The organism is Oharaeibacter diazotrophicus, from assembly GCF_004362745.1.
GTDB classification, from domain to species: Bacteria; Pseudomonadota; Alphaproteobacteria; order Rhizobiales; family Pleomorphomonadaceae; genus Oharaeibacter; species Oharaeibacter diazotrophicus.
The window spans coordinates 787,665-1,236,894 of record NZ_SNXY01000006.1; the positions used below are offsets into that span (position 1 = coordinate 787,665).

Annotated in this window: 409 protein-coding genes, 3 tRNA genes, 1 pseudogene and 3 riboswitches (2 of these 416 only partly in view); of the genes and pseudogenes, 160 read left to right on the forward strand and 253 right to left on the reverse strand. The window is 71.5% G+C overall.

All coding sequences use genetic code 11. The annotated features are described in order from the left end of the window. Positions 1-1,144: the 3' portion of a hypothetical protein gene (locus tag EDD54_RS03775; protein WP_126536437.1), read on the forward strand. It extends 68 nt beyond the left edge of the window; 1,144 of the gene's 1,212 nt are visible here — the last part of the coding sequence; its start codon lies off the left edge, out of view; its stop codon occupies positions 1,142-1,144. A 39-nt stretch (positions 1,145-1,183) separates the two neighbouring features. Here EDD54_RS03775 and ntrX read toward each other — a convergent pair whose 3' ends face one another. After that, positions 1,184-2,554, reverse strand: a complete 1,371-nt coding sequence (gene ntrX / locus EDD54_RS03780; RefSeq protein WP_126536436.1) for a nitrogen assimilation response regulator NtrX — start codon at positions 2,552-2,554, stop codon at positions 1,184-1,186. 12 nt (positions 2,555-2,566) lie between these two features. After that, the gene (locus tag EDD54_RS03785) at positions 2,567-4,831 is read right to left on the reverse strand and encodes a sensor histidine kinase NtrY-like (RefSeq protein WP_208112145.1); all 2,265 of its coding nucleotides are present in this window, start codon (positions 4,829-4,831) and stop codon (positions 2,567-2,569) included. A gap of 303 nt (positions 4,832-5,134) precedes the next feature. Between EDD54_RS03785 and hspQ the strand changes: the two genes are divergently transcribed. After that, on the forward strand, positions 5,135-5,467 hold the full coding sequence (gene hspQ, locus EDD54_RS03790; RefSeq protein ID WP_126536434.1) for a heat shock protein HspQ: 333 nt from the start codon (positions 5,135-5,137) through the stop codon (positions 5,465-5,467). A 129-nt stretch (positions 5,468-5,596) separates the two neighbouring features. On the opposite strand, the gene EDD54_RS03795 is transcribed toward hspQ, so the two are convergent. Then, the gene (locus EDD54_RS03795) at positions 5,597-6,283 is read right to left on the reverse strand and encodes an invasion associated locus B family protein (RefSeq protein ID WP_126536432.1); all 687 of its coding nucleotides are present in this window, start codon (positions 6,281-6,283) and stop codon (positions 5,597-5,599) included. A gap of 335 nt (positions 6,284-6,618) precedes the next feature. Between EDD54_RS03795 and EDD54_RS03800 the strand changes: the two genes are divergently transcribed. From EDD54_RS03800 to EDD54_RS03815, 4 genes are all read left to right on the forward strand, one after another. Beyond that, a complete protein-coding gene (locus tag EDD54_RS03800) occupies positions 6,619-8,433 on the forward strand; it encodes an extracellular solute-binding protein (protein ID WP_245515626.1) in 1,815 nt (604 codons plus the stop codon). 43 nt (positions 8,434-8,476) lie between these two features. Next, the gene (locus EDD54_RS03805; protein WP_126536428.1) at positions 8,477-10,138 is read left to right on the forward strand and encodes an AMP-binding protein; all 1,662 of its coding nucleotides are present in this window, start codon (positions 8,477-8,479) and stop codon (positions 10,136-10,138) included. Between the two features lie 219 nt (positions 10,139-10,357). Beyond that, positions 10,358-11,383, forward strand: coding sequence for a PLL family lectin (locus EDD54_RS03810; protein WP_126536426.1), 1,026 nt, complete (start codon positions 10,358-10,360; stop codon positions 11,381-11,383). A gap of 104 nt (positions 11,384-11,487) precedes the next feature. Next, positions 11,488-12,534, forward strand: coding sequence for a PLL family lectin (locus EDD54_RS03815; RefSeq protein WP_126536424.1), 1,047 nt, complete (start codon positions 11,488-11,490; stop codon positions 12,532-12,534). Positions 12,535-12,603: 69 nt separating this feature from the next. On the opposite strand, the gene EDD54_RS03820 is transcribed toward EDD54_RS03815, so the two are convergent. The 5 genes from EDD54_RS03820 to lepB all read right to left on the reverse strand — a co-directional run bounded on the left by EDD54_RS03820 (position 12,604) and on the right by lepB (position 16,395). Beyond that, positions 12,604-12,966, reverse strand: a complete 363-nt coding sequence (locus EDD54_RS03820; protein WP_126536422.1) for a hypothetical protein — start codon at positions 12,964-12,966, stop codon at positions 12,604-12,606. Between the two features lie 101 nt (positions 12,967-13,067). Continuing rightward, a complete protein-coding gene (gene recO, locus EDD54_RS03825) occupies positions 13,068-13,790 on the reverse strand; it encodes a DNA repair protein RecO (RefSeq protein WP_126536419.1) in 723 nt (240 codons plus the stop codon). A 31-nt stretch (positions 13,791-13,821) separates the two neighbouring features. Then, positions 13,822-14,925, reverse strand: a complete 1,104-nt coding sequence (gene era / locus EDD54_RS03830) for a GTPase Era (protein ID WP_126536417.1) — start codon at positions 14,923-14,925, stop codon at positions 13,822-13,824. Position 14,926: 1 nt separating this feature from the next. Further along, on the reverse strand, positions 14,927-15,637 hold the full coding sequence (gene rnc / locus EDD54_RS03835; RefSeq protein ID WP_126536415.1) for a ribonuclease III: 711 nt from the start codon (positions 15,635-15,637) through the stop codon (positions 14,927-14,929). Next, a complete protein-coding gene (gene lepB / locus EDD54_RS03840; protein WP_126536413.1) occupies positions 15,637-16,395 on the reverse strand; it encodes a signal peptidase I in 759 nt (252 codons plus the stop codon). Before lepB ends, rnc begins: the two co-directional genes overlap by 1 nt. Positions 16,396-16,631: 236 nt before the next feature. On the opposite strand from lepB, the gene EDD54_RS03845 reads away from it, so the two are divergent. Then, positions 16,632-18,221 carry a hypothetical protein gene (locus EDD54_RS03845; protein ID WP_126536411.1) on the forward strand — a complete coding sequence of 530 codons (1,590 nt, stop codon included), beginning with the start codon at positions 16,632-16,634 and terminating at the stop codon, positions 18,219-18,221. On the opposite strand, the gene EDD54_RS03850 is transcribed toward EDD54_RS03845, so the two are convergent. Further along, on the reverse strand, positions 18,211-18,384 hold the full coding sequence (locus EDD54_RS03850; protein ID WP_207620242.1) for a holo-ACP synthase: 174 nt from the start codon (positions 18,382-18,384) through the stop codon (positions 18,211-18,213). The genes EDD54_RS03845 and EDD54_RS03850 overlap by 11 nt on opposite strands. A gap of 137 nt (positions 18,385-18,521) precedes the next feature. Between EDD54_RS03850 and EDD54_RS03855 the strand changes: the two genes are divergently transcribed. Then, positions 18,522-20,132, forward strand: a complete 1,611-nt coding sequence (locus tag EDD54_RS03855; RefSeq protein WP_126536409.1) for a hypothetical protein — start codon at positions 18,522-18,524, stop codon at positions 20,130-20,132. Between the two features lie 105 nt (positions 20,133-20,237). On the opposite strand, the gene acpS is transcribed toward EDD54_RS03855, so the two are convergent. From acpS to rpoZ, 3 genes are all read right to left on the reverse strand, one after another. Then, a complete protein-coding gene (gene acpS, locus EDD54_RS03860; RefSeq protein WP_126536407.1) occupies positions 20,238-20,654 on the reverse strand; it encodes a holo-ACP synthase in 417 nt (138 codons plus the stop codon). 21 nt (positions 20,655-20,675) lie between these two features. Then, complete coding sequence (locus EDD54_RS03865; RefSeq protein WP_126541713.1) at positions 20,676-22,910, reverse strand: RelA/SpoT family protein; 2,235 nt, start codon at positions 22,908-22,910, stop codon at positions 20,676-20,678. A 163-nt stretch (positions 22,911-23,073) separates the two neighbouring features. Further along, positions 23,074-23,457, reverse strand: a complete 384-nt coding sequence (gene rpoZ / locus EDD54_RS03870; protein WP_126536405.1) for a DNA-directed RNA polymerase subunit omega — start codon at positions 23,455-23,457, stop codon at positions 23,074-23,076. Positions 23,458-23,954: 497 nt separating this feature from the next. Between rpoZ and EDD54_RS03875 the strand changes: the two genes are divergently transcribed. Continuing rightward, positions 23,955-24,539, forward strand: a complete 585-nt coding sequence (locus EDD54_RS03875; protein ID WP_126536403.1) for a LabA-like NYN domain-containing protein — start codon at positions 23,955-23,957, stop codon at positions 24,537-24,539. 265 nt (positions 24,540-24,804) lie between these two features. Here the strand turns inward: EDD54_RS03875 and EDD54_RS03880 are convergent, their stop codons facing one another. The 7 genes from EDD54_RS03880 to fabD all read right to left on the reverse strand — a co-directional run bounded on the left by EDD54_RS03880 (position 24,805) and on the right by fabD (position 31,030). Beyond that, positions 24,805-25,851: an ABC transporter ATP-binding protein gene (locus tag EDD54_RS03880; RefSeq protein WP_208112147.1), complete on the reverse strand. Its 1,047-nt coding sequence runs from the start codon at positions 25,849-25,851 to the stop codon at positions 24,805-24,807. Continuing rightward, positions 25,848-26,654 carry an ABC transporter permease gene (locus EDD54_RS03885; RefSeq protein ID WP_208112149.1) on the reverse strand — a complete coding sequence of 269 codons (807 nt, stop codon included), beginning with the start codon at positions 26,652-26,654 and terminating at the stop codon, positions 25,848-25,850. The genes EDD54_RS03880 and EDD54_RS03885 overlap by 4 nt, the downstream gene beginning before the upstream one ends. Further along, the gene (locus EDD54_RS03890; protein WP_126536401.1) at positions 26,651-27,502 is read right to left on the reverse strand and encodes an ABC transporter permease subunit; all 852 of its coding nucleotides are present in this window, start codon (positions 27,500-27,502) and stop codon (positions 26,651-26,653) included. Before EDD54_RS03890 ends, EDD54_RS03885 begins: the two co-directional genes overlap by 4 nt. 14 nt (positions 27,503-27,516) lie before the next feature. Next, a complete protein-coding gene (locus tag EDD54_RS03895) occupies positions 27,517-28,746 on the reverse strand; it encodes an ABC transporter substrate-binding protein (protein WP_126536399.1) in 1,230 nt (409 codons plus the stop codon). A 155-nt stretch (positions 28,747-28,901) separates the two neighbouring features. Beyond that, on the reverse strand, positions 28,902-29,378 hold the full coding sequence (gene rpsI, locus EDD54_RS03900) for a 30S ribosomal protein S9 (RefSeq protein ID WP_126536397.1): 477 nt from the start codon (positions 29,376-29,378) through the stop codon (positions 28,902-28,904). A gap of 3 nt (positions 29,379-29,381) precedes the next feature. Beyond that, on the reverse strand, positions 29,382-29,843 hold the full coding sequence (rplM, locus tag EDD54_RS03905; protein ID WP_126536395.1) for a 50S ribosomal protein L13: 462 nt from the start codon (positions 29,841-29,843) through the stop codon (positions 29,382-29,384). A gap of 236 nt (positions 29,844-30,079) precedes the next feature. Then, complete coding sequence (fabD, locus tag EDD54_RS03910; RefSeq protein WP_126536393.1) at positions 30,080-31,030, reverse strand: ACP S-malonyltransferase; 951 nt, start codon at positions 31,028-31,030, stop codon at positions 30,080-30,082. Between the two features lie 233 nt (positions 31,031-31,263). On the opposite strand from fabD, the gene EDD54_RS03915 reads away from it, so the two are divergent. The 16 genes from EDD54_RS03915 (at position 31,264) to EDD54_RS03990 (ending at position 44,832) form a co-directional block, all read left to right on the forward strand. Continuing rightward, positions 31,264-31,734, forward strand: a complete 471-nt coding sequence (locus EDD54_RS03915) for a hypothetical protein (RefSeq protein ID WP_126536391.1) — start codon at positions 31,264-31,266, stop codon at positions 31,732-31,734. Positions 31,735-32,419: 685 nt separating this feature from the next. Next, positions 32,420-32,920 carry a hypothetical protein gene (locus tag EDD54_RS03920; protein WP_133673956.1) on the forward strand — a complete coding sequence of 167 codons (501 nt, stop codon included), beginning with the start codon at positions 32,420-32,422 and terminating at the stop codon, positions 32,918-32,920. 363 nt (positions 32,921-33,283) lie between these two features. Continuing rightward, a complete protein-coding gene (gene rpsF, locus EDD54_RS03925) occupies positions 33,284-33,727 on the forward strand; it encodes a 30S ribosomal protein S6 (protein WP_126536387.1) in 444 nt (147 codons plus the stop codon). Further along, complete coding sequence (rpsR, locus tag EDD54_RS03930) at positions 33,727-33,975, forward strand: 30S ribosomal protein S18 (protein ID WP_126536385.1); 249 nt, start codon at positions 33,727-33,729, stop codon at positions 33,973-33,975. The genes rpsF and rpsR overlap by 1 nt, the downstream gene beginning before the upstream one ends. A 173-nt stretch (positions 33,976-34,148) precedes the next feature. Beyond that, on the forward strand, positions 34,149-35,135 hold the full coding sequence (locus EDD54_RS03935) for a DUF2232 domain-containing protein (protein WP_126536383.1): 987 nt from the start codon (positions 34,149-34,151) through the stop codon (positions 35,133-35,135). A gap of 31 nt (positions 35,136-35,166) precedes the next feature. Next, the gene (gene rplI / locus EDD54_RS03940; RefSeq protein ID WP_126536381.1) at positions 35,167-35,730 is read left to right on the forward strand and encodes a 50S ribosomal protein L9; all 564 of its coding nucleotides are present in this window, start codon (positions 35,167-35,169) and stop codon (positions 35,728-35,730) included. A gap of 166 nt (positions 35,731-35,896) precedes the next feature. Further along, positions 35,897-37,123 carry a hypothetical protein gene (locus EDD54_RS03945; protein ID WP_126536379.1) on the forward strand — a complete coding sequence of 409 codons (1,227 nt, stop codon included), beginning with the start codon at positions 35,897-35,899 and terminating at the stop codon, positions 37,121-37,123. A gap of 132 nt (positions 37,124-37,255) precedes the next feature. Next, positions 37,256-38,074 carry a dihydropteroate synthase gene (gene folP / locus EDD54_RS03950; protein ID WP_126536377.1) on the forward strand — a complete coding sequence of 273 codons (819 nt, stop codon included), beginning with the start codon at positions 37,256-37,258 and terminating at the stop codon, positions 38,072-38,074. Beyond that, positions 38,071-38,436: a dihydroneopterin aldolase gene (gene folB, locus EDD54_RS03955; RefSeq protein WP_126536375.1), complete on the forward strand. Its 366-nt coding sequence runs from the start codon at positions 38,071-38,073 to the stop codon at positions 38,434-38,436. The genes folP and folB overlap by 4 nt, the downstream gene beginning before the upstream one ends. Next, the gene (gene folK, locus EDD54_RS03960) at positions 38,433-38,960 is read left to right on the forward strand and encodes a 2-amino-4-hydroxy-6-hydroxymethyldihydropteridine diphosphokinase (protein WP_126536373.1); all 528 of its coding nucleotides are present in this window, start codon (positions 38,433-38,435) and stop codon (positions 38,958-38,960) included. The genes folB and folK overlap by 4 nt, the downstream gene beginning before the upstream one ends. Beyond that, on the forward strand, positions 38,957-39,643 hold the full coding sequence (locus tag EDD54_RS03965; protein WP_126536371.1) for a (5-formylfuran-3-yl)methyl phosphate synthase: 687 nt from the start codon (positions 38,957-38,959) through the stop codon (positions 39,641-39,643). Before folK ends, EDD54_RS03965 begins: the two co-directional genes overlap by 4 nt. Positions 39,644-39,648: 5 nt before the next feature. Next, positions 39,649-40,287: an amino acid kinase family protein gene (locus tag EDD54_RS03970; protein ID WP_126536369.1), complete on the forward strand. Its 639-nt coding sequence runs from the start codon at positions 39,649-39,651 to the stop codon at positions 40,285-40,287. 26 nt (positions 40,288-40,313) lie between these two features. After that, positions 40,314-41,738 (forward strand): DUF6513 domain-containing protein, encoded by a 1,425-nt coding sequence (locus tag EDD54_RS03975; protein ID WP_126536367.1) that lies wholly within the window; start codon positions 40,314-40,316, stop codon positions 41,736-41,738. Then, positions 41,738-42,322 carry a DUF447 domain-containing protein gene (locus EDD54_RS03980; protein WP_126536365.1) on the forward strand — a complete coding sequence of 195 codons (585 nt, stop codon included), beginning with the start codon at positions 41,738-41,740 and terminating at the stop codon, positions 42,320-42,322. The genes EDD54_RS03975 and EDD54_RS03980 overlap by 1 nt, the downstream gene beginning before the upstream one ends. 50 nt (positions 42,323-42,372) lie before the next feature. Then, positions 42,373-44,052, forward strand: coding sequence for a methyl-accepting chemotaxis protein (locus tag EDD54_RS23360; RefSeq protein WP_126536363.1), 1,680 nt, complete (start codon positions 42,373-42,375; stop codon positions 44,050-44,052). Between the two features lie 78 nt (positions 44,053-44,130). Continuing rightward, positions 44,131-44,832, forward strand: a complete 702-nt coding sequence (locus EDD54_RS03990) for an HAD family hydrolase (protein WP_126536361.1) — start codon at positions 44,131-44,133, stop codon at positions 44,830-44,832. A 22-nt stretch (positions 44,833-44,854) separates the two neighbouring features. Here the strand turns inward: EDD54_RS03990 and EDD54_RS03995 are convergent, their stop codons facing one another. The 4 genes from EDD54_RS03995 to EDD54_RS04010 all read right to left on the reverse strand — a co-directional run bounded on the left by EDD54_RS03995 (position 44,855) and on the right by EDD54_RS04010 (position 50,688). Next, a complete protein-coding gene (locus tag EDD54_RS03995) occupies positions 44,855-46,390 on the reverse strand; it encodes a putative bifunctional diguanylate cyclase/phosphodiesterase (RefSeq protein ID WP_165644458.1) in 1,536 nt (511 codons plus the stop codon). 164 nt (positions 46,391-46,554) lie between these two features. Then, entirely contained in the window at positions 46,555-47,118 is a 564-nt protein-coding gene (locus tag EDD54_RS04000; RefSeq protein WP_126536357.1) for a hypothetical protein, read from the reverse strand. Between the two features lie 109 nt (positions 47,119-47,227). Beyond that, on the reverse strand, positions 47,228-47,965 hold the full coding sequence (locus EDD54_RS04005; RefSeq protein WP_207620342.1) for a metallophosphoesterase family protein: 738 nt from the start codon (positions 47,963-47,965) through the stop codon (positions 47,228-47,230). 5 nt (positions 47,966-47,970) lie between these two features. Then, a complete protein-coding gene (locus EDD54_RS04010; protein WP_126536355.1) occupies positions 47,971-50,688 on the reverse strand; it encodes a valine--tRNA ligase in 2,718 nt (905 codons plus the stop codon). 196 nt (positions 50,689-50,884) lie between these two features. Between EDD54_RS04010 and aqpZ the strand changes: the two genes are divergently transcribed. Beyond that, positions 50,885-51,571 carry an aquaporin Z gene (aqpZ, locus tag EDD54_RS04015; protein ID WP_126536353.1) on the forward strand — a complete coding sequence of 229 codons (687 nt, stop codon included), beginning with the start codon at positions 50,885-50,887 and terminating at the stop codon, positions 51,569-51,571. 63 nt (positions 51,572-51,634) lie between these two features. Here the strand turns inward: aqpZ and EDD54_RS04020 are convergent, their stop codons facing one another. The 4 genes from EDD54_RS04020 to parC form a co-directional block, all read right to left on the reverse strand. Next, entirely contained in the window at positions 51,635-52,357 is a 723-nt protein-coding gene (locus EDD54_RS04020; protein WP_245515627.1) for a PopZ family protein, read from the reverse strand. Between the two features lie 178 nt (positions 52,358-52,535). Next, positions 52,536-53,918: a TolC family outer membrane protein gene (locus EDD54_RS04025; protein WP_281009118.1), complete on the reverse strand. Its 1,383-nt coding sequence runs from the start codon at positions 53,916-53,918 to the stop codon at positions 52,536-52,538. A 379-nt stretch (positions 53,919-54,297) separates the two neighbouring features. Next, positions 54,298-54,951 carry a protein-L-isoaspartate O-methyltransferase family protein gene (locus EDD54_RS04030; RefSeq protein WP_126536351.1) on the reverse strand — a complete coding sequence of 218 codons (654 nt, stop codon included), beginning with the start codon at positions 54,949-54,951 and terminating at the stop codon, positions 54,298-54,300. Between the two features lie 130 nt (positions 54,952-55,081). After that, a complete protein-coding gene (gene parC / locus EDD54_RS04035; protein ID WP_126541707.1) occupies positions 55,082-57,343 on the reverse strand; it encodes a DNA topoisomerase IV subunit A in 2,262 nt (753 codons plus the stop codon). A 191-nt stretch (positions 57,344-57,534) separates the two neighbouring features. On the opposite strand from parC, the gene EDD54_RS04040 reads away from it, so the two are divergent. Next, positions 57,535-59,487: a bifunctional 2',3'-cyclic-nucleotide 2'-phosphodiesterase/3'-nucleotidase gene (locus EDD54_RS04040; RefSeq protein ID WP_126536349.1), complete on the forward strand. Its 1,953-nt coding sequence runs from the start codon at positions 57,535-57,537 to the stop codon at positions 59,485-59,487. Positions 59,488-59,548: 61 nt separating this feature from the next. Here the strand turns inward: EDD54_RS04040 and EDD54_RS04045 are convergent, their stop codons facing one another. The 9 genes from EDD54_RS04045 to EDD54_RS04085 all read right to left on the reverse strand — a co-directional run bounded on the left by EDD54_RS04045 (position 59,549) and on the right by EDD54_RS04085 (position 69,953). Further along, positions 59,549-62,614: a S8 family serine peptidase gene (locus tag EDD54_RS04045; RefSeq protein ID WP_165644325.1), complete on the reverse strand. Its 3,066-nt coding sequence runs from the start codon at positions 62,612-62,614 to the stop codon at positions 59,549-59,551. Between the two features lie 314 nt (positions 62,615-62,928). Next, the gene (locus EDD54_RS04050; protein ID WP_207620232.1) at positions 62,929-63,501 is read right to left on the reverse strand and encodes a biotin transporter BioY; all 573 of its coding nucleotides are present in this window, start codon (positions 63,499-63,501) and stop codon (positions 62,929-62,931) included. Between the two features lie 97 nt (positions 63,502-63,598). After that, a complete protein-coding gene (locus EDD54_RS04055) occupies positions 63,599-64,576 on the reverse strand; it encodes a 5-oxoprolinase subunit C family protein (protein WP_126536345.1) in 978 nt (325 codons plus the stop codon). Beyond that, positions 64,566-65,441, reverse strand: a complete 876-nt coding sequence (locus EDD54_RS04060; protein ID WP_126536343.1) for a 5-oxoprolinase subunit B family protein — start codon at positions 65,439-65,441, stop codon at positions 64,566-64,568. The genes EDD54_RS04055 and EDD54_RS04060 overlap by 11 nt, the downstream gene beginning before the upstream one ends. 165 nt (positions 65,442-65,606) lie before the next feature. Further along, positions 65,607-66,974 carry an acetyl-CoA carboxylase biotin carboxylase subunit gene (locus tag EDD54_RS04065; protein WP_126536341.1) on the reverse strand — a complete coding sequence of 456 codons (1,368 nt, stop codon included), beginning with the start codon at positions 66,972-66,974 and terminating at the stop codon, positions 65,607-65,609. A gap of 3 nt (positions 66,975-66,977) precedes the next feature. Next, positions 66,978-67,220 carry an acetyl-CoA carboxylase gene (locus EDD54_RS04070; RefSeq protein WP_126536339.1) on the reverse strand — a complete coding sequence of 81 codons (243 nt, stop codon included), beginning with the start codon at positions 67,218-67,220 and terminating at the stop codon, positions 66,978-66,980. Positions 67,221-67,256: 36 nt separating this feature from the next. After that, entirely contained in the window at positions 67,257-67,997 is a 741-nt protein-coding gene (gene pxpA, locus EDD54_RS04075) for a 5-oxoprolinase subunit PxpA (protein ID WP_126536337.1), read from the reverse strand. Between the two features lie 136 nt (positions 67,998-68,133). Further along, positions 68,134-68,580, reverse strand: a complete 447-nt coding sequence (locus EDD54_RS04080) for a GNAT family N-acetyltransferase (RefSeq protein WP_126536334.1) — start codon at positions 68,578-68,580, stop codon at positions 68,134-68,136. 11 nt (positions 68,581-68,591) lie between these two features. Further along, a complete protein-coding gene (locus EDD54_RS04085) occupies positions 68,592-69,953 on the reverse strand; it encodes an amidase (protein ID WP_126541705.1) in 1,362 nt (453 codons plus the stop codon). Between the two features lie 320 nt (positions 69,954-70,273). On the opposite strand from EDD54_RS04085, the gene EDD54_RS04090 reads away from it, so the two are divergent. Both EDD54_RS04090 and EDD54_RS04095 read left to right on the forward strand, forming a co-directional pair. Continuing rightward, positions 70,274-71,191 (forward strand): LysR family transcriptional regulator, encoded by a 918-nt coding sequence (locus EDD54_RS04090; RefSeq protein WP_321184142.1) that lies wholly within the window; start codon positions 70,274-70,276, stop codon positions 71,189-71,191. Positions 71,192-71,202: 11 nt separating this feature from the next. Next, positions 71,203-71,583: a nuclear transport factor 2 family protein gene (locus EDD54_RS04095; protein WP_126536330.1), complete on the forward strand. Its 381-nt coding sequence runs from the start codon at positions 71,203-71,205 to the stop codon at positions 71,581-71,583. A gap of 44 nt (positions 71,584-71,627) precedes the next feature. Here EDD54_RS04095 and EDD54_RS04100 read toward each other — a convergent pair whose 3' ends face one another. From EDD54_RS04100 to amaB, 6 genes are all read right to left on the reverse strand, one after another. Beyond that, on the reverse strand, positions 71,628-72,806 hold the full coding sequence (locus tag EDD54_RS04100; protein ID WP_126536329.1) for an NAD(P)/FAD-dependent oxidoreductase: 1,179 nt from the start codon (positions 72,804-72,806) through the stop codon (positions 71,628-71,630). 253 nt (positions 72,807-73,059) lie between these two features. Then, complete coding sequence (locus tag EDD54_RS04105) at positions 73,060-74,724, reverse strand: thiamine pyrophosphate-binding protein (RefSeq protein WP_126536327.1); 1,665 nt, start codon at positions 74,722-74,724, stop codon at positions 73,060-73,062. A 147-nt stretch (positions 74,725-74,871) separates the two neighbouring features. Continuing rightward, positions 74,872-76,038 carry a CaiB/BaiF CoA transferase family protein gene (locus tag EDD54_RS04110; protein ID WP_126536325.1) on the reverse strand — a complete coding sequence of 389 codons (1,167 nt, stop codon included), beginning with the start codon at positions 76,036-76,038 and terminating at the stop codon, positions 74,872-74,874. Positions 76,039-76,060: 22 nt separating this feature from the next. Continuing rightward, the gene (locus EDD54_RS04115; RefSeq protein ID WP_126536323.1) at positions 76,061-76,501 is read right to left on the reverse strand and encodes a type II toxin-antitoxin system HicB family antitoxin; all 441 of its coding nucleotides are present in this window, start codon (positions 76,499-76,501) and stop codon (positions 76,061-76,063) included. A 288-nt stretch (positions 76,502-76,789) separates the two neighbouring features. After that, entirely contained in the window at positions 76,790-78,004 is a 1,215-nt protein-coding gene (locus tag EDD54_RS04125; protein WP_126536321.1) for an acyl-CoA dehydrogenase, read from the reverse strand. 82 nt (positions 78,005-78,086) lie between these two features. Then, positions 78,087-79,619 carry an L-piperidine-6-carboxylate dehydrogenase gene (amaB, locus tag EDD54_RS04130; protein ID WP_126536319.1) on the reverse strand — a complete coding sequence of 511 codons (1,533 nt, stop codon included), beginning with the start codon at positions 79,617-79,619 and terminating at the stop codon, positions 78,087-78,089. 178 nt (positions 79,620-79,797) lie between these two features. On the opposite strand from amaB, the gene EDD54_RS04135 reads away from it, so the two are divergent. From EDD54_RS04135 to EDD54_RS04165, 7 genes are all read left to right on the forward strand, one after another. Further along, positions 79,798-80,694 carry a LysR family transcriptional regulator gene (locus tag EDD54_RS04135; RefSeq protein WP_126536317.1) on the forward strand — a complete coding sequence of 299 codons (897 nt, stop codon included), beginning with the start codon at positions 79,798-79,800 and terminating at the stop codon, positions 80,692-80,694. Between the two features lie 369 nt (positions 80,695-81,063). After that, positions 81,064-82,251 carry an aminotransferase class V-fold PLP-dependent enzyme gene (locus EDD54_RS04140; protein WP_126536315.1) on the forward strand — a complete coding sequence of 396 codons (1,188 nt, stop codon included), beginning with the start codon at positions 81,064-81,066 and terminating at the stop codon, positions 82,249-82,251. 215 nt (positions 82,252-82,466) lie between these two features. Next, entirely contained in the window at positions 82,467-83,426 is a 960-nt protein-coding gene (locus EDD54_RS04145; protein WP_126536313.1) for an HpcH/HpaI aldolase/citrate lyase family protein, read from the forward strand. Between the two features lie 248 nt (positions 83,427-83,674). Next, entirely contained in the window at positions 83,675-84,856 is a 1,182-nt protein-coding gene (locus EDD54_RS04150) for a malate--CoA ligase subunit beta (protein WP_126536311.1), read from the forward strand. Between the two features lie 16 nt (positions 84,857-84,872). Further along, positions 84,873-85,775 carry a succinate--CoA ligase subunit alpha gene (sucD, locus tag EDD54_RS04155; RefSeq protein ID WP_126536309.1) on the forward strand — a complete coding sequence of 301 codons (903 nt, stop codon included), beginning with the start codon at positions 84,873-84,875 and terminating at the stop codon, positions 85,773-85,775. Positions 85,776-86,002: 227 nt separating this feature from the next. Beyond that, on the forward strand, positions 86,003-86,974 hold the full coding sequence (locus EDD54_RS04160) for a 2-hydroxyacid dehydrogenase (protein ID WP_126536307.1): 972 nt from the start codon (positions 86,003-86,005) through the stop codon (positions 86,972-86,974). Between the two features lie 255 nt (positions 86,975-87,229). Further along, complete coding sequence (locus tag EDD54_RS04165) at positions 87,230-87,439, forward strand: hypothetical protein (protein WP_126536305.1); 210 nt, start codon at positions 87,230-87,232, stop codon at positions 87,437-87,439. A gap of 12 nt (positions 87,440-87,451) precedes the next feature. On the opposite strand, the gene EDD54_RS22845 is transcribed toward EDD54_RS04165, so the two are convergent. Next, on the reverse strand, positions 87,452-87,604 hold the full coding sequence (locus tag EDD54_RS22845; protein ID WP_208112167.1) for a hypothetical protein: 153 nt from the start codon (positions 87,602-87,604) through the stop codon (positions 87,452-87,454). Positions 87,605-87,664: 60 nt separating this feature from the next. Between EDD54_RS22845 and EDD54_RS04170 the strand changes: the two genes are divergently transcribed. Further along, a complete protein-coding gene (locus tag EDD54_RS04170) occupies positions 87,665-87,901 on the forward strand; it encodes a hypothetical protein (protein WP_126536303.1) in 237 nt (78 codons plus the stop codon). Between the two features lie 14 nt (positions 87,902-87,915). On the opposite strand, the gene EDD54_RS04175 is transcribed toward EDD54_RS04170, so the two are convergent. From EDD54_RS04175 to EDD54_RS04185, 3 genes are all read right to left on the reverse strand, one after another. Then, positions 87,916-88,986: an LLM class flavin-dependent oxidoreductase gene (locus EDD54_RS04175; protein WP_126536301.1), complete on the reverse strand. Its 1,071-nt coding sequence runs from the start codon at positions 88,984-88,986 to the stop codon at positions 87,916-87,918. A 90-nt stretch (positions 88,987-89,076) separates the two neighbouring features. Then, a complete protein-coding gene (locus tag EDD54_RS04180; protein WP_126536299.1) occupies positions 89,077-89,751 on the reverse strand; it encodes a sulfite oxidase-like oxidoreductase in 675 nt (224 codons plus the stop codon). Positions 89,752-89,852: 101 nt separating this feature from the next. Next, positions 89,853-91,358, reverse strand: a complete 1,506-nt coding sequence (locus tag EDD54_RS04185) for a hypothetical protein (protein WP_126536297.1) — start codon at positions 91,356-91,358, stop codon at positions 89,853-89,855. A gap of 168 nt (positions 91,359-91,526) precedes the next feature. Between EDD54_RS04185 and EDD54_RS04190 the strand changes: the two genes are divergently transcribed. Both EDD54_RS04190 and EDD54_RS04195 read left to right on the forward strand, forming a co-directional pair. Continuing rightward, positions 91,527-93,413: a GumC family protein gene (locus EDD54_RS04190; RefSeq protein WP_126536295.1), complete on the forward strand. Its 1,887-nt coding sequence runs from the start codon at positions 91,527-91,529 to the stop codon at positions 93,411-93,413. A gap of 44 nt (positions 93,414-93,457) precedes the next feature. Then, on the forward strand, positions 93,458-94,555 hold the full coding sequence (locus EDD54_RS04195) for a GNAT family N-acetyltransferase (RefSeq protein ID WP_126536293.1): 1,098 nt from the start codon (positions 93,458-93,460) through the stop codon (positions 94,553-94,555). 52 nt (positions 94,556-94,607) lie between these two features. Here the strand turns inward: EDD54_RS04195 and EDD54_RS04200 are convergent, their stop codons facing one another. From EDD54_RS04200 to EDD54_RS04225, 5 genes are all read right to left on the reverse strand, one after another. Further along, a complete protein-coding gene (locus EDD54_RS04200) occupies positions 94,608-95,723 on the reverse strand; it encodes a glycoside hydrolase family 5 protein (RefSeq protein WP_126536291.1) in 1,116 nt (371 codons plus the stop codon). Beyond that, on the reverse strand, positions 95,723-96,451 hold the full coding sequence (locus tag EDD54_RS04210) for a WecB/TagA/CpsF family glycosyltransferase (RefSeq protein WP_245515628.1): 729 nt from the start codon (positions 96,449-96,451) through the stop codon (positions 95,723-95,725). Before EDD54_RS04210 ends, EDD54_RS04200 begins: the two co-directional genes overlap by 1 nt. 288 nt (positions 96,452-96,739) lie before the next feature. Then, the gene (locus EDD54_RS04215; RefSeq protein WP_126536287.1) at positions 96,740-98,260 is read right to left on the reverse strand and encodes a glucosamine inositolphosphorylceramide transferase family protein; all 1,521 of its coding nucleotides are present in this window, start codon (positions 98,258-98,260) and stop codon (positions 96,740-96,742) included. A 3-nt stretch (positions 98,261-98,263) separates the two neighbouring features. Beyond that, a complete protein-coding gene (locus tag EDD54_RS04220) occupies positions 98,264-99,433 on the reverse strand; it encodes a glycosyltransferase family 4 protein (protein WP_245515629.1) in 1,170 nt (389 codons plus the stop codon). Further along, positions 99,430-101,211, reverse strand: coding sequence for an alpha/beta fold hydrolase (locus EDD54_RS04225; RefSeq protein ID WP_126536285.1), 1,782 nt, complete (start codon positions 101,209-101,211; stop codon positions 99,430-99,432). Before EDD54_RS04225 ends, EDD54_RS04220 begins: the two co-directional genes overlap by 4 nt. Before the next feature lie 158 nt (positions 101,212-101,369). Here EDD54_RS04225 and EDD54_RS04230 point away from each other — a divergent pair, with 158 nt between their 5' ends. Beyond that, the gene (locus tag EDD54_RS04230) at positions 101,370-102,710 is read left to right on the forward strand and encodes a lipopolysaccharide biosynthesis protein (RefSeq protein ID WP_126536283.1); all 1,341 of its coding nucleotides are present in this window, start codon (positions 101,370-101,372) and stop codon (positions 102,708-102,710) included. Positions 102,711-102,724: 14 nt separating this feature from the next. Here the strand turns inward: EDD54_RS04230 and EDD54_RS04235 are convergent, their stop codons facing one another. The 21 genes from EDD54_RS04235 to EDD54_RS04335 form a co-directional block, all read right to left on the reverse strand. Then, positions 102,725-103,978 (reverse strand): RNA polymerase sigma factor, encoded by a 1,254-nt coding sequence (locus EDD54_RS04235; RefSeq protein WP_126536281.1) that lies wholly within the window; start codon positions 103,976-103,978, stop codon positions 102,725-102,727. Beyond that, positions 103,975-104,331 (reverse strand): YciI family protein, encoded by a 357-nt coding sequence (locus EDD54_RS04240; protein ID WP_126536280.1) that lies wholly within the window; start codon positions 104,329-104,331, stop codon positions 103,975-103,977. The genes EDD54_RS04235 and EDD54_RS04240 overlap by 4 nt, the downstream gene beginning before the upstream one ends. A 120-nt stretch (positions 104,332-104,451) precedes the next feature. Continuing rightward, the gene (locus EDD54_RS04245) at positions 104,452-105,810 is read right to left on the reverse strand and encodes a sensor histidine kinase (RefSeq protein WP_126536278.1); all 1,359 of its coding nucleotides are present in this window, start codon (positions 105,808-105,810) and stop codon (positions 104,452-104,454) included. After that, on the reverse strand, positions 105,800-107,245 hold the full coding sequence (locus tag EDD54_RS04250; protein WP_126536276.1) for a sigma-54-dependent transcriptional regulator: 1,446 nt from the start codon (positions 107,243-107,245) through the stop codon (positions 105,800-105,802). Before EDD54_RS04250 ends, EDD54_RS04245 begins: the two co-directional genes overlap by 11 nt. 12 nt (positions 107,246-107,257) lie before the next feature. Next, a complete protein-coding gene (gene hypE / locus EDD54_RS04255; protein ID WP_126541703.1) occupies positions 107,258-108,301 on the reverse strand; it encodes a hydrogenase expression/formation protein HypE in 1,044 nt (347 codons plus the stop codon). 14 nt (positions 108,302-108,315) lie between these two features. Further along, the gene (gene hypD, locus EDD54_RS04260) at positions 108,316-109,461 is read right to left on the reverse strand and encodes a hydrogenase formation protein HypD (protein WP_126536274.1); all 1,146 of its coding nucleotides are present in this window, start codon (positions 109,459-109,461) and stop codon (positions 108,316-108,318) included. Further along, positions 109,458-109,703 (reverse strand): HypC/HybG/HupF family hydrogenase formation chaperone, encoded by a 246-nt coding sequence (locus tag EDD54_RS04265; protein ID WP_126536272.1) that lies wholly within the window; start codon positions 109,701-109,703, stop codon positions 109,458-109,460. Before EDD54_RS04265 ends, hypD begins: the two co-directional genes overlap by 4 nt. Before the next feature lie 16 nt (positions 109,704-109,719). Beyond that, positions 109,720-111,969: a carbamoyltransferase HypF gene (hypF, locus tag EDD54_RS04270; RefSeq protein WP_126536270.1), complete on the reverse strand. Its 2,250-nt coding sequence runs from the start codon at positions 111,967-111,969 to the stop codon at positions 109,720-109,722. Positions 111,970-111,974: 5 nt separating this feature from the next. Then, entirely contained in the window at positions 111,975-112,934 is a 960-nt protein-coding gene (gene hypB / locus EDD54_RS04275) for a hydrogenase nickel incorporation protein HypB (protein WP_126536268.1), read from the reverse strand. Continuing rightward, a complete protein-coding gene (gene hypA / locus EDD54_RS04280; RefSeq protein WP_126536266.1) occupies positions 112,934-113,275 on the reverse strand; it encodes a hydrogenase maturation nickel metallochaperone HypA in 342 nt (113 codons plus the stop codon). The genes hypB and hypA overlap by 1 nt, the downstream gene beginning before the upstream one ends. Continuing rightward, entirely contained in the window at positions 113,268-114,275 is a 1,008-nt protein-coding gene (locus EDD54_RS04285; RefSeq protein ID WP_126536264.1) for a hypothetical protein, read from the reverse strand. The genes hypA and EDD54_RS04285 overlap by 8 nt, the downstream gene beginning before the upstream one ends. Continuing rightward, positions 114,272-114,757, reverse strand: coding sequence for a [NiFe]-hydrogenase assembly chaperone HybE (gene hybE / locus EDD54_RS04290; protein WP_126536263.1), 486 nt, complete (start codon positions 114,755-114,757; stop codon positions 114,272-114,274). Before hybE ends, EDD54_RS04285 begins: the two co-directional genes overlap by 4 nt. Further along, positions 114,747-114,938, reverse strand: a complete 192-nt coding sequence (locus EDD54_RS04295) for a rubredoxin (RefSeq protein ID WP_126536261.1) — start codon at positions 114,936-114,938, stop codon at positions 114,747-114,749. Before EDD54_RS04295 ends, hybE begins: the two co-directional genes overlap by 11 nt. Next, a complete protein-coding gene (locus EDD54_RS04300) occupies positions 114,935-115,804 on the reverse strand; it encodes a hydrogenase expression/formation protein (protein ID WP_126536259.1) in 870 nt (289 codons plus the stop codon). The genes EDD54_RS04295 and EDD54_RS04300 overlap by 4 nt, the downstream gene beginning before the upstream one ends. Further along, on the reverse strand, positions 115,801-116,247 hold the full coding sequence (locus tag EDD54_RS04305) for a thioredoxin domain-containing protein (RefSeq protein ID WP_126536257.1): 447 nt from the start codon (positions 116,245-116,247) through the stop codon (positions 115,801-115,803). The genes EDD54_RS04300 and EDD54_RS04305 overlap by 4 nt, the downstream gene beginning before the upstream one ends. 47 nt (positions 116,248-116,294) lie before the next feature. Next, positions 116,295-116,594, reverse strand: a complete 300-nt coding sequence (locus EDD54_RS04310; RefSeq protein WP_126536256.1) for a HypC/HybG/HupF family hydrogenase formation chaperone — start codon at positions 116,592-116,594, stop codon at positions 116,295-116,297. Between the two features lie 14 nt (positions 116,595-116,608). Next, positions 116,609-117,196 carry a HupE/UreJ family protein gene (locus tag EDD54_RS04315; RefSeq protein WP_126536254.1) on the reverse strand — a complete coding sequence of 196 codons (588 nt, stop codon included), beginning with the start codon at positions 117,194-117,196 and terminating at the stop codon, positions 116,609-116,611. 80 nt (positions 117,197-117,276) lie between these two features. Continuing rightward, the gene (locus EDD54_RS04320) at positions 117,277-117,855 is read right to left on the reverse strand and encodes a HyaD/HybD family hydrogenase maturation endopeptidase (RefSeq protein WP_126536252.1); all 579 of its coding nucleotides are present in this window, start codon (positions 117,853-117,855) and stop codon (positions 117,277-117,279) included. Between the two features lie 5 nt (positions 117,856-117,860). Then, entirely contained in the window at positions 117,861-118,607 is a 747-nt protein-coding gene (cybH, locus tag EDD54_RS04325; RefSeq protein ID WP_126536250.1) for a Ni/Fe-hydrogenase, b-type cytochrome subunit, read from the reverse strand. Between the two features lie 10 nt (positions 118,608-118,617). Next, positions 118,618-120,408: a nickel-dependent hydrogenase large subunit gene (locus EDD54_RS04330; protein ID WP_126536248.1), complete on the reverse strand. Its 1,791-nt coding sequence runs from the start codon at positions 120,406-120,408 to the stop codon at positions 118,618-118,620. 41 nt (positions 120,409-120,449) lie between these two features. Beyond that, a complete protein-coding gene (locus EDD54_RS04335) occupies positions 120,450-121,523 on the reverse strand; it encodes a hydrogenase small subunit (RefSeq protein WP_126536246.1) in 1,074 nt (357 codons plus the stop codon). 300 nt (positions 121,524-121,823) lie between these two features. Between EDD54_RS04335 and EDD54_RS04340 the strand changes: the two genes are divergently transcribed. Continuing rightward, positions 121,824-122,507, forward strand: coding sequence for a fumarylacetoacetate hydrolase family protein (locus EDD54_RS04340; protein ID WP_126536244.1), 684 nt, complete (start codon positions 121,824-121,826; stop codon positions 122,505-122,507). An 86-nt stretch (positions 122,508-122,593) separates the two neighbouring features. Here the strand turns inward: EDD54_RS04340 and EDD54_RS04345 are convergent, their stop codons facing one another. From EDD54_RS04345 to uraD, 3 genes are read right to left on the reverse strand one after another with little or no spacing between them, the layout of a single operon-like run. Beyond that, positions 122,594-123,811: an ArgE/DapE family deacylase gene (locus EDD54_RS04345; protein WP_126536242.1), complete on the reverse strand. Its 1,218-nt coding sequence runs from the start codon at positions 123,809-123,811 to the stop codon at positions 122,594-122,596. Continuing rightward, on the reverse strand, positions 123,808-125,088 hold the full coding sequence (locus EDD54_RS04350; RefSeq protein ID WP_245515631.1) for an allantoate amidohydrolase: 1,281 nt from the start codon (positions 125,086-125,088) through the stop codon (positions 123,808-123,810). Before EDD54_RS04350 ends, EDD54_RS04345 begins: the two co-directional genes overlap by 4 nt. Then, positions 125,085-125,567 (reverse strand): 2-oxo-4-hydroxy-4-carboxy-5-ureidoimidazoline decarboxylase, encoded by a 483-nt coding sequence (uraD, locus tag EDD54_RS23155; protein WP_207620260.1) that lies wholly within the window; start codon positions 125,565-125,567, stop codon positions 125,085-125,087. Before uraD ends, EDD54_RS04350 begins: the two co-directional genes overlap by 4 nt. Before the next feature lie 265 nt (positions 125,568-125,832). Between uraD and EDD54_RS04355 the strand changes: the two genes are divergently transcribed. Beyond that, positions 125,833-126,489, forward strand: coding sequence for a MarC family protein (locus EDD54_RS04355; protein ID WP_126536238.1), 657 nt, complete (start codon positions 125,833-125,835; stop codon positions 126,487-126,489). 49 nt (positions 126,490-126,538) lie between these two features. On the opposite strand, the gene EDD54_RS04360 is transcribed toward EDD54_RS04355, so the two are convergent. Together EDD54_RS04360 and EDD54_RS04365 are read right to left on the reverse strand one after the other, a co-directional pair. Beyond that, on the reverse strand, positions 126,539-126,910 hold the full coding sequence (locus EDD54_RS04360) for a hypothetical protein (RefSeq protein ID WP_126536236.1): 372 nt from the start codon (positions 126,908-126,910) through the stop codon (positions 126,539-126,541). Positions 126,911-127,002: 92 nt separating this feature from the next. Next, positions 127,003-129,102 (reverse strand): molybdopterin oxidoreductase family protein, encoded by a 2,100-nt coding sequence (locus tag EDD54_RS04365; RefSeq protein WP_126536234.1) that lies wholly within the window; start codon positions 129,100-129,102, stop codon positions 127,003-127,005. 530 nt (positions 129,103-129,632) lie between these two features. On the opposite strand from EDD54_RS04365, the gene EDD54_RS04370 reads away from it, so the two are divergent. After that, on the forward strand, positions 129,633-129,782 hold the full coding sequence (locus EDD54_RS04370; RefSeq protein WP_126536232.1) for a DUF1127 domain-containing protein: 150 nt from the start codon (positions 129,633-129,635) through the stop codon (positions 129,780-129,782). A gap of 454 nt (positions 129,783-130,236) precedes the next feature. Then, the gene (gene trmFO, locus EDD54_RS04375) at positions 130,237-131,652 is read left to right on the forward strand and encodes a methylenetetrahydrofolate--tRNA-(uracil(54)-C(5))-methyltransferase (FADH(2)-oxidizing) TrmFO (RefSeq protein ID WP_126536230.1); all 1,416 of its coding nucleotides are present in this window, start codon (positions 130,237-130,239) and stop codon (positions 131,650-131,652) included. Between the two features lie 22 nt (positions 131,653-131,674). On the opposite strand, the gene EDD54_RS04380 is transcribed toward trmFO, so the two are convergent. The 6 genes from EDD54_RS04380 to yajC all read right to left on the reverse strand — a co-directional run bounded on the left by EDD54_RS04380 (position 131,675) and on the right by yajC (position 137,481). Then, entirely contained in the window at positions 131,675-132,946 is a 1,272-nt protein-coding gene (locus EDD54_RS04380) for a choice-of-anchor tandem repeat GloVer-containing protein (protein ID WP_126536228.1), read from the reverse strand. 147 nt (positions 132,947-133,093) lie between these two features. After that, complete coding sequence (locus EDD54_RS04385) at positions 133,094-133,948, reverse strand: phytoene/squalene synthase family protein (RefSeq protein ID WP_126536226.1); 855 nt, start codon at positions 133,946-133,948, stop codon at positions 133,094-133,096. Beyond that, entirely contained in the window at positions 133,948-134,349 is a 402-nt protein-coding gene (locus tag EDD54_RS04390) for an Mth938-like domain-containing protein (protein WP_126541702.1), read from the reverse strand. The genes EDD54_RS04385 and EDD54_RS04390 overlap by 1 nt, the downstream gene beginning before the upstream one ends. 74 nt (positions 134,350-134,423) lie before the next feature. After that, positions 134,424-135,374 (reverse strand): protein translocase subunit SecF, encoded by a 951-nt coding sequence (gene secF / locus EDD54_RS04395; protein ID WP_126536224.1) that lies wholly within the window; start codon positions 135,372-135,374, stop codon positions 134,424-134,426. Between the two features lie 23 nt (positions 135,375-135,397). Beyond that, positions 135,398-137,011 carry a protein translocase subunit SecD gene (gene secD, locus EDD54_RS04400; RefSeq protein ID WP_126536222.1) on the reverse strand — a complete coding sequence of 538 codons (1,614 nt, stop codon included), beginning with the start codon at positions 137,009-137,011 and terminating at the stop codon, positions 135,398-135,400. Positions 137,012-137,130: 119 nt separating this feature from the next. Continuing rightward, entirely contained in the window at positions 137,131-137,481 is a 351-nt protein-coding gene (gene yajC, locus EDD54_RS04405; RefSeq protein ID WP_126536220.1) for a preprotein translocase subunit YajC, read from the reverse strand. Between the two features lie 268 nt (positions 137,482-137,749). Between yajC and EDD54_RS04410 the strand changes: the two genes are divergently transcribed. Next, positions 137,750-138,247 (forward strand): hypothetical protein, encoded by a 498-nt coding sequence (locus EDD54_RS04410; protein ID WP_126536218.1) that lies wholly within the window; start codon positions 137,750-137,752, stop codon positions 138,245-138,247. 83 nt (positions 138,248-138,330) lie between these two features. Next, positions 138,331-139,209 carry an ATP-binding protein gene (locus tag EDD54_RS04415; RefSeq protein WP_126536216.1) on the forward strand — a complete coding sequence of 293 codons (879 nt, stop codon included), beginning with the start codon at positions 138,331-138,333 and terminating at the stop codon, positions 139,207-139,209. Positions 139,210-139,294: 85 nt separating this feature from the next. On the opposite strand, the gene EDD54_RS04420 is transcribed toward EDD54_RS04415, so the two are convergent. The 19 genes from EDD54_RS04420 to secG all read right to left on the reverse strand — a co-directional run bounded on the left by EDD54_RS04420 (position 139,295) and on the right by secG (position 160,177). After that, positions 139,295-140,755, reverse strand: coding sequence for a LysM peptidoglycan-binding domain-containing M23 family metallopeptidase (locus tag EDD54_RS04420; RefSeq protein WP_126536214.1), 1,461 nt, complete (start codon positions 140,753-140,755; stop codon positions 139,295-139,297). Between the two features lie 181 nt (positions 140,756-140,936). Further along, entirely contained in the window at positions 140,937-141,587 is a 651-nt protein-coding gene (locus tag EDD54_RS04425; protein WP_126536212.1) for a protein-L-isoaspartate(D-aspartate) O-methyltransferase, read from the reverse strand. Positions 141,588-141,701: 114 nt separating this feature from the next. Then, complete coding sequence (gene surE, locus EDD54_RS04430) at positions 141,702-142,457, reverse strand: 5'/3'-nucleotidase SurE (protein ID WP_126536210.1); 756 nt, start codon at positions 142,455-142,457, stop codon at positions 141,702-141,704. A 57-nt stretch (positions 142,458-142,514) separates the two neighbouring features. Next, positions 142,515-143,807 carry a serine--tRNA ligase gene (gene serS, locus EDD54_RS04435; RefSeq protein WP_126536208.1) on the reverse strand — a complete coding sequence of 431 codons (1,293 nt, stop codon included), beginning with the start codon at positions 143,805-143,807 and terminating at the stop codon, positions 142,515-142,517. A gap of 123 nt (positions 143,808-143,930) precedes the next feature. Further along, positions 143,931-144,827: a TorF family putative porin gene (locus tag EDD54_RS04440; RefSeq protein WP_126536206.1), complete on the reverse strand. Its 897-nt coding sequence runs from the start codon at positions 144,825-144,827 to the stop codon at positions 143,931-143,933. Between the two features lie 290 nt (positions 144,828-145,117). Further along, a complete protein-coding gene (gene tatC / locus EDD54_RS04445; RefSeq protein ID WP_126536204.1) occupies positions 145,118-145,930 on the reverse strand; it encodes a twin-arginine translocase subunit TatC in 813 nt (270 codons plus the stop codon). Beyond that, complete coding sequence (tatB, locus tag EDD54_RS04450) at positions 145,927-146,478, reverse strand: Sec-independent protein translocase protein TatB (protein WP_126536203.1); 552 nt, start codon at positions 146,476-146,478, stop codon at positions 145,927-145,929. Before tatB ends, tatC begins: the two co-directional genes overlap by 4 nt. A gap of 78 nt (positions 146,479-146,556) precedes the next feature. Further along, the gene (locus EDD54_RS04455) at positions 146,557-146,781 is read right to left on the reverse strand and encodes a twin-arginine translocase TatA/TatE family subunit (protein ID WP_126536201.1); all 225 of its coding nucleotides are present in this window, start codon (positions 146,779-146,781) and stop codon (positions 146,557-146,559) included. A 228-nt stretch (positions 146,782-147,009) separates the two neighbouring features. Continuing rightward, positions 147,010-148,116, reverse strand: a complete 1,107-nt coding sequence (locus EDD54_RS04460) for an ABC transporter ATP-binding protein (RefSeq protein WP_126536199.1) — start codon at positions 148,114-148,116, stop codon at positions 147,010-147,012. A 150-nt stretch (positions 148,117-148,266) separates the two neighbouring features. Beyond that, positions 148,267-148,902, reverse strand: a complete 636-nt coding sequence (gene scpB / locus EDD54_RS04465; RefSeq protein ID WP_126541701.1) for an SMC-Scp complex subunit ScpB — start codon at positions 148,900-148,902, stop codon at positions 148,267-148,269. A gap of 71 nt (positions 148,903-148,973) precedes the next feature. After that, positions 148,974-149,843: a segregation and condensation protein A gene (locus EDD54_RS04470; protein WP_126536197.1), complete on the reverse strand. Its 870-nt coding sequence runs from the start codon at positions 149,841-149,843 to the stop codon at positions 148,974-148,976. A 53-nt stretch (positions 149,844-149,896) separates the two neighbouring features. After that, positions 149,897-150,916, reverse strand: a complete 1,020-nt coding sequence (gene nagZ, locus EDD54_RS04475; RefSeq protein WP_126536195.1) for a beta-N-acetylhexosaminidase — start codon at positions 150,914-150,916, stop codon at positions 149,897-149,899. A 94-nt stretch (positions 150,917-151,010) separates the two neighbouring features. After that, the gene (locus tag EDD54_RS04480; RefSeq protein WP_126536193.1) at positions 151,011-152,516 is read right to left on the reverse strand and encodes an SPOR domain-containing protein; all 1,506 of its coding nucleotides are present in this window, start codon (positions 152,514-152,516) and stop codon (positions 151,011-151,013) included. Positions 152,517-152,597: 81 nt separating this feature from the next. After that, positions 152,598-154,349 carry an arginine--tRNA ligase gene (argS, locus tag EDD54_RS04485; protein WP_126536191.1) on the reverse strand — a complete coding sequence of 584 codons (1,752 nt, stop codon included), beginning with the start codon at positions 154,347-154,349 and terminating at the stop codon, positions 152,598-152,600. Between the two features lie 103 nt (positions 154,350-154,452). Beyond that, a complete protein-coding gene (locus tag EDD54_RS04490; protein ID WP_126536189.1) occupies positions 154,453-155,262 on the reverse strand; it encodes a VOC family protein in 810 nt (269 codons plus the stop codon). A gap of 1 nt (position 155,263) precedes the next feature. Further along, positions 155,264-155,740, reverse strand: a complete 477-nt coding sequence (locus EDD54_RS04495) for a YbaK/EbsC family protein (protein ID WP_126536187.1) — start codon at positions 155,738-155,740, stop codon at positions 155,264-155,266. 141 nt (positions 155,741-155,881) lie between these two features. Beyond that, a complete protein-coding gene (locus EDD54_RS04500) occupies positions 155,882-157,339 on the reverse strand; it encodes a S8 family peptidase (RefSeq protein ID WP_165644641.1) in 1,458 nt (485 codons plus the stop codon). A 399-nt stretch (positions 157,340-157,738) separates the two neighbouring features. Then, the gene (locus EDD54_RS04505) at positions 157,739-159,367 is read right to left on the reverse strand and encodes a CTP synthase (RefSeq protein WP_126536183.1); all 1,629 of its coding nucleotides are present in this window, start codon (positions 159,365-159,367) and stop codon (positions 157,739-157,741) included. 195 nt (positions 159,368-159,562) lie between these two features. Further along, positions 159,563-160,177 (reverse strand): preprotein translocase subunit SecG, encoded by a 615-nt coding sequence (gene secG, locus EDD54_RS04510; RefSeq protein WP_126536181.1) that lies wholly within the window; start codon positions 160,175-160,177, stop codon positions 159,563-159,565. 257 nt (positions 160,178-160,434) lie between these two features. Here secG and ygfZ point away from each other — a divergent pair, with 257 nt between their 5' ends. Together ygfZ and EDD54_RS04520 are read left to right on the forward strand one after the other, a co-directional pair. Beyond that, positions 160,435-161,325, forward strand: coding sequence for a CAF17-like 4Fe-4S cluster assembly/insertion protein YgfZ (gene ygfZ / locus EDD54_RS04515; RefSeq protein ID WP_126536179.1), 891 nt, complete (start codon positions 160,435-160,437; stop codon positions 161,323-161,325). Positions 161,326-161,331: 6 nt separating this feature from the next. Beyond that, positions 161,332-161,946, forward strand: a complete 615-nt coding sequence (locus tag EDD54_RS04520) for a YfbR-like 5'-deoxynucleotidase (RefSeq protein ID WP_126536177.1) — start codon at positions 161,332-161,334, stop codon at positions 161,944-161,946. Between the two features lie 70 nt (positions 161,947-162,016). Here the strand turns inward: EDD54_RS04520 and EDD54_RS04525 are convergent, their stop codons facing one another. Then, a complete protein-coding gene (locus EDD54_RS04525; RefSeq protein WP_126536176.1) occupies positions 162,017-162,856 on the reverse strand; it encodes a hypothetical protein in 840 nt (279 codons plus the stop codon). Positions 162,857-163,027: 171 nt separating this feature from the next. Here EDD54_RS04525 and EDD54_RS04530 point away from each other — a divergent pair, with 171 nt between their 5' ends. Then, on the forward strand, positions 163,028-163,543 hold the full coding sequence (locus EDD54_RS04530) for a tyrosine phosphatase family protein (RefSeq protein ID WP_126536174.1): 516 nt from the start codon (positions 163,028-163,030) through the stop codon (positions 163,541-163,543). An 83-nt stretch (positions 163,544-163,626) separates the two neighbouring features. Here EDD54_RS04530 and EDD54_RS04535 read toward each other — a convergent pair whose 3' ends face one another. Beyond that, positions 163,627-163,953: an ArsR/SmtB family transcription factor gene (locus EDD54_RS04535; RefSeq protein WP_126536172.1), complete on the reverse strand. Its 327-nt coding sequence runs from the start codon at positions 163,951-163,953 to the stop codon at positions 163,627-163,629. An 89-nt stretch (positions 163,954-164,042) separates the two neighbouring features. Between EDD54_RS04535 and EDD54_RS04540 the strand changes: the two genes are divergently transcribed. The 4 genes from EDD54_RS04540 (at position 164,043) to EDD54_RS04555 (ending at position 169,593) form a co-directional block, all read left to right on the forward strand. Continuing rightward, the gene (locus tag EDD54_RS04540; protein ID WP_126536170.1) at positions 164,043-164,795 is read left to right on the forward strand and encodes an SDR family oxidoreductase; all 753 of its coding nucleotides are present in this window, start codon (positions 164,043-164,045) and stop codon (positions 164,793-164,795) included. Positions 164,796-165,008: 213 nt separating this feature from the next. After that, complete coding sequence (ppdK, locus tag EDD54_RS04545) at positions 165,009-167,675, forward strand: pyruvate, phosphate dikinase (RefSeq protein WP_126536168.1); 2,667 nt, start codon at positions 165,009-165,011, stop codon at positions 167,673-167,675. Between the two features lie 18 nt (positions 167,676-167,693). After that, complete coding sequence (locus EDD54_RS04550) at positions 167,694-168,641, forward strand: ArgK/MeaB family GTPase (RefSeq protein ID WP_207620403.1); 948 nt, start codon at positions 167,694-167,696, stop codon at positions 168,639-168,641. An 88-nt stretch (positions 168,642-168,729) separates the two neighbouring features. Further along, positions 168,730-169,593 carry a pilus assembly protein TadG-related protein gene (locus EDD54_RS04555; protein WP_133673959.1) on the forward strand — a complete coding sequence of 288 codons (864 nt, stop codon included), beginning with the start codon at positions 168,730-168,732 and terminating at the stop codon, positions 169,591-169,593. On the opposite strand, the gene EDD54_RS04560 is transcribed toward EDD54_RS04555, so the two are convergent. After that, positions 169,583-170,806 carry an MFS transporter gene (locus EDD54_RS04560; RefSeq protein WP_126536164.1) on the reverse strand — a complete coding sequence of 408 codons (1,224 nt, stop codon included), beginning with the start codon at positions 170,804-170,806 and terminating at the stop codon, positions 169,583-169,585. The two genes, EDD54_RS04555 and EDD54_RS04560, sit on opposite strands and share 11 nt — an antisense overlap. Before the next feature lie 294 nt (positions 170,807-171,100). Here EDD54_RS04560 and EDD54_RS04565 point away from each other — a divergent pair, with 294 nt between their 5' ends. Both EDD54_RS04565 and EDD54_RS04570 read left to right on the forward strand, forming a co-directional pair. Then, the gene (locus tag EDD54_RS04565; protein ID WP_207620402.1) at positions 171,101-171,733 is read left to right on the forward strand and encodes a 2OG-Fe(II) oxygenase; all 633 of its coding nucleotides are present in this window, start codon (positions 171,101-171,103) and stop codon (positions 171,731-171,733) included. A gap of 91 nt (positions 171,734-171,824) precedes the next feature. After that, entirely contained in the window at positions 171,825-173,729 is a 1,905-nt protein-coding gene (locus EDD54_RS04570; protein WP_126536162.1) for an asparagine synthase-related protein, read from the forward strand. Positions 173,730-173,751: 22 nt separating this feature from the next. Here the strand turns inward: EDD54_RS04570 and EDD54_RS04575 are convergent, their stop codons facing one another. The 4 genes from EDD54_RS04575 to EDD54_RS04590 all read right to left on the reverse strand — a co-directional run bounded on the left by EDD54_RS04575 (position 173,752) and on the right by EDD54_RS04590 (position 177,444). Beyond that, positions 173,752-174,033 (reverse strand): lasso peptide biosynthesis PqqD family chaperone, encoded by a 282-nt coding sequence (locus tag EDD54_RS04575; protein ID WP_126536160.1) that lies wholly within the window; start codon positions 174,031-174,033, stop codon positions 173,752-173,754. Positions 174,034-174,087: 54 nt separating this feature from the next. After that, complete coding sequence (locus EDD54_RS04580) at positions 174,088-174,939, reverse strand: sulfotransferase domain-containing protein (protein WP_126536158.1); 852 nt, start codon at positions 174,937-174,939, stop codon at positions 174,088-174,090. Further along, positions 174,939-175,838 carry a phosphoenolpyruvate carboxykinase (ATP) gene (locus EDD54_RS04585; RefSeq protein WP_126536156.1) on the reverse strand — a complete coding sequence of 300 codons (900 nt, stop codon included), beginning with the start codon at positions 175,836-175,838 and terminating at the stop codon, positions 174,939-174,941. The genes EDD54_RS04580 and EDD54_RS04585 overlap by 1 nt, the downstream gene beginning before the upstream one ends. Positions 175,839-176,208: 370 nt before the next feature. After that, on the reverse strand, positions 176,209-177,444 hold the full coding sequence (locus EDD54_RS04590) for a cell wall hydrolase (protein WP_245515633.1): 1,236 nt from the start codon (positions 177,442-177,444) through the stop codon (positions 176,209-176,211). 233 nt (positions 177,445-177,677) lie between these two features. On the opposite strand from EDD54_RS04590, the gene acuI reads away from it, so the two are divergent. Further along, positions 177,678-178,667, forward strand: a complete 990-nt coding sequence (acuI, locus tag EDD54_RS04595; protein WP_126536154.1) for an acrylyl-CoA reductase (NADPH) — start codon at positions 177,678-177,680, stop codon at positions 178,665-178,667. Positions 178,668-178,716: 49 nt separating this feature from the next. Here the strand turns inward: acuI and EDD54_RS04600 are convergent, their stop codons facing one another. The 18 genes from EDD54_RS04600 to EDD54_RS04685 form a co-directional block, all read right to left on the reverse strand. Continuing rightward, entirely contained in the window at positions 178,717-181,401 is a 2,685-nt protein-coding gene (locus EDD54_RS04600) for a DUF2339 domain-containing protein (RefSeq protein WP_126536152.1), read from the reverse strand. Between the two features lie 105 nt (positions 181,402-181,506). Further along, entirely contained in the window at positions 181,507-182,871 is a 1,365-nt protein-coding gene (locus EDD54_RS04605; RefSeq protein WP_126536150.1) for a cation-efflux pump, read from the reverse strand. A gap of 92 nt (positions 182,872-182,963) precedes the next feature. Beyond that, positions 182,964-185,030 carry a penicillin-binding protein 1C gene (gene pbpC, locus EDD54_RS04610; RefSeq protein ID WP_245515634.1) on the reverse strand — a complete coding sequence of 689 codons (2,067 nt, stop codon included), beginning with the start codon at positions 185,028-185,030 and terminating at the stop codon, positions 182,964-182,966. 351 nt (positions 185,031-185,381) lie between these two features. Beyond that, complete coding sequence (locus EDD54_RS04615; protein WP_126536146.1) at positions 185,382-186,563, reverse strand: urate hydroxylase PuuD; 1,182 nt, start codon at positions 186,561-186,563, stop codon at positions 185,382-185,384. Between the two features lie 278 nt (positions 186,564-186,841). After that, entirely contained in the window at positions 186,842-187,912 is a 1,071-nt protein-coding gene (locus EDD54_RS04620; RefSeq protein WP_126536144.1) for a BMP family ABC transporter substrate-binding protein, read from the reverse strand. Positions 187,913-188,019: 107 nt separating this feature from the next. Further along, positions 188,020-188,934 (reverse strand): ABC transporter permease, encoded by a 915-nt coding sequence (locus tag EDD54_RS04625; RefSeq protein ID WP_126536142.1) that lies wholly within the window; start codon positions 188,932-188,934, stop codon positions 188,020-188,022. After that, positions 188,927-190,015, reverse strand: a complete 1,089-nt coding sequence (locus tag EDD54_RS04630; protein WP_126536140.1) for an ABC transporter permease — start codon at positions 190,013-190,015, stop codon at positions 188,927-188,929. Before EDD54_RS04630 ends, EDD54_RS04625 begins: the two co-directional genes overlap by 8 nt. Before the next feature lie 253 nt (positions 190,016-190,268). Beyond that, positions 190,269-191,843 carry an ABC transporter ATP-binding protein gene (locus EDD54_RS04635; protein ID WP_126536138.1) on the reverse strand — a complete coding sequence of 525 codons (1,575 nt, stop codon included), beginning with the start codon at positions 191,841-191,843 and terminating at the stop codon, positions 190,269-190,271. 57 nt (positions 191,844-191,900) lie between these two features. Beyond that, positions 191,901-192,905: a xanthine dehydrogenase accessory protein XdhC gene (gene xdhC, locus EDD54_RS04640; RefSeq protein ID WP_126536136.1), complete on the reverse strand. Its 1,005-nt coding sequence runs from the start codon at positions 192,903-192,905 to the stop codon at positions 191,901-191,903. Next, the gene (gene xdhB / locus EDD54_RS04645) at positions 192,902-195,229 is read right to left on the reverse strand and encodes a xanthine dehydrogenase molybdopterin binding subunit (protein WP_126536134.1); all 2,328 of its coding nucleotides are present in this window, start codon (positions 195,227-195,229) and stop codon (positions 192,902-192,904) included. Before xdhB ends, xdhC begins: the two co-directional genes overlap by 4 nt. After that, entirely contained in the window at positions 195,229-196,707 is a 1,479-nt protein-coding gene (gene xdhA / locus EDD54_RS04650) for a xanthine dehydrogenase small subunit (protein WP_126536132.1), read from the reverse strand. The genes xdhB and xdhA overlap by 1 nt, the downstream gene beginning before the upstream one ends. Before the next feature lie 4 nt (positions 196,708-196,711). Next, the gene (uraH, locus tag EDD54_RS23370) at positions 196,712-197,056 is read right to left on the reverse strand and encodes a hydroxyisourate hydrolase (RefSeq protein WP_281009187.1); all 345 of its coding nucleotides are present in this window, start codon (positions 197,054-197,056) and stop codon (positions 196,712-196,714) included. A gap of 213 nt (positions 197,057-197,269) precedes the next feature. Continuing rightward, positions 197,270-198,214, reverse strand: coding sequence for a LysR family transcriptional regulator (locus EDD54_RS04660; RefSeq protein ID WP_126536128.1), 945 nt, complete (start codon positions 198,212-198,214; stop codon positions 197,270-197,272). A 385-nt stretch (positions 198,215-198,599) separates the two neighbouring features. Then, entirely contained in the window at positions 198,600-199,367 is a 768-nt protein-coding gene (locus tag EDD54_RS04665; protein WP_126536126.1) for an amino acid ABC transporter ATP-binding protein, read from the reverse strand. 64 nt (positions 199,368-199,431) lie between these two features. Beyond that, the gene (locus EDD54_RS04670) at positions 199,432-200,736 is read right to left on the reverse strand and encodes an amino acid ABC transporter permease (RefSeq protein WP_126536124.1); all 1,305 of its coding nucleotides are present in this window, start codon (positions 200,734-200,736) and stop codon (positions 199,432-199,434) included. Positions 200,737-200,755: 19 nt separating this feature from the next. After that, the gene (locus EDD54_RS04675) at positions 200,756-201,958 is read right to left on the reverse strand and encodes an amino acid ABC transporter permease (RefSeq protein ID WP_126536122.1); all 1,203 of its coding nucleotides are present in this window, start codon (positions 201,956-201,958) and stop codon (positions 200,756-200,758) included. Between the two features lie 116 nt (positions 201,959-202,074). Then, positions 202,075-203,103, reverse strand: a complete 1,029-nt coding sequence (locus tag EDD54_RS04680; RefSeq protein WP_126536120.1) for an amino acid ABC transporter substrate-binding protein — start codon at positions 203,101-203,103, stop codon at positions 202,075-202,077. A gap of 605 nt (positions 203,104-203,708) precedes the next feature. Continuing rightward, positions 203,709-204,146, reverse strand: a complete 438-nt coding sequence (locus EDD54_RS04685; RefSeq protein ID WP_126536118.1) for an Lrp/AsnC family transcriptional regulator — start codon at positions 204,144-204,146, stop codon at positions 203,709-203,711. Between the two features lie 129 nt (positions 204,147-204,275). On the opposite strand from EDD54_RS04685, the gene rocF reads away from it, so the two are divergent. The 3 genes from rocF to metC all read left to right on the forward strand — a co-directional run bounded on the left by rocF (position 204,276) and on the right by metC (position 207,561). Beyond that, positions 204,276-205,202 carry an arginase gene (gene rocF / locus EDD54_RS04690; RefSeq protein WP_126536116.1) on the forward strand — a complete coding sequence of 309 codons (927 nt, stop codon included), beginning with the start codon at positions 204,276-204,278 and terminating at the stop codon, positions 205,200-205,202. A 12-nt stretch (positions 205,203-205,214) separates the two neighbouring features. Then, positions 205,215-206,267 carry an ornithine cyclodeaminase gene (locus EDD54_RS04695; protein WP_126536114.1) on the forward strand — a complete coding sequence of 351 codons (1,053 nt, stop codon included), beginning with the start codon at positions 205,215-205,217 and terminating at the stop codon, positions 206,265-206,267. Between the two features lie 109 nt (positions 206,268-206,376). After that, positions 206,377-207,561 carry a cystathionine beta-lyase gene (metC, locus tag EDD54_RS04700; RefSeq protein ID WP_126536112.1) on the forward strand — a complete coding sequence of 395 codons (1,185 nt, stop codon included), beginning with the start codon at positions 206,377-206,379 and terminating at the stop codon, positions 207,559-207,561. Positions 207,562-207,828: 267 nt separating this feature from the next. Here metC and EDD54_RS04705 read toward each other — a convergent pair whose 3' ends face one another. The 4 genes from EDD54_RS04705 to EDD54_RS04720 form a co-directional block, all read right to left on the reverse strand. Next, on the reverse strand, positions 207,829-208,227 hold the full coding sequence (locus tag EDD54_RS04705) for a hypothetical protein (RefSeq protein ID WP_126536110.1): 399 nt from the start codon (positions 208,225-208,227) through the stop codon (positions 207,829-207,831). A 264-nt stretch (positions 208,228-208,491) separates the two neighbouring features. Further along, positions 208,492-209,766: a phosphopyruvate hydratase gene (gene eno, locus EDD54_RS04710; RefSeq protein WP_126536108.1), complete on the reverse strand. Its 1,275-nt coding sequence runs from the start codon at positions 209,764-209,766 to the stop codon at positions 208,492-208,494. Between the two features lie 508 nt (positions 209,767-210,274). Further along, a complete protein-coding gene (locus EDD54_RS04715) occupies positions 210,275-211,645 on the reverse strand; it encodes a PleD family two-component system response regulator (RefSeq protein ID WP_126536106.1) in 1,371 nt (456 codons plus the stop codon). Between the two features lie 20 nt (positions 211,646-211,665). Further along, entirely contained in the window at positions 211,666-212,037 is a 372-nt protein-coding gene (locus EDD54_RS04720; RefSeq protein WP_126536104.1) for a response regulator, read from the reverse strand. 235 nt (positions 212,038-212,272) lie between these two features. On the opposite strand from EDD54_RS04720, the gene EDD54_RS04725 reads away from it, so the two are divergent. Genes EDD54_RS04725 through EDD54_RS04735 form a run of 3 tightly spaced genes read left to right on the forward strand, consistent with a single transcriptional unit; the run spans position 212,273 to position 214,568 of the window. After that, positions 212,273-212,548: a DUF3572 domain-containing protein gene (locus tag EDD54_RS04725; protein ID WP_126536102.1), complete on the forward strand. Its 276-nt coding sequence runs from the start codon at positions 212,273-212,275 to the stop codon at positions 212,546-212,548. A 1-nt stretch (position 212,549) separates the two neighbouring features. Further along, entirely contained in the window at positions 212,550-213,269 is a 720-nt protein-coding gene (locus EDD54_RS04730) for a 3-keto-5-aminohexanoate cleavage protein (protein ID WP_126536100.1), read from the forward strand. Positions 213,270-213,293: 24 nt separating this feature from the next. After that, positions 213,294-214,568: a DNA polymerase IV gene (locus EDD54_RS04735; RefSeq protein ID WP_126536098.1), complete on the forward strand. Its 1,275-nt coding sequence runs from the start codon at positions 213,294-213,296 to the stop codon at positions 214,566-214,568. Between the two features lie 93 nt (positions 214,569-214,661). Here EDD54_RS04735 and EDD54_RS04740 read toward each other — a convergent pair whose 3' ends face one another. From EDD54_RS04740 to EDD54_RS04750, 3 genes are all read right to left on the reverse strand, one after another. After that, on the reverse strand, positions 214,662-215,429 hold the full coding sequence (locus EDD54_RS04740) for an ABC transporter ATP-binding protein (protein ID WP_126536096.1): 768 nt from the start codon (positions 215,427-215,429) through the stop codon (positions 214,662-214,664). Beyond that, positions 215,426-216,499, reverse strand: a complete 1,074-nt coding sequence (locus EDD54_RS04745) for a FecCD family ABC transporter permease (protein WP_126536093.1) — start codon at positions 216,497-216,499, stop codon at positions 215,426-215,428. Before EDD54_RS04745 ends, EDD54_RS04740 begins: the two co-directional genes overlap by 4 nt. Positions 216,500-216,572: 73 nt before the next feature. Continuing rightward, positions 216,573-218,438 carry a TonB-dependent receptor plug domain-containing protein gene (locus EDD54_RS04750; RefSeq protein ID WP_126536091.1) on the reverse strand — a complete coding sequence of 622 codons (1,866 nt, stop codon included), beginning with the start codon at positions 218,436-218,438 and terminating at the stop codon, positions 216,573-216,575. 132 nt (positions 218,439-218,570) lie between these two features. Here EDD54_RS04750 and EDD54_RS04755 point away from each other — a divergent pair, with 132 nt between their 5' ends. Next, the gene (locus EDD54_RS04755; protein ID WP_126536089.1) at positions 218,571-219,404 is read left to right on the forward strand and encodes an ABC transporter substrate-binding protein; all 834 of its coding nucleotides are present in this window, start codon (positions 218,571-218,573) and stop codon (positions 219,402-219,404) included. A gap of 170 nt (positions 219,405-219,574) precedes the next feature. Further along, positions 219,575-219,805: riboswitch (cobalamin riboswitch) on the reverse strand. A gap of 86 nt (positions 219,806-219,891) precedes the next feature. Here the strand turns inward: EDD54_RS04755 and EDD54_RS04760 are convergent. Next, positions 219,892-220,176: a hypothetical protein gene (locus EDD54_RS04760; protein WP_126536087.1), complete on the reverse strand. Its 285-nt coding sequence runs from the start codon at positions 220,174-220,176 to the stop codon at positions 219,892-219,894. A gap of 138 nt (positions 220,177-220,314) precedes the next feature. Between EDD54_RS04760 and EDD54_RS04765 the strand changes: the two genes are divergently transcribed. Beyond that, positions 220,315-220,390, forward strand: a tRNA-Asn gene (locus tag EDD54_RS04765). Positions 220,391-220,545: 155 nt separating this feature from the next. On the opposite strand, the gene EDD54_RS04770 is transcribed toward EDD54_RS04765, so the two are convergent. The 4 genes from EDD54_RS04770 to EDD54_RS04785 all read right to left on the reverse strand — a co-directional run bounded on the left by EDD54_RS04770 (position 220,546) and on the right by EDD54_RS04785 (position 224,740). Then, the gene (locus tag EDD54_RS04770) at positions 220,546-221,589 is read right to left on the reverse strand and encodes a quaternary amine ABC transporter ATP-binding protein (protein WP_126536085.1); all 1,044 of its coding nucleotides are present in this window, start codon (positions 221,587-221,589) and stop codon (positions 220,546-220,548) included. After that, positions 221,579-222,469: an ABC transporter permease gene (locus EDD54_RS04775; RefSeq protein ID WP_126536083.1), complete on the reverse strand. Its 891-nt coding sequence runs from the start codon at positions 222,467-222,469 to the stop codon at positions 221,579-221,581. The genes EDD54_RS04770 and EDD54_RS04775 overlap by 11 nt, the downstream gene beginning before the upstream one ends. Before the next feature lie 127 nt (positions 222,470-222,596). Then, positions 222,597-223,604: an ABC transporter substrate-binding protein gene (locus EDD54_RS04780; protein ID WP_126536081.1), complete on the reverse strand. Its 1,008-nt coding sequence runs from the start codon at positions 223,602-223,604 to the stop codon at positions 222,597-222,599. Between the two features lie 149 nt (positions 223,605-223,753). Next, the gene (locus tag EDD54_RS04785) at positions 223,754-224,740 is read right to left on the reverse strand and encodes a LysR substrate-binding domain-containing protein (RefSeq protein ID WP_208112150.1); all 987 of its coding nucleotides are present in this window, start codon (positions 224,738-224,740) and stop codon (positions 223,754-223,756) included. 246 nt (positions 224,741-224,986) lie between these two features. Between EDD54_RS04785 and EDD54_RS04790 the strand changes: the two genes are divergently transcribed. The 5 genes from EDD54_RS04790 to EDD54_RS04810 all read left to right on the forward strand — a co-directional run bounded on the left by EDD54_RS04790 (position 224,987) and on the right by EDD54_RS04810 (position 231,355). Next, entirely contained in the window at positions 224,987-226,192 is a 1,206-nt protein-coding gene (locus EDD54_RS04790) for an aromatic ring-hydroxylating oxygenase subunit alpha (RefSeq protein WP_126536079.1), read from the forward strand. Between the two features lie 6 nt (positions 226,193-226,198). Continuing rightward, positions 226,199-227,257, forward strand: a complete 1,059-nt coding sequence (locus EDD54_RS04795) for a flavin reductase family protein (protein ID WP_126536077.1) — start codon at positions 226,199-226,201, stop codon at positions 227,255-227,257. Continuing rightward, positions 227,254-228,516: a cystathionine gamma-synthase family protein gene (locus tag EDD54_RS04800; RefSeq protein WP_126536075.1), complete on the forward strand. Its 1,263-nt coding sequence runs from the start codon at positions 227,254-227,256 to the stop codon at positions 228,514-228,516. The genes EDD54_RS04795 and EDD54_RS04800 overlap by 4 nt, the downstream gene beginning before the upstream one ends. After that, positions 228,516-230,105 (forward strand): NAD(P)/FAD-dependent oxidoreductase, encoded by a 1,590-nt coding sequence (locus EDD54_RS04805; protein WP_126536073.1) that lies wholly within the window; start codon positions 228,516-228,518, stop codon positions 230,103-230,105. Before EDD54_RS04800 ends, EDD54_RS04805 begins: the two co-directional genes overlap by 1 nt. An 86-nt stretch (positions 230,106-230,191) precedes the next feature. Then, positions 230,192-231,355 carry an NAD(P)/FAD-dependent oxidoreductase gene (locus tag EDD54_RS04810; protein WP_126536071.1) on the forward strand — a complete coding sequence of 388 codons (1,164 nt, stop codon included), beginning with the start codon at positions 230,192-230,194 and terminating at the stop codon, positions 231,353-231,355. Between the two features lie 10 nt (positions 231,356-231,365). Here EDD54_RS04810 and sugE read toward each other — a convergent pair whose 3' ends face one another. From sugE to EDD54_RS04825, 3 genes are all read right to left on the reverse strand, one after another. Then, positions 231,366-231,680 carry a quaternary ammonium compound efflux SMR transporter SugE gene (gene sugE / locus EDD54_RS04815; RefSeq protein WP_126536069.1) on the reverse strand — a complete coding sequence of 105 codons (315 nt, stop codon included), beginning with the start codon at positions 231,678-231,680 and terminating at the stop codon, positions 231,366-231,368. A gap of 103 nt (positions 231,681-231,783) precedes the next feature. Next, positions 231,784-234,261, reverse strand: a complete 2,478-nt coding sequence (locus tag EDD54_RS04820; RefSeq protein WP_126536067.1) for a penicillin-binding protein 1A — start codon at positions 234,259-234,261, stop codon at positions 231,784-231,786. Between the two features lie 229 nt (positions 234,262-234,490). After that, complete coding sequence (locus tag EDD54_RS04825) at positions 234,491-235,768, reverse strand: N-acetylmuramoyl-L-alanine amidase (RefSeq protein WP_245515636.1); 1,278 nt, start codon at positions 235,766-235,768, stop codon at positions 234,491-234,493. Positions 235,769-236,529: 761 nt separating this feature from the next. On the opposite strand from EDD54_RS04825, the gene EDD54_RS04830 reads away from it, so the two are divergent. After that, positions 236,530-239,199 (forward strand): Rne/Rng family ribonuclease, encoded by a 2,670-nt coding sequence (locus EDD54_RS04830; RefSeq protein WP_126536063.1) that lies wholly within the window; start codon positions 236,530-236,532, stop codon positions 239,197-239,199. Between the two features lie 83 nt (positions 239,200-239,282). On the opposite strand, the gene EDD54_RS04835 is transcribed toward EDD54_RS04830, so the two are convergent. Beyond that, positions 239,283-240,431 (reverse strand): pyridoxal phosphate-dependent aminotransferase, encoded by a 1,149-nt coding sequence (locus EDD54_RS04835; protein ID WP_207620537.1) that lies wholly within the window; start codon positions 240,429-240,431, stop codon positions 239,283-239,285. A 310-nt stretch (positions 240,432-240,741) separates the two neighbouring features. Here EDD54_RS04835 and EDD54_RS04840 point away from each other — a divergent pair, with 310 nt between their 5' ends. The 6 genes from EDD54_RS04840 (at position 240,742) to aat (ending at position 246,394) form a co-directional block, all read left to right on the forward strand. After that, positions 240,742-242,094 (forward strand): M48 family metalloprotease, encoded by a 1,353-nt coding sequence (locus EDD54_RS04840; protein WP_126536061.1) that lies wholly within the window; start codon positions 240,742-240,744, stop codon positions 242,092-242,094. 40 nt (positions 242,095-242,134) lie between these two features. Next, the gene (locus EDD54_RS04845; protein ID WP_126536059.1) at positions 242,135-242,896 is read left to right on the forward strand and encodes a DsbA family protein; all 762 of its coding nucleotides are present in this window, start codon (positions 242,135-242,137) and stop codon (positions 242,894-242,896) included. A 276-nt stretch (positions 242,897-243,172) separates the two neighbouring features. Continuing rightward, positions 243,173-243,616 carry a type II 3-dehydroquinate dehydratase gene (gene aroQ / locus EDD54_RS04850; protein WP_245515637.1) on the forward strand — a complete coding sequence of 148 codons (444 nt, stop codon included), beginning with the start codon at positions 243,173-243,175 and terminating at the stop codon, positions 243,614-243,616. Positions 243,617-243,642: 26 nt separating this feature from the next. Next, the gene (gene accB / locus EDD54_RS04855) at positions 243,643-244,152 is read left to right on the forward strand and encodes an acetyl-CoA carboxylase biotin carboxyl carrier protein (protein ID WP_126536057.1); all 510 of its coding nucleotides are present in this window, start codon (positions 243,643-243,645) and stop codon (positions 244,150-244,152) included. 104 nt (positions 244,153-244,256) lie between these two features. After that, a complete protein-coding gene (accC, locus tag EDD54_RS04860) occupies positions 244,257-245,609 on the forward strand; it encodes an acetyl-CoA carboxylase biotin carboxylase subunit (RefSeq protein WP_126536055.1) in 1,353 nt (450 codons plus the stop codon). A 110-nt stretch (positions 245,610-245,719) separates the two neighbouring features. After that, positions 245,720-246,394 (forward strand): leucyl/phenylalanyl-tRNA--protein transferase, encoded by a 675-nt coding sequence (gene aat, locus EDD54_RS04865; protein ID WP_126536053.1) that lies wholly within the window; start codon positions 245,720-245,722, stop codon positions 246,392-246,394. Positions 246,395-246,653: 259 nt separating this feature from the next. Here the strand turns inward: aat and EDD54_RS23725 are convergent. Together EDD54_RS23725 and EDD54_RS04875 are read right to left on the reverse strand one after the other, a co-directional pair. After that, positions 246,654-247,055 (reverse strand): annotated as a pseudogene (locus EDD54_RS23725) (DUF2155 domain-containing protein); the annotation flags it as partial. Between the two features lie 108 nt (positions 247,056-247,163). Then, positions 247,164-248,108: a nucleoside hydrolase gene (locus EDD54_RS04875; RefSeq protein WP_126536049.1), complete on the reverse strand. Its 945-nt coding sequence runs from the start codon at positions 248,106-248,108 to the stop codon at positions 247,164-247,166. Between the two features lie 117 nt (positions 248,109-248,225). Between EDD54_RS04875 and EDD54_RS04880 the strand changes: the two genes are divergently transcribed. After that, on the forward strand, positions 248,226-249,539 hold the full coding sequence (locus EDD54_RS04880; RefSeq protein WP_245515639.1) for an MFS transporter: 1,314 nt from the start codon (positions 248,226-248,228) through the stop codon (positions 249,537-249,539). Positions 249,540-249,549: 10 nt separating this feature from the next. Here EDD54_RS04880 and EDD54_RS04885 read toward each other — a convergent pair whose 3' ends face one another. After that, on the reverse strand, positions 249,550-250,326 hold the full coding sequence (locus EDD54_RS04885) for an SDR family NAD(P)-dependent oxidoreductase (RefSeq protein WP_126536045.1): 777 nt from the start codon (positions 250,324-250,326) through the stop codon (positions 249,550-249,552). Between the two features lie 40 nt (positions 250,327-250,366). Beyond that, complete coding sequence (locus tag EDD54_RS04890) at positions 250,367-251,011, reverse strand: ChrR family anti-sigma-E factor (protein WP_126536043.1); 645 nt, start codon at positions 251,009-251,011, stop codon at positions 250,367-250,369. Between the two features lie 252 nt (positions 251,012-251,263). Between EDD54_RS04890 and EDD54_RS04895 the strand changes: the two genes are divergently transcribed. The 3 genes from EDD54_RS04895 (at position 251,264) to sseA (ending at position 254,043) form a co-directional block, all read left to right on the forward strand. Further along, positions 251,264-252,301, forward strand: a complete 1,038-nt coding sequence (locus EDD54_RS04895) for a cysteine synthase A (RefSeq protein ID WP_126536041.1) — start codon at positions 251,264-251,266, stop codon at positions 252,299-252,301. Between the two features lie 93 nt (positions 252,302-252,394). Next, positions 252,395-253,132, forward strand: coding sequence for an alanyl-tRNA editing protein (locus tag EDD54_RS04900; RefSeq protein ID WP_126536039.1), 738 nt, complete (start codon positions 252,395-252,397; stop codon positions 253,130-253,132). A 59-nt stretch (positions 253,133-253,191) separates the two neighbouring features. Next, positions 253,192-254,043: a 3-mercaptopyruvate sulfurtransferase gene (gene sseA / locus EDD54_RS04905; protein WP_126536037.1), complete on the forward strand. Its 852-nt coding sequence runs from the start codon at positions 253,192-253,194 to the stop codon at positions 254,041-254,043. 25 nt (positions 254,044-254,068) lie between these two features. On the opposite strand, the gene EDD54_RS04910 is transcribed toward sseA, so the two are convergent. Then, positions 254,069-254,761, reverse strand: a complete 693-nt coding sequence (locus EDD54_RS04910) for a DUF502 domain-containing protein (protein WP_245515640.1) — start codon at positions 254,759-254,761, stop codon at positions 254,069-254,071. A gap of 228 nt (positions 254,762-254,989) precedes the next feature. On the opposite strand from EDD54_RS04910, the gene EDD54_RS04915 reads away from it, so the two are divergent. Next, complete coding sequence (locus EDD54_RS04915; RefSeq protein WP_126536035.1) at positions 254,990-255,346, forward strand: YbaN family protein; 357 nt, start codon at positions 254,990-254,992, stop codon at positions 255,344-255,346. A gap of 166 nt (positions 255,347-255,512) precedes the next feature. Next, positions 255,513-256,343, forward strand: a complete 831-nt coding sequence (locus EDD54_RS04920) for an SPOR domain-containing protein (protein WP_165644423.1) — start codon at positions 255,513-255,515, stop codon at positions 256,341-256,343. Between the two features lie 22 nt (positions 256,344-256,365). Here the strand turns inward: EDD54_RS04920 and nrdR are convergent, their stop codons facing one another. Continuing rightward, positions 256,366-256,836 (reverse strand): transcriptional regulator NrdR, encoded by a 471-nt coding sequence (gene nrdR, locus EDD54_RS04925; RefSeq protein WP_126536031.1) that lies wholly within the window; start codon positions 256,834-256,836, stop codon positions 256,366-256,368. 216 nt (positions 256,837-257,052) lie between these two features. On the opposite strand from nrdR, the gene EDD54_RS04930 reads away from it, so the two are divergent. Beyond that, positions 257,053-257,619: a hypothetical protein gene (locus EDD54_RS04930; protein ID WP_126536029.1), complete on the forward strand. Its 567-nt coding sequence runs from the start codon at positions 257,053-257,055 to the stop codon at positions 257,617-257,619. 79 nt (positions 257,620-257,698) lie between these two features. On the opposite strand, the gene glyA is transcribed toward EDD54_RS04930, so the two are convergent. Beyond that, positions 257,699-259,003 carry a serine hydroxymethyltransferase gene (gene glyA, locus EDD54_RS04935; RefSeq protein WP_126536027.1) on the reverse strand — a complete coding sequence of 435 codons (1,305 nt, stop codon included), beginning with the start codon at positions 259,001-259,003 and terminating at the stop codon, positions 257,699-257,701. 325 nt (positions 259,004-259,328) lie between these two features. Here glyA and EDD54_RS04940 point away from each other — a divergent pair, with 325 nt between their 5' ends. Continuing rightward, positions 259,329-261,521, forward strand: coding sequence for an esterase-like activity of phytase family protein (locus tag EDD54_RS04940; RefSeq protein ID WP_126536025.1), 2,193 nt, complete (start codon positions 259,329-259,331; stop codon positions 261,519-261,521). An 82-nt stretch (positions 261,522-261,603) separates the two neighbouring features. Here the strand turns inward: EDD54_RS04940 and EDD54_RS04945 are convergent, their stop codons facing one another. From EDD54_RS04945 to uvrA, 4 genes are all read right to left on the reverse strand, one after another. After that, positions 261,604-261,855, reverse strand: coding sequence for a DUF6898 family protein (locus tag EDD54_RS04945; protein WP_208112151.1), 252 nt, complete (start codon positions 261,853-261,855; stop codon positions 261,604-261,606). Positions 261,856-261,967: 112 nt separating this feature from the next. Further along, positions 261,968-263,227 (reverse strand): L,D-transpeptidase family protein, encoded by a 1,260-nt coding sequence (locus tag EDD54_RS04950; RefSeq protein WP_245515641.1) that lies wholly within the window; start codon positions 263,225-263,227, stop codon positions 261,968-261,970. Between the two features lie 752 nt (positions 263,228-263,979). Further along, entirely contained in the window at positions 263,980-266,061 is a 2,082-nt protein-coding gene (locus EDD54_RS04955) for a phosphocholine-specific phospholipase C (protein ID WP_126536021.1), read from the reverse strand. Between the two features lie 432 nt (positions 266,062-266,493). Continuing rightward, positions 266,494-269,403, reverse strand: a complete 2,910-nt coding sequence (uvrA, locus tag EDD54_RS04960) for an excinuclease ABC subunit UvrA (RefSeq protein WP_126536019.1) — start codon at positions 269,401-269,403, stop codon at positions 266,494-266,496. Positions 269,404-269,824: 421 nt separating this feature from the next. Between uvrA and ssb the strand changes: the two genes are divergently transcribed. Then, positions 269,825-270,397, forward strand: a complete 573-nt coding sequence (gene ssb, locus EDD54_RS04965) for a single-stranded DNA-binding protein (RefSeq protein ID WP_126536017.1) — start codon at positions 269,825-269,827, stop codon at positions 270,395-270,397. A 155-nt stretch (positions 270,398-270,552) separates the two neighbouring features. Here the strand turns inward: ssb and EDD54_RS04970 are convergent, their stop codons facing one another. Further along, a complete protein-coding gene (locus tag EDD54_RS04970) occupies positions 270,553-271,425 on the reverse strand; it encodes an SDR family oxidoreductase (protein WP_126536015.1) in 873 nt (290 codons plus the stop codon). An 80-nt stretch (positions 271,426-271,505) separates the two neighbouring features. Between EDD54_RS04970 and EDD54_RS04975 the strand changes: the two genes are divergently transcribed. Beyond that, entirely contained in the window at positions 271,506-271,943 is a 438-nt protein-coding gene (locus EDD54_RS04975; protein WP_126536013.1) for a winged helix-turn-helix transcriptional regulator, read from the forward strand. A 3-nt stretch (positions 271,944-271,946) separates the two neighbouring features. On the opposite strand, the gene EDD54_RS04980 is transcribed toward EDD54_RS04975, so the two are convergent. Next, a complete protein-coding gene (locus EDD54_RS04980) occupies positions 271,947-272,837 on the reverse strand; it encodes an MBL fold metallo-hydrolase (protein ID WP_126536011.1) in 891 nt (296 codons plus the stop codon). Positions 272,838-272,952: 115 nt separating this feature from the next. Next, positions 272,953-274,089 (reverse strand): NADH:flavin oxidoreductase/NADH oxidase, encoded by a 1,137-nt coding sequence (locus EDD54_RS04985; protein ID WP_126536009.1) that lies wholly within the window; start codon positions 274,087-274,089, stop codon positions 272,953-272,955. Positions 274,090-274,357: 268 nt separating this feature from the next. Here EDD54_RS04985 and EDD54_RS04990 point away from each other — a divergent pair, with 268 nt between their 5' ends. The 4 genes from EDD54_RS04990 to EDD54_RS05005 are packed head-to-tail and all read left to right on the forward strand — an operon-like array spanning position 274,358 to position 278,779. Further along, the gene (locus EDD54_RS04990; protein WP_126536007.1) at positions 274,358-275,443 is read left to right on the forward strand and encodes a molybdopterin-binding domain-containing protein; all 1,086 of its coding nucleotides are present in this window, start codon (positions 274,358-274,360) and stop codon (positions 275,441-275,443) included. After that, positions 275,440-277,077: a formylmethanofuran dehydrogenase subunit A gene (locus EDD54_RS04995; protein WP_126536005.1), complete on the forward strand. Its 1,638-nt coding sequence runs from the start codon at positions 275,440-275,442 to the stop codon at positions 277,075-277,077. Before EDD54_RS04990 ends, EDD54_RS04995 begins: the two co-directional genes overlap by 4 nt. Beyond that, entirely contained in the window at positions 277,065-277,970 is a 906-nt protein-coding gene (fhcD, locus tag EDD54_RS05000) for a formylmethanofuran--tetrahydromethanopterin N-formyltransferase (protein WP_126536003.1), read from the forward strand. The genes EDD54_RS04995 and fhcD overlap by 13 nt, the downstream gene beginning before the upstream one ends. Then, positions 277,970-278,779, forward strand: a complete 810-nt coding sequence (locus EDD54_RS05005; protein WP_126536001.1) for a formylmethanofuran dehydrogenase subunit C — start codon at positions 277,970-277,972, stop codon at positions 278,777-278,779. Before fhcD ends, EDD54_RS05005 begins: the two co-directional genes overlap by 1 nt. A gap of 410 nt (positions 278,780-279,189) precedes the next feature. Here EDD54_RS05005 and metG read toward each other — a convergent pair whose 3' ends face one another. Then, a complete protein-coding gene (gene metG / locus EDD54_RS05010) occupies positions 279,190-280,734 on the reverse strand; it encodes a methionine--tRNA ligase (protein ID WP_126535999.1) in 1,545 nt (514 codons plus the stop codon). Positions 280,735-280,919: 185 nt separating this feature from the next. On the opposite strand from metG, the gene EDD54_RS05015 reads away from it, so the two are divergent. Further along, positions 280,920-281,861, forward strand: coding sequence for a glycine--tRNA ligase subunit alpha (locus EDD54_RS05015; RefSeq protein ID WP_126535997.1), 942 nt, complete (start codon positions 280,920-280,922; stop codon positions 281,859-281,861). 19 nt (positions 281,862-281,880) lie between these two features. Here EDD54_RS05015 and EDD54_RS05020 read toward each other — a convergent pair whose 3' ends face one another. Then, positions 281,881-282,759, reverse strand: coding sequence for a 4-(cytidine 5'-diphospho)-2-C-methyl-D-erythritol kinase (locus EDD54_RS05020; RefSeq protein WP_126535995.1), 879 nt, complete (start codon positions 282,757-282,759; stop codon positions 281,881-281,883). Then, positions 282,756-284,561 (reverse strand): tetratricopeptide repeat protein, encoded by a 1,806-nt coding sequence (locus tag EDD54_RS05025; RefSeq protein ID WP_126535993.1) that lies wholly within the window; start codon positions 284,559-284,561, stop codon positions 282,756-282,758. The genes EDD54_RS05020 and EDD54_RS05025 overlap by 4 nt, the downstream gene beginning before the upstream one ends. Positions 284,562-284,727: 166 nt before the next feature. Between EDD54_RS05025 and EDD54_RS22850 the strand changes: the two genes are divergently transcribed. Then, positions 284,728-285,093, forward strand: coding sequence for a hypothetical protein (locus EDD54_RS22850; protein WP_165644876.1), 366 nt, complete (start codon positions 284,728-284,730; stop codon positions 285,091-285,093). Positions 285,094-285,191: 98 nt separating this feature from the next. Here EDD54_RS22850 and EDD54_RS05035 read toward each other — a convergent pair whose 3' ends face one another. The 4 genes from EDD54_RS05035 to EDD54_RS05050 all read right to left on the reverse strand — a co-directional run bounded on the left by EDD54_RS05035 (position 285,192) and on the right by EDD54_RS05050 (position 287,439). Further along, a complete protein-coding gene (locus tag EDD54_RS05035; RefSeq protein WP_126535989.1) occupies positions 285,192-285,383 on the reverse strand; it encodes a hypothetical protein in 192 nt (63 codons plus the stop codon). 97 nt (positions 285,384-285,480) lie between these two features. Further along, positions 285,481-286,338, reverse strand: coding sequence for a S49 family peptidase (locus tag EDD54_RS05040; protein ID WP_126535987.1), 858 nt, complete (start codon positions 286,336-286,338; stop codon positions 285,481-285,483). A gap of 64 nt (positions 286,339-286,402) precedes the next feature. Further along, positions 286,403-287,209 carry a tRNA1(Val) (adenine(37)-N6)-methyltransferase gene (locus EDD54_RS05045; RefSeq protein WP_321184108.1) on the reverse strand — a complete coding sequence of 269 codons (807 nt, stop codon included), beginning with the start codon at positions 287,207-287,209 and terminating at the stop codon, positions 286,403-286,405. Further along, positions 287,206-287,439: a putative signal transducing protein gene (locus EDD54_RS05050; RefSeq protein ID WP_126535985.1), complete on the reverse strand. Its 234-nt coding sequence runs from the start codon at positions 287,437-287,439 to the stop codon at positions 287,206-287,208. Before EDD54_RS05050 ends, EDD54_RS05045 begins: the two co-directional genes overlap by 4 nt. A gap of 166 nt (positions 287,440-287,605) precedes the next feature. On the opposite strand from EDD54_RS05050, the gene EDD54_RS05055 reads away from it, so the two are divergent. The 7 genes from EDD54_RS05055 (at position 287,606) to EDD54_RS05085 (ending at position 295,168) form a co-directional block, all read left to right on the forward strand. Then, positions 287,606-288,631, forward strand: coding sequence for a polyprenyl synthetase family protein (locus EDD54_RS05055; protein ID WP_208112152.1), 1,026 nt, complete (start codon positions 287,606-287,608; stop codon positions 288,629-288,631). A 118-nt stretch (positions 288,632-288,749) separates the two neighbouring features. Continuing rightward, positions 288,750-290,411, forward strand: coding sequence for an amidohydrolase (locus tag EDD54_RS05060; RefSeq protein ID WP_126535981.1), 1,662 nt, complete (start codon positions 288,750-288,752; stop codon positions 290,409-290,411). 180 nt (positions 290,412-290,591) lie between these two features. Then, complete coding sequence (locus EDD54_RS05065) at positions 290,592-291,026, forward strand: DUF7674 family protein (RefSeq protein WP_126535979.1); 435 nt, start codon at positions 290,592-290,594, stop codon at positions 291,024-291,026. A gap of 243 nt (positions 291,027-291,269) precedes the next feature. Beyond that, positions 291,270-292,385: an ABC transporter ATP-binding protein gene (locus EDD54_RS05070; RefSeq protein WP_126535977.1), complete on the forward strand. Its 1,116-nt coding sequence runs from the start codon at positions 291,270-291,272 to the stop codon at positions 292,383-292,385. Between the two features lie 3 nt (positions 292,386-292,388). Then, a complete protein-coding gene (locus EDD54_RS05075; protein ID WP_126535975.1) occupies positions 292,389-293,309 on the forward strand; it encodes an ABC transporter permease in 921 nt (306 codons plus the stop codon). Continuing rightward, positions 293,302-294,105: an ABC transporter permease gene (locus tag EDD54_RS05080; protein ID WP_126535973.1), complete on the forward strand. Its 804-nt coding sequence runs from the start codon at positions 293,302-293,304 to the stop codon at positions 294,103-294,105. The genes EDD54_RS05075 and EDD54_RS05080 overlap by 8 nt, the downstream gene beginning before the upstream one ends. Positions 294,106-294,133: 28 nt before the next feature. After that, positions 294,134-295,168 (forward strand): ABC transporter substrate-binding protein, encoded by a 1,035-nt coding sequence (locus EDD54_RS05085; protein WP_126541692.1) that lies wholly within the window; start codon positions 294,134-294,136, stop codon positions 295,166-295,168. 217 nt (positions 295,169-295,385) lie between these two features. Here EDD54_RS05085 and EDD54_RS05090 read toward each other — a convergent pair. Together EDD54_RS05090 and EDD54_RS05095 are read right to left on the reverse strand one after the other, a co-directional pair. Next, positions 295,386-295,470 (reverse strand) — tRNA-Leu (locus EDD54_RS05090). A gap of 337 nt (positions 295,471-295,807) precedes the next feature. Then, entirely contained in the window at positions 295,808-296,074 is a 267-nt protein-coding gene (locus tag EDD54_RS05095; RefSeq protein ID WP_126535971.1) for a FliM/FliN family flagellar motor switch protein, read from the reverse strand. Between the two features lie 122 nt (positions 296,075-296,196). Between EDD54_RS05095 and lipB the strand changes: the two genes are divergently transcribed. Then, positions 296,197-296,907, forward strand: coding sequence for a lipoyl(octanoyl) transferase LipB (lipB, locus tag EDD54_RS05100; RefSeq protein ID WP_425374980.1), 711 nt, complete (start codon positions 296,197-296,199; stop codon positions 296,905-296,907). On the opposite strand, the gene EDD54_RS05105 is transcribed toward lipB, so the two are convergent. From EDD54_RS05105 to EDD54_RS05130, 6 genes are all read right to left on the reverse strand, one after another. Then, entirely contained in the window at positions 296,880-297,386 is a 507-nt protein-coding gene (locus tag EDD54_RS05105) for an ureidoglycolate lyase (protein WP_126535967.1), read from the reverse strand. The genes lipB and EDD54_RS05105 overlap by 28 nt on opposite strands. Positions 297,387-297,395: 9 nt before the next feature. Next, the gene (locus tag EDD54_RS05110; protein ID WP_245515642.1) at positions 297,396-298,877 is read right to left on the reverse strand and encodes an NAD(P)-binding domain-containing protein; all 1,482 of its coding nucleotides are present in this window, start codon (positions 298,875-298,877) and stop codon (positions 297,396-297,398) included. Beyond that, positions 298,874-299,707 carry an ABC transporter permease gene (locus EDD54_RS05115; protein ID WP_207620366.1) on the reverse strand — a complete coding sequence of 278 codons (834 nt, stop codon included), beginning with the start codon at positions 299,705-299,707 and terminating at the stop codon, positions 298,874-298,876. Before EDD54_RS05115 ends, EDD54_RS05110 begins: the two co-directional genes overlap by 4 nt. 11 nt (positions 299,708-299,718) lie before the next feature. Next, complete coding sequence (locus EDD54_RS05120; protein ID WP_245515643.1) at positions 299,719-300,600, reverse strand: ABC transporter permease; 882 nt, start codon at positions 300,598-300,600, stop codon at positions 299,719-299,721. After that, on the reverse strand, positions 300,597-301,703 hold the full coding sequence (locus EDD54_RS05125; protein WP_126535965.1) for an ABC transporter ATP-binding protein: 1,107 nt from the start codon (positions 301,701-301,703) through the stop codon (positions 300,597-300,599). Before EDD54_RS05125 ends, EDD54_RS05120 begins: the two co-directional genes overlap by 4 nt. Positions 301,704-301,850: 147 nt before the next feature. Continuing rightward, the gene (locus EDD54_RS05130; protein WP_207620365.1) at positions 301,851-302,918 is read right to left on the reverse strand and encodes an ABC transporter substrate-binding protein; all 1,068 of its coding nucleotides are present in this window, start codon (positions 302,916-302,918) and stop codon (positions 301,851-301,853) included. A 236-nt stretch (positions 302,919-303,154) separates the two neighbouring features. Between EDD54_RS05130 and EDD54_RS05135 the strand changes: the two genes are divergently transcribed. Then, positions 303,155-303,643 (forward strand): nucleoside deaminase, encoded by a 489-nt coding sequence (locus tag EDD54_RS05135; protein ID WP_126535963.1) that lies wholly within the window; start codon positions 303,155-303,157, stop codon positions 303,641-303,643. A 51-nt stretch (positions 303,644-303,694) separates the two neighbouring features. Here the strand turns inward: EDD54_RS05135 and EDD54_RS05140 are convergent, their stop codons facing one another. Further along, positions 303,695-305,047 carry a glucosaminidase domain-containing protein gene (locus EDD54_RS05140; RefSeq protein ID WP_126535962.1) on the reverse strand — a complete coding sequence of 451 codons (1,353 nt, stop codon included), beginning with the start codon at positions 305,045-305,047 and terminating at the stop codon, positions 303,695-303,697. A 238-nt stretch (positions 305,048-305,285) separates the two neighbouring features. Next, complete coding sequence (locus EDD54_RS05145; RefSeq protein ID WP_245515644.1) at positions 305,286-306,263, reverse strand: LysR family transcriptional regulator; 978 nt, start codon at positions 306,261-306,263, stop codon at positions 305,286-305,288. A gap of 186 nt (positions 306,264-306,449) precedes the next feature. On the opposite strand from EDD54_RS05145, the gene EDD54_RS05150 reads away from it, so the two are divergent. From EDD54_RS05150 to EDD54_RS05210, 13 genes are all read left to right on the forward strand, one after another. Beyond that, positions 306,450-308,552 carry an oxidoreductase gene (locus EDD54_RS05150; protein WP_126535958.1) on the forward strand — a complete coding sequence of 701 codons (2,103 nt, stop codon included), beginning with the start codon at positions 306,450-306,452 and terminating at the stop codon, positions 308,550-308,552. After that, on the forward strand, positions 308,549-309,766 hold the full coding sequence (gene argE / locus EDD54_RS05155) for an acetylornithine deacetylase (RefSeq protein WP_126535956.1): 1,218 nt from the start codon (positions 308,549-308,551) through the stop codon (positions 309,764-309,766). The genes EDD54_RS05150 and argE overlap by 4 nt, the downstream gene beginning before the upstream one ends. Before the next feature lie 90 nt (positions 309,767-309,856). Further along, the gene (locus EDD54_RS05160) at positions 309,857-311,380 is read left to right on the forward strand and encodes a 4-hydroxyphenylacetate 3-hydroxylase family protein (RefSeq protein ID WP_126535954.1); all 1,524 of its coding nucleotides are present in this window, start codon (positions 309,857-309,859) and stop codon (positions 311,378-311,380) included. A gap of 29 nt (positions 311,381-311,409) precedes the next feature. Then, the gene (locus EDD54_RS05165; RefSeq protein ID WP_126535952.1) at positions 311,410-311,958 is read left to right on the forward strand and encodes a flavin reductase family protein; all 549 of its coding nucleotides are present in this window, start codon (positions 311,410-311,412) and stop codon (positions 311,956-311,958) included. Between the two features lie 4 nt (positions 311,959-311,962). Continuing rightward, complete coding sequence (locus EDD54_RS05170) at positions 311,963-312,394, forward strand: RidA family protein (RefSeq protein ID WP_126535950.1); 432 nt, start codon at positions 311,963-311,965, stop codon at positions 312,392-312,394. Beyond that, the gene (locus EDD54_RS05175; protein ID WP_126535948.1) at positions 312,391-313,065 is read left to right on the forward strand and encodes a DUF1028 domain-containing protein; all 675 of its coding nucleotides are present in this window, start codon (positions 312,391-312,393) and stop codon (positions 313,063-313,065) included. The genes EDD54_RS05170 and EDD54_RS05175 overlap by 4 nt, the downstream gene beginning before the upstream one ends. 125 nt (positions 313,066-313,190) lie before the next feature. Then, a complete protein-coding gene (locus tag EDD54_RS05180) occupies positions 313,191-314,135 on the forward strand; it encodes a LysR family transcriptional regulator (protein ID WP_126535946.1) in 945 nt (314 codons plus the stop codon). A 197-nt stretch (positions 314,136-314,332) separates the two neighbouring features. Then, entirely contained in the window at positions 314,333-315,310 is a 978-nt protein-coding gene (locus EDD54_RS05185; protein ID WP_126535944.1) for an ABC transporter substrate-binding protein, read from the forward strand. 68 nt (positions 315,311-315,378) lie between these two features. Further along, positions 315,379-316,179 carry an ABC transporter permease gene (locus EDD54_RS05190; protein WP_126535942.1) on the forward strand — a complete coding sequence of 267 codons (801 nt, stop codon included), beginning with the start codon at positions 315,379-315,381 and terminating at the stop codon, positions 316,177-316,179. A gap of 2 nt (positions 316,180-316,181) precedes the next feature. Next, on the forward strand, positions 316,182-316,985 hold the full coding sequence (locus EDD54_RS05195) for an ABC transporter ATP-binding protein (RefSeq protein ID WP_245515645.1): 804 nt from the start codon (positions 316,182-316,184) through the stop codon (positions 316,983-316,985). A gap of 117 nt (positions 316,986-317,102) precedes the next feature. Then, complete coding sequence (locus tag EDD54_RS05200; RefSeq protein ID WP_126535940.1) at positions 317,103-319,172, forward strand: oxidoreductase; 2,070 nt, start codon at positions 317,103-317,105, stop codon at positions 319,170-319,172. A 126-nt stretch (positions 319,173-319,298) separates the two neighbouring features. Further along, complete coding sequence (locus EDD54_RS05205; RefSeq protein WP_126535938.1) at positions 319,299-319,691, forward strand: thioredoxin family protein; 393 nt, start codon at positions 319,299-319,301, stop codon at positions 319,689-319,691. A gap of 7 nt (positions 319,692-319,698) precedes the next feature. Continuing rightward, a complete protein-coding gene (locus tag EDD54_RS05210) occupies positions 319,699-320,409 on the forward strand; it encodes a cytochrome c biogenesis CcdA family protein (RefSeq protein ID WP_126535936.1) in 711 nt (236 codons plus the stop codon). A 185-nt stretch (positions 320,410-320,594) separates the two neighbouring features. Here the strand turns inward: EDD54_RS05210 and EDD54_RS05215 are convergent, their stop codons facing one another. Genes EDD54_RS05215 through EDD54_RS05230 form a run of 4 tightly spaced genes read right to left on the reverse strand, consistent with a single transcriptional unit; the run spans position 320,595 to position 322,487 of the window. Continuing rightward, complete coding sequence (locus EDD54_RS05215; RefSeq protein WP_126535934.1) at positions 320,595-320,852, reverse strand: hypothetical protein; 258 nt, start codon at positions 320,850-320,852, stop codon at positions 320,595-320,597. Next, the gene (locus tag EDD54_RS05220) at positions 320,849-321,136 is read right to left on the reverse strand and encodes a hypothetical protein (RefSeq protein ID WP_126535932.1); all 288 of its coding nucleotides are present in this window, start codon (positions 321,134-321,136) and stop codon (positions 320,849-320,851) included. The genes EDD54_RS05215 and EDD54_RS05220 overlap by 4 nt, the downstream gene beginning before the upstream one ends. Positions 321,137-321,181: 45 nt before the next feature. After that, positions 321,182-321,970 carry an anti-sigma factor family protein gene (locus EDD54_RS05225; protein WP_126535930.1) on the reverse strand — a complete coding sequence of 263 codons (789 nt, stop codon included), beginning with the start codon at positions 321,968-321,970 and terminating at the stop codon, positions 321,182-321,184. After that, a complete protein-coding gene (locus EDD54_RS05230; protein ID WP_126535928.1) occupies positions 321,957-322,487 on the reverse strand; it encodes a sigma-70 family RNA polymerase sigma factor in 531 nt (176 codons plus the stop codon). Before EDD54_RS05230 ends, EDD54_RS05225 begins: the two co-directional genes overlap by 14 nt. A 243-nt stretch (positions 322,488-322,730) precedes the next feature. On the opposite strand from EDD54_RS05230, the gene EDD54_RS05235 reads away from it, so the two are divergent. After that, a complete protein-coding gene (locus tag EDD54_RS05235) occupies positions 322,731-324,068 on the forward strand; it encodes a protease (protein ID WP_126535926.1) in 1,338 nt (445 codons plus the stop codon). Continuing rightward, complete coding sequence (locus EDD54_RS05240) at positions 324,065-325,219, forward strand: MFS transporter (RefSeq protein WP_126535924.1); 1,155 nt, start codon at positions 324,065-324,067, stop codon at positions 325,217-325,219. Before EDD54_RS05235 ends, EDD54_RS05240 begins: the two co-directional genes overlap by 4 nt. 30 nt (positions 325,220-325,249) lie before the next feature. On the opposite strand, the gene EDD54_RS05245 is transcribed toward EDD54_RS05240, so the two are convergent. Beyond that, on the reverse strand, positions 325,250-326,032 hold the full coding sequence (locus EDD54_RS05245) for a class I SAM-dependent methyltransferase (protein WP_166653431.1): 783 nt from the start codon (positions 326,030-326,032) through the stop codon (positions 325,250-325,252). A gap of 258 nt (positions 326,033-326,290) precedes the next feature. Between EDD54_RS05245 and EDD54_RS05250 the strand changes: the two genes are divergently transcribed. Further along, positions 326,291-326,617: an STAS domain-containing protein gene (locus EDD54_RS05250; RefSeq protein WP_126535920.1), complete on the forward strand. Its 327-nt coding sequence runs from the start codon at positions 326,291-326,293 to the stop codon at positions 326,615-326,617. A 3-nt stretch (positions 326,618-326,620) separates the two neighbouring features. On the opposite strand, the gene EDD54_RS05255 is transcribed toward EDD54_RS05250, so the two are convergent. Genes EDD54_RS05255 through EDD54_RS05270 form a run of 4 tightly spaced genes read right to left on the reverse strand, consistent with a single transcriptional unit; the run spans position 326,621 to position 331,278 of the window. Then, positions 326,621-328,570: a PP2C family protein-serine/threonine phosphatase gene (locus EDD54_RS05255; RefSeq protein WP_126535918.1), complete on the reverse strand. Its 1,950-nt coding sequence runs from the start codon at positions 328,568-328,570 to the stop codon at positions 326,621-326,623. Beyond that, complete coding sequence (locus EDD54_RS05260) at positions 328,567-329,007, reverse strand: ATP-binding protein (RefSeq protein ID WP_126535916.1); 441 nt, start codon at positions 329,005-329,007, stop codon at positions 328,567-328,569. The genes EDD54_RS05255 and EDD54_RS05260 overlap by 4 nt, the downstream gene beginning before the upstream one ends. 7 nt (positions 329,008-329,014) lie before the next feature. Beyond that, a complete protein-coding gene (locus EDD54_RS05265) occupies positions 329,015-329,707 on the reverse strand; it encodes a polar amino acid ABC transporter permease (protein WP_126535914.1) in 693 nt (230 codons plus the stop codon). Continuing rightward, positions 329,704-331,278 carry a transporter substrate-binding domain-containing protein gene (locus EDD54_RS05270; RefSeq protein WP_166653432.1) on the reverse strand — a complete coding sequence of 525 codons (1,575 nt, stop codon included), beginning with the start codon at positions 331,276-331,278 and terminating at the stop codon, positions 329,704-329,706. The genes EDD54_RS05265 and EDD54_RS05270 overlap by 4 nt, the downstream gene beginning before the upstream one ends. A 105-nt stretch (positions 331,279-331,383) precedes the next feature. Between EDD54_RS05270 and EDD54_RS22855 the strand changes: the two genes are divergently transcribed. Continuing rightward, complete coding sequence (locus EDD54_RS22855) at positions 331,384-332,256, forward strand: amino acid ABC transporter substrate-binding protein (protein WP_165644382.1); 873 nt, start codon at positions 331,384-331,386, stop codon at positions 332,254-332,256. Positions 332,257-332,263: 7 nt separating this feature from the next. On the opposite strand, the gene EDD54_RS05280 is transcribed toward EDD54_RS22855, so the two are convergent. The 11 genes from EDD54_RS05280 to EDD54_RS05330 form a co-directional block, all read right to left on the reverse strand. Further along, positions 332,264-333,169 (reverse strand): WcbI family polysaccharide biosynthesis putative acetyltransferase, encoded by a 906-nt coding sequence (locus EDD54_RS05280; RefSeq protein ID WP_126535908.1) that lies wholly within the window; start codon positions 333,167-333,169, stop codon positions 332,264-332,266. Positions 333,170-333,178: 9 nt separating this feature from the next. Beyond that, positions 333,179-334,255 (reverse strand): GSCFA domain-containing protein, encoded by a 1,077-nt coding sequence (locus tag EDD54_RS05285; protein WP_165644381.1) that lies wholly within the window; start codon positions 334,253-334,255, stop codon positions 333,179-333,181. 256 nt (positions 334,256-334,511) lie between these two features. Next, entirely contained in the window at positions 334,512-335,345 is an 834-nt protein-coding gene (locus tag EDD54_RS05290; protein WP_126535904.1) for a Pnap_2097 family protein, read from the reverse strand. Between the two features lie 9 nt (positions 335,346-335,354). Next, positions 335,355-336,617: an MSMEG_0569 family flavin-dependent oxidoreductase gene (locus tag EDD54_RS05295; RefSeq protein ID WP_126535902.1), complete on the reverse strand. Its 1,263-nt coding sequence runs from the start codon at positions 336,615-336,617 to the stop codon at positions 335,355-335,357. 3 nt (positions 336,618-336,620) lie between these two features. Then, positions 336,621-336,908 carry an MSMEG_0570 family nitrogen starvation response protein gene (locus EDD54_RS05300; RefSeq protein ID WP_126535900.1) on the reverse strand — a complete coding sequence of 96 codons (288 nt, stop codon included), beginning with the start codon at positions 336,906-336,908 and terminating at the stop codon, positions 336,621-336,623. Then, entirely contained in the window at positions 336,901-338,055 is a 1,155-nt protein-coding gene (locus EDD54_RS05305; protein WP_126535898.1) for an MSMEG_0565 family glycosyltransferase, read from the reverse strand. Before EDD54_RS05305 ends, EDD54_RS05300 begins: the two co-directional genes overlap by 8 nt. After that, a complete protein-coding gene (locus EDD54_RS05310; RefSeq protein ID WP_208112165.1) occupies positions 338,052-339,032 on the reverse strand; it encodes a sll0787 family AIR synthase-like protein in 981 nt (326 codons plus the stop codon). The genes EDD54_RS05305 and EDD54_RS05310 overlap by 4 nt, the downstream gene beginning before the upstream one ends. Beyond that, positions 339,032-339,577 carry an MSMEG_0567/Sll0786 family nitrogen starvation N-acetyltransferase gene (locus tag EDD54_RS05315; protein ID WP_126535896.1) on the reverse strand — a complete coding sequence of 182 codons (546 nt, stop codon included), beginning with the start codon at positions 339,575-339,577 and terminating at the stop codon, positions 339,032-339,034. Before EDD54_RS05315 ends, EDD54_RS05310 begins: the two co-directional genes overlap by 1 nt. Further along, a complete protein-coding gene (locus tag EDD54_RS05320) occupies positions 339,574-340,677 on the reverse strand; it encodes an MSMEG_0568 family radical SAM protein (protein WP_126541685.1) in 1,104 nt (367 codons plus the stop codon). The genes EDD54_RS05315 and EDD54_RS05320 overlap by 4 nt, the downstream gene beginning before the upstream one ends. After that, positions 340,622-341,677, reverse strand: a complete 1,056-nt coding sequence (locus EDD54_RS05325) for a Nit6803 family nitrilase (RefSeq protein WP_126535894.1) — start codon at positions 341,675-341,677, stop codon at positions 340,622-340,624. Before EDD54_RS05325 ends, EDD54_RS05320 begins: the two co-directional genes overlap by 56 nt. Positions 341,678-341,758: 81 nt before the next feature. After that, positions 341,759-342,241, reverse strand: a complete 483-nt coding sequence (locus EDD54_RS05330; RefSeq protein WP_126535892.1) for an MSMEG_0572/Sll0783 family nitrogen starvation response protein — start codon at positions 342,239-342,241, stop codon at positions 341,759-341,761. A 293-nt stretch (positions 342,242-342,534) separates the two neighbouring features. Between EDD54_RS05330 and EDD54_RS05335 the strand changes: the two genes are divergently transcribed. Then, positions 342,535-343,917, forward strand: coding sequence for an aminotransferase-like domain-containing protein (locus EDD54_RS05335; RefSeq protein ID WP_126535890.1), 1,383 nt, complete (start codon positions 342,535-342,537; stop codon positions 343,915-343,917). Between the two features lie 27 nt (positions 343,918-343,944). Here the strand turns inward: EDD54_RS05335 and EDD54_RS05340 are convergent, their stop codons facing one another. Together EDD54_RS05340 and EDD54_RS05345 are read right to left on the reverse strand one after the other, a co-directional pair. After that, positions 343,945-344,445: a 6,7-dimethyl-8-ribityllumazine synthase gene (locus EDD54_RS05340; protein ID WP_126535888.1), complete on the reverse strand. Its 501-nt coding sequence runs from the start codon at positions 344,443-344,445 to the stop codon at positions 343,945-343,947. 136 nt (positions 344,446-344,581) lie between these two features. Then, positions 344,582-344,745, reverse strand: a riboswitch (FMN riboswitch). A gap of 172 nt (positions 344,746-344,917) precedes the next feature. Continuing rightward, on the reverse strand, positions 344,918-346,315 hold the full coding sequence (locus EDD54_RS05345) for an RtcB family protein (RefSeq protein WP_245515646.1): 1,398 nt from the start codon (positions 346,313-346,315) through the stop codon (positions 344,918-344,920). A gap of 339 nt (positions 346,316-346,654) precedes the next feature. Here EDD54_RS05345 and rtcR point away from each other — a divergent pair, with 339 nt between their 5' ends. From rtcR to EDD54_RS05360, 3 genes are all read left to right on the forward strand, one after another. Continuing rightward, the gene (gene rtcR / locus EDD54_RS05350; RefSeq protein ID WP_126535886.1) at positions 346,655-348,256 is read left to right on the forward strand and encodes an RNA repair transcriptional activator RtcR; all 1,602 of its coding nucleotides are present in this window, start codon (positions 346,655-346,657) and stop codon (positions 348,254-348,256) included. A gap of 251 nt (positions 348,257-348,507) precedes the next feature. Continuing rightward, entirely contained in the window at positions 348,508-349,491 is a 984-nt protein-coding gene (locus EDD54_RS05355) for a phosphotransferase enzyme family protein (protein WP_126535884.1), read from the forward strand. A gap of 11 nt (positions 349,492-349,502) precedes the next feature. Next, on the forward strand, positions 349,503-350,834 hold the full coding sequence (locus EDD54_RS05360; RefSeq protein WP_126535882.1) for an aspartate aminotransferase family protein: 1,332 nt from the start codon (positions 349,503-349,505) through the stop codon (positions 350,832-350,834). 56 nt (positions 350,835-350,890) lie between these two features. Here the strand turns inward: EDD54_RS05360 and fabG are convergent, their stop codons facing one another. Continuing rightward, on the reverse strand, positions 350,891-351,661 hold the full coding sequence (gene fabG / locus EDD54_RS05365; RefSeq protein WP_126535880.1) for a 3-oxoacyl-ACP reductase FabG: 771 nt from the start codon (positions 351,659-351,661) through the stop codon (positions 350,891-350,893). 296 nt (positions 351,662-351,957) lie between these two features. Between fabG and EDD54_RS05370 the strand changes: the two genes are divergently transcribed. The 5 genes from EDD54_RS05370 (at position 351,958) to EDD54_RS05390 (ending at position 356,726) form a co-directional block, all read left to right on the forward strand. Continuing rightward, positions 351,958-353,103, forward strand: a complete 1,146-nt coding sequence (locus EDD54_RS05370) for an ABC transporter substrate-binding protein (protein WP_126535878.1) — start codon at positions 351,958-351,960, stop codon at positions 353,101-353,103. A 68-nt stretch (positions 353,104-353,171) separates the two neighbouring features. Next, on the forward strand, positions 353,172-354,290 hold the full coding sequence (locus EDD54_RS05375) for an ABC transporter ATP-binding protein (RefSeq protein WP_126535876.1): 1,119 nt from the start codon (positions 353,172-353,174) through the stop codon (positions 354,288-354,290). Further along, complete coding sequence (locus tag EDD54_RS05380) at positions 354,287-355,201, forward strand: ABC transporter permease (RefSeq protein WP_126535874.1); 915 nt, start codon at positions 354,287-354,289, stop codon at positions 355,199-355,201. The genes EDD54_RS05375 and EDD54_RS05380 overlap by 4 nt, the downstream gene beginning before the upstream one ends. Before the next feature lie 5 nt (positions 355,202-355,206). Further along, positions 355,207-356,013 (forward strand): ABC transporter permease, encoded by an 807-nt coding sequence (locus tag EDD54_RS05385; RefSeq protein WP_126535872.1) that lies wholly within the window; start codon positions 355,207-355,209, stop codon positions 356,011-356,013. 17 nt (positions 356,014-356,030) lie between these two features. Further along, positions 356,031-356,726, forward strand: a complete 696-nt coding sequence (locus EDD54_RS05390) for a cysteine hydrolase family protein (RefSeq protein ID WP_126535870.1) — start codon at positions 356,031-356,033, stop codon at positions 356,724-356,726. 7 nt (positions 356,727-356,733) lie between these two features. Here EDD54_RS05390 and EDD54_RS05395 read toward each other — a convergent pair whose 3' ends face one another. After that, a complete protein-coding gene (locus tag EDD54_RS05395) occupies positions 356,734-357,498 on the reverse strand; it encodes a DeoR/GlpR family DNA-binding transcription regulator (protein WP_126535860.1) in 765 nt (254 codons plus the stop codon). A gap of 277 nt (positions 357,499-357,775) precedes the next feature. Between EDD54_RS05395 and EDD54_RS05400 the strand changes: the two genes are divergently transcribed. Next, positions 357,776-358,081 (forward strand): hypothetical protein, encoded by a 306-nt coding sequence (locus tag EDD54_RS05400; protein WP_126535858.1) that lies wholly within the window; start codon positions 357,776-357,778, stop codon positions 358,079-358,081. Between the two features lie 61 nt (positions 358,082-358,142). Here EDD54_RS05400 and EDD54_RS05405 read toward each other — a convergent pair whose 3' ends face one another. Genes EDD54_RS05405 through EDD54_RS05440 form a run of 8 tightly spaced genes read right to left on the reverse strand, consistent with a single transcriptional unit; the run spans position 358,143 to position 365,129 of the window. Then, complete coding sequence (locus tag EDD54_RS05405; protein WP_126535856.1) at positions 358,143-359,042, reverse strand: polysaccharide deacetylase family protein; 900 nt, start codon at positions 359,040-359,042, stop codon at positions 358,143-358,145. Between the two features lie 19 nt (positions 359,043-359,061). Continuing rightward, complete coding sequence (locus EDD54_RS05410; protein ID WP_126535854.1) at positions 359,062-359,778, reverse strand: SDR family NAD(P)-dependent oxidoreductase; 717 nt, start codon at positions 359,776-359,778, stop codon at positions 359,062-359,064. Further along, positions 359,775-360,752 carry an agmatinase gene (gene speB / locus EDD54_RS05415; protein ID WP_126535852.1) on the reverse strand — a complete coding sequence of 326 codons (978 nt, stop codon included), beginning with the start codon at positions 360,750-360,752 and terminating at the stop codon, positions 359,775-359,777. The genes EDD54_RS05410 and speB (EDD54_RS05415) overlap by 4 nt, the downstream gene beginning before the upstream one ends. Then, the gene (gene speB / locus EDD54_RS05420; RefSeq protein WP_126535850.1) at positions 360,749-361,765 is read right to left on the reverse strand and encodes an agmatinase; all 1,017 of its coding nucleotides are present in this window, start codon (positions 361,763-361,765) and stop codon (positions 360,749-360,751) included. Before speB (EDD54_RS05420) ends, speB (EDD54_RS05415) begins: the two co-directional genes overlap by 4 nt. A 20-nt stretch (positions 361,766-361,785) precedes the next feature. Then, positions 361,786-362,550 carry an SDR family NAD(P)-dependent oxidoreductase gene (locus EDD54_RS05425; protein ID WP_126535848.1) on the reverse strand — a complete coding sequence of 255 codons (765 nt, stop codon included), beginning with the start codon at positions 362,548-362,550 and terminating at the stop codon, positions 361,786-361,788. A gap of 1 nt (position 362,551) precedes the next feature. After that, entirely contained in the window at positions 362,552-363,328 is a 777-nt protein-coding gene (locus EDD54_RS05430) for an ABC transporter ATP-binding protein (protein ID WP_126535846.1), read from the reverse strand. Positions 363,329-363,332: 4 nt separating this feature from the next. Beyond that, entirely contained in the window at positions 363,333-364,091 is a 759-nt protein-coding gene (locus tag EDD54_RS05435; protein ID WP_126535844.1) for an ABC transporter permease, read from the reverse strand. A 30-nt stretch (positions 364,092-364,121) separates the two neighbouring features. Beyond that, on the reverse strand, positions 364,122-365,129 hold the full coding sequence (locus EDD54_RS05440; protein WP_126535841.1) for an ABC transporter substrate-binding protein: 1,008 nt from the start codon (positions 365,127-365,129) through the stop codon (positions 364,122-364,124). 157 nt (positions 365,130-365,286) lie between these two features. Here EDD54_RS05440 and EDD54_RS05445 point away from each other — a divergent pair, with 157 nt between their 5' ends. Together EDD54_RS05445 and EDD54_RS05450 are read left to right on the forward strand one after the other, a co-directional pair. Continuing rightward, a complete protein-coding gene (locus EDD54_RS05445; protein WP_165644665.1) occupies positions 365,287-366,168 on the forward strand; it encodes a LysR family transcriptional regulator in 882 nt (293 codons plus the stop codon). Between the two features lie 139 nt (positions 366,169-366,307). Further along, entirely contained in the window at positions 366,308-367,288 is a 981-nt protein-coding gene (locus tag EDD54_RS05450) for a tetratricopeptide repeat protein (RefSeq protein ID WP_126535838.1), read from the forward strand. Positions 367,289-367,336: 48 nt separating this feature from the next. Here EDD54_RS05450 and EDD54_RS05455 read toward each other — a convergent pair whose 3' ends face one another. From EDD54_RS05455 to EDD54_RS05485, 7 genes are all read right to left on the reverse strand, one after another. Further along, positions 367,337-367,921 (reverse strand): HupE/UreJ family protein, encoded by a 585-nt coding sequence (locus EDD54_RS05455; RefSeq protein WP_126535836.1) that lies wholly within the window; start codon positions 367,919-367,921, stop codon positions 367,337-367,339. 183 nt (positions 367,922-368,104) lie between these two features. Continuing rightward, positions 368,105-368,638 carry a hypothetical protein gene (locus EDD54_RS05460; protein ID WP_126535834.1) on the reverse strand — a complete coding sequence of 178 codons (534 nt, stop codon included), beginning with the start codon at positions 368,636-368,638 and terminating at the stop codon, positions 368,105-368,107. Positions 368,639-368,708: 70 nt separating this feature from the next. Next, positions 368,709-369,914: an agmatinase family protein gene (locus EDD54_RS05465; RefSeq protein WP_126535832.1), complete on the reverse strand. Its 1,206-nt coding sequence runs from the start codon at positions 369,912-369,914 to the stop codon at positions 368,709-368,711. Positions 369,915-369,932: 18 nt separating this feature from the next. After that, positions 369,933-370,715 carry an ABC transporter ATP-binding protein gene (locus EDD54_RS05470; RefSeq protein WP_126535830.1) on the reverse strand — a complete coding sequence of 261 codons (783 nt, stop codon included), beginning with the start codon at positions 370,713-370,715 and terminating at the stop codon, positions 369,933-369,935. Then, entirely contained in the window at positions 370,712-371,530 is an 819-nt protein-coding gene (locus tag EDD54_RS05475) for an ABC transporter permease (RefSeq protein WP_126535828.1), read from the reverse strand. Before EDD54_RS05475 ends, EDD54_RS05470 begins: the two co-directional genes overlap by 4 nt. Positions 371,531-371,553: 23 nt before the next feature. Beyond that, a complete protein-coding gene (locus EDD54_RS05480; RefSeq protein ID WP_126535826.1) occupies positions 371,554-372,621 on the reverse strand; it encodes a putative urea ABC transporter substrate-binding protein in 1,068 nt (355 codons plus the stop codon). A 142-nt stretch (positions 372,622-372,763) separates the two neighbouring features. Further along, a riboswitch (guanidine-I (ykkC/yxkD leader) is annotated at positions 372,764-372,866 on the reverse strand. Positions 372,867-373,036: 170 nt separating this feature from the next. Beyond that, a complete protein-coding gene (locus EDD54_RS05485; RefSeq protein ID WP_126535824.1) occupies positions 373,037-374,131 on the reverse strand; it encodes an LLM class flavin-dependent oxidoreductase in 1,095 nt (364 codons plus the stop codon). Between the two features lie 116 nt (positions 374,132-374,247). Between EDD54_RS05485 and EDD54_RS05490 the strand changes: the two genes are divergently transcribed. Further along, positions 374,248-374,817, forward strand: coding sequence for a winged helix DNA-binding protein (locus EDD54_RS05490; RefSeq protein ID WP_126535822.1), 570 nt, complete (start codon positions 374,248-374,250; stop codon positions 374,815-374,817). Positions 374,818-375,033: 216 nt separating this feature from the next. Here the strand turns inward: EDD54_RS05490 and EDD54_RS05495 are convergent, their stop codons facing one another. Both EDD54_RS05495 and EDD54_RS05500 read right to left on the reverse strand, forming a co-directional pair. Continuing rightward, the gene (locus tag EDD54_RS05495; RefSeq protein WP_126535820.1) at positions 375,034-376,035 is read right to left on the reverse strand and encodes an ABC transporter substrate-binding protein; all 1,002 of its coding nucleotides are present in this window, start codon (positions 376,033-376,035) and stop codon (positions 375,034-375,036) included. 236 nt (positions 376,036-376,271) lie between these two features. After that, a complete protein-coding gene (locus EDD54_RS05500; protein ID WP_245515647.1) occupies positions 376,272-376,892 on the reverse strand; it encodes a TetR/AcrR family transcriptional regulator in 621 nt (206 codons plus the stop codon). Between the two features lie 165 nt (positions 376,893-377,057). Between EDD54_RS05500 and EDD54_RS05505 the strand changes: the two genes are divergently transcribed. After that, positions 377,058-379,094, forward strand: a complete 2,037-nt coding sequence (locus EDD54_RS05505; protein ID WP_126535816.1) for an NADH:flavin oxidoreductase — start codon at positions 377,058-377,060, stop codon at positions 379,092-379,094. Positions 379,095-379,103: 9 nt separating this feature from the next. On the opposite strand, the gene EDD54_RS05510 is transcribed toward EDD54_RS05505, so the two are convergent. The 4 genes from EDD54_RS05510 to EDD54_RS05525 form a co-directional block, all read right to left on the reverse strand. Then, the gene (locus tag EDD54_RS05510) at positions 379,104-380,600 is read right to left on the reverse strand and encodes a mannitol dehydrogenase family protein (protein ID WP_425374981.1); all 1,497 of its coding nucleotides are present in this window, start codon (positions 380,598-380,600) and stop codon (positions 379,104-379,106) included. Between the two features lie 20 nt (positions 380,601-380,620). Then, positions 380,621-382,024 (reverse strand): glucuronate isomerase, encoded by a 1,404-nt coding sequence (gene uxaC / locus EDD54_RS05515; protein ID WP_126535814.1) that lies wholly within the window; start codon positions 382,022-382,024, stop codon positions 380,621-380,623. Between the two features lie 43 nt (positions 382,025-382,067). Next, positions 382,068-383,180 (reverse strand): ABC transporter ATP-binding protein, encoded by a 1,113-nt coding sequence (locus EDD54_RS05520; RefSeq protein ID WP_126535812.1) that lies wholly within the window; start codon positions 383,178-383,180, stop codon positions 382,068-382,070. Between the two features lie 91 nt (positions 383,181-383,271). Next, positions 383,272-384,489, reverse strand: coding sequence for an ROK family transcriptional regulator (locus tag EDD54_RS05525; protein WP_126535810.1), 1,218 nt, complete (start codon positions 384,487-384,489; stop codon positions 383,272-383,274). Between the two features lie 295 nt (positions 384,490-384,784). Between EDD54_RS05525 and EDD54_RS05530 the strand changes: the two genes are divergently transcribed. The 6 genes from EDD54_RS05530 (at position 384,785) to pglB (ending at position 391,968) form a co-directional block, all read left to right on the forward strand. After that, the gene (locus EDD54_RS05530; RefSeq protein ID WP_126535808.1) at positions 384,785-385,768 is read left to right on the forward strand and encodes an ROK family protein; all 984 of its coding nucleotides are present in this window, start codon (positions 384,785-384,787) and stop codon (positions 385,766-385,768) included. Positions 385,769-385,845: 77 nt separating this feature from the next. After that, on the forward strand, positions 385,846-387,501 hold the full coding sequence (locus tag EDD54_RS05535) for a glucosidase family protein (RefSeq protein ID WP_126541682.1): 1,656 nt from the start codon (positions 385,846-385,848) through the stop codon (positions 387,499-387,501). Between the two features lie 40 nt (positions 387,502-387,541). Continuing rightward, positions 387,542-388,786: an ABC transporter substrate-binding protein gene (locus tag EDD54_RS05540; RefSeq protein WP_126535806.1), complete on the forward strand. Its 1,245-nt coding sequence runs from the start codon at positions 387,542-387,544 to the stop codon at positions 388,784-388,786. Next, entirely contained in the window at positions 388,783-389,736 is a 954-nt protein-coding gene (locus EDD54_RS05545; RefSeq protein WP_245515648.1) for a carbohydrate ABC transporter permease, read from the forward strand. Before EDD54_RS05540 ends, EDD54_RS05545 begins: the two co-directional genes overlap by 4 nt. After that, complete coding sequence (locus EDD54_RS05550) at positions 389,733-390,548, forward strand: carbohydrate ABC transporter permease (RefSeq protein ID WP_126535804.1); 816 nt, start codon at positions 389,733-389,735, stop codon at positions 390,546-390,548. The genes EDD54_RS05545 and EDD54_RS05550 overlap by 4 nt, the downstream gene beginning before the upstream one ends. 79 nt (positions 390,549-390,627) lie before the next feature. Beyond that, positions 390,628-391,968 (forward strand): polygalacturonase PglB, encoded by a 1,341-nt coding sequence (gene pglB / locus EDD54_RS05555; protein ID WP_126535802.1) that lies wholly within the window; start codon positions 390,628-390,630, stop codon positions 391,966-391,968. Between the two features lie 13 nt (positions 391,969-391,981). On the opposite strand, the gene EDD54_RS05560 is transcribed toward pglB, so the two are convergent. After that, entirely contained in the window at positions 391,982-394,039 is a 2,058-nt protein-coding gene (locus EDD54_RS05560; RefSeq protein ID WP_126535800.1) for a methyl-accepting chemotaxis protein, read from the reverse strand. 144 nt (positions 394,040-394,183) lie between these two features. Further along, the gene (locus EDD54_RS05565) at positions 394,184-394,687 is read right to left on the reverse strand and encodes a protoglobin domain-containing protein (RefSeq protein ID WP_165644884.1); all 504 of its coding nucleotides are present in this window, start codon (positions 394,685-394,687) and stop codon (positions 394,184-394,186) included. Positions 394,688-395,245: 558 nt separating this feature from the next. On the opposite strand from EDD54_RS05565, the gene EDD54_RS05570 reads away from it, so the two are divergent. Then, a tRNA-Asp gene (locus EDD54_RS05570) sits at positions 395,246-395,322 on the forward strand. A 65-nt stretch (positions 395,323-395,387) separates the two neighbouring features. On the opposite strand, the gene EDD54_RS05575 is transcribed toward EDD54_RS05570, so the two are convergent. Beyond that, positions 395,388-396,095 carry a DUF1194 domain-containing protein gene (locus EDD54_RS05575; RefSeq protein ID WP_126535796.1) on the reverse strand — a complete coding sequence of 236 codons (708 nt, stop codon included), beginning with the start codon at positions 396,093-396,095 and terminating at the stop codon, positions 395,388-395,390. Between the two features lie 117 nt (positions 396,096-396,212). Between EDD54_RS05575 and EDD54_RS05580 the strand changes: the two genes are divergently transcribed. Further along, complete coding sequence (locus EDD54_RS05580) at positions 396,213-396,611, forward strand: hypothetical protein (protein ID WP_126535794.1); 399 nt, start codon at positions 396,213-396,215, stop codon at positions 396,609-396,611. Between the two features lie 9 nt (positions 396,612-396,620). On the opposite strand, the gene EDD54_RS05585 is transcribed toward EDD54_RS05580, so the two are convergent. Then, entirely contained in the window at positions 396,621-398,126 is a 1,506-nt protein-coding gene (locus tag EDD54_RS05585; protein WP_126535792.1) for an NAD(P)H-hydrate dehydratase, read from the reverse strand. Between the two features lie 393 nt (positions 398,127-398,519). On the opposite strand from EDD54_RS05585, the gene EDD54_RS05590 reads away from it, so the two are divergent. Both EDD54_RS05590 and glnA read left to right on the forward strand, forming a co-directional pair. After that, positions 398,520-398,858 carry a P-II family nitrogen regulator gene (locus EDD54_RS05590; protein ID WP_126535790.1) on the forward strand — a complete coding sequence of 113 codons (339 nt, stop codon included), beginning with the start codon at positions 398,520-398,522 and terminating at the stop codon, positions 398,856-398,858. 85 nt (positions 398,859-398,943) lie between these two features. After that, complete coding sequence (gene glnA / locus EDD54_RS05595; protein WP_126535788.1) at positions 398,944-400,353, forward strand: type I glutamate--ammonia ligase; 1,410 nt, start codon at positions 398,944-398,946, stop codon at positions 400,351-400,353. 142 nt (positions 400,354-400,495) lie between these two features. Here glnA and EDD54_RS05600 read toward each other — a convergent pair whose 3' ends face one another. Further along, positions 400,496-401,752 (reverse strand): Hsp70 family protein, encoded by a 1,257-nt coding sequence (locus EDD54_RS05600; protein WP_126535786.1) that lies wholly within the window; start codon positions 401,750-401,752, stop codon positions 400,496-400,498. 128 nt (positions 401,753-401,880) lie between these two features. After that, positions 401,881-402,096: a hypothetical protein gene (locus tag EDD54_RS05605; protein WP_126535784.1), complete on the reverse strand. Its 216-nt coding sequence runs from the start codon at positions 402,094-402,096 to the stop codon at positions 401,881-401,883. A gap of 264 nt (positions 402,097-402,360) precedes the next feature. On the opposite strand from EDD54_RS05605, the gene parE reads away from it, so the two are divergent. Next, positions 402,361-404,436, forward strand: coding sequence for a DNA topoisomerase IV subunit B (gene parE / locus EDD54_RS05610; RefSeq protein WP_126535782.1), 2,076 nt, complete (start codon positions 402,361-402,363; stop codon positions 404,434-404,436). 99 nt (positions 404,437-404,535) lie between these two features. Here the strand turns inward: parE and lhpI are convergent, their stop codons facing one another. After that, complete coding sequence (lhpI, locus tag EDD54_RS05615; RefSeq protein WP_126535780.1) at positions 404,536-406,224, reverse strand: cis-3-hydroxy-L-proline dehydratase; 1,689 nt, start codon at positions 406,222-406,224, stop codon at positions 404,536-404,538. Positions 406,225-406,493: 269 nt separating this feature from the next. On the opposite strand from lhpI, the gene EDD54_RS05620 reads away from it, so the two are divergent. Beyond that, positions 406,494-406,991 carry a cytochrome b gene (locus EDD54_RS05620; protein WP_126535778.1) on the forward strand — a complete coding sequence of 166 codons (498 nt, stop codon included), beginning with the start codon at positions 406,494-406,496 and terminating at the stop codon, positions 406,989-406,991. A gap of 49 nt (positions 406,992-407,040) precedes the next feature. Here EDD54_RS05620 and EDD54_RS05625 read toward each other — a convergent pair whose 3' ends face one another. Next, complete coding sequence (locus EDD54_RS05625) at positions 407,041-408,876, reverse strand: methyl-accepting chemotaxis protein (RefSeq protein ID WP_126535776.1); 1,836 nt, start codon at positions 408,874-408,876, stop codon at positions 407,041-407,043. A 198-nt stretch (positions 408,877-409,074) separates the two neighbouring features. On the opposite strand from EDD54_RS05625, the gene EDD54_RS05630 reads away from it, so the two are divergent. The 4 genes from EDD54_RS05630 to EDD54_RS05645 all read left to right on the forward strand — a co-directional run bounded on the left by EDD54_RS05630 (position 409,075) and on the right by EDD54_RS05645 (position 412,347). Beyond that, positions 409,075-409,446 (forward strand): hypothetical protein, encoded by a 372-nt coding sequence (locus tag EDD54_RS05630; protein WP_126535774.1) that lies wholly within the window; start codon positions 409,075-409,077, stop codon positions 409,444-409,446. A gap of 217 nt (positions 409,447-409,663) precedes the next feature. After that, the gene (locus tag EDD54_RS05635) at positions 409,664-410,113 is read left to right on the forward strand and encodes a hypothetical protein (protein WP_126535772.1); all 450 of its coding nucleotides are present in this window, start codon (positions 409,664-409,666) and stop codon (positions 410,111-410,113) included. A gap of 76 nt (positions 410,114-410,189) precedes the next feature. Continuing rightward, positions 410,190-410,894 (forward strand): Crp/Fnr family transcriptional regulator, encoded by a 705-nt coding sequence (locus EDD54_RS05640; protein ID WP_126535770.1) that lies wholly within the window; start codon positions 410,190-410,192, stop codon positions 410,892-410,894. A gap of 52 nt (positions 410,895-410,946) precedes the next feature. Continuing rightward, positions 410,947-412,347 carry a PepSY-associated TM helix domain-containing protein gene (locus EDD54_RS05645; protein ID WP_126535768.1) on the forward strand — a complete coding sequence of 467 codons (1,401 nt, stop codon included), beginning with the start codon at positions 410,947-410,949 and terminating at the stop codon, positions 412,345-412,347. A gap of 51 nt (positions 412,348-412,398) precedes the next feature. Here EDD54_RS05645 and EDD54_RS05650 read toward each other — a convergent pair whose 3' ends face one another. The 11 genes from EDD54_RS05650 to EDD54_RS05700 form a co-directional block, all read right to left on the reverse strand. Further along, positions 412,399-412,719, reverse strand: coding sequence for a DUF2249 domain-containing protein (locus EDD54_RS05650; protein WP_126535766.1), 321 nt, complete (start codon positions 412,717-412,719; stop codon positions 412,399-412,401). A 132-nt stretch (positions 412,720-412,851) separates the two neighbouring features. Beyond that, complete coding sequence (gene cimA / locus EDD54_RS05655; RefSeq protein WP_126535764.1) at positions 412,852-414,456, reverse strand: citramalate synthase; 1,605 nt, start codon at positions 414,454-414,456, stop codon at positions 412,852-412,854. A gap of 32 nt (positions 414,457-414,488) precedes the next feature. Beyond that, positions 414,489-415,445 (reverse strand): prolyl aminopeptidase, encoded by a 957-nt coding sequence (gene pip, locus EDD54_RS05660; protein ID WP_126535762.1) that lies wholly within the window; start codon positions 415,443-415,445, stop codon positions 414,489-414,491. Then, positions 415,442-415,927, reverse strand: a complete 486-nt coding sequence (locus EDD54_RS05665; RefSeq protein WP_126535760.1) for a GFA family protein — start codon at positions 415,925-415,927, stop codon at positions 415,442-415,444. Before EDD54_RS05665 ends, pip begins: the two co-directional genes overlap by 4 nt. After that, entirely contained in the window at positions 415,924-416,535 is a 612-nt protein-coding gene (locus tag EDD54_RS05670) for a hypothetical protein (RefSeq protein WP_126535758.1), read from the reverse strand. Before EDD54_RS05670 ends, EDD54_RS05665 begins: the two co-directional genes overlap by 4 nt. Continuing rightward, positions 416,535-417,941, reverse strand: a complete 1,407-nt coding sequence (gene cysS / locus EDD54_RS05675; protein ID WP_126535756.1) for a cysteine--tRNA ligase — start codon at positions 417,939-417,941, stop codon at positions 416,535-416,537. Before cysS ends, EDD54_RS05670 begins: the two co-directional genes overlap by 1 nt. Before the next feature lie 265 nt (positions 417,942-418,206). After that, positions 418,207-419,010: an anti-sigma factor family protein gene (locus EDD54_RS05680; protein ID WP_126535754.1), complete on the reverse strand. Its 804-nt coding sequence runs from the start codon at positions 419,008-419,010 to the stop codon at positions 418,207-418,209. A 2-nt stretch (positions 419,011-419,012) separates the two neighbouring features. Beyond that, positions 419,013-419,687 carry a sigma-70 family RNA polymerase sigma factor gene (locus EDD54_RS05685; RefSeq protein ID WP_126535752.1) on the reverse strand — a complete coding sequence of 225 codons (675 nt, stop codon included), beginning with the start codon at positions 419,685-419,687 and terminating at the stop codon, positions 419,013-419,015. A 60-nt stretch (positions 419,688-419,747) separates the two neighbouring features. Then, positions 419,748-420,122 carry a cupredoxin domain-containing protein gene (locus EDD54_RS05690; protein ID WP_126535750.1) on the reverse strand — a complete coding sequence of 125 codons (375 nt, stop codon included), beginning with the start codon at positions 420,120-420,122 and terminating at the stop codon, positions 419,748-419,750. A 69-nt stretch (positions 420,123-420,191) separates the two neighbouring features. Continuing rightward, a complete protein-coding gene (locus tag EDD54_RS05695) occupies positions 420,192-421,145 on the reverse strand; it encodes a metallophosphoesterase family protein (protein WP_126535748.1) in 954 nt (317 codons plus the stop codon). A 114-nt stretch (positions 421,146-421,259) separates the two neighbouring features. Beyond that, positions 421,260-421,916, reverse strand: coding sequence for a peroxiredoxin-like family protein (locus EDD54_RS05700; RefSeq protein ID WP_126535746.1), 657 nt, complete (start codon positions 421,914-421,916; stop codon positions 421,260-421,262). Between the two features lie 103 nt (positions 421,917-422,019). Here EDD54_RS05700 and EDD54_RS05705 point away from each other — a divergent pair, with 103 nt between their 5' ends. Further along, the gene (locus EDD54_RS05705; RefSeq protein WP_133673976.1) at positions 422,020-422,928 is read left to right on the forward strand and encodes a LysR family transcriptional regulator; all 909 of its coding nucleotides are present in this window, start codon (positions 422,020-422,022) and stop codon (positions 422,926-422,928) included. On the opposite strand, the gene EDD54_RS05710 is transcribed toward EDD54_RS05705, so the two are convergent. The 4 genes from EDD54_RS05710 to EDD54_RS05725 all read right to left on the reverse strand — a co-directional run bounded on the left by EDD54_RS05710 (position 422,918) and on the right by EDD54_RS05725 (position 425,254). Further along, positions 422,918-423,508: an NAD(P)H-dependent oxidoreductase gene (locus EDD54_RS05710; protein WP_166653433.1), complete on the reverse strand. Its 591-nt coding sequence runs from the start codon at positions 423,506-423,508 to the stop codon at positions 422,918-422,920. The genes EDD54_RS05705 and EDD54_RS05710 overlap by 11 nt on opposite strands. An 11-nt stretch (positions 423,509-423,519) precedes the next feature. Continuing rightward, a complete protein-coding gene (locus EDD54_RS05715; protein ID WP_126535742.1) occupies positions 423,520-424,005 on the reverse strand; it encodes a nuclear transport factor 2 family protein in 486 nt (161 codons plus the stop codon). Positions 424,006-424,018: 13 nt separating this feature from the next. Then, entirely contained in the window at positions 424,019-424,639 is a 621-nt protein-coding gene (locus tag EDD54_RS05720) for a pyridoxamine 5'-phosphate oxidase family protein (protein WP_126535740.1), read from the reverse strand. A 63-nt stretch (positions 424,640-424,702) separates the two neighbouring features. Beyond that, positions 424,703-425,254: a carboxymuconolactone decarboxylase family protein gene (locus EDD54_RS05725; protein WP_126535738.1), complete on the reverse strand. Its 552-nt coding sequence runs from the start codon at positions 425,252-425,254 to the stop codon at positions 424,703-424,705. Positions 425,255-425,365: 111 nt separating this feature from the next. Between EDD54_RS05725 and EDD54_RS05730 the strand changes: the two genes are divergently transcribed. Further along, complete coding sequence (locus tag EDD54_RS05730) at positions 425,366-426,265, forward strand: LysR family transcriptional regulator (protein WP_126535736.1); 900 nt, start codon at positions 425,366-425,368, stop codon at positions 426,263-426,265. Positions 426,266-426,293: 28 nt separating this feature from the next. Here the strand turns inward: EDD54_RS05730 and EDD54_RS05735 are convergent, their stop codons facing one another. The 4 genes from EDD54_RS05735 to EDD54_RS22870 all read right to left on the reverse strand — a co-directional run bounded on the left by EDD54_RS05735 (position 426,294) and on the right by EDD54_RS22870 (position 428,183). Next, entirely contained in the window at positions 426,294-426,524 is a 231-nt protein-coding gene (locus tag EDD54_RS05735; protein WP_126535734.1) for a hypothetical protein, read from the reverse strand. 61 nt (positions 426,525-426,585) lie between these two features. Further along, complete coding sequence (locus EDD54_RS22860) at positions 426,586-427,242, reverse strand: SCO family protein (protein WP_165644647.1); 657 nt, start codon at positions 427,240-427,242, stop codon at positions 426,586-426,588. Beyond that, positions 427,239-427,757, reverse strand: coding sequence for a hypothetical protein (locus tag EDD54_RS22865; protein WP_165644648.1), 519 nt, complete (start codon positions 427,755-427,757; stop codon positions 427,239-427,241). Before EDD54_RS22865 ends, EDD54_RS22860 begins: the two co-directional genes overlap by 4 nt. A 3-nt stretch (positions 427,758-427,760) precedes the next feature. After that, positions 427,761-428,183 carry a hypothetical protein gene (locus tag EDD54_RS22870; RefSeq protein WP_165644649.1) on the reverse strand — a complete coding sequence of 141 codons (423 nt, stop codon included), beginning with the start codon at positions 428,181-428,183 and terminating at the stop codon, positions 427,761-427,763. A 353-nt stretch (positions 428,184-428,536) separates the two neighbouring features. Here EDD54_RS22870 and EDD54_RS05745 point away from each other — a divergent pair, with 353 nt between their 5' ends. From EDD54_RS05745 to EDD54_RS05760, 4 genes are all read left to right on the forward strand, one after another. After that, a complete protein-coding gene (locus EDD54_RS05745) occupies positions 428,537-429,778 on the forward strand; it encodes a CaiB/BaiF CoA transferase family protein (protein ID WP_126535730.1) in 1,242 nt (413 codons plus the stop codon). 49 nt (positions 429,779-429,827) lie between these two features. After that, complete coding sequence (locus EDD54_RS05750; protein WP_126535728.1) at positions 429,828-430,826, forward strand: quinone oxidoreductase family protein; 999 nt, start codon at positions 429,828-429,830, stop codon at positions 430,824-430,826. Positions 430,827-430,968: 142 nt separating this feature from the next. After that, positions 430,969-431,838, forward strand: coding sequence for a DMT family transporter (locus tag EDD54_RS05755; protein WP_126535726.1), 870 nt, complete (start codon positions 430,969-430,971; stop codon positions 431,836-431,838). 91 nt (positions 431,839-431,929) lie between these two features. Next, positions 431,930-432,469: a heme-binding protein gene (locus tag EDD54_RS05760; protein ID WP_245515649.1), complete on the forward strand. Its 540-nt coding sequence runs from the start codon at positions 431,930-431,932 to the stop codon at positions 432,467-432,469. A gap of 372 nt (positions 432,470-432,841) precedes the next feature. Here EDD54_RS05760 and EDD54_RS05765 read toward each other — a convergent pair whose 3' ends face one another. After that, on the reverse strand, positions 432,842-433,819 hold the full coding sequence (locus EDD54_RS05765; RefSeq protein WP_126535722.1) for an alpha/beta fold hydrolase: 978 nt from the start codon (positions 433,817-433,819) through the stop codon (positions 432,842-432,844). A gap of 125 nt (positions 433,820-433,944) precedes the next feature. Between EDD54_RS05765 and EDD54_RS05770 the strand changes: the two genes are divergently transcribed. Continuing rightward, on the forward strand, positions 433,945-434,523 hold the full coding sequence (locus EDD54_RS05770) for a CGNR zinc finger domain-containing protein (RefSeq protein WP_126535720.1): 579 nt from the start codon (positions 433,945-433,947) through the stop codon (positions 434,521-434,523). A 45-nt stretch (positions 434,524-434,568) separates the two neighbouring features. Here EDD54_RS05770 and EDD54_RS05775 read toward each other — a convergent pair whose 3' ends face one another. Genes EDD54_RS05775 through EDD54_RS23375 form a run of 3 tightly spaced genes read right to left on the reverse strand, consistent with a single transcriptional unit; the run spans position 434,569 to position 440,127 of the window. After that, entirely contained in the window at positions 434,569-437,928 is a 3,360-nt protein-coding gene (locus EDD54_RS05775) for an error-prone DNA polymerase (protein ID WP_126535718.1), read from the reverse strand. Beyond that, entirely contained in the window at positions 437,925-439,379 is a 1,455-nt protein-coding gene (locus EDD54_RS05780; protein WP_321184140.1) for a Y-family DNA polymerase, read from the reverse strand. Before EDD54_RS05780 ends, EDD54_RS05775 begins: the two co-directional genes overlap by 4 nt. A gap of 10 nt (positions 439,380-439,389) precedes the next feature. Beyond that, complete coding sequence (locus EDD54_RS23375; RefSeq protein WP_245515650.1) at positions 439,390-440,127, reverse strand: hypothetical protein; 738 nt, start codon at positions 440,125-440,127, stop codon at positions 439,390-439,392. Positions 440,128-440,417: 290 nt separating this feature from the next. On the opposite strand from EDD54_RS23375, the gene EDD54_RS05785 reads away from it, so the two are divergent. From EDD54_RS05785 to EDD54_RS05795, 3 genes are all read left to right on the forward strand, one after another. Further along, entirely contained in the window at positions 440,418-440,663 is a 246-nt protein-coding gene (locus EDD54_RS05785) for an HTH-like domain-containing protein (protein ID WP_126535714.1), read from the forward strand. Between the two features lie 4 nt (positions 440,664-440,667). Further along, positions 440,668-441,429, forward strand: a complete 762-nt coding sequence (locus EDD54_RS05790) for a hypothetical protein (protein ID WP_126535712.1) — start codon at positions 440,668-440,670, stop codon at positions 441,427-441,429. Positions 441,430-441,646: 217 nt separating this feature from the next. Further along, complete coding sequence (locus EDD54_RS05795) at positions 441,647-442,969, forward strand: RsmB/NOP family class I SAM-dependent RNA methyltransferase (protein WP_126535710.1); 1,323 nt, start codon at positions 441,647-441,649, stop codon at positions 442,967-442,969. A gap of 7 nt (positions 442,970-442,976) precedes the next feature. On the opposite strand, the gene EDD54_RS05800 is transcribed toward EDD54_RS05795, so the two are convergent. Both EDD54_RS05800 and EDD54_RS05805 read right to left on the reverse strand, forming a co-directional pair. After that, positions 442,977-445,001, reverse strand: a complete 2,025-nt coding sequence (locus EDD54_RS05800) for a YgiQ family radical SAM protein (RefSeq protein WP_126535708.1) — start codon at positions 444,999-445,001, stop codon at positions 442,977-442,979. 352 nt (positions 445,002-445,353) lie between these two features. Continuing rightward, positions 445,354-446,298 carry a GlxA family transcriptional regulator gene (locus EDD54_RS05805; RefSeq protein WP_126535706.1) on the reverse strand — a complete coding sequence of 315 codons (945 nt, stop codon included), beginning with the start codon at positions 446,296-446,298 and terminating at the stop codon, positions 445,354-445,356. 141 nt (positions 446,299-446,439) lie between these two features. On the opposite strand from EDD54_RS05805, the gene EDD54_RS05810 reads away from it, so the two are divergent. Further along, positions 446,440-447,243, forward strand: coding sequence for an SDR family NAD(P)-dependent oxidoreductase (locus EDD54_RS05810; RefSeq protein WP_126535704.1), 804 nt, complete (start codon positions 446,440-446,442; stop codon positions 447,241-447,243). 73 nt (positions 447,244-447,316) lie between these two features. Next, positions 447,317-448,696: an MATE family efflux transporter gene (locus tag EDD54_RS05815; RefSeq protein WP_126535702.1), complete on the forward strand. Its 1,380-nt coding sequence runs from the start codon at positions 447,317-447,319 to the stop codon at positions 448,694-448,696. Here EDD54_RS05815 and EDD54_RS05820 read toward each other — a convergent pair whose 3' ends face one another. Next, positions 448,697-449,230: the 3' portion of a glutathione S-transferase family protein gene (locus tag EDD54_RS05820; RefSeq protein WP_126535700.1), read on the reverse strand. 141 nt of this gene lie beyond the right edge of the window; 534 of the gene's 675 nt are visible here — the last part of the coding sequence; the start codon falls outside the window, past its right edge; the stop codon is at positions 448,697-448,699.

Here is a 449,230-nt window from a genome sequence, read left to right on the forward strand (position 1 = left end):
GGCCGGTCCCCGCGAGACGCCCTTCGCCATCACCACGCCTCCGCAGGGCGCGATGGACCTCTCCGCGGACGCCGCGACGTCGCCGGGGGGATTCGTGGCGACTTGGACGCGGGTCGACGTCGGCGGCAAGGGCAACAGCGTCCGCATCCGCGAATACGACCGCGCCGGTCGCGCCGCGGGGCCGGAGGTGGTGGTGGCCGCCGGGCCCTCGACGCTCGGCGGCTTCTCCCGCGTGATCTCGCTCGGCGGCAACCGCATGCTGGTGACGTGGCGGGACATGATCACGCTCTACGGCGCCGTCTACGACGTCGGCACCAACAAGGTCGGCCCGAAGCGCGCGATCGCCTACAGCAACGAGCAGCTGACCGATCTGGTCACGCTCGCCAACGGCAACGTCGCCGTCGTGACCTCCGGCTACAAGCCGGGCACGACCAACTATTACGTCACCCTCACCATCCTCTCGAAGACCAACCTCGCCGTGCTGCGCGGCCCGACGCCGGTGCACGACACCTCCTACTTCGGCTTCAACACCATCGGCCAGGACTACGCCGTGGCGCGACTCGGCAACGGCGGCGTCGTCGTGCGCATGGACCGGGTCGACGGTCAGGTCTACGTCCGCCGCTTCGCCGCCAACGGCACCTTCGTCGCCAAGGAGCGGCGCATCAACACCACCGTCAACCAGTCCGGCAGCCTGTTCGAGCGCGTCTATCGCAACGTCGAGGCGGTGCGGCTGACGAACGGCAAGGTCTTCGTCGCCTGGGCCAGCCTTGAGGGCAACGCCTTCATCGACGGCCTGGAGATCCGCGGGCGATATCTCGACGCCAACGGCGTGCCGACCGGTGCCGAGGTCCACGTCAACGCCGACGCCAAGGGCCGCCAGACCAAACCCGAACTCGTCGCCCTCGCCGGCGGCGCGGTGCTCGCCGGCTGGGCCACGGAGCGGATCGACGCTACGCAGGAGACCCAGTTCCGCAAGTTCGCGGCCACCGGCAAGGGCGGCCCGGTCCGCACCCTCGACACCAACGCCGACGGCGCAATCGGATTGCGCTCCGACTTCAGCCTGCTCGGCGACGGCTCGGTCGCGAACGTCTTCTCCGGCCCGTCGGCGGTGATGGCCGAGGGCATCCCGGCCAAGCAGTTCTGACCGCCCCGGGGAGGGCGCGCCCTCCCCTTGCCCGGAGTCTCAGCCGCCGACCGCGAGGCTCTTCAGCTTGCGATGGAGGGCCGAGCGCTCCATGCCGACGAACTCGGCGGTGCGCGAGATGTTGCCGCCGAAGCGGTTGAGCTGGGCCTTGAGATACTCGCGCTCGAAGATTTCGCGGGCGTCGCGCAGCGGCAGCGCCATCAGGTGCTCGCCGCCGGTGGACGTCGGCAGCGTCGGCAGCATGGTGCCGACCTCCGAAGGCAAGAGGTCGGCGGTGATGACCGCCTCGGGATCGCCGCGGGTCAGGATCATCAGCCGCTCGACGTTGTTGCGCAGCTGACGCAGATTGCCGGGCCAGTCGTGCGCCTGCAGCACGGCCATGGCGTCGTCGCCGATCCGGCGGATCGGCAGGCCGGTGGCCCGGGCGATCTGGCGCATCATGTGGTCGATCAGGAACGGGATGTCCTCGCGCCGCTCCGACAGGCCGGGCACCCGGATCGGCACCACCGCGAGGCGGTGGAACAGGTCCTCGCGGAAGCGGCCCTCGGCGATCTCGCGCTCGAGGTCGCGGGCGGTGGAGGAGACGAGGCGAACGTCGACCTGGACCTTCTGGGTGCCGCCGACACGCAGGAACGACTGGTCGACCAGGACGCGCAGGATCCGCGCCTGGGTCTCGCGCGGCATGTCGGCGATCTCGTCGAGGTAGATCGTGCCGCCGTGCGCCTCCTCGAGCGCGCCGACCGTGCGCCGGCCGTTCTCGTCGGCTTCGACGCCGAACAGCTCGGTCTCCATCTTGTCCGGCGTGATCGCGGCGGCGTTCAGCACCACGAAGGGCCCGTTGGCGCGGCCCGACTGGGCGTGGATCGCCCGCGCCACGATCTCCTTGCCGGAGCCGGACGGACCGGTGATCAGGATGCGGCTGTTGGTGGGGGCGACGCGCTCGACCGTGTTGCGCAACTGGTTCACCACCGGCGAGACGCCGACGATGCCGTCGGGGCGGTCGGAGCGCAGCTTGAGCTCCTGGACCTCGCGCTTCAGCTTGAACGCCTCGAGGGCGCGGTCGGCGACCAGCAGCAGGCGGTCGGCCTTGAACGGCTTCTCGATGTAGTCGTAGGCGCCGCGCTTGATCGCCGACACCGCGGTCTCGACGTTGCCGTGGCCGGAGATCATCACCACCGGCAGGTCGGGATGGTCCTTGCGGATCTCGTCGAGCAGCGCGAGGCCGTCGAGCCGACTGCCCTGCAGCCAGATGTCGAGGAAGACCAGCTGCGGCCGCCGCTCGGCGATCGACGCCAGCGCGCGGTCGGCGTCGCCGGCGGTGCGGGTGCCGTGGCCCTCGTCGTCGAGGATCCCGGCGACCAGTTCGCGGATGTCGGCTTCGTCGTCGACGATGAGGATGTCGGTGGCCATGGGCGTGCTCGTTCAGGCTCGCTCGGTGTCTCGTGTCGGCGCGGGGTCGGCGGCAACGGGGCCGACCTTCGGGGCGACGGGCAGCGTGACCCGCACCATCGCGCCGCGGCCGCCGGATGCGACCGCGGGTGAATCCAGGAGTTCGATCGTGCCGTCGTGCTCCTCGACGATCTTGCGGACGATCGCGAGGCCGAGGCCGGTGCCCTTCTCGCGGGTCGTCATGTAGGGCTCGAGCAGGCGGTGGCGGTCGTGGGTCGGCAGGCCGATGCCGGTGTCGATCACCTCGACCACGTTGGCGGCGCCTTCGCGGCGGGCGAAGACGTCGACGCGCATGCCCTCGCGCTCGTCGGGCGGCAGGCCGGTGATCGCCTCGACCGCGTTCTTGACGAGGTTGGTGATCGCCTGGCTCATCAGACGGTGGTCGAACAGCCCCGTCAGCGGCGCGTCCGGCAGGTGGGTCTCGAAGGCGATGTCCGGGTGGCCGACGCTCATCAGGAAGATCGCCTCGCGGATCGGTTCGGCGAGGTCGCGCTGCTCCATCGCCGGCTTCGGCATCCGGGCGAAGGCGGAGAACTCGTCGACCATGCGGCCGATGTCGCCGACCTGCCGCACGATGGTGTCGACGCACTGGTCGAACACCTTGCGGTCGTCGTCGGCGACGTTCTTGCCGAAGCGGCGGCGGATGCGCTCGGCCGAGAGCTGGATCGGCGTCAGCGGGTTCTTGATCTCGTGGGCGATGCGGCGGGCGACGTCGGCCCAGGCCGAGGTGCGCTGCGCCTGCATCAGGTCGGTGATGTCGTCCAGGGTGACGACGTAGCCGTGCTCGCGGTCGGGCGACTGGTCGGAGGCGACGCGGGCGGAGACGATCCGCTCCTTGCCGCGACGCACCAGCGTCACGGTCGCCTGATGGACGCGGCCGTCGTCGCGGGCGGCGGCGGCGACGAGCGGCCCCAGTTCGGGAACCTCGTCGACGAGACGGCGGCCGATCAGGTCGAACTCGTCGAGGCCGAGCAGCAGGGTCGCCGAGCGATTGGCGAGCGAGACGTGGCCGTCGTTGGAGACGCCGACGACGCCGGCGGTGACGCCGGTCAGCACCGCCTCGGTGAAGCGGCGGCGGCGGTCGACCTGATCGTTGGCGGCGAGCAACTCGTTGCGCTGCGAGCGCAGTTCGTTGGTCATGGTGTTGAAGGTGGTGCCGAGGCTGGCGAGGTCGTCGCCGCGGGCGCCGACCGGCACCTCGGCCGAAAGGTTGCCGTGCGCCACCGCCTCCGCCGCCACGATCAGCCGTCGGATCGGCGCCACCAGCCCGTTGGCGAAGGAGAGGCCGAGCCAGACCGCGCTCAGCAGCAGCACTACCGACAGCCCGGCGAAGACGAGGCCGAAGCCGCGCTGGATGTCGCCGCGCGAGGCCTCGAGTTCGCGGTACTCGACCGCGCTCTCGCGGGCGAGGCGGAGGTTGTCGAGCACCTTGGCGTCGAGCAGGCGGACGACGTAGAGGTAGACGTCGTCGTAGGCCTTGAGCTTCAGGACGCCGCCGACCTGATTGGAATCGCCCGGCGAGATCAGCACGACGCCGCCCTTGCCCGCCTCCTCGATCGCCCGCGGCGGCGGCATGATGGTGGTCTGGTCCGGCTCGAGTTCGGTGCGCAGGATCACCGTGCCGCCGTGGTCGAGCAGGTAGAGCGAGGTGACACCGCGCAGCGACGCCTGCGCCTGCATGGCCGAGTCGAACCGGCCGGGCTCGTAATCGTAGAGCGGCTTGGCGGCGTCGAGCGCCGATGCGATGCCGATCAGGTCGCCGCGCAGCACCCGCGCGTGCTCCTGCATGTAGGCGCTGGCGACCGTGAGCACGTTGTCGACGATCGTGCGGGTGCGCTGCTCGAACCAGCGGTCGAGGCCCTGGTCGATGGTGATGGCGAAGGCGCCGGCCACCAGCGCCGCCGGCAGCGCCGCCATCAGCGAGAACAGCGCGACGATGCGCAGGTGCAGCCGCGCGGCGGCGCGCCCCTCGTACCACGACTTCCAGAGCTTCCACGCCTCGACGCCGACGACCGCGACGACGCCGAGCACCAGCACGGCGTCGATGCCGAGGGCCGGGCGGACGATGGCGGTGGTCGGCTGCCAGGGGGTCAGGTTGGTGATCAGCGCGAAGGTCGCGAGCGAGGCCGCCAGCGCCAGACCGACGAGGACGATGCCGATCCACCGGCGCAGTCGCCCGTCGCCGCTGCCGCCGCCGCCGAACGGCACGCCGGCCGGTGCATGCACCTCGATCGCCACCCTGGCCTCGCTTTCCCCCGATCCCGAATCCGCACCGTCCCGGCGCGACAGAGGCAGGGGTGTAGCACGATTGTTGCAAAATTGCGACACCGCGCCATGCTGCAGGGCGGCATTTCGGCGTGGTCCGTCCACGGTCACGCTTGACTCCGTGCGCGTGCGGTTGCTCAGTGGATCCCTTGTCGATCGCCCGCCGGCGCGAGGCGCGCGCCCCTATGCGCCGCGCGGACGGAGGGCGACGAGGCGGCGAGAGGTCGACCGGTCGCAGAACCGGCGGCCGGGTCTATCCGACGACCGGTTCAGGACATGCGAAAGCTCAGGACGGCCAAGTTCCAGATCGGCGATGTGGTCAAGCACCGCCATTTCCCCTTCCGCGGCGTGATCTTCGACGTCGATCCCGTCTTCTCCAACACCGAGGAGTGGTACGAGGCGATTCCGGAGGCGATGCGCCCCTCGAAGGATCAGCCCTTCTACCATCTCTACGCCGAGAATGCGGAGAGCGAGTACGTCGCCTACGTCTCGGAGCAGAATCTCGAGGCGGACGAGTCGGGCATGCCGATCCGCCATCCGGAGGTCGAGAGCACGCTGATCGTGCGCGACGACGGCTCCTACTCCCTGCCGCGCGCCTCGCTGAACTGAGGCCGGTCGGCGCCGGGCGCCGATCCGCCGCGACCCGAATCCCTTCCGAAACGCGAAGGGCGCGCCGATCCGCGGGGATCGACGCGCCCTTCTCGATTCCGGCCCTGCGGCGGGCTCGGCCGGTTCGCGTCACTGCGCCGGCTGCTGGCCCTCGGCGGCCTTCTGGGCGTCGATCAGCTTCTGCTGGGCTTCCTTGGCCTTGCGCTGCAGCTCGGACTGCAGCTGCTCCTGCTGGCGCTGCAGCGCCGCGGTGTCGATCGCCGGGCCGTCGAAGGCGGCGGTGAAGCCCTTCAGCGACAGCTTGAAGGTGACCGCCTTGGCCTGCTGGTTCAGCGTGGTCAGGACGAGGTCGTTGCCCTTCTTCATCGACGCGATGTAGGCGTCGTTGACCGGCAGCTCGGCGAAGCAGGCGTTCGGGAAGCAGATGGTGTACTTCGCCGCGTCCTGCTTGCCGTTGTCGATCTGAACGCGCATGCCCGGCTGGACGAGCATGCCGACGGGGGTCTGCAGCAGCAGGATGCGACGGGCCTCGCCGTCGACCGAGCGGACGCCGGCCGAGGCCAGGAACTGGCCGCCGTCGGTGCGCAGCTCGCGCTGGACGAAGCAGATCTGCTTCTTGGCGGTCTTGTCCTCGCCGCAGAGCTTGATCCAGTCGTTGGCGGGAGCGCCGGAAGCGGCGGCGCCCGCGGCCTGATCGGCCGCCGGGGCGGCGGGGGTGGCGGCGTTCTGGGCGACCGCCTGGGTCGCGAGGATCGCGAAGCCGAAGGTGGCCGCGACCGCGCCGCCGAGCATCCGCCTGGAAGAAATCTGCGCCATGTCGAAAGGATCCCCTGAATCTGGGTCCCGCGCGAGCGGGGGAAGACGTCGGGCTACGGTTCGTCAGATTTCGTGCCGGATGTCAACCGCCGCGACCCGCCCCGAGGGGCCGGCGCCGACCGGCCCGGAATCGAACCCGGCGGCGGTGTCTTTCCGGTCACGCCCGGCCGACCGACCGAACCCGCGACATGACCGGCTTGGTGCCGATCAATTGGGGCGACACGGTGACCTCGCCGCCCCTTCCGCCCCACCGCAGGACACCGGATCGCGACGTACGCAGCGCGAACGTGTTATCGTCGCAGGCGGATTCGGGAGAGATTCGGAGACCTTCGTCAGTGCTGTCCGCCGTCCGTCGCCTCGCCGTCGCGCTCGCCGCCGCGCTGCCGCTCCTCGCCGGAGCCTCCGCGCTCGCCGCGCCCGCCCACGGCATCGCGATGCACGGCGATCCGGCGCTGCCCGCCGGCTTCGACCACCTGCCCTACGCCAACCCCGACGCGCCGAAGGGCGGGCGGCTGAGGCTCGGTTTCACCGGCACCTTCGACAGCCTGAACCCGTTCATCGTCAAGGGCAACGCGCCGCGCGGCCTGCACGATGCGCTCTACGGCAGCAACGTCTGGGACACGCTGCTCACCCGTTCGGCCGACGAGCCGTTCTCGCTCTACGGGCTCCTCGCCGAGACCGTCGACGTGCCGGACGACCGCAGCTGGGTCGAGTTCCAGCTCCGCCCCGAGGCGCGCTTCTCGGACGGCACGCCGCTCACCGTCGACGACGTCATCTTCACGGTCGACCTCCTGAAGTCGAAGGGCCGGCCGATCTACCGGACCCGCTTCGCCAAGGTCGCCTCGCTGGACAAGGTCGGCGAACGCGGCATCCGCTTCGTGTTCGGCGACGGCGCCGACCGCGAACTGCCGCTGCTGATCGGACTGACGCCGATCTTCTCGCACCTGAAGACCGATCCGGCCACGTTCGAGAAGTCCGGCTACGCCGCCCCGCTCGGCGCGGGGCCCTACGTGATCGCCGAGGTCGACCCGGGTGCCCGCGTGCTCCTGAAGCGCAACCCGGACTACTGGGGCCGCAACCTGCCGATCAAGCGCGGCGTCGACAACTTCGACGAAATCTCGATCGAGTATTTCGGCGACCAGACCGCCTATTTCGAGGCCTTCAAGAAGGGCGAGTTCGACATGCTGCTGGAGGCCGATCCGGGCCGCTGGGCAACCGGATACGGCTTCGCCGCGGCCAAGGACGGCCGGGTCGCGCTCGAGGAACTGCCGAACGGCTCGCCGCGCAACATGATCGGCTTCGTCTTCAACACCCGCCGCGAGCAGTTCCGCGACATCAGGGTGCGGCAGGCGCTGGTGCGCCTGTTCGACGGCGAGTGGATCGTCCGCAACCTCTACCACGGCGCCTTCGCCCGCACAGGCTCCTATTTCCAGGGCACGGCCCTGTCGGCGCTCGGCGTACCGGCCGACGAGGCCGAGCGCGCCCTGCTCGCGCCCTACGCCGACGCCGTCGACCCCGTGGTGATGGAGGGCACGTGGCAGGTGCCGAAGAGTGACGGCTCGGGCCGCGACCGCAAGGCGCTGCGCGAGGCGCTCGACCTCCTGCGCGCCGCCGGCTGGACGCTGAAGGACGGCAAGCTGGTCGACGCCGCCGGCAAGCCGTTCTCCTTCGAATTCATGGCGAAGTCGCCCGACGAGGAGCGCATCGCGCTGGCGTGGCAGCCGACGTTGAAGCTGCTCGGCATCGACATGCGGGTGCGTACCGTCGATTCGACCCAGTATTACGACCGCCAGAAGACCTTCGACTTCGACATGCTGCAGATGGTCTGGCTGTCGTCGCTGTCGCCCGGCAACGAGCAGGGCAACCGCTGGTCGTCCGCCGCGGCGACGACCGAGGGCAGCTTCAACTATCCCGGCGTCGCCTCGCCGGGGGTCGACGCCATGATCGACGCCCTGCTCGCCGCCCGCGAGCGCAAGGACTTCGAGGCCGCCGTGCGCGCGCTCGACCGGCTGCTGATCTCCGGCGTCTACTGCGTGCCGCTGTTCCACATGCCCAAGGACCTCGTGGCGCGCTGGACCCGCGTGGCGCGCCCCGACAAAGTCGCCCTCACCGGCATCCAGCCCACCACGTGGTGGGCGTCGAAGCCCTGAGCCCCGAGCACCCCGAGCGATCGCAGAAGGACCGGAGGTCGCCATGATCCTCACTCCCGACGAAACCAGCCGACGGAACATCGAAACGGGAGTCTGGTCGCGCGTCACCCTCGATCAGGTGTTCCGCAAGCGCCTCGCCGCCGACGGCGACGACGTCGCCTTCCGCGACTGCGGCGCCTCGCACGTGCCGGGTCTCTCGGCCTCGCTGACCTTCGCGGAGGCCGAACGGCGGATCGAGGGCCTCGCGGCCTTCTTCGCCAGTCTCGGCCTCAAGCCCGACACGGTCCTCGGCATCCATCTGCCGGCCTGCGCCGACGCGGCGATCATCATGCTGGCGGCGCTGCGCGCCGGCATGGTGGTGTGCCCGTTGCCGATCTACTGGACCAAGAAGGAGATCGAGACCGCGATCGCCGCGGCCGCGATCCGCGGCATCGTCACCGCCTCGGAGATCGAGGCCGATCCGTCGGGCGAACTGGTCCGCGACGTCGCCGCCGACACCTTCGCCATCCGCTTCGTGTTCTCGGTCGGCCGCGGCGCGCCGGACGGCCTGATCACCCTCGACGACATCTGGGCCGACCTCGACCATCTCGGCCCCGCCCCCGAGGTGACGCGTCGCGGCAACGCCGCCGACCACACCGCCCTGCTCTCGATCGCGGCGGCGCCGGACGACCGCCTCGTCGTGGTGCCGCACAGCCACAACCACCTCGTCGCCTCCGCCCTCGCCCACCTGCTCGAGGGCGGCATCGCCGGTCCGGAGACGATCCTGACCACGATGCACCCGGCGAGCGTCGCCACGGTGGCCGGGGCGATGTTGACCGCCTTCCTCGCCGGCGGCGCCGTCGCCTTCCACCACGGCGTCTCGCTCGAGGACCTCGGCGAGGCCGTCGCCGCCGCCGGCTGCGACCGACTGCTGCTGCCGGCCGCCTTCGCCGCCGCGGCCGACGTGGTCACCGCGCCCGAGATCGCCTTCTCGATGGTGTCGACCGGTCTCGAATCCGTCGCGCCGCCGCATCTCGCCCGCGCCCGCAAGGCGGTCGACCTCGTCACCGTCGGCGGCACCTGCCTCCTGCCGATCGCGCGCGGGGCGGACGGCGCACCGGGCGTGCTGCCGATCGGCCCGGCGCACCTGCCGAGCCGCGGCGGTGCCGGCGGTCCGGTGTTCTACGAGACGCGCGTTCGCAGCCGCCAGCCGCGCACCGGCGAACGCCGGGGCGAGCGCGCCCCGTCGGAACTGCAACTGCGCGGTCCGATCGTGCCGGACGCGCCCTGGCCCGAGCCGACCTCGGGCGCGTCGGGCGCCGTGCTCGGCTTCACCAGCGACGGCTTCCTGCGCACCGGCCTCCTCGCCGAGCCGAGCGAGGACCAGACCGGATTATCGATCGACGGCCCGGTGCACGACAGCGTCGTGGTCGCCGGCCGTGCGCTGTCGGCGTCCCGCCTCGACGCCCTGTTCCGCCGCCATCCCGACGTCGCCGACGCCGCGGTGTTCCGCATCGCCGGCGGCGAGGGCCCGGATCGGCTCGGTCTCGCCGTGGTCGCCCGTTCCGGCCGTCAGCCCGACTACTACGCCCTGCTCGACTGGCTCGACGCCGAGGGCGCCGGCGCGCTCGACCGTCCCGGTTCGATGATCGCCGTGCCCGAGATCCCCCGCGCCGCCGACGGCACCGTCCTGCGCGACACCCTGCTGTGGAAGGCGGTGGCCTGAGCCGACCGCCTCCGACACCCGTGCCGGCCGTTTGACATTTCATGCAGGGTCGCCGATCCTGCTTTCCTGTTCGCTGCGCCCGACCAACGGGGTGGTTGCGACAATCGATTGTGATGCTCGCGTCGGCCGCCCGTTTCGGGACGGCGGAGGGATGCGGCAGCCCCGACCCATTTCGGTTCGCCCGGTTCGTCCGGGACGCTTTCGTGCGGGAGGCCGTCCATGTTCAGGTGCCTCGCAGCAGCCCTCGCCGCCATCTTGATGGCGACCACGTTCGCGGCGGCCGCTTGGAAGCCGCTCGCCCGCGCGATCGACCGCGGCTACATCTCGGTACCGTCCTGCGCCAATCTCGCGGACGGGACGCTCCTCTGCGGTGGACGCAAGTACGACGGCGACATCCAGTGGCTGAAGTTTTCGGGCGGGGTCTGGACCAGGCTCAACGAAACCACGCCCTACCTGTCGCTGACCCGCCCCGAATGCGTCGGGACCCCGTCGGCCGGCACCCCGGTCAACTGCGTCTTCAACAGCGGAGCGGGGCTGCTCGTCGTCGCCGGATACGACCGGTCGGGCGATCGCTTCAGGCTCCTGTCCCGTTTCGACCGGCCGGTGATGTCCGACATCGGCTGCGCCACCGTGCCGGACCAGCGGCCCGGGGTGCCGTTCTGCTCCTATCGCAACGCCGACGGCAACTTGGACAATCTCGTCGACGGAACGCGTCGACCGATCCATTCCGCGCCGTCCTGCACGAACGACGGCGACGGCAACGTCGTCTGCGTCGCCCTCGGCGACAAGAAGAACGTCCTCGCCTTCCGCTATCGAGGCGGCCTCTGGCGGGTCGCGGACATCGGCGGCACAGGCACGACGCTCCCGACCTGCACCACGCTGTCCCTCGGTGATCAGGTCTATTGCACCGTGCGCGGCCTCGACCTGAAGATCTGGCACACGCGTTTCCAGGGTGGCGACTGGAACGCGACGCGCTGGCTGCCGTGGTCGCCGCTGTCCGGCGAGATCGCGGCCCGGCCGTCCTGCGCCGGTATCGGCGAGAACGCGATCGCCTGCGCCGTCACGGGCGCGCGCGACAATGCGGTCTACGTCTATTCCTTCCAGGGGGCGTGGACGCCGCTCGCCTCGCTTGGCGTCGGACCGGGCTACGTCGGCGAGCCGAGTTGCACCCATCTCTCGCCGGGACGCGCGGTCTGCATGATCCTCGGCGTCGATACCCGCATCTACTACACCGTCGGCCCCTGAGACGCGAAGCTCGTCACCGTCGCCCTCGCGACGTGGTCGTTCGTGTCGCGGGCATCCCGCTCCGACGCCCTTCGGGTCCTGCACCCCTCAACGGGAATCCGTCGATGATCAGGTTCCTCGCAGTCGCACTTGCCGCCATCCTCCTCACCGGCACGCTCGCCCGGGCGGACTGGTCTCCGTTCGAGCGCTACGAGGAGACCGAATTCTACGACGTCCCGACCTGCGCGTACATGGGCAACTCGAATGTCGTCTGCGGTGCACGAAAGCGCGACGGCAGCATCCGATGGTTGCGGTACCTCGGCCGGTTCTTCGACGCCGGCCTCGAGACGCGCTATCGCACCTTGACGCGTCCCGAATGCACGCTGTCGCGGAATACCACCTATCCCGCGATCTGCGCCTTCAACAGCGGGTCCGGCTACCTCGTCGTGATGGGCTACGTCGGGGGGAGAGGCGGGTTCGAGAAGATCGCGGCGAACGGCAAGGCGTTGTTCTCCGAAATCGACTGCACCTTTTCGGGTTTGCCCGGCCCCAATTCGCGCGGCTACATCTGCGCGTGGCGCAACAATCTCGGACGCTTCGACAGCACGACCGGGAAGGGCGCGGCGCGGATCTTCTCCAAACCGTCGTGCGCCACCAACGGCTTCGGCGATACGATCTGCACGGCACTCGGGGCCCAGAACAACATCCTGGCCTTCCAGTACGACTTCTCGAAGAACGAAATTTGGCGGGTGATCAACCTCGCCGGTACGGGCACCTCGGCGCCGGAGTGTATTCCCGCCGCCGACCTGGAAGAGATCTATTGTGCCGTCGTCGGGCTGGACCTGAAGATCTGGCACACCCGCTTCAAGGGCGGGGCGTGGAGCGCGTCGAACTGGCTGCCATGGTCGTCGCTGCAAGGTGCCTTCGCGACCAAGCCGTCCTGCGCCTACATCGGCGACCGTGGCATCGCCTGCACCGTCGGCGGGGCGCGGGACAGCGCGGTCTACGGCTATTCCTACCAGGCCGGTGCCTGGGCTGCGCCCGTGCGGATCGATCCCGGCAAATCGCCCGGATTCGTCGGCGAACCGAGTTGCACCAAGGTCGCGCAGGGGCGGGCGATCTGCTTGGCGCTCGGCATCGACAGCCGGATCTACTACACCTTCGGACCCTGACCGGGAGATCCGGCATCCCGGGCACCGCCGGAATGCCGGATGTCGTCGCATCCGAATTCGATCGGGCCGTCAGGGCCGGACGGTGACCTCGATCTGGTCGCCTTCCAGGAAGAAGGTCTCCACGCCGGTCTTCTTGGCGGTGTAGGCGATGCCGCGGGCGGGTACGAAGCCGTTGCAGCGGCCGCTGTAGCGCCAACCGGCACCGCCGTCGGAGAACACACCGAACTTCGGCTTCGGCAGACTCGCCTTGATCGCGGCGAAGCTCGGGGCGGCCCTGCCGCAGGTCTCGTTGCGGATGCCGTGCACGACCGCCTTCTGACCGACGCCGAGCAGCACCCGCGGCTGCCAGTTGACGTTGAAGTAGGTCTTGGCGGCCGCCGGCAGCGCGAAAGCGACCACACCCGCCAGCACCAAGGCTCCAAGTTTGGACATTGTCCACCCCTCCCCGTATGAACGCCGCATCCGGAGGGCATCCTAACTGGTGCTTCGGCGTGGTCAACGATGCGCATCGCTCCCGCGCAGGCCAGCGGAGTTCAACCCTCCAGCAGCCCGGCCAGTGCCGCGCGCGACGGCGACAGCGGCTGCGACCGCGGACCGGCGACGTGGCGGTCGAGGAAATGGCCGGTGAGCGCCAGCGCCGCGCGCAGCGCGGCGGCATCCGGGCGCTCGGCACGGGTGGGGTCGAGCAGGAACGGCGGCAACGGCAGCAACCGGTCGCGCCAGGGCAGGCCGGCCTCGCGACCGACCGCGCGCCCGGTCTTCGGGCTCACCCAGGCGAGGTCGGTGTCGGCCCCGGTGGCGGCGCAGCGCGAGAGGTCGAGCCCGAAGCCGAGTTCGTCGAGCAGTGCCAACTCGAAGCGCACGATCAGCCGGACGGCGTCGGCGGGATCGGAGAGATGGTCGAGGATGACGCCGGCGGCACTGTGCAGGGCCGGATGGGGGTCGCGCTCCGGCAGGTAGCGCAGGTGCGCCGCGATCACCTGGACGCCGTGGAGGCCGACCGCGCTCGCCATCAGCGTCGCCGCCCGCGACACCAGCGTCTCCGCGGTGAACAGGCCGAGATGGCTGTCGAGCCGGGCGCGCCAGGTGGCGCGGAGCGTGTTGCCGGGCTGCAGCATCGGCTGCATCCGCCGGCTGCGGCCGCCCTTGACGAGGCCGAGATGACGGCCGTGCTCGGCCGTCATCACCTCGAGCACGACGCTGCTCTCCCCGTGCGGACGGGCTCCGAGGACGACGGCGTCGGCGGTCCATTCCATCGCGACGGCGGCCCTCCGGTCGCGCTCGGCATCAGCCCTTGCGGGGATACTCGAGCCCCATCTCGCGGTAGCGCTCGGGGTCGTCGGCCCAGTTCTCGCGCACCTTGACGTAGAGGAACAGGTGGACCGGACGCTCCAGCAACTCCTGCAGTTCCTCGCGCGCCGCCATCGAAATGGCGCGGATGGTCTGGCCGCCCTTGCCGAGCACGATCTTGCGCTGGCTCTCGCGCTCGACGAACAGGGTCTGCTCGATCCGGACGGCGCCGTCCTTGAGGTCCTTCCACTGCTCGGTCTCGACCGTGGAGGCGTAGGGCAGTTCGTCGTGCAGGCGCAGGAACACCTTCTCGCGCGTGATCTCGGCGGCCAGCATGCGCATCGGCAGGTCGGAGATCTGGTCCTCCGGATAGAGCCAGGGCCCCTCCGGCAGCTTCTCGGCGAGATGGCGCGTCAGGTCGTGGACGCCCGAGCCGTTCAGCGCCGACACCATGAAGGTGGCGTCGAAGGCGACCCGGGCGTTGATGTCGGCGGCGAGCGCCAGCAGGCTGTCGCGCTTGACGGTGTCGATCTTGTTGAGGACCAGCACCTTCGGCAGCCGGACGTCGGCGAGGCGGGCGAGGATCGGCTCGACGTCCTCGGAGACGCCGCGCTTGGCGTCGATCAGCAGCGCGACGACGTCGGCGTCCGACGCACCGCCCCAGGCGGTGTCGACCATGGCGCGGTCGAGCCGGCGCTTCGGGGTGAAGATGCCGGGGGTGTCGACGAAGATCACCTGCGCCGCGCCGTGCATGACGATGCCGCGCATGATCGCGCGCGTCGTCTGCACCTTGTGGCTGACGATCGAGACCTTGGCGCCGACCAGCTGGTTGATCAGGGTCGACTTGCCGGCGTTCGGCGCGCCGATCAGCGCGACGAAGCCGGCGCGGGTCGGCCCGTCGAGCGGCGGCGCCGCCGGCACGGGCACGGCCGCGGCGAAGTCCTCGTCGTCGCCGAAGTCGTCGTCCTCGCCCTCGTCGAGATCGTCCCCGTCGAAGACGTCCGCGTCGTCCTGGCGCGTGTCGGTTTCCGGCGCGGCGGTCTCGACCGTCGGCGGGGTGGCGTCGTCGTCGGGTCCGCGGTCGCGGCCGGCCGTCGTCATCTCATGAACTCCAAAGTCCCTCGCGGACGAGGACGCCCTGTGCCGCGGCCTGCTCGGCGTCGCGCTTGGACTTGCCGCGCCCCTCGCCCGCCGGACCGCTGCCGACCGTCACCCGCACGGTGAATTCCGGCGCGTGGTCGGGGCCCGACCGGTCGATCGCCTCGTAGACGGGCGTCGGCAGGCCGCGCCCCTGCGCCCATTCCTGCAGCATGGTCTTGGCGTCGCGCAAGGGGCCGGACAGGCCCTCCATGCGCGGTCGCCAGTGCCGCTCGACGAAGGCGCGCGCCGCCTCGAAGCCGCCGTCGAGGTAGATCGCGGCGATCACCGCTTCGGCGACGTCGCCGAGGATCGCCTCCTTCTGCCGCCCGCCCGACTGGCGCTCGCCGGTGCCGAGCCGGATCGCCTCGCCGAGCCCGAGCTCGGCGGCGACCTCGGCACAGGTCTCGCGGCGGACCAGCTGGTTGAGGCGGCGGGCGAGATCGCCCTCGTCGGCCCGCGGATGCGCCTTGTAGAGCATGTCGGCGACCACGAGCGCCAGCACCCGGTCGCCGAGGAACTCGTGACGCTGGTAGCTCTCGTGGGCGGCACGGTCGCCCGGCACGGCGCTGCGGTGGGTCAGCGCGCGCGACAGGCTCTCGCGATTGGCGAAGACGTGCCCGAGGCGCTCGGCCACCGCGTCCAGCGGACGGATGGTCTGGACGACCTTGGCCATCAGCCGAGCGTCTGGAACAGGCGGTCCCAGCGCACGGTCCACGGCCAGGTCCAGAACATCCAGGGCCGGGCGCTCTCGTCGATCGAGAAGAAGATCACGTCGGCGCGGCCGACGAGGTTCTCGAATGGGACGTAGCCGACACCGGAGCCGTCGACGCGGCTGTCGGAGGAGTTGTCGCGGTTGTCGCCCATCATGAAATAATGGCCCGGCGGCACCTCGAACACGCGGGTGTTGTCGGCCCCGCCGTTCGGCGTCAGGTCGAGCGTGTCGTAGGAGACGCCGTTCGGCAGCGTCTCGCGCCAGATCTCGGCGGCGTGCTCGGTGCCGAACACGTCGGGCTCGACGAATCGGCCGGTGTGCTCGCGCTTCACCGCGACGTCGTTGATGTAGAGGACGCCCTCGCGCATCTGGATCCGATCGCCCGGCAGGCCGATGACGCGCTTGATGTAGTCCGTCGAATTGTCGGCCGGCAGCTTGAACACGGCGATGTCGCCGCGCTGCGGCGCGCTCGCCCACACCCGCCCCTCCATCGGCACGATGCCGAACGGGAAGGAATAGCGGCTGTAGCCGTAGGAGAACTTCGAGACGAACAGGTAGTCGCCGATCAGCAGCGTGTGCTTCATCGACGCCGAGGGGATCGAGAAGGGCTGGTAGAGGAAGGTGCGGACCACCAGCGCGAGGAGGAGCGCCTGGACGACGACCTTGATCGTCTCGCCGATTCCGCCGCCGCTCGCCGCCTTGTCGTTCGTCACTGCCATTGGATCCCCGGGGTCCCTGCCGCGTGCTCCGGCGCCGCCCACCGGAACCGGGTCTTGATACCGGCTCGCGCCGATCGGCGCAACGCGTCGCGGAGAAAACGAGCGGAATTGCGGCGTCGGGGGATCGCACCCGCTTGGGGTGCCGACGCCGCGCTCCGCCCGCGTTCGGGGCTGCCGGCCGGGGCGGCGCGGGGGCATGGATCGGCTCCATCGCAACGCGCCTCTCGGAGCATCCCGTGAAGACCCTCCGCACCACCCTTCTCGCCGCCGCCGTCGCGGCCCTCGCCACCGCCTCGGTCGCCGAGGCGCGTACGCAGGTGTTCGCTCCGCGCAACGACGAGTTCGCCGACGCCTTCGCGCTGACCTCGTCCACCCTGCTGCGTCCCGGCCATCTCTACAACGCGACCCGCGAACTCGGCGAGCCGCGCGCCACGGCCGCCGCCATCGGCCGGTCCGTCTGGTACGTCCACAAGGCGACGGCGACCGGCCGCGTCGTCGTCACCGTCGCGCTCGGCCGGATGGACCCGGCGCCGATCCAGCTCGCGGTCTACCGCGGCACGGCGATTTCAAACCTCGTCAAGCTCGGGTCCGGCGGCTTCAGCGGCGTCGGCAACGCCAACGCCACCGCGGTGGTGTTCGACGCGGTCGCCGGCGAGACCTACATGGTCCAGGTCGACAGTGCCGCTCAGGACGGCTATTTCGAGGGCAATTTCCAGATCGGCCTCGCCGCCTTCGGGGCCGCCGGCGGCCTGCCGCTGTTCGTGCAGGAGCCGACCATCCTGCGCGAGGAATACTACGGCGTTCAGCGGCTCCTCGCCGTCAACGGATTCAAGGCGCGGGCGGCGATCACGCCGACGGTCGAGACCGTCGGCGGCGTCGTGACGCTGACCGCCACCGCGGATGCGCTCGACGTCGCCGGCACCGCCTGGTTCGAGATCAAGGACGACTACGCCCGCGACCTCGCGAAGAACGGCATCGTCGAGGGCGCCCTGGCGGTGGCCGCGAAGAACGCGGCGACCGGAGGAGCGCTCGGCGCGGGCCGCGCCGGCGTGCAGTTGATCCGCGACGACCGCTACGCCCGGCCCAAGCTGCTGGTCCGCTTCGACCATCCCGGCATCGGCACCCGCGCCACCGAGGCGATCACGGCGACCGCCATCGTCACCAACACCTCGACGTCGAAGGCCGACGGTTGCCGCTTCCTGCCGAGCGCCGACGCCTTCGCGCTGCGCACCGTCGCCCTCGACGCCACCGGCAAGCCGACCGCCGAGGTGAACCGGGCCTTCCCGCTCGCGCCCGGCGAGGTCCGCCGCTTCCAGGTCGGCATGACCGGCACCGGCGACGCCTACGAGGACGTCACCCTCGACTGCGGCGGCTACGCCGCGGTCAACTACGACTACCTCGCCCGCTTCTACGCCGCCGAGCAATACGGCCTCGCCTCGCGGATCCTGGTCGACGCCCAGGGCGTCGACGCCTTCGAGCGGCTCGCCGTGCCGGCGCGCACCACCGGCCACCCCGTCGTCGTCAAGCTCTCCAACACAGGCGAATACGCCGGCGACTTCGTGGTCAAGGTCCAGGACGACGAGTACCAGACCAAGGCGGACGTCACCGCGGTCTGCGAGTCCGACGCCGCCGGCAGGTGCATCGGTCCGTCGACGGCCTCGCGCGCCACGATCAACCTCGCCAGGCGCGAGGTCGGCTACGTCACGGTGAAACTCAACCGCGGCGTGGAACCGGCGAGCGGCTTCGTCTACTTCGACGTCGAGAGCATCGGCAGCCCCGACACCCGCGACGCCGGCTTCGGCGGCTTCGAGGTGATCACGAAGTGACGGCACCGGCGGGGGGCGGCGAACCCGCCGCGCCCCACCCCTCGGGCCAGGCCGAGATCACCACGAAGGCCTGGGCGAGGGGGTCGTCGTCGGTGATGGTGACGTCGATGCGGGGCGTGAAGCCCGGCGGCGTCATGGCGGCGAGGCGGGCGGCACCTCGCACACCGGACGCCTTCGATCGCAGCGCTCAAATCTCTCGCTTTGATTGCTGATTTTTAGTGGTATATTAGCTTTTGCCGAGTTTGCCATCATGGGATGTCCTCGGAAGAGCATCGGGGTACGGCAATGCGAAGTGGTGCTATGAAGATTGGCTTCTGGGTAATCACCGCCCTGCTCCTCGGAGGTTCAAACGCGGAGTCTGCTGCCAAAAGAACACAACCTTATGCGTCGACGAACGACAATTTCGAGTCGGCCCTCGATCTTCCGTCGTCGACGATCGCGATACCTGGAACTTTGACATACAATTCGAGGCAATTTGGCGAACCGCGCGCCCGCAGCACGAGCATCGGCCGCACCGCGTGGTATACTTTCACGGCAACGGCTACCGGCCGGGCGGTCGTCGCCATCACGTCGAACGAATCCGCCAGCGCCCCGTTGGACCTCGCAGTCTACACCGGGAGCACCCTGTCGGCGCTCAAGGTCGTCGGTACGACCCAGATCACCAAGACGGGCACGCGCGGATCGGGTTCTGTCGCGTTCAACGTGATCGCCGGCAACACCTATCGCATCCAGGTCGATGCCAGTCGGAAGCTCGGCTACAACGACCGCCACTACTGGATCGGTGCGCAGTTGCTCTCGCCCGCGGGTGGCATCGCCATTTTCGGCGCTTCACCCTGGTTCATCCGCGAGGGTGACGGCGACACTCTGTCCTTTTTCTCGGCAAACGGCTACGCGGTCCCGGTGAAGATATCGGAGAAATTCGGTCGCCTGAGCCCGTACTTCACGATCAAGAAGACCAGTTCGACGCTGCAACCCGGACGGGTCAGCTGGTATACGATTTCCGATCGGCCGACCGCAACGCTCCCCGACTCGAACGTTCGAGCCGCCACGCTGGAAATCAGCGCGACCAGCACTTCCACCGGCTCGAAGCTCGGAACGAATTCAGTCGTTATCGCCGCCAGCACAAAGACCTACGAGTTGGCCCCGAACCTCGTAACCCAATTCGACTATCCCGAACAGGGAAGCAGGGCCTTCGACCAGATCACCAGCGACGTAACGGTCTACAATGATTCCGAGACCGACACGGCGGTTGCTTGCATCTTCCGTGGTGACAACGACTGGAGTTCGCCGGTCGACTTCGCCGCGCTCGACCGATCCAGCGGGGCGACCTCGGACGACGACACCCCCTTCGATCTCGCGCCGGGCGAATCCAGGGACTTTCGTGTGAGCGTGCGTACCGAGACCATCTACCAATCGTACGCCAGGGCGTCGCTCGACTGTGGCAACGTCTACTCGGGATACAACTCGGACAAGCGCGCCTACCTCCAGGCCGACGGTTACTTCGGTGCCGTGTCGCAGGTCCAGATCGACGCGCTCAACACCCTGGATCGCTATCGGATCAAACTCGACGTCTTCCAGACGAAGCGGGTGACCGTCGCCGTCCGGAACACGGGTGACTACGCGGGCTTCTTCCGAGTGCAGGCGCAGCCCTCCGGATCGGTCGGAATCACGCGGACATGCGAATCCGACGAGAGCGGCAACTGCATAGGCGATGCCGACATTTCTTCCACCGAGGTGAACATCGGACGCGACGAGACCGTCTACGTCACCTTCCGCATGAACCGCAGCAGCGGTTCCGACGCGGACTTCGTGGACATCTCGGCCACCAGCATCGACGGTCCGGAGGAACGGACTGCCGGAGCTACCAACGTGCAGATGATCGTGCCCGCGGACGAGTCCGGGCGGCACTGAGGTCGTTCGATCCGGACGGGTGCAGGCACTCGCGACCGGAGCCCGTCCGGCCTTTGGGGATGGCGTGGGTGCGCCATAGCGTCGTGCCCACGCTCTCCCGTTTCTTCACTCCCCCGCGCCCCACCCCTCCGGCCAGGCCGAGATCACCACGAAGGCCTGGGCGAGGGGGTGGTCGTCGGTGATGGTGACGTCGATGCGGGGCGTGAAGCCCGGCGGCGTCATGGCGGCGAGGCGGGCGGCGGCGCCGCCGGTGAGCACCAGCGTCGGCTGGCCGCTCGGCAGGTTGACGACGCCCATCTCGCGCCAGTTGACCCCCATGCGGATGCCGCTGCCGAGCGCCTTGGAGCAGGCCTCCTTGGCGGCCCAGCGCTTGGCGTAGGAGGCGGCGCGCTCCTTGCGGCGCTCCGAACGCTCCTGCTCCACCGCGGTGAAGACGCGCTGGACGAAGCGGTCGCCGAAGCGCTCCAGAGTCCGCTCGACCCGGCGGATGTCGATGACGTCGCTGCCGATGCCGATGATCATGGCCCCGTCCTCCCCGCCGGCTCAGCCGTTGACGCGCTCGACGCGGCTGACGTTCTGGCGCGTGCGGAGCTGGTTGATGATGCGATTCAGGTGCTTGAGATCCCAGACCTCGAGGTCGATCAGCACCTCGTGGAAGTCGGAGGTGCGGCGCGCCATCCGGATGTTGTCGATGTTGCCGTCGTTGTCCGAGATGGTCTGGGCGATCCGCGCCAGCGAGCCCGGCTCGTTGAACGAGTGGATCGCGATCTGCGCCGGGAAGCGCACCGGGTCGTCGGCGTCGATGTCCCAGCGCACGTCGAGCCACTGCGTCTCCTGGTCCTCGTGCTCCTTCAGCGCCGGCGACTGGATCGGGTAGATCATGATGCCCTCGCCCGGCTTCAGGATGCCGACGATGCGGTCGCCCGGCACGGCACCGCCGTTCGGCGCGAAGCGCACCGGCAGGTCGGCGGCGATCGAGCGGATCGGCATCGCGCCCGCGGTCTCGTCGGCGAGGTGGCGGAACATCACGCCGCTCTGGCCGGCGAAGGAGAACCAGCCCTCCTCGGCCCGGCGGATCTCGCCGCCCTCGCGGGCCGGGGTGGCGCGCTCGTCCTTGTAGTCGGGATAGGCCGCCTTCAGCACGTCGGCGGACGGGATCTCGCTGCGGCCAACCGCCGCGAGCAGGTCCGGCAGCGTCGGCTGGCCGAGCCGCGGCAGCGCCAGCTCCAGGACCTCGTCGGCGAGGTCGCGGCGGGCGCGTTTGAACGCGGCCTCCAGCACCTGCCGGCCGAGGCTGGCGAACTGTTTGCGTGTCGCCTCGCGGGTGGCGCGCCGGATCGCCGCGCGCGCCTTGCCGGTGACGGCGATCGCCTCCCAGGTCGGCGGCGGCACCTGCGCCTTCGAGCGGATGATCTCGACCTCGTCGCCATTGTGGAGCTGAGTCACCAGCGGCATGATCCGGCCGTTGACCTTGCAGCCGACGCAGGTATTGCCGACGTCGGTGTGGACGGCGTAGGCGAAGTCGATCGGCGTCGCCCCGCGCGGCAGCGCGATCAGGCGCCCCTTCGGCGTGAAGCAGAACACCTGGTCCTGGAATAGCTCGAGCTTGGTGTTCTCGAGGAATTCCTCCGGGCTCGAGCCCTCCGACAGCGCCTCGATGGTCCGGCGCAGCCAGGCATAGGCGCGGCTTTCCTCCGACAGCTTCGGCAGCGCGCCGCCGGTGCGCGGATCGGCCTGCGGCGCCGACTTGTCCTTGTAGAGCGCGTGGGCAGCGATGCCGTATTCGGCGATCCGGTGCATCTCGTGGGTGCGGATCTGCAGTTCGACGCGCTGGCGGTGCGGGCCGACGACGGTGGTGTGCAGCGAGCGGTAGTCGTTCTGCTTGGGCGTCGAGATGTAGTCCTTGAACCGGCCCGGCACGGTCGGCCAGATCGTGTGGACGACGCCGAGGGCGCGGTAGCAGGTGTCGACGTCGTCGACCAGGATGCGGAAGCCGTAGATGTCGGAGAGCTGTTCGAAACCGAGCTGCTTGGAGATCATCTTGCGGAAGATCGAATAGGGCCGCTTCTGCCGGCCCTTGACCGCGGCGCGGATGCCGCGCTGTTCGAGGTTTTCCGAGAGTTCGCGCTCGATGTCGGCGATCAGGCTCTCGTTCTTGGCGCTGAGCTCGTCGAGCCGGTCGGCCACCGTCGCGGCCGCCTCGGCGTGGAGCACCTTGAAGGAGAGGTGCTCCAGCTCCTCGCGCATGTCCTGCATGCCCATGCGCCCGGCGAGCGGGGCATAGATGTCCATCGTCTCCTCGGCGATGCGGGCGCGCTTGGTCTCCGGCACGTAGTGGATCGTGCGCATGTTGTGGAGACGGTCGGCGAGCTTGACGAGCAGGACGCGGACGTCCTCGGCGATCGCCAGCAGCAGCTTGCGCAGGTTCTCGGCCTGCTGGGTGCGCTTGGAGACGAGGTCGAGCTTCTTGAGCTTGGTCAGGCCCTCGACCAACCGGCCGATCTCGACGCCGAACTTCTGGTCGATCTCCTGACGGGTGGCGTCGGTATCCTCGATGGTGTCGTGCAGGAGCGCGATGACGATGGTGGCGTCGTCGACGTGCAGCTGCGTCAGGATCGCCGCGACCTCGAGCGGATGCGAAAAGTAGGGATCGCCCGAGGCCCGCTTCTGCAGGCCGTGCTTCTGCATCGCATAGACGTAGGCGCGGTTGAGCAGCGCCTCGTCGCAGTTCGGATTGTAGCGCTGGACCCTCTCGACGAGCTCGTACTGCCGCATCATCGTGTTCTGGAAACCGCCGCTCACGGGACGGGAAAGGCCCCGCGCCCGGTGGAACCCACAAGGTGTCCCACGAGCCCGGGGCCTGTCCATGCCCTCTGACAATCCTGGCGGACGCGCCCTGGCGTCCGCGATCGGTGGAGCCCGACGACGGCTCCGCGGCCGGTCAGATCTCCTCGACCTTCTCCGGCGGCACGAGGCCCTCGAGGCCCTTGAGCAGTTCCTCTTCCGACATGCGGTCGAAGACGATCTCGTCCTCCTCGCGCTCTTCGCCGGCGGCGGTGATCAGGCCGGCGACGGCCTCCTGCTCGGGCTCGTCGACCTCGACGTACTTCTGCAGCGAGTGGATCAGGTCTTCCTTGAGGTCGCCGGTGGAGACGGTGACGTCGGCGATCTCGCGCAGCGCCACGACCGGGTTCTTGTCGTTGTCGCGCGCCACGGTCAGCGGCGAGCCGGAGGAGATCATCCGCGCCCGGTGGCTGGCGAGCAGCACGAGCTCGAATCGGTTCTCGACCTTGTCGATGCAGTCTTCGACGGTGACGCGGGCCATGGGTGCAACTCCTCGACGGCGACGACCGGCGGCCTTCGCCCCCTCCCGACCGCGGGCCGGAAGCGGACGCCGGACGCCGGCGTATCCCAATGTATCCGCGACGGATGGCGGAAACGTACCGTTCGGCACCTTTTCACCGTGACGTCGCGATTGTGTAACACCCCTTAAAACGCCCTCGACACGATTGCAAGGGTCCCCTATTTTCCGCGCTTACCGTCCGAATGGCGCGACGGCGAAGACCACGTGGGTGACGACGACATATTTTCAAGACGTCATCGTCGGGGATGACGATGATGTGACGGTTGACCGGCCGTTCCCATTTGCCGATCTTCCTTTCCGGACATAGGTTCATCCGATAGACGTCGGGCATCCGATCGACATCGGGCTTCCGCTCCGCCGGCGGAATCCCGGCCCGACACCCAAGCGGCGGATTCGATCGCTCGCGCCACGGCAGATTCCAAGAGAAGATCCCCAGGGATCGAAGGTAGACTGGTTAAATGTTCGACGAACGTGAAAAAATCGCCCTCTTCATCGACGGTGCGAATCTCTACGCCACCGCGAAGGCCCTCGGCTTCGACATCGACTATCGGCGCCTGCTGAAGGAATTCAGCTCGAAGGGCTACCTCCTCCGCGCGCTCTATTACACCGCGCTCGCCGAGGACCAGGAGTATTCGTCGATCCGCCCGCTGATCGACTGGCTCGACTACAACGGCTACAAAGTGGTGACCAAGCCGACCAAGGAGTTCTACGACTCCACCGGCCGTCGCAAGATCAAGGGCTCGATGGACATCGAACTCGCGGTCGACGCCATGGAGCTGGCCGAGCACGTCGACCATCTCGTGCTGTTCTCCGGCGACGGCGACTTCCGTTCGCTGGTCGAGGCCGTGCAGCGCAAGGGCCGCAAGGTCAGCGTCGTCTCGACGCTCCAGACCCAGCCGGCCATGGTCGCCGACGAACTGCGTCGGCAGGCCGACCACTTCGTCGACCTCGCCACGCTCGCCCCGCGCATCGGCCGCGACCCGGCCGAACGCGCCGCCCGCGCCGCCGAGCGCGCCCAGGCGCTCCAGCACGACGAGACCTGACCGACCGACGGCGCCGCGCGGCAGGCGCGGCGCCGCGACGTCCGGCGCAGCCCCGGTCCGACGGAGCGCGCGCAGCCGCGACGGCGACGACCGACGACTGCCCCGGCCTGTGCCCGCACTACGCCCGGGCAACTGCGCACCCCACGCCGCCTCTTGGACCGTCCCTCCCCACGGAGGCGAGGCTGGAACCGGGAACCCGACGGCGCCACGCGCCTACCCTCCCCCTCGTGGGGAGGGCCGACGGCCGAAGGCCGGCGGGCCGGGGTCACGCCGACGCGCGGGGGACGTCCCTGACCACGGTCACCCGCTCCGCCGGCAGTTCCACCGGCACGATGGCGCCCACGACCATCCCCCGCGCCGCAACCGGATCCAGCGTCGCCACCAGCGTTTCGCCCTCGCCCGCGGCGAGCGTAACCACCGTCGCCCCGCCGCGGAACTCGACCCCGGTCACCCGCGCCGACGGGCCTTCCCCGCCGAGCCGGACCGCCTCGGGCCGGATCGCCAACGACAGCGTCGCCCCGTCCGACCCACCCTCGAGGGCCACGCGTCCGAAGGCCGTCTCGACGCCCCCGGCCACCACTCGCCCGGCGATCACGTTGGCGCCGAGGAACCGCGCCACCGCCGCACTCCCCGGATCGGCGAAGACGTCCTCCGGCGTGCCGACGCGCGCGATCCGCCCATCCAGCATCACCGCGAGCCGGTCGCCCATGGCCGCGGCCTCGCCGTGGTCGTGGGTGACGAGGAGCGCGGTGGTGCCGGTCTCGCGGAGCAGTTCACGCACCAGGGCGCGCATCGTCTCGCGCAGCCCCGGATCGAGCGCGGTGAAGGGCTCGTCGAGGAGCAGCACCGCCGGCCGCACCGCGAGCGCTCTGGCGAGCGCCACCCGCTGCGCCTCGCCGCCCGACAGCGACGCCGGCCGGCGCGCGCCGAAGCCCGGCAAGCGCACGCGCTCGAGCAGCTCGGCGACGCGGACGTCCACCTCCGCCCGTGGCACACCGCGCAGGCCGAGCCCGAAGGCGACGTTGCCGGCGACGCTCATGTGCTGGAACAGCGCGGGATCCTGCCCCATCAGCACCGCGCCGCGCTTCTCCGGGGCCAGCGCGGTGACGACGCGGCCGCCGAGGGCGACCGTGCCCGCGTCCGGCGCCGTCAGCCCGGCGATCACCTGCAGGAGCGTGGACTTGCCGCAGCCGGACGGGCCGACGAGCGTCGTCGTCAGGCCCGCCGGCAGCGCCAGCGACACCGCGTCGATCGCCGGACGGGCGGCGCCGCGCCAAGTCTTGGAGATCGCGTCGAGCACCACGGCGGTCACGGCACGCGCTCCCGCCCCGCGGGCACCAGACGGGCGAGGAAGGGCGTCGTCGCGGCCACGACGGCGACCCCCGGCACCACGGTGAGGATCGCCGCGACGCCGGCGACGTCGGCGCGGCCGGCCTTCAGGAACTGGGCCAGGATCAGCGGCAGCGTCGTCACCCGGCCGCCGCCGATCAGCAGCGTCGGGCCGTACTGGCTCCACGACACCAGGAAGGCGAAGGCGGCGCCGACGGCGACGCCGGGTGCCAATGCCGACAGCGTCACCGCGAACGCCGTCCGCAGCGGCCCGGCGCCGAGCGTGCGCGCCGCCGCCTCGGTGCGGCCGCCGCCGAGGGCGGCCGCGGTCGCGATCGCCAGTAGCGCGTAGGGTAGCGCCGCCATCACGTGCACCGCCACCACCCCGGCCGCGGTGCCCGCGAGTCCGAGCCGCAGCATCAGCGCGTGCGCGCCCATCGCCACCGCGATCCCCGGCGTCGCCGCCGGCGCCAGCAGCAGGAGCTCGGCGAGGCCCTTGCCGCGGAAGTCGCGGCGGCCGAGGGCGAGGCCGGCCGGCAGCGCCGCCGCCACCGCCAGAACCGCGGTCGCCGTGGCGATCGCCGCCGAGTTCGCCAGCGCCGCCGGGATGCCGGACACCGGCGAGGCCGCGTAGGCCCAGGCGGCGAGGCTCGGCCGCGGCAGGAGGTCGGGGAAGAACCAGCCGCGCGACAGGCTCGCCGGCAGGATCGGCAGCAGCGGCGCCAGGAAGGCCGCGGCCAGTGCCGCGAGCAGCAGCCGGGGGCCGAGGCCGCGACGCCCGCTCACGCGCGCACCTCGGCGGGCGCGCGCAGTACCGCGCCGACGACGCCGACGACGGCGAGCGCGACGGCGGCGGTCGCGATGGCCAGCGCCACGGCGACCGGCCGGTCGGCGACGTCGCGCGAGACGAACAGCTCGTAGGCGAGCACCGGCACCAGTTTCGGCCGGCTGGCGCCGAGCACGGCGGGGATCTCGTAGGCGCCGAGCGCGAAGGCGAAGGCGACCGCAGCCGCCCCGGCCACCGCCGGCGTCAGCATCGGCAGCGTGACGTGGCGCAGCACCGCGACCGGTCCGGCTCCGAGGCCGCGGGCGGCCCGCTCGGCGCCGTCGCCGGCCGCGGCCAGCCGGGCCAGTGCCACCGCCGCGACGAACGGTGCCTCCTTGACCGCGTAGGCGAGGATGGCGCCGACGGCTTGCGGGTCGGCGGTCAGGGCCGGGAAGTCGGCGGGGCCGTCGATCAGGCCGAGGGCGTGCGCGATCCGCGCGACGAGGCCGGACTGGCCGAGCAACAGCAGGGCACCGACCGCGGCGACCACGTGCGGCAGCGCCAGATTGGCCTGCACCAACGTCGCCGCCGCCCGCGTCCGCCCGACGCTCCGCAGCGCGAGTGCGGCGGCGACACCGAGCACCACCGCGATCGCGGTCGCCACGGCCGCGACCCACAACGTCGCCGCCACGGACGCGGCGAGCCCCGGCAGCGCCGCGGCCCGGCTCCACGCCTCCGGCGACGGTGCGCTCGCGCCGAACGGACGGACGCCGACGCTGCCGAGGAGGCCGAGCCCGAGCGCACCGGCGTGGAGCGCCCCGATCGCCAGCGCCGGCGCCAGCAGCACCGCGGTCGGGATCCGCCGCATCGCCGCCCTCCCCGTCAATGGCCGTAGCGCGCGATCCAGGCCTTCTCGATCGCCGCCGCCCAGGCCGCCGAGGCCTCCGGCACGGCGCGCGACGCGAGATCCTCAGGCGCGGCGACGGCCGGGTGGCGCGGCAGGGCGCGGAAGCGCTCGGCGTCGGCGGGCGCGAGGCGGGAAAGGTCGAGCACCGTGGTCATGCCCCAGACCTCGGGGCGCGCCTTCTCGTACTGGCCGTCGACGGACAGCAGGATCTCGGCCGCCACCATGGCCGCCGGCTTGTCGGCGGCGTTGAACGGGATGGCGAGGAAGCTGACGTTGGCGAGCGTGCCGTCGTCGAGCGCGTAGGAGCGCGTCGTCGCCGGGAAGCGGCCGTTCTCGACGCCGGCGCCGAACACGGTCGCCTCGTAGTTGAACGCGAAATCGACCTCGCCGTTGGCGAAGAGGCCGTCGAGTTGGGCGACGTCGGTCGGGTAGGTCTCCCCGCCGCGCCAGAGCTTCGGCGCGATCCGGTCGAGCACGGCGAAGGCCTTCGGCGCCAGCGCGTCGAAGGCAGCCTGCGAGAACGGCCCTGCCAGCGCTTCGCGGCCGCCGTCGACCGAGGCGAACACCTGCCGCACGAACGCCGCGCCGTTGAAATCGGGCGGCGCGGGATAGGCGAAGCGGCCGGGATGGGCCTCGATCCAGGCGAGGAGCGCCGCCATCGTCCGCGGCGGTTCCGGCACGCGGGCGGTGTCGGTGGCGAACACGAACTGCGCCCGGCTCCACGGCGCCTCGCAGCCGTCGACCGGCGTGCCGAAGTCGGTGGCGATCGCCGGGTCGGTCCAGTCGATCGCGGCCGCGGCCGGCAGGCGGGTCGGCCAGCCGCAAAACAGGAGGCCGTTCTCCTTCAGCGAGCGGAAGTTCTCGCCGTTGATCCAGACGAGGTCGACCGCGCCGCCGGAGAGGACGCCGGCCTCCTTCTCGGACATCACCTGATTGACCGCCTCGGCCGTCGCGCCGACACCGACCCGGTTCAGCGTTATCCCGCGCTCGGCGAGCCGCGCGCCGAGCCAGCCGGAGACGTAGGCGTTGATGCGGTCGTCCCCGCCCCACAGGAAGAAGTCGACCGTCGTGCCCTTCGCCACATCGCCGACGCGCTCGAACGGCATGTCGAGCAGCACCTGGTCGGCGGTCGGGATCGCGGCCGCCGGGGACGCGAGGAGGGAGAGGGTGAGCGCGGCGGCGGCGGGGCGGGCGAACGGGGGCATCTGGTCCTCGTGTCCGTGACGTCCCCCCGTCCATAGCCGAGCCGACGGGCCGTTGCACCGGGGCGGGCCGTCAAATCGCCGCGAGGCCCGCAAACGAAAAGGGCGGAGCCGCGAGGCCCCGCCCTTCGAGAACGTCCGCGAACCGGTGAACCGGATCAGCGCTTCGAGAACTGGAAGCTGCGGCGGGCCTTCCGGCGGCCGTACTTCTTGCGCTCGACGACGCGCGGGTCGCGGGTGAGGAAGCCCAGCTTCTTCAGGACGCCGCGCAGGCCCGGCTCGTAGTAGGTCAGCGCCTTGGAGAGGCCGTGGCGCAGCGCGCCGGCCTGACCCGACAGACCGCCGCCGGCGACGGTGGCGAACACGTCGAACTGGCCGTCACGGTCGGCGGCGAAGATCGGCTGCTGCACGATCATCTGCAGGACGGGGCGGCCGAAATAGGCCGTGAAGTCCTTGCCGTTGACGATGATCTTGCCGGAGCCCGGCTTGACCCAGACGCGGGCGACGGCGTCCTTGCGCTTGCCGGTCGCGTAGGCGCGGCCGAACTTGTCGAGCTTCTGGACGTGGACCGGGGCTTCCGGCTGAGCGGGGACGGCGGTGCCGGCCAGCTCGGACAGGGAGGAGAGCTCGGCCATCTATCAGGCCCTCGCGTTCTTGTTGTTCATGGACTTGACGTCGAGCGTCTCGGGCTGCTGCGCCTCGTGCGGGTGCGCCGACCCGGCGTAGACGCGCAGGTTCTTCAGCTGCTTGCGGGCCAGCGGGCCCTCCGGCATCATCCGCTCGACGGCCTTCTCGAGCACGCGCTCGGGGAACTTGCCCTCGAGGATCGCACGGGCGGTGCGCTCCTTGATGCCGCCGATGTAGCCGGTGTGCCAGTAGTACTTCTTGTCGGAGTACTTCCGGCCCGTCAGCACGACCTTGTCGGCGTTGACGACGATGACGTTGTCGCCGTCGTCCATGTGCGGGGTGTAGGAGGCCTTGTGCTTGCCGCGCAGGCGCATCGCGATCAGCGAGGCGAGGCGACCGACGACGAGACCCTCGGCGTCGATCAGCACCCACTTCTTCTGGATGTCGGCCGCCTTGGCCGAATAGGTGGTCATGGGCGTTTCCGCTCGTTTGCGCCGGACGGCCGACGCGGGATTTCCTGGGGCCCGCGGCCGGAACCGCGGGAAACGGCACACCCGGGTGACCCGGGGCACCGCCGTCGGGCCGTTGCATACGCGAGCCGCATTGCGGCGTCAAGCAGCGCCATCGCCGCCGAGTCCTTCCAGATCAAGCACTTGAGAGATGCGGTATCTCGATACCGCATCTCTTTTCGCACTCTGACGCCGAAAGCTCAGAGCCCGAGCAGCGCCTTGACCGCGGCGAGGTCGGCGGGCTGGCCGTAGCCGGCGGAGCGCGCCTCGGGGGCGATGCGCTTGATCAGGCCGGCGAGCACCTTGCCGTTGCCGACCTCGACGAAGCCGTCGACCCCGGCCGTGCCGGCGAGCCAGCCGATCGATTCGCGCCAGCGCACCGTGCCGGTGACCTGGGCGACGAGATGGGCGCGGATCCGGTCCGGGTCGGTCTCCGGGCCGGCGGTGACGTTGGCGACCACCGGCACCACCGGCGTCGACACCGTCACCGCGGCGAGCGCCTCGGCCATGGCGTCGGCGGCCGGGCGCATCAGCGCGCAGTGGAACGGGGCGGAGACGTTGAGCAGCATCGCGCGCTTGGCGCCGCAGCCCTTGGCGATCTCGACCGCGCGCTCCACCGCCGCCTTGTCGCCGGAGACGACGACCTGACCGGGCGCGTTGTCGTTGGCGGCCTGGCAGACGCCGCCGGCCTCGGCCGCCTCGCGCGCCACCGCGTCGGCGGCGTCGAAGTCGAGCCCGAGCAGGGCCGCCATGGCGCCCTGCCCCCGCGGCACCGCCGCCTGCATGGCATTGCCGCGGATGCGCAGGAGCCGCGCCGCGTCGGCGACCGTGAGCGCGCCCGCCGCCGCCAGCGCCGAATACTCGCCGAGCGAATGGCCGGCGACGAAGGACGCGGTGCCGGCGAGCGCGACGCCCTCGGCCTCGAGCGCCCGGAGCGCGGCGAGGCTGACCGCCATCAGCGCCGGCTGGGTGTTCGCCGTCAGCGTCAGCGCCTCCTCCGGGCCGTCCCAGATCAGCGCCGACAGCTTCTGCCCGAGCGCCTCGTCGACCTCGGCGAAAACGGCCGCGGCGGCCGGATGGGCGTCGGCGAGCGCCTTGCCCATGCCGACGGTCTGGCTCCCCTGCCCCGGAAACACGAATGCAACGGCCATGACGCCTCTCCCGCCTTCGATTGCGATGGCGGGTCAGAACACCGGCGAGGGTCGCAAGTCAATGGTCGCACCGGCTCCGCTGTTGCAAACGTAACGGAAACGCGCCGTCTCGCCGTCCATCCGTTGAAACGCGCGAAACCTAGAACCCGTCTCCGGGCCGGGGCGGCCGGGCGGATCGCCGAGGCCCTCCGATCGAACAACAGGCACCCCCGCCAGAGACGAGGACCGCAATCTTGAGAACCCTGATCGTCACCGCCCTCGCCGCCTCCGCCGCCATCGGCGCGTCCATGTCCGCGGCGACCGCCGCACCGCTCATCGTGGGAACGCTCTATCAGGAGACGAGCAAGCTCACCTGCTCGGGTCCCCAGTGCAGCGTTCCCTTCACGCAGATCCCGGTCGGCAAGAACCTCCTCGTCACCGATGTCAACTGCACGGTCACCGTGCCCAAGGGCTACCTGGTCTTCAAGTGGGAGCTGCTCGGCAAGAGGCCGGTCGAGAGCGGCGTCCGCAAGCTGGTCCTGACGGCGGCGGAGACGCTCACCTACGCCAACTACACGTCGTACGTCCTCAAAGCCGATGGGCGCCACATCATCGTCGGCGGCGATCGCCCCGACCTCGGGGGAAGCGTGCTGGCCACCGCCGGCCTGCCGCTCTCGCCCGGCGACTACATCCCCGTCTGCACCCTCTCGGGCGTGATCCAGTAAGGCCCGCTCGCGCACGCGGGTCGAATGATCCGGGTGTTCCGGGACACGTCGATCGACAATGGTGGCGGCGCGGGACGACGCGCCGCTTCGTCGTGACGTCGGCGACCACGGGCGCCGACACCGTCATCGCGGTAAGCACCTCGGCCGTGGCGTCCGTGGCCAGCCGCATCCGCGCGCAGTGGAACGGGGCGGAGACCTCGAGCAGCATCGCGCGCTCGGCGCCGCGGCCCTTGGCGATCTCGACCGCGCGCTCCATGGCGCCTCGTCGCCGGAGACGACGACCTGACCGGGCGTGCTTCGGCGGCGACCGGGAATGCGCCGGCTGCCGCCAACGCGGCGTACCAGCCGAACAAATGGCGGGCGACCAAGATTGCGGTACCGGCGAGGCAAAGCCCTCCGCCTCCGGCACTCGAGCGCGGCAAGTCTGACCGCCATCGGCGCCGGCAGGGTGTTCGCCGCCAGCGTCAGCGTCAGCGCCCCCTCGGAGCCGTCCCGGATCAGCGCCGACAGCTTCTGCCCGAGCGCCTCGTCGACTTCCTCGAACACCGCCAGCGCCGCCGGATGTACTTCGGCCAGCGCCCGGCACGTGGCCATGGTCGCCTCGCGCTGCCGCCGCAAGTAGTCTCCAAGGGATCTAGCACTCTTTGCGGGAGGAGTTCGAGCGGGAGCGCATGGGTGGAAAGACATGCGCCCGGAGCAAAGTGTTCGAGAAACCAACCCGACTTCTTGCGGTGTGCGCTTGTTCCGAAGCCTAATGCATGGCCATCGTGTCGCCGACCTCGGAACGGCCGACCGCCGCATTCAACGGGCATCCGGTGCCGTGCGTTGCAATTGCAATCGAATACTCGTCGGTCACCGGGACGATTTTCAGGTGGGATTCATGGGAACTATGACGATACCGCTCGAAGTCCTGCGTCTCCTGTGCGCCCAACACTGGAACCCGATCGGGATTCCATTGGCAAACATGACGATTGAAAAGGAAACTCCTTTCCGCCCGATGCCGGCAGACGAATATGACAGATACTTGTCGTATGTCCAATATCTGTTCGCCAATAAGGCGAGCAAGAAGGAAATTCTCGCCTATCTCGACACGGTAGAGAGGGAGTATTTGATGCTTTCCCCCCCCCGTGGGAACAAAAGAAAATTCATCGCATCCATCCAGGACTGGATAGCGCGCACGAATTGAATGCTGTAAGATCTGCGTGTTTTCATGAATTGAAATGGGTCGATCTGCCAGTCTTCGCTTGGAGAGCTTCCTGCGAAAGAGGGTCGGGAAACGGTCACGAGCGATCGTCCGGCCCCTTCCCCACCCTTGCCATTCCCGCCGCCTTCCTGTATGCCCCCGCGATCACCGCGAGGTGACCCCGGCTGGGGGCTGAACGGAAGGTCGTGGCGGTTCGGAAGGATCGTCGGGGCGTGGGTTCTTCGAGGACCCGTCTTCCCGTGTCTCCGCTCTCGAATCTCGTGTCTGTCGAGCCTTTCCTCATCGAGGGGTTCGCAGGGGCTTGGCGCCGGGGCGTGAAGCAACGTTGGAAAGGCTGATCGAGACATGGCGCTCTACGAGCACGTGTTCCTGGCTCGGCAGGACGTGTCGACCCAGCAGGTCGAGACTCTCGTCGAACAGTACAAGGCGGTCATCGAGGGCAATGGCGGCTCGGTGAAGAAGGTGGAGAACTGGGGCCTGCGCGCCCTGGCCTACCGCGTCAAGAAGAACCGCAAGGCGCACTACGTGCTGTTCAACCTGGACGCCCCCTCGGCCGCCGTGGCCGAGATGGAGCGCCAGATGAGCATCAACGAGGACGTCCTGCGCTACATGACCATCCGCGTCGATGCGCTGGAGGAAGGCCCGTCGGCCATGCTCCAGAAGCGCGACCGCGACGACCGTGACGGTCCGCGCGAGGGTGGCCGTGGCGAGCGCGGCCCGCGCGGTGACCGTGGCGACCGCGGTCCGCGTCGTCCGCGCCGCGAGGATGGCTTCGGGGAGAGCGAATAATGATCGACATCAACCAGCTTCCGACCCGTCGTCCGTTCTTCCGCCGGCGCAAGACCTGCCCGTTCTCGGGCGCGAACGCCCCGAAGATCGACTACAAGGACGTCCGTCTGCTGCAGCGCTACATCTCCGAGCGCGGCAAGATCGTCCCGTCCCGCATCACCGCGGTGTCGGCCAAGAAGCAGCGCGAGCTCGCCAAGGCGATCAAGCGCGCCCGCATCCTCGGCCTGCTGCCCTTCGTCATCAAGTGACGAGTGCTCCGGGTGCCCGCCCCATGGTGGGTGCCCGGACCGCCGCCCCCGGCGGATGAACGAACCGGCGATCCGCGCGGCGTGCGGATCGTCAACACCCCCGCAAGTTGGGACGCGGCCCGTCCGGGCCCGGCGCCCCTAACCGCCCGTCGGCGGGACAGCGAAGAGACGCCATGAACCCGAACGCCCTCCCGATCGGCCTCGCAGGCGGTATCGCCGCGGCCCTTCTGTTCTCCGCCGTGCTCGGCGGCGGCGCGCTCGGCCTTCCCCTGTTCGCGCTCTGCCCGCTCCCCCTCGCCATCGCCGGCCTCGGCTGGGGCACCACGGCCGCCGTGGTCGCCGCCCTCGTCGGCGCCGCCGGCTCGGCCGCCGTCGCCGGCTACGCGATCGACCCCGCCTCCGCCCCCTACGCCGGCCTGTTGTTCGCCCTGCTCGCCGGTCCGACCGCGTGGTTCGCCCACCTCGCCGGCCTCGCCCGTCCGGTCGACCCGGCCCGCCCGGACGCCGGCCTGGAGTGGTATCCGCTCGGCCGGGTGTTCCTGGCGCTGACGGTCGGCACCATCCTGGCGCTGATCGTCGCCGGTGCGGTGGTCGGCATCGACGTCGACGCCGTCGCCGAGGCGATGGCCGACCGCATCCTCGAGATGGCCGCCAACACCGGCGAGACCGGAATGCCGTCCAAGGCCGACATGGTCGACGTCGCCCGCTTCTACGTCCGCCTGATGCCGGCCACGGTCACCATGGTCTGGCTGTCGCTGATCGCCTTCGACCTCTGGCTCGCCGGGCGGATCGTCCGGATCTCCGGCCGGCTGCGGCGGCCCTGGACGCCGGTGTCCGAGGCCGTCGACCTGCCGAAGGCGCCGATCGCGGTCTTCGTGGTCGCCCTGTTCGCGGTTCCCGTGGAGGGCCCGGTCGGCCTCGTCGCGGGCGCGGTCGCGGGCGGGCTCGCCATGGCCTACGCGCTGATCGGCTTCGCCGTCGTCCACGTCAAGCTCAGGGCCCATCCGGCCCGCCAGATCATCCTCGCCACCCTCTACGGCGGCACCTTCCTGTTCTCCCTTCCGCTGATCCCGATCGCGATCGTCGGCATGGCCGACACCGTGTTCGGCTTCCGCGCGAAACGCCTCGCCGCCGGCGCACCGCCGGCCGGCCGCACCTGAAGTCAACGACCTCACTACCAGGAGAGACCCCATGAACGTGATCCTTCTCGAGCGCGTCGCCAAGCTCGGCGCCATGGGCGACGTCGTCCGCGTCCGCGACGGCTACGCCCGCAACTTCCTGCTGCCGCAGGGCAAGGCGCTGCGCGCCACCAAGGAGAACCAGGCCCGCTTCGACAAGGAGCGCGCCAACCTCGAGATCCGCAACGCCGAGCGCCGCAAGGACGCCGACCAGGTCAAGGTCGGTCTCGACCAGCGCTCCTTCGTGTTCATCCGTCAGGCCGCCGAGACCGGCCAGCTCTACGGCTCGGTGTCGACCCGCGACATCGCCGACCTGCTCGTCGAGGCCGGCTACTCGGTCGGCCGCTCGCAGGTCGAGCTCAACGAGCCGATCAAGGCGATCGGCCTGCACTCGGTCGAGATCGCCCTGCACGCCGAGGTCTCGGCCACGATCACCATCAACGTCGCCCGCTCCGAGGACGAAGCCGCCCGTCAGGCCCGCGGCGAGGACCTCACCGCCGGCGCCCGCGAGGAGACCTTCGTCCGCGAGGTCGGCTCGGTGCTCGACGACGAGGGTGCGGAGCGCGAGTCGCTCTGAGCCGTGGGGCGGGGTTCTCCCCGCCCGCGCTTCACGTCCGAACCAGGGAGGGCGTCCCGGCGAGGGGGCGCCCTCTCTCGTTTCCGGACGGTTACCAAACGGTTGACGATCGGTTGACAATGCCGTCCGCCTTCCGCGCAATGGACGCGAAACGGGAGGAAGAACAATGACGACCACGCGCCGCACCTTCGTCGCCATGCTCGGAGCCGGCGCCGCCACCCTGGCCCTGCCGCCGGCGCCCGCCGAGGCGGCCCAGCCGTTCCGGGTGGTCAAGCGGTTCACGATCCCGCGCGGGCTGGTCGGCAAGACCCGCAAGGTCTCCCTCGCGCCCCGTCCCGCCGGCGGCTTCGCCGCCCTGTTCGAGTTCGACCGCGGCGAGACCAAGCGCCCGAGTTATTCGCGCTTCTACGACGCCAGGATGTCCCCGATCGGGACCAACGTCCCGCTCGCCTCGACGACCTATTCCGGCGACAGCGCCGGCACGATGGTGGTCCGCAAGGACGGCAGCGGGCTCGCCTTCTTCTACGGCTGGAACGGCTCCGAGTTGGATCTCTGGTGGGTCCAGCGCCTCGCCGCCAACGGCCGCGCCGTCGGAAAGCCGATTCGGCTCGGCACGGGGCTGGACGGCGACCTGCTCTTCGCCGTCCCGCTCGCCGACGGCCGATTCATGGCGGCCTGGCGCGGCTCCAGCAGCGCCGACAACGTCGGCAAGGTCCTGCTCGCCGACGGCCGCGTCGTCGCCGTCAACGAGGGTGCGCTCTGCGACGGCAGCCTGCACGGCCTCGCCGAATTGCCGAACGGCGGCGCCGTCGCCGCCTACTACGGCCCTGATCTGAAAGCGAGTTTCCAGCGGCTCGACCGCAGCGCCAAGCGGGTCGGCCGGCCGATCGCGGTCCCGTCGCTCTATTCCTTCGGCGGCATGACCGTCGCCCCGCATCCCCTCGGGTTCGTCGGCGTCTGGAAGAATGCGAACGCCGCCGGCGATCCCATCGTCGAAGGCGGGGTGTTCTCGTCCGCCGGCGCACGGCTCTGCACCTTCGCGCCGCAGCGGCTGAGGCCGTCGGGCAGCGAGGACCGCTACCTGAACTTCCGCGCGGTCGCCCTCGCCCTCTCCGACAACGGCACGCTGGTCGCCTACGCCTCGGTGCGCCGACCCGATCCGAACGGTGCGAAGCGCTACTACGAGATCGTCGTCGCCCGCTTCGCCGCGGACGGCAGGCTCGTCGGCAGGCAGACGCTGCTCTCGATCCAGGCCGAGACCGAGCTCTGGGCCTATCTGCACCGCCCGCGTTCCCTGATCCGTCTCTCCGACGGCCGGTTCCTGCTCGGCTACGACGGCGGCTACGAGTTCGGCATCCAGGAGGCGCGCGCCATCCTCTTCGCGCCGAACTGAGTCCGGCCCGCCGGTTCGCGGCCGGAAATCGCACGCCCCGCGGCCTTGCGCCGCCCGATCGACGCCGCGGAAGCCCTTGCCCCCGCGGCGCTTCGGCCTTACGCCGATGGCGTGGAACGGACGGACCCCGCGATGGCGATCGATTTCCTGCCCCGGCTGACGAAGAAGACGCTCGTGATGGGCATCCTCAACGTCACCCCGGATTCCTTTTCCGACGGCGGCCTGTTCGCCGCCCGCGAGGTCGCGCTGGCACACGCCGACGAGCTCGTCGCCGAGGGGGCGGACATCCTCGACATCGGCGGCGAATCGACCCGCCCGGGCGCGACCGAAGTTCCGGCCGACGAGGAGATCGCCCGCGTCGTGCCGGTGATCGAGGCGATCGTCGCGCGCCACGGCGTTCCGATCTCGATCGACACCTACAAGGCCGCCACCGCCGACGCGGCCCTGAAGGCCGGCGCGCGCATCGTCAACGACGTCTGGGGTTTGCAGCGCGATCCGGAGATCGCCCGCGTCGCCGCCGCCCACGGCGCGCCGGTGATCGTGATGCACAATCGCCGGACGCTCGACGAGACCCTCGACATCGTCGAGGACATGAAGGCCTTCTTCGCCCGCTCGCTCGAGATCGCCCGCGCCGCCGGCATCCCGGACGACCACGTCGTGCTCGATCCCGGCGTCGGCTTCGGCAAGACCTTCGAGCAGAACCTCCAGGCGGTCGCCCGCCTCCCCGAGATCAAGGCGCTCGGCTTCCCGGTGCTGATGGGCACTTCGCGCAAGAGTCTGATCGGCATTCTCAACGACAACAAGCTCGCCCCGCGCGACCGCATCAACGGCACGATCGCCTCCAATTCGGTGGCGATCCTGCTCGGCGCCGACATCGTGCGGGTCCACGACGTCCGCGCCCACATCGAGGCGGCCCGCGTCGTCGAGGCGCTCAGGGAGCGGATGCGGTGACCGACAAGATCCACGTCCAGGGTATCGCCGTCTTCGCCCATCACGGCCTCTACGACGAGGAGCAGAAGCTCGGCCAGCGCTTCTACGTCTCGCTGACCGCGGGCGTCGACATCCGCCCGGCCGGCCTCTCCGACGACTTCCGCAAGACCGTCTCCTACGTCGACCTCACCGAGATCGCGATCGAGGTGGCGACCGGCCGGCGCTTCCGCATCATCGAGGCGCTGGCCGAGACGATCGCGTCCGAGATCCTCGCCCGGGTGCCCGGCGTCGAGACCATCCGCGTGCGCGTCGACAAGCCGTCGGCGCCGGTGCCGGCGGTGATCGAGAGCGTCGCCGTCGAGATCGAACGGAGCCGCCGGTGAGCGCGTCCGCCCCGCCCTACCACACCCAGCGCCAGGCCCGGGCCTATCTCGGCCTCGGCGGCAACATCGGCGACGTCCGCGCCACCATCCGCGCCGCCCTCGACGAACTGACCGCCCGCGGCGCCGTCGTGGTGGCGCGCTCGGCGGACTACGAGACGCCGCCCTGGGGCAAGACCGACCAGCAGCCCTTCGTCAACGCCTGCGCCGTCGTCGAGACCGCCCTCGCCCCGCACGAACTCCTGGCGCTCTGCCTCGCGGTCGAGAAGGACCTCGGCCGGGTGCGCCTCGAGAAATGGGGCCCGCGGGTGATCGACATCGACGTGCTCGCCTACGAGCAGCGCGTGATCGCCACGCCCGACCTGATCGTGCCGCACCGCTACATGCTGGAGCGCGCCTTCGTGCTGGTGCCGCTCGCCGAGATCGCGCCCGACCTCGCCGTCGGCGGCGAGACCGTCGCCGAGCACGCCCGCCATTTCGACGCGACCGGCATCGTCCGCCTGCCGCCGGAGGATCCGACCCCATGACCGCGCTGCTCGTCTCCGTCACGTCCGCCGCCGAGGCCGCCGCCGCGGTCGAGGCCGGCGCCAAGGTGATCGACGCCAAGGACCCGACCGCCGGCGCGCTCGGCGCGCTGCCGCCCGACACCGTCCGCGCCATCGTCGCCGCGGTCGCCGGCCGCGTGCCGGTCTCCGCCGCCGCCGGCGACGCCCCCGACGTCGATGCCGCCGCGGCGCTCGCCGACACCGGTGCCGACTACGTCAAGGTGCCGGTCGGCCGCGGCGAGGCCGGCGCCGCCGCGCTTTCGGCCTTCGGCGCGGCGCTCGGCGCGCGCACCAAGCTCGTCGCCGTCTTCGCCGCCGACCGCGAGCCGGACCTCGACCTCGTCGACACCGCCGCCGCGGCGGGCTTCGCCGGCGTCATGCTCGACACCGTCGAGAAGGGCGCCGGCCTCCTCGACGCCACCGACCTCGCCGAGGTCGCCCGCTTCGTCGCCGCCGGCCACCGCAACAAGCTGCTGGTCGGCCTCGCCGGCTCGCTGCGCGTGGTCGACGTCGGCACGCTCCTGCCGCTGCAGCCGGACCTCGTCGGCTTCCGCGGCGGCGTCTGCGTCGACGGCGACCGCCGCAAGGCGCTCGATCCCGCCCGGGTGCGCGCGGTCGCCACCGCGATCGCGGTCCACGCCGCCCGCCGGCTCGCCGGGGCCTGAGCGCCATGCCCGCGGTGCTGCCGCGCACCGGCGCGCGCGTGGTGGTCAAGGTCGGCGGCAGCCACGTCGCCGACCGCGCCCGGATCGCGACGATCCTGCGCGAGCTGTCGGCCTCGCCGATGCGCTCGGTCGTGGTGCCGGGCGGCGGCCCGTTCGCCGACGCGGTCCGCGAGGCGCAGGGCGCCCTCGCCTTCTCCGACCGCCTCGCCCACCGCTTCGCCCTCGAGGCGATGACGACCTTCGCCCGCGTGCTCGCCGAGTTGTTCCCGATGCTGGTGGTGGCCGAGACCCGCGCCGAGATCGACGCCGTCCACGCCGCCGGCCGCATTCCGGTGTGGTCGGTCGCCCGGCTGGTCCACGGCATGGCCGGAGTACCGGAGAGCTGGGCCGTGACCTCGGACAGCCTCGCCGCGCTGCTCGCGTGGGAGATCGACGCCGCCGGGCTGGTGCTGGTCAAAAGCATGGACGGCCCGGAGGCAGCCTCCGCCGCAGACCTCACCGCCGCCGGCGTCACCGACGACGCCTTCTTCGACTTCGCCGGCCGTCTCGCCTGCCCGATCCGTCTCGTCGGCCCCGCCACGCTCGCCGGCCTCGGCGAACTGCTGGCCGACCCGCGCCGGCGCATCGGCACCGTGGTGACCTGAGCCGGCGCCTCCGGCACGAGGACGACATGACCGCAACCGACGCCGCCGACCACGTCGTGCTCCTCACCGGGCATCTCGCCCACGACCGGGTCGTGGCGGTGATGAGCGGCTCTTCGACCGGCACCTTCACCTGGGAGGTGATCGACGCCGGCGTGAAGGTGGCCGCGCTGATGACCGAGGAGATCATCCGCCGCCGCGTCACCTTGCCGGCGCGGGCGACCCGCGTCGTCGTACCCGGACGCTGCCGCGCCGACCTTGCCGCCCTCTCCGCCCATTTCGGCGTCCGCTTCGAGCGCGGGCCGGACGAGGTGATCGACCTGCCGCAGTTCTTCGGCCGCGCCGGGCGCACCCGCGACCTCTCGCGCCACGACCTCCGGATCTTCGCCGAGATCGTCGAGGCGCCGGAGAGCACGATCGAGGCGGTGCTCGCCCGCGCCCACGCCCACCGCGCCGCCGGCGCCGACGTGATCGACATCGGCGGCCTGCCCGACACGCCCTTCCCGCACCTCGCCGAACTGATCGCCGAGCTGAAGCGCCAGGGCTTCCTGGTCTCGATCGACAGCGCCGACCTCGCCGAGATCGAGACCGGCGTCCGCGCCGGCGCCGACTTCGTGCTGTCCCTGAACGAGGACACCGTCGAGCGCGCCGCCGACCTGGGCGCGGTCCCGGTGATCGTGCCGGCCCGGCCCGGCGACCTCGACAGCCTCGTCAGGGCCTGCGAGCGCATGGAGGCGTTCGGCCTGCCCTACATGGCCGACCCGATCCTCGATCCGATCCATTTCGGCTTCACCGAGTCGATCGTGCGCTACCATGAATTCCGGCGACGGATGCCGGGGGCCGAGATGCTGATGGGCACCGGCAACCTCACCGAACTCACCGAGGCCGACACCACGGGCATCACCGCACTGCTGGTCGGCATCTGCTCGGAACTCGCGATCCGCAACGTGCTGATCGTCCAGGTCAGCCCGCACACCCGCCGCACCGTGCAGGAGCACGACGCGGCGCGGCGGATCATGCACGCGGCCAAGTCAGACGGCGGCCTGCCCAAGGGCTATTCCAACGCCCTGCTCGGCCTGCACGACCGCGTGCCCTATGCCAACACGCCCGCCGGGATCGCCGCCCTCGCCGGCGAGGTGCGCGACCGCAACTACCGCATCGAAGTCGCCGCCGACGGCATCCACGTCTACAACCGCGCCATGCACGCGGTGAAGACCGACGCCTTCGACTTCTTCCCCGACCTCGGCGTCGAGACCGACGGCGGCCACGCCTTCTACCTCGGCGCCGAACTCGCCCGCGCCGAGATCGCCTTCCAGCTCGGCAAACGCTACGCCCAGGACAACCCGCTCGACTGGGGCGTCTCGACCGACCGGCGCGCCGAGGACCTGACGCGGCTGCAGGAGGCCGGCCACACGCTGAAGGGCAAGGACCGCCCGCGCGAGGAGGACGCCTGATGCCCTTCATCCTCGAGACCGTCGTCGCCACCCGCAACGCCGACGGCTCCTTCCACGTCCGCCCCTACGGCCTGCACCGCGACGGCGCCGACTGGCTGTTCCTGCCGTTCCGGCCCTCGCCGGCGATCGAAAACCTCGCCCGCCATCCGTTCCTGGTGGTCTCCGCGCCGTCCGACGTGCGGGTGATCGCCGGCTTCCTCACCGGCCGGACAGAGTTCCCGCTGGTGCCGGCCGACGTGGTCGACGGCGTCCGTCTCGCCGGCGCGGCCGGCCACATGGAGCTCGAGGCCGTCGCCTTCGAGGACGACCCGGTGCGCCCGCGCTTCCGCTGCAAGGTGCTGCACGAGGCCGCGCACAGACCGTTCCTCGGCTTCAACCGGGCGCAGGCGGCGGTGCTCGAGGCCGCGATCCTGTCCACCCGGCTCGACCGGCTGCCGCGGGACCGGATCGAGGCGGAGATCGCGCATCTGCGCGTCGCCGTCGAGAAATGCGCCGGGCCGGAGGAGCGCGAGGCCTGGAACTGGATCGTCGACAGGATCGGGCCGCCCGCCGATCCATCGCATGACGTATTTCGAGTTAACTGAAATTTTGCCACGGCAAAGGCATCCTCCGGCAAAAGCGTGGAGGAAGCCCCTTGAGACTCTCGATCACCGCCAAGGCCCTGGTCCCGGTCGCCCTGCTCTCGGCCGCTCTCGCCGCCTCGTCCTTCATCGCGCTCGATCGCCTGACCGCGCTCGACACCGCGGCGAGCCGGATCCTCGAAGAGGACGTCGCCACGGCCACCGAGATGGCCTCCGCCAACCTCGCCCTGACGCGCTACGGATCGATCGCCTACCGGCTGGTGTCCGAGACGCGCATGGACGCCATGGACAAGCTCGAGGCCGAGGCCAAGCAGATCGGCAAGGACCTCGCCGCCCGCACCGACGGCATCAAGGCGCGCATGCCCGAGGCCGCCGGCGACCTCGACGCCGCCCTGAAGGATTTCGCCAAGGCCGCGTCCGCCACCGAGCGCGTGCTCGACATGGCCTTCGCCAGCCAGCAGGACAAGGCGCTGAAGATCTCCTCCGAGGAGGTCGAGCCGGCCCTGGTTTCGGCCCGCACCACCTTCACCAAGGTCGAGCAGGCGATCGCCGGCCGGATCGCGGAAGCCCGCTCGGCGATCGCCGCGCAGGCCGATTCGGCGCGCATGCTGACGCTCGGGGTGGCGGTCGGCGGCTGCCTGATCGCGGTGCTGCTCGCGGTCGCGATCCTGCAGTTCGGCATCGTCCGACCGCTGCTGCGTCTCAGCGGCACCATGCGCCGCTTCGCCGCCGGCGACTTCTCGGGCGTGGTCGAGGGCACCCGGCGCAGCGACGAGCTCGGCGAGATGGCGAAGTCGGTCGAGGTGTTCAAGGCCAACGGCCTCGCCATGGAGGAGTTCAAGCGCCGCGAGGCCGAGGCCGCCGCCGCCGCGGCCGACGAGCAGCGCCGCACGCTCGACGAACTCGCCCGCGCCTTCGAGGGCAGCGTCAAGTCGGTGGTCGCGACGGTCGCCACCACCGCCGGCCGTCTGCAGACCGGCTCGTCGACCATGACCGAGGTCGCCCGCTCGACCAACGGCCAGGTCGACACCATGGCCCACAACACCGAGAGCACCGCCGAGAAGGTCCAGGGCGTCGCCTCGGCCACCGAGGAACTCGCCGCCTCGATCGCCGACATCGCCCGCCAGGTCTCCGAGGCGTCGAGCGTCTCGACGAGCGCCACCGCCGAGGCCGAGCGCACCCGCGACGTCGTGACCGCGCTGGCCGAGCGCGCCCAGCGCATCGGCGAGGTGGTCGGTCTCATCAACGAGATCGCGTCCCAGACCAACCTGCTCGCGCTCAACGCCACCATCGAGGCGGCCCGCGCTGGCGAGGCCGGCAAGGGCTTCGCGGTCGTCGCCGCCGAGGTGAAGTCGCTCGCCAACCAGACCGGCCGCGCCACCGACGAGATCGCCGCCCAGGTTGGCGCGGTCCAGCAGGCCACCCGCGAGGCTGTCTCCGCCATCGCCGGCATCGTCGAGACGATCGGCCGGATCGGCAACATCTCGACCTCGATCGCCGGCGCCGTCGAGCAGCAGTCGGCGGCCACCAACGAGATCGCCCGCAACGTCGACGCCGTCGCGCTCGCGGCCGACTCGCTGCGCCGGACCATCGGCGACGTCCGCGGCGCCGCCGGCGCCACCGGCGACGCGGCGGTGGACATCACCGAGGCCGCCGCCAACCTCTCGAGCCAGTCGGACCTGCTCGCCGACGCCGTCGACCAGTTCATCGACCGCATCCGCCGCGCCGCCTGAGCGGCGCCGCACACCCCGATCGTTGAACCCCGCCCGGGGCCGGCGTAGTCTCGCGCCGGCCCCGGGAGCGTTTTCGAGATGGCTTCACCGATCACCACCATCGGCTTCGACGCCGACGACACGCTGTGGCACCACGAGGCCTACTACAAGCTGACGGAGGCGCGCTTCGCCGAGATCCTGGCGCCGCACGCCGACCCCGGCACGGTGTCCGAGCGCCTGATCGCCGCCGAGCGGCGCAATCTCGCCTTCTACGGCTACGGGGTGAAGGGCTTCGTGCTCTCGATGATCGAGACCGCGATCGAGGTCACCGGCGGCGCCGCGACGTCGGCGACGATCTCGGCGATCCTCGAAGCCGGCCGCGAGATGCTGACCCACCCGATCGAGCCGACACCGCACGCCGCCGAGGCGCTGCGGACGCTCGGGCGCACCCACCGGCTGCTGCTGATCACCAAGGGCGACCTGTTCGACCAGGAGCGCAAGCTGGCGCAATCCGGCCTCGGCGACTTCTTCGACGCCGTCGAGATCGTCAGCGAGAAGACCGCCGAGACCTACGCCCGCCTGTTCGCCCGCCACGGCGACGGGGCCGAGCGCGCGGCCATGGTCGGCAACTCGCTGAAATCGGACGTGCTGCCGGCTCTCGCCGCCGGCGCCTTCGGCATCCACGTGCCGGCCGAACACGCCTGGGCGCTCGACCACGCCGACGAGCCGGCGGAGGCCGCGGGGCGGTTCCGGCGGATCGCCGACCTCGGCGCGCTGCCGGCGGTGGTGGAGACGCTCTGACCCGGAACGGGCGGCGGCGCGGTCAGGCCGCCGCGACGTCGTCCGCGACGATCGTCAGCGGTGCCCAGTGGGAGAGCGGCGCGGGGCGGCCGAGCAGGTAACCCTGGAAGAAGCGGCAGCCGGCGGCGCGCATCAGCGCCAGCTGCTCCTCCGTCTCGATGCCCTCGGCGAGGACGTCGGTGTCGATGGCGCGCGCCATGGCGAGCAGCGCGGCGACGAAGGCCTGGTCCGGACCGCCCGAAGCGGCACCGGCGACCAGGGTGCGATCGAGCTTGATGACGTCGAAGCGCAGCCGCCTCAGATAGCCGAGGCCGGCGAAACCGGCGCCGAAGTCGTCGAGGCAGATCCGGGCGCCGGCGCGGCGCAGCGTCTCGAAGGCCGCCTGGGCGGAAGCCTCGCCGTCGAGCAGCACGCTCTCGGTGACCTCGAAGGCGATCCGGGAGGGGTCGGTGCCGTGATGGGCGAGCAGGTCGAGCACCCGGCGTGCGAAGTCCGGCGAGCGCAGTTGGACCGCCGAGACGTTGACCGACACCCGGATCGCGTCGAGCGAGGGCAGGTCGCGGCAGACGCGGGCGAGCACCCAGCGGCCGAGATCGTCGATCAGCGTCGACTGCTCGGCGACGGGCACGAAGGCCGCCGGCGAAATGGTGCCGCGCAGGGGGTGATTCCACCGAACCAGCGCCTCGTAGGCGACCGGCCGGTCCTTGCCCGCGACGAAGATCGGCTGGTAGTGCACGTCGAGTTCGTCGAGGTAGATCGCGGCGCGGAGTTCGCGCGCCAGGAAGCGGGCGTGGCGGTCGTCGACCAGCATCTGCTCGTCGTAGGCGACGACGCAGCCGCGGCGATCCTTGCCGCGGTAGAGCGCGAGGTCGGCGAGCGAGATCAATTCCTCGGCGAGCGGGGCGTCGTCCTCGACGAAGGCGACGCCGATCGTCGCCGACACCCGCGTCGGGCGGCCGCCGATGGTCACCGGCACCGCCAATGTCTCCAGGATCCGCTCGGCGAGCGCCGTCACCGCGTCGCGCGTGCCGGCCTCGCTGACGAGCACGCCGAACTCGTCGCCGCCGATGCGACCGATCACGGCGCCCGGCAACTCGCGGCGGACCACCGAAACCAGATGCTGGATCGCCTCGTCACCGGCGCCGTGGCCGAGCGTGTCGTTGATGACCTTGAGGCGGTCCATGTCGAGCTGCAGGTAGGCCGCCGCCCGGCCGGAGCGCTGGCGCAGCACGGTGCGCATCACCGCCAGGAAATGGGCGCGGGTGTAGCAGCCGGACAGGCCGTCCGTGCGGGCCTTCTCCAGCATCAGCCGCTGCTCGTCGGCCGCGTCCAGCGCCATCGCGGTTTGACACAGCAGCGCCGACAACGTGGCCGCGAGGCCGAGCGTCGTGATCAGGGCGACCGCCTCGAGCCCGACTCGGACCGCGTCCGGCAGCGGCCCGACCGAGAAGCTTTCGGCGGCATGGCAGACCACCGCCAGCGCGCCGAGACCGGCCGACAGGAGGGCGAGTCGGCGGGCGCGCCCGAGCGTCCACGAAAGACCGTCGCTACCGTTCATGGATTGACGCGCCATCCCACCACGCACGTGCCGCCCGCCCGGTTCTGCATCCCGGAACTTGTAGGAGAATTGTGCCCCGGCACCGATTAATCCGGGTTGAATCGATCCGTCGTGGCGATGTCATCCGGAATGGGCAGTATGGACGGCCGGTTTCCACGCCCCCTTCAGCGGCAGCGGGACACGAGGTCTTCGATCGGACGACCGGTGCCGGGCAGGCGGCTCGCGCAGGCTTCTCCGGCGGTGCAACGGTCCATGTAGGACCAGTGCGCCACCAGCGAGGCGCCGCCGCTGCCCATCTGCATGGTGAAGTGCCAGCGTCTGCCGTCGAAGGCGAGCTTGCCGGTGCCGTAGGTGGCATTCGCCGCGTCCGTGTCGGCCTTCGGCACGAAGCTGACCTGGACGTCGCCGTCCGGGGTGACGCTGCCGAGCATGCGCATGCACTGCACCGGCGCGATCGGCCGTCCGGCCGCCTTCAGCAGCACCGCGGCGATCCCGTGGAAATAGCCGGCCGTGTAGCTTTCGATCGACCAGACGGTCTGATCGACGATCCCGGTGTAGGTGCCGGCGGCCGGGTCGAGCATCACCGCCGGCAGCGTCCCGGTCGGGACGTACCAGAGCGTATTCGCGAGGAAGTCGTAGCGGGCGGAGGCGCCCTCCGCGGCGATCGCGGGTGGGCAGGCGGCGGCGAGGGCGAGGCAGGTCGCGGCGAGGTGGCGCGTCGGTCGCATGGCGGATATCCCGTGCAGGTCGAGAACCGTCGGCGACGATAGCCGGACGGCCCGCGACCGGCGATCCACCGGGCGTGCACTATTCTTGGCCGGACCGGGCCGGTCCGCCTCAGCGGATCCAGCCGGTGCGGACGGCGCTCTCCCACTCGTCGCGGCCGTTGGCGGCGGCGAGTTCGCCCATGCGGCGGGTATCGTAGGGCACCGTCAGGAAGGTCGGCCGCCACGCCCCGCGGACCCGTTCGAGAATCGCGTAGCTGGCGTCCGGCAGGCCGGTCTGCATGACGTGGGCCGGCGCATCGTCGACGTAGCCGGGGCAGCCGACGCTGCCCGGGTTGACCACCAGTCGGCCGTCGCCGAGACGCACCGCGCGCGGCATGTGGCTGTGGGCGCACAGCATCAGTTCGGCGGCGATCCCGGCGGCATGCGCCTCGACCGCGCCGCGGTCGGCGAGCGCCATCCGCCCGTCCGGCGTGACGGTCTCGAGCCAGTAGGTCTCGTCGCTCGCGGGGGTGCCGTGGCAGAGGAAGACGCCGTTGGTCAGCGTCATCGTCGCCGGCAGGGCGCGCAGCCAGTCGATGTCGGCGGGCGCGAGCTGGTGGAACGCGACCTCGTCGGAGGGACCGCGCACGGCGGCGCTCGTCGTGGTCAGGTAGCGGTCGTGGTTGCCCGCGATGCAGAGGACGGCACTGCCGATCAGCCGCCGGGCGGTGCCGGCGGCGTCGAGCGGGCCGCTGAAATGGTCGCCGAGGCAGACGACGAGGTCGGGCGACCGTCCGGCGACGTCGTCGAGCACGGCATCGAGCGCGTCGGCGTTGCCGTGGACGTCGGCGAGGACGGCGATCCGCATCGCGGTCAGCCGAGCCGGGCCAGGGCCTCGCGCACCTTGGCGAGGCGCTCGGCGTAGCCCTCGCGCTTGGCGCGCTCCTCCTCGACGACCTCTTCGGGCGCCTTGGCGACGAACTGCTCGTTCGAGAGCTTCTTGTCGATGCGGGCGATCTCGCCGGCGAGCTTGTCGGCCTCCTTGGAGAGGCGCGCCGTCTCGGCGTCGAGGTCGACCACGCCGGCGAGCGGCAGCGCGATGGTGCCGTCGCCGGTGACGATCTGGGCCGACTGCGGCGGCGCGACGTCGGCGACCGACACGGCCGACACGCGGGCGAGCCGCTGGATCGCGGCGGTGTGGGTGGCGAGCCAGCCCGTGACCTTCGCGCTCGCGCCGACCAGCACCAGCGGCAGCTGGGTCGCCGGAGCGACGCCCATCTCGGCGCGGACCGAGCGGATCTCCGAGACGACGCCGACCAGCCAGTTGATCTCGTCGGCGGCGTCCGAATGCACGCGGGCGCCCTCCGACCAGCGCGTCAGCACCAGGAGCTCGTCGCGGCCCGGACCGGTCTCGGCGGTGCGCGCCCACAGCTCCTCGGTGATGAAGGGCATGAAGGGGTGCAGGAGCTTCAGGATCTCGTCGATCACGAAGGCGCAGGTGGCGCGTGTCTCGTCCTTGGCCGGGCCGTCCTCGCCAGTGAGGATCGGCTTGGTCAGCTCGAGATACCAGTCGCAGAAGCCGTTCCAGACGAAGCGGTAGGCGGCGCCGGCGGCGGCGTCGAAGCGGTAGGCGTCGAGCGCCTCCGTGACGTCGGCGGCGGCGCGGCGCGCCTCGTTGACGACCCAGCGGTTCAGAGTCTCCGTGACCGCGTCGGGATCGAAGCCCGTGGCGCGGCCGCAGCCGTTCATCTCGGCGAAGCGGACGGCGTTCCAGAGCTTGGTCGCGAAGTTGCGGTAGCCGGCGACGCGGCTGGTCGCCAGCTTGATGTCGCGGCCCTGGGCCGCCATCGCCGCCAGCGTGAAGCGCAGGGCGTCGGCGCCGTATTCGTCGATCAGCTCGAGCGGGTCGATGACGTTGCCCTTGGACTTCGACATCTTGGCGCCCTTCTCGTCGCGGACGAGGGCGTGGATGTAGACGTCCGAGAAGGGCTCGGTGCCCATGAAGTGCAGGCCCATCATCATCATCCGGGCGACCCAGAAGAAGATGATGTCGAAGCCGGTGACCAGCACGTTGGTCGGGTAGTAGCGCTTCAGCTCGGCGGTGTCGTCGGGCCAGCCGAGCGTCGAGAACGGCCACAGCGCCGAGGAGAACCAGGTGTCGAGCACGTCCTCGTCGCGGGTCAGCGCGATCTCGGCCCCGTAGTGCGCGGCGGCTTCTGCCCGAGCTTCGGCCTCGCTCTCGGCGACGAAGACCTTCCCGTCCGGCCCGTACCACGCCGGGATCTGGTGGCCCCACCAGAGCTGGCGCGAGATGCACCACGGCTGGATGTTCTCCATCCAGTCGTAATAGGTCTTCTCCCAGTTCTTCGGGACGAAGGTGGTGCGGCCCTCGCGCACCGAGGCGATCGCCGGCTTGGCGAGCTCGGCGGCGTTCACGTACCACTGGTCGGTCAGGTAGGGCTCGATCGGCACGCCGCCGCGGTCGCCGTGCGGGACCATGTGGGTGTGCGGCTCGATCTTCTCGAGGAGGCCGAGCGCCTCCATCCGCGCCACGATCGCCTTGCGGGCGGCGAAGCGCTCCTGGCCGTGCAGCGTGGCGAGGGTCTCGTCGAGCTCCCGGCCGGCGGGCAGGCCGGCGAGGAAGTCGGCGTTGTCCTTCAGCGTCACGTGAGCTTCGACGTCGAAGATGTTGATCTGCGGCAGGTTGTGCCGCTTGCCGACCTCGAAGTCGTTGAAGTCGTGCGCCGGCGTGATCTTGACCGCGCCGGTGCCCTTCTCGGGATCGGAATAGTCGTCGGCGACGATCGGGATCAGCCGGCCGACCAGCGGCAGGCGGACCATCTTGCCGATCAGGTGGCGGTAGCGGTCGTCTTCCGGGTTCACGGCGACGGCGGTGTCGCCGAGCATGGTCTCCGGCCGCGTGGTCGCGACGACGACCCAGGTCGCCGGATCCTCGCTGTCGTAGCCCTCGGCGAGCGGATAGCGGAAGTGCCAGAGGCTGCCCTTGACCTCGGTCTGGACGACCTCGAGGTCGGAGATCGCGGTCAGCAGCTTCGGGTCCCAGTTGACGAGGCGCTTGTCCTTGTAGATCAGGCCCTCGCGGTAGAGCCCGACGAACACCTTCAGGACGGCCTTCGACAGGCCCTCGTCCATGGTGAAGCGCTCGCGCGACCAGTCGCAGGAGGCGCCGAGCCGCTTCAGCTGGTTGACGATGGTGCCGCCGCTCTCGGCCTTCCAGGCCCAGACGCGCTTCAGGAATTCCTCGCGGCCGAGCGCGCGGCGGTGCTCCTGCTTCGCGGCGAGCTGGCGCTCGACCACCATCTGGGTCGCGATGCCGGCGTGGTCGGTGCCGGGCTGCCACAGCACGTCGCGCCCACGCATGCGCATCAGCCGCACCAGGATGTCCTGGAGCGTGTTGTTGAGCGCGTGGCCCATGTGCAGCGAGCCGGTGACGTTCGGCGGCGGGATCACGATGGTGTAGGGCGCCGCCCCCGGCAGGGCGCCGCGCCCGGCCGCGAAGGCCCCGGCCTCGTCCCAGGCCGCCGCGATGCGCGGCTCGACGACCGCCGCCTCGAAAGTCTTGTCCAGCATGATCGCCGTTTCCGCGTGTCCGAAAGTCAGGACCGTGGGCTAACCGGACGGCCGGGGACAAGTCAAGGACGGCGCGGTTCCGCCGGCCGGATCGTCGGCGCCGGCGGCGTGGGGGCATGGTTGATTTTCCACTTCGCCGCGCGCATGCCGCGAGCTATGCCTTGGGCATCGCGGACGCGATCTCGAGGAGGATCGAATGAGGAAATACGCGGCCGAGGCGATCGGCACCTTCTGGCTCACCTTCGGCGGCTGCGGCTCCGCCGTGCTGGCGGCCGGCTTCCCGGACGTCGGCATCGGACTGCTCGGCGTCTCGCTGGCCTTCGGCCTTTCGGTGGTGACGATGGCCTATACCATCGGGCCGATCTCGGGCTGCCACCTCAACCCGGCCGTGACGATCGGCCTGTTCGCCGGCGGACGCGTCCCGGCCGGCGACGTGCTGCCCTACGTGGTGGCGCAGGTGGTCGGCGCGGTGATCGGCGCCGCGGTGCTCTACGTGATCGCCAGCGGCGGTCCCGGCTTCGACCTCGCCGGCGGCTTCGCCTCCAACGGCTACGGCGATCACTCGCCCGGCAAGTACGGCCTCGGCGCCGCCTTCGTCACCGAGTTGGTGATGACCGCCGTCTTCCTGTTCGTGATCATGGGCTCGACCCACGGCAAGGCGCCGGTCGGCTTCGCGCCGCTTGCGATCGGCCTCGCCCTGGTGCTGATCCACCTCGTGTCGATCCCGGTGACCAACACCTCGGTCAACCCGGCGCGCAGCACCGGCCCGGCGCTGTTCGTCGGCGGCTGGGCGCTGGCGCAGCTGTGGCTGTTCTGGGTCGCCCCGATCGCCGGCGGCGTGATCGGCGCCCTCGCCTTCCGCTGGGTCGCGGACGAGCGCTGAAACGACGAGGGCCGGCGCCGCGTTCCGCGGCACCGGCCCTTCGACGGAAAACGGTCCGGCCGATCAGCGGCCGCGCGACACCCGTTCGATCTCGGCGCGGACGAGGCGTTCGACGATCACGGGCAAGTTCTCGTCGAGCCAGCCCTTCAGCATCGGCCGCAGCATCTCCTTGACGAGGTCGTCGAGGGTCTTGGCCTTGGCCGAGAGGATCGTGTGGGTCAGCTGGCCGAAGGCGGCGTTGACCGACGCGCCGGCGTGGGCCGAGATCAGCGGCTCCTCGGGCTCGGCGGCATCGACCTCGTCGAAGGATTCGACCGGCGGCGGCGGAGGAGGTGGCGGCGCCTTGCGGGCGGCGGCCTTCGGCGCCGGAGACGGCGGCGCGATCACCGGTTCCGGTTCCGGCTCGGGTTCCGGCTCCATCTCGAGCTCGGAGGGGTCGACGAACTGGACGTCGGCCTCGTGGGGCATCAGGCCCTCGACCAGGACCATCGGTTCGGCCTCGGGCACGGCCACTTCCTCGACGAGGTCGAGGACGGCCTCCTCCTCGACGGGAGCCTCCTCCTCGTCGCCCTTGGCGAACAGGCGATCGAGGTCGTCCTGGTTGAAATGCTCTTCGGTCGCGGGCTCCTCGACCAGCTTCGGCGCCGGCGCGGCCTTGACGGCGGCGGGTTTGGCGGGAGCCGGCGGCGGCGCTTCGGCGGTCGGGGAATCGTCCGAGATGATCCTGCGGATGGAAGCGAGGATCTCCTCCATGGACGGTTCCGCAGCCGTGCTCGCCTTGGCCATCGCTCAACTCTCCGACCCCGGGCGGCCCGTACCGACAGCAGCCCGCCCTCTCCTCCACCACGGCCGACGGCGCCCCGCCGAAAACGCGAAGGGCCGCGATTCGCGCGGCCCTTTCACTATAGTGCCAATCCCGGCGCGGACATACCGCGGCCGGAAGCGCGCCCGGCTTATCCCCGGCTCAGCGCCCGTCCGGCGTGCGCAGGCCGATCCACTTGTCGCGGACCTGCTGGTAGTGCTGTTCGGGCTTGTAGGAGGCGACCTTGAGGTTGAGCGTGTCGCGCGACAGCTTGCCGATGCCCGACAGGATCGCGTAGGCGGCGACGACGCTGTCGCGCTCGGCGGTGATCTGCGTGATCCGCGTGTCGATCACGTCCTGCTGCGACTGCAGCACGTCGAGCGTGGTGCGCTGGCCGACCTTCTGCTCTTCGATCACGCCCTGGAGGGCGAGTTGGGCCGCTTCGACGCCGGCCTTGGCGGCGACGGTCTGCGCCCGCGCCGCCTCGAGCGCGCCCCAGGCCGCGACCAGCGAGGCCTGGACCTCGTCGCGGGTCTGGTCGGTGACGATGCGCAGCTGGCCGAGGGTCTCCTTGGCCTCGCGCACCTGCGAATAGACCACGCCGCCCTCGTAGATCGGAATGTTCAGACGGGCGACCAGCGACGCCTCGTCGCTCGGCCGGCCGCCGTCGTAGGTCCAGGTCCGAGAGACGCCGGCCTCGAGCTGAAGCGTCGGCAACAGCGCGCCTTCGGCGATCTTGACGTTGTAGGACGCGGCATCGGCGTTGTGGACCGTCGCCAGGATGGCCGGGTGCTGGGCGCGCGAGATCTTGGTGGCGGCGTCCAGGCTCTTCGGCAGGAAGACGTCGACACCGCGGCTGGCCTTGAGGTTCTTAGGGTCGTGGCCGATCACCTGCCGGTAGGTCGCGCGCGAGGCGAGCGCGTTGGCCTGGGCGACGCTGACCAGCGAGGTCGCGGTCGCCAGCGCCGCCTCGGCCTGGGCGACGTCGGTGCGGGTGCCCTCGCCGACCTGGAAGCGGTCCTCGGCGGCGCGGACCTGCTCGCGCAGGAACTCGACGTTGTTCTTGCGCAGCGCCAGGATCGCGTCGTCGCGGATCACGTCCATGTAAGCGGACGCCGCCGAATAGAGCACGCTCTGCTCGACGTTGCGCAGCGACTCCCGCGAGGCCCGAACGGAGGCTTCGGCAGCGAGCACGCCGTTCTCGGTGCGGAAGCCGCGGAACAGCGGCTGCACGATGGTGATGCCGGCGGTCAGCGCCTGGGTGTCGCTCTCCGACACGATCGGGCTCTGGAACGGCCGGGACACGAGGCCCTTCGACCAGCTCTCCGACGCCGTCGAGTAGGCCGAGATCGTCGGGCGGTAGTTGGCGAGCGCCTGCGGCACGCTCTCGTCGGTGGCGCGGGTGCCGGCGCGCGCCGCGTTCAGCTGCGGATTGTTGGCATAGGCCGCGGCCAGCGCCTCGGTGATGGATTCCGCCGCCGCCGGAGAGGCGGCGAGCATGATGGACAGGGCGGCGGACAGGAGCAGACCACGCTTCGACGCCACGAGACACCTCACCTTGCACCAACGGACCGTCCGACCCGGCGAGCGACCATGGCGAAGCACCGGTCGATTCGCACGCGCCGCGTCCGACAAACGTTAAGGCGAGACTAATACAGGCTGCCGATGAAGGCTCTCACGGCGTCGTGAAGCCCACGGAATGGCCGTGGAAAAGCCCCAGGTGCGGCAAGCCTGCCACAGCATCGTTCACGTGGGCGCGTCGGGCTCCCATCGTCGGGAAAACCTGACCGGGCGGCGCCTGAACGACGGCCCGGGCCGGCCGCGCCGGGAGATTCGCCCTCCGGATGCACGAAGGCCCGGCACGCCGATCGGGCGCGCCGGGCCTCGAGATTACGGCCGAGCAGGCCCGGCTGCCCGCGGACGCTCAGAACACGAAGGCGGGCGCGCGATCGAAGGCGGCAAGCGCCGGTGCCGAGGCGTTGAACAGGGTTCGGGCCGACACGTCGGCGCCGGAGCGGGTGTAGAGCTTGGCGCGGCCGGAGAGGCCGGTGCCCTCGAACGCCACGAGGCGCCCGCCATCGGCGAGCTGGGCCTTGATCGCGTCGGGCAGTTCCTCGACCGCGCCGGCGACGAGGATCACCTCGTAGGGCGCCGCGGCGGCCCAGCCCTTGGCAAGGTCGCCGACGACGACCTCGGCGTTGTAGACGGCCGCGGCCGACAGCGCGGCGCGGGCGGCGCCGGCGATCACCGCGTCGGCCTCGAGGGCGACGACGCGCGCGGCGAGCCGGGCGGCGACGGCGGCCGCGTAGCCGGTGGCGGCGCCGATCACGAGCACCTTGTCGGAGGCGAGGATGTCGGCGGCCTGGATCGCCTTGGCGACCAGCATCGGCTGCAGCAGCACCCGCCCCTCGCCGATCGGCAGGTTGCGGTCGATGTAGGCGAGCTCGCGGTCGGCCGGGCGCACGAAGACCTCGCGCGGGATCTCCAGCATGGCGGCGATGATGCGGTGATCGGTGACGTCGTTCGGCCGGACCTGGCCGTCGACCATCTTGGTGCGGAGCGCCGCCAAGTCGACCATCTTGTGTCCCATCCCGTCGAGAGCCCGCGGGCCGCGTCGGAGCGGTCGCGTCGGGGTCGGTGATAGCCGTCTCGCGGCTGCGAGACAAGAGCGCAGAGGACCGGAGGCGGCGGCCCTCCGCGCGGGTGGATCAGCCCGCCTTCGGCTCGAAGCTGTTGGACTTCGGGAAGCCGATCGGCGGCAGGCGGCCGGCGGTGGCGCGGTCGCCGATCCAGTCGGAGAGGTCGGCCATGGTGCGCAGGAAGACGCGGCCGGAGGTGTCGGTCCAGGTCAGGCCCTTGTCGGCGGCGAAGACCCGGACGTCGGCGACGCCGCCGTCCTTGTAGCGCTGCAGGCGGACGCCCTTGCCGCGCGCCATCTCCGGCACCTGCGCCAGCGGGAACACCAGGAACTTGCGGTTCTCGCCGATGATCGCGACCGTGTCGCCCTCCGCCGCCACGGCCATCCTGGCCTTGGCGCCGTCGGCGAGGTTGAGCACCTGCCGGCCCTTGCGGGTGGTGGCGACGAGGTCGGCCTCGGCCGTCAGGAAGCCGAAGCCGTCCGACGACACCATCAGCAATCGCCGCTCCGCCCGGTGCACGAAGACGTCGACCACGTCGGCGCCGTCGTCCATGTCGACCATCAGACGGATCGGCTCGCCGGTCGAACGGCCGCCGGGCAGGCGGTCGGCGCCGAGGGTGAAGATCTTGCCGTTGTCGGCGAGCACCATCAGCTTGTCGGTGGTCTCGGCCTTGAAGGCGAGCTTCAGCTTGTCGCCGGCCTTGAAGGCGAGGCCCGAGACGTCGGCGATGTGGCCCTTGAGGGCGCGGATCCAGCCCTTCTCGGAGATCACCACGGTGATCGGCTCGCGCTCGATCAGCGCCTGGGTGACGTCCTCGGCGCCGTGGGCAGAGGCCTCGCCGAAGCCGGTGCGGCGCTTGCCGAGCGGGGTCTCGGGGCCGAAGGTGGCGCGCACCTTGGAGATCTCCCAGCGCACCGTCTTCCACTGCCGCGCCTCGGAGCCGAGCAGCGTCTCGATCTTGGCCTTCTCGTCGGTGAGCTCGGCGTGCTCCTTGCGGATCTCCATCTCCTCGAGCTTGCGCAGGTTGCGCAGGCGCATGTTGAGGATGGCCTCGGCCTGGGTCTCCGTCAGCGAGAAGGTTGCGATCAGCACCTTCTTCGGCTCGTCCTCCTCGCGGATGATCCGGATCACCTCGTCGAGGTTGAGGTAGGCGATTATGAAGCCCTCGAGCAATTCGAGGCGGCGGACGATCTCGTCGAGCCGATGCCGCGAACGCCGGAGCAGCACCTCGCGGCGGTGGTCGAGCCACTCGCGCAGCACCTGCCGGAGGCCGATCACGTTCGGCACCTGCCCGCGCGACAGCACGTTCATGTTGAGCGGGATGCGGCTCTCGAGCTCGGACAGGCGGAACAGCGCCTCCATCATCAGCGCCGGGTCGACGTTGCGGCTCTTGGGCACGATGACGACGCGCACGTCCTCGGCCGACTCGTCGCGGACGTCTTCGACCAGCGGCAGTTTGCGCTCGTTGACCAGTTCGGCGATCTTCTCGATCAGCCGCGCCTTCTGGACCTGATAGGGGATCTCGGTGATCACGACCTGCCAGGCGCCGCGCTCGAGCTCCTCCTTTTCCCAGCGCGCCCGGACGCGGAAGGCGCCGCGGCCGGTGCGGTAGGCCTCGAGCACCGACGCCTCGCTCTCGACCAGCACGCCGCCGGTGGGGAAGTCCGGCCCGCGGACGGGGCCGTTGACGCGGTCGACCAGCTTCTCGATCGGCGTCTCCGGATCGTCGATCAGCCGCATCGCCGCGTCGCAGATCTCGGCGGCGTTGTGCGGCGGGATCGAGGTCGCCATGCCGACGGCGATGCCGGAGGAGCCGTTGGCGAGCAGGTTCGGGAAGGCGCCGGGCAGCACGACCGGTTCGCGGTCGGTGCCGTCGTAGGTCTCGCGGAAGTCGACGGCGTCTTCGTCGAGGCCGTCGAGCAGCAGGCGGGCGACCTCGGTCAGGCGCGCCTCGGTGTAGCGCATGGCCGCCGCGTTGTCGCCGTCGACGTTGCCGAAGTTGCCCTGGCCGTCAATCAGCGGATAGCGCTGCGAGAAGTCCTGGGCGAGGCGCACCAGCGCGTCGTAGACCGACTGGTCGCCGTGCGGGTGGTACTTGCCGATGACGTCGCCGACGACGCGGGCGCATTTCTTGAAGGCGGCGCCGGGATCGAGCCGGAGCAGGCGCATGGCGTAGAGCACGCGCCGGTGCACCGGCTTCAGGCCGTCGCGCACGTCGGGCAGCGCCCGGTGCATGATCGTCGACAGCGCGTAGGCGAGATAGCGCTCCTCGAGCGCCTCCCGGAGGTTGACGGGTTCGATGCCGTCGGAGGGAATCAGGTCCTGGCCCATGGACAAGGGGTAGAATCGGGAACGGATCGGGGCAACCGCGACGCCGGCCACGGACGACGTTTTCCCGCCTCGCCGCGGAAATCCGGGGACGGCGGGGGTCCCGTCACGGTGCGGTCACGGCCGCGGGGTTCTCCTCGTCGCCCGCCCGTGGGACCCTCGCCCCGTCGGACGGCCAACCGAGGAGACCCGCGATGCGCCAGACCGCCCTCACCCGCCGCGCCGTGCTCCGCGGCTCCACCGCGGTCGTGGCCCTCCTCGCCGCCGGACTGCCGCTGCGCGCCGCCCCGGGCCGGGTCAAGCTGCGGCTGATGGCGACCAGCGATCTCCACGTCAACGTCTTCCCCTACGACTACTACCGCGACAAGCCCGACGACACCGTCGGCCTCGCCAAGACGGCCGCGCTGATCGCCGCCGCCCGCGCCGAGGTGCGCAACGCGCTGCTGTTCGACAACGGCGACCTGATCCAGGGTAGCCCGCTCGGCGACTATGTCGCCTATTCCAAGGGCCTGAAACCCGGCGAGGTCCACCCGATGGTGGCCGCGATGAACACGCTCGGCTACCTCTGCGGCACACTCGGCAACCACGAATTCAACTACGGCCTCGAGTTCCTCGGCAACGCCCTCGCCGGCGAGACCTTCCCGACCGTCTGCGCCAACGTTGTGAAGGCCGACGGCACGCCGCTGGTCGAGCCGACGCGGGTGTTCGAGACGACCGTGGTGGACGAGGCCGGCACCGAGGCCGTGCTGCGCGTCGGCGTGATCGGCTTCGTGCCGCCGCAGATCGTGCAGTGGGACAAGTCGAACCTCGACGGCCGCGCCACGACGATCGACATCGTCGAGGCCGCCATGGCCCACGTGCCGGCGCTGCGCGCCAAGTCGGACGTGGTGGTGGCGCTCTGCCATTCCGGCATCGCCGGCGGGGAGCGCCGGGGCGGCGAGGAGAACGCGGCGCTGCACCTCGCCGCCGTCGACGGCATCGACGCGATCTTCACCGGCCACCAGCACCTCGTCTTCCCCGGCAAGGACTTCGACGGCATCGACGGCGCCGACGCCCGCCGCGGCACGCTGCACGGCAAGCCGGCGGTGATGCCGGGCTTCTGGGGCAGCCACCTCGGCGTGATCGACCTCGAGCTCGAGCGCATCGGTGCCGGCTGGACAGTGGCGGGCTTCGCGGTCGAGGCGCGGCCGATCTACGAGCGCGGCGCCGACCGCAAGATCGTCTCCAAGGTCGACGCCGTCGCCTCGGTGCTGGCGGCAGCGCAGGCCGACCACGACGGCACCCTCGCCTACGTCCGCCAGCCGGTCGGCGAGACCACGGCGCCGATCACGAGCTACTGGGCCGCGGTCGCCGACGATCCCTCGGTGCAGATCGTCAGCCAGGCCCAGCTCTGGTACGCCGCCTCGCTCGGCGCCGACGCCGGCCTGCCGAAGCTGCCGCTCCTGTCGGCGGCGGCGCCGTTCAAGTCGGGCGGCCGCGGCGGGCCGGACTACTACACCGACGTCCGGCCGGGGCCGGTGGCGATCAAGGACGTCGCCGACATCTACCTCTACCCGAACACGCTGCGCATCGTGAAGGTGACCGGCGCCGATGTGCGGGAGTGGCTGGAGCGCTCGGCCGGGCTGTTCCGCCGCATCGACCCGGCGGCGAGCGGACCGCAGATGCTGATCGACCCGGACTTCCCGACCTACAATTTCGACGTGATCGACGGCGTCACCTACCGGATCGACGTGACGAAGCCGAGCCGCTACGACAAGGACGGCAAGATCGCCGACGAGGCCGCGCACCGCATCGTCGGCCTGATGCTGGACGGCAAGCCGCTCGATCCGGCGGCCGAAGTGCTGGTGGTCACCAACAACTACCGCGCCGGCGGCGGCGGCCACTTCCCGGGCGCCGACGGCAGCACCATCGTCTTCGAGGCGCCGGACACCAACCGCGACGTGATCGTGCGCTACGTCATGAAGGAGAAGACGATCAACCCGTCGGCCGACGGCAACTGGCGCTTCGTGCCCTGGCCGGCGGAGGCGGAGGTGATCTTCGTGTCGTCGCCCAAGGCCGACGCCTCGTCGCTGCCGGCGGGCATCTCGGTGGAACCGGCGGGCGCCGCCGAGAACGGCTTCGCGAAATACCGCGTCCGGCTCGGGTGATCGGATCCGTCGCCGCCGGTCACGACGGCGACGGAAGCCAGGTTTTCCTCGCCTGGGGCGGTCAGTGGACCGCCGCCAGCGTGGACGAACCGGATGACTTCGGCGGGCGCACGGTCACCGCGATCGAACCGAGCAGATTCTCGTTGCTCGGCGTGCCGCGATAGAACAGGACGCCGCCGAAGTCGGAGCTGCCGGCGGCGAGCCCCGACCAGCCGATCGACAGTTCGTAGTCCAGGCCGGCGACGACCGTCCGGGGCAGCCCGGACACCACGAGGGCGCCGGTCGCGGGCTTGGCCGTGGCCTCCCACAGGCTGATCGTATAGGGCGTCGCGCCGTCCCCGTTCCGGGCCACGACGCAGACGCGCGTGAAGGCCTTCTGCGCGAGGTAGTCGAGGGTCTCGGTCGAGTTGTCCTTGGTGGCGGCCTCGTAATAGCCGAGGTCGCCGTCGTGGACGTAGAGGTCGAGGTCGGCCGTGGTGTTCGGATCCACCGGGGCGACGCGCACGCGGACCAGCGAACCGATCCGCGCGATCGCGAAGTCGCGATGGCTGGTGCCGGCGGCGATCCGGTAGCACTCGCTGCCGCCCGCGCCCTGCCCGGTGAAATGTCCGTTGACGGTTCCCCGGGCGGTCTGCCGGGGACCGAGGCCCATGGCGACCACCGTGACCTTGCCCGCGTAGCCGAAGCGCACCGTCCGCTCGACCGTGGTGGTCGCCTGCGTCGAGGCGACGTCGGTCGCCTTCATGCCGACGGTCGTGAGCAGCAGCGGGCTGCGGACGCGGTGGGTGCCGTCGGTCCACGTGAGATAGCCGGGCACGGCGGTGCCGTAGGGGGCGGTGGTCGCCGTCAGGTCGACGGTGAACGCACCCGTGGCGCCGGGCTTCAGCGTGAGGCTCGCCGGGGTCACCTTGCCCGCGAAGCCGCGCAGGTCGAGGGATGCGGTGTAGGTGGCCGTCGTCTTGCCGACGTTCTTCACCTTGCGGACGAAACGGCCGCTTCCCACCATGGTCATGCGGACGGACGGCTGGTTGAGGCGCTCCGGCGCGGTGGCGCGCCCGCTTCCGCACACCGACGGCGGCAGGCCGACACCGCAGAGATAGCCGTCGAGATCGGCGGACGACACCGGATAGACGAGACCGGGATCGAGCGCGCCGGCTGGATCGATGAAGCCGGCACCGGCCCGATCGACCCGGCGGTCGCGGGCGCCGCCGAGGCTCACGACGTTGGTGGCGCTGGTCATGATCGCCGAGCGGATGTCGAGCGGGCCGAAGTCCGGTCGCGCCTGACGGATCAGCGCGGCGAGGCCCGCCACGTGGGGCGAAGCCATCGAGGTGCCCGACAGCACGTTGTAGGCCGCCGGCGCCACCGCGCCGGCGAGGATCGCGTCGTGCTCGGCGCGGCTCGCGGGCTTGTAGGCATAGGCGTCGATGACGTCGGACCCCGGCGCCGAGACGTCCGGCTTCAGCACCTCCGGACGGCCGTTTCCGGGACCGGCGGACGAGTAGTCGGCGAGGACCGGGGCCGGCGTGCCTGCCACGAAGGCGAACTGGCCGATCGCCGCCGTCGGGCCGGACGTCGCGGCGTAGTCGCGCAGGGCCGTGCGGTCCGCGACCGGCAGGTGCACCGTCGGCACGGCGTGCAGGTCGGCGACGAGGTTGTCCGCGTCGGGGCTGACGTTCACCAGCACCATGCCGGCGCCGCCGGCGCGCGCGACCTCGGCGCTCTTGTCGACGCGGGCGAGACCGCCGCCGCGGTCGCAGACCACGATCTTGCCAGCGGCTTCTGTGGCGTCGAGGGTGCCGGGGCCGCAGAAGATCGCGACGGCCGGATCGACGCCGGCACCCGCGATCGCGTCGGCGAGCACGAACGGCGCCGCCGGCACGGCCGTCGCGAGGCTGGCGCCGGTGTAGCCCGTCCCGTTCCCGAGGGTGATCGTCGCCTTCGGCGAGCCCTTGTAGGTGGTGGCCGCGACCGTGGTGACCCAGGGCGCCTGATGACCGACCGTCCCATTCTCGCCATCGTTGCCGGCCGAGGCGGCCGCGAAGACGCCGGCCCGCGTGGCCCCGAGGAAGGCGAGCGAGAGCGGATCCGTGATCGTGTCGCCGTAGCCGCCGATCGAGACGTTGACGACGTCGACGCCGTCCTCGGTCGCCTGCTCGATGGCGGCGACCACGTCGCTGATGATGCAGGTGCTGGTCGCACCGGTGATCACCGAGAGGTCTACGTAGCTCCAGCAGGCCTTGTAGGCCGCGATGCGCGCGCGGGGCGCCAAGCCGGAGGACAGCGCGCCCTCGAAGAGGGGGGCGTTGCGGTTGCCGGCGGCCGTCGCCGCGGTGTGCGAGCCGTGGCCGTTGCTGTCGCGGGCGGACGGATACTCGATCGCCGCCATCTGGAGGTCGAGCAGGTCGAAGCCGGCGTGGAAGGTGCGGGCCCCGATCAGCTTGTCGTTGCAGGCGGTCGCCGCGGAGAAGCCGGGTTCGGAGACGCAGCGGCCCTTCCACTTGGCAGGCGGCGCCCCATAGGCCTTCGTGCCGCCGGCGGCTACCGGGAAACCCTTCGCGTCGACCCGGTCGAACACCGCCGGGTTCTCCGGCTGGATGCCGCTGTCGACCACGCCGACGATCACGTCCTCGCCGGTGAGCGTCCGGCCGTCGACGCTGCGGGACCAGATGCCCTTCGCGCCGGTGAGGCCGAGCACCTGCGGCGTCCTGAGCGCCTCGAGCCGGGCGGCCCGGTCGGGGGTCACGGACACGACGCCCGGCGCGCCGCGCAGACGGTCGGCTTCGGCTGCGGTCAGGCGGGCGGTGAAGCCGTTGACGGTGGTGGTGAAGCGGTAGCCCGTCCGGACGGGTCGGCCGAGCGTGGCGATCACCGCGTCCTGCCGGCGCTCGAGCGCCCGCCCGTAGGCGAACACGGCGGCGGAGGTCGCGTCGAAGGTCCGGCCGGTCGCCGCATCCGGCGCCGTGGCTGGAAGGCCGGCCACACCGCCGGCGTAGGCGACGGCCGGGGGATCGGCCAGCGTCACGATGTATACGCCGGAGGTCTCCGCGGCAGGTGCCGGCACGGCAGCGCACAGCAACGCCAATGCAGCGCCCGCGAGGGCCACCCTCGTCCGCAGTCCGGTCATGCCAGCCCCCTTGTCCGCCCGTCCCCGGTGGTGCGCCCTTCGCCCCGAACGAAGGTGCGCGGCGATTCCCGGCGCTACCGCCGGTCGCCCTGGATCGAGCATTGAAGCCCGCGCGAGGCGGTTGTCAATTTGTCGGAGAGGAGACTTCGACCCGTTTGGAGGTGGCGCGTCGCAGCCGGGACGCGCGGCGCAACGCCGATATGGGGCGCGCGGACCGAGTCGCGCAGTGTCGGACCGACGAACGGAAACCGGCCGCGGAGCGCTCCGCGGCCGGCTCGATGGTCTCGAATGGTCGGCCCCGAGGGCCGGATCCGTCAGCCGCGGCCGAAGCGGACGCGGCCGAGGCCCTCGCGGACGGCGACGGCGAGCGCCGCCTTGACGAGGTCGCCGAGGAGGAAGGGCACCGCGCCGACGGCGACGGCCTTGGCCATGTCACCGCCCATCATGTAGCCGAGCCAGGGCAGGCCGAAGCCGTAGATGGCGGCGGTGCCGGCGAGCACGGCGAGCACCGCGCCGCGGATACCGGCGACGCGCTCGGCGATCAGGCCGGCGAAGAAGGCGGCGAAGAAGAAGCCGACGATGTAGCCCACGGTGTAGGGCTTGGCGAGGATCAGCGCCGCATTGAGGCCGCCGGCGAACACCGGCAGGCCGAGGAGGCCCTCGACGACGTAGACGGCGAGGGTCAGCGCGCCGAGGCGGGCGCCGTAGAGCATGCCGATGGTCATGACCGCGAAGGTCTGCATGGTCATCGGCACCGGCAGCATCGGCACGGTGATCTGCGCGGCGGCGGCGATCAGGGCCGAGCCGAGCACGACGGCGAGGGCGCGAGTCGCGAGGCCGGAGGCCTGGAGCGAGCGGCCGAAGGCGAGGGAGGCGTTGGTCTGCATCGTCGTGGAATTCCCGAACGGTTGCGAACAGGCGGATTCGGCGGCGTGCCGGGCCGCGCGGGCGTCACCACGCGGCCGGCCGATCATCATCCGGCTATCAGCCGGCGAGCGCGGCGACAAGATCATTCGATAGTCGTGCCCGGTCGCGCCGGGCGGCGAGCGCGCCGTCCATGTCGACCGCCTCGAAGCGCGCCTTCTGGTGCGGCTGCAGCTGCCCGATCAGGTCCATGTCGGCGGAAACCACCGTGCCGATCATGAAATAGCCGCCGCCGGACACGGCGTCGCGGTGGAGCACGATCGGCTCGGTGCCGCCGGGCACCTGGATCGAACCGTAGGGATAGCAGCTGTCGACGATGTTGGACGGGTCCGACCCGGCACCGAAGGGCTGCTCGCGCGGCACGAACTCCAGTGGCCGGCCGCCACGGAAGCGGTAGCCGATCCGGTCGGCCTCGGGCGCGACCTTCCAGGTGTCCTCGAAGAAGCGCGTGCCGGCCTCGGCGGTGATCCGGTGCCAGTAGAGCCCCGGCAGCACGCGCAGGACCGGCTCCTTGCCCGGCCCGCGGCGCAGTGCCTCGGGCACCGACGCACCGACGCGCGCGGCCTTCTTCTGTGCGCCGACGGGCAGGCTGTCGCCGGCCTTAAGCGCCCTGCCCTCGTGGCCGCCGAGCGCACCGAGCGGATAGGTCGAGCGCGATCCGAGCACCACCGGCACGTCGATGCCGCCGGCGACGGCCACGTAGGCGCGGGCGCCGGCCTTCAGGAAGCCGAAGCCGAGCGTTTGCCCGGCCTTGACCTCGAAGGCGGTCCAGGTCGGCCGCTCCTCGCCGTCGACCTTGGGCGGCAGTTCGGCGCCGGTGACCGCGACGACGGCGTCGGCCGTGAAGCGGATCTCCGGCCCCATGAACACCGCCTCCAGCACCGCGTCGCCCTCGTCGTTGCCGACGAGCAGGTTGGCGGCGGAAAGCGCGTAACGGTCCATGCCGCCGGAGAGCGGGATGCCGAGGTGGTAATAGCCGGGGCGACCGAGGTCCTGCACGGTTGTGGCGAGGCCCGGCTTCAGGATCTCAAGCGCCATGGAGCACCCCCAGGAGCTTCGCGTTGGTGGCGGCCGGGTCGGCCTTGAACTCGTCGAGCGAGAAGGTGACGTCGCGGATGGTCGGGGCGAACTTGCCCGTGTCGACCGCCTCGACGGCGGCGTCGTAACCGTCGCGGTCGACCGGCTTGAACTTCACGATGTCGCCCGGGCGGAAGAAGATCATGAACTCGCGGAGATAGCTTATCTCCTGCTTCGGGTCGTAGATCGGCATCGGCGTGATGCCGAACATCTGGTAGCCACCGGCGCCGCGCACGGAGTAGATGCAGCCGAAGCAGCCGCCGTGGCCGACGGTGAGCTTCGGGGTGTCGGTGCGGGGCCGGAGATACTTCGGCACCTGGATCTGCTTCTGCCGCTCGACCATCTGGTACATGAACGGCAGTCCGGCGACGAAGCCGACCATCGACACGAACCAGGGCGAACCGGCGTGGGCGGCGACGAAGTCGTCGACGGCGCCGTAGCCGTTGATGCGGGCGGCATAGTCGAGGTCGGTGCCGGAAGGATCCTGGTGGCGCTCGCGGAAGCGCATCAGCGTCTCGTGGGTCCACGGGTCGCCGTAGAACACCGGGATCTCGACGATGCGGGTGCGGATGGTCGATTCCGCCTTGTCGGCGGCGCTCTCGAGCCGCTTCAGCTCGGCCATCATGTCGTCCGGCGCAATGACGTCCGGATCGAACTTGATCTGGAACGAGGCGTTGGCCGGGCAGATCTCGGTGACGCCCCGGATCCGGCTCTCCTTCACCGCGGTGGTGATGGACAGGCTCTTGAAGAAGGCCTCGAGCGACATTTCCTCGTCGACCTCGACGAAGATGTGCTCGTCACCCCCGAACGAATATCGCGTCTTCATCGCGTCTCGGAGCTCCGCGTTGCGAGGTGGTGGGGCGTCTTTCCTGTCCCGCGACTTCCCGACGGGTCGGGACTTCGCGCGGTTTCGGCCATTCGGCCGGCGCCCGGTCGGGCGCTCCTCGCTCGCGGCGCGCCGACCGTAGGTCGGGACGTCGCGAACTCGGGGTCATTGCGGCGACCCGAGCGGATGGGCGTCGAGCCATCCCTCGAGCCAGCGGGTGTGGACGGCGCCGGCGCGGACGTCGGCGTCGCGGGCGAGTGCGGCGTGGAGCGCCGTGGTCGTCGGCAGACCCTCGACCTTCAGTTCGGCGAGCGCGCGGGCTAGCCGGTCGATCGCCCCGTCGCGGGTCTCGTCCCAGACGATCAGCTTGCCGAGCAGGCTGTCGTAGAACGGCGGCACCTGGTAGCCGGGGTAGAGCATGCCGTCGAAGCGCACGCCCATGCCGCCGGGCACCGTCAGCGCCGTCACCGTGCCGGGTCCCGGCAGGAAGCCCTTCGCGGGATCCTCGGCGTTGATGCGGACCTCGATGGCGTGGCCCTTGGCGACGACGTCGTCCTGAGCGTAGGCGAGCGGCGCGCCGCCGGCGACGCGGATCATCTCGCGGACGAGGTCGATGCCGGTGATCATCTCCGACACCGGGTGCTCGACCTGGATGCGGGTGTTCATCTCGATGAAGAAGAACTCGCCGGTCCGCCCGTCGTAGAGATACTCGAGCGTGCCGGCGCCGCGGTAGCCGACGCTCTCGGCGAGCCGCACCGCCGAGGCGCACAGCGCCACACGGGTCTCGGGCGAAAGGCAGGCGGCGGGTGCCTCCTCCCACACCTTCTGGCGCCGGCGCTGCAGCGAGCATTCGCGCTCGAAGACGTGGATGGCGCGCGTCCCGTCGCCGAGGATCTGCACCTCGACGTGGCGGGCGTGGGCGACGAAGCGCTCGAGGTAGAGACCGCCGTCGCCGAAGGCGGCCAGCGCCTCGGCACTCGCCTGCGGGATCAGCTTCTCGAGCTCGGACGGGCTCTCGGCGACGCGGATGCCGCGGCCGCCGCCGCCGGCGGACGCCTTGATCATCACCGGATAGCCGATCGCCTTCGCCACCCGCTCGGCCTCGGCGACGCCCTCGACGCGACCCTCGGAGCCGGGCACGCAGGGCACGCCCGCCGCACTCGCCATGGCGCGGGCGGTCGCCTTGTCGCCCATGGCGCGGATGGTCTCGGCCTTCGGGCCGACGAAGACGAGGCCGGCCGCCTCGACCTTCTCGGCGAAGGCGGCGTTCTCGGACAGGAAACCGTAGCCCGGATGGATCGCGTCGGCGCCGCTCTCGATGGCGCCGCGCAGCACCGCGTCCATGTCGAGATAGGACTTGCGCGCGTGCGCCGGTCCGATCTCGACGACCTCGTCGGCGAGGCGCGCGGCCAGCATGTCGCGGTCGGCGGCGCTGACCGCCTGGACGGTGGCGATGCCGAGTTCGCGGGCGGCACGGATGATCCGCACCGCGATCTCGCCCCGGTTGGCGACGAAGAGCTTGGCGATCGCCATGCGTCAGGCCTCGACGTCGTAGAGCGGCTCGCCGGCCATCACCGGGTCCTCGTTCTCGACGTGGAAGGCGACGATGGTGCCGGCCTCCTCGGCGGTCACGGGGGTGAACGACTTCATCACCTCGATCAGGCCGACGGTGTCGCCGACGGCGACGGCCTCGCCCTCGGACTTGAACACCGGCTGGTCGGGGGCGGGCTTGCGGTAGAAGGTGCCCGGGATCGGGGCGAGGACGGTCTTCACGGCCATGTCGGGGTCTCCCTGGGGGAAGCGTTCGGATCGGGGTCAGGCCGCCATCGGCGGGATCAGGCCCTCGGCGACCAGGGTGTCGCGCAGCACGCGCGCGACCTCGTGGGCGCCGGGGGTGTCGGAGTGGACGCAGATCGTCTCGGCGCGCACCGGCACGTCGCGCCCGCCGACCGAGCGCACCATGCCCTCGCGCAGCGCGCGGACGCCGCGGCGGGCGGCCTCCTCGGGCGCGACCGGGTCGTGTTCGCGGGTGATGATCAGCGAACCGTCGTCGGCATAGTCGAGATCGACGTAGAACTCGGCGACGAAGCTGTGGCCGCGGGCGGTGTAGACGCGCTCGTGCTCGGTCCCGATCATGCCGAACAGCGGCACCTCGTAGACGTCGGCGGCGTCGGCGACCGCGTGGGCGATGTCCGGGTCGCGCGCCGCCATGCCGTAGAGCGATCCGTGCGGCTTGAGGTGGTGGAGCACCATGCCCTCCGCGTCGAGGAAGCCCTTGAGGGCGCCGATCTGGTAGATCAGGCAGTCCGCGAGTTCCTCGCGGCCGATCTTCATCTCGCGGCGGCCGAAGCCCTGGCGGTCCGGCAGCGAGGGATGGGCGCCGACCTTCACGCCGTGGCGCTTGGCGAGCCGCACCGTCCGGTGCATGTGCACGAAGTCGGAAGCGTGGAAGCCGCAGGCGACGTTGGCGACGTGGATCGACGGCATGATCCGCTCGTCGTCGCCGAGCCGCCAGATGCCGTAGCTTTCGCCCATGTCGCAGTTGAGGAGCGTCATCTCGTCCCGTCCCGAAGCTCGTTTCCGTCCGCGTCCCGCCGCGGTCGACAGAGGGTCGCCGCCAGGGGAGGCGCTGTAAAATCGTGAAAACCGCGGCGCCGTATCGGCCGGACCGATGGCGCCGCGGCCGGCCCGCTCACGGGCGGATCTCGTAGGTGACCCAGGCCGTCTCGGTGGCGACGCGGTCGTAGAGGGCGCGCGCGGTGGCGTTGTCGGCGGCGGTGATCCAGCGCACGACGCTCCAGCCCCGCGCCTTCGCCGCGGCCGTCACCCCGGCGATCAGCGCCGCCGCGACGCCGCCGCCGCGCGCGCCCGGCGCCACGAAGAGATCGTCGAGGAAGCAGCCGACCTGCGCCGCCACCGGGCGGTGGTAGGGGCGGAAATGGGTGATGCCGACGAGCGCGCCCTCGCCGTTGCGGGCGCCGAGACCCTCGACCGGGTTGGAAGGGTCCATCAACCAGCCCCAGACCGTCTCGGCCTTCTCCTCGGTGTCGGGCACCGCGTAGAAGCGGCAATAGCCGAGGTAGAGCGGTTCCCAGTCGGCGCGGTCGGCGGCGGTGAGCGGGGCGATCGTCACGGACATCGCTGGGATCCTCAGGCGTTCGGAAGCCGCACGACCGGCTCGGCCGCGAGGCAGAAGGAGAGCAGCGCCTCGTCGGCGCCGCCCGGCGCCGAGACCAGTAGCCCGACCGGCAGGCCGGCCGCGCCTGTGCCGCAGGGCAGCGACACGCCGGCGGTGTCGAGATAATTGCCGATCAGCGTGTTGCGCAGCGTCCGGCCGTTGACGGCGACGAAGAGGTCGTCGTCTGCCTCAAGCGCGGCGATCGGCGGGGCGACGTGCGGCACCGTCGGATGGATCAGGAAGGCGCCGTCGAGTTCGCGCGCCAGCGTCTCGACCATGCCGGCGCGGGCGGCGAGCAGCGCGATGTAGTCGGTCGTGGCGATGTTGGCGCCGAGCCGGCTGCGCGCGACGACGCGGCGGTCCATACCGGCGGCGCCGGGGCCGTCGAGGTGGCGGCGCAGCACGGCGTAGGCCTCGGCGGTGACCAGCGCGCCGTGCTCGGCGTAGAGCGACAGCACCTCGGCGAGCACCGGCAGCGGCCGCCGCGTCACCACCGCGCCGGCGGCCTCGAGCCGCTTCACGGCGGCTTCGACGGCGGCGACGACCTCGGGCTCGGCGCCGTCGAACATCACCGTCTCCGGCACCACGAGACGGGCGCCGGCGACCGCGCCGCGGCGGATCGGCGAGGCGACGAGGCCGTTCATGGCGGCATCGACCAGGACGGCGTCCTCGACCGTCCGGGTGAAGCAGCCGAGCGAATCGAGGCTGGTGGAGAGCGGGTGGACGCCCGCCATCGGGTAGCGGCCGCGCGTCGCCTTGTAGCCGACCACGCCGTTGAAATGGGCGGGGATGCGCACCGAGCCGCCGGTGTCGGTGCCGATCGCCACCGGTACCAACCCGGCCGCGACCGCTACCGCCGAGCCCGACGAGGAACCGCCGGGGATGCGCGGCTCGTCGGTCGAATGCGGATTGGCGGGCGTGCCGTAGTGCGGGTTGAGGCCGAGGCCGGAGAAGGCGAACTCGGTCATGTTGACCCGCCCCACCGCGACCATGCCGGCCGCCTGCAGGCGGGCGACCACGGCGGCGTCGGCGGTGGCGGGCGGATCGTCGGCGAGGATCCTCGAGCCGGCGGTGGTGGCGAGGCCCTCGACGGCGAACAGGTCCTTCCAGGCGACCGGCACGCCGTCGAGCGGCCCGCGCGCCCGGCCGGCCCGGATCCGCCGCGACGCCTCGCGCGCCTCGACCATGGCCCGTCCGGCGGTGACACGGGTGAAGATGGCGGGATCGGCGGCGGCGATCGCGGCGAGGGTTGCCTCGGCGACATACTCGGCGTCGACCAGTCCGGATTGGATCATCGCGGCGAGTTGGAGCGCCGATCGGTCCTTGATGTCGATGTCGCCCACCGTACTTCTCCCACGCGCGTTGATCTCGAGACCGGAATCCGATCGAATTCAGATTATTCCTACGTCGATGAGCACCATATACGAAGGATCATAGGATTGAAGCCTGTTTTTATTTGACTGGATCGTCGCTTTGACGCTCTATGGCTCCAGCCATCGTGATCGCCGATCCGGAGAGGTCGCGCGCGCCATCGGCGTGATCGCGAGTGTCGGGCAAGCGATCGTGCCCGTAAAATAGAATTTCACGGCCTGCCGTATCTGAAATTCAGATGGCGCTGCCGTACCGGCCAGCGAGGGGAGACGGAACGTTGTCCGTGTCGCTGAAGCAGATCCGCTACTTCATCGCCGCCGCGGAATCCGGCCAGATTTCTCACGCGGCGGTCGAGCTCAACGTCTCGCAGTCGGCGGTGACGGGGGCGATCCAGCAGCTCGAGGGCATCCTCGGTGTCCGCCTGTTCGACCGCCACCCGAGCGGCGTGTCGCCGACGCCGGAGGGCCACCGCTTCCTGCTGCATGGGCGCAACGTGCTGGCGGCGCTCGAGGAGGCGATGCGGGTCTCGCGCAGCTCGGCGAGCACGGCGTCCGGCACGGTGCGCGTCGGCGTCACCTACACGGTGGCCGGCTACTTCCTGCCGCGTCACCAGGCCCGCTTCGCCCGCACCTTCCCTGCCGTGACCCTCGACCTCTACGAGGCCTCGCGCAGCGTGATCGAGCAGGCGCTGATCGACGGCGCCCTCGACGTCGCGGTGATGCTGGTCTCCAACCTCGAGGCCGCCGACAAGCTGGAGTCCGAGGTGCTGATCCGCTCGCGGCGCCGGCTCTGGACCCCCGCCGACCACCCGCTCCTGAAGAAGGACACGCTCGGCCTCGCCGACGTCGCCGAGCACCCCTACGTCATGCTGACTGTCGACGAGGCGAGCCACACCGCCGGCCGCTACTGGTCGCGCTCGGGCCACAAGCCCGACGTGATCTTCCGCACCTCGTCGGTCGAGGCTGTGCGCAGCATGGTCGCAGCCGGCATGGGCATCACCGTGCTGTCCGACATGGTGTTCCGGCCGTGGTCGCTCGAGGGCCAGCGCATCGAGACGCGCGTCCTCGCCGACGAGATCCCGAGCATGGACGTCGGCCTCGCCTGGCGCCGCGACGCGACCATGAGCCCGGCGACGCGCTGCTTCCGCGATTTCCTCAGCCTCGCCTTCCACGGCGGCGGCGGCAACCACCCCTCGACTTGACGGAGCCGACCATGACCACCGACGACACTCTCGCCATGCTCCGGGCCTTCTCGGCCGCTTGGAACCGCCACGATCTCGAGTCGATCATGGCGCTCTCGACCGACGACTGCGAGTTCTGGGCGGCCGCCGGGCCGGACGCGCTCGGCACACGTTCGGTCGGTCCGGAGGCGGTCGCCGCCGCGTACCGGTCGATCTTCGAGACCTTCCCGGACGCGCAATGGACCGAGGGCCGGATCTCGCTCATCGCGCCGGACCGCGCCATCTCGGAATGGACCTTCGTCGGCACGACCGTGGAGGGTCGCAAGGTCGAGGTGCTCGGCCTCGACCTGCTCGACCTCGCCGACGGCAAGGTCCGGATCAAGAACAGCTTCCGCAAGAACCGGACGGCCTGACCCGGTTCCCGGAGCGGGGGAGAGCGCGGACGCCCTCCCCCCGTTCAGACCACGTTCTTCTCGGCGACCCGCCGGCCCGCGGCGACGCGGGCCGGGTCGAGTTCGGAGAGGTCGAGCGTCGTGTAGCGGCCGTGGACGATCAGCTCGGCGAGGCCGCGGCCTACCGCCGGCGACTGCTGCAGACCGTGACCCGAGAAGCCGTTGGCGAGATAGAGCCCGTCGACGTCCGGGGCGCGGCCGAGCAGCACGTTGTGGTCGAAGGCGCACATGTCGTAGTAGCCGGCCCAGGCCCGGCCGGGGCGGATCCGCTCGAAGGCGGGCACGCGGGTGGCGAGCGTCGGCCAGATCAGCTCCTCGAACAGCGGCCAGTCGACGGTGAAGTCGCCGTCGAATTCCGGGTCCCGGTCCTCGGGTGGCGCCGAGCCGCACAGGAAGCCGTCGCCCTCGGGGCGGACGTAGGTGCCGTTCGGGTCGATCAGCAGCGGGCAGTTCCGGACCTCGTCGGCGCACTTGAAGGTGAAGATCATCCGCTTCTTCACCTCGATCGGAATGTCGCAGCCGGCCGAGCGCGCGATCTCGCGGCCGCCGCGCCCGGCGGCGTTGACGACCGCGCCGCAGGAGATCACTTCGCCGTCGGCGAGCCGCACGCCGGTGACCCGCCCGCCCTCGGTGACCACCGCGGCGGCGGACGTGGCGCGATACTCGACGCCGAGCGAGCGCGCCTTCTTGCGAAACGCCTGCATCAGGCCGTAGCCGTCGAACCAGCCCTCGCCCGTCCGCCCCCAGCAGCCGGCGACGACGTCGTCGACCGCCAGCCAGGGGAAGCGCTCGACCAGCTGTTCGGGCTCGAGGAACAGGATGTCGGCGCCGAGACGGGTCTGCAGAGCATGATTCTCCTCGAGCACCGGCCGGCCGGCGGCGGTCGCGAGGAACAGGTAGCCGCCCTCGTGGAGGTCGACCACCGGGCGCTCGTCGCCGACCGCGAGGCGCTCGCCGATCTCGCGCAGGAAGCGGATGCCGTAGAGCGAGATCTCGACGTTGACCGCGGTCGAGAACTGCTGCCGGATCGAGGCGGCGGACAGCGCCGACGCGCAGGCCTGGTAGGTCGGGTCCTTCTCGACCACCAGCACGCGGCCGCCGAAGGCCGGATCGGCGGCGAGATGGTAGGCGACCGAGGAGCCGGTCACCGCCCCTCCGATGATGACGACGTCGTAGTGGGCCATGGGAAGTGCCTCGGGTGGGGGGTCTCGGCGGCGGGAGGGGTGGAGTGGGCGAGGCGGCGGGGACGGCTTCTACCCTCCCCCTTGTGGGGAGGGTCGACGGCCGCAAGGCCGGCGGGGTGGGGCCGGCTTCCACTGCCGCGACGCGGCTTCCCGCTCAATGCTGGCCGTTGTCGTCGAGCCCGTGGAGGCCACCCCACCCAGGCCCTCCGGGCCGACCCTCCCCACAAGGGGGAGGGTAGAAACGTCCCTGCCCTCACCGCCCCGCGGAGATCTCGTCCAGCGTCTTCGCCGGGGTGATCGCCTGCGGGTCGATCAGGCAGTGCAGGATCGCGGGCCTCCCCGAGGCGAGCGCGCGCTCGGCGGCGGGGGCGAACTCCTCCGTCGTACGCACCGTCTCGCCGTGGCCGCCGAAGGCGCGGGCGTAGGCGGCGAAGTCGGGGTTGGCGAGCTTGGTGCCCGAGGGCCGGCCGGGATACTCGCGCTCCTGGTGCATGCGGATGGTGCCGTACATGCCGTTGTCGACCACGATCACCAGGATCGGCAGGTCGTACTGGACGGCGGTGGCGAACTCCTGGCCGTTCATCATGAAGCAGCCGTCGCCGGCGAAGGCGACGACGGGCCGGTCGCGGTGGAGGTGCTTGGCCATCACCGCCGCCGGCACGCCGTAGCCCATCGAACCCGACGTCGGCGCGAGCTGGGTGCCGAGGCGGTTGTGGCGCCAGTAGCGGTGGACCCAGATCGCGTAGTTGCCGGCGCCGTTGCAGACGATCGTCTCCGGCGGCAGCCGGTCCTTCAGCCACTTGACGGCCTCGCCGTACTGGAACGCGCCGGGCAGCGGCTTCGGCGTGCCGGTCCAGGCGTCGTAGTCGGCGCGGGCGGCGCGGGCGGTCTCGCGCCAGCGGATCTCGACCGGCGGCTGCACGGTCTCGAGCGCGGCGGCGAAGGCGCGCGGCGTCGCGACGATGCCGACGGCGGGCTGGTAGACCCGGCCGATCTCCTCGGGGTCCGGATGGACGTGGACGAGGGTCTGGCGAGGCTGCGGCACGTCGATCAGCGAATAGGACGACGACGGCATCTCGCTCATGCGCGCGCCGACCAGCACCAGCACGTCGGCCTCCTTCACCCGCGCGGCCAGCTTGGGGTTCGGGCCGATGCCGACGTCGCCGGCGTAGTTCGGGTGGTCCTGCGGGAACAGCGCCGAGCGGCGGAACGAGGTCGCGACCGGCAGGTCGAAGCGCTCGGCGAAGCGCACGACTTCGCGCTGGGCGCGCTCGGTCCAGCGCGAGCCGCCGAGGATCACCAGCGGACGCTCGGCGGCCCAGAGCAGCTTCTGCATCTTCACCATGTCGGTGAGGCCCGGCCACGTCTCGGCCGGCTCCACCGCCGGCGGATCGGCGACCACGGCGGTCTCGACCAGCATGTCCTCCGGCAGCGCGATCACCACCGGGCCCGGCCGGCCCTGGCAGGCGACGCGGAAGGCGCGGGCGATCAGCTCGGGGATGCGGGCGGGATCGTCGATCTCGGTCGCCCACTTGGCGATCGAGCCGAACACGGCACGGTAGTCGAGCTCCTGGAACGCCTCGCGCTCGCGCATGCCGCGCTCGATCTGGCCGACGAACAGGATCATCGGCGTCGAGTCCTGGCGGGCGATGTGGACGCCGTGCATGGCGTTGGTCGAGCCCGGGCCGCGGGTGACGAAGCAGATGCCGGGCCGCCCGGTCAGCTTTCCGTAGGCCTCGGCCATCATCGCCGCACCGCCCTCGTTGCGGCAGACCACCACGTCGACGGCGGTGTCGTGGAGGGCGTCGAGCACGGCGAGATAGCTCTCGCCCGGCACGCAGGTGAGGCGGTCGACCCCCTGGGCGATCAGGGCGTCGACGAGAATCTGCCCGCCGGTGCGGGGCGCGGAGGTCGTCACGGTTCTCGTCTCCTCCGGGACGGCGCCGGACTTCGGCCGCCCGCCCCGCTCGTGCCGGCCACGACTGTGCCGGCGGTTCGTTGCGATCCATGGCCCGGACGCCGCCGGCCGCGCAAGGCGGGCGGTGCCGGATCGGGCGTGTCGGTGTCAGCCCTCGCCGGCGAGCGCGGCGAGCACGGCCGCGGTGTCGGCGCCGAGCTTCGGGCCCGGGGTCGCCGCGGCCATGCGCTCGCCGTCGATCACGATCGGCGAGGCCACTGACGGCACCACGCTGCCGTCGTCGCCGACGAGTTCGAGCTTCATCCCGCGCGCCACCACCTGGGCGTCCGAGAAGACGTCGGCGACGGTGTTGATCGGGCCGGCCGGCACGCCTGCGGCCTCGAGGGCCGCGAGCAGGTCGTCGCGGCGGAACGCCTTCACGTGCGGCTGCAGCAGCGGGATCAGCTCGGCGCGGCGCTTCACCCGGTCGGCGTTGCCGGCGAAGGCGGGGTCGGTGCCGAGCGCCGGCGCGCCGATCACCTCGCAGAAGCGGCGATACTGGCCGTCGTTGCCGACCGCGACGATGACGTGGCCGTCGGCGACCTCGAACACCTGATAGGGCACGATGTTCGGATGGGCGTTGCCGAGCCGGCGCGGCGCGCGGCCGGAGGCGAGGTAGTTCATCGCCTGGTTGGCGAGGATGGCGACGGAGACGTCGAGGAGGGCCATGTCGACGTGCCCGCCCTGGCCGGTCTCGTCGCGCCGGCGCAGCGCCGCCAGCACGCCGACGGCGGCGTAGACGCCGGTGAAGACGTCGACCACGGCGACGCCTACCTTCTGCGGCTCGCCGGCGGGATCGCCGGTGACGTCCATCAGGCCGCCGAGGCCCTGGATCATGAAATCGTAGCCGGCGCGGGCGGCGTAGGGACCGTCCTGGCCGAAGCCGGTGATCGAGCAGGTGACGAGCCGTGGGTTCAGCGCGGCGAGGCTCTCGTGGTCGAGGCCGTATTTCTTCAGGCCGCCGACCTTGAAGTTCTCGATCACCACGTCGCATTCGGCGGCGAGCCGGCGGACGATCGCCCGGCCCTCCTCGGCCTCGAAGTCGACCGCCACCGAGCGCTTGCCGCGGTTGCAGGCGTGGTAGTAGGCCGCGCCCCACGCCTCGCCCGCCGCGTCGGTGACGAAGGGCGGCCCCCAGGTCCGGGTGTCGTCGCCGCTCCCCGGACGCTCGACCTTGATCACCTCGGCGCCGAGGTCGGCGAGCAGCTGCCCGCACCAGGGCCCGGCGAGGATGCGGGCGAGTTCGAGGACACGGATGCCGGCGAGGGGTTTCATGGGGTGGGCTCTCGGTGTGGCGTCAGGCCGCCTTGGGACGCTCGCCGGCGGGATGCACGGTGAACGCGACCTCCTGACCGAGCGCCGCGAAGGCGGCCTCGATCTGGTCGAGCCGCGAAGCGTGTCCGAGGTCGAACAGGCGGTCGATCTGCGGCGGCTTCCAGTCGAGGAGGCGGGCGAGGTCGGCCTTGCGCAGGCCGCGGTCGAGCATGACTCGGTAGAGTTCGATCTTGAGGGTGGCAAGCGCCGGCAGCACGACCCAGGTCGGGCCGTCGACGATCGAGGGGGCCGGGATCGCGAGACGATCGGCCATGCGCCCTTGGATGGCGGTCTCCACCGCGTCGAGCGCACGGGCCAGGGCCTCGACCTCGGTCTCCCCGAAGCTCGCGGCCTCGGGAAGATCCGGCACGGTGACGAGGAAGGTGCCGTTGTCGTCCGGCACGAGATCGACGGGATAGCGCATCGGGGCCTCCGGGTCCGGCCGTCGCGTCAGGCGAGGCCGAGGTCCTTCTTGATCTTGGCGACGAGGCCGCTGCCGGGTTCCTTGCCGCTGCCGTGCATGGGAAGAACCGACCGCCTTTCGCCACGACGGACGAGCAGATGCCCGCCCTTCCCGCCTCGAAGGTGCAGCCCTGACGCGCCAGCCAACGCTTGAACTGGGCACTCGTCACGGTCACCCCCGGCAACGTGGAAGACCGGCACGATACAACACTTGTGTTGCATCACGCCAGATCCCCCCGCGCCGCCACCCTCAGAAGAACGCCTGCAGCCCCGTGATCGCACGCCCGAGGATCAGGGCGTGGATGTCGTGGGTGCCCTCGTAGGTGTTGACGGTCTCGAGGTTGACCATGTGGCGCATCACCTGGAACTCCTCGGAGATGCCGTTGCCGCCGTGCATGTCGCGGGCGACGCGGGCGATGTCGAGGGCCTTGCCGCAGTTGTTGCGCTTGACGAGGCTGATCATCTCCGGCGCCATCTTGCCGGCGTCGAACAGCCGGCCGACGCGAAGGCTCGCCTGCAGGCCGAGGGTGATCTCGGTCTCCATGTCGGCGAGCTTCTTCTGCACGAGCTGGGTCTGCGCCAACGGCTTGCCGAACTGCTTGCGGTCGAGCGTGTAGCGCCGGGCGGCGTGAAAGCAGAACTCGGCGGCGCCGAGCACGCCCCAGGAGATGCCGTAGCGGGCCCGGTTGAGGCAGCCGAACGGGCCCTTGAGGCCGGCGACGTTCGGCAGCAGCGCGTCCTCGCCGACCTCGACCCCATCGAGCACGATCTCGCCGGTGATGGAGGCGCGAAGGGAGAGCTTTCCGCCGATCTTCGGGGCGGTAAGACCCTTCGCCCCCTTCTCCAGCACGAAGCCCTTGATCTCGCCGCCGTGGGCCTCCGACTTCGCCCAGACGACGAAGACGTCGGCGATCGGGGCGTTGGAGATCCACATCTTGGCGCCGGTCAGGCGGTAGCCGCCGTCGATCTTCTCGGCGCGGGTGCGCATGCCCGCGGGATCGGAGCCGGCGTCCGGCTCGGTCAGGCCGAAGCAGCCGATCCACTCGCCGGAGGCTAGCTTCGGCAGGTACTTGCGGCGCTGCGCCTCGTCGCCGTAGGCCCAGATCGGGTACATCACCAGCGACGACTGCACGCTCATCATCGAGCGGTAGCCACTGTCGACCCGCTCGATCTCGCGCGCGACGAGGCCGTAGGCGACGTAGGACGCACCGGCGCAGCCGTAGTCCTCCGGCAGGGTGACGCCGAGCAGGCCGAGCTCGCCCATCTCGCGGAAGATCGCGGGATCGGTCTTCTCCTCGGCATAGGCCTCGATCACCCGCGGCTGCAGCTTGTCCTGCGCGAAGGCGCGGGCACTGTCGCGGATCAGGCGCTCGTCCTCGGTGAGCTGCTCGTCGAGGAGGAAGGGATCCTCCCAGTCGAACACGGCGCGGGCGCTCGAACCGGCGGTCTTGTGGAGGGCGGTCATCGGGGGTCTCTCCGGGATGGGGACGGCCGGCCCTCGGGCCGCGGCCGGGCGGGGGCCGGCGCGCCTGGCGCCGGCCGCGGGATCACTCGACGTCGAAGGTCACGCCCTGCGCCAGCGGCAGGTCACGGCCGTAGTTGATGGTGTTGGTGGCCCGGCGCATGTAGGCCTTCCAGGCGTCCGAGCCGGACTCGCGGCCGCCGCCGGTCTCCTTCTCGCCGCCGAAAGCGCCGCCGATCTCGGCGCCGGACGGGCCGATGTTGACGTTGGCGATGCCGCAGTCCGAGCCCTCGACCGAGAGGAAGCGCTCGGCCTCGCCGAGGTCGCGGGTGAAGATCGACGACGACAGGCCCTGCGGCACGCCGTTGTGGAGCGCGAGCACGTCCTCGAAGGACGACCAGCGCATCACGTAGAGGATCGGCGCGAAGGTCTCGTGGCAGACGATCTCGGCCTGGGTCGGCATCTCGACGAGGGCCGGGCGGACGTAGCGGGCGTCCGCCCCGAGGTCGTCGCGGGCGCGCTCGCCGCCGTGGACGGTGCCGCCGGCCGCGCGGGCCCGATCGAGGGCGGACTGCATGGCCTCGAAGGAACGGATGTCGATCAGCGGGCCGACCAGCACGCCGGCCTCGCGGGGATCGCCGACCTTGACCGAGCCGTAGGCCTTCTTCAGCCGCGGCACCAGCGCGTCGTAGACGCTGTCGTGCACGAACAGGCGGCGCAGCGTGGTGCAGCGCTGGCCGGCCGTGCCCATCGCCGCGAACGCGACGCCGCGGACGACGAGGTCGAGGTCCGCCGACGGGCAGACGATGCCGGCGTTGTTGCCGCCGAGCTCGAGGATCGAACGGCCGAAGCGGGCCGCGACCCGCGGGCCGACCTGCCGGCCCATGGCGGTCGAGCCGGTGGCCGAGACGACCGGGACGCGCGGATCGTCGACCAGCGCCTCGCCGGCGGCGCGGCCGCCGATCACGAGCTGGGACAGGCCCTCGGGCGCACCGGCCTTCTTGGCCGCGGCCTCGAACAGCGCCTGGGTGGCGAGCGCGGTCAGCGGCGTCTTCTCGGACGGCTTCCAGACGCAGGCGTCGCCCGCGACCAGCGCCAGCGCGGCGTTCCAGGACCAGACGGCGACGGGGAAGTTGAAGGCGGAGATGATGCCGACGACGCCGACCGGGTGCCACGTCTCCATCATTCGGTGCGACGGCCGCTCGGTGGCGATGGTGAGGCCGTAGAGCTGGCGGGAGAGGCCGACCGCGAAGTCGCAGATGTCGATCATCTCCTGGACCTCGCCGAGGCCCTCCGAGACGATCTTGCCGACCTCGAGGGTGACGAGACGGCCGAGGTCTGTCTTGTGGGCGCGCAGCTCCTCGCCGAACAGGCGCACCAGTTCGCCGCGCTTCGGCGCCGGCACCTTGCGCCAGGCGAGATAGGCGGCATGGGCGCGGCCGACGGCGGCCGACATCTCGGCGGCAGGGGCCTCGGCGACACGGCCGATCACCTCGCCGGAGATCGGCGAGCGAACCGTGATGGCGCCTTCGGCGAAGGCGGCGGCGGGCACGCCGAGGCGGGCGAGGATGTACGCCGTCTCGGCGGCGATGCTGTCGGGGCGGGGGGCGGCGGTCATGCTGGCCTCGTCTGATCTCGTCGCGCCCCGGGCCGCACGGTCCGCCCCGGAGGGCGGCACGGAGCGGCCCGCCCGGTCGGGCGGCGCATCCTGTGGCCCCTTATCCCCCGCTCTCCCATTCCCGTAAAGCGACGGTTTCTGCTAGGGTCATTCCATCCGCTCATGATCCGGGATCCTCATGGCCCGTCCGCTGCTGCCCTCGATCACCGCCCTCACCGCCTTCGAGAGCGCGGCGCGCCACCTCTCCTTCTCGCGCGCCGCCGCCGAACTGCACCTGACGCAGGGCGCGGTCAGTCGGCAGATCCGCCAACTCGAGGAGACGCTCGGCCTCGACCTGTTCGAGCGGGTCAACCAGCGCGTCTTCCTGACCGACGCGGGCGCGACCTATCTCGCCGACGTGCGCGGCCTGATCGACGGCCTCGCCGCGGCGACCAGGCGGGTGATGGCCTCGGCCGGCGGCGGCGGCGTGCTCGAACTCGCCGTGCTGCCGACCTTCGCCACCCGCTGGCTGATGCCGCGCCTGCCGGCCTTCCTCGCCGCCCATCCGGGCGCGACGGTCAACTTCTCGGTCCGGCTCGAACCGTTCTCCTTCGCCGACGACCGGCTCGACGCCGCGATTCACCACGGCGAGGCCACTTGGCCGGGAGCGGTCTGCGTCCATCTCTGCGACGAGCAGGTGATCCCGGTGGCATCCCCCTCGTTTCGCGACGATCATTCGATAGGCCGCGCCGATGATCTCGCCCGCGTGCCGCTGCTGCATCAGGCGACGCGCCCGACCGCGTGGCGCGACTGGTTCGAGGCCGCCGGCGTCGACGCCGGCGCGGTGTTCCGCGGCTCGCGCTTCGACCAGTTCGCGATGATCGCCGGCGCGGCCGTCGCCGGCCTCGGCGCGGCGCTGGTGCCGCGATTCCTGATCGAGGAGGAGCTGCGCACCGGCCGACTCGCGGTGCTGTTCGACCGGCCGCTCTCGTCCGGAACCGCCTATTGGTACGTCTTTCCGGAGGAGAAATCCGGCTCGGCGCTGGTCCGCGTCTTCGGCGAATGGCTCGCGCGGGAATCGGCGCCCGTGGCCTGAGTGCGGCAGGCGGTCGCAGCGATCGGCGGGCGGGACGACCGTCGTTCGATCGGCCCGGCCTATCGAGAGCACGCCCCGGCATGGGAAATCAGGGAAAACCCGCGTTCCCGGCCGCGCCGTGGCTTTCGCGGCGGAAGTCCCCGTCCGCACTTTAAAATTCCCGAAAAGCCCCGAAAGATTTTCAAACTGGTCTCTGGGGGTGCCGGCGCGCACCTTGCCGCCAGGAGGACACCGCACGACGACACCGGGCCCCGGGAGGGCCGAGACGGACCGCACCTTGAACGAGGTGCGCAACGTCCGGATGGCGTCGCACGGCCGAAAACCCGAGCGGCGACACCCCCTTGTCGCCGGCAACGCCCGAGGACAGCGATGCGCTACCACACCGGCCTCTTCATTCCCGGCCCGACCAACGTTCCGGACCAGGTTCGCCGCGCCATGAACCTGCCGCAGGAGGACATGCGCGCCCCGGACTTCCCGAAGTTCACGCTGCCGCTGTTCGCCGACCTGAAGAAGGTGTTCAAGACCGAAACCGGCCAGCCCTTCATCTACCCGTCCTCGGGCACCGGCGGCTGGGAAGCGGTTCTCACCAACACGCTCAACCCGGGCGACAAGGTGCTGATCTCGACCTTCGGCCAGTTCTCGCTGCTGTGGGCCGACATGTGCCAGCGCCTCGGCTTCGAGACCCAGGTGGTCGACGTCGAGTGGGGCGAGGGCGTGCCGGTCGAGAAGTTCCACGACATCCTGGCGGCTGACAAGGAGCACCGCATCAAGGCCGTGCTCGGCACCCAGAACGAGACCGCCACCGGCGTCACCTCCGACGTCGCCGGCATGCGCAAGGCGCTCGATGCGGCCAACCACCCTGCCCTCCTCTACATCGACGGCGTCTCCTCGGTCGCCTCGATCGACTTCCGCATGGACGAGTGGGGGGTCGACGCCATCGTCTCGGGCTCGCAGAAGGGCTTCATGCTGCCGACCGGCCTCGCGATCATCTGCGTCAGCCAGAAGGCGCTCGAGGCGCACAAGACCTCGAGGTTCCCGCGCTGCTTCTTCTCCTTCGAGGACATGACGCGCACCAACAAGGACGGCTACTTCCCCTACACCCCGGCGACCGTGCTGCTGCGCGGCCTGCGCGCCTCGCTCGACCTCCTGTTCGAGGAAGGCCTGGAGAACGTCTTCACCCGCCACCACCACATCGCCGAGGGCGTGCGCAAGGCGGTCGACGCCTGGGGCATGAAGCTCTGCGCCAAGGAGGCCAAGTGGCACTCCGACACGGTGTCGGCGATCATCGTGCCGTCGAACGTCGACAGCGCCCAGGTCGTGCGTCAGGCCTACAACCGCTACGGCGTCTCGTTCGGCGTCGGCCTCAACAAGGTCGCCGGCAAGGTGTTCCGCATCGGCCACCTCGGCGCCACCAACGAACTGATGCTGCTCGGCGCCGTCGCGGCGGCCGAGATGGCGCTGGTCGACTGCGGCGCGGACATCGAGTTCGGCTCCGGCGTCGCCGCGGCCCAGGCCTACTACGGCAGCCGCCGCAACGTGACCGCGCAGGCGGCGTAATTCGGAATGGAGAGGGGGTTACCCCTCTCCCTGTCCCTCTCCCACAAGGGGAGAGGGGACGAAGAAGGCACCGCACAGCCACCTCCTTCCAGCGTGCGCGCGGCATGAACCGCGTCCCCTCCCCCCTCGTGGGGGAGGGACAGGGAGAGGGGTGGGAAACTCCGACATCGGGAACAGCGAGGCGCGCCCACCGGGCGGCGCCCGGAGGAACACCCATGAGCTTCACCCAGTTCAAGCCGGTCAAGACGCGCGTGCAGCGCTCCACCCTCGCGGTGCCGGGCTCCAACCCGGCCATGTTCGAGAAGGCGATGAAGTCGGACGCCGACGTCATCTTCCTCGACCTCGAGGACGCCGTGGCGCCGAACGACAAGGTGCCGGCGCGCGAGAACATCATCAAGGCGCTCAACGAGATGCCCTGGCGCGAGCACGGCAAGACCATGTCCGTGCGCATCAACGGCCTCGACACCCACTGGATGTACCGCGACGTCGTCGACGTCGTCGAGCAGGCCGGCGAGAAGCTCGACCTGATCCTGATCCCCAAGGTCGGCGTGCCCGCCGATGTCTACATGGTCGAGGCCATGGTGGCGCAGATCCGCGAAGGCAAGGGCATCGCCAACCCGATCGGCCTCGAGGCGCTGATCGAGACCGCGCTCGGCATGGCCAACGTCGAGGCGATCGCCGCCGCCCGCAACCTCGAGACCCTGCACTTCGGCGTCGCCGACTTCGCCGCCTCGCGGCGCTCGCGCACCGTCGTCATCGGCGGCCTCAACCCCGACTACCCGGGCGACCAGTGGCACGCCGCGATCGACCGCATGGTCACGTCCTGCCGCGCCTACGGCCTCCGGGCCGTCGACGGCCCGTTCGGCGACTTCTCCTCGCCGGAAGACTTCGTCAAGGCCGCCAAGCGCGCCGCGGTGCTCGGCTGCGAGGGCAAGTGGGCGATCCATCCCTCGCAGATCGCGCTCGCCAACGACGTGTTCTCGCCGCCGCCGGCCGAGGTCGACCGCGCCCGCCGCATCCTGGTCGCCCTCGAAGAGGCCGCCGCCCAGGGCAAGGGTGCCGCCTCGCTCGACGGCCGCATGATCGACGCCGCCTCCGCGCGCATGGCGCAGAACGTGGTGACGGTCGCCGACGCGATCGAAGCCAAGGGCAAGGCCGGCGCCAAGGCGGCGTGAGGGAACGGACGACGAGCGGCCGGCGGTCGAGCCTCGTGACTCCCCCCTCTCCCCGACCCTCCCCCTCCAGGGGGGAGGGAGCGCGGTGGAGACGGCGCGGACCATCCGGCAGCCGACGGCGAGACACCGATTGATCGGCGTCCCCTCCCCCCTGGAGGGGGAGGGACAGGGAGAGGGGGCACCCACCGTTCCGCCACGCCGCGGCCGGTCGCCCCGAGCCTGATCCAACTTCCAGAGGAAACCACCCCATGGACATCCACGAGTACCAGGCGAAGGAGATCCTCGCCAAGTTCGGCGTTCCCATCCCCAAGGGCGGCCTCGCCTACAGCCCCGAGCAGGCGGCCTACCGGGCGCGCGAGATCGGCGGCTCGGTGTGGGTGGTGAAGGCGCAGGTGCACACCGGCGGCCGCGGCAAGGCCGGTGGCGTCAAGGTCTGCAAGACCGAGCACGAGGTCGAGGAAGCCGCCGACCGCATGCTCGGCCGCCGTCTCGTCACGCACCAGTCCGGCCCGGCGGGCAAGATGGTCAACCGCCTCTACGTCGAGGGCGGCGTCCACATCGCCAAGGAGCTCTACCTCGGCTTCGTCCTCGACCGCTCCGAGCAGCGCGTCATCGTCATCGGCTCGACCGAGGGCGGCATGGACATCGAGGAGGTCGCGGAGACCAAGCCGGAATCGATCGTCAAGATCTCGGTCGAGCCGGCGGTCGGCATGCAGGCCTTCCAGGCCCGCGAGCTCGCCTTCAAGCTCGGCATCCCCGGCTCGGCGGTCGCCGACGCCACCCGCGTGATCCTCGGCGCCTACCGCTGCTTCCGCGACAAGGACAGCAACATGCTGGAGATCAACCCCCTGGTGTTCACCCAGGAGGGCCAGCTGATCGCGCTCGACGCCAAGATGAGTTTCGACGACAACGCCCTCTTCCGCCACCCGGACATTTCCGAGCTGCGCGACAAGAGCCAGGAGGACCCGCGCGAGACGCAGGCGGCCGACCGTGGCCTCTCATACGTCGGCCTCGACGGCGACGTCGGCTGCATCGTCAACGGCGCCGGCCTCGCCATGGCGACCATGGACATGATCCTGCTCGAGGGCGGCGCTCCGGCGAACTTCCTCGACATCGGCGGTGGCGCCACCCCGGAGCGCGTCGCCAAGGCGTTCCGCCTCGTCACCCAGGACAAGAACGTCAAGGTCGTCCTGGTCAACATCTTCGCCGGCATCAACCGCTGCGACTGGGTCGCCCAGGGCGTGGTGAAGGCCGTGGAGATCGCCGGCCTCGAGCTGCCGCTGGTCGTCCGCCTCGCCGGCACCAACGTCGAGGAAGGCCGCCGCATCATCGACGAGAGCGGCATCAACGTCATCTCGGCCACCACCCTCGCCGAAGCGGCGCGCCTCTCGGTGCAGGCCGCCAAGACCGGCACCGCGGCCGCGGCCTGACCGTCAGGAGACAGACATGTCCGTTCTCATCAACAAGAACTCCAAGGTCATCGTCCAGGGCATCACGGGCAAGATCGGCTCGTTCCACGCCGAGGACATGATCAAGTACGGCACCCCGGTCGTCGGCGGCGTCACGCCCGGCAAGGGCGGCACCACCCACTGCGGCGTGCCGGTGTTCAACACGGTCAAGGAGGCGGTCGACGCCACCGGCGCCGACACCTCGATCGTGTTCGTGCCGCCGCCGTTCGCGGCCGACTCGATCATGGAAGCCGCCGACGCGGGCATCAAGGTCGCCGTCTGCATCACCGACGGCATCCCGACCCAGGACATGATGCGCGTGAAGCGCTACATGCGCCGCTACAAGGCGGAGAGCCGGATGCGGCTGCTGGGGCCGAACTGCGCCGGCGTCATCACTCCGGGCGAGGCGCTGGTCGGCATCATGCCGGGCCACATCTACCTGCCCGGCCGCATCGGCATCGTCGGCCGCTCCGGCACCCTCGGCTACGAGGCGGCGAGCCAGCTCAAGGACCTCGGCATCGGCGTCTCGACCTCGGTCGGCATCGGCGGCGACCCGATCAACGGCTGCTCGCACCGCGACGTCCTCGAGCTGTTCGAGAACGACCCGGACACCGACGCCGTCATCATGATCGGCGAGATCGGCGGTCCGCAGGAGGTCGAGGCCGGCATGTACGCCCGCGACGTCATGACCAAGCCGGTCTGCGCCTACATCGCCGGCCTGTCGGCCCCGAAGGGCCGCAAGATGGGCCACGCCGGCGCCATCGTGTCGTCGGTCGGCGAATCGGCGGCCGAGAAGGTGGAACTGCTCAAGGCCTGCGGCGTGACCATCGTGCCGACGCCGGCCGAGTTCGGCTCTACCGTGCAGGCGATGCTGTCGGGCCTGCGCGCCGCCGCGGAGTGACGGACCGGGGGAGCCTCTGTCGAGACGACGGAGGTTCCCCCTCCCCGACTTGGTCGGCGCAGGCGGACCATCCACGACTTTTTCCGACCGTGCGACCACGCGAGCCCTGGCGCCGCCCCGTCGCGACCGGAGAAATGCGTAGATGGTCCGCCTTCGCGGACCAAGACGAAGAAGAGGACCCGCCGCGCACGAGGCGCCGGGTTCGGGACCGGAGAGGAACGCCCCCGATGTCGAAGAAGAAGATCCTGGTCACGCGGCGTTGGCCGACGGCCGTCGAGGAGAAGCTGACGGCGCTCTACGACGTCACGCTCAACGAGAGCGACGTGCCGATGACCGGCGCCGAGATGCGCCAGGCGCTGCTCGACTACGACGCGGTGTGCCCGACCGTCTCCGACAAGGTCGACGCCGCGGTGCTCGACGTCGCCTCGCCCCGCGCCAAGATCCTCGCCAGCTACGGCGTCGGCTACAGCCACATCGACACCGACGCCGCCAAGAAGGCCGGCCTCGTCGTCACCAATACTCCGGAGGTGCTGTCCGAGTGCACCGCCGACCTCGCGATCACGCTGATGCTGATGGCCGCCCGCCGCGCCGGCGAGGGCGAGCGCGAGGTCCGCGCCCACAAGTGGACCGGCTGGCGCCCGACCCACATGATCGGCCGCAAGGTCTCCGGCGGCGTGTTCGGCGTGCTCGGCTTCGGCCGCATCGGCCGGGAGGCCGCCAAGCGCGCCCACTTCGGCTTCGGCATGAAGGTGATCTACTTCGATCCGTTCCCGGTGAAGCCCGAACTCGCCGCCGAACTGAAGGCGGAGAAGCGCGACACCATCGAGGAGGTCCTGCGCGAGGCCGACGTCGTCTCGCTGCACATGCCCGGCGGCAAGGACAACTACCACCTGATCAACGACGACCGCCTCGCGCTGATGAAGCCCGACGCGATCCTGGTCAACACCGCCCGCGGCGAGGTCGTCGACGGCGCCGCCCTCGCCCGCGCCCTGAAGCGCGGCACCATCTTCGCCGCCGGCCTCGACGTGTTCGAGGGCGAGCCGCGCATCGCTCCCGATCTCTACGAGTGCGACAACGCCGTGCTGCTGCCCCATCTCGGCAGCGCCACCTCCTCGACCCGCGAGGCGATGGGCTGGCGCGTCCTGTCCAACCTCGAAGCCTTCTTCGACGGCCGCACGCCGCCCGACCGGGTGGCCTGACGCCGTCGAAGCCGGGCCGCCTGGTCGGGGGACGAGGCGGCCCGCCCTTTCCTCTCCGGTCTCCTCCCGGAGCTTCGGTCCGTACGCATCAAGGGGGATACGGACCCGACTCGACGGGGCCTTTCCGCACCAGCGGGAAGGCCCCGCTTTTTTCCGGGCCTCGCGGACGCCGCGCCGTTCACGCGCTCGTGCGTGGCCGGGCGCCGCGATCGGGTGCAGACTGCATGCTTCGCGTCCGTGAAGGAGGTGCCCCCGATGGCCGTCCGTTCCGCCCGCCTCGCACTCGCCGCCGCCCTGCTCGCCGCCTCGCTCGGCACCGCCGCCGCCGAGGAGACCGCGACACCGCCACCGCCCGCGGCGACGCAGCCCGAGACCACCGCCGCCCCGCCCGCGGGCCAGCCGGACGCGGCGCGCCAGCCGATCCTGCCGGCACGGCGCGGCTGCGAGCGGCAGGCGATCTCCTGACGGATCGGCGCCTCAGCCTTCCTTTTCGGCGATGAGCGTCTCGACCGCGACGATCGCGTTCTCGAGGTCGGAGATCCGACGGATCACGTTCTCCGGCGGCAGCTGGTCGCTGTTCGCGGCGTTTTCGATCAGGAGCTTCTGGGCGGCCTTCAGGCGGTCGGACAAATCTCTTAAGCGTGACATATCAATCTTTCTGCGCGAGCGTGCTCATGCTACAAATCAAGGATGAGCCAGACGAACACCACCCCGAAGTCACCGGGTCCGGCACCTGCTCAGCGGCGGGCGCCGAAGATCTACACCGAGCACGACCTCAAGGCTGCCGAAGCCGAAGTATGGAAGTTGACGTCGGACCAGGAGTTCAGAGGCCGTCGTCCGAATAGTTACCGCGCCGCGCTGAAGAGCGCCATGGAGAAGGTGCAGACGATCAAGAATTCCCTCGGCAGGATTAAACCGGGGGCTTAATTCCGGCCTCTCCTTCAACTTTTACTGTCCATCCGCCCGGTCGGGACGATTTTCTCCCGGCCGAGGGCGGCCCTGACACGCGGCGCGACCACCGTGCCGTAGAGTTCGACCGCCCGCAGCACCTTGTCCTGCGGCAGTGAGCCGACCGTCATCTGCAGCATGAATCGGTCGTGGCCGAAGATCCGGTGCAGCGCCAGGATCTTCTCGACGACCTGGTCGGGATCGCCGACGACGAGATGGCCGTCCGGTGCGAGGCCGGCCTCGTAGTGGTCGCGGCCGACGCCCGGCCAGCCGCGCTCGCGGCCGATCCGCGACATCACCGCCCGGTAGGACGGCCAGAAGGTCTCGACCGCGTCGCGGGCGTCGTCGGCGACGAAGCCGTGGACGTTGATGCCGACACGCGCCCGGTCGGCGTGACCCGCCCGCGCCGCCGCCTGCCGGTAGAGCGCCACCAGCGGCCCGAATCGCTCCGGCTGGCCGCCGATGATCGCCAGCGCCAGCGGCAGGCCGAGCGCACCGGCGCGCACCAGCGACTGCGGCGTGCCGCCGACCGCGATCCAGATCGGCAGTTCGCGCTCGGCGCGCGGATGGACGCCGAGGCCGTCGATCGCCGGCCGGTGGCCGCCGCCCGGCCACGACACCCGCTCGTGGGCGTTGATGGCGAGCAGCAGCTCGAGCTTCTCGGCGAACAGCGAATCGTAGTCGGCGAGGTCGTAACCGAACAGCGGGAAGGACTCGACGAAGGAGCCGCGGCCGGCCATCACCTCCGCCCGGCCCCGCGAGATCAGGTCGAGCGTGGCGAACTGCTGGTAGACCCGCACCGGATCGTCGGAACTCAGCACCGTCACCGCACTGGTGAGCCGGATCCGCGAGGTCCGCGCGGCCGCCGCCGCCAGCACCACCGCCGGCGCCGACACCGCGAAGTCGGCGCGGTGATGCTCGCCGACGCCGTAGACGTCGAGCCCCACCCGGTCGGCGAGTTCGATCTCGTCGAGGAGGTCGGCGAGCCTCTGCGCCGGCGTCACCGGAGCGCCGGTCAGCGGATCGACGGAGGTCTCCGCGAAGGTGTAGATGCCGAATTCCATCGCCCCCGTCCCCGTCGTCCAGGTGGTGTCGTGTCGCCGCCGGCCACCACGACGCCCGGTGTCACGGCGACCGTACGGCGTGTACGCGCGTCAGTCCGAATAGCGCTCCTCGGCCCACGGATCGCCGCGGCGGTGATAGCCGCGCTCCTCCCAGAAGCCGAGCTTGTCGGCCGGCACGAAGGTGATCCGGCGCAGCCACTTGGCGCTCTTCCAGAAATAGAGGTGCGGCACCACCAGCCGCATCGGCCCGCCGTGCTCTCGGGTCAGCGGCCGGCCCTCCCAGCGGGTGGCGAGGATCGCGTCCGGCGCGGCGAAGTCGGTGATCGGCAGATTGGTGGTGTAGCCGTCGAAGCTGGTCAGCACCACGTGGCTCGCCTCGGCGCGCGGCATCACCGCGTCCATCAGGTCGCGCACCGCGACACCGGACCAGCGGTTGTCGTAGCGCGACCACGTGGTGACGCAGTGGATGTCGGTGACGAAGTCGCTCTGCGGCAGGGCGGCGAAGCCGTCCCAGTCGAGCGAGGCCGGCGCCTCGACGAGGCCGTCGACGTCGAGCCGCCACGTCGTGGTCGGCACGTCGGGCTGCAGGCCGAGGTCGAGCACCGGCCAATCGCGCACGAGATGCTGGCCCGGCGGCAGGCGGTCGGCGGCCGAACGCGGCTTGGCGGGATCGACGAAGCGGCGCTCCTCGGCCCAGCGCTGCTTGGTGCGGGTCAGCTTGGTATCCGGCGGCAGCGGGCCGCCCTCCTCGCGCGTGGTCGTCATCGTGGTGCTCCCGTCCGGCCCCGAAGGCCCAAGGGTATCGAGCCGCGAAGGTGGTGGCCACGGTGCCGCTTTGCAAATGAACTGCCGGTGAAGCCGGGCGGTCAGGCCGGCACCGCGCGGGGCGGGTGGTCCGGCGCCGCCGCTGGCTCGGGCGCGAGCTCGGCCGCGACCCGGTGCGCCGATCCGAGCGCCGTGCCGGCGAAGGCGAGCATCAGGCCCATGGCGAGCGGGGCGAACAGCGCCTCCTCCTGGAAGATGCCGTTGACGAGGATCGCCAGCGTACCGACCGCGGCGACGAGGTGGTGCGGGATGCCGGTGTGGGCGTGCAGCCGCCACAGCCGCTTGACGAGGCGCCAGTAGAAGCCGAGCACGACGAAGGCGGCGAGGCCCATCTGGTAGAGCAGCACGCCGACCGCGCTCTCGACCGCGGTGGCGGTGCGCCCGCTCGCCTGGGCGGCGCTCCATTGGTCGGCGCTGAGGGTGCCTTCGAGGTTGCCGCCGACGCCGATGCCATGGCCGATCGGGTTGCCGGCGAAGCCGTAGAGCCCGCCCATCAGGCCGAGCACGTGGTAGTCGCCACCGCGCAGGCCACTGACGATCGTGAAGGCGATGTAGAGCGCGAACAGGCCGGCGAGCCCGACGATCGCCAGCCGCTCGCCGAACAGCGCCCTGAGGACGAAGGCGGCGACCACCACCAGGATCACGATCACCGCGCCCTTGGCGCTGGCGAAGATCAGGAGCGGCGCGAGCAGCGTCGCCAGGATGAACCGCCGGGAGGCGCCGAGGTAGAGCATCAGGAAGGCGAGCAGGTAGCCGTAGCTGATCGGGTGGCCGTTGGGGCCGTAGAGACGCAGCACCGTGAGGTCGAGGTCGGCGAGCAGCGCGGTGTTGAACAGCACGACCTTGAAGAAGTCGGTCGGGTGGTTGATCGAGATGCCGGTCAGGCGGAACTGGGTCTCGAGGATGCCCTTGGTCCGGAGCGGCTCGAGGTTGAGGCGCCAGAAGGTGTCGCCGTTGGTGGCGGCGAGGAACTCGTCGCGGGCGAGCCACTCGAACCCGCCGACGAAGACGATCGCCACCGCCATCGTCACCAGCACCGGCCCTAGGCCGAGCCGGTGGCGTACCGAGGTCAGCAGCGCGATCTGGAACAGGAGAATCGGGGTCGCGATGTTGCGGGTGTAGACGATGGCGTTGCCGCCGGCCTTCGGCACCCCGTAGACCATGAACAGGAAGACGACGGCGAGCACCACGGTGCTCTCCACCATCATCCGCCGGACCGGCGCCGGCACCAGACCGGGGGCGGCGAGGAAGCCGAGGTAGACGACGACCCAGACGACGACCATGTCGAGGAAGGAGAAGGCGCGCACGAAGTTGAAGTCGGCGAAGTCGACGTAGGGCGAGGCCAGCGACACGATCAGGTTCTGGAACACGGTCGCGATCAGCACGATGCCGAGCGCGCGGTCGCGCAGCACCGTCGCGACCACGCCGCCGAGCAGCGCCGCCGCCACCACCGCGGACGCCTTGTCGGCGATCGCGAGCAGCAGCGGGAAGACCACGACCGCGAGGCCAAAGAACCAGCTCGTGGCGACCGGCAGAACCTGGACCATTCCCCCGCCCTTCCCGGGATTCGCGCGGCCGCGCCGCACCCCGCCGACACCATGCGCCGGCAATCGGTAACCACCGGTTAACCATGCTCCGCCACGGTTCACATCGTGCGGTGGCGTCGGGAGAATCCGGCGCGCCGCGGTGCGGGGCACGCGGGTCAAGGCGGGGACATGGACTGGGAAGCACCGCGCAACGAGGTCGCCAGCGCTCCCGGAGCGGCCGCGCGGCCGTTGTTCCAGATCGATCCGCGCGAGATCGCACTGCACGCGCTGACCTGCCTGCCGCGCGCCGCGCTCGCCGCGGCCTGCGCCTTCGCCCTGCTCCTCGCCGTCTACGTCGCGATCCCCACCCGCTACGCCGCCAAGGCCGTGGTCGTCGCCGATCCTCGGATCGGCTCGGCGACCGAGGAGGCGACGCCCAACATCGCCCGCGACTCGGCGGCGCTCGAGAGCCTCGTCGAGGTCGCCACGACCGACGGCTTCCTGATCGGCGTCGTCCGCGGCCAGAAGCTCGCCGACGATCCGGAGTTCGCGTCGTCGGCGGGCGAGATAGCCGTCGTAGAGAAACTCCGTAGCCGGCTCACCATCGAGCGGCTCGGCACGACCTACGTGTTCGAGGTCGCGGTGAAGTCGCGCGAGGCCGCGCGTGCCGCCGCGCTCGCCAACGCCGTCGCCGAAGCCCTGGTCGACCACGTCCGCACCGAGCGCGGCGCGCTCGCCGACGCGGCGGCGAAACGCCTCGCCGATCAGGTCGACGAGCTGCGCGCCGCCGTCGCCGCCTCGGGCAAGGCCGCCGCCGACTATCGCGCCCGCATGGGCCTCGTCGACGCCGGCCGCGACGCCAACACCGCCGAGCGCAGCTATTCCGACCTGTCGCGGCAGGTCGCCGACGCCGCCGGCGCCATGCAGGCCGCCCGCTCCCGTCTCGACGAGATCGCCCGCGGCTCCGGCGCCGCCGGCGGCGCGCTCGACGCGGTCGGTTCGCCGCTCCTGACCACGCTGCGCGCCCGCCAATCCGACCTCCGCCAGCAGATCGCGGAGATGGAGGGCATCTACGGCGACCGCCATCCGCAGATCCGCCGCCTGCAGGACCGCCTCGCCGAAACCGGCCAGCAGCTCGCCGGCGAGGGCGCGCGCCTGCGTGCCGTCGCCCAGGCCGACTACGACGTCGCCCGCCGCCGCCACGAGGCGCTCGCCGCCGACCTCGCCGCGGCCAAGGTGTCCGTCGCGGCGGTCGGTACGGCCTCGGCCGACCTGACGGCCCTCGAGCTCAAGGCCAAGGCCGACAGCGACGCCTACGAGGCGGCGCTGGCGCGCTACCAGAAGGCCCTCGCCTCCGGCGTTTCGCCGGAGCTCGAGATGACCGTGTCCTCGCCGGCGCAACCGCCGCTGCGGCCGACCAAGCGGACGCTCGGTTTCGTCGTTCCGATCGCCGCGGTGCTGTCGCTTCCGCTCGGCTTCTTCGCCGCGCTCGGGCTGTCGCTGGCGCGCCGCGGCGTGCGCTCGGCCGCCGAGGTCGAGACGCTGCTCGGCCTGCCGGTGGTCGCCGTGGTGCCGCGCGGCCGCCTCGTGCCGGCCGGCGTCGTGCGCCGCCTGCTCGGCCTGCCCGCCATCGACGTCGCCGCCGACCTCGTCGCCCGGGTCGGCCACGCCGTGCCCGGTGCGCGAGTGCTGGTCGCCGACACCGGTACCGCCCGCTCGGCCGGCGCGATCGCCCGCCGCCTCGCGGCGCTGCTCACCGGCGCCGGCGTCGCTGCACCGATACGGCCCGCGACCGCCGCGCCGCCGCCCTCCCCCGTCCGCGAGCAGCCGCGCCGCGGCTGGCGCCGGGCCGGCCAGCCCGAACCGCAGTCGCCGGCGCCGCTGCCGCCGTCGGTCGACCTCGTCACCGCCGAGGGCGGACGGGCCGCCGAACAGGCGGCCGCCGCCGGCGTCGTCCCCGCCGCCGCGGTGCTGGTGCTGCCCTGGAACGCCCTGCCCGCCGCCGACCTCCGCACCGCCGCCGGTCGTTTGCTGCCCGATCCGCGCACGCCCGCGATGGTGGTCTTCACCATTTGATCATGGCCGCGTCGCACTATGCCGGCGACACGGGGAAAGGGCACATGAGCGCGAACGGGCGGATCCGGCCGATGCGGCCCGACGACGTCGAAGCCGTCGGAAAGCTGTTCATGCAGGTGTTCCGACAGTCCGAGGCGCCGCCGTCCCGCGCGTTGTCAGACTATTTCCGTCTCGTCTGTTTCGGCGCGCCTGCCTACGGCGAGGACGTCGGCAGCATCGTCCACGAGGATGCCGAGGGCGTCGTCGACGGTGCGATCACCATCACGCCGATCCGCTTCGTCTGCGGCGACATGGTGCTGACCGGCCGCGAACTCGCCAACTACATGGCCGACGACACCAAGGGCCGGAAGGGCGCGACCGATCTGGCGCTGACGCTGCGCGCCCGCAACCAGGACCTCGCCTTCTCCGAGACCGCGCGGCCCGTCAGCGCCGACATGGTCAAGGCGATGGGCGCGGTGATCCTGCCGATCCAGAGCCTGGAGTGGACCCGGGTGTTCCGCCCGTGCGGCGCGGTGGTGCGCCTTATGCAGCGCCGCGGCGGCGTCTACGCGCGCATTCCGGCGATGCCGCTCGCCAAGCTCGGCGACCTCGTGGCGACGCGCGTGTTCAAGCGGCTCGACCCGCCGCGCGAGGGCGTCGTCGCCGGCCCGGTCGAGCGGGACGAGTTCGTCGCCCTCGCTCCGCAGATGGTCGCGCACTACGGGCTGCGCCCGCTGTGGGAACCGGCCGAACTGAACTGGCTGATCGACCGCGCCGCCGAGCGGACCCGCAACGGGCCGCTCGTGCTGCGCAAGGTCACCGACGGCCGCGGCACGGTGATCGGCCTCGCCGCCTATCTCGGCGGCCCCGGCATGATCGCCAACGTGCTCAACATCCTCGCCCGCAAGAACCGCGAGGTCGAGGTGATCGGAGCGCTGCTCGCCCTGATGGACGCCGAGGGCAACGTCGCCGCCCGCGGCACGGCCCAGCCGATCCAACTCGAGGCGATGTGTCGGATCCCCGGCATGCTGTTCCGCCACAACGCCTATTCCTACGTGCTGTCGAAGCACGCCGCCGTGGTCGACGCGGCCCGGCGCAACGACATCTACATGGGCGGCCTCGCCGGCGAGGGCTGGAGCCGACTGGTCTCGGAGACCTTCTGAAGAGTCGCGTTTAATTTATTGATAGATCACGTTTTTCGGCAGAATCTCCGCACTACCGCGCCGCCGGCAGCAGCGCCTCGACGAGCGTCGGGTCGAGCGATCCGGTGGCGGGGTCGACGAGGCCGAAGCCGGCGGTGAGTTCCCAGTGGGTCCAGCCGAGGCAGGCCGCCTCGGCGGCGCGCGCCACCGTCCCGATCCAGGCCGCGCGGTCGGCGGGCGGCGCGGCGTCGGCGAGGACGCCGAACTCGCCGATCACCACGGGCACCCCGGTCCGGCGCGACCACGCGCCGACCCGGTCGAGATCGGCACGGATGGTGTCGGCGCCGAAGGCGAAATCGCGGCCGGCGGCGAGATAGTCGGCGGCCTCGCCGTCGCCGGCGGCGCGCAGGCGTTGCTCGAGGCCGGTCACGGCGGGGTCGCGCCCGGTCAGCGGAAACGGGATGCCCGAGAGCCGCCCGATCGGCCCGGCCATGAAGGCCGCGGCCCCCTGGTGGGTGAAGACCATCGGATCGTAGTAGTGCACGGCGTAGATCACGCCCGGATCGGTGCTCGCCGGCGCGGCGCCGAGCAGCGCGTCCCAGCGCTGCGGCCCGCCGGTGGAGAGCACGAACGGCACGTCCGGCATCGCCTTGCGCAGCACCGGCACCAGCCGGGCGGTCATCTTCAGCCAGAAGTCGTCGGCGACCGGTGGCTCGTTGAGGACCTCGGCGAAGACCCGGCCGCGCGCCGCCGCGTTGACCACCGGCGCCAGCGCGAGCCAGGCCTCGCCGACCGAATCGAACGCGGCGACGCGGTCGTCGGAAAAGCGCCCGGCGAGCGCGCCGCCGCCGTGGAGGTCGAGCACCACGGCAAGACCGAGGCCGAGATAGTGGTCGAGTGCGGCGCGTGTGTCGGCGAGCGCCGCTGCGATCTCGGCGGGCGAGGCGAAGGCCGTCATGAACGCCTCCGCCTTCAACGGCAGGCGGACGTGGCCGAGGCCGCGGCGGACGAGGTCGTCGATCGCGCCGGCCGGCGCGCTGCGCCAAGAGCCGGACCCGTCGACGCCGGGCACGGATATGCCGCGGGCGAGCGCCGGCAGGCCGGGCGGGCAATCGGAGGCGGCCGATGCCGCTCCGCTCGACGCGAGCGCAAGCGCGAGGACGGCGGCGGCGACCGGCGCGCGGCGCATCAGTCGCCCGAGCGCGACAGCAGCAGCCAGGCCGCGAGCGGGTTGGTGGTCAGGTAGCGCCAGCCGAGCCGGCGCGGCTCCTGCGCCAGCCGCCACGCCCACTCCAGCCCGACGTCCTGGACGAAGCGCGGCGCGCGGCTCTTGGCGTGGGAGAGGAAATCGAACAGGCCGCCGCTGGTCTTGATCACGCCGACCGAGGCGAGGCGTTCGCGGTTGCGCATCACGAAGCGCTGCTCCAGCGGCACGCCGAGGGCGACCCACAGCACGTCGGGCCGGAAGCGCTCGATCGCGTCGAGGACGGCGTCCTCCTCGGCGGGGCGGAAGTAACCGTGGTGGCCGGCGATCTCGGGGACGTCGGGATAGGCGTGGCGCAGGTGCTCGACGGCGCGCTCGTTGACCTCCGGACGGGCCCCCAGCAGGAAGTGGCGCAGGCCCGCGGCGCCGGAGCGCCGCATCACGTCGTGGACGAGGTCGGTGGTCGCGACCCGCTCCGGCAGCGGGCGCGCGCACAGGATCTTCGAGGCGAACACCATCGGCTGGCCGTCGGCGTGGATGACGTCGGCGGCGAGGAAGAGGTCGCGCACGGCCCGGTCCTGGTGGCAGAGCGCGATCACCTGCCCGTTCGCCGACGTGACGTAGAGCGGACGGCCCGGACGCCTGCGGGCGGCGAGGGCGGCCTCGACCATGTGGTCGGCGGCCTCGGCGAGCGTCGCCGCGGTGATCGGCAATCCCCCGATCCGGACCGGCGCGTGACGACCCGCCGTTCGGCCGCGCAAGGCGCGCGGACGAACGGTCGCCGATGATGCACGGCCGGTCAGTTCGAGGGTGTGACGCTCGGGCATCGATCCGCTCCGCGGCGGCCCGCGACGGGGCTCGCCAGTTTCGACTGCGACCGGATCCTAGGTCGCCGCGCCGTTTCGGGTAAAGCCGAGAAGATGGTAAACAGATACAAGTCTCTAGATCTGGTTACCGAGTGCTCCTGATGCTTTTGACGATCGCATCATCACTTCGGCCGATCATGCCGGCGGCCGCCACCGCCGTTCGGCGAGGGCGCGGAACGGTGCGCCGCGCGGGCGCGGTACCGATCCGTCGATCACCTCGAGGCGGCCGAGCCGGTTCAGCGTGTGCAGCTTGTGGCCGGGCCAGCGTCCGCCGGGCGCGATGCGCGACACGACCGTCTGGGCGAAGCCGCCCTCGTCGAGCCGGGTGATCTCGGTGATCGCCAGCGCCTTGCCGTAGCCGAGGCTGCAATCCTGGACCGGGCGGAACAGCCGGTCGCCGACGCGGACCACCGCGCCGGCGGGCCGGGCGGTGGCGCGATCGATCAGCACCGGTTCGGCCTCGATCGGGCGCCACGGCCCGAGTGGCGAAGGGGCGTGGTGGATCACCAGCGTGTCGGAATAGCCGCCCTCCCCGTCGAAGGCGACCGAGGTCATCCACCAACGGCCGGCGTGCTCGAACAGGGTGGCGTCGGCGAGCGCGGCGCCGGAGATCAGCGTGGCGACGCGCTCCCAACGGTCGGGGAAGCGGGTGCAGCGCCAGAGCGCGACGTCGCCGGCGGCGGAGCTCTCCGGCACCATGTGCAGCGCGCCGTCCCAGTGCAACAGGAACGGATAGGAGAGGTGCGTCGGCTGCTCGAGCACCGTCTCGGCCACCGAGACCGGCCCGCGCTCGCCCATCCGGACCACCGAGACGACGCCCTTGCCGGTGCGGTGGTCGAGGTCCTCGAAGAAGATCGCGCCCTGCCCGCCTTCGAATGCCGGGAAGGGGTCGGCGTAGAAGTGGCCGCCGGGGTCGGGCAGCACCGACCAGCCGGGACCGGAGAGATCGCCGCGCGCGAGGACGCCGTTGCCGTCGACATGGCGCCAGCCGACGCGCCAGTGCGGCGCCTCGCAGAGCAGGCGGTAGACAGCGCGCGTCGCTGTCGACGCGAGTTCGCGGGCGAGGATCCGCCCGGGCGGTCGCGGCGCGCCGCGCGGCGCGGCGGGGATCGCCGGCGGCTCGGGTCGCGCGCGGCCGCTCCGCCATGCCGCGGTCAGCGCCACCAGCGCCGTCGTGATCCGGGCGCCGACGGCGTCGAGTGCACCGGAGACGCCGACGGCCATCTCGGTGGAGGCATGCAGCCGTTCCAGCACCACGCCGCTCGCCGCCTCGGCGATCTCGACCACCGGCACCGCGCCGGCGAGGAGAGCCGCGAGCGCGGCATCGTCGCCGAAGCCGCCGTCATAGCGCACCACCAGCGTCGAGGCGCCGGGGGCGAGCGCGGGACGGGCGGAGAGGTCGACCACCATGTCGAACGTGCCGCCGGGAACGAGGCGCGCGGCGACGGCCGAGGCGTCCGCGACGTCGCCGCCGCCGGGTCGGCCGCCGCGCAGCAGCCGGCGCTCCATCACGAACAGGCCGTCCAGCCCCACCGGCGGCGGCACCGGCGGCGCTGCCACGACCGCGACGTCGACGCCGGGCACCCCCAGCCGATCGGCGAGGCGCAGGTGCCAGCGCCGGACGCGGTCGGCCTCGATCCTGAGCGCGATGCGCATGGGTCAGCCCGCCCGCCCGAGGGCCTCGTCGATCAGCCGCTCGTAGGCGTCGACCATGGCGCCGAGCGAGTAGCGCTCGGCGAGCCGGCGCCCGGCGGCGACCAGACGGCCGCGCAGCGCCGCGTCGGCGAGCACGCCGTCGACGGCGCGGGCGAAGGCATCGGTGTCGGTGGTGTCGACGAAGACCGCGGCGGGACCATCGTCGCCGGCGAGCACTTCGCGGAGCACGTCGAGCCGGTTGGCGACCACCGGCACGCCGGCCTGGGCCGCCTCGACCGCGGCGAGCCCGAAGGTCTCGGCCGCCGAGGGGAAAACGAAGACGTCGAGGGCGGCGAGGAAACGGCCGAGGGTCTCGGGGTCGAGTTCGCCGAGGAAGCGGACCCGGTCGGCGACGCCCTGCTCGGCGGCGAGGGCGGCGAGGCGGTCGTGGTCCGCGCCCTGGCCGGCGAGGGCCAGCGTCCAGCCGGGGCGGCCGGGCAGCAGGCGGATCGCGTCGTCGAGCCGCTTCATCGGGTGCAGCCGAGCGGCGCAGCCGATCACCGGCGTATCCACCGGCAGGCCGAAGCCGGCGCGGGCGGTGGCGCGGTCGACGTCTGTCGTCTTGTCCTCGAAGCCGTGCGGCACCTGGACGATGCGGGCGCGATAGGCGGCGGGGTGGCCCGCGAAGGCGCGCGCGGTGTCGTCGGAGTTGACGGTGACGCTGCGGAACAGGCCTAAGCTGCCGAACAGACGGTCGGCGGCGCGGATCGCACGGTTGGTGACGCCCTCGGCCGAAACCTGGTTGGCGATGATCGGCGCCGAACTCACGAGGCGCACCAGCGGCGCGCCGACGATGTTGCCGTAGTGCTGGAAGGTCAGCACCACGTCCGGCCGGATCCGGCGCACCGCCCCGGCGACGCGGACCGACAGCCGGATCAGGCCGCCGATGCCGGACGGGCGCTCGGTCATGCAGTGCACGACGTGGGGCAGCCGGTCGGCGCCGGCGGTGCGGCGGTAGAAGAACAGGTGGTGGACCTCGTGGCCGCGCCTTTCGAGCTCGCGGCCGAGCAGGCGCGAAATCTCCTGCGCCCCGGCGTTCTCTGCCTGGGTCTGCACCATGAGCACGCGCACGGGCGCGGCCGGCGCCGCGGTCCGGACCGGCGCGAGCGCCTCGACACGACCGATCGCGCTCACGGCGACGCCCTCCCCGCGACAATCTCGACCACGTCCTCGACCGCGCCCAGCATGACCGAGCGCGCCGCGACCGGGGTGAGGTTGTGGTCGGTGGTGGCGATCACCGAGACGGCGGCGTTCGGATAGGCGACGAGGCCGTGCCGCCCGAAATGGCGGGCGAGTTCCTCGAGCCCCTTGTCGTCGGCCCCGTAGATCAGGCGCACCGGCACGCCGCGCTCGGCGAGGACGCGGAAGCGGCGGACGATCTCGGCGCGGACCGGGGCGAGCCCCGACACCGGCAGGCCGCGCCGCACCAGCGCCGCCTCGGCGAGGCCGGCGAGTTGGCGGGCGACGCCGGCGGCGATGCGGCCGACCCGGATCTCGCCGGAGACGAGCCGGCGCCACTGCCGGAGGCTGAGCGCCTGCCCGGCCTGCGCCGACACGGTGCGGGTGCCCGCGGCGATCAGCACGTCGAGGCGCTCGCGCGGGTCCCAGACGAAGCGCTGCGGGTTGACCAGCACGACGCCGCGGACGCGCGGGTCCTGCGCGGCGGCGCGGAAGGCGAGGAAGGCGCCGCTGCAGCCGCCGGCGAGCACCACCGGCACGCCCTCGGCCGCCGCGACGTCGATCGCGGCCGTGACGTCGGCGTCGACGTGGTCGGCGTAGAGCACCTCGCGGTCGTCGAGCGAGAGCGAGTCGCCGACCGAGGAGACGTCGAAGCGCAGCACCGCGACGCCGGCGCGGGCGAGCATCCGCCCCTGCTCGACGGCGGCGCGGGCCCAGCCGGTGTGGCGGCTGCGGCCGGTGTTGAGCAGGATCACCGCGGCGCGCGGGCGGCCCTCGGCCGGCCGGGTCTCGACGCCGAACAGCCGGCCGTCGGGCCCGAAGCGGAAGGCGCGTTCGCGGAAGCCGTCGCCACGCAGTTCGGCGGCGGGCGGCGCCGTCGGCACGGCACGGCGCGCCGGCGCGGCGAGCCCGTCGGCGGCGAAGGCGGAAAGGTCGGCGAGGAGATCCGCGGGCGGCCGCGCCGCGGTCGGATCGAAGGTCAGCCGGCCGTAGTCGGAGAAGGGACGGCATTCCACCACGGCGGCCTCGCCGACGATCGCGCGGATCGCCGCGCCGCTGTCGCGGCCGGGCTTGTCGTAGGCGAGGACGCGGGCGACGCCCGGGAACGGCGCGGGCTTCAGCGCCTTGAGGCCCTGCAGCGTCTCGGCGGTGAAGCGGAAGCCGGCGACCGAGAGGCCGCCGTCGGGGACGTCCTCGGGATAGTGGCCGAGATAGTCGTCGATCAGGCGCGACCACACCGTCATCTCGCGGGCGTATTCGCGGCCGGACAGCACCGGCGCGAGCAGCACCATCGCCGAGACGCCGGCGATGCCCGGCGCGGCGGCGGCGGCGAGCGCGGCACCGACGCCGAAGCCGACCAGCACGATCTCGTCGACGCCGGCGTGGCGGCGCAACGCCGCGGCGGCGGCGCCGACCGAGGCGGTCCAGCGCGCCACGTGGCCGGGGTCGAGGTGATCACCGAGGCTGTCGAAGGTGCCCGGCAGGTCGTAGCGCAACGTCGGCAGGCCGCGGCCTGCAAAGGCGCCGGCGAGCGCGCGCCACGTCTCGGAGACGCAGTGCGCCTCGTAGCCGATCGAGGCGACCATGACGACGCCGCGCCGTGCCGCGCCGGGGTGCAGGAAGCCGGCGCAGCCCTCGAAGGCGATCGGCAGACCGCCCGCGACCGCCGTGGCGGCGAGCCCTTCGTCGTGCGCCGCGACGGTCTCCGCCGCCGGTCTCGCCAGTGCCGTCATCGAACCTCCGACCGGGAAATTGCGGATGCGACCCTAGCCTCGAAAGGTTGAGAAACAACCCAACCCGTCTTTCGGAAGTCGAGACAAGGGTTTTGCAATGTTGTGGGTCCAGAACGTGGATCGAAGGGCCGCTCCGGCCCGCGACCGAAGGCGGACCCGTGACGGCCATCGATCCCATCCGGCACACCCAGTCCGGCGTCGTGCGCGCGCTCTACGGCCGCGTCCGCTCCGCCATCGTGCCGCTCGCCTCGGTGCTGTTGAAGGTGGTCGCCGCCGGCACGATGGCGGTGGTGTTCGTGCTCGCCTCGCGCACGATGACGCCGCACGACTTCGGCCGCCTGTCGGTCTGGTTCAACGCGCTGTCCTTCGTCGCGGTGTTCGCCGCCCTGTCGCAGGACGGGCTGATCGTCCGCCTGTGGTTCGAGTATCTCGCGCGCGGCGACCACGGCCTCGCCCGCGGCGCGGTCCGCAACGGCTGGATCGTCTCGATCGCCGGCGCCCTCGTCGCCGCCGCGGGCATCGGCATCGGGCTCGAGATCCTCGGCGGCGCCGACGGCGACACCGCGACGGCCGGCGCGGCCTTCGTGTTCGCCAGCGCGATCGGCCTCTACGCCGCCAGCCTGACGCGCAACGTCCGCGACGTCCTGGTCTCCGGCACCATCCAGGAACTGCCGTGGCGCTTCCTGCTGCTCGCCGTCAGCGGCTGGTGCCTCGTCGCCGGCGAGGCCATGACGCCGGCGCTGTTCTTCTGGACCGGCGCCGCCGGCTTCGCCGCCAGCATCCTCGGCCAGCGGCTCGCGCTCGACCGGCGCTATCCCGCCGCCGTGCGCAAGGCCGCACCGGCGCGCGAGGGCCGGCGCTGGGCCGCCCTCACCGGCCGGCTGCTGCTGCCGACGCTGATGGAGGCGACCAGTCAATATGCCGAGGTGATCCTGATCGGCCTCGTGCTCGACCCGGTCACCGCCGGCGGCTTCTTCGCCGTGCAGCGGATCGCCTCGGTGTTCCCGATGCTGTCGACGGGGCTCTTGTCCTACACCTTCGTGCGCACGCCGAAGTTCTACTTCGACGGCGAGACCGACAAGCTGCAGGCGATGTTCTCGCAGGCCGTGCGCCTCCTGCTCCTGTTCGTGCTGGCGACGCTGGCGGTGGTGGCGGTCGCCGGTCCGTTCCTGCTCGGCCTGTTCGGTCCGGAATACCGCGACGAATACGGCACGCTGGTGCTGCTCGGCCTCAGCTACGCCGTCATCGCCTGCGGCGGCACCGCCGGCATGAACCTCCTGTTCACCGGCCACGAACTCGCCTACGTCAGGATCCAGGCGGTCTATCTCGTCGCCCGCATCGCGCTGGTGCTGCTGCTCGCCAGCCTCTACGGCAGCTTCGGCGCCGCCCTCGCCTTCCTCGCGGTCTCCGCGCCCTACACGCTGCTGCTGGTCGTCGCCAACCGCCGCCGCCTCGGCGCCGACCCGTCGGTGATGTCGCTGTTCCGCCGGCACGGCTGACCGGAGGGCGTGCGTCAGCGCGGCAGCCGCGCCGCGCGGGCACGCAGCCAGGCCTTGACCGCAGGATCGCTCGCCAACCCCTCGGCCACCGCGAAAGCTTGCGCGGCCTCGCCGCTCCGGCCGGCGGCGGCGAGCAGGTGGGCGCGGGTGGCGTGAAAGGGCTGATAGGTCGCGACACGAGCCGGATCGAGCGCCGCCAGCGCGGCGAGCCCCGCCTCGGGCCCCTTGACCTCCGCCAGCACGCCGGCACGGCCGACCAGCGCTCCCAGGCCGGGCGCGATCCGCACCAGCGCGTCGTAGAGCAGCGCCAGCGCCGCCCAATCGGTCACGCCGCGAAAACGCCGGGCCGCGTGCACGGCCTGGATCGCCGCCTCGTACTGGAACCGCCCGGGCGCTCCGAGCCGCCCGGCTCGGAGCAGTGTCGCCTCGGCCTCGGCGAGGACGACGGCGTCCCACGCGGCGGGGTCTTGCTCGGCGAGCGGCACATAGGCGCCCGTGCCGTCGCGCCGCGCGTTGCGGCGGGCCGAGACGAACAGCGTCAGCGCCAACAGCCCGAGCGCCTCCGGGTCCGGCAGCAAGGCGGCGACGAGGCGGGCGAGATGGATCGCCTCGCCGGCGACGCCGCCGTCGTCGTCGGCGAGGCTCCCGGACGACGGCATCCGCCCGTCGAAGTCGAGGGTGAAGGCGCCGTAGATCGCGGCGAGCACGGCGTCGAGCCGGGACGGCAACGCTTCCGGCGACGGCACCTCGAACGGGATGCCGGCGGCGCGGATCTTGGCCTTGGCCCGCACCAGCCGCTGCGCCATCGCCGACGGCGCCACCACGAACAGGCCGGCGATCGCCTCGGCCTCGAAGCCGAGCACGGTCTGCAGCATCAGGGGCGCGTGCAGGGCGGGGTCGATGGCCGGATGGGCGCAGACGAACAGCAGCGTCAGCCGCTCGTCGGGCAAGCCGTCGGGCGCCTCGGCGGCGGCGGCCTCGGCCTCCTCGACCGCGAGCCGGAGGCGGTCCTCCGACGCGGTCGCGACGCCGCGGCGGCGGGCGCCGTCGACCAGCCGGCGCCGGGCCGCGGTCAGCAGCCAGGCTTCGGGGCGCTCGGGCACGCCCGTGCGGGGCCAGTGCGCGAGGGCGGCGACCACCGCGTCGGCGAGCGCGTCCTCGGCGGCGGCGATGTCGCGCGAGCGCGCCGCGAGATAGGCGACGAGGCGGCCGAAGCCGGCGCGCACCGCGCGCTCGGCCGCCTCGCGGGCAAGGTCGCCTCCGGTCATTCCGGCATGGGCGTCGGCATGATCGGCCTGACCTCGACCGGCCCGTGGCCGATCGACGGCATCCGCGCCGCCCAGGCGAGCGCGGCGTCGAGGTCGGGGACGTCGATCAGGTAGTAGCCGCCGAGCTGTTCCTTGGTGTCGGCGTAGGGGCCGTCCTGGATCATCCGGCGCCCGCCCTCGACCCGGACCGTCGTCGCGGTCTCCGGGCCCTGGAGGGCGTTGCCGCCGACGAGCGCGCCGGCCTCGATCAGCGCCCTTGTATAGGCCATCCAAGCCTCCATCGGCGGCTGCGGCGGCGCGTCGGGGGCGGGGTTCCGCTCGTCGGCGACGTAGATCAGGAGCAGATACTGCATGGGTCTCGTCCTCCATCGGGATCACGCAGGCGTCGGCCTGCCGACCATGACGCGCTCGCCCGTCGCCAATCGACAGCGGCCGACCGATTTTACGCGAGGACGACGCGGAACGCGTGACGACTACGCCCCCGCGTCCGGCTCCGCTCGTCCGCGCGGCAGGCGGAGGGCGAAGGCGGCGCCTTCGGCGGAGGGGGCGAGGGCGAGTTCGCCGCCGTGCTCGCGGGCGATCGAGTAGCTGATCCAGAGGCCGAGGCCGGTGCCCTCCCCGACCGTCTTCGTGGTGAAGAACGGCTCGAAGATCTTGTCGGCGATCTCGGGGGCGACGCCGGGGCCGTTGTCGGCGACGCGGATCTCGACCATGTCCGGCCCGGCGGCACCGACCGAGACCTCGACGCGCGGATCGGGCCGGCCGCGCACGGCGTCGATGGCATTCTCGATCAGGTTGACCACCACCTGGTGCAGCTGGCCCTCCTGGCCCTCGGCGGTCGCGCCCGGCTCGGCCGAGACCGAGATCGCGACGGCGTCGCCCTTGGCCTTGGCGGCCCAGGTCGCGGCGGTGCGCACCAGCCGTTCGAGGTCGACCGGGCGGCGGTCGCCGGGGCGGGTGAAGGACAGCCGGCGCAGGTTCCGCACGATGTCGGCGATGCGGACGGCGCCCTCGAGCGTGCCCTCGATCAGCGGCGCGAGGTCCTCGACAACGGCGTCGATGCGATGCGAACGCCGGAGTTCGTCCGGGTCGCCGCCGCGGTGCAGGGCGTCGAGATAGCCGGTCAGGCGCGTCCGGTAGCGGTCGAGGGTGTGGATGTTGCCGTAGACGAAGCTGATCGGGTTGTTGAGCTCGTGGGCGACGCCGGCGACGAGGCGGCCGAGGCTCGCCATCTTCTCCTGCTCGACCAGCTTGCGCTGGGCCTGCTGCAGTTCCTGGTGCGCCCGGTGCAGCGCCTCGTAGGCGCGCCGCAGTTCACCGATCGGCCGGCCGGTCAGCACGGCGCCGGCGCGGCGGCCGGCGTGGTCGAGCCGCGGCGAGGACGCCACCGCCATCAGGTCCGACACGCCGTCGCGGGTCAGGAAGCGCAGCTCGCGGTCGGACGGCTGCGCGGCCCCCGCGATGCCGGCGGCGGCGTCGCGGTCGGCCGGGGCGAGCCGGGCGGCGAGGGCCGAGCCGACGATCTCGGCCTCGGAAACGCCGGTGAGCCGCACGAAGGCCGGGTTTACCTGGACGATCCGGCCGGCGGCGTCGACCACCACGAGGATGTCCGACACCGAGGCGATCACGCTCGAGATGAAGGCCTGGGCCTCCTCGAGCTCGGAATTCTTGGCTTCGAGGTCGGTCTCGTAGCGCAGGAGGTCGGAGTAGACCTCGTCCATCTTGGCGATGACGTCGAGCCACATCGCCTCGCCGGCGCCGTCGAGCGCGGCGGTGCCGGGACCGGCGACGTGGTCGAGCAGGCGGTCGGGACGGCCCTTCTCAGTCGGCATCGGCGCCCCCGCGGCCGAGGTCGTAGCGCTCCATCTTGGCGCGAAGGCCGACGCGCGAGAGGCCGAGTTCGTCGGCACTGCGGCTGATGTTGCCGCCGGTCCGGCGCAGGGACGCCTCGATCAACGCGCGCTCCAGCGCCTCGACGCGCTCGCGCAGGAGGCCGCCACCGCCCTCCCCGTCGATCACTGGCGGTGCGGCGGGCCGCACGACGTCGGACAGGAGTTCCGGCCCGAGCGGTCCGTCGCGGTCGGACAGCGCCACCATGCGCTGGATCTCGTTGGCGAGTTCACGGACGTTGCCGGGCCAACGGTGGGCGGCGAAGGCGGCCAGGGTCTCCGGCGCGAAACCCGACACGCGGCGGTGGAAGGTGCGGTTGACGTCGTCGAGCAGCCGCGCCGCCACCGGCGGGATGTCCATTGGCCGATCCTTCAGCGCCGGCAGGTGCACCGGGAAGGCGGCGAGGCGGTAGTAGAGGTCGCGGCGGAAGCGGCCGGCGTCGACTTCGCCGAGCAGGTCGCGGTTGGTGGCGGCGACGACGCGGACGTCGACCTTGCGCGGGCGCTGGGCACCGAGAGGGCGGATCTCGCCCTCCTGCAGCACACGCAGCAGCTTGACCTGGAACGACGGCGAGGTCTCGCCGATCTCGTCGAGGAAGATCGTGCCGCCGTCGGCGACCTCGAACAGGCCGACGCGGTCCTGGTAGGCGCCGGTGAAGGCGCCCTTCTTGCAGCCGAACAGCTCGCTCTCGAGCAGTTCGTCCGGCAGCGCGCCGCAGTTCTCGACCACGAAGGGCTTGTCGCCGCGCGCCGAGCCGTAGTGGATCGCCCGCGCCAGCAGCTCCTTGCCGGTGCCGCTCTCGCCGGTGATCAGCACCGAGATGTCGTAGAGCGTCGCCCGGCGGGCGAGCGCGATCACGCCCTCGACCGGACTGCTGGGCGCGTGGACGATGCGGTCGAACTCGTAGCGACCGCGCTCGGCGCGGCGGCGGCCCTCGACGGCGGCGGCGAGCGCCTGCGGGCTCGGCTTGGTCTCGGCGGCGGCCCCGCCGGCCTCCTTCTGCAGGCGGAACAGCGCCGCGGCGTCGCGCACCGAGGCGAGCAGCGCATCCGGGTGCCAGGGCTTGGTGACATACTGGTAGATGCCGGCCTCGTTGATGCCGGCGATGATGTCCTCGCTGTCGGTGTAGCCGGAGATGATCATCCGGACCGTGTCGGGCCACTGGTCGCGCACGCGCTTCAGGAAGGCGACGCCGGTCTCGCCGGGCATGCGCTGGTCGCAGAGGATCACCTGCACCATCTCGCCGGCGAGCACGGCCTCGGCCTCGCCCGTGGAGCGGGCGCCGATCACCTCGAACTCGTCGGCGAGCACGCGCCGCAGCGTCTCCAGCGAGCGGACCTCGTCGTCGATCACCAGGACGGTGGCGTGATGGGTCATCGCGCCGCCGTCTCAGCAGATCCGCGGCAGCTGTTCGCCGGACAGCCAGTCGACGATGCGGCCGCCGCCGAAGCCGGTGGTCATCTGCACGAACTGCTGGTCGTCGGCGACGACGGTGCCGATCGCGGCGGCCTCGGCGCCGAGCGGGTGGGCGCGCATGGCCGCGAGCAGCGCGTCGGCGCCGGCCGGCGACACCACCGCGACCAGCTTGCCCTCGTTGGCGACGTTGAGCGGATCGAGCCCGAGCAGTTCGCAGGCCGCCGCCACCTCCGGCTTGACCGGGATCGCCGCCTCCTCGATGCGGAAGCCGACGCCGGACTGGTGCGCGAGCTCGTTGAGCGTGGCGGCGAGGCCGCCGCGGGTCGGGTCGCGCATCAGTTTCAGGTGCGGCCCGGCGGCAGCGACCATCGCCTCGACGAGGCCGTTGAGGGCGGCGCTGTCGGAGAGGATCGCGGTCTCGAACTCGAGGTTCTCGCGGCTCGACATGATCGCGACGCCATGGTCGCCGATCGAGCCCGAGAGCACCACGACGTCGCCGGGCTCGGCGCGGTCGCCGGAGAGGTCGAGCCCGTCGGGCAATTCGCCGATGCCGGCGGTCGAGATGAACAGGCCGTCGGCCTTGCCGCGCTCGACCACTTTGGTGTCGCCGGTGACGATGGTGACGCCCGCCGCGCGCGCCGCCCTGCCCATCGAGTCGGCGATGCGCTTCAGGTCGGCCAGCGGGAAGCCCTCCTCGACGATGTAGCTCGCCGACAGGTGCAGCGGCCGGGCGCCGGACATGGCGATGTCGTTGACGGTGCCGTGCACCGCCAGCGAGCCGATGTCGCCGCCGGGGAAGAACAGCGGCGAGACGACGTAGCCGTCGGTGGTCATCACCATCCGCCCGCCGCGCGGGGTCGGGAAGGCCGCCTGGTCGTTGCCCTGGTCGAGGAACGGGTTGGCGAAGGCCTCGCGGAAGATGCCCGAGACGAGGTCGGCCATCGCCCGGCCGCCGGAGCCGTGGCCGAGGTCGACCCGGCCGTTGGCGAGGTCGAGCTTGCGGCGATAGGCCTTGATCGGGGAACGGACGGTCAAGACGCCCTCCTAAGGCTGTCGTGCTCGCGGAAGCGGCCGTAGGTCCAGTGCGCGGCGCAGGCACCCTCCGAGGATACCATGCAGGCGCCCATCGGTGTCTCCGGCGTGCACACCGTCCCGAACAGCTTGCACTCGGCCGGCCGCTTCTGGCCGCGCAGGATGGCGCCGCACTCGCAGGCCGGGTTGTCGTCGGCGCGGATGGTCTCGACCGAGAAGCGCTTCTCGGCGTCGAGGGCGGCCCACTCGTCGCGCAGCTTGAGCGCGGAGGCCGGCACGGAGCCGAGGCCGCGCCACTCGAAGCTCTCGCGCAGCTCGAAGAAGCGGTCGACCAGGGACTGCGCCGCGACGTTGCCGGCGGGGGTGACGGCGCGGATGTACTGGTTCTCGACCTCGGCGCGCTGCTCGTTGACCTGACGCACCAGCATCAGCACCGCCTGCATCACGTCGAGCGGCTCGAAACCGGCGACCACCACGGGCTTGCGGTGGCGCTCGGCGAACTCGCGGTAGGGCTCGAGGCCGATGATGGTCGAGACATGCGCCGGCCCGACGAAACCCTCGATCGCCACCGGCCGCTCGCCCGGCACCGGCGGCGCGGTCAGGATCGCGCGCATGGCGACCGGCGTCAGCACGTGGTTGACGAAGAAGGAGAGGTTCGGCAGGCGCTTCTCGGCCGCGAGCTTCAGCGCGACCGCGGTCGGCGGCGTCGTGGTCTCGAAGCCGATGGCGAAGAACACCACCTCGCGGTCCGGCTCGGCCTCGGCGATGCGCAGGGCGTCGAGGGTGGAGTAGACCATGCGGATGTCGGCGCCGGCGGCCTTGGCCTTCAGCAGGCTGGTGCCCTTGGAGCCCGGCACGCGCATCATGTCGCCGTAGGTCAGCAGCGTCACGCCGGGGCGGCGGGCGAGCCGGACGGCGTCGTCGATGCGGCCGACCGGCAGCACGCAGACCGGGCAGCCCGGGCCGTGGATCATGCGCACGTTGGCCGGCAGCAGGTCCTCGAGGCCGTAGCGGGAAATCGCGTGGGTGTGACCGCCGCAGAACTCCATGAAGGAATAGGTGCGGTCCGGCCGGACCTCGGCGGCGATGGCGGCGGCGATCTTGGCGGCGAGGTCGCCGTCGCGGTATTCGTCGACGTATTTCATGCTCGCCCCTCCGGTTCGAGCGTGGCGAGCGCGCCAGCCTCGGCGAGCAGGGCCAGCGTCTTCTCGGCCTCCTCCGCATCGATCCGCGCCAGCGCATGGCCGACGTGGACGATGACGTAGTCGCCGGGGGCGACGTCGTCGACGAGCGCGACCGAGATGGTCTTCTTGACGCCGTCGAGGCTGATCTTGGCCATCTGGTCCGGCAGAAGCTCGGTGACCAGCGCCGGAATGGCGAGGCACATGGGTCGTCTCCCTCCCCTAATTCGTTATGTCCGCGCCCCGGGCGATCGCGGCCTGGCCGAACGAGAGCCCGCCGTCGTTGGGCGGCAGCTTGCGGGCGTGCAGCACGGAAAGGCCACGGGCGGCGAGCGCCGCGTCGAGGCCTTCGGCGAGCACGCGGTTCATCAGGCAGCCGCCGCCGAGCGCGACGCGCTCCACGCCGGTTGCGCGGGCCGTGGCCACGGCGAGCTCGGCGAGCCCGGCGACCAGCGTGCCGTGAAAGAGGTCCGCCGTCTCGGCCGCGTCGGGCCGGGCGTCGGCGAGATGACGGAGCAGCGGCGCGCAGGACAGCCTGCCGTCCGCGAGGTCGTAGCCGCCGGCGAGCGCGCGCGGCGCCCGCACCAGCGCCTCGAGCTCCATCGCCGCCTGACCCTCGTGGTCCTGGACGGCGCGCACGCCCGCGAGCGCCGCGACGGCGTCGAACAGTCGCCCGAGCGACGAGGTCGAGACCCGCTCGGCGCCGACGGCGAGCCGGCGCGCCAGCGGCGCGGCGAGCGCGACGTTGCCGAAGAAGGCCGGGGCGCGGTCGAGCCGGCCGCAGGCGGCGAGCGCGGCGAGCCCCATCCGCCAGGGTTCGCGGGCGGCGCGGTCGCCGCCGGGCAGCGCCAGCGGCGCGAGGCCGCCGAGCCGGCGCCAGCGCGCGCCGTCCACCACGATCGCCTCGCCGCCCCAGGCGGTGCCGTCGTCGCCGAGACCGTGGCCGTCGAGCGCGAGGCCGAGCACCGGCCCGGCGACGCCGTGTTCGGCGGCGACGGCGGCGACGTGGGCGGCGTGGTGCTGCACCCGCACCACCGGCCGGCCGAAGGCTTCCGCGAGCGCTGTCGAGCGGTAGTCCGGGTGGAGGTCGCAGGCGACGCGGTCGGGCGCGACGTCGAGCAGCGAGAGCAGGTGGTCGACCGTCTCGCGGTGGAAGCGGACGGTCTCGGCGGTGTCGAGATCGCCGACGTGCTGGGACACGAAGGCCTCGCGGCCGCGCGTCACCGTCACGGTCGCCTTGAGATGGGCGCCGAAGGCGAGGACGTCCGGCCCGTCGGTCGCGAGCGGGATCGGATCGGGCACGAAGCCGCGGGCGCGGCGCAGGTAGGTCGGCGCGCCCGCGACGACCTGGACCACGCTGTCGTCGCAGCGGATCACGATCGGGCGGTCGTGGCCGACGACGAGGTCGGCGATCCCGCCGAGCCGGCGCGCCGCGTCGGCGTCGTCGACCACCAGCGGCTCGCCGCAGGGATTGGCCGAGGTGGCGACCAGCACCGTCGGGTTCGGCGCGTCGGGATCCGAGGCGTCGGCGAGCGCGGCGAACAGCAGGTGGTGGACGGGGGCGTAGGCGAGCATCACGCCGACCCGCGTCAGCCCCGGCGACAACGACGGCGCCAGCACGCCCGGCCGGACCGCCATCAACACGATCGGGGCGGCGGTGGAACGGGCGAGCGCGGCCTCCGCCTCGGTCGGCGCCGCGACGGCGGCGAGCGAGGCAGAGTTCGCCATCATCACCGCGAAGGGCTTGGCGTCGCGGGCCTTGCGGCGGCGCAGTTCCGCGACCGCCGCCTCGGCGCGGGCGTCCGCCACCAGGTGGAAGCCGCCGACGCCCTTCAGGGCGACGATGCGGCCGGCGCGGAGCGCCGCGGCGATCTCGCCGATCGGGTGCGACAGCCGCGGCCCGCAGGCCGGGCAGGCGATCGGCTCGGCGTGGAAGCGGCGGTTGGCGGGGTCGCCGTAGTCGGCGGCGCAGGCCGCGCACATCGGGAAGCCCGCCATCGCGGTCTGCGGCCGGTCGTAGGGCAGGCGGCGGGTGATGGTGAGGCGCGGGCCGCAGTGGGTGCAGTTGACGAAGGGGTAGCCGAAGAAACGGCTCCGCGGATCGAACAGCTCGGCCCGGCAGGCCGGGCAGGTCGCCGCGTCCGCCACGATCCGGGTGGCGGCGCGGCCGGCCCGGCTCTCGGCGATGGCGAAGCCGCGCCCGCCGGTCGGCGCGATCGCCTCGACGGCGACGCCGTCGATCCGGGCGAGCGGCGGCGCCTCGGCGGTGAGGCGGGCGAGGAAGCCGTCGAGCGCACCGCCCTCGGCCTCGATGGTGACGCCGTCGGCGCCGTTGAGCACGAAGCCCGAGACGCCGCAATCGGCGGCGAGGCGGTGCACGAACGGCCGCATGCCGACGCCCTGCACGGCGCCGACGACCCGGACGCGGACGCGTCCGGCCGGTGCGGCGGAGGCGGCGGGCGGCGGCGCCATGGCGGTCAGGCCGGTTGGCGTCGGACCGCGGCGGCGGCGGCGGCCGCGCGCACCTCGATCCAGGCGTAGAAGGCGGCGAGGCCCTCGCCGGTGCGCGCCGACACCGTCAGCATCTGCAGGTGCGGGTTGACCCGGAGCGCCGAGGCCATGCAGGCGCCGACGTCGAAGTCGAGATGCGGCAGGAGGTCGGCCTTGTTGAGAAGCATCAGGTCGGCGGCGGCGAACATGTCCGGGTACTTCTCCGGCTTGTCCTCGCCCTCGGTGACCGAGAGAACCACCACCTTGTGCGCCTCGCCGAGGTCGAAGGCGGCGGGGCAGACGAGGTTGCCGACGTTCTCGACGAACAGCAGGCCGCCGGGCGCCAGCGGCAGGTCGTCGAGGGCGTGGCCGACCATGTGGGCGTCGAGGTGGCAGCCCTTGCCGGTGTTGACCTGGACCGCCGGCGCACCGGTGGCGCGGATGCGGTCGGCGTCGTTGGAGGTCTGCTGGTCGCCCTCGATCACCGCGACGGGGAAGCGGCCCTTCAGGTCGGCGATGGTGCGGCAGAGCAGCGTCGTCTTGCCCGAGCCCGGGCTCGACACGAAGTTCAGCGCGAAGGTGCCGGTGCGGGCGAGGCGGTCGCGGTTGGCGCGGGCGTGGAGATTGTTCTTGCCGAGGATGTCGCGCTCGATCCGCACGATACGTTCCTGGCTAAGGCCGGGCACGTGGACGCCCGCGATGCCGCCGCCGGCGTCGACCCGGCCCGGCGTCACCACGAGGCCGTCGTGGCCGTGGTGCGGGTGATCGTGACCGTGGTGGGCATGGTCGTGCGGGTGATCGTGGTCGTGGTGGTGATCGTGGTCGCCGTGGGCGTGGTCGTGCCCGCCGGCACCGTGGTGATGATGCCCGTCGTGGCCGTGGGCGTGGCCGCCCGCGCCCGGCTTGCCGTCCACCGTGTGCTCGCCGCAGCCGCAGACCGTGCACATCACTCCACCTCCAGTTCGCGGACCCTGAGTTCGTCGCCCGCCGTCATCTGCACGTGATGGCGCCCGCACTCCGGGCAGGCGCCGAACCGCTCGGCGAGCGGCACCGTCTTCTCGCAGTCGAGGCACCAGCCGGCGCCGGGGACGCGCTCGATCACCAGCTTCGCCCCTTCGGCGAGCGTGCCGCGCGAGACCGCCTCGAAACAGAATTCCATCGCCTCGGGGGCGACGTGGCCGAGGACGCCGATCTCGAGCACGACCGTGCGGACGCGCCGGAACGCCTGCCGCGCCGCCTCGTCCTCGATCAGGCCGACCACGCCCTCGCAGAGCGCCATCTCATGCATCGCCGTCCTCCCCGACCGCGACGTCGAAGGCCACGCAGGGATCGTAGGCGGCGGCGCGGCGCGCGACCTCCGCGGCCGGGTCGCCCGCCGGCCGGAGGCCGATCAGGGACCGCGCGAAGGGCCCGTCCGGATGGAAGTTCCATTCCGTCGGGGCGAGGACACGGGCGCTGCGGAGCCGTCCATCTCCATGCACCGTCAGGAGAGTGTGCAGCCGACCGCGCGGGCTTTCCACTGCGGCAAAACCCCAACCCGCCCCGAGGCCCGCAGCGGCGACCCAGCCGGCCTCGGTGGGGCCCGGCACCCGGTCGGCGGCGAGGAGCGCGAAAGCGGCGGCGACCTCGGCGCGACGGGCGGCCCGCGCCGCCTCCGGATCGGCCGCCGAGGCGCCGGCGCGCGCGGCGGGGCCGGTCTCCGGGCGGCGTCCCGGCAGGACGGGCCGCGCGACGAAATCGGGATCGCCGGCGAGCGCTTCGACCACCGCGGCGTCGTCGGCCGCCGTTAGAACGTCGGCCCCGGCGACGGGTGCCGGCGCGGCCTCCCTGCCATCGAGCCCGAGCCGGACGAGCCCTGCCTCGATCGCGCCGCGGGAAACCGGATCCACCGCGCCGGTCCGGGCGATCGCCGCGCCGTGGGCGACGACGGCGCGCAGCGCGCCCGCACGGTCCGGATCGGTCAGCAACGCGGCGTCGACCGGTACCAGGGCGCGCACCGACTCGGCGAGCCGCTCGCCGGCGAGCCGGCGCGTCCACGCCGCGGCGTCGTCGCCGTCGAGCTCGCGGCCGGCGGCGACCGCAGCGGCGAAGCGGACACCGGCGGCGTGGGAGGCGCCGCAGAGGCCGTGCAGCAGGCGGACGGCGGTCTCGGCCGCCTCGACCGGCCGGCCGGCCATGGTCGACAGCAGCGAGCGCGGCCGCTCGCCGGTCACCGTCACCGCCGCGACGCGCCCGGCGTCGAGCCGCACGACGATGGCGAGACCGCCGGGGCGGAGCGGCGCGTTCACGGCGACGCCTCGGCGCGGCGGCCGAAGAACAGGGCGCGGCGGTCGAGCGTCACCGTGAGATCGGCGCGCGGGTCCGGCTCGGGCACGGCGAAGAGCTCGTCGAGCGCGGCGGCGGCCACGGCTTCGGCGGATTCGGCGTCGGCGAAGTCGTCCATCGGCGAGAAAAGCGAGGCGACGGCGAAGCGGCCGACGCCGTCGGCCTCGGCGGCGATCGCGTCGAGTTCGCCGTCCGGCAGCGGCAGCACCGCCGGCGAACCGGCCGGCGGCAGCGTGGCGGGATCGTCGGGCACCGCGACCACGTTCATGAACCACGGCGTGACGACGACGCCGATCCGCGCCGCCTTCCAGCGCAGGAAGGCGGTGGCGTGGACAGCGAGCGCCGGGTTGAACACCGGCAGGTCGGCCATCGCCGGCACCGCCCGCCGCCACGTCTCGACGAGGCGCGCGGGCCGGTCGTCGTCCGCGGCGGGGTCAGCGGCCATCGCCGAGCCTCATGAACTTGGTGCGCGGGGCGTCGCAGTTCGGGCAGCACCATTCCTCGGGCAGGTCCTCGAAGGCGACGCCCGGCGGGATCTGCCAGACGGGATCGCCCTCGGCGGGGTCGTAGACCTGCCAACAGATGCCGCATTCGAAGCGGTCGAGGCTCGTCGCGTCCGCGGTCATTTGAAGTAGGCGTCCTCGATCTCGCGCAGGCGCTCGGCGCTGTCGCGGAAGTCCTCGTCGGCGGCGCAGGCGACGACGGGCACGCCGCCGACTTCGACCGTGTCGAGCAGGATCGTGTCCATGGCGTTGTAGAATTGCACCGCCCAGACGTCGCGCACCGCGGTCGCGTGGATGCGGCAGGTGCCGTACCCGCGCGACACGATCCTGACCGGGCCGTTGCCGAGCGCCACCTCGAGGAAGCCGAGGTCCTCCGGCGTCATCGGCAGCAGCGACAGCGAGATGACGTGCGAGGGATCGTTCGGCGCGCGCGTCGCGACCCGGTCACGGATCTCGGCGAGCACCGGCAGCACGTTCATCGCCCCCTCGGGCGCGGCGGCGATGTCGAAGCCGGCCGGCATCATCGCGGCGGCGCGGCGCACGGCCTCCGGCACGGCGGCGACCTCGACGTAGTCGGCGACCAGCAGGCCCGAGGCGTCGGTGAAACGCACCCGCCACAGACCGGCGAACACGCTCTCCTGCACCTGCGCGATCACGCCGTCCGGCAGCGCCACGGTGGCGGCGACCTCGCCCTCGCCGAGCATCTCGCCCATCAGGTGGATCTCCTCCGGGCCGAGGCCGGAGAGATCGAACAGGATGCCGCGGGCCTCGGCGGTCTGGCGGTCGAGCGCGTCGGCGATCTGCGGCAGCAGGGCGGCCACCGCCGGACAGCGCGCGATCATCGCCTCGGCCGAAGACGTCGCCAGGAAGGACAGCGCACCGGTGCCGGTCACGCTCGCCTTGCGGCCGGAGAGATCGGGCCCGCCGATCGGGACCATGGCGATGGGAGTGTCGGCGCCCTCCGGGGCGACCCAGAATCCGGCCTTCATGCGTCGGCCCTCCGGCCCGAGGTGGTGACGGCGACGCGCGGCCGCGCAGGGCCCTCGAGAACCGGCGCGGCCGGGTCGAGCAGGCGGGCGATGCTGTCGAGATAGTCGGACCAGTCGCGGATGCGCGGCATCACGCCGACTGGGGCCAGCCCGCGGGTCATCACCAGCGACGGCAGCACCTCGACGTGGAAGCGCGGCTTCAGCGCCGGCTCGGCGGCGCGGTCGACCAGGGCGGCGCGCAGCCGGCCCTTGAAGGCCGCCAGGATCTCCGGCAGCACGACCGCGACGTCGACGCTGTCGCCGCGCGTCTCGGGATCGCCGGTGAAGAACAGCAGGGCGTGCTCCGCCTCGCCCGCGGCCGGGGCGAGGAAGGCGTCGACGCTGGCGGCGTCGACGACCGGCAGGTTGTGGCGCGTCACCAGCGCCTCGATCAGGGCCGACATGTCTCCCTCCCCGTTTCGTCGGGTGAAATATCAATTGTAATCGTCGGTTACGACGGCTTCCTCAGGTGTTCCGGCAACTGCGGCTCGCGCCCGACCAGATCGGCGAACAGGTGATCGAAGGCGGCGCCGTCCATCGCCGCCGCGAGGCCCTCGAGGGCCCGTTCGATCGCGTCCGCCTCCTCGGCGTCGAGCACGCGCACAGCGGTGTCGACGTGAACGAGCACCCGCGTGCCGGGCGCCTGCGCCCCGACGAGCAGCATCGACACCGCCCGGCGCTCGCCCCCCCGCCCGCACAGGGCGGTGAAGGGGCCGTCGTCGAGCACGGTCATCGGCACGCCGAGGCACATGGCGCTTCCTCCGCTCAGCCGGCGACGAGCATGACGCCGATCGCCGCCACCACGGCGCCGAGGCCGCGCGCGGCGACCAGCGACAGCCGCGGCAGCACCAGGCCGAGGCCGAGGCCGGCGGCGTGCAGCAGCACGGTGGCGGTCACGAAGCCGAGGCCGTAGAGCGCCGGCGAGGCCATCTCGGGCATTTCGGCACCGTGGGCGTAGCCGTGGAACAGGCCGAGGAAGCCGACCAGCGCGGCGGCGGCCGCGGCGGGCACGCGCACCGCGAAGGCGGTGAGGAGCCCCAGCACCACCACGGAGGCGGCGATCATCGGCTCGACCGCGGGCAGCGCCACGCCGGCGACGCCGAGGACGGCACCGAGCGAGAGCACGCCGACGAAGGCGGCGGGCACGGCCAGCATCGCCCGGCCGCCGAGCGTCGCGGCCCACAGGCCGACGGCGACCATGGCGGCAACGTGGTCGAGGCCCGATACCGGGTGCAGGAAGCCGGCGGCGAGGCCGGCATGGTCGTGGGCGCCGACGCCGACGTGGGCGAGGGCGGCGGTCGGGGCCAGGGCGAGCCCGGCGGCGAGCGCGGTGCGGCGGAAGGCGAAGCGCATCCTCGTTGTTCCTCCTGGAGGACCGGAGCGGCCCGCCCTTCCCCGGGCGGCCGCGGGTCGTGTTCTCGGGTTCGGACGGGCTAGGCCGCCACGTCCTCGCCGCGCCGCTCGTAGGCGGCGTGGCCGATGTCGTTGAGGAGCAGGCCGTCGGCCTCGGCGAGCGGTACCGGCCGTTCGCGGACGTCGAGGCCCCAGCCACGCAGGACCGCGGCGGCCGCCTCGATCGCCGGGCCGATCACCGCGGCGACCGGCGCGGTCAGCGGACCGCCCCAGTCCTCGAGGTCGAGCGGTTGGCAGCCGATCAGGACGAGCCGCTCGGGATAGTCGCCGAGCAGGTCCGCGGCCGAGAGCACCTCCTGGAAGCCGGTCTGGTGCAGGCTCATCTTCTTGGCGCCGGTGAACTTCGGCACCTCGTCGTCCTCGACGATCTTCAGCGTGCCCGGCACGAGGCCGTAGTCGATCGCGTCGAACACCAGCAGGCGGTCGGCCTCCTGGACGAAGTTGACGAGGTAGAGGCCCTGGGTGCCGCCGTCGAGCAGCGTCACCCCCTCGGGCAGTTCGTAGCGGCGGTGGAAGGCCTCGACGGCGCGCACGCCGAAGCCCTCGTCCGCCCACAGGATGTTGCCGATGCCGAGCACCAGCGTGCGGGGGGCGGCCATGGCGCTCAGTCCTCCCGCTCGTCGCGGAACTGGCGCTCGCCGGAGATCATGGTCGAGATCATGGTCTGCCGGCTCATGATGTCCTCCCGGATCGCCGCGTAGACGTGGACGATCACGAAGGTCACGATCACCCACATGCCGAGGTGGTGCAGGGTGTGGACGTCCTGGCTGTTGGGGAACAGCGTGAACACCCAGCCGAACAGCGCGTATTGCCAGCTGTCGCGCCCCGCGCCCTCCGAATAGAGCGCGAAGCCGGTGACGATCATGCCGATGGTGAACAGCGTGAACATCACGAACATCGCGATCTGGGCCAGCGGATTGTGGCCGACGTACTTCTTCGGCTCCTTGGCCAGGAACATGTACCAGCGCAGCTCCTGCAGCACGCCGGCGCGCCACGTCCGGTTCCAGAACGGCACGTAGAAGATCTGGCGGGCGTGGGAATTGCCGACGAAGCCCCAGTAGATCCGCATCAGGAAGCCCACCGCCAGCACGTAGCCGGCGGCGAAGTGGGCGAAGCGGATGTAGCCGAAGTAGAAGGTGTCGTAGGCCTCGCCGCCGACCGCGGGCGGCGGCGAGCCGATGAAGTAGCCGGTCACCGCGAGCACCACGATGGAGAGCGCGTTGACCCAGTGCCAGAGCCGGACCGGCGCCTCGTAGACGTAGATGGTCGGCCGGCCGATCACCTTCTCGTCGGCGAAGTCGACGACGCCGGTGAAGTGGTTGTGCTTGCCCGATCCCGGGACGTCCGTCATGACCGCCTCCTCAGCGCACGGTGACGGTGGCCATGTCCTGCCCGTCGGGCGACATGACGTGGGTCGAGCAGGCGAGGCACGGGTCGAACGAGTGCAGCGTGCGCAGGATCTCGAGCGGCTGGGTCGGATCGGCCATCGGCGTGTCCATCAGCGCCGCCTCGAAGGCGCCGATGTTGCCGGCGGGATCGCGCGGACTGCCGTTCCAGGTGGTCGGCACGACGCACTGGTAGTTGTCGATCTTGCCGTTCTCGACCTTGATCCAGTGCGCCAGCGCACCGCGCGGGGCCTCGGTGAAGCCGAAGCCCTTGGCCTGGGCCGGCCACGCCTTCGGGTCCCACTTGTCGACGTTGGCGGTGTTGAGGTCGCCGGCGACGATGTTCGCCATCAGCTTGTCCTGGAAGTAACGCAGCTCGCGCGCCGCCCACTGGCACTCGAGGGCCCGGGCCGCGGTCCGACCGAGCGTCGAGAACAGCGCCGACAGCGGCAGGCCGAGGTCGGTCAGGAGCTTGTCGGCGGGCTCCTTGAACTCGGGCTTGCCCTGGGCGTAGCCGATCACGTAGCGGGCGAGCGGGCCGACCTCGACGGCGTTGCCCTTCCAGCGCGGCGACTTGATCCAGGAATACTTGCCGCCCTCGTCGAGCGCCTCGATGTTGGTGCGGGTGCCCTTGGCGTTCGGGCCGAGCACGTAGTTCGGCTCGGTGACGCCGTCCCAGGGGTGCAGGCCCTTGGTCTCGTCCGGGTACTTGTACCAGGAGTGCGTGACGAACTCCTGGATCTGCTCGGGATCGGCGTGGTCGATCGGCATCACCTCGGCGAGGTTGCCGTTGAGGATCACGCCGTGCGGCAGCTTCAGCGACGACGGCGAGTAGTCGTTGGCGTGCTCGGGGATGTCGCCATAGCTCATCACCGACTTGCCCGACAGGCCACCACCGTAGAGCCAGTCCTTGTAGAACGAGCCGATCGCCTGCACGTCCGGCAGGTAGACCTGCTCGGTGAAGGTGACGATCTGGTCGATGATCGAGGAGACGAGGTTGAGCCGCTCCATGTTGACCGCGCCGACCGCGCCGACGCCGTCGACGTTGATCGCGCAGGGCACGCCGCCGACCAGCCAGTTCGGATGGGGGTTCTTGCCGCCGTAGATCGTGTGGATCTTGACGATCTCCTTCTGGAAGTCGAGCGCCTCCAGATAGTGCGCCACCGCCATCAGGTTGGCCTCGGGCGGCAGCTTGTAGGCGGCGTGGCCCCAGTAGCCGTTCTTGAAGGGGCCGAGCTGGCCGCTTTCGACGAACTTCTTCAGACGCGTCTGCAGGTCCTTGAAATAGCCCGGGGACGACAGCGGCCACGCCGAGATCGACTGCGCCAGCGCGCTGGTCGCCTTCGGGTCGGCCGACAGCGCCGAGACCACGTCGACCCAGTCGAGCGCGTGCAGGTGGTAGAAGTGCACGATGTGGTCGTGCACCTGCAGCACCAGCTGCATGATGTTGCGGATCGAATTGGCGTTCTCGGGAATGGTGATGCCGAGCGCGTTCTCGACCGCGCGCACCGACGTCAGCGCGTGGGTACCGGTGCAGACGCCGCAGATGCGTTCGGTGAAGGCCCAGGCGTCGCGCGGGTCGCGGCCCTTGAGGATGACCTCGATGCCGCGCCACATCGTGCCGGTCGACACGGCGTTGCGGATGACGTTGTTCTCGTCGACGTTGACCTCGACGCGCATGTGGCCCTCGATCCGGGTGACCGGATCGACGACGATGCGCTGGCCGGAATTGTCGAGGCTGAAGCCGTTGGGGGTCTGGATGCCCATGGGTGGCGGTCCTGGCGGGAAGTTCGGGGACGGGGTTTCGGTCAGTCGCGCTTGGTGGTCAGGCGCTTGACCGTGGTGACCGCGGCGTGCGCGACCACGGCCGCGCCGACCGCGCCGGCGACCGTCGCGCCGATCTTGTCGGCGTTGGCCTCGACGCCGAACTCGCGGATCGTGGTGAGCCGGTCGTAGAACGAGCCCTTGTCCCAGAAGCCCTCCTCGGAGCAGCCGATGCAGCCGTGGCCGGACTGGATCGGGAAGGAGACGCCGCCGTTCCAGCGGGTGGTGGAGCAGGCGTTGTAGGTGGTCGGGCCCTTGCAGCCCATCTTGTAGAGGCAGTAGCCCTTGCGCGCGCCCTCGTCGTCCCAGCTCTCGACGAACTGGCCGGCGTCGAAATGCGGCCGGCGGTAGCACTTGTCGTGGATGCGCTGGCTGTAGAACATCTTGGGCCGACCCTGGCGGTCGAGCTCGGGCAGGCGGCCGAAGGTGGTGACGTAGGTGACGACGCCGGTCATCACCTCGGCGATCGGCGGGCAGCCGGGCACCTTGATGATCGGCTTGTTCTTGATGACCTTGTCGATCGGGGTCGCCTGGGTCGGGTTCGGCTTGGCGGCCTGGACGCAGCCCCAGGAGGCGCAGGCGCCCCAGGCGATGATCGCCATGGCGTCCTCGGCCATCCACTTCAGCTTCTCGACGAACGGCTTGCCGCCGTCGATGCAGAACATGCCGTCCTCGTTGAGCGGCGGGTTGCCCTCGACCGCAAGGATGTACTGGCCCTTGTACTTCTCCTTGGTCTCCTCGAGGATCGCCTCGGCCTGGTGTCCGGCGGCGGCCATGATGGTGTCGTCGTAGTCGAGCGAGATCATCGACAGCACGACGTCCTTCACCAGCGGATGGGCCGAGCGGATGAAGCTCTCCGAGCAGCAGGTGCACTCGAGGCCGTGCATCCAGATCACCGGCGTGCGCGGCTTGGTCTCGAGCGCGTACGCCATCTCGGTGGCGGCTACCGGCCCGAGGCCGAGCGAGGCGGCCGTGAGGTTGCAGAACTTCACGAAGCTGCGGCGGGTGATGCCCTGGCGGCGGATCACCTCGTAGAACGTCTCGATGTTCGAGCCCATTTCCCTCCCCCGATCGTTTCGCAGGCGCTCACGGCGCTCTCGGAAGGGAATGGCAAGGACCGTGCCGAAGTCGGCCGATTGCAGAAAAGCCCGGATTTCCGGGACCGGCTTTCAGATTCCTTGAAGCGGGGAGAAGGAAAACCTGACGGTGATGGATACCCGCCGGACGGCTCACTGGAAGCATGGTTTCCAGATTCTCGCGCGCCGGGTCGGCGCGTGCTGCACCGCACGCGGCGGTCGCCCCTCCCGCCGCCCGCCTCGGGATGCTAGGCAGGCTGATCTCTCCCGAGGAGCATCGCCATGGCTTTCGCCGTTCCCGCCCCCGCCGTTGCCGTCGTGCCGGTCGCCGGCGGCGACCTGTTCCCGGTCCGCCGCGTCCACTGCGTCGGCCGGAACTACGCCGAGCACGCCCGCGAGATGGGTGGCGACCCCACCCGCGATGCGCCGTTCTTCTTCTCCAAGCCGGCCGACGCGCTGGTGACCCACGGCGCCCCGGTGCCCTACCCGCCCGCGACCTCCGACTTCCACTTCGAAATGGAACTGGTGGTGGCGATCGGCACCGGCGGCGCCGACATCGCCGTCGCCGACGCCCTGAACCACGTCTTCGGCTACGCCGCCGGCCTCGACATGACCCGGCGCGACCTCCAGGCCGCCGCCAAGAAAGCCGGCCGGCCCTGGGACATGGCCAAGGGCTTCGACAAGTCGGCGCCGATCGGCGAGATCGCCCCGAAGATCGCGATCGGCCACCCCGACCGCGGCGCCATCGCGCTGACGGTGAACGGCGTCACCCGGCAGGCCGCCGACCTCGCCGACATGATCTGGAGCGTGCCGGAGATCGTCGCCCATCTCTCCGGGCTGGTCCGGCTCGAGCCAGGCGACCTGATCTTCACGGGCACGCCCGCGGGCGTCGGCGCGGTCACGCGCGGCGACGTGCTCGCCGGCCGGATCGAGGGCGTCGGCACGGTCGAGACGACGATCGTATGAGCCCGGCGACGTGAAAAAGCAGGAGGGCCGCATCGGCGACTGCGATGCGGCCCTCCAGGAACGCTTCTCCGTATCGACCGCTCCGTTCAGTCGGCCTTCAGGAGGTCGGCCAGCGTCAGTGCCACCACCTCGGTGGCGGCCTTCAGGTCCGAAAGTTGGAGGTGCTCGTCGGCGGCGTGGGCGTTGGCCTCGAGGATCGAGCGCGGACCGGCACCGTAGAGGATGGTCGGCACGCCGGCGGCGGCGTAGTGGCGGGCGTCGGTGTAGAGCGGCACGCCGGTTGGCGCGACGGCGACGCCGAGCACGTCGGCGGCGTGGCGCTCGAGGCTCTCGATCATCGGCTCGACGCCCGGCAGCGGCCGCAGCGGCTCGGCCAGCATGATGCGGCGGCACTCGACCTCGAGGCCCGGCAGCTTCGGCGCGGCGGCCTCGATCAGCGCGATCAGCGCCGCCTCGACCTCGGTGCCGACCTCCTCGGGGATCAGACGGCGGTCGAGCCGCAGCACGATGCGGTCCGGCACCACGTTGGTGTTGATGCCGCCGGAGATCAGGCCGACCGTGACCTTCGGGCTGCCGATGCCTTTCTGCGCCGACATGGTGCCGGCGAGGCGCGCGCGCTCCTCGTAGATCGCCTTCAGGATCGGCCAGGTCGCCTCGAGGGCGTCGACGCCGGTCTCGGGCATGGCGGCGTGGGCCTGCCGGCCGCGCACGACGACCTCGAGGTGGAGCACGCCGTTGTGGGCGGTGGTGATGGCGTAGGAGAAGCCGGCGGAGATCGCGAGGTCGGGCTTGGAGAGGCCCTGCTCGATCAGCCACTTCGGACCGACGAAGCCGCCGGCCTCCTCGTCGTAGGTGAAGTGCAGCTCGATCGTGCCGTCGAGCGGCAGGCCCGAGGCGATCAGCGCCTTGAGGGCGAAGGCGTAGGTCGCGAAGTCGGACTTCGACACCGCGACGCCGCGGCCGTAGATCGCGCCACCGCGTTCCTCGGCGCCGTAGGGATCGGCGGTCCAGCCCTCGCCCGGCGGCACCACGTCGCCGTGGGCGTTGAGGGCGATCACCGGCCCCTTGCCCGAGCCGAAGACGTGGCGCACGACGAGGTTGGTCACCGAGCGCATGCCGTGCTGGCGCACGAAGGGCTCGGGCACCGGATGGCGCTCGACGGCGAAGCCCATCTTCTCGAGGAGGTCGGCCGCGACCTCGGCGTGCGGGCCGCAGTCGCCGGGCGGGTTGTCGCTCGGCACGCGCACCAGCGCCTTCAGGAACGCGACTTCGTCGGCGAAGGCCGACGCGACGATGGACTTCATCTCTCCCCTCCTCCTCGGGCCGTGTCGGCCTCCGCGGCCACCGCGGCCACGGCGCCGACCAGCGCCTCGACCGCGAGGCCGACGTCGGCGACCTCGGCGTATTCGTTCGGATTGTGACTGATGCCGCCGCGGCAACGCACGAACAGCATGGCGATGTCGCAGAGCGCGTGGACGGCGTGGCCGTCGTGGCCGGCGCCGGAGGTGAGCCGGCGCACCGGTATCCCCAGGTCGTCCACAGCCCGTCCAAAGGCGTTCCGCAGCCGTTCGGCGCAGGGCGTCGTCGGCGTATCGTGGTAGCGGTCCATCAGGTAGGACACGTTGCGCTTCTCGCAGATCGCGCCGAAACGGCGGCGGATCTCGGCGGCGGCGGCGGCGCGCGGCGGATCGGACTCGGCGCGCAGGTCGAGCGTGAAGCTCGCCCGCCGCGGGATCACGTTGACCGCGCCGGGCTCCAGCGACAGCCGCCCGACGGTCGCGACCATGTGGTCGTCGCGGCCGGCGCGGGCGACGTCCTCGACCGCGAGCATCATCTCCGCGGTGGCGGCGAGGGCGTCGCGGCGCATGGTCATCGGCACGGTGCCGGCGTGGCCGGCTTCGCCCGAGACGGTGACATGGAAGCGCGACTGGCCGGCGATCGACGTAACGACGCCGAGCGGCAGGTTGTCGATTTCGAGCACCGGCCCCTGCTCGATGTGGACCTCGAGGTAGCCGAGCACGTCGTCCGGCGCATAGGCGGCGTCCGGGATGCGTTCGGGGTCGCAGCCGAAGCCGACCAGCGCCTCGCGCAACGTGACGCCGTCGGCGTCGGCCGAGCCGAGCGCGGCGGGGTCGAAGGTGCCTGCGATCGCGGAGGACGACGCGAGCGTGGTCGGGAAGCGCACGCCCTCCTCGTCGCCGAAGGCGAGCACGTCGAGCCCGAACGGCAGGCGGATACCGCGCGCCGCGAGTTCCTGCACCGCCAGGATGCCGGCGACGACGCCGAGCGTGCCGTCGTAACGGCCCGCGTCGACGACGGTGTCGATGTGCGAGCCGATCAGCAGGCGGCGATTCGCGGTCGGCCCGGACCGCGCGGGCGGCAGCGATCCGCGGACCGTGCCGAGCGCGTCGACCGAGACCGACAGGCCCGCCTCGCCCATCCAGCGCGCGACGAGGTCGACCGCGCGGCGATGCGCCGGCGACAGGTAGAGCCGGGTGATCCGGCCGTCCTCGTCGGAGAGGGCGGCCAGCGCGTCGAGCATCGCCTGGGCGCGGCGGCCGAGATCGAGCGCGGCGGTCACGGGCGCACCCGGTCTTCGAGGCGGAAGCGGACGATCCGCGTGATCTGCGCGATCGCATTGGCGAATTCGGCCTCGGGCTCGTTGCCGACCCGCGCCTCGAAGGCGGCGAGGATCACGTCCTTGGTGGCGCCCTTGACCGCGAGGATGAAGGGGAAGCCGAAGCGGGCGCGGTAGCGGTCGTTGAGTTCGGTGAAGCGGGCGAATTCCTCGGGGCTCAGCCGGTCGAGGCCGGCGCCGGTCTGCTCGCGCACCGAATCCTCGGCCATCTCGCCGGCGATCGCGGCACGGCCGGCGAGATCGGGGTGGGCGTTGGCGAGCGCGAGACGGGCCTCGCGCGGGGCCCCCGCGATCGCCGCGGCGAAGGCGGCGACCATGGCCTCGCGGCTGCCGAAGGGGCGGGCCGCGGCGGCGGCCTCGGCGACCCAGGGCGAGTGTTCGGCGATGTCGGCGAAGGCGGCGGCGAAGGCGGCGTCCGTCATGGCGTCGATCGCGGCGATGTCGAAGGGAGCGGTCTTGGTCACCGAAGGCATGATCCGGGGCTAGGCGCGCACGAAGGCGCCGGGCCGCCGTGGACGGCCCGTCTAGCCGACCCTGCAACAGGTGGACCATGCGGCGCAATGGGGGCGCTGCGGCGAAACATCTTCGCCTGACGGCCCGGCCATGAAGACGCGCGCTCGCGTCCGGCTTTGCATCCGGCGCGGAAGACCGTCATGGTCGGGGGAACGCGAATCCGGGGGCCGCGGGATGTCGGACTATCTTCTCAACGCCTTCGCGACGCTGCTGGTCACGATCGACCCGATCGGGCTGGCGCCGCTGTTCCTGGCGGTGACCCGCGGCGCCTCGGCGGAGATGCGTTCCGCGATCGCGGTGCGCGCCTCGGTGATCGCCACGATCATCCTGGTCGCCTTCGCCCTCACCGGCACCATGGTGCTGACGTTCCTCGGCATTTCCCTGCCGGCCTTCCGAATCGCCGGTGGGCTGCTCCTGTTCTGGATCGCCTTCGAGATGGTGTTCGAGAAGCGCGAGAAGCGGAAGCAGGCGACCGCCGCGCAGGCCGTCCACGCCGACCGCGCCGACGCCGCCGCTTCGCTGCAGGCGCCCGAGGACCTGCGCCACATCGCGGTGTTCCCGCTGGCAATCCCGCTGATCGCCGGGCCGGGCGCGATCTCTGCCACCATCCTGATGGCCTCGCGCGCGCCCTCGACCGGCGCGCTGGCGCTCCTGATCGTGCTGATCGCCGCGATGATCGGAAGCTGCCTGCTCGTCTTCCGCGCGGCCCACACGGTCGACCGCCATCTCGGCGACACCGGCCGCAGCGTGCTGACGCGGCTCCTCGGCGTGCTGCTGTCGGCGCTGTCGGTGCAGTTCGTCGCCGACGGCATCAAGGCGATCATGGCCTGAAGGGGCCGGCCACGCGGCCCGGGATCCGGGCCGCGGTGGATTGCGTTCCTCAGCCCGCCTTGGGCTTGAAGCAGGCGGCGACGCCGCCGTTCAGGGCGGTGCGCTGGGCCGGGGTGAGGCCGCCGGACCGGGTGGTCTCGAAGCTGTCGCCCTCGAGGCCTTTCATGGCGGTGTCGGCGGCGCAGCGGCAGTCGGCGATCATGCGCTGGCGGTCGACGTCCTTGACCGAGGCCTGACCGTAGACGCAGACGTCGAGCAGCTTGCGGCCGAGCGCCTGCCGCGACAGCGCCGTACCCGGGGCCGCGGCCTGCGCCGCCGCCGGCTTGCCGGCGGGGACCTTCGCCGCCTGCTTTTCCGCCGACACGCACCCGCCCAACAGGAAGACCGCGACGGCCACCGCCGCCCCCATGCGCCGCACCATGATTCCGCTCTGCTCCGTCCGGGCGCGCCGCGCACCCGTTCATCATCTCTTTACAACGAGATTGCTGCGATGCAACGGGCTGGCCCGGCCCTTCACGTCGCGGCGTCGAGCGCGCGCAGCCGCACCTTGTTGTCGTGGAAGCCGACACCGCCATAGGGTGCGACCGGGTCCGAGCCGGTCAGGCTGTTGATGCCGCGGCCGTCCTCGTGGTCGGCGTTGGCCCAGATGCCCTCGGCGACGACGACGCCCGGCTTCAGCCCGTCGAACAGCGCCGCCGTCAGAACGACGCGGCCGCGCCCGTTCGCGACTTCGACGCGCCCGCCCTCGGAAAGGCCGATGCGCGCGGCGTCGTCGGGCCGGATCATCAGGGTCGGCCGGCCCTCGCGCTTCCTCCCCGAGACGGTCTCGCCGAAGGACGAGTTCAGGAACGAGCGCGCCGGGGCGGTGACGAGGCGGAACGGGTGGGCCTCGTCGGCCTCTTCGATCACCGGCCAGAAGTCGGGCAGCGCCGGCATCTCTCGCCACGGCCCCATCGGCCCGGCGTTCGGCGCCGGCACGCGGGTCCAGTCCGGCTTGAAATGGAACCGGCCGTCGGGATGGCCGAAGCCGTCGAGGAAATGGGCGCGCTCGAACGGCGGCTGGCAGTCGATCCAGCGCTTCTCCTCGAGTTCGGCGAGCGTGCCGATGCCGGAGTGGCGGAGCAGCCAGTCGACGTGCTCGCGCGCCGTCATCGCGAAGCCCGGGTGCTCGGCGCCGAGGCGTCGGGCGAGTTCGGCGTGGACGAAGTGGTTCTCGCGCGCCTCGCCCGGCGCCTCGATCAGCTTCGGCCCGAACAGGACGTACTGGTTGCCGCCGCCCTTGTAGATGTCGTCGTGCTCGAGGAACATCGTCGCCGGCAGCACCACGTCGGCCATGCGGGCGGTGTCGGTCATGAACTGCTCGTGGACCGCGACGAAGAGATCCTCGCGCGCAAAGCCGCGGCGGACCTTGTCCTGCTCGGGCGTCACCGTCATCGGGTTGGTGTTCTGGATCAGCATGGCCGTCACCGGCGGCCCGCCGAACAGCACGTCCGGCTCGCCGGTCAGCACCGAGCCGATCCGCGACTGGTCGAGTTCGCGGATCGTGGGATCGAGCCGGTCGGTGCCCTCGATCATCGACTTGTCGAGCCGGTAGATCGCGCCGTTGTTGTGGAAGGCGCCGCCGCCCTCGTGGCGGAACGAGCCGAGCACGACGGCGATCGACGCCGCCGCATGCATCGACACCGTGCCGTTGCGGCTGCGGGTGAAGCCGTAGCCGAGCCGGAAAAAGCTGCGCTTGGTGGTGCCGACCAGCTTGGCGAAGGCCTCGATCTCTACCACCGTCAGGCCGGTGATCGCCGCAGCCCATTCCGGCGTGCGGCTGGCGAGATGGGCCTCGAGTTCCTCCGGCACGTCGGAATAGCGGGCGAGATAGTCGCGGTCGGCGTAGCCGTCGCGGAAGGCGACGTGCATGACCGCACAGGCGAGCGCGGCGTCGGTGCCCGGACGCAGCACGAGGCCGAGGTCGGCCTGGCGCACCGTCTCGGTCTCGTAGACGTCGATCGCCACGATCTTCGCCCCGCGCGTCTTCCGGGCGCGGATGGCGTGGGTCATGACGTTGACCTGGGTCGCCACCGCGTTGGTGCCCCAGATCACCACGCAGTCGGCCTTGGCGATCTCGCGCGGATCGGGGCCGGTGAGACGGCCGGTGCCTGCAATCCAGCCGGTCCAGGCGGTGTTGGTACAGATGCTGTCGAACTGGCGCGAGTAGCCCTTGGCGTGGCGCAGGCGGTGGATGCCGTCGCGCTGCACGAGGCCCATGGTGCCGGCATAGTAGTAGGGCCACACCGCCTGCGGCCCGTGGGCGGCCTCGGCGGCGAGGAAGGCCTCGGCGATCCGGTCGAGCGCCTCGTCCCAGCCGATCGGCGTGAATTGGCCCGAGCCCTTCGGCCCCGTGCGCAGCAGCGGCCGGGTCAGCCGGTCCGGATGGTGGACGCGTTCGGCGTAGCGGGCGACCTTCGCGCAGATGACGCCGGCGGTGTAGTCGTTGTCGGCGGCGCCGCGGATGCGGCCGATCGTGCGCTCGTCGAGCACCTCGACCTCGAGCGCACAGGTCGACGGACAATCGTGCGGGCAGGCGGACGCCGCGTGGCGATTGACGACGGGCCGGTTCATGGGGCCTCCCCGGGTGCTGAGCTCACCCTTTCGCATAGCGGAAAAACGACGGCGCCGGAACCGGGCGCCTCCGGCCGGGACGAGCGGCGCAGGGATCACGAAGCCGTGAGGTTTCGCCGTTCGTGGTAACGTTTCATCGCACCGTGGCGGCGCGCCGCGGCCTTCAAACGATTTGATTGCCCAAAGCGGTTGCGGTGGCTGCTGACGTATTGGTCATTGTGCATTGCAACATGAACCGCAGTGCGCCTGCGAATATGGGGCGATGACTTTCGACCTTCGTACAACCCTCGACGGGATATCGGTTTTTCTCCTCGCCCCGCCGTTCGCTCGCCCCGGGATCGCCGCGAATCCTACCCAATTGTGAAAACGATCCCAGGTCCGTTCATGCTGCCCTGCAACAACTGCATTCCAGTCATGCGCCACCCCCTCTGCCGACGCATGCCCGGTTGGACTATCTCTGTCCCTGTCGAGAGCGACGCACCGGACCGGTTGGTTCGAGAGCGCCTCCCGGAAAGTTGTGGATCGGAAAAATGTTCGACACCGTCGTCACCAAGCTTCGTTCGTACCGGAAGTACCAGGAGACCTACCGCGAGCTGGCCCGCCTCAGCGGCCGCGAGCTGGACGATCTCGGTATCTCCCGCTCGGACATCCCGGCCATCGCCCGCCGCGCGGCGCGCTGACCGTCCCGTAACGAGAGATCCGGCGGCCCCGCCTTCGACCCACCCTCCTCCCAGGGTCCCGCGGCGCCCCCGGCCAGCATCGGCAACCGGTACCTCCTCCCACCGGCCCGATGCGAAAGACGAGGCGGACCTCCTCCCCTGCCTCGCCACGACTGCGACACGCCGCCGAACCTCCTCCCTCGCCGGCGCCAGCAGCTCTGAAAGACCCGGACCCGAGCACTCCTCCCTTGGCTCGCCTCCGGGACCATACGCGGCGAACCTCCTCCCTCGCCGCGACCAGCCACGGGGCGGATCTCCTCCCCCGCACCCGATGGCCCCTCACGACGCCCGCCGGACCTCCTCCCCCGGCGGGCGATCGTGTTTTCAGGGGGATGCCCTGTTCGGACGGATCCGGCGCGCCTCGCGCGCCCGCGCGGCGTTGATGCCGCGGACGGCTCGGCCTATGGTCCGCGCCATGACGAACACCCCCTCCTCCCCCATCCACGTCGTCGGCGGCGGCCTCGCCGGCTCCGAGGCGGCTTGGCAGATCGCCGGCCGCGGCATTCCCGTCGTCCTGCACGAGATGCGCCCGGTGCGCGGCACCGACGCCCACAAGGGCGGCGACTTCGCCGAACTGGTCTGCTCCAACTCCTTCCGCTCGGACGACGCCGAGAACAACGCCGTCGGCCTCCTCCACGAGGAGATGCGCCGGGCCGGCTCGTTGATCATGGCCTCGGCCGACCGCCATCAGGTGCCAGCCGGCGGCGCCCTCGCCGTCGACCGCGACGGCTTCGCGGCGGCGGTGACGGCCGCGCTCGAATCGCATCCGCTGATCACGATCGACCGTGGCGAGGTCGCCGGCCTGCCGCCGGAAGACTGGGACAGCGTGATCCTCGCCACCGGCCCGCTGACCTCGCCCGCCCTCGCCGAGGCGATCCGCGGCCTGACCGGCCGCGACTCGCTCGCCTTCTTCGACGCCATCGCCCCGATCGTCCATTTCGAGACCATCGACATGGGCAAGGCGTGGTTCCAGTCGCGTTACGACAAGACCGGCCCGGGCGGCACCGGCGCCGACTACGTCAACTGTCCGATGAACCGCGAACAGTACGAGGCCTTCGTCGACGCCCTGCTCGCCGGCGACAAGACCGAGTTCAAGGCCTTCGAGGGCACGCCCTATTTCGACGGCTGCCTGCCGATCGAGGTGATGGCCGAGCGCGGCCGCGAGACGCTGCGCCATGGCCCGATGAAGCCGGTCGGGCTCACCAACCCGCACGATCCCACGGTGAAGTCCCACGCCATCGTGCAGCTGCGTCAGGACAACGCCCTCGGCACGCTCTACAACATGGTCGGTTTCCAGACGAAGCTGAAATACGCCGAGCAGGTTCGGGTCTTCCGGATGATCCCGGGCCTCGAGAAGGCCGAGTTCGCCCGCCTCGGCGGCCTGCACCGCAACACCTATCTCGACAGTCCGCGCCTGCTCGACCCGACGCTGCGACTGAAGGCCATGCCGCGGCTGCGCTTCGCCGGTCAGGTCACCGGCTGCGAGGGCTACGTCGAATCGGCCGCCGTCGGCCTGCTCGCCGGCCGCTTCGCCGCCGCCGAGCGAACCGGCGCCACGCCGGTGCCGCCGCCGCCGACCACCGCCTTCGGCGCCCTGCTCGGCCACATTACCGGCGGCCATCTATCGGTCGAGGGCGAGGGCCCGCGCTCGTTCCAGCCGATGAACGTCAACTTCGGCCTCTTCCCCGACATCGAGCCGCCGAAGGAGCCGGGCCGCAAGCTGAAGGGACCCGAACGCGGCGCCGCCAAGCGCCGCGCCATGAGCGCGCGTGCACTCGCGGATCTCGCGGTCTGGCTCGCCGGGGACACGTCGGCGGCCGCGGCGGAGTGAGTCGATTCGCGCGGCGGCGTCCTCACGGCGTGGCGCTGAAAACCGTTCCGAGGCCTTCCCCGCCGCCGTCGCGGGTTGTGCCCCAGAACGCCCCGCCCGAGCGCGTCAGGCCGCCGAACGGCGTGGCGCCATCGCCCGGCGGACCGGCGAAGGTGTGCAGGATCCGTCGCTGCCAGGATCCGCCGGCCGCCGCCGGTGGATCGAGCCGGAAGAGCGTGCCGAACGAGCCGCGGGCGCCGGCGGTGGATGCGGTTCCGTAGAGGCGGCCCGCACCGTCGAACACCAGGGCACCGCGCGGAAAGGCGCCACCCACCTGCCCGTCGAAGCGATGGATGACGGTCGCCTTCCAGATCCCGCCCGACTTGGCGAGCCGGAAGACGGTGCCGCATCGCATGAAGCAGGTGCCGGTTCCGCCGTAGGGCGTGGTGCCGTAGACCGTTCCCTTGGCATCGAGCGTCACCGGTGCGATCGGGCCGGTCCCGTTGCCGTCGTCGGCGAAGCGATGGAGGATCGTCGTCGTGGGCCCGACGCCGCCCGACGCGAGCGCGAGGCGGAAGACGGTGCCGCGTCCGCCCGTCTCGCTGCCGCCGGCCTCGGTGGTGCCGTAGAGCGCCCCGTCCGGACCGAACACCACGCCTGAACGGGGGTAGAGCCCGTCGTTCCGCCCGCCGCGGAACGCGTGCAGGATCGTCCGCGACCACCCCGCGCCGACCCGGCGGAGTTCCCAGACCGTGCCGCCGGTGAACCGCCCGCCGGCACTGGTGGTCCCGTAGATCCGCCCCGCGCGGACGGCGAGGCTGCCGGACGCGCGCGCGCCGGCGGTCGCCGTGTCGAACCGGCTGACCACCCGGTAGACGAAGCCGCCGCCCGCCTTCGGCGCCAGTTCGAAGATCGTGCCGCAACCACCCGAACAGCTGCCGCCTCCGCCCGATTCGGTGGTGCCGAACAGCGAGCCGCCCGGGCCTTCGACCAGTCCGGAGAGCGGATTCGTCCCGTCCCGCCCACCGGCGAAGACGTGGAGCAGGGTGTACCGGTAGGCACCGTTCGCAGTCTGCGGCGGCGCGAGACGGAACACGGTGCCGAAGCCCTTGGCGCCGCCGCCCCGGGTCGTGCCGTAGAGCATGCCGTCGGCGGCCCGGACGACTTCGACGACCGGATGCGATCCCGACGCTTCGTCGCGGAACTGATGGATGGTCCGGTAGGTCGCCGCGGTCGCCGGGCTTGCGGCGACCGGGAGGAGAAGCGCGAGGATACCCGCGACGATGGCGGTGTTTCGGCACATGCGTCGAGCCATGGGTCGATCTCCGACCGGATGTCCCCCACGGGAGGATACGCCCGGACCGCGCATTCTGCACGCCTGCTCGGAGACGAATGTGCCACTGCCGCCGTCGACGAGGGCTCCGGCGGCTCCGCGCCGGGTGATCCGCGCGAGCGAATGCCCTCAGCGCGCGATGCGGCGGGAGAATCGCCAGAGCGCCACGGGCTTCCGCCAGCCGGAGACGTCGGCCGGCGCGCCGAAGGGGGCGGCCTTCTCGAGCGCCCTCAGCCAGGGCTCGACCAGACCGAGCCCGACGAAGGCCGGCCGCGCCCGCGGATCGATCGCGCAGAGCGCGCCGACCGCGCGGGCGAGATGGTGGCGGGCGTGCTCGCGCATCTCGCCGAGCGCACCGCGCAAGGCCGGGCCGTCGCGCATCGCCCTGACGTCGTCGGCCGAGGCGCCGTGGCGGCGCAGGACGTCCTCCGGCAGGTACACCTGGTTGCGGCGCGCGTGCAGCGGCAGCGCCCGCATCAGGCCGGTGATCGCGTAGGCGACGCCGGCGTGCCCGGCGGCGTCGGCGGCCCCGGCGTCCTCGCCGGCGCAGAGGACGGTGGCGGCGTGCAGGAACAGCACCGACGCAGTCTCGCCGGTATAGCCTTCGAGGTCGCCGAGCGAGGGCATGGCGTCGTCGTAGAGGTCGAAGCGGCGGGCCTCGACGAGATTCGCCAGCGAGCGTCGCGGCAGACGGAAGCGGTCGACGGTGTCGATGAGCGCCGCCGCGATCGGGTGCGATTCGACGGCGCCGTGGCCGGCGCCCTCCAGCGCGTCGACCCACCACTGCAGCCGGATTTCGCCCGGCATCGGCTCGCGCACGACGTCGCGGACGCGCGCGATCTCCAGCGAGAAGGCGTGGAGCGCGAACACGTGCCTTCGCGACTCCGCCGGCAGGAACAGGTCGGCGAGCCAGCGGTCGCGATCGCCCGACCGCACCGACGCCTCGGCGGCCGCATAGGCGGCGTCCGTCCGCTCGGAGGCCATCAGTCCACCGCGATCAGCGCGGCGGCGACCTTGCGGCGCTCGCCGAGCACGATGTTGAAGATGCGGATCGCCGCCCCGGTCAACATCACGTCGACACCGATGCCGGCCTCGCGCAGGGCCGCCCTGACGTCGGCCGGCAGCGGAACCAGGTCGCGGCCGGTGCCGACCAGCAGCGTGTCGATCGCGTCGGCCTGATCGACGACCGGCGCCAGCGACGCCGTGTCGATCGCCGCGGGCGCGGCCGGATCCCAGCCGTGCACGCCCGAAGGCAGCACCAGCAGCGAGCCGCGGTGCGACAGGCCGGCGAATCGGAAACCGCCGTTGCCGTAGGCGTCGATCGGCACCTGATCGGGGAAATGGCGGTCGCGCGGTTCGATGCGGCGCGGCCCGCGGGGTTCCATCAGCTTCATCGGGCTCGTCCTTCCAAGGGCGCCGGGGCGATAGGGACGGCGCTATCCGCGCGGCCCCGCCGCCGTCAGGCCTTGGCGGGCGCCGCCTTGGCCTCTTCGCCCTCGTCCTCCGACTTGTCGCCGGCGAGCTGCGGGTCGAGGAAGATCAGCACCGGCGCGGCGATGAAGATCGACGAGTAGGTGCCGACGATCACGCCGAACAGCATCGCGAAGGTGAACGACCGGATCACCTCGCCCCCGAACACATAGAGCGCCAGCAGCGCGATCAAGGTGGTGAGCGCGGTGTTGGTGGTGCGCGTCAGCGTCTGGTTGATCGCGAGGTCGAGCATCGCCGGCAGCGGCATGCGCTTGTACTTGCGTCGCATCTCGCGGATTCGGTCGTAGACGACGACGGTGTCGTTCAGCGAATAGCCGATGATCGTCAGGATCGCGGCGATCGACGACAGGTTGAACTCGAGCTGCAGCACGGCGAACAGGCCGATCGTCAGCACGATGTCGTGCAGCGTGGCGATCACGGCGCCGAGCGAGTACTGCCACTCGAAGCGGAACCAGACGTAGACCATGATGCCGGCGAGCGCGAGCAGCACGCCGATGATGCCGTTCTGCGCCAGTTCGCCGGAGACGCGCGGACCGACCACTTCGGTGCGGCGATACTCGACGGTATCGCCGAACACCGCCTGCACCTTGCCGACCACCGCGACCTGTTCGGCGTCGCCGCCGGGTTGGCGGACGATGCGCAGCAGCACGTTCTCCGGCGCGCCGAAGGACTGCACCTGCACCTCGCCGAGGCCGAGGCCGTTCATCTTCTGGCGGATGTCGCCGAGGTCGGCGGGGCCGGCCTTGGTCTGGATCTCCATGAGCGTGCCACCCTGGAAATCGATGCCGGTGTTCATGCCGAAGGTGAAGTAGGCGACGAAGCACAGCACCGACAGGATGCCGGAGAACAGGAAGCTGAACTTGCGCCACCGCATGAACGGGATGGCGGTGTCGTCGGGGAACAGGCGGAGGTGGCGCATCGTGGTGTCGTGGTCCCCGGATGTCAGAGCGGCACCGCCGTCGGGCGGGTGCGGCGCACCCAGACCGCGATGACGAGACGGGTGAAGGTGATCGCCGTGAACATGGTGGTGAGGATGCCGACCGTCAGCGTCACCGCGAAGCCGCGCACCGGGCCCGAGCCGAGCTGGAACAGCACGCCCGCCGCGATCAGCGTGGTGATGTTGGCGTCGACGATGGTGCCGAAGGCACGCTGGAAGCCGGTGTCGATTGCCGTGATCGCCGACCGGCCGAGCCGCTGCTCCTCGCGGATGCGCTCGTAGATCAGCACGTTGGAGTCGACCGCCATGCCCATGGTCAGCACGATGCCGGCGATGCCGGGCAACGTCAGCGTCGCTTGCAGGAGCGTCAGCACGGCGAAGATCAGCACGATGTTGACCATCAGCGCCACGTTGGCGAACAGGCCGAACAGGCCGTAGGACGCCAGCATGAAGACCACCACGCCGACGACGCCGATCACCGCGGCGCGCTGGCCGGCGGCGATCGAGTCGGCACCGAGGCCGGGGCCGACCGTGCGCTCCTCGACGACGCCGAGCCGGGCCGGCAGCGCGCCGGCGCGCAAGAGCACCGCGAGGTCGTTGGCGCTCTCGACGGTGAAGTTGCCGGAGATCTGGCCGGAGCCCTGGGTGATCGGCTCGCGGATCACCGGCGCCGAGATCACCTCGTCGTCGAGGACGATGGCGAAGGGCCGGTTGACGTTCTCGGTGGTGACCTGGGCGAACTTGCGCGACCCGCCGGTCGAGAGGCGGAACGAAACCACCGGTTCGTTGGTCTGCGACTGGAACGCCTCCTGGGCGTCGGTCAAATCCTCGCCGGTGAGGAGCGGCGCCTCCTCGACCACGTAGGGCCGCGGCGGGGTGTCGCGCGAGTTGAGGAGCATCGTGCCGGGCGGCAGCACGCCCTTCACGGCGTCCTCGAGGTTGGCGTTGACGTCGACGAGGTGGAAGGTCAGCTGCGCGGTACGGCCGATGATGTCCTTGAGGCGGGCCGGATCCTTTTCGCCCGGCGCTTCGACCAGGATGCGCGAGATGCTCTGGCGCTGGATCGACGGCTCGGTGGTGCCGAGTTCGTCGACGCGGCGACGGATCACCTCGATCGACTGGTCGACCACCTTGCCGAGGCGCTGCGACAGCCCTTCCTCGGTGAAGGACATCCTGTAGAGCCCCTCCCCGGCGTCCTCGACCTGGAACTCCGACACCGCGGTGCCGCCGAGCAGGGCGTTGGAGAGCGGGTTGACAAGGCCGTCGAGCCGCTTCTTCGCCTCGGCGAACTTGTCGGCGTCGCGCACGCGGAGTTGCACTGCCCCGTTGGAGACGGTCAGCCCGGTGTAGCCGATGCGCGGATCCTGGCGCATGGCGATGCGGACGTCGTTCTCGAGGCCCTTGAGGCGCTTGGCCTGATAGTCGGCGGTGTCGACCTCGTAGAGCAGATAGACGCCGCCCTGGAGGTCGAGGCCGAGCACGATCTGTCTGCCCGGCAGCCAGTTCGGCCAGTTCTTCTGGAGTTGGTCGGCGGTCAGGAAGTTCGGGACGAGCACGAGCAGGCCCACCACGATGGTGAGCAGGATGGCCGTGACCTTCCAGCGGGAGAAGTAGAGCATCGTCGCGACTGCCTGTGCTGCGGACCGTCCCGTCCGCGTCCCCGTGCGTGGCGGCGCGGCCCGGCGGCCGCGCCCCTCCTCGTGCGACGGCGCGGCCACCGGGGCCGCGCCGGGCGGCGTCAGCCGGCGTCCTTGACCGGCTCGCCCTTGGTGCGCAGGTCCTGGACCATGCCACGCGCGACGCGCACCTGCATCTTGCCGCCGCCCTCGCCGACGTCGAGCACGAGCTCGCCGTCGTCGACGACCTTGACGATCTTGCCGATCAGACCGCCGCTCATCACCACGGTGTCGCCGCGGCGGAGATTCTTGATCATCTCCTTGTGCTCGCTGGCGCGGCGCTGCTGCGGGCGGATCAGCAGGAAGTACATGATCACGAAGATCAGGACGAAGGGCACGATCTGGATCAGGAACCCGGAGGCCCCCATGGCATCGCCCGTCGCGGTTTGCGCGAACGCGGGTGTCACGAACATCGCCTTCTCCTCGAATGATCCTCGGCGGGCCGGCGGACCGGCGGGAAAACCCGCCCGCCGCCCGCGAAAAGCGCGCGGACTATAGCCGCCCGGCGCCGGAAAGCAACATGGCGTCAGGCTCCGCGCGGCGACCGTTCCAGGTGCCGCCGGGGCGTCACCGCGGTGACAGCGCCGCCGATCGGAACGTGGCGAAATGCACCTCGTCGACGCGTCGGAGCGGCCGGGAGGCCGCCACGCCGCACCCGGAACCCAAGGGGGAACCATCGCCATGAGGATCGCCGCCGCCAGCCTTGCCTTCGCCCTCGCCGCTCTCGCCGCGGGAACCGCCCTTGCCGCCGACGGCAAGACGATCGCCGCCGCCGACTGCTTCAAGACCGGGAGCATGTCGCCCGGCGACCGTGGCGAGCTCGAGAATTTCACCACGGTCGGGATCGAAGTCGCCTGCACGCTGCCGCGCGACAATCCCGCCGCCCGCCTCGCGAAAGTCGAGGTTTCCGTCATCGACAACACCGCGGGCATCGCGGGAACCAACGACTTCTCCTGCCGGGTCGCCATCGTCGACCGCTTCGCCCGGGTCATCGCCGTCGGCGCGACGCGGGGCACCACCGGAACGAACACCCAGGGCACGGTCCTGGCGCTGCCGGTGCCCGCCGGCAATCTCGTCAAGGGCAACTACTTCGTCTTCTGCAAGGTGCCCCGGCAGTCGGCCTTCGACGAGCCGTCGCGTCTCGCGTCCATCTACTACGAAGAGGCGTCCGAACCCTGAACGGAGCGGGCCGGCGGTTTGCCCTCGACCCCGCCGACGGCTAAGGGTGGCGCGGTGCGCCCCCTTCCGACGAGCCGAGCCCCGTGTCCGACGATCCGATCTCGATCCTGAACCAGAATCTCGCCCGCCTGATCGCCATCCTGGAGCGTTCGGCGCCGCCGGCGTCGGCCGCGGTCGACTTCGCCGCCGCCGACGCCTTCGTCTGGACACCGGCGGCGCGGACGCTGACGCCGGTGCCGCGGGTCAACCGGGTCGACCTCGCCCTCCTCAAGGGCGTCGACCGCGCGCGCGACATGCTGCTCGACAACACCGAGCGTTTCGCCAGGGGCCTGCCGGCCAACAACGTGCTGCTCTGGGGGGCGCGCGGCATGGGCAAGTCGTCGCTGGTCAAGGCGGCCCACGCCGAAGTGGTGCGCCGCACCGGCGCCGACGGCCTCGCGCCGTTGAAGCTGGTCGAGATCCATCGCGAGGACATCGAGACGCTGCCGGAACTGATGGCGCTGGTGCGCCCGGCGCCGTTCCGATTCGTCGTGTTCTGCGACGACCTGTCGTTCGACCACGACGACACCTCCTACAAGTCGCTGAAGGCGGTGCTGGAGGGCGGCCTCGAGGGCCGGCCGGACAACGTGGTGTTCTACGCCACCTCGAACCGCCGCCACCTGCTGCCGCGCGACATGATGGAGAACGAGCGCTCGACCGCGATCAATCCGCACGAGGCGGTCGAGGAAAAGGTGTCGCTGTCCGACCGCTTCGGCCTGTGGATCGGCTTCCACAAGTGTTCGCAGGACGACTATCTCGCCATGGTCGAGGGCTACGTCGCCGCCCTCGGTATCGCGATCGCCCCGGAGACGCTGCGCGCCGACGCGCTCGAATGGTCGACCACCCGCGGCTCCCGCTCCGGCCGTGTCGCGTGGCAATACGTCCAGGACCTCGCCGGCCGCTCCGGCGTGCGGATCGGCTGACCGATTCGAGGCCCTGCCAGAAATGCGCGACGCCGCGGTGGGGGCCACCGCGGCGTCGTCCGTTTGGTCGGGAATCGGTCTCCGCTCAGCCGCTGAGGAACGGCAGCGGGTCGACCGGGCGATTGCCCTGCCGCAGTTCGAAGTGGAGCTGCGGGCGCGAGACGTTGCCGGTGGCGCCGACCTTGGCGACGGTCTGGCCGCGCATGATGGTGTCGCCGCGCTGGACCAGGATCTCGCTGGCGTGGGCATAGGCCGAGACGAAGCCGCTCGGGTGCTTGATCAGCACGAGGTTGCCGTAGCCCTTGAGCTCGTTGCCGGCGTAGATCACCTCGCCGCCCTCGGCCGCCTTGATCGGCGTGCCCTCGGGCACCTCGATGTTGATGCCGTCGTTGCGCTCGCCGTTGGCCTTGACGCCGTAGCCGCTGACGACGCGGCCGCGCACCGGCCAGCGGAAGCTGCCGTTGGCGGCGGCGTCCGCGACCGCGGACGAGGAGGCCGACGGCGCGGGCGTCGACGGCGCCGGACGGACCGGCTGCGGCGCGATCGAGGCGACCTGGACCGGCTGTTGCGCCGGCGCGGCCGGAGCGGGGGCGACCGGCGTCGCCTTGGCGGTCGGCGGCACGGCGACGGTCGCGGGCGCCGGGGCGGCGGCGACCGGGCGCGGCGCCGTCATGGGCTTCGGGATCACGCCGAGCGGGGCGGCGTCGTTGGCGGTCGCGCCGGGCTGGTCGGCGAGCGCGACACGGGTCGGCGCAGCGGTGGCACCGGGGATCTTGATCTTCTGACCGATGCGGATCGGCTGCGAGGCGTCGAAGCCGTTGAAGGCGGCGAGTTCGCTCGACTTCATGCCGTGCTTGGCGGCGATCCGGCCGAGGCTGTCGCCGGGCTGCACCTCGTAGACCGCGCCCTTGGCCGGCGCGGCGGCCGGGGCCGCGGGAACGGCGGCGGGGGCCTGCGCAACGGCGGCGGGCGCGACCGGACCGGCGCCGGCCGTCGGCTTGGCGCCGAAGGTGTAGGCCGGGATGACGACGCGGCTGCCCGGCGTCAGCGCCGAGCCCTTGGCGAGACCGTTGGAGGCGAGCAGCGCCTGTTCCGGCACGCCGTAGCGACGCGACAGGCCCTGGACGCTGTCGCCGGCTGCGACGGTGACCGAGGTCCCGCCCGCGGCGCTCCAGCCCGGCACCTGCGCGACGGCGCGGGCGGCCGGAACGGTCGGCGCGGGAACGGCCGGCACCGCGGGCGCGGCGGCCTGCAGCGGGGCGGTCGGACGGACGTAGGGGGCGCTGGTCGCCACCGCGCCCGGAGGCGCCGGCAGCGGCTGCGAGGCGACGGCGGGGGTCTGGTAGGCCGGCGCCGGCGGCAGCGCGGCGGGCTCGGCCGGGTTCACCGAGCCGGTGATGATCTGGCTCTGGTTGTCGGTCGGCTCGAACAGGGATCCGAACCGCGTGACATCGGAGCTGCAACCGGCCGCGGAGCCGGCCAGAACGGCCAGGGCGGCCGCTTGTCCGAGGAACCGGACCTTCAGGATCTTCGCAGGATGACGCATGGCTCTCGATTCTCGCCGTGCTACGCGTGACGGTGAGGCCATTTAAACCGGGGTAACGTTGATAAAGACTTAAACGGCTGTGCCGACTCGGCGGGCGGACGCCGATTTCCGCGGAAAACCGGCCTGTCGAGGCTAGGAGCGAACCATACCTGCGCGCCCTCGCCCCCGGGCGGCCGACGGCTCACAGCCGACTGGCGACGCCCTCGATCAGCGGGCCGAAGCGGGCGGGGCCGATCTCGGTGCGGTGGAACAGGCGGCCGTCGCGGACGATGCGGACCACGGTCTGATGCGGCCCGGTCCCGACCGGGGCGACGAGGATGCCGCGATCGGAGAGCTGGTCCATCAGCGCGCCGGGCACCTTGGCGACGGCGCCGTCGACCAGGATGCGGTCGTAGGGGGCGTGGCGCGTGAAGCCCTCCAGGCCGTCGGCGACCATGGCGACGACGTTGCCGATCTTCATCGCCGCGAAGCGGTCCTCGGCGAGTTCGACCAGGGTGCGGAAGCGGTCGAGCGTCACGACCTGACGGACGAGGCGGGCGAGGATGGCCGCCTGGAAACCCGACCCGCAACCGACCTCGAGCACCTTGTGCTCGGGGCGGAGGTCGAGGGCGGCGAGCATGGCGGCCATGGTGGACGGCGCCGCGATGATCTGACCGCATTCGATCGGCACGGCGGTGTCGCCGTAGGCGCCGGACTGGTAGGGCGCCGACAGGAACATCCGCCGCGGGACCTCGCGGAACGCGTCCAGGATCCTCTCGTCCGCGATGCCGTTCGCCGCGATGCGGGCGGCGAGCGCCGCCATGTCGTTCCTGTCCCGCTCGAACGCCTTCATAATCGGCGCTGATCCTCGTCGCTACCTCGGGTGCGGGCGCGTTCGCCCGCACCTGCCGACAATCGCCCGGCCGGAGTTAAGGCCGTGTCAACCGATCGTCGGTCCGAGGTCCGATCAACCGAGCAGCGCGGCGATGCGTTCCAGACCGGCGTGGTCGGTGAGATCGAGCCGAAGCGGCGTCACCGCAATGCGTCCGGCCTGGACGGCGTGGACGTCGGTGCCCGGCTGCGCCGGTTCGTCGGCACGGCCGTAGGCGAGCCAGTAGTAGGGCTTGCGCCGGCTGTCCATGCGGGCCTCGGCCTTGAGGCCGTGGGTCGAGGTGCCCTGGCGGGTGACCTCGACGCCGACGACCTCCTCGATCCCTCGGGCCGGGAAGTTGAGGTTCATCAGCGTGCCCGCGGGAATGCCGGCCTCGAACAGCTTGCGGACGAGGCCGGGCGCGTGCGCCTCGGCGGTCGCGAACGGGATGTCGCCGCCGCCGGCGTAGTCGTAGCCCTGGCTCAGCGCCATCGCGGGGATGCGGAGCAGGGTCGCCTCGATCGCCGCGGCGATCGTGCCGGAATAGGTGACGTCGTCGGCGATGTTGAGACCGGCGTTGACGCCGGAGAGCACCAGGTCCGGCGGGCTCGGCATCAACTCGCGCACGGCCATGATGACGCAGTCGGTGGGCGTGCCGCGCACGGCGAAGCGGCGCTCGTCGATGTCGCGGACGCGGATCGGGTCGTGCAGCGTCAGCGAATGCGCGAGGCCGGACTGGTCGGTCTCGGGCGCGACGACCCAGACCTCGTCCCCGACCGCGCGCGCGATCGCCTCGAGCGCGACGAGGCCGGGGGCGTGGATGCCGTCGTCGTTGGTGATCAGGATGCGCATCGGGGGAACCTCGGGTCTGGACGGATGTCGTCGGTCGCGGCGGGATCGGCGCGCCGGTCAGGAGCGCGCGATGCGCTCGAGGCCGCCCATGTAGCCGCGCAGGGCGTCGGGGACGGTGATCGAGCCGTCCTCGTTCTGCCACGTCTCCATGACGGCGATCAGGGCGCGGCCGACGGCGACGCCCGAACCGTTGAGGGTGTGGACGAAGCGCGTCGACTTCTCGTCGGCGGGGCGATAGCGCGCGTTCATGCGGCGGGCCTGGAAGTCGCCGCAGACCGAGCAGGACGAGATCTCGCGGAACGCCTTCTGCCCGGGCAGCCAGACCTCGATGTCGTAGGTCTTGCGCGAGGCGAAGCCCATGTCGCCGGTGCAGAGCGTGACGACGCGGTAGGCGAGGCCGAGCCGCTTCAGCACTTCCTCGGCCGAGGAGAGCATGCGCTCGTGCTCGTCCATCGACTTGTCGGCAGCGGTGATCGAGACGAGTTCGACCTTGTCGAACTGGTGCTGGCGCAGCATGCCGCGGGTGTCGCGGCCGGCCGAGCCGGCCTCCGAGCGGAAGCAGGGCGTCAGCGCGGTCATGCGGATCGGCAGGGCGCCGTCGTCGAGGATCTCCTCGCGCACGAGGTTGGTCAGCGACACCTCGGCGGTCGGAATCAGCCAGCGGCCGTCGGTGGTCCGGAACAGGTCCTCGGCGAATTTCGGCAGGTTGCCGGTGCCGTACATGGTCTCGTCGCGCACCAGCAGCGGCGGAATCACCTCGGTGTAGCCGTGCTCGCCGGTGTGGAGGTCGAGCATGAACTGTCCGAGGGCGCGCTCGAGCCGGGCGAGGCCGCCCTTGAGCACCGTGAAACGGGCGCCCGACAGCTTGGCGGCGCGCTCGAAGTCCATCAGGCCGAGCCCCTCGCCGAGGTCGAAGTGCTCCTTCGCCCAATCGATCCGGCGCGGCTCGCCGTGGGTGCGGTAGACGACGTTGTCGCGTTCGTCGCGGCCGTCGGGCACCTCGTCGAGCGGAACGTTCGGGATGACGGCGAGCGCGGCGGTCAGCGCCTCGTCGAGCTCGCGGGCCTTGGCTTCGCCGGCCTGGAGGTCTTCCTTGAGGTGGGCGACCTCGGCCATCAGTTCGGCGGCGCGCGCCTCGTCGCGGGCGCCCTTGGCCTTGCCGATCTCCTTGGAGGCGGCATTGCGGCGCTCCTGCATCTGGTGCAGCGCGGCGAGATGGGCGCGGCGGGCGTCGTCGCGGGCGAGCACGTCGGCGACGGTCGCCGCCGCCTGGGCCTCGTCCTGTCCCCGGCGCAGCAGCGCGGTGCGGAGCCCCTCGGGCTCGTCGCGAATCCACTTGATGTCGAGCATCGGAAAATCCCTCGCGCACGGGGCCGGCACCGGGTCGCGGGACGCGCCGAACCGGGGCCGCGATCGTCGGGGACTTCGTAGAGAAGCCCGCCGCCGTCCGCAAGACCGTAGCGACCGCGCCCGTCAGCGCTTCGGCGCCGTCCAGTCGGACAGCTTGGTGCTCAGCATCAGCTTGGCGTAGACCGCACCGTCGCAGTCCGTGTAGGCCTGCGACGAACAGCCGGCGGCGGACAGGTCGTTGTCCTGGTAGCCGACGACGACAGAGACGTTGTCGTTGAACGCATAGGCCAGGTTGACGTCCCACCAGATGTAGGACGCGATCGACGGGTCGTTCTGGTACCACTCGTAGCCGAGCTCGGCGTTCGCCGTCAGCGCCTCCACCCGCGGCACGGGCACGCCGACGGTGCCGTAGAAGCCGTAGTAGTCGTCGCCGTCGTCGTTGGTGCGCGGTTCCCAATAGACCTCGCCCGTGACGAAGGCGCCGCTCTCGTGGGTATAGGTCGCGGCAGCGTAGATCTCGGCGAAGTCGGCGCTGTCGACGTCGTCGTGGGCGTAGTAGCCGGCGCCGAGCGAGGCCTGGAAACGCTCGTCGAAGGTGTAGGTGCCGGTGACGTAGGGCAGCCAGCGGTCGCTCGAGGGGTCGTCGTACTTGATCCGGCGGGCGAGACTGACGTCCAAAGAGAGGTCGCCGAAGCTCGGCGTCGCGCCGAGCGTGTAGGTCACCGACGCCCAGGGATCGTCCGTGCCGTAGTCGAGCGTGTAGCCCTCGACGCTGGCGTAGAACAGGTCGTAGCTCGCGGTGATCCGCGTCTCCAGCGAGGGATGGTGGTCGGACTCGGTGAGCCCGCTGTCCATGTAGTCGCTGTAGAAGGTGGTCTCCACCGTCACGTCGAAACCGGAGCCCTCCTCGGCCTCGGCCTCCGCGGGCTCGTCCGCGGCCAGGGCCGGAGCGCAAGACCAGATCGGGACGGCGCAAAGTGCGACGATCGCGATTTCGGCGAAACCGGCGGAACGGAGCATCGACGGCACCTTCGTTGCGACCACCGGGACGCGGGCGGTCGCGATGGCATTTTTCACCGGGCGGGAAGCGGCGGCAAGGGTCCGGTGGCCGTGTCGGGCTCCCGGCACGCGCCGTCGTGGCCGGAAACGAAGCCCGGCGACGAAGGGGCGACCCCGACCGTCGGCGAGAGCGAACACCCTCCCGCCGGCCGGACCCTAGCGGCCGGAGTCTCATCGGATGTGACGATGCGGTGCGACGTCGACCCGTCGCCAAAGATCGATACGGATGCGCGCCGGAACGCGCGCGTCCGTCAGCTCTCCGCCGCCTCGCTCTCTTCGGCCGCCTTGGCGGCCGCGTCGCGGCGGTTCATGATCCTGACGGCGATGATCGAGGCCTCGTAGAGCAGCAGGGTCGGGATCGCGAGCAGGATCTGGGACATCGGGTCGGGCGGGGTCAGCACCGCCGCCGCCACGAAGGCGAGCACGATGGCGTAGCGCCGCTTCTCCTTCAGCGTCTGCTCGGTGATCACGCCGACGCGCGCGAGCAGCGTCAGGACCACCGGCAGCTGGAAGGTGATGCCGAAGGCGAAGATCATCGTCATGATCAGGCCGAGATACTCGGACACCCGCGGCAGCAACGAGATCGCCGCTTGCCCGTCGCCGCCGGCCTGCTGCATGCCGAGGAAGAACTTCATCATCACCGGCATGACGAAGAAGTAGACCAGCATCGCGCCCATGACGAACAGGATCGGCGTCGCCACCAGGAACGGCAGGAAGGCCTGCCGCTCGTGGCGATAGAGGCCGGGCGCGACGAACATGTAGATCTGCGTCGCGATCACCGGGAAGGCGATGAAGAAGGCGCCGAACAGCGCCAGCTTGATCTGGGTGAAGAAGTATTCTTGCGGCGCAGTGTAGATCAGCTCGACGTGCTGGTCGACACCGGCGGCCCGCTCGAACGGCCAGACCAGGATGTTGAAGATGTCCCGCGCGAAGTAGAAGCACAGGAGGAAGCAGATCAGCAGCGCGATCAGCGACTTGATCAGCCGCGTCCTGAGCTCGCGGATGTGCTCGATGAGCGGAGCCTTGGAGGCTTCGATCTCGTCCTCGTCCCGCTTGGTCGTCACCGGGCGCTTCCTTCGGAGGGCGTGCCGCCGGGGGCGGCGGGGGCGGGCACGGGCTCGGCCGACACCGGCGCGGCGGCGACCACGGGAGCCGGTGCCGGTTCGGACGGGACGACGGCCGGTTCGGACGGGGCGATCGCGGACGGCTCGGGCGCCGCCGTCTCGCCGGCCGTGCCGGTCTTCACCGGCTCGTTCGGCACCGCGACGGCGCCGACCGGCGGCCGCGGGTCGGAGGCCGGCGGCGGCGACGTCAGGCTCCGGCGGATCTCGTCGCCGGCGTTGCGCAGCGGGTCGAGCGCGCGCTTGACGTCGGTCAGCGGGTTGGCGTCCTTGACGCTCTGGATCTGCTTGCGCGTCTCCTCGAGGTCGACCTCGCGTTCCGCCTCGCGCAGCGCGGCGTTGAACTGCGACTGGAAGTCCCCGGCCATGCGCCGCACGCGGCCCACGGTCTGCCCGACCGTCCTCAGGAGCTTCGGGAGATCCTTGGACGGAAACACCACGATCGCAACGACGGCGATCACCAGGATCTCGCTCCAGCCGATTTCAAGCATGTCGACTCGCCCGGCGGCTTCCGTGCCGGCGCCCCGGGGGCGTCGCGCGTGCCGCGTTCGTCACAGGGATCCGAAGGCTCAGACCTTGCGGATGTCTTCGGACTTGGCGACGGGCGCGTCGGCCTTCTGCTCGATCGACTTGAAGTCGGCGGCAGTATCGGTCGGCTCGTCCTGCATGCCCTTCTTGAAGCTCTTGATGCCCTTGGCGAAATCACCCATCAGCTCGGGGATCTTGCCGCGGCCGAACAGGAGGAGGACCACCACCAGGACGATCAGCCAGTGCCAGATGCTCAGCGAACCCATAAACCCAACTCCCACACGGGATCCTTCGATCGGCCGGCACTCTTGCACACTCGATTTCGTGCCGCAACAAACCCCGGCCGGCCCTCCCCGCCCATTACGACGGCAACGCGGCGTTTTCATGGGCGCCACTTGCCGCGGCGTGATCCGGAAGGCGCGTCCGTCGAACGGCCGCGGCGAAGTCGCCGGCCCGGCTGCCCACGCTTTGGGCAGGACGACCGCGCCGGCGCCTCAGCGCGGGAACACCAGCACGTCGCGCCGGTCGACGTCGACCGCGACGTCGGTGCCCGGCGGAAAGGCCGAGGCGTCGCGGACGCGGGCGCGCAACAGCGCGTCGAGGCCGTCGACCGCGATCTCGGCGAGCCAGACCTCGCCGAGGAAGCGGCTGCGCACCACGCGGCCGGCGACGCCGCCCGATCCGGGCGCGGCGAGCAGGATGCCGGAATGGCGGATGCACACCACCATGGCCGCACCGTCCGACGCCGCGCCGGCGTCGAAGGCGCCGAACGGCGTCTCGACCCGCCCCCCCGTGGCGGTGCCGTCGAACTCGTTGAGTTCGGAAAAGAACCGGGCGGCGGTGAGGTCGACCGGGCTGCCGTAGAGTTCGGCCGGGCTGCCGAACTGCACGAGGCTGCCCTTGCGCATCAGCGCGACCCGGTCGGCCATCCGCATCGCCTCCTCCGGGTCGTGGGTGACGACGACGGCGGTCGCGCGCGTCTCGCGCAGCACGGCCATGGTCTCGTCGCGCACGCTGTCGCGCAGGCGCTTGTCGAGGCCGGAGAAGGGCTCGTCCATCAGCAGCACCGCCGGCCGCGGCACGATCGCGCGCGCCAGCGCCACGCGCTGCTGCTCGCCGCCGGAGAGGGCGTGCGGATAATCCTCTGCGTAGTCCTCGAGGCCGACCCGGCCGAGCGCGGCCCGGGCGGCGCGCTCGGCGGCCGGACCGTCGAGCGAGGTCAGGCCGAACATCACGTTGGCCAGGATCGACATGTGCGGGAACAGCGCATAGTCCTGGAACATCAGCCCGACGCCGCGGCGCTCCGGCGGCACGAAGCGCGCGGGACCGGCGACCTCGAGGTCGCCGATCACGATGCGCCCGGAGGTCGGCCGCTCGAGTCCGGCGACGAGGCGCAACAGGGTCGACTTGCCGCAACCGGAATGTCCGAGCAGGCAGACGATCTCCCCGGGCCGGGCCTCCAGCGTCACGCCGCGCAGCGAGGCGACACCGTCGTAGTCGTGCAAGACGGACTCGATCGAGAGCCGGGCGGCGATGGTGGCGGCGGCGGTGCCGCGCCGGCCCCAGCGCGGCCGCTCGGCCGTGGTGCCGACCGTGCTCACGGCATCCGCCGCACGGCGGCGGTCCCGACGGGGTTGCGATGCGGGCGAGGTCCGAAACCCGACAAACCGGCCATCCTTCCTGTGTCGCGTGGGCGGCGATCTACCCGTCCGCGGGGGTCGAAGCAAGCGGCGGGCCGCCGCGGCGGAGCGTCAGCCCTCCTCGCCGTCGTTCCTCGCATAGTCGAGAAGGTCGGGCGCGTCGAGCGGATCCTCGTCGTCCGAGAGCTCGTCGGCCGACCGCGGCACCGGAACCGAGAATCCCGGCGGAATCGTGCCCTCGAGCAGCCCGGCCCCACGCAGTTCCTCGAGCCCGGGCAGGTCGCCGACGCTCTCCAGCCCGAAATGCACCAGGAAGGCTTCCGTGGTGCCCCAGGTGATCGGCCGGCCGGGCGTGCGTCGGCGGCCGCGCATCCTCACCCAGCCGGTCTCGAGCAGCACGTCGAGCGTGCCCTTGGCGGTGGCGACGCCGCGGATCTCCTCGATCTCGGCGCGGGTGACCGGCTGGTGGTAGGCGACGATCGCCAGCGTCTCGAGGGCCGCGCGCGACAGCTTGCGCTGCTCGACCGCCTCCTCGCGCAGGAGATGGCCGAGATCCGGCGCGGTGCGGAACATCCACAGCCCGGCGACGCGGACGAGGTTGACGCCGCGGCCGGCGTAGAGGCTCTCGAGGTCGGCGAGCAGCGCGCGCACCGGCGTCCCCTTCGGCAGGCGGGCGGCGAGGTCGGCCTCCGACAGCGGCATCGGCGCGGCGAACAGCATCGCCTCGACGACGCGCAGGCCCGCCATCCGCGCCTCGACGGCGGCCGGATCCTCTTCCGGCGGCAGGCCCGGCAGTTCCGGCTCGTCGGCGGGCGCGGTCACGACGCGCCCTCCCCGGCCGGCGGTTCGCCGGACCCGCGCTCGTCCGGCCGTGCGGTCCGGATGAACAGCGGCGAGAAGGCGCCGGACTGGCGGATCTCGAGCTTGCCCTCGCGGACCAGTTCGAGGCTCGCCGAGAAGGCCGAGGCGCGCACCGTCGGGCGCAGTTCGGCGGTCGGCATGTACGGGGCGAGGAAAGTCTCGATCGGCATCCAGTCGGCGAGCCGGCCGACCAGCCGCTCCAGGATCTCGCGGGCATCGGCCAGCGCCCAGACCGCGCGGCGGCGGACGTGGACGCGGCCGACGATCTGGCGTTGGCGCTGCGTGGCATAGGCCTCGAGCAGGTCGTAGAGCCCGGCCTGCCAGACGTTGACGCGGTCGACCGCCACCGGCTCCGGCGCGCCGCGGGGAAAGACGTCGCGGCCGAGGCGGTCGCGGCCGACCAGACGGGCGGCGGCCTCGCGCATCGCCTCCAGCCTGCGCAGGCGGAAGGCGAGCGCCTCGGCGAGCTCCTCGGCACTCGGCTCGTCGCCGCCGTCGTCGGTGGCCGGCAGCAGGAGCCGCGATTTCAGGTAGGCGAGCCAGGCCGCCATCACGAGGTAGTCGGCGGCGAGTTCGAGGCGCAGCTGCCGGGCCTCTTCGACGAAGGCGATGTACTGCTCGGCGAGCGCCAGGATCGAAATCTTCGAGAGGTCGACCTTCTGATTGCGGGCGAGCGTCAGCAGGAGGTCGAGCGGACCCTCGAAGCCGTCGACGTCGACCACCAGCGACGGTTCGGCCGCGGACGCCGCTTCGCTGCGCGGCGGCGCCGACCAGTCGTCGGCGTCCGCCCGGGCGGTCGGCGTCTCGGTGGTCTCGGCGTCCGCCACGCGGGTGGCCCTCCGATCGGTCGATGTCGTGCCCGCGCCGACGAGGCGCGGGTTCAGATGCCGGCCGCCGCGTCGTGGGCGGCGAGCGCCGCCGTCATGCGGGCGGCGATCGCGTCGAGGTCGGCGTCGTCGGGCGTACCGATGCGGGCGAGCGCCGCCTCGGCCCGCGCAGCCGACCGACCGGCGAGCACCGGCGCCGCGGCGGCGACCGCTTCCATTTCGGCGATGTCGCCGTTGCAGTGCAAGGCCACGTCGCAGCCGGCGGCGAGCGCCCGGCGGGCCCGCTCGCCGAGATCGCCCTCGAGCGCATTCATCGAGAGATCGTCGGAGAACAGGAGGCCGTCGAAGCCGATCAGGCCGCGGATCACCTCGCCGATCACCACCGGCGACTGGGTCGCCGGCCGGGCCGGATCGATGGCGGTGTAGACGAGATGTGCCGTCATCGCCGCCGGCAGGTCGGACAGCGCGACGAAGGGGGCGAAGTCGAGGGCGAGCAGGTCGCCGGCCGGGGCGTGGACGACGGGCAGTTCATGGTGGCTGTCGACGCGGGCGCGGCCGTGGCCGGGCAGGTGCTTGATCACCGGCAGCACGCCGCCGGCGAGAAGGCCGTCGGCGACGGCCCGGCCGCAGGCGGCGACGCGGGCGGGATCGCCGCCGAAGGAGCGGTCGCCGATCGCCGGGGTGGTGCCGGGCGAGGCGAGGTCGAGGCAGGGGGCGCAGTCGACGTCGATGCCGACGGCGGCGAGGTCGCCGGCCATCAGCCGCGCGACGTCGCGCACCAGCGCGGGGTCGGCGACGAGGTCGGCGGCGGCCGCGAGACGCGCGGCGGAGGGATACCGGCGCCAGTGCGGCGCGCCCATGCGCTGGACCCGGCCGCCCTCCTGATCGATCAGCACCGGCGCCCGCCGGCCGAGCACGTCGCGGACCTCGGCGACGAGACGGGTCAGCTGCTCGGGATCCTCGATGTTGCGGCGGAACAGGATCAGGCCCCACGGATCGGCGGCGCGCAGGAAGTCGCGTTCGGCGGCGGTCGGGACCGCACCGGAGAGACCTGTGACGAAGGCGCGGGGCATGGACGGGCTTCCGTAGGCACGGGGCTTCGAAACGGCGGCGGCCCGGATCCGGTTCGTCCGGGTCCGGGCCGCCTGGATCAGGTGGACCCTGCGATCACTTGCGGGCGATCAGGCAGTCGATGCCGGCGGACTTCAGCGACTGGCACAGCGCCACCGCCTGCTCCTTGCTCGGCTGCGGCACGCGCACCCGGTAGTAGACGCCCTTGGCGCCGAGGTCGGCGCGCTGGACGTCGGCCGAGAGGCCGCCGAGCACGCCCGGGTTCTTGCGCCGCATTGCCTCGAAGGCGGCGAGCGCCGCCGCCTCGCTGCGCTGCGACGACACCTGGACGTAGGCGCCGCCGGCGGGCGCCGGGGTGGAGGCGGTAGGTGCGGCGGCGACGGGGGCCGCCGCCGGATCCACCGCGGCGACCTGCGTCGGCGCGACCGCCCGGCTGGCGGGCGCCGGCGCGGCGGCGGTGGCGGCGAGGTCGAGCGGGCCGTCGTGGGCGACCGGCGCCGGTGCGGGCTTGGCCGGCCGCGGCTTCGGCGCCTCGGGCGGGGGCGGCAGCACGGCCTCGACGGAGGTCGGCGGTTCGGCGGTCGGCGCGACCGTTACCGGCGCCACCGTCACGGGCGCGACGGCGACGGCGGGCGGCGGGACGATCGCGGGCTCGGAGGTCTGCTCGGACGCATCGAGCGGCGGCAGGCCGGCGGCCGAGCCCTCGTCCTCGCCGGTCGGGGCGGCGGACGCGGTGTCCTCGGCCGGGACGATGGTGCCGGGCAGCGGCGCGGTACCGCCGGCGAGCGCGGCGATGCCGTCGGACGACGGGGCGGCCGGCGCGGCGACGGCGGTCGGGCGCTCCGGGGTCTCGATGATGTCGCCGTTCGGCTTGACCAGCACGGTGCGTACGCGCCGCGGCCCGGTCTCGGCCGGCGACAGCGCGTCGGGGGCGTCCGCGGCGATCTCCTTGCCGTCCGGCAGAATCACGCGCGAGACCTGCGGATTGACGCCGGGCAGGTTCGGCACGCTCTCCTCGCGGGTGACGAGGCGCTCGTTGCCCTTGGCGGGCACGCCCTGCACCTGGTCGAACACCGCCTCGCCCTCGATCGGCTCGTCGATGGCGTCGCCCTTTTCGGGCACGATCTTGTAGGGACCTTCGGGCGCGCGGACCAGCTGCGGCTCGCCGAAGCCGGAGACGCCGCCGCTCGTGAGATAATAGGCGCCGACACCGCCGGCGATCAGCGCCACCGCGGCGACGGCCCCGAGCAGCAGCCAGGGCCGGCGCGGACGCTCGGCGACCTCCTCCTCGACGGCGACGTGCGGGGGCAGCACGCCCTCCTCGACCTGGAGCGGCTCCGATTCGTCGTAGCCGAAGTCACCCGGCAGGGGCGCGAGGGCGGAATCGTCCCAGGGGTCGTAGGCGCCCGGGCGAGGACCGTCCGAAGGCACCGCCGCCAGCGCCGCCTGGGCCTGACCGGAGCGGGTCTCGAGATCCCGTTCGACGAGCCGGGCGAGTTCCGCCATCGGATCGTCGCCGTTGACCCACTCGTCGATAGGCGTTTCCGGCAGGGCGTCGAATTCGGGTTCCTGGACGCGCTGGACGCGGCGACTGTTGAACATCGGTCAGTCTCTCTCGGCCACCGTTCACCGCCTGACCGAACGATCGCCGCCCCCGCCTGCCGAGGACGATCGATCGTCAGTTCACCGCATCTCGTCCGGAGCGCCGACGCCGAGTATAGCGAGCCCCGACGCCAGCACAATCATCACCGCCCGGACGAGGGCGAGACGGGCTCCAGTGGACGATGGATCATCACGGTTAACGAACCGTAAGTGGGGATTTTCCTTCCCCCGGTTCCAATGGGCGTGCAACTCGCTCGCGAGGTCGTGCAGGTAGAACGCGATCCGATGCGGCTCGTGTGCTTCCGCGGCGGCCTCGACCACGCGCGGATACTCGGCGATGCGCTTGACGAGCGCGAGTTCGCCCGAATCGGAGAGCTTGGAAAGGTCGGCCGAAGCGAGGTCCGTCGCCGCGATCTCCGGCGCCTGCTCGGCCGCCTGCCGGAACACCGAGGCACAGCGGGCGTGGGCGTACTGGACGTAGAAGACCGGGTTGTCCTTCGACTGTTCCTTGACCTTGACGAAATCGAAGTCGAGCGGCGCGTCGTTCTTGCGCATCAGCATCATGAAGCGGACGGCGTCGCGGCCGACCTCTTCGACCACCTCGCGCAGGGTGACGAAGGAGCCGGAGCGCTTCGACATCTTCACCGGTTCGCCGGCCCGGAACAGCTTGACCAGCTGGCAGAGCCGCACGACCACCTTGGCCTCGCCGCCCGAGATCGCCTTGCCGACCGCCTCCAGCCGCTTGACGTAACCGCCGTGGTCGGCGCCGAGGATGAAGATCATCTCCCGGAAGCCGCGCAGGTACTTCGAGCGCATGTAGGCGACGTCGGCGGCGAAATAGGTGTAGCTGCCGTCGGACTTGCAGAGTGGACGGTCGATGTCGTCGCCGTAGGCCGAGGCGCGGAACAGCACCTGCTCACGGTCCTCCCAGTCCTCGGGCAACTGACCCTTCGGCGGCGGCAGGCGGCCGTCGTAGACGAGGTCGCGGGCGCGGAATTCCGCAATCATCTCGTCGATTTCGGAGCGGTTCTTCAAGCTGCGGTCGTGCAGCGTCGCCTCCGAAAAGAACACCTCGTGGCGCACGCCGAGCACCTCGAGGTCGCCACGGATCATGTCCATCATCATGGCGATGGCGAGCGGCTTGACGATCGGCAGCCACTCCGCCTCGTCCATGGCGAGCAGGCGGTCGCCGTGGTCGCGCTTCAGCGCCTCGCCGACCGGCACCAGATAGTCGCCGGGATAGAGCCCGTCGGGGATCTCGACGGTCTCGCCGAGCGCCTCGCGGTAGCGCAGGAAGGCCGAGCGGGCGAGCACGTCGACCTGACCGCCGGCGTCGTTGATGTAGTATTCCTTGGCGACGTCCTGGCCGGCGAAGGCGAGCAGATTGGCGAGCGCGTCGCCGACCACGGCGCCGCGGCAATGGCCGACGTGCATCGGGCCGGTCGGGTTGGCCGAGACGTATTCGACGTTGGTGCGCCGGCGACCGCCGGCGGTCGAGCGGCCGAAACCGTCTGGATCGGCGAGCACGGCGGCGACGACGCCGCTCCAGAACGCAGGCGCGAGGCGCAGGTTGATGAAGCCCGGGCCGGCGACCTCGACGGCGGCGACGTCCGCATCGGCGCCGAGCGCGGCGGCCAGACGGTCGGCGAGCTCGCGCGGCTTCAGGCCGAGGCCCTTGGAGAGCACCATCGCGGCGTTGGTGGCGACGTCGCCGTGGGAGGGATCGCGCGGCGGCTCGACGGTCACGCGCGCCAGATCGGCCTCGGAAAGGCCGAGATCGAGGCCGCGGAGCGCCGAGCGCACGCGATCACCGAACACCTGGAACACGTTCATCGGATTTGAGCCTCGGCTGGAAACTGCGGCACGCGGGCACGGGAAAGCCGCGTGGGCCCTAACGCAAATCCGCCGCAGCGTCAAACGGACGGCCCCGGCGCGATCACCTCGGCAGGATCAGCGTGGTGCCGAAGGCGGCGGACGCCGGGACGACCCGCGAGCCGTTGCCGGCGCCGCGGAAACGGATCGCGACGATGCGCGGCGTGCCCGCGTCCGCCGGCAGCGCCGCCGCGCCGTAACGGGTCGCGAGCGCGGCCGGCGTCTCGACCTCGAGTCGTCCGCGCGCGGTCTCGACCACGACGGCTCCGTCCTCCTCCCGCGCCGTGCCGCCGGCGAAGGCGGCGAGGAACGGGGCGACGGCGGCCGGATCGGCCGCGGCCAGGATCACCGCGTCGACGCCGGTGCAGCCGTTGGCGTGGGTCTGGAAGGCCGGGTTCCAGAAGTTCTCCGGATAGTGCTGGCGGCAGGTGAAGAAGCCGATCTCGGGCATCTCCGGGCTCGCCGTGAAGGTCAGCGAGAAGGCGACCGTGCGCTCGGTCCCGTCGGGCCGGCGGGCGATGCGCTCGAAGCGGAACGGCTCGAACAGCGGCAGGCCGCGGGCGGCGAAGTCGGCGCGGTCGGCGGTCTCGTCGGCGCTGTCGAGCACCAGCATGGCGCAGCCTTCGCCGCGCGCGACGGCGTCGCGGGCGAAGGCGCCGAAGGAGAAGCGGCCCGGCCCGTGCTCCGGGATCGCCGCGGCGTCGGCGACGGCGAGCAGTTCCAGGAAAGCGCCGTCGAACTGGACCAGCACGTTCTCGGTGCCCCAGGGATGGCGCGCCACCGGCGTCGTCGTGAAGCCGAGGCCGGCGTAGAAGTCGCGCGCGGCGGAAAGATCGCGGACCGCGAGGACGAGGTGGTCGATGCCGCGGATCATGTCAGCTTCCCTCCCCGGGGGCCTGGCAGACGTCGATCCATTCGGCCCCGACGAGGTCGGCCATGCGGACCGGATCGATGCGCACGGCGCTGTGGGTCGAGCCGGCGGCCGGCACGACCTCGGCGAAGGCGCGCAGCGAGACGTCGCAGTAGATCGGCAGCGCGCTGGCGAGGCCGAACGGGCAGACGCCGCCGACCGGGTGACCCGTGACGGCGACGACCTCCTCGGCCGAGAGCATCGAGACCTTGCCGCCGAAGGCCGCCTTGGCCTTGCGGTTGTCGAGCCGGGCGACGCCGCCGGTGACCAGCAGGAAGCGCCGCTCGCCGACGCGCAGCGACAGGGTCTTGGCGATCTGCGCCGGCTCGACGCCGTGTCCGGCGGCGGCCTCGGCCACGGTGGCGGTGCTGACCGGCAGTTCGATCACCGCCACGTCCGGCGCCCGCTCGGCCAGGAAGGCCTTCACACTCTCCAGCGACATGCCCGCTCCTCGTCGTCCCGGGGCCGGAGGGGAGCACGACCACGCCCGCTCTGTCGAGCCCCCGCCCGAAAACGACGACGCCCGGCGGTGGGGACCGCCGGGCGTCGGATGTCGGTGCGCCCGGAGACGCCGGGCTCGGGATCAGCCGCAGCCGAGGGCCTTGATGGTGGCCGGGACGTCGACGCGCGACCGGGTGATCTGCGGATAGCCGGACACCGAGCGGTAGTCCTGGATCTTCAGGCCGGACTGCCACATCGCGTACTCGATGTCGCCGACCGACTTGGTCCGGCAGGCCGCGCGCGAACGGATCGCGGCGAAGATGCCGGCGACGTGCGGAGCGGCCATCGAGGTGCCCTGGAAGCCCTTGTAGGTGCCGCCGGTCGACGACAGGATCGCACCCGAGCTGTTGCCGAACGGATACTGGACGTCGCCGCCGGGCGCCACGATGTCGGTCTGCGGACCGATGTTGGAATAGTAGGCGATGCGCTCCGGCTTGCCGGTCGCCTTCTTCGACGAGGCCGACACGGTGGTCGCCGCGTAGATGCAGCCCGGGGCGCCGACGCCGTTGATGTAGCTGCTGTTGCCGGCCGCGATCACGACGGCGATGCCGGCGCGGCGCAGCTTGTCGATGATCGGGGTCAGCGGCGAGTCGTCGCAATAGTCGTCGTAGCCGCCGCCGCCGAGGCTCATGTTGACCGCGTCGATCTTGCGGTTGGCGACGCCGTTGCGCAGGGCGTAGACGCGCTCGAGCGCCGCGAGCTGGTCCGAGGTGTAGGCGAGCGCGCAGGGCATGGTCGCGCCGCTGCCGCACTGGCTGGTCGCGAACTTCGAGAACACCTTGATCGCGACGATCGCCGCGTCCTTGGCGACGCCGTTCTGCGGCTCGCCGCGCGACAGACTGGTGTTCTTGCCCGCCGCGATGCCCGCGACGTGCGTACCGTGGCCGCAACCCTCGATGGCCGCGCCGTTGCAGTCGAGACCGGACCCGGCCGCGATGCTGGACTTGGCGCCGTTCGGGCAGAGCGACGTCGACTGGTTGGCGGCGCTGGTGGTGCTGTAGCAGGCCTCGGAGACGACCTTGCCCCTGAGGAACTCGTGGGTCTTGTCGACGCCGGTGTCGATGACGACGACGGCACGGCCGGCGCCGGTGGCTCCCATGCTGTAGGCGCCGCCGGTGGTGTTCATCTTGATCAGCTGCAGCGACTGCAGCAGGGTCGGCGCGGCGAGCCGGTCCGGGTAGATCTTGACGACGCGGCTGTCGCCGGCGAGCGACGCGATCTGGTCGGCGTTGGCGTCGGCGGCGAACATCGGCACGGCGTCGAGCGCCTTGACCGACGCGCCGGCACCGAACACCGACGCGGCGATCGAGGCGCCCTGCGCGGAATAGCTCTCGGTCCCGTCCGAGGACTGCCCGACGGCGCGGCCGGCGGACGGATCGTACTCGACGATGACGCGGGTGGTGCCCTCTGCGAGCGCCTGCGAGCGCAGCGCCAGCACCGAAGGCGTGAAGTTGGAACCGACGGCCACCTGCTGGGCGGACGCGGTGGAAACGCTCATCGCCGTGGAGACGGCGAGGAGGGCGGCAAAGGCGAATTTCATTCTTCTCTCCCCCGTTGGCCGGAGCAATCGTGCTTTTCTCTGCAAGTTACTTTGGGGGGAGGACTTCGCCACCCCCAGCATAGGGCCGGACATCCAAGTGCCGACCGTGGGAAAATGTGCGCGGGGATTAAGCGCCGACGGCCGACGACCGTCAACCTTCAAATGGGTGGAAACGGCCGGGGCCGCCGAGTCCGGTAAATGCAGCGGCCGAGCTTCCGGGCCGACCTGGAAAAATTACCGAAATCGGGAATAAGTGCGGGCTGCACAAATCGGTGTCGCGACCGGCCCGCCGCCGGACGTGTCGCCGTCCGGGTGCTGCTCGCGGAGTGCGACGGGCACGGGCCCGACGGCCGGGACATCGCGAAGTCCCGACGGATCGGGACTTCGACGGGCTGGGGCTCAGACCAGACGGCTCTGGACCTTGGCGGCTTCGACGAAGCTCGCGAACAGCGGATGCGGCTCGAACGGGCGGCTCTTCAGTTCCGGGTGGTACTGGACGCCGATGAACCAGGGATGCTCGGGGATCTCGACGGTCTCCGGCAGCACGCCGTCCGGCGACAGGCCGGCGAAGGACAGGCCGCAGGCCTCGAGCCGGGCGCGGTAGTCGATGTTGACCTCGTAGCGGTGGCGGTGGCGCTCGGAGATCCGGGTCGAGCCGTAGATCTGCGCGATCTTGGAACTCTGCGCCAGCCGCGCCTCGTAGGCGCCGAGACGCAGCGTGCCGCCGAGGTCGCCGTCGGCGCGTCGCTTCTCGAGGTCGTTGCCCTTCAGCCACTCGGTCATCAGGCCGACCACCGGCTCCTCGGTCGGGCCGAACTCGGTCGAGGAGGCGTGCTCGACGCCCGCTAGCGAGCGCGCCGCCTCGATCACCGCCATCTGCATGCCGAAGCAGATGCCGAAATAGGGCACCTTGCGCTGGCGCGCGAAGCCGGCCGCCCGGATTTTGCCCTCCGAGCCGCGCTCGCCGAAGCCGCCCGGCACCAGGATGCCGTGGACATGCTCGAGATAGGGGGCGGGATCCTCCTTCTCGAAGATCTCGCTCTCGATCCACTCGATGTTGACGCGGACGTTGTTGGCGATGCCGCCGTGGACGAGCGCCTCGATCAGCGACTTGTAGGCGTCCTTCAGCACCGTGTACTTGCCGACCACGGCGATGTTGACCTGCCCTTCCGGGTTCTTGATCCGGTTGACGATCGACTGCCAGCGCTCGAGGTTCGGCGGCGGCGCGCCGGTGATGCCGAAGGCGGCGAGCACCTCGTCGTCGAAGCCCTCGGCATGGTAGGCCAGCGGCACCTCGTAGATCGAGGAGACGTCGAGGCCCTGGATCACCGCGCTCTCGCGGACGTTGCAGAACAGCGACAGCTTCTTGCGCTCGCCCTGCGGAATCGGACGGTCGCAGCGGATCAGCAGGATGTCGGGCGCGATGCCGATGCCGCGCAGCTCCTTGACGGAATGCTGGGTCGGCTTGGTCTTGAGCTCGCCGGCGGACGGGATCCAAGGCATCAGCGTCAGGTGGACGTAGACGGCCGAGCCGCGCGGCAGTTCGTTGCCGAGCTGGCGGATCGCCTCGAGGAACGGCATCGCCTCGATGTCGCCGACCGTGCCGCCGATCTCGACCAGCACGAAGTCGACGTCCTGGTTGCCGTCGAGCACGAAGGCCTTGATGGCGTCGGTGACGTGCGGGATCACCTGCACGGTGCCGCCGAGATAGTCGCCGCGACGCTCCTTGGCGATGATCTCCTGGTAGATCCGGCCGGTGGTGATGTTGTCCTGCTTGCCGGCCGGGCGGCCGGTGAAGCGCTCGTAGTGGCCGAGGTCGAGGTCCGTCTCCGCGCCGTCGTCGGTCACGAAGACCTCGCCGTGCTGGTAGGGCGACATCGTGCCGGGGTCGACGTTGAGATAGGGGTCGAGCTTGCGCAGACGGACCCGATAGCCGCGCGACTGCAGGAGGGCGCCGAGGGCCGCGGACGCAAGCCCCTTGCCCAAGGACGAAACCACGCCGCCGGTGATGAAGATGTACCGCGTCATGGGCCTTCAACCTATCTGATTCGGCCGCCCGCCGAGCGGGGGTCCGGGGGATATCCGCAACGAACGAGAGGCCCGGCGCGGGGAGCGCCGCACGCGCCCCACGGGACCCCAGTTCTCGCGCGCTTCAAAACGAACCGGCCGCGGTCGCCGCGGCCGGTCGGATCGGTTCGTGCCGGCCGAAAACGGCTGGGCTGGTCACTGCGCCGGCGCGGGCGTCGCCGGAGCCGGAGCGGCGGGGGCCGCTTCGGTCGCCGGAGCCGGAGCGGCGGGCTCGGTCGTCGGGGCGTTTGTCGCCGGCGCCGGGGTCGTCGGAGCGGCGTCTGTCGCCGGAGCCGGGGCGGCGGGGGCCGCCGGAGCCGGGGCGGCGGGGGCCGCCGGAGCCGGGGCGGCGGGGGCCGCCGGAGCGGCGTCGGTCGCCGGAGCCGGCGAGGCCGGCGGCGTCTGGGCGCCAGCGGCGGGGGCCTCCGGGGTCTGCGCGCCCGGCTTCTTCTGCAGGAGGTCCAGCACGCCGCCCTGACCGGTACCGATCGGCGCGTCCGGACCGGCGGCCGGCGCGGGGCCGCCGACGGAGTCGAGGATCGAGCCGCCGCCGATGAAGCGCGGCAGGATCGTCAGCGCGATCGAGGTCACGAAGAAGATCGTCGCCAGGATGGCGGTGGTGCGGGTCAGCACGTTGGCGGTGCCGCGGCTGGTCATGAAACCGCCGCCGCCGCCGATGCCGAGCGCGCCGCCTTCGGAACGCTGCAGGAGCACGACGCCGACCAGCGCGATCACCACCATCAGGTGGACGACGAGAAGGACCGTTTGCATGGAAACCGAGATGCCTTGTCTTGAGCCGGCGGCTTTCTACACGAAGGCACCCGCCGTTTCCACCCTCGTTCCGCGCGAGACCCGTACCGCTCGGAGCGCGCGGGGCGGCCCCGCACAGGTGGTGACGTCTCCGCCCGAGTCAACCGCGGTCGCCGGGGCGGGGGAGGAGCGGTCGCCGGCCGCCCTGCCCGCTTGCCGGTCGGCCACGCCGGCGGTAACTGACGGAGGGTGTGAGCCGCAGCCCGACGGAGCCGCCGATGTCGTCCCTCCATGCCGCCGTCCTCCCCGGCCGCGCCCTCGTCCGCGTCGCCGGCACCGACGCCCGCGCCTTCCTCGACCGGCTCGTCACCGCCGACGTCGAGGCGATCCCCGAGGGCGGTGCCGGCCACGGCGCGCTGCTGTCGCCGCAGGGCAAGATCCTGACCGACTTCCTGATCGTGCCGATGGGCGCCGACCACCTGCTCGACCTGCCGGCCGCCGCCGCGGCCGACCTCGTCAAGCGCCTCACGCTCTACAAGCTGCGCGCCGCCGTGACCGTCGCCGACGTTTCCGACGACCTCGCGGTCGTCGCGCTCTGGGGCGACGGCGCGCCGCCGACGATGCCCGGCCACGTGGTCGCCGACCCGCGCCACGCGGCCCTTGGTTGGCGCGCCTACGTGCCGGCGAGCGCCGCCGCCGCGGCCGCCGCCTTCCCCGGCGCGCTGATCGAGACCGCCGACGCCTATGCCGCGCACCGGGCCGCGCTCGGCATCGTCGAGGGCGGCGCCGACTATGCCCTCGGCGACGCCTTCCCGCACGACGCCGCGCTGGACCAGAATGCCGGCGTCGCCTTCGACAAGGGCTGCTTCGTCGGCCAGGAGGTGGTGAGCCGGATGCAGCACCGCGGCACCGCCCGGCGTAGACCGGTGCTGGTGACGGCCGAATCCGCCCTGCCCGCGCCCGGCACCGAGATCACAGCCGCCGGCCGGTCGATCGGCGCGCTCGGCACGGTCGCCGGCAACGAGGGCCTCGCCATCGTCCGGCTCGACCGCGCCAAGGCGGCGCGCGACGCCGGCGCGCCGGTGCTCGCCGGCGCCGTGGCGGTGACGCTCGCCCTGCCCGGCCACGTCCGCTACGGCTGGCCCGAGAGCGCCGACGGGGACGCCTGACACGCCATGCCGGACCGTCCGAGCGCCCCGCCGCGCGCCTGGCAGCGCATGCTGTCCGGCCGCCGGCTCGACCTCCTCGACCCCTCCCCGCTCGACGTCGAGATCCGCGACGTCGCCCACGGGCTCGCCCGAGTCGCCCGCTGGAACGGCCAGACCGTCGGCGACCACGCCTTCTCGGTGGCGCAGCACTCGCTGCTGGTCGAGGAGATCGCCGGGCTGCTCGAGCCCGCGCTCGACCGTCGCGGCCGGCTCGCGGTGCTGCTGCACGACGCCCCGGAATACGTGATCGGCGACATGATCTCGCCGTTCAAGGCGGTGATGGGCGGCGACTACAAGGCGGTCGAGAAGCGCCTGCAGGCGGCGATCCACCTCGCCGTCGGCCTGCCCGCCACACTGCCCGGACCGCTGACGACGCTGACCAAGAAGGCCGACCGGATCGCCGCCTATTTCGAGGCGGTCGAACTCGCCGGCTTCGAGGCCGCCGAGGCGCGGCGCTACTTCGGCCTGCCCAAGGGCTTCGGCCGCCAGACCGCCGACGGCCCCCGCCTCGACCTCACGCCCTGGCCGACCGTCGAAGCCGAACGCCGCTTCCACGACCGCGTGCTGGAGTTGAAGGGGTGAACAGACGGCGGTCGCGAGCCGGACGCCCGTTCGCGATCCTGCACCCCGAAGCCGCTACGGTCGCGCTCCCTTATTGCGACTGGCCTATCTGATTGAGAATCATGAGCTGATCCATCCGGGCGTCGTCGGCACGGGGATCCGAGGCGCCCTGGATCTGCAAGGAAGGGATCGGCAGGCTGAAGATCGCGGAACCCGTCCCCCCGACGTGGAAAGGCCCTGGCCGCGCCGTCCCGGACGCAACCCTGGCCTTGAGAGCCTTCGTCACCTCGTCCGGCATGCTCAGAGTCATGACCAGTTGCTGGGTGTCGTCACGGGTCCTCTTGGCGTCGGCGGTGAGCTTGACGGGCGTGACGAGGACGTCGATCCCGGCATTTCCGGTTCGCGTCAGCACGAAGTCGAGCGTGTAGGACAGCTTGGAATAGGCCATCCGCGGCTCGCCGGCGGGCGCGGCGTCGAGCGTCTTCAGCCAGTCGTAGATCCCCAATCCGACAACCCTGGACTGCCACTTCTTCGTGACATTGTCGCATACGGACGTGTCCGATGCGGACGGCGCAACGACGAAATCGATGACTGCGGTCGATGTCCGGGCGCGCGTGACCTCGGCGCCGAACCGGAATCCACCGCTCACGCCGCCCCCGAGCGGCACGAGTTCGGCGGTTCCGACCGATCCGCTCGCGGTCTGCTTGTTCTCGATCTTCGCCGTCAGCTTGCCGTCGATGAACCATCCATCGAATTGCAGGCGCCGCGGCTTCGTATCGGCGATGTCCCTGAAGGACAGGGCGAACTCGCACTTCATCTGCCCGAGCAGCAGATCGAGCGGAATCGGGCGACTGTCCTCGGACGGGGCTGGAAGAGCCGAGCACCCGGCGAGCGAGACCGATAACCAAAGAAAAGATGCCGAAACGCGCATATCCGCCCCCGAGAACGATTGCACGCATCGGTTATAGATGACTCCAGATTGATTTGCCGTCCATCGAAATCTCCCGGGCCCGCGCCTCTTCCACGTCGCTCGCAGGGGGAGTATCCCGAAGTCCGCCGCGGGCCTCGCACGCCTGCTCGTCAACCGGAGCAAGCCCCTGCCATGATCCACGTCTGTTCGCTCGCCCGCGTCGCCGCCACCGTCGAGGCCACTGGGGCGAAGCGGGTGGTGTCGCTGGTCAACGCCGGGACGCCGATGACGATGCCGGCGCACGTCGCCGGCGAGGCGCACCTGTTCCTGCCGATCAACGACATCGTCGCCGCCGCCGACGGCATGACCCTGCCCGGCGAGGCGCATGTCGCGGCGCTGTTCGCGTGGCTGGAGGCGTGGGACCGCGCCGACCCGATCGTGGTGCACTGCTTCGCCGGCGTGTCGCGCTCGACCGCGGCCGCCTATTCGGCGGTGCTGGCGCTCGATCCCGGCCGCGACGAGGAGGAACTGGCGCTCGAACTCCGCCGGAAGTCGCCGACGGCGACGCCGAACGCCCGAATCGTGGCCGTCGCCGACGCCCTGCTCGGTCGCGGCGGCCGGATGGTCCGCGCCATCGGGTCGATCGGCCGCGGCGAGGATTGCTTCGAGGGCGTGCCCTTCGCGCTGGAACTGGCGCGCCGGGGCTGACCGGCGAGGCCGGGGCGGGTCGGCGGCGCCGATCGCATCCCCTCTGCGGCCGCGAAGGGCCGCGCTCGTGTGGCCGGCCGTCCTCAGCGCACGGTTTCGGCGGCGGCGGCGGCGATCACCTGGTCGATCAGGCCCGGAAATCGGGTGTCGAGGTCGTCCCGGCGCAGCGTATTCACGTTCTCGACGCCGCGCTTCTCCATCCGCACCACGCCTGCCTCGCGCAGCACGCGGTAGTGGTTGGAGAGGGTCGACTTCGGCACCTCGCCGGTCGGGCAGGCCTGCGAGCAGCTGAGGCCGTCCGCCGTCTCGGCGAGGCGGCGGACGATGGCGAGGCGGGTGGGATCGCCGAGGGCGGCGAGGACGCCGGTCAGCGTGATGTCGTCGCGGGCGGGATGGACGTAGGGGTTCATGGCTCCTTCCTAGCACGTGCGTTGACGCGGTCCAATAATTCGGTAATTTGGAACTACGGGATAAACGAACTCCCGAGCAGGAGAGACCCATGCGATTCGAAGGCACCAACGCACTCGTCACCGGCGGCTCGTCGGGCATCGGCTACGCCACCGCCGCAGCGCTGATCGCCGAGGGCGCGGACCGCGTCTACGTCACCGGCCGCAACGCACAGGCGCTCCGGACGGCCGCCGACCGGCTCGGCGAGAAGGCGATCCCCGTGGTCGCCGACGCCTCCAGCCTTTCCGACAGCGCCGCCCTCGCCGACCGCGTCCGCGCCGACGGCGTCACCCTCGACGTCCTGTTCGCCAACGCGGGCATCGCGGAGTCGCGCAGCTTCGCCGAGACCGACGAGGCCTTCTTCGACCGCACCTTCGACATCAACGTGAAGGGGCTGTTCTTCCAGGTGCAGGCGCTGCTGCCGGTGCTGGCCGACGGCGCGTCGGTGATCGTCAACGCCTCGATCGTGGCCAACAAGGGCATGGCCAACCTGTCGGTCTACAACGCCTCCAAGGCGGCGGTGCGCTCCTTCGCCCGCACCTGGGCCAACGAACTCAAGGCCCGCGGCATCCGCGTCAACGCCGTCAGCCCGGGCGCGACGCGCACGCCGATCATGGAGAACGGCCTGAAGATGGACGCCGACGCGATCGCCGGCTTCGACGCCCTGCTCGCCGCCGCCGCCCCGGCCGGCCGCATGGGCCGGCCCGACGAGATCGCCGCCGGCGTGCTGTTCCTCGCCGACGCCCGCTCGAGCTACGTCAACGGCATCGAACTCTCGGTCGACGGCGGCTTCGCCCAGGTCTGAGGCAGCGCCCGACTGGGCGCCGGCCAGAGGTCCGAACATCGTAAGGTCCGGGCGTGTCGGACCTTTCCGAACCGGGTTCGAGACCGCACCGCCCCGGGGGTGCGACACCCGCGCCGTCGAGGCGGGTCCGGCTCGTCGGTAGTACTTATCGACAGACGGGCCCGCCGGGTCCACCCTCTGCGCCCGGATGCGGCCAGCCTGGACGGTGCTGCGATGAAATGGGTCTACACCTTCGGCGACGGGGCGGCGGAGGGTACCGCCGCCATGAAGAACCTGCTCGGCGGCAAGGGCGCCAACCTCGCCGAGATGGCCAATCTCGGCCTGCCGGTGCCGCCCGGGTTCACCATCACCACCGAGGTCTGCACCCACTTCTACGCCAACGGCCGCGCCTATCCCGAATCGCTCGCCAGCGAGGTCGACGCCGCCCTCGCCTATCTCGGCGAGAAGACCGGCCGCCGCTTCGGCGACCCGACCCGCCCGCTGCTGGTCTCGGTGCGCTCCGGCGCCCGGGCCTCGATGCCGGGCATGATGGACACGGTGCTGAACCTCGGCCTCAACGACGTCACGGTCGGGGCGCTGGCCGCCGAAGCCGGCGACGAACGCTTCGCCTGGGACAGCTACCGCCGCTTCATCCAGATGTACGGCGACGTGGTGCTCGGCCTCGACCACCACGCCTTCGAGGAACTGCTCGACGACCTCAAGGCCCGCGAGGGCTACGTGCTCGACACCGATCTTTCCGCCAACGACTGGCGCGAGATCGTCGGCGAGTACCAGAAGCTCGTCGCCGACGAGACCGGCGAGCCCTTCCCGCAGGATCCGGCGGTGCAGCTCTGGGGCGCCATCGGCGCCGTGTTCGGGTCGTGGATGAACGCCCGCGCGGTGACCTATCGCAAGCTCCACGACATTCCCGCCTCCTGGGGCACCGCGGTCAACGTCCAGACCATGGTGTTCGGCAACATGGGCGACACCTCGGCCACCGGCGTCGCCTTCTCGCGCAACCCCTCCACCGGCGAGAACGCGCTCTACGGCGAGTTCCTGGTCAACGCCCAGGGCGAGGACGTGGTGGCGGGCATCCGCACCCCGCAGGACATTACCGAGGCCGCCCGCCTCGCCGCCCGCTCCGACCGGCCTTCGCTCGAGGCGCTGATGCCGGAGGCCTACGCCGAGTTCGCGCACTACGCCCGCGAACTCGAGAAGCACTACCGCGACATGCAGGACCTCGAGTTTACGGTCGAGCGCGGCAAGCTGTGGATGCTCCAGGCCCGTGTCGGCAAGCGCACCGCCGAGGCGGCGCTGCGCATCGCCGTCGAGATGGCCGAGGACGGCCTGATCACCCGCGAAGAGGCGATCGAGCGCATCGACCCGTCCTCGCTCGACCAACTGCTGCACCCGACCATCGACCCGAAGGCGGCGCGCGACCTGCTCGGCGCCGGCCTGCCGGCCTCCCCTGGCGCGGCCTCCGGCGCCATCGTCTTCACCGCCGACGAGGCGGAGGCGCGGCGCCAGCGCGGCCAGCGCGTCATCCTGGTGCGCGTCGAGACCAGCCCCGAGGACATCCACGGCATGCACGCCGCCGAGGGAATCCTGACCACCCGCGGCGGCATGACCAGCCACGCGGCCGTGGTCGCCCGCGGCATGGGCAAGCCCTGCGTCTCCGGCGCCGGTTCGATCCGCGTCGACGTCGCCCGCGGCACGCTGACCGCGGTCGGCCGCACTTTCACCGCCGGCGACGTCATCACCATCGACGGCGGCACCGGCCAGGTGATGGCCGGCTCGGTGCCGATGCGCCAGCCCGAACTCTCCGGCACCTTCGCGACGCTGATGGGCTGGGCCGACGAGGTCCGCCGCATGACGGTGCGCACCAACGCCGAGACGCCGGCCGACGCCCGCGCCGCCCGCGCCTTCGGCGCCGAGGGCATCGGGCTCTGCCGCACCGAGCACATGTTCTTCGACCACGCCCGCATCACCGCCGTGCGCGAGATGATCCTCGCCAACACGCCGGAGGGCCGGCGCGCCGCGCTCGCCAAGATCCTGCCGATGCAGCGTCAGGACTTCGTCGACCTGTTCGAGATCATGCACGGCCTGCCGGTCTGCATCCGCCTGCTCGACCCGCCGCTGCACGAGTTCCTGCCGCGCGGCGCCGACGAGATCGCCGACGTCGCCGCCGTGCTCGGCGTGACGCCGGACGTGCTGGCCCAGCGCGCCGAGGCGATGGCCGAGTTCAACCCGATGCTCGGCCACCGCGGCTGCCGACTCGCGATCTCTTTCCCGGAGATCGCCGAGATGCAGGCGCGCGCCATCTTCGAGGCCGCGGCGATCGCCGCCGTCGCCACCGGCGCGCCGGTGATCCCGGAGATCATGGTGCCGCTGGTCGCCACCAAGGCCGAGCTCGACTACGTCAAGGCGATCGTCGACCGCGTCGCCGGCGAGGTCGCGCGCGAGCAGGGCACGGCGATCCCCTACCACGTCGGAACCATGATCGAACTGCCGCGCGCTGCGCTCCGGGCCGGTGAGATCGCCGAGAGCGCCGAGTTCTTCTCCTTCGGCACCAACGACTTGACCCAGACCACCTTCGGCATCTCGCGCGACGACGCCGCCTCCTTCCTGACCACCTATCTCCAGAAGGGCCTGCTGCCGAAGGACCCCTTCGTCAGCCTCGACCCCGAGGGCGTCGGCGAACTCGTCGAGATCGCCGCCGAGCGCGGCAGGCGGACGCGGGCGGGCATCAAGCTCGGCATCTGCGGCGAGCACGGCGGCGATCCCGCCTCGATCTCGTTCTGCGACAAGATCGGCCTCGACTATGTGTCCTGTTCCCCGTTCCGGGTGCCGATCGCTAGGTTGGCGGCGGCGCGGGCGGCACTCGCCGCCCGCCGGACCTGAGGCTCGGACGAGGACCCGTTGACGACACCCCTGGAACTCGGCGCGATCCGCGCAGCCGGCAAGCCGGCGGTGGCGCGTGCCCTGGCGGCGATCGAGACCGCCGGCGGTATCGCCCGCCACGCCGCGCTGCTCGACGCCTGCGTCGCGGAGCCGGGCGGCCACGTGCTCGGCCTGACCGGCCCACCGGGCGTCGGCAAGTCGACGCTGACCAACGCGCTGGTCCGTCACGTCCGCGCCCGCGGCGAGACGCTCGGCGTGATCGCGGTCGACCCGTCGTCGCGGGTGACGCGCGGCGCGCTGCTCGGCGACCGCACCCGCCTCAAGACCGACCCGGACGACCGCGGCATCTTCGTGCGCTCGATGGCCGCGCGCGACCGGCTCGGGGGCCTCTCCGACCACGCGGTCGGCGCCGTCGCGCTGATGCAGGCGGTCTACGACCGGGTGATCGTCGAATCCGTCGGCATCGGCCAGTCCGAAGCCGACGTCGCCACCGTCGCCGACACCGTGGTGCTGTGCATCCAGCCGGGCTCGGGCGACAGCCTGCAGTTCATGAAGGCCGGCGTGATGGAGATCCCCGACGTCGTCGTGGTCACCAAGGCCGACACCGGCGCCCCGGCCCGCCGGGCCGCCGCCGACGTCGAGGGCGCGCTGTCGCTCGCCGTCCGCGCCGCGGACGCCTTGGTGCCGCCGGTGCTGACGGTGTCCTCGACCGCCGGCACCGGTCTCGACGCGCTCCTCGAGGCCGTCGAGCGCCACCGGGCCTGGACCACGGACCCTGTGCGTGCGGACCGGCTGAGGGCCGCCCGCTTCCGCCACTGGGTCGCCGACGCCGTCAAGGTCGGCTTCGGGACGGCGGGCCTCGCGCTGGTCGACCTCGACCGCGCCCTCGAGGCCGCCGCCGGCCCGTTCGGTGCCGTCGCCGCCGAGACCGCCGCGCTCGCCCGCCGCCTGGAAATGGGACGATAGGGCCGGGTTTCGACGATCGTTTTCATCGAAATTTAGATGCTTTGCCCGCAAGGATCGCAGACGTTCAACCGTCCCCCCGGGACCAGTCATGTCGTCCGCCAGCGCCTTTCCGGCCACCTTCGCGCGCGACGAGAGCGGATCGACCGCTCTCGCCTTCGCCATTTCCTTCTTCGTCGTCGCCTTCTCGCTCGGAGCCGCGGTCGACTACGGCCGTCAGTCGGACCTGAAGTCGAACCTCCAGGCCGCTGCCGACAGCATCGCGTTGGCCAGCGCGACCCGCGGCGCGGCGCTGACCCAGCAGGAGGCCAAGCAACTCCTCAACCGCACGCTGGCGGCCTCCGGCGGCCGGATCGACACGGTCTCGGTCGAGGGCGACGGCACCGGCGTCTTCACCGTCACGCTCGCGGCAGAGGTCGACGCCAGTTTCCTGGCGATCGGTGGCTTCGACAAGCTCGGCGCTACCGTGAGTTCCAAGGCCAAGGAGGCGACGGCGAAGAAGTTGCAGTCGGCGACCATGTCGATCAAGAGCGCAAAGGGCACCTTCGACAAGGAAATCTACTTCGTCACTTACGACAAGAACGGCACGGTCCTGAAGCGTCAGCTGATGCTGACATATGACTACACCAACAAGAACGGCAAGATCAGCACGAAGTTCACGCCGACGATCGGCACGGCGACCACGATCACGGTCACGGACTACGACAGCTACGCCATCGAGATGGTCGCCTACCAGGACACCACCTACACCGGCAAGCACACCTTCCCGAAGACCTACAGCTCGAAGGCGCTCGACGTCTCGAGCTTCCTGAAGGTCGCCGGCGCGTGCTCGGACACGGCCGGCTCGACCATGGACTGGGAGGACGGCGGCGACGGCGACTACGCCGACCTCAAGACCACCCTCGCCTGTACGCTCCAGACGACCAACCAGGACGGCGTCCGCCTCACGCAGTGACCGGGCGCGGCACCGCCGTCTCGCGAATCGGCAGGTGCACGATGCCGGCGAAGATGCCGAGCAGCACGCCGAGGATCCAGACGCCGTCGTAGGAATGGGTCGCGTCGTAGAGCCGTCCGCCGAGCCAGACGCCGAGGAAGGCGCCGATCTGGTGCGAGAAGAACACGATGCCCGAGAGCATCGCGATGTAGCGCGTGCCGAACATCACGCCGACGAGTCCCTGGGTCGGCGGCACGGTGGAGAGCCACAGGAAGCCCGCAGCGGCCGAGAACAGCAGCACCGTGGTCGGCGACGTCGGCAAGAGCCAGAACAGACCGTAGGCGACGGCCCGGCCGAAGTAGATCACCGACAGGATGTAGCGCTTCGGCAGCCGGTTCGAGAGCTGGCCGGCGATCAGCGAGCCTGCGATGTTGAAGAGCCCGATCAGGCCGAGCGCCCAGGCTCCCCAACTGGCGTCGAGGCCCTTGTCGACGATGTAGGGCGGCAGGTGCGTCGTCACGAAGGCGACGTGGAAGCCGCAGACGAAGAAGCCCGCGATCAGCAGCCAGTAGGAGCGGTGGCCGAACGCCTCGCCGAGCGCCTCGCGGATCGTCTGGTCGCGGCCGCCGACGCCGCCGCCGGCGGCCGGCTTGCCCTTCAGCGGGATCGCCAGCAGCGGCACCACGGCCATCAGGCAGGCGAGCACCAGGAGGGCGTTCTGGTAGCCGTAGCGATCGATCACGCCGAGGCCGATCGGGGCGAACAGGAGCTGGCCCATCGACCCGGCGGCGGTGCCGAGGCCGTAGGCGGTGCCGCGGAAGCTCGCGGGCAGAAGGCGCGCGAAGGCGGCCAGCACCATGAAGAAGGCCGAGCCGGCGATGCCGAGCCCGAGCAGCACGCCGGCGGTGAACTGCAGGCCGACGGGATCCGTCGTGTAGGCCATGGTGACGAGGCCGAGCGCGTAGAGCAGAGCGCCCGCCGTCAGCACCCGCCAGGTGCCGAAGCGGTCGGCGATCATGCCGGCGAAGGGCTGGCCGAGGCCCCACATCAGGTTCTGCAGCGCGATCGCGAGCGCGAACACCTCCCGGCTCCAGCCGTTCGCCGTGGTCATCGGCGTCAGGAAGAAGCCCATGGTCGAGCGCGGGCCGAAGGTGAGGATGGCGACGAGGCAGCCGCACACCACGACCACGGCGGGCGGGACGGCCGAGGCGGCGCGGGAGGGGACGGTGGTCACGGCGGGAACTCCTGCGGGCGCCGGGATCGCGTCCGTCGTCCAGATCTACCGAACCATGGTCGATCGCGGAAATGAATAAGTGTCATCGAAACGATCGCGGACACTCATGACAGCGACCGCGGCATGACCGCCGGGCGCGATCCCTGTTGCCGGCCGCAGGGCGTTGCGGTTTTGTGCAATCGCGACGCAGCGTCCCTCCGGCGAGTCGGAGACCGCTCGCCGATCCGACGATGCCGGTGGCGACGATTCCCGCGCGCGCGACCGGCCGCACCCCTGCAGGAACGAGCACACCGCATGACCTCCCCACCCCCGATGCGCGCCTTGGAGCAGCCCGCGCCGCATCGCCTGATCCGCGGGTTCCTGGGGGAGGACATGGTCGAGCGCCTGCTCGCCCATGCCGCCGCCCGCCGGGACGACTTCGAAGTCACCACCATCGGTGCCGAAGGCCGCGTGGACCCGAACATCCGGGTCTCACGCGTGCTGCGCGATCTCGGACCGCTGCGCGAGGAACTCGACGCCCGGTTCCGCGCGGTGATGGACGAGGCCGTCGCGACGCTGCGCCTGTCGCCTTTCGTGTCGACGCGGTTGGAGCTGGAACTGGTCGCCCACGGCGACGGCGCCTTCTACGGCCGTCACATCGACACTCGGACCGGCGCGAACGACGCCGCCACGGAGAGGGTCCTGACCGCCGTCCACTATTTCCACGCCCTGCCCAAGGGCTTCGATGGCGGCGAACTGCGCCTGCACTCCTTCCGCCCGGTCGACCAGGGCGGCCGCTTCGTCGACATCGAACCCGAACGCGACCTGCTGCTGCTGTTCCCGTCGTGGGCGCCGCACGAGGTGCGGCCGATCCGGTGTCCGTCCGGCGCCTTCATGGACTCGCGCTTCGCGATCAACTGCTGGTTCCGCCGCGCGCGGGGCAAATGAGTACCAACCGAGCCGGCCCGCCGCCGCTGCCCATGCGCCCTGCCCCTCTCGCGCACCGCCGGCCGATCCGGATCGCGTCGAGCCGCCGCCGATGCGCCTGATCTGCGGGTTCCTGCACCTCGACGGCCGCCCCGCCGAGGCGGACCGGCTCGACGCCATGGCCGCGGCCATGGTCGAGCCCGGGTTCGCGCCGGCGCGCTCCCGCCACGTCGAGGGCCCGGTAGCCCTCGCCACGCTCGACTTCGCCCGCCGCCCCGGCGCGACCGAGTCGCCAGCCCCGCCGCTGCCGCGCGGCGCCGGCGGCCTCGTGCTGGCCGCCGACGCCCGTCTCGACGGCACGCCGGGCCGAGGCCCGGCGTGGGGAGCCGCCGCGGACGCGGCGCTGCTCGCGGTGCTCGACCGTCCGGGTTCGCCCGGCGACGCCCTCGCCGCGGTCTCCGGCGACTTCGCGCTCGCCGCCTGGGACCCGCGGACCCGGGCGCTGACCTTGGCCCGGGACGACTTCGGCGTCCGGCCGCTGTTCACCGTCGATCTGCCCGGGCGTCTGTTCGCCTTCGCTTCATTGCCGCGGGGATTGCACGCGTCCGGGCTGGTCGAGCGCCGACTCGACGAGGTTCATTTCCTGCGCGAACTGCTGATGGCGGACACGCCGGCGGACGCCTCGCTGTTCGCCGGCGTCGGCCGCCTCGACCCGGGATCCTGGCTGCGGCTGTCCCCGGGTCGGCGCGAAGGAGGGCGGCACTGGCGGCTCGATCCCACGGCGGCCGGCAAACGGCGCTGCGATCCGGCCGAGGCGGCCGAGGAGATGGCCGCTCTGATCGAAGCCGCGGTGCGCCGGCGCCTGCCGGAGACCGGCCCGGTCGCCGCCCACCTCAGCGGCGGGCTCGATTCCGGCGCGATCGCAGTCCTCGCCAGCCGGGCCTTGCGCGGCGCCGGCCGGCCGTTGCTGGCTTATCCGTTCCTGCCCGGCAGCTACGGCGACTACCGCCCCGAGGGCGAGGAGCCGCAGGTCCGCATCGTGCTGGAGCGGGAGCCTGACCTTGCCTGCGTGCCGATCCGGCTCGGCCCGGCGCGCGACGTCCTGATGCCCCGGACGGACGGCGATCAGGTCACGCCCTTCGATCCGGCCGATCCGGACAGCGCCGTCTGCATCGACGCGGCGGCACGCGGCGCCGAGATGCTGCTGTCGGGCTGGGGCGGGGATCAGGCCGCCTCCTACAACGGCCGCGCCGCGCTCGCCGAGGCGCTGCTGCACGGTCGCCTGGGACGGGTGGCGGCGGAAGCGCGGGCGCTGGCGGCGGCGCGGGGTGCTTCGCCGCTGCGGACGCTCTGGGGCGAGGTGGCACCCCACCTGGTGCCGGCGCCGGTCTGGCGCGCGATCGGCCGCGCGACCGGCCGGCCGCCCGGCGTCGCAGATGTCACGCGCGGGCTCCTGCGGGCCGAGGCGCTCGCGGGACTGAGGATCGAGCGCGTCCGCATCGGCGCCGACGACGTCGCCAACCGCCTGCGCCTCGTCGAGAACGGGCTGGTGGCGCGGCGCGCGGAGCGCTGGGCGCTCACGGCGGCGCGCACCGGCATGGCGGTGTCGTTCCCGCTGCTGGACCGAGCGGTGGTGGCCTGCGCGGTCGCGCTGCCGAGCGCGATGTTCCTGCGCGGCGGCGTCCGCCGCCGGCTGTTCCGCGACGCCACCGTGGGCGTGCTGCCGGACGGCGTGCGCCTGCACCGCGGCAAGAGCCGGCCGTTCCCGGAGCTCCATCTCCTGATCGGGCTGGAGCGCGCGGCCCTGCTGGACTTCGTCGCCGAGGCGCGCGCCCATCCGCTGGTCGACCGGCTGATCGATCTCGACGCCGTCGCGGCGCTGCTGCGGACCGTCCCGGCCGGCGAGGAGGCGCGGCGCCGCGCCGCCGAGCTCGAGCGGGACGGCGTGTTGCTCGCCGCCTGCGTCGCGCTCCACCGCGTCCTGCGCGCCGTCTGCCACCTGCGTCAGCACCACTGAAAAGCGGTGACCCGGCCCGCCGTCAGGACGCCAGCAGTCCGCGTCGACGCAGTTCGCCGAGGAACCGCTCGACGTGCGCGCGGGCCGTGTCCGGATCGACCTCGTATTCCGCCGTCAGCGCCGCCACGAGGGCGTCGGCCGACGTCGGCGTCTCCAGGAGCTCCCAGATCCGGGCGCCGACGGCGTTCAGGTTGTAGTAGCGCCCCTGCTCGACGCTCATCATCAAGAGTTCCTGGTCGAGCGCCGCCGTCAGCAACCCCTCGGCCCGCACCAGGACGCCGTCGTCCCCAACTTCGCCACTCATCGCCACCCCCGAAAGGCCCGTGCCGCGACCTTCGGCCCGTGCGGCCTCGCGATATCACACATAGCCGAAGCGCTCCATCACCGGCCCGTGGTCGGCGACGATCGTCGCGGCCTGTGCCGGGGTGAGCACGTCGGCCCAGGCCCCGGCGCGGCCGGACCGGAAGAACGGCGCCGTCGACCACGACAGCCGTTCGGAGAAGCCGTCGCGGCGCTCCTGGCGCTGCAACTCGGAGAAGTCGGCGAAGCGGACGGCACGGGCGATCGCCTCGCCGGTCGCGGCAAGGCCGAGGAAGGCGGCGACGGCGCCGAAACGGCCGGTCGGATCGGCGAGGAGGTCCTCGTAGCGCAGGACGTGCACGGGCACGTCGCGCTGGCTCGCCCAGCTCTCGACGTGGCCGCTCCAGGTCGACAACAGCTGGGGCACCTGCCGTGTCGGCCTGCTGCCGTTCGCGGACGTCGTGCATCGCTCGTCGGCCATGTGGGCGATCGTGACGTCGATCGACCTGCCGTTGTGGTGCGCGAGCGACACCGCGACGTCGCGCGGATCGCGCACCACGTAGACCGCCGCCGCCCCGGTGCCGCGGCCTAGCACCGGCTCGCCGGCGGCGTTGCACCGATAGGCGTCGTGACACTTGACGAACAGCCGCCCGGTCTCCGCCGCGACGACGGCCTCGAGGACGCGCGGTCGCAACAGGTCGACCTCGTCGGGCGTGAGGAGCGTGGTGTCGATCGGCGCCAGATCCTCGACCTCGTGCCGGGCGGCGAGCGGGCGGCTGTCGAGCCCCATCCGGTTGATGTCGGCCGGGCGGTCGCCGGCGCCGAGCAGGTTGGCGAGCAGCAGACGCAGCCAAGTGTTGCCCGACTTCGGGTACGAGGCGAGCCACACGATCCCGCCGGCGCCCGCCATCACGGCGCTCCGGGCCGGGACGGCTCCGACCGGCAGGCCGCGACGACCGCGGCGACCGCGTCGTCGAGCAGAGCGAAGTCCATCGGGCGCTCGAGCAGGACCACCCGCGTCCGCGCGACGAGCCGCGCGACATCGCGGAGGATTTCGCCGTCCGGGCGCATCGTGCGGGCGAGGCGACGGCGATAGGTCTCGGCGGAGAGCAGCGCGGCGGCGTCCGCCGCCTCGAGAGCCGACGATGCGACTGTGCGGGCAGAGGGTGACTCGCGCATGAGCACGACGGTCGCGAGCGGCACCGCCTCGGGTGCGGGCCCGCCGAACGGCGCGACGTGGAACTTGGCGATCGGCTGCCGCACCCGCGCGCCCCGCCGGTCGGAGAGATTCAGTTGCTCGACCGTCTCCGCCCACAGCCGATGCGAGCGCCCGTCGGACAGCGCCGTCGGTGTTCCGTCGGCCTCGAAGCGGATCGCCGCGATGTCGTCGCCGACGAACGCGGCGCCCGAGGCGCAGAGGGCGGCCGCGAGCGTCGACTTTCCCGAGCCGGACCGGCCGCAGATCACGACGCCGCGTCCGTCGAGGCAGACGGTGGCGCCGTGCAGCACGAGTTGGCCCCGCTGAAACAGCAATGCGGCGAGAACCGTACCGCGCAGGAATGCCGAGACGTCCGCATCGGAGGCGCCGACGTCACGGTCGACGACCACCTCGCGGCCGTCGCGGACGAGGAAGCGGGCGACGGCGGGCACGTCCAACTGGAACGCGCGGTTCGCGAGCTGCCAAGCCGGACCGGAGCGGAAGGCGTCGGGTAGTGCGGGAGGGACGGCACCCGCGCGAACGACGACGTCCGGGGCCGACGCCTCGTCTTCGGCTCCGGGCAGGTCGGTCAGGACGAAGTCGGAGGTCACCGACAGGCCGCAGACCCTGTGGCGGAACATCTCAGGCCCGGACACCCGTTTCGCCTTCGACTGATCCCAAGCAAAACGATGGTCGACGACGTTCGACGGACTCAAGAATTCGGGCCGGTGGCGGGTGACGATTCGTCCGTATAGTTCGTTTTGGGGCCGGCTTCGGTGAGGCTGTGGACGCTCTGGTCGCGGATCTCGGGGGCGGCCCACGTCTTCCGGGCGGGTACCGTCTCGACGGCGGACGAAACGGACGGCTCACGCGGATCGGTGGACATGATTCTCGGGCGCTCGAAGGACGGGCACACGGGATCGGTGCCTTGCGAGAACCCTAGCGGTTGCGGCCCACCCGACGCAAGCACGCCGTGACGCCTCAGCTCCAGCCGCCGTAGATCGTCTGGTAGAACACGTGGCGGCCGATCTTGGCCTTCTTCGTGAAGACACCCGCCCAGTTCGGCCGGACGTAGGTGGCGTGATAGTGGGTGGCGCTGCCGATCTCGTCGAGCCGCTCGCCGCCGAAGGTGACGTCGTGCGCCACCTGCTCGGCCCGCCGCCACGCCGCGCCCGGGTGGACCCGGTCGGGAATGCCGTCGCAGGCGAAGGAGAACTGGCAAGCGTCGCGCAGATTGCGGTTCTGGTAGACCACCTCGCAGATCGTCTCGGGATAGGCCGGGTTGCGGACCCGGTTGAGCACGACCTGCGCCACCGCGACCTGACCGCGGTGCGATTCGCCACGGCTCTCGAAATAGACCGCCTCGGCGAGGCAGCGTTGTTCGCCCTCCTCGTAGGCCGATGCCGGCAAGGAGTTGGCCGCCCAGCCGAAATCGCCGGGGGCGAGCGTGATCGCCGGCGGCGCCGGCCGGTCGGCAGGCGTCGCGAACAGGGCGTCGAACACGTCCTGGCCGACCACCGAGGTCGCCGGCGCGTAGGCGGCGAGCATCTGCTCGGCGGCGGCGTTGGTGGCGGCCGGCGCGACGGCGCGGCGCGGATAGGCGGCGTCGGTCAGCAGCGTCACGTGCGGACGCACCGCCGGCACCGGCACCGGATCGAGGATGGCGACGTCGGTCATCTCGGGCCGCGGGCCGATGAAGCGGCCGACGGCGAGCACCGACAGCGGCGCTTCGGCGCGCGAAAACGCGACCTGGACGCTGCCGGGGGCGGGCGGCTCCAGCCGGCCCTGCTCCTGGAACAGGCTGCCGGCCGAGAAGCCCGGCGCGGTCGCCGGGGTTGTGACGGTGATCGGCAGGTCGCCCTTCCAGCTGCGGTCGATGCGGTCCTCGTCCGGACTGCCGTCGCCGGCGTCGATCGAGCCGGTGACGATCGGGTCGATACCCTCGACCACGACGGCGCCGCCGCCGGTGGTGACGGTGGCCGCCCCGCGCGGCATCTCGTCCATCGGGCGGGTGACGAGCCGGGTCTCGCCGCCGGGACCGGCGCCGAGCGCGACGGCCCAGCGCGCCGACGGATCGAACGACTTCAGAAGGAGTGCCGCGACGTCCTGCTGGCCGATCTCGGCGGAGGTGACGACCAACGCGGCCGGGGCGAGGAGGCCGGCTGCGCCGAGCGCGCGCAGGCGGGCGGTCGTTACGATCCGACGACGTCGACGCATGACATCCGGTCCCCGGACGGCCGGCGCGCCGCGGCCGACGGACCGCCTGGTGGGAACGCGCTACCGGATCCACTGTGGTTCCGATGCTCGCCGATTAACCTTGAAGAGACGTTAATCCGCCCCTCCCCACCCCGGCGACGGCGGCTTCCCGCGCCGGATCCGCCATCGGACGCGCCGGCGATTTGCGAACATGGTAAACGGGACCGGGGTGGAAACTTCGGGAGAGTCGCAGGATGAGCGCGTTCGATGCGGTGGTCGTGTCGCGGGACGAGGAGAAGCGCCAGTCGGTCGCCCTCGCCCGCCTGACCGAGGCGGACCTGATGGAGGGCGACGTCACCGTCCGGGTCACCCACTCCACCGTCAACTACAAGGACGGCCTCGCCGTCACCGGCAAGCTGCCGGTGGTGCGGCGCTGGCCGATGGTGCCGGGCGTCGACTTCACCGGCGAGGTGATCTCCTCGTCCGATCCGTATTTCGCACCCGGCGACGCGGTGATCCTGAACGGCTGGGGCGTCGGCGAGGCGCATCTCGGCGGCTGGGCCGGCATCGCCCGCGTCAAGGGCGACTGGCTGATCCGCCGACCCGCCGGGCTCACCGGCGCCGAGGCGATGGCGATCGGCACCGCCGGCTACACGGCGATGCTGTCGCTGATGGCGCTGGAGGCCCACGGCCTGACGCCGGCGAGCGGTCCCGCCGTCGTCACCGGCGCCGCCGGCGGCGTCGGCTCGGTGGCGGTGATGCTGCTGGCCGCCGCCGGCTGGCACGTCGCCGCGGTGACCGGGCGCCCCTCGGAGGCCGACTATCTCACCGGCCTCGGCGCCGCCGAGATCGTCGACCGTGCCGAACTCTCCGGCCCGGCCAAGCCGCTCGCCCGCGAACGCTGGGCCGCCGGCGTCGACAACGTCGGCTCGCACATCCTCGCCAACGTGCTGTCGATGATCAAGGCGGAGGGCGCCGTCGCCGCCTGCGGCAACGCCATGGGCATGGACCTGCCGACCTCGGTCGCCCCGTTCATCCTGCGCGGCGTCTCGCTGCTCGGCATCAACTCGGTCAGCGTGCCGCGCGCCAAGCGCGAGACGGCCTGGACCCGCCTCGCCACCGGACTCGACCGCACCAAGCTCGCCGCCATGACCACGACGATACCGCTGTCCGGCGCGATCGACGCCGGGCGCGCGATCGCCGAGGGCAAGGTGCGCGGCCGCACCGTCGTCGAAATCGGTTGAACGGACGGGCGCAAGCCCTTGTAGAGCGACAGAAACGCGCCGGCGCGGCTCAGGCCCGCCGGCGCAGCAGTTTCTGGTAGGCGAGGCCGACCACGACCAGCACGGCGCCGAGCCCGATGAAGGACAGCGCCCGAAGCCCGCCGGTCAGCCCGGCGGTGTCGATCAGGAACACCTTGGCGACCACGACCGTCACGATCGCCGCGGCGACCATGCGCACGGCCCGCGCCCGCGCCACGACGCCGAGGCCGAGCACGACGAGGCCGGCCACGAGCCAGACTGCCGAATAGGCGTAGAGTTCGCCCTCCTCGATCGGATCGAGCCGGAGGTCGCCGGCGTGCCAGGCGGCGCGCACGGCGATCGTCACCCACAGTGCCGCGCAGAGGCCGCCGAGCCAGGCGGCGAGGCGGACGAACCAGACCGGCCGGTCCGGCCTGAGGTTGGCGAGGGCGGCGACCGCGAAGGCGAGCGTGGCCGGCAGCAGGTAGCCGAGGAAGAGGTCGGCGTCGGTCGCGCCGCCGTCGATCGGCTCACCGGTGACGAGCGGGTCGTGCAGCACGCCGAGCCCGATCGCGGCCGCCGCGAGGCCGACGGTGCCGACCAGCAGCGTTCCGGTCGAGAACACCGGGCCGGGCCGGCGCACGCCGATCCACTGCATGCCGAGCGAGACCGCCAGCATGGTCGCGACCATCAGGCCGGCCTCGGCGACGCCCGAGACCGCGGCGCCGAGCCGGCCGCCGTTCATGGCGTGGTGGATGACCATGACCGCGGTCAGCGCCGTGAAGATCACGGCCAGTGCCTCGAACAGCGGCACCAGCCGGTCCATCCGGTTGCGGCCGAAGCGCCACGCGGCGAAGCCGAAGGCGAGCGCCGGCACCCCGTAGCCGTATAGCAGCCAGTTGAACACCGGCGTCGTGCCGAGGTCGGTGCCGACCACGGCGGGGTCCCAGACAAAGCGCCCGGCGACCACCGCCGCCGCGCCCGCAGCGGCGATGCGGAGCCCGCGCACGGGCCGCGCCGTCTCGACCCAGGCGATCGCCGGCACCAGCAGCGCCAGCGCGATCGTCAGGAAGCCCCGCTCCAGCACCAGCGCCGCCGTCGTGCCGAGGGCGGCGACGGTGGCGACGGCGTAGACCGCGATCGCGCCGTCGACGCCGTGTTCGCGCGGGTCGAGCCGGCGCACCAGCGCCTCGGTGACGATCGCGAGCCAGCCGGCGACGACGAGGGCGACCGCACCGACCGCGTAGCTGACCGCGAAGTCGGCGGTGCGCAGGTAGAACACCACCACGAGCCCGAGCGGGATCGCGGCACCGGCGACCGCGAGCGCCGTGCGCGCCGCCGATCCGAGCACGCCGAACAGGCCGAGGCCGGCGAACAGCAGCCCCGACGTCACGCCCGCGACGACCATGCGGCGGTTGTTGTCCGCCGAGAGGAGGTCGGCGGCGGTGAAGAGCGCGGTGCCGTCGTCCGCGCCGGTCGCCATCGGCACGAGATAGGCGATGCCGAAGGAGAAATAGCCCGCGAGCACGATCGCCACCGCGGCGCCGGCGAGGCCGCGCACCGCCGGCCAAGAGTACGCGGCGACCACGAAGGCGGCGGCGGCGGCGGTCATCAGCGCGAAGGAGACGTCGTCGCCGTCGTGCTGGGCGACCTGCAGCACCACCGGCAGCACGAAGGCCGACAGCACCGCCACCGCGACCCGGTCGATGGGATCGACCCGGCCGGGATCGCGCGGATGGATCGAGACCACGAACACGTAGAGCGTCATCGCCAGCGACGCCGCGACGTGCAGCGCCGTGATCGCCCCGTCGGTGCCGACCGGCGAGGACGAGCCGATCATCAGGACCGACCAGGGTACCGTGCCGAGCGCGGCGGCGACGGCGAGGCCGCGCCAGCGCCGCACCCGCGCGACGGCGAAGGTCGCGGCCGTCACCGCCAGCAGATAGACCGTCAGCGCGCCGAACTGCGGCTGCGACGAGGACACCAAGAGCGGCGTCGCGTAAGAGGCGACGAGGCCGAGGCCGGCGATCGCCGGGCCGTGCAGCAGAGCGAGCGCCAAAGCGCCGAAGCCGACCGCCGCGAGCGCCACGAAGGCGGCGCCGGTGCCGATCAGGCCGTAGAGCGCATGGGCGGCGTAGACGGCGGCGAAGGCCGCGACGACGCCGGCGGCGGTGAGCACGCCCGGCACGTAGGCGCTGGCCGGCGCCGTCGTCGACGGCTCGGCGAGCGCCGTCCGGCGCAGCCATTCGCCGGCGCCGAGCAGCAGGGCGGCGAAGACGAGGCCGAGACCGATCCGCGCGGCCGGGCCGATCAGGCCGGCCTCGATCGAGTAGCGCACCAGGAAGACGCCACCGAGGGCGAGCGCGAGGCCGCCGACCCAGACCGCCCAGCGGGTGCCGATCGCCTCCTCGAGATCGCGCCGGCCGGCGGGCGCGGCCGGTTCGGGCACTGCGGCGGGCTGCGGTTCGGGCGGCTCGGCCGCGACGGGCTCGGCTTCCTCCGGCACGGAAGCGAGCGGCGTCGCGACCGCCCGCGGTTCCTCGGCGATGCCCTCCTCCGCCGCGTCGGTTCCCGGTGCGGCGAGCGGCGCCCCGGCCTCGACGGCGGCGAGGCGGTCGCGCAGCAGCGCGAGCTCGCGGCGCAGCTCATTGGTGCGGCCGAAAGAGACGAAGCCCAGGATCGACCCGATCAGGATCGCCAGGAGGGCCAGCACGACGAGGACGACGAGGGAATCCATGGAGGGTCCGTGACGGGCGGGGACGCGGCGCGAGCTGCGGCTCGACCACGCATAGCATCGCCGCCGCCGTTACGGGACGGCGTCGTCACGGAAATCCGCGTCGGATCAGACCCGGATGGGCTCGGGATGGCTGACGATGCGGCGGATCGTCGGGAAGCGCTCGCGCACGGCCCGCTCCAGGGCGTCGGCGCGGGCGTGGACCTCGCGCGCCGGCAGGGCACGGTCGAAGCGGCAGTGGAAGGCGACGAACAGGCCGTCGCCGAGCACGCGGACCCGGAGATTGTGCACGTCGGTGACGCCACAGTCCGGCGCCGCCTCGACCAGCGCGGCCCGGATGGCGGCGACCATGCCGTCGGCGATGTCCTCGCCGGGCAGGAGGTCGGGGATCAGCGGCTCGAGATGGCTCTCGACCTCGACCTCGGTGCCGAGTTCGGCGCGGATCGCCTCCTCGAGCGCCGAGGCGACGTCGTGGGCGCGTCCGAGCGGCATCTCGGCGTCGACCTCGAGGTCGAGCGACACCGACAGCCGATCGCCGAGGTGCTGGATGGTGACGTGGTGCACCGGCAGCCCCTCGCGCAGCGCCGCGAGCTGGACGCGCTCGCGCACGGTCTCGTCGTCGACGGCGACGGGGTTGCAGCTCGCGGTCGTCTCGGCGCCGGGCACGTCACGGGCGATGGCGTCGTAGATCTGCGTCTTCACCGCCATGATCTGCTGGAACGCCAGGGTCCGCGGCACCTCGGCGGCGACGTCGACGAAGGCGACGTGGCCGACGTGGCGGACGCGGACGTGGTTGACGCGCACGATGCCGGGGATGTCGTCGACGGCGCGCTCGAGGCCGCGGACGAGACCCGGCGACACCCGGTCGGTCAGGTCGTCGAAGGTGCTCTTCATCATCTTGAGCGCGAGGCCGGCGATCAGGATGGCGACCGCGATGGCCGCGATCGGGTCGGCGTAGCGGTAGCCGTAGACGGTGGCGATCAGGCCGGCGACGACCGCGATCGACGAGCCGACGTCGGAAAGGAAGTGCAGCGCGTCGGCGGCGAGGGCGCGCGAGCCGGTCTCGCGCGCGGTCTTCGCCAGCACGTGGGCGCGCCACGCGTTGATCACGATCTCGACGCCCATCACCGCGAAGGCGATCCAGCCGACCGTCGGCGCGGGATCGTCCGCCGCCATCTTGTTCCAGGCCTCGGCGGTGACGCCGCCGGCGAGCAGCAGCAGCAGCGTCGCCTCGCCGAGGGCGGCGACGCTCTCGAACTTGCCGTGACCGTAGGGGTGGTCCTCGTCGGCCGGGCGGTCGGCGTAGCGCACGGCCAGGAAGGTGACGGCGGTCGCGAGGAAGTCGGTGCCGCTGTGCAGCGCGTCGGTGACGAGGGCGAGCGATCCGATCCACAGGCCGACGGAGAGCTTGGCGCCGGCGAGCAGCAGGCTCGCCACCAGCGACACCAGGGCCACGCGTTCCTTCCTCGTCATCGCCCGCGGCCCTCCGTTGCTGCGCGGCCGTGATGCGACAAATCCGGCGGGGTCGCAAGGCGGTCCGGCGCATGACGGATGCGCCCTCTCCGTTACTCCACAAAGACGGTGACGCGGTCCGCCCTGCCCTCGGCGTCGATCACGCTCAACGTCACGAAGCCGCTGCCGGCGGGCACGTAGCGGAACTCGCGGGCGAAAGGCTCACGGCCGATCGGCGCGCCGTCGGCGAACCAAGTGTAGGGGCCGCGGCCGTTGCGCAGCTTCAGCGCCAGCGGCATCCGCCCGCCGCCGCCGGCGGCGAGGTCGACCCGCGCGCCGTTGGGCGGATAGGCGATCGCCGGCCCGGTGTCGCGCTCCACCACCGCGGGCCGCGAGCCGCGCAGGCGGCGGAGCGGCGGCGGCAGATCGGCCGACGAGGCGACCAGCAGACCGTCCGGCGCCGGCGGCAGCGGGCCGACGCCGCCGGCGCGCACGAAGGCGTCGCCGAGGATCGGCACCGCGACGTCGACGCCCATCAGCCCCGGCATCGGCGCGCCGTCCGGCCGGCCGACCCAGACGCCGATGACGCGGCGGCCGTCGTAACCGACCGCCCAGGCGTCGCGATAGCCGTAGGAGGTGCCGGTCTTCAGCGCCAGCCGGCGGTCGCCGCGGGCGGCGCCCGGCGTGCCGGCGAGGATGTCGGTGACGTAGGCGGCCGCGCGCTCGTCCATCAGCGGCTTGGCGGGCTTGGCCGGCCGGATCGCGCCGTGGCGCTCGGCGAGCGGCAGCGGATGGCCGCCACGGGCGAGCGCGGTATAGAGCGTCACGAGGTCGTGCAGCGTCAGCCCGACGCCGCCGAGGCCGACGGCGAGGCCGGCTGGGGCGAGGTCCGGCAGCTTCGGCACCACCCCGGCGCGACGGAAGCGCGACACCAGCCGCGCCGGCCCGACCGCCTCCAGCACCTGCACCGCCGGCACGTTCAGGGACATCTCCAGCGCCGTGCGGATCGTCACCGTGCCCTGGAAGGTCTTGTCGAAGTTCCTGGGCGTGTACCCGGCGAAGGCGGTGGGCCGATCCTCGACCAGCGTCTGCGGATGGGCTAGGCCGGCCTCGAAGGCGAGCCCGTAGATGAAGGGCTTCAGCGTCGATCCCGGCGAGCGCACCGCGCGGGTCATGTCGACGAAGCCGTCGCGCCGTTCCTCGAACAGCCCCGCCGAGCCGACCGAGGCCAGCACCTCGCCGCTCGCGACGTCGGCGACCAGGATCGCCACCGAGACGTCCGGGCCGATCGCCTTGGCGCGCTCGGAGGCGAGATGCTCGAGCGCGCCCTGGAGGCCGGCCTCCAGGGTGAGGCGGATCGTGCCGACGGCAGGCGTCTCGCGCACGACCCGGTCGGCGGTCTGCGGCGCCAGCATCGGGAAGGCGCGGCGGATCTTCGGCACCGGCTCGCGCTTGGCGGCCTCGGCGTCCGCCACCGAGATCACGCCGGCGGCCGCGGCGCGGTCGAGCACGCGGTCGCGGGCGATACGGGCGCGCTCGGGATGGCGGTCGGGCCGGCGCGCCTCGGGCGCCTGCGGCAGCGCCACCAGCAGCGCGGCCTCCGCCGGGGTCAGCCGGCGCGGCTCCTTGCCGAGATAGGCGAGCGCGGCGGAGCGCACGCCCTCGACGTTGCCGCCGAAGGGAGCGAGGCGGAGATAGGCGTCGAGGATGTCGTCCTTGCCGGCATAACGCTCCAGCGCCAGCGCCCCGACGATCTGCCCGAACTTGCCGCCGACCGTCCGGGTGTGGCGGCGTTCGGCAAGGCGGACCACCTGCATCGTCAGGGTCGAGCCCCCGGAGACGATCCGCCCCGACGTCGCCAACTGGAACGCTGCCCGCACCAGCGCGGTCGCGTCGACGCCGCGGTGCTCGGCAAAGCGGCGGTCCTCGGAGGCCTGGAGCATCGCGACGTAGAGCGGATCGACGTCCGCCCGCGTCACCGGCAGCCGCCACAGCCCGTCCTCGACCTGGAAGGCGCGCAGCAGCCGCTCGTCGCGGTCCACCACCAGCCGCGACGTCGCAACCCGGAGATCGGCGGGCACCGCCGCGTCGACGGCGTTTCGCAGCAACAGCGGGGCCGCGGTCGCGGCGAGGCCGACGGCGACGATCAGGGCGGGAAGGAGGGCGGCGCGGCGGGACAAGGGACGAGAGCCGGAGCGATGGGACCGGCCACGAGCATAGCGGCGCCCGGCGATGACGGCGAGGGGGCGGGTGGCGGCGGAGCCGAGTTCGGGGGTGTCCGCACGTCCACGCCACCCTGGCCAAACGCGCCAAGCGCCGATCATCCTTCCCCTCCAGGGGAAGGTGCCGAGCGGAGCGAGGCGGAAGGGGTCGCTACGGGCGACGGAGGAGCCCGTTACGCCCGCGACGTCGGCTATTGGAACCCACGGAACCCCGACCCCTTCCGGCCCTGCGGGCCACCTTCCCCTGAGGAGAAGGATGAATGCGACCAAAGACTTCGCCGTAGCGTCGGTCCGCGTTCCTCCCCGCCCCTACTGCGAGGCGATCCAGTCCCCGAGCTGCCGGCGTTCGTCGTCGGTCATGCCGGTTTCGTTCCCGAGCGGCATTGCGGTGGACTTGACCGCCTGTAGCTCGATCAGCGGGGCATACCGGCGAATGTGGTCGATGTCGGTCAGGACGACGCCCTTGGGCGGCTCGGGGAAGCCGTCGTGGGTGGGCTTGGCGGCGTGGCACATGACGCAATGGGTGGCGGTGATGCGCAGCACGTCGGCGTCGGCGACACCGCCGGCGACGGCCTCGCGCTTCTCCGGTGCCGTCATCACCAGCGCGACCACGAGGGCGATCGCCGCGATCGGCAGCGTCCACCAGATCTCCTTCAAGGGATCGCCGGCCTCGTGGCGGTTGAGGAAGTGGCGGGCCATGGCGCCGATCACCAGGATCAGCGCCACCAGGAGCCAACTCTTCGGATGCCCGGTCAGGATCGGGTAGTGGTTGCTGACCATCATCAGGAGGACGGGCAGCGTCAGGTAGTTGTTGTGCACCGAGCGCTGCTTGCCCATGGCGCCGAGCCGCGGATCGGGCGCCTCGCCGCGCAGCAACGCTTCGGTGATCTTCTTCTGGTTCGGCACGATCACCATGAAGACGTTGGCCGCCATGATCGTGCCGACCAGCGCGCCGACGTGGATGAACGCGCCGCGCCCGGAATAGACATGCGTGAACATGTAGGAGAAGGTCATGATCAGCAGGAAAACGGCGAGCGCCAGCAGCGGCGTGTTGCGCCCGAGCGGCGAGCGGCACAGCACGCGGTCGTAGATCAGCCATCCCGCCAGCAGCGACACGATCGACAGGATGATCGAATCCGCCGGCCGCATCGGCAGGATCGACGGGTCGATCAGGTAGGCCGACGGGTTCAGATAGTATTGCACCGTCAGGAGCGCGAAGCCGGTGAGAAAGGTGAGATAGGCCTCCCACTTGTACCAGATCAGATCCTCCGGCAGCTGATCCGGCGCCACCATGTACTTCTCGACATGGTAGAAGCCGCCGCCGTGAACTTCCCACGCCGTACCGTAGACGCCGGGATTCATCACCGCGCGCTTCTTCAGCGAGAGGTCGAGGGCGATGAAGTAGAACGACGTCCCGATCCAGCCGATGCCCGCGACGAGATGGCCCCAGCGGATCAGGATGTTCAACCATTCGGCGGCGAAAGCGAGCATGGAGGCCCCGGGCGGGAGGATGGTGTCGGTTCGGAACGAGAAGCAATCGGCATGCCGCGTCCATTCCTTCTCCCCTTGCGGGAGAAGATGCCGCGGCGGCGGACGAGGGGGATCCGCCGTCGTCGGACGAGAGGCGCAGCCCAACGGTGAGCGCCGGGCTGCGCCTCTCGTCCGGCCCTGACGGGCCACCTCCTCCCACGAGGGGAGAAGGGGCGCGGCGGATGGGACTGCGGGCCATCACCGACCCTGAACGAGCCGGAGATCCCCCGCCGTCGGGATCACTGCGGCAGCTTGTCGTCGATGCCCTTGACGTACCAGTTCATGCCGAGCAGGTCGCCGTCCGGGGCGACGACGCCGGCGGCGTAGCGCTCCTTGCCGTCCTGGTCCGAGATCGGGCCGGTGAACGGATTGAAGGCGCCGGACGCGATCTTGGCCTGGGTGGCCTCGGCGAGCGCCTTGGTGTCGTCGGCCATGTTGGCGTAGGGCGCCATCACGACCTCGCCGTCCTTGATGCCGCCCCAGGTGTCGGTCGAGGTCCAGGTGCCGTCGAGCACCGCCTTGACGCGGGCGACGTAGTACGGGCCCCAGTCGTCGACGATGGCGGTCATCTGGGCCTTCGGCGCGAACTTGGCCATGTCGGACGACTGGCCGAAGCCCTTCAGGCCGCGCTCCTCGGCCACCTGCAGGGCGGCGGTGGAATCGGTGTGCTGGACGACGATGTCGGCGCCCTGGTCGAACAGCGCCTTGGCGGCGTCGGCCTCCTTGCCGGGGTCGAACCAGGAGTTGACCCAGACGATCTTGACCTTGAAGTCCGGGTTGATCGACTGGGCGCCGAGCATGAACGAGTTGATGCCCATCACCACTTCCGGGATCGGGAAGGAGACGATGTAGCCGGCGAGGCCCTTCTTCGATTCCTTCGCGGCGATCTGGCCGAGGATGTAGCGGCCCTCGTAGAAGCGGGCGTTGTAGATCGCGACGTTGTCGGCCTTCTTGTAGCCGGTGGCATGCTCGAACTTCACGTCCGGGAACTTCTTGGCGACTTTGATGGTCGGGTCCATGAAGCCGAACGAGGTCGTGAAGATGATCTTGCAGCCTTCGCGGGCGAAGCGTTCGATGGCGCGCTCGGCGTCCGGGCCCTCGGCGACGTTCTCGAGATAGGCGGTCTCGACCTTGTCGCCGAGTTCCTTCTCGACCTGCAGGCGGCCCTGGTCGTGCTGGTAGGAATAGCCGAAGTCGCCGATCGGGCCGACGTAGACCCAGCAGGCCTTGAGCTTGTCGGCGGCCGACGCGCCGGCGGCCGAAACGGCCAGCGCCAGCGCGGTGCCGGCGAGCAGCATGAGCTTCTTCATCGTTGGTCTCTCCCTCCGGGATGCTCGAAACGGACTGTCGCGGCCGGACTTGGCGTGGACGGGACCGGACCGCGGCGGCCCCGCCGATCGATGCGCGCGGCCGCGGTTCAGCGGTCGGGCACGAAGGACTTGCCGAGGCAGGCCGGCGTGTTGAACGCCGTCGCCCGCCGGTTGCCGGAGATCGCCACCAGCACGACGATCGTGGCGAGATACGGCAGCATGGTGAGGAATTGCGAAGGGATGCCGATGCCGAGCGCCTGAGCGTGCAGGTTCAGGATCGACACCGCGCCGAAGAGATAGGCGCCGATCACCAGCCGCCCGGGCAGCCAGGACGAGAACACGACCAGCGCCAGCGCGATCCAGCCGCGGCCGGCGCTCATGTTCTCCACCCACTGCGGGGTGTAGGCGACCGAGAGATAGGCCCCGCCGAGCCCGGCGCAGGCGCCGCCGAACATCACCGCGAGATAACGCACGCCCACCACCGAATAGCCGAGCGCGTGGGCCGAGCCGTGGTTGTCGCCGATCGCCCTGAGCACGAGGCCGGCGCGGGTGCGGAACAGGAACCACGACACCGCCGCCACCAGCGCGAAGGACACGTAGACCAGCACGTCCTGGCCGAACAGGATCCGGCCGACAACGGGAAGGTCGGTGAGGCCGGGCAGGTCGAGCGCGGGGAGGCGCAGGCCGGGCGTGCCGACGTAGGCCTCGCCGATCAGGCCGGAGAGGCCGAGACCGAACAGCGTCAGCGCGAGGCCCGAGGCGACCTGGTTGGCGACCAGCGTCAGCGTCACGAAGCCGAACAACAGGCTGACCGCCGCCCCGGCGACGAGGCCGCCGAGGATGCCGAGCAGCGGGCTGCCGGTCACGTTGGTGACGGCGAAGCCGGCGACGGCGCCCATCACCATCATGCCCTCGACGCCGAGGTTGAGGACGCCGGAGCGCTCGACCACCAGCTCGCCGATCGCGGCGAGCAGCAGCGGCGTCGAGGCGGTGATCACCGTGAGGATGAAGGCCTCAAGCACGGGCGGTCTCCCGGGACGGTCCGCCGACGAGGCGGACGCGGTAGAGGATCAGCGTGTCGCAGGCGAGCACGAAGAACAGCAGCACGCCCTGGATCAGCGTCGCCACCTTGGACGACATCTGCAGCGAGGTCTGGATCGCCTCGCCGCCGAGATAGGACGAGGCGATCACGAGGCCGGCGACCAGGATGCCCACGGGGTTCAGTCGGCCGAGGAAGGCGACGATGATCGCGGTGAAGCCGTAGCCCGGCGAAATCACCGGCTGCAGCTTCTGGATCTCGGCCATCACCACCATCATGCCGGCGAGCCCGGCGAAGGCGCCGGACAGCGCGAAGGCGAACAGCGTCATCCGCCGGTGCGAGAAGCCGGCGAAGGCGCCGGCGCGCGGCGACTGGCCGAGCACGCGGATTTCGAAGCCCTTCAGCGTCGAGCGCATCACCACGGCGAGGATCGCCACCAGCGCCAGCGCCACGAAGGCCGACAGGTTGACGTAGACGCCGCCGATCGACCACGGGTTCAGGATCGCGCTCTCGTTGAAGTCGATCGTGATCGGGAAGTTGTAGCCCTGCGGGCTGCGCCAGGGTCCGCGCACCAGCCAGTCGAGGAACAGCGTCGAGCAGTAGACCAGCATCAGGCTGGTCAGGATCTCGTTGGTGCCGAAACGGGTCTTGAGCAGCGCCGGCACCGAAGCGTAGGCCGCACCGCCGGCCGCTGCCAGGATCAGCATCAACGGCAGCACCAGTGGGCTCACGAAGTGCGGGAACAGCACCGGCGGGATCGAGCCGACGATCGCACCGATGGTGAGCTGGCCCTCGGCGCCGATGTTCCAGTTGTTGGAGAGGTAGCAGACCGACAGGCCGAGCGCGACGATCACCAGCGGCGTCGCCTTGGTGATCAGTTGCTCGAGGCCCCACAGCGAGGTCAGCGGTTCGAGGAAGAACAGCCAGAGCCCCTGGAGCGGGTCGAAGCCCTGCACGGCGAACACCGCCGCGGCCACCACCACCGTCAGCCCGACCGCGATCAGCGGCGAGACGAGCATCATCGTCCGGCTCATCTCCGGACGCTTGACGAGTTCTACGCGCATCGGGCGGGCTCCGGGGTGGAGGGGGAGAAATTCCCCGCGCGCCGTCCTTCTCCCCTTGCGGGAGAAGGTGCCGCGGCAGCGGCGGATGAGGGGGATGCGACGGTCCGGACGGAAGGACGCACCTCGTCGCCTACGCAGGATCGGCCGATCGGGCGAGACCCGGCGTCGCAGAGCCTCCCCCTCATCCGGCCCTCCGGGCCACCTTCTCCCGCAAGGGGAGAAGGAAGCGCGCGATCCATCGGCACGCCGGCCATCACGCCCCTCCCCCGGTCTTCTCGGCGCCGCCCGCCATCAGGAGGCCGATGGTCTCGCGGGTCATGGCGGCAGCGTCGGTGGCGGGCGAGAGGTGGCCGCGCGAGATCACGGCGATGCGGTCGGCGACCTCGAAGATCTCGTCGAGGTCCTGCGAGATCACCAGCACCGCCGCGCCGCCGCGGGCGAGGTCGATCATCGCCTGCCGGATCACCGCGGCGGCGCCGGCGTCGACGCCCCAGGTCGGCTGCGCCACCACCAGGATGCCCGGCGAGCGGTGCACCTCGCGGCCGACGACGAATTTCTGCAGGTTGCCGCCCGACAGCGAGCGCGCCTCCGGATCCGGCACGCCCTTGCGGACGTCGAACATGCCTGTGACGTCCTCGACCACCTTGCCGGCGGCGCGCACCCGGGTGAAGCCGCGGCTAGCGATGCCCTCGCCGGTGCCGTGGCGGGTCAGCACCACGTTCTCGGACAGCCGCAGGCCCGGCACGGCGCCGTGGCCGAGGCGCTCTTCCGGCACGAAGGCCGCGCCGGCGCGGCGGCGGGCGTTGACGCCGTGGTGCCCGACCGCGGCGCCGTCGAGGCGGATCATGTCGTCGCGCGGGGCGGATGTCTCGCCGGAGAGCACGTCGAACAGCTCGCTCTGGCCGTTGCCGGCGACCCCGGCGATCGCGACGATCTCGCCGGCGCGGACGGCCAGCGAGACGTCTTTCAGCGAGACGCCGAAGGCCTCCCGGCTCGGCACCGACAGCCGGTCGAGCACGAGGCGGTCACGGCCGGGCAGGCCCTTGTCGCGCCGGACCTCGGCGACCTCCGCGCCCACCATCAGACGGGCGAGCGTGCCGACGGTCTCGCGGCCGGGGTCGGTCTCGGCGACGACCCGGGCGCGGCGCATCACCGTGGCGTGGTCGCAGATCGCGCGGACCTCCTCGAGCCGGTGCGAGATGTAGAGGATGGCGCAGCCTTCCGACGCCAGCCGCTTCAGCGTCACGAACAACTGGTCGGCCTCCTGCGGCGTCAGCACCGAGGTCGGCTCGTCCATGATGATCAGTTCGGGGTCCTGCAACAGGCAGCGCACGATCTCGACGCGCTGACGCTCGCCGACCGAGAGGTCGGCGACGTAGGCGCCGGGGTCGAGCGGCAGGCCGTAGTCCCGCGACACCGTCTCGATCGTGTGCGCGAGGTCCTTGAGCCTGGTGCCCTTCGGCATCGCCAGCGCGATGTTCTCGGCCACCGTCAGCGCCTCGAACAGCGAGAAGTGCTGGAACACCATGCCGATGCCGAGCGCCCGCGCCTCCGCCGGCGAGGCGATCGAGACCGGGCGGCCCTTCCACAGGATCTCGCCGGCGTTCGGCTGCAGCGCGCCGTAGAGGATCTTCACCAGCGTCGACTTGCCGGCGCCGTTCTCGCCGAGCAGCGCGTGGATCTCGCCCGGCATCACCTTCAGCGAGACGTCGTCGTTGGCGGTGTTGGACCCGAAGCGCTTGACGACGTGCCGGGCCTCGAGCAGCGGCGTGCCGCCGGAGGCGCGCGGACGGGCGCCGGCCCCATTCGTGCTCGTGGTCGCGTCCATGTCCCGTCGCCCCCGTTCCAAGACCCGTCCGTTCGGCCCGATCCCACCCGCGGCCGGTCAGCCCCGCCGCCGGCGCCCCACCGCGGCCACCAGCGGCGGCGGTCGCCGCCGGCCGGCGGCACGGGCCGCCTCGTCCTCGATCAGCAGTTCCGCGGCCACCGCCGCCGCGATCACCGCCGGTTCCTTGGAGCGGATGCCCGGCACGCCGATCGGGCAGCGGAACGCGCCCGCCCGCTCCGGCGCGTGGCCGAGTTCCTCCAACCGCCGCTCGAAGCGCGCCCGCTTGGTGGCACTGCCGATCACCCCGACATAGCCGATCCCCGGCCTCGCCAGCGCCGCGTGGACGATGGCGAGGTCGACCGCGTGGTCGTGGGTCATCACCAGCACCATCGCACCCTCCGGCGCCGAGGGCATCAGCTCTTCCGGTCGCTCGGCGACGACGAGGCGGACGTTGCCGGGCACGGCGCCCGGGAACATCTCGGCCCGCTCGTCGACCCAGTTCACCCGGAACGGCAGGCCGGCGAGCGCCAGCACCAGCGCGCGGCCGACGTGGCCGGCGCCGAACAGCCAGACCGGCCGCCCGGCGGCGCCGAACACCTCGCGCAGCACGCCGTCGTCGAGGTCGGCGCCCGGATCGCCCGTGGCCGCACCGACGAGGCGCCGGCGCACCGGCGCGCCCTCGGCCACCGCGGCCTCGGTCTCGAACGGGCCGGACGCCTCGACCCGGGCGAGGCTCGCGACCTCGCCGAGCCGGGCGACGGCGATCGTCTCGATCCCGAGCGTGACGTGGCCGCCGCAGCACTGGCCGAGCGCCGGGCCGAGCGCGAAGCGGCGCACGGCGAAGCTCTCGGTGCCCGCGGCGATCATCGCGCGCGCCGCCGCGATCGCTTCCAGTTCCAGCCGGCCGCCGCCGATGGTGCCGGCGATATCGCCGCCGGCGGTGACGATCATCCGGGCCCCCGCCTCGCGCGGCGCCGACCCGCGCACGCCGACCACCGTCACCAGGGCGACGGCGGATTCGGTCGCGAGCAGGCGCGCCAGCGTGGTGAAGACCGGGATCATCCCTCCGCCCTCCGCATGGCGGTGACGGCCCGCATGATCGCCTCGGGCGTCGCCGGGGCGTCGAGCGGCGGCACCACGCCCGGCTTCAGGCTGGCGATGGCGTCGAAGATCGCCGAGAACACCGAGCAGGCCAGCATCAGCGGCGGCTCGCCGACCGCCTTGGAGCGGTAGATCGACTCCTCGCGGTTGACGCCGTCGAACAGCTTGGTGGTGAAGGCGTCCGGCACGTCCGAGCAGCACGGGATCTTGTAGGTCGACGGCGCGTGGGTGCGCAGCCGGCCCTTGTCGTCGAACACCAGTTCCTCGGTCGTCAGCCAGCCCATGCCCTGGACGAAGCCGCCCTCGATCTGGCCGATGTCGAGCGCCGGGTTGAGCGAGCGCCCGCAGTCGTGCAAGAGGTCGACGCGCTCGACCTTCATCTCGCCCGTCATGGTGTCGACCACCACTTCCGAGCAGGCCGCGCCATAGGCGAAGTAGTAGAACGGCCGGCCCTCGGCCTTGTCGCGGTTCCAGGTGATCTTCGGCGTCGAGTAGTAGCCCGCCGAGGAGAGCTGGACGCGCGCGGTGTAGCACTTCTTGACGATCTCGGCGAAGGGCACCGAGCCGTTGCCGATGATCACCTGCCCGTCGCGGAAGTCGATCTGCTCCGGCGGCGTACCGTATTCCTGCGCGACGAAGTCGATCATCCGGCCCTTGATCTCGCGGCAGGCGATCTGGGCGGCCATGCCGTTGAGGTCGGTGCCGGAGGAGGCCGCCGTCGGCGAGGAGTTCGGCACCTTGGCCGTGGTCGTCGCGGTGATGCGGACGCGGTCGAAGCCGATGCCGAACTCTTCGGCCACCACCTGGGCGACCTTGGTGAACAGCCCCTGCCCCATCTCGGTGCCGCCGTGGTTCAGGTGGACCGAACCGTCGGTGTAGACGTGGACCAGCGCGCCGGCCTGATTGAGGTGGATCAGCGTGAAGGAGATGCCGAATTTCACCGGCGTCAGCGCGATGCCGCGCTTCAGGATCCGGTTGCGGCCGTTGAAGGCGCGGATCTCCTGACGCCGACGCAGGTAATCCGAGCTCTTCTCGAGCTCGCCGACCAGTTCGGCCAGCACGTTGTCCTCGACTTTCATGCCGTAGGGCGTGACGTCGCGGCCGGGGCCGTAGAAATTCCGCTTGCGCACCTCGAGCGGGTCGAAGCCGGTGAGAACGGCGATCGTGTCCATCATCCGCTCGGCCGCCAGCACGCCCTGCGGGCCGCCGAAGCCGCGAAAGGCGGTGTTGGAGACCGTGTTGGTCTTCAGCCGCTCCGAGCGGATCTGCACCGTCGGGTAGTAGTAGGCGTTGTCGGCGTGGAACATCGTGCGGTCGTTGACGCCGAGCGACAGGTCCGCCGAATAGCCGCAGCGCGACAGGAAGTGCATGTCGGCCGAGAGCAGGCGGCCCTCGCCGTCGAAGCCGACGCGGAAGTCCGCCACCATGTCGTGGCGCTTGCCGGTCATGACGAAGTCGTCGTCGCGGTCGAGCCGGATCTTGCAGGGCCGGCCGGTCACCTTGGCGGCGAGCGCGGCGAGGCAGGCCCACTGGGTCGCCTGGCTCTCCTTGCCGCCGAAGCCGCCACCCATGCGCCGCACCTCGGCGGTGACGGCCGCGTCGGGGATGCCGAGCACCTTGGCGACGATGTGCTGCACCTCGGTCGGGTGCTGGGTCGAGGACCAGACGTGGACGTCGCCGGCCTCGCCCGGGATCGCCATGGCGATCTGGCTCTCGAGGTAGAAGTGCTCCTGACCGCCGATGACGAAGCGGCCCTCGGTGCGGCGCTGGGCGTTGCCGTAGGCGCGGCCGAGTTCGCCGCGGCCGAAGCGGTATTCCGGCAGCACGGTGGTGCCGGCCGCCTTCGCGGCCTCGGCGGTGACGATCGGCGTGCCGGCCTCGCCCTCGTAGAGCGCCAGCCGGGCGGCCCGGCGGGCCTGATCGCGCGTCTCGGCGACGACGCAGAACACCACCTGCCCCCAGAACTCGATCTCGCCGTCGGCGAGCACCGGGTCGCCGCCGATCGAGGGAGAACAGTCGTTGACGCCGGGGACGTCCTTGGCGGTGATCACCGCCACCACCCCCGGCGCGGCGCGGACGCGGGTGAGGTCGACGTCGCGGATCACGCCCTTGGCGATGTTCGGGCACCAGCCGGGCGCCAGATGCAGCGTGCCGGCGGGCTCGCGCATATCGTCGATGTAGACGGCACGGCCGGTGACGTGGAGTTCGGCGCTGTCGTGCGGCAGCGGCTGGCGGACGACCGACAGGGGGCGCTCGTCCTCGGGGCGGGTCTCGACGGCCGACATCACGCCACCTCCGCTTCGCGGCGGCCGGTGACGCGGGTACGCGTCGTCGGCGCGCCGGCCACCTCGACCAGCGCCTTGGCGAGCAGCGCCCGCGCGGTCTCGAGCCGGTAGTGCGCGCTGGCGCGCATGTCCGACAGCGGCGTGAAATCCTCCGCGATCGCCTCGATCGCCGCCGACCATGTCTGCGCCTTGGCGGGCTCGGCGCCGACGAGGCGAGCCTCGACCGTGCGCGCCCGCTTCGGCGTCGCCGCCATGCCGCCGTAGGCGACCCGCGCCTCGGTGATCACGCCGCCGTCGAGGGTGAGGCGGACGGCGGCCATCACGGCGGAGATGTCCTGGTCGAAGCGCTTGGAGATCTTGTAGGCGCGGAAGACCTGATCGTCGCGCAGCTTCGGCACCAGGATGCCGGCGACGAACTCGCCTGGCTCGCGGTCCTGCTTGCCGTAGTCGACGAAGAAGTCCTCGATCGGCAGCGCCCGGCCCTCGAGGCCGCGCATCAGTTCGAGCGTCGCACCGAGCGCGATCAGCGCGGGCGGGCTGTCGCCGATCGGCGAGCCGTTGGCGACGTTGCCGCCGACCGTGCCGCTGGCGCGCACCTGGGTTGATCCGATGCGACGGAAGATCTCGCCGAGGTCCGGGTCGATCGCCGCCATGTGCGGCACCGCCGCCTCGAAGGACACGGTGGCGCCGAGGATCACGGCGTCTCCGACGTCCTCGACGTGGTCGAGCCCGCCGACGCGGCCGAGGTGGATCACCTTGCCGAGCGGCCGGAACTGCTTGGTGACCCAGAGCCCGACGTCGGTGCCGCCGGCGACCAGGGTCGCGTCGGGGTGGCGGGCGTAGAGCTTGCCGAGCGATTCCACCGAGCGTGGCGCGGCGAAGAACGCCTCGTCGTCGCCGACGAAGATGTCGCGCCGGTCGGACAGGAACTGCATCAGGCCGGCGGTGGTGGATTCGGCGGTGACGAAGGCGTCGGCCGCCGGCTCGGCCAGCGCCTCGCGCGCGGCGTCGACGATCGGGCGGTAGCCGGTGCAGCGACAGAGGTTGCCGGCGAGGCAGTCGTCGATCTCGCGGCGCGTCGGCGGCTCGGCGCGGCCGTCGCGGTGGTAGAGCGCGAACAGGCTCATCACGATGCCCGGGGTGCAGAAGCCGCACTGCGAGCCGTGGTGCTTCACCATCGCCGCCTGCACCGGGTGCAGCGCGCCGGGGGCGCCGATGTCCTCGACTGTGACGATCTCCTTGCCGTCGAGGGCGCCGAGGAACTGGATGCAGGCGTTGACCGGCCGGTAGACGACGCGGCCGTCCTCGTAGCTGCCGACCGCGACGGTGCAGGCGCCGCAGTCGCCCTCGTTGCAGCCCTCCTTGGTGCCGACGGCACCCTCGCGCAGGCGCAGGTAGTCGAGCAGGGTCTCGGTCGGACCGACCCGGTCGAGTTCGACGATCCTGCCACGGCGGATGATCCGGACGGTGTCGCGCATCGGCTCAGCTCCCGCGATAGGTGGAATAGCCGTAGGGCGAGATCAGCAGCGGCACGTGGTAGTGCGCCGTCGGATCCGAGATGCCGAAGCGGATCGGCACGACGTCGAGGAACGGCGGGTCGGTGAGCGCGGCGCCGCTGGTTCGCAGGTAGTCGCCGGCGTGGAACCGCAGCTCGTAGACGCCGGCCACGAGGTCGTCACCGGCGAGTACCGGGCCGTCGACGCGGCCGTCGGCGTTGGTGACGACGCTGCGCACGAGGCGCAGGTCGTCGCCTTCGACGGCATAGAGATGCGCCGCCATGCCGGCGGCGGGCCGCCCGGTGGCGGTGTCCAGGACGTGGGTCGTCAATCGGCCGGCCGCCAACTCGTCACTCCGCTTGCCGTCGCCGGGCGCGCGGTGGTCGCTGCCCGTGTTTTTCGCGTGCGTGAAACTTTGGCATGACTCGTTGCGTCCGCGAAAGCGCATTTTCGAGCTCTCTTCGATGCCGAAACGGCATCATCCGCTCACGTTCCGGCCGTCGCGGTCGGCAGAGGCGGCGGATCCGCGCGGCGGCTGCGGCGTTCATGTCGCCGTTTCGGCATCGTCCGCAGGGAACAGCCGCACCAGCTCGCGGAGCGCAAAGGTGTGGAAGGTCGCCGCGGCGAGTTTCAGCGTGCGGTCGGCGCGGCTGACGAGGGCGAAGCGGTCGGCGCCGAGGTCGGCGTCGGCGAGTGGCTTGAACACCAGCGTACCGGCGGCGGCCTCGGCCTCGAGGCCGACCCGGGTCTGGAACGCGACGTGGCGGCCGTGCCGGGCGATCGCGCGCATGAAGGTCAGCGTGTTGGTCTCGACCGCGTTGCGCGGCGCGCCGCCGCGAAAGGCAGCGGTGGCGTCGAGCGCGGCCCGGATCGACAGGCCCTTGGCCGGCATCGCCAGAGGGTGGCGCAGGCAGTCGGCGAGCCGCACGCTCGCCATCGCCGCGATCGGGTGCGACGGCGCCACCACCGCGCCGATCCGCATCACACGGCGCAGTCCGATCTCGAGAGCGCGCCCGCCGTTGGGGTTGAAGGTCAGCCCGAGATCGACCTCCCCGGCCGTGACCAGGCGCGTCGCCTCCTCCGACACCGTCGTCACCACCGCGACGTCGATACCGGGATGCAGGGTCAGGAAGCGGTCGACGATGTCGGGCAGGAGATCCTGTGCGACGCTCTCGACCGTGGCGATCGAGACGCGGCCGCGGCGGATGCCCTTCAGCGCGTCGATCTCGCCGGCGACCGCCTCGAAGTCTCGGAAGGTGTCGGTGACGTGGCGCAGCAGGAGTTCGCCCGACGGCGACAGCCTGATCCGCCGGCCGATCCGCTCGAACAACGCCACGCCGAGATCGGCCTCGAGGCCGAGGATCTGCCGGTTCACCGCCGACGAGGCGACGTTGAGCTCGCGGGCGGCGGCGCGGAAGGAGCCGTGCCGGGCGACGGCCGCGAAATAGCGCAGCGCCGGCGCGAACAGGTGACGGGTGCGATCGGACATGGCCCGATCTTGCGCGATCGCGGTACCCCCGCGCAACGATCCCGCTGCGACGCGGCGCCCTCGCGGGTTTGGACAATCGAACGGCAACCTGAGAGAGTGTCATCCGCCCGAGGGCGGCAGCAGCAGCGCCGCGCCCGGCCGGCGCGATCCGGGGGATGGGCCTCCCGGACCGTGGCGACGGCCTCGTCCTCGGGCAGGAGACCGGCCATGACGCGCAAGCGTTGGACGCTGGAGGTCAGACTGACGAAAAATGCGGACCGCTGGGTACTGACGGTCCGCATTTCGTTCATCTAGTCCGATCAGGAGGCGGGCGGGGCCAACCGCCCGTCTCCACTCCGACAGATTACGCCGACCGCCGCGGATTTCAACCGCCGCGACGTCGTCCTCAGTGCAGGATCTGGCTGAGGAACAGCTTGGTGCGCTCGTGCTGCGGGTTGGAGAAGAACGCGTTCGGCTCGTTCTGCTCGACGATCTGACCCTGGTCCATGAAAATCACCCGGTCGGCGACCTGGCGCGCGAAGCCCATCTCGTGGGTGACGCAGAGCATGGTCATGCCGTCGGAGGCGAGGCTGGTCATGGTGTCGAGCACCTCCTTGACCATCTCCGGGTCGAGCGCCGAGGTCGGCTCGTCGAACAGCATGATTTTCGGCTTCATGCAGAGCGAGCGCGCGATCGCGACGCGCTGCTGCTGGCCGCCCGAGAGCTGGCCGGGGTACTTGTTGGCCTGCTCGGGGATCTTGACGCGCTTCAGATAGTGCATCGCCAGATCTTCGGCGTCCTTCTTGGGCATCTTGCGGACCCAGATCGGCGCCAGCGTGCAGTTCTCCAGGATGGTGAGGTGCGGAAACAGGTTGAAGTGCTGGAACACCATGCCGACCTCGCGGCGGATTTCGTCGATCCGCTTGAGGTCGTTGGTGAGTTCGATGCCGTCGACGACGATCTTGCCCTTCTGGTGCTCCTCGAGCCGGTTGATGCAGCGGATCATCGTCGACTTGCCCGAGCCCGACGGGCCGCAGATCACGATGCGCTCGCCGCGCGTCACGGTGAGGTTGACGTCGCGCAGGACGTGGAACTCGCCGTACCACTTGTTGACGCCGGTCATCTCCACGGCGATCTCGCGCGAGGGCGCCGGCTTGCTGCTGGTGCTGGTCATCGGTGCGTGTGTCCCCTGCAGTGTCGTTGCATCGGCGGCCGTCTGTCGCGGCCGTCCGGCGGTGTCAGCGTCGGCGTCCGGTGTTGAGACGGCGCTCCATGTACTGAGAATAGCGCGACATCCCGAAACAGAAGATCCAGAACACGAAGGCGGCGAAGACGAAGCCGGTCTTGCCGGTGTTCGGCGTCGCCCAGTTGGCGTCGGTGAAGTTGAACTGAATGATGCCGAGCAGGTCGAACAGGCCGATGATCAGCACCAGCGAGGTGTCCTTGAACAGGCTGATGAAGCTGTTCACGATGCCGGGGATCACGATCTTCAGCGCCTGCGGCAGGATGATCAGCCGCATCGACTGCCAGTAGCCGAGGCCCATGGCCGCGGCCGCCTCGTACTGGCCCTTCGGGATCGCCTGCAGGCCGGCGCGGACCGTCTCGGCCATGTAGGCGGCGGAGAACAGCGCCACGCCGATCAGGGCGCGGAGGAGTTTGTCGAAGTTCACGCCCGTGGGCAGGAACAGCGGCAGCATCACCGAGGCCATGAACAGCACGGTGATCAGCGGCACGCCGCGCCAGAACTCGATGAACACCACCGAGACGAACTTGACCACCGGCAACTTGGAGCGCCGACCGAGCGCCAAGAGGATGCCGAGCGGCAGCGAGGCGACGATGCCGGTGACGGCGACGACCAGCGTCACCATCAGGCCGCCCCACAGCGACGTCTCGACCACCGGCAGCGCGATCAGCCCGAACACCACGTCGGCGATCAGGAGCGGCAGGATCAGCGCGAGCGCCACCTGCACCGGCCGCTTGAACGGGAACGACGGCAGGGCGGCGAGGACGGCGAGCACCGCCGCCACCACCCACGGCGCCAGCGGGTCGAAGCCGGTGCCGCCGTAGAGCAGGTAGAAGCCGACGATCGGGAAGACCACCAGCATGACGTAGGCCGTCACGCCCTTCCAGGGGATCTTCGGCACCGCCAGCATGACGAGGCCGACGACGAAGAAGAGCCCGGTCAGTTCGACGCGCCAGCGCTCCTCGACCGGGTAGCGGCCGAACAGGATCTGGCCGAACTTGGCCTTGATGAACGCCCAGCAGGCGCCGACCTCGCGGCCGTCGACCGGAAGGCAGGCCTCGCGGTTGTCGCCGGTCCAGACGGCGTCGACGAACAGCCACCGGATGATCGGCGGCAGCGCCCAGGCCAGGAACACCAGCGTCACCAGGGTGATCGCGGAGTTGACCGGGCCGGAGAACAGCCGTGCCCGGATCCAGGCCACCGGCCCGATCGTCGAGGCCGGCGGCGGCTGCGGGGTGACGAAAGCGTCGCGGACGAAGATCGGGCGGCGCGGCGAGGACGGGGCGGTGACGTCGGTCATGGCTGGTACCTCCCTCGCCTCAGCGTTCGATCAGCGCGACGCGCGTGTTGAACCAGTTCATGAACGCGGCGGTCACCAGGCTGATCGCGAGGTAGACGCCCATGGTGAGGAAGATGACTTCGACGGCGCGTCCGGTGATGTTCAGCGTCGAGCCGGCGAAGACCGCGACGAGGTCCGGATAGCCGACGGCGACCGCCAGCGAGGAATTCTTCGTCAGGTTGAGATACTGGCTGGTCAGCGGCGGGATGATCACCCGCATCGCCTGCGGGATGATGATCCGGCGCATGGTGACGCCCGGCTTCAGGCCGAGGGCGAAGGCCGCCTCGCTCTGGCCGTGGCTGATCGCCATGATGCCGGCGCGGACCACTTCGGCGATGAAGGCTCCGGTGTAGATCACGAGGCCGAGCAGCAGCGCCATCAGTTCCGGCTTGAAGACGAAGCCGCCGACGAAGTTGAAGCCCTTGAGTTCGGGATACTCGAAGGAGAGCGGCATCCCGGCGAGGAGGAACACGACGAGAGGCAGGCCGACGACGACGGCCGCGCCGACGCGGAAGGTCGGGAAGATCTGCCCGGTCGCCTCCTGGCGGCTCTTGGCCCAGCGGGCGAGCACGAACACGGCGGCGATCGCGACGAGGACGGCGATTTCGACGGCGCCGAAACCGTCGCCCGGCACGGGCCGCGGCACGATCAGGCCGCGGTTGGAGAGGTTGGAGCCGAGCGGCAGGACCACGCCCTGCTTCGGACCCGGCAGCACCGACAGCACCGCCTTGTACCAGAACAGCAACTGCAGCAGCAGCGGCACGTTGCGGAAGGTCTCGACGTAGACCATCGCGACCTTGGAGAGCAGCCAGTTCGGCGACAGCCGCGCGACGCCGGCGAAGAAGCCGAGCACGGTGGCCCCGACGATGCCGAGCGCGGCCACGATCAGCGTGTTGACGAGGCTGACCAGGAAAGCGCGGCCGTGGGTGTCGTCCGGCGTGAACTCGATCGGCTTCTGCGCGATGTCGAAGCCGGCGCGATCGCTCATGAAGCCGAAGCCCGACGCGATGTTGGCGGCCCGGAGGTTCTGGACGGTGTTGTCGAAGATCCACCAGCCGAACAGCACCAGGAACAGCGCCAGCGCCACCTGATAGACGATGCCGCGGATGGTGGGGTCGTAGAGCCAGGAGCCGGCCCGCGACGGGGCGGCGAGGGGAGCGGGCGCGGTGTCACGCAGCGTCATGGGCGGCCCTTGGGAAAGTCGGATACGGTCCGAGGCGGCGCGCGGACGTTCCACGCACCGGTCCCAGCGGGAAGACCGGCCGGGCGCGGGGGCCCGGCCGGACGAGACGTCGCGGATCAGCGGATCGGCGGGGCGTACTGCAGGCCGCCCTTCGACCACAGCGCGTTCAGGCCGCGCTCGATCTTCAGCGGCGAGCCGGCGCCGACGTTGCGGTCGAACGCCTCGCCGTAGTTGCCGACGGCCTTGACGATGTTGTAGGCCCAGTCGGCGCCGATGCCGATCTTCTCGCCGAAGTTGCCGTCGAGGCCGAGCAGACGCTTGATCTCGGGGTTCTCCGAGCTCTTCATCTCGTCGACGTTGGCCTGGGTCACGCCGAACTCCTCGGCGGTGACCATGGCGTAGAGCGACCACTTCACGATCATCGCCCACTGGTCGTCGCCCTGGCGGACCGCCGGCCCGAGCGGCTCCTTGGAGATGATCTCCGGCAGCACGACGTGGTCGTCCGGGTTGGTGAGCTTCAGGCGGATCGAGTAGAGGCCCGAGGCGTCGGTGGTGTAGGCGTCGCAGCGGCCGCTGTCGTAAGCGGCGTCGGCCTCTTCCTGCTTCTCGAACACGACCGGGTTGAACGTGAGGCCGTTGGCCTTGAACCAGTCGGCGAGGTTCAGCTCGGTGGTGGTGCCGGACTGCACGCAGATCGAGGCGCCGTTTAGCTCCTTGGCGGAGGAGACGCCGAGCGACTTCTTGGCCATGAAGCCCTGGCCGTCGTAGTAGTTCACGCCGGTGAACTGGATGCCGAGCTGGGTGTCGCGCGACATCGTCCAGGTGGAGTTGCGCGCCAGCATGTCGACTTCCTTCGACTGCAGGGCGGTGAAGCGCTCCTTGGCGTTGAGCGGGGTGAACTTCACCTTGGTGGCGTCACCGAACACGGCGGCCGCCACGGCGCGGCACATGTCGACGTCGAGACCCTTCCAGTCGCCCTTGTCGTCCGGCGCGCCGAAGCCCTGCAGACCGGCGCCGTTGACGCCGCACTGCACGAACCCCTTGGCCTTGACGTCGTCGAGCGTCCCGGCGCTCGCCGGAGCGACGGCGGCCGCGGTGGCGAGCAGTGCGCCGACGGCCAGCGTCTTCACGGAAGTGGCGTTCATTCGAAGGCTCCCTTTTTTCTGTTCCGTTCGAATCTTGGACAATCTCGAAACCGGTCCGGCATGCGGAGCGTCTCGGCGGGGTCGGCTTAATATGACGAACTCGTGGCATCCAATGCCGATTCCGGACAGGTCATTCCGAAAATCGATGGACGTCATCGGTGCGCTCGATCCCTTCCCCACGCGTCGAGAGACCCCGGACGAGGCCGAGATGACGTCCAGTACAGGATACTCCGTGGGCAAGGTCAATGGTTGGGCAGGAAATTCCGGCCGCTTCGGGATCGGGATCCAAAGAAACGCCAACTGCCCACAAATCGAACCGCCCCGAGCCTAGCATTTCGGCAGGCGCGCCGCCTTCGCTCGACCGATCCGACCGGCCCCTTGCCGCGCGAATATTGCGCCGCCGCTGTTGGTGACGCACCGCGGCACGCCGTCGACCGCACCGCGGCAGGAATGTCCGCGTCGTCACGACGCCCCTTCGCAGGGCGATCATCGCATTTCGTGGCCGAGCGATCGCGCATCGTGATGGAATCGGCGAACCGCGGCCACGCGGCGAACGCCGTTCGTTCCGCCACCGGCGTCCCGGCCCTCGTCGCCCGACCCTGTGCTCAGAGTCGCGCGCGGGTGCTGCGCGGGGTCGCCAGCAGCAGCGTGGTCTCGGAGGCCGTGACGCCCGGCACGAGGCGGATGCGCCGGAGCAGGGCGTCGAGGTCGGTCAGGCTGGCCGACGAAATCTCGCAGACCGCGTCCCAGCGGCCGTTGGTGGTGTGGATCGCTCCGATTTCGGGAAAGCCGGTGAGCGCGTCGACGACGCGGTCGAGCGCCCTGCCCTCGACCTCCACCATCACCAACGCCCGCACCGGTTGCACGGATGCGTCCGAGCGCAGCACCACGGTGTAGCCGACGATTTCGCCGCTCTCCTCGAGACGCGCGATCCGCGCGCGAACGGTGGCGCGCGACAGGTCCAGTTCGGCCGCGATGTCGGTGACGCTGCGGCGGGCGTCGTGGCGCAGGATCGCGATCAGCTGACGGTCGACGGCATCCATGACTTCCGTTCCGGGCGAAGTCGCTTTCCGAAACGGTAGAACGAGCCGCCGGATCGCGCAATTCGGTCCGTTCCAAGCGCCGCGCCGGGATGCGAGTCTCTCCGGACGGGGCGACTACGGAGGACGGGCATGGAGCGGTCGTGCATTCTGGTCGGGGTGCCTGTGCAGGCGGGGACGGGCCGTCGCGGCTGCGACATGGGTCCGAACGCCTATCGCGCCGCCGGCCTCGCCGAGGCCCTCGCGGACCTCGGCCACGGCGTCGTCGACCGCGGCAACCTCGCGGTGACGCCGTCGGCCGTGCCGGCCCACCCCAATCCGGCGATCCGAAACCTCGCCGAGGTCGCGGCCTGGACCCGGCACCTCGCCGACATCGCCCATGCCGAAGCGGCCGAGGGCGTGCCGATCTTCCTCGGCGGCGACCACAGCCTGTCCGCCGGCACCATGACCGGCCTCGCCCGCCGCGCCCGCGAGGAGGGCCGTGAGCTGTTCGTGCTCTGGCTCGACGCCCATCCGGACATGCACACGCTCGCGACCACCACGAGCGGCAATCTCCACGGCGTGCCGATGGCCTATGCCGCGGGGATCGCCGACTTCGCCCCGCACCTGCCCGCCCCGCCGGCGACGCTCGAGCCGGAGAACGTCTGCCAGATCGGTCTGCGCAGCGTCGACCCGGCCGAGCGCGAGGCGCTGCGCCGCTCCGGCATCTGCGTCCACGACATGCGCGACGTCGACGAGATCGGCATCGCCCCGCTGGTGCGCCGCTTCGTCGAGCGGGTCGTGGCGGCCGACGGCATCGTCCACGTCAGCCTCGACGTCGACTTCCTCGATCCCGCCATCGCGCCGGGCGTCGGCACCACCGTGCCGGGCGGCGCCACCTTCCGCGAGGCCCATCTCGCCATGGAGATGCTGCACGACAGCGGCCGCGTCCGCTCGCTCGACCTCGTCGAGCTCAACCCCTTCCTCGACGAGCGCGGCCGCACCGCGACGCTGATGGTCGACCTCGCCGCCAGCCTGTTCGGCCGCCGCGTGCTCGACCGCCCCACCCCGAGCTTCTGAAGGCGCGAGACCATGCTGAACCAGGTTCCCTTCGTCAGCGTCCACAACATGATGCGCCTCGTGAACGGCCTCGGGGTCGAGCGGGTGCTGACCGACCTCGCCGGCTATGTCGAGGAGGACTTCCGGCGCTGGCAGGCCTTCGACAAGACGCCGCGCGTCGCCGCGCACAGCGCCGACGGCGTCATCGAGCTGATGCCGACCAGCGACGGAATCTCCTACGGCTTCAAGTACGTGAACGGGCATCCGAAGAATCTGCGCGAGGGACTGCAGACCGTGACGGCCTTCGGCGTCCTCGCCGAGGTCGCCACCGGCTACCCCCGGCTGATCTCGGAGATGACCATCCTGACCGCCCTGCGCACCGCCGCGGCCTCGGCGGTCGCAGCCCGGGCGCTCGCCCCGGCCGGCGTGCGCACCATGGCGGTGATCGGCAACGGCGCGCAGTGCGAGTTCCAGGCGCTCGCCTTCAAGGCGATCCTCGGCGTCGATCGCCTGCGCCTCTACGACGTCGACCCCGTGGCGACGCGCAAGGCGACGCGCAACCTCGCCCGCTACGGCTTCGAGATCGTCGAGGCGGCGAGCGTCGCCGAGGCGGTCGAGGGCGCCGGCATCGTCACCACGGTGACCGCCGACAAGCGCAACGCCACCGTGCTCCACGACAACCTCGTCGGCCCTGGCGTCCATATCAACGCCGTCGGCGGCGACTGCCCGGGCAAGACCGAGCTTTCGGCCGACATCCTGCGCCGGGCCGACATCGTCGTCGAATACGCGCCGCAGACCCGGATCGAGGGCGAGATCCAGCAGCTCGCGCCCGACCATCCCGTCACCGAACTGTGGGAGGTGCTGACCGGCGCCAAGCCCGGGCGGACCGGCCGCGACCGCGTCACCGTGTTCGATTCGGTCGGCTTCGCGATCGAGGATTTCTCGGCGCTGCGCTACGTCCACGACCGCGTGAGCGAACACGCCGGTTTCGTCGAGCAGCTCGACATGATCGCCGACCCGGACGAGCCGCGCGACCTCCTCGGCATGCTGCACCGGGCCGAGACGACCGGTCAGGTCGCGGCCTGACCGCCCCGGCGTCGCACGGCTGGCGTTCCGCGCCCGGGTCGCTAGGATGGCCGCCCCATCAGACCCGAGCCGACGCGCCGAGCGTCGCCGACCAGGACCCGATCAGACGATGTCGAAGGACGACAAGGCCACCGCGGACGTCCACACCCGCCTCGCCCACGGTGGGCGCGATCCGAGGGCGCAGCACGGTTTCGTCAATCCGCCGGTCTACCACGGCTCGACCGTGACCTTCCCCGACGTCGAGACCATGCTGTCGGGCCGGCAGCGCTACCACTACGGCCGCCGCGGCACGCCGACCACCGACGCGCTGACGGGCCTGCTCGCCGAGCTCGACGGTGCCGCGGGCGTGGTGCTCTGTCCGTCCGGCCTGTCGGCGATCTCGACGGCGCTGCTGTCGCTCGCCTCGGCCGGCGACCACGTGCTGATCACCGACAGCGCCTACGGCCCGACCCGCCATTTCGCCGACGGCGTCATGAAGCGGATGGGCATTTCGGTCGACTATTACGACCCGACCATCGGCGCCGGCATCGCCGCCCTGATGCGGCCGAACACCCGCGTGGTGATGACCGAGGCGCCGGGCTCGCAGACCTTCGAGATGCAGGACGTCCCCGCCGTCGCCGCGGCTGCGCGCGACCACGGCGCCTTCACGGTGATGGACAACACCTGGGCGACGCCGGTCTACTTCCGCCCGCTCGACCACGGCGTCGACGTCGCGCTGATGGCGGCCACCAAATACGTGGTCGGCCATTCCGACGTGATGATGGGCACCGTCGCCGCCAACGACCGGGCGTGGCCGCTCCTGAAGGCCTTCCACGGCGACAGCGGCCTCTGCTGCGGGCCCGACGACGTCAACCTCGCGCTGCGCGGTCTCCGGACCATGGCGGTGCGCCTCGCCCGCCACCAGGAGAGCGCCCTCGCGGTCGCCGGCTGGCTGGAGACCCGTCCGGAGGTCGCCAAGGTGCTCCACCCGGCCCTGCCCTCGCACCCCGGCCACGCGCTCTGGCGGCGCGACTTCTCCGGCGCCTCCGGGCTGTTCTCCTTCGTGACCCGGGAGATGCCCTTGAAAGCGGTCGCCGCAATGCTCGACGGCCTCGCCTATTTCGGCCTCGGTTATTCGTGGGGCGGCTTCGAGAGCCTCGCCATCGTCGCCGACCCGCGCAAGATCCGCACCGCCACCACCTGGAACGAGCCCGGTCACCTCGTCCGCCTCCACGTCGGCCTCGAGGATCCCGACGACCTCATCGCCGACCTCGCGAGCGGCTTCGACCGCATGAACGCGGTACGCGAGGGGTAGGCACGGGGAAGGAGCAGACGCACCGACGAGCCCGGCGGCCGGGGCGCAGGCCGCTTCCGAACATCGTTCGAGGGCGTTTCGTACTCGCCTTCCAATGGGTTGGTCCGTGACGGCGGGCCGACCACCTCACGAAGGTTCGCACCATCGCCACGGTGGAGATCGTCGGGGACATTCACGGTCCGTGGATGGCCCGTGTCCACGGACCAAGTCGCGGAAACGCGCGGTGTTGCAGACGGGCTTCGCGACCGACGTCCCCGCGCCTTCCCCCTACTCCAGCTTGCAGGTCATCGGCTGGGCGAAGCCCTCGCCGAGGAGAACGGCTACGCCGGCCTTCGTGTCGAGCAGCAGGTCGAACCGCGCCTTCGACTTCGGGTTCGCGGTCATGGCGAGCCCGCCGGCGTGCACGTGGACGACGTGGTCGCGTTCGTGGACGCGGGCGCGGCCGCTCCAGCAGGTCTCGTAGGCGCAGACGTCGAAGGTCCGGCCGTCGAGGCCGACGCCCATCGGGGTGAACTCGCCGGCCGCGCTGCTCTCGCAGCCGTTCTTGTCGCAGTGGATCTCGAACTGCTCATTGCGGCAGCTCCAGGACTTGGCCGAGGCGGCCCCGCCCGCCGCGACGGCGTAGAAGATCACGAAGGCGAGTGCCCGCCGGAAGCCGTACCGCATGTCGTCCTCCCCGATGCGCGAGAATGGAAACTCGACGGTGTGCGCGACGACCGCGTCGCGGCTACCTTCCGCCGGCACCACCCTCTGCACGAGGGATCCTATACCACCCCAAGCTGCGGATCCAGCGACCTGCGACAATGCACGGACGACGGTGCCGATCCGCCCGACCCCGAATGCGACGACGCACCCGCGCGGGGATCCCCGCGCGGGTGCGTCGCCTTGTCCGTCAAGCGTTCCGTACGGGGCCGTCCGGCCCCGCGCGGATCAGCCCTTCAGGATGCCGCGGCCCATGTAGCGGGCCTGCGGACCGAGCTCCTCCTCGATGCGGATGAGCTGGTTGTACTTGGCGATCCGGTCCGAACGGGCGAGCGAGCCGGTCTTGATCTGGCCGCAGTTGGTGGCCACGGCGAGGTCGGCGATGGTGCTGTCCTCGGTCTCGCCGGAGCGGTGCGACATCACCGCGGTGTAGCGGGCCTTGTGGGCGGTCTCGACCGCGTCGAGCGTCTCCGACAGCGTGCCGATCTGGTTGACCTTGACCAGGATCGAGTTGGCGGTGCCGCTCGAGATGCCGCGGCGCAGGCGGGTCGAGTTGGTCACGAACAGGTCGTCGCCGACCAGCTGCACCTTCGAGCCGATTGTGTCGGTCAGCAGCTTCCAGCCGTCCCAGTCGTCCTCGGCCATGCCGTCCTCGATCGAGATGATCGGGTAGTCGGCGGCGAGCTTGGCGAGATAGGCGACCTGCTCCTCGATGGTGCGGACGACGCCCTCGCCCTCGTAATGGTACTTGCCGTCCTTGAAGAACTCGGTCGAGGCGCAGTCGAGCGCCAGGAACACGTCCTCGCCGGCCTTGTAGCCGGCCTTCTCGATCGACGACACCACGAAGTCGAGCGCCTCGGTGGCCGAGCCGAGGTTCGGGGCGAAGCCGCCCTCGTCGCCGACGTTGGTGTTGTGGCCGGCGGTCTTCAGGCCCTTCTTCAGCGTGTGGAAGATCTCCGAGCCGATCCGCACCGCGTCGGCGATCGAGCCGGCGCCGACCGGCATGATCATGAATTCCTGGAAGTCGATCGGGTTGTCGGCGTGGACGCCGCCGTTGACGATGTTCATCATCGGCACCGGCAGGTAGCGCGCGTTCGGGCCGCCGACGTAGCGGTAGAGCGGCAGGCCGGCGGCCTCGGCCGCGGCCTTGGCGACCGCCAGCGACACGCCGAGGATGGCGTTGGCGCCGAGGCGCGCCTTGTTCGGCGTGCCGTCGAGGTCGATCATGGTCTGGTCGATCAGGAGCTGGTCCTCGGCGTCCATGCCGCCGAGCGCCGCGAAGATCTCGTCGTTGACCGCGGCGACCGCCTTGGTGACGCCCTTGCCGAGATAGGCCGGACCGCCGTCGCGCAGTTCGACGGCCTCGTGGGCGCCGGTCGAGGCGCCCGACGGCACCGCCGCCCGGCCCATCGAGCCATCCTCGAGGATCACGTCGACCTCGACGGTCGGGTTGCCGCGGCTGTCGAAGATCTGACGGCCGACGATGTCGATGATGGCGGTCATGGGTGCTCCCGTCTACGGACGTCTGGAGGAGATGCCGGCGCGGTCTATAGCGCAGGCGGGTGACGCTGCAAAGGCGTCGGATCGGCGATGCCGAGCGGCGCGGCCCGAAACGTGTTCGGTCGCACGGGCGGAGGCAGCCCGCCGCGCCGGCCGGAGGGCGAGCGCGGCTCCAGCGGGATTTACCTTAACAGTTCATTATGTCCGCAGGGGATCGGGCGCGAATCGCCCGGCGGCGTTGAGTAGAATGCGGGCATTCGTTAGAAATTGATTCAACGCGGATCGACGTCCACCGAAAGGGCGGGGCGGAAGATCTCGACGGAACCCGGTGAGTACAGGTCCGCCGCATCTCCTGGACCCACTGGGCCGGCCGGTCGACGACGGCGAGAGTGGCCTCCTCTGTGACCCGTCGTCGACCGGCCTCACCATTTCCGCCGTGGAAACGGCGAAAGCCGCCCCCGGTTCCGGCATCGGTCCGGAACGGGCGGTCTCTGTCGCGCGGGATGCGCGGTCAGGCCGCGGCGGCGACCACGCGGTTGCGGCCGGAGCGCTTGGCCTCGTAGAGCGCGTTGTCGGCCCGCTTCAGGATCGCTTCGGGCGTGTCGCCGACGGTGTCGACCGAGGCGAGGCCGACCGAGATCGTCACCTCGATCTGCCGCGTGCCGCCGGCGATCGGGAACGACTCGGCGGCGATGCGCTGGCGCAGCCGTTCGGCGACGATGCCGGCGACGCGCGCGTCGGTGTCCGGCATCACCACCACGAACTCCTCGCCGCCGTAGCGGCAGGCGAGATCGATGCCGCGGACGCACTTGCGCATCCGCTTGGCGAACTCGCGCAGCACGTCGTCGCCGGCGTCGTGACCGTAGGTGTCGTTGACGCGCTTGAAGTGGTCGATGTCGACGATCAGCAGCGAGAGCTCGCGATTGCGCTGCACCGCGTGGGAGACGAAGGTCGCGAGCTGCGTCTCGAGATAGCGCCGGTTGTTGAGGCCGGTCAGGCCGTCCATCACCGCCATTTCCATGGTCAGTTGGACGCTGTCGCGCAGCTTCTCGGCGTAGCGCTTGCGCCGCACCTGGGTGCGCGTGCGCGCCAGCAGTTCCTGGCGGTCCATCGGACGGACCAGGTAGTCGTTGACGCCGAGGTCGAGCCCGCGCAGGAGGCGCGCGTTGTCCTCGGGCTCGGCGACGATCAGGATCGGGATGGTGCGGGTGCGGTCGAGCGAGCGAAGCTGCGAGCACAGCCGCAGCGCGTCGTAGCCCTGCAGCGACAGGTTCACCACCACGAGGTCGAAGGGCTCCTCGGCGGCGCGGAACAGCGCCTCCTGCGGCTTGGTCTCGACGACGACCCGGTGCTCGGGCTCCAGCGTGCGCTGGATCCGCTCGTAGGACGACGGGCGGTCGTCGACCACCAGCACGTCGCCGGGCTCGCCGCGCGCGATCTCGGCCAGCGCGGCGCGCTCGTCGATCGCCATCCGGCCCTGGGTCGCGCGTAGGTGCAGTTCGTCGCTGAGCTGCTTCAGGCGGACGAGGCTCTTCACCCGGGTGATCAGCTGGACGTCGCCGACCGGCTTGGTCAGGAAGTCGTCGGCGCCGGCCTCGAGCCCCTTGATGCGGTCAGACGACTGGTCGAGCGCGGTGACCATCACCACCGGCACCAGCGCCGTCTTCGGGTTGGCCTTGATCCGGCGGCAGACCTCGAAGCCGTCCATGCCCGGCATCATGACGTCGAGCAGCACGATGTCGAACGGCGCGCGTTCGAGCCGGTCGAGAGCCTCGAGGCCGGAGATGGCGGTCTGGACGTCGAAATACTCGGCCGACAGCCGCGCCTCGAGCAGCTTCACGTTGGCGGCGATGTCGTCGACGACCAGGATGCGTGCGGTCATGCCGGATCTCCCCCGCGAACTCAGCCCTCGCCCAGATAGGCGCGCACCGTCTCCAGGAACTTGGACACGGAGATGGGCTTGGAGATGTAGGCCTCGCAGCCGCCCTGGCGGATCCGCTCCTCGTCGCCCTTCATGGCGAAGGCGGTGACCGCGATCACCGGGATGGCGCGCAGGTCGTCGTCCTCCTTGATCCACTTGGTGACCTCGAGCCCCGAGACCTCGGGCAGCTGGATGTCCATCAGGATCAGGTCGGGATGATGGGCGCGGGCGAGGTCGAGCGCCTCGATGCCGTTCCGCGTCTGGATCGTGCGGTAGCCGTGCGCCTCGAGCAGATCGTGGAAGAGCTTCATGTTGAGCTCGTTGTCCTCCACGATGAGTACGGTCTTTGCCATGCCGATGCTCTTTCCGTGCCGCCGACCCTGTTCAAACGCCGCGAACAGGCTCCGCGGCCACCTCGCCCCGGTGACGCGCGACGCCTGCCCCGCGGCCGGGCGGGCGGAACCGGTCCGAGGTTCCCTCGGGGAGACGGGTGCCTCCCGAGACCCGGCCATGGTATTGGGTAGTAAACTACGGCGGATTCCTTACGTAAACGCAAACGCTAGGATTTTCATGAGGTCGACAGCCCGCATGACCACCGCCGAGGCCGAGGACGTCGCCATCCGCGGCCTCGCCTTCCTCGCCGGCGACCCGGAGGCGCTCGGGCGCTTCCTCGCGCTTTCGGGCATCGGCCCGCGGGATCTGCGCAACGCCGCGGCGGAGCCCGGGTTCCTGGCCGGGGTGATCGAGTTCTTCATGGCCGACGAGGCCCTGCTGCTGGCGTTCTCGCTCAACGCCGGGATCCGGCCGACGATGCTGGCCGCCGCCCGCCACGCGCTCGCGGGCGCCGCCGGAGAGGAGTTCTGACATGATCCAGGCCGCGCTGAACGGGAACCGCAACACCGACTGGCACCCCGCCGTCCCGGTCGGCGCCGACGCGATCGCCGCCGCCGCCGTCGCCGCGGTCGCGGCCGGGGCCGCCTGCCTCCACGTCCATCCGCGCGGGGCCGACGGCCTCGAGAGCCTCGAGCCGGCCGCCGTCGAGCCGGTGCTGCACGCGGTGCGGGCCGCCGTGCCGGGCGTGCCGGTCGGCATCTCCACCGGCGACTGGATCGCCCCGCGCGGCCGCGCCCGGATCGACCGGCTCGCCGCCCTCGTGGAGAAGCCCGACTACGTCTCGGTCAACCTCTCCGAGGTCGACGCACCGGACGTGATCGCCGCCGCCCTCGGGCTCGGCATCGGCGTCGAGGCCGGCCTGTTCGACGTCGCCGACGTCGACCGTCTCGCCACGCTGCCGCAGCGGGGCGCCTGCCTGCGCCTCCTGGTCGAGATCGGCGAGCAGGACGAGGCCGAGGCGCGCGCCGCCTTCGACGCGGTGGTGCTCGCCATCGTCCGGCATCGGCTCGAGGCCCCGCCCCTCGCCCACGGCTTCGACGACCAGCTGTGGTCGGTGAACCGCGCCGCCATCGGCCTCGGCCTCGACATCCGCACCGGCCTCGAGGACGGCCGGCTGCTGCCCGACGGCGGCCTCGCCCGCGACAACGCCGACCTCGTTGCCGCCGCCGTCCGGCTGGTGCAGTCCGGCTGAAACCGAGCGCGCGGGGATCGGGCGATGACGGGCTTCTGCCGAGACTGCCTCGCCGGCGCGGACGCCGGCCGGCGCCGCTGCGCGGCCTGCGGCGGGCCGCGTCTCGTACGCCACGCCGAACTCGATTCGCTCGCGATCGCGCATGTCGACTGCGACGCCTTCTACGCCTCGATCGAGAAGCGCGACGACCCGAGCCTGCGCGACCGGCCGGTCATCGTCGGCGGCGGCAAGCGCGGCGTCGTCTCGACCTGCTGCTACATCGCCCGCATCCGCGGGGTGCGCTCGGCGATGCCGATGTTCAAGGCGCTCGCGGCCTGCCCGGACGCGGTGGTGATCAAGCCGGACATGGAGAAATACGTCCGCGTCGGCCGGCAGATCCGCGCCATGATGCTGGAGCTGACCCCGCTGGTCGAACCGCTGTCGATCGACGAGGCCTTCCTCGACCTCTCCGGAACCGAGCGGCTCCACCACGGCCGCCTGGCCGAGACGTTGGCGCGCTTCGCGAGCCGGGTCGAGCGCGAGGTCGGCATCACGGTCTCGGTCGGCCTCGCCCCCAACAAGTTCCTCGCCAAGATCGCCTCCGACCTCGACAAGCCGCGCGGCTTCTCGGTGATCGGCCGCGCCGAGGCGACGGCCTTCCTGGCGCCGCGGCCGGTGACCACGATCTTCGGCGTCGGCGCCGCCTTCGCCGAGAAGCTCGCCGGCGACGGCATCCGCACCGTCGGCGATCTCCAACAGCTCGACGCCGGCCACCTCGCCCGCCGCTACGGCGCCATGGGCCTGCGCCTCGCCAAGCTCGCCCGCGGCGACGACGATCGCCCGGTCGATCCCTCGCACGAGCGCAAGAGCGTCGGCGCCGAAACGACCTTCGACACCGACATCGCCGACCACGAGGCGTTGCGGCCGATCCTGCGCCGGCTCGCCGAGAAGGTCTCGGCCCACCTCAAGGGCTACGACATCGCCGGCCGCACCGTGACGCTGAAGCTGAAGACGCCCGACTTCCGCCTGCACACCCGCGCCCGCCGCCTCGCCGATCCGACCCAGCTCGCCGACCGCATCTTCCACGCCGCCGACGACCTGCTCTCGCGCGAGCCCGCCGGTACGCCCTACCGCCTCGCCGGCGTCACCGTGTCGGACCTCGAGACCTCGCTCCACGCCGACCCGGCCGACCTCGTCGACACCGGCGGCACCCGCCGCGCCGCCGCGGAACGCGCCATGGACGCCGTCCGCGCCAAGTTCGGCCGCGCGGCGGTGGAGACGGGTCTGGTGTTCGACGACCGGATCAAGAAGGAGCGGTGAGGCGACGGGCGGGCGGCTCCCCTGCCCGACCCGCGCAGCGATCGGCCGAGATCCGGCAAGACTTTAGAAGTCCAGGATGTTGCGCGACGTTCCTTACAATCTGCACGAGGCCGTCAGCACCCTGACACCGTCGGCTTCGCCCTCGGCGAAGCGGACACCGTAGACCGGCTCGAGGACCGCGGGCACCAGTACCTCCGCGGCCGGACCGGCGGCGGCGACCCGGCCGCGCGAGAGGATGGCGGCGCGGTCGGCGAAGCGGGCGGCGAGCGAGAGGTCGTGCATCACCACCACCACCGCCGCGCCGGCGGCGGCGACGCCGGCGAGATGCTCCATGATCGCGAGTTGCTGGCGCGGGTCGAGTGCGGCGGTCGGCTCGTCCGCGATCAGGATCGGCGCCTCGACCGCGAGCGCGCGGGCGAGCGCGACGCGGGCGCGCTCGCCGCCGGAGAGCCGCGTCACCGGCCGGTCGGCGAGCGCGTCCAGTTCGAGCGCGACGAGCAGTGCCGGCACGACGCCGCGCTCGTCGCGGTCGCCGTGCGGATGCCGGCCGATCGCGACCACGTCGGCGACGGGCATCGGCCAGTGCACCTCGTGGCCCTGCGGCAGATAGGCGACGGTTCGGGCGAGCGCCCCCGGCTTCAGCGCCGTCAGCGGGCGGTCGCCGAGGCGGACGCGGCCCGCGTCCGGGCGGACGAGCCCGGCGAGGACGCGGGCGAGCGTCGACTTGCCGGCGCCGTTCGGACCGGCGACGACGAGCAGCCGCCCGGGTTCGACCACGAGGTCGACGCCGTCGAGCACGCGTCGGCCGGCGCGCGCGACCACGATCGCCTCGGCCGTGAGCGTCGGCCCGGCCGCGGTCATCGCTCGGTGCCTCCCTCGACGAGGCTGCGGTGGCGCGCGATCAGCACCAGGAAGAACGGCACGCCGACGAGGGCGGTGACGACGCCGAGGCGGATCTCCTCGGTGGCCGGCACGAAGCGCACCAGCACGTCGGCGGCCGTGAGCAGCGCCGCCCCCGCGAGCGCGGACGGCAGCAGCACCCGCGCGGGGTCGTGGCCGACCAGCGGGCGGACGAGATGCGGCGCCACCAGCCCCACGAAGCCGACGCCACCGGCCACCGCCACCGCGGCACCGACGCCGCAGGCGGTCGCCAGCACGACGCGCAGGCGCAGCGCGGCGACCCGGACGCCGAGGCTCTCGGCGGCCTCCTCGCCGAGGGCGAGCACCCGGAACGCCGGTCCGGCACTGCCGATCAGCACCCAGGCGAGCGCCATGAACGGCAAGGCGATCGCAACGTGTCGCATCGAGCGGTCGTCGAGCGAACCGAGCAGCCAGAACGCGATCTCGAGCGCGGCATAGGGGTTGGGCGCGAGGTTGAGCGCCAGCGAGATCAGCGCGCCGGCGAGCGAGGAGACGGCGAGACCGGCGAGGATCAGCGTCGTCATGCCGGCGCGCGGGCCGGCGACCGCGACCAACAGGAAGATCGAGGCGAAGGCGCCTGCGATCGCGGCCGTCGGGACCCACACCGACAGCGCGTCGGCGGCGCCGAGCGAGAGCACCGTGACCGCGCCGAAAGCCGCGGCCGGCGGCGCGCCGAACAGGGATTCCGAGGCGAGCGGGTTGCGCAACAGGCCCTGCAGCGCCGCCCCGGTCAGGCCGAGCGTGGCGCCGATCGACAGCGACAGGATCATCCGGGGCAGGCGGATGTCGAGGACGATGGTGCGGGCGACGTCCTCGCCGCGGCCGAGGAAGACGTCGACCACGGCCGACCCAGGCAGCGACACCGCACCGAAGGCGAGCGAGGCGACCGCCAGCGCGAGGCAGGCGAGCGCGAGCAGCGGCACGAGCGCGGCGCCCGGCGGCGGCACGCGCGGAACCGCCGGCCCACCGGCCGCCGCCCCGCCCCGTTCCGTCGCCTCGCCGATCGTCATCCCATCCTCGCCCCTGTGCTCGTTCCCGTCCAGCGGCGCTCCGACCGGATGGCGGAGCGGCGCGGGCTCGGGATCAGTACTTGACCTTCAGACCGCCGTAGACGGCGAAGCCGGAGGTGCCGTAGTCGAGCACCTGCTCGTAGTCGGCATCGAAGAGGTTCACCACCCGCCCCGTCAACGACAGCTTGTCGTTGACAGCGTAGTCGGCGTCGAGATCGACCCGGGCGTAGGCCGGCAGCGTCACGTCCTTCGCGGGCCACGTGTTGAAGTCGATGTCGCGGCGCTCGCCGACCAGCACCACCTTGGCGCCGAGCGTGAGCTTGTCGATGCCGGTGTAGCTGACGCCGACGCTGCCGGAGTTGCGCGGCCGGCGGGCGAGCTGGACGTCGGCGTCGAGGTCGCGCGCCTCGAGGAAGGTGTAGCTGGCGGTCAGCTTCAGCGCGTCGGTCAGGCGCCACTCGCCGGAGAGTTCGACGCCCGCGGTCGAGGTGTTGCCGATGTTGACGTAGTGGTTGTTCTCGAAACCGATCATGTCGTCGAAGCGGTTGTAGAACACGGACGCCGACAGCTTGGCGCGGCCGTCGAGCAGCGTCTGTTCGATGCCGACGTCTCCACCGATCGAGCGCTCGGGGTCGAGCCCGGCGGGGTTGGCGTACTGGCTGAACAGCTGGTAGGGCGTCGGCGCCTTGGCGCCGGTGCCGACGCTGGCGCGCAGCACGGTCTCGGTGTCGAACAGCTCGTAGGCGCTGGTCAGCCGCCACGTCGCGAAGCTGCCGGACTGCTCGTAGTCGTCGAGCCGGACGGCGGCGGAGAGGTGCCAGGCGTCGGTCGGCGAGAACTGGTGCAGGGCGAAGGCCCAGCCGTGGTCGAGCCCGTCCTTCACGGCGGACGAATAGGCGAAGCTGCCGTCGTCGTAGTCGTAGAGCGTGTCGACGGACTCGTGCTCGTAGCCGGCGCCGAACACGGCGATGCCCCAGTTGCCGGCGGTGACAGTGCCCTGGTACTCGAGGCCGGCGCGAACGCCGTCGTAGCGGGCGGTGCTGGTGTCCTCGTCGTAGGTGCGGTGGTTGCGGTTGGCGAACAGCGTCAGCGCGCTGGTCCAGCGGCCGTCGAAAGCCTTCTTGGTGACGGTGCCGCGCGCCGACAACAGGTCGGTGGTGCCGTGGTTCTCCGGCGTGTCGTAGCCGAAGCCGTCGTATTGCAGCCGGGTGCGCGCGCCGTCGACGGCGATGTCGATCGCGAGGTCCTCGGCCACCTGCCAGGACAGCTTGCCGTAGCCGGCGAGGCGGCGGGTGCCGTCGTCCTCCGAGCCGCCAGCATAGCTCGAGAAGCCGGAGGTGCCGAGGTTCGAGCCGCCGGCCACCAGCGAGAAGTCGCCGGCGGCTGCCGAGACCGACACGGTCTCGCGGTGGCTGCGGAAGGAGCCGAACTCGGTCGAGGCCTCCGCCGACATCGGTCCTTTCGGCCGCTTGGTCACGATGTTGATCACGCCGCCCATGGCGTCGGAGCCGTAGAGCGCGCTCTGCGGGCCGCGCAGCACCTCGATGCGCTCGACGTTGTCGAGCGGGTAGGCGCCGAAGTTGAAGCCCGCGTCGGTGTTGGAGGGATCGCCGACGCGCACGCCGTCGATCAGCACGAGGCTCTGTCCGTTGGCGGCGCCGCGGATGTAGACCGACGTGTTGCCGCCCTCCCCGCCGGCGGTGTTGAGCGCGACGCCGGGCACGGCGGCGAGCACGTCGGCGAGCGTGCGCGCGCCGGTCCGCCGGATCTCCTCGGCGGTGACGACGGTGACCGCGGAGCCGGCCTTGGAGATCTTCGTCGGCACGCCGCGGAACGGCGCGGTTACGGTGACGGTCGGCGTGTCCGCGGCCTCCTCGGCGCCGGCGGGGGCGGCGGCGATCACGGCGGTGGCGAGGACGGCGAGGCGGACGAGGGACATCGGTTGTTCCGGTCTGAGGCTGACGGCGGCGAAGCGCGCGGTGAGTCCACGGCGGGAGGAGGCGCCCGCGGTCGCGGGTTGCGCGGCGGCGGCGCGGCGTGTTTCCTGCCGGGCGATCGAAGGGAGGACGGCATGGGACGGACGGCGGCGATCTTCGCGATCCTGGCGCTGACCTCCGCCGCTACGGCCGAGGCGGCACCGCGGCGGATCGTGTCGATCAACCTCTGCGCCGACCAACTCGCGCTCGCGCTCGCCGATCCCGGCCAGATCGTCGGCCTGTCGGCCTACGCCCACGACGCCGGCATGTCCTTCCTTGTCGAGAAGGCGCGCGCCTACCCCGAGACCCCCGGCAACGCCGAGGCGGTCTATGCCCTGAAGCCCGACCTCGTGCTGTCCGGCAGCTTCTCCAATCCGCTGACCAACGCCTTCCTGGCCGGCCGCGGCATCGAGACCATGGTGCTGGAGCCCGTGAACTCCTTCGCCGACATGCGCCGGCAGGTCCGCGCCGTCGCCGCCGCGGTCGGCCAGCCAGAACGCGGCGAGGCGATGCTCGCCGACCTCGACGCCGCGATCGCCCGCGCCGCCGCCGTGCGCCCGGACCGCCCGCTGAAGGCGGTGTCCCTGTCGAGGCGCGGCTGGGTGTCCGGCCCGGCCACGCTCGAATCCGACGTGCTCGCCGCGGTCGGCATCGAGAACGCCGCCGGCGCGCTCGGCATCGCCGAGTTCGGCGGCATGGTCGGCCTCGAGCCGCTGGTCGCCTCGCGGCTCGACGCCATCGTGGTCGAGAGCGAGTCGATCGTCGCGGAGGACCAGGGCACCGCCCTGCTCGAGCATCCCGCACTCGCCGACGCCTATCCGCCCTCGCGAAGGATCGTCGTGCCGGGCCCGCTGACGCTGTGCGGGGGACCGGGTGTGATCGCCGCCCTCGACCGCCTCGCGGGCGAGGTCGCGGCGCTGCGACGGTGACGCGTCCGCCCGGCCGTGACGGCCGGTCGTGGACGCTCCGTCGCCCCTGAAGGGGCCGGACACCGTCGTCAGCGAGCGATGCGAACGGAAGGGGGGACGGCGCCAAGGGCGCGCGTCGGCACGGAACGGCACATACGGATCCTCCTCGCCGTCCACCCGACGGCGCGTGGGGTTGTCGATGTGCGCAGGCAGGTCTCCTGGCTCGCGGGTCGACGTCGGGTCCGCACCTTCCCGGGTGCGCTCGGGGCGAGCGCTGCCCAGTGGTCTCGTCGCGGAACGACTCGCCGCTCACAGTTGCGGGGGCAGCCGGGGATTCGGGCCGATGGCCCTCACCCCGTTCCCTCTTCGTCACCGACCGATCCGAGCGGACCGGACGGCGAACCTGCGCACGGGTTCATTCGGGATCCAGCGGTAGGGCAGACAGGGGCCCTCGGCAAGTCCATCTTTCGCCGCAATCGGCGACGGACGGCGGTGTGTCGCCGGGACGTCACTCCGGCCGGCGGCCGTCGATCGGGTCCGGCGGCGTGCCGCTGCGGTCGGCGCGCCAGGCGGCGAGGCGGCGGGCGGTCCACAGTTCGGTGCGCCGGCGCAGCCGCCGCATCACCGGCATGTCGACCGACAGGACGGCCGCGCCGGCCGGCACCATCCAGAATCCCAGAATCGGCAGGAAGCCCAGGAAGCCGAGCAGAATCAGGCCCCAGCCGAGCGTCATGCGTGCGGCGCGCGAACGCGGCAGCGCGATCTCCCGATCGGCGACCTTGATCCTCGGCATACGGAATCCCATGTTTTCTGCGGCGGACGGACGATCGGTGAACCCGATCCGCCGGCCGTCGGTTCCGAAATGACAGATGGGTGTCGAAAGGGGCTTTGCAAAGCCGGAAGCCTTTGCTATACGCACGCCCACCGCTGATCCGCGATAGCTCAGTTGGTAGAGCGTTCGACTGTTAATCGAATGGTCGTAGGTTCGAGTCCTACTCGCGGAGCCAGATTGGCCAGACATGGCAAGATGACGGGCCGGCCCACCTGACGGTGGTGCCGGCCTTCTCTTTTTAGCCCCGTCCCTACCCCGATCCGATACGCACCGGCGACCTGAACCGCCGTGCCCGCGACCGGGCACGGCGCTCGCTTTACTCGCGGCCGCTCACGCCGCCCGCGGCGACGGCGTCACCATGCCGGCCACGATCGCCTCCAGCGTGGTCACGCCGAGCGGGCGGCCGGCGGCGTCCGTCACCACGGCGCGGTCGACGCCGGCAGCCGTGAGGATGCGCGCGGCCTCCTCGAGGCTGGTGTCGGCCGGGATCGACGGCCCCCCGTCGACCGCCCCCGGCCGGACGTAGCCGCCGACCTCGAGCACCCGACCGCGGTTGACCTCGCGCACGAAGGTGGCGACGTAGTCGTCGGCGGGGGCCCGGACGATCTCCTGCGCCGTGCCCTGCTGGACGACGACGCCGTCGCGCAGGATCGCGATCATGTCGCCGAGGCGCAACGCCTCGTCGAGGTCGTGGGTGATGAAGACGATCGTCTTGCGGATCTCCTTCTGCAGGTCGAGCAGCACCGACTGCATGTCGACGCGTATCAGCGGGTCGAGCGCGGAGAAGGCCTCGTCCATCAGGAGGATCGGGGCGTCGATGGCGAGAGCGCGGGCGAGGCCGACGCGCTGCTGCATGCCGCCCGAGAGCTGGTTCGGATAGCGCGCCTCGAAGCCGGCGAGGCCGACGCGCTCGATCCACCGCCGCGAGCGGCGCTCGCGCTCGCCCTGTTCGACGCCTTGGATCCGGAGACCGTAGCCGACGTTCTCGAGCACCGTCCAATGCGGCAGCAGCGCGAACTTCTGGAACACCATCGCCGTGGAATGGCGGCGGTACTCGCGCAGCGCCGCCTCGTCCATCTGGACCACGTCGACGCCGTCGACCAGCACCTTGCCGGCCGTCGGCTCGATCAGCCGGTTGACGTGGCGGATCAGCGTCGACTTGCCGGAGCCGCTGAGGCCCATGATCACCTGGATCCCGCCCGCGGGCATGTCGATCGACACGTCGCGCAGGCCCAGGATGTGGTGGTGCTTCTCGAGCAGTTCGCCCTTGCTCATCCCCTTCAGCACGGCGTCTACGTGCGCCTCCGGCCGTTCGCCGAAGATCTTGTAGACGTGCTCGAGGCGGATCCCGATCGCCTTGCCCTCAGTTGCCATGGACCACTTCCCGGTGCTTCTGGAGGCGACGGCCGAAGGCCTGCGTCGTCCGGTCGAACACGATGGCGATCGCCACGATGGCGAGGCCGTTGAAGATGCCGAGCGCGAAATACTGGTTGGCGATCGACTTCAGGACCGGCTGGCCGAGGCCCTGGACGCCGATCATCGCGGCCACCACCACCATGGCCAGCGCCATCATGATGGTCTGGTTGATGCCGGCCATGATGGTCGGCAGCGCCAGCGGGATCTGCACGTTGAAGAGCTTCTGCGCCTTCGACGACCCGAAGGCGTCGGCGGCCTCCAGCACCTCGCGGTCGACGAGGCGGATGCCGAGGTCGGTCAGGCGGATCATCGGCGGGATAGCGTAGATCACCACGGCGATCAGCCCGGGCACGCGGCCGATGCCGAGCAGCATCACCACGGGGATCAGGTAGACGAAGCTCGGCATGGTCTGCATCACGTCGAGCACCGGGTTGATGATCGAGCGCGCGCGGTTGGAGCGCGACATCAGGATGCCGAGCGGAATGCCGAGCGCCACCGACAGCAGCGTGGCGACGAAGATCATCGAGATGGTCTTCATCGTGTCGTCCCACATGCCGAGCCAGCCGATCACGAGCAGCCCGACGACGGAGCCGGCGACGATGCGGCCGTTGCGGCTCGCGACCCAGACCAGCAGGGCGATCACGGCCAGCACGATCGGCCAGGGCGAACCGGTCAGGAGCTTCTCGGCCCAGATCAGGAACCACTGCAGCGGCTTGAAGAACGCCTCGAGCGAGGGTCCGAAGGCGCGGGTGAACATGCGGAAGGTCTCGTCGATCGCCTTCTTCACGGCGGTGAGATCTTCTGTCGGCATGGTGGGGAAGCGGGTCAGCCAGTCCATGCGCCCTCCGGGAGTTCGAGGAGCGTGTCTCTCGCGTCACCCCCGTTGGACGGCGGGGGAACTGCGGATGTGCGAACGGGCGGCGGCGCGCTCGCGCCACCGTCCGTCGATGTCGGGGGGAACCGGATCAGCCGGCGACCGCCGCCTTGACCTTCTCGGCCGCCTCGGGGGAGACCCACGGCGTCCAGACGTCGGGGTTGTTCTTCAGGAAGTACTTGGCGCCCGCCTCGCCGTCGGCCTGGTTGTCGCTCATCCAGGCGAGCAGCTTGTTGACGGTCTCGTTCTTCCACGAGCGCTTGGTCAGGTACTCGTAGGCCGGGCCGCCGGCGTCCTTGAAGCGCGAGGTCACCACCGTGAACACCTCGGACTTCGCCCAGGCGTTCGGCTTCGGATCGGCGCAGTCCGGCACCGACGAGCAGCGGTCCCACTCGGCCTTGTCGTGGGTGGCGGCCATGTCGAGCTTGACCATCTCGTAGCGGCCGAGGATGGCGGTCGGCGCCCAGTAGTAGCCGAGCCAGCCCTGCTTGGCCTCGTAGGCCTTGGCGATCGAGCCGTCGAGACCGGCGGCCGAGCCGGTGTCGATCAGGTTGAAGCCGGCCGCCTGGGCGCCGTAGGCCTTGTAAAAGTTGGCCGTGGTGACCTGGCAGTTCCAGCCCTGCGGGCAGTTGTAGACCGCGGCCTTGGAGTTGTCCTCCGGGTCCGGGAACAGCTCGGGGTGCTTCAGCGCGTCCGGGATCGACTTGATGTCCGGGTGGGCCTCGGCGAGATACTTCGGGATCCACCAGCCCTCGACGCCGCCGTCCGACAGCGACTCGCCGGCATAGGCGAGCTTGCCCTCGGCGACCGCCTTGTCGAGCAGGTCGCGCATGGCGTTGACCCAGGCCTCGGGGGCGACGTCCGGCTCGCCCTTCTCGATCATCGAGGTCAGCGTCGGCTGGGTGTCGCCGGCGACGAGTTCGGCGTCGCAGCCGTAGCCCGACGACAGCACGATCTTGTCGATCCAGGCGAGCACCTCGGCGCTCTGCCAGTTCATGTTGGCGATGGTGACATGGCCGCAGTCGGCCGCGGCGGCGGTGCCGACCTGGCACAGTCCGCAACCCGCGGCGATCACCGCGGTGGCGAGAAGCTTATTCATCCTTCCGGTCCTCCGGTTACCCTGTCGTTGCCCCTCGATCGGCCGCGGGGCGCGTTGACGTCCGCCCCTTTCGCGACCGAGCCCGGCGGCACTCCCCGCCGCCGGACGTTCCCGCGGACGCGCCCGTTCGGGCCCGCCCGCCAAACCCATCAGCGCTCGCCCGCCACCAGCCGCACCGCCGGCCCGGCGCCGCCGCCCGCGGCGGCCCGGCCGCGCCCGGCGAAGCGGGCGATGATCCAGCTGCGGAAGTCGGCCACCACGGGATCGTCGAGATCCTCGGCGGCCAGCGAGAGATAGTAGCCGAAGCCGTCGTCGCACGCCTCCGCGAAGGGCGCGACGAGGCGGCCGGCGGCGATCTCGCCGGCGAACATGTCGACGTCGGCGAGCGCGACGCCGCCGCCGGCGATGGCGTACTGAACCGCCAGCACCAGAGTGTCGAAGGTGGTGCCGCGCCCGTCCGGGGCCGCGAGGCCGTGACGGCGGGCGAAGTCGTTCCAGAGGTGACCGCGCGGCCGGCCCTCGACGCGCACGTGCAGGAGTTCGTGCCGGGCGAGGAAGCCGGCGAGGTCGAGCCCGTCGCGGGCGATTCCGGCCGCGATCGCCGGCGAGCACACCGGCGTCACGCGCACCAGCCACAGGAGGTCGCGGATCGCGTCGGAGACGCGCGGCAGATCGTACACCACGGCGACGTCGACGTCGCCGGCCGGCAGGCCGGGCGCCAGCGTCGAGACGACGTCGAGCGAGACGTCGGGGAAGCGGGCGCGGAACTCGCCGAGCAGCGGCATCGCCAGTTGCTGCAGGAAGGACGGCGGGAAGTGGACGCGCAGCGTGCGACCGGCGTCGGGCGTGCGGACGCGGATCTCGTCGAGCACCTGCTCGAGCCGGTCGAACGACTTGCCGATCGCCGGCAGCAGCATCTCGCCGGCCCGGGTCAGCGCCACCGTGTGGGCGCGGCGGATCAGGAGCTTCTGGCCGATCAGGTCCTCGAGGGTCGCCACGTGGCGGCTCACCGCGCTCTGTGTCACGCCGATGGCTTGCGCGCCGCCCGTGAAACTCAGATGACGGCCGACGGCCTCGAAGGCGCGCAGGGCATTCAGCGGGATCCACTTCCTCGAGTAGGCGGTGTCCACGGCCATGGCGTCCGAAGTCCCTGTTCGGTTTGGACGGCGGCGGGAAGAACCCTGCCGCCGATCGATCGTCGGCCCTCTAGCGACTTCCCCTTAAGCACTCGTCCGGGCTACCGGTTCGACCGGCGGCCGTGCTGATGTTCGGCTGCGAAACTTCGCGCCGCAAATCCCTTTACCGCATGGGCGCATGAGTTTTTTGAATTGTCCGCGGCGCCCTCGCCCGTGGCAGCTTCTCCGTCGACTTCGGAGACCGCCATGCTCGACAGCGCCAGGATCCTCGCCCTCCTCGATTCCCGCCGGCCGGGCCACGCCCTGCCGCAGGCGCTCTACAACGATCCGGCCGTCCACCGCTTCGACATCGACGTGATCTTCGGCCGGTCCTGGCTGATGATCGGGTTCGAAGTCGAACTACCCAAGCCTGGATCCTACATCGCCCTCACCGTCGGGCGCTCGCCCATTATCGTCATCCGCGACCGCGGAGGCGACATTCGCGGCTTCCACAACGTGTGCCGCCACCGCGGCGCGCAACTCTGCAGCGACGGCGCCGGCCGTTCGGCCCGGCTCGTCTGCCCCTACCACCAGTGGACCTACGACCTCGACGGCAAGCTCCTGCACGCCGACCGCATGGCCGAGGACTTCGACCCCGCCGCCCACGGCCTGACGCCGATCCGCGTCGAGCTGCTCGCCGGCTGCATCTACGTCTGCCTGTCCGACGACGGGCCGGACTTCGCGCCCTTCCGTGCCGTCGCGGAGCCGCAGCTCCTGAAGCACAACTTCAGGGACGCCAAGGTCGCCTTCTCCTCGGTCCTGGTCGAGAAGGCGAACTGGAAGCTGGTGATGGAGAACGCGCGCGAGTGCTACCACTGCGCCGCCTGCCACCCGGAGCTCGGAATCGCCTTCCCGACCGGCATGTCGAAGCACTTCGACTTCACCGGCGACGAGCACGCCGCCAACTTCGACCGCCGCATGGCCGACGTCGGCCTCGACACGACGCCGCGCGAGGGCGACTGGTGGCAGGTCGCGCGCTTCCCGCTCAACCCGGGCATCGAGTCGATGTCGATGGACGGCAAGCCCTGCGTCGACCGCCGCATGATCGACGTCAACGCCCGCGAGATCGGCTCGCTGCGCTGGGCGATCGAGCCGCACAATTTCAGCCACGCCCTGCCCGAATACGCCTTCATGTTCTCCGCCTTCCCGACCGGGCCGGAGGAGACGATCGTGCTGTCGAAGTGGCTGGTCCACAAGGACGCGGTCGAGGGCGTCGACTACACCCTCGAGGGCCTGACCGAGACCTGGACGCGCACGAACCTCCAGGACCGCGACCTCGCCGAGAACAACCAGCGCGGCGTCAACGGTCTCGGCTACCGCCCCGGCCCCTATTCGGACGACGCCGAGGCGCTGGTGATCCGCTTCGTCGACTGGTACGGCGCCACCGCCCGTCGGCACCTCGAAGCCGCCTGACGGACCATGGCGATCCCCGATCCCGCGCGCACCCGACCCTGGTCGGGTGCGGACGATCCGCTCGTGCTCGCGGCCGTGCGCGACGAGGCGCCGGGCGTGAAGAGCTTCCGCTTCGTCGCCGCCTCGGGCGCGCCGTTCCGCTTCGCCGCCGGCCAGCATCTGGTGCTCGACCTGCCGCTGCCGGGCGGCACGGTGCGGCGTTCCTTCACCATCGCCAGCCCTCCGACCCGGCCTGCCTACGTCGAGCTGACCGTGAAGGCGCAGGGCGCCGGCGGCGCCACCGCTTGGATGCACGAGGCGCTGCGGCCCGGCGCGCGCCTCGTCGCCCGCGGCCCCGGCGGCGGCTTCCACTTGGCCGAGCGGCTCGACCGGCCGCTGGTGCTCGCCACGGCCGGCAGCGGCGCGACGCCGGCGATGGCGATCGCCCGCACCCTCAGCGACCGCCGTGAGTCGGTCCCGGTCCACTACCTCCACCTCGCCCGCCGCAGCGCCGACCTCCTGTTCCGCGCCGAGGTCGAGACCATCGCCGCCTCGCTGCCCGCCTTCAGGGCCGACTTCAGGATCTCCACCGCCGACCCCGCCTGCGGCCTTCCCGCCGGCCGGCCCGACACCGCCGCGCTCGCCCGTGCGATCCCCACGCTCGCCGCTGCCGAGGTCTACGCCTGCGGCCCCGCCGGCTTCATGGCCGCGATGCGCGCCGCCCACGCCATCGCCGGCGGCGCGCCGGAGCGCTTCCACACCGAATCCTTCGGCGGCGCCGAGGAGGCGCTCGCGCCCGCCACCGCCGCACCGACCGCCGGCTTCGCCGTCCGGGTGCTGCCGTCGGGGCGCGAGTTGGTGGCGGCGCCGGACGAGCCGCTGCTGGCCGCGCTCCACCGCGCCGGCGTCGCGCTGCCGAGTTCCTGCCGCAGCGGCCTCTGCGGCACCTGCCGGATCATGAAGCGCGCCGGCGAGGTCGAGATGAACCAGAACGGCGGTCTGTTCGACGACGAGGTCGAGGACGGCCTGATCCTCGCCTGCTGCTCGCGCGCCCGCTCCCCCCTCACCCTCGAGATCGCGAAATGAGCGCCGACCTACCGAACGACCGCGCGCCGAGCGCCGAGACGCTGGCGATCTCCGCCGGCTACGACCCGGCGTCCGCCCGCGGCGCCGCCAAGCCGCCGGTCTACCTGACGTCCACCTTCGTCTATCCCTCCGCGGCCGCCGCCAAGGACCTGCACGTCGCCTTCTTCGACGGCGTCGATGCCGGCGCCGCGCCGGGCTTCATCTACGCCCGCCTCGGCCACCCCAACCTCGACATGATCGAGGCCCGCGTCGCCGCGCTCGACGGCGCCGAGGACGCCGCCTGCTTCGCCTCCGGCATGGCCGCGATCACCACCACGCTGCTCGCCCTGCTCGCCCCCGGCGACGGCATCCTGCACACCCGCCCGCTCTACGGCGGCACCGACGCGCTGATCTACGGCGAACTCGCCCGGCTCGGCTTTCCCGCCTTCGGCATCCTCGACGCGGTCGATCCCGCCGAGGTCGACCGCGCGGTCGACGCCGCGCTCGCCGCCGGCCCGGTCGGCGTGATCTGGGTCGAGAGCCCCGCCAACCCGACCGCCACCATCGCCGACCTCGCCCTGATCGCCGCCGCGGCCGACCGCATCGCCGCACGGCAGGGCAGGCGTCCGCCGATCGTCGTCGACAACACCTTCCTCGGCCCCCTCGCCTCCAACCCGCTGCGCCACGGCGCCGATCTGGTGATGACCTCGCTGACCAAGTACGCCGCCGGCCACAGCGACCTGCTCGCCGGCGGCATCTCCGGCTCGGCGGCGCTGGTGCGGCGGCTGAAGCAGGCGCGCACGCTGTTCGGCACGCCGCTCGACGCCCATTCCTGCTGGCTGCTGCTGCGCTCGCTGGAGACGCTGGCACTGCGCACCGCGCGCGCCTTCGCCAACGCCCGCGCCATCGCCGAGTACCTGCGCGGCCATCCGAAAGTGCGCTCGGTCACCTGGCTCGGCTTCCTCGCCGAGGGCACGCCCGCCCGCGCCGCCTTCGAGCGCCAGTACCGCGGCACCGGCTCGACCTTCTCGTTCAAGATCGCCGGCGGCGAGGCCGAAGCCTTCCGCATGCTCGACCGGCTCAAGGTGATGCGGATGGCGGTCAGCCTCGGCGGCACCGAGACGCTGATCTGCCACTCCGCATCCACCACCCATTATGCGGTTCCGAAGGCGCGGCGCGAGGCGGTCGGCGTCGACGATTCCACCCTGCGCATCTCCGTCGGCATCGAGGATCCCGCCGACCTCCTCGCCGACCTCGAACAGGCCCTGGAGGCGATCTGATGGACGCGCCGCTCCCCTTCGTCGACCCCAAGGCGCAGGCCGGCAAGTTCGCCGCGCCGGCCGAGACCTTCGACGTGCTGGTGGTCGGCGGGGGGCCAGCGGGCACCGCCGCCGCCGTCGAGGCCGCCGGCCACGGCGCCTCGGTGCTGCTGATCGACGAGCACCCGGTCGGCGCGGGCCTCGTCGGCCTCGACGTGCCCTTCCTGTTCGGCGGCCGCGCCACCGCCGCCGTCGTCACGCCGGAGCGGCTGGTCGAGCAGGTGGTCGCCACGTCGCCCGGCCTGGAGGCCGCCTTCGAGGCCGGCGTCGACGTCCGCCTCGGCGTCTCCTGCTTCGGGCTCTACGTCGAGGGACCGGGGTCGCTGAGCCTGCCCGGTCGCATCGCCGCGCTCTCCGACGGCGAACGGTCGTGGACCGTCGGCTTCCGCACCGCGGTCGTCGCCACCGGCGCCCGCGACCTCGTGATCTTTTTCCCCGGGTCCGAACTCCCGGGCGTCGTCGGCGCCGTCGGCCTCCACACCCTGCTCGCCCGCTACGACGCCTTCGACGGCCGCCGCGTGGTCGTGCTCGGCTCGGACGCGCTCGCGGTCGAGGCCGTGCTCGCCTGCCGCGCCCGCGGCGTCGCGGTCGCCGCCGTCGTCGAGGTGGCGCTGGCGGTCGCGGCGCCGGCCGATCTCGCCGCCGCGCTGGCGGACACCGGCGTGCCGGTGCTGACCTCCCACGTCGTCGTCCGCGCCGAGGGCGACCCGACCGGCATCCGCGCCGCGGTCGTCGCCCCGGTCGGCGGCGGCGAGGCGACGCGGATCGCCTGCGACACGATCTGCCTCGCCCTCGGCCGCGTTCCGGTGGTCGACCTCCTCGACGCCGCCGGTGCCGCCCTCGCCTATCGCGACGACGCCGGCGGCTTCGTGCCGACGACGGCCGACGGGCTCGAGACCACGCTGCCGTGCGTCTTCGTCGCCGGCGACTGCGCCGGTCTCGGTCGTCGGTCGTCCGACGGCACCGCGGACGCCGCCGGCCGGGCCGCCGCCCGCGCCGCCCTCGCCCGCCTCGGCCGCGACGTCCCCGCGGCGGAACTGCCCGTCGTCGACGCCGCTCCGACCGAGGCCTACCGGCTCGCGTGGATGGATGCCATGACCGCGGCCGGTGGCCCGGACGTCGAGATCTGCCGCTGCGAGGAGGTGACGCGGGCCGAGTTGCTCGGCGTCCGCCCGCCGCGCTATCTCGGCGCCGACGCCGCGCCCTGTCCGCCGCTGGAGCGCCTCGCCGAAGACGGCACGCCCTCGCCCGACCAGCTGAAGCGCCTGACCCGTGCCGGAATGGGCGTCTGCCAGGGCCGGCGCTGCCGCGAACAGGTCGCGATGGCGACGGCGCTCGCCACCGGCACGCCGCTCGCCCGCCTGCCGCTCGCCGGCTACCGCGCGCCCGTACGGCCGCTGCCGCTCGCCGCGATCGCCGACCGGGACGAGACGCCGGCCATGACCGCCGACTGGGACGTCTGGTTCGGCATCCCGACCCAATGGGTGCCCTACGACGACATCGGCACCGAGCGCGAGGACGCGTTCCTCGGCCGCAACATGCACCTTTGAGGCGGAGCCCGACCGGGCGACGGCCGAACGAACTCTCGACGTCCCGACGGATCGGGACCTGACGTGACCGGTACGGAGAGACGGCGATGACGGGAGAGGCGATCCGCGGGGCCGCGGTGGTGGTCGTCGGTGCCGGCGCCAGCGGCCTGTCGGCGGCGTGGTGGCTGGCGCGGTCCGGCGTCGACGTGCTGGTGCTCGACAAGGGCATCGTCGGCTGGGAGGCCTCCGGCCGCAACGGCGGCGGCTGCACCCACTACCAGTCGCCGCTGTTCCACGAGGAGCAGCGGCTGTGGCCGACGATGGACGACCTGCTCGGCTATCCCACCGAGTATCGCCGCGAGCGCATCATCATCGCCACCACCGAGGAGCATCTGGCGCTCTATCGTTCGATGGGCGAGCGGCTCGGCGCGCTCGGCTACCCGTGGGAGCCGATCGACGCGCGGCAGGCGCGCGAGCGGGTGCCGCTCGCCGGCGACACCGTGCTCGGCGGCGTCCACTTCAAGGTCGGCGGCCACGCCAACCCGCAGCGCACCGTCCAGGCCTACGCCTGGGCGACCCGCGACCTCGGCGGCCGTGTAGTCCAGCACGCGCCGGTCACCGCGATCCGCCGCGGCGCAGGCGGTCGGGTCGTCGGGGTCGAGACCCCTCGGGGCCTCGTCGGCTGCGACCACCTCGTGATCGCGGCGGGGCCGCAGACCGGCCGGCTGGCCGCCATGGTCGGCGCCGACCTGCCGCTGGCGATGGCGCGGGCGGAGATGGTGGTGACGGAGCCGCTGCCGCTGATGCCGATCGGCGGCGTCGACGGCAACGGCCTCTACGGCCGCCAGACGCTGCGCGGCAACCTCGCCTACGGCGGCGGCCCGCACGAATGGCTCGATCTGCCGGCGGCGGGCGCGCCGCTCGCCCGACCGACCACGCCACTCACCCGCAACCTCGCCCGCCGCATCGCCGAACTGCTGCCGAAGGCGGCGCACGCCCGCGTCATCCGCTCCTGGGCCGGCCTGATCGAGAACACGCCGGACGGCCGCCCGGTGATCGAGCGGCTCGCCGAGCCCGACAACGTCACGCTGTGCACCATGTCGGCTGTCGGCTTCGGCCTGTCGCCTGCGACCGGCCGGGCGATCCGCGACCTCGTGGTCGACGGCACCTGCTCCTTCGCCGACATCTCCAAGTTCCGCCTCGCCCGCTTCGCCGGCCTCGACCCCGACTGGCGCCGCGCCAACGGCTGGGTCGAGGCCCGGGCGGCGTGAGTGGCCTGCTTCACTCGGCGATCTTCAGTCCGATGCTGCCGGCGACGATGAGGGCGATCGAGCCGAGGCGGAGCAGCGAGGTGCCCTCGCCGAACAGCAGGATGCCGAGGATGGCGGTGCCGACCGCGCCGATGGCGCCCCAGACGGCGTAGGCGGTGCCGAGCGGCAGGTAGCGCAGCGACCAGCCGAGCAGCAGAGTGCTCGCCGCCATCGCCGCCACGGTGACCAGCGACGGCACCAGCTTAGTAAAGCCGTCCGCGTATTTCAGCGCCAGCGTCCAGACCACTTCCAACGCCCCGGCCGCCAGCAGAATCAACCAACCCATGTCCTCGACGCCTCCTCGGCTCTCGCCCCCGCGTCTTAAGCGACGGCGCGAAAAGAGGCAATCCGCCTCGCTGATGGGCAGTCGACGGGGTGCGGCGGCGCGGTCAGTAGAGGCCGCCCGTGCCGGTGACCACCGCGCGGTCGGCGTCGGGGTCGACCGGGGTGCCGCCGCCACCGGCGACCGCACCGCCGCTGTCGGCGCCGATGACCTCGTAGATGTCGGCCGGGCCGGTACCGGGCTTGAAGGCCTCGATGATGGTGTTCGGGCCGCCGGACGAGCGCATGCCGGTCTTGCGGTCGATCGGCACCAGCGTCATGCCGTCGGGGACGCGGAACTCTTGCGGCGGCTGGCCGGCGAGCGCGACCGACATGAAGTCGCGGAACACCGGCGCCGCCATCAGGCCGCCGGTGGAGCCGTGGCCCATCGGGCGCGGAGTGTCGTAGCCGAGGAAGATGCCGACGACGAGGTCGGGCGTGAAGCCCAGGAACCAGGCGTCCTTCTCGTCGTTGGTGGTTCCGGTCTTGCCGGCGATCGGCCGGTTCAGGCTCTTCACCACCGTCGCCGTGCCGCGCTGGACCACGCCCTCCATCATCGAGGTGATCTGGTAGGCAGTCATCGGGTCGAGCACCTGCTCGCGCTCGTCGATCAGTTCGGGTTCGTCCTGGCCGGTCCAGGCGTCGGCGACGCAGGCGGCGCAGACGCGCTGGTCGTGCTTGAAGATGGTGCGACCGAAGCGGTCCTGGACGCGGTCGATCACCGTCGGCTGCACGCGGCGGCCGCCGTTGGCGATGATCGAGTAGGCGTTGGCCATGCGCAGCACCGTCGTCTCGCCGGCGCCGAGCGCCATCGAGACCACCGGCATCATCTTGTCGTAGATGCCGAAACGCTCGGCGTATTCGGCGACCAGTGGCATGCCCATGTCGGAGGCGAGGCGGACGGTCATCAGGTTGCGCGAGCGCTCGATGCCGGTGCGCAGCGTCGACGGACCGCCGAAGCCGCCGCCGTAGTTCTGCGGCCGCCAGATCTGGCCGTTGCCCTGGTCGAGCTCGATCGGGCCGTCCATCACCACCGAGGCCGGGGTGTAGCCGTTGTCGAGCGCGGCCGAGTAGACGAAGGGCTTGAACGAGGAACCCGGCTGGCGCATCGCTTGGGTCGCGCGGTTGAATTCGCTCTGGGCGTAGGAGAAGCCGCCGACCAGCGCGCGGACGCGGCCGGTGCGCGGCTCCATCGCCACCAGCGCGCCGGAGATCTCCGGCACCTGACGCAGCCGGTAGGTACCCTCGCCGCCGTCGCCTTCGGAGAGCTTCTCGACGTAGACGACGTCGCCGGGCGACAGCACGTCGGACGTGGCCGCGACCTTGGCGCCGCGCCGCGGGCCCTTGCCCCAGCGCGCCCATTTCAGTTCGGAGAGCGGGATCACGCCGCGCTCGCGCTCGGTCGCGACCTTGCCGGCCGGCGTGCGGTCGGGCTGCAGACCGATGGTCGCGGCCTCCGGCCCGGCCGACAGCACGACGGCGAGCCGCCATTCCGGCAGGTCCCAGAAATACGGCACCGCGGCGAGCGCCGCGCCCCAGTCGGCGGTGACGTCGACCGTGGTGACCGGCCCGCGCCAGCCGTGCGCCTCGTCGTACTTGATCAGGCCCTTGTGCAGCGCGTCGCGCGCCATGACCTGCATCTGCGGGTCGAGCGTGGTGCGCACGGAGAGGCCGCCCTCGTAGAGACCGTTCTCGCCGTACATCTCGAGCAGCTTGCGGCGGACCTCCTCGCTGAAATAGTCGGCGGCGAAGACCTGGGCGGCGCGGTTGCGCGGCGTCACTTCCAGCGGCTCGGCCTTGGCCGCGTCGGCCTCCTCGCGCGTCGCGTAGCCGTTGATCACCATCTGGTCGAGGACGTAGTTGCGGCGTTCGACGGCGGCGGCGTTGCTGCGGTAGGGGTTGTAGTTCTCGGGGCCCTTCGGCAAGGCGGCGAGATAGGCGATCTGGGCGAGGTCGAGTTCGGCGAGCGGCTTGTCGAAATAGGCGAGCGAGGCCGCCGCGACGCCGTAGGACCGGAAGCCGAGGTAGATCTCGTTGAGATAGAGCTCGAGCACCTGGTCCTTGGAGAGCGCGTTGGTGATGCGCAGGGCGAGCAGCATCTCCTTGGCTTTGCGGTCGACGGTCCGCTCGTTGGAGAGCAGGAAGTTCTTGGCGACCTGCTGGGTGATCGTCGAGGCGCCGACGAGGCGCCGGCCGGCCATCAGGTTGTCGAAGTTCTTGACCGTGGCCGAGGCCAGCGAGACGAGATCGACGCCGGGATGGTTGTAGAAGTCCTTGTCCTCGGCCGAGATGAACGCCTGCTTGACCCGGTCGGGGATCAGCTGGATCGGCAGGAACAGGCGGCGCTCGCGGGCGTACTCGGCCATCAGCTGACCGTCGGCCGCGTGGATGCGGCTCATCACCGGCGGCTCGTACTTCTTCAGCTGCGTGTAGTCGGGCAGCCCCTCGTTCAGCGAGGCCAGATAGATGCCCACGGCGCCGGCGACGACGAGGAACAGGAACGCGCCGATCGCGAACAGCCACCCGAAGAACCTGATGAAGACCATGACCCGTTCGTCTCTCGTGATCGCCGGGGGCGGCCCGCGGGCCGATGGCGCCGCGGATGTTCTCGTTTCCGGCCAGCTTATGCCGCCGTGCGCGCGCCACGTCCAGCCGCGCGCGACGACCGGGGCCGAATCCCGTCAGGCCGCGGAGGGTTCCGGCGGCTGGCCGACACTCGCCCGGCTTTATGGCGAAGCGTTGTCGCGCAAAAGATGGAAACGTCCGGCCGCGTCGTCAGTTGGTCGAACCGGTGGTCTCGACGCCGGCGAGCTTGCGGCCGAAGAAGCGCGTCACCGCCGCGCCGATCGCGTCGGTCACGCGGCCGCGCCACTCCTCCGAGGTCAGGAGCTTCTCGTCCTGCTCGTTGGAGAGATAGCCGATCTCGACCAGCACCGACGGCACGTCCGGCGCCTTGAGCACCCGGAAGCCGGCGAAGCGGTGGGGATTGCGGATCATCCGCGTGGTCGACGACAGCTCGGAGACGAGGTTGTTGGCGAAGGAGACCGAGAAATTCCGGGTCTCGCGCCGAGTCAGGTCGATCAGGATGTCGGAGACTTCGTCGGTCTGGCGATCGAGGTCGAGACCGGCGACGGCGTCGGAGGCGTTCTCCTTGTCCGCGAGCGCGGCCGCTTCGCGGTCGGAGGCCCGGTCGGACAGGGTGTAGATCGTGGCGCCGCGCACGTCGTTCTGGCGCACCGAATCGGCGTGGATCGAGACGAACAGGTCCGCCGCCTGATCGCGCGCGATCCGCACGCGGTCGCCGAGCGGCACGAAGGTGTCGTCGCGCCGCGTCATCGCGACGTCGACCTTGCCGGAGGCCTCGAGCTTCTTCTCGAGCTCGAACGCGAAGGCGAGCACCACGTCCTTCTCGAGCGCACCCGACGGCGAGATCGTGCCGGAATCGACGCCGCCGTGGCCCGGGTCGAGCATCACCAGCGGCCGGTCGTGACCGGTCGGGCGCGGGCCGGGCAGACGGTCGCCCTTGGCGACGGGCACGTCGTTGGCGACCTCGCGCTCGACGGCGGTGCGCTGCAGGTCGTCGCGGAAGGCTTCGGGCGTGGTGCCGACGAGGTCGACGACGAGGCGCGCCGGCTGACCGTCGACCGAGGGCAGCACGAAGGACTTGTCGATTTTCACCGGACCGGTGGCGTCGATCACGATGCGCGAGCGCCCGATCGCGAGCAGGCCGTAGCGCCACCCCGAGACGAGGCCCCTGCCCTCGGCGCCCGAACCGGCCGGCAGGGAGAAGCGCACCTGCGGCAGGTCGATCACGACGCGGTAGGGATCGCCGAGGGTGAAGGCCGCTACGTCGACCGCGCGGTCGAGGTCGAGCACGAAGCGGGTGCGGGCGGCGTCGCCGACGACGCGGCCGTCGCTGGCCACGGGATAGGCGGCCGCGGCCTTGTCCGGCGCGGCGGCCGTCGCGGGCACCGTCTCGGCGCGCGCGGGCAACGGTGTCGTCGCCAAGGCGGCGAGGACCGGGAGGGCGGCAAGGGCGAGACGGCGCGACAAGCGGACCTGATCCCTTTCTCGAGGGGTCGAGGGACGACGCGGGAAGCCCACGATACATCGCGTAGGCCCGAACAGGTTAACGAAGCCTTTGCCGGCTGTCCTCCCCGGATCCGCCCGCCGGTGGCGATGACCGTGCGGCGCGCGCGACTTGCAATGCGCCGGCGCACTCCGTACAAAGAACTCTAGGAGCCCGAATCCTCGCCCTCGGTCACGAGTGCGGCCACAATGGCGATCTCTTTCCGTTTCGCAAGAGCGGTGTTCGAGATCGTCACCAGACATTTCGGGGCTCGCCGAGATGAGCCGATGTCGGTCGGCATTTGGAGCGACCCCGCACCTCGCTCGACCCGAAGCCCCAGCGGCCCGGTGGTCGGGCGGATAGGCTGGTCGGCCGCGCACCCCGAAACGATGACGGCACCGTCGCGCGGCACGTCGTGTCGCCGAGAGACATTCGCGGTCGTCCGCGCTGCCGCACCGGTTCCGGTCGGCGTGCGGGCTGCCCCTCGATGACCTGAGACTGACGAGCCGAGCGTGTCCGATACGGCTGCGACGACTGGATCGAGAAAGGCGGAGGGCCCCACGGGCCGCTTCCACCGTCCGTCGTCCTGCCTGCGCGCCCGGCCTGATTTCCCGACCTTCCATTCAACCATCGACGGACCGGAGCGGGTCGACCCGCGCCCCGACGTCCCCCGGCGTGCGTTTTCGGGCGCGCCGGACGGGTGTCGGCGGCGTCGCGGCCCCGCACGGCCGGGAGTTCTTCGCCCATGGCCAACAAGATGCTCATCGATGCCACCCACCCGGAGGAGACCCGGGTCGTGGTGGTCCGCGGCAGCCGAGTCGAGGAGTTCGACTTCGAATCCGCCGCCAAGAAGCAGCTGAGGGGCAACATCTATCTCGCCAAGGTGACCCGCGTGGAGCCCTCGCTCCAGGCCGCCTTCGTGGAATACGGCGGCAACCGCCACGGTTTCCTCGCCTTCTCCGAGATCCACCCCGACTACTACCAGATCCCCGTCGCCGACCGGCAGGCGCTGATCGAGGCCGAGGAGCGCGAGGAGGCCGAGGAGGCCGAGCGCCGCGCCAAGGCCCGCAAGGACCGCGAGAAGGAGAAGGCCGCCGCGGCAGCGGCCGCGGCCGCCGAGAACGGCGAAGACTCCGTCTCCGGCGACGTCGGCAACGTCTCCTCGCCCGACGAGGAGGAGGAGCACGTCGAGAGCGTCGGCGCCGAGGACGCCATGGAGGAGGTGCCGGAGCGCCGCAAGCCGCGGATGCGCCAGTACAAGATCCAGGAGGTCATCAAGCGCCGCCAGGTCATGCTGGTGCAGGTCGTCAAGGAGGAGCGCGGCAACAAGGGTGCGGCGCTGACCACCTACCTGTCGCTCGCCGGCCGCTATTCGGTGCTGATGCCGAACTCCGGCCGTGGCGGCGGCATCTCCCGCAAGATTACCAACGTCACCGACCGCAAGCGCCTCAAGGAGATCGCCGGCGATCTCGAGGTGCCCGAGGGCATGGGCGTCATCCTGCGCACCGCCGGCGCCGCGCGCACCAAGGCGGAGATCAAGCGCGACTTCGAGTACCTGCTGCGGCTGTGGGAGAACGTGCGCGAGCTGACGCTGCGCTCCTCGGCGCCGACGCTGGTCTACGAGGAGGGCTCGCTGGTCAAGCGCTCGATCCGCGACCTCTACAACAAGGACATCGACGAGGTTCTCGTCGCGGGCGAGGAGTCCTATCGCGAGGCGAAGGACTTCATGCGCATGCTGATGCCGAGCCACGCCAAGAACGTCCAGCCCTACCGCGACGCCATCCCGGTGTTCGCCCGCTTCGGCGTCGAGCCGCAGCTCGACGCGATGTTCTCGCCGCAGGTGACCCTGCGCTCGGGCGGCTACATCGTCATCAACCAGACCGAGGCGCTGGTCTCGATCGACGTCAACTCGGGCCGCTCGACCCGCGAGCACAACATCGAGGACACCGCGCTCGCCACCAACCTGGAGGCCGCCGAGGAGGTTGCCCGCCAGCTGCGCCTGCGCGACCTTGCCGGCCTGATCGTCATCGACTTCATCGACATGGAGGAGTCGAAGAACAATCGGTCGGTCGAGCGCAAGCTCAAGGACTGCCTGAAGAACGACCGCGCCCGCATCCAGGTCGGCCGGATCTCGCACTTCGGCCTGATGGAGATGAGCCGCCAGCGCATCCGCACCGGCGTGCTCGAGGGCTCCACCGAGCTCTGCCCGCACTGCCTCGGCGCCGGCATCGTCCGCTCGACCGAATCGGTGGCGCTGCACGTGCTGCGCGCCCTCGAGGACCAGTTGATCAAGGGCGTGACCCATCACCTGACGGTGCGGACCCGCACCGCGGTGGCGCTCTACATCCTCAACCAGAAGCGCAAGCACCTCGCCGACCTCGAGGCCCGCTTCGGCCTCAACGTCGCGATCGCCGCCGACGAGCACCTCGGTACCCAGCACTTCGCGCTGGAACGCGGCGAGATCATCCTCAACCCGCTGCCGCCGCCGCAGCCGACCACGCTGACGCCGGAGAGCGTCCAGCCGGTCGACGAGGAGGTCTACGAGGAGGAGGACGAGGAGACCGCCGAGGAGGAGCGCGAGGAGACCCGCGCCGAGGAGCGTTCCGACGAGCGCCGCGGCGACGGCGAGAACCGCCGCAAGCGCCGCCGCCGCCGTCGCCGGCGGCCGGGCGAGGGCCCGGCCGGTGCCGAGGGCTCGTCCGAGGACGGCGACAACGGTTCGGACGACGAGCAGGGTGACGAGACGACCGCCGCCGCCGAGACCGACGACGCCGGCGAGACCGCCGCGGCCGAGGGCGAAGGCGCCGAGGCCGGCAACGGCGACGCCGAAGGCGAGCAGCGCCGCCGGTCGCGCCGCCGCGGCCGCCGCGGGGGCCGCCGCCGGGGTGCCGGCGAGGCCGAGGGCGCCGGCGAGGCCTCCGAGGCCGGTGCCGAGGACGCACTGGCGATCGAGGGCCTCGAGACCGGCTCCGAAGCGGACTCCGACGGCACCGTGACCGAGGCCGCCCTCCCCGAGGGCGAGGCCGCCGAAGCGGCGCCGACCGACGGCGACGACACCTCCGCGCCGGCCTTCGCCGGCGAGGACGGCTCGTCCGTCGAGCCGGCGGTCGTCGAGACCGAAGCGCCTGCCGCCTACGCCGAAGAGCCGGCGCCCGCCGCCTTCTCCGAGGACGTCGCCCCGGCCAACGAGAGCGTCGAGGCCGTCCCGGCCGAAGACGCTCCCGTGAACGAGGGCGTCGAGACCGCGGGCGAACCGGACACCGCCGAGGCGTCCGCCGGCTCCGACGAGGCGCCCGCCGAGACCGCCGCGGAACCGGAACCGCAGGCCGAGACCCCTGCCCCGGCTCCCGAGCCCGAACCGGACGACGACCGTCCGAAGCGCAGCGGCTGGTGGCAGCGCCGCACCTTCTTCTGATCGAAAACGCGACGGGCGCCCATCGGGCGCCCGTCTTGCATTCGGGAAGGCTACGGCACCGTGAGGGCGTGGCCCCTCGTCCCTCAGCCGAGCCACTGCCCCAGCCGGTCGCAGGCTTCCGCCACCGCCGCGTTGGTGCCGGCGAAGGAGAAGCGGACGAAGGCGTTGCCGCGGGCGGTGTCGAAGTCCGGACCCGGGGTGGCGGCGACGCCGGCCTCGAGCAGCATCCGGCGGGCGAAGTCGACGCTGTCGTTGGTGAAGCGGGTGACGTCGGCGTAGAGGTAGAAGGCGCCATCCATCGGCAGGAAGCGGTCGAGGCCGATCGCGGGCAGCCGTTCGGCGAGGAGGGCGCGGTTGGCGGCGTAGCCGGCCTTGACCCGTTCCAGTTCCTCGGTGGCGTCGAAGGCGGCGACGGCGGCGCGCTGCGACAGCGCCGGGGCGGAAATGAAGAGATTTTGCGCGATCCGCTCGACCGGGCGCACCAGCACCTCCGGCAGCACCATCCAGCCGATCCGCCAGCCGGTCATGCAGTAGTATTTCGAGAAGGAGTTGACGACCACCACATCGTCGCCGAACTCCAGCGCCGAGGTCTCGCGGCCCTCGTAGACGAGGCCGTGGTAGATCTCGTCCATGACGAGCGCGATCTTCTCGGCGCGGCAGTGCCGCACCAGCGCCTCGATGGCGTCGCGCGTCATCATCGTGCCAGAGGGATTGGCGGGGCTGGCGACGACGAGGCCCTTCAAGGGCTTGTCGCCCGCGGCGGCCGCGACGGTGGCGGGCGTCGGCTGCCAGCGGTCGGCCGGGCCGGTCGGGATCTCGACGACCTCGAGGCCGAGCGCGGCGAGGATGTTGCGATAGGCCGGGTAGCCCGGCGTCGGCAGGCCGACGCGGTCGCCGGGATCGAACAGCGCGAGGAAGGCGAGGTTGAAGCCGCCCGACGAGCCCGGCGTCACCGCGATCCGCGATGCCGGCACGTCGACGCCGTAGCGCTCGCCGTAGTGGCGGGCGATGCGGGCGCGCAGGTCCGGAATGCCGAGCGCCTCGGTGTAGCCGATCCGGCCCTCGGCGAGCGCGGCGGCGGCCGCGGCGCGCACCAGGGCAGGCGTCGGCGCGCCGGGCTCTCCGACCTCCATGTGCACGATCGCCCTGCCCTCGCGCTCCAGCCGATTGGCCTGCGAGAGCACGTCCATGGCGATGAAGGGCGCGACCGCGCTGCGCTTCGACGGGATCATCTGGTCCTCCACGGCCCCGGTCCGCCGCCAGAGCATTCTCCGACCAAGTTGCACGACTTGGTCGATGCGAGAATGCTCCAGCATACTGAATCTGGAGCGATTTCTTATCGACCTGATGTTTCCGTCAGGTCGGAAAGCGCTCTAGGGCGCCGGAAATTCGCGCGATGCGACCGGTTTGCGACGTTGACCACGACGCGGGCGCATCGCTATCCCTGACGGCGAGGCCGCTTCGGGGAGCGTCCGGGAGGTAGCAGGCCGACGCGGACGGCGCCAGTCCCGCCGCGCGGCCCCGGGAAGCATGCGAGGAGCGATGCGCCATCTGGTCCGCCGAGTCACCGCCGCCGCGATCGCCGCGGCGATCGCGCTGGCGCCCGCCGCGGCCGCGGCCCAAGCCAAGCGCGGCATCGGCCTGATCCGCGACGCCGAGGCCGAGAAGCTGGTGCGCGACTACGCCCGCCCGATCCTGCAGGCGGCCGGGCTCGGCGGGGCCAACATCCAGATCAAGATCGTCAACGACGGCAGCTTCAACGCCTTCGTCGCCGACCAGCGCCACATCTTCATCAACGCCGGCACGCTGATCGACACCCGCACGCCGAACGAGCTGATCGGCGTGATCGCCCACGAAACCGGCCACCTCGCCGGCAATCACCTCGTCCGCCTGCGCGAGGAGATCATCCGCACCCAGATCCTGTCGGCGATCGCGATGATCGGCGGCGTCGCCGCCTCGGCGGCCGGCGGCAGCGGCCAGGGCGCGGTCGCCTCGGTGCTCGGCGGCCAGCAGATCGGCACCCGCAGCATCCTCGCCTACGCCCGTTCGGAGGAGACCACCGCCGACCGCGCCGCGATCACCTACCTCGACAAGACCGGCCAGTCCGGCAAGGGCATGCTCGACACCTTCGAGCGCCTCGCCGACCAGCAGCTGTTCGCCTCCGCCTACGGCGATCCCTACATGATGAGCCACCCGCTCGCCGCCGACCGCATCGCGGCGCTGCAGGAGGTGGCACAGGCCTCGAAGAACTACGGCCGCACCGACGATCCGGCGCTGCAACTGCGCCACGACCTCGTCCGCGCCAAGTTCATCGCCTTCACCGGCTCGGCACAGCAGACCCAGCGGGCCTATCCCGACGCCGACGGTTCCCTGCCCGCCGCCTATGCCCGGGCGGTGCTGACGTTCCGCTACGGCGACCCGAAGTCGGCGGTGGCGGCGACCGAGGCGCTGATCAAGGCCGACCCGAAGAACCCGTTCTTCCAGGAGCTCAAGGGTCAGATCCTGCTCGAGACCGGCACGCCGAAGCTCGCGATCGAACCGCTGAAGAAGGCGGTGGCGATGGCGCCCAAGGAAGGCCTGATCCGCGTGATGCTCGGCCACGCCATGGTGGCGAGCGAGGACGAGCGGCTCCTGAAGGAGGCGGTCAAGGAGCTCACCAAGGGCATCGGCGACGACCCCGACCAGCCGATCGGCTACCGCCAGCTCGCCATCGCCTACGCCCGGCTCGGCGACAACGCCATGGCCGACCTCGCCACCGCCCAGGGCTCGTTCGCCTCCGGCGACGTCAAGGCGGCCAAGCAGTACGCCGAACGGGCTCGAGCGAATTTGAAGACCGGCTCGCCCGCCTGGCTTCGCGCCGACGACATCGTCACCTATAAGAACCCGATCCGCTGACCTCGGCCTTCGCCGTCACCCTCCCGGAGATCCCGCTTCCATGGCCCGCACCTTCGCCGCCGCCGTCCTCGCCGCGGCCCTCGTCACCGGCCCGGTGGCGCCGTCGTTCGCCGAGGACTTCTCGGCCGCCCAGAAGGACGCGATCGGCGAGATCGTGAAGGACTACATCCTGGCGCATCCGGAGATCGTGCAGGATGCCCTGGTCGCGCTCGACCAGAAGAAGAAGGACGACGAGGCCGCAGCGCGCACCGCGACGATCTCGAGCATGAAGGACGTGCTCTATTCGTCGAGCCGTCAGGTCGTGCTCGGCGATCCCAAGGCGCCGATCACGCTGGTCGAGTTCTTCGACTACAACTGCGGCTACTGCAAGCGCGCGCTCGACGACACCCTGGCCATGCTCGACCAGGACAAGGACGTTCGGATCGTCCTCAAGGAATTCCCGATCCTCGGCGAGGGTTCGGTCGAGGCTTCCCGCGTCGCCATCGCGGTCAACCTCGTGGCACCCGAGAAATACGCCGCGTTCCACAAGGAGCTGCTGGGCGGCAAGGGCCACGCCGACGGGAAGCGCGCGCTCCAGGTGGTCGACGACCTCGGACTCGACCGCGCTGCGGTCGAGAAGGCGATGACGGACCCCGAGGTCGGCAACACCCTCGACGAGGTCTACGCCATGGCGAACAAGCTCGGACTCTCCGGCACGCCGACCTACGTGATCGGCGACGAGGTGGTGTTCGGCGCCGTCGGCGTCGACGACCTGCGCGTCAAGGTCGACGCGATGCGCAGCTGCGGCAAGGCCAGCTGCTGAGGGCGAGTGCGCCCCCGGTTGCCACCAACGTCGATCTTTCCCTCCGCCGCAGGCCGCGCGAACCTCTCGCGCGGCCGCTTCGTTTCCGGCCCGACGGCGGTCGATCCGGCCTCCCTCGCCGCGCGATCGGCACCGTCGCCCCCGTCCGCGCGCGGTCCTTTCGCGACGCTCTTTTTTTCGCCGGGGCGAATGCCTATAAGAAGGCCACTCGCGCCGGGCCTCCGGCCGCGAATCCGTACAGGCGCCCCGGAAACTCGGCTGCCCTGGGAACACAGAGTGGCGCGCGACCTCCTCGTCCTCAACGGCCCCAACCTCAATCTGCTCGGCACCCGCGAGCCCGCCGTCTACGGCGCCGGCACGCTCGCCGACGTCGAGGCGGCCTGCCGGGCGCGGGCCGAGGCCGCGGGCTTCGACGGTTTCGAGTTCCGGCAGACCAACCACGAGGGCGTGCTCGTCGACTGGATCCACGAGGCCGGCCGCCGCGGCGCCGGTGTCGTGCTCAACGCCGGCGCCTACACCCACACCTCGGTGGCGCTGCACGACGCCATCAAGGGCTCGGGCGCGCGCGTGATCGAGGTGCACATCTCGAACGTCCACGCCCGCGAGAGTTTCCGCCACCATTCCTTCATCTCGCCGGTCGCGGCGGGGGTGATCGTCGGCCTCGGGCCGCTCGGCTACCTCCTCGCCATCGACGCGCTCGCCGAGGAGGCCAAGCGATGACCGGCCGGCCCAAAGACGAATCCTCCATGTCCCAGAAGCCCTTCGACTACGACCTCATCCGCCAGCTCGCCGTCATCCTCGACGAGACGGACCTGACGGAGATCGAGGTCGAGCACGACAAGCTGAAGATCCGCGTCGCCCGCCAGCCGGCGCCCGCGGCCCCCGCGCAGTTCGCCATGCCGGCGCCCGGCCCCTGGCCGTTCCCGCCGATGGCCGCCCCGGCCGCCGCGGCTCCGGCTGCGCCCGCCGCCGCCGCCGCGCCGGTCGTTGCCGAGACCAAGGCGCTCGACCCCGCCAACCACCCGGGCACGCTGGCGTCCCCGATGGTCGGCACCGCCTACCGCGCGCCCGAGCCCGGCGCCAAGTCCTTCGTCGAGGTCGGCGACAGCGTCCGCGAGGGCCAGACCGTGCTGATCGTCGAGGCGATGAAGCACATGAACCAGATCGCCGCGCCGCGGTCGGGCAAGGTGACCGCGATCTTCGTCGAGAGCGGTCAGCCGGTCGAATACGGCGAGCCGCTCCTCATCATCGAGTGACGCCGACGGCGGCGAGCGGCGCCCGGACGGGCCGCCGCCATCCGCCGCCTCCCCCGGGTCCCGCCCCCCGCGGGATCCCGCGCCCCATTTCGAGTGGAGCCTCGATGTTCAACAAGATCCTCATCGCCAACCGCGGGGAGATCGCGCTCAGGGTCCTGCGCGCCTGCAAGGAACTCGGCATCGAGACGGTGGCCGTGCACTCCACCGCCGACGCCAACGCCATGCACGTCCGCCTCGCCGACGAGAGCGTCTGCATCGGCCCGCCCCCGGCCCGCGACAGCTACCTCAACATCCCGCAGCTGCTCGCCGCCTGCGAGATCACCGGCGCGGAGGCCGTGCACCCCGGCTACGGCTTCCTCTCGGAGAACGCCCGCTTCGCCGAGATCCTGACTGCCCACGGCATCGCCTTCATCGGGCCGACCGCCGAGCACATCCGCATCATGGGCGACAAGATCGAGGCCAAGGCGACCGCCCGCCGCCTCGGCATCCCCGTGGTGCCCGGCTCCGACGGCGCCGTCACCACCGACGAGGACGCCCTCCGGATCGCCGCCGACATCGGCTATCCCGTGCTGGTCAAGGCCGCCGCCGGCGGCGGTGGCCGCGGCATGCGCGTCGCCATGAACGAGGCCGAGATGTCCTCGGCGCTGTCGGCCGCGCGCTCGGAGGCCAAGAACGCCTTCGGCGACGACGCCGTCTACATCGAGAAATATCTCCTGAAGCCGCGCCACATCGAGGTGCAGGTGCTCGGCGACGGCCAGGGCAACGCCATCCACCTCGGCGAACGCGACTGCTCGCTGCAGCGCCGTCACCAGAAGGTCTGGGAAGAGGCGCTGTCGCCGGCGCTGAACCAGGAGCAGCGCGACAAGATCGGCGGCATCGTCGCGAACGCCATGGCCGAGCTGAAATACGCCGGCGTCGGCACGATCGAGTTCCTCTACGAGGACGGCGAGTTCTACTTCATCGAGATGAACACGCGTCTGCAGGTCGAGCATCCGGTCACCGAGATGATCACCGGCATCGACCTCGTCAACGAGCAGATCAAGGTCGCCTCGGGCGCGGCGCTGACGCTGAGGCAGTCGGACGTGACCTTCAACGGCCACGCCATCGAGTGCCGCATCAACGCCGAGAACCCCGCCACCTTCGCGCCCTCGCCGGGCACGATCACCTACTGGCACCCGCCGGGCGGACTTGGCGTGCGCGTCGATTCGGGCGTCTACCAGGGCTACCGGATCCCGCCGAACTACGACAGCCTGATCGGCAAGCTGATCGTGCACGGCCGCAGCCGCGTGGAGTGCCTGATGCGCCTGCGCCGCTGCCTCGACGAGTTCGTCGTCGACGGCATCCAGTCGACGATCCCGCTGTTCCGCCACCTCGTCGACAACCAGGACATCGCCAACGGGATGTACGACATCCACTGGCTCGAGAAGTGGCTGGCGACCAACCCGTTCGAGGCGTGACACCCCGTCCGGGGACCCGGTCGCCCGGGTCCCCGTGAGGGGTGCGCCTTGCCTGGCCGTACTGCACGGCCCTCGAAACCGTCGCCGTCCTCGCCTATCCTGACCGGGCCATGACCAGCCGCGACGACCTCGCCTTCAAGATCACGCCGGAGATCCTGCTCAAGGCCTATGCCGTGGGCATGTTCCCGATGGCCGAGAGCGCCGAGGATCCCTCGCTGTTCTGGGTCGAACCGGAATGGCGCGGCGTGCTGCCGCTCGACGACTTCCACCTGCCGCGCCGGCTCGCCCGCACCGTGCGCCAGGACGTCTTCGAGGTGCGTGTCGACACCGACTTCGAGGCCGTCATCGACGGTTGCGCCGCCCCGGCGGTCGGTCGCCGCAAGACCTGGATCAACGGCCGCATCCGCCGGCTCTACGGCGAGTTGTTCCGCCGCGGCCACTGCCACACCGTGGAAACCTGGCAGGACGGACGGCTGGTCGGCGGGCTCTACGGCGTCTCGCTCGGCGGCGCCTTCTTCGGCGAGAGCATGTTCTCGCGCCGCAACGACGCCTCCAAGGTCGCGCTGGTCCATTTGGTCGCACGGCTCCGGGCCGGTGGCTACCGCCTGCTCGACACCCAGTTCATCACCGACCACCTCGCCCAGTTCGGCACCGTCGAAATCCCGCGCGAGATCTACGCCATCCGCCTCGAGGCCGCCGTCCAGGACCGCGCCGACTGGCGCGCGCTCGGCGAGAGCGTGGACGGACGGACGGCGCTGGCGGCTCTGGCGGACGAGGCTCGATAGCAGCGTCGCCGCGAACCGGTACCCGAGCGTCTCGACCTCAGTCCAGGATCTCGCCGTTGCCGCCGGCGTCCGGATTGGCCGGCTCGTCGCCGGTGGGGGGCACGTCCTCTTCGATGGCGCCACCGGGCGGAATCGGCGGTTTGTCGCGCGGGACGGGCACGCCACCGACCATGTCCGCGCCGACCGGCGCCTCGGGCGCTCCGGCGGCACCGGACGCGTTCGCCTCGTTGGGCTTCGCCTCGCGGGCGGCGCCGCCGGCACGTTCGCCGGGCGGCGGCACGTCGCTCTCCTGGCGGCAGTCGTTCAGCCAGACGTCGTAGACCGGGTGCTCGACGGCGTTGAGGCCGGGGCTCGCCGCGAACATCCAGCCGGTGAAGATGCGCTTGATCTGGTTGTCGAGCGTGATCTCGTCGACCTCGACGAAGGCGTCGGTCTGGGCCGGCTCGGTCGGCGGACGGTCGTAGCAGACCCGCGGCGTCACCCGGAGCGCGCCGAACTGCACGGTCTCGTCGATGTAGACGTCGAAGGTGATGATCCGGCCGGTGATCTTGTCGAGGCCGGTGAACACCGCGACCTTGTTGGCCACCTTCTCGGCGCTGGCGGGCGTGACCGTGGAGCCGGCGACGAGCGCGGCGAGAAGGGCTGAGCGGAGCGGCGTCATCGGGCGGGCGGTCGATTCCCCGGAGCACATTGCCGCCGGTGGTTATCACCGGCGGCCTCGGATGGAAAGCGACCCGACACCGCAAATGCGGCGCGGGCGCGGCGCGCCTCAGGGCAGGCGGCGGAAGGCGTCGAGGATCAGCGCGAAGAAGCCGTCGGCGTCGACCTTGGTGATCCACGTCGTGTTCTTCTTGCGGCCCGTCACCGCCCAGCGGTCGACCACCGTCTGGCCGAAGCAGAGGCCCGGCGTGGTCTCGACCTCGACGTTGACCAGCTTGCCTTCGAAGAGATCGGGCGCCAGCAGGTAGGCGATCGTCGTGGGGTCGTGCAGCGGGCCGCCGTCGGAGCCGTATTTCTCCTCGTCGTAGCGCTCGTAGAACGACAGCAGGCCGGTGAAGGCCTCGGCGCAGCGGGTGCCGAGCGCGGCGAGGTCGGCGAGCCAGGCCTTTCGGATCAGCGCCCGGTGGGTGACGTCGAGCGACATCGCCACGATCTCGGCACCGGACGCGAACACCCGCGCGGCGGCGTGCGGGTCGACGTAGATGTTGAACTCGGCCGCGGGCGTCACGTTGCCGCCCTCGATCTGCGCGCCGCCCATCAGCACGATCCTGTCGAGCCGGGTCGCGATCCGCGGCTCCTTGGCGAGCGCCAGCGCCACGTTGGTGAGCGGGCCGAGCGGGCACAGCGTCACCGACTTCTCCGGCCGGCTCATCACCGTCTCGACGATCCAGTCGGGCGCGAACTCGGGCCGGAGCGCGGTGGTCGGCTCGGGGAAGACCCAGCCGTTGAGGCCGGTCTCGCCGTGGACGTACTCGGCGGTCTCGAGCTGCACCACCAGCGGCGCGGCGGCGCCGGCGAACACCGGCACGTCGGTGCGGCCGGCGAGTTCGAGGAGCTTCAGCGCGTTCGTCGCGGTGTAGGCGAGGCCGACGTTGCCGGCGACGGCGGTGAGGCCGAGCACCTCCAGCGCGTCCGTGTTGCCGAGCGCGAGCATGATCGCGACGGCGTCGTCCTGGCCGGGATCGGTGTCGATGATGATGGAGCGCGGGGCCATGAATCCCTCCGTTGACGGCGCGCATCGAGGAGCGCGACCCTATTCGTTGGAACCGGTTCCGCCAACCGGGTTTCGCGGCCGGGCTGATCCGCGGCCCGGCGCCGACGTATGCCGGGAATGACCGTCTCCCGCGCCCGCCTCCTCGCCTACGCCCTGCCCGCCCTTCCCTTGGCGGTGCTGACGCTGCCGCTCTACATCGTGGTGCCGACGTATTACGCCACGGCGCTCGGCGTGCCGCTCGCGGCCGTCGGACAGGTGCTGCTGGCGGTCCGGGTGCTGGACGCGCTGTCCGATCCGGTGGTGGGGTTGCTGGCGGATCGCACGCGGCCGCGTTTCGGTCGGCGCCGCACCTGGTTCCTGGCGGCGGCACCGGCGACTGCACTCGCGGTCTGGCTGGTGTTCGTGCCGCCGGCGGGGGCGGGGGCGTGGTGGCTGTTCGTCTTCGGCACGCTGCTCTCGCTCGCCTCGACCGCCAGCCTCGTGCCCTACTGGGCCTGGGGCGCGGAACTCTCGACCGACTATGCCGGCCGCAACCGCGTCGCCGCCGCGCGCGAGACCGCCGTAGTGATCGGAACGCTGGTCGCGACCGCGGCCCCCGCCGCCGCCGAGGCCGCCGGCGGCGACGCCGGCACGGCCCTCGTGGTGCTGGCGATCCTGGTCGCGGTCGCCCTGCCCGCGACGGCGCTGGTCGCCGTCCTCGCCCTTCCGGAGCCGCGCGAGCACTCGCGTCGGCGGCTCGATCTCCGCTCCGGCCTCGTCGCGCTCGGCCGCAACGGACCGTTCCTGCGTCTCCTCGCCGCCTATGTCCTCAACGGCTTCGCCAACGGCCTGCCGGCGACGCTGTTCCTGTTCTTCGTCGGCACGGTGCTGGAGGCGCCGGAGCGCGCCGGTCTGGTGCTGTTCGCCTATTTCCTCGCCGGTGTCGCGGCGGTGCCGGTGGCGCTCGCGGCCGCCGCCCGCTTCGGCAAGCACCGCACCTGGTGCGCCGCGATGCTGTTCAACGCGGCGGTGTTCGCCACCGTGCCGCTGCTCGGCCCCGGCGACGTCTGGATCTTCCTGGCGATTTCCGTGGCGACCGGCCTCGCCCTCGGCGCCGACCTCGTGCTGCCGGCCTCGATCCAGGCCGACGTGATCGACCTCGACACCGCCGAGACCGGCGAGCAGCGCACCGGCACCTATGTCGCGGCCTGGGGGCTCGGCACCAAGATCGCGCTGGCGCTCGGCGTCGGCATCGCCTTCCCGGTGCTCGACCTCGCCGGCTTTCGGACCGACGGCGGCCCGCAGACCGATCTCGGCCTGACGACGCTCGCCCTGCTCTATTCGACCGTGCCGGTGCTGGCCAAGCTCGGCGCCGTCGCGCTGATGTGGCGCTTCCCCGTCGACGCCGCCGCGGTGGCGCGGCTGCGCGACGCGATCGAGCGATCCGCGTGACGGCGCGGCCTCAGCGCTTCGGCCTCGTACCGTATCCGACCAGCGGGAAATAGAGCGCGTAGGGCAGGTTGTTGAGGAATTTCAACATGAAGGCGAAGCGCTTCGGGAAGGTGATCTCGAAGCGGCCGCCGGCGAGACCCTTCACGATCCGCTCGGCGGCTTCGTCGACCTTCATCAGGAACGGCATCGGGAAGTCGTTGCGATCGGTCAGCGGCGTCTCGACGAAGCCAGGGTTGATCACCTGCATGACGATGCCGAAGCGGTCGAGGTCGAACTTCAGGCCTTCGGCGAACTTGATCAGCGCCGCCTTGCTGGCCGAGTAAGGCGCCGCGCCGGGCAGGCCGCCGTAGCCGGCGACAGAGGCGACGATCGCGATCTGGCCCTTGCGGCGCTTGCGCATCGGCACGAGCGCCGGCACCAGCGCGTTGACCGTGCCGTTCCAGTTCACCGTCATCGTCGCGGCGACGCTCTCGACGGTGAGGTCGCGCGCGCCGGTGCGGACGTAGGTGCCGGCGTTGAGGAGCGCCAGCGCCACCGGCCCGACCTCGGCCTCGATGCGGCGGACGATCGCGGCCATGGAGTCGGCGTCGGTGACGTCGCCGGCCATCGGGCGGATCCGCCCCTCGGGTGCCTCGGCGGCGAGCGCGGCGAGCTTGTCGGCGCCGCGGGCGGTCGCGACCACGGTCCATCCGGCCGCCGCGAGTTTCAGCGCGACGGCGCGGCCGATGCCGGTAGAGGCGCCGGTGATCCAGGCGACGCCGTCGGCGGGCGTGACGGGGCGCGGCATGGCTGTCTCCGAGAAGTATGGTCGGGGCCGGCCCGGCCGGTCAGCCCCGAATGAAGGGGTTGATCAGGCGGCCGAAGCGGCCGGTCAGGCGCAGCGGGGCGTCGGTGACGGCGAAGCAGATGCAGTCGCCGTCCTCGTCGGCCACCGGGACGTGGTCGACGCTGGCGTCGTTGATCGAGATGTCGCCGCGCTCGTAGGAGCCGAGGGCGTCCGAGAAGCCGCCTTCGAGCACCAGCGTGACCTCGCCGCCGTCGTGGGTGTGCGAGGGGATCTTGCGGCCGGCACCGATCCAGAACAGGCTGGTCTTGAAGCCGTCGAAGTCGCCGACCTTGTACTCGCGCAGACCCGGCAGCTTGGTCTTCCACGGGATGCCGTCGACGTCGTGGCCGACGAAGCGCAGGATCGAGGCGGGCAGGCGGCCGGTGGGCTTGGCCGGCTTCGGCGCCGTGACGGCGGCGGGAGACGCGAAGATCGCCGCGAGGCGGGCATCGCGGTTCGCGATCGCGACGGGCGGGGCCTCCTCGACGGCCCGTCCGGACAACGTCTCGAGATCGGAGACGAAGCGGCGGCTGACGGGCGACAGCTCCAGATGGCCGGCCACCAGCGCGGACAACGGCGGCGGCAGCGTGCCCGCCGCATAGCCCGCGAGGAGCGCGTTGAGTTCCTGGTCCTGGTTCGGCGCCATGGGCGAAGAGAGATCCCGATCAGACCGGCCCGACCGGTCGGGCGGCATCATAGGTCGAGTTACGCACGAGCGGCAACGATGGATCACCGCGACCGCTCGACGTTTCGACGAGGCCCGAATGTGACGAACGTCCCGTGCGGCAGCTTCGTTCCGGAACCCGAACCCACCGGAGCGCCGTTCGGCGCAATCGCTTTGCTTGATCCCCCGCCCCGCGGCTTCTAGCTTCCGGCCCTTGGAGAGCCCGTTTCGGAGATCGCGATGAACCGCACCGTCCTCGACCTCATCGGCAACACGCCGCTGGTCCGCCTCGCCCGCGCGTCGGAGGAGACGGGCTGCGAGATCTACGGCAAGTGCGAGTTCCTCAATCCCGGCCAATCCGTCAAGGACCGCGCCGCGCTCGGCATCATCCGCGCGGCAATGGCCGAGGGCCGGCTCGAGGCCGGCGGCACCGTCGTCGAGGGCACGGCGGGCAACACCGGCATCGGCCTCGCGCTGGTGGCGAGCGTGCTCGGTTTGAAGACGGTGATCGTCATCCCCGAGACCCAGTCGGAGGAGAAGAAGCAGGCGCTCCGCCTGATGGGCGCCGAGCTGATCGAGGTACCGGCCGTCCCTTACCGCAACCCGAACAACTACGTGAAGCTGTCCGGCCGTCTCGCCGAGCAGCTCGCCAGCACCGAGCCGCACGGCGCGATCTGGGCCAACCAGTTCGACAACGTCGCCAACCGGCAGGCGCACATCGATACGACCGCGCGCGAGATCTTCGAACAGACCGGCGGCAAGGTCGACGGCTTCGTCTGCGCGGTCGGCTCCGGCGGCACGCTCGCCGGCGTCGGCATCGGGCTGAAGGCGCTGAAGCCGGACGTGAAGATCGGCCTCGCCGATCCGCACGGCGCCGCGCTCTATTCCTGGTACACCGCCGGCAAACTCGAAGCCGAGGGCTCCTCGATCACCGAGGGCATCGGCCAGGGCCGCATCACCGCCAACCTCGAGGGCGCCCCGGTCGACTTCGCCTGCCGCATCGCCGACGAGGAGGCGGTCTCGATCGTGTTCGACCTGATGGAGCACGAGGGCCTCTGCCTCGGCGGCTCCTCGGGCGTCAACGTCGCCGGCGCCAAGGCGCTCGCCCGCGAGCTCGGGCCCGGGCACACCATCGTCACCATCCTCTGCGACTACGGCCACCGCTACGCCTCCAAGCTGTTCAACCCGGCCTTCCTGAGTTCCAAGTCGCTGCCGGTCCCGCCCTGGCTCGCCCGCCGCCGCGATATCGCGGTGCCGTTCGAGACGGTCTGATACCCCCGCGACGGCACGCCCCGCCCCGCGGAGGTTGAAACCGACGGCGTTTCCGGGGAAGCTCCGCCGTCCCTTCCGCCGGAGTCGCCCCCGATGACCGAAGCGCTCTTCCGCGACGACGCCTATCTCGCCGCCGCCGAGGCGCGGGTGGTGTCGGCCGGTGCCGACGGCATCGAGCTCGACCGCTCGATCTTCTATCCGAACGGCGGCGGCCAGCCCGGCGACACCGGCTCGCTGGAACGCGCCGACGGCGAGCGGATCGCGGTCGCGGGCACCGTCTACACCGACGGCCGCACCCGAATTCTGCTGGTGCCGGGCGAGGGCGCCGTCCTGCCGGCACCCGGCGAGGTCGTGGTCCAGCATCTCGACTGGGCGACGCGCTACCGCCACATGCGGATGCACACCGCGCTGCACCTGCTCTCGGTCGTGCTACCCTACCCCGTCACCGGCGGCCAGATCGGCGCCGAGGAGAGCCGGCTCGACTTCGACATGCCCGAGGGCGGCATCGACCGTGCCGCCGTCACCGCGGCGCTGATGGAGCACGTCGCCGCCGACCTCGCCGTCACCACCGAGTGGATCACCGACGCCGAGCTCGAGGCCAACCCCGGCCTCGTCAAGACCATGAAGGTGAAGCCGCCGACCGGCTCCGGCCGGGTCCGGCTGGTCAGGATCGGCGACACGCTCGACCTGCAGCCCTGCGGCGGCACCCACGTCCGTTCGACCGCGGAGATCGGCGAGGTCCACCTCGCCAAGGTCGAGAAGAAGGGCCGCATCAACAGGCGCGTCCGCCTGCGCTTCGGCCCCCTGCCCGCCGACCCCGACGCCGCCTGATCCCGGCGCGCCCCGCGCCCCGACCACACGAGACGCCCGACCGACGAGGAGGAGCCCCCATGCCGACCACCCGTGCCGACGTCCTGGTCTCCGTCGACTGGCTCGCGAGCCACCTGAAATCGCCCGACGTGGTCGTCGTCGACGCCAGTTGGCACCTGCCGACGGCGGGCCGCGACGCCCACGAGGAATATCTCGCCGGCCACATCCCCGGCGCGGTGTTCTTCGACATCGACACCATCGCCGACACCGGCTCCGACCTGCCGCACATGCTGCCGCGCCCGGAGGTGTTCTCGAGCCGGATGCGCAAGCTCGGCATCGGCGACGGCCAGCGCATCGTCGTCTACGACAGCCTCGGCCTGTTCTCGGCGCCGCGGGTGTGGTGGACCTTCAAGGTGATGGGCGCGCGCGACGTCGTCGTGCTCGACGGCGGCCTGCCCGCCTGGACCGAGGCCGGCCACGACGTCGAGAGCGGCCCGGTGCGCCGGCCCGAACGCCATTTCACCGCCCGGCTCGACAATTCCGCCGTCCGAGACCTCGCCGCCATGAAGGCGATCGTCGCCGACGGCTCGGCCCAGGTGGTCGACGCCCGCGGCGCCCCCCGCTTCCGCGGCGAGGCGCCGGAGCCGCGGCCGGGCCTTCGCGGCGGCCACATGCCCGGCGCTGCCAACGTGCCGTTCGACCGGGTGATCGCCGACGGCCGACTGAAGGATCCCGCGGCCGTACGCGCCGCCTTCGCCGAGGCCGGCGTCGACCTCGACCGGCCGATCGTCACCTCCTGCGGCTCGGGCGTCACCGCCGCGGTGCTGACCATGGCGCTCGCTACCGCCGGCGCCCGCGCGGTCACGCTCTACGACGGCTCCTGGACCGAATGGGGCGGCCGCGACGACGTACCGGTGGTCGGCGGCGCGTGACGGGGGACGGGCCAGGCGTCGGCGCTCAGACCGTCGCGTCCTCGGGCGAGCGCGCCGGCTCCGCCTGCGGCGGCAGCGCGACCGGGGCCGGCTTCGGCGCGAACGGGCCGGCCGGCTGGTCGCCGGTGACGAGGCCGAAGGAGATCACGAGCTTGGCGGCGTCCTCGACCGACATGTCGAGGACGCGGATCTGATCGGGCCGCACGAACAGCAGATAGCCGCCGGTCGGGTTCGGCGTCGTCGGCACGTAGACGGTGAGCAGGTCGGTCGACTGAAGTTTCTCGGCCACCTCGCCCTTGGTCGGCGCGGCGACGAAGGCGATGGTCCACACCCCCTCGCGCGGGAACTCAACCAGCACCGCCTGCTTGAACGACGACCCGCGCTCGGCCAGCACCGAGGCGAAGATCTGCTTCAGGCCCTTGTAGATGTTGCGCACCAGCGGCATGCGCTGGAGCATCGTCTCGGAATAGCCGAACAGGGTGCGGCCGACGATGTTGGCGGTGAGGAAGCCGATCAGGGTGATCAGCACCAGCGCGACGATGACGCCGTAGCCCGGCACCGCGAACGGCAGGTAGGTGTCGGGGTTGTAGGCCGACGGCAGGTAGGGTTTCACCCAGCTGTCGACCCAGGACATGATCGCCCAGCTGAGATAGAGCGTGATGCCGGCGGGGCCGGTCACCAGCAGTCCGGTGAGAAAATAGTTCCTGAGCCGACCCACCGTGACAGACCTCTATCGTGCGCCTCGTCGCGAGCCGACACCACGATCCGGGCGGAAGTTCGATCGTCCGTTGCGGTGCAGCACGGGTTCCGATCATAGTGCGCTTCCGTGAACCCGCCATGGCCGATTTCGTTCGATCGTGCGAGTGTGCCGACGCTGCGCGCCCCGGAGGGATTCGAGCCTGCAGCCTCCGGGGCGGAGCCGGGAACCGGGACGACCGAGCGGATCATGCGCCTCCTCTATCTCGCCGCCGGCTTCCTGTTCCTCGCGCTCGGCATCATCGGCGCGCTGCTGCCGGTGATGCCGACGACGATCTTCCTGATCCTGGCCGCCGCCGCCTTCGCCCGCTCCTCTCCCCGCCTCGAGAAGAAGCTGCTCGACCATCCGCGCTTCGGCCCGGCCCTGGTGCGCTGGCGCGAGCGCGGCGCCATCGCGCCGGGCGCCAAGCTGATGGCCTCGGCGGGCATGGCCGTCGGCTATGCCGGCTTCCTCGCCGGAGCGCGGCCCGGGCTGCCGGGCACGGTGGCGGTCGGCCTCGCCATGGCCGCCTGCGGCATCTTCGTGCTGACCCGCCCCGACAGCTGAAACCGCCACGGGACACCGCGACGGCCCGTGCGGCGCATCATTCCCGGGGAATAGCGTCGCCGGCGGCGGTCGCATCGTGTGGCGAGCCTTGAGAGAATCAGCCGACTTCCCTCAGATGACAGGAGAATTGGCCAACTTCCGGAGCGGATCCGGACGAGGACTTGCCGTGAAGGGCCACGCCCACGATCCGTTCGACGACCTCGGCAGCGAAAAGCCGGGCCCGAACGTTGTCGTGCTCGCCGTCTGGGCGGGCATCGCCGGCCTCGCCGCGGTCGCCGCGGTGACGGCGATGGTGTTCGGCATCGGCGAACGGCCGGTGGTGGCGCCGACGCTTGCCCGGCAGGAGATCCCGCGGACCGCCCCCGTCGCCGCCCCGGCGACCGCGCCCGACGTCGGCGTCCGATTCGCGGCGGCCGCACCGGCCGAGGGTGGCCGATCCGACGTCACCACCCTGCCCGACGGCACCACCACCGACGTCGCCGGCGAAGTGGCACGGCTGCGCGTCGAGAACGCCGCGCTAAGGCAGTCGTCGGACGTGCTGCGCAACCAACTCGCCATCCTGTCGGAGCGGATCGAGCGCCTCGAGGGCAAGTTCGGCGCACTGACCGGCAGCATCGATCCCGCCCCGGCGGTGCCGCGCCTCCGACCGGCGGAGACGGTCCCGCCGGTGACGACCACCGGCCGCGACGTCGCCACCACGCGCGCCACGGTCACGGCGGCGCCGCGCACCGAATTCGGCATCGAGCTTGGCAGCTACGGCGATCTGACCGCGGTCAAGGCGGCGTGGCGGCGCCTGCTCGCCGACAAGCCGGACCTGTTCGGCGACCTCGAGGCCCTCGCAACCGTCCGCGACCGCGGCGGCGCCACCGAGCTGCTGCTCGTCGCCGGCCCGTTCACCAACGCCGCCGACGCGGCCGACCGCTGCACCCGCGTCGAGGACGCCGGCCTCGCCTGCCTGCCGGCCTTCTACCTCGGCCAGGCCCTCGCGATCCGCTGAGGGTCGGCGGTTCGGGCCGGGATCAGTCCCCGCGCCGCGGGAGATCGCCGGCGAGTTCGTGGATGACGCTCGAGAAGTCCTTGGCCTCGCTGAAGTCGCGGTAGACCGAGGCGAAGCGGACGTAGGCGACGTCGTCGAGGTTCTTGAGGCCCTCCATGACGAGTTCGCCGATGCGCTCGGCCGGCACCTCCGGCTCGCCCGCGCTCTCGAGCTGACGCACGATGCCGCTGACCATGCGCTCGACCCGCTCCGGCTCGACCGGCCGCTTGCGGAGCGCGATTTGTACCGAGCGCACCAGCTTGTCACGGTCGAACGGCACGCGCCTTCCGGAGCGCTTGACCACGGTCAGCTCGCGCAGCTGCACGCGCTCGAAGGTGGTGAAGCGGCCGCCGCAGGCCGTGCAGACCCGCCGGCGCCGGATCGCGGTACCGTCGTCGGTCGGACGGCTGTCCTTCACCTGGGTGTCCTCGTTGCCGCAATAGGGGCAGCGCATCGAGCGGTCCTTGTCCGCCGGCCGGGAATCGGTCGGCGCGTGGCGCGCATGATAGACCGCCGACGCCCCCGGGCGGGAGTCCGTCCGGCCCTCCCCGGACGGGGATCACGGAAACCAAGCCGCGCTCGACGGCGGACCGCGGCCCGTGCCATCGTCCGCCCGGCGCGCCCGGCCGGTGCGCGCATCGCTCCAACCGGATCCGACGCAACAGCCACCATGCCGAAGACGCTCGCCGCCCTTGCCCTCCTCCTCGCCGGAACCGCCGCCGCGGTCGCGGCGACGCCCGCGGTCGCCCCGGTCGAGAAGATCGTCGCCGTCATGTACGCCAACTGGGGCAACGGCGATCCCGGCGCCACGACGCCGGACGGCGTCGACGCCGACTATTTCGCGCCGGCCCTGCTCGACGGCGTCTACAGCGCCCGGATCGCCGCGCTCTACCGCGAGGCCGCCAAGCACCCGGCCTTCGACGTCGAGGACGACGCCACCGGCTCGCCGTTCGACTACGACCCGATCGTCGGCGGCCAGGACGGCTGCCCGCTCGAGGACCTCAAGGTCGCGCCCGGCGCCACCACGGCCGGCCGAACCGAGGTCGTCGTCACATTCAAGAACATGCGCTGCTTCGAGGGCAACGACGCCGCCACCCGCGAGCACGTCTCGCGTCGCGTCTTCGTGGTCGTCACCGAGAACGGCCACGCGGTGGTCGACGACGTCGTCCTCGACGACACCGACGCCTCCGACACCCTCTCCAAGCGCCTCGCCGAGATCGCCGCCCTGCCGCAGTGAGCCCCGCGCCCGGAACGACGAAGGGCGCCGCGGTGGTCCGCGGCGCCCCTTTCGCGTCGTTCGGTCGTGCGACCGGCGATCAGCCGTAGATCGGGAAGCGGTCGGTCAGCGCGCGGACGCGCTCCTTGACCGCGGCCTCGACCGAGCCGTTGCCCTCTTCGCCGTTCTCCTTCAGGCCGTCGAGGACGGCGAGGATCAGCTGGCCGACCTCCTGGAACTCGGCGACGCCGAAGCCGCGCGAGGTGGCGGCCGGGGTGCCGAGGCGGATGCCGGAGGTGATGGTCGGCTTCTCCGGGTCGAACGGCACGCCGTTCTTGTTGCAGGTGATGTCGGCGCGGCCGAGCGCGGCTTCGACCGCCTTGCCGGTCAGGCCCTTCGGGCGCAGGTCGACCAGCATCAGGTGGTTGTCGGTGCCGCCCGAGACGATGTCGACGCCGCCGCGGCGGAGCGTTTCGGCAAGCGCCTTCGCGTTCTCGACCACGTTCTTGATGTAGAGCTTGAATTCGGGCTTCAGCGCCTCGCCGAAGGCCACCGCCTTGCCGGCGATGACGTGCATCAGCGGGCCGCCCTGCAGGCCCGGGAACACCGCCGAGTTGATCTTCTTGGCGATGTCCTCGTCGTTGGTCAGCACGAGGCCGCCGCGCGGACCGCGCAGGGTCTTGTGCGTGGTCGAGGTGGCGACGTGGGCGTAGGGGAACGGCGAGGGATGAAAGCCGGCCGCGACCAGACCCGCGAAGTGGGCCATGTCGACCATCAGGTAGGCGCCCACCTCGTCGGCGATCGCGCGGAAGGCCTCGAAGTCCCAGACGCGGCTGTAGGCCGAGCCGCCGGCGATGATGATCTTCGGCTTGTGCTCGACGGCGAGCGCGCGGACCTGATCCATGTCGATGCGGTGGTCCTGCGGACGCACGCCGTAGGCGACCGCGTTGAACCACTTGCCCGAGAGGTTCGGCTTGGCACCGTGGGTCAGGTGGCCGCCCGAGGCGAGGTCGAGGCCGAGGATGGTGTCGCCCGGCTTGGCGAGGGCGAGGAACACCGCCTGGTTCGCCTGCGAACCCGAGTTCGGCTGCACGTTGGCGAACTTGCAGTCGAACAGCTTGGTGACGCGCTCGATCGCCAGATTCTCGGCGATGTCGACGAACTGGCAGCCGCCGTAATAGCGCTTGCCCGGGTAGCCCTCTGCGTACTTGTTGGTGAGCACCGAGCCCTGGGCCTCGAGCACGGCCTTGGAGACGATGTTCTCCGAGGCGATCAGCTCGATCTCGTGCTGCTGGCGGCCGAGTTCCTTGGCGACCGCGGAAGCGATCTCCGGATCCGCCTCGGCGAGCGAGCGGTCGAAGAAGCCGGAGGTGAAGTTCGCATCGGCAGACTGGGTGCTCGACATCTCTCGTGTCCGTTCGATCGGGGGCCGCGCGGGGGCCCGTTGGTCCCGTGGCCGGACGGGCCGGTTCCGTCGGTCGATACCATGCGGGCGGAGAACCCGACAACCGGCATCCCGACGCGGACGGCCGCCATTTGCGCCATGGCGAACGGCTAGCAGCGCCCCCGCGCGCTGTCGCTTCAATGTTGCTGCGGGTCGCCTTCAGCCAAATTTGCGAAGCCCGCGCCGGACCGTGGAAATCCGCGGCTCGCCGACCGTCATCGCCCTGTCGTCGAACGCCGGAACAAGGGACGTGTCAATTCGTCACCCGCCACCGGAGACACTCCCGATGACCCGGACGACCCTTCGCGGCGCCCTCGCCCTGGCGTTGCTGTCGACCACCGCGATCGCAGCCGGCGCCGCGCCCGTCTTCAACCGCGTCGCCACCTTCGAGGTTACCGACAACCTCCCCGAGGACGCCCGCGGCAAGCCGTCGGTCGCCGAGATCGTCTCCGCGACCGCCGACGGCAACACGCTGGTCTACACCGACAGCCCGCAGCAGGGCGTCGGCATCGTCGACATCACCGATCCCGCCGCGCCGAAGGCCGCCGGCTTCGTCGCCCTCGGCGGCGAGCCGACGTCGGTCAAGGTCGTCGGCGGCAAGGCGCTGGTCGGCGTGGTGACGTCGAAGAGCAAGGCCGAGCCGTCGGGCCACCTCGCGGTGGTAGACATCGCCTCGAAGACGGTCGAGTCCACCTGCGACCTCGGCGGCCAGCCGGACTCCGTCGCCGTCTCGCCCGACAAGGCCTACATGGCGATCGCGATCGAGAACGAGCGCGACGAGGAGGTCGCCAAGGGCGATCTGCCGCAGCTGCCGGGCGGCTTCGTCGCCGTGCTGAAGCTCGACGGCGGCCTGCCGGCCTGCGCCGGCCTCGCCAAGGTCGACGTCACCGGCCTCGCGGCGGTCGCGCCGGAGGATCCGGAGCCCGAATTCGTCTCGATCAACGGCCGCAACGAGGCCGTGGTGACGCTGCAGGAGAACAACCACCTCGTGGTGATCGACCTGGCCACCGCCAAGGTCGTGAACCACTTCTCCGCCGGCACGGTGACGCTCGAGCAAGTCGACACCGAGAAGGACGGCGTGATCGACCTCTCGGGCACGAAGAAGGACGTCGCCCGCGAGCCCGACGGCGTCGTCTGGCTCGACGACGACCGCTTCGCCACCGCCAACGAGGGCGACTGGAAGGGCGGCACCCGCGGCTTCACCGTCTGGAACAAGGACGGCACCGTCGTCTACGAATCCGGCGCGTCGCTCGAGCACGAGGTGGTCGCGCTCGGCCACTACAACGACAAGCGCAACAAGAAGGGCATCGAGATCGAGGGCGTCGAGGCCGGCAGCTTCGACGGCGACCGCCTGCTGTTCGTCGCCTCCGAACGCGCCTCGGTGGTCGCGGTCTACCGCGACGGCGCCACGCCCGAACTCCTCCAGATCCTGCCGTCGGGCATCGGTCCCGAGGGCGTGCTGGCGATCCCCGCGCGCAACCTCCTCGTCACCGCCAACGAGACCGACCTCGTCGAGGACGGCGGCGTGCGCGCCCACGTCATGATCTACGCCCGCGCGGAGGGCACCCCGGCCTATCCGACCATCCACTCGGCGAAGACCGCCGACGGCCTGCCGATCCCGTTCGGCGCGCTGTCGGGCCTCGCCGCCGACCACGCCGAGGCCGGCAAGCTCTACGCCGTCTCCGACTCGGTCTATTCGACCGGCCGCATCCTGACGATCGACGCCAAGACCACGCCGGCGACGATCACCGGCGCGCTCACCGTCACCCGTGGCGGCAAGCCGGCCGAGAAGCTCGACCTCGAGGGCATCGCCACCCGCGACGGCGGCGGCTTCTGGCTGGCCTCGGAAGGCAACCCGAAGAAGGAGCTCAAGAACCTCCTGCTGAAGGTCTCCGCCGAGGGCGCGATCGAGGAGGAGATCGAACTGCCGGCCGAGATCACCGCCGGCATGACCAACTACGGCTTCGAGGGCGTCACCACCACCGGCGCCGGCGCGGACGAGACCGTCTGGCTCGCGGTCCAGCGCGGCTGGGAGTCCGATCCGAAGGGCACCACCAAGCTGCTGTCCTACAAGCCGGCCACCAAGGCCTGGGGCGTGGTGCACTACCCGCTCGACGCCGCCGCCGAGGGCGCCTGGGTCGGCCTGTCCGAGGTCACCGCGGTCGGCGACCGCCTCGTCCTGATCGAGCGCGACAACCAGATCGGCCCGAAGGCGCGTCTGAAAGCCCTGACCTCGGTGTCGCTCGCCGGCCTCGTGCCGGCCGCGGTCGGCGCCGCCGAGATCCCGACCGTGACCAAGACGGCTGTCCGCGACCTCGTGCCCGACCTCGCCGCCTTCCACGGCTTCGTGGTCGACAAGGTCGAGGGCTTCACCGTGGACGCGGCCGGCGATGCTTATGTCGTGACCGACAACGACGGCGTCGACGACAGCTCGGGCGAAACCTACTTCCTGAAGCTCGGCAAGCTTCCGACGCCCTGATCGGCGCCGATACGACCGACGACCCGACGGGGCGCGCCGAACCACGGCGCGCCACGTTCCGTTTCGAGCGGGCGCAGCCCGCTCAGGCGAGAATGCCGCCGCCCCGTGCGCCGCCCGGCGCCGCGCCCCCGGGTCCGCCCGCGCCGCCGTCGCCGCGTCCGAGCCGGACCAGCAGCTTGCGCAGCGCCAAGGCCTCGAGGTCGCGCGGCGCGGCCGACGCCGGCCCGACGATCGATACCTCGGTCCCCGTCGCGCCGTCGATCGCCGCGACCTTGACCTGCCGGCCGATCACGGTGTGCTCGAAGTAGATCTCGTCGGCCCGCGGTCCGGCCATGGCGCCGCCCTCCCCGATCCGGAGACGCGAAGGCCCGCCGGATCACGCTGGATCCGGCGGGCCTTCACTGGAAGTCGTGTCGTCGGCCACGCCGCGTCGCGGCGGGCGGCCGTCACTGCGCGGCGACCTCGAGGCCGTCGCGCTGGTAGATGTCGTCGCGGAACTGGACGATGCCGTCCGGCGTCGCCCAGGCGGTGACGTACTGGAAGTAGAGCGGCACCGGATCGGCCACCGGCGCGTCGATGCGCTCGCCCGAGGTCATCGCCTGGATGATGCGCTCCTGCGGCCAGTCGGTGGTGTTCTTCAGGATCCAGAACACGTACTCGCGCACGTTCTGCACGCGCACGCAGCCCGAGGAGTGGAAGCGCGCGTTCTCGCCGAACAGGCCCTTCGAGGGCGTGTCGTGCATGTAGACGCCTTCCGGCGAGGGGAACTCGATCTTGACCGAGCCCATCGAATTGAGGTCGCCCGGATCCTGGCGGAACATGTAGTTGACCGCTTCGTCCGAGTTCCAGTTGATGTTGCGCCAGTCGAGCTCGGTGCCGCGCTGGTCGTAGATGTGGATCTTCTGCCGGTCCAGGTATCCCGAGTCCTGCTGCATCTTCGGGATCAGGTCCTTGATGATGATGGACTTCGGGACCGTCCAGAACGGATTGAACTTGATCAGGTTGATCTTCGACACCAGAAGCGGCGTCTGGCGGTCGATCTTGCCGACCACCGCCTGATGGCGGGAATGGACGAGGTCCGCGTCGACGGTCTCGATCTCGGCGCCGGGGATGTTGACCATCACGTAGCGGCCGCCGAGGTCGCCGGCGAAGGTGCGCGCACGCACTAGGTTGACCTCGAGCTGGCGCAGCCGGACGTCGACCGGCACGTTGAGTTGGCGCAGCGTGTCACCGGCGACGACGCCGTCGGCGTTGAGGCCGTGGCGGAGCTGGAAACGGCGGACCGCGTCGTCGACGAAGGTGTCGAAGCTGTCGGCGTTGCCGCCGCTGGCCGAGATGTCGCCGGTGACGGCGAGGCGTTGGCGCAGGGCGACCACGTTGCCGCTGCGCACGCCGATCTTCAGCGTCTGCTCGCCGGGCACGGTGTTCCAGCCGCCGCGGGCGGCGATGTCGGAATAGGTGGCGATCGCCTGCTCGGTGTAGCCGGCGGTCGCCGACGACAGCGTCGGACGCGCCGAGCGGATCGGCGCCTGCTGCGGACCGGAGGTGTCGAAATTCTCGAACCACTCGGTCTGCGCCATCAGCGTCTGCGCCTCGGCCGAGAAGGCCGCGGCGGAGAACCCGGCGGCGAGGCCGGCCTTCAGCACGGCGCGGCGGCTCGGCGCGGCGCGATGGGTCGTCGAGGCGATCGTCTGCCGAAGGGTCACGACTGGTCTCAGCTCCCGTGATGCCGACCGAGGGCCGGGACGGTCGATCTGGTCGCCCCGTTCCACCGGACATGGTGAACGAACGGAACACGACAATGGATAACGAATCTCTACCGCACCGCGGCAGAGGCCGCCGCGAGGGGCGTCATCGAAAGTTCGATAGGGCCGAACCTTGGCGAAATCGGGACGTCGAGGCAAGGCGCCGACGCCGCACGGGAGCCATGCGGACGAAAAAAGACCCCGGGTTGGAAGGGACCCGGGGTCTAGACCACGTCTCGGGAGGAGAGACGCTTCTTCGGGTTCGACCCGGGGCCGGCGGGGAGAGGAACCGGACCGGGTGGGAGGTGAACCCGAACACATTCACACTGTGTCGCGAAACGATTAATAAGTGGTTAACGGAAAGTCGTCGAGGCGCACCTTCGTCGAAATCGACACGATCCACAGGGGATGCCGCGAGATGGCGCCCCGCCGTAGACTTACGGACGGCGAGGTCAGGCGGAAGCGACGTCTGGGCCGTGTCTCGCCCGCTACGTGGACGCATGTCCGAGCTGCTGGCCATGCACGGAGAGATATACCAGCTTCTGCGGATCTCGACGGTCGAGCCATGCGAATTCGGCGGTCATTTCTGCATTGCAAAACAACAACTGCTTGTCATCGTTCGATGTTTTGCCACGGGTCGACAACGCGAAACCCGGCCGGAACGTTCCGGCCGGGTCGCGTCGACTTGGCTCCGGTGCGGTCGGCGGCGGCGGTCAGGCCGCGCCGATCGCCGGGTCGCTGTAGCTCGGCTTGCCGTTCTCGACGTGGCCGGCGAACTGCTGGCGGAAGCCGGCGACACCGAGGACGGTGACGACGAGGTCGTACCATCCGGCATTTCCCTTGGCCGAGACGCGCACCACGGCGCTCTTGCCCGGGGCGATCGCCCGGTTGGTCGCCTTGCCGGTGTAGACGTTCGCGATCCGGGCGACCACGGCGGCCGTGCCGGTGTTGCGGATCTGCAACGTCACCGCGGTGGCGGCGTGGTCGGTCGACGAGGTCACGGCGAGGCTCTTGGCCGCGACGGCCATCTTGCCGCGCAGGGCGCGGTAGAAGCCGTTCGGACCGTGGACGGTGACCTCGTAGGTCGAACCGGCCGCAAGCGCGAGCGCGTCGTTCAGCTTGGCGCGGGCACCGACGGTGTGGCCGCGCGGGGCGATCACGTCGCCGGCGGTGCGGACGTGGAAGAAGGCGGCGACACCGCTGCCGGCGTTGCGCATGGCGAGCGAGACCGTGCCCTTCGCCGGCTCTGCGACCAGATCGGCGTCGATGCGGTAGGGCAGCGGCCGGGCGGGACGCATGCCCTTCTCCTGGCCCGGCAGCGTCTGCTTGGCCGGCACCACGGCGTGGTAGTCGTCGTAGCGCTTGGTACGGTCGGCGGGGGCGTATTTCGCGGTCGACGGCAGGCGCGGCACCTTGGAGTCGGCGCGGGTGAAGTCGAACGCGGTGGTGAGGTCGCCGGCGACGGCTCGGCGCCACGGCGTGATGTTGTCCTCGCGGATATCCGGATGATCCTTCTCGAAGCGCTTCTCGATGAAGCGGATCACCGAGGTGTGGTCGAACACCTGCGAGTTCACCCAACCGCCCTTGGACCACGGCGAGATCGCCAGCATCGGCACGCGCGAGCAGAAGCCGTAGGGTCCCTTCTCCGGGTGGGAGGCCGAACCCTCGAAGATCTCGTTCTCGATCGACACCGTCGACTTGCCGTGGGCCGGCGACATCGGCGCGGTCGGCGGCACCACGTGGTCGTAGAAGCCGCCGTTCTCGTCGTAATTGATGATCAGGACGGTCTTGGCCCAGACCTCCGGATTGGCGGTGAGGATGTCGAGGATCTGGGAGATGTACCAGGCGCCGTAGTTCGGGATCCAGTTCGGATGCTCCGAATAGGCTTCCGGCGCGGCGATGTAGGACACCTTCGGCAGCCGGCCGGCCTTGACGTCGGCGGCGAAGACGTCGAACAGCGTGCCGCCGACCTTGATGTTGGTGCCGGTGCGGGCGCGCTGGGCGAGCGGCGAGCCCTCGGCCGCGTTCTGGTACTGGTGGAAGTAGAGCAGCGAGTTGTCGCCGTAGTTGCCGATGTAGGGGTCGCCGGTCCAGCCCCAGAAGCCGGCCTGGGTGAGGCCGTCGCCGACGTCCTGGTAGACCTTCCAGGAGATGCCCGCCTTCTGCAGCCGCTCGGGGAAGGTCGACCAGTCGTAGCCCGCCTCGGCGTTGTCGATCACCGGGCCGCCGCCCTTGCCGTCGTTGCCGACCCAGCCGGAGAACATGTGGTAGCGGTTCGGGTCGGTCGGGCCGATCAGCGAACAGAAATAGTTGTCGCAGACGGTGAAGGCGTCGGCGAGCGCGAAGTGGTAGGGGATGTCCTTGCGCAGGTAGTAGGTCATCGCCGCCACGCCCTTGGCGGGGATCCACTGGTCGTACTTGCCCTCGTTCCACGCCATCTGGCCGTCGGCCCAGCCGTGGGCGACGTCCTCGAGGAACTTCTCGCCGAAGTTCGCATCCGGCCGGAACGGCAGCACGTCGCCCGTCGGCGAGGGCTGCGCCCACACGGTCTTGCCGGTCGAGAGCCGCACCGGACGCGGGTCCTCGAAGCCGCGGACGCCGCGCATCGTGCCGAAATAGTGGTCGAACGACCGGTTCTCCTGCATCAGCACGACGATGTGCTCGACGTCGCGGATGGTGCCGGTACGGACCTCCGCGGGAATCGCGAGCGCGCGCTCGATGCTGCCGGTCATCGACGCGGCGAAGGCGCCGCTGCCGATCAGTTTCAGGAATTCGCGCCGATCGTTCGCGGCCATTTCTCCACCCCGTCGTCGTTGGACGTGACGGCCGGAACGCTAGTCGGCCTCGTCCGACACCGCGGTGACGATCTCGCGAACATTCGATAACATACTGACGTGAATAGATGAAACATGCATGTGCGCGGCAGGTGTGCGCTCGCGCTGGCGGTACGAGGCGCCTTCCGTCCAGGTCCGGGCGGTGCCGCCGGCGGGCGGCGGGCGTGGCCCGGGCCACTCCGCGACGACACCGAACCTGCGCACCCGCGCCATCGCGCCGATCGGCAGACTGCGGCTGGACGACGACGGCGCGCGAAGGCAACGGCGCGCGGCGCCGCTGGCGACGCGGTGGCAATGGCAGGCGGCACGACGGCGACGCGGCGCGGGGACCGGGAGGACCGTGCACGCCGCCCCTCCCCGTCCACCGTCGCCCGGGCTGTGCCGCGCGCCGCCCTACTCCGCCGCGGCGCGCTGGGGGCGGCGGCCGAGGAGGTCCTTGAGGTAGCGGCCGGTGTAGCTCTCGGGCACCTTGACGAGGTCCTCCGGCCGCCCCGCCGCGACGATGCGGCCGCCGCCGTCGCCGCCCTCGGGACCGAGGTCGACGATCCAGTCGGCGGTCTTGATGACCTCGAGATTGTGCTCGATCACCACCACGGTGTTGCCCTGGTCGGCGAGTTCGTGGAGCATTTCCAGGAGCTTGGCGACGTCGTGGAAATGCAGGCCCGTGGTCGGCTCGTCGAGGATGTAGAGCGTGCGACCGGTTGCCCGACGCGACAGCTCCTTGGCGAGCTTGACCCGCTGGGCCTCGCCGCCGGACAGCGTGGTCGCCTGCTGTCCGACCTTGATGTAGCCGAGGCCGACCTCGCGCAGGCTCACCATCTTGTCGCGGATGCCGGGCACCGCTTCGAAGAAGCCGCAGGCCTCGTCGACCGTCATGTCGAGCACGTCGGCGATCGAGCGGCCCTTGAACTGAACCTCCAGCGTCTCGCGATTGTAGCGCTTGCCCTTGCAGACGTCGCAGGTGACGTAGACGTCCGGCAGGAAGTGCATCTCGATCTTGATGACGCCGTCGCCCTGACAGGCCTCGCAGCGCCCGCCCTTAACGTTGAAGGAGAAGCGGCCCGGCTGGTAGCCGCGTGCCTTCGCCTCCGGCAGCCCGGCGAACCACTCGCGGATCGGCGTGAAGGCGCCGGTGTAGGTGGCCGGGTTCGAGCGCGGGGTGCGCCCGATCGGCGACTGGTCGATGTCGATCACCTTGTCGAGGAATTCGAGGCCCTCGACGCGGTCGTGCGCGGCGGCCTGCTCGCGGGCGCCGTTGAGCCGGCGCGCCGCCGCCTTGAACAGGGTGTCGATCAGGAAGGTCGACTTGCCGCCGCCGGACACGCCGGTGACGCAGGTGAAGGTGCCGATCGGGATCTCGGCGGTGACGTTCTTGAGGTTGTTGGCGCGCGCGCCGACGACGCGGATCAGCTTCTTGCGGTCGACCTTGCGGCGCTTGGACGGCACCGGCACGGCGAGCCGGCCGGAGAGATACTGGCCGGTCAGCGAGGTCGGGTCGGCCATGATCTCGGCCGGCGTGCCCTGCGACACGATCCGTCCGCCGTGGACGCCCGCGCCCGGGCCGACGTCGACGACGTAGTCGGCGGCGAGGATGGCATCCTCGTCGTGCTCGACCACCAGCACCGTGTTGCCGAGGTCGCGCAGGTGCTTGAGCGTCTCGATCAGGCGGTCGTTGTCGCGCTGGTGCAGGCCGATCGACGGCTCGTCGAGCACGTAGAGCACGCCGGTCAGGCCCGAGCCGATCTGGCTGGCGAGGCGGATGCGCTGGCTCTCGCCGCCGGACAGCGTCCCGGAGCCGCGCGCGAGCGAGAGATAGTCGAGGCCGACGTCGTTGAGGAAGCGCAGCCGCTCGCGGATCTCCTTGAGGATGCGTCCGGCGATCTCGTTCTGCTTGTCGGTCAGCCGGCCGGGCAGCGCCTCGAACCACACCGCCGCTTCGCGGATCGACTTGCGGGTGGCCTCGCCGATGTGCAGCCCCGCGATCTTCACCGCCAGCGCCTCCGGCTTCAGCCGGTGACCGCCGCAGGCCTCGCAGGGATGGTCGGACTGGAAGCGGCCGAGCTCCTCGCGGACCCAGTCGGAATCGGTCTCCTTCCAACGCCGTTCGATGTTGACCAGCACGCCCTCGAACGGCTTCGACGTCTTGTAGGAGCGCAGGCCGTCGTCGTAGACGAAGGTGATCTCCTCTTCGCCCGAGCCGAGCATGATCGTCCGGCGCACCTGCTCGGGCAGGTCGCGCCAGGGCGTCGTCATCGAGACCTTGTAGTGCCGGCAGATCGCCTCCAGCGTCTGCGCGTAATAGGGCGACGACGAGCCGGTCTTGGCCCACGGCACGATCGCCCCGCCCTTCAGCGACAGGGCGTCGTCGGGCACGGCGAGTTCGGCCTCGAACTTCAGCTCGGTGCCGAGGCCGTCGCACTTCGGGCAGGCGCCGAACGGATTGTTGAACGAGAACAGCCGCGGCTCGATCTCGGGGATCGTGAAGCCCGAGACCGGGCAGGCGAATTTCTCGGAGAACACCACGCGCTTCGGCGTGCCGTCCTCCTCCTTGTCGTCGGCGTATTCCAGCACGGCGATGCCGTCGGCGAGCTTCAGCGCGGTCTCGAAGCTGTCGGCGAGGCGGGTGGCGAGGTCGGCGCGCACCACGATGCGGTCGACCACCACGTCGATGTCGTGCTTCAGCTTCTTGTCGAGCGCGGGCACTTCTTCGATCGAATGGTAGGCGCCGTCGACCTTGACGCGCTGGAAGCCCTTCTTCTGCAGGTCGGCGAGTTCCTTGCGGTACTCGCCCTTGCGCCCGCGGATCATCGGTGCCAGCAGGTAGAGCCGGGTGCCCCCGGCGATCTCCAGCGTGCGGTCGACCATCTGGCTGACGGTCTGGCTCTCGATCGGCAGGCCGGTGGCCGGCGAGTAGGGCACCCCCACCCGCGCGAACAACAGGCGCATGTAGTCGTAGATCTCGGTGACCGTGCCGACCGTCGAGCGCGGGTTGCGCGAGGTGGTCTTCTGCTCGATCGAGATCGCCGGCGAAAGCCCGTCGATCTGGTCGACATCAGGCTTCTGCATCATCTCGAGGAACTGGCGGGCGTAGGCCGACAGGCTCTCGACGTAGCGGCGCTGGCCCTCGGCGTAGATGGTGTCGAAGGCGAGCGACGACTTGCCCGACCCCGACACGCCGGTCAGCACCACCAGGCTGTCGCGCGGCAGTTCGAGGTCGACGTTCTTGAGGTTGTGCTCGCGCGCGCCGCGGATCGCGATCGTCCGCTTCGCCGTGTCGAAGGCCGGTGTCCTCTTGCCCGTCATCGTCCGTCCCGATCCGAACCGCCGACCGTGCCCGTATCGGCACCGCCGCGACGTTCCCTGGTGCCCGCGTCCGGCGCGGACCGCCGGTCATCGTCTCCGCCGCCGTCGACAGCCGCTGTCAGCAGCCGCGACGATCGTGGCCCGCCATGCGGGCCGATCCGCCAATATAGGAGGGCCTTGCCGGACGCCAATTCCCGTGGCAAGAACATAGAGAGAACGACGACGAGCCACCAGCCCTTTTCGGCGCCCGCTGTGGATAAAGCGACACGCAGCCGGATCGGGTTTCCGTCCGCGGTTCCGTCCGTCGGGGGCGGGGCGTAGGGTGGCGGACTTTCCGCCGGGGACCCAGAGGGCGCCCCGGATGTTGTGGGCACGGGTACGCGGCCGACGCGGCGGCGGACAAAGACAGGGAGCGGCGGCCATGGCTGGCAGCGTCAACAAGGTGATCCTGGTCGGCAATCTCGGGCGCGACCCGGAGGTGCGGCGTCTCGGATCGGGCGAGCCGGTGGTCAACCTGCGCATCGCCACGTCCGAGACCTGGCGCGACAAGAACTCCGGCGAGCGCAAGGAGAAGACCGAGTGGCACTCGGTCGTCATCTTCAACGAGAATCTCGCGCGGGTCGCCGAGCAGTACCTGCGCAAGGGTTCGACGGTCTACGTCGAGGGCCAGTTGCAGACCCGCAAGTGGCAGGACCAGTCCGGCCAGGAGCGCTACACCACCGAGGTGGTGATCCAGCGCTTCCGCGGCGATCTCACCCTGCTCGGCAGCCGCGGCGAAGGCGGCGGCGGACGCGGCGAGATGAGCGAATACGAGGGCGGCGGCTCCGACTTCGGCTCGTCGAGCCCGATGGAGAGCTCCGGTGGCGGCCGCGGCGGCTACGGCGGCGGCGGCCGTTCGGGTGGCGGCGGCCGGCCGGCCCCGCAGAGCGGCGGTGGCGGCTCGGGCGGCGGCAGCGGCTTCGGCGGCGACATGGACGACGAGATCCCGTTCTGACGGGATCGAAGGGCGGGCCTGATGGGGCCCGCCCCTTTCGTTTGCGAGGACGGTCGAGACGTCCGTCGCGGGTGTCTTCGTACCGGCACGAGCCCGGACGGGCGGCTCGGAGCCTTCCGTCCGGGGATCCGGTTCGCGGCCGCTCTTCGGCGCGCTCAGCCCTTCAGCGCGGCGGCGAGCGACGCGCGCAGCGACGTCGTCGGCCGGCCGATCAGCGTCGACAGCGCCTTGCCGCCGTCGTAGAGGCCGCCCTTGGAGGCGCCGGTGTCCGACGTGGCGAGCAGGTCGGCGAAGCCCTCGGGCAGACCGACCGAGACCAGGAAGCCCTTGTAATCGGCTTCGGGCAGGTTCTTGAAGACGACCGGCTTGCCGGAGAGGTCGGCGAGCGTCGCCGCCCACTCGGCCATGGTGAAGGCCTCGTCGCCGCCGAGTTCGTAGATCTTGCCGGCCTGATCGTCCGAGGCCAGCACGACAGCGGCGGCCTCGGCGTAGTCGGCACGGGCGGCGGCGGAGATGCGGCCGTCGCCGGAGGCCCCGAGGACGGCGCCGTGCTCGAGCGCCGGCGCGATCGAACCGGCGTAGTTCTCGATGTACCAGCCGTTGCGCAGGAACACGTGCGGAACGCCCGAGGCGGCGAGATAGGCCTCGGTCTCGGCGTGCTCGGCCGCCAGCGGCAGGGGCGACGTCGCGGCGCCGAGGATGCTCGTGTAGGCGATCAGGCCGACGCCGGCCGCCTTGGCGGCGTCGATCGTCGCCTTGTGCTGCGGCATCCGGCGGCCGAGCTCGTTCGAGGAGATGAGCAGCAGCCGGTCGACGCCGGCGAAGGCCGCGGCGAGCGTCTCCGGACGGTCGTAGTCGACGACGCGGACGCCGACGCCCTTCGCAGCCAGGTCCGCGACCTTGCCGGGATCGCGCACACCCGCCACGATGCGGGACGACGCCACCTTGTCGAGCAGCGCGGCAATCACCAGCCGGCCGAGCTGGCCGCTGGCGCCGGTGACGAGGATGACGGGTTCGGTGGCGGACATGGCGACTCTCTCCTGGTCTCGTTGCGAGATGTGGTCTAACTTAGAGACCGTTCGAGAGACGCGGAAGGAGGCATGATTTCGTGTCCAGGTTACCTCGGGGGAACCAGAGCCCGGCCGACGCCGAGCGAATCCGCAAGAAGCTCGGTTTCGAGCCCGCCCTCTGCCCGGTCCGCGACGTGCTCGACCAGCTCGGCGACAAGTGGACGGTGCTGATCCTGACGACGCTGCGCCACGAGCCGCGGCGCTTCAGTGCGCTGCAGCGGGCGGTGCCCGACATCTCCAAGCGGATGCTGACCGAAACGCTGCGCTCGCTGGAGCGCGACGGGCTCGTCACCCGTGCGGTCTACCCGACCAAGCCGCCGAGTGTGGAATACGCCATCTCGGCGCTCGGCCTGTCGATGCTGGCGCCGATCGATGCCCTGGTCGCCTGGGCCGACGCCAACCACGCCGCCGTCAACCGCGCCCGCGCTCGCTTCGACGCGGAAGCGGCCGGGACGCCGGCGGACCTCGTCGCCTGACGGTCACGGCGCGTCGGTGCGCTCAGCGGCGAGCACGGCGGCGAGATTGTGGGCGTGGACGTCGGCGTAGGGCTCGAACCAGAGGATGGCGCCGCTGGCGAGATCGGGCGCGAGCAGGTCTCGTACGGGGGCGGCGGCGAGTGCCGCGTCGCTGCAGCAGAGCTTCAGGATCTCGACGTAACGCTTGGTTGCGTCGATCAAATCCGTCCCATAGCCGCCGGCCGCGATGCGGTCGGGATCGCCGTGGTTCGGCAGGATCCGCGCCACCGGCCACGCCGCCATGCGGTCGAGGTCGGCGAGGTGGCGGTCGAGACGGGTCGGCTCGGCGACATAGGTCAGCGTGTCCTCGAGCGTGTCGCCGGCCAAGAGGATGCCGGCGTCGGGCAGCCGGATCACCAGGCCGTCGCGGCTGTGGACGTCGAAGCGGCGCAGTTCGAGCGTGCGTCCGCCGAGCGAGAGATCGAGCCCTTCGGCGAAGGTTCGCGTCGGCATCACCAGCGGTCGGATCGGCGGGTCGCCGGTCTCGTAGTCCGCGCGGTTGGCCGCCAGGAAGTCGGCGGTGAGGTCGAGCGCCAGGATCTCGCAGTCGGCGAAGACGGCGTTGCCGGCGACGTGGTCGCGGTGCCAATGGCTGAGCACCACGGTGAAGCGCCGCACCCCGCGCCGCTCCAGGTCGGCGCGCACCAGTGCGGCGTGGGCCGGCGACATGTGGGTGTCGTAGACCACCGCCTCGTCGCCGGCGACGAGCGCGTAGCTCGCCGTACCGAGCACGAAGGCGCCGTCGTCGAGCCAGTTCGGCCCCGGGCCGTGCAGGCGCACGCCCGGGACGCGGCCGTCGTAGAAGGCGAGGACGCCTGCGGCCGGCTCCAGCACGCGCATGGTGTCGCCGATCATCCCGCGCCCTCCCCGTTCCGTGTTCTCGAGAGTCTCGGCCATCCGGCCGGCGCCCGGTCGGGCGCTCCGCGCACGCGATGCTCCGACCGGAGGTCGGCGCGTCGCGCGCTCGGGATCACTCCGCGGCGAATCCGCGGATCTTCAGGCTACGATCCTTGTTGCGGACCGCATAGCCCGCCTGCGTCGGCCACAGCCCGTAGGCGTTGGGAACACCGAGCGCCAGGGCGGCGTGGAGCGGCCAGTTGGGATCGTCGAGTGCCATGCGGCCGAGCGCCACCAGATCGGCGGCGCCGGACGCGACGATGCGTTCCGCGTCGGCCGGCTCGGTGACGAGCCCGACCGCCACCGTGGCGATCTCGGCCTCGGCGCGGATCCGCTCGGAAAGTGCCAGCTGATAGAGCGGCGCCGGGCGAATGGTCGCGCCGTCGAAGCCGCCGGAGGAGACGTGGACGACGTCGACGCCGCGCGCCTTCAGTTCGCGGGCGAACACGACGCTGTCCTCGACGGTCCAGCCGTCGGGGTGGGCGTCGGTCGCGGAGATCCGCACCAAGAGCGGCCGCTCGGCCGGCCAGGCCGCGCGCACCGCGTCGACCACCGCCAGCGGCAGCCGCATCCGGTTCGCGAGACTGCCGCCCCATTCGTCGTGGCGGTGGTTGGCGAGCGGCGACAGGAACTGGTTGAGCAGATAGCCGTGGGCGGCGTGGATCTCGACGAGGTCGAAGCCGGCGGCGAGCGCCCGGCGGGCGGCGTCGGCGAATTTGCCCGGCAGGGCACGGATCTCGTCGGGCGAAAGTTCGCGCGGCGTCTTGAAGCCGGGGGCGTCGGAATGACGGACGGCGGACGGCGCGACCGGCTGCCAGTCGACGAAACCGGCGGCGTCCTTCTCGGCCTCGGTCTCGTCGAAGCGGCCGCGCCAGGGCAGCGGCGTCGCCGCCTTGCGGCCGGCGTGGGCGAGCTGGATGCCGGCGGCGGCACCCTGCCCGTGCAGGAAATCGACGACGCGGGCGAGCGGGGCGACGTGGGCGTCGCTCCAGAGGCCGAGGTCGGCGTAGGTGATCCGGCCCTCCGGCACCACCGCGGTCGCCTCGGCGATCACGAGGCCGAAGCCGCCGATGCCGAAACGGGCGAGGTGGGCGAAGTGCCAGTCGTTCGCCATGCCGTCGCGTGCCGAATACTGGCACATCGGCGGCACGACGACGCGGTTCTTCAGGATGAGGGCGCGAAGGGCGAGGGGGGAGAAGAGTGTTGTCATGATGACGGGACTCCTCCATCCCGGCGCGCCCGCCGTCAATCGACCGGCCCCGCAACTGCTCGTGAGGTCGCCGTGAGCCGTACCGGGGCCTTGGCGGTCCGTACTCCCACGTGCTGACGACAGGCCGCTGGTCCCGCTCGGTTTTCCGCCCCCTGCCCCGCCCCTGCCCGGCGCTGCGACGTTGCCGCACCCCCGCCCTCGCTTGCACCCGGCTCCGGCGGGGTGCGATCATGAGCGTGGACGGAAGGATCGAGGTTCGGGAGGATTCGTGTCCGATCTGATGACGGGGCCCGACGCCGAGGCGGTCGGGCGGGCGGCCGCGTTGCTCGCCAGGGCGAGACAGCCGGCGATCGCCGGGCTCGGAACGGACGTCGACGGCGTCCGGGCCGCGTTGAAACTCGCGGCGCGGATCGGCGCGATGGTCGATCACGCCGCCGTCGCCCACGGCCGCGTCGAGCTGCGCACGCTCGCCGACACCGGCGTGATGACGACCACGCCGACCGAGGCGCGCCACCGCGCCGACCTCGTCGTGCTCGCCGGCCCCGGCGCGGTCGCCTTCGCCGACCACGCCCGCGCCTTCGCCGACGGCGGCGGCCTCTACCCCTGGCGCGGCGCCCGCGGCGTGCTCTGCCTCGGCACCGGCGCGGCGCGGCCCGCCCAGATGGCCTTCGACGGCGACGTCGCCGCCGTCGGCGACGGCCAGCCGCTCGACCGTCTCGTCGCCCTCTTGTCGGCGCGCCTCTCGGAGCGCCCGGTCGGCGACCTCGGCAACGGCCCGGACGCCACGGCGCTCGACGCCGCGGTGCTGCAGATGAAGTCGGCCGCCTTCGGCGTCGTCGTCTACGACCCCGCGGACTTCGACCACGTCGCCCTCGACGGCCTGATGGCGCTGGTGCGCAAGCTCAACGCCGAGACGCGCTTCACGACCCTCGCCGTCCCGGCGCACCACCACGGCCGCGGCGCCAACCTCGTCGCCGCCTGGAATACCGGCGACCGGCTGCCGATCGGCCTCGGCCGCGGCTATCCCGAGCAGGACGACTGGCGCTTCGACGTCGAGCGCGCCGTCGCCGCCCGCGAGGTCGACGCGCTGCTCTGGATCGGCGCCCTCGGCCCCGCGCTGCCGGCCTGGTCCGGCGACGTGCCGACGGTCGCCCTGATCCACCACGGCGCCCGCGACGCCGCCGCCGATGTCGTCATCGAGGTCGGCGTGCCCGGCGTCACCCACGCCGGCGTCCTCGCCGACGCCGTCCGCGACGGCTTCGCCTATCTCGAGCCGCGCGCGCCGCAGTCGCTCCCGTCCGTCGCGGCCGTGGTCGCGGCCATCGAAGCCGCCATCGCCGGAGGGCAGCCATGATCATCCGCCTCAAGGGCGGGCGCGTCGTCGATCCCGTCGGCGGCGCCACCACCGTCCGCGACGTCGTGCTGGTCGACGGCCGGATCGTCGAGGATTCGCCGACGCTCGGCCCCGCCGACGAGACCTACGACTGCACCGGCAGGATCGTGATGGCCGGCGCCGTCGACGTGCACTCGCACATCGCCGGCGGCAACGTGACGATGTCGCGCCTGCTGCTGCCGGAACTGCACGTCAGCGAAGACCCCGCCGGCGACGGCCTCGCCTTCGGCACGGCCAAGTGGTCCGGTTGGGAGACCGGGCGGCTCTACGCCGAGATGGGCTTCACCACCGTGGTCGAGCCGGCGCTGGCGCCGACCCAGGCGATGCAGACCCATCTCGAGCTCGCCGACATCCCGATCATCGACCGCGGCGCGCTGACCGTGGTCGGCAACGACGACCACTTCCTGTCGCTGCTCAGGGCGCGCGAGAGCCGCGACGCGGTGCGCGATTCGCTCGCCTATCTCCTGAAGCAGTCCAAGGGTCTCGGCCTCAAGGTCATCAATGCCGGCGGTCCGGCCGCCTTCCACTCCGGCCTCAGGACCTTCGATCTCGACGACGTCGTGCCGCACTACGGCGTCTCCTCGCGCGAGATCGTCCAGAGCCTGCTGACCGCCGTCGACCAGATCGGCGTGCCGCATCCGCTCCACGTCCACGCCAACAACCTCGGCATGCCCGGCGCGCCGGACACCATCGCGGACACCATCGCCGCGGCCGAGGGCCGGCGGATGCATTTCGCCCACATCCAATTCTATTCCTACGGCAAGGACGCCGAGGGCGGGATGATCTCGGGCGCCGAGCAGATCGCGGCCTCGCTCGCCGATCACCCGAACATCACCTGCGACGTCGGTCAGGTCATGTTCGGGCCGACGGTGACGATCTCGCTCGACCTGATGAAGCAGTGGCAGGGCGCCGCCTATGCCAAGCCGATGAAATGGTCGCTGACCGACGGCGACGCGGAGGGCGGCGGCGTGGTGCCGTTGGTCTACAAGCGCAAGACCTGGGTCAACGCGCTGCAGTGGGCGATCGGCCTCGAGCTGTTCCTGCTGTCGCCGGATCCCTGGCGCGTCCTGATGACGACCGACCACCCGAACGGCGGCTCCTTCACCACCTATCCGCAGATCCTGCATCTGCTGATGGACGCCGGCGAGCGCGCGCGTTGGCTGGAGACGATGCCGGAGAAGGCGCGCGAGCGCACCGGCCTCGCCAAGCTCGACCGCGAGTACACGCTCGAGGAGGTCGCGATCATGACCCGCGCGGCGCCGGCGCGCCTGCTCGGCCTCCACGATCGCGGCCACCTGAAGCCCGGCGCGATCGCCGACGTCGCGGTCTACGACGACCTCGCCGACCGCACGGCGATGTTCACGGGCGCGCGCTACGTCTTCAAGGACGGCAACCTCGTCGTCCGCGACGGCCGGGCGCTAGGCTGGACGGCGGGCCGCACCTCGATCCTCGTGCCCGACTACGATCCCATCATGGACCGCCGGATGGCGGACTACATTTCGGACCGCTTCGGCGTCGGCCCCTCCGCCTTCGCGGTGCCGGCGGCCGCCTTCGGCGAACGCGACATCTTCAAGGTCGAGCCATGCGCGAACTGATCGTCAACGGCGTCCGCATCGACGACACCTTCGCCGAGGCCTTCGACATGGCCGCGACCGGGGTGATCGTCACCGCGCCGACCGCGAAATGGGCGGAGATCGCCGCCCGCACCATGACCGGCTTCGCCACGTCGGTGATCGCCTGTGGCTGCGAGGCCGGTATCGACCGGTTCCTCGCCCCCGAGGAGACGCCGGACGGGCGGCCGGGCGTGCGCGTCCTGATCTTCGGCTTCGACGGCGCCGGTCTCGAGCTGCAGCTCAGGAACCGCGTCGGTCAGTGCGTGCTGACCTCGCCGGGCTCGGCCTGCTTCTCCGGCATCGACGGCGGCAAGCGCCTCAAGCTCGGCGCTACGCTGCGCTTCTTCGGCGACGGCGACCAGATCGCCAAGAAGCTCGGCTCCAAGCGCTACTGGCGCGTGCCGGTGATGGACGGCGAGTTCACCGTCGAGCACGACACCGGCCTCGCCGAGGGCGCGATCGGCGGCGGCAACGTGCTGATCCTCGGCCGCAGCCACGCCGAGGTGCTGGAAGCCGCCGAGGCCGCCGTCGCCGCGGCGTCGACCGTGCCGGGCGTGATCCTGCCCTTCCCCGGCGGTATCGTCCGTTCGGGCTCCAAGGTCGGCTCGAAATACAAGGGCCTGATCGCCTCGACCAACGGCGCCTTCTCGCCGGTGCTGCGCGGCGAGCCCGGCTCGCAACTCGACGCCGACACCGGCGCAGTGCTGGAACTGGTGATGGACGGGCTCGACTTCGCCGCCATCAAGGAATCGATGCGGCTCGCCCTCCACGCCGCCTGCGCCTTCGGCCCCGAGCGCGGCATCCAGCGCATCTCCGCCGGCAACTACGGCGGCAACCTCGGCCGGCACCACTTCCACCTCGGGGATCTCGTCTGATGGCGCCGCTCACCCTCACCCTGAAGGCGACCCCGCCCGAGCGGCTCGACCTCTCCGGTCTCGTGCCCGCGGCGCTCGCCGGCAAATCGGCCGCCGAGATCGCCGCGCTGCCGATCGGCACCACGCGGACCGGCGTCGCCGTCGGCGACGTCTTCGCCGTTTCGGGCGACGACGGGGACGTGCTGGTGTTCGACGGCGGCTCCGAGCGTTTCGACAACCTCGGCCGCGGCCTCGCCGGCGGCGAGATCCGCGTGACCGGCGACGTCGGTGCGTATTGCGGCCGCGCCATGAAGGCCGGCCGCATCACCGTCGAGGGCTCGCTCCGCGGCCCTTACGCCGGCACCGCGATGACCGGCGGCACCATCGCCGTCGCCGGCAACGCCGCCGACGCCACCGCCGCGGCGATCCCCGGCGCCATGCACGGCATGGCCGGCGGCCTGATCTTGATCGGCGGTTCGGCCGGCGACTATCTCGGCGACCGCATGCGCCGCGGCGTCGTCGCCGTCGTCGGCACCGCCGGCGCGGTCGCGGGCGCCCGCATGGTCGGCGGCACCATCCTCGCCGCCAGCCTCGGCCCGCGCGCCGGCCGTTCGATGAAGCGGGGCACGCTGATCGCGGGCGCGGTCGAGGCGCTGGAGCCGACCTTCGTGCCGGCCGGCGACTACGACCACGCCTTCCTGAAGATCCTGAACAAGTGGCTCCACACCGAGGCCGGCGCCGCCGCCGCCGCGCTGGTTCCCCTCGACGCCCGCCGCTGGCGCGGCGACATGGCGAGCCTCGGCAAGGGCGAGATCATCGTCGGCGCCTGAGGCGTCGAACCTGATACGGCGAGATCCGGACCGCGGCAGTCACCCGACGCCGCGGTCTTCGCGTTTTGCCACCATAAGATGCACGGGGCCGGCAGCACCCTCGACATTGCAACCACTACAGCGCAAGGTTGCTCCGTTCGCGAGCCAAGCAGCAGCGCCGATCCAGCGGCGCGATCCGGGGGATGGGCCACCCGGACCGTGGCGACGGCCTCGTCTCGCGAACGGGAGGTCCGGCCATGTCGCGCATGCGATGGAAGCTGGAGATCGGCCTGACGAAAAATGCGGACCGCTGGGTCGTAACGGTCCGCATCACTTTCGTCATCTGATCGAGGGGCGGGCGGCTGGAACTGCCCGCCCCACTCCTCCAATATGGCACCACCCCGCCCGCATTTCAACGCAGGCGCGCGTGCTCACTCTTCGGGCTTAGCCTCGACATGGCGCGGGAAGATGCCGACCGGCGCCGGCAGCACCGTTCCGCCGGCGAGGCGGCCGGACCGGCCGAGGGCGTCGAAGCCCCGCGCCGTGTCGGGCACCGCCAGCAGGTCGAGCAGCTTGGCCATGCTAGCCGGCATCACCGGTTGGACCAGGATTGCAATCGAGCGCAGCACCTCGGCGGTCACCCAGAGGATGGTGCCGAAGCGGATCTCGTCGGTCTTGCGCACCGCCCACGGCGCCTCGGCGGCGAAGTAGCGGTTGGCGTCGGCGACGACGGCCCAGATCGCGTTGAGCGCCTGGTGGATCTGCTGGCTCTCCATCGCGTCGCGGCAGGTGGCGTAGAGCGCGTCGGCGGCCGCGAGGATCTCGCGGTCGGCGTCCGAGAGGTCGGCCGGGGTCGGCAGCACGCCGCCGAGGTTCTTGGCGATCATCGACAGCGAGCGCTGCGCGAGGTTGCCGAGGTCGTTGGCGAGGTCGGCGTTCATGCGCGCGACGATCGCCTCGTGGCTGTAGTTGCCGTCGGAGCCGAACGGTACCTCGCGCAGGAAGAAGTAGCGCACCGGATCGAGCCCGTAGGCCTCGACCAGTTCGCGCGGGCCGACCACGTTGCCGACCGACTTCGACATCTTCTCGCCACGGTTGAACAGGAAGCCGTGGGCGTAGACGCGCTTCGGTAGCGGCACGCCGGCCGACATCAGGAAGGCCGGCCAGTACACCGTGTGGAAGCGCACGATGTCCTTGCCGATGACGTGGATCGCCGGCCAGTAGCGGTACAGGTCGCCCTCGACGTCCGGATAGCCGAGCGCGGTGATGTAGTTGGTCAGCGCGTCGACCCAGACGTACATGACATGGCGCGGGTCTCCCGGCACCGGGATGCCCCAGTCGAAGGTGGTGCGCGAGATCGAGAGGTCCTTGAGGCCGGACTTCACGAAGCTGACCACCTCGTTGCGGCGCTCGTCGGGGCCGATGAAGTCCGGCTGCGCGTCGTAGAGGGCGAGCAGGCGGTCCTGGAAGGCCGAAAGGCGAAAGAAATAGCTCTCCTCCTCGACCCACTCGACGGGCGTGCCCTGCGGACCGTAGCGGACGCCGTCGGCGCGCACTTCGGTCTCGCCCTCCTGGTAGAAGGCCTCGTCGCGCACCGAGTACCAGCCGGCATAGCTGTCGAGGTAGATGTCGCCGTTCGCCTTCATCGCCTCCCAGATCGCCTGCACGGCACGATGGTGGCGCGGCTCGGTGGTGCGGATGAAGTCGTCGTTGGAGAGTCCGAGCAGGCCGGCCATCTCCTGGAACAGCGCGGCGTTGCGGTCGGCGAGTTCGCGCGCCGTCAGGCCCTCGCGGCGGGCCGTCTGCAGCATCTTGATGCCGTGCTCGTCGGTGCCGGTGAGGAAGCGTACGTCGCGGCCGTCGAGTCGCATGAACCGCGCGATCGCATCCGTGGCCATCGCCTCGTAGGCGTGGCCGATGTGGGGAGCCCCGTTCGGATAGCTGATCGCGGTGGTGATGTAGAAGGTCGGTTTCATGGGAACTCGAGGTGCTGGCCGCCGGGGCGTCCGGCGCGGACGGGCGGCTCGTTGGCAATATCGGGAAAGCGCGCGCCGAAGCAAGGCCGGAAGCCGCCCGGGCGGGGTGGCGCGGTCTTGACGCCCCGGAGCGCCCTGCCTAGGGTCCGCCGCGCCGCTTTCCGGCAGGACGAGACCGACGAGCCATGACCGCGACCGCTTCCGCCCCCGACGTCAACGATCCCCGGCGTTCGTTCCAGGGCCTGATCCTGACGCTGCAGCGCTTCTGGGCGGAACAGGGCTGCGTGGTGCTCCAGCCCTACGACATGGAAGTCGGCGCCGGCACCTTCCACCCGGCGACGACGCTGCGCTCGCTCGGGCCGAAGCCGTGGAAGGCCGCCTACGTGCAGCCGTCGCGCCGGCCGACCGACGGTCGCTACGGCGAGAACCCCAACCGGTTCCAGCACTACTACCAGTTCCAGGTCATCCTGAAGCCGTCGCCGGAGAACCTGCAGGAGCTCTACCTGCAGAGCCTCTACGCCATCGGCATCGACCCCGCCCTGCACGACATCCGCTTCGTGGAGGACGATTGGGAGAGCCCGACCCTCGGCGCCTGGGGCCTCGGCTGGGAGTGCTGGTGCGACGGCATGGAGGTGAGCCAGTTCACCTATTTCCAGCAGGTCGCCGGCATCGAGTGCTCGCCCGTCTCCGGTGAGCTGACCTACGGCCTCGAGCGCCTCGCCATGTATCTCCAAGGCGTCGACAACGGCTTCGAGCTCAACTTCAACGGTCGCGAGGGCGCCGACAAGATCACCTACGGCGACGTCTTCAAGCAGGCCGAGGAAGAATACTCGCGCCACAACTTCGAATACGCCGACGTGGTCGCGCTGAAGCGGCACTTCGAGGACGCCGAGGCCGAGTGCAAGGCGCTTCTGGCTCAGGGCGCGGCCGCCGGCGGCGAGGGCCTGCACCGCTGCGTGCTGCCGGCCTACGACCAGTGCATCAAGGCCAGTCACCGCTTCAACCTGCTCGACGCCCGCGGCGTCATCTCGGTCACCGAGCGCCAGAGCTACATCCTGCGGGTGCGCGAACTCGCCAAGGCCTGCGGCGAGGCCTGGCTCCGGACCGCCGGCGGCGGCGCGGCCTGACGGCCGCGCGGGCCCGGCGTCACAGCGCCGCCGACGCCACCCACCAGTCCCGATGAACGGCCGAGACGGCCGCCGCAACTTCCGCGGCGGCCGTTTCGCTTTCGGCGAGCGCGAAACAGGTGGCGCCGGATCCGGACATGCGGGCGAACAGGCAGCGGTCGTCGGTGCGCAGCACTGCGAGCACGGCGGCGATCACCGGCGCCAGCGCGACGGCGGGCGCCTCGAGGTCGTTGCGGGTGGCGGCGAGATAGGCGAGCAGGCCGGCCGCGTCGAAGCGCCCCGGCGGGTCGGGCAGCGGCGGGTTGTCCTTGACCGCGAGGGCGCGGAACACCGCCGGCGTCGCCACCGCGACGCCCGGGTTGACCAGCACGATCCCGAGCGGCGGCAGTGCCGGCAGCGGGTCGAGCCGCTCGCCGACGCCGCGGGCGCGCGCCGGGCGCGAGGCGACGCACATCGGCACGTCGGCGCCGAGCCCTTCGGCGAGCCGCGCGAGTTCGGCCTCGGACGCCACGCCCCACAGCCGCGACAACGCCCGTAGCGCCGCCGCGGCGTCGGCCGATCCGCCGCCGATGCCCGACGCCACGGGCAGGCGCTTGTCGAGCCGGAGGCACGCGCCCGGCGCCGCGATGCCGATCGATCGCGCGAGCGCGCGGGCGGCCCGGAGCACGAGGTTGTCCTCGGGCGCGCAGTCCCCGAGCGCCCCCGCCCGCGGGCCGTCGACAGTCAGCGTCAGCCCGTCGGCCGGCGCGGCGATCAGGCGGTCGCCGACGGCCGGAAAGGCCACCAGCGTGTCGAGGAGGTGGTAGCCGTCGGCGCGGCGGCCGACGACGTGGAGCGCGAGGTTGACCTTGGCGCGCGCCTCCTCCTCGACGACGCGAGGAGCGGCGACGTCGCTCAAGGCTGGGCGGTGGCCGGCTTGCCCGCGTCCACCGCGGGCTGAGCCGGCTTGCCGGCGTCGGCCGCGGTCGGCATCTCGGGATCGGGCAGGCCGTCCTGGAGCTTCTTCACGATCTTCTCGAGATCCTCGGGCTCCGGCTTGAAGGCCTTGGCGTGGCTCCACTGGAACCGTGCCTCCAGCTTGCGACCGACCTTCCAGTAGGCGTCGCCGAGATGGTCGTTGACCACCGGATCCTCGGGCTTGAGGTCGACCGCGCGCTCGAGTTCGCGCACCGCGTCGTCGTAGCGGCCGAGCTTGAAATAGACCCAGCCGAGGCTGTCGACGATGTAGCCGTCGGTCGGCTCAAGCTCGACCGCCTTCTTGATCATCGCCAGCGCCTCGTCGTAGTTCATGCCGAGGTCGACCCAGGAATAGCCGAGATAGTTCAGCACCATCGGCTGGTCGGGCTGCAGTTCCAGCGCCTTCTTGAAATCCGCCTCCGCCTTCGGCCACTGCTTGGTGCGCTCGTAGGTGATGCCGCGGTTGTAGAACAGCTGCCAGTGCTCCGGACCGACCGTCTCGATGGTCGCGATGCCCTTCGAGTAGATCTCGGAGGCCTCGGCGAACATCTTGCGGACGCGCAGCACGTTGCCGAGCGCGGTCACCGCGTCGAGGTCGGACGGATCGGCCTCGACCAGCTTGGAGAGGTGGGCGCGGGCCTCCTTGACCTTGTCGAGCGCGTTGTAATCGAATCCGATCATGATCTCGGCGTTGCGCTTCAACGGCGACTTCGGCGAGATCTTCGACAGGATCTCGATCGCCTGCTCGTAGCGCTTGGAACGCTCGAACTGCTCGGCGAGGGTGATGCGGGCGATGTCGTCGTTGGGGTCGAGCGCCAGCGCGAGCTGGAGATAGACCAGCGACAACTCGCCGCCGTCGTCGCGGCCGATCGCCGAGCCGAGGCCGAACAGGATCTCCGACGCGCCCTCCTGCACGCCGCCGACCTGCGCCCGCGGCTTGCGGCCGCCGTCCATCTCGGCTGCGAGCGCGGTCAGGAGCGGATGCCCCGGCGCGCCCTTGAGCGCGTCGTCGAGCGCCTTGCGGGCGCCATCCTTGTCGCCGGACCGCGCCAGCGCGCGGATCAGCGCCTCCTGGACGCCGATCGCGCCGCCGTCGATGGCGGTGGCGACGCGGAAGCGGCGCACCGCCTCCTTCTCGTCGCCGGCCACTTCGGAGATCAGGCCGGCGTGATAGCTGCGGAAGAAGGCGTACCACTGCTCGCCGTCGAGCTTGTCGAGGCGGGCGAGCGCCTTCTTGACGTCGCCGCCGCCGACCTCGGCCCAGGCCGCCAGGATCTCGGAGGTCAGCCCGACCAGCGGCCCGGTGCTCGAGCGCTTGAAGTTCTCGACCGCGACCGCGAACTTCTTGCGCTTCAGAGAATCGATGCCGATCACCATCGCCGCGACGGGATTGCCCCGGTCGATCTGCTGCAGGCGGGCGGCGTAACCGGCGGCATCCTGGAAGTCGCCGGAGGCGAGCGTCAGCACCAGGGTGCGCTCGAGCAGGAACGGATCCTCGGGATCATCGGCCAGCGCCTCGGAGAAGAAGCGCGCGGCCTCGTCGAGGTCGGCCGCCTTGCCGGCGGCGAGGGCGGCGAGATAGTTGCCCGCGAGCGAATCGGCCGTGGGCGCGCGCAGGCGCTGATCGGTCGGCGCGGCACCGGTGGCGAGCACCAGGGCGATCACGGACGCCGACACCGCGGCGGCCACGCGCGCGAGGCGGCTCTGCGCGCGGGTCCGGCCGGCGGGGCGAAGATTGGTCATGGCCTCGGGGCTCCAACAATGAGATCGCGCGGCGCGCGGCGCGCCAGTCGTTCGTGCGCGAGGATGGCGGCAAAGACGTGGCGCTTCAAGCCGGCCGCCGAGCAGACCGTAACGTCCCGGCATGATCCGCGCCGCTCAGGGCCGGACGAAACCGGAGGAAGCCGCCATGACCCTCGCCAAGCTCGCCACCGCCGCCGCCTTCGCCGTTCTCTTCGCCCTGCCCGCCTCGGCCGCCACCACCCACGGCGAACGGCAGACCGAGGGCCGTAACCAGCGCGACCCGGGCGGCCCGAACTCGATCGTGCAGTGCTACCCGACCGCGGTCGCCTACAAGTCGAACTGCGTCGCCCCGCCGGTTGTGAAGGCTGAGAGCGACACCTGCTACTGCAGCGAGATCCGTGTGAAGACCGCGATGGGCACGATCGTGAAGAAGGTGCGCTGCACCGACTACCGCGTCGAGCAGATCCGTCAGGTCAAGGTCGTCGCCGAGAACTGCAACGCCATCCGACGGCTGCCGAACGTCTACAAGTGAGACGCACGCCGGACGCGACGCGACGAATCCAAAGGCCCTCCGCGCCGACCGCCCGGAGGGCCTTCGCATGTTCTGCGACAGGACGGCGGAACGGGTCGTCAGACCTCGCCCGGGCCCTTGTAGCGATAGACACCGGTGCCGGGATCCCGGTCGAGCCGGATCTCGATCGGCTTCGGCTTCGCCTCGTTGCGGGCGAGCACCTCGGCCACCCGGGCCATTTCGGTCTTCACGAAACGTCCGGCGACGTAGAGGCCTGCACCCACGAGGGCCAGTGCGATCAGCGGAGGCATCGAGCAACTCCTTTTCCGACTATTCGCCATGAGACCATCGACGCGGAGTCCTGGCAAGGCGAAAACGGCCGCATCCGTCATGATGCGGGGTGGACCTTCACAATCCGTAACGGGACCACAGCGCGCGCCGTTCCACGGCGTCGAGCACGTCGTCGGCCGACACCAGCGGCCCCGACGGGCCGGCACCGGCGATGCCGCCGCCGGCGCGAAGTCGCAGCCAGCCGCGCTCGCCGCCGACGAGCTTCGGCCGCACGGTTTCGCCGAAGCGGGACCGCAGATCGGCGCGCAGGTCGCCGATCCGGTCGACGAGGCCGAGGGCGCGCGCCGTCGGACCGATCCAGAACAGACCGTCGAACAGTTCCTCGCTGGTCGACAGCGCCGCGCCGCGGCGGTCCTTGACGAGGTCGACGAAGTGGCGGTGCACCTCGCGCTGCAGGCTCTCGAGATGCTCGACGTCCTCCGGATTCTCCGGCTGGAACGGGTCGAGCGTCACTTTACGCCGGCCCGCGGTGTGGACGCGGCGCTCGACGCCCCAGCGCTCGATCAGCCGGTCGAGGCCGAAGGAGGCCGAGACGACGCCGATCGAGCCGACGATCGAGGAGGGGTCGGCGACGATCTCGTCTGCGGCGCAGGCGATCATGTAGCCGCCGGACGCCGCGACGTCCTCGACATAGGCGATCACCGGCAAGCCCTTCTCGGCCGAGAGGTCGCGGATGCGGCGGAAGATCAGGTGCGCCTGCACGGCGCTGCCGCCCGGCGAGTTGATCGCGAGCGCCACCGCCGGTGCCTTCTTGACCGCGAAGGCGCGGTCGAGCGCGGTGGCGACCGAGGCGAGCGTCAGGCCGGGGCGGAGCGCCGTGCCGACGCCGATGGCCCCAGTGAGCCGCACCACCGGGACCACCGGTCCGCCGCCGGCGAAACGGGCGGGCAGCAGGCGCTTCAGGGATGGGAACAAGGAAGGATCTCCGCGTCGTCTTCGGATCCGATATGGAGTCGGGACGGCGACGCGGCAACACCGCTCACCACCAGGTGACCGGCAGCGCCGCCCCGCGCAGCACCGCGTCGGCCTCCGGCCGCCACCCGCCGTCGCCCTCGTGCAGCACGAAACCGGGCAGGAGGCGAAGCGGCGCCCTGCCCTGCGGCCGGCCGCGCACCAGCACGCGGATCGCGGCCTCCCCGGCACGGGCGTGCACCGGCAGCACGGACAGGCTGCCGAGCCGCGGACCGATCGCGGCGAAGAGCCGCGGCAGTTCGTCGGCGCGGAACACGATGGTCACCGTACCGCCCGGCCGGGCGAGCCTGACCGCCGCCCGCATCCAGCGCTCGAGGTCGTCGGCGGGCAGGCTGTGGGCGCGGGCGCGATCGGCCGCCGGCGAGGGCCGGGCGCGGTCGGCGGGATGGAACGGCGGGTTCAGCACCACGTGGTCGGCGCCGTTCGGCACCAGCCCGGCGGCGGCGCGCACGGCTGCCGGCGCCAGCACGTCCGCCTCGATCACCGCGACGCGGCCGCCGAGCACGCCGGCGTTGGCGGCGACGTTGTCGCGGGCGAGCACCGCCGTGTCCGGGTCGATCTCGACGAGGTCGACCGTGACCTCCGCCAGCCGACAGGCCGCCGCCATGCCGGCGACGCCGACGCCGGCGCCGAGGTCGAGCACGTGGCCGCGGGTGCCGTCGGGCAGCGCCGCGGCGAGAAGAACGGCGTCGAGCCCCGCACGATGGGCGCCGCGGCGGGCCTGCGCCACCACGAGACGCCCGCCCAGGAAGCCGTCGCGGGTGATCGCGTCCGGGTCCGGGGCTGCCTCGGCCGGGGCGTCCACCGCGGTCACGGCCGCCGCACCGGCCGGAGTTCGGCCGCGAGGCCGGCGTCGGTCATCAGGCGGCGCGCGGCGTCGATCGCCTCGGCGTCGACTAGGATGCGGCGCGGGAACAGGCCGACCGAGCCCTCGACCGCGGAAATCGCCTGATCGGCGACGAGATGCTCGATGCCGGCGTCCCGGAGCAGCACCTCGACGAAGGAGATCAGCACGAGATCGTTGGTCCGGATCAGTTCTTCCATGGGTTCTCCCCGTGCCGGGTGGATCCGGCCCGCTGAGTGTGACATAGGACGCCGACCGGCGTCCCGCGCATCCGGTGCGGGGCGATCCGTCGGGCGTCGCTTGCCGCCTCGACGGCCGGTCCCTATTCTCACGCCGGGTTCGGCGCGGATTGCGGAGTTTGAGAGCGTGGGCGCAGTCGTTTCCAAGGAACGGCGCGGCGAGACGGCGGCGCGCGAAGCGTCGATCGCGCCGCTGGTCGCGCTGGTCGGCGCCGACATGGAAAAGGTCAACGCGCTGATCCTCGACATGGCCGGCTCCAACGCCGACATGATTCCCGAGATCGCGCGGCACCTGATCGACAGCGGCGGCAAGCGGCTGCGGCCGATGCTGACCATCGCCGCCGCCCGCGCCTTCGGCTACGAGGGCGACGGCCACGTCAAGCTCGCCGCCGCCGTCGAGTTCATGCACACCGCGACGCTGCTGCACGACGACGTCGTCGACGAGAGCGAGATGCGCCGCGGCAAGCTCGCCGCCCGCATGCTGTGGGGCAACCAGGCGAGCGTGCTCGTCGGCGACTACCTGCTCGGCCAGGCCTTCCGCACCATGGTCGAGGTCGGCTCGCTCGACGCGCTGCGCGTGCTGTCCGAGGCCGCCTCGGTGATCGCCGAAGGCGAGGTGATGCAGCTCGCCGCCGCCAAGAACCTCGCCACCGACGAGACCGCCTATCTCGGCGTCATCAACGCCAAGACCGCCGCTCTGTTCAAGGCGGCCTGCGAGGTCGGCCCGATCGTCGCCGGCCGCGACGCCGACACCATCGCCGCCCTCGCCCGCTACGGCACCGAACTCGGCTACGCCTTCCAGCTCGTCGACGACGCGCTCGACTACGGCGGCTCGTCGATGACCCTCGGCAAGAAGGTCGGCGACGACTTCCGCGAGGGCAAGGTGACGCTGCCGGTGATCCTCGCCAACCGCGCCGGCAACGAGGCCGACCGCGCCTTCTGGAGCCGCACCATCGAGCGCGGCGAGATCGCCGACGGCGACCTCGAGCACGCCATCGAGCTGCTGCGCCGCACCGGCGCGATCGCCGCCACGGTGGAACGTGCCCGCGGTTTCGGCGTCCGCGCCGTCGAGGCGCTCGCCGCCGTGCCCGCCTCGGCCCACCGCGACGCCCTCGAGGACGTCGTCGCCTATTGCGTCAGCCGCGTCAGCTGACCGGGCCATAAGCCGGGCCGTCACGGCCCGGCCCCCCATAATTTGCCGATTCGCGCGCCGTCGGAGATCGTCGATCCGACGGCCTTCGCCGTCGTGGGACAGATCGGGAGAGAGAAAGATGGCCGCCGCCGACCTCGTGGTGATCCGTGGGCGCGTGTTGACCCAGGATCCCGCGCGACCGCGGGCGTCCGCCGTCGCGATCGGCGCCGGGCGGGTCCTCGCCGTCGGCGGCGACGACGAGATCCTCGCCCTCGCCGGCCCGTCGACGCGGGTGATCGACGCCGCCGGCGGCTCCGTGCTGCCGGGCTTCTGCGAGAGCCACATGCACATCTTCTCCGGCGCGGCGGAGATGGCGCAGCTGCAGCTCGACGGCGTCCACGGTCTCGACGCGCTCGCCGCCGCCCTGCGCAGCTACGCCGCCGCCCATCCCGCCGACCGGGTGCTGCTGGCGCAGGGCGCCGACTACGCCATTCTCGGCGACGCCCAGGTCGACCGCCACGTCCTCGACTCGATCCTGCCGGACCGGCCGGTGATGCTGGTCGCACCCGACCACCACACCGCCTGGGCCAACACCGCGGCGCTCGATCTCGTCGGCCTGCTCCACGGCGCCGACCTGCCGCCCGGCAACGTCGTCGTGATGGGCGAGGACGGCCGCGCCACCGGCGAACTCCGCGAGATGGAGGCCTTCGACCCGCTGCTCGAAGCCGCCGGCGCCGACCGCTACCGCCTCGGCCTTTCCACCGGCGGCGAACCGGAGCCGTGGCCCCAGGGCGCCGACTTCGAGACGGACCTCGCGGTGATGAAGCGCGGCCTCGCCCACTGCGCCGCCCACGGGATCACCTCGATCCACAACATGGACGGCAACCTCTACCAGCTCGAACTGCTGCGCACCCTCGAGAACCGCGGCGAGCTGACGGTGCGCGTCCAGGTGCCGTTCCACTTCAAGCCGGCCATGGACCTTGCCATGCTCGACAAGGCGTCGGCGATGGCGCGCGAGTACCGGGGCGACAAGCTCTCGTCCGGCGTGGTCAAGCTGTTCTACGACGGCGTCATCGACAGCTGCACCGCCGTGATGCTGGAGCCCTACGCCGACACCCCCGGCGTCGTCGGCGAACCACTGTTCACGCCCGAGCGCTTCACCGAGATCGCCGTCGAGATCGACCGCCGCGGCCTGCAGATCGCCGTCCACTCGATCGGCGACGGCGCCGTCCGCGCCGTGCTCGACGGATACGAGGCCGCCGAGCGCGCCAACGGCCGGCGCGACGCCCGCCACCGCGTCGAGCACGTCGAGGTGATCCACCCCGACGACGTCGGCCGCTTCGCCGAACTCGGCGCGATCGCCTCGATGCAGCCGCCGCATCCGCCGGGGGCGATGAACTTCCCGCTCGAGCCGACGATCAGCCGGATCGGGCGCGCGCGCTGGCCGTGGTCCTACCCGTGGCGCACGCTGAAGGAGGCCGGCGCCCACGTGGTGTTCGCCTCCGACTGGCCGGTGTCGCCGATCGATCCGCTCGCCGGCATCAAGGCCGCGGTGACGCGCAAGCGCTGGAGCGCGGACGATCCCGACCAGAGCTTCACCCTCGCCGAGGCGATTGCCGCCTATACCGTCGAGGGCGCCTACGCCCAGTTCCGAGAGGATCGCGCCGGCCGCCTCGCCCCGGGCTTCCTCGGCGACCTCGTCGTGCTCTCCGGCGACATCGAGGCCGTCGCGCCCGAGGCGATCGACCGGCTGAAGCCGATCGCCACCGTCTGCGACGGCCGCGTCACCCACGAGGCCTGAGGGCCACGGGCTGGTCACGGCACAATCCCAGGTGTATCCAGGGGTCGAGGCGCGGCCGCGTTCGATCGCGCAGGCGCTGGGGCTTTCGCTCCGCACCGATGCTTGGCAGCGCGCTGGCGAAGGCGAACGCTCGACGGCTGTCGCGTCGAAGTGATCGCTCGGGTGAACGAGAGGTAGGCGATGGTGGAGCCGCCGATCACACGCGAAGACATGTTCGCCCCGCTGTTGGCCGCGGACGAGTCGTTTCGTCCTCTTTGGTCGGCCTTCCTGGAAGAATGGGCCGACGAGGCCGAGCTGCCGCTCTACATCGCTCTGCACGCCTTGGACGAGCACATTCAGGAATACCTGGAGGCCGGCCGAAACGAGAAACTCGACGCGATCTTCTCGGTCGTGGAACGCTGGCATCTCCACGGTGACCACTATGTGCGCGTAGCGGCGACCGTGGGTCTGCTGGAGGGCCTGCAGAACAGGTTGGGCGCGAAGCCCGACAAGATGGCCGCGCTCGAACGTCGGCTCGGTCCCGATTGCAGGCGCTGGTGGAAGCGGTTGAATCGCTTCTGGCAGGGCGACACCGACGCCCTCTCCGGCTTGGCCGACCGCCCATCCTCGCCGTAGTCGACCCCGACCGGCGCGCCGGGTCGGGGCTGGAGGAAGAGGACCGCCGGCCTCGACCATCGCGCTCGGTGCACACGGCGACCGTCGGCGCCCGGGGCGCCACGACCCTGGGTCGCCCCCATGCGCCGCTTCCGTGGGCACGCTCGAATTACGGACGGGACCACGCGCGAAAGCGATTGTCAGCGGCAGGCCCATGTGATCACATTTGCCCCGTCTTCAACGGGGGCAGACGTCGACAGCACCATGAGCGAAGCGCGTCCCGCGGCCGGTGCCGCCACGAGTGCGATCGGCCTGCGCCAGGTCTCCAAGGTGTTCGGCTCCGGCGACCAGCGGTTCACCGCCGTCGACCGCGCCACCGTCGAAATCGCCAGGAACGAGTTCTTCACGCTCCTCGGGCCGTCCGGCTGCGGCAAGACCACGCTCCTGCGCATGATCGCGGGCTTCGAGTACCCGACCGCCGGCGAGATCCTGCTCGAGGGCGTCGACGTCGCCGGCCTGCCGCCCTACGCGCGGCCGATCAACACGGTGTTCCAGAACTACGCGCTGTTCCCGCACATGACCGTGGCCGAGAACATCGGTTTCGGCCTGAAGATGCTCGGCAAACCGAAGGCCGAGGTCGACGAACGCGTCGCGGCCATGCTGAAACTGGTCCGCATGGAGGCGCTCGCCGGCCGGCGCACCTCGCAGATCTCCGGCGGTCAGCAGCAGCGCGTCGCCCTCGCCCGCGCCCTCGCCCCGCGGCCGAAGGTGCTGCTGCTCGACGAGCCCTTGTCGGCGCTCGACTACAAGCTCCGCAAGGAGATGCAGATCGAGCTGAAGCGCCTGCAGCACGAGACCGGCATCACCTTCATCTTCGTCACCCACGACCAGGAGGAGGCGCTGACCATGTCCGACCGCATCGCGGTGATGTCGGCCGGGCACATCCTCCAAGTCGGCACGCCGCGCGACATCTACGACAGCCCGGCCGACCGCTTCGTCGCCGACTTCATCGGCGAGACCAACGTCCTCGCAGGCCGCACCGGCGCCGTCTCCGGCGACCTCGCGTCCGTCGCCCTCGCCGCCGGCGGCGAATTGTTCGCCGTGGTGCCCGCCGGCTTCTCCCGAACCGGCGAGGTGACCGTGGTGGTCCGGCCCGAGCACGCCCGCGTGGTCGCCTCCGGCGAGCCGGCGACCCTCTCGGGCACGCTCGAGCACGCCGTCTACTTCGGCACCGACACCCACTTCCACGTCCGCCTCGCCGACGGCTCGACCTTCATCGTGCGGCGTCAGAACCGGCCGGGCGAGGTTCTCGGCGTCGAGGTCGGCGACACCGTCGGCGTGGTGGTCGATCCGCGCGCCGCGCGCCTGCTCGGGAACTGAGCCATGGCCGACGCGAGCGACATCGCCAGGAGGGCCGCCCGGCGCGACGTGCTGAACCGCTGGCTGCTGTCGGCGCCGGCGCTGGCGATCATCTTCTTCGCCGCGATCGGCCCGCTGCTGATCGTGCTGGTCTATTCCTTCCTCGCCCCCGGCCCCTACGGCGACGTGGTCTGGAAATTCTCGCCGGACGCCTGGGTCGGCGTCTTCCTCGAGCGCGACATCTTCGACGACACGCTCTCGCTCGCCGACGCCCACGTGCGCATCTTCCTGCGCTCGGCCGGGCTGTCGCTGGTCACCACGGTGCTGACGCTGATCGTCGGCTTCCCGACCGCCTACTTCATCGCGACGCGGCCGGAGAACCGGCGCGACATCTGGCTGTTCCTGATCACCATCCCGTTCTGGACCAACCTCCTGATCCGCACCTTCGCGATCCTGGAGATCATCCGCAACGAGGGCTTCCTCAACACGATGCTGCTCCGGGTCGGGCTGATCGACAAACCGATCCAGATCCTGTTCACAGACACCGCGATCCTGGTCGGCATGGTCTACGTCTACCTGCCGCTGATGGTGCTGCCGCTCTACGCCTCGATGGAGAAGATCGACTTCCGCCTCGTCGAGGCCGGCTACGACCTCTACGCCACGCCGCGGCGGGTGCTGACCAACGTGATCGTGCCGCTGGTCAAGCCCGGCATGGTCGCCGGCTCGATCCTGGTGTTCATCCCCGCGCTCGGCGCCTACGTCACCCCGAGCGTACTCGGCGGCGGCAAGAACATGATGCTCGGCAACCTGATCGAGCTGCAGTTCGGCCAGGGCCGCAACTGGCCGCTCGGCGCGGCGCTGTCGATCTCGATGATGGTGATCGTGATGGTCGCGCTGATCGCCTACGTCCGCAACGCCGGCCGCGCGGAGATCCGTCATGGCTGAGCGCGCCTTCGACGTCCGCCGCCAGCGCGGCTTCACCACGATCGCCGTGCTGTGCTTCGTCGCGCTCTACGCGCCGATGGTCATGCTGGTGTTCTACGCCTTCAACGCCGGCAACTCGCTGTCCGACTGGCAGGGCTTCTCGCTGCGCTGGTTCGTCTCGGCCTTCAGCAACACCCAGGTGATCGACGCCTCGATCCGATCGGTCCAGATCGCCTCGGTCGCCGCGGTGATCTCGACGGTGGCCGCCACCATGGCCGCGCTCGCCACCACGCGCACGCCGCCCTACCCCGGCCTCACCTTCAAATACGCCTTCATCAACCAGCCCTTGATGGTGCCGGAGATCGTCACCGCGGTGGCGCTGCTGATCTTCTTCGCGCAGATCAAGGTCGCCACCGGCTACGCCGGGCTCGGCTACCTGATCGCGGCCCACACTGCCTTCTGCGTGCCCTTCGCCTACCTGCCGATCCGCGCCCGCCTCGAGAACATGGACCTGACGCTCGAGCGCGCCGCCGCCGATCTCTACGCCACGCCGCTCAAGACCTTCCGCTACGTGACGCTGCCGCTGTTGTGGCCGGGCGTGCTGGCGGGGCTGATGCTGGCCTTCGTGATCTCGCTCGACGACGTGGTGATCACGAATTTCGTCAAGTCCGGCGGCCAGGACACGCTGCCGACCTACATCCTCGGTCAGATCCGCCGGCAGGTGACGCCGGAGATGAACGCCATCTCCACGGCCTTCCTGCTGCTCTCGATCCTGATCGTGACCCTGTTCTTCTTGATGGCGAAACGGCGGGCGTGAGACCCGCCGGCAAACGAGAGGTGGAATGATGACGACGTCTCGGACGCTGGCCGCGGCCCTTGCCGCGCTGCTGGCCTCGACCGGTCTGGCGAGCGCCGCCGGCGAGCTGAACATCTACAACTGGGGCAACTACACCAGCCCCGACATGATCAAGAAGTTCGAGGCCAAGTACGACGTCAAGGTGACGATCACCGACTACGACTCGAACGACACCGCCCTCGCCAAGGTGCGCCAGGGCGGCTCGGGCTTCGACATCGCGATGCCCTCGCAGCACTACATCCCGATCTGGATCCAGGAGGGCCTGATCCAGGAGGTCGACGCCGGGTCGATGGAGAACGCGAAGAATCTCGCGCCCGAGTTCGCCAACCCCGACTTCGACCCCGGCCGCAAGTACTCGGTTCCCTGGGCCTGGGGTACCGTCGGCGTCTCGGTCAACACCGACGTGCTGAAGGACCCGGTCGACAGCTGGTCGCTGATCTTCGATCCGCCGGAGGAGATCAAGGGCAAGATCAACGTCGTGCCCGAGATGAACGACGTGATCCACGCCGCCATCAAGTACAACGGCGGCAACCTCTGCGACTACGACAAGGACATGATGCGCAAGGTGCGCGACACCCTCGTCAACGCGAAGGCCAACTGGATCGCCATGGAATATTCCACCATCGAGAAGATGGTGGCCGGCGACTACGCCGCGACCTCGGACTGGAACGGCTCGGCCATGCGCCAGCGCCTCCAGAACCCGAAGATCCACTACATCCTGCCGAAGGAAGGCTTCCAGATCTGGTCGGACAACATCGTCGTGCTCAAGGACGCCAAGAACCTCGAGAACGCCAAGCTGTTCCTGAACTTCATGATGGACCCGGAGAACGCGGGCCTGAACTCCTCGTTCCACCGCTACGCCAACGGCATCGCCGGCTCGGAGAAGTTCATGCCGGCCGACATGCAGGACGCGCCGGAACTGAACATCCCCGCCGACAAGATGAAGGTCGCGGAGCTGATCAAGACCTGCCCGCCCGAGGCCCAGGCGATCTACACCAAGATCTGGACCGAACTGCAGAAGTGACCCGGCGCGGCGCCCCGGCGCCGCGGCACGGCCAACTCCGGAGGCGGGGCGCCGAGGCGCTCCGCCTCTTTCGTTTCCGGGCGGTCGATTCGAGAACGAGGGCACCCGTCCATGTGCAGGACGGCCGCGAGCGCACGCCGGTGAGATGGGTCGCCGAGAAGACGTACCCCCGAAACGACGACGGCCGCCCGGAGGGCGGCCGCGTCGATCAGGAGAATGGTGCGGTTGAGAAGACTCGAACTTCCACGGGTTGCCCCACAGCGACCTCAACGCTGCGCGTCTACCAATTCCGCCACAACCGCATTTTCGTGGTCGGTGCCGTCGTTTCCGCCGGCGCCGGTTCTCTAGCAAACCCGATCCCGGGGCACAAGGGGTTTCGCCGACTTCGTTTCACCTTCCCGCCGCCCCTTGGGGGGCACCGCCGCGCGGGCGCCCGGAAGCCGCGGAAACGCGGGCGTCGCCTTGGCCGACCGCCCGGCGAGCGGGCGTCCACGGGACGTGCCGGGGCCGGCCCGAAGGTCGAATCGATCTCGCAAGAACCGCCCGCAGTCGCTTGGAATCGCGCGCCGATCCGATTCGCCCGCGTCGTCGGCGCCCACGGCGGGCGCCGGCCGAATCGCTGCGTGACGCCGGCCCGCGTCAGACCTTGCGGACGTCGTCGTGGCGGCGGTAGGTCGGGGCGCGGAACAGCACTTCGGTGATCGAGATGCCGACGCGCTCGCCGTTGAGGATCACCTGCCCGCGGGCGACGGGAACGTCGTTGGCGAGGATCTCTACGTCCTGGTCGGCGGTGCGGTCGAGTTCGATCACGGCGCCGCGGCCCATGCGCAGCAGCTGGTGGATGGGCATGGTCTGGCCGCCTAGGACGACGGAGACTTCGATACCGATCTTCTCGAAGGTCGACATAAGCCCTAGAAGTCCCCGGAACGCCCTGCGGATCGAAGCGGCGGCGCCGATCCGTCCGACGCCGACTTTCCACGGCACGAGGTTACCGAATGGTTAATGCCCGCGACGATATCGAGACGCGGATGCCCGCCGTCCCCGGTTCTCCCCCGGTCGAGTGGGTGATCGCCGACGCGCCGGTGTCCTACCCCGACGCCGTCGCCGAGATGGACGCGCGGGTCGCCGCCATCGCCGCGGGCACGGCGCGCGAGAGGGTCTGGCTGGTCGAGCATCCCCCGCTCTACACCGCGGGCACCAGCGCCGATCCGGCCGACCTCGTCGCGCCCGACCGCTTCCCGGTGTTCGAGAGCGGCCGCGGCGGCCAATACACCTACCACGGCCCCGGCCAGCGGGTCGCCTACGTGATGCTCGACTTGAAGCGCCGCCGCCAGGACGTGCGCGTCTTCGTGGCCGCGCTGGAGGCCTGGATCATCGGCACCCTCGCCGCCTTCAACGTCCGCGGCGAGCGCCGCGAGGACCGCGTCGGCGTCTGGGTGCGCCGGCCGGAGAAGGCGCCCGGCGCCGAGGACAAGATCGCCGCCATCGGCATCCGCGTCCGGCGCTGGGTGACCTTCCACGGTATCAGCCTCAACGTCGAGCCCGACCTCGACCACTTCGGCGGCATCGTGCCCTGCGGCATCCGACAGCACGGCGTCACCAGCCTCGTCGACCTCGGCCTGCCGGTCACCATGGCCGACGCCGACCTCGCGCTGCGCGCCGCCTTCGAGACGGTGTTCGGCGAGACGGTGACGGTGCCGGCCGAAGCGCCTCAAACGAGCGCCAGCGCGACGCCGTAGCGCTCGACCAGCTTGCAGGTGTGGTGGTCGACCACGTTGGTGTCGGCGAGTTCGAGGTTGAAGAAGGCGCGTTCGCCGCCCTCGAACAGCGGGCCGGCGTGCCAGGTGCCGGTGTAGAGCATCACGGCGGTGTCGCCGGGGATGCGGAAGGCGCGGATGTCCTCGAGCGCCGGTTCGGCGCCGTCGACGTCGAGATCGCGCGGCGGCGCGACCGCGAGCCACCATTCGTGGCCGCCGGCCGACGCGAGCGACTGGGTCACGCGCCGGTGCCGGGTGATCTGGCGGACGACGAGCCCGCGGCCGGGAATCAGCATCGTGTAGAAGCGCGGCGTGCCCTGCGTCAGGTCGAGCTGCGCGTCGTGCGGGCCGAAGGGCACGCCGTCCTCCATCGGCGGGATCACGGTGCCGAAGGGCGCGAATCCCTCTGCGGTGAGCTCTTCGATCGGAAGGTCGCAGAGCGCGGGGCCGGTGGCGGTCATATGGGATCCTCAGGGGTTGGCGAAGCCGTCCTCGAAGTCGTCGGGGATCGGCAGGTCGTCGGCGCGGTAGGCGTGGAGGTCGGCGAGCACGGCCTCTTCGTGGTCGAGCAGCAGCCGGCGCGTCACGCCGCGCACCACCCGTGGCAGGGCGTGGCGGTGGCCGCTGATCGAGGTCGAGTGCGGGCCGTGGCTGACGGTGGAGAGCCCGTTGAAGGCGAACACCCGGCCGACCCAGCCGTCCTCCAGGCGCCTCGGCACAAAGCCGTAGCCCTCGTCGAGATAGGGCAGCGCGGACAGCCGGGCGTCGGCCTCTTCCGCCGGCGGCGCGAAGCGGTCGGACCACAGCGCGACGCGGCTCGCGAGCGTGCGCAACTCCGGCCGGGCCGCGAGGTCGGTCACCGCACCGGTGGCGAGAATCAGGTGGTCGTAGACGAGCGGTCCCGCCGGCGTCTCGACGCGGATCGCGTCGCCGTCGAGGGCGACCGACGTCCAAGGCGTCGCCGGGCGCAGCCGGAAGCCGGGCGTCGCCAGCGCGGTGCGGAAGGCGGTGACCGGCGGCGGCTGGTCGGCGGCGCGGAAGAAGCGGGCGATCCGCCAGCGCGTCAGGTCGGCGAGCGCGGGATAGTGCGTCATCATCCCCGCCGTCTCGATGTGACGATGCGGGTTGGTGCGCGGTAGCCGAGCACGGCGGAAGCAGACCTCGGCCGAGGCCGCCCCGGCCCGGAGCGCCGCGATCGCGTTGTCGAAGGCCGAGGCGCCGTGTCCGAGCAGGCCGACGCGGCGGCCCTTCAGGCGCGCGAAGTCGATCGGGCCGTTGGAATGGTCGTAGCACTCCGGCGGCAGCGCCGCCGCGACGAAGTCGGGCACGCGCCAGGCGCCGGCGCCATCGAAGCCGGTGGCGATCACCACGGCGCGGGCGTGGCGGGTGACCGGCCGCCCCGCGACCAGCGTCTCGACGCGGACGAGATCGCCGGCGTCGGCGACGTCCATCACCAGCGTGCGGTGCTCGACCGGAAGCTCGAGCGTCTCGGCGTACCAGTCGAGATAGTCCTTCCAGTCGGTGCGCGGGATCCGCTCCAGCCGCGCCCAGGCGGCGACGCCGTAACGGGTCTCGAACCAGCGCCGCACCGACAGCGCGGGGATACCGAACTCGGTGCCGACGGTGACCTTGGGCGTGCGCAGCTCGGCCATGCGGGCGTAGGTGCACCACGGCCCCTCCTCGCCCGGGCCGCCGCGGTCGAGCACGGCGACCCGCGCCAGCCCCTCGCGCCGCAGGTGCGCCGCGATGACGAGCCCGGACTGGCCGGCGCCGACGACGATCACGTCGTCGACCGGCGAGCCGTCGGGGCCGGCGCGCGGGGCGAGCCAGGGCCGGTCCGGATAGGAGATCGCGGCAAGGTCCGCGCGGGCCTCGGCGGCGAGCGCCGCGAGTGCCGCAGCGGCGCCGGGCAGAGCGGCGGGGAAGGTCAGGGGCGACGTCGGCGCGGTCACGGGGCGGCCTCCATGGGAGCGGTCGCCGCGCGGGCGGCGGGAGCGGCGCGGCGGCGGCCGCGACGCCGGCGGTAGAGCTCGCTCGCCGCCACGATCGCCACCGTCAACGCCAGCACGGCGACCTGCATGGCGTTGAGGTCGGGGCGAAGTTCGCGGCGGAACTCGGAGGCGACCATCAGCGACAAGGGCTGGGTGCGGCCGGCGAGGAACATCGCGATGGTCAGGTCGGCGAGCGAGAGGATGACGCCGACCGAATAGGCGCCGGCGAGCGCGCCCTTGAGCTGCGGCAGCATCACCAGCCGGAAGCTCTGCCACGGCGTCGCGCCGAGGTCGCGGGCGGCCTCGTCGAGGCGCGGGTCGATCCGCACCAGGACGGAGGCTATCATCACGGTGGTGAAGGGCACCACGACGAGCGCCTGCGCCAAAACCAGCGCGACGGCGCCGCGCTCGAGGCCGACGCGGCTCATCACCATCGCCTGCGCGATCGAGAGCACCGACTTCGGCACCAGGAAGGGCAGCAGCACCAGCGCCGCGAAACCGAGCCGCCACTTCAGCCCCGGCGCGGTCAGCGCGAGCGCGGCGGCGAGGCCGACCGCCATGCCGATCAGCCCGACCGGCTGCGCCACCAGCGTCGAGGTGACGAAGCCGGCGTGGAAGGCGTCGTTGCCGGCGAGTTCACCGTACCATTTCAGCGTGAAGCCCGAGAGCGGGAAGGCCATCAGGTCGCTGTCGTTGAAGGAGAACACCGCCAGCACGACGATCGGCAGATAGAGGAAGGTCGTGGCGACGACGAGCGTGGCGAGGCTGGCGCGGCCGATGCCGGAGTTCATGGCGTCCTCCCTCAGCGCGTCGTACGCGCCAGCACGGCGCGGGCGCCGTCGAGGCGCATCAGGGCGAAGGCGAGGCCGGCGGCACCCGCGAACAGGGCCGCGAGCAGGCCGAGCGCCAGGGCGGAGGCCATCGGCCAGTCGAAGGCGGTGCCGAACAGGGTGTCGATCATCGCCATCGCGGTCTGGCCCGAGGTGCCGCCGAGCAGGCTCGGCGTCAGCATCTCGCCGGCGGCGAGCGCGAACACAGCGAAGACGCCGGCGGCGAGGCCGGGGGTCGTCAGCGGCAGCGTCACCTTGACGAAAGCCTGGAACGGGCGGGCGCCGAGGTCGCGGGCGGCCTCGATCAGCCGGCGGTCGACCATCTCGACCGAGACCCAGATCGCCAGCACCATGAAGGGCAGGTTGTTGTAGGTCAGCACCAGCGCGGTGGTGAAGGGCGTGAACAGGAGCCATTTCACCGGCTCGGCGGCGAGACCCAGCCCCTCCAGCACCGCGTTGACCAGCCCCTCCGAGCCGAGCACGATCCGCCACGCGTAGATGCGCACGATCTCGCCGGTGTAGAGCGGCGTAAGCAGCACGACGACGCCGACGCCCTTCCACGACGCCGGCACCCCGGCGAGCGCCAGCGCCACCGGATAGCCGGCGAGCGCGGTGAACACCGCCGCCGCGACACCCGACAGCACCGCCTTGCCGATCAGCCACCAGTAGCTCGCGGTGGTCGCGAGTTCGTACCACGCCCGACCGGAGAAGGCCGGCAGCAGCTCGAAATCCTCGACGACGAAGAAGGAGAACACCACCAGCACCGCCAGCGGTACCACGCAGCCGGCGACCAGAACCGCCGCGACCGGCAGCGCCAGATGACGGCGTCCGAGCGGGATCGCCGGCATCCTCATGACGCCGGCCTCGTCACGAAGCAGCGGCCGGGCACGAGCGCCAGCGCGACGGCGTCGCCGGGCGCGGGGACGCCGTCGCCGGCATAGGCGAGGCGGACGCCGTTGGCGCGGACCTCCACCAGCGTGCGGTCGCCCTGGTAGACGACGTGGGCGACCTCGCCGGCGATCGCGCCGCCGGGCGTCGGCGCAACCGCCTCGGGGCGGACCACCAGAACCGCTTCGTCGCCGACGGCAAGGCCGTCGGCCGCCTCGGTCTCGACGGTGCCGAGCGGCGTCTCGAGCGCCGCGCGGCCCGGCGCCGCGGCGAGTACCCGGCCCGGCACCAGCGTGGCGCCGCCGATGAAGTCGGCGACGAAGGCGTCGGCGGGGCGGGCGTAGACGGTACGCGGGTCGGCCTTCTGGGCGATCCGGCCGCGGTTCATCACCACCAGCACGTCGGACAGCGCGAAGGCTTCCTCCTGGTCGTGGGTGACGTAGACGAAGGCGATGCCGAGCCGGCGCTGCAGGTCCTTGAGCTCGATCTGGAGATGGGCGCGCATCTTGCGGTCGAGCGCCGACAGCGGTTCGTCGAGCAGCAGCAGCCGCGGCTCGGCGACGATGGCGCGGGCGACCGCCACGCGCTGCTGCTGGCCGCCGGAGAGCTGGTGCGGGTGGCGGGCGCCGAATTCGCCCATGTGGACGGCGTCGAGCGCGCGGGCGACGCGCTGCTCGAGGTTCGGCACCTGGCCGCGCAGCCGCAGCGAGAAGGCGACGTTCTCGAACACCGTCAGGTGCGGGAACAGCGCGTAGGACTGGAACACCGTGTTGACCGGCCGCCGCTCCGGCGGCACGCCGGCGAGCGACTGGCCGTCGAGGGTCAGCGAGCCGGCGTCGGGCGTCTCGAAGCCGGCGATCATCCGGAGGATCGTGGTCTTGCCGCAGCCCGACGGTCCCAGCAGCGTCACGAAGGCGCGCTCGGGGATGTCGAGGTCGACGCCGGCGACGGCGAGCGCGCGGCCGTAGCTCTTTACGAGGCCGCGGCCGGAGAGCAGCGGCGGCGTCGCGGCCGGGTCGGTCCGGCGGGGGATCGGATCGGGAAGCGTCGCACCGGCGCCAGTCGCCATCGGAAGGCCGTTCTCGCTCGTCGGGGGCCGGCGGGGCGCGCGGCCCCTGCCCGGCGGAACGCGGGGTGCCGACGCCCGTCCGCAAGGGGCGGGCGGCGGGCGGACCGGACGGGGTGGCACGGTCGCCACCCCGACGCGGCCCGAGGATCAGGCCGCCTTGACCTCGGCCCAGACCTTCAGCCACTCGGAGTAGTTCGGCGGCGCCACCGGCCACATGAACGACTGCATCACCGAGAGGTCGTCGATGAAGATCGCCTCCTGCTTCTCCTTGGTGAGTTTGTCGCGGACGATGCCGGACGTGGTGGCGTAGTTGCCGATCTCGGCGATCGCGGAGGCGTAGTCGGCGCCGAGCAGGTAGTTGCCGAAAGCGTAGGCGAGTTCGAGCTTGTCGTCGGCGAGGCCGGCCGGGATGCCGAAGCAGTCGCACCAGCCCATGATGCCCGCCTTCGGCTTGGCCATGGCGACCTTCATCTTGTCCTTCAGCGCGTCGTAGGGCACGCGCCAGGAGAAGGCGCAGGTGACCTCGCCGGTGGCGAACAGGTTGGTGAGGTCGCCGATGGTCTGCCAATAGGTCCGGAGCAGCGGCTTCTGGGCGATCAGCGCCTTCTTGCACTCGGCGAGTTCGTCCGCCGAGAGCGTGAAGGCCTTCTCGCGGGGGATGCCGATGTGCAGCGCCGCGATCGCGATCGACTCCAGGGCGTAGTCGCGCATGGCGAGCTGGCCCTTGTACTTCGGGTCGAACAGGGTCGAGTAGGTCGGCTCCTCCGAGAGCACGTCGGTGCGCCAGACCAGGGGATTGAGGCCCCAGAGATAGGGGATGGCGAAGGTGTTGCCGGCCTCGTCCTTGACCTTGTCGGTGGACTTGAACACGTCGTACATGCCGGCGATGTTCGGCATCTTGGCGAGGTCGAGTTGCTTCAGCACCCCGCCCTTGATGTAGCGCCACGAGCCGTTCAGCGACGGGTTGACGATGTCCCAGTCGGAGGCGGTGCCGGTCTTGAGCGCGGCGAACTGGGCGTCCTCGCTGTTGAGATAGGACAGCTTCACCTTGGCGCCGGTCTGCTTCTCGAACGGGGCGACGTATTCCAGGTGGCCGTTGGAATCCCAGGTCGCCCATACCAGTTCGGTCGGCGCGGCGAAGGCGGCGCGGCCGCTGCCGAGCACCGTCAGGCCCGCACCGGCCGCCATGCCCGCCAGCACGCGGCGCCGATTCATCGATCCCATCGTCATCTGCGGTCCCCTCGCGGTTCGTTCCGGTGGAGGGATCATCCGCCCAAGACGCGGGCATGCCCATAAAGGCAGCGTAATACTCCTCATAGGGCGGAACCGTACCGGCCGGGCCGCGGCGCATTTCCGGCCGCGCCGTCGCTCCGTTGCCCGGGTCGTCGCCTTGACCGGAACAGGCGTGGCGCCGCACCATCGCGACGACGCACCCCGCCGGAGACGCCGCCATGGCACCGCCCGACCTCGACCACGCCCGCTATCTCCGCCTCGCCTTCGCGGTCGCAGAGCGTGCGGCGGTGGACGGCGGCCATCCGTTCGGCTGCATCCTGGTCGGCGGCGACGGCAGCGTGCTGATGGAGCAGGGCAACGCCTACCACCCGCACCACGACATGACCGGCCACGCCGAACGCGTGATCGCGACCCGCGCCTCGCAGGCCCATCGCCCCGCCGAACTCGCCGACGCCACGGTCTACACCTCGGCCGAACCCTGCGCGATGTGCGCCGGCGCGATCTACTGGGCCGGCATCGGCCGCGTCGTCTACGGCCTGTCGGAGCACCGCCTCGGCACCATCACCGGCGACCACCCGGAGAACCCGACGCTCGACCTGCCCTGCCGCACCGTCTTCGCGGCCGGCCGTCGCCCGGTCGAGGTGATCGGCCCCATGCTCGAGGACGAAGCCGCCGCCCCGCACGAACGCTTCTGGGCGGCGCGGTAAAGGAGGTGCAACAAATGTGAAGATGGGACCGGTGCACTCATTCGACGGCGTTCACTCGATGACGCCGGCCTTCTTCGCAGCGATCGCCTTCGCGGAGATCAACTGGTTGCGATCACTCGTCCACGCTTCCTGGTACAGCTTCCGCACCACGTCGAGCCACCGCACGTCGCCGTCCTCACCGACATCCTCGAGACCGCCGGCAACTCTATAGTGGTACCGCGTCGTCGACGCGACGCGGGCAAATTTTCGCGCCTTCAGAGCAGCTTCGTCGCTGTGGTCGTCGGAATCGCAGCCACCGGATGCGGGCGGAAGTTGCTTCGGGCGGCGCGCAGTCGTGATCGTGACACCGTCGCGGAACAGGAAACAGTAGTTGCCGTCGCCGGCAGGCTCCGGAATATAGCCCGAGACGGGAAAGACCCCCATGCTGGAGGCGGTTTGGATCTCCTTGACGAGATAGTCGACACACGCCACGCCCTTCTTGGCGCCAGCATCACGGCAAGCCGTAGCGATCCACCGGGCGAGCTTGGTCTTGTCTGGATTGAGCATATGCGTCGACACGATCGCACCGACGTCACTGTAGCGGCAGAGCGTGACCGGAAACCCCTCCCATCCCGGGCGGTCCGTCTCCGGCGCATCGCAGGAACCATTCCAGGGTTTCACCTTGGCCAGGGCGTGCTCGAGGAGAGCGTCGGCGGCACCGGACGCGGCCGGCACGACCGTCGCGACGGCCGGTGCGACCGTGGGTCGGGCGGCGGTCGGGTCGTTCCGATGCAGCAGCGACGCAAGTCGGAACAGGTTGCGCTCGGCGGAGAGTGCGTCGGACGGTCGAACCGGGTCGTTCATCACTCTGGTCACGCTCCGAACATACGCCTCCGGCCGCCAGTTGTAGGGATTGGCGATCCGCTCCAGCCAGAGCCGGGTAGCTTCGGTCGGGTCCGCGCCGGCGGCCACGGTCCTTCGATAGGCGCGCGATGCTTCGTGATAGTAGTCAAGCGTCGATAGCTTCATTGCGACGAAATCGACCGATTCCTCCAGACTGTCGAAGACGACGTATTTGTTGTTGATATCCTCGGGAGGCTGGCACGAAAGAACATAGGCGGCCCGCCCGCCGGCCGAGCGATCCGAATAGTATTTCCACCCGAAATAATTCTTCGCCTCCAGCGCCGTCCTGGTCCAGCCGTAGCCGGACTCGACGATCGCCATTGCGGCGATAGCAGGCGCGGGCACGCCGTATTTCTTTTCCGCCGCGACGGCGGCGGCGCCGGCAGCGGCGACGAAGTCAGCCTTTTCTTGGTCGCTTGGATGACCCGGCCGCGGATCGTAGCAGCCCCACTCCTGTGCCGCCGATGGTGAGGCGGCCAACCATGCGATGAAGACGATCAGAGCTGGCAATATCGGTCGCATCGCTTCCGCCTCCCCGGACGACAAACCGATGAGGATGCTAAGAGGCTCGCTGCCCGCATGCAACTTACAAATGAAGATTGGTCATCGCAGTCTTTCGCTACGTCGCACTCTGCCACCACCCTTGCGGGACAGCGCCAGAGCCATCTCAAGGTTGAGTACAATAGACAGAAACACCCGATTGGATCTGGATTGCCGGACGGCGCGGAAACATGAAACGACTTGCTCGGCGCGACGCGCCCTACTCCGCCGCGTCGAGCACCGCGCCGCCGCCGATCTCGGCGAGTTCGTGGACGCGCAAATCCGCGGCGATTTCCTTGACGAGTTGACGCAGCCAGCCGTGCGCGGGCGAGTGGTGCTTGCACTCGTGCCAGAGCAGGTAGAACTCCATCCGTCCGAGTTCGGCCGGGGCGTCGAGGAGACGGAAGTCGCCGCCGCGGGCGATCTGTTCGGCGAAGGGCGCGCCGGTGGTGAAGACGAGGTCGGAACCGGCCAGCACCTGCGGCACCATCGCGAATTCCGGGATCGACACCGCGATGCGCCGGCGCAGCCCGAGTTCGAGCAGGCGGCCGTCGATCGGGCTGAGGTTCAGCACCTCGCCCGAGGTCGGCGACAGGTGGCTCTCGGCGAGATAGCGCGCGAGCGCCAGCGGGCCGCGCTCGCGGGCGAGCGGGTGGCCGGCGGCGACGACGCAGCGGATCGGCGTCGTCAACAGCGGAACGGTGCGCAACTGTTCCGGCGGGTTCGGCCAGTTGCCGATCACGAGGTCGATCGAGCCGTCGGCGAGGTGGCCCATCATCTCGCCGTGGGGGAGCATCGGCACCGCCTCGACCGTGGCGTGCGGCGCCTCGCGGGCAAGTGCCCGGAAAATGCGCGGCAGGAAGACCGCCCCGAGGCAGTTGGCGGCGACGAGGCGGAAGCGCCGGTCCGAGCGCGACGGGTCGAAGCGCGGCGGCGGCGCGAGATGGCTGTCGATGTCGGCGAGCAGACGGCGCACGGTGTCGCGCAGCTCGAGGCCGCGCTCGGTCGGCACCAAGTTGGCGCCGGCGCGCACCAGGATCGGGTCGCCGATCAGCTCGCGCAGCCGCTTCAGCGCGAGGCTGACGGTGGGCTGGGTCTGGCCGAGGATCTCGGCCGTGCGCGACACGCTGCACTCGGTGACGAGCAGCAGCAGCGTGCGCATCAGGCGGACGTCGAGGGCGCCGTTGACGGTCTGCACGGGCGATCCTTCCCTCCGGGGCCGAAAGCCGGTTGCCGTCGCCCGCTTCGCAGGATCCGTGCCAGATGGGCCCGCACCGGCTGCATCGCCCGCGCCGAAGCCCTTCATCGGCAAAAGCGAATTGGCGGGTGCGCCGGCGGCTCCCTACTCTCGGCGGCACCGACCGGAGAGGAGAGCTTCGCCGCCATGACCCGCGACGCCCGCTACGACGTGCTGTTCGACCCGGTCCGGATCGGCCCGGTCACCACGAAGAACCGCTTCTATCAGGTGCCGCACTGCAACGGCATGGGCTACCGCGACCCGACCTCCCACGCCGCCATGCGCGCCATCAAGGCCGAGGGCGGCTGGGGCGTCGTCTGCACCGAGCAGGTCGAGATCCACCCGACCGGCGACATCGGCCCGTTCATCGAGCTGCGCAACTGGTCGGACCAGGACGTGCCCGCCCTCGCCCGCGTCGCCGAGGCGATCCACGCCCACGGCGCGCTCGCCGGCCTGCAACTCGCCCACAACGGCATGAACGCGCCGAACCTGACCTCGCGCGAGATCCCGTTCGGCCCGGCGGACCTGCCGGTGTTCTCGGTCTTCAACGATCCCGTCCAGGCCCGCGCCATGGACAAGGCCGACATCCGGGCGCTGCGCCACTGGCACCGCTCGGCGGCGCTGCGCACGAAGAACGCCGGCTACGACCTCACCTACGTCTACGCCGGCAAGCTGTTCGGCGGGGCGATGTTCTTCCTGTCGCGCCGCTTCAACCAGCGCACCGACGAATACGGCGGCTCGCTCGAGAACCGCTGCCGGCTCCTGAAGGAGCTGCTCGAGGACACGAAGGACGCCGTCGGCGACACCATGGCGGTGGCCTGCCGGATCTCGGTCGACGAGCTTATGGGCGAGGAGGGCATCCACGCGGCCGAGGCCCAGGACATCGTCGGACACCTCGCCGAACTGCCCGACCTCTGGGACCTCACCCTGTCGTCCTGGGACAACGACAGCCAGACCTCGCGCTTCGCCGACGAGGCCTACCAGGAGCCCTTCGTCACCGGCATCAAGAAGCTGACCACCAAGCCGGTCGTCGGCGTCGGCCGCTTCACCTCGCCGGACACCATGGTGCGCATGGTGCGCCAGGGCATCCTCGACCTGATCGGCGCCGCCCGGCCCTCGATCGCCGACCCGTTCCTGCCGAAGAAGATCGAGGACGGCCGGCTCGAGGAGATCCGCGAGTGCATCGGCTGCAACATCTGCGTCTCCGGCGACCACACCATGTCGCCGATCCGCTGCACCCAGAACCCGGCGATGGGCGAGGAATGGCGCCGCGGCTGGCATCCCGAGCGGATCCGCCCGCGCGAGAGCGAGGGCCGCGTGCTGGTGGTCGGCGCCGGCCCCGCCGGCCTCGAGGCGGCGATGATGCTCGGCCGGCGCGGCTACGAGGTTGCGCTCGCCGAGGCGACGCGCGATCTCGGCGGTCGCCTCGTCGGCGAGCGGCGGCTGCCGGGCCTGTCGGCCTGGGGCCGTGTCGTCGATTACCGCGTCGGCCGGATCGCCGACATGGCCGACGTGGAGGTCTACCGCGAGAGCCGGCTGACCGCCGAGGACGTGCTCGGCTTCGGATTCGACCACGTCGCGGTCGCGACCGGCGCGCGCTGGCGCGCCGACGGCGTCGGCCGCCGCATCCTCCGGCCGCTGCCGGTCGCCGAGGGCGCCGCCGTGCTGACGCCGGACGACCTGATCGCCGGCCGCCGCCCGCCCGCCGGTCCGGTCGTGATCTTCGACGACGACCATTACTACATGGGAGGCGTGCTCGCCGAACTCCTCGTGCGCGAGGGCCGGGCGGTGACGCTGGTGACACCGACCGGCGAAGCGTCGTCCTGGATGGAGATGACCATGGAACAGCACAAGGTGCAGGCGCGCCTGCTCGAGCTCGGCGTCGAGATCGTGCCGCACCGCGTGCTCGCCGCGATCGGCGCCGACGCGGTCGACCTCGCCTGCGCCTACACCGGCCGGGTCGTCCACCGCGAGGCGGCGTCGGTGGTGCTGGTGACGGCCCGACTGCCCGAGAAGGGCCTCGCCGACGACCTCGAGGCCCGCAGCGACGCCTTCGCCGACGCCGGCCTGAAGTCGGTGACGCGCATCGGCGACGCCCTCGCCCCCGGCACCATCGCCGCCGCGGTCTGGGCCGGCCGGCGCTACGCCGAGGAACTCGACGCCCCGCCGCGCGGCCTCGACGACCTGCCCTACCGCCGCGAGGTCGCCGAACTCGCCGCCGGCCCCCTACCCTGGCGGACACCGGCATGACCGCCGGGTCGCTACCCGGCGCCGGGTCACCATCCGGCGCGGCGCCCGACCTCGGCGCGGCGCTCGGCCTGCTCGACCGTCTCGTCGCTTTCCCGACCGTCAGCCGCGACGGCAACCTCGACCTGATCCGCTGGGTCGCGGACCGGCTCGCCGAGGCCGGGATCGCGGCACGGCTCTACCCGGCCCCCTCCGGCGACCGCGCGAGCCTTTTCGCCACCATCGGCCCGCCCGGCGCCGGCGGCGTCGTGCTCTCCGGCCACACCGACGTGGTGCCGGTGACCGGACAGGCGTGGACGTCCGACCCGTTCCGCCTCCGGGCCGACGGCGGCCGGCTGCACGGCCGCGGCACCGCCGACATGAAGGGATTCGTCGCATGCGCGATCGAAGCGGCGACGGCCGCCGCGGGAAGGCGGCTCGCCCGGCCGCTCCATCTGGCGCTCTCCTACGACGAGGAGATCGGCTGCGTCGGCGTCCGGCCGATGCTGGCCGACCTCGCCGCGGCCGGGCTGTCGCCGGGGCTGGTGCTGGTCGGCGAGCCTACGTCGATGACGGTCGCGACCGGCCACAAGGGCAAGCTCGCCGCCCGCGCGCTCTGTCGCGGCCACGCCGCCCACTCCGCCCTCGCTCCGACCGGCCTCAACGCCATCCATCTCGCCGCCGACTTCGTGGCGGCGCTGCGCGCCGAGCAGGCCGCCTTGGAGGCCGAGGGCGCGCGCGATCCCGGCTACGACGTGCCCTACACCACCGTCCACGCCGGGCTGATCGCCGGCGGCACGGCGCTCAACATCGTGCCGGACGCCGCCGGCGTCGACTTCGAGATCCGCGACGTCGCGGCCGCGGAGTCCCGCGCCGTTCTGGACCGTCTGTTCGCGGCGGCCGAGCGCATCTCGGCGCCGGGCCGGACGCGTTTTCCGGAGACGGGGATCGCCCTCACCGTCGAGAACGCCTATCCCGGGCTCGACACCGACCGCGCCGGCACCGCCGCCCGCACCGCGGCCGCCCTCGCCGGCACCGGCTTCTCCAAGGTCGCCTTCGGCACCGAGGGCGGGCTGTTCGTCGAGGCGCTCGGGGCGCCGGTGGTGGTGTGCGGGCCGGGCTCGATGGACCAGGGCCACAAGCCCGACGAGTTCGTGACCGCCGCCGACCTTTCCGCCTGCCGGGCGATGCTCGCCCGTCTGGTCGACCGGCTCGGCGACGGCGCGGCTTCGGAATAGCCGAAGCAGAATTTCCGAAAGCCATAATTTCGCGAAGCATGCCGCACTGCCAACAATGGCGCCACGCACGACATCTCGGAGGCCAGGACCATGATCCGCACCGGCGCTGACTACATCGAATCGATCCGCGACGGTCGCGCGGTCTACGTCGGCGGCGAGAAGGTGAAGGACGTCGCGTCCCACCCGATGTTCAAGCCGCTGGTCGACATCCGCGCCCGCTTCTACGACATGCAGCACGACCCGCGCACCCGCCACCTCATGGCCTACGAGGAGGACGGCGAGTGGAACGGCATCGGCAACAAGCTGCCGCTGACCCAGGGCGACTGGTGGGACAAGCGCCGCGCCACCGACACCCTGCTCGAGGAGGTCGGCGGCGTCGTCACCCGCGTCGGCGACGAGACCGTCGGCGAGATGTGGTCGCTGTTCGACGGCCAGGACGTCCTCAACGAGGTCGACCCGCAGTTCTCCGCCAATATCCGCAACCACATCCAGCGCGTGCTGAAGGCCGACCCGTTCCACGTCTCGGCCAACACCGATCCGAAGGGCGACCGCTCCAAGCCGCCGCAGGACCAGGACCCGGACATGCTGCTGCACGTCGTCCGCGAGACCGACGCCGGCATCGTCGTCCGCGGCGCCAAGTACGAGACCGCGGCGGCCTACGCCAACCAGGCCTTCACCAAGCCGACCATCGCCAACTGGGGCAACGCCGCCTATTCCGACTATGCCGTCGGCTTCATCTGCGACCTCGGCTCGCCCGGCCTGAAGTTCATCTGCCGCACCGGCTTCGCCGGCCGCGCCCCGGCCGACGACTACCCGCTGTCGAACAGCTTCGACGAGGTCGACACCCTCGTCATCTTCGACGACGTGCTGATTCCCTGGGAGAACGTGCTGTTCTACCGCCACACCAGGGCGGCGATGTTCATCCGGGCCACCCTGCACCGCTACTCCGCCTTCGCCTTCGTGCAGCGCAACCTCAAGCTCGCCGACATGATGATCGGCGCGGCGCTGTTCAACGCCCGCCAGACCGGTCTCGACAAGCAGCAGGCGGTGCAGGAGAAGCTCGCCCAGCTCGCCGTCTACCGCGAGGGCATCAACGCTCATCTCACCGCGGCAATCGCGCTGTCCGAGCGCTCGCCGGGCGGACTGATGATGCCGAACCAGTCGCTGCTCTACACCGGCCGCGTGCTCGCCTGCTCGCAGCTGCACGAGATGATGCACATCGCCCGCGAGCTCTGCGGCGGCCAGATCTGCGTCACCCCGGACAAGGCCGCCTTCGACGCGCCCGAGACCAAGCCCTGGCTCGACAAGTTCTACACGATCAACTCCGAGTGGATCGCCGACGACCGCCGCAAGCTGCTCGCCTTCGCCCGCGACATGCTGAACTCGGACTACGCCGGCCACCGGCTGACCTTCCAGCTGTTCGCCCAGTCGCCGCCCTTCGCGCACCTCGCCGCGGTCTACCGGAACTTCGACTGGGATGGTCCGCTCGACTTCGTCCGCAAGGCCGCCGGCCTCTCCGAGAACGTCCTCGGCAAGGTGACGCGCGCGCCCGGCGACAGCGCGGTCAGCCAGTGGTTCAACACCACCCCGCCGAGCCGTCAGGCGGCCGAGTGAGCCGGACCGGCGCCCCGGGGAGAACCGCCATGGCCACCGCCGACCTCGCCGTCCCGCCCGCGGACGGCCTCCGCCGCGACTTCCTGCAGGCGATGAGTCTGGCCGCCTGCACGGTCGCCGTCGTCACCACCGACGGGCCGGCGGGGCGCTTCGGCGTCACCGTCTCGGCGATGTCGTCGGTGTCGGCGGACGGGCCGGCGCCGACGCTGCTTGTCTGCGTCCACCATCTCTCGCCCGCCGCCGCCGCGATCCTCGCCAACGGCGCCTTCTGCGTGAACGTGCTGCGCGACGACCAGTCGGCCGTCTCCGACGCCTTCGCCGGCCGCGGCCCGGTGCCCGGCGGCGACAAGTTCGCCGCCGCCGCCTGGACGCCCGGCGCCGTCGGCGCGCCCCGCATCGCCGGCGCGCTCGCCTGGTTCGACTGCCGGCTCGCCGCCGGCGAGCGGGTCGGCACCCACCACGTCCTGTTCGGCGCCGTCGCGGCGATCGGCACGGCCGGCCCGGGCGCGCCGCTGCTCTACGCCAACCGCGGCTACGGCACGCCCGTGCCGCTGCCGCAAACCGCCCTCGGAGCCTGACGCCATGGCCGTCCACAAGCGCATCCGCATGTTCAACACCCGGGACACCTACCCGGAACAGAAGCTCGACAACGACCTCTGCCAGACCGTCGTCGCCCGCGGCACCATGGTGTTCGTGCGCGGCCAGATCGGCCAGGACCTCGACACCACCGAGAGCGTGGCGATCGGCGACGCCGCCGGGCAGGCCGAGAAGGCGATGGCCAACGTCGAGATGCTGCTGAAGGAGGCCGGCTCGCGGCTCGAGCACATCACCAAGATCACCATCTACCTGATCGACCCGCGCTACCGCGAGGCGGTCTACCGGGTGGTCGGGCGCTGGCTGAAGGGGGTGTTCCCGGTCTCCACCGGCATCGTGGTCTCCGCCCTCGCCCGGCCGGAGTGGCTGGTCGAGATCGACGTCATCGCCGTCATCCCCGACGCGGACGACACCGAATGACCTTCTCGATCGCGGCGCGCTGCGCCCGCACCGGCCGCTTCGGCATCGCCATCGCGTCGTCGTCGCCGGCGGTGGCGGCGCGCTGCGCCCACGCCCGCGCCGTGGCCGGCGTCGTCGCCAGCCAGAACGTGACCGACCCCGCGCTCGGCCAACGCGGTCTCGCGCTGCTCGCCGAGGGGCGGTCGGCGCGCGAGACGCTCGACGCCCTGCTCGACGGCTATCCCCACGCGGCTTGGCGCCAGCTCGCGATCGTCGACCGCGCGGGGCGCACCGCCACCTTCTCCGGCGCGGCCGCGCTCGGCGTCCACGCCACGGCGGAGGGCGAGGGTTGCGTCGCCGCCGGCAACCTGCTCGCCGACCCCGGCGTGCCGGCCGCGATGGTCGCGGCCTTCGAGGCGGCCGAGGGCGCCCTGCCCGACCGTCTGCTCGCGGCGATGGCCGCCGCGGTGGCGCTCGGCGGCGAGGCCGGACCGATCCACTCGGCCGGTCTCCTGATGGTGGACCAGGTGTCCTGGCCGGTCGCGGACCTGCGCGTCGACTGGCACGACGACGACCCCGTCGGCGCCCTTTCCGCGCTCTGGGCGCTCTACGCCCCGCAGCTCGACGCCTACGTCACCCGCGCGCTAGACCCGGGCGAAGCCCCCCGCTTCGGCGTCGCCGGCGATCCCTGAGGGGGCGGCGATGGCGTAGCCTTCTCTCCTTGCGGGAGAAGGAGATCCCCTCCCCCTTCCCCGCCGGCTCCGCGGCGTCGTAGGGTCGGCGCCGTCGTCGCCGGCCCCCGGAGCCCTGGAGAGAGATGCGCTTCACGCTGCGCCAGCTCGAGTATTTCATCGCCGCCGGCGAGACCGGCAGCATCACGCAGGCGTCCGAGCGCATCAACATCTCGCAGCCGTCGATCTCGACCGCGATCTCCCAGCTCGAGCAGGAGTTCGACGTCCAGCTGTTCATCCGCCACCACGCCCAGGGCCTGTCGCTGACGCCGGTCGGCCGCACCATGCTGATCGAGGCCAAGCGCCTCGTCGAGCAGGCGACGGCGCTCTACTCGGTGGCAGTCGAGTCGCGCGAGGAGGTCCGCGGCCTGCTGAACGTCGGCTGCCTGACCACGCTGGCGCCGATGATCCTGCCCGAGCTCGCGATCTCCTTCGCCGGCGGCTTCCCGCGGGCCGGCATCCGCCCGCACACAGAGCATCAGGAGAAGCTGCTCGACGGCCTCTACCGCGCCGCCATCGACGTCGCGATCACCTACGACCTCCAGATTCCCCAGGAGATGGAGTTCACCCCGCTGGTCGACCTGCCGGTCCACGCCGTCGTCGGCGAGAGCCACCCGCTCGCCCGCCATTCCGCGGTGACGCTGGCCGAACTCGCCGAACTGCCGCTGATCCTGCTCGACCTGCCGCTCAGCGCCGAGTATTTCACCGCGCTGTTCCTGAAGGAGGGCCTGCAGCCCAACGTCGCCTTCCGCATGGCCCAGCCGGACGTGATCCGCACCATGGTCGCCAACGGCTACGGCTACACCCTCGCCAACGTCACGCCGCGCTCCGACCTCGCCCTCGACGGCCGCCGCGTCGTCCGCGTCCGCCTCGCCGGCGAGCACCGCCCGATGACGATCGGCCTCGTGACGCTGCAGCAGTTGCGCAAGTCGCGCCTGCTGTCGGCCTTCCTGAACCACGCCCGCTCGTTCATTTCCGACGCCTACATTCCGGGCATGGTCGCCCCCGCGATGGGCAACCGCCGGATTTGAGCGGCGCCGTCCGCCTGCCGGATGGGCAGGCCCGCTGATTAGGCTGAGCCTAAGCAGAAACACGAAATTCCGTGGTTCAGCCTAGGCAGGAACCGTGGTTTGCTCACCCTGCCCAACAGGACGGCCGTTCGGGAGCCGTGCGCGGGACCATGCGTCGCGACACGCCGCCGAGGCCCGAAAACAAACGGGGGATCAGCATGTCCGTGTCGTCTCGCCTTCGCGCCGCCGCGCTCGCCGCCGGCCTCGCCCTCCTCGCAGCCCCCGCGGCCGAGGCCGGCACCATCAAGCTCGGCATGACCACCTGGGTCGGATACGGCCCGCTCTTCCTGGCCCGCGACCTCGGCTACTTCAAGGAGAAGGGTCTCGACGTCGAGCTCGACATCATCGAGGAGGCCTCGCTCTACATGGCGGCCGTCGCCAGCGGCGAGCTGCAGGGCAACGCCTCCACGATCGACGAGATCATGAAGTACCGCACGCCCGAGAACTGCTTCAAGGCGGTCTACGCGCTGGACGACAGCCACGGCGGCGACGGCATCCTCGCCCCGGCCGACGTCGCCTCGATCGCCGACCTCAAGGGTCGCGAGGTCGCGATGAACGAGGGCTCGGTCAGCCAGTTCTGGTTCTCGATCCTCCTGAAGCAGGCCGGTCTGACCGAGAAGGACGTCTCGATCACCAACATGACCGCCGACGACGCCGCGGCCGCCTTCATGGCCGACCGCATCCCGGTCGCGGTCACCTGGGAGCCGCACCTGACGCTGGCCAAGAAGGAGAACAAGGGCAAGGTCCTGATCTCCTCCGCCGAGACCCCGGGCCTGATCGTCGACGTGGTGTCGCTGCGCTGCGACGTGATCGCCAACCAGGCCGACGACGTCAAGGCGCTGGTCGAGGGCCTCTACAAGGCCAACGAGTACATCAAGACCAACCCTGACGACGCCTACGCGATCATGGCCAAGGGCGTCGGCGGCTGGCTGTCCGACCCGAAGGACTTCGCCGCCTCCGCGGCCGGCGTCAACTTCTACGGCAGGGAGCGCAACGCCGAGTTCTTCGGCGGCGGCGCCGCCGGCGAGGCCGGCAAGCTGGTCGCCCTCGGCGGCGAGATCTGGGGCGGCCTCGGCAAGCTCAAGATGGACGTCAAGTACGACGACCTCGTCGACACCTCCTTCCTGGCGAAGTGACCGTCCCGCGGCGGCGGCCCGAACGGCCGCCGCCGCCCCTCGCCCCGGAACCGGACCAGACGCAGGCGATGTCGGACAGATCCCTCCTCAAGACCGTGTCGGTGCCCTTCGGCACCATTCCGTCCACCCTCGTCGTCGCCCTCGGTGCGGCCGTCTGGGTGATCGTGATCGCCGGCTGGGTGCTGCTCACCTACGGCGGCCTCGTGCCGAAGATGTTCCTGCCGACGCCCGGCCTCGTGCTCGGCACCGCCGGCCGCCTCGCCGCCGACGGCACCTTGTGGGAGCACACTTTCGCCAGTGCGCAGGTGGTGCTGATCGGCTTCGTGATCTCGTCGGTGGTGGCGGTTCCGCTCGGCCTCGCCATGGGCACCTACCGCGCGGTCCAGGCCTTCCTCGACCCGCTCGTGAACTTCATCCGCTATCTGCCGGTGACGTCTTTCGTTCCGCTGTTCATCCTGTGGATCGGCATCGGCCTCGACCAGCGCGTCTCGATCATCGTGTTCGGCATTTTCTTCCAGCAGTTGGTGATGATCGCCGACGCCGCCCGCTCGGTCCCGCGCGACCTCGTCAACGCCGCCTACACCCTCGGCACCCGCCGCTCCGAGACGGTCGGCCACATCGTCTTCCCGGCGACGCTGCCGGCGGTGCTCGACGTGCTGCGCGTCACCATCGGCTGGGCCTGGACCTATCTGGTGGTCGCCGAGTTGGTGGCGGCCAAGTCGGGCCTCGGCTACATCTCGCTGAAGGCGATGCGCGGCTTCCAGGTCGACGTCATCTTCCTCGCCATCGCCATGATCGGCATCCTCGGCCTCCTGACCGACCAGATGTTCCGCGTGGCCCGCCGCGTCGTGGCCCCTTGGGCGAAATGACCATGCTCATGAAGACCCCCTCCACCGTCGCCGCTTCCGCCGCCGACATTGCCGTCGAGGGCGTCAGCCTGCGCTACGGCACGGGTGCCACCTCGGTACTGGCGCTCGACGGCATCTCGCTCGACGTCGCCCGCAACGAGTTCGCCGTCATCGTCGGCCCGTCCGGCTGCGGCAAGTCGAGCCTGCTCTACCTGATCGCCGGCCTCGAGCAGCGCACCGGCGGCACCATCCGTGTCGGCGGCCGCGTCATCGACGAGCCGGGCGCCGACCGCGGCATGGTGTTCCAGGCCTACACCCTGTTCCCCTGGCTCACCGTGGCGCAGAACGTCGAATACGGCCCGAAGCGCCGCGGCCTGCCGGCCGGCGAGCGGCGCGCGCTGGTCGACCACTATCTCGCCGAGGTCGGCCTCGCCGGCTTCCGCGACCACTATCCCGCCCAGCTCTCGGGCGGCATGAAGCAGCGCGTCGCCATCGCCCGCGCGCTCGCCAACGATCCCGCCGTGCTCCTGATGGACGAGCCCTTCGGCGCGCTCGACAGCCAGACCCGCCACCAGATGCAGCAGCTGCTGCTCCGGGTCTGGGACCACAGCCACAAGACCGTGCTGTTCGTCACCCACGACATCGACGAGGCGATCCTGCTCGCCGACCGGGTCTTCGTCATGTCCGGCCGGCCCGGCCAGATCCGCAAGGTCATTCCGGTCGGCTTCGACCGGCCGCGCTCGCTCGACCTCGTCATGGAGCCCGGCTTCATCGCGCTGAAGCGCGAGATCCTGACGCTCCTGAAGGCCGACGGCGAGGACCACTGACGGAACACGGCGCCGAGGACCGGAGGACCCGCCGGCGCGGAGCGCCGGCGGCGGGACCCGCGCGCGCGGCGCGCGCAGATCAATAACGAAGAAACGTCACACCCGGAGGAAGCCGCCGTGCGCGACCCGCGTTACGACATCCTGTTCGAGCCCGTGCGGATCGGGCCGCTCACCGCCAAGAACCGGTTCTACCAGGTGCCGCACTGCAACGGTGGCGGCTACCGCGACCCGTCGGCGGCGGCGGAGATGCGCGGCGTCAAGGCCGAAGGCGGCTGGGGGGTGATCTTCACCGAGCAGACCGAGATGCACCACACCTCTGAGATCACGCCCTTCATCGAGCTCCGGCTCTGGGAGGACCAGGACATCCCCTCGATCGCCCGCATGGCCGAGCGGATGAAGACCCACGGCGCCCTCGCCGGCATCCAGCTCGCGTATTCGGGGATCAACGGCCCGAACATGTACACCAAGGAGGTGCCGCTCGCGCCCTCCGCGCTGCCGATCCGCACCTTCACCAACGACCCCGTCCAGGCCCGCGCGCTCGACCGCCGCGACATCGCCGACCTCCGGCGCTGGTTCGTCAACGCCGCCCGGCGCTGCCGCACGGCGGGCTTCGACCTGATCTGCCTCTACGGCGCCCACGGCTTCGGCATCTTCCAGCACTTCCTGTCGCGCGCCACCAACCAGCGCAGCGACGAATACGGCGGCAGCCTCGAGAACCGCTCGCGCTTCGTGCGCGAGGTCGTCGCCGACATCCGCGACGCCGTCGGCGACACCATGGCGATCACGCTGCGCGTCTCGCTCGACGAGACCATCGGCGACCTCGGCTTCTCCAACGCCGAGGTCCGCGACTTCGTCGCCCTCAATGCCGACCTGCCCGACCTCTGGGACCTCGCCCACGGCACCTGGGAGGACTGCTCCGGCCCGTCGCGCTTCAAGGAGGAGGCGGCGCAGGAGGCGCTGGTGAAGGGCATTCGCGACCTCACCGGCAAGCCGGTGGTCGGCGTCGGCCGTTTCACCTCGCCGGACACCATGGTGCGCATGGTGCGCCAGGGCGTGCTCGACTTCGTCGGCTGCGCCCGCCCCTCGATCGCCGACCCGTTCCTGCCCCTGAAGGTGGAGGAGGGCCGGATCGAGGACATCCGCGAGTGCATCGGCTGCAACATCTGCGTCACCGGCGACATGATCCAGGGCATGGGCCGCTGCACGCAGAACCCGACCTGGATGGAGGAGTGGCGGCGCGGCTGGCATCCCGAGCGGATGAACCCGAAGGGCCCGAGCGAGCGCGTGCTGATCGTCGGCTCCGGCCCGGCCGGACTCGAGGCCGCGCTCGGCCTCGCCCGCCGGGGCTACGAGGTGGCGGTGGCCGAGGCCCGCGAGAGCTTCGGCGGCCGCGTCGCCCGCGAGCGGCTGCTGCCCGGCCTCTCCGCCTGGGGCCGCGTCGCCGACTACCGGCTCTACCAGCTCGGACAGCTCGGCAACGTCTCGCTCTATCCGGCCTCGCCGCTGACGGCCGACGACATCCTCGGCTTCGGCTTCGAGCACGTCTGCCTCGCCACCGGTTCGCACTGGCGCGCCGACGGCGTCGCCCGCCAGCACGTGGTGCAGATACCGCGCGAAGGCGCCCTGCCCGTCTTCACGCCGGACGACGTCATGGACGGCCGACTGCCCACCGGCACCGTGGTCGTCTACGACGACGACCACTACTACATGGGCGGCGTGATCGCCGAGCTGCTCGCCGCACGCGGCTGCAACGTCACCCTGGTGACGCCGGCGCCCTACGTCTCGGACTGGTCGCGCAACACGCTCGAACAGGGCGCCGTCCACCGCCGGCTCGCCGCGGCCGGCGTCGCGATCGTGCTCAACACCGGCGTAGCCGCCCTCCAGGCCGACGGCGTCGAGACCAATTGCGCCTACACCGACGCCCGTGGCCGGATCACCTGCGACGCCGTCGTCCTGGTCGCCTCGCGCCGCTCGGAAACCGCCGTACACGACGAGCTCCGCGCCCGCGCCGACGAGTGGGCCGACGCCGGCCTGCGTTCGCTCGCGCTGATCGGCGACGCCGCCGCGCCGGCGCCGATCGCCTGGGCCACCTTCGCCGGCCACCGCTACGCCCGCGATCTCGACGGCCCCGACCGCGGCGACGCCCTGCCCTTCCGCCGCGAGGTGACTGCGCTCGCCCCGGCGTGACGGCCGGGACCCGCGATCACGGCGCTGTCGCGAAAGCGTGAAATGCACGGTGGTAACGGCGTGCTCCCCCGACGCGTCCAAGCGTCGGCCGTCCGTGCGGGCGGCCGTGTTCCAGGGGAGACGACCATGATCCATCGCCGTCAGTTGCTCGCCGTCGCCGCCGCGGCGCTCGCCGCGTCCACCCTCGCCGCGCGCGCCGAGGTCGGCACGCCCTTCACGCCGGAGGCCTTCGCCGCCGCGACCGCCACGGGCAAGCCCGTGCTGGTCGACGTCACCGCGAGCTGGTGCCCGGTCTGCAAGGCGCAGCACCCGGTGATCGAGAGCCTGAAGGCCCGCCCGGAGTTCGCCGACCTTGTCGTCCTCGCCGTCGATTTCGACAGCCAGAAGGACGTGCTGCGCTCCTTCGGCGCCCAGCGCCAGAGCACGCTGATCGTCTTCCGCGGCACCACCGAGACCGGCCGTTCGATCGGCGACACCGATCCGGCGTCGATCGAGGCCCTGCTCCGCAGCGCGATCTGAGGCCGCCATGCCCGGCTTCGGATTCCTCGCCGGCGTGCTGTCGGTGCTGTCGCCCTGCGTGCTGCCGCTTTTGCCGCTGCTGCTAGGCGCGGCGGCGTCGCAGCACCGGCTCGGACCGGTGGCGCTCGCGGGCGGCCTCGCGCTGTCCTTCACCGCGATCGGCCTGTTCGTGGCGACCGTCGGCTTCGCGATCGGCCTCGACGCCGACGTGTTCCGCGCGGTCTCGGCGTTCCTCTTGGTGGCGCTCGGGATCGTCCTGGCGGTCCCGGCGGCGCAGACGCGCCTCGCCGCCGCCGCCGGCCCGGTCGGCGACTGGACGGAGCGCCGCTTCGGCGGCTTCTCCACCGACGGCGTCGGCGGCCAGTTCGCCCTCGGCCTTCTGCTCGGGGCGGTGTGGAGCCCCTGCGTCGGCCCGACGCTCGGCGCGGCCTCCCTGATGGCGGCCCGCGGCGAGAACCTCGGCATGGTCGCCCTCACCATGGCGGCCTTCGGCCTCGGCGCCGGCCTGCCGCTCGCGGCGATGGGATACCTCTCGCGCGATCGGCTGGTCCGGATGCGCGGGCGGATGCTGTCGGCGGGAAAGGGCGCGAAGACGCTGCTCGGCCTCGCCCTGGCGGCGGCCGGCGTCGCCATCCTCACGGGGGCGGACAAGGCGTTGGAGGCCCGTCTGGTCGAGATCGGGCCGGATTGGCTGACGCGGCTGACGACCTCGATCTGAGGCCGCGCGGCATCGGGGGCGAAAAAGGGGGGGGGGACGGACCGGACGCGGCCCGGCCCTCCCGTGCCTGCCGCGAGCCCGGTCCGCCCGGGCGTGCGCGCCGGCGCCCTCCCCGGCGACCGGTGACCGCGCTCGCACCTCGTCGGAACGGGGCCGCGCATCCACGCGGTCCCGTTCCCGCGTCCTCAGCAGGCGATGCGGTAGCCGTCGACGAAGACGGCGCCCGGCTCCTCCGGACCGTCGTGCGGTCCGAGATCCTCCAGCGCGAGCGGCGCGGAGGAGCCGGCGAACCGGGGATCGTCGTCCCCGGGGTGGAGCGCGCGGCGGATCGCCGCCGAAGCGTCGACCTCCGACCCGGCGACGACCAGGACGATCCGCCCGGCGGGGTGGACGCCGCTCGTGGCGGCGTCCGGGCGGAGTTCGTAGAGGTGCAGCGCGCTCATGCCGCGGCGTCGCGACCGACGTCGCCGCCGCGCGGGCGGAAGTCGACCCGCCGGCGGGAGCGGCCGAGCGGGGTCTCGAAGGTCACGAGGACCGCCTCGATCCTGTCGAGCGCGTTCGGATCGGTGTCCTCGAGGCTCTGCAGCGCGAGGGCGACGAAGTCCTCGGACAGCCGGTCGGGGCGATAGAGCACGACCTCGCGCGGCGCCGCGGTGTCGTCGAAGCTGATCCCGACGTCGGTGCCGAGGGCGGCCTGGAGGTGGTTGGCGATGATGGACGCGGTCATGGATCCTCCGTTCGTTTCATCGTCGTTGTTGTCGTCGCGCGGCGGTCAACCCCGTTCCCGGGACGAGGGTTTCCTGCGCGTCGCCACTTCGATGCCGTCGGCGACCGACTTCAGTCGGGTCGGGGCGACGGCGCCCATCAGGGCGTAGGCGGTTCCACCGCTCTGCCAGTAGACCGTCGGCACGGCGTCGTCCGGCGCCGGGGTCGGCGGCACCGCCCCCTCGACGTCCATCGGCGCCGCCACCAGGGTGACCGCCCCGAGAACCGGGCTCTCGGCGGTCACCACCACGCTCGGCCGCCCGTTGAACGGCTGCACCTGGACACCGAGCACCCGCCAGTTCGCCGGCAGTTTGGGCATCTCGACGTCGGTGACGGCCTCCAGGCGGTCGATCTTGCGGGCGATCGGCTCGCCCGGGGCCTGCGGTCCGGTGTCGAGCGCGGCGACCCGGAGCGCTTCGCGGGCGGCGTCGACGAAGCGGGCGTCGGCCACCGTGGCCGGCGTCTCCCGCATCGGCTGCGTCGCCGAATTCAGTCCCCAGCCGAGCGCTACGCAAGCGACCGCGGCCGCGGCGCGGCGCGCCATCGGCGCGTGGACGTGGGCCTTCAGCCGGCGCTGCAGCCTCAGCGCCTGGCGCTGGCTCTCGTCCGACCAGCGGCCGGGCCCGGCCTGACCGCGGCGCAGCGCCTCCGTCAGCGCCGTCTCCTCCTCGAGCAGGCTCGCCAGTTCGCGGTCGCGCGCGGCGAGATCCTCGATCTCGGCACGGCGCATCGGCGCCATCTCGCCGTCGACATAGGCGGCGATCTCGATCTCGTCGGGCCGGTCAGTCCCGTTCATCGGTCCCTCCCACGACTCTCAACTTCGGGCCGACCGCGGCGCCGCCGTAGCCGACCCGCGCCTTCAGCGCGGCCCGGCCGCGGGCGAGCCGCGACATCACCGTTCCCACCGGAACCCCCAGCGTCTCCGCGGCGTCGGCATAGGTGAAGCCCAGCACCGCGACCAGCTGCAGCACCTCGCGCTGGTCGGGCGGCAGGCCCTCGAACGCCCGCATCACCTTGGCGAGGTCGACCCGGTCCTCCTGCGACGGCAACGCCGTCTCGTCGTCCGGGATCGCACCGTGGATGCGGTCGCGCTCGGCGGCGGAGCGCCGGCGCGACGACAGGAAGGTGTTGCGCATCACCACCACCAGCCAGTTCAGGAGCGGCCGGGTCGCGTCGTAGGAGCCCGACAGCCGGATCGCCCGCGCGAGGCTCTCCTGCAACAGGTCGTCCGCGTCGGCGTCGTCGCGCGTCAATACGCGGGCGTAGCGCCACAGGGCGTCGAGGTGCGGGGTGACGTCGATGTCGATCCTCATGACCAAGCTACCGCCCCGGCGGCGATCCTATTCCCGGACAATCGCGCCGGCGCGCGAATTTGTCGTGACCATGGTCGGCGCGCAGCCGGCGGCGGCGATGCAATTTCTTGCTAACCGCCTTGTGAAATCATAAGAAACGACCCTCTGCCCATCCCGTCGGAAAGAGCGGCCCCTCCACCGTCGCCGCGGCTCCGCCGAACGGTATCCGGCGACGTCGGGAGGCGAGGAGATGCGGACGTCCAGATGCTGAAACTCGCGTTCCTCCTGATCGGTCCGGCCTCGTTCCGGTCGAAGTGGTACGTCCTCGCCGTGCTCGGCGGCCTCCTGGTGGCGCTGGCGCTGGTGATCGCCGCCGACGCCTCGGACCGCGTGACCTTGCTGGCGCAGACCGCGATCGGCCTCGTCTTCGTCGCCAACGGCGTGGTGTCGGCCATGTCGGCGGCGCTCGGGCGGGTCGAGGGATCGGCCCGCTTCGTCACCGCCGCCAAGGCGCTCGGCCTCGTGCTGATCGGCGCGCTGGTGATGGGGGTGCCGGTGCGCACCGACGTCGGCCTCGCCGTCTTCGTCGGCCTCGCCCTGGTGCTCGACGGCATCTGGCGGATCGGCTTCGCCTTCCTGGTCCGCTACGGCAACTGGCGGGCGATGGCGACCTTCGGCGCGGTCGAACTGCTGCTCGCGCTGCTGCTCTACGCCGACTGGCCGCTGCCGCCGGGCCGCAACGTCGCGGTCTGCATCGGGCTCCTGATCGCGCTCTGGGGCGTCCTGCTGATCCGCATGGGGCTGATGCTGCGCACCCTCGACGACGAGGTCGCCATCCTGAACCTGCCGGTGTTCGGCGGCCGCGGCTGGTACGACCACGCCCCCGTCCTGATCGACACCGGCGAGACGGTGGCGGTCGAGCATCCGCTGACGGTCCGGATCTGGACCCCCGTCGGCTCCGCCTACGAGCCCGAGCGTCGCCTGCTGATCGACCGCTACATCGCCGCCGTCGACGGCAACGGCGTGATGTCGACCGGCCATTCGGCGCTCGAGATGAAGCCGGACCTCTACATCAGCCACTATCCGGCCGTGGAGCTCGACCGCTCGCGCGCCGATTTCATGGCCTCCTTCCGCGGCACCGCCGAGAACGACTTCAAGGGCCGCTTCCAGCCGAGCTACGAGCACGAGTGCGCCGAATGGTGCCCGGCCGACGGCAACGTCGAGTTCCGCAACTACGACCCGCGGCGGCTGCGCGCATTCTGGGTCGGCTACCGGCAGGACGACACCTACAACCTCACCAACCGCAACTGCTCCGTGGCGGTGGCGGCGGCGCTCGACGCCGCCCTCGAGGGCTCGCTCGCGACCCGCTTCGCGTGGGCGCGGCTCGTCGGCCTGCTCCTGAACCCCGACCTCTGGGTCGCCGCCATGATCTGCAATCGCGCGGCCTCGATGACCTGGACGCCCGGCCTCGTGCTCGACTACGCCCGCACGCTCGCCCGCATCGTCGAGCGCGGCGAGGTCGGCTGGACCGCCCGCCTCTTCGCCTTCTTCGCCCGCCTGCGCCGCGGCGGCGCCCCCGACAACGAGCCGAGGACCGCATGACCGACGCCTCCACGACGCCGACCTCGACCGTCCTGTCCCGGGCCGCGGTGATCGCCACCGCCACCATGTTCGGGCTCACCTACAGCCTCGCGGCCGCGCTGATCGCGCTCGACCTCGTCGCCCGCGGGGCGAGCGAGATCGTGATCGGCGCCAACGCCGCCATGCACGCCGTCGGCGTGCTGGTGACCGCGACGATCCTGCCGCGCATCGTCGCCGCCTTCGGCATCCGCAAGCTGGTGATCCTGGCGCTCGCGACCGCCGCCGCGGTGCTGATCGCCTTCCCGGCGGCGCCGTGGATATGGCTGTGGTTCCCGCTGCGCTTCCTGCTCGGCATGTCCTCCGAGATCCTGTTCGTGCTGTCTGAGACCTGGACCAACAGCCTCTCCACCGAGGAGACCCGCGCCCGCTCGATGGCCGCCTACACGGCCGCGCTGTCGATCGGCTTCGCCAGCGGCCCGGCGATCCTGTCCGTGGTCGGCTCGGACGGCGTGACGCCCTTCGCGATCGGCGCGGTGATCTCGCTCGCCGCCGCCGTCTTCGTCGCCTCCCCGAAGGTGTCGGCGCCGGCCTTCGACGAGCCCGCCACCGGCAATCCGCTGCGCTACATGGCGCTCGCCCCGGTCGCGATCTCCTCGACGGTGCTCAACGCCGCGATCGAGACGGCGGGCCTGTCCTTCCTCGCCATCTACGCCGTCCAGCTCGGCTGGGCCGAGAGCGGGGCGACGCGGCTGATGTCGGTGATGATGATCGGCGCGATCCTGCTGCAGCTGCCGATCGGCTGGCTCGGCGACAAGATGGACCGCATCCGCCTGCTCGCGATCCTCGCGGTGACGGCGACGGTCGGCGCGCTGGTCTGGCCGCTGGCGCTCCAGGACGAGACCGCGACCTACGCCCTGCTGTTCGTCTGGGGCGGCGCCTTCGTCGGGCTCTACACCATCATGCTGACCGTGGTCGGCAGCCGCTTCCAGGGCTCCGACCTCGTCGGCATCTACGCGGCGATGGGCCTGATGTGGGGCGTCGGCGCGCTCGTCGGGCCCCTCGCCGCCGGTGCGGCGATGCAGGCGACCCAGCACGGCCTCGCCTTCTTCGCCGCCGCCGCCTGCGGCGCCTTCGCGCTGTTCGCGATCGCCCGGGGCCGCGGGTCGAGCTGACGTTCGGGCCGCGAGACGGATCCCCGCGGATCAGGCCGCGGGGGCCGCGGTGACCAGGAAGCCGTAGCCGAATGCCGGCGGCAGCAGCGCCGACGCGGCGCCGTCGAGGACGCCGATCAGCGCCGAACGCGTCACCGCCTTCTCCGGCAGCACGCTCTCGATCGTCAGCGCCTCGACGGCGAAGCCGGCCTCGGCGAGGTCGGCACGGATCTCGTCCGCCGAGAACAGGTGGTAGAACAAGGGGATCACGGTGCCGTCGACACTGCGCTCATAGCGGATGTCGCCCGGCTCCAGCACGCCCGACGCGACCAGCGCGCGGCAGTCGCGCTGCTCGCGGGCGAAGCGCCGGGCGGCGTTGGGCAGGCCGAGCACCAGCCGGCCGCCCGGTGCGAGCATGCCGCGCATCTCGGCGAGCAGGGCGATCCGCCGCGCGCGGCCGGCGACGTGGCCGAGCACGCCGAAGCCGAGCAGCGCGACGTCGAACCGTCCGGCCCCGACCTCGGCGGCATAGACCGCGTCGGCGGGATCGCAGACGCGGATCCGCCCGGCGAGCCCGACCGCGGCCGCCGTCGCCTCGAGATGGCGGCGCGCGACCGCGCTAATGTCGGCGGCGAGCACCTCCGCGCCGCGCCCGGCGGCGAGCGGAAGGCAGTAGCGTCCCTCGCCGGCGCCGTAGTCGAGCAGCCTGCCTCCGACGGGCAGCAACCGGGTGAGCAGCGCCAATGTCCGTCGGTTGGGGCGCAGGTAGCGCGAGCGGTAGAGGCCCGACGAGAAATAGACGTCGTAGCTCCGGCCCATCTCGTCGGTCCGCATCGCCGTGTCCACTCGCCCAGCCCCCCCGCCGTCCGTCCCCAGTCGCCCGCGGCCCCGTGCCGACGCTCCCGCGAAACGGGTCGGCGCCACGGAAGCAAGGGTGGAACGCCGATAGCATAGCCCACCATCCCTCTCTATTGTCTTGATGTTTCCGGGTGTCGCAACGGCGGCGGGAGCGCGGCCCGCCCTTCCCATCGGCTCCGTTTTGCGGCATGAACGCTGGCCGACAGGCGCGGCGAGGGAACGGGGCCGGACGACATGAGCGTGAGATTCGAAACCGAGGGCACGACGCTGGTCGCCACCCTCGAAGGCCGGCTCGACACCACCAATGCGCCGGCCACCGAGGCCGAACTCCTGAAGCGGCTCGGCACCGGCGCCGTCGTGCTCGACCTCGCCGGCCTGAGCTACATCTCGAGCGCGGGCCTGCGCGTCGTCCTGGTCGTCGCCAAGCGCCTGAAGCCGACCGGCCGCCGCTTCGTGCTGGCCGGCCTGCAGCCGCACATCCGCGAGGTCTTCGAGGTCTCCGGCTTCCTCTCCATCCTCGACGTCGCCGCCGACCGCGCCGAGGCGCTGGCGCGCGTCTGATCCTCAGGCCGCGTCGCGATCCGGCGCGAACGTGCCCGCCGGTCCGTTGTAGCGGACCACGAGGCAGGTGATGTCGTCGGACTGTTCGGCGCCGGCGACGAAATCGGTCACGGCGTCGGTGACGCCGGCGAGCACGAGGTCGACCGCCCGGGCGTGGGCGTCGCCGAGCGCCACCTTGAGCCGTTCTTCGCTGAACTCGCGGCCGTCCCGGTCCATCGCCTCCGAAATGCCGTCGGTGTAGAGCACCAGCGTGTCGCCCGCCGAGAGGGCGACGCTGCGCTCGGCATAGGGCAGGTCCGGCATCACGCCGAGGGCCATGCCGCCGGTGCGCGGCAGATCGACGATGGTGCCGTCGGCGCGGCGGATCATCAGCGGCGGATTATGGCCACCGTTGGCGTAGGTGAGCGTGCCGGTCTCGGTGTCGAGGATGCCGTAGAAGGTGGTGACGAACAGGTCCATGGGGTTCTGGGCGCAGAGCGCGGTGTTGGCCGCCGCGAGGCACGCCCCGGCCGACCGGCTCTCGCGCGCGCTCGCCTGCAGCACCGTCCGCGAGATCGCCATGAAGAAGGCCGCCGGCACGCCCTTGCCCGAGACGTCGGCGATGACGATGCCGAGGTGGCGCTCGTCGACCGCGAAGAAGTCGTAGAAGTCGCCGCCGAGCTCGCGGGCCGGCACCATCGTCGCCTTGCCGGCGTAGGAGGGGTGCGCCGGCAGAGCCTGCGGCAGGATCGCCGCCTGGAGCGAGCGGGCGGCGTCGAGTTCGGCCTCGACCCGGCGCTTCGATTCCTCGAGCAGCGCGTTCTTCTGCTCGAGTTCGGCGGTGCGGGCGCGCACCAGCGCCTCGAGATGCTCCTCGCGCGCCTGGACTTCGATCGCCATGTGGCGGAATACCCGGGCGAGCCTTCCGAGTTCGTCGGCGCGGCCCGAGAGGCCGTCGAGGCTCTCGGGTCGGAACGTGCGGCCGTCGACCTCCTCGGCCGCCCGCGTCATCGCCGCCACAGGACGGGCGATCCGGCGGGCGAACAGCGCGGCGGCCGTCACGCCGACCGCGAACACCGCCGCCGCGGCGAGCGCGCCGTAGACGAGATAGTCGACCAGCATCCGCTCGAGCCGCGCCGTCGCCATCGACAGCACCGCGGCGCCGATGGTGATGCCGGCCGTATCGTGGATCGGCGCGGCGACCAGGAGCCCGCCCGGGCCGAAGCGCGACGCCGCCGCGGTGCCGGCGACCGTGGACGCCGCGAGTTCGGCTGCGTCGGCCGCCGGAACGCCCTCGCCGCCCGCCTCGTCGCCGATCGCCGCGAGGGTGGCGCCGGCGTCGTCGAACACGCGGATCGCACGGATGTCGTCGCGGTCGATCAGGGCGGCGAGCAGCACCGGCAGGCTGTTGGCGGCGCGCACCGGATCGAGCACGGTCACGCGCTGGCCGGCGATCAGCGCCCTGCCCCCCTCGACGCGGACGCCGACGTAGCGCACGCCGTCGATCGGCCCGCCGAGCGCGGCGGCGAAGCGGGTGCCGTCGACGAGATCGGCGAGCGCGCGCGCCGGCAGGCCCGGCGGCAGTTTCTCGCCCTCGACGAGCGCGCCGTAGTCGCCGACCGAGGAGACCAGGATCCGGCGGTCGCGGTCGACCAGCCACAGTGAGGCGAGGTTGCCGCGGGCGACGATCTCGGCGAAGCGGCCGCCGAGGCCGGGCGCGCCGGCGTCGCCGAGGCTGCCGACCGCGAAGGCGAGGGTCTGCAGGTCGTCGACGAGGACCGCGTCCATCTCTTCGAGCGAGATCTCCGTGAGGCGCGCGCTCTCGGCGACGATGCGCGCCACCGACTGCGCCTGCACCTCCGCCTGCGCGACGAGTGCGGTGCGGCCGAGCCAGGCCGAGACGAGGCTGATCGCCAGCACCGCCAACGCGATGCAGGCCGCGACCATCAGGACGAGACGACGGGTCAGGGTCACGCCGCATCTCCCTCGGCGTCGCCGCGGCGCATCGCCAGCCGCACGACGTTGCGCTCGCCGACACGGGCGTAACCGACCTCGTCGACCAGCGTCCTGACCAGGTGCACACCGAGACCGCCGATCGCACGATCGTCGAGATCGGCGTCGAGCGAGGGCGCAGGGGCGTCGGCAAAGGGGTCGAAGGCCGGCCCGGCGTCGGAGATCTCGAGCGCGACGAGCTCGGCCGAGACGCACGCCGCCACCCGGACGAGGCCGTCCGCGGGCGCCGCGTGGTCGACCACGTTGGCGACGATCTCCTCGACCGCCATCGCGAGGCGGAACGCCACGGCGGGCGCGAGGGCGTCGGCGAGGAAGTCCTCGAGCTCGCCCTGGAGACCCGGGATCGCGTCGAGCGTGGCGGGGACCTCGAAGTCCCGGGTGCGGGGCGTCTCGGCCATCGCGGGGCTACTCCTCGCCGGTCGCCGGCGCGTCGGGCGTCATCGCCAGCACCGCCGCCGGCTCGACCGCCGCCGCCACGGCGCCCGCGCGCCGTTCCATCCGGCGGCGCAGCAGGGCGAGCAATCGCGACAGCGGCCAGCAGAACGCCAGGAACCAGAGCATCGTGTAGGCGTAGACCCACAGCGTCGCGCCGGGGTCGCCGATCGCCGCGATCACCGTGTTGGCGCGCTGGACGATCTCGGGCACGCCGATCACCGAGGCGGTCGACGACGCCATCACGATGATGAGGAAGTAGGTCGTCCAGGCCGGGATGAAGTAGAGCGCCTGGAGGTGTTCGCCGCGGCGGCGGTGGCGCAGCGCCGACAGCGCGTTGTCGGACACGAAGCCCGAGACCGCGACCGCCAGCGCCAACGACGCCTTCAGCCAGCCCGGCAGGCCGATCGAGACGCCGCCGATCGTCGCCTCGGTCGGCAGCACGTAGGCGAAGTAGTAGATCAGCACGAAGGTCGGCGGCAGCCGCGCCGCCGCGGTGAGGAACGCGCCGGTTCGCGAGCCGGCGAGCCGCATCCGCGCCAGCAGGAAGCCGACGGGCGTGCCGATCGCCATGGTCACCGCGGAGATCGCGACGTTCCACAGGAAGCCGACGGCGAGGAAGGGGGTCCAGGCCCACAGGGCCGAGAGGGTCTCGAAGGCGGTCACCGGTGGGCCATCCCGCGTTCCAACAGGGAGAATCCGTAGACGACCGCGAGCACGATCGCGACGTAGCAGGCGAGCAGCACGTTCATCATGACGCCGCCGTTGCCGTAGTCGGCGATGATGGCGGTGGAGGCGTGGACGAGTTCGGGCACGGCCACCGCGCTCACCATCGCCGTCGCCTTGACGATGTTGACGCAGCTGCCCATCACCGTCGGGAACGCCAGCGCCGCGACCTGCCGGAGGCGTCCGGTGCCGCCGAGGGTGGCCGCGGCCTCCGCGAGCGCCACCGCGTTGGCCGCGCCGGCGTAGAGCGACAGCACCACCACCGAGACCAGCCAGGCCGGCAGCGGCAGGCCGCGCGCGGCGAGCAGTCCGCCGATGCCGAAGAACACGAGGTAGAGCTGCAACAAAGGCGGCGTCATCCGCGGCAGCGTCAGGAGCACCGACGACACCGCGGCGACGGCGCGGATCCGCGAGCGCAGCAGCGCGGCGCCGGCGACGCCCGCGACGAGGCTGCCGGCGACCACCGCGGCGGCCAGCGCCAGCGTCGTCGCCAGCGCGCGCAGGAACATCTCGCGGCTGAACGGATCGTAGAACGGCGTGAAGTCGACTCCGACGCTGTCGCGCAGCGTCAGGATCAGGCCGCCGAGACCGCGGAGGTCCTGCGCCTCGATCAGGTCGAGCTTGCGGCAGGTCGCGGGCCAGAGCCCGTCCGGCTGACGTCGGCAGTGCCATTCGCCGTCGGCGTCGCGGCGCGTCCAGAGCGCGCCGGCCTCGCGCAGATAGTCCGACGGCGGCAGCTTCCAGCGCGCCTCGAGTTCGGCGAGCCGGCCGTCGCGCAGCCAGCCCGCGACGGTGTCGTCGAACAGCCGCGCCAGCGTGCCCTCGCCCGCCACCGCCACCGCCCAGGGCGAGACGAACTCGGCCGGCAGCAGCCGGTAGCCCGGCCATTCTCCGCTGGCGAGCTGGTGCTTCAGCGCCGCCTCGTCGTAGAGCCAGCCCGCGCAGCCGCCCTCGCGCAGCGCCAGTTCGGCGTCGCGCACGGTGCCGAAGGCGCGGATGTCGGCGAGCAGGCGGGCGGCGGCGAGGCGGTTCCACAGCGCGCCCTGCACCGCGCAGAGCGACCGGCCGCGCACGTCGGTCCAGCTGCGGATCGCACTGTCGCCGGGGACGAGCACGCTGGCCCCGCCGCCGTAGTAGCCGGGCTCGATCATCCGGACCAGCCGGCGGCGGTCGACGGTGTCGCCGAGGGTGGCGACGAGGACGTCGACCTCGCCGGCCGCGAGCTTCTGCATCCGGTTGGCGCTGGTGACCGGGACGAGCCGCACCGGCACCCCGGCCGCGGCGGCGAGGCCGGTGGCGACGTCGACGTCGAAGCCGACGATCGCGCCCGCGGCGTCGCGATAGCCGAAGGGCTCGTAGTCGGCCTTTACGCCGGCGACCAGTTCGCCCTTCGCCCGGACGGCGGCGAGGGTGTCGGCCCCGTCCTCGGCGCGCGCCGACGAGGCGGCCACCGCGAGCACGGCGAGGAGGAGCGCCAGGAGCGACCAGGGCGCGGTCGGACGTCGGTTCACGCGATATCCCGTCGTGTCGGGGTGGAGGAGACTTGCACTCTCGACGCAAATCGTGAACGAAATCGTCGCATTCTGAAAGGTGTGGCGCTTGTTCGGAGGTGCGGCGTGACGACGGCGGGCTCGTGGATCCTCGGTGCGCTGCTCGCGGCGGTGACGGGCGGTGCGGCGGCGGCCGGAACGCTGGAGCGCGTCGCCGAGACCGGCGTGATCCGGGCCGGCACCCGGGCCGACGCGGTGCCCTTCGCCTTCCGCCGCGACGACGGCGGCTTCCAGGGCTTCTCGGTCGACCTGATCGAAGAGATCCGCAAGGCCGTCGAGGCCAAGCTCGGCCGGCCCGTCCGCACCGAGATCGCGGCGGTGACGCCGGCCGACCGCATCCAGCGCGTCGCCGGCGGCGAGCTCGACGTCGTCTGCGAGATCACCACCCCGACCTGGGACCGCGAGGCCAAGGTCGACTTCTCGATCCCGTTCTTCCGCGACGGCACCCGCGTGCTCGCCTTCCGCGACACGCTGAAGACCACGCCCGACGTCAAGGACATGACCGTCGCCGTCGCCGAGGGCACCACCACCGCGGCGATCCTGGAGCGCGCCCTGCCCGGCGTCGCCACCCGCGCCTACCCGTCGATGGACGCGGCCTTCGCGGCGCTGCGCGCCGGCGAGGTCCAGGGCGTCGCCAACATCGGCATCATCCTGCTCGGCCTCGCCCGCAAGCTCGAGCCCGACCGCAGCGTCGTGCTGCTGCCGCGCACCGAGCCGCTCGGCAACGAGGCGATGGCCTGCGTGCTGCCGCAGGACGACAGCGCCTGGCGCGACTTCGTCGACGCCACCATCGTCGGCCTGACCCGCGGCCTCGGCGACTACCGCGGCCGCTACGTCGAGATCTACGACCGCTGGTTCGGCCGCGACGGCGTGCTGGTCTACCCGCTCGACCGCTCCACCCGCGACTACCTGCTCCAGGCCGACATCTGGGCGCGCTGAGCGGCGGTCACGCCGCCGCCGGGCGGCGCACCAGCAGACCGTCGAGCACCGCCATCGTCTCGGCGACGCGCGGGATCGTCCGCAACTTCTCGGCGCCGAAGGCCGCGAACAGCGCGTAGGAGCGCTCGGCGAAGGTCGCGAGGTCGAGATGGCGTTCGGCCTCGGTGAGGTCGCGGCGGTAGCGGCGGAACGTCATGCCGCCGGCGCAGCCGATCCGAGCGGCGATTTCGGGATAGACCGGCCAGCCGTTCTGGTCGTCGAGCACGTCCGGAACGTCCGCCGGCGGCGTCGTTCCCGCCGGGACCAGCCCCGCGCGGATCGCGATGTCGGTCGCGATCGACGCCAGCACCCGGATCTTCGGGTGGTTCGGCGTGTGCATGAAGCTGCCCTCGCGCGTCCAGTCGTCGAAGGCGGACGCGATGCCGAGGAAGCCGGCGGCCTCGAACTCGTCGATCAGGAAACGCCGTCCCTCCGCGAAGGCGCGGTCGTAGCCGAGCTTGCGGTAGACGAAGTAGTTGAACAGGCCCGTCGCCCGCCCGACCGGCAGGCCGAGGCAGAAGGCGGCCGCGAGGATCTGCGAGTTGAAGGCGGTGACGGGCGAATCGACCATGGCCGCCGCCGTCGCCAGCACGGCGGCATCGGGCTGGTAGCCCTCGAACACGAAGGGCGGCACGAAGAAGAGCCGGCGCGCACCCGCCTCGCGCAGGCGCTCCGGCTCGAGCGCGGCGACGCCGTGCGAGGGCACCGCTTGGGTGATGGTCAGGTCCGCCGCGGCGGCCGCCGCCGCGATGCCCGCCAGCCCGTCGGTGGCGTTGCGGACGTGGAGCGCGGTCACCTCCGCGCCGGGCAGCAGGCGACGCAGCGTCTCGCCCATGCCGACGACGTGGCAGAGCCCGACGATCATGATCTTCATCTTGGAAACTCAGCCCCGATCGAGTGCTTCTTCGTCGCAGACGACGGCCTGGACGGACCGCAGCCGCTCCGCTACCGCCGCGCGCGTGCCCTCCGACATCACGTCCTCGGTTCGGACCGGACGGGGGGCGGCCGCCGTGTCGTCGGACAGGTAGTGGCGGCGGAACAGGGCCATGACGTGCTGCACACCCTCGTCGGTCACCTCGCGCAGGTCCTCGGCGAAGAAGCGCGACCGGGTGTGCGGACCCGTGATGATCTCGAAAGAGGGGAAGTAGGCGACGCCCTGGTGCGAGCGCACGATCTCCTCGGCGACGACCCGCAGCGCCGACTTGCTGTAGACGGTCGACTGCAGGACGTGGCGCGTCTCGTAGGTGGCGATCAGCGGCACCGGCGAGACCGTCAGGATCACCCGCACGCCGGGGTTGACCGTGCGCAGGTCGGCCAGGAAGGCCGTGAGGTCCGCGACCATCTCGAGAACGGAGAAGTTGTGGAAGGCGTAGTCGCCGTCCGGGCGGCCGGGCGCCTCGACGCCGGGGGAGAGCGGGAACACCGCATCGTCCTCCCGCGCGATCCAGGTCTCCGTCAGCCCGAGCGTGAACACGAAGACGTCGCAGGTCTCGAACATCGCGCGGACCGCGGCGAGATGGACGACCCGGTCCTCGGCGACCGCCTCGGGGCTCGGGAAGCCGGCGTCCTGGATCCGCGGGCGGAACGGGTCGATCCAGCGGCCGTCGGCGCGCTGCCAGGCGTCGTCGACCGGCTCGAACAGGCCGTAGGCGCGCTGGAAGAGCTGGCGCAGCTGGCGAACCGAGTAGACGTTGCCGAAACGCGCAGGGAAGACGCCGATGTTCTCGTCGGTGGCATGGGCCGTCGCCGGCGTCCGCTCGGTGACCAGATAGTGGAATCCGGCCTTCACCAGCGTCTTGGCGATGTGCTGGGCGAAGCAGCTGCCCGCCGTCGCGATCGTGTCGGTGCGGCCGATGGTGAACGGGACGTCGGAGACCGGATCGACCTCTTCCGCCGGCAGGCCCGCCACGGAGCGCCGCCAGAACGCGCGCTTCGGCAAGCCGAGATAGGGGTTACGCACGTTGCTCTCCCATGGCGGCGGTCGGCTCCGGAGCCGAGACTCGAACTCCGGAATCCGGCGACCGGCACGGCGACGATGCAATCGTCGTGACGACGCCGAGCGACGCGACCACCCGACCTGACACACTCGTCCGCCGCCCCCGGCTCTCGGGCCGGGAACGACGGTCCGTCGTTTCGTCTCGGACATTATACGAGGGGTGCCGCTCGTGGAAGCCGCATCGCTCCCCGCCCTACGATGGTCTGTGTCGGCGGCGCGCTCACGAGGCGGCCGACGCGCCGCGCAGGACGTGCAGCATCGCGAGCGGCCGGCCGTCGGAGGCCGCGGAGAGATCGAGCCGGGCCGCTCCGCCGTTGCCAGCGCGGTGCCGGACGACCACATGTTCGCCGACGTCGACATTGCCGAGGAAGCGGACGGTGCGGTGGAGCAGCGGACGGCGTGCCGCGGCGGCGGCGAGCGCCCATTCGGCGCGGTCGGCGAAGGCGACGTAGGAGACGAAGTAGAGGAATCCGGCGCCGTTGAAGTCGAGCGACGGGCACGGCGCGAGTTCGACGACCGGGCCGCCCTCCCCGTCCGCGGTCGGCGGCGCCAGGGCGGCGATCGCGGCGGCATGAGCTTCCGCCGCCGCGTCTGGACCGGGCGGCGGCAGGCCGGGCACCTCGGCGCGCACCACCGAGGCGTTGACGCCCGGCCGGGTGCGGCGGACGAAGGCCGAGGTCATCCCGACCCGCCCGACGGCGCGGCCGTCCACCGTCAGCACGTGCTCGCCGAAGACGCGTCCGCGCGAGATCCGGGAAAGGCGCGAGCGCACCGTCAGCACTTCGTGCTCGCCACAGGCGGCGAACCCGTCCGCCGCCACCGTGATCCCGGTGAAGGCGGCGTAGATCGGCGTGCCGTCCGGCGCGCGGAAATCCGGCACCGCACGGCCGGCGGCGGCGGCGAGCATCTGCCAGTGCCGGTGGCCGCATTCCTTGAGCAGCCACGGCTCGGAAAGGCCCGTGCCGGAGAGATGCGGCATGCCGAGGACGATCCGGGCGTCCGGGATCGCCGATCGCCACGCCGGCGCGAGCGAGGGAGCGGACAGGGAATCCATCGTCGCTGGTCAGCCCGTGGCGCGGAGTTCGGCGGCCGAGAGGTGCTCGGCGATGCGCGCGCGCAGATATTCGGCGTCGCGGCCGACGCCGACGAAGCGCCCGGACCCCCAGGTCCACAGCCACGGCAGGCCGAGGGTGAAGACGCCGGGCATGGCGGTGACGCCGCGCTCGTGGGTCGGATAGCCGTTGCCGTCGAAGATCGGCAGGTCGACCCACGACCAGTTCGGCCGGAAACCGGTGCACCAGACGATCGCCGCGATGCCCTCCGCCACCGGGTCGAGGCTCTCCTGGAAGCCGTCCGGCCGCCAAACGGGCTCGTAGCGGCTCGGCGGCGGCGCGGCGATGGCGTTGTCCTCGACGTGGCGGTCGATCAGCGCGCAGATGCCGTTGTAGACCGCGTCGGCGGCGTCGAGATTCTGCGCGAGGTCGTCGCGGAAGCGTATCCGCCCGCCCGCGACGTCGTCGAGACGGCCGTGGAGACGCATGCCCTCGGCGGCGAAGCGGCGGAGGTCGATGTCGCGGCCGCCGTCGCGGCCGGTGAGATAGTGGTTGGCCTTGCGGCGCACCTTCTCCTTCAGCGGATGCTCGCTCACCGGCAGGTCGTACTGGCCGAGGTCGGCGAGCCAGTCGACCGCGTCGCGGCCGCGGTAGACGCGCGGGCAGCGCGGCGCGCTGCCGACCACGAGATGGACCTTGCGGCCGGCGAGGTGCAGGTCCTCGGCGATCTGGCAGCCCGACTGGCCGGAGCCGACCACCATCACCGCGCCTTCGGGCAGCTGGTCCGGGTTGCGGTAGGCGGCCGAGTGGATCTGGACGACGCCCTCGGGCAGGCGCTCGGCGATCCTGGGCACGAAGGGCGTGTGGTAGCCGCCGACCGCCAGCACCACCGCATCCGCCGTGATGGCGCCCTCCGCCGTCTCCAAGAGGAAGCGGCCACCGAGTCTCGAGAGCCGGTCGACGCCGAGACCCTCGCGCAGCGGCGGGGAGAATGAGCGAACGTAATCCTCGACATAGGCGACGATCTCGTCCTTGAGCATGAAGCCGTGGGGGTCGTCGCCGGCATAAGGATGGCCGGGCAGCAGGCACTGCCAATTCGGCGTCACCAGACAGAAGCTGTCCCAGCGCTGGTCGCGCCAGGCGTGGCCGGCGCGGTGCTTCTCGAACACGACATGGTCGATGCCGGCCTGCTTCAGGTGCCAGCTCATCGACAGGCCGGCCTGACCGCCGCCGATCACGGCGACGGGGACGTGGCGGGGCACGGTGCGGGTCATGGCTCAGTCCTCGAAGGCGACGATGGAGACGGTGGCGGCGGGATCGCCGGCATAGGCGGCGGCGGCGCTCTCGATGCGGGCGAGCTGTCCGAGCGCGCGCGAGCACGGGAAGCCGTATTTCGCCCGCACCCGCTCGCTGGCGATGCCAAGCGCGGTGCGGCTGCGGTCGAGGAAGTCGGCGAGCGGATAGGCCGCGCCGACCTCCATGTGTTCGCGGATCACCAGCGAGGGCGAATAGCAGCTCTCGTCCTGGCCGTCGGGCCACCGGACGGTGAAGCGCATCTCAGGCATGACAGGGCTCCCGGACGGCGGCGTAGGCCGGCAGATGGGCGCTCGCGACGCGGGCCCAGTCGTGGACCTCGGCGACACGGTGGCCGCGGGCGGAAAGGCCCGGGCCGCGGAACGGATCGAGCGCGAGGCGCACCGCCGCTGCGATCGAGGCGGGATCGAGCGGGTCGCACCATGCCGCGTCCTGCCCGCCGAGATACTCGGTGAAGGGCTCGATCGCGGGCGCCACCACCGGCAAGCCGGTCGCCATCGCCTCGAGCACCACGAGGCCGAAGCCCTCCTCGACGCTCGGGAACACCAGTGCGTCGGCGACGCGGTAGAGCGAGGGCATCAGCTCGTCGGGCACCGGACCGAGCCGGACGACGGCGCCCTCCGGCAAGCCCGAGCCGGCGAGGACGTCGTCGAAGACGCGGCGATAGGCGTCGTGGTCGAGCAGCGAGGCGCCGCCGGCGATCACCAGCCGAGCCGTCGGCATGCCGGCGCGGACGAGGCGGAATGCCTCGAGGATCCGGACGGTGTTCTTGCGTGCCTCGACGCCGCCGACCGCGAGCAGCAGCGGCCCGGGACCGGAGAGGCCGTAGCGCTCGCGCGCGACCCGGTCGAGCGGATCGGGCGAGACGCGGTAGCGCCCGCGGTCGACGCCGTTGCCGACCACGTCGGCGGAGACGCCGAAGTCCTCGGCGAGCCGCGTCCGCCAGCGGCGGCTGACGACGAGGTGGCGGTCGGCGGCGCGGATGGCGCGGGCCTGGAGCGCGAGGAGGCGGGGATCGCGGAAGGCGTCGACGTGGTGGACGGTACGGACGAAACCGGGGATCAGACCGCGTTCCTTCAGCGTCGCGAGCGCGTTGCCCGAGATGCCGTCGCCGGCGTGGAAGACGTCGAAGCGGCGGTTCTCCGGCCGCTCGAACCAGCGGACGTAGTCGGCGACGCGGGTCTCGACCATGGCCGTGACGTCGTGCCCGACCGGCCCGGCCGGCACCGACCGGGTGGCGCAGCGGGTCGGCCGGAAGAAGCCGCGACCGGAGGCATCGGGGGCGTGCACCACCGCCTCGTGGCCGAGGGCGGTCAGCGCCTCGGCGACGGCGAGCGCGTGGACCACCCCGCCGCGCGGGTTGGTCGAGTGGGCGAGGATCGCGACGCGTAGACTCATGCGGCGGCTCCCGGGCGGGGCGAGCAGCCGATCAGCGGCTCGCGGGCGAAGTCCCAGATCGTCTCGCGCCGGCCGCCGGCGCGGACGTCGACGCGGCCGCCGGGCTCGAAGGCCCCGACGTCGGCGGCGACGATGCCGCGGGCGGAAAAGCGGGCGACGACGGTGTCGACGTCGCCGGGCTTCACGGCGAGGAGATGGCCGTAGCTCGGGAAGGTCGCGAGCCAGCGCTCGGGCGCGACGCCGTCGGGAACCGGGACACGGTCGACGTCGAGCACGGCGCCGACGGCGGAGGCCTCGGCGAACATCGCCAGCGTGCCCGGGATGCCGCCCTGGCTGACGTCCTTGGCGGCGCTGGAGAGACCCGCCTCGGCGATCTCGGGCAACAGCGCGAGGTCGCCGCGCAGCCGCTCGGCCGGGGCGTCGGTGGCCGCCTCGAAGTTGGAGAAGGGTTCGCGGTAGCGGCCGCGGTGGTCGATCGCGGCGACGATGCGGTCGCCCGGCTCGGCGGCGAAGGAGGTCAAGAGCCGCTTCGCCCGCCCGAGCACGGCGACCGAGAGCTGGCCGCGGTCGGTGGAAAGGTTGGAATGGCCGCCGACCACCGGCACGCCGTAGCGCTCCGCGGCGGCGGCGAGACCGGCGAGCACCGGCTCGGCCCCGGCCTCGCCGTCGGCCCAGACGGCGTCGACCACCGCGATAGGCCGGCCGCCCATGGCCGCGACGTCGGAGAGGTTGACCATCACGCCGCACCAGCCGGCGAACCAGGGGTCGCCGGCGACGAACTCGTTCATGAAGCCCTCGATGGCGAGCAGCAGGAAGCCGTCGCCGTCGGGGATGGCGGCGCAGTCGTCGCCGACCGGAATCGCCCCAGTGCCGGAGAGGCCGAGCCGGGCGGCGACGCGGGCGATGTCGCGCTTGGCGGCGAGCCCGCGGCCGGCGCGAAGGCGCGCGGCGAGCGCCGGGAGCATGGCGGCGTCGATCAAGGCCCGCCCCTTCGGAGCAGCGACAGGAAGCCGGTCTCGGGATCGGCGATCGGCGGGTAGTAGGAAAGATCGGCCTCCATGAAGTGGTGGGGGCGGCCGTGGATCGCGGTCTCCTCGATCGTGGTCCAGCGCAGCCGGCGGAACAGCGGCGCGTTCTGGCTCTGCACGTGGGCGAAGAAGCACCGCGCACCGCGCCCGTGGGCCGAGGACACCGCGAGGCGGATCAGCGACGAGCCGAGCACGCCGACCTTGCGGTAGGGCGCGGCGACGGCGAGCCGCGAGCCCCACCAGACGCCGGGCTCGGGCTCGTGGATGCGCACGGTGCCGACCACCTCGTGGGGCGTCACCGCCAGCGTCGACACCGCGACGATCGGCGTCGCGACGTCGTCGACGCCGTCGCGGTCGTCACCGACGAACAGACCCTGCTCGTCGCAGAACACCGCCCGGCGCAGCGCCGCCGCGGCGGCGAATTCCCAGGGACGGGTGGCGTATTTGATGCGGTATTCCGCCGGCACGAAGGCCGCGATCGGCTCGAAGATCACGATGCCGCCTCCGCGCGCTCGTAGGTGGACAAGGCCGAGCAGGCGCCGCACTTGCCGCAGCCGGCCTTGATGTCGGTCGACTTCAGGCCGCCGGCGCGCAGCATCGCCGCGAGCGGCTTCAGGATCTCGTTCATGAAGCCCGGCGCCGGCGTCGGGTGGCTCTCGAGCGGTGTGCCCGAGATCGGCACGAAGGGCACCACGAAGGGATAGACGCCGAGGGCGATCAGCCGCTCGGCCATCGCGAGGATCGCCTCGCGTGTGTCGCCGAGGCCGGCGAGAATGTAGGTAGAGACTTGGCCGCGGCCGAACACCGGCACCGCGGCGGCGAACGCTTCCATGTAGCGCTCGACCGAGACTTCCGCCTTGCCCGGCATGATGTCCGCGCGCACCGCCGGCGTCACCGCCTCGAGGTGCATGCCGAGGGCGTCGACGCCGGCCGCCTTCAGGCGGGAGAACCACGCGTCGTCGTCGGGCGGCTCGCACTGTGCCTGGATCGGCAGGTCGACCGCCGCCTTCACCGCCGCGGCGCTCTCGGCGAGGATGGCGGCGCCGCGGTCGCGCGTCGGCGGCGTGCCGGTGGTCATCACCATGTGGCGGACGCCGTCGAGTTCGACCGCCGCCTTGGCGACCTCGGCGAGCTGGGCCGGCGTCTTGCGCTCGATCGTCCGCCCCGCCGCGAGAGACTGGCCGATCGCGCAGAACCGGCAGGTCTTGGTGCGGCTCTGGTAGCGAATGCAGCTCTGCAGCACCGTGGTCGCCAGCACGTCGGCACCGTGCAGAACCGCGATCTTCGAGTAGGGCACCCCGTCGGCCGTGGTCAGGCCATAGAAGCGCGGCTGCAGCGGGAAGGTCACTTCGCCGATGACGACGTCGTCGCGCCGGACGCGGCTGCGCCCGAAGGCGTCGGGCCGGTCGACGAGATAGGGACTCTCGAAGGCCGGCGCGGTGTGGACCGGCACCATCACCGTGGTGCCGTCGATGGTCATCGCCTTGTGGTCGGACGGCCCGGCGCCGCCGCGCCGGCTCTCCGCCCCGGCCTTCGGATCAACGAGCCGGACCCCGTAGGACTGCAACTCGTTGACGAGCCGTTCCGTCGGCATCGCTTGCGGCAGCATCGGCTTCATCGGTGCGGGCTCCGGCGAGGGGGATGGGCGTGAAGGCGGGTGCGGCGGCGGCGTGCATCGGTGCCGCCGGCCGGCCGTCGAGGGTGAGCGAGAGGAGTTCCGGCCGGGCGTAGTGGCCGACCGAGTCCATCATCCGCTTGCGCTTCAGGATCAGCGCCATGTCGAGGTCGGCAACGAGGATGCCCTCGCCCTGCGTCAGCGGCGGCACCACGTGCGCGCCCTCAGGCGAGACGATCGCCGTCATGCAGCCGCCGGTCAGTGCGCGCTGCAGCTTCGGTTCGGGCGTCACCGAGGCGATCTGCTCGGGCGTCAGCCAGCCGGTGGCGTTGACGACGAAACAGCCGGATTCCAGCGCGTGGTGGCGGATCGTCACCTCGATCTGGTCGGCGAAGATCGGCCCGACCAGCGAGCCCGGGAACTGGGCGACGTGGATCTCCTCGTGGTCGGCCATCAGGGCGTAGCGGGCGAGCGGGTTGTAGTGCTCCCAGCAGGCCAGCGCGCCGATCCGGCCGACGGCGGTGTCGACGGCGTGGAGCCCGGCGCCGTCGCCCTGCCCCCAGATCATGCGCTCGTGGAAGGTCGGCGTGATCTTGCGCCGCTTCAGCACGATCGAACCGTCGGCGTCGAACACCAGCTGGGTGTTGTAGAGCGAGCCGTGGTCGCGCTCGTTGATCCCGAGCACGACGACGACGCCGTGCCGCCGCGCCGCGGCGCCGACCGCCTCCGTCACCGGCCCGGGCACGACGACGGCGTGCTCGTAGAGCCGGAGGTGTTCCCCGCCGGTGAGCACCGGCGGGAGCACGAAGGAAAAATAGGGGTACCAGGGCACGAAGGTCTCCGGGAAGACCACGAGCCCGGCCCCCTTGCCGGCGGCCTCGGCGATCGCGTTCAGCACCCGCTCGACCGTGCCGGCCCCGCTCGCGAGGTCTGGCGCGATCTGGACGGCCGCGACGCGGACGACACGCTTCTCGGACATCGGAACCTCCCTCGGGGATCCTCCGCGCTCCGCCCTCTGGCACCGTCCTTGCGAGGTCCGTGCCGGAGGGCGGACGGCGGATCAGACCGTCCAGGTGTGCAGCTGGAAGGCGTTGTCGCGGCGATGCAGCAGCACGAGATCCAGCACGTCGAGCGGATTGATCGGGCGGATGCCCTCGATCAGCGACGGCTCGCCGTGGCCGTAGAGCGCCTGGAGCGCGAAGCGGCAGGCGTAGACCTTGCCGCCCTCGGCCATGAACTTCATGAGCTGGTTGTTGAAGTTCTGGTGCCCCGGGAAGGCCTCGTCGCCGAGGGTCGGGAAGCCGCGCTGGACGCCGAGGGTGACGCCGGGGCCGTAGAGCAGGATCGAGGTCTCGAAGCCCTTCCGGAGAAGTCTGAGCGCCTGCAGGATGTTGACGAGGCCGATCGAGCCCTCGAAGGCCACGGTGTGGAAGGTGACCAGCGCCTTCTCGCCGGGCGCCGCCTTCACGTCCTCGAACACCTTCTCCTCGTAGTCGACGAAGAAGTCGCCCTTCTTGTGGGCCGGGGTCGTCACGGCAGGCATGGTGCTCTCCTCGCTCTGGGACCGGCCGCCACGGCGGTCCCGACACGAAGGACGTCGCAAGCTACGTGCCAACGCGTATGCACGAACAATCCAATCAATACACTTCAATGATCCATACAAATATGCATTCAATATCCCGCCCCGAAGCATGACGCCACGGAGCGCCGGCCCGCGGAACTGGCGCGAAAGCGGGCGCGGTGGCGCCCTTTTCTTCGGCACTCCGGTCTGGACGGCGAACGCCGACCTGATACAGTCAATTTGACCTCAGACCACGCTCTTGACCGGACGAACCCTTGCGCGACTGGCTTCCCGACCTCGGCGGCGGCGACCGCCCGCGCTATCTCGCGATCGCCGACGGCATCGACGCCGACATCCGCCGCGGCCGCCTCGCCCCCGGCGACCGGCTGCCGCCGCAGAGGAAGCTCGCGGCTCGGCTCGGCATCGACTTCACTACGGTGGCGCGCGGCTACGTCGAGGCGCAGAAGCGCGGCCTGATCGAGTCGCGGGTCGGCCAGGGCAGCTTCGTGCGCTCGGCCCCGCCGCGGGCGGTGGCGGCGCTGTCGCGCCGCGGCAATCCCGTCGACTTCGCCATGAACCTGCCGCCGGAGCCGCACGATCCGGCACTCGTCGAGCGGATGCGCACCGGCCTCGAGGAGATCGGCCGCGACCTGCCGGCCTTGCTGCGCTACCAGGGATTCGGCGGCAATCCCGCCGACAAGGACGCCGCCTCCAACTGGCTCGGCCGCCGCGCACTGGTGCCCTCGCAGGACCGGCTGTTCGTCGTGCCCGGCGCCCACGCGGCGCTGACCGCGATCCTCTGCACCCTCTGCGAAGGCGGCGACGCCATCCTCTGCGAGGACCTGACCTATCCCGGCATCAAGGCGATCGCGGCCCAGGTCGGCGTCGGCGTCATCGGCCTGCCGATGGACGACTACGGCATCGACCCGGACGCCCTCCGCGAGGCCTGCGAGCGGCACCGGCCGAAGGCGCTCTACCTCAACCCGACGCTGCTCAACCCGACCACCGTCACCATCCCGGAGAAGCGCCGGGAGGCGATCGCCCGGATCGCCCGGCGCCACGGCCTGCCGATCGTCGAGGACGACGCCTACGGCTTCATCCCGCAGCACGGGCCCCCGCCCTTCGCCGCGATCGCGCCGGACCTGACCTGGCACGTCGCCGGCCTCGCCAAGTGCATCGGCGCCGGCCTTCGGATCGCCTACGTGGTGACGCCGGACGTCAAGTCGAGCTGGCCCTTCGCGGCGGCGGTGCGCGCCGCGGCGGTGATGGCCTCGCCGCTGACCGCGGCGCTGGCGACGCGCTGGATCGAGGACGGCACCGCCGACCAGATCCTGCGCTTCGTGCGCGAGGAGACCCACGCCCGGCAGGCGATGGCGACGCAGCTCCTGCCCGCCAACGCCTACCTGACCGACCCGCTCGCCTTCCACGTCTGGCTGAAGCTGCCGAAGCCGTGGACGCGGGCCGGCTTCGTCGCCCGCATGCGCCGCACCGGCATCGGCGTCGTCGCCGCCGACGCCTTCGCGGCGGGACGGACGCCACCGGAGGCGGTGCGGGTCTGCCTCGGTGGCGCAATCGACCGCGGCGGCTGCCGGCGCGCCCTGGAATACGCCGCCCACATCCTGGAGCAGACGCCGGATTCCGCCGGGGACGAGTTCTGAACCCATCCCCGGCGGACGCGGCACGCGTCAGGCCGCGACCGGCTCGGTCGAGGCCAGCACCGCCCGCGCCGCGTCGGCGAGTTCGCGGCCCTTGACCACGAAATGCTCGCGGAAGAAGCCGCGGTGCTCGTCGTGCTCGTGGTAGCGGATCGGGGTCAGCACCGCGGTCAGCACCGGTACGCCGGTGTCGAGCTGCACGCGCATCAGGCCGTCGATCACCGCGGTCGAGACGAACTCGTGGCGGTAGATGCCGCCGTCGACGATCAGGCCGGTGGCGGCGACGGCGCCGTAGCGGCCGGTCCGCGCCAGTTCCTGGACGCGCAGCGGGATCTCGAACACGCCGGGCACGGCGAAGACGTCGACGTCCTCGCGCGGCGTGCCGGTCTCGACCAGCCGCTCGACGAAGGATTCGACGGCGCGGTCGACCACGTCGCGGTGCCAGAGGGCCTGCACGATGGCGACGCGGCGCGAAGCCGGGCGACCGGTCGCGGTGAAGGCGGTGGTGGGGGGAGTGACGATCTGATTCATGGTTCCGTCTCGAACGAGGGCCAGAATCAGGGCATGCGAACGCGCGCTGCGGCATGCGCGCCTCCGCCTGTCGCTCCGGCCCTGCCGACGCGACGCACGGATCCGCGCCCGCCGGACGGGTCCGGCTGTGCCGATCGCTCGCTCTCTTCCATCCGGACTGTGACCGTCGGCTCCGGGATCGCACCGGATCTGCTGACCCCGGCGGCGGACTGCCGGGCGCTCGCGGGCTCGGCCGCATGCCCTTCGGACATTGCGACCATCACCGCCGGTGGGGACTTCCACCCCGCCCTGAGAACGAAGCCGCCGCCCGCTCCCGGGCGGCGACCGGGAATTTCTAGCCCGTTCCCCGGGACGCCCGCAAGGAGCCGCGCCGCGCGCGATCGGCGCCCGGCGAAAAATCCTTCTCCCGATCGACGCCCGCACGCTGCCGGGAGGCGGGAGGCCCGCGCCGGAGCGCGGACCTCGGTGTCGTTCAGGCCGAGAGGCGCGCCGCGCGGCGCTTGCGCCACGGGGCGTTGGCCTCCCAGTCGCCGGCCATGATGCAGCCGTGGGGCACGACCTCGTCGACGACCTCGGCGAGGCCGAAGCGCTCGATCTGGGCGCGGACCGCGGCCGCGTTCTTGTAGGCGCTCGGCAGCTCGGAGATGTCGGGCACGCCGCAGAAGAAGCGCGCGTCGATGCCCCGGGTCTCCTCGGCGAGGATCTCCGCCTCCGGCCGTCCCGCCTGCATCCGGCGATGCCGGCTGCGCGAGAAGTTGCGCCCCGCCCCGTGGGGCGAGAAGCCGAGCCCGTGGGGCGCGTCGCGGCCGCGCACGATCAGCACCGGCTCCGCCATGTTGAGCGGAACGAGGGTGAGGTCGGTCGCGTCGTCGGCGAAGCCCGCGAAGGCCGGAGTCGCGCCCTTGCCGTGGTAGAACAGCCCGTCCGCCTTGCGGAAGACGAAGTTGTGCTCGTTCCAGAACCGGTCCGCCACCACCGCGCCGAGCCGCTCCGCCGCCATGTCGTGGAGCGCGAAGTGGCTCGCCTTGGTCCAGCCGCGGATCAGTTGCAGCGCCGCGAAATAGGCCTCGCCCTCCGCGCTGTCGGCGGGGATCCAGGCGTTGTCCGGCAGCGTCTCCGGCGACAGCTCGCGGCGGTGACGATCGGCCAGCTTGTGGCCGAGCGTGTAGAGCCGCGCGCCCGGCCCGCGCGACCCGTGATGGGTCACGAGGGCGGTCTCGCCGGTCGAGCGCAGCGTCCCGACGAAGGCGAAGTGGTTGCCGTCGCCCTGGGTCGCGAAGTGCTCGATCGCCTGGCTGACGCCGTCCGCCAGCATCGGATGGGCGGCGAACCGCTCCATCAGATCGGCGGGAGGCCGGATCTGCGCGCCGCGGGGGCGCCCGCCGGGCCCGAAGTGGGTGACGGCGTGCACCGCGTCGAGCAGACCGGCCGGCGTGGCGCCGGGGATCACGCTGATCGCCATCGAGCAGCAGATGTCGGCCGAGTGCATGCCGGGGTGGATGTCCGTGGACGCCACCACGCCGCCGACCGGGATGGTGCCGGGCGGTCCGGCGGGGCAGGCGTCGGGCATGATCGCCCCGGCCCGCACCACCGGCGTGCGCAGCAGCTCGGTCATGCTGTTCACGACCGCCGCCACGTTGGCCCGCTCGTCCTCGCCGTCCGCCTCGATGTTGACGTGGAGCGGCAGCTCGCCGCGCGGGCGCAGCGGCACCGTCGGCGCGGGCGCGAAGGCGCCCGCGGCCGCCATCGCGTCCGCCTCGCTGCCGCCGGCCTCGAGCACGCGATTGGCCTCGGCCAGCGCCGCGCCAAACCAGCGCCCCTGCCGGAACCCGGCATCGATCAGATCCTGTCCGCTCATCACCTTGGCCATGGTGGCCTCCTGTTCTTGCTTCTTGCGACGACCGGCCGTCGTGGCCGGTCGCGTCGGTGGCGGGCCCCGGCGAGGGGCTGCGGGTGGCGGGAAACGAGCTCCCGCCGGACGACACGAAAGGCGGGCGAGGTCGTCGCGCCGGCTGTCGGCCGTCTCACGGTACCTGATTTCAAGCGATGTGCCAGATCCACACGGCGCGCGGAACGGAGATCGATCATCAGCATAGAGCTATGAATTCAATGAATAAATGAGCCACTCACCGCGACGGCGTGGACGAAGTCCCCTTCCAACGACCACTAGGATCCTATACAGAAAGATAAGTACCTATAGGATCGGATCATGCGCAGACGGGTGGTTCTCGGCTTCCTCGGCACCACGCTCGACGCCGGCCGGACGGACGACCGCTGGCAGCGCTGGCGGCCGACGGTGGCTCTGTGCCAGCAGCCGGGCCTGTTCGTCGACCGGCTGGACCTGCTGGTCGATCCCCGCAACGACGTGCTCGCCGACCGCATAACCGGCGACATCGAGACGGTGTCACCCGCGACGATGGTGCGCCGCCACGCGCTGCCGCTCCGCGATCCCTGGGATTTCTCGGAGGTCTACTCGGCGCTGCACGGCTTCGCGAAGGCCTACGACTTCGATCCGGAGCGCGAGGACTATCTGGTCAACATCACCACCGGCACCCACGTTGCCCAGATCTGCTGGTTCCTGCTGACGGAGGCCGGCTACGTGCCGGGCAGGCTGCTGCAGCTGTCGCCACCGAAGCGGCGCGAGGGCGAGACCGACTTCGTCGGCTCGCACAATGTGATCGACCTCGACCTGTCGCGCTACGACGCCATCGCCACCCGCTTCGCCGCCGAGCGGGCCGAGGCGACATCGCACCTGAAGTCCGGCATCGCCACCCTCAGCCCCGCCTTCAACCGGATGATCGACGAGATCGAGAAGGTGGCGCTGCGCTCGCGCGCGCCGGTGCTCTTGACCGGCCCGACCGGTGCCGGCAAGTCGCAGCTCGCCCGCCGCATCTACGAGCTGAAGCAGGCCCAGCACCAGGTCACCGGCAAGTTCGTCGAGGTCAACTGCGCCACCCTGCGCGGCGATCAGGCGATGTCGACCCTGTTCGGCCACGTCCGCGGCGCCTTCACCGGCGCCCTCGCGGACCGCGCCGGCCTGATGAAGGCCGCCGACAAGGGCGTGCTGTTCCTCGACGAGATCGGCGAACTCGGCCTCGACGAGCAGGCGATGTGCCTGCGCGCCATCGAGGAGAAGCGCTTCCTGCCGGTCGGCGCCGACCGCGACAGCGTGTCGGACTTCCAGCTGATCGCCGGCACCAACCGCGACCTCGGCGTCGAAGTCGCCCGCGGCCGCTTCCGCGAGGATCTCTATGCCCGCCTGAACCTGTGGTCCTTCGACCTGCCGCCGCTCGCCGCGCGCCGCGAGGACATCGCCCCCAACCTCGACTACGAACTCGCTCGCTTCTCCGAGCGCGAGGGCCGCAAGGCCTCGTTCAACGCCGAGGCGAAGGCGCTCTACCTCGCCTTCGCCACCGCGCCCGACGCCGCCTGGCGCGGCAACTTCCGCGACCTTTCGGCCTCGGTGACGCGCATGGCGACGCTCGCCCCCAACGGTCGGATCGACGAGGACACCGCCCGCGCAGAGATCGCGCGGCTGCGCCGGCTATGGCGCGCCACCGCCGCGGAAGCGTCCGACGACGGCCTCGACGCCCTCCTCGGCCCCACCGCCGCCGACCTCGACCTGTTCGACCGCGTGCAGCTCGCCACCGTCGTCGCCGTCTGCCGACGCCACCGCAGCCTCAGCGCGGCGGGGCGGGAGCTGTTCGCCGCCTCCCGCACCCGCAAGGCCAGCGCCAACGACGCCGACCGGCTCCGCAAGTATCTCGCCCGCTTCGGGCTCGACTTCGACGCCGTCGCGGCGCCACCCTGAACCTGCCGGACGGCTTCGACGATCTTGCCCGCATCTTGCATGAGCTGCGGCATGGAAATGTTGGAGCTCGAAACTTCGCCGTCGCGGCGAAGCGGACATCCGAGGTTTCGGCGGGTCTGCCCAGGATTTGGGCCGGTCTGCCGAGCGGATGGGCCGCTCCCGCCGCGGATCCGGGCTTGCCGCTCGTGAATTAGTGTTGGACTTCCAACATTCGACGTGACTAATCTGCCGCCATTGGAACCGGTGCCGCCATGCTCTACCAGGATGCGTTCCTCGCCCGTCTCGAAGCCGGAGTCCGCGGCGCCCTGCCCGCCTGGGGCGTCGGCGCCGACGCCGCGGTGCGCCTGCTCACCATCTCCGAGAACGCCACCTACCTCGTCGACGACGGCGGCCGGCGGCTGGTGGTGCGGGTCCACCGCCCGGACTACCACACCGCCGCCGAGATCGCCTCCGAGCTCGCCTGGATCTCCTCGCTGCGCGAGACCGGCACGATCGAGACGCCGCGCCCGATCCCCGGCCTCGACGGCACGCTGCTGCGCCACTTCGACGACGGCGGCGCCCGCCGCCACGTCGTCGCCTTCGAGTTCATGGCCGGCAAGGAGCCGGACGCCTCCGACGACCTGCCGCGCTGGTACCGCGAACTCGGCGCCATCTCGGCCCGGCTGCACCGCCACGCCCGCGGCTTCGCCCCGCCGGACGGCTTCGTGCGCAAGGCCTGGACCTTCGACACCATCGTCGGCGACGGCGCCTACTGGGGCGACTGGCGCGCCGGCCTCGGCCTTCGCGACGACGGCCGCGCCCTGTTGCAGCGCACCGCCGACCGCCTCGCGGCGGAGACCGCCGCCTACGGCGCCGGGCCCGACCGCTTCGGCCTCGTCCACTGCGACATGCGCCCGGCCAACCTGCTCGTCGAGGGCGACCGGCTCGGCGTGATCGATTTCGACGACTGCGGCTTCTCCTGGTTCGTCTACGACTTCGCCGCCGCCGTCAGCTTCCAAGAGCACGAGCCCTACATCCCCGAACTGATCGACGCCTGGACGTCCGGCTACCGGTCGGTCGCCCCGCTCTCGGCCGAGGACGAGGCGGCGATCCCGATGTTCGTGATGCTGCGCCGGCTCCAGCTCACCGCCTGGATCGCCTCGCACGCGGAGACGCCGACCGCCGAGGCGATGGGCCCCGCCTACACCGACGGCACGCTCGCGCTCGCCGAACGCTATCTCTCGGCCCGACCCTGAAAGGACCCGCCATGGCGGAAGGCAAGCAGATCCTGGCGCTGAACCGCTTCGAGGCCGGCGAGGCCGCCGGCTTCGACGACCGGCTGGCCGCGCTGATCCGGCGCCGCGAGGCGACCTTCGGCGCCGCCTCGGTGCTGTTCTACAAGCAGCCGCTGGAGATCATGTCCGCCTCGGGCGTCTGGATGCACGCCGCCGACGGCCGGCGCTATCTCGACATGTACAACAACGTCGCCTCGGTCGGGCATTGCCACCCGCACGTGGTGGCGGCGATCGCCGATCAGGCCGGCCGGCTCGCCACCAACACGCGCTATCTCTACGACGTCGTCCACACCTACGCCGAGAAGCTGCTGGCGACCTTCCCGGCGCCGCTCGCCAACGTCGCGCTGACCTGCACCGGCTCGGAGAGCAACGACCTCGCGATGCGGATCGCGCGCGCCGCCACCGGCGGCGAGGGCTTCGTCGTCACCGAGACCGCCTACCACGGCAATACGTCGGCCGTGACCGACGTGTCGCCGTCCTCGTTCAAGCAGCGCCGCGTGCCGCGCCACGTCCGCGTCGTTCCCGCGCCGGACGTCTACGTCAACGAGACCGCCGACGTCGGCGCCCGGCTCGCCGCCGACGTCGCCGCCGCCGCGGCCGACCTCGAGGCGAGCGGCATCCGCTTCGCCGGCATGCTCGCCGACAGCATCTTCTCCTCCGACGGCATCTACGCCGACCCGCCCGGCTTCCTGAAGCCGGTGGTCGAGGCGGTCCACGCCGCCGGCGGCCTGTTCATCGCCGACGAGGTCCAGCCCGGCTTCGGCCGCACCGGCGACGCGCTCTGGGGCTTCGCCCGCCACGGTGTCGTCCCGGACATCGTCACCATGGGCAAGCCGATGGGCAACGGCTTCCCGATGGGCGGCGTCGTCACCAGCCCCGATCTGATGGCGGTGTTCGCGGCGGAGACGGGCTATTTCAACACCTTCGGCGGCAATCCGGTCGCCGCCGCCGCCGGCCTCGCGGTCATGGAAGTGATCGAGGGCGAGAACCTGCTCGCCAACGCCCGGCGGATCGGCGCGCTGGTGCGCGACCGCCTGAAGGCACTCGGCAACCGCCATCCGGTGATCGGCGACGTCCGCGGCGCCGGCCTGTTCGTCGGCCTGGAGTTCTCCGAGCCCGGCAGCCGCACGCCCTCGCCGGCCACCGCGACGGCGGTCATCAACGGTCTCAAGGACGAGGGCGTGCTGATCGGCGCCGCCGGCCTCTACGGCAACGTCCTGAAGATCCGCCCGCCGCTGGTGTTCGCGGAAGAACACGTCGACGTCTTCGTCGACGCCATCGACCGCGTGCTCGGCCGGATCTGAATCGACATGTGAGAAGGCCCGCAAGATCCCGCATTCGCAGGATCTTGCGGGCCTTCTCACATGGCTTCGAGCGCGGCGAGCGATTCCGGCAGCACCTGGCCGCCGTCGACCACGATGGTTTGGCCGGTGACGTATCCGGCCTCCTCGGAGGCGAAGTAGAGCGCGGCGTTGGCGATGTCGTCGACGCTGCCGAGTTTGCGCATCGGGATCGACGCTTCCATCTTGGCGAAATAGTCCGGGCCGAGGCCGTCGAGGCCCTCGGTGAAGATGTTGCCGGGCATCACCGCGTTGACCGTGATGCCGTGCTGGGCGAGTTCGATCGCGGCCGTGCGCATGAAGCCGAGCTGGCCGGCCTTGCTGGCACCGTAGTGCGACCAGCCGGGATAGCCGGTGATCGGGCCGGTGATCGACGAGGTGATCACGATCCGCCCCCAGCCCGCCGCCTTCATCGCCGGCAGGCAGGCCGACACCGACAGGAAGGTCCCCTTCAAGTTGGTGCCCAGGACGTGGTCGAAGTCGGCCGCGGTCATCTCGCCGAGCTTGGCGGCCGGGAAGATGCCGGCGTTGGCGCAGAGCACGTCGATCCGGCCGGTGCGCTCGATCGCGGCGGCCGCCATGGCGGCCATGCCGTCGGGGTCGGTGACGTCGGCGGCGAAGCCGAAGGCGCCGGCGCCGATCTCGGACGCGACGGCGTCGGCGTCGGCCTGCGAGCGGGCCACCACCATCACCGTCAGCCCCGCCGCGCCGAAGCGCTTGGCGATGCCGCGCCCGATGCCCTTGCTGCCGCCGGTGACGATGACCGTGCGCCCCTGTAGCGACTTCAACATTTCAGCCTCGCTCCGCCCCTGTTTTGTTGGCAACCCGATCATTTCATTCCTCGGCGGGACGTGCATGCCCAATTGTGAGGCACAGCCGCGTCGCCACCTGCCCTCTCCGGCGTCATTCCGCCCTTCTCCGCCGCCCTTGCACCGCGCACATGCCGCTTGGCACGGTTTGAGCATAACCGTGCAGCGCCAGGGCCCGTGCCTCCGGCCGCTGCGATGCGCAGCCGGAATGTTGCGAGTCCAACAGTCATCCGGACGGTCCCGCCGATCGGCGGCGCCGAGAACGCCAGGGGTGAGCGATGCAGACGATTTCCCGACGCACTCTGATGAAGGGCATGGGCGCCGGCGCGCTCGCCCTCGGCCTGCCGCTCGCCGGCGCCGGCCGCGCCATGGCCGCGCGCGAGAGCGAGCTGAACATCCTGTGCTGGGAGGGCTACAACTCCGCCCAGGTGCTCGACCCGTTCCGCTCCAGCCGCTCGGCGACGGTCAAGGCCGAGAGCCTGACCAACGATCCCACCATGATCAACCGCCTGCGCGCGGGCGAGACCGGGATCTGGGACCTGATCAACGTCAACAATCCCTGGGCGCGCAAGGTCATGTACAAGGAGGGGCTGATCAAGCCGCTCCCGCGCGCCGAGTTCGAGCCCTTCTTCGACGCCATGCTCCCGCAGTTCAAGGCGCCCTACAAGTGGGCGATGAACGACGAGGGCACCGAACTGGTCGGCATGGCCCAGCGCTTCGGGCCCTACAGCTTCGTCGTCAACACCGACAAGATCAGCCGCGCCACCGCCGAGAAGACCGGTTGGGACCTCTTCAACGATCCCGCCCTCGCCGGCCGCTACGGCATCCAGGAATCCGACGACTGGAACGTCTTCAACATCTTCATGGTCGCCGGCATCAACCCGTTCGCCGAGCACACCGAGGAGGAGTTCAAGGTCTTCTCCGAGACCGCGCTGAAGATCTTCAAGGGCGCCAAGATGGTCGGCGACATGGCCACCATGAACCAGGCGCTGGTCGCCGGCGAGATCGACCTGCAGTTCACCGGCGGCACCTACTCGGTCTCGCCGGCCCGCGCCGACGGCTACCCGAACCTGCGCGCCATCACACCGCTGAAGGGCGCCATCGACGGCAAGGGCGGCATCTCCTGGATCGAGATCACCTCGACGGTCGCCAACCCGCAGCTGTCGCCGCTCGCCGCCGACTTCCTGAAATACGTCCAGGCCCCCGACGTCGCCCACACCGTCGCCTTCGCCGAGGGCACGTTCAACCCGGTCGCCCAGATGGGCAATCCGAAGTGCTTCGAGCTGTTCACCACCGAAGAGCTCGACGCCATCCAGTGGGACACCCTGGAGGAGGATATGGCGCGATCGGTCGAGTACGACATCGTCCCCGACTACGACAAGGCGCTCGAGCTGATGACCGCCGCCAAGCGCGCCCGCGGCTGACGACGCCGGGGCGCCCCCGTTTCCGCGCGAGGGGCGCCCCACCCTTACCACCGAGGAACTGCGATCCGATGTCGTCCGTCGTCCTGGAACCGCCCGCCGCCGCATCCGTATCCGAGCCGAAGGCGCTGCCCGTGCTGCAACTCGTCGGCGTGCGCAAGGTGTTCGCGGGCTTCGCCGCGGTCGATCGCATCGACCTCGACGTGCTCGAGGGCGAGTTCCTGACCATCGTCGGCCCGTCCGGCTCCGGCAAGACCACGCTGCTGCGCATGCTCGCCGGCATGGAGGACCCGTCCGAGGGCAACATCACCCTGCGCGGCCAGCTGATCAACGGCGTGCCGTCGAACCGCCGGCCGACCTGCCTCGTGTTCCAGTCGCTGGCGCTGTTCCCGCACATGACGGTGGGCGAGAACATCGAGTATCCACTGAAGGTCAAGAAGATCGCGCCGGCGGAGCGCAAGGCGCGCGCGCTGGAACTCTTGCGCATGGTCCGCCTGCCGGAGAGCTACTACGGCAAGAACGTCATGAAATGCTCGGGCGGCGAGAAGCAGCGCGTCGCCCTCGCCCGCGCCTTCGCCTACGACCCCGACGTGCTGTTCTTCGACGAACCGCTGTCGGCGCTCGACTACAAGCTCAAGAAGGTGATGGAGAAGGAGCTGAAGGACCTGCACCGCGAGAGCGGCAAGACCTTCATCTACATCACCCATTCCCTCGAGGAGGCGATGGTGATGTCGGACCGGATCGGCGTGATGCGCGCCGGGCGGCTGGTTCAGGTCGGCACGCCTGAGGAGATCTACACCCGCCCCGCCGACCGCTTCGTCTCCGAGTTCGTCGGCGAGGTCAACGTGGTCGAGGCCGTGCGCGAGGTCGGCGGCCGCTGGGTCGCGGCCGAGGGCGGCCAGCCGATCCGCCTCGCCCTGCCGGCGGAACTCGCCGACGCCGAGCGCGTCGCCGTGGTGGTCCGCCCCGAGTTCATGCGCCTCGTCGGCGACGGCGAGAGCACCGACAACCTCCTCGACGGCACGCTCTACAACGAATACGCCCTCGGCTCGCGGATCCAGTACCAGGTCCGCGTCGGCGACCGCACCATGATCGTCGAGCTGTCGCGCTCGCTGGCCTGGCGCGGCGGGCTCGACCGCCCGGTCCGGATCGGCTGGAACGCCGCCGACGCCATCGTGGTGGCCGCATGAGCTCCGCCGCCGCCGTCGCTCCCGACGCGACCGTCCCGGTCGCCCCCGGCGCCGCCGTTGCGCCACGTCTCCCCGCCGGCCTGCGCTGCGCGCTGCCGGTGATTCTGTTCCTGCTGGCCGGCTTCGTCGCCCCGCTCGTCACCGTCGCGGCCTACGCCTTCGCGACGCCGAAGAGCTTCGACGTCTTCCGCTCGTTCACGCTCGACAACTTTGCCACCATCGTCGACCCCGCCAACACCGTGTGGACGTCGTTCGCGTGGTCGCTGGTGCTGGCGACCGTCACCGTGGTGCTGCTGGCGATCGTCGCCTACCCGATCGCCTACGGGCTCGACCGCGTGTTCGGCCGCTGGTCCGGCCTCGTCGGCACGCTGTTCGTGTTCCCGCTGTTCGTCTCCGAGAATGTCCGGCTCTACGGCTGGGTGCTGTTCTTCCTGAAGAACGGCGTACTCGACGGCTTCCTGAAGTGGATCGGCCTCTCCGGCGGGCCGGAGGTGCTGTTCACCCCGGGCATGACGCTGTTCGGCATGGTCTATGTCTACCTGCCCTTCATGCTGTTCCCGATCACCCTCGGCCTCGCCATGGTGCCGCGCGACCTGATCGACGCCGCCCGCGACCTCGGCGCCGACCGGCTGTCGATCTGGCGCGACATCGAACTGCCGCTCGCCATGCCCGGCATCCTGATCGGCATGTTGCTGACCTTCGTGCTCGCGGCCGGCGCCGTGGCCGAGGCCAAGATCCTCGGTGGCCAGTCGATCATCCCGATCACCCAGGACATCGAGATCGCCTTCACCTACGCCCAGAACTGGCCGCTCGGCTCGGCGCTGGCGGTGATCCTGATGGTGATCGTCTCCGGCCTCGCCCTCGCGGTGATGGGCCGGCTCGACCTCGACCGCATCCTCGGGCGGAGATGACCGCGATGGAACAGTCCAGCCGCCGTGCCAATCTGTTCGTCGGCCTGTGGACCGGCTTCGTGCTCGTGGCGATCTACCTCCCGATCGTCTGCGGCGCCCTCGCCGGCCTCGCCAAGGGCCGCTACTTCAATTTCCCGATCCGGGCGTGGTCGGGCGAGTGGTGGGGCCGCACCGCGGCCTCGCTCGAGATCCACGCCCTGGTGCAGAACTCGGTGATGATCGCCGCCGTCGTCACGGTCGTCGCGGTGGTGATCGCCTTCTTCGGCGCGCTCGCCTTCGCCCGCTTCGACTGGAAGGGCCGGCGGATCTACCAGAAGATCCTGCTGCTGCCGATCTTCTTCCCCCAGCCCGTCCTCGGCCTCGCCCTGCTCCTGTGGTTCAACGCCCTCGGCGTCACGCCGTCCTGGCAGACCGCGATCGTCGCCCACCTCGTCTGGATCGTGCCGATCGTGACGCTGGTGATCGCGATCCGCGTCTACGGCTTCGATCCGGTGCTCGAGGAGGCCGCCTCAGACCTCGGCGCCGATCGGCTGTTCATCCTGCGCACGGTGACGCTGCCGATCCTGTGGCCGGGGATCTGGTCGGGCGCGCTTTTCGCCTTCCTGCTGTCCTGGGGCAACTTCCCGCTGTCGCTCTACACCGCGGGCGCCGACTCCACGATCCCGAAGTGGCTCTACTCCAAGATGGTGGCGGGCTATACCCCGATGGTGCCGGCGCTCGGCACCATGAGCACCCTCGCCGCGGCCGTGCTGCTGCTCGGCGGCGGGCTGGTGGTGCACTGGCGCCGCCGCCGCGCCGCCGCGGCGGGATGAACCCCGGGAACCGATCGATGACCTGGAAGACCCGATACCGCTCGTTCTACTACGACGGCGCGCCGGAGCCCGAGGACCCGGTGCTGCTGCCCGGCAAGGTGGCCCTCCTCGTGATCGACGTCCAGAACGTCTATCTCGACCGCCCCGACCCCGAGACGCTCTCCGGCGCCGACCTCGCCCGCTGGCACGCCTGGACGCCGTTCCACCGCCGCATGCACGAGACGGTGCTGCCGACGATCGCCCGGCTCGAGGAACGCTTCCGCGCCGGCGGGCTCGACGTGCTGTTCGCCCGCATCGCCTGCCATCTCTCCGACGGCCGCGACCGCTCGCTCAGCCAGAAGAAGCCCGGCTGGAACGACCTTAAGCTGCCGAAGGGTCTCGATCCCTCGCAGATCCCCGCCGCGGTCGGTCCGGTCGGCGAGGAGATCGTCGTCACCAAGACCACCGACAGCGCCCTCACCGGCACCAACCTGCGCCTGATCCTCGCCAACATGGGGATCACCCACGTGGTCTGCGCCGGCATCTTCACCGACCAGTGCGTCTCCTCCACCGTGCGCAGCCTCGCCGACGAGAGCTTCGACGTGATCGTCGTCGACGACGCCTGCGCCGCCGGCACCATGGATCTGCACGAGCGCGAGCTGGAGATCATGAACATGATCTACTGCTCGGTCATGACCGCCGACGAGCTGATCGGCTACCTGCCGCCGGCGTGATCTCCGCTCACGGCGCCGGCGTCACCGCGACGCCCGCCGCCGCGAGGGCCGCGGCGACCGCACCGTCCGGCGCGCTGTCGGAGACGAGTTCGGCCACCTCGGACCAGCCGGAGTAGCGGGCCGGGAACATCCGGCCGAACTTGGAGTGATCGGCCGCGACCAGCGTGCGCGCCGCCCGCCGGGTCATCGCGGTATAGACCGCGGCGCTCTCGATCAGGGCGTCGTTCGGCCCTTCCTCGGTCAGTCCGCTCGCGCCGAGCACGGCGACGTCGGCGAAGAAATTCGACAGGAACCCGGTGGTGTGGACGCCGACGGTGGCACCCTCGCCGGCGTGGTACTCGCCGGGCGCCATCACCACCTTGATCGAGGCGTTGGCCGACAGCGCCGCCGCGATGGCGAAACCGTGCGTGATCACCGTGAGGTCGCGAAGGTCGGCCGCGATCTGGCGGGCGACGTGCAGCGTGGTCGAACCCGAACCGATCATCACCACCCGCGCGCCCGCGAGGCGCCCGACCACCGCCGCGGCGATCCGCTGGCGCTCGACGACGTGCAGCGCGTGGCGCTCGTTCATCGCCGGCTCGGAGTTCATCATCCGGACCGCGCCACCGTAGGTGCGGTTGAGCCGGCCCTGACCGGTGAGTTCGTCGAGGTCGCGCCGGATCGTCTCGGTGGAGACCGCCAGCCGCTCGGCGAGGTCGGCGACCCGCAGGCTCGGCAGGCGATCCAGTTCGGCCAGGATCTGCGCCTGCCGCCGTGACTTGCTGGCTCTCATCGGCTCCGGTCCGCCCCGCTCCACCCCGTGACGACGCCGGCAAGGCCGGGCGTCTCGCGGACACTAGGTCAGCGCTTCGCGGATCGCATCCGGATTCGGGAGGCGACGCGTTCCAAATGGACGAGGCGCCCAACGTGGCGACTACCGCCGGCGGGCACCCATCGGTGCATTGAACCTCCCGGCTTTCCCAGGTTGAAATGGATAACTCGACAGTTCGCGATCCCCGGCATGCGATGAACATCTCCATGTCGACCGATGCAGTGGTGAGGATTGACCAATGGAAATTGAAATTCTCGTCGAGAAGCTCGACGCCGAATGGGCCGACGGCGGTTTCTTTGCGCTCGTCCGTGACGGTTTATTCGACGTACGGCGCGGCGATCGAGTGCTCGAGATACTGAGAGCGATCGATATCACGGAGAATGACGATGTTCCGAGCCGGCTACTCTCACTGATCTGGTTCATGCCGAGCTTTCTCGAATGGCAAGTCGACCGGGTCAGAGAAAGGGGCGGTGATACGGACGCCTATCGACGATTCATAGCCGAGGTTCACAACACGCTCGAGAACAGTATCGGGGTACCCTGAGCTTCGACAGGGACTTCCGGCATCGCGCGGCGCACCCCAGCGAAACCGCAATCCCACTGCCTCAGCCCCGCGGCTGCACCGGCCCGGCGTATTGCGGCAGCACCTCGACGCGCGGGGTGTAGCGGCCGGCGTCGACGAGGCCCTGCACGTGGGCGGCGATCTCCTCCATCGGCGCGAACCAGACCTCGCCGGAGGCGACGGCCTTCTCGAGGAACTCGGCGAAGACGTGCCAGCGCGCCAGCCGGCCGGTGGCGAACGGGTGGATCACCGGGATCCACAGCCCGCCGTAGCGCCGGGCGACCTCGAACTCCTCCTCGTAGATGCGGAAGCCGGTGCGCGGCGAGCGGATCGGCATCATGTAGTCGAGGTCGAAGGACTGCACCCACTGCGGCCAGTCGTCGAGGCCCCAGTGCGACGGCATCTCGACGATGCGCGCGCCGCTGGTCCGGCTCTCGATCACGTAGGGCACGTCGTCGCCCATCAGCGAGGCGTCGTAGGCGAAGCCGCGCTCGACCAGGAGGTCGAGCGAGTTGTCGGAGAAATTGTAGAGCGGCGCGCGCCAGCCGCGCGGCTTGCGGCCGGTCATCCGGACGTGGGTCTCGATGCCGAGGTCGAGCCAATGCGCCTCGCGCTCGCGGCTCTGCTGCAGCGGGTTCTCGTGGATCCAGGAGTGGTGGGCGATCTCGTTGCCGCCCTCGAGGATGGCCTCGACCGCGGCCGGATACTGCTCCATGCACCAGGCCGGCACGAAGAAGGTCTGGCGGATGCCGAGCCGCTTGTAGGTCTCGACGATGCGCGGCACCGCGACGGTCGGGCCGTAGCGCAGCATCGAGATCGCCGAGACGCGGCGGTGACCGTCGTCCGGATGCTCGACGTGGATCAGGCTGTCGGCGTCCATGTCGAAGGTCAGGCAGGCCGCGAGCTTGGCGCCGTTCGGCCAGGGCACGGGATTGCGGATCATCGGCGGTCTCCCGGAACGGTCAGGACATGGCGGCGCCGCCGTCGACGGCGAGCGCGTGGCCGGTGACGAAGCTGGCGCCGGGCCCGGCCAGGAACACCACCGCGGCGGCGACCTCCTCCGGCCGGCCGACCCGGCCGAGCGGCTGGGTCGTCTCGAGCGCCTGCTGCTCTGGCGTCAGCGCGTCGAAGCCGAGCAGCGGCGTGTCGATCGGCCCGGGCGCGACGGCGTTGACCAGGATGCCGCGCGGGGCGAGTTCGCGCGCCCACGACCGCGTCAGCCCCAGGATCGCCGCCTTGGTGGCGACGTAGACCGAGGCGTTCTGGCGGCCGAGCCGGGCGAGTTCGGATGCGAAGGTGACGATGCGCCCGCCGTCGGGCATCACCTTCAGTGCCTCGCGGGCGACCAGGATGGTGCCGCGGACGTTGACGTCGAAGTGCAGCGCCACGTGCTCGGCGGTGACCTCGCCGAGCGGCGCCTCGCGCATCACGCCGGCGGCCGTGACGAGCACGTCGACGCCGCCGCCGAGCAGCGCCGCCGCTTCGGCGACGCCGGCGACGACCGCGGCCTCGTCGCGGAGATCCGTGGCGACGATCGGCACCGGCGCGTCGGCGGGTACGGCGACGTCGAGGCCGACCACGGTGGCACCGGCGGCGGCGAGCGCCGCGGCGGAGGCGCGGCCGATGCCGCTGGCGGCGCCGGTGACGAGTGCGCGCTTGCCGGCGAGCGGGGCGGTCACGGCGTCGTCCCCCGGGCGTGCAGGATGCGGCCGATGAAGTTCATCAGCACCTGCGCGGCGAGGATGGCGGTCGTCCCGGTGTGGTCGTAGTCGGGCGCGACCTCGACCAGGTCGACGCCGACCACGGTGCCGCGCTTGGCCAGCCCCGCCAGGATCTCCAGCACCTCGTAATAGAGGAAACCGCCGTGCGAAGGCGTGCCGGTGCCGGGCGCGATCGAGGGGTCGAAGCCGTCGATGTCGATGGTGACGTAGTAGCGCACGCCGGCCGGGATCCGCGCCAGCACGCCCTCGACGCCGAGCTTGCGCGCCTGTCGCACCGACAGGATGTCCGAGCCCATCCGCCGGGCATCGTCGTAGCCCTCCTTGGCGGTGGAGGATACGTTGCGGATGCCGATCTGCGAGAGGCCGGTGACATAGGGCTTCTCGGCGGCCCGGCGCATCGGGTTGCCGTGGCCGTAGCGCACGCCGTGGCGCTCGTCGACGAAGTCGAGGTGGGCGTCGATCTGGACGAGGTGGATGTCGCCGGTGCCCTCGAAGGCGTTGACGCAGGGGATGTTGATCGAGTGGTCGCCGCCGAGCACCACCGGCAGCGCGCCCGCCTCCAGGATCCGGCGCACGCCGTATTCGATGTTGGCGTGGCTCTTCATGGTGTCGGTGTGGACGATATCGGCGTCGCCGAGGTCGACCATCTTCAGGCCGGCCGGCAGGTAGACGACGTCGTCCTCGTGGTCGTAGGCGCCGCCGTGGCCGAAGGAGAACAGCGTCGAGGCCTCGCGGATCGAGCGCGGCCCGAGCCGGGCGCCGGCCCGCCACTGGGTGCCGAAGTCGTAGGGCGCGCCGAGCACGCAGACGTCGGCGTCGATGGCGTCCCAGTCGGCGACGTAGGGCCACTTGCCGAAGGTGCAGATGCCGACGAAGGGCAGGTTGAGCCGGCCGGCGTCGTAGGCGTTGCGGCTGTTCTTCACGTCGGTCATGCGGGCCCCCCGAGGACGCGCGCGAGGCGCTCGTTGACGACGGCGGCGCGGCCCTTGCGCCGCGCCACCGCGTTGGCGACGACGCAGAGCAGTTCGAACATCAGCGACGCCCCGGCATAGGCCGTGATGCCGCCGACGTCGAAGGGCGGCGACACCTCGACGAGGTCGGCGCCGACGATGTCGAGGCCGTCGAGGGCGCGCACCATCCGCTGCGCCACGTGGGTGGAGAAGCCGCCGATCTCCGGCGTGCCGGTGCCGGGCGCCTGGGCGGGATCGACGCCGTCGATGTCGAACGACACGTAGACCGGGCCCGTGCCGACGATGGCGCGCGCCTCGGCCATCACCGCCTCCGGCCCGCGGTCCATCAGTTCCTCGATGCCGACGATCCGAACGCCCACCTCGGCGGCGTATTCGCGGTCCTCGCCGTCGTAGGTCGAGCCGCGGATGCCGATCTGGACGATGCGCTTCGGGTCGAGCAGGCCCTCCTCGATCGCCCGGCGGAACGGGGTGCCGTGGGTCAGCTTGTAGCCACCGAAGTAGTCGTCGTAGAGGTCGGTGTGGCTGTCGAAGTGGATCATCCCGACCGCCCCGCCGGCCGCGACCGCGCGCAGCACCGGCAGGCTGGTCAGATGATCGCCGCCGGCCGTCAGCGGCGTTACCCCGCGGGCGACGAGGTCGGCGTAGAAGCGGCGGATCCGCTCCAGGCTGTCGTCGAGGCTGGCCGGGTTGGGCGGGACGTCGCCGAGGTCGGCGCAGCGCACGGTGTGGAACGGCGCCGCCGCCGTCGCCTGATTGACCATGCGCACCATCGTCGAGGCGTCGCGCAGCGCCCGCGGCCCGTGGCGCGCGCCCGGCCGGTTGGTGGTGCCGCCGTCCCAGGGCACGCCGACGAGGCCGACCTCGACGCCGTCGGCCGGGCCGGCGTGCGGCAGCCGCATGAAGGTGGGGATGCCGGCGTAGCGCGGCAGGTCGAAGCCCGAGACGGGCAGGAAGGCGGGGTCGAAGGCGTCCATCGCGGCGCTCCGTTCGCGGGTTACCAGGGCACCTCGCCGCGATCGACGCCGAGCGTCTGCCCGGTCACGTTCGCGGCGAGGTCGGAGGCGAGGTAGAGATAGGGACCGGCGACGTCGGGTGGCTCCATCAGCCCGCCGGGCAGCGCCTGCGCCGCCTCGACCGCGCCGATCACGTCCGATTCCGGCCGGCCGATCCGGGCGGCGATCACGCTCGCCGATCGCATCGAGCCCTCTGTGCGGACCCAGCCCGGCGCCACCGCGTTGACCGCGATGCCGCGCGGACCGAGCTCCTTGGCCCAGGTCTTGGTGAGACCGATCACCGCGTGCTTGGAGGCGACGTAGGCCGAGAACAGCGGCTCGGCGACCCGGCCCCAGATCGAGGCGGTGTTGACGATCCGCGCGCCCGGGCCGAGCTGCGGCAGCACCGCCTGCGTCACGATCGTGGTGCCGACCACGTTGACCTCGATCACCCGGCGGAACACAGCGATCATCGTGGCGTCCGGGTCGTCGATCGGCGTCATCCGCTCGAGGCCGGCGTTGTTGACGAGGACGTCGAGCGGGCCGATCGCGGCGACGGCGCGGGCGACCGCGCGTTCGTCGGCGATGTCGGCGACGTGGGCGGCGGCCGCGCCGATCCGCCGGCCGGTGTCCTCGACCGCGCCGTCCTCGGCGAGCACGTGGACCACGGCGCCGGCGGCGACGAAGGCGCTCGCGACGGCCTCGCCGATGCCACGGCTGGCGCCGGTCACCAGCACCCGTCTGCCGGAAAGTCCGGGCAGCGTCATGTCAGGTCTCCTCGGCGGTGGAACGGACGAGATGCAGGAGGTCGCGGCGCAGCTCGAAGAAGGCGGCGCCGTCGCGGGTGTCGAGGTCGCGGTGGCTGCCGAGCCGGGCCGTGACGTCGACGGTGGCCAGGATCCGCGCCGGGCGGCGCGTGAACACCACCACGCGGTCGGCGAGGAAGGCGGCCTCCTCGACGTCGTGGGTCACGAACACGATGGTCTTGGCGTCGGCCTCGAGGATCCGCCGCAGCTCGACCTGGAGCTGCTCGCGGCGCTGTGCGTCGAGGGCGCCGAAGGGCTCGTCCATCAAGAGTACCTCCGAGCCCGCCGCCAGCGTCCGCGCGATCGCGACGCGCTGGCGCATGCCGCCGGAGATCCGCGTGGGATAGGCGCCGGCGTGCTCGGCGAGCCCGACCACGTCGAGGAACCGGCGGGTGCGCTCGCGCTTCTCGGTCGCCGAGAGATCGGCGCGGTAGCGCATGCCGAAGGCGACGTTCTCCTCGACCGTCAGCCACGGGAACGAGGAATAGGACTGGAACACCATGCCGCGGCGCCGGTCCGGCGCCTCGAGCACGGCGCCGCCGAGGCGGATGGCGCCCGAGGTCGGGGTCTCCAGGCCGCCGACCATGCGCATCAAGGTGGTCTTGCCGCAGCCGGAGGGCCCGAGGAACACCACGATCTCGCCCTTGGCGACGTCGAGGCTGAATGGCTCCACCACCGGCGCCGGGCCGGCGGGGCCCGGATAGCTCTTGGCGACGCGGTCGAACACGAGGTGGCTCATGGGGTCACCGCGCGAGATAGGGGAACAGGCGCCCGTGCAGGGCCCGGAGGATCTGGTCGGTGACGAGGCCGATCACGCCGATGGCGATCACGCCCGCCATCACCTCCGGCGTCTTGAAGTAGCGCCGGGAGGTCATGATCACGAAGCCGAGGCCGCTGTCGGCCGCCACGATCTCCGCGACGATCACGTAGCTCCAGCACCAGCCGAGCGTGATCCGCATGTTGTCCCACAGCGTCGGCAGCATCGCCGGCAGCGTGACGTCGAGGAGCGCCCGCGGCTTCGGCGCGCCGAGCGTGGCGGCGAGCTCGCCGTATTCGTGCGGCACCCGGCGGACGTCGTCGGCCACCATCAGCACCAGCTGGAAGAAGGTGCCCATCCACAACAGGAAGATCTTGGTGGTCTCGCCGATGCCGAACCAGATGATCGCCAGCGGCACCAACGCCGGTACCGGCAGGTAGCGCACGAAGTCGAGCGTCGGCTCGAGCGCCCGGCGCACCGGCGGATAGCTGCCCATGGCGATGCCGATCGGCACCGCCATCGCCGCCGCGATCAGGAAGGCCGCCCACACCCGGACCGTCGAGATCGCGGCGTGGCCGAGGAGGCCGCCGGTGGTCGTCATCGTCCAGGCGGCAGCGACCACCGTCGAGGGCGGCGGCAGGAACAGCGGCGCCACCAGCCCGGTCCGCGCCACGGTCTCCCAGACCGCCAGCAGCCCGGCCCCGAACACCGCGCCCGCGATCGGCCATCGCCCGTTCCGCGCCATCGCCCCGCCCTCCCCGTCGCGCCCGGCCGATCAGCGCTTTGCGCCGTCGAACAGGCCCGTCACCACCGACGGGTCGATCTGCTGCGCCGCCTCGAGCTTCGTGTCGGCGGCGCCGTAGTCGAGGTTGAGCTTCATCACCTCGTCGAACAGCGGGTAGAGCGTCCCCGGCGCCGCCTTGGTGCCGATGAAGGTCGCGGCCTCCTCGTAAGTCGTGTAGGCGAGCGAGCTGTCGATGATCTCGGTCACCTCGGCTGCCGTCAAGCCGTAGAACGGCGCGGCGAGCTCGGCGAACTTGGCCGGATCCTTCTTGTAGAAGTCGACGGCGCGGTAGATGCCGCGCAGGAACTTCTTGTACTTCTCCGGATTGGCCGCGAGGTCGTCCTGGCGGGCGGTGATGATGTCGGTGATCAGGCCGGGCGCGTCCTTGGACGACACCAGGATCTTCGGGTTGCGGTTCGTCACCGCCTTGACCGCCTGCGACATGAACGGCTCGTAGGTGCCGACCGCGGCGACGCTCTCGTCGGCGAACACGGCGAGCGTGTCGGCGGTCGCGATCTCCTTGAGCGCGACGTCCTTCAGGCTCAGACCCTCCTTGGCGAGGGCCATTTGCAGCAGGAGGCGGGCCGGGATGTTCGGCTCGACCGCCACCGTCTTGCCCTTCAGATCCGCGACGGTCGCGATCGACCCGTCGGAGACGACGCCGTCGCCGCCGACCGAGATGTCGATGGTGCCGATGATGACGCCGGGGGTCGAAGCGTCACGCGGGCGGCCCTGGTGCTCGCCGACGGTGCGCATGTCGACCTCGATGTCGCCGCGGGCGTAGGCGGCGAGCACGTTGCTTCGGTCGTCCTCGAACTTGAAGTCGACCGAGAGTCCCTCCTCGGCATAGTAGCCGAGCGTGTTCGCCACCAGCGCCGGCGCGAAGCCGACCCAGGTCGGCGCCAGCGCGCGGATGGTGTCGGCGGCGAGCGCCGGACCGGAAGAAACGGCGGAGAACAGGGCGGCGGCGAAGGCGGCGGCGACGAGCGGACGGCGCATGGCGAATGTCTCCCGTGGGCGGTGACCCGAGCTTTCCCGATCGAAGGCTAGCGCCGGCGCCAAGTCGCTTGAATCACGGAGAAGGAGCCGCTTTCATCGATTTCCATCGATGTGAAGAGGGCTGGTCATGCGGCGGTTGAGCGGGATCGATCTGAGGTTGCTGAAGATCTTCGCCACCGTGGTCGAGTGCAACGGCTTCCAGAACGCCCAGATCGCGCTCAACATCTCGCAGTCGACGCTCTCCACCCACATTGCCAACCTCGAGGCCAAGCTCGGCTCGCGCCTGTGCGAGCGCGGCCGCGCCGGCTTCAAGCTGACGCGCGCCGGCGAGGAGACCTACGAGGGCGCGCAGGACCTGTTCCGCTCGATCGAATCCTTCGAGGCGCGCATGGGCCGCGTCCACGGCACCGAGAGCCGGCGCTTCCGCATCGGCGTGATCGACACGGTCGTCACATCGCGCGAGGTCGGCCTCGACCGCGCCGTCGCCGCCTTTGGCGCCGCCTATCCGGACGTCTTCGTCGACCTCGAGATCAGCCCGCCGCAGCTGCTCGAGCGCAGCCTCGCCGAGGGCCGGCGCGACATCGTGATCGGGCCGCTGTCGCAGTCGGTGCCGGCGTTCGAGTATCGCGAGGTCACGGTGGAGCGGCACGCGCTCTACTGCGGCCGCGACCACCCCTGGTTCGGCCGCCCCGACGCCGGCATCACCCGCGCCGACCTGATGGCGACGCAGTTCTCGGTGCGCGCCTACCGCTATTTCGACGACGTCTACCGCTTCGGCAAGGCCAAGGCCAACGCCAGCGTCTCCAACATGGAGGCGCAGGAGATCATGGTGCTGTCGGGCCGCTACGTCGGCTTCCTGCCCGACCACGCCGCCGCCCGCTGGGTCGAGGCCGGCCTGATGCGCGCCGTCCGCCCCGCCGACTGGGGCCTGACCTCGCGCTTCCTGATCGCCTTCGACCCCGCCGGCGAACTCCGCCCCCTCAAACGCGCCTTCCAACGCCTCGTCTGCACACCGGCACCGGCAGCCGCGGACGCTTGATCGCGCCCGCGCGCGTGCCCTACGCTGCACAGCGTCGACCGGAGGTTGGGGTGACCGCGCGCACGATCTGCAAGGGGCTGGGGGCGGTGCGGACGTCGCGGTCGATCCGGACCGCACCGACGTCGCCTGGACACGTGCGATGACGGATCGGAAAATCGAACTCAGAGCGGAGCGGGTGATCCGCCGCACGGAGAACGCCACGATCGCCGCCGAGCGGCGGCGTGCCGCGGAGGTCGCCGCATTCGAGCGCCTGACCGAGCCTTGGCGGCGGATCGCCGAGGTGGTCGCCCGAGATCTGGCCGTGCCGCCCGACTGGCTGGCGCCGTTGCTCGAGAGGCTGGCCGATTCCACCGTTCCGGAAGACCGAGTGCCCGACGTTCTCGCCACCGCCTTCGAGATCTTCGAAGTCTACGCGAAGACCGTGTATCTCGTACCGGGCGACGAGGAGATCGCGCTCGCCCGGGCGATCCACAAGGCCCGAGAGATCCACGACCTCGTGGACCACGCCGCCCTCCTCGCGGATCTGGATCGAGACTTGGCGGAAATGGATCGCCCCGGCCAAGGGACAGGGACTCGACACGAGCGCGCCCGCGCGGATCTCCACTTCCAGAAGGCTGCGATCCACCGCGCCCTATCCGACAATCGCGCAGCCGCCGCGGAGTTGGAACGGGGTTTGGGTCTCGATCCGGACGCGACGTCGGGTTGGCTCGAACTCGGGGACGTCCACCGGGACCACGGTTCGGCGACGGATGCCGAAGCCGCGTACCGGACTGCGATGAAAACGGCCGACCGGCTGGGCGACGCGCGGGAGCTGTCCTTCGCCATCGATAGGATCGGCGACTTGCGGGCCACCGCAGGCGACCGAGACGGCGCCCTGGAAGGCTATCGTACGGCGATGGCCTTGGCGGAAGCCCTGGCGAGGCAGTATCCTCGCCACGTGGCCCTGCAGCAGGACCTCGTCCTCAGGCGGGTGAAACTCGCGGACGCCGAGCCCGAGCACGCTGTCGAGCACTACGAGGCGGCACTTGGCATCGCCGCTGCCGTTCGCGACCGCCGTCGGCGCGCCTCGATGGTCGCCGACCTCGAACGCCGCCTCGCCGCCGCCCGCTCCGGCTCCTGACTGGCGGCGCGGGGCCGACTGCCCCGCGCCCGCTCGACTCTTCCCCCGTCACACCGCTCCGATCAGCGCCATCGCGCCGAGGCCGACCGCGGCCACCCCGGTCGCGATGCGCACGGCGCGCCCGCCGGCGGCCCAGCGTCCCGCGGCGAAGCCGGCGGCGTGGAGGATGGCGGTGGTGGCGAGCATGCCGGCGAGGTAGCCGAGGCTGGCGCCGTCGGCGGGGGCTTCGGCGCCGTGGGCGAGGCCGTGGGCGAGGCCCGAGAGCGCGGCGATCGCGGCGGTCAGCGTCACCGGCAGCGGCCGCGACAGGGTGGCGAGCGCGCCGAGAACCAGGAGGGAGAGCGCGATGCCGGTCTCCGCGAAGCCGACGCCGAGCCCGGCCATGCCGAGCGCCGCGCCGGCCGCCATCGCGCCGACGAAGGCGGCGGGCACGGCGAGGGTGGCGCGTCCGGCGCCGCGGGCGGCGATCAGGCCGACCGCGACCATGGCGAGCAGGTGGTCGGCGCCGGTCAGCGGATGGGTCAGGCCCTCGGCGAGCGAGTGGACGTGTGCCGCGCCGGTGTGCGCCTCGGCGACGCCGGCGGAGAGGACGAGCGCGGCCGCGAGCGGCAGGCGGAGGCGGGAAGCGGTCATGGTCGAAATACTCCGGGTCTGGTGTCGTGCCGGTCCGGGCGGAGCCGGACGGTTCGCCGTGGCCGGGCCCGCTCCCGAGCGGGCTGGGCGCGGCTGGACGGGCGAGGAGCGCCCGAGCGGGCGCCGGCCGTAGGGCCGAACCCCCGTGAGGTCCCGACGAGGCGGGACCTCACGGGACAGGTCTCAGTGGCCGCGGTCGATGCGGGCGGCGTCGGTGCGGTCGGCGAGCGCGCGGGCGTCGGCGAAGCCGAGCCGGCGGACGGTGGCGCCGTCGTGGTAGAGGAAGCCGAGCCGGCGGCGGTGCGAGGTCATGCGCGACGGCAGCGGGTCGTAGCGCAGGCCCTCGCCGCCGAGGAGCGGCATCACCGAGCCGACGTCGACGACGTCCTCGGTCTCGACGCGCAGCAGATGCAGCCGCGTGCCGTCGGCGGCCTCGCCGACGAAGGCGATGCCGGCGAGCCTGAGGAAGCTGACCGGGTCCGGCGCGCGCGAGAAGCCCTCGAGGAAGGCGGTCTCGACGAGGTCCATGTCGGCCGCGCGCGGATCGACCGGCGGCGCCGGCTCGTGCGGCAGGTGCGGCGTCTGCCACTGCGCCGCCTTGACGCCGGGGGCGTTGTGGCCGACCGGGCCGGGTGCCGGATGGCCATGGTGATGGTGGTGGCCGTGGGCGTGGCCGTCGTGGTGGTGGTGATGGTCGTGGTCGTGGCCGCGGTGCATGTCGGATCCGCCTGTCGGGGATGTCGGGGACGCCCGCCCGGCGCCGTGGCCGAGGCGGGCGCGCCGGGTGTCAGAAGGTAACCGGCTTGTCGATGATCGCCTTGTGCTTGCCGAGGGTGCCGTGGGCGACCATCGAGCCGAGCGCCTCGACGATGACGCGGGTGGCGAACAGGGCGGTGATGTCGGAGGTGTCGTAGGGCGGGGAGACCTCGACCACCTCGAGGCCGCAGATGCCGGGCGCGGTGACGAGACCGAGCAGCTTCAACACCTCGCGCGGCAGGAAGCCGCCCGGCTCGGGCCAGCCGGTGCCCGGCACGAAGCCGCAGTCGACGCTGTCGACGTCGAAGGAGACGTAGACCGCGTCGGCGTCCTTCCAGGCGAGCTCGAGGGCGATCTCGGCGGTCTTCTCGAGGCCGATCTTCTCGATGTCGTCGATGGTCAGCACGTTGGTGCCGCGCTTCCTCGCCTCCTGCACGCCGTAGCGCGGCACCTGCCAGCCGCCGATGCCGAGCTGGACCAGGTTGGTCGCCGAGACGTTGGGCAGGTTGGTCGCCCAGTACCAGGGTGTGGTGTGCATCCGCTCGTCGAGATCCTTCTCCTGGATGTCGATGTGGCGGTCGAAGTGGATGATGCCGATCCGCTTCGAGGTGACGTCCGCGATGCCGCGCACGCAGGGGAAGCCGATCGAGTGGTCGCCGCCGATCATGATCGGCAGCGCGCCCGACGAGGCGACGTGGCTGACGCCGCGGGTGATCTGGTCGAACGACTTCTCGAGGTTGGCCGGGATGGTGAAGACGTCGCCGGCGTCGCACAGCGTCATCTGTTCGCGCAGGTCGACGCCGAGCTCGTAGTTGTAGGGCGTGTAGAGCGCCGAGATCCGCCGCACGCCCTGCGGCCCGAAGCGCGTGCCCGGCCGATAGGTGGTGCCGCTGTCGAACGGGATGCCGACCACCGCTGCGTCGTACTTGCCGACGTCGCGGACGTTCTCGACATAGGGCGCCTTCAGGAAGGTATTGATCCCGGCGAAATGCGGGAGCTCGCCGCGCGCGAAGGTCGGGATCGACTTGTCGGTCAGGATGTCGGCGCCCGGCAGGCCCATCTCGAGAGCCCACTTCTGCTCGGCGCGCCAGCCGTCCTCGGAGATGGTGCCCTCCTTCTCGACGGCCTTCCAGCCCTGCATCTCCTTGATCGCGAAGTTGGGATGGTGGCGGCGGGCGCGCTCGGGCGCGGGCGCGACGCCGGCGCGGCGGTGGCCCTTGGCGGGTGCGTCTCTCATGGAACGTCTCCTCCTGGTTCAGTGGGCGGGTACGCCGAGCAGCGCCGCGACGGCGGCGACGTCCTCGGCATGGGTCGGGGCGTCCGGCCGGACGGGCCGGTCGAGGGCGATCGAGGCGCCGTAGGCCTCGGGGAACTGCGGGTCGCGCCGCACCTTGGCGAAGACCAGGATGCGGGTGCCGAGCTTGAAGGCCTCGGCGATGTCGTGGGTCACCATCACCACGGTCATCGGGTTCTCGGCCCGGATGTCGGCGACGAGCGCGTGCATCTCGGCGCGGATGCCGGGATCGAGCGCGCCGAAGGGCTCGTCGAGCAGCAGCACCTTCGGCCGGCCGAGCAGGGTCTGGGCGATGGCGAGGCGCTGCTGCATGCCGCCGGAGAGTTCCGACGGGTACTTGCCCGCCGCGTCCGCGAGGCCGACGCGTTCGAGGATGGCGAGGGACTCCTCCCGCGCCTGCCGGCGCCGCAGGCCGAACACCCGGGCGAGCGGCCCGCCGTCGCGGAAGTCGGCGACGAGCATCAGGTTCTGCAGCGCGGTCAGATGCGGGAACACCGAATAGCGCTGGAACACGATGCCGCGGTCCGGCGTCGGCTCGGGGGCGATCGGCGCGCCGTCGACGGTGACGGTGCCCGTGGTCGCCTGCTCCTGGCCGAGCAGGATCCGGAGAAAGGTGGACTTGCCGCAGCCCGACGCGCCGACCACGGCGACGAAGCTGCCGCTCTCGACGTCGAGATCGACGCGCTCGAGCACGACGGCGTCGCCGTAGCGCTTGCCGAGCTTCTCCACGGTGATCCGGCTCATGACGCCTCCCGCGGATGGGCCCAGGCGAAGGCGCGCTTCGACAGGCGGGCGATCAGGAAGTCGGAGGCGACGGCGAGCAGCGTGATCCAGGCGACGTAGGGCAGGATCACGTCCATCGCGAGATAGCGGCGGACCAGGAAGATGCGGTAGCCGAGCCCGCTCTCCGAGGCAAGCGCCTCGGCGGTGATCAGGAACAGCCACGCCGGACCGAGCGCGAGCCGCACCGCCACCAGGAGCCGCGGCATCACCTGCGGCAGCACGAGGCGGACCACCATGGTCCAGGTGTTCGCGCCGAGCGTCTGCGCCTTCACGACCAGTTCGGCCGGGATCTCGGCGACGCGCTGGGCGACGTCGCGCGTCATCACCGGGGCGATGCCGATGGCGATCAGGGTGATCTTGGCGGCCTCGCCGAGGCCGAGCGCGATCAGGAGGATCGGCAGCACCGCGAGCGGCGGGATCACCGAGATCACCGCGACGAGCGGCGCCAGCGCCGCCCTGACGCGCGGCACGAAGCCGATGGCGATGCCGAGGACGAGCGCCACCGCCGTCGCGGTGCCGACGCCGGCGGCGAGCCGACCGAGGCTCGCCGCTGTGTCGGACCACAGGATGAGATCGCCGGTGCGCTTGTCCGGCACGGCGGCGAGGCCGTAGAGCGAGGCCGCCATCTGCGACGGCGACGGCAACAGCTTGTCGGCCGGGTTGGCGGCGAGGCGAGCCGCCGAGGCGATCGCGTAGGCGAGCCCCACCGCCAGGAACGGCAGGGCTGCGAGCGCGACGGCGGCGCCGCGCGAGGGTCGGGCGTTGACGAGGCGCATCGGCGGGGTCCCCCGCGCGCCGGTCAGAGCTTGCCGCCGGCGGCGAGGTCCATGTAGGCGGGGTCGAAGCGCAGCTTGACGTTGGCGGCGTCGCCGAGCGTCGAGCCGTCGGCGAAGGCCATGCCGACCGCGTCGACCGACGTGGTGTTGGTGCCGAGGATGCCGTGGTCGAACAGGAAGTTGCGGACGTGGTCCATGGTCTTCGGCAGGTCGGCGCCGCGGGTGAAGGCGGCGGCGTCGGCGGGCTTTGCGAACAGCATGGTGGTGGCGAGCTGCTCGTCGAAGCCGGCGAGGTCGGTGCCCGAAGCCTTCGCCATCTCCTCCTTGGCCGCCCTGCCCTCCGGGGTGTCGGAGGTCATCAGCGTCATCACCTCGTACCACGCACCGGCGAGCGCCTTGCCGAAGTCCGGGTTGTCCTTCAGCGTCTCGGTGTTGACGACCATCAGGTCGATGATCTCGCCGGGGATCTTCGAGCTGTCGAACACGGCGGTGGCGGCCGGATCCTTCAGGATCTCCGAGACCAGCGGCTTCCAGGTTACCGTGGCGGTGACGTCCGCGGTGCCCCATGCGGCGACCATGTCGGCGTCGGAGGTGTTGACGACGGTGACGTCCTTCTCGGCCATGCCGGCGTCGTCGAGGGCGCGGGCGAGCAGGTAGTGCGACACCGAGAGTTCGACGAGGTTGACGCGCTGCCCGGCGATGTCCTTGAAGTCCTTCTTGTCCTTCAGGATCACCGCGTCGTTGCCGTTGGAAAAGTCGCCGACGATCAGCGCGGTCGTGTCGACGCCGCCGCCGGCGGGGATCGAGAGGGCGTCCATGTTGGTCATCGAGCAGCCGTCGAAGCCGCCGGCGGTATACTGGTTGATGCTCTCGACGTAGTCGTTGATCCGCGTGATCTCGACGTTGATGCCGTATTTGTCGGCCCACTTCTTCATGATGCCGCTGTCGGAAAGATAGCCCCACGGCATCCAGCCGACGTAGATCGACCAGCAGACCTTGAAGTCCTTCTTTGGCGCGGCCTCTGCGGGACCGGCGGCGACGAAGGCGGCGATCGTGGAGGCGAGGACGGCACCGGCGAGCTTGCGGATCATCGATAGGTTCCCTCGTTCGGACCGGCGGTCGCCGGCGTTGTCGTCGAGGGTCTGCCGCAGCTGCGCCCGGGGAGGTCGACCGTCCGCTCCGGCGTCGCCGCCGGAACGGGGATCGGGCTTGCAGCAGCAAACCCGTGCAGTGACCTCCCGGGGTTTTGTCCCGCCGTGTCCCGGTCCGATCGCGAACCGGGAGCGTCTCTCGGACCAGCGCCGCCACGGCGGCCGGAACCCTAGACGCTCTGCACGTCGACAAGGGAGCAAGCGCCGTGCCAAAGGCGCGCGGCTCGGGATTCCGTGCACCGGGTCCGGGAAACCGCGGACCCCGCCCGGTGCCATGGCTGGTTCTTGGGCATGGCGCCGCTTCGGGCGGCAGACGGTCGCCGCCCTCGGCGGCGACCGGTTTGCGGCAGCGGCGTCAGCGCAGGTCCTTGGCGGCCAGGATCGGCAGCACGGTGTCGCGGAAATACGGGAACTCCTCCGCGTAGTCGACGAAGGACAGCGTCGTTCCGGCGAAACCGGCCTCGGCGAGCGAAACCAGCCCGTTCGCCACGTCCTCCGGGGTGCCGATCAGCGGGAAACCGCCGTGGCCGGCGGCCATGCGGTCGCGGATCAGCGCGAGCAGGTCGTGCGGGAAGGAATGGGCGTGGGCGAACTGCAGACGGACGAGGTTGTCGACCGCCGCCCAGTCGGCGTTGTCGCGGGCGGTGTACTGCAGATAGGCCTCGGCCTCCTCCCGGGTGGGACGGCAAATGACGTGGCTGAAGGTCAGCACGTCGACCGAACGGCCGACCGACGCGGCCTGCGCCTTCAGCTCGCCGATCTCGGCGGTCGAGCGGGCAAGGTCGATCGCCGGGGTGAACAGGAAGTTGGCGTTGCGCGTGGCGAAGTCGCGGCCCTGCGGCGAGCCGGCGGCATTGATGATCGGCACGTCGCCGAGCGGGCGCGGGTCGCCCTTGACGCCCTTGAGGGTGAAGTACTTGCCGTTCCAGTCGAAGTGCTCGGTCGAGGTCCACAACTTGCGGATGACGTCGAACCATTCCTGGGCGTAGCCGTAACGGGTCTCGTGGTCGTCGGGCAGCGTCAGGCCGAGCGCCTCGTATTCCGGCTTGTTCCAACCGGCGACGATGTTGAGGCCGGCGCGGCCCTTGCCGATCTGGTCGATGGTGGCGATCTGCTTGGCGACCACCACCGGGTTGTTGGCGGCGGTGTGGATGGTGGCGAACACAGCGAGCCGGCTGGTGTGCGCGAGCAGTCCGGCCGCCCAGGTCATGGTCTCGAGCACCGAACCGTGGAAGTCGGTCTCGCCGCCGTAGCCGATCCAGCGCGCGATCGGCAGCATGAAGTCGATGCCGGCGTCGTCGAGCAGGCGGGCGAGTTTCAGGTTGTTGTCGAAGGAGTTGACCCAGCGCTCGGGCACCTTGGTGACGGTCATGCCGCCCGAGCAGTTGGTGGAGAAGGTGCCGAGCAGGAAGCGGCCCTTCGCGAACATGGGATTGGTCGTGGTCTCCATCGTGGTCCCCCTCTGGTTTTGGATTTATTTTATGTTTGAAATTCTATTTGAAATCGCGGTTGGGTGCAAGCGGCGGCGCAGCTAGAGTCTCCGTTCGCGCGGCAGGGAGCGGATGGATGGCGAGACGGACGAGCGGGACGGACGGACGGGAGACGCTGGATCGGCGCTGGCACCTCGCGGCGACACCGGCCGAGGTCGATTTCACCGAACTCGAGTTCGCGGTGATGCGCACCTTCGAGTCCTTCGGGCGCTGGCAGTCGGAATGCCTCGCCGGCTGCATCGACCTCGCCGCCAGCGGGCCGGAGAACGCGCTGCTGCACGTCATCCGCATGAACGACCGGCCGAAGAGCGTGAAGGAACTGGCGCGGCTCTTGAACCGCGACGACATCCCAAACATCCAGTACAGCCTGCGCAAGCTGATCGGCGCCGGCCTGGTCGAGCGCAGCGGCGCGGCGCGCTCGGGCGTCACCTATTCCGTGACCGCCGAGGGCCGGGCCGTCACCGAGAAATACGCCGCGATCCGCCGGGCGCTGCTGCTCGCCGCGATCGAGGCGGTGCCGGGCTTCGGCGAACGCCTCGCCGGCGCGACGCAGGCGCTGAACCTGCTCGCCGGCATCTACGAGGAAGTCTCGCGCGTCGCCGCCACCCACCGCCGCCCGACGAAGACGGCCGACGACGCCCCCTGATACCGAGCTCGCAAAGTTCCGACCTGTGGTCGGAACGTTGCGGGCGAGAAGCGCCCGACCGGGCGCCGGCCGAAAGGCCGAGACCTCGCAAAGTCCCGACGAATCGGGACTTTGCGAGACAGGTATGAAACGGAAAGACGCCGCGCGGCGGGCCGCACGGCGTCTCGTGGTGTCGTCGCCGGGACGACGCGCCGTCCCGGCGGAGCACGCGTCCGATCAGAGCGCGGCCTTGATCTTCTCGGCCGCCTCGGGGCTGACCCACTTGGTCCAGAGGTCGGCGTTCTCGGCCAGGAAGTGCTTGGCGCCGGTCTCGCCGTCGGCCTGGTTGTCGGTCATCCAGGCCATCAGCTTGTTGACGGTGTCGTTGCTCCAGGCGCGCTTGGCGAGATAGTCCGAGACCTCCTTGGGGGCGCGGTCGGCGAAGGGTTTGGCGACCAGCGTGGCGACGCGGTCCTTCGGCCAGTCGTTCGGCTTCGGATCCGGGCAGTCGGCGACGGTGTTGCAGCGCTTCCACTCGGCGGCGTCGCCGGGGACGCCGAAGTCGACCTTGACCATCTCGTACTTGCCGAGCAGCGCCGTCGGCGCCCAGTAGTAGCCGATCCAGCCCTGCTTGTTCTCGTAGGCCTTGGCAATCGAGCCGTCGAGGCCGGCGGCCGAGCCGGTGTCGACCAGCGTGAAGCCGGCCGCCTCGGCGCCGAAGGCCTTGTAGAGCTGCGCCGTCACCACGGTGCCGCCCCAGCCCTGCGGGCCGTTGAAGACGGCGCCCTTCGACCCGTCCTCGGGGTCGGGGAACAGCTCAGGGTGCTTCAGCACGTCGGCGACCGTCTTGATGTCCGGATGGGCGTCGACGACGTACTTCGGGATCCACCAGCCCTGGACGCCGCCGTCCGGCAGCGCGTCGCCGGCGATCACCAGCTTGCCCTCTTCGACGCCGCGGTTCACCACCTCCGGCAGGAGGTCGACCCAACCCTCGGGGGCGATGTCGGGAACGCCCTTTTCGACCATCGAGGTGATGGTCGGCACGGTGTCGCCGACGGTGATCTCGACCTCGCAGCCGTAGCCCTTCTCGAGGATCAGCTTGTCGAGGGCCGACAGCACCTCGGCGCTCTGCCAGTTCATGCTGGCGACGGTGACGGAGCCGCATTCGGCCGCGCCGGCGCCCGTGGCCAGGACGGCGCCGGCGAAGGCGAGGCATGTGGAGGCGAGGAGCTTCTTCATCTGCGGTTCCCCTGTCGTTCGAGGCGTCCGGTCCGGCCCGGTCCGGCGGCGACGCCCTTGTCCGCCGATCCCTTCCGCCTGCCGCTCCGCCGCCGCACGGGCGGCACGAACGGCGAGCCCCCTTCCTCCGGGGCCGCGAAAGGGCCAATTCGACGAGCCTGACGGACGCGTGCCGGCACCGCACCGGACGTATGCGACATCGGAGCCGACGGGACCGACATCTCACCCCGCCGCGCTCACGCCTCCGGCACGAAGCCGTGGCGGGCGTGGAAGCGCGCGAGTTCGCGCGGCTCGGCCCGGGTGCCGGTGAAGATCTCGACGTAGTCGGGGAAGCGCCGCATCCGGAGCGCGAGATCCTCGCGCGTGTTCATCGAGATGTAGCCGATCTGGACGAGGTAGATCGTGCGCGCCCGCACGTCGGCGAGGTCGGGCGGACAGCCGAATCGCTCGAACATCTCCGTCAGCGCCGCGAGCCGGGCGGCATCGGCGGCCTCGACCGCGCGCGCCACCGCGTCGGACTGCAGCGCCCAGGCGCGCACGGCGTATTCGAACTGCGAATCGAACAGCGTCCGGTCGAGCCAGCAGTCGGAGACGTTGAGTACCGCCTCGGCGATGCTCTCGGCATAGGCCGCGGCCTGTCCCAGGATGGCGCCGGTGTTCTTGGCGCGCCAGCGTTCCAGAAGCGCGTCCAGGAGTTGCTCGCGATCCTTGAAGAACCAGTAGAAGCTCGTCCGCGACAGCTTCATCCGCTTTCCGAGCGGCTGGATCCTGACGGCCTCGACGCCGCCCTCGATCAGCGCCTCGTAGGCGGCGTCGAGCCAGACCTCGGCGGATCCGCGCCAACCGCTGTCGTTCACCGGCCTTCTCCTCGTCTCCACCGGTCTTAGCAACGCCCGCGGGGAGCGACAAGGACGATCGTCGCCGGTGAACGGTGTCCGTGCACCGGCGGACCCTATCTTGACGGTAGTGTACATTTCGGCCTAACCCTGAAGCGTTCCCCTCGCCAGCACGCGGGCGCCGCCATGTCGAACGATCCCCTTCTCCAGCCTTTCCGCCTGAAGCACCTGACCTTGCGCAACCGGATCATGCTGACCTCGCACGAGCCGGCCTACACCGAGGACGGGCTGCCGAAGGAGCGCTACCGCGCCTATCACGCCGAGCGCGCCAAGGGCGGCGTGGCGCTGACGATGACCGCCGGCTCGGCTTCGGTCTCGCGCGACAGCCCGCCGGCCTTCGGCAACGTGCTGCTCTACAAGGACGAGGTGGTGCGCTGGCTCGCCGAGCTCGCCGACGAGTGCCACGGCCACGGCGCGGCGGTGATGATCCAGATCACCCACCTCGGCCGCCGCACCCGCTGGGACAAGGGCGACTGGCTGCCGACCGTGGCGCCGACACACGCGGCCGAGCCCGCGCACCGGGCCTTCCCCAAACTGATCGAGGACTGGGACATCGCCCGCATCGTCGAGGACTACGCCGACGCCGCCGAGCGCGTGAAGGCGGCCGGCCTCGACGGCCTCGAGATCATCGCCTACGGCCATCTCGCCGACCAGTTCGTCTCCCCGCTCACCAACCTGCTCGACGGCCCCTACGGCGGCCTGCTCGAGAACCGGATGCGGTTCCTGCGCGAGGTCTTGACCGCGATCCGCGGCCGGACGGGCGACGACTTCGCCGTCGGCGTCCGCTTCGCCGCCGACGAGCGGCTCGAGGGCGGCACCACCCGCGACGACGGCATCGAGGTCTGCCGCCGCCTGAAGGCCGACGGTCTCGTCGACTTCGTCAATGTGATCCGCGGCCACCTCCACACCGACGCCGGCCTCACCGACGTCATCCCGATCCAGGGCATGCCGAGCGCACCGCATCTCGACTTCGCCGGCGAGGTCCGTGCCGCCGCCGACGTCGCCACCTTCCACGCCGCCCGCGTGCCCGACGTCGCCACCGCCCGCCACGCCATCGCGGCCGGCAAGGTCGACATGATCGGCATGACGCGCGCCCATCTCGCCGATCCGCATCTCGTGGCCAAGATCGTGGCGCGCAAGGAGGAGACCATCCGCCCCTGCGTCGGCGCCAACTACTGCCTCGACCGCATCTACGGGGCCGGCGCCGCCTACTGCATGCACAACGCCGCCACCGGGCGCGAGCTCACTATGCCCCACGTCGTCCCGAAGGCGGAGACGCGGCGCAAGGTCGTGGTGGTCGGCGCCGGCCCGGCCGGCCTCGAGGCGGCCCGGATCGCCGGCGAGCGCGGCCACGACGTCGTCGTGCTCGAACTCGCCAACAAGCCCGGCGGCCAGATCCGCCTGACCGCCCGCAACCCGCGGCGCCAGGAGATGATCTCGATTGTCGAGTGGCGGATGGCCGAGTGCGAGCGCCTCGGCGTCCGCTTCCGCTTCGACACCTGGGCCGACCGCGACACCGTGCTCGCCGAAAGCCCGGACGTCGTGATCGTGGCGACCGGCGGCATGCCGCACACCGAGGTGCTGAAGGCCGGCAACGAACTCGTCGTGTCGTCGTGGGACCTGATCTCCGGCGACGTCAAGCCCGGCGCCGACGTGCTCGTCTTCGACGACGCCGGCGACAACGCCGGCCTCCAGGCGGCCGAGGTGGTGGCCAACGCCGGCGGCCGGGTCGAGATCATGACGCCGGACCGCAACTTCGCGCCCGAGGTCATGGGCATGAACCTCGTGCCCTACATGCGTGCGCTCCAGAAGCGCGACGCCACCTTCACCGTCACCTACCGGCTGGAGTCGGTCGCGCGCGACGGCAACCGCCTGAAGGCGCTCGTCGGCAGCGACTACGGCGGGGTCCGCAAGGAGAAGCTCTACGACCAGGTCGTGGTCAACGCCGGCACCCGGCCGCTCGACGAGCTCTATTTCGACCTCAAGCCGCTGTCGAAGAACCGCGGCGAAGTCGACTACGACGCCCTGATCGAGGGCCGCCCGCAGACCGTAGCCACCAATCCCGACGGCGCCTTCCAGCTGTTCCGGATCGGCGACGCCGTCGCCGCCCGCAACACCCACGCCGCGGTCTACGACGCGCTCCGGCTCGTCAAGGATCTCTGAGGGACGGCGTCAGCCGCGCCCCGCCGTCCCCTCGCGGACGGCGGTGGCGGCGCCGACCGCGGCGAGGCGTTCCAGCGCCGCGCCGACGGTCTCGACGAAGTCCGCCGAGGCCGGCAGATCCGTGCCGAACACCGCTTCGATCCGCAGGAAAGCCGCCAGCACCGCCCGCGGCGCGGTCGCCTCGCCGACCGCCGCGCGGATGCGTTCGGCGAGCGGGTCCGCGAACACGAACGGCCGGCCGGCGTCGTCCCGGCCGGCCATGGCGCGCATCCACGCCGCGATCGCCAGCGCCAGCCGGTCGAACGGCAGACCGTCCGCGAGCCGGCGCCGCACCGGCGCGAGGATGCGCTGCGGCAGCTTCTGCGAGCCGTCGGTCGCGATCTGGGCGAGCCGGTGCCGCACCGCCGGATTGCGGAAGCGGGCGATCAGTGCGGCGCGGTAGGCGGAGAGGTCGATCCCCGGCAGCGGTTGCAGCGTCGGCGCCAGTTCCTCGGCCATTGCGGCCTCCAGGAAGGCGGCGAAACCCGGCGCCGCCATCGCGTCCGCAACCGTCTCGTGGCCGGCGAGACCGCCGAGATAGGCGAGCGCGGAATGGCTGGCGTTGAGGAGACGCAGTTTCATCTCCTCGTAGGGCCTGACGTCGGCGACGAAGACCGCCCCGGCGTCCTCCCAAGCCGGCCGCCCGGCGCGGAAATCGTCCTCCAGCACCCATTGCGAGAACGGCTCGGTGACCACCGGCCACGCGTCGAGGCTGCCGAGCCGCGCCGACACCGCGGCGCGATCGGCGTCCGTCGTCGCCGGCACGATGCGGTCGACCATGGTCGAGGGGAAAGCGACCTCTTCGCCCACGAAGGCGCCGAGGGCGGAATTGCGCAACTCGGCGAAGCGCCGGACCACCTGGCGGAGCGCCTTGCCGTTGGCGGGGAGGTTGTCACAGGAGACGAGCGTGAACGGGGCGACGCCGGCCGCCCGCCGCCGCGCCAGCGCCTCGACCACGAAGCCGATCGCGGTGGTCGGCCGTCCGGGCGCGGCGAGGTCGCGGCGGACCGCCGGGTCGTCCTCGTCGAGGTCGCCGCTCGCCGGCAGCCGGCAATAGCCCTTCTCGGTGACCGTCAGCGACACGACCCGGGTGCGCGGATCGCTCATCCGCCGCAGCACCGCTTCGGGGGCCTCCGGTGCGACGGCGAGGTCGACCACGCTGCCGACGACGCGGAGCGTCTCGCCCTCCGCCGAGCGCGTCGCCACCGTGTAGAGGCCGTCCTGCGGAGCGAGTGCGTCGCGGGTGTCGGGGCTGCGCAACGAGACGCCGCAGATGCCCCAGGCGCCGCCGCCCGCCGCGAGCACCCGGTCGGTGAACACCGCCTGATGGGCGCGGTGGAACGCGCCGATGCCGAGGTGGACGATGCCGACCGCCGGCGCGCGGCCGCGGCGGTAGTCGGGCCGGGCGACGTCGGCTGGCAAATCCGCGAGCCGGTCGAGGCTGAGGCGGGTCGGGTCGGTCGTCACGGGTTCCTCCTCGGGGCCGTTCACAGCCGGTAGGCGCGCCGCGCCAGACCGTTGGCGAGTTCGCCGGCCATCTCTGCGGCCTCGTCCTCGTCGAGCTGGTGGGTCGCCACCAACTCGGCGAGCCAGCCGCAGTCGATCCGCCGCGCCATGTCGTGGCGGGCCGGGATCGAGGGGAAGGCGCGGGTGTCGTCGTTGAAGCCGACGGTGTTCCAGAGCCCGGCGGTCTCGGTGGTGCGGCGGCGGAACCGGCGCATGCCCTCGGGCGAATCGTGGAACCACCAGGGCGGCCCCAGCCGCAGCACCGGATAGGCGCCGGCGAGCGGGGCGAGTTCGCGCGAATAGGTGGTCTCGTCGAGGGTGAACAGGATGATCGTCAGCCGGCTCTCGAGACCGACCGCGTCGAGCAGCGGCTTCAGCGCGCCGACGTAGTCGGTGCGCCGCGGGATGTCGAAGCCCTTGTCCGGTCCGAAGCGGGAGAACACCGACGGCGCGTGGTTGCGCCACGAGCCGGCGTGGATCTGCATCACCAGCCCGTCGTCGAGGCTCATCCGCGCCATCTCGGTCAGCATCGCCGCGCGGAACAGCTCGCAGTCCTCGGGCGAAGCGCCGCCGCCGCGGACCCGCGCGTAGAGCGCCGCGGCCTCCGCGGTCGATAGATCCGCCGTCGCGGCGGTGGGATGGCCGTGGTCGCTGGCGGTGGCGCCGTGCGCCTTGAAGACGGCGCGCCGGGCCCGGTGCGCGGCGAGATAACCGGCCCAGGTGCCGGTGTCCTCGCCGGTCATCGCGCCGAGCCGGTCGAGATTGGCGGAAAAGTCGGCGCGGGCGGGGTCGACCACGTCGTCCGGCCGGTAGGTCGTGATCACGCGACCGCCCCAGCCCGAGGCGGCGATCTTGCGGTGGGCGTCGAGCGGGTCGAGCGCGCCCTCGGTGGTGGCGATCACCTCGATTCCGAAGCGCTCGAACAGCGCCCGCGGCCGGTAGGCGTCGGAGGCGAGCCGTTCGGCGATGGCGTCGTAGGTCCGGTCGGCGCTGGCGGCCGTCAGCCGCTCCTCGATGCCGAATAGCGTCTCGAAGGTGTGGTCGAGCCAGACCCGGCTCGGCGTGCCGCGAAAGAGGTGCCAGTGCGCCGCGAAGGTCCGCCAGATCGCCCGCCCGTCGGTCTCGTGGGCGCCGCCGTCGACCGGCGCGACGCCGAGCCGTTCCAGCGGCACCCCCTGCGACACCAGCATGCGCAGGAGATAATGGTCGGGCACCACCAGGAGCCGGGCCGGGTCGGCGAAGGGCTGGTCGTCGGCGAACCAGCGCGGATCGGTGTGGCCGTGCGGGCTGACGATCGGCAGTCCGGCGACCGTGTCGTAGAGCCGGCGCGCGATCGCGCGGGTGGTCGGGTCGGGCGGCAGCAGGCGGTCGGGATGGAGGGGCATGGCGCTCGACCTGTCGGGTTGGGGCTGGAGGACGGGACGGCGCTCAGCCGTCCGCCGGCGTCCGCGAGATCCGGCGGCCGCCCGCGCCGTGGAACAGATGGCACCGCTCCGCCGGCACCGCCAGCGACAGGGTCGCGCCCTCGTCGACCGGCCGGTGGCCGGGCACCAACACGACCACGTCGGCGGCGTGGCCGGCGACGCGGCCGTAGACGTAGGTTTCGGTACCGACGCTCTCGGCGTAGTCGACGGCGAAGGGCACGGCGAACTCGCCGGCCGCGGCGGCACGGATCTCGAAATGGCTCGGCCGGACGCCGAGCGTCACCGGATCGCCGAGCGCGAGGCCGCTCGGGTCGACCGGCAGCACCATCCGGCCGAAGCCCGGCAGGTGGACCTCGGCGTCGCGGCCGGTCAGGCTCGCGAGGCGGCCGGAGAAGAAGTTCATCTTCGGCGAGCCGATGAAGCCGGCAACGAACAGGTTGGCCGGCCGGTCGAACAGCTCGAGCGGCGGGCCGTATTGCTCGACCTCGCCTCGGTTCATCACCGCGATGCGGTCGGCCATGGTCATCGCTTCGATCTGGTCATGGGTGACGTAGACCATGGTGGTGCGCAGCCGCCGGTGCAGGCGGGTGATCTCGCCGCGGGTCTGCACCCGGAGCGCCGCGTCGAGGTTGGAGAGCGGCTCGTCGAACAGGAACACCGAGGGGTCGCGCACGATCGCCCGGCCGATCGCCACGCGTTGGCGCTGGCCGCCGGAGAGTTCGCGCGGGCGGCGCTGCAGCAGCGGTTCGATCTCCAGCATCCGCGCCGCCTCGCCGACCCGGCGGTCGATCTCGGCGCGGTCCATCCGGAGGTTCTCGAGGCCGAAGGAGAGGTTCTTCGCCACGCTCATGTGCGGATAGAGCGCGTAGGACTGGAACACCATCGCGACGCCGCGCTTGGCAGGCCCGACCGCCGAGACGTCGTGCTCGCCGATCCGGATCCGGCCGGCGGTGACGCCCTCGAGGCCGGCGATCAGGCGCAGCAGCGTCGACTTCCCGCAGCCGGACGGGCCGACCAGCACCACGAACTCGCCGTCGGCGATCGAGAGGTCGACGCCGCGGATGATCGGATGTTCGCCGAAGGCCTTGACCACACCCTCGAGGCTCAGACTGGCCATGTCCCCTCCTTGCGGCCGCCCTGGGGCCGCTGTCTTCCGGCGAGAATGGCGCGATCCGGATTAGTTCGTCAAGGTGCCGAACATAATACCGTCACACACCTGCCCCACCCGCCGGCGCCGGCGGCAGCCGCATCCGCTTCGGCAGGTCCTGCGGGCTGAACAGCCGGTTGTGCGCCGCGTTGAGGGCGATGGCGATGGCGCCGAACAGCGTCGCGCGCTGGCCGAGGATGCTGGTGTCGATCGGCACCGGCCGGCGGCTGAGCCGCGGCAGTTCGCGGCGGATCAGGTCGGCCATCAGCGGGTGGCGGCCGATGTTGCCGCCGAGCACGACCTTGGCCGGATCGAGCAGCGCCGCCACCGCGACCACCAGCAGCGCCGCGTTGCGCGCCGCTTCGGCCGCCGTCGCCGCCGCCGCGGCGTCGCCCTGGGCGGCGCGGGCGAAGATGTCGCGGACCTGCAGGCCGGCGGTGCCGCCGAGTTCACGGTAGCGCTCGCGGATGCCGGCGGCACCGAGCGCCCGCTCCAGCGCGCCGCGGTCGAGGCTCTCCGGCTCGGCCGGATCGGCGCCGAACGGCAGGTAGGAGATCTCGCCGGCGGCCCCGCCGGCGCCGCGCAGCAGCCGCCCGCCCACCAGCGCGCCGAGACCGATGCCGGTGCCGAGCGAGACGAAGGCCATGTCGTCGACGCCGACCGCGCAACCGCACCACGACTCGCCGATCGCGGCGGCGTTGACGTCGTTCTCGATCACCACGTCGACCGCCATGACGTCGCGGAGCGCCGCGGCGAAGTCGAAGTCGCCGAGACCGGCGACGTTGGGCGCCAGCGCCAGAGTGCCGGTGGCCGGGTCGATCACGCCGGGCGTCGCGACCACGGCGTCGAGCACGCGGGCGGGATCGACGCCGCAGTCGGCGAGGAGCCGGGTCTTCAGGTGGTCGAGCCGGGCGACGAGGTCGCGGCCGCCGCGTGGATCCGACGGCATCTCGACCGCGCCGACGACGTTGCCGACGATGTCGGCGATCGCCACGCGGACGTTGGTGGCGCCGAGGTCGGCGCCGATCACGTAGCCCGCCTCGGCGGCGACCTCGTAGGCCACCGGCGCGCGGCCGATTCGTCCGGTGGTGACGCCCTTGACGCGCACCCAGCCGGCCTCCTCGAGGGTGCGGATCACCTGCGACATCGTCTGCTTGGACAGCCCGGTGATCTGCGCGAGGTCCGCCCGCGAAGTGGCGCCACGGTGCAGCAGCACGTCCATCACGGCCCGCACGGAAATCTGCCTGAGCACCGGCGGCGCGCCGTCGTCGAGGGCCATATTCGTCCATCTACCTGAAAAACTGCGGAGAACGATCGCGATGCGACCGCCCCGTCGCCGGCATCATTCCATGCGAGCGCCGAATTTCAAGCCGGTTCTTGACAGGCCGCCGCGGCCGGGCATAGTTTTTTAGTCAAGGTGACGAACTAATACCGAGCCCGCCGAACTCCGCCCTCGGGCGGCGTCGGCGGGCGAGGAGCGCCCGACCGGGCGTCGGCCGTATGGCCGGAAATCCCCGCAAGGTCCCGACAGGTCGGGACCTTGCGGGACAGCGACGACCAGCGCCGGAGGTCCCTTGGCCGCGATCACGACAGCCGAAGCGAGCAGCGGACGCGTTCCCGGGGCCGGCGACGCCGGCACCGTCGTCGGCATCGACCTCGGCGGCAGCAAGATCCTCGGCGGCGTCGCGGACCTCTCCGGCCGGCTCCTGGCCGACGACGAGGAGCCGACCCGCCACGGCCCGGACGCCCCGTTCCTCGATCAGATCGCCGCCATGGTCGACCGCCTGCACGAGCGTGCCGGCCGCGACCGCACCCTTCTTTCCGGCGTCGTCGTCGGCGTCCCCGGCACCGTCTCGCCCGAGACCGGCCTCGTCGCGCTGTCGCCCAACCTCGCCCTTCCCGCCGACGAGCCGGTCGGCGCGCTGATCGCCCGCCGCGTCGGCTGCCCGGTCGAGGTGCTGAACGACGTCGCGGCCGCCGCCTACGGCGAGGCGATGCGCGGCGGCGGCGACGGCCGCGGCCTCATCGCCTTCGCCGCCTTCGGCACCGGCGTCGGCCTCGGCCTCGTGCTCGACGGCCGCATCCTGCACGGTGCCCGCGGCCGCGCCGGCGAGATCGCCTACCTGCCGATCGGCGCCGATCCGCACGAGGCCGCCCCCGCCTCGGCGAGCGGCCTGTTCGAGGACCGCGTCGGCTCGGCGGCGATCCGCGCCCGCTACGGCGCCGACGCACCGAGCGTCGCCGTGCTGTTCGACCGCGCCGCCGCCGGCGACGCCCGCGCCGCCGCCGTGCTCGACGACGTCGCCCGCGACGCCGCCACCGGCCTCGCCGCCGTCGTCGCCCTGCTCGACCCGGACGCCCTCGTGCTCGGCGGCAGCATCGGCGTCCGCCCGGAGTTCGCGGGCCGCGTCGGCTTACACATGAACCGCCTCCTCCCCTTCGAGGTCGACCTCCGCACCAGCGCGCTCGGCCGCGCCGCTGGCATGCTCGGCGCCGTCCACGCCGCCGCCGAGACCGCCCGCGCCGACGCGGCTCTCCTCGCCGGGAGGCAGCCGTGACCGCCACCACGCATCCCGTCCTCCTCGCCCGTCCCGACGGCCAGCTCGCCTGCGAACGCGCGGTGACGCTGCCGGTGATGGCGCCGCGGCTCCAGGCCGACCTCGAGCCCGACGGAAGGCTGGTGCTGGCGCTGTGGGGGTCCGGCACGCTCGCCACCCTGCGCTTCGAGGGGTGGCGCGGCCCCTACGTCCTCGGCCCGAACCGCCTGCTCGCCCCCGGCGGCGGCCTCCACGTCGCGCAGTCGCGCCCGGTGGCGGTGCTCCGCGGCACCCGGCTCGACGGCCTTCGCCCCGCCGCGCGCTGCGCCTGGTGGGGCGCCGCCGAGCCGGCGCGCCCGGTCCGGCGCGACGGCGCTCGCCGGATCGCCGAGACCGGCTGGGGCGTCGTGGTCGCCGAGACCCGCGGCGACGACGTCGCCGTCGCCGTCGGCGCCGACCTCGGCGAGGCCTTGGACGCGCTGGCGCTGACGACCGCCGCCGTCGTCGCCGAGGCCGACGCCCACGTCGCCCGCTGCGACGGCCTGCCGGAGGCCGATCCCGAACTCCGGAGCATGGTCTCGCAGGGCCTGCACGCGGCGCTGTCGAGCATCCGCCGCGACGAGCGCGGCGCCTTCGCCGGCCTCGCCGCCGGTCAGGCCTACAGCGCGCCCGCCCGCACCTACTACCGCGACGGCTACTGGACCCAGCAGGCCCTGCTGCCGATCTGCCCGGAGATCCTCGCCGACCAGATCGAACTGCTCGCCCGCGGCGTCCGCGACGACGGCGAGGCGCCGAGCGCGGTGATCCTGACCGGCCCGGCCCAGTCCGCCGCCTGGGAGGCGGTGCGCCGCTCCGATCCGCGCATCAAGGAGGAGCACCTGCGCCCCGGCGACTGGTGGAGCGACCATTTCGACAGCCCGTTGTTCTTCGTGCTGACGATCGGCGACCACTTCCGCGCCACCGGCGACGACGGCCCGCTCCGCCGCCACATCGACGGGATCCGCGCCATCCTCGCCCGCTACGAGCGCTTGGCCGCCACGGGCGACGGCCTGCCGGCGAAGCCGCGCCACGATCGCGACTGGGCCGACAACGTCTACCGCTCCGGCCACGTCGCCTACGACGTCGGCCTGTGGATCGGCGCGCTCGACGTCGTCGCCGACATCGGTCGGCTCGTCGACCCGGCGCTCGCCGAGCGCGCCACCGGCCTCGCCGCCCTCGCCCGCCGCAGCCTCGACGGCGCGCTGCTCCGCCCGTCCGGCTGGTACGCCGATTACGCGGACCCCGCCGACGGCTTCGTCGAGGAGCACCTGACGCTCGATTCCCTGACGCTGCTGCGCTTCGACGCCGTCTCGCCCGAACGCGCCGCCGTCGTGCTCGACGCGGTGCGGCGCCGGCTCGAGAGCCGCTCCAACGGCGAGCAGCCCTATGGCGACTGGGGCGTGATGTGCGCCTATCCGCCCTTCGCGCGGCGCGCCGACACCCGGGCGAAGTCGGCCTTCGCCTATCGCTATCACAACGGATCGGACTGGCCTTATCTCTCCGGGCTCTACGCCGGCGAGCGGCTGCGCCGCGGCCTTCCCGGCTGGCGCTACCCGCTGACGCGCTGGTGGCGGAGCTGCCTGGAGCAGGGCTGGGCGGGTGCGGTGGAGTATTTCTCCCCGCCCTTCGGACGCGGATCACTCCTGCAGGGTTGGAGCGCCATGCCCGCCGCGGTCGCGGTGGCGCACGGGCGGACCGTCCTCGCGGGAGCGTGACCAGCCGGCGGGAAGAGGCCGGCGGAAAGAGGGGAGAACAATGAAGACGTCCAGCAAGTTCGTCGCCGCCCTGTCGCTCGCCGCGGCGATGTTCGCCGGTCCGGCCGGCGCATCGGAACTCAAGGTCCTGTGGTATCTCGGCGCAGACGCCGAGGAGCAGTCCATCAAGGACGCGCTCGCCGCCTACACCGCCAAGAACCCCGAGACGACCTTCGACCTCCAGATCGTCCCCTACGACGGCATCGAGCAGAAGTTCGCCCAGTTCGTCGCCTCCGGCACCGCGCCGGACATCACCAAGACCTCGTCGATGCGGCCGGTGATCCGGCCCTATCTGGTCGACCTGAAGCAGCACTTCGGGCCCGACTACCTGAAGGACTTCGTCCCCGGCTGGGCCATGGGCGCCGAGCTCGGCGACAAGGTGATCGCCGCCCCGCTGCTGGTGACCGCCACCGGCATCCTGCTCAACAAGTCCGCCTTCGAGAAGGCCGGCGTCGCCATCCCCTCCGCCGAGACCGGCTGGACCTGGGACGAGTTCCTGACGGCCACCAAGACCGTGCAGGAAAAGGCCGGCGTGCGCTATCCGCTGGTGTGGGACGTCTCGGCCAGCCGCTGGATCGTCCACCAGTTCCAGTACGGCAACCACATCTACTCCGAGACGGCACCCTACAAGGTGGTGATGGACGACGCGGCCTGGACTGCGGCGCTCGACAAGTTCATCGACATCACGAAGACGCACATGCCGCCGGGCCAGTGGTCGGGTTCCTCGGCCGACAACCCGAAGCAGCTCTTCACCAGCGGCCAGGCGGTCGCCTGGATGTCGGGCAGCTGGCAGGTTTCCGGCCTTGCCGCCAACGCCGCCTTCGACTGGCAGGCCGGCCCGACCCCGCACGGCACCGTGAAGTCGTCGATCTTCGGCGGCGACTACGTCATGGCCTTCGACACCGGCGAGCACGTCGACGAGGCCACCGCCTTCATCAAGTGGCTGACCTCGCCCGAGGGTCAGGCGATCTTCTGCAAGGCGCCGATGTACATTCCCGCCAACCTGCACACCGGCGCGCTCGACCTCGGCAACGACAAGGCCAGCGCGGCGCTGCAGGCGATGCAGAAGGAGCTCGCGGACAGCCCCGTCTACGCCGCGACCGACCAGGGCAACGAGGCGATGCAGTACGTCTGGGACACCATCAAGCAGTCGGTGATCCAGGCCGTCACCGGCCAGATCACCTCGGCGGACGCCGTCGCGGCGATCCACAAGGCCGCCGACGCCTCGCTCGAGGCCTCGAAGTGACGGCCGACGCGCCGATTTCCACACGGCGTCCGGCGGGGTCCTCCCCGCCGGTCGCGCTCCCGCGCCTCGATCGGCAGAAGGCCTTCGCCTACCTCCTCTTGGTGCCGACCGTCGGCATGCTCGCCGTCTTCACGCTCTATCCGCTGGTGCAGGGCCTGTGGATGGCGTTCTTCCGGCGCGGCGTGGTGGTGGCCGACCGGGTGCCCTCGACGTGGCCGCAATTCGTCGGCCTCGACAACTTCCGCGCCCTCGTCGGCGACCCGGAATTCCTGACCGCCCTCGTCAAGACGATCGGCTTCGTCTGCGTCGCCGTCCCCTTGCTGACGGTGGTGGCGCTCGCGCTCGCCCTGCTGCTGAAGCCGGTGTTCCGCGGCGTCGGGCTGGTGCGGGCCGTGGTGTTCTTCCCCTACATGGTCAGCCTGCTGATCATCGGCATCATCTGGAAGTGGATGTTCGGCTACAACTCCGGCGTCGTGAACTACGCGCTGTCGTTGGCCGGCCTCGCCCCGGTGCCGTGGATCGAGCAGGACGTGATGGCGCAGATCGCCGTGGTCGTGGTCTGGGTCTGGGCCAACGCCGGCTTCTACATGATGATCCTGATCGCCGGCCTCGGCGCCATTCCGGACGACCTCTACGAGGCCGCCGCCATCGACGCGGCGACGCCCTGGCGGGCGTTCAGGAAGATCACCCTGCCCCTCCTCCAGCCCACAATCGCGCTGGTCGTGCTGCTGTCCTCGGTCGAGGCCTTCAAGGTCTACGAGCTGGTGCTGTCGCTGACCGCCGGCGGCCCCGGCCGCTCGACCGTCTACCTGATCCAGCTGATCTACGAGACCGCCTTCACCAAGCCCGCGATGGCCGGCGTCGCCGCCGCCCAGTCGGTGGTGCTGTTCGTGATCCTGCTCGGTCTGTCGATCGCCCAGATCCGCTTCCAGAGGAGGCGCGAGGCATGACCGCGACCCGTCTGTTGCGCTATCCCTTCGTCGCGCTGGTGCTCGCCGCCTTCGCGCTGCCGCCGGTCTGGCTGCTCCTGAGTTCGCTGAAGCCGGAGCTCGAGATCTTCGCCTGGCCGCCGACCGTGCTGCCCTCGGCGCCGACCCTCGACAACTTCCGCAAGGCCTGGCTCCAGGACCATTTCGCCGGCTTCTTCCTGAACTCGACCTTCGTGGCGGCGGTGTCGTCGGCGATCTCGGTGGCCATCTCGGTGATGGCCGGCTACGCCCTGGCGAAGTTCCGCTTCGCCGGCGACACCTTCTTCTTTCTCCTGATCATGTCGGCGCTGATGATCCCGCTGCAGATCATCCTGATCCCGATCTTCCTGGTGCTGCGCGACCTCCACCTCCTCAACACGCTGTGGGGTGTCATCCTTGCCCCGGCGGCGACGCCGACCGGCGTCCTGATCATGCGCCAGTACATCCGCGGCATCCCCGACAGCCTGCTCGAGGCCGCCCGCATGGACGGCACCTCCGAGTGGCGGATCCTGTGGCGCATCGTGGTGCCGCTGTCGCTGCCGGCGATCGCGACGCTGACCGCCTTCTCCTTCGTCGCGCGCTGGAACGACTTCCTGTGGCCGTTCCTCGTCATCAACGACCGCAGCCAGTGGACCGTCCAGCTCGCGATCGCCAGCAACGTCGGCCAGTGGGACATCAACTGGCCGCGCCTGCTCGCCATGTCGGTGCTCTCGGTGATCCCGACCTTCGCCCTCTTCGTCACCCTGCAGCGCTTCTTCATGAGCGGGATGATGGCCGGCGCCACCAAGGAGTGACGGCCGGACCCGCGCGGCGTCCCGCCCGGTCGGGACGCCGCACCGCCGCCGTGACGCCGCCCGCCCCGCGGAGCCCCCGATGACCCGAAACGTCCCCTTCCCCGCCGTCCCGGGCGACCGCACGGCGGCGCTCCAGGCCGCCCTCGATGCCACCGCCGCCGCCGGCGCGACGCTGGTGCTCGGCGCCGGCGTCCACGAAACCGGGGGCCTCCGCCTGCCCTCGCGCACCCGGCTCGAGCTCGCCCGCGGCGCCGTGCTCCGCCCGCACGGCGACTACGACGCCTACGCCTCGACCCGTGTCGACGTGATCGCCGAGGCCTCCGACCGCGCCGTGCTGGTCGCGCACGGGGCCGCCGACGTCGCGATCTCCGGCGAGGGCGAGATCGAGGCGCCGGGGCCCGCCTTCGTCGCCGGCGAACTCGCGGCCATGGGCACCCACGTGCCGGCGGCGCTGCGGCCGCGCGTGCTGGTGGCCGACGGCTGCACCGGCCTGTCGATCACCGGCGTCACGATCCGGCAATCGCCGATGTGGACGCTGCACCTCGTGCGCTGCCGCGGCGTCGTCGTCGATGGCGTCGCGATCGACAACGACCGCCGGATGCCGAACACCGACGGCATCGTGATCGACAGCTGCGAGGACGTCCGCCTGAGCCGCCTTTCGATCGCCACCGCCGACGACGGCGTCGTATTGAAGACCAGCCTCGGCGCGGACGGGAGGCCCGCCGGCCCGTGCCGGCGGATCCGGGTGGCCGACTGCCGGGTCGAGAGCCACAGCTGCGCCCTCAAGATCGGCACCGAGAGCCACGCCGACGTCGAGGACGTCGTGTTCGAGGACTGCACCGTGGTCGATTCCAACCGCGGCCTCGGCCTGTTCTCGCGCGACGGCGGCCGCATCCGCGACGTCGTCTTCCGCCGCATCCGGCTCGACTGCCACGAGACGCCCGACGGCTTCTGGGGTTCGGGCGAAGCGGTGACCGTCAACGTGGTCGACCGCCGGCCCGGCCGCCCGGCCGGCGCGATCGAGCGCGTCGTCTTCGAGGACGTCTCGGGCGCCATGGAGGGCGCGGTCAACCTCGTCGCCGACGGGCCGGCCGGGATCGCCGACGTCGCGTTCCGCCGCATCCGGCTCGCCCAGCGGCCGGGTCCGCTCGGCAGCGGCCTGCGCTACGACATGCGCCCGACCCGGCACGACCTCGCCCCCGCGGAGGGCGCCGAGGGCCGCGCCAACGCCTTCGTCAAGGACGCCGACGGCCGCGTCGTCGGGCTGGTCGACTATCCGGACGGCCTGCCCGCCCTCCACGCCTCCAACGTGACAGGCCTCGTCCTCGACGACGTCGCCTTCGACCGGCCGGATCCGCTGCCGGCCGGCTGGAATCCCCGCGCCCTCGACATCCGCACGGGCGAACCGCGGCGCTGGTGAAGCGCGGCCGGCGTCAGGCCGCCGCGCTCCGCTCTTCCACCTGGGTTGCGCCGATGGCGGTCGACAGGGCGTCGAGCATCGCGATGACCTCGTTGCTGGCGTCGTTGAGATCGACCAGCAGCGCGACGGCGCGGGCATGCTCGCGGCGCTCGTGCGCCTCCAGCACCTCGTGGCCGAGCCTGTGGACCCGCTCGTGCGGCGCGACCAGCGCGGCGAAGGCCGGCAGGTCGCGTATCCGCCGGTCGGTGATGGCGTCGTACCACTTGCCGAGCCGGCAGGCGTGGTGGTCGGGGATGTCCCGGTGGCGCCAGTCGTCGCGGCCCATAACGGTGTCGACGACGCGCTTCTTGAAGATCACGTGGTCGATCTTCGCGACTTCGCAGAGCGAGCGCGGGTCGCCTTCGCGATGCCATTCGCGCGCGCGGCCGGTGAAGACGTCGTTGCTGTCGGCGAGCTTCCCGCCCATGGCCACCAGCAGTTTCTCGTTGTTGGCCGCCGTCTCGGCGACGTTCTCGACCGAGCGCGAGATCTCCTGCGTGGCTTCCTGCTGCTGGCGCAGGATGACCGAGATCTCCGACATCTTGTCGGAGACGCGGCCGACCTGGCCGGAGACCGTCTCCATGGTGGCGCCCGCCTCGCCGATCGCGACGCGCCCGGCCTCGACCGCCGCTTTGGAGCGCTCCATGGTCGCCGAGATCGACGCCATGCCCTCGCGCAGCGTCTCGATGCGGCGGGTGATGTCGTCGGTGGCCTTGGCGGTCTGGCCGGCGAGGCTCTTCACCTCGCTCGCCACCACGGCGAAGCCCCGCCCCGCCTCCCCCGCCCGCGCCGCCTCGATGGTGGCGTTGAGGGCGAGCAGATTGGTCTGGGCGGCGATGGTTTCGATCACCGACATGATCTGCCCGATCTGCTCGGAGGCGCGGGCGAGGTTGTCGACGCTGGCGGCGGTCTCGTCGACGGCCTCGACGATGTTGGTCATGGCCACCCCGACCTTGCCGACCGCGGCCCGGCCGACCTCGGCGGTGTGGTTGACCGTCCGGGCCTCCTCGGCGGCGGCCTCGCTCGACCGGAAGATCTGTTCCACCGAGGCCACCATCTCGGCCGCCGCCGAGGCGATGGTGCCGGAATTGGTGCTGACCAGCTGCGAATTCTGCTCGACGTTCGACATGTCGACGGCGATGCCGTTGATCGAGCCGATCATCTCGGCGCCGAGCTTCAGCATGTCGAACTGGACGTCGCGGCTCGCGGCGATGCGGCGCTCCTGCTCCTCGGCGGCGGCGCGCAGCCGTGCGGCCTCGGCCAGCGCGTCGCGGAAATGTTCGAGGCCGCGGGCGAGGTCGCCGATCTCGTTGCGCAGGCCGGCGTGGGGCACCACGGTGGCGAGGTCGCCGCCGGCGATCCGCCCCATCGCCGTCGACACCGCCGTGACAGGGCGCGAGATGCCGCGGACGGCGAACACCATCACCACGATGCCGAGCAGCAAGAGCGCGGCGGCACCGCTCGCCGCGACCGTCCGAATCGCGTGGTAGTCGGCCTCGGCCGTGGCGAACTCGGCGGCGGCGGCCGAGCGGACGGCCTCCAGGGCGGCGCGGACCGGCTCCAGCACCGCGTCCGATGCCACCTTCTGCTCGCCGTTGAGGAGTGCGGTCGCGGCCGCCTTGTCGCCGGCGGTGGACGACGCCAGCAGCCGTCTGTGCAGCGCCATGTAGGCGGGCATCCGCCCGATCGCCTCGTCGTAGGCGCGGCGCACGGCCGGGTCCGTCTCGATCAGCTCGAAGGCGGCCCTGTCCTTGTCCATCTTGCCGAGCACGTCGGCAATCTGGCCGTCGATCCGGCCCATGTCCGCAGCGTCGTTCGCCAGGATGTGGCGGGCGTGGCGAACGCGCAGCTGGACGAGGTCGAAGCTGATCTGCTGTAGGAGGTCGATGCTCGGCGTCCACTGAGTCTGGGCTTCCGTCACGCTGCGGTTGACGGTCTCCAGACGAGACAACGAATAGAGGCTCTGCCCGAGCGCGACGGCGACGATGGCGCCGATGGCCGCGATCAACCATGCGCGGACCGAGAAGTTCATGTCACCCTCTCACCATGGAATTCTGTCGCCGGACAGTCTGCCGCATCTTGGGTTAAGACCCATGAAATAGCCGACGTTCTCGGTATTACTACGATACCGCCTTTCAGAATTCTCGATGATGCGGGGGCGATGGAGCTCGAATCGTCAGGCCGTTCCGGCGTGCAGGTGCCCTCGGCCCGGGTCGAGCGGCGTCTCGCCGTGGGCGAGGGTCGTCGCCACGTCCTCGGCGGCGGCGCGCATCAGGGCCCGGCGCAGCCGCATCAGCACGTCCGGCGGCAGGCGGAAGCCGTTGGCGAGCTCGTCGGCCACCACCGTGACGAAGATGTAGTAGGAGGCGACGTAGAGGCTCGGCGGCAGGCCGGCGGCGGCGTGGGACACCGCGATCCGCGGGCTGTCGGTGAAGCGCACCGCCGGATCGCGGCGCACGAAGACGCGCCGGAGATGGTCGTGCAGGCGCACGCGGAAGCGTTCGTCCGGCAGGATCGCGACGCCGCCGGAGAGCTCCACCATGGCCTCGTGGGCGAGGAAGCGTTCGACGAGCACGTCGAAGTGGGGCTCGATCAGGCGCCAGATCAGCGCCATCGCATCCTCGCAATCGGCGTCCGGGCGGAACATCCGCTCGATGATCGCCTGTCTCGCCTGTGCCATGGACATCACCCGTGCACGCCGGACGCTACGCCACGACGATCGTCCCGTCCATGCGGGCGATCCCGTGGTCCCACGTGGCGCGGCGCTTTCCTCGCGAGCCCCTCTTGTCATGTTAATACATAGCGAATCTTAGAGATTTCCTACCTCGACGCGCCAAATGCGACGACCACTCGATTCGAGTGTGTTTCAATTCCCGCCGGCCCGTCGCTTCGCAGCCTCCGCAGCCGTCGTCGACGCCGGCCGCGATCGGCCGCCGTCGCCCCGCCCCCGACCGCGCGCGGCCGCGCACCGGGGGGCGGCGACGCGCGAACGCCCGTGCGCGCCTCCCCTTCCCGCGAGGATCCCGCGGGATTCGCACTCAAGCCGTTGTTCGCGCGCCGCGATTCGCTTCGCCGGCAGGCCGGCCCCGGTTGCCGGCCACCGCGGAGCCCCGGTTTTCAGCGGATTCCGAAAATCCGAAAAACGACGCTTGACTTCCCCCCGGCGCCCCCGTATTTCAGCGCCACCGACGACGACGCGGCACGGTCAACCGGCCGGACGCTTCGTAGATCGCCCAGCGGGGGTGTAGCTCAGTCGGTTAGAGCGCCGGCCTGTCACGCCGGAGGTCGCGGGTTCGAGCCCCGTCACTCCCGCCACTTCTTCCGATACTTCGACGAAGTCGGTCGAGACGATCCCCTCGGGTCGGTCTCGTCTTGGCGTTTCACGTCAATTCCAGCACCAGCTTGCGCCGCAACGCCGGTTCGATGTCGCGGAAGTCGACCGCCGGCTCGACGAAGGCGCCGGGACCGCCGACGACGTGATCGCGGTACCATTCCGCGATGTCCGGATCGTCGGGCGCCGTGAGGATCGGCAGCGCGTTGACGGTGACGCCGCGGTCGAGCAGCGCGGCGCGGGCGGCGCGCACCTGGGCCATCTCAAAGTCCTTGCCGTCGCCCGAGATGTCGACGACGCGCCGCTCGGCCCGTTCCGGCGTCTCGCCGAGCAGCACAGCCGCCGCCCGCAGTGCTCCGGCGACGGAGGTGGTGGAATGCGGGATCCGCGAGCCCGGTGCCAGGATCGCCGCGGCGACCCGCCGAGCGTCGTCGGGTCCGGCCACCACCGTCCACGGCACCCGGATCTCCTGGTTGGCGCCGTCGGACCACTCCACCACCGTCAGCAGGATGCGGCCGTGGGCGCCCTCGCCGATCGCATGCATCACCTCCGGCGCGGCGATCGCGGCGGCGTAGCCTTCGCGCTGCAGCCGGCGCTCGTCGGCGTCGATCGAGGCGGAGACGTCGACCGCCAGAACCAGCGCGACGTCCACCGTCGAACCCGCTGCGCGGGCGTCGCGGCCTTCGGCGGCGAGCGGAGAGGACAGGGTCAGGCCGGCCGCGAGCGCGGCGGCCCCGAAGTGGAGCGATCCATCCATGGCACGGTCCTTCGGTTGGAGTCCCTGAAGAACCGTGCCGGCACCACGCGCGCGCCGGCCCTGCCGGCGGACGGTGGTGCGAGAACCCGGTGAAACCGCTCCGGAACAGGGGAACGCATGGTGGCGATCATCGGGTTCTCCCTCGCGAGGCGGTTCGACCGGTCCTTCGATCCTCAGGATACGCGAGGGGCGCCGTTTGTTCCCGCCGAAGAACGAGGCAGCCCGAGAATCGGGCAACGGCTCGGAACCGCCGCGCCGGCCGATCCCCGGTTGGCCGCGATTGCCGAACGCAACCACGGCCTTGACCGTCCCGGTACCCTCGACCGCGCGTCCGGGCCGCCCCCGGTCCTGCCCGCCCGGTCGGCAGCACTGCCGACCGACGCGGCGAATCGGTCCCGACGACCGGTCGCCGGCTCGGAGCTTGTTTCAAAAGTCGGTGGCTCGGGAAGCATCGGCGAGGAATGGCGACGAACCGACGGCGGAAAGCACCGGTGGACCGACCCGGCCGATTTGTGAAACAGGCTCTCAGTCCTCCTCGCCCGGACCCGCGGCGACGGCGGCGCGCAGCGCGTCGGCGACGTCGTCGGCGATCGCGCCCGGTCCGGCGACGGCGCCGGCGCGGCCGTGCAACCACACGGCCGCTGCCGCCGCGTCGAAGGCCGGGGCGCCGGTGGAGAGCAGCCCGGCGACGATGCCGGCGAGCACGTCGCCCGATCCCGCGGTCGCGAGCGTGGCCGGAGCGTTGTCGTTGATCACCGCGCGCCCGTCCGGCGCCGCCACCACCGTGTCCGGCCCCTTCAGCACCACCACGGCGCCGGATCGCGCCGCGGCGGCGCGGGCGCGCTCGAGCCTGGAGCCGGCGAGATCCGGGAACAGGCGGCGGAATTCGCCCTCGTGCGGCGTCGCCACCACCGCGCCGGTCCGGGCGGCGATCGCGGCGAAGGCGGCGGCGGGGTCGCGGGCGGCGAGCGTGAGGCCGTCGGCGTCGAGCACGAGCGGTGCGTCGGCCGCCAGCACGGCGTCGAGGATGGCGGCGCCGCGCGGCCCGAGGCCCATGCCCGGCCCGACCACCAGTGCGCCGAGGCGGGGATCGGAGGCGAGGGACGCCACCGCCGCCGCGTCGTCGGCCGGCTTCACGACCAGCGCGGCGCGATAGGCCGCGACCACCGGGACGGCGTCGGCGGGCGCGGCCACCGTGACGATGCCGGCCCCGGCCCTGAGCGCGGCGACCGCGGCGAGCCGCGCGGCCCCCGACGCCTCGGCCGGCCCCGACACCACCAGCGCGGCACCGCGGCTGTACTTGTGCGCCGCCGCCGCCGGCACCGGCCAGACCGCGCGCCAGAGGTCGGGATGGTTGGCGAAGGTCGCCGGCGCGATCGCGTCGAGCGCCCCCTCCTCGATGCCGATGTCGATCACGGCGACGCGGCCGGCGAGCGCCCGGCCGGGCATCAGGAGGTGGCCCGGCTTGCGGCGGAAGAAGGTGACACTGCGGTCGGCCTCGACCGCGGTGCCGAGCACCGCCCCGCTGTCGCCGTCGACGCCGCTCGGCAGGTCGACGGCGAAGACGGTGGCGCCGGCGGCATGCGCGGCGTTGATCGCCGCGACCGCGTCGGCGGCGGCGCCGTCGAGCGGGCGCGACAGCCCGGCGCCGAACAGCGCGTCGACGATCACCGTCGCACCCGCGAGCACCGCCGCGCCCGCCGGCTCGACCGCCCCGCGCCAGCGCCCGGAGGCCCATGCGGCGTCGCCGGCGAGCCGCGCGCGATCGCCGAGGAGGCCGAGGCGGACGATGAAGCCGCGGTCGGCGAGCACGCGCGCGACCACGAAGCCGTCGCCGCCGTTGTTGCCGGGGCCGCACAGCACCGCGACCCGCGTGCCCTGGCGGAACCGGCCGCAGATCTCGTCGGCGACGCCGTAGCCGGCGTTCTCCATCAGCACCGTCCCGGCCGTGCCGCGGGCCATGGCGTGGCGGTCGGCCTCGCGGCTCTCCGCTGGCGTCAGCAGGGCGTGGCGGCGGGCGGCGGGCGTCATCGCTGGCGGTCTCCTCTGGCTCGGCCGACGATGCCGCCGGCAGGCCCGGGTTGTCGAGGTCCGCGGCCGGCCCGGAGCGTCGCGGCCCACCGCGCGCACCCGCGATACGGGCATCCGCCGGCGCGGCACACCGACCCGGGATCGCCAGCGCGACGCGTCGCGGCGCGAATTTCGCCCACTTGATGGGCAAATGCTCATCCACTAGGCTTCTTTCTTGGGCAGCATTACCATCGGGTCGGGGGGCACCGATCTTCGCCGCCTCATTTCGCGCCAAGCCGTGGGCGCCCCCGGTCTGGCACGAGGCGTGCTTAAGGAGAGGCGTCCCGGCCGTCAGGGAGGCGCTCGTCGAGCTGCCTCCGGCCGAACTCGAGAAGCGGCGGAGACGCGGAGGCGATGAAGAAAATCGAGGCCATCATCAAGCCCTTCAAGCTCGACGAGGTGAAGGAGGCGCTGCAGGAGGTCGGTCTGCAGGGCATCACCGTGACCGAGGCGAAGGGCTTCGGCCGCCAGAAGGGCCATACCGAGCTCTATCGCGGCGCCGAGTACGTCGTCGACTTCCTGCCGAAGGTGAAGGTAGAGGTGGTGCTCGCCGACGAGATGGTCGAGAAGGCGGTGGACGCGATCCGCAACGCCGCCCAGACCGGTCGCATCGGCGACGGCAAGATCTTCGTCTCGCCGATCGAGGAGGCCGTCCGCATCCGTACGGGCGAGACCGGGAACGACGCCATCTGACGCCGGTCCACGGCGTGAGGAACACCGCCCGGCCGCGGCAGGTCAGGGCGCGAAAGAGAGAAATGAACCCCGAAAGGAAGGGCTTATGACCACTGCTGCCGATGTTCTGAAGAGGATCAAGGACAACGACGTCAAGTTCGTGGACCTGCGTTTCACCGACCCGCGCGGCAAGATGCAGCACGTCACCTTCGACGTCGGCCTGGTCGACGAGGAGATGTTCGCCGACGGCACCGCCTTCGACGGTTCGTCCATCGCCGGCTGGAAGGCGATCAACGAGTCCGACATGACGCTGATCCTCGACCCCGAGACGGCGCACATGGACCCGTTCTTCGCGCAGTCGACCATGGTGATCTTCTGCGACGTCGTGGACCCGGTCTCCGGCGAGCCCTACAACCGCGACCCGCGCTCGATCGCCAAGAAGGCCGAGGCCTACGTCGCCTCGCTCGGCATCGGCGACAAGGTGTTCTTCGGCCCCGAGGCCGAGTTCTTCGTGTTCGACGACGTCCGGTTCGCGTCGGAGCCGTACAACACCGGCTTCAAGCTCGACTGCACCGAGCTGCCGACCAACATGGACACCGAGTACGAGACCGGCAACCTCGGTCACCGCGTCCGCAAGAAGGGCGGCTACTTCCCGGTTCCGCCGGTCGACAGCCTGCAGGACATGCGCTCGGAGATGCTCTCGGTCATGGCCGAGATGGGCGTCGTCGTCGAGAAGCACCACCACGAGGTCGCCTCGGCCCAGCACGAGCTCGGGATGAAGTTCTCGACGCTCACCCGCATGGCCGACCACATGCAGATCTACAAGTACGTCATCCACCAGGTGGCGAACGCCTACGGCAAGACCGCGACGTTCATGCCGAAGCCGGTGTTCGGTGACAACGGCTCGGGCATGCACGTGCACCAGTCGATCTGGAAGGACGGCAAGCCGGTGTTCGCCGGCAACCAGTACGCCGACCTCTCGGAGGCCTGCCTCTACTACATCGGCGGCATCCTGAAGCACGCCAAGGCGATCAACGCCTTCTCGAACCCGTCGACCAACTCCTACAAGCGTCTGGTCCCGGGCTACGAGGCCCCCGTGCTGCTCGCCTACTCGGCGCGCAACCGCTCGGCCTCCTGCCGCATCCCCTACACCACCAACCCGAAGGCCAAGCGCGTCGAGACCCGCTTCCCGGATCCGGCGGCCAACCCGTATCTCTGCTTCGTGGCCCTGCTGATGGCCGGCCTCGACGGTATCAAGAACAAGATCCATCCCGGCGACGCGATGGACAAGAACCTCTACGACCTGCCGCCGGAAGAGCTGAAGGCGATCCCGACGGTCTGCGGCTCGCTGCGCGAAGCCCTGGCCTCGCTCGACGCCGACCGCGAGTTCCTCAAGGCCGGTGGCGTCATGGACGACGACTTCATCGACAGCTGGATCGAGCTGAAGATGGAGGAGAACATGCGCTACGAGATGACCCCCCATCCGATCGAGTTCGACATGTACTACTCGGTCTGATCCCCTTCGGAGATCGGACGGATCGGACGGCCCGACTCGCGTCGGGCCCGATACGCGGAAGGCCGCCCCTCGGGGCGGCCTTCCTGCGTTCTTTCTGATGCGATCCCTCGGGGACGTGGCGAGCCGGGACGGGCCGGCACCCTCACCCGCCGTAGCGTCGCACCGCCTCCAGCGTCAGCCCGGTGCCGACCGAACCGAAGGTGTCGCCTTCGACGACGCGGGCCTCGGGGACGGCGGCGACGATGGCGTCTCGGACGTGGGTGAGCCGGGTCGAGCCGCCGGTGAGGAACAGGGCGTCGACGTCGGCGCGACCGAGCCCGGCCTGCCGTAGGCATTCGTCGACGCGCGCGCCGATCCGCTGGGCCAGCGTCGCGCTGGAGGCGACGAGGTCGGCGTGGTCGGCGACCACCTCGAGACCCTTCTCGACGAAGCCGAGGTCGAGCGTGGCGGCGCCGTGGTCGGCGACCGCGATCTTGGCGCCCTCCACCGCGATGGCGAGGCCGTGGCCGCGCTCGTCCTCGACGACGTGGACGAGCCGGCCGACGAGGTCCGGCCGGGCGCTGTCGCGCTCGAGTTCGCGCAGGTCGCGCATCACCTTGGGCTCGTAGAGCCGGTTGATCGCCGACCACGTCGCGAGGTCGTGGTAGGGCGCCGCCGGCATCGACAGGCCGGCCCGCTTCAGCGGACTGCCGAGGCCGAGCAGCGGCATCACCACGCCGAGGCTGAGCTGACGGTCGAAGTCGATGCCGCCAATACGGACGCCGTCGTTGGCGAGGATGTCGTCGGCGCGGTCGGGCCGTCCGCGGCGGTCGGGGCCGAGCCGCACGATCGAGAAGTCCGAGGTGCCGCCGCCGATGTCGGCGATCAGGGCGATCTGCTCGTCGTTCACCTGGGTCTCGTAGTCGAGGCCGGCGGCGATCGGCTCGAACTGGAACGACACCTCGCGGAAGCCGACCTCGGCCGCGATCTGGCGCAGCGTCTCCTCGGCGCGGGCGTCGCCCTCGGCGTCGCCGTCGACGAAGTGCACCGGACGACCGTGTACCAAATGGGTGAGCTCGCGGCCGGCCGCCGCCTCGCCGCGGCGCTTGATCCGGCCGACATAGGCCGCGATCACCGCGCGGAAACGGACGCGCTGACGGCCGACCAGCGTCGCCTCCTCGATCAGCGGCGAGCCGAGCACCGACTTCAGCGCCCGCATCAGCCGGCCGTGCCGCCCCTCGACGTAGGCGGCGACGGCGGCGCGGCCGATCGACGGCTCCTCGCCCATCGCCTGCGGATAGAAGATCGCGCTCGGGATCGTGGTCCGGCCGTCCTCGAGCGGCAGCAGCGCGGCCCCGCCCGGGCCGGAGACGCCGAGCGTGGTGTTGGAAGTCCCGAAATCCAGGCCGGCGGCCGCCATCGCGCTGCTCCTCTTGGGTGGGGCGCGCCTTTTAGAGCGCCGGGCCGGCGGAATCCAGCCCCCCGCCGCGGCGAGACGGTCGCGGCAGACCGAAAATCCAATCGGACGAGTATCTTGTGGAGAAAGGCTCAGGCGGCGACGAGGAAGACCGCGGCGAGCGCGATCCGCGCCAGCGCCCCCGAAGCTCCGCCGCCGGTGCGCGTCACCATCGGCGTGTCGGCGGCCACCAGCAGCGCCCGCCGGGTCGCCGCGAGGCGCACGGCTGCGACGTCGGCCTGCGCGGCGAGCAGCGCGAGGTCGGACGGGGCGCGGTCGGGAGCGGCGGTGTCGAGGGTCGGCGACATCGTCTCGGGGCTGGTTTTGCGGCGATGCACAACGCTAATGGCGCGGCGGTTAATGTTGCCTGAAGCGGCCCCGTCGTCCACCGCTTTGACGGCGAACGGACCATGAACAAGGCTCGCATCCGCACCGCGGCCGTGCGAAGATGGCACATGCGAATCGGATCCGGCGGAGGATCCACCGTCGCGATCGACCGTCAAGCCCCGACATGGCGCATCGGGGACGCCGGCGCGATCCGGCGGCGATCGGGGAGCAGCGGCATCCGGCCCATGGACAGGGAAGACGACTTCTTCGGCACGCTCGACGCGGTGACGCCGGGCGCGGCATCGTCCGCGCCGGCCGCGGCCAAGCCGGCGCGCGCCGCCGCGAAGCCGCGCGACGCCAAGGCGCCGGCCGTGCCGGCGCGTCCCGCCACCGCGTCCGAGGCCGACTACACCGCCGCCGCCATCGAGGTGCTCGAGGGCCTCGAACCGGTGCGCCGGCGGCCGGGCATGTACATCGGCGGCACCGACGACAAGGCGCTGCACCACCTCTTCGCCGAGGTGATCGACAATGCCATGGACGAGGCGGTGGCCGGTCACGCCTCCTGGATCGACGTGCGGCTCGACGCCGACGGCGCCCTCGCCGTCACCGACAACGGCCGCGGCATCCCGGTCGACCCGCATCCGAAGTTCCCGGACAAATCCGCGCTCGAAGTGATCATGTGCACGCTGCACGCCGGCGGCAAGTTCGACAGCAAGGTCTACGAGACCTCCGGCGGCCTGCACGGCGTCGGCGTCTCGGTGGTGAACGCGTTGTCGGTCGAGCTCGAGGTCGAGGTGGCGCGCGGGCGCAAGCTGTGGCGCCAGCGCTTCTCGCGGGGCGTGCCGCAGGGTCCGCTGGAGTCGCTCGGCGAGACGATGAACCGGCGCGGCACCCGCGTCCGCTTCAAGCCGGATCCGCAGATTTTCGGCGCCGAAGCCCGGTTCGAGCCGGCGCGCCTGTTCAAGATGGCGCGCTCCAAGGCCTATCTGTTCGGCGGCGTCGAGATCCGCTGGTCCTGCGATCCTGCGCTGGTCGAGGGCAAGCCGACCCCGGCCGAGGCGGTGTTCAAGTTCCCCGGCGGTCTCAAGGACTATCTGGTCGAGGCGCTCGAGGGCGAGCGCCGCGTCGCCGACGACATCTTCTCCGGCAAGACCGGCGGCGGCGGCCACGGCTCGGTGGAATGGGCGGTGGCCTGGTTCGCCGGCGACGGCTTCGTCAACTCCTACTGCAACACCATCCCGACGCCGGAGGGCGGCACCCACGAGCAGGGCCTCAGGGTCGCCCTCACCCGCTCGCTGAAGGCCTACGGCGAGATGGTCGGCAACAAGCGCGTCGGCCAGCTGACACCGGACGACGTGATGACCTCGGCCGGCGGCCTGCTGTCGGTGTTCGTGCGCGAGCCCGAGTTCGTCGGCCAGACCAAGGACAAGCTCGCCACCGCCGAGGCGACCCGCATCGTCGAGACCGCGGTCAAGGACGCCTTCGACCACTGGCTGACCGGCTCGCCGCAGCAGGCCGGCCGGCTGCTCGAGTGGGTGATTGAGCGCGCCGACGAGCGGCTGCGCCGGCGCCAGGAGAAGGACGTCGCGCGCAAGAGCGCGATCCGCAAGCTGCGCCTGCCCGGCAAGCTCGCCGACTGCACCCAGACCGCCAGTCAGGGCTCGGAGATCTTCATCGTCGAGGGCGACTCGGCCGGCGGCTCGGCCAAGCAGGCGCGCGACCGCGCCAGCCAGGCGGTGCTGCCGCTGCGCGGCAAGATCCTCAACGTCGCCAGCGCCGGCCGCGACAAGCTCGCCGCCAACCAGCAGCTCGCCGACCTCCTGCAGGCGCTCGGCTGCGGAACGCGCTCGCACTATCGCGAGGACGACCTGCGCTACGACAAGGTCATCGTGATGACCGACGCCGACGTCGACGGCGCCCACATCGCCTCGCTGCTGATCACCTTCTTCTACCGCGAGATGCCGCAGCTGATCCGCGGCGGCCACCTCTATCTCGCGGTGCCCCCGCTCTACCGCATCACCCACGGCGGCAAGACCGTCTACGCCCGCGACGACCGCGACCTCCAGGACCGTCTCGCCCGCGAGTTCCGCAACAAGAAGCCCGAGATCGGCCGCTTCAAGGGTCTCGGCGAGATGATGCCGAGCCAGCTCAAGGAGACGACCATGGACCCGAAGCGCCGCACCCTGCTGCGCGTCGTCCTGGTCGAGGGCGAGATCGAGGCGACCGCCGACAGCGTCGAGCGGCTGATGGGCAACAAGCCCGAGGGCCGCTTCGCCTTCATCCAGGAGAACGCCGAGTTCGCCGAGGACCTCGACATCTGAGGTTTCGGCCGCAAGACACTGCGAAGACTCGGGTTTCTGTAAGGGCTCTGGCTTCGGAACGGGCGCCGTCCGGCGACGGCGACCGGCGTCCGGCCCTCGTCACGCCAGCCAGTCCGGCGTGCGCACCGGCACCCGGCCCGTCGTCAGCGCCTCGACGCAGTCGGCGAGCGTGCCGAGCCGGACGGCACAGCCGGAGAGGCCGGGGCCGTAGTGGGCGTATTTGCCGGAGGTGGTTATCACCGTCCGCGCCTTCTCCGGGAACACCGGCCGCGAGATCGAGCACCAGCACAGATCCGGAATCATCTCGACGCCGGCGGCCGCGAGGCGCGCGCGCGTGCCGTCCGCTGCGGCCGCCGCGATCACCGCCCGCCCGGCGGTGACGATGGCAGCGACGCCGTCGTGGCGGCGCCGGCCGGCGAGCGCGTCGGCGAGGGCGCGGCACTCTTCCAGCGAGGCGTGCGGGCTGCCGACCGCGACGAGGTCGACCTCGTCCGGTCCGTCGGCGAGCCTGCGCCAACCCGCGGCGAGGTCGGCGCGGCCGATCGCGACGTGCGGCGTGTCGGCGTCGGCGGCGCCGTCCGCCTCGGGAGTGACGCCGGCGACGTGCAGCATCGGCGCCGCCGAGGTGGTGCCGAAGGCGGCGCAGAGCGCCTTGAGATCGTCGCGGCCGGGCCGGCCGGCGGCGAGCCCGGTGACGAGCGGGATGCGGTCCGGTGCGGCGTGGCCGACGAGATAGCCGACCAGCGGCCACACCGCCGCGTCCGCTTGCCCGGGCATGTCGACGTCGATGACGACCCGTGCCCGGCGGTCCGCGTCGCGATAGGGCCCGACCTCGGGGGCGCGGCCGGTCACGGCGATGCAGAGATCGAGGAAATCCGGGTGCTTGGCGGTGCGGGCGCCGAGCACGGAATTGGCGAAGATCACCGCGTTCGATTCCGACCAGCCGATCGCCTCGCCGGCGGCGGGGGCGTCGTCGAGATAGGGCGCGCAGGTGAAGGTCGGCCGGCAGCCCATCCGGACATAGGCGTCGGCGAGCCGGGCGGCGGGGTCGCCGAAGGCGTCCGGCACGCCCTGACGACGCCAGTTGTCGCGGTCGACCGAGATGGCGTTGGTTGTGGTCGGCACCCGGACACGGGCGCCGAGCGCTTCCATCGCCTCGGCGAAGACGAGGTTGGCCGGGCCGGCGTAGATGCAGCCGTCGATGTGGGCGCGGGTGACGTCGACCAGCCGCGCCGCGCCCTGCTGGCGCGCCATCGCCACCAGGATGCGCATCGCCTGGGCGGCGCCCTCCCCGGCCGCACCGTCGAGCATGGCGCGGTCCGTCGCCGAGAGCGCCAGCGCCGCCGGCTCCGGCGCGACCACGGGGATCGCGAGCCCGTCGGCGAGGATCGCGTCGGCGCCGATCCGCGCCGAGCGCGCCCGCGTCAGCGCGGCGTAGGCGGCCGGGCCGAGCCGGAGCACCGGCAGCGTCCGTCCGAACATCTCCGCGGCCACCAGGGCCCCGAGCGTGGCGACGTCCTCGGCCTCGCGGAACACCAGCGCCGCCGGCGCCTTGCCGGCGAGCGCCAGTTCCAGCACCACGCCCGATCCCGAGCACGAGCCGCGGCTCGTCTCCATCGCGACCACCGCGCCGGCGAGCCGTGCGCCGCGGTCGGGATGGTGGGCGTCGACCACCTCGCCCGTGGCCGGGTCGACGCCACCCCAGAAGCTCAGTCCCTCGGCGAGGGCGACCACCGGACCCTCGGCCTTGCCGGCGAGGACGGAGAGGGCAGGTTCGATGCCGGTCATGACGAGCCGTCTCCTCCCGCGCCGGATTTCGGCGCACCTTCTTTTGGTAGCCCGTGACGAAGGTCTGGGTCCAGCCGGTGCGGTGCTTCAGCCCACCGTCAGCTTGGCGGTCCACAAGGGCGACGGGCACCACCCGCCGCCCGTCCCGCGGCGGGATCCTCCCTGCCCGCCCCGCCGGATCCGAGCCTCCGCCGGGCTCGAGGGACACGGCCGGACCCCGGGTCCGGCGCACCGTCCGCCTCCCCGGACGCGACAAGGAGACACGAGACATGGCCCTCGCCACCCGAACCGGCTATTCGCCGATCCAGATCCTGCTGCACTGGCTGATCGCCGCCCTGGTGTTGTTCCAGCTCGTCTTCGGCGAGAGCATGGCCGAAGCCGTCGAGGCGGCCGAAGAGGGCCGCACGCTCGACGCCGGCGACCAGTTCATGGCGAGCGCGCACTACTGGGTCGGCATCGCGATCCTCGCGCTGGTCGCGCTGCGTCTCGTGGTCCGTCTCGGCACCGGCGCACCGGCGCCGATCGGCGAGGGCGTCATGGTCAAGGCGGCGACCGCCATGCACCACCTGTTCTACCTGCTGCTGGTCGCCGTGCCGGTCACCGGCCTGATGGGCTTCTACCTCGGCGATCCCTGGGGCGAGCTGCACCAGTTCTCCAAGCCGGTGTTCATCGTGCTGATCGTCCTGCACGCCGCCGGCGCCCTGTTCCACGCCTTCGTGCTGCGCGACGAGACGCTGAAGCGCATGCTGGTGCCGACGAAGAGCTGATCCGCCGTGGTGTCGTCCCGGCCGCTCCGGCCGGGACGATCGAGCCGCGTCAGCCCGTGCGCTCCGCGACGAACCGGACGCCGCCGCGGCTGCCGTCGGACCAAACCGCCGTGCCCTCGCAGCCGCAGCCGTCGTGGTCGAGCCGGACGGTGGTGCCGACGTCCTCCGGCCTGAGGCCGGCGACGCGTGCGCCGCTCGCCGAGAGATCTTCGACGATGGCGTTGCGGGTTCCGCCCGCGGCGGTCAGCTTGGCGAGCCGCGCAACCTTCCGCCGCTCGTGCCGGCGACGCTCCATGCCGGCGCGATCGCGCTCCAGTCCGTCGGCGAGGTCGGCGAGGCCGGCCAGCACGGCCCGGCTGGCCTCGTTGAGATCGGCGAGCGCGGCCAGCGCCTCGGCCGGCCGCTTCTCGGCGTGATGCGTGAGCGCGACCTTCGCCGCGGCGTGCACGCGGGCGTGTGGCTCGACCAGCGCGGCGAATGCCGGCAGACCGCGGATCTCCGGCTGCCGGATCTGGTCGTACCACTTGCCGAGCCGGCAGCCGTGGTGGTCGGGTACCTCGGCCGCCGCCCATTCGGCGCGGCCCATCAGCACGTCGACGACGCGCTTCTTGAACAGCACGTGGTCGATCTTGGCCATCTCGCACAGGGCGCGCGGCGAGCCCGCCTTGAACCAGCTGGTGGCCGACTTCGAGAAGCGGTCGTTGCTCTCGTGCAGCCCGCGCGCCATGCGCAAGAGCAACTGCTCGTTCTCGCTCGCCAGCGTCGCGCTTTCCGCGACGCGCGAGCCGATCTCCTCGCTGGCGACCTTCTGCTGGGCCAGCACGGCGGCGATGGCGTCCATTCGCCCGGTGACGGCGCCGACCGTGTCCGAGATGGCGGACACCGATTCGGTGACCTCGCCGATCGAGGCGCCGCCGGCGGCGACCGCCGCCTCCGAGCGCCCCATCGCCGCGCCCATGCCGGCGATCACGGCCTTCATCTCGGCGATCCGGCGCGCGATGCCCTCGGTGGCCGATCCGGTCTGGTTGGCGAGCGCCTTGACCTCCTGCGCCACCACCGCGAAGCCCTTGCCGGCCTCGCCGGCGCGGGCGGCCTCGATGGTGGCATTGAGGGCGAGCAGGTTGGTCTGGCGCGAGATGGCGTCGATCACCTGGAGCACGCCGGCGATCTGGTCGAAGGCCGACTCGAGTTCCGACGCGCGCGTTCGCGTCTCGGTGGTCGCCTCGGTGATGGCGAGCGTGGTCTCGCGCAGCCGCTCGACGGCGACGCGCGCCCGGTCCGAGGCGGTGTCGGCGCGGCGGGCCTCGTCGAGGGCGTCGGCGCTCGAGCGGGCGATCTCGTCGACACTCGCCACCATCTCGGCCACCGCCGAGGCGATCGACTGCGAGCCCTCGGTGGCACGGCGCGTGTTGCGGGCGAGATAGGCGATCTCGATCGCCACCTCGTTGACGTCGGCGACGGTGCCGGCGAGGTTGCGCAGGTTGGCGACGTCGCCCTCGTGCGACATCTCCTCGGCCCGGTCGGCGAGCGCGCGCCCGGCGACCACCTGGTGCACCGCGCCGACCGCCAGCGCATAGCGCCGCGACAGATCGGTCACCGCACCGACCCGGCCGGCGACGAACACGCCGCGCGTCAGCCGGCGGGTGTTGCAGATCATCGCCGCCTCGAGGGCGTCGAGCAGGATCGGCAGGTCGAGCCCATCGTCGACCAGCTTGGTCACTACGTCCTCGGCCGCGGTCTCGAACAGCGTCCGCACCGCCTCCCCGTAGGCGGCCGCGCGCGCCGGATCCATGCCGGCGGTGATCCGTTCGAGACGGACCTCGAGATCCGGGCAGGCCTGCGCCGCCCCCGTCGCCACCGGTCGAAGCTTCGTCAATGCCGACACCCGCGCCCTCCCTCGTTCCTCCGGCACCGTAGGCGGACACGGTAGGCGATCGGTTAATGTTCCGCGTGCATGGAACGGCGTTTTCATAAGGAGTTGCCGCCGCGGCGCGTCCGCGCGGCCGCCGTCGCGGCGCTTCTGCGCCCTTCTCGGCAGGTCCGCACCGTGCTACTCGATGGAGACGGGTGCGGGGAGCGCGGGATGCGCGAGGCGTCGACACGGCTGGTGCGGACATGGGCGGCGATCCTCGTCGCCTACGCCCTGCTGCTCGGCGCGCTGGCCCCCGCCTTCGCCGGCCCGGGCGCCGTCGCCCCGCCGGCCGGGGTGATCTGCGGCACGCTTCCCGCCGGCCCGGCCGACACGCCCGCCCCCGGCGGTGCCGACCACGGCAAGGTCTGCTGCATCCTCTGCACCGTCGCCGGCCCGCCGCTGCTGCCCGCCCCGATCGTCGTACCGGCACGCCGCGCGCCCGCCGTGCTGCCCCTCGTGATCCTGCCCTCGCGGGCGCCGATCGCGGCCGGTCCGCCGGCCGCCTCGCCCGGCCGTCCACGCGCACCTCCCGTCGCCGCCTGAACCCCGACCACGGCCGCGAGGCCGCGGTCGCGTCCGACGCCACGGCGACCCTCGTCGCCATCGCGGCGACCCTCGTCGCCACCACGCGTCCGTTCCGGATCGACCACATGACCACCGCCCTGCCCGCCGCCGTCGGCGCGGGACGCGGCGAGGCCCCGGCCGACAGCGGCGGCCCGCCCGCCGATCCCGTCGTCGCCCGCGCGCCCGGAGGCTCCCCGTGAGCCGCCGCGCCGGCGCCCCGAGGATCCCGGTCCGCCGGGGAGCGACGCCGCTCCTCGGCCGCATCCGTGCCGCCCGCGACCTCGCGGCGGCCGCGGCGATCCTCTACGCGCTGGTCGCCGTTCTCGTCGGCTTCGCCCACCGGCCGCTGGTGCTGCAGCCGCCGGAAGCCGTCGTCGCGGCCTTGCCGCTTCCGGACGGCACCGTGCCGCCGATCTGCGGCAAGGACGGCGCCGATCCCGCCGCCGACCACCACGCCGGCGCCGCGCTCTGCGACGCCTGCCTCGTCACCGCCGCACCGGGCCTGCCGGTCGCGGTGCCTGCCGTGCTGGCGATCGACACTGCCGCGGTCGACCTGCCGCCGCGGCGCCGCCGTGCGACCGCCGCCTCGCTCGCCACCGGCCCGCCGCCGGCCCGCGGCCCACCGTCCCCGTCCGTCGCGATCTGAACCGGTCCCGCTCCCCGAGCGGGTGCCCGATCGACCACGCGGAGCCCGCCCCGGCTCCCGGCACGGACAAAGCCCCATGTACCATTCCCGCCTGCTCGCCGCCGAGGACCGGCGCCCCCTCCCCATCGCCGTCCCGCCGCCCTCGCCCGGCACCCTCGACGACCTCGAACGCGCCACCGCGAACGACGTCGTCCTCGCCCGCGGCGATCACCTCTTCACCGCCGGCCAGACCGGCGGCGGCGCCTTCACGGTGCTGTCGGGTGCGCTGGTGCTCTGCCGCAGCCTGCCCGACGGCCGGCGCCAGATCGTCGACCTCGTCGGCCCCGGCCGGCTGGTCGGCCTCGCCGAGGGCGTGGTGCGCGCCTCGACCGCCACGGCGCTGGTGCGCACGCGGCTGCGGCCGCTGCGCCGGCCGAGCCCGGAGGCGATCGCCGCGGAACTCGCCACCTGCCTCGCGCGCCACCACGCCCACGCGGTGCTGCTCGGCCGCAAGACCGCGCTCGAGAAGGTCGCCTCGGCGCTGCTCGAGCTCGCGGCCCTGTTCGGCAGCCGCTGGCCCGAGGAGACGATCGACGGCCCGAGCTTCGTGCTGCCGATGACCCGGTCCGATCTCGGCGACTGGCTCGGCCTCGTGATCGAGACCGTCAGTCGCGCCCTCGGCGAGTTGCAGCGCCGCGGCCTCGTCGTGATCGAGCGCACCGACGTCGTCCATCTCGTCGACCCCGCCGGCCTCGCCGCCCTCAGCGGCGACCGCCTCGTGCGCCGCGCCGACCTCGCCTGACCCCCACCCCGTTCGACGGCGCCGCCGAACCGAACCCCGAAGGAGCGACCCCATGACCACGACCACCGCCGACCTCGGTCCACCCGTCCGCGAACGGACGGCCCGTTTCTACTTCGCCGCCTGGCGCTGGCACTTCTACGCCGGCCTCTACGTCGCGCCCTTCCTGATCATGCTGGCCGTCACCGGCCTGATCATGCTGTGGTCGTCGACCCTTTACGGCCGCAACGGCGAGAACACCCCCGTCGCCGTCGGCACCGCGACCGTATCCGTCCAGGCCCAGGCCGACGCGGCAGCCGCCGCGGTGCCGGGCGGCTCCGTGTCCACCTACATCGCGCCCAACGCGGCCGATCACGTCGCCGGTTTCCGGGTCGACGAGGGCGAGAACTCCTGGATCGTGCTGGTCGATCCCTATACCGGCGCCGTCGTCGACAGCACCCGCCGCAACGGCGGCTGGTACGACCTCGCCGACAAGATCCACGGCACCTTGCTGATCGGCACCGTCGGCGACCGCCTGATCGAGATCGCCGCCAGCTTCGGCATGGTCCTGATCGCGACCGGCATCTACCTGTGGTGGCCGCGCCAGGGTCGCGGTCTCGGCGCCGCGCTCCGTCCCGACCTCGCGGCCCGGCGCCGGCCGCTCTGGAAGAGCCTGCACCAGACCGTCGGCATCTGGACCGCCGTCATCCTGGCGCTGTTCCTGGTGTCGGGCCTGAGCTGGGCAGGCATCTGGGGCGAACGCTTCGTCCAGGCCTGGAGCACCTTCCCGGCCGAGAAGTGGGACGCGGTGCCGCTGTCCGACGCCACCCACGCCGCGATGAACCACGGCGGCGAGAAGGAGGTGCCGTGGGCGCTCGAACAGACGCCGATGCCGGCGTCGGGCTCGACGGCCGGTGCGCCCGGTGCCGACGCCGCGCCGACGCTCGAGGGCATCGTCGCCTGGGCCCGCGCCGCCGGCTTCGAGGTGCGGATGCAGGTGTCGCTGCCGGCCGGCGAGACCGGCGTCTGGACCGTCTCGCGCGACAGCATGAGCAAGGATTCGCACGATCCGACCTCGGACCGCACCGTCCACCTCGACCGTTACACCGGCAGGGTGCTCGCCGACGTCCGCTACGACGACTATTCGCTCGCCGGCAAGGCGATGGCGATCGGCATCCCGCTGCACGAGGGCGACATGGGCCTCGTCAACGCGCTGTTCAACACGGTGTTCTGCCTGTCGATCGTGTTCCTGTCGGTGTCCGGCGTGGTGATGTGGTGGCAGCGCCGCCCCAAGGGCGTCGCCCGTCTCGCCGCCCCGCCCGTGGCGGCCGACGTGCCGATGCCGAAGGGCGCGGTGCTGGTGATGCTGGCGGTGTCCTTCGCCTTCCCGCTCGCGGGCCTGACGCTGCTCGCCGTGCTGGCCCTCGACGTGCTGGTGGTCTCGCGCCTGCCGGCGCTCCGCGACGCCCTGTCCTGATCCGGTGGGCGAAGGCGCGGTCCCGGATCGGTCCGGGACCGCGCTTTCGCCTCACCCGCCGCAGCCGCCGCCCTCGGTCGAGCCGCAGCCGCATCCGCCCGCCGGGGCGGGCGCGGCGGCCCCGGCCGCGTCGGTCCGGCCGATCGCGACGCGCCACTCGTTGGGGCCGGCGCGCCGGTAGTCCCAGGTGAAGCGCCCGGGCAGGAGGGCGTGGAACTGGTGCAGGAGACCCAGCGGGTCGTGGTCGTTGACGAGTTCGAAGGCCTCTCCGGGCGCCAGTCCGTCGAACACGGCGAACACCGCGACGTGACGCTGCGGCCGCGACAGCGGACGGACGTCGAGGATCTTGATCTCGGCTTCGGCGGTGGACATTGGATCCGTTCTCCAGGGGTTGAAACCGCCCGTCCCTACCCTGCCCCGGGCCCGGAGAACGTTGTCGCCGCGCAAGCTCGCGGCACGCGCGGCCGGCCGGCGATCGGAATGGGCGCCGGCCGCCCCCTCGTTTCAGAGATCGGCCGCGCCGGCATTCAGCAGCTTGTAGGTGATCGAATCGATCAGCGCCTGGAACGAGGCGTCGATGATGTTCTCGCTGACGCCGACGGTGGACCAGCGCCGGTCGGTGGCGCGGTCGCGGCTCTCGATCAGCACGCGGGTGACGGCGCCGGTGCCGCCGTTGAGGATGCGAACCTTGTAGTCGACCAGTTCGAGCGTCTCGATCTCCGACTGGTAGCGGCCGAGGTCCTTGCGGAGCGCCTGGTCGAGCGCGTTGACCGGGCCGTTGCCCTCGGCGACCGACATCAGCGTCTCGCCGTCGATCTTCAGCTTCACCACCGCCTCGGACATCGTGACGATCTCGCCGCGGGCGTTGTAGCGGCGCTCGACCATGGTCCGGTAGGACTTCACCTCGAAGAAGGCCGGCACCGCGCCGAGATGGCGGCGGGCGAGCAGGTCGAACGAGGCGTCGGCGGCCTCGTAGGCGAAGCCCCGCGCCTCCCGCTCCTTGACCTCGCGCAAGAGGCCGTCGAGGCGGCGATCCTTCGGATCGTGCGGGATGGCTAGGCGCTCGAGTTCGGCGAGCAGGTTCGAGCGGCCCGCCTGATCCGACACCAGCACGCGGCGGCGGTTGCCGACGGTCTCGGGCGCGACGTGCTCGTAGGTGCGCGGGTCCTTCAGGATCGCCGAGGCGTGGATGCCGGCCTTGGTCGCGAAGGCCGAGGTGCCGACATAGGGCGCGTGGCGGGCCGGCGCGCGGTTCAACAGCTCGTCGAAGGCGCGCGAGACGTGCGTGAGCGTGCGCAGGCGCTCGTCGTCGACGCCGATCTCGAAGCGATCGGCCCATTCGGCCTTCAGCTTCAGCGTCGGGATCAGCGTGGTCAGGTTGGCGTTGCCGCAACGCTCGCCGATGCCGTTCAGCGTGCCCTGGATCTGGCGCACGCCGGCCGCCACCGCCGCCAGCGAATTGGCGACCGCCTGTCCGGTATCGTCGTGGGCGTGGATGCCGAGATGGGAGCCCGGCACCACCGCCGCGACCTCGCGCACGATCGCCGCGATCTCGTGCGGCATCGAGCCGCCGTTGGTGTCGCACAGCACCACCCAGCGCGCGCCGGCCTCGTGGGCGGTGCGGGCGCAGGCGAGCGCGTAGGCCGGATTGGCCTTGTAGCCGTCGAAGAAGTGCTCGCAGTCGACCATGACCTCGCGGCCGGCGGCGCGGGCCGCCTCGACCGACTGGGCGATGCCGGCAAGGTTCTCCTCGCCGGTCGTCTTCAGCGCCACCTCGACGTGGTAGTCCCAGGACTTCGCCACGAAGCAGACCGCGTCGGCCTCGGCCTGGAGCAGCGCGGCGACGCCAGGGTCGTTGGAGACCGAGACGCCCGGCCGCCGCGTCATGCCGAAGGCGGAGAAGCGCGCCCGGCGGGTGCGCTTCTCGGTGAAGAAGGCGTCGTCGGTCGGGTTGGCGCCGGGATAGCCGCCCTCGACGTAGTCGACGCCGAGGTCGTCCAGCATCCTGGCGACCAGGATCTTGTCCTCGACCGAGAAGTCGATGCCCGGCGTCTGCGCCCCGTCGCGCAAGGTGGTGTCGTAGAGGTGGATGCGTTCGCGGGCGGACATGGACGTCGAACTCTCGGAGGTCTGGCCGGCGGTCAGGGCTTGCCGGCGAAGCGGTCGGTGGCGGTGACGAGGCGGTTCAGGATGCCGGGCTCCGAGAAGGCGTGCCCGGCGGCCTCCACGATGTGGAATTCGGCCTCCGGCCACGCCTTGTGGAGGTCCCAGGCGTTCTGCAACGGCGTCGCCATATCATAGCGGCCGTGCACGATGACACCCGGAATCCCGCGCAGCTTGTGGGCGTCGCGCAGCAGCTGGTCGGGCTCGAGCCAGCCGTCGTGGACGAAATAGTGGTTCTCGATGCGCGCGAAGGCGACGGCGAAGTCGTCGGCGCCGAAGGCTGCGCTCATGGCGGCGTCCGGCAGCAGCGTCAGGGTCGAGCCCTCCCAGACCGACCACGCCTTGGCCGCCTCGAGGCGGACCGCCTGGTCGTCCGAGATCAGGCGGCGGCGGAAGGCGGCGACGAGGTCGCCGCGCTCGGCCTCGGGGATCGGCGCCTTGAAGGCCTCGTGCTTCTCCGGGTGCAGCCGCGAGGCGCCCTCCTGGTAGTACCAGGCGATTTCCCAGGGCCGGAGCAGGAAGATGCCGCGCAGCACCAGTTCCGAGACGTGCTCGGGGTGGGTCTCGGCATAAGCGAGCGCCAGGGTCGAGCCCCAGGAGCCGCCGAACACCAGCCACTTGTCGAAGCCCATCAGGACGCGCAGGCGCTCGATGTCGGCGACGAGGTCCCAGGTGGTGTTGGCCTCGAGGCTCGCGTGCGGCGTCGAGCGGCCGCAGCCGCGCTGGTCGAACAGCACGACGTCGTAGAGCGCCGGATCGAAGGCGCGGCGCTGCAGCGGGTTGCAGCCGCCGCCCGGGCCGCCGTGCAGGAACACCGCCGGCTTGGCGCCGCGGGTGCCGCAACGCTCCCAGTAGATGGTGTGGCCGTCGCCGACGTCGAGCATGCCGCTCTCGAAGGGCTCGATCGGGGGATAGAAGCCGCGCAGGTCGCTCATGACGGTTCGGACTCCGGGGGCCAGACGGCCGTGTCGTGGTCGGGATGTTGGAAAGAGACGATGTCGCCGAGGAAGCTCGCCTCGACGGCGGTGGATTCGGTGGTCCGGGCGCGCAGCGCCGGCACGGCGTCGGCATAGGGCAGCTTGGCTTCGGTGCCGAACTGCATGCGAGGCGGGATTCGTGCCGGTTCGTCGAAGGCCCCGATGGCGAGCGCCGGGTACTCCGCGTCCGGCTCGTAGGTCAGCGGGGTGCCGCAAGTGGCGCAGAAGCCGCGCGCCACGTGGTTGGACGAGCGGAAGAGCGTGCGCTCGCCGCGCGTCCAGGTCAGCTTGTCCGGATGGACCTGGACCAGCGGGGCGTAGAAGCCGCCGAAGGCCTTCTGGCACATCCGGCAATGGCAGATCGAGGCGAGCCCAAGCCCGCCGTCCGCGACGGCGAAGCGCACGGCCCCGCACTGGCAGCCACCGGTGAGACGGGTCATGACGGGGAGCCTCCCGTGGGATTGGGGCGGAGGTCGGGGGGAACGTCCGGGTCGATCTCCGAAACGACGGCCGGCTTCAGGTCGTAACGGTCGGCGACGGCCTCGAGGGCGGCCACCGCGTCGACGTTGACGCCCCACTCGCCGACGAGCCGGGCAAAGGCGCGCGTGGTCATCAGCGTGACCGGATACTCCGATTCCATGAACAGCGAGACGACTTTGCGGTCCTCGTAGAGCACGATCGCACCGGTGGTTTCCTCCGGACGCCAACGGTCGACGAACTCGCGGACCGCCAGCTCGCCGGAGTTGCGCAGGGCCGCCTTCAGCGCGGCGTCCTCCTCGGGCGTGCGCGGGCGCCCGCGCAGGGCGGCGATGCCCGCGCCGGTCACCGTCACGGCGTGGAAGATCGCCGGCCCCATCGACCGCACCCAATCGGCGACGACGTCCGCATAGGGCTTGCCCGGATCGCCGTAGACCTCGTCCGCGACGCGGTCGACCAGCACGATCCGCCGGTTGAGACCGCGCAGGCTGTCGAGCAGGCCCGCCGCCGCGAGCCGGATCAACGGTCCGGCGTCGGCGACGACGATCGGCTCACGGCTGCCCGGAGACATCACCGCTTCACCTCCCACGTCGTCACCGGCTCGCCGGTCGCCGGGTCCTTGCCGTCCTTCAGAACCACGCCGAGGGCGGCGAGTTCGTCGCGCAGGCGGTCGGATTCCTTGAAGTCGCGCGCCTTGCGGGCGGCGAGGCGGGCGGTGACGAGCGCCTCCACCGCGCCGGTGTCGACGGCGGCGGCGGGCCGGCGGGCGGCCCAGGCGGCGGGGGTGTCGGCGAGGAAGCCGAGCAGACGCAGCGAACCGGCGAGCGCGGCCGGATCCGAGCGCAGCCCGTGCAGTTCGGCGACGACGCGCGCGGTGTTGAGGTCGTCGGCAAGCGCCTCGAGCACGCAGGCGTCGGGCGCGCCCGGCTCGACCGCGCCGGCGATCGCGTACCAGTCGTCGAGCGTGCGCCAGGCCTCCTCCAGCGCCTTGACCGTGAAGTCGATCGGCTGGCGGTAATGGGTCTTCAGCATGGCGAGGCGCAGCACCTCGCCCGGCCAGTCGTCGAGCAGCTCGCGGATGGTGAAGAAGTTGCCGAGCGACTTCGACATCTTCTCCCCCTCGACCTGGAGGAAGCCGTTGTGCATCCAGACGTTGGCCATGCGCTCGGTGCCGAGGGCGCAGCAGGTCTGGGCGATCTCGTTCTCGTGGTGCGGGAACACGAGGTCGATACCGCCGCCGTGGATGTCGAACACGTTCCGCGTCGGGTCCGCGCAGGTGAAGCCGCCGCCGAAGGGGCGGATCAGCTCGGCGTAGGCCATCGCGGAGCACTCGATGTGCCAGCCCGGCCGGCCGCGTCCCCAGAGACTGTCCCAGCCCGGCTCGTCGGCCGACGACGGCTTCCACAGCACGAAATCCATCGGGTCGCGCTTGTAGGGCGCGACGTCGACGCGGGCGCCGGCGATCATGTCGTCGAGCGAGCGGCGCGACAGCCGGCCGTAGGCCGGCATCGACGGCACGTGGAACAGCACGTGGCCCTCGGCGGCGTAGGCGTGGCCGCGCGCGATCAGGCTCTCGATCAGCTCGATCATCTCGGCGACGTGCAGCGTCGCGCGCGGGGTGGCGCTCGGCTTCAGGCAGAGGAGATCGGCGACGTCGGCCTCGAACTGGCTATAGGTCTTCGTGGTCAGGTCGAAGATCGCCTCGACCGGCGGCACGCCAGGATAGTCGCGGGCGGCGCGGGCGTTGATCTTGTCGTCGACGTCGGTGACGTTGCGGACGTAGCGTACGTGCTCGACGCCGTAGAGATGGCGCAGCAGGCGGTACAGCACGTCGAACACGATCACCGGCCGGGCGTTGCCGATGTGGGCGAAGTCGTAGACCGTCGGCCCGCAGACGTACATCCGGACGTTGGCCGGATCGATCGGGACGAAGTCCTCCTTCGCCCGCGTCAGCGTGTTGTAGAGCTTCAGCGTCACTTGCCCTCTCCCGTCGGACGCACCCCGAGGATCGCACACGGCGGCCGTGCCGGCCGGCCATGGGTCCTGTCTTCCCGTGCGATCGATGAGGTCAGACGGTGACGGCCGCGGCCGGCTTCAGCGCTCAGCCACGAATGATACAAGCCGCGATGATGAACGCGCGATCGCGCGGAACCGTCGTCATGGCGAAAGCTATCGCGCCGCCGGCGCCTCCCCGTCAAGGGATTTGCGTCGGCGGCAGGCGGGCGTGTCGCCCGACGGACCGTCAGTCCGGCGCGCGCGCCGCGGCGGCGGCGCGGAAGGCGTCGAGTTCGGCGGGATCGACGTCGCCGACGGCGTAGTGGACGAGGCCACCCTGCTCCCAGCGGACGACGTTGTAGCCCTCCTCCCGGAAGGCCGCGTCGCCCGCGGCCGGCGCGTCGGCCGGCCAGACGAACAGGTTGATGACGTGTCCGTGTCGGCGGTAGACGATCGCGGCGACCGTGCGGTGGCCGACGTAGTCCACCCGCCCGCCCACCAGCGGAAAGCCGCGGTCGGCGAGGTCGACGACGGGCGGCGAGAACGCCACCTTGCCGGCGAACCAGGGCTTGACCGTGTGGCGATCCGAGGTCGGGACGTCGGTGAGGTGGTCGACCTGCAGCGAGCGGACGTGGGCGGCGACGAGGTCGTCGACGAGGCCGGACGGCGCGTGCAGCGGCGCCAGGACGAGGACGCCGGCGACCACGGCCGCGGCCGCCGGCAGGCCGAGTGCGAACCGAGCGAGGCCGGCGACGTGCCCCGCGAACCCGTCGCCGCGTCGCACCGGTGCGGATCCGCGCGCCTCGTGCCGCAGCGCCTCGTGCCGCAGCGCCGCGGCCACTCGCTGCCGGAACGCCGGCGAGGCCGTTTGGCGGACACCCGGCGCCGCGAGGCGGGTCCGCAGCGCCCGCAGATCCCCGAGATGCGCGGCACAGGCCGGGCAGGACCGGACGTGGGCATCGCAGGCGGCGGCGTCGGCGGCGTCGAGTTCGCCGTCGACGTGGGCGCCGAGCAGTTCGTCGTGGCCGGGACAGACGTGGTGGGTGCGCATGGTCAAACCTCGCGCTTCGGCCGGGCGCCGGCCCACAGCACTTGAAAGGCGGCGCGGGCGCGGGCGAGACGCGACATCACCGTGCCGATCGGCACCGCCAGGACCTCGGCGATCTCCCGGTAGGAAAGGTCCTCGACGTCGCGCAGGACCAGGACCTCGCGCTGGCGGAGCGGCAGTGCCTCGAGGGTGCGGCGTACGGCCGTCGCCTCGTCGCGGCGCAGCAGCGTCGCCTCCGGATCGTCGGGCGCCGCGACGTCGACCGCCTCCTCGTCGAGCGGGGCGGGATCGAAGACGACGCCGGCGGCGCGATTGTGCGCGCGCCAGTCGAAGTGGCAATTGCGGACGATGGCGAGCAGCCAGGCGCGGGCGTTGACGCCGCGCCAGCCGTCGAAGGCGCGGAAGGCGCGGATCACCGCCTCCTGGGCGACGTCCTCGGCGGCGACGGCGTCGCGGCAGAGGTAGCGCGCGAGGTCGTGGGCGGCGTCGAGATGCGGCAGCACGGTCCGCTCGAACGCCTCCAGCCGCGCGTCGGAGCGGTCGGCCCCGGCGGCCGTGGGTCTCGCCGGCGCGGCGCGCCCACGGATGTCGAGGGCACGGACGGTCAGCGCGACGAGGAATCCGAGCACGCCGCCGGAACGGGCCGGCCGCGACGGATGCGACAGCTGGAGAACGGACATGGGTGGCGGATCCCTGTGCGCGCCCGGGCCGGACGGCGTGCGCCGCCCGGCCCGTCGCAGTCAATCGGCGGCGTGGACGACGACCTTTCCGGTCATGTGCGGGTGCAGCGAGCAGAAATAGGCGAACTCGCCGGCGCTCTCGAAGGTGTGGCTGAAGCTGTCATCCGTATCGAGCGGCTTCGACTTGAAGGTCTTGCCGGTCTCGACGACCGTGTGCGGGATGTCGTCGCCGTTCGTCCACGTCACCGTGGTGCCGACGGCGACGTCGAGCACGGCCGGCTCGAAGGTGAAGTTGGCGATCGTCACCGTCGCCGCGGGTCCGGCGGCCGCCGCCGGCAGGACCGGACCGGCGACGGCCGCGAGGACGACGGCGAGCGCGGCGAGATGCCGGCCGCGGCGGGAGACGGCCGCGGACGCGGCCTCGGACAGGGTCATGGCGGAACTCTTCGGTAGCGGGGGCGTGGCGGGCGGCGGCCGTCGCGACGAGGCCGCCGGCCGGGCGGATCAGCCGGCGAGCGGCCTGTCGACGATGGCGAGCGGGGCGTCGCCGCGGACGAAGTCGACGGTGGCGATGCCGAGATACTTGCGCAGTTCGCCGGCCGGCACCTTCATCGGCCCGGCCGATGGCGCGGTGCCCGGCGCCGGCTGCGGGAAGGCGGTCGAGCGGGCGGTGTGGAAGGCGACGTTGCCCTCGACCTTCTGCATCACCTGGTGGATGTGGCCGTTCAGCACGGTCACCGACCCGAAGCGCCGCAGCATCGACAGCGCCTGCGCGCCGTCCGAGGTGCCCCAGCCCCACTCGGGATAGACGGTCCAGAGCGGGATGTGGGCGAACACCACGATCGGCGTTTCGGACGACAGACCGGCGACGTCCTTGGCCAGCCATTCGAGCTGCTCGGCGCCGAGGTTGCCGAGACCGCCCGCCTGCAGGTTCACCACGTTCACGAGTCCGACGTAGTGGACGCCTCCGAAGTCGAAGCTGTACCAGCCGGCGCCCCGGGCCTTGCCGCCGAACCGGCGCAGGTAGGACTTGCCGGGTTCCTCGTCGAGCAGGTCGTGTTCGCCGGGCACGTAGAACACCGGCAGTCCGGCTTCCTGGATGAGCTTCTCGGCATCGTCGAACTCCTCGTCGCGGGAGAGGTGGCTGATGTCGCCGGTGTGGATGACGAAGGCGGGCTTCTCCGGCAGCGCCTTGATGCGGGCGACGGCCTCCTTCAGCGTGCCGAGGGCGTCGGGGTTGGCCGGCTTGGAAAAGCCGACGTGGCTGTCGCTGATCTGCAGGAAGGTGAAGGGCTTCGCCGCGGGCGTCGCCGCCGCGGCGCTCGACATCAGCGCCGCCTGCGGCAGGCCGCCGGCGACCGACCACAACAGGCCCGTGCCGGCCCAGGTCATGCATTCGAGGAAGCCGCGGCGGTCGATGCCGTCCGCGTCGGGCCGCGGGGCGTCGTCGTCTCTCATCGTCGGGATCTCCATCTGGCCGGGGGCGCCGGTGTCCCGCACCCCTCGCAGCGATCCAGACCGCCCGGGGCGGCGACCTATTCCACCGCCCCGCACGATTTCTTCCCGCGCCCGTCAGACGCCGGCACGCAGCCCGCGCAGCACGTCCATGAACGCGGTCGGCTCGGGTCGGCGGGTGTAATCGGGGTCGGTCTCGGCGTAGGCGATGCGGCCGTCGGCGGCGATCACGAAACGGGCCGGCATCGGCAGCGTCCAGCTCGGCTCGCCGTTGACCTTGGGCAGGTCGACGCCGAAGCCCTGGTAGAGCGCGATCAGCTCGTCCGCGAGGCGGAAGCGCAGGCCGAACAGGGCGGCCACCGCGTTGCCGGCGTCGTGCAGCACGGGGAAGTCGAGCCCGAGGTCGCGGCGGGTCTTTGCACCGTTGGTGGTCGACTGCGGCGAGATCGCCACCAACGTGGCGCCGAGCGCGGCGATCTCCCGCGTCAGGGCGCCGAGTTCGCGCAGGTCGATGTTGCAGTAGGGGCACCAGATGCCGCGATAGAAGGTCACGACCAAGGGGCCGCGGGCGAGGAGGTGGGCGGACGAGAGCTCCACGCCCTCCGAGTCCGGCAGGGTGAAGGTCGGCGCCAGGGCGCCGGGTCGGAGCACGCCGTCGAGGATACCCGAGGCGGCGAGATCGGCGGTGGCGCGGCGCATGACCCCGAGCGCGTCAGCGGGGGCCTTGGTCTCGAAGTCTGTGCGGTAGGCGTCGAGCTTGTCCTGGAGCGTCATCTCTTCCCTCCGGTCGCGGGTCTGCGACAGCGGACGGAGACGTGGGCTCGGCCGTGGCACGGCGGTAGCGCAAGGGCGTGAACAGGATCTATACGTGGAGCGCATGAACGACCGGCTCGCCACCCTCCAGCTATTCGTCACCGTCGCGCGCGCCGGCAGTTTCTCGGCGGCGGCGCGCGAGGTCGGGCTGTCGCAACCGTCGGTGTCGCGGGCGGTGGCCGCGCTCGAGGCCGCGGTCGGCACGGCGCTGTTCGCGCGCACGACGCGATCACTCGGCCTCACCGACGCCGGGCGCATATACTTGGAGCGGGTCGAGCGGATCCTCGCCGACCTCGACGAGGCCGGCCATCTGGCGCGCGGCACCGGCGAACTCCGCGGCACGCTCAAGGTCGCCCTGCCCGCCACCTTCGGCACCCGCGAGATCGTGCCGCTGCTGCCCGCGTTCCTCGCCGGCCACGACGGCCTGACCGTCGACCTCGCGCTGTCGGACACCCGGGCCGACCTCGCGGCCGAGGGCGTCGACGTCGCGCTGCGGCTGGGTCCGCTGGGGGATTCCACGCTGATCGCACGGCGGATCGCCGCGGCCGAGCGGATCGTGGTCGCCGCGCCCGCGCATCTAAGGCGGGCCGGCGTGCCGGCCACGCCCGCGGCCCTCGCCGACCACCCGCTGATCGCCGGTCCGGGCGCCGGGCAGGCACCGGTTTGGACCTTCGTCCGCGGCGCCGAGAGCGTCGCGGTGCGCTGGAGCGGCCGGATCCGCGTCGACGCCAACGACGCCGCCACCGCGGCGGCCGTCGCCGGTCTCGGCGTCGCGGTGATGTCGGCCTGGGGCTGCCGCCGCGAGATCGAGGACGGCCGGCTGGTCCGCGTCCTCTCCGACTGGACGCTCGGCGAGGTGCCGCTGAGCGCCCTGTTCCCCGCCGGCCGCGCCACCGCCGCCGCGCGCGCCTTCGTCGACTTCCTGGTTGCCCGCTTCGCCGGCACGACCCGGCGCGACGCCGTCACGCGATGACGTCGTGGACGTCAGGGGCGCACAGGCGCACGAGACGGTCGCGGTGGTCGGCCACCACGGCGTCGGCCTCGGCGGCCGATCCGGCGCGCTGCGGCAGCACCACGGTCGAGACCGATCCGAAGCCGGGCGCCCTGAGCAGGGCGCGGTGGATCGGCCCGACGACGGCGTCGACCGGCGCGAACGGGGCGTGGGCGGCGTCGTGACGGCTGCGGCCGCCGAGGGCGACGCAGAGGCCGCGCTTCAGCCGCGGTGCGCCTCCCGCCGCCGGCCGGCGGGCGGGCTCGACCCCGCCGAGGAAGCGGTCGACCCAGTGGCGGACGCCCGCCGGCAGGCCCAGCCACCAGACCGGGAACTGCAGCACCAGGACGTCGCAGGCCGCGATCAGCCGGCGTTCGCGCAGCACGTCGGAGCCGACCGGTTCGCGGACTTCGGCGCAGTGCTTCTCGCCGGTCGCCCAGCCGAAGACGTCGGAGACTTCGACGACGTGGCCGGCGGCGCGCAGCGCCGCGACCCCGGCCTCCACGAGCACGAGCCCGAAATCCTCGGGCTCGCCGTGGGCGTGGACGTAGTGGACGCGCACCGCCGCCTCCGTCAGAGTCCGAGTTCGTCGAGGCCGGGATGATCGGCCGGGCGCGGCCCGAGCGGCCAGTGGAACAGCCGCTCGCTCTCGAGGATCGGCACGTCGTTGATCGAGGCCTCGCGGCGGCGCATCAGGCCGGAAGCGTCGAAGGCCCACATCTCGTTGCCGTGGCTGCGGTGCCAGGACCCGGCCGGCGAGCGCCACTCGTAGACGAAGCGCACGCCGATGCGGTCGCCGTCGAAGGCCCAGAGCCCCTTGATCAGGCGATAGTCGAGTTCGCCCAACCACTTGCGGCGCAGGAAGGCGGCGACCGCCTCGCGGCCGACCAGGAACTCGGAGCGGTTCCGCCAGCGGGTGTCCACGGTGTAAGCGAGCGCGACCCGGTCGGGGTCGCGGCCGTTCCAGGCGTCCTCGGCGGTGCGGACCTTGCGGATCGCGGCCTCGCGGTCGAAGGGCGGCAGCGGCGGGCGGGTCTCGGGGGCGGGCGCGGTCGGCACGGGCGGATCTCCTTCAGCGGTCGAAGCGGTTGGCGGCGCGGAGGACGGCGTTCTCCTCCTCCAGCGCGCGGATGCGGTCCTGCAGGCCGTGGACGGCGGCGAGCACCTTGTCGGCGCCGATCTTGCGGGGGATGAACTTCGGGCAGTTGACGTCGAGCGCCTCGATGCGGAACTCGAGCACGCGCAGGAGGCCGGGATCGTCCCCCTCGGGGCCGAGGGCTGCACGCAGTTCGGGTGTCGGCTCGCGCATCGCCGCCTCGCCCCAGATCTTCACCCGGCGCAGGTTCTCGTAGTCGATCAGGAACAGGAACGCCTTGGCGTTGTCGCGCAGGTTTCCGGTGGTGACGTACTGCCGGTTGCCCTCGCGGTCGGCGATCAACAGGCGGTCGGGCGCGGCGACGCGGATGAATCCGGCCGGACCGCCGCGGTGCTGCACGTAGGGCCGGCCGTCGGCGTTGACGGTGGCGAGGAAGGCGGTGTCGACGGTGCCGACGAAGGCCGCGGTGGCCTCGTCGAGGGCGGTGCGGAAGCCGCCGGCGGCCTCGTAGCGCGCATACTGGCGGCGGGAGCCGTAGCGCTCCTGCTCGGCGCGGACCGAGGGGGTGAAGGCGACGACGCAGGACTGGTCGAGCATGGCGGGGCTCCTGGTTGGCGGCGCCGGCCCCCCGGGGAGGACGAGGGGCCGGCGTCGTCCCTGTCACGCCGCGGCGGCGGTGCCGGTGCGCACGACCGGGAAGTCGATCTCGGTGTCGGCGACGTGGTTGAGGTAGTTGGTGAAGATGTTGAGGGCGACGTGGCCCACCACCTCCACGAGGGCGGCGTCGTCGAGCCCGGCGGCCCGGGCGGCCACGACGTCGGCCGCGGTCACCCGGCCGCGCGTCTCGACCAGACGGCCGGCGAAGGCGAGCGTGGCCGCGAGGCGCGGATCGGTGGCCTCGCCGCGGCGGGCGGCCTCGACGTCGGTGCCCGACAGGCCGGCGGCACGGCCGAGGTAGGTGTGCGCCGACAGGCAGTAGTCGCAGGCGTTGGTCTCGGCGACCGCCAGGGCCACCGCCTCGCGGGTGCGCGGCGACAGCGTGCCGCCGGCGAGCGAGCCGGACAGGCCGAGCAGGCCCTCGAGCGCGGCCGGCGCGTGGGCGGCGACGCGGAACAGGTTGGGGACGACGCCGAGCTTCTTCTTCACGGCCTGGAGCAGGTCGCCGGCCTTGCCGGTGGCGGAGGCCGGGTCGACGGCGGGAATGCGGGTCATGGTGTCTGGATCTCCTGTGGTGGCCCGGTGGGCCGCGACGGGAAGATGGGCCGCGACGGCTTTTCGTGGAACGGCTATAATCGGAAAGTCAGTTTTGCAGGGATCGGTGAAATGGATCGGCTCGACGCCATGCGCGCCTTCGTGCTCACGGTCGACGAGGGCGGGTTGTCCGCGGCGGCGCGGCGGCTCCGACGCTCGCCGGCCGCGGTGACGCGCGCCGTGGCCGTGCTCGAGGAGGAGGTCGGCACCCGCCTCCTGCTGCGCACGACCCGCAGCGTCCACCTCACCGAGGCCGGCGAGCGCTATCTGGAGAGCTGCCGGCGCATCCTCGCCGACTGGGATTCCGCCCTGGCGCTGGCGGCGGGCGAACGCGCGGCGGCGCGCGGCAAGCTGTTCGTGACCGCGCCGGTGGTGTTCGGGCGGCTGCACGTCCGCCCGGTGATCGACGCCTTCCTCGACGCCGAACCCGAGGTGCGCGCCCAGCTGCAGCTGGTCGACCGCGTCGTCGACCTCGTCGACGAGGGCGTCGACGCGGCGATCCGGATCGGTCATCTCCCCGACTCCACGCTGGTGGCGACACGTCTCGGCGCGGTCGGCCGCGTCGTCTGCGCGGCGCCGTCGTTGCTGGCGCGGTTGCCGCCGATCCGGGAACCGGCCGATCTCTCGGCGGCGCCCTGCATCTCGTTCGGCCCGGCCGCCGCCGGCTGGTCCTTCGCCGGTCCGACCCGGCAGGGCGTGCGCGTGCCGGTGACGCCGCGGCTCGACGTCAACGGCGCCGAGGCGGCATTGGATTCCGCCATCGCCGGCCACGGCGTCACCCGCGTGCTCAGCTATCAGGCCGCAGCGGCCTTCGCCGACGGCCGGCTCGTGCGCCTCCTGCCCGAGCACGAGCCGGAGCCGCTGCCGGTGCACCTCGTCTACGCCGGCGCGCGGCTGGCCGCGGCCAAGCTGCGCGCCTTCGTCGACTTCGCGGTGCCGCGCCTGCGCGACCCGGCGATCTACCGGTTCTGACGCCGGAAGACCGGGAGCTTGCGCGCCGTCAGGCCCGGATGTCGGCGATCCAGCCGAGACCCGGCACTGCGGCGCCCTGGGTCTCCGCGACGGGCTCGACGCGGTGGTGGTCCTTCGGCGGCTTGCCCTTCAGCGCGTCGGCCTCGTCGATCTGCTGCTGCTTGACGGGGTCGGCGTGCGGGTTGCGCGGGTCCTTGCCCTGGCGTGCGAGCCGCTCGTCGCAGCCCGACTGGCAGACGTAGCCGTTGATGATCTTCATCGCGGGATCTCCGACGCCGGCCCGCACGGGGGACGCGTATCCCCCGTGGACGGCGCCGGCATCAGTTGGTCGCGGCAGCCGCGCGAATGTTACGCGCGAGGATGTCGGTCACCTTGGCCGCGTCGACGCCGTGCGGCACGATGGTCGCGAAGCTGCCGTCGGGCTTCATCAGGAAGGCGAGCGTGCCGTGGTCGACGATGTAGGCGCCGGCGACGTCGCGGAGGTGCTCGGCCTCCGGATTGTCGAGCGAGACCTTGCGGCGGTGGACGCGATAGGCCGCGGCGACCTTGCGCACCTGCGCCTCGCTGCCGGTGAGGCCGACCGTGCCGGGCCGGAAGCCCTGCAACCATTCGGCGAGAACGGCGGGCGTGTCACGAGCGGGATCGACCGTCACGAAGACGGAGACGACCTTGTCGGCGTCGGCGCCGAGGCCTTCGATCGCCTCGCCCTGGACCGCGAGGTCGATCGGGCAGACGTCGACGCAACGGGTATAGCCGAAGTAGATCAGCATGAACCGGCCGTGGAAGTCGCGGTCGGTCACGGTGCGCCCGGTCTGGTCGACCAGTTCGAACGGACCGCCGAAGCGGCCGGCGAGCGGGTCGTCGGCCGGCGCCGTTTCGGCAGTGGCATCATGGTGTTCGCCGGCGCCGTGGGCGGCGGCGGGAACGGTGCCGGCGACGAGCGCCAGCAGCGGCAGGGCGAGGATCGCGGCCCTCACGGCTGCGGCTCCAGGCCCTTGATGCCGAACACGCCGTCGGCGGCGATCACCGCCTTGACGGCCGGGTCGGCGCGGAACCACTCGTCGGCCTTGCCATGCGCGGCCTCCCACGCCTTGCCGAAGGCCTCGGCGGACCGGAATTCCGTATCGCCCGGAGCCTTCAACTTCTGCACGAACAGGAGATGCATGCGCGGGCTCTCGATCACCAGCCCGTCGACCTCGACCTCCTTGCCGCAATAGGGCGCGAGGTCGGCGACGGCGCCGGCGAACAGGGTGTTGCCCTTGGCCGCCGGATAGAGCCGGCCGTTCCCGTCGACGAGGCCGAGCTGGTGCCGGCCGGCGCCGCAGTCCGGTGCACAGGTCCCGCCGATCTCGCAGAGGAGATCGACCACCTTGCCCTTCAGCACGACGGCCTTCTCGCCCTCGATGCCCCAGAGATCGGCGGCCCGCGCCGCCGGGGACGCCGCGAGCACCGCGAGGGCGGCGGCGGCGATCGTCAAGCTTCGCACGGCCATGACTCACTCCCCGAACGGAACGACGCCGTACTCGGCCTCGGTCAGGTTGACGATGCCCTTGTCGTCGGCGACGGCGTCGACGAGCAGGTATTTCACGCCGTCGCGTTCGACGAGTTCGCCGTCGACCGAGACCTCGTGCGACTGGATCTTCACGATCTTCGGATTGGCGACGCTGAGATCGTCGTCGCCGACCTTGAGGACGAGATAGGTGTTGTCGTCCTTGTCCTTGATGCTGACCGGAATACCGCCGACCGCGCACCAGACGGCGCACTGGTGGTGGGCGGTGCCGTAGGCGAACATGATCCCGGTGACCGAACACCAGGTGTCGATCAATTCGCCCTCGACCTTGACGCGCTCGGCCGCGTGGACGTCGACCGAGAGTGCCGACAACATGATCGGCACGGACAGGACCGCTCGACGGAGCATCGCTCCCTCCATGACTTTGAACGCCGCGAAGCTGCCACGGAACACTGGCGCAGCGGTATCAACTGGGAGCGAATACTTGGGTCTCGTCAATCAATCTATTTTCAGTTTGCATCGTGCAGCGACCGTGCTACGCGGGCACGAGTGCGCCCGCTGCCGCTTCGGGCGCCACCGCCGTCCCGCATCCGTCGGGGTGGACGAGCGTCCCGAGTCGCCGTCCCCACGCCACGCCGTCGCCACGGCCGAGCCGGCGCCAGCGATCGCGAAAGCGTGAAACGCCGCCCCCGTAACGTCCGCCCCTCCCCCGGCGTCCCACCGGCGGACCGCAGTGGTCGCCGACAGCGGGGGACGGGACGATGGACTTTCACGCGACGGGCAGGGGCGACGGCGGACCGGCGGCGACTGCCGCGGGGCCGCTCGCCGGCATCCGGGTGCTCGACCTCTCGCGCATCCTCGCCGGCCCGAGCGCGACGCAGCTGCTCGGCGACCTCGGCGCCGAGGTGGTCAAGGTCGAGCGGCCCGGTGTCGGTGACGACACCCGCGGCTGGGGCCCGCCCTTCGCGCCGGCCGCCGACGGCGGCGAGAGCGACCGCAGCGCCTATTTCCTGGCCGCCAACCGCAACAAGCGCTCGATCGCCCTCGACCTCAAGGACCCCGCGGACGCCGCCCGGGTCCGCGCCCTCGCCCGCCGTGCCGACGTCGTGGTCGAGAACTACAAGACCGGCGACCTCGACCGTGCCGGCCTCGGCTGGGAGGCGCTGAGGGCCGAGAATCCCCGGCTGGTATGGTGCACGATCACCGGCTTCGGCCTGACCGGGCCGCTCGCCGGCGGCGTCGGCTACGATTTCCTCGTTCAGGCCATGGGCGGGATCATGAGCGTGACCGGGGAGCCGGACGCGGCCGGCGGCCGGCCGCTCAAGGTCGGCGTCGGCATCGCTGACATCGTCTGCGGGCTCTACGCCGCGATCGGCATCCTGGCGGCCCTGCGCTACCGCGAAGCGACCGGCCAAGGGCAGCGGATCGACCTCTCGCTGTTCGACGCCCAGATCGCCTGGCTCGCCAACGTCGCCACCGGCCACCTCGTCTCGGGCCTGACGCCCCGCCGGCTCGGCAACCGCCACCCCAACATCGCGCCCTACCAGAGCTTCCCGGCCGCCGACGGCGAGTTCGTGATCGCCTGCGGTAACGACGCCCAGTTCGTCCGGCTGGCCGAAATCGCCGGCCTGCCGGCGCTCGCCGGCGACCCGCGCTTCGCCCTGAACCGCGGCCGCGTCGCGAACGTCGACACCCTCGACGCGATCCTGTCGGAGCGTTTCCGCACGGCGCCGCGCGCGACCTGGGTCGAACGGCTGGAGCGGGCCGGCGTGCCCGCCGGCGTGGTCGCGACCGTACCCGAGGCCCTCGCCCATCCGCAGACGCTCGCCCGCGAGATGGTGGTGCCGATGACCGGCGCGGACGGCGAGACCGTCCGCCTGCTCGGCAACCCCCTGAAGTTCTCCGCCTCCCCGGTCGCCTTCGAGCGGGCGCCGCCGCATCTCGACGAGCACCGCGCCGAGATCCTCGCGCTGATCGGCGAGACCGTCGCGGCGGCCGGCTGACCCGACCGGCCGCCCTCGTACCCTCCCCTTCCAAACGGACACCGCCCCCATGAAATCGATCGTCCTCGACCGCTTCGGCGGCCCCGACGTGCTCGCCCTCCGTGACGGTCCCGCCCTCGTGCCGGCCGCCGGTCAGGCCCTCGTCCGCGTCGCCGCCGCCGGCGTCAACTTCGCGGACACGCTGATGCGCCGCGACGCCTACGTCGTGACGCCGCCGCTGCCGATCGTGCTCGGCAGCGAGGCCGCCGGCGTCGTCACGGCGGTCGGCGACGGCGTCGACGCCGGCTGGGTCGGCCGCCGCGTCGCCGCGCCGCTGTTCGCGAGCGGCGTCCACTTCGGAGGCTACGCCGAGGCGCTCGTGATCGACGCCCGCTTCCTGGTCGCGCTGCCGGACGCCATCGACGACGCCACCGCGGTGGCGCTGCAGGCACAGGGGTTGTCGGCCCGGCACCTGGTGATCCAGGCCGATCCGCGGGGCAAGAGCGTTCTGGTCACCGCCGCCGCCGGCGGCGTCGGCTCGCTGTTGATCCAGCTCGCGCGGCTCGCCGGCGCCGCCACCGTGGTCGCGGCGGCGAGCAGCGCCGCCAAGCTCGACCTCGCCCGCTCGCTCGGCGCCGACGCCGTCGTCGACTATTCCAAACCGGGCTGGGACGACGCCGTGCTCGCCGCCACCGGCGGCACCGGACCCGACGTCGTCTACGATTCCGTCGGCGGCGATGTCACCAAGCGCTGCCTGGAGATCCTGGCGCCGTGCGGCCGCGCCCTGCTCTACGGCGCGCTCAACCCGGCGGAATTCACGCTCTCCGGCACCGATCTCGTCCGCATGGTGTTCAAGAACCAGTGGCTCGGCGGCTTCGCGCTGGTGCCGCTGCTCGATCCCGAGGCGGTCCGCACCGGCCTCGCCGCGCTGTTCGACGCCGTCGCACGCGGCGACCTCACGGTGCTCGCCGGCGGGACCTTCCCGTTCTCGCGGGCCGGCGAAGCCCACGCGGCGCTGGAGAGCCGGCGCACGGTCGGCAAGGTCGTGCTGGTGCCGGACGCCGGCTGATCCGTCCCGTCGACGGCCATCGGCCGTCGACACGAGGTCCGCCGCCGCTCGCCAGGCGTCGAGCGGTGGAAGGACGGCCGGCGGGTGGCGCGAGGAAACGCCCGCCGGCCACCGCGATCGGAGCGGAGGGAGAGCGATGGGAATGCAGGACGCCGCCACGCGCGCCCCGACGGGCCTCGCGGTCCACGCCGGCACCGCGGCGGCGATGGTCGCCTTCGCCGCCAACTCGGTGCTGGCCCGCGCCGCTCTCGCCACCGGGGCGGCCGATCCGGTCGGCTACACCGCGATCCGGCTGGTCGCCGGCGCGGCGGCCCTCTCGCTGCTCGCCCGCCGCCGGACCGCCGTCGCGGCGCCGGGACCTGCCGGCGACCCGATCGCCGCGGCGGCGCTGTTCGCCTACGCCCTCGCCTTCTCGCTCGGTTACGTCCGCGTCGGCGCCGCCACCGGCGCGCTGATCCTGTTCGCGGCGGTCCAGGGCGGCATGATCGGTTGGAACGTGCTCCGCGGCGCCCGGCCGTCGCGGCGCCAGACCGCCGGCCTCGCCGTCGCCGCGGTCGCGCTGGTGGCGCTGCTCGCCCCCGGGCTGCACGCCCCGGATCCGCTCGGCGCTGCGACCATGGCACTCTCCGGCGCGGCCTGGGCCGTCTACACGCTCCGCGCCGGCGCCGGCGATCCGCTGCGGCGGACGGCCGCCAACTTCCGCCTCGCCGCGCCGATGGCGGTGGCGGCCCTGCTGCTGCCCGGGGTCCGGATCGACGTCGGAGCGGAGGGCGTGCTGCTCGCGATCGCGTCCGGCGCGCTCGCATCCGGCCTCGGCTACGCCGTCTGGTACGCCGTGCTGCCCGCGCTGCCGCGCAACACCGCCGCGGTGGTCCAGCTGTCGGTGCCGGCGATCGCCGCCGTCGCCGGCGTGGTGCTGCTCGGCGAGCCGCTCGGCCTCGCCACGCTGCTGCCGGCGCTCGCCATCCTCGGCGGCGTGTTCCTCGCCCTGCGCGATCCCGCCGCGCGCTGAGCGTCACATCCACGTGAAACCTATGAAATTGTATTTTAATAGGTTACGTCTTCGCTATGATCCGACACGCCACGACACCGGAGACGATGCCTTGTCGAGATCACACCCCGTCCGTCGCGCCGGCCGCACCGCGGCCGTCTGCCTCCTCGCCGGCCTCGCGGCCGTCCCGTCCGCGACCGCGCAGGTGCGCTCGGTCGGCTATGAACTGCCCCTCGCGCTCGCCACTCGTGCGGTCGACGCGGCGATCGCGGCCTGCGCCGCCGCGGGCTACCCGGTCGCGGCCGCCGTGGTCGACACCGCCGGCGAGCTCAAGGCCTACGGCAAGGGCGACCACGCCACCGTGCACACCCGCACCACCAGCTTCCGCAAGGCCTACACGGTCGCGACCCTCGGCCCGGTATTCGGCTTCGACGGTCTCGGCGCCTTCGTGACGAAGACCGCCGGCACGCCGGCCGCCGCGGCGCTCGCCACCGTGCCCGACGTCATCCTGCTCGCCGGCGGCGTCGCCGTCCGCGTCGACGGCGAAGTCGTCGCCGGGATCGGCGTCGGCGGCGCGCCGGGCGGCGACAAGGACGAGGTCTGCGCCGCCGCCGGTCTAGCCGCGATCCGCGACGCCCTGCCGAAGCACTAGGACGTGCCATGCGGATGCGCCGGCCGGTTCGGCGCATCCCGGAGGTCGGATCGCGGGTGACCGCGGTCCGTCGTGCCCCGGCGTCGGACAATCCCGCGCCCCGACGCCGGGGCTTCTCTTACGACGAACGCGAACAGGCCGGCAGCCCCGATCGGGCGGCCGGCCTGTTCGCGTTCGTCGGGAAAGACCGCGCCTTTGCGGATCCCGTGCGGGCGCCGGCGCTGCCGCTCCCTCCGCCCGCTCCTCCTCGCGGAGGACGGGTCGGGCGGCGGGCGGAGGGAGGGTCCCCGGGGCGTTGCGGAGGGCCGCCCCGGAGCGCGCGACCGCGGTGCGCCCCTCGGCGGAGGGCGCACCGCGGTCGCGGGTGGGGGATCAGCCCTTCTTGTGGCCGCCGAGATGGCCGAGGAAGCCGCGGATCTCGGACGCGATCTCGTCGACGTGGGTCTCGAGCGCGAAGTGGCCGGCGTCGTAGAGGTGGACCTCGGCCTTCGGCAGCAGCGACTGGAAGTAGGCGACGCCCTTCTCGGTGAAGTAGGGGTCGTTGCGGCCCCAGACGATCAGCATCGGCGGATGGTTCTTCTCGAGATAGGCCTTCCAGACCGGGTACTGGGCGACGTTGTCCTGGTAGTTGTAGAGCATCGTCACCTGGAGGTCGGCGTTGCCGGGCTTGTCCAGGTTGGCCTGGTCGGACACCCAGGCGTCGGGCGACAGGCGCTCGGTGCGCGAGGCGCCGTGGGTGTACTGGAAGCGCGTCGTCTCGGCGGTCAGGAAGCCGCGGACCGGCTTTTCGGTCTCCGGGGTGCGGTTCTTCCAGAACGGTGCGAAGCCGGCGACCGCCTCGGGGCTCCAGCTCTCGACGCTGGCGACGGCGTTCTGCACGACGAAGCCGCGGACGCGCTCGGGATGGGCGACCGCGAGGCGGAAGCCGACCGGCCCGCCGTAGTCCTGCATGTAGATGACGTAGGACTTGGCGCCCACCGCGACGGTGAACTTGTCGACGAGGTCGGTGATCGCCGCGAAGGTGTAGGGGAAGGCGTCGAGGCCGGGCGCGTCGCTCTGGCCGAAGCCCGGATAGTCGGGCGCGATCACCCGGTACTTGTCGGCGAGCTCGGGGATCAGGTCGCGGAACATGTGCGAGGACGACGGGAAGCCGTGGAGCAGCAGCACCACCGGGGCGTCCTTCGGGCCCGCCTCGCGATAGGCGATGCGGATGCCGTCGATCGCGACGGACTTGTAGAGCGTGTGCGTGGAAGCGGCGACGGCGGGCGTCGCCGAGAGCGGCATGGTCATCGTCAGGGTTCCCGTGGCGAGGGCGGCGGCGAGGAGGCCGCGGCGGAGGAGGTCGAGCATGTCCGTGGTCCTGTAACCGTTGAAATGCGTTATTATCGGTATCGGTTGAAATCGAACCTGTAAAGGCATATTTCAACGGTTACGAAGACGTGATCGGCGCGGCGCGGCGCCGGGGAGAGGCCGGGATGAGCGACGAGTTCCGAGACGGCATGCCCTTCGTCGGCAGCCGGCTGTGGCTGGATTTCCTCAACACGACGCCGCTCGACCCCGACGGCCGGCCGGTCGACCTCGTCGCCGACGCCGACGGTCTCGGGCGCTGGACCGATGCGGCCGGGCTCGCCGGCGAGGTTTCGGCCGGCGAGGATCCGCACGAGGCGGGGCGTTTCAGGGAGATCCTGCGCGGCGCCTTCGAGCGGCTCGTGCGCGGCGAGGCGATCGGCGACGACGTTGTCGCCGAGGTCGACCGCCGCCTCGCCGGCGTCGCCCATCGCCTGCGCCTGACGGTCGGCGCCGACGGGCCGCAGCTGGCGGTGGAACGGCGGGCGGCGGGCGTGACCGGCGTCGTCGCCGAGGACTTCGCCCGCTTCGTCTGCGACCACGAGCCGGCGCGGCTGAAGCACTGCGCCAACCCGGCCTGCTCGATGGTGTTCTACGACGTCGGCAAGAACGCCCGCCGGCGCTGGTGCACGATGAGCGTCTGCGGCAACCGCGACAAGGTCGGCCGTTTCCGCGACCGCAAGCGGCGCGAGGCCGGAACGGCGTGAACGCGGCGGGCGCGGGCCCCCGACGCCGGCCCGGGCGACCCGGCCCTAGTGGAAGTCCCGGCTCTTCGGCAGGATCCGGACGTCGCGCGGATGGCGGGCGCGGAGCGGAGCCGTGGGCGCGTTTCCAGACGGCTCGCGGTCGCCCCCTGTCCCGGGCCACAGCCGCGCAAGCGCGTCGGAGCGGTCGATCACGCCGCTCAGCATCAGATGCACCACGCCCTCCGCCGAGCGCTGCACCCGGCCCTCGACCAGCATCAGCCGGGCGCCCATCACGGGCCGGCGCAGGGCCTCGAACTGGCGCGCCCACAGCAGGCAGTTGGCGATGCCCGTCTCGTCCTCGAGGGTGATGAAGATGGCGTTGCCCTTGCCGGGACGCTGGCGCACCAGCACGAGCCCGGCCATGCGGGTGAAGCGGGCGTCGGCGCGCGCGTTCACCTCGGCGGCGGTGGAGACGCCCGCGCGCGCGAACAGAGGGCGCAGCAGCGCCATCGGGTGGGCCTTCAGCGACAGCCGCATGGTCTGGTAGTCGGTCGCCACGTGCTCGCCGAGCGACATCGCCGGCAGCCGGGCGTCCGGTTCCGCGCCGAGTTCGGCCGCGTCGGCGGCGGCGAACAGCGGCAGCGGATCGTCGGCCGGCAGGCGCCGCACCTCCCAGAGGGCGGTGCGCCGGTCGAGCCCGAGCGAGCGGAAGGCGTCGGCGTCGGCCAGCGCCTTCATCGGCCGACCGTACAGCCGGGCCCGCCGTGCCACGTCCTCCACGCTGCGGAAACCGTCGCGGCGGGCGGCCACCAGCCGCCGCGCCTCGGCCTCGTGCACGCCGGCGGCCTGCCGGAACCCGAGGCGGATCGCCAAGGCGCCGGTCGCCGTGCGCTCCAGCGTGTTGTCCCAGAAGCTCTCGTCGACGTCGACGGGCCGGACCTCGACGCCGTGCTCGCGGGCGTCGCGGACGATCTGCGCCGGGGCGTAGAAGCCCATCGGCTGGGAATTCAAGAGCGCACAGGCGAAGGCGGCGGGGTGGTGGCACTTCAGCCAGGACGAGATGTAGACCAGCTTGGCGAAGGACGCCGCGTGGCTCTCGGGAAAGCCGTAGGAGCCGAAGCCGCGGATCTGGTTGAAGCAGTCCTGCGCGAAGCCGCGGTCGTAGCCGCGCGCCACCATGCGCTCCACCATCAGCCCCTCGAAGCGTTCCAGGGTGCCGAGGTTGCGGAAGGTCGCCATCGCCCGGCGCAGCTGGTTGGCCTCCACGTCGGAGAAGGACGCCGCCACCATCGCGAGCCGCATCGCCTGCTCCTGGAACAGCGGCACGCCGAGCGTCTTGCCGAGCACGGCCTTCAACTCGTCCGGGTCGTGCGGCGGGGCGGGCGAGGGAAACACCACCTTCTCCCCGCCCCGACGCCGGAGATAGGGATGGACCATGTTGCCCTGGATCGGACCGGGGCGGACGATCGCCACCTGGATGACGAGGTCGTAGAAGACGCGCGGCTTCAGGCGCGGCAGCATGTTGATCTGCGCCCGGCTCTCCACCTGGAACACGCCGACGGAATCGCCCCGGCACAGCATGTCGTAGGTGGCCCGGTCGTCGGCCGGCACGTCGTCGAGGCCGAGGTCGACGCCGTCGTGGTCGCGCAGCAGCTCGAAGGCCTTGCGGATGCAGGTCAGCATACCGAGCGCCAGCACGTCGACCTTCATCAGCCCGAGCGCGTCGATGTCGTCCTTGTCCCATTCGATGAAGGTGCGGTCGGCCATGGCGGCGTTGCCGATCGGCACCAGTTCGTCCAGCCGTCCGCGCGACAGCACGAAGCCGCCGACGTGCTGCGACAGGTGGCGGGGAAAGCCGAGCAGGCGCTTGGCGAAGCCGACGGCGCGGGCGATCCACGGGTTGTCCGGGTCGAGCCCGGCCTGCACCACCTGGGCCCGGGTGATGTCCGAGCCCCAACTGCCCCATTGCGTGCCGGACAGGGCCGCCGTGACGTCCTCGGACAAGCCGAGCACCTTGCCGACCTCGCGAATGGCGCTCTTCGGGCGATAGTGGATCACGGTCGCCACCAGCCCCGCCCGCTCGCGGCCGTAGCGTTCGTAGATGTGCTGGATGATCTCCTCGCGGCGCTCGTGCTCGAAGTCGACGTCGATGTCGGGCGGCTCCCGGCGCTCCTCGGAGATGAAGCGGGCGAACAGCACGTCGTGCTCGGCCGGGTCGACGCAGGTGATGCCGAGCATGTAGCAGACGGCGGAATTGGCCGCCGAGCCGCGCCCCTGGCACAGGATGCCGAGATCCCTGGCCACCCGCACGATGTCGTGGATGGTCAGGAAATAGGGCGCGTAGTTCAGCTTGGCGATCAGCGCCAGTTCGTCCCGCAGCAGCGCCTCGACCTTGCCGGGAATTCCGTCCGGATAGCGCATGGCGGCGTGGCGCCAGGTCAGCTCCTCGAGCCAGCCCTGGGCGTCGCGGCCGGGCGGGATCGGCTCGTCGGGATATTCGTAGCGCAGCTCGCCGAGGTCGAAGTCGACCCGCGCCAGGAAATTCCCCGTCTCGGCGATCGCCTCCGGACGGTCCGCGAACAGCCGCGCCATCTCGCCGGGATGCTTGAGGTGGCGCTCGGCGTTGATCTCCAGCCGGCGGCCGGCGGTCTCCAGCGTGCGGCCCTCGCGGATGCAGGTGAGGATGTCCTGCAGGTCGCGCTGGCCCGGCTCGGCGTAGAGCACGTCGTTGGTGGCGAGCAGAGGCAGGCGGGCCCGGTCGGCGAGGGACGCGAGCCCGGCGAGGCGCCGGCGGTCGTCGCCGCGCCGGGGCATGGTGGCGGCGAGCCAGAGCGCGCCGGGCGCCGCCTCCGCGAGCCGGGGCAGCGCGGCCTCCATCGGCGCGAGGTCGCGCTCGGGCATCGCCACCAGCAGGAGGTCGGCGGCGTCGGCGCAGAGGTCGTCGATGGTCAGGTGGCACTCGCCCTTGCGGGCGCGCCGGTTGCCGCGCGTCAGCAGCCGGCAGAGCCGGCCCCAGCCCGCCCGGTTGGCGGGATGGGCGACGACGTCGGGCGTGCCGTCGGCGAAGACGAGCCGGGCGCCGGCGACGAGCCGAAACCGCGCCGCCCGCGCCCGCGCCTCGGCCCGAATCGCCGCGGCGAGGGCCTCGTGGGAGGGGGCCGCGGGCAGTTCGACGCGGTATTCGCCCGGCCCCGACCCTTCGCGCCGGACGACGGGCGGCAGCAGCCCGCCCTCGCGCAGTTCGCCGAGTGCGGTCCAGGCCCGGACCACGCCGGCCACGGTGTTGCGGTCGGCGATGCCGAGGCCGGCATGGCCGAGCAGCACGGCGGCGAGCACCAGGTCGGCCGGCTGCGAGGCCCCGCGCAGGAAGGAGAAGGTGCTGGCCGAGACGAGTTCGGCATAGGGCGGGAAGAACGGCGCGGTCATGCGAACAGCCCGTGGACGAACCAGCGCGGCGGCGTGCCCTCCTCCTCGTAGAGCCCCTCGCGGAAGATCCAGAAGCGATGGCCGGCGGCGTCCTCGACCCGGTAGTAGTCGCGCGTCGGCGGCGGCGTGCCGTCCTGCGCGCGCCACCATTCGGGCGCGATCCGCTCCGGCCCCTCGGCGCGCGCCACCTCGTGCAGCACCCGCCGCCAGCGGAAGCGCAGGGGCGGACTGTCCGGCACCTCGGCCAGCACGTCGATCGGCTGCGGCCGGCCGAACAGCGTCAGCGGACGCGCCGGTGGCTGGCCCGGTTCCGGTTCCGGCCAGGGCGCGTCGTCGGTCTCCTCCAGCCAGGGCACCGTGCCGCCGGCGCGCACCGGATCGTGGCTGTCGCGGGCGACGAAGCGGCGGACGGTCTCGCGCCCGAAGCGGGCCACCAGCCGGTCCACCAGTCCGGCGAGGGCGCGCGCCTCCTCGCGCGCGTCGCGGCCGCCGGCGAGATCCGGCTGGGCGACCTCGAGCGCCTCGCCGCGCAGCACCACCAGCCGCAGCGCGTCGAAGCCGAAGCCCGGGTCGAGCGGATCGGCCAGCGCCTCGATCCGGAGGCGGATCAGCCGCATCAGCGCGGCGGCGTCGCGGGTGGGTCCGGCGGTCTCGACCACGAGGTGCCGCACCGCGCCGTCGGCCCGGAAGAAGGCCGCCTCGAAGGCGCGTCCGCCCGCCCCGCGCGCCTCCAGCGCCGCCGTCACGTCGCCGGCCAGCCGCTCCAGCACGGCGAGGAGCCCGTCGAGTTCGGCGAACGGCTCCTGGAAATGCCGCTCCGCCATGATCACCGGCGGCGGCCTCAGCGGCGTGACGCGGATGTCCTCGCGTCCCGTGATCCGCCGCAGCGCGGTGGTCACGCCCTCGCCGAAGCGGGCGGCGAGCACGGGGGACGGCCGGTCGGCGAGGTCGCCGAGGCTGCGCAGGCCCGCGCGCACGAGCGCGAGCGTGACAGCCTCGTCCTGCTCCAGCGCCGCCACCGGCAGGCCGCGCGCCGCCGCCGCCTCCCCACCGGGCGGCGTGACGCTGCCGGGGCGATGGCGGGCGAAGGCCCAGGCCGCCTCCGGCGTCCCGGCGATCGCGCCCTGGGTCTGCAGGCCCGCCCGCGCCAGACGCCGCCGCGCCGCCGCGCCGAGCCCGCGCTCGCCGCCGAAGAGATGGGCGCAGCCGGTGACGTCGAGCACGAGGCCGTCGTGCCCGCGCAGCGCCACCAGCGGCGTGAAGATCTCCATGGCCTCGGCCGAGCCGCGCAGCAGCGCCGCGTCGGCCTCCGGCGCGGCGTCGGCGGTGGCGACGTCCGGCACCAGCGCGCGCGCCTCGGCCAGCGCCATGCCGGGCGCGAGCCCGAGCGCCGCCGCCGCGCCGTCGACGGCGACGAGGCGCAGCGCGCCGCGCTCCTTGGCGACCAGCACGAGCGGACGCTCATCCCGTCTGCCGGCGACGGCCTCGATCTGCCGCAGCCGGTCCGTCGGGAGCCAGGGGAACCACAGCGCCAGATAGCGGCGCGGCGCGGCGGGGGCCGGCGGCGACGGCGACCGCGTCGGCGTCGCGGAGGCGGAATTGGCGGACATCGCGATCCCACTCCAGGTGATAAGAGAGCCCTTCCCGCCCGCTCCGGTCCCTGAGCAGCACGAGTTCCAGCGCCGGCGGCCCCGGCGCGCGGGCGGAAAGGGCGCGCGAGGCGAGCGCGCGCACCCGCCAGCGCGTCTCGGCCGCGCTCGGCGTCGGCGCGGCGGCGGTGCGGGCGACCAGCACCGGCACGCCCGTCTCGCGGGCGGCGAGCGCGAGCCGACGGCTGGCCGTGAGGTCGTAGGGACGCGCCTCGCCCCAGAGTTCCAGGACGACGCCGCCGAGCGCGGCACAGCGCGCGCCCTCGAGCGCCGCCTGCAGGGCCGACAGCGGATCGCGCGGCAGCACCAGCACCACCCGGCCGGGGTCGATCCCGAGTTCGCGCAGGCCCGCGGCGGACGGCATCCCGGCCTCGCGGTTCTGCTCGGCCTGCCGGACCCACAGCACCGCCCCCGCCCGGCCGGCCCCGCCCATCGCCAGCAGGCAGCCCGACAGGCAGACGGCCTCGGCCTGCCCCGCCGCGTAGACCTCGTGCAGGCCGTCGGCGGCGAAGGCGGGACCGGACCCGAAACTGGCGAGAGCGACGGCCATGACTTCCACGATCCACCCCCGCCCGGGACGCCGGGCGGCGGGACGATGTTCCTATTTTGTTCCCAAAATCCCCGACCCGTCGCCGCGAGTCAAGGCGAAGCCGGGCGCGCGGGGCCGGCGGCGGCGAAAGGCTGGGGACGGATCGGGGCGGGGGTGCCGTTGACGAGAATGCGCGGCCGCGCTCCACTGGAACGCGTACGGATCTCGCCCGAGTCCGGGCCGGATCGCCATGGCGGTGAGCCCGATTTCGGGATGGATGACGAAGATGTTCGCGACGGGGAGGAGCCGACATGACGATCGACGAGGCCGCGGCAGAACTGGCGCGGATGCATCGGCTGGCCGGGCCGAGCCGTGAACAGGCGGTCGCCATCCATCTGTTCGGGATCGTCTACGCCAGGGAGATCGCCGGCATGTTGATTAGAGAATTCGGCCTGTTTTCATTTTTCTTTCATGTGTCATTCGTATTCGCCGCTCAGTTTACGCTCATGCAAGATACAATCGTTCTGCGCGAGTACCGCGGTCAATTCACCGGATAAGACAATGAAAAAGCCAGATTGGTTCAAAATAAACGAAGAGTCAACACCCATCGTCATGAAACGTATTGCGGTAAGTGTCTCAGATATAAAAATGACATCCCAAGTTCGATCATCATCTTTGATGGCGCATTGGTTCTTACTTGATACGTTGCTTCTGGCAAATCAGGCGAACCGGGAGGGGATGCACGCCAACGCCTTGGCACTGACGCGACAATGCGTTGAAGCGATCAGCATCATCGAACTCGGCGTGTGCGGCCACCCCGACGCCGAAGCAACATTGCTGAGATGGGATTCGGACGATCTCACGCCTGGCAAGCTCCGGGCTTGGTTGCAAACGAATGTCTGGCCGAATTACGGGAATGGTTTATGGCAAGAGCCGTGGTCCACTTTCATGCGGGAATTTGCCGGAGCGATCCAACCCTATGCTCATTACGGCCGCAGCCTCGCACAATGGCAACTCCGCCTCCATCGCTTCTATGACGCGAACAAGTCGACCGCTTCTTCCCACGCCATACTTGAGATGAGGCCACGTGCCTACGATCCGCAGAAAGCCACCCGCATCACGCTCTTTCACGCCCTCCTGACTTACCTGCTGGGCCGGATTTGGTCAGCGGCGAATCCCGCCGATGCCGAGTTCTTCGCCTTGATGGCGAAACTGGGAACGGCGCTTGGCAAGTCTCGGTACCTCGACGGGCATCAGACCGATTGGAGTCAGCAATTCTGGGCCATGGTCTGGGAACGCGGCGGCGGCACTATCCTCGAATAGGGAGCCGTAGCCGCGTGCCGTTACACCTCGACGGCAACCGAATGTCTATCTCGGTCAAAACCAGCCCCCCGAAACCCCGCTTGCAAAGGCGTAGGCGCCCGGTAAGTTCGCCGTCCGTGCCGCGGAGCTCCGTCGGCCGGCCGAGGGCGCGTAGAGCGACCTGGACCGCCCCGCACTCCCAGCCCTCCCGGCCCTCGCAAGATCCGACCGCCCCACCGTGACCCCTGCCGCTCGCCTGCAAGCCACCCTCGATCTCTCGTCCGCCGTCGAGAACGACGCCCGCCCCGCGGATGCCGTCACCGCCGCCTGGGTCCGGACCCGGCGTCATCTCGACGACCGGGACAAGGGCGCCATCCTCGAACGGCTCCACGCGCTCCTGCGCCATCGCGCGCGGCTCGGCTGGTGGCTGGTCCGGCACGGGCAAGAGGACGATCCCCGCAAGCGGCTGCTCGCGTGGCTGACGCTCGGCGAAGGCAGGACGCCCGTCGAGGTCGCGCGCCTGTTCGCTGGCGCGAAGGGCGCGCCGGCCGCCCTGACCGACGGCGAAGGCGCGCTGCTCGCCGCGCTGAAGGGCTGCACGATCGTCCATCCCGCCATGCCCGACGCGATGCGCCTCGAGTGTCCGCCCTGGGCGATCGAGCCGCTGCGGCGGCGCTTCGGGGCGGCCTTCGAGGCCGAGATGGCGGCGCTGCTGACGCCGCCGCCGCTCGACCTTCGCGTCAACCCGATCCAGACGACGCGCGAGGCCGTGCTGGCCGAACTGAAGGGCCTCGGTCTGCCGGCCGAACCCACCAAGCTGTCGCCCGACGGCGTCCGGTTGCCCGAACGCGTCGCCCTGGCGCGCCTGCCCGGGCTGAAGACCGGCGCGATCGAGATCCAGGACGAGGGCTCGCAGCTGGTCGCGTCGCTGGTCGACGCCCGGCCCGGCGAGCGCGTGGTCGACTTCTGCGCCGGCGCCGGCGGCAAGACGCTGGCCATCGCCGCTCGGATGCGGAACAAGGGCCACGTCGTCGCCTGCGACGTCAACGAGGCCCGCCTGAAGCGCTGTGCCGAGCGTCTCCGCGCCGCCGGCCTGCACAATGCCGAGACCCGGCTCCTCGCCGGCGAGACCGACCGCTGGGTCAAGCGCCACAAGGGCGGCTTCGACCGCGTCCTGGTCGACGCACCCTGCAGCGGCACCGGCACGTGGCGGCGCAATCCGGACGCCCGCTGGCGCGCGCCGGAGGACGAGGGCCTCGCCGGCCTCGTGGCCCTGCAAGGCCGGATCCTCGCCAGCGCCGCCCGCCTCGTCAGGCCCGGCGGCCGCCTCGTCTACGCCACCTGCTCGCTGCTCCCCGAGGAGAACGAGCAGCAGGTCGCCGCCTTCCTCGCCGCGCACCCGGCCTTCGCCGTCGTGCCCCTCCGCGAAGCCGCGCCGCAGCTGACGACCTCGGCCCACCCGGACCACCTGTCGCTGACCCCGGCCCGCCACGACACCGACGGCTTCTTCGCCGCCGTGCTGCGGCGCGAGGGCCCGCCGGAGCCGGTCGCGGAAGACTAGCTCTCCCTCACCGCTTCGGCAGCGGAACACCCTTGGTTGTGAACGTTCCCGCCTTGAAGCCGGGCCGCACCGGGCGCTTCTTGTCGCCGGGGCGGGCCGTGCCGATCGGCTGGTTGGCCGGGATCAGCTGGTCCGGGCGCGGCCCGATCAGGTCGGCGCGGCCCATCGCCTTCAGCGCCTCGCGCAGCAGCGGCCAGTTCTCGGGGTCGTGGTAGCGCAGGAACGCCTTGTGCAGACGCCGCTGCCGGCCGCCGCGCACGGTCTCGACCGTCTCCGTCGCGCCGCGCCGGACGCCTTTCAGCGTGTTGACGCCGGTGTGGTACATCGCCGTCGCCGTCGCCATCGGCGAGGGCAGGAAAGTCTGAACCTGATCGGCCCGGTAGCGGTTCTTCTTCAACCAGAGCGCCAGCTGCAGCATGTCCTCGTCGGTCGTGCCGGGATGGGCCGCGATGAAATACGGGATCAGGTAATACTTCTTGCCTGCCGCCTTCGCCGCCTCGTCGAACATCTCCTTGAAGCGGTCGTAGGTGCCGATGCCCGGCTTCATCATCACGTCGAGCGGTCCGCGCTCGGTGTGTTCGGGCGCGATCTTCAGGTAGCCGCCGACGTGGTGGGTGACGAGCTCCTTGACGTATTCCGGGCTCTTCACCGCGAGGTCGTAGCGCACGCCGGAGGCGACCATCACCTTCTTGACGCCCTTGACCTCGCGCACCTTGCGGTAGAGCCGGATCAGGTCGTCGTGGGACGTGTTGAGGTTCGGGCAGATGTCCGGGAACACGCAGGACGGCAGCCGGCAGGCCGCCTCGATCTTCGGATCCTTGCACGCCATCCGGTACATGTTGGCGGTGGGGCCGCCGATGTCCGAGATCACGCCGGAAAAGCCCGGGGTCTTGTCGCGGATCTTCTCGATCTCGCGCAGGATCGAGCCCTCGGAGCGGTTCTGGATGATGCGGCCCTCGTGCTCGGTGATCGAACAGAAGGTGCAGCCGCCGAAGCAGCCGCGCATCACCGTCACCGAGAACTTGATCATCTCCCAGGCCGGGATCTTCGCGTCGCCGTAGGAGGGATGAGGCGCCCGGGCGTAGGGCAGGTCGTAGACCGCGTCCATCTCGTCCGAGGTCAGCGGGATCGGCGGCGGGTTGAGCCAGAGGTCGCGGTCGCCATGACGCTGGACCAGCGGACGGGCGTTGCCGGGATTGGCCTCGCGGTGCAGGACGCGCGAGGCGCGGGCGTAGGCCTCCTTGTCGGTCTCGACCTGCTCGTAGGAGGGCAGCCGGATCACCGTGTCGCCGGGCTTGCGCGCGGCGCCCTCGTCGGCGGAATCGAGGTCGTCGGCGTGGAGTTCCGTGAAACCCTCGGGCACCGGGCGGAACAGCGCGACGCCGCGGATCGAGTGGAGGTCGCGCGGCTTCTCGCCGGCGGCGAGCCGGTTCGCGACCTCGACGACGGCACGCTCGGCGTTGCCGTAGAGCAGGAGGTCGGCCTTGGCGTCGGCCAGGATCGACCGGCGCACCTTCTCGGACCAGTAGTCGTAGTGCGCGATGCGGCGCAGCGAGGCCTCGATGCCGCCGAGGATCACCGGCACGTCCTTGTAGGCCTCGCGGCAGCGCTGGGTGTAGACGATGGTGCATCGGTCCGGCCGCTTGCCGCCCTCCCCGCCCGCCGTATAGGCGTCGTCGTGGCGCAGCCGGCGGTCCGAGGTGTAGCGGTTCACCATCGAATCGAGGTTGCCGCCGGTGACCCCGAAGAACAGCCGGGGCCGGCCCAGCGCCTTGAACGGCTCGGCCGACTGCCAGTCCGGCTGCGAGATGATCCCCACGCGATAGCCCTGGGATTCGAGCAGGCGGCCGATGATCGCCATGCCGAAGCTCGGATGGTCGACATAGGCGTCGCCGGTCACGAGCACGACGTCGCAAGCGTCCCATCCGAGCGCCGCCATCTCGGGCTTGCTCATCGGCAGGAACGGCGCTGCGCGGCCGCCGGAGGACCCGCGGGTCGACAGCGGCGCGACGGGATTTCGAAGGGTGTCCATAGTTCCACGTATAGGCGGATATCGAGGCCGATTCAATTCGGCCGGGGATCGGCTCGCCGCGTTCGGGACGAGCGCGGAGGGCGAGCGGGAAGGGTTGGATCCCCGGACCGAGCAGGCTCGGCGCCTCGACTACAACGACGACCGCCCGCACACCAGTCCAAGCGGTCTCGCCCCGGACGAGTTCGCCACCCGGTCCGGGAAGGACCGGAACCAGAACGGATTCTGGTTATGAACTAGGGCATATTGGGGGCGAGGTCAGATTGTCCGAACTTCGGGATGCGCTCCACACAGCTTGGGAGCCCGAGTTCCGAAACCGAGCACGTTGTCCTGATCACATGACGACCGGTGAGCGCTAAATGGTTCCGCCAGCCCGCACCGTCCTCCGGATCACCTGCGGCGGCTGTCCGTAGGCCCTGAGGAACGCTCGGCGCATGCGTTCGCGGTCGGCGAAGCCGGTTTCGCGGGCGACGACGTCGATGGGGTGGCGGCCGTCCTCCATCATGGCGCGGGCGGCTTCCAGGCGCAGGTGCTCGACGGCCTTGGCCGGGGACTGGCCGGTCTCCTCTTTGAAAACGCGGCTGAACTGGCGCGGGCTGAGACTGGCGGCCTCGGCGAGCTCCTCGACGGAGAGCGCGCTGGTGAGATGCTCCCGGGCGTAGACGAGGGCGCGGCGGACGCGGTCGGAACGGGGCTCGAGTTCCAGGAGTGCGGAGAACTGCGACTGGCCGCCGGCGCGGCGGTGGTAGACGACGAGACGGCGGGCGATCTCCTTGGCGAGTGTGGCGCCGTGGTCGTCCTCGACCAGGGCGAGCGCGAGGTCGATGCCGGCGCTCATGCCGGCGGAGGTCCAGATCGGGCCGTCCTTGACGAAGATGCGGTCGTCTTCCACGCGCACCGACGGGTGCAGCCGCTGCAGTGTCCGCGCGTGCGCCCAGTGCGTGGTCGCGGGGCGTCCGTCGAGCAGGCCGGCATCGGCGAGCGCGAACGCACCGGTGCAGACGCCGGCGACGCGGCGTGCTTCGGCGCCGGCACGGCGGAGAAAGGCGAGGACGCCGTCCGCGGCACGAACCGGAAGCATCGCCCCGACCGTCATCACCGTGTCCGGCATGGCGGGGCCGACGGCCTCCGTCTCGACCGCGAACCCGAGGGACGAGCGGACGGGGCCGCCGTGTTCGGAAAGCATCCGGACGGCATAGGCGGGTTCGCCGAGCAGCCTGTTCGCCATCTCGAAGGGCGTCGCCGCGGCCATGGCCATCACCTGGAAGCCGTCGGAGAGCACGAAGCCGATCGTCCGCATCTGGGTATCCCCGCCGTCCCGTCGCCCGAACGTCATGTCCTGATTTGTCGTCTATACGGCATTTAAGACATGACGGTCGAGCGCTATTCCTGTTGCGACGCCGGCGCCGCTCGGTCCCGGCACACCTCAGGAGACTTTTCCATGCCGTCCCCCCTCGGAACCGCCGTCGTCACCGGCGCCTCGTCCGGCATCGGCGCCGTCTACGCCGACCGCCTCGCCGCGCGCGGCCACGACCTGGTGCTCGTCGCCCGCAACGCGGAGCGCCTGGACGCGGAGGCCGCGCGGCTGCGCGAGCGTCACGGCGTCGCTGTCCGCACGCTCGCGGCCGATCTCGCCACCTCCGCCGGGCAGCGCCTCGTGGAGGACCTGCTGCGTACCGACACCACCGTCACGCTGCTGGTCAACAACGCCGGCCTCGCCGCGATCACGCCGCTCGTGCAGTCGGACGTGGACGCCATGGAGGCGATCATCGCGGTGAACGTGACGGCCCTGACGCGCCTCACCTATGCGGCGGTGCCGGGCTTCGTCGCGCGGGGCACCGGAACCGTGGTCAACATCGGCTCGATCGTCGCCATCGGCCCGGAGATCCTGAACGGCGTCTACGGCGGGTCGAAGGCCTACGTGCTCGGCTTCAGCCAGTCGCTCGCCAAGGAGCTCGCCGGTACCAGCGTCAAGGTGCAGGTGGTGCTGCCGGGTGCGACCGCGACGGAGTTGTGGGACAAGGCCGGCCGGCCGGCGAGCGAACTGCCGGCGGCGATGGTGATGTCCGCGGGCGATCTCGTCGACGCCGCGCTCGTCGGGCTCGACCGCGGCGAGTTCGCGACGATCCCCTCGCTGCAGGATGCGGCCGACTTCGAGGCCTACGAGGCGGCCCGGCAGGCGATGTTGCCGCGACTCTCCAACGCGAAGGTCGCCGCCCGCTACGGGCTGCCGACCACCGCCTGACGCCTGGATCCCGCCCGCACCGGCGCCGCTGTGGCGCCGGGGCCCTGCCGCTCTTTCCGGAAACCGCACGCCCATGGACCCGCGCACCCGCCTGCTGCTCGAGGGCCCGCCCGGCCGCACCATCCTCCGCCTCGCCTGGCCGAACATGCTGGTGATGGGCGCGCAGTCCTCCATCGGCCTGATCGAGACCTGGTACGTCTCGCGCCTCGGCACCGACGCGCTCGCCGGCATGGCGCTGGTGTTCCCGGCCTTCATGCTGCTGCAGATGGTGTCCGCCGGCGCCGTCGGCGGGGGAATCCTCTCGACCCTGTCGCGGGTGCTCGGGGCGGACCGGCGGGAGCACGCAAACGGGGTCGTCTGGGCCGCGGTCGGGGTCACGCTGTTGCTGTCGGGCGCGACGACGGCGGCGGCGCTCGCCTTCGGGCGGGACCTCTACGTCCTGCTCGGCGGCACGGGCGGGGCGCTCGATGCGGCGGTCGCCTATTCGACCGTGGTGTTCGCCGGGGCGGTACCGCTCTGGCTGTTCAACTCCTTCTCGGCCGTGATCCGCGCGCAGGGCAACATGGCCTTCCCGGCGACGGTGATCGTCGCCGGCACGGCGCTGCTCGTGCCGGTCTCGCCGCTGCTGATCTTCGGATGGGGCCCGGTGCCGGCGCTCGGCATCGCCGGCGGCGGGCTGGCGGTGGTGGCCTACTACGTGATCGGTACGGTGATCCTCGGCTGGCACATCTGGTCGGGCCGGGGCGTGCTGAAGCCCACCGCCCGGCCTCCACGGCTGCCGCTCGCCGCGACGGGCGAGATCCTGCGGATCGGCCTCGCCTCGTCCATCTCCAGCGTCTCGACCAACGTCACCGTGGCGCTCGCCATGGCCGCGGCCGCCGCTGCCTCGCCGGCGGCGGTGGCGGGCTACGGCACCGCGGTGCGGCTCGAGTATCTCCTGATCCCGCTCGTCTTCGGCCTCGGTGCGCCGACGGCGGCCATCGTCGGCACCAGCATCGGGGCCGGCGACCGGGCGCGCGCGGTGCGCGTCACCTGGATCGCGGCCGGCATCGCCTTCGCCATCACCGAGGCGATCGGCCTTGCCGCCGCCCTGTTCCCGGCCCGCTTCCTCGGCCTGTTCACCGACGATCCGGCGATCGTCGCGGCCGGCGCGGCCTATCTCGCCGTCGTCGGCCCGGCCTACGGCTTCTTCGGCGCGGGACTCGCGCTCTACTTCGCGGCGCAGGCGACCGGCCGGCTCGCGATCCCGCTCGCCGCGTCGCTGTTCCGCGTCGGCCTTGTCGCGGCGCTCGGCGGGCCGGCGGCCCACGCCTTCGGGCCGGCCGGGCTCTACGCTGTACTGGCCGGCGCGATGGTCGTCTACGCGGGGATCACGGCCTCGGCGGTAGCGTCGGCCGTGGGTGTGCGCCGCATCGGCGCGTGGCTAGCGATGCGGCGCGTCCCGAGCGCCTGATCAGGCCGCGTCGGCCCGGTCGAACAGACGCCCGAGGTGACCGCCCTGACGGCGGACGAAGGCCGCGAGGCGGTCGGGGTAGTCCGGCGCGACGGCGTCGCGGATGCTCGGGCGGGCGGCGAGCACGCGGCGCCAGGCGGCGAGCGTCGGACGGCTTTCGAACGCGCCGAGATCGACGACGCGGTCGAACACGTCGAGGTAGCGGAAGATCGGGCCGAAGGCGGCATCCACCAGTGAGAAGCGGTCGCCCGCAAAGAAGGGCCCTTCCTCGAGGGTCTCCTCCAGCAGTGCGAAGCGACCGTCGAGGACCTGCCTCCGCGCCTCGAAGGCGTCGGTATCCTTGGCTGTATAGAGCTGCCAGAGGTCGCCGAGGATAGTGGAGGAAACCTCGATCCAGGCGCGGTGCTGCGCCCGCTCGATCGGGTCGACGGGGTGGAGGCGGGGCTCCAGCGTCTCGTCGAGATAGTCGACGATGGCGGCGCTCTCGAAGAGCACCTGGCTATCGACCTTCAGCAGCGGGACCTTGCCGAGCGG

Bases quoted from the DNA above. Each gene is read 5' to 3' on its own strand.
- EDD54_RS04570 (WP_126536162.1), top strand. From the start codon at position 171,825: ATGCGCCTGATCTGCGGGTTCCTGCACCTCGACGGCCGCCCCGCCGAG.
- EDD54_RS03810 (WP_126536426.1), top strand. From the start codon at position 10,358: ATGTTCAGGTGCCTCGCAGCAGCCCTCGCCGCCATCTTGATGGCGACC.
- EDD54_RS05175 (WP_126535948.1), top strand. From the start codon at position 312,391: ATGACCTTCTCGATCGCGGCGCGCTGCGCCCGCACCGGCCGCTTCGGC.
- EDD54_RS04665 (WP_126536126.1), bottom strand. From the start codon at position 199,367: ATGACCAGCACCAGCAGCAAGCCGGCGCCCTCGCGCGAGATCGCCGTG.
- EDD54_RS04310 (WP_126536256.1), bottom strand. From the start codon at position 116,594: ATGTGCCTCGGCGTGCCGATGACCGTGCTCGACGACGGCCCCTTCACC.
- EDD54_RS04615 (WP_126536146.1), bottom strand. From the start codon at position 186,563: ATGCTCGCTTTCGCCGCCGAATGGTTGAACATCCTGATCCGCTGGGGC.
- EDD54_RS04785 (WP_208112150.1), bottom strand. From the start codon at position 224,740: ATGGCCGTGGACACCGCCTACTCGAGGAAGTGGATCCCGCTGAATGCC.
- EDD54_RS05750 (WP_126535728.1), top strand. From the start codon at position 429,828: ATGAAATCGATCGTCCTCGACCGCTTCGGCGGCCCCGACGTGCTCGCC.
- recO (WP_126536419.1), bottom strand. From the start codon at position 13,790: ATGGAATGGACCGCCGACGCCGTCGTCCTCGGAGCCCGTCCGCACGGG.
- EDD54_RS04720 (WP_126536104.1), bottom strand. From the start codon at position 212,037: ATGGCAAAGACCGTACTCATCGTGGAGGACAACGAGCTCAACATGAAG.
- EDD54_RS04770 (WP_126536085.1), bottom strand. From the start codon at position 221,589: ATGGCAACTGAGGGCAAGGCGATCGGGATCCGCCTCGAGCACGTCTAC.
- EDD54_RS04480 (WP_126536193.1), bottom strand. From the start codon at position 152,516: ATGTTCAACAGTCGCCGCGTCCAGCGCGTCCAGGAACCCGAATTCGAC.
- EDD54_RS05105 (WP_126535967.1), bottom strand. From the start codon at position 297,386: ATGACCGCCACCGGCCCCGCGCTCTGCGACCTTCCGATCGAAGAGCTC.
- EDD54_RS05395 (WP_126535860.1), bottom strand. From the start codon at position 357,498: ATGAGAGCCAGCAAGTCACGGCGGCAGGCGCAGATCCTGGCCGAACTG.
- EDD54_RS03975 (WP_126536367.1), top strand. From the start codon at position 40,314: ATGACCGCAACCGACGCCGCCGACCACGTCGTGCTCCTCACCGGGCAT.
- tatB (WP_126536203.1), bottom strand. From the start codon at position 146,478: ATGCTTGAAATCGGCTGGAGCGAGATCCTGGTGATCGCCGTCGTTGCG.
- EDD54_RS04565 (WP_207620402.1), top strand. From the start codon at position 171,101: ATGACCTCCCCACCCCCGATGCGCGCCTTGGAGCAGCCCGCGCCGCAT.
- EDD54_RS05290 (WP_126535904.1), bottom strand. From the start codon at position 335,345: ATGGATTCCCTGTCCGCTCCCTCGCTCGCGCCGGCGTGGCGATCGGCG.
- EDD54_RS04540 (WP_126536170.1), top strand. From the start codon at position 164,043: ATGCGATTCGAAGGCACCAACGCACTCGTCACCGGCGGCTCGTCGGGC.
- EDD54_RS05435 (WP_126535844.1), bottom strand. From the start codon at position 364,091: ATGGCGCGGAACGGGCGATGGCCGATCGCGGGCGCGGTGTTCGGGGCC.
- EDD54_RS05095 (WP_126535971.1), bottom strand. From the start codon at position 296,074: ATGTCGACCTTCGAGAAGATCGGTATCGAAGTCTCCGTCGTCCTAGGC.
- EDD54_RS04150 (WP_126536311.1), top strand. From the start codon at position 83,675: ATGGACATCCACGAGTACCAGGCGAAGGAGATCCTCGCCAAGTTCGGC.
- nrdR (WP_126536031.1), bottom strand. From the start codon at position 256,836: ATGCGCTGCCCCTATTGCGGCAACGAGGACACCCAGGTGAAGGACAGC.
- EDD54_RS04100 (WP_126536329.1), bottom strand. From the start codon at position 72,806: ATGGCCCACTACGACGTCGTCATCATCGGAGGGGCGGTGACCGGCTCC.
- EDD54_RS04940 (WP_126536025.1), top strand. From the start codon at position 259,329: ATGACCCGGACGACCCTTCGCGGCGCCCTCGCCCTGGCGTTGCTGTCG.
- EDD54_RS23375 (WP_245515650.1), bottom strand. From the start codon at position 440,127: ATGGCCGTCGCTCTCGCCAGTTTCGGGTCCGGTCCCGCCTTCGCCGCC.
- EDD54_RS05060 (WP_126535981.1), top strand. From the start codon at position 288,750: ATGGCCGCCGCCGACCTCGTGGTGATCCGTGGGCGCGTGTTGACCCAG.
- hypF (WP_126536270.1), bottom strand. From the start codon at position 111,969: ATGGCGCCGCCGCCCGCCGCCTCCGCCGCACCGGCCGGACGCGTCCGC.
- EDD54_RS05035 (WP_126535989.1), bottom strand. From the start codon at position 285,383: ATGCCTCCGCTGATCGCACTGGCCCTCGTGGGTGCAGGCCTCTACGTC.
- speB (WP_126535852.1), bottom strand. From the start codon at position 360,752: ATGACCGACGTGAAGAACAGCCGCAACGCCTACGACGCCGGCCGGCTC.
- EDD54_RS05280 (WP_126535908.1), bottom strand. From the start codon at position 333,169: ATGAAGATCATGATCGTCGGGCTCTGCCACGTCGTCGGCATGGGCGAG.
- EDD54_RS03935 (WP_126536383.1), top strand. From the start codon at position 34,149: ATGAACCCGAACGCCCTCCCGATCGGCCTCGCAGGCGGTATCGCCGCG.
- EDD54_RS04995 (WP_126536005.1), top strand. From the start codon at position 275,440: ATGATCATCCGCCTCAAGGGCGGGCGCGTCGTCGATCCCGTCGGCGGC.
- EDD54_RS03815 (WP_126536424.1), top strand. From the start codon at position 11,488: ATGATCAGGTTCCTCGCAGTCGCACTTGCCGCCATCCTCCTCACCGGC.
- lhpI (WP_126535780.1), bottom strand. From the start codon at position 406,224: ATGACCGGCATCGAACCTGCCCTCTCCGTCCTCGCCGGCAAGGCCGAG.
- EDD54_RS04735 (WP_126536098.1), top strand. From the start codon at position 213,294: ATGACGGGCTTCTGCCGAGACTGCCTCGCCGGCGCGGACGCCGGCCGG.
- EDD54_RS05360 (WP_126535882.1), top strand. From the start codon at position 349,503: ATGGCGGAAGGCAAGCAGATCCTGGCGCTGAACCGCTTCGAGGCCGGC.
- EDD54_RS05440 (WP_126535841.1), bottom strand. From the start codon at position 365,129: ATGCGCCGTCCGCTCGTCGCCGCCGCCTTCGCCGCCGCCCTGTTCTCC.
- EDD54_RS05115 (WP_207620366.1), bottom strand. From the start codon at position 299,707: ATGAACTCCGGCATCGGCCGCGCCAGCCTCGCCACGCTCGTCGTCGCC.
- EDD54_RS05475 (WP_126535828.1), bottom strand. From the start codon at position 371,530: ATGCGCCTCGTCAACGCCCGACCCTCGCGCGGCGCCGCCGTCGCGCTC.
- EDD54_RS05540 (WP_126535806.1), top strand. From the start codon at position 387,542: ATGAAGACGTCCAGCAAGTTCGTCGCCGCCCTGTCGCTCGCCGCGGCG.
- EDD54_RS05390 (WP_126535870.1), top strand. From the start codon at position 356,031: ATGACCTGGAAGACCCGATACCGCTCGTTCTACTACGACGGCGCGCCG.
- EDD54_RS04670 (WP_126536124.1), bottom strand. From the start codon at position 200,736: ATGACCGACGTCACCGCCCCGTCCTCGCCGCGCCGCCCGATCTTCGTC.
- rpsF (WP_126536387.1), top strand. From the start codon at position 33,284: ATGGCGCTCTACGAGCACGTGTTCCTGGCTCGGCAGGACGTGTCGACC.
- EDD54_RS04165 (WP_126536305.1), top strand. From the start codon at position 87,230: ATGGCCGTCCGTTCCGCCCGCCTCGCACTCGCCGCCGCCCTGCTCGCC.
- EDD54_RS05620 (WP_126535778.1), top strand. From the start codon at position 406,494: ATGGCCCTCGCCACCCGAACCGGCTATTCGCCGATCCAGATCCTGCTG.
- EDD54_RS03920 (WP_133673956.1), top strand. From the start codon at position 32,420: ATGCGCCCGGAGCAAAGTGTTCGAGAAACCAACCCGACTTCTTGCGGT.
- EDD54_RS05320 (WP_126541685.1), bottom strand. From the start codon at position 340,677: ATGCCGACGGAACGGCTCGTCAACGAGTTGCAGTCCTACGGGGTCCGG.
- EDD54_RS04000 (WP_126536357.1), bottom strand. From the start codon at position 47,118: ATGCGACCGACGCGCCACCTCGCCGCGACCTGCCTCGCCCTCGCCGCC.
- EDD54_RS05295 (WP_126535902.1), bottom strand. From the start codon at position 336,617: ATGACCCGCACCGTGCCCCGCCACGTCCCCGTCGCCGTGATCGGCGGC.
- EDD54_RS04830 (WP_126536063.1), top strand. From the start codon at position 236,530: ATGGCCAACAAGATGCTCATCGATGCCACCCACCCGGAGGAGACCCGG.
- EDD54_RS05190 (WP_126535942.1), top strand. From the start codon at position 315,379: ATGTCGGACAGATCCCTCCTCAAGACCGTGTCGGTGCCCTTCGGCACC.
- EDD54_RS22865 (WP_165644648.1), bottom strand. From the start codon at position 427,757: ATGGCCGTGCGAAGCTTGACGATCGCCGCCGCCGCCCTCGCGGTGCTC.
- acuI (WP_126536154.1), top strand. From the start codon at position 177,678: ATGAGCGCGTTCGATGCGGTGGTCGTGTCGCGGGACGAGGAGAAGCGC.
- accC (WP_126536055.1), top strand. From the start codon at position 244,257: ATGTTCAACAAGATCCTCATCGCCAACCGCGGGGAGATCGCGCTCAGG.
- EDD54_RS04695 (WP_126536114.1), top strand. From the start codon at position 205,215: ATGCTGAACCAGGTTCCCTTCGTCAGCGTCCACAACATGATGCGCCTC.
- EDD54_RS03805 (WP_126536428.1), top strand. From the start codon at position 8,477: ATGATCCTCACTCCCGACGAAACCAGCCGACGGAACATCGAAACGGGA.
- EDD54_RS05560 (WP_126535800.1), bottom strand. From the start codon at position 394,039: ATGAACTTCTCGGTCCGCGCATGGTTGATCGCGGCCATCGGCGCCATC.
- EDD54_RS05735 (WP_126535734.1), bottom strand. From the start codon at position 426,524: ATGAAGATCATCAACGGCTACGTCTGCCAGTCGGGCTGCGACGAGCGG.
- EDD54_RS04060 (WP_126536343.1), bottom strand. From the start codon at position 65,441: ATGAAGACGCGATATTCGTTCGGGGGTGACGAGCACATCTTCGTCGAG.
- EDD54_RS04915 (WP_126536035.1), top strand. From the start codon at position 254,990: ATGCGCCTCCTCTATCTCGCCGCCGGCTTCCTGTTCCTCGCGCTCGGC.
- EDD54_RS04440 (WP_126536206.1), bottom strand. From the start codon at position 144,827: ATGCTCCGTTCCGCCGGTTTCGCCGAAATCGCGATCGTCGCACTTTGC.
- EDD54_RS05645 (WP_126535768.1), top strand. From the start codon at position 410,947: ATGACCACGACCACCGCCGACCTCGGTCCACCCGTCCGCGAACGGACG.
- EDD54_RS05380 (WP_126535874.1), top strand. From the start codon at position 354,287: ATGAGCTCCGCCGCCGCCGTCGCTCCCGACGCGACCGTCCCGGTCGCC.
- EDD54_RS05650 (WP_126535766.1), bottom strand. From the start codon at position 412,719: ATGTCCACCGCCGAAGCCGAGATCAAGATCCTCGACGTCCGTCCGCTG.
- EDD54_RS04235 (WP_126536281.1), bottom strand. From the start codon at position 103,978: ATGACCGGAGGCGACCTTGCCCGCGAGGCGGCCGAGCGCGCGGTGCGC.
- EDD54_RS05815 (WP_126535702.1), top strand. From the start codon at position 447,317: ATGGACCCGCGCACCCGCCTGCTGCTCGAGGGCCCGCCCGGCCGCACC.
- EDD54_RS05730 (WP_126535736.1), top strand. From the start codon at position 425,366: ATGGATCGGCTCGACGCCATGCGCGCCTTCGTGCTCACGGTCGACGAG.
- EDD54_RS04370 (WP_126536232.1), top strand. From the start codon at position 129,633: ATGTTCGACACCGTCGTCACCAAGCTTCGTTCGTACCGGAAGTACCAG.
- EDD54_RS04365 (WP_126536234.1), bottom strand. From the start codon at position 129,102: ATGAACCGGCCCGTCGTCAATCGCCACGCGGCGTCCGCCTGCCCGCAC.
- EDD54_RS05080 (WP_126535973.1), top strand. From the start codon at position 293,302: ATGGCTGAGCGCGCCTTCGACGTCCGCCGCCAGCGCGGCTTCACCACG.
- parE (WP_126535782.1), top strand. From the start codon at position 402,361: ATGGACAGGGAAGACGACTTCTTCGGCACGCTCGACGCGGTGACGCCG.
- EDD54_RS04005 (WP_207620342.1), bottom strand. From the start codon at position 47,965: ATGCGGATCGCCGTCCTCGCCGACGTCCACGGCAACGCCGACGCGCTC.
- EDD54_RS05185 (WP_126535944.1), top strand. From the start codon at position 314,333: ATGTCCGTGTCGTCTCGCCTTCGCGCCGCCGCGCTCGCCGCCGGCCTC.
- ntrX (WP_126536436.1), bottom strand. From the start codon at position 2,554: ATGGCCACCGACATCCTCATCGTCGACGACGAAGCCGACATCCGCGAA.
- EDD54_RS04195 (WP_126536293.1), top strand. From the start codon at position 93,458: ATGAGCGCGAACGGGCGGATCCGGCCGATGCGGCCCGACGACGTCGAA.
- EDD54_RS04335 (WP_126536246.1), bottom strand. From the start codon at position 121,523: ATGGGCTCGAACATCGAGACGTTCTACGAGGTGATCCGCCGCCAGGGC.
- EDD54_RS05580 (WP_126535794.1), top strand. From the start codon at position 396,213: ATGGTGGCGATCATCGGGTTCTCCCTCGCGAGGCGGTTCGACCGGTCC.
- glyA (WP_126536027.1), bottom strand. From the start codon at position 259,003: ATGTCGAGCACCCAGTCTGCCGATGCGAACTTCACCTCCGGCTTCTTC.
- accB (WP_126536057.1), top strand. From the start codon at position 243,643: ATGTCCCAGAAGCCCTTCGACTACGACCTCATCCGCCAGCTCGCCGTC.
- rpoZ (WP_126536405.1), bottom strand. From the start codon at position 23,457: ATGGCCCGCGTCACCGTCGAAGACTGCATCGACAAGGTCGAGAACCGA.
- EDD54_RS04490 (WP_126536189.1), bottom strand. From the start codon at position 155,262: ATGATCCGCGGCATCGACCACCTCGTCCTCGCGGTCCGCGATCTTTCC.
- EDD54_RS05385 (WP_126535872.1), top strand. From the start codon at position 355,207: ATGGAACAGTCCAGCCGCCGTGCCAATCTGTTCGTCGGCCTGTGGACC.
- EDD54_RS05495 (WP_126535820.1), bottom strand. From the start codon at position 376,035: ATGAAGAAGCTCCTCGCCTCCACATGCCTCGCCTTCGCCGGCGCCGTC.
- EDD54_RS04055 (WP_126536345.1), bottom strand. From the start codon at position 64,576: ATGGCGCTTGAGATCCTGAAGCCGGGCCTCGCCACAACCGTGCAGGAC.
- EDD54_RS03990 (WP_126536361.1), top strand. From the start codon at position 44,131: ATGGCTTCACCGATCACCACCATCGGCTTCGACGCCGACGACACGCTG.
- EDD54_RS04620 (WP_126536144.1), bottom strand. From the start codon at position 187,912: ATGAAGAAGCTCATGCTGCTCGCCGGCACCGCGCTGGCGCTGGCCGTT.
- EDD54_RS04780 (WP_126536081.1), bottom strand. From the start codon at position 223,604: ATGAATAAGCTTCTCGCCACCGCGGTGATCGCCGCGGGTTGCGGACTG.
- EDD54_RS04110 (WP_126536325.1), bottom strand. From the start codon at position 76,038: ATGAAACCCCTCGCCGGCATCCGTGTCCTCGAACTCGCCCGCATCCTC.
- EDD54_RS04040 (WP_126536349.1), top strand. From the start codon at position 57,535: ATGCGCCAGACCGCCCTCACCCGCCGCGCCGTGCTCCGCGGCTCCACC.
- EDD54_RS05165 (WP_126535952.1), top strand. From the start codon at position 311,410: ATGGCCACCGCCGACCTCGCCGTCCCGCCCGCGGACGGCCTCCGCCGC.
- EDD54_RS05745 (WP_126535730.1), top strand. From the start codon at position 428,537: ATGGACTTTCACGCGACGGGCAGGGGCGACGGCGGACCGGCGGCGACT.
- EDD54_RS05465 (WP_126535832.1), bottom strand. From the start codon at position 369,914: ATGAGAGACGCACCCGCCAAGGGCCACCGCCGCGCCGGCGTCGCGCCC.
- EDD54_RS04410 (WP_126536218.1), top strand. From the start codon at position 137,750: ATGAGGATCGCCGCCGCCAGCCTTGCCTTCGCCCTCGCCGCTCTCGCC.
- EDD54_RS05330 (WP_126535892.1), bottom strand. From the start codon at position 342,241: ATGCCTGCCGTGACGACCCCGGCCCACAAGAAGGGCGACTTCTTCGTC.
- EDD54_RS04630 (WP_126536140.1), bottom strand. From the start codon at position 190,015: ATGCGCGTAGAACTCGTCAAGCGTCCGGAGATGAGCCGGACGATGATG.
- EDD54_RS04010 (WP_126536355.1), bottom strand. From the start codon at position 50,688: ATGCTGGACAAGACTTTCGAGGCGGCGGTCGTCGAGCCGCGCATCGCG.
- aat (WP_126536053.1), top strand. From the start codon at position 245,720: ATGACCAGCCGCGACGACCTCGCCTTCAAGATCACGCCGGAGATCCTG.
- yajC (WP_126536220.1), bottom strand. From the start codon at position 137,481: ATGTTCGTGACACCCGCGTTCGCGCAAACCGCGACGGGCGATGCCATG.
- EDD54_RS04875 (WP_126536049.1), bottom strand. From the start codon at position 248,108: ATGGCCCCGCGCTCCATCATCATCGACACCGATCCCGGCCAGGACGAC.
- EDD54_RS04240 (WP_126536280.1), bottom strand. From the start codon at position 104,331: ATGCAGTATCTGCTCCTGATCTACGTCGCCGACGAGCGGAACCCCGCC.
- secD (WP_126536222.1), bottom strand. From the start codon at position 137,011: ATGCTCTACTTCTCCCGCTGGAAGGTCACGGCCATCCTGCTCACCATC.
- EDD54_RS22870 (WP_165644649.1), bottom strand. From the start codon at position 428,183: ATGCTCCGTCGAGCGGTCCTGTCCGTGCCGATCATGTTGTCGGCACTC.
- EDD54_RS04115 (WP_126536323.1), bottom strand. From the start codon at position 76,501: ATGCGCTATCCCGTCGATCTCGTGCCGGACGACAACGGCACCTTCCTC.
- EDD54_RS22850 (WP_165644876.1), top strand. From the start codon at position 284,728: ATGACCCTCGCCAAGCTCGCCACCGCCGCCGCCTTCGCCGTTCTCTTC.
- fabG (WP_126535880.1), bottom strand. From the start codon at position 351,661: ATGTTGAAGTCGCTACAGGGGCGCACGGTCATCGTCACCGGCGGCAGC.
- EDD54_RS05590 (WP_126535790.1), top strand. From the start codon at position 398,520: ATGAAGAAAATCGAGGCCATCATCAAGCCCTTCAAGCTCGACGAGGTG.
- EDD54_RS05225 (WP_126535930.1), bottom strand. From the start codon at position 321,970: ATGAACGGGACTGACCGGCCCGACGAGATCGAGATCGCCGCCTATGTC.
- EDD54_RS05680 (WP_126535754.1), bottom strand. From the start codon at position 419,010: ATGCGCACCCACCACGTCTGTCCCGGCCACGACGAACTGCTCGGCGCC.
- EDD54_RS05805 (WP_126535706.1), bottom strand. From the start codon at position 446,298: ATGCGGACGATCGGCTTCGTGCTCTCCGACGGCTTCCAGGTGATGGCC.
- EDD54_RS05250 (WP_126535920.1), top strand. From the start codon at position 326,291: ATGAGCGTGAGATTCGAAACCGAGGGCACGACGCTGGTCGCCACCCTC.
- EDD54_RS03855 (WP_126536409.1), top strand. From the start codon at position 18,522: ATGAAGATTGGCTTCTGGGTAATCACCGCCCTGCTCCTCGGAGGTTCA.
- eno (WP_126536108.1), bottom strand. From the start codon at position 209,766: ATGACCGCCATCATCGACATCGTCGGCCGTCAGATCTTCGACAGCCGC.
- EDD54_RS04125 (WP_126536321.1), bottom strand. From the start codon at position 78,004: ATGACCGCCCTCCACAAGACCGCCGGTTCGAGCGCCCGCGCCGTGTTC.
- EDD54_RS04250 (WP_126536276.1), bottom strand. From the start codon at position 107,245: ATGACCCATCACGCCACCGTCCTGGTGATCGACGACGAGGTCCGCTCG.
- amaB (WP_126536319.1), bottom strand. From the start codon at position 79,619: ATGACCGCCGCCCCCCGCCCCGACAGCATCGCCGCCGAGACGGCGTAC.
- EDD54_RS05005 (WP_126536001.1), top strand. From the start codon at position 277,970: ATGGCGCCGCTCACCCTCACCCTGAAGGCGACCCCGCCCGAGCGGCTC.
- EDD54_RS04755 (WP_126536089.1), top strand. From the start codon at position 218,571: ATGGGACGGACGGCGGCGATCTTCGCGATCCTGGCGCTGACCTCCGCC.
- rpsI (WP_126536397.1), bottom strand. From the start codon at position 29,378: ATGGCCGAGCTCTCCTCCCTGTCCGAGCTGGCCGGCACCGCCGTCCCC.
- EDD54_RS05150 (WP_126535958.1), top strand. From the start codon at position 306,450: ATGACCCGCGACGCCCGCTACGACGTGCTGTTCGACCCGGTCCGGATC.
- EDD54_RS05705 (WP_133673976.1), top strand. From the start codon at position 422,020: ATGAACGACCGGCTCGCCACCCTCCAGCTATTCGTCACCGTCGCGCGC.
- EDD54_RS05785 (WP_126535714.1), top strand. From the start codon at position 440,418: ATGACGATCGACGAGGCCGCGGCAGAACTGGCGCGGATGCATCGGCTG.
- cybH (WP_126536250.1), bottom strand. From the start codon at position 118,607: ATGACGGACGTCCCGGGATCGGGCAAGCACAACCACTTCACCGGCGTC.
- secF (WP_126536224.1), bottom strand. From the start codon at position 135,374: ATGCGCCACCTCCGCCTGTTCCCCGACGACACCGCCATCCCGTTCATG.
- EDD54_RS04215 (WP_126536287.1), bottom strand. From the start codon at position 98,260: ATGCGCATCGCGCTCAGGATCGAGGCCGACCGCGTCCGGCGCTGGCAC.
- sseA (WP_126536037.1), top strand. From the start codon at position 253,192: ATGCCGACCACCCGTGCCGACGTCCTGGTCTCCGTCGACTGGCTCGCG.
- EDD54_RS03965 (WP_126536371.1), top strand. From the start codon at position 38,957: ATGACCGCGCTGCTCGTCTCCGTCACGTCCGCCGCCGAGGCCGCCGCC.
- EDD54_RS04295 (WP_126536261.1), bottom strand. From the start codon at position 114,938: ATGACCGCGGACGCGACGAGCCTCGACCGCTTCGAATGCGGCATCTGT.
- EDD54_RS05220 (WP_126535932.1), bottom strand. From the start codon at position 321,136: ATGACCGCGTCCATCATCGCCAACCACCTCCAGGCCGCCCTCGGCACC.
- EDD54_RS05160 (WP_126535954.1), top strand. From the start codon at position 309,857: ATGATCCGCACCGGCGCTGACTACATCGAATCGATCCGCGACGGTCGC.
- EDD54_RS04065 (WP_126536341.1), bottom strand. From the start codon at position 66,974: ATGGCGATCGCCAAGCTCTTCGTCGCCAACCGGGGCGAGATCGCGGTG.
- EDD54_RS04505 (WP_126536183.1), bottom strand. From the start codon at position 159,367: ATGACGCGGTACATCTTCATCACCGGCGGCGTGGTTTCGTCCTTGGGC.
- lipB (WP_425374980.1), top strand. From the start codon at position 296,197: ATGCCCGCCGTCCCCGGTTCTCCCCCGGTCGAGTGGGTGATCGCCGAC.
- argS (WP_126536191.1), bottom strand. From the start codon at position 154,349: ATGAACGTGTTCCAGGTGTTCGGTGATCGCGTGCGCTCGGCGCTCCGC.
- EDD54_RS04680 (WP_126536120.1), bottom strand. From the start codon at position 203,103: ATGAACGCCACTTCCGTGAAGACGCTGGCCGTCGGCGCACTGCTCGCC.
- EDD54_RS05480 (WP_126535826.1), bottom strand. From the start codon at position 372,621: ATGATCCGCAAGCTCGCCGGTGCCGTCCTCGCCTCCACGATCGCCGCC.
- EDD54_RS05800 (WP_126535708.1), bottom strand. From the start codon at position 445,001: ATGGACACCCTTCGAAATCCCGTCGCGCCGCTGTCGACCCGCGGGTCC.
- cimA (WP_126535764.1), bottom strand. From the start codon at position 414,456: ATGTCCGCCCGCGAACGCATCCACCTCTACGACACCACCTTGCGCGAC.
- EDD54_RS05240 (WP_126535924.1), top strand. From the start codon at position 324,065: ATGACCGACGCCTCCACGACGCCGACCTCGACCGTCCTGTCCCGGGCC.
- EDD54_RS05525 (WP_126535810.1), bottom strand. From the start codon at position 384,489: ATGGCCCTCGACGACGGCGCGCCGCCGGTGCTCAGGCAGATTTCCGTG.
- EDD54_RS04810 (WP_126536071.1), top strand. From the start codon at position 230,192: ATGACGGGAGAGGCGATCCGCGGGGCCGCGGTGGTGGTCGTCGGTGCC.
- EDD54_RS05485 (WP_126535824.1), bottom strand. From the start codon at position 374,131: ATGGAGACCACGACCAATCCCATGTTCGCGAAGGGCCGCTTCCTGCTC.
- EDD54_RS05235 (WP_126535926.1), top strand. From the start codon at position 322,731: ATGCTGAAACTCGCGTTCCTCCTGATCGGTCCGGCCTCGTTCCGGTCG.
- EDD54_RS05770 (WP_126535720.1), top strand. From the start codon at position 433,945: ATGAGCGACGAGTTCCGAGACGGCATGCCCTTCGTCGGCAGCCGGCTG.
- secG (WP_126536181.1), bottom strand. From the start codon at position 160,177: ATGCAAACGGTCCTTCTCGTCGTCCACCTGATGGTGGTGATCGCGCTG.
- serS (WP_126536208.1), bottom strand. From the start codon at position 143,807: ATGCTCGACATCAAGTGGATTCGCGACGAGCCCGAGGGGCTCCGCACC.
- EDD54_RS05405 (WP_126535856.1), bottom strand. From the start codon at position 359,042: ATGATCCGCAATCCCGTGCCCTGGCCGAACGGCGCCAAGCTCGCGGCC.
- EDD54_RS05065 (WP_126535979.1), top strand. From the start codon at position 290,592: ATGGTGGAGCCGCCGATCACACGCGAAGACATGTTCGCCCCGCTGTTG.
- EDD54_RS04170 (WP_126536303.1), top strand. From the start codon at position 87,665: ATGAGCCAGACGAACACCACCCCGAAGTCACCGGGTCCGGCACCTGCT.
- EDD54_RS05245 (WP_166653431.1), bottom strand. From the start codon at position 326,032: ATGCGGACCGACGAGATGGGCCGGAGCTACGACGTCTATTTCTCGTCG.
- metC (WP_126536112.1), top strand. From the start codon at position 206,377: ATGTCGAAGGACGACAAGGCCACCGCGGACGTCCACACCCGCCTCGCC.
- EDD54_RS04145 (WP_126536313.1), top strand. From the start codon at position 82,467: ATGAGCTTCACCCAGTTCAAGCCGGTCAAGACGCGCGTGCAGCGCTCC.
- EDD54_RS04660 (WP_126536128.1), bottom strand. From the start codon at position 198,214: ATGTCCGATCGCACCCGTCACCTGTTCGCGCCGGCGCTGCGCTATTTC.
- EDD54_RS04725 (WP_126536102.1), top strand. From the start codon at position 212,273: ATGACCACCGCCGAGGCCGAGGACGTCGCCATCCGCGGCCTCGCCTTC.
- EDD54_RS04070 (WP_126536339.1), bottom strand. From the start codon at position 67,220: ATGGCCGTGAAGACCGTCCTCGCCCCGATCCCGGGCACCTTCTACCGC.
- EDD54_RS05400 (WP_126535858.1), top strand. From the start codon at position 357,776: ATGGAAATTGAAATTCTCGTCGAGAAGCTCGACGCCGAATGGGCCGAC.
- era (WP_126536417.1), bottom strand. From the start codon at position 14,925: ATGACGACGGCCGGCCGCGACCGCGGACCCGACGACGACGCCACCCCG.
- hybE (WP_126536263.1), bottom strand. From the start codon at position 114,757: ATGGCCGCTGACCCCGCCGCGGACGACGACCGGCCCGCGCGCCTCGTC.
- xdhA (WP_126536132.1), bottom strand. From the start codon at position 196,707: ATGCGCGACACCGTCCGGATCATCCGCCGTGGCAGGATCGTCGAACTC.
- EDD54_RS04955 (WP_126536021.1), bottom strand. From the start codon at position 266,061: ATGGCCGCGAACGATCGGCGCGAATTCCTGAAACTGATCGGCAGCGGC.
- aqpZ (WP_126536353.1), top strand. From the start codon at position 50,885: ATGAGGAAATACGCGGCCGAGGCGATCGGCACCTTCTGGCTCACCTTC.
- uxaC (WP_126535814.1), bottom strand. From the start codon at position 382,024: ATGCCCCTCCATCCCGACCGCCTGCTGCCGCCCGACCCGACCACCCGC.
- EDD54_RS04840 (WP_126536061.1), top strand. From the start codon at position 240,742: ATGCGCCATCTGGTCCGCCGAGTCACCGCCGCCGCGATCGCCGCGGCG.
- ygfZ (WP_126536179.1), top strand. From the start codon at position 160,435: ATGTCGTCCCTCCATGCCGCCGTCCTCCCCGGCCGCGCCCTCGTCCGC.
- EDD54_RS04160 (WP_126536307.1), top strand. From the start codon at position 86,003: ATGTCGAAGAAGAAGATCCTGGTCACGCGGCGTTGGCCGACGGCCGTC.
- EDD54_RS04730 (WP_126536100.1), top strand. From the start codon at position 212,550: ATGATCCAGGCCGCGCTGAACGGGAACCGCAACACCGACTGGCACCCC.
- EDD54_RS04520 (WP_126536177.1), top strand. From the start codon at position 161,332: ATGCCGGACCGTCCGAGCGCCCCGCCGCGCGCCTGGCAGCGCATGCTG.
- xdhC (WP_126536136.1), bottom strand. From the start codon at position 192,905: ATGATCCCGGTCTTCACCACGCTGGCGCGCCTGCTCGCGACCGAATCC.
- EDD54_RS04330 (WP_126536248.1), bottom strand. From the start codon at position 120,408: ATGGGCATCCAGACCCCCAACGGCTTCAGCCTCGACAATTCCGGCCAG.
- EDD54_RS05025 (WP_126535993.1), bottom strand. From the start codon at position 284,561: ATGACCAATCTTCGCCCCGCCGGCCGGACCCGCGCGCAGAGCCGCCTC.
- EDD54_RS04590 (WP_245515633.1), bottom strand. From the start codon at position 177,444: ATGCGTCGACGTCGTCGGATCGTAACGACCGCCCGCCTGCGCGCGCTC.
- EDD54_RS04760 (WP_126536087.1), bottom strand. From the start codon at position 220,176: ATGCCGAGGATCAAGGTCGCCGATCGGGAGATCGCGCTGCCGCGTTCG.
- EDD54_RS04605 (WP_126536150.1), bottom strand. From the start codon at position 182,871: ATGACGAGGAAGGAACGCGTGGCCCTGGTGTCGCTGGTGGCGAGCCTG.
- EDD54_RS05665 (WP_126535760.1), bottom strand. From the start codon at position 415,927: ATGACCCGTCTCACCGGTGGCTGCCAGTGCGGGGCCGTGCGCTTCGCC.
- EDD54_RS05575 (WP_126535796.1), bottom strand. From the start codon at position 396,095: ATGGATGGATCGCTCCACTTCGGGGCCGCCGCGCTCGCGGCCGGCCTG.
- folP (WP_126536377.1), top strand. From the start codon at position 37,256: ATGGCGATCGATTTCCTGCCCCGGCTGACGAAGAAGACGCTCGTGATG.
- EDD54_RS04525 (WP_126536176.1), bottom strand. From the start codon at position 162,856: ATGCGCGTTTCGGCATCTTTTCTTTGGTTATCGGTCTCGCTCGCCGGG.
- EDD54_RS04140 (WP_126536315.1), top strand. From the start codon at position 81,064: ATGCGCTACCACACCGGCCTCTTCATTCCCGGCCCGACCAACGTTCCG.
- EDD54_RS05070 (WP_126535977.1), top strand. From the start codon at position 291,270: ATGAGCGAAGCGCGTCCCGCGGCCGGTGCCGCCACGAGTGCGATCGGC.
- hspQ (WP_126536434.1), top strand. From the start codon at position 5,135: ATGCGAAAGCTCAGGACGGCCAAGTTCCAGATCGGCGATGTGGTCAAG.
- EDD54_RS05425 (WP_126535848.1), bottom strand. From the start codon at position 362,550: ATGACGCTGCCCGGACTTTCCGGCAGACGGGTGCTGGTGACCGGCGCC.
- EDD54_RS04495 (WP_126536187.1), bottom strand. From the start codon at position 155,740: ATGTCGCTGGAGAGTGTGAAGGCCTTCCTGGCCGAGCGGGCGCCGGAC.
- EDD54_RS04050 (WP_207620232.1), bottom strand. From the start codon at position 63,501: ATGCAGACCAACGCCTCCCTCGCCTTCGGCCGCTCGCTCCAGGCCTCC.
- EDD54_RS04980 (WP_126536011.1), bottom strand. From the start codon at position 272,837: ATGATCGGCGACACCATGCGCGTGCTGGAGCCGGCCGCAGGCGTCCTC.
- EDD54_RS05765 (WP_126535722.1), bottom strand. From the start codon at position 433,819: ATGCTCGACCTCCTCCGCCGCGGCCTCCTCGCCGCCGCCCTCGCCACG.
- EDD54_RS05670 (WP_126535758.1), bottom strand. From the start codon at position 416,535: ATGTCTCCGGGCAGCCGTGAGCCGATCGTCGTCGCCGACGCCGGACCG.
- EDD54_RS03890 (WP_126536401.1), bottom strand. From the start codon at position 27,502: ATGCGGCGGATCCCGACCGCGGTGCTGCTGGCGCCGGCGCTGGCGATC.
- EDD54_RS05585 (WP_126535792.1), bottom strand. From the start codon at position 398,126: ATGACGCCCGCCGCCCGCCGCCACGCCCTGCTGACGCCAGCGGAGAGC.
- EDD54_RS04200 (WP_126536291.1), bottom strand. From the start codon at position 95,723: ATGCGCCGCGCGCCGGTCGCCGCCGCCGTCCTCGCGCTTGCGCTCGCG.
- EDD54_RS05210 (WP_126535936.1), top strand. From the start codon at position 319,699: ATGCCCGGCTTCGGATTCCTCGCCGGCGTGCTGTCGGTGCTGTCGCCC.
- EDD54_RS04580 (WP_126536158.1), bottom strand. From the start codon at position 174,939: ATGGCGGGCGCCGGCGGGATCGTGTGGCTCGCCTCGTACCCGAAGTCG.
- EDD54_RS04805 (WP_126536073.1), top strand. From the start codon at position 228,516: ATGGACGCGCCGCTCCCCTTCGTCGACCCCAAGGCGCAGGCCGGCAAG.
- sucD (WP_126536309.1), top strand. From the start codon at position 84,873: ATGTCCGTTCTCATCAACAAGAACTCCAAGGTCATCGTCCAGGGCATC.
- EDD54_RS05345 (WP_245515646.1), bottom strand. From the start codon at position 346,315: ATGGCCAAGGTGATGAGCGGACAGGATCTGATCGATGCCGGGTTCCGG.
- EDD54_RS05450 (WP_126535838.1), top strand. From the start codon at position 366,308: ATGACGGATCGGAAAATCGAACTCAGAGCGGAGCGGGTGATCCGCCGC.
- EDD54_RS04185 (WP_126536297.1), bottom strand. From the start codon at position 91,358: ATGGTCCAGGTTCTGCCGGTCGCCACGAGCTGGTTCTTTGGCCTCGCG.
- fhcD (WP_126536003.1), top strand. From the start codon at position 277,065: ATGCGCGAACTGATCGTCAACGGCGTCCGCATCGACGACACCTTCGCC.
- EDD54_RS04930 (WP_126536029.1), top strand. From the start codon at position 257,053: ATGCCGAAGACGCTCGCCGCCCTTGCCCTCCTCCTCGCCGGAACCGCC.
- EDD54_RS05640 (WP_126535770.1), top strand. From the start codon at position 410,190: ATGTACCATTCCCGCCTGCTCGCCGCCGAGGACCGGCGCCCCCTCCCC.
- EDD54_RS04390 (WP_126541702.1), bottom strand. From the start codon at position 134,349: ATGGAACCCCGCGGGCCGCGCCGCATCGAACCGCGCGACCGCCATTTC.
- EDD54_RS05470 (WP_126535830.1), bottom strand. From the start codon at position 370,715: ATGAGCCGGATCACCGTGGAGAAGCTCGGCAAGCGCTACGGCGACGCC.
- EDD54_RS04575 (WP_126536160.1), bottom strand. From the start codon at position 174,033: ATGAGTGGCGAAGTTGGGGACGACGGCGTCCTGGTGCGGGCCGAGGGG.
- EDD54_RS03865 (WP_126541713.1), bottom strand. From the start codon at position 22,910: ATGATGCGGCAGTACGAGCTCGTCGAGAGGGTCCAGCGCTACAATCCG.
- EDD54_RS04985 (WP_126536009.1), bottom strand. From the start codon at position 274,089: ATGACAACACTCTTCTCCCCCCTCGCCCTTCGCGCCCTCATCCTGAAG.
- EDD54_RS04945 (WP_208112151.1), bottom strand. From the start codon at position 261,855: ATGGCCGGACCGCGGGCCGACGAGATCTACTTCGAGCACACCGTGATC.
- EDD54_RS03980 (WP_126536365.1), top strand. From the start codon at position 41,738: ATGCCCTTCATCCTCGAGACCGTCGTCGCCACCCGCAACGCCGACGGC.
- EDD54_RS04355 (WP_126536238.1), top strand. From the start codon at position 125,833: ATGTCGGACTATCTTCTCAACGCCTTCGCGACGCTGCTGGTCACGATC.
- rocF (WP_126536116.1), top strand. From the start codon at position 204,276: ATGGAGCGGTCGTGCATTCTGGTCGGGGTGCCTGTGCAGGCGGGGACG.
- EDD54_RS05755 (WP_126535726.1), top strand. From the start codon at position 430,969: ATGCAGGACGCCGCCACGCGCGCCCCGACGGGCCTCGCGGTCCACGCC.
- EDD54_RS05135 (WP_126535963.1), top strand. From the start codon at position 303,155: ATGGCACCGCCCGACCTCGACCACGCCCGCTATCTCCGCCTCGCCTTC.
- pglB (WP_126535802.1), top strand. From the start codon at position 390,628: ATGACCCGAAACGTCCCCTTCCCCGCCGTCCCGGGCGACCGCACGGCG.
- EDD54_RS05125 (WP_126535965.1), bottom strand. From the start codon at position 301,703: ATGGCGACTGGCGCCGGTGCGACGCTTCCCGATCCGATCCCCCGCCGG.
- EDD54_RS04380 (WP_126536228.1), bottom strand. From the start codon at position 132,946: ATGGCTCGACGCATGTGCCGAAACACCGCCATCGTCGCGGGTATCCTC.
- EDD54_RS05215 (WP_126535934.1), bottom strand. From the start codon at position 320,852: ATGAGCGCGCTGCACCTCTACGAACTCCGCCCGGACGCCGCCACGAGC.
- EDD54_RS05490 (WP_126535822.1), top strand. From the start codon at position 374,248: ATGGCGAGACGGACGAGCGGGACGGACGGACGGGAGACGCTGGATCGG.
- EDD54_RS04880 (WP_245515639.1), top strand. From the start codon at position 248,226: ATGACCGTCTCCCGCGCCCGCCTCCTCGCCTACGCCCTGCCCGCCCTT.
- EDD54_RS04385 (WP_126536226.1), bottom strand. From the start codon at position 133,948: ATGGCCTCCGAGCGGACGGACGCCGCCTATGCGGCCGCCGAGGCGTCG.
- EDD54_RS04750 (WP_126536091.1), bottom strand. From the start codon at position 218,438: ATGTCCCTCGTCCGCCTCGCCGTCCTCGCCACCGCCGTGATCGCCGCC.
- EDD54_RS04795 (WP_126536077.1), top strand. From the start codon at position 226,199: ATGGCGATCCCCGATCCCGCGCGCACCCGACCCTGGTCGGGTGCGGAC.
- EDD54_RS04455 (WP_126536201.1), bottom strand. From the start codon at position 146,781: ATGGGTTCGCTGAGCATCTGGCACTGGCTGATCGTCCTGGTGGTGGTC.
- EDD54_RS04675 (WP_126536122.1), bottom strand. From the start codon at position 201,958: ATGACGCTGCGTGACACCGCGCCCGCTCCCCTCGCCGCCCCGTCGCGG.
- EDD54_RS05700 (WP_126535746.1), bottom strand. From the start codon at position 421,916: ATGACGCTCCAGGACAAGCTCGACGCCTACCGCACAGACTTCGAGACC.
- EDD54_RS04555 (WP_133673959.1), top strand. From the start codon at position 168,730: ATGTCGTCCGCCAGCGCCTTTCCGGCCACCTTCGCGCGCGACGAGAGC.
- lepB (WP_126536413.1), bottom strand. From the start codon at position 16,395: ATGGCAGTGACGAACGACAAGGCGGCGAGCGGCGGCGGAATCGGCGAG.
- EDD54_RS03875 (WP_126536403.1), top strand. From the start codon at position 23,955: ATGTTCGACGAACGTGAAAAAATCGCCCTCTTCATCGACGGTGCGAAT.
- EDD54_RS05305 (WP_126535898.1), bottom strand. From the start codon at position 338,055: ATGAGTCTACGCGTCGCGATCCTCGCCCACTCGACCAACCCGCGCGGC.
- EDD54_RS04265 (WP_126536272.1), bottom strand. From the start codon at position 109,703: ATGTGCCTCGCCATTCCGGCGCTGGTCACCGAGCTTCTGCCGGACCAG.
- surE (WP_126536210.1), bottom strand. From the start codon at position 142,457: ATGCGCATCCTGATCACCAACGACGACGGCATCCACGCCCCCGGCCTC.
- EDD54_RS05725 (WP_126535738.1), bottom strand. From the start codon at position 425,254: ATGACCCGCATTCCCGCCGTCGACCCGGCCTCCGCCACCGGCAAGGCC.
- EDD54_RS05460 (WP_126535834.1), bottom strand. From the start codon at position 368,638: ATGCACCGCGGCCACGACCACGACCATCACCACCACCACGACGGCCAC.
- ssb (WP_126536017.1), top strand. From the start codon at position 269,825: ATGGCTGGCAGCGTCAACAAGGTGATCCTGGTCGGCAATCTCGGGCGC.
- EDD54_RS05550 (WP_126535804.1), top strand. From the start codon at position 389,733: ATGACCGCGACCCGTCTGTTGCGCTATCCCTTCGTCGCGCTGGTGCTC.
- EDD54_RS04600 (WP_126536152.1), bottom strand. From the start codon at position 181,401: ATGGATTCCCTCGTCGTCCTCGTCGTGCTGGCCCTCCTGGCGATCCTG.
- EDD54_RS05370 (WP_126535878.1), top strand. From the start codon at position 351,958: ATGCAGACGATTTCCCGACGCACTCTGATGAAGGGCATGGGCGCCGGC.
- EDD54_RS04190 (WP_126536295.1), top strand. From the start codon at position 91,527: ATGGACTGGGAAGCACCGCGCAACGAGGTCGCCAGCGCTCCCGGAGCG.
- EDD54_RS04775 (WP_126536083.1), bottom strand. From the start codon at position 222,469: ATGGACTGGCTGACCCGCTTCCCCACCATGCCGACAGAAGATCTCACC.
- EDD54_RS04705 (WP_126536110.1), bottom strand. From the start codon at position 208,227: ATGCGGTACGGCTTCCGGCGGGCACTCGCCTTCGTGATCTTCTACGCC.
- EDD54_RS05180 (WP_126535946.1), top strand. From the start codon at position 313,191: ATGCGCTTCACGCTGCGCCAGCTCGAGTATTTCATCGCCGCCGGCGAG.
- EDD54_RS05720 (WP_126535740.1), bottom strand. From the start codon at position 424,639: ATGCTCGACCAGTCCTGCGTCGTCGCCTTCACCCCCTCGGTCCGCGCC.
- EDD54_RS04420 (WP_126536214.1), bottom strand. From the start codon at position 140,755: ATGCGTCATCCTGCGAAGATCCTGAAGGTCCGGTTCCTCGGACAAGCG.
- EDD54_RS04835 (WP_207620537.1), bottom strand. From the start codon at position 240,431: ATGATCCCGTCGAAGCGCAGCGCGGTCGCGCCCTTCATCGCCATGGAC.
- EDD54_RS05015 (WP_126535997.1), top strand. From the start codon at position 280,920: ATGACCGCGACCGCTTCCGCCCCCGACGTCAACGATCCCCGGCGTTCG.
- EDD54_RS04845 (WP_126536059.1), top strand. From the start codon at position 242,135: ATGGCCCGCACCTTCGCCGCCGCCGTCCTCGCCGCGGCCCTCGTCACC.
- EDD54_RS04360 (WP_126536236.1), bottom strand. From the start codon at position 126,910: ATGGTGCGGCGCATGGGGGCGGCGGTGGCCGTCGCGGTCTTCCTGTTG.
- hypA (WP_126536266.1), bottom strand. From the start codon at position 113,275: ATGCATGAGATGGCGCTCTGCGAGGGCGTGGTCGGCCTGATCGAGGAC.
- EDD54_RS05430 (WP_126535846.1), bottom strand. From the start codon at position 363,328: ATGAGCCACCTCGTGTTCGACCGCGTCGCCAAGAGCTATCCGGGCCCC.
- EDD54_RS05690 (WP_126535750.1), bottom strand. From the start codon at position 420,122: ATGACCCTGTCCGAGGCCGCGTCCGCGGCCGTCTCCCGCCGCGGCCGG.
- EDD54_RS04900 (WP_126536039.1), top strand. From the start codon at position 252,395: ATGACCGAAGCGCTCTTCCGCGACGACGCCTATCTCGCCGCCGCCGAG.
- rplI (WP_126536381.1), top strand. From the start codon at position 35,167: ATGAACGTGATCCTTCTCGAGCGCGTCGCCAAGCTCGGCGCCATGGGC.
- EDD54_RS04340 (WP_126536244.1), top strand. From the start codon at position 121,824: ATGGCTTTCGCCGTTCCCGCCCCCGCCGTTGCCGTCGTGCCGGTCGCC.
- EDD54_RS05520 (WP_126535812.1), bottom strand. From the start codon at position 383,180: ATGGCCAGTCTGAGCCTCGAGGGTGTGGTCAAGGCCTTCGGCGAACAT.
- EDD54_RS05140 (WP_126535962.1), bottom strand. From the start codon at position 305,047: ATGCGACCGATATTGCCAGCTCTGATCGTCTTCATCGCATGGTTGGCC.
- metG (WP_126535999.1), bottom strand. From the start codon at position 280,734: ATGAAACCGACCTTCTACATCACCACCGCGATCAGCTATCCGAACGGG.
- EDD54_RS05565 (WP_165644884.1), bottom strand. From the start codon at position 394,687: ATGGCACAGGCGAGACAGGCGATCATCGAGCGGATGTTCCGCCCGGAC.
- EDD54_RS05455 (WP_126535836.1), bottom strand. From the start codon at position 367,921: ATGACCGCTTCCCGCCTCCGCCTGCCGCTCGCGGCCGCGCTCGTCCTC.
- EDD54_RS04175 (WP_126536301.1), bottom strand. From the start codon at position 88,986: ATGGAATTCGGCATCTACACCTTCGCGGAGACCTCCGTCGATCCGCTG.
- EDD54_RS04020 (WP_245515627.1), bottom strand. From the start codon at position 52,357: ATGGCCAAGGCGAGCACGGCTGCGGAACCGTCCATGGAGGAGATCCTC.
- EDD54_RS05130 (WP_207620365.1), bottom strand. From the start codon at position 302,918: ATGAATCGGCGCCGCGTGCTGGCGGGCATGGCGGCCGGTGCGGGCCTG.
- EDD54_RS04245 (WP_126536278.1), bottom strand. From the start codon at position 105,810: ATGCCGACTGAGAAGGGCCGTCCCGACCGCCTGCTCGACCACGTCGCC.
- EDD54_RS05630 (WP_126535774.1), top strand. From the start codon at position 409,075: ATGCGCGAGGCGTCGACACGGCTGGTGCGGACATGGGCGGCGATCCTC.
- EDD54_RS03970 (WP_126536369.1), top strand. From the start codon at position 39,649: ATGCCCGCGGTGCTGCCGCGCACCGGCGCGCGCGTGGTGGTCAAGGTC.
- EDD54_RS05695 (WP_126535748.1), bottom strand. From the start codon at position 421,145: ATGAGAGACGACGACGCCCCGCGGCCCGACGCGGACGGCATCGACCGC.
- EDD54_RS05085 (WP_126541692.1), top strand. From the start codon at position 294,134: ATGACGACGTCTCGGACGCTGGCCGCGGCCCTTGCCGCGCTGCTGGCC.
- scpB (WP_126541701.1), bottom strand. From the start codon at position 148,902: ATGGCGGGCCTGCGCGTCGTCGAGGCGATGCTGTTCGCCGCGCCGATG.
- EDD54_RS04800 (WP_126536075.1), top strand. From the start codon at position 227,254: ATGAGCGCCGACCTACCGAACGACCGCGCGCCGAGCGCCGAGACGCTG.
- parC (WP_126541707.1), bottom strand. From the start codon at position 57,343: ATGGGCCAGGACCTGATTCCCTCCGACGGCATCGAACCCGTCAACCTC.
- EDD54_RS05810 (WP_126535704.1), top strand. From the start codon at position 446,440: ATGCCGTCCCCCCTCGGAACCGCCGTCGTCACCGGCGCCTCGTCCGGC.
- EDD54_RS05775 (WP_126535718.1), bottom strand. From the start codon at position 437,928: ATGACCGCGCCGTTCTTCCCGCCCTATGCCGAACTCGTCTCGGCCAGC.
- EDD54_RS05230 (WP_126535928.1), bottom strand. From the start codon at position 322,487: ATGAGGATCGACATCGACGTCACCCCGCACCTCGACGCCCTGTGGCGC.
- EDD54_RS05170 (WP_126535950.1), top strand. From the start codon at position 311,963: ATGGCCGTCCACAAGCGCATCCGCATGTTCAACACCCGGGACACCTAC.
- EDD54_RS05505 (WP_126535816.1), top strand. From the start codon at position 377,058: ATGTCGAACGATCCCCTTCTCCAGCCTTTCCGCCTGAAGCACCTGACC.
- EDD54_RS04045 (WP_165644325.1), bottom strand. From the start codon at position 62,614: ATGACCGGACTGCGGACGAGGGTGGCCCTCGCGGGCGCTGCATTGGCG.
- EDD54_RS04300 (WP_126536259.1), bottom strand. From the start codon at position 115,804: ATGAAGGCCGGATTCTGGGTCGCCCCGGAGGGCGCCGACACTCCCATC.
- acpS (WP_126536407.1), bottom strand. From the start codon at position 20,654: ATGATCATCGGCATCGGCAGCGACGTCATCGACATCCGCCGGGTCGAG.
- EDD54_RS04315 (WP_126536254.1), bottom strand. From the start codon at position 117,196: ATGCGCTTCGCCTTCCGCCGCACCGCGCTCGCCGCCGGGCTCGCCCTG.
- rplM (WP_126536395.1), bottom strand. From the start codon at position 29,843: ATGACCACCTATTCGGCCAAGGCGGCCGACATCCAGAAGAAGTGGGTG.
- sugE (WP_126536069.1), bottom strand. From the start codon at position 231,680: ATGGGTTGGTTGATTCTGCTGGCGGCCGGGGCGTTGGAAGTGGTCTGG.
- ppdK (WP_126536168.1), top strand. From the start codon at position 165,009: ATGAAATGGGTCTACACCTTCGGCGACGGGGCGGCGGAGGGTACCGCC.
- uraD (WP_207620260.1), bottom strand. From the start codon at position 125,567: ATGACGGACGCCGCCTTCGCCGCCGCCTTCGCCGACATCGCCGAACAC.
- argE (WP_126535956.1), top strand. From the start codon at position 308,549: ATGACCGCCGGGTCGCTACCCGGCGCCGGGTCACCATCCGGCGCGGCG.
- EDD54_RS04095 (WP_126536330.1), top strand. From the start codon at position 71,203: ATGACCACCGACGACACTCTCGCCATGCTCCGGGCCTTCTCGGCCGCT.
- EDD54_RS03945 (WP_126536379.1), top strand. From the start codon at position 35,897: ATGACGACCACGCGCCGCACCTTCGTCGCCATGCTCGGAGCCGGCGCC.
- EDD54_RS04305 (WP_126536257.1), bottom strand. From the start codon at position 116,247: ATGTCGGCCCTGATCGAGGCGCTGGTGACGCGCCACAACCTGCCGGTC.
- EDD54_RS04820 (WP_126536067.1), bottom strand. From the start codon at position 234,261: ATGGTCTTCATCAGGTTCTTCGGGTGGCTGTTCGCGATCGGCGCGTTC.
- EDD54_RS04535 (WP_126536172.1), bottom strand. From the start codon at position 163,953: ATGAACCCCTACGTCCATCCCGCCCGCGACGACATCACGCTGACCGGC.
- EDD54_RS05325 (WP_126535894.1), bottom strand. From the start codon at position 341,677: ATGTCCGAGAAGCGTGTCGTCCGCGTCGCGGCCGTCCAGATCGCGCCA.
- fabD (WP_126536393.1), bottom strand. From the start codon at position 31,030: ATGGCCGTTGCATTCGTGTTTCCGGGGCAGGGGAGCCAGACCGTCGGC.
- EDD54_RS03995 (WP_165644458.1), bottom strand. From the start codon at position 46,390: ATGAACGGTAGCGACGGTCTTTCGTGGACGCTCGGGCGCGCCCGCCGA.
- pxpA (WP_126536337.1), bottom strand. From the start codon at position 67,997: ATGACGCTCCTCAACTGCGACATGGGCGAAAGCTACGGCATCTGGCGG.
- EDD54_RS05195 (WP_245515645.1), top strand. From the start codon at position 316,182: ATGCTCATGAAGACCCCCTCCACCGTCGCCGCTTCCGCCGCCGACATT.
- hypB (WP_126536268.1), bottom strand. From the start codon at position 112,934: ATGTGCACGGTCTGCGGCTGCGGCGAGCACACGGTGGACGGCAAGCCG.
- EDD54_RS04890 (WP_126536043.1), bottom strand. From the start codon at position 251,011: ATGGCGCCGAACCAGGACCAGGAACTCAACGCGCTCCTCGCGGGCTAT.
- EDD54_RS04885 (WP_126536045.1), bottom strand. From the start codon at position 250,326: ATGCCGCGCCCCGTCACGCCCGCCGACGGCGTCGCCTGGATCACCGGC.
- xdhB (WP_126536134.1), bottom strand. From the start codon at position 195,229: ATGTCGGCCGTCGAGACCCGCCCCGAGGACGAGCGCCCCCTGTCGGTC.
- EDD54_RS04500 (WP_165644641.1), bottom strand. From the start codon at position 157,339: ATGAAATTCGCCTTTGCCGCCCTCCTCGCCGTCTCCACGGCGATGAGC.
- pip (WP_126535762.1), bottom strand. From the start codon at position 415,445: ATGAGCGACCTGCGCGGCTTCTATCCCCCGATCGAGCCCTTCGAGAGC.
- EDD54_RS05600 (WP_126535786.1), bottom strand. From the start codon at position 401,752: ATGGCGGCCGCCGGCCTGGATTTCGGGACTTCCAACACCACGCTCGGC.
- EDD54_RS05340 (WP_126535888.1), bottom strand. From the start codon at position 344,445: ATGAATCAGATCGTCACTCCCCCCACCACCGCCTTCACCGCGACCGGT.
- EDD54_RS05685 (WP_126535752.1), bottom strand. From the start codon at position 419,687: ATGTCCGTTCTCCAGCTGTCGCATCCGTCGCGGCCGGCCCGTTCCGGC.
- EDD54_RS05790 (WP_126535712.1), top strand. From the start codon at position 440,668: ATGAAAAAGCCAGATTGGTTCAAAATAAACGAAGAGTCAACACCCATC.
- EDD54_RS05120 (WP_245515643.1), bottom strand. From the start codon at position 300,600: ATGAGGATGCCGGCGATCCCGCTCGGACGCCGTCATCTGGCGCTGCCG.
- trmFO (WP_126536230.1), top strand. From the start codon at position 130,237: ATGACGAACACCCCCTCCTCCCCCATCCACGTCGTCGGCGGCGGCCTC.
- EDD54_RS04635 (WP_126536138.1), bottom strand. From the start codon at position 191,843: ATGGACGCGACCACGAGCACGAATGGGGCCGGCGCCCGTCCGCGCGCC.
- EDD54_RS04225 (WP_126536285.1), bottom strand. From the start codon at position 101,211: ATGACGGCACTGGCGAGACCGGCGGCGGAGACCGTCGCGGCGCACGAC.
- rnc (WP_126536415.1), bottom strand. From the start codon at position 15,637: ATGGCCAAGGTCGTCCAGACCATCCGTCCGCTGGACGCGGTGGCCGAG.
- EDD54_RS04745 (WP_126536093.1), bottom strand. From the start codon at position 216,499: ATGACGATCGGCGAGGCGACGGAACGGGGCGGGGCGGCGGCCGGTGGG.
- EDD54_RS04790 (WP_126536079.1), top strand. From the start codon at position 224,987: ATGCTCGACAGCGCCAGGATCCTCGCCCTCCTCGATTCCCGCCGGCCG.
- EDD54_RS04345 (WP_126536242.1), bottom strand. From the start codon at position 123,811: ATGAAGTCCATCGTCGCGTCGGCCTTCGCCGACGAAGTCGCGTTCCTG.
- EDD54_RS04685 (WP_126536118.1), bottom strand. From the start codon at position 204,146: ATGGATGCCGTCGACCGTCAGCTGATCGCGATCCTGCGCCACGACGCC.
- EDD54_RS04080 (WP_126536334.1), bottom strand. From the start codon at position 68,580: ATGTCCGTGACGATCGCCCCGCTCACCGCCGCCGACCGCGCCGACTGG.
- EDD54_RS05050 (WP_126535985.1), bottom strand. From the start codon at position 287,439: ATGGAAGAACTGATCCGGACCAACGATCTCGTGCTGATCTCCTTCGTC.
- hypD (WP_126536274.1), bottom strand. From the start codon at position 109,461: ATGAAATACGTCGACGAATACCGCGACGGCGACCTCGCCGCCAAGATC.
- EDD54_RS03820 (WP_126536422.1), bottom strand. From the start codon at position 12,966: ATGTCCAAACTTGGAGCCTTGGTGCTGGCGGGTGTGGTCGCTTTCGCG.
- EDD54_RS05205 (WP_126535938.1), top strand. From the start codon at position 319,299: ATGATCCATCGCCGTCAGTTGCTCGCCGTCGCCGCCGCGGCGCTCGCC.
- rpsR (WP_126536385.1), top strand. From the start codon at position 33,727: ATGATCGACATCAACCAGCTTCCGACCCGTCGTCCGTTCTTCCGCCGG.
- uvrA (WP_126536019.1), bottom strand. From the start codon at position 269,403: ATGACGGGCAAGAGGACACCGGCCTTCGACACGGCGAAGCGGACGATC.
- EDD54_RS05300 (WP_126535900.1), bottom strand. From the start codon at position 336,908: ATGCCTGAGATGCGCTTCACCGTCCGGTGGCCCGACGGCCAGGACGAG.
- EDD54_RS04740 (WP_126536096.1), bottom strand. From the start codon at position 215,429: ATGACCGCGGCCGGGCCGACGCTCACGGCCGAGGCGATCGTGGTCGCG.
- EDD54_RS04425 (WP_126536212.1), bottom strand. From the start codon at position 141,587: ATGAAGGCGTTCGAGCGGGACAGGAACGACATGGCGGCGCTCGCCGCC.
- EDD54_RS04970 (WP_126536015.1), bottom strand. From the start codon at position 271,425: ATGTCCGCCACCGAACCCGTCATCCTCGTCACCGGCGCCAGCGGCCAG.
- EDD54_RS05535 (WP_126541682.1), top strand. From the start codon at position 385,846: ATGGCGCCGCGGCTCCAGGCCGACCTCGAGCCCGACGGAAGGCTGGTG.
- EDD54_RS03795 (WP_126536432.1), bottom strand. From the start codon at position 6,283: ATGGCGCAGATTTCTTCCAGGCGGATGCTCGGCGGCGCGGTCGCGGCC.
- EDD54_RS04530 (WP_126536174.1), top strand. From the start codon at position 163,028: ATGATCCACGTCTGTTCGCTCGCCCGCGTCGCCGCCACCGTCGAGGCC.
- rtcR (WP_126535886.1), top strand. From the start codon at position 346,655: ATGCGCAGACGGGTGGTTCTCGGCTTCCTCGGCACCACGCTCGACGCC.
- glnA (WP_126535788.1), top strand. From the start codon at position 398,944: ATGACCACTGCTGCCGATGTTCTGAAGAGGATCAAGGACAACGACGTC.
- speB (WP_126535850.1), bottom strand. From the start codon at position 361,765: ATGGACGCCTTCGACCCCGCCTTCCTGCCCGTCTCGGGCTTCGACCTG.
- EDD54_RS04320 (WP_126536252.1), bottom strand. From the start codon at position 117,855: ATGGCCGCCCCCCGCACGCTGGTGCTCGGCATCGGCAACATCCTGTGG.
- EDD54_RS04715 (WP_126536106.1), bottom strand. From the start codon at position 211,645: ATGACCGCACGCATCCTGGTCGTCGACGACATCGCCGCCAACGTGAAG.
- EDD54_RS04030 (WP_126536351.1), bottom strand. From the start codon at position 54,951: ATGGTCGACTTGGCGGCGCTCCGCACCAAGATGGTCGACGGCCAGGTC.
- EDD54_RS05355 (WP_126535884.1), top strand. From the start codon at position 348,508: ATGCTCTACCAGGATGCGTTCCTCGCCCGTCTCGAAGCCGGAGTCCGC.
- EDD54_RS03895 (WP_126536399.1), bottom strand. From the start codon at position 28,746: ATGCCCCCGTTCGCCCGCCCCGCCGCCGCCGCGCTCACCCTCTCCCTC.
- EDD54_RS05605 (WP_126535784.1), bottom strand. From the start codon at position 402,096: ATGTCGCCGACCCTCGACACCGCCGCTCCCGACCGCGCCCCGTCCGAC.
- EDD54_RS04135 (WP_126536317.1), top strand. From the start codon at position 79,798: ATGGCCCGTCCGCTGCTGCCCTCGATCACCGCCCTCACCGCCTTCGAG.
- EDD54_RS05075 (WP_126535975.1), top strand. From the start codon at position 292,389: ATGGCCGACGCGAGCGACATCGCCAGGAGGGCCGCCCGGCGCGACGTG.
- EDD54_RS04180 (WP_126536299.1), bottom strand. From the start codon at position 89,751: ATGACGACCACGCGCGAGGAGGGCGGCCCGCTGCCGCCGGATACCAAG.
- EDD54_RS05375 (WP_126535876.1), top strand. From the start codon at position 353,172: ATGTCGTCCGTCGTCCTGGAACCGCCCGCCGCCGCATCCGTATCCGAG.
- EDD54_RS05260 (WP_126535916.1), bottom strand. From the start codon at position 329,007: ATGGCCGAGACGCCCCGCACCCGGGACTTCGAGGTCCCCGCCACGCTC.
- nagZ (WP_126536195.1), bottom strand. From the start codon at position 150,916: ATGCCCCGCGCCTTCGTCACAGGTCTCTCCGGTGCGGTCCCGACCGCC.